Annotated in this window: 280 protein-coding genes, 2 tRNA genes and 3 pseudogenes; 143 read left to right on the top strand and 142 right to left on the bottom strand. The window is 52.0% G+C overall.

Annotated elements, in window-relative coordinates; genetic code table 11:
• Window positions 1-67: 67 nt before the first annotated feature.
• The 5 genes and pseudogenes from AACY82_RS08420 to AACY82_RS08400 form a co-directional block, all read left to right on the top strand.
• Window positions 68-571 (top strand): annotated as a pseudogene (locus AACY82_RS08420) (TolC family protein); the annotation flags it as partial.
• Window positions 572-631: 60 nt separating this feature from the next.
• Window positions 632-1,342 carry a TolC family protein gene (locus tag AACY82_RS08415; RefSeq protein ID WP_339616355.1) on the top strand — a complete coding sequence of 237 codons (711 nt, stop codon included), beginning with the start codon at window positions 632-634 and terminating at the stop codon, window positions 1,340-1,342.
• Window positions 1,335-3,011, top strand: a complete 1,677-nt coding sequence (locus AACY82_RS08410) for an efflux RND transporter periplasmic adaptor subunit (protein ID WP_339616342.1) — start codon at window positions 1,335-1,337, stop codon at window positions 3,009-3,011. Before AACY82_RS08415 ends, AACY82_RS08410 begins: the two co-directional genes overlap by 8 nt.
• A gap of 3 nt (window positions 3,012-3,014) precedes the next feature.
• Window positions 3,015-6,125 carry an efflux RND transporter permease subunit gene (locus tag AACY82_RS08405; protein ID WP_339616341.1) on the top strand — a complete coding sequence of 1,037 codons (3,111 nt, stop codon included), beginning with the start codon at window positions 3,015-3,017 and terminating at the stop codon, window positions 6,123-6,125.
• A 312-nt stretch (window positions 6,126-6,437) separates the two neighbouring features.
• The gene (locus AACY82_RS08400) at window positions 6,438-7,526 is read left to right on the top strand and encodes a hypothetical protein (protein WP_339616340.1); all 1,089 of its coding nucleotides are present in this window, start codon (window positions 6,438-6,440) and stop codon (window positions 7,524-7,526) included.
• A 160-nt stretch (window positions 7,527-7,686) separates the two neighbouring features.
• Here the strand turns inward: AACY82_RS08400 and AACY82_RS08395 are convergent, their stop codons facing one another.
• Complete coding sequence (locus tag AACY82_RS08395; RefSeq protein ID WP_339616339.1) at window positions 7,687-8,145, bottom strand: ATPase; 459 nt, start codon at window positions 8,143-8,145, stop codon at window positions 7,687-7,689.
• 108 nt (window positions 8,146-8,253) lie between these two features.
• Window positions 8,254-9,588 (bottom strand): APC family permease, encoded by a 1,335-nt coding sequence (locus AACY82_RS08390; RefSeq protein ID WP_339616338.1) that lies wholly within the window; start codon window positions 9,586-9,588, stop codon window positions 8,254-8,256.
• Window positions 9,589-10,232: 644 nt separating this feature from the next.
• Between AACY82_RS08390 and AACY82_RS08385 the strand changes: the two genes are divergently transcribed.
• The 9 genes and pseudogenes from AACY82_RS08385 to AACY82_RS08345 all read left to right on the top strand — a co-directional run bounded on the left by AACY82_RS08385 (window position 10,233) and on the right by AACY82_RS08345 (window position 17,656).
• Entirely contained in the window at window positions 10,233-10,652 is a 420-nt protein-coding gene (locus tag AACY82_RS08385) for a MerR family transcriptional regulator (protein ID WP_339616337.1), read from the top strand.
• Window positions 10,653-10,654: 2 nt separating this feature from the next.
• A complete protein-coding gene (locus AACY82_RS08380; RefSeq protein ID WP_339616336.1) occupies window positions 10,655-10,975 on the top strand; it encodes a heavy metal-associated domain-containing protein in 321 nt (106 codons plus the stop codon).
• Window positions 10,976-11,047: 72 nt separating this feature from the next.
• Window positions 11,048-13,315, top strand: a complete 2,268-nt coding sequence (locus tag AACY82_RS08375) for a heavy metal translocating P-type ATPase (protein WP_339616354.1) — start codon at window positions 11,048-11,050, stop codon at window positions 13,313-13,315.
• Window positions 13,316-13,328: 13 nt separating this feature from the next.
• Window positions 13,329-13,682, top strand: a complete 354-nt coding sequence (locus AACY82_RS08370; protein ID WP_339616335.1) for a cupredoxin domain-containing protein — start codon at window positions 13,329-13,331, stop codon at window positions 13,680-13,682.
• A gap of 92 nt (window positions 13,683-13,774) precedes the next feature.
• Complete coding sequence (locus tag AACY82_RS08365; protein WP_339616334.1) at window positions 13,775-14,122, top strand: hypothetical protein; 348 nt, start codon at window positions 13,775-13,777, stop codon at window positions 14,120-14,122.
• Window positions 14,123-14,928: 806 nt separating this feature from the next.
• Window positions 14,929-16,143 (top strand): chromate efflux transporter, encoded by a 1,215-nt coding sequence (gene chrA, locus AACY82_RS08360; protein WP_339616333.1) that lies wholly within the window; start codon window positions 14,929-14,931, stop codon window positions 16,141-16,143.
• Between the two features lie 10 nt (window positions 16,144-16,153).
• Window positions 16,154-16,282: pseudogene (locus tag AACY82_RS08355) on the top strand (PadR family transcriptional regulator); the annotation flags it as partial.
• A gap of 143 nt (window positions 16,283-16,425) precedes the next feature.
• A complete protein-coding gene (locus AACY82_RS08350; RefSeq protein WP_339616332.1) occupies window positions 16,426-16,923 on the top strand; it encodes a DUF305 domain-containing protein in 498 nt (165 codons plus the stop codon).
• A gap of 1 nt (window position 16,924) precedes the next feature.
• Complete coding sequence (locus AACY82_RS08345) at window positions 16,925-17,656, top strand: MauE/DoxX family redox-associated membrane protein (protein WP_339616331.1); 732 nt, start codon at window positions 16,925-16,927, stop codon at window positions 17,654-17,656.
• A 103-nt stretch (window positions 17,657-17,759) separates the two neighbouring features.
• Here the strand turns inward: AACY82_RS08345 and AACY82_RS08340 are convergent, their stop codons facing one another.
• The 4 genes from AACY82_RS08340 to AACY82_RS08325 all read right to left on the bottom strand — a co-directional run bounded on the left by AACY82_RS08340 (window position 17,760) and on the right by AACY82_RS08325 (window position 21,455).
• A complete protein-coding gene (locus AACY82_RS08340; RefSeq protein WP_339616330.1) occupies window positions 17,760-18,254 on the bottom strand; it encodes a cytochrome c in 495 nt (164 codons plus the stop codon).
• Window positions 18,255-18,405: 151 nt separating this feature from the next.
• Window positions 18,406-18,699: a hypothetical protein gene (locus tag AACY82_RS08335; protein ID WP_339616329.1), complete on the bottom strand. Its 294-nt coding sequence runs from the start codon at window positions 18,697-18,699 to the stop codon at window positions 18,406-18,408.
• A gap of 72 nt (window positions 18,700-18,771) precedes the next feature.
• Entirely contained in the window at window positions 18,772-19,605 is an 834-nt protein-coding gene (locus AACY82_RS08330; RefSeq protein ID WP_339616328.1) for a copper resistance protein B, read from the bottom strand.
• The gene (locus tag AACY82_RS08325; RefSeq protein ID WP_339616327.1) at window positions 19,602-21,455 is read right to left on the bottom strand and encodes a copper resistance system multicopper oxidase; all 1,854 of its coding nucleotides are present in this window, start codon (window positions 21,453-21,455) and stop codon (window positions 19,602-19,604) included. Before AACY82_RS08325 ends, AACY82_RS08330 begins: the two co-directional genes overlap by 4 nt.
• Before the next feature lie 181 nt (window positions 21,456-21,636).
• Between AACY82_RS08325 and AACY82_RS08320 the strand changes: the two genes are divergently transcribed.
• Entirely contained in the window at window positions 21,637-22,329 is a 693-nt protein-coding gene (locus tag AACY82_RS08320; RefSeq protein ID WP_339616326.1) for a heavy metal response regulator transcription factor, read from the top strand.
• Window positions 22,316-23,719: a heavy metal sensor histidine kinase gene (locus AACY82_RS08315; RefSeq protein ID WP_339616353.1), complete on the top strand. Its 1,404-nt coding sequence runs from the start codon at window positions 22,316-22,318 to the stop codon at window positions 23,717-23,719. Before AACY82_RS08320 ends, AACY82_RS08315 begins: the two co-directional genes overlap by 14 nt.
• 319 nt (window positions 23,720-24,038) lie before the next feature.
• On the opposite strand, the gene AACY82_RS08310 is transcribed toward AACY82_RS08315, so the two are convergent.
• The 14 genes from AACY82_RS08310 to AACY82_RS08245 form a co-directional block, all read right to left on the bottom strand.
• Window positions 24,039-25,052: an ABC transporter ATP-binding protein gene (locus tag AACY82_RS08310; RefSeq protein ID WP_339616325.1), complete on the bottom strand. Its 1,014-nt coding sequence runs from the start codon at window positions 25,050-25,052 to the stop codon at window positions 24,039-24,041.
• Complete coding sequence (locus AACY82_RS08305; RefSeq protein WP_339616324.1) at window positions 25,052-26,572, bottom strand: iron ABC transporter permease; 1,521 nt, start codon at window positions 26,570-26,572, stop codon at window positions 25,052-25,054. Before AACY82_RS08305 ends, AACY82_RS08310 begins: the two co-directional genes overlap by 1 nt.
• A complete protein-coding gene (locus tag AACY82_RS08300; RefSeq protein ID WP_339616323.1) occupies window positions 26,569-27,603 on the bottom strand; it encodes an ABC transporter substrate-binding protein in 1,035 nt (344 codons plus the stop codon). Before AACY82_RS08300 ends, AACY82_RS08305 begins: the two co-directional genes overlap by 4 nt.
• Window positions 27,604-28,422 (bottom strand): hypothetical protein, encoded by an 819-nt coding sequence (locus AACY82_RS08295; RefSeq protein ID WP_339616322.1) that lies wholly within the window; start codon window positions 28,420-28,422, stop codon window positions 27,604-27,606.
• Window positions 28,423-28,749: 327 nt separating this feature from the next.
• Window positions 28,750-28,887, bottom strand: coding sequence for a hypothetical protein (locus tag AACY82_RS08290; protein ID WP_339616321.1), 138 nt, complete (start codon window positions 28,885-28,887; stop codon window positions 28,750-28,752).
• A 140-nt stretch (window positions 28,888-29,027) separates the two neighbouring features.
• Window positions 29,028-29,918, bottom strand: a complete 891-nt coding sequence (locus AACY82_RS08285; RefSeq protein WP_339616320.1) for a cation diffusion facilitator family transporter — start codon at window positions 29,916-29,918, stop codon at window positions 29,028-29,030.
• Window positions 29,919-30,095: 177 nt separating this feature from the next.
• Window positions 30,096-30,344, bottom strand: a complete 249-nt coding sequence (locus AACY82_RS08280; RefSeq protein ID WP_339616319.1) for a DUF3147 family protein — start codon at window positions 30,342-30,344, stop codon at window positions 30,096-30,098.
• A gap of 8 nt (window positions 30,345-30,352) precedes the next feature.
• Window positions 30,353-30,703: a DUF6488 family protein gene (locus tag AACY82_RS08275; RefSeq protein WP_339616318.1), complete on the bottom strand. Its 351-nt coding sequence runs from the start codon at window positions 30,701-30,703 to the stop codon at window positions 30,353-30,355.
• 44 nt (window positions 30,704-30,747) lie between these two features.
• Window positions 30,748-31,536, bottom strand: a complete 789-nt coding sequence (locus tag AACY82_RS08270; protein ID WP_339616317.1) for a HupE/UreJ family protein — start codon at window positions 31,534-31,536, stop codon at window positions 30,748-30,750.
• Between the two features lie 211 nt (window positions 31,537-31,747).
• Entirely contained in the window at window positions 31,748-34,849 is a 3,102-nt protein-coding gene (locus tag AACY82_RS08265; protein WP_339616316.1) for a CusA/CzcA family heavy metal efflux RND transporter, read from the bottom strand.
• Between the two features lie 14 nt (window positions 34,850-34,863).
• Window positions 34,864-36,087 (bottom strand): efflux RND transporter periplasmic adaptor subunit, encoded by a 1,224-nt coding sequence (locus tag AACY82_RS08260; protein ID WP_339616315.1) that lies wholly within the window; start codon window positions 36,085-36,087, stop codon window positions 34,864-34,866.
• 23 nt (window positions 36,088-36,110) lie between these two features.
• Window positions 36,111-37,421, bottom strand: a complete 1,311-nt coding sequence (locus tag AACY82_RS08255; RefSeq protein ID WP_339616314.1) for a TolC family protein — start codon at window positions 37,419-37,421, stop codon at window positions 36,111-36,113.
• Window positions 37,422-37,481: 60 nt separating this feature from the next.
• Window positions 37,482-37,859: a hypothetical protein gene (locus AACY82_RS08250; protein WP_339616313.1), complete on the bottom strand. Its 378-nt coding sequence runs from the start codon at window positions 37,857-37,859 to the stop codon at window positions 37,482-37,484.
• Window positions 37,860-38,187: 328 nt separating this feature from the next.
• Window positions 38,188-38,454 (bottom strand): topoisomerase DNA-binding C4 zinc finger domain-containing protein, encoded by a 267-nt coding sequence (locus AACY82_RS08245; RefSeq protein ID WP_339616312.1) that lies wholly within the window; start codon window positions 38,452-38,454, stop codon window positions 38,188-38,190.
• Between the two features lie 186 nt (window positions 38,455-38,640).
• Between AACY82_RS08245 and AACY82_RS08240 the strand changes: the two genes are divergently transcribed.
• Window positions 38,641-39,519, top strand: coding sequence for a hypothetical protein (locus tag AACY82_RS08240; RefSeq protein ID WP_339616311.1), 879 nt, complete (start codon window positions 38,641-38,643; stop codon window positions 39,517-39,519).
• Between the two features lie 126 nt (window positions 39,520-39,645).
• Here AACY82_RS08240 and AACY82_RS08235 read toward each other — a convergent pair whose 3' ends face one another.
• From AACY82_RS08235 to topA, 4 genes are all read right to left on the bottom strand, one after another.
• Entirely contained in the window at window positions 39,646-41,217 is a 1,572-nt protein-coding gene (locus AACY82_RS08235; protein ID WP_339616310.1) for an AAA family ATPase, read from the bottom strand.
• Between the two features lie 114 nt (window positions 41,218-41,331).
• Window positions 41,332-42,195 (bottom strand): DNA adenine methylase, encoded by an 864-nt coding sequence (locus AACY82_RS08230; RefSeq protein ID WP_339616309.1) that lies wholly within the window; start codon window positions 42,193-42,195, stop codon window positions 41,332-41,334.
• A gap of 66 nt (window positions 42,196-42,261) precedes the next feature.
• The gene (locus tag AACY82_RS08225) at window positions 42,262-43,707 is read right to left on the bottom strand and encodes a hypothetical protein (protein WP_339616308.1); all 1,446 of its coding nucleotides are present in this window, start codon (window positions 43,705-43,707) and stop codon (window positions 42,262-42,264) included.
• A 245-nt stretch (window positions 43,708-43,952) separates the two neighbouring features.
• Entirely contained in the window at window positions 43,953-45,911 is a 1,959-nt protein-coding gene (gene topA / locus AACY82_RS08220; protein WP_339616307.1) for a type I DNA topoisomerase, read from the bottom strand.
• Window positions 45,912-45,997: 86 nt separating this feature from the next.
• Here topA and AACY82_RS08215 point away from each other — a divergent pair, with 86 nt between their 5' ends.
• Window positions 45,998-46,237 (top strand): type II toxin-antitoxin system Phd/YefM family antitoxin, encoded by a 240-nt coding sequence (locus tag AACY82_RS08215; protein ID WP_339616306.1) that lies wholly within the window; start codon window positions 45,998-46,000, stop codon window positions 46,235-46,237.
• Window positions 46,237-46,653, top strand: coding sequence for a type II toxin-antitoxin system VapC family toxin (locus AACY82_RS08210; RefSeq protein WP_339616305.1), 417 nt, complete (start codon window positions 46,237-46,239; stop codon window positions 46,651-46,653). Before AACY82_RS08215 ends, AACY82_RS08210 begins: the two co-directional genes overlap by 1 nt.
• Before the next feature lie 413 nt (window positions 46,654-47,066).
• Here the strand turns inward: AACY82_RS08210 and AACY82_RS08205 are convergent, their stop codons facing one another.
• From AACY82_RS08205 to traD, 24 genes are read right to left on the bottom strand one after another with little or no spacing between them, the layout of a single operon-like run.
• Window positions 47,067-48,668 carry a conjugal transfer protein TraG N-terminal domain-containing protein gene (locus tag AACY82_RS08205; protein WP_339616304.1) on the bottom strand — a complete coding sequence of 534 codons (1,602 nt, stop codon included), beginning with the start codon at window positions 48,666-48,668 and terminating at the stop codon, window positions 47,067-47,069.
• The gene (locus AACY82_RS08200; protein ID WP_339616302.1) at window positions 48,665-49,033 is read right to left on the bottom strand and encodes a hypothetical protein; all 369 of its coding nucleotides are present in this window, start codon (window positions 49,031-49,033) and stop codon (window positions 48,665-48,667) included. Before AACY82_RS08200 ends, AACY82_RS08205 begins: the two co-directional genes overlap by 4 nt.
• Window positions 49,033-50,385 (bottom strand): integrating conjugative element protein, encoded by a 1,353-nt coding sequence (locus AACY82_RS08195; protein WP_339616301.1) that lies wholly within the window; start codon window positions 50,383-50,385, stop codon window positions 49,033-49,035. The genes AACY82_RS08200 and AACY82_RS08195 overlap by 1 nt, the downstream gene beginning before the upstream one ends.
• A gap of 20 nt (window positions 50,386-50,405) precedes the next feature.
• Window positions 50,406-51,434 carry a TIGR03756 family integrating conjugative element protein gene (locus tag AACY82_RS08190; RefSeq protein WP_339616300.1) on the bottom strand — a complete coding sequence of 343 codons (1,029 nt, stop codon included), beginning with the start codon at window positions 51,432-51,434 and terminating at the stop codon, window positions 50,406-50,408.
• On the bottom strand, window positions 51,424-51,912 hold the full coding sequence (locus AACY82_RS08185; protein WP_339616299.1) for a hypothetical protein: 489 nt from the start codon (window positions 51,910-51,912) through the stop codon (window positions 51,424-51,426). Before AACY82_RS08185 ends, AACY82_RS08190 begins: the two co-directional genes overlap by 11 nt.
• Window positions 51,905-52,063: a hypothetical protein gene (locus AACY82_RS08180; RefSeq protein WP_339616298.1), complete on the bottom strand. Its 159-nt coding sequence runs from the start codon at window positions 52,061-52,063 to the stop codon at window positions 51,905-51,907. Before AACY82_RS08180 ends, AACY82_RS08185 begins: the two co-directional genes overlap by 8 nt.
• Complete coding sequence (locus tag AACY82_RS08175; protein WP_339616297.1) at window positions 52,056-52,484, bottom strand: DUF1525 domain-containing protein; 429 nt, start codon at window positions 52,482-52,484, stop codon at window positions 52,056-52,058. The genes AACY82_RS08180 and AACY82_RS08175 overlap by 8 nt, the downstream gene beginning before the upstream one ends.
• Entirely contained in the window at window positions 52,475-52,846 is a 372-nt protein-coding gene (locus AACY82_RS08170) for a DNA-binding domain-containing protein (protein ID WP_339616352.1), read from the bottom strand. The genes AACY82_RS08175 and AACY82_RS08170 overlap by 10 nt, the downstream gene beginning before the upstream one ends.
• Window positions 52,847-52,871: 25 nt before the next feature.
• The gene (locus AACY82_RS08165; protein WP_339616296.1) at window positions 52,872-53,069 is read right to left on the bottom strand and encodes a hypothetical protein; all 198 of its coding nucleotides are present in this window, start codon (window positions 53,067-53,069) and stop codon (window positions 52,872-52,874) included.
• Window positions 53,070-53,094: 25 nt separating this feature from the next.
• The gene (locus AACY82_RS08160) at window positions 53,095-55,920 is read right to left on the bottom strand and encodes a conjugative transfer ATPase (RefSeq protein ID WP_339616295.1); all 2,826 of its coding nucleotides are present in this window, start codon (window positions 55,918-55,920) and stop codon (window positions 53,095-53,097) included.
• A complete protein-coding gene (locus AACY82_RS08155; protein WP_339616294.1) occupies window positions 55,917-56,291 on the bottom strand; it encodes a TIGR03751 family conjugal transfer lipoprotein in 375 nt (124 codons plus the stop codon). Before AACY82_RS08155 ends, AACY82_RS08160 begins: the two co-directional genes overlap by 4 nt.
• 7 nt (window positions 56,292-56,298) lie before the next feature.
• Window positions 56,299-57,711, bottom strand: coding sequence for a TIGR03752 family integrating conjugative element protein (locus tag AACY82_RS08150; RefSeq protein ID WP_339616293.1), 1,413 nt, complete (start codon window positions 57,709-57,711; stop codon window positions 56,299-56,301).
• Window positions 57,701-58,486: a TIGR03749 family integrating conjugative element protein gene (locus tag AACY82_RS08145; protein ID WP_339616292.1), complete on the bottom strand. Its 786-nt coding sequence runs from the start codon at window positions 58,484-58,486 to the stop codon at window positions 57,701-57,703. The genes AACY82_RS08150 and AACY82_RS08145 overlap by 11 nt, the downstream gene beginning before the upstream one ends.
• On the bottom strand, window positions 58,483-59,097 hold the full coding sequence (locus AACY82_RS08140; RefSeq protein ID WP_339616291.1) for a TIGR03746 family integrating conjugative element protein: 615 nt from the start codon (window positions 59,095-59,097) through the stop codon (window positions 58,483-58,485). Before AACY82_RS08140 ends, AACY82_RS08145 begins: the two co-directional genes overlap by 4 nt.
• Complete coding sequence (locus tag AACY82_RS08135; RefSeq protein WP_339616290.1) at window positions 59,094-59,462, bottom strand: DUF3487 family protein; 369 nt, start codon at window positions 59,460-59,462, stop codon at window positions 59,094-59,096. The genes AACY82_RS08140 and AACY82_RS08135 overlap by 4 nt, the downstream gene beginning before the upstream one ends.
• A gap of 9 nt (window positions 59,463-59,471) precedes the next feature.
• Window positions 59,472-59,858, bottom strand: a complete 387-nt coding sequence (locus AACY82_RS08130) for a hypothetical protein (protein ID WP_339616289.1) — start codon at window positions 59,856-59,858, stop codon at window positions 59,472-59,474.
• 10 nt (window positions 59,859-59,868) lie between these two features.
• The gene (locus tag AACY82_RS08125; RefSeq protein WP_339616288.1) at window positions 59,869-60,099 is read right to left on the bottom strand and encodes a hypothetical protein; all 231 of its coding nucleotides are present in this window, start codon (window positions 60,097-60,099) and stop codon (window positions 59,869-59,871) included.
• 5 nt (window positions 60,100-60,104) lie between these two features.
• A complete protein-coding gene (locus AACY82_RS08120; protein WP_339616287.1) occupies window positions 60,105-60,461 on the bottom strand; it encodes an RAQPRD family integrative conjugative element protein in 357 nt (118 codons plus the stop codon).
• On the bottom strand, window positions 60,458-60,943 hold the full coding sequence (locus AACY82_RS08115; protein ID WP_339616286.1) for an integrating conjugative element protein: 486 nt from the start codon (window positions 60,941-60,943) through the stop codon (window positions 60,458-60,460). The genes AACY82_RS08120 and AACY82_RS08115 overlap by 4 nt, the downstream gene beginning before the upstream one ends.
• The gene (locus AACY82_RS08110) at window positions 60,940-61,470 is read right to left on the bottom strand and encodes a transglycosylase SLT domain-containing protein (RefSeq protein ID WP_339616285.1); all 531 of its coding nucleotides are present in this window, start codon (window positions 61,468-61,470) and stop codon (window positions 60,940-60,942) included. The genes AACY82_RS08115 and AACY82_RS08110 overlap by 4 nt, the downstream gene beginning before the upstream one ends.
• Entirely contained in the window at window positions 61,467-62,192 is a 726-nt protein-coding gene (locus AACY82_RS08105) for a TIGR03759 family integrating conjugative element protein (RefSeq protein WP_339616284.1), read from the bottom strand. The genes AACY82_RS08110 and AACY82_RS08105 overlap by 4 nt, the downstream gene beginning before the upstream one ends.
• Window positions 62,189-62,950, bottom strand: coding sequence for a hypothetical protein (locus tag AACY82_RS08100; RefSeq protein WP_339616282.1), 762 nt, complete (start codon window positions 62,948-62,950; stop codon window positions 62,189-62,191). Before AACY82_RS08100 ends, AACY82_RS08105 begins: the two co-directional genes overlap by 4 nt.
• Window positions 62,951-62,958: 8 nt before the next feature.
• On the bottom strand, window positions 62,959-63,639 hold the full coding sequence (locus tag AACY82_RS08095; RefSeq protein WP_339616281.1) for a TIGR03747 family integrating conjugative element membrane protein: 681 nt from the start codon (window positions 63,637-63,639) through the stop codon (window positions 62,959-62,961).
• A complete protein-coding gene (traD, locus tag AACY82_RS08090; protein WP_339616351.1) occupies window positions 63,636-65,696 on the bottom strand; it encodes a type IV conjugative transfer system coupling protein TraD in 2,061 nt (686 codons plus the stop codon). Before traD ends, AACY82_RS08095 begins: the two co-directional genes overlap by 4 nt.
• A gap of 293 nt (window positions 65,697-65,989) precedes the next feature.
• Between traD and AACY82_RS08085 the strand changes: the two genes are divergently transcribed.
• The 5 genes and pseudogenes from AACY82_RS08085 (at window position 65,990) to AACY82_RS08065 (ending at window position 70,418) form a co-directional block, all read left to right on the top strand.
• Window positions 65,990-66,400: a hypothetical protein gene (locus AACY82_RS08085; RefSeq protein ID WP_339616280.1), complete on the top strand. Its 411-nt coding sequence runs from the start codon at window positions 65,990-65,992 to the stop codon at window positions 66,398-66,400.
• Window positions 66,313-67,431 (top strand): annotated as a pseudogene (mobH, locus tag AACY82_RS08080) (MobH family relaxase); the annotation flags it as partial. The gene AACY82_RS08085 and the pseudogene mobH, both read left to right, overlap by 88 nt.
• Window positions 67,432-67,677: 246 nt before the next feature.
• A complete protein-coding gene (locus tag AACY82_RS08075) occupies window positions 67,678-68,334 on the top strand; it encodes a DNA-binding domain-containing protein (RefSeq protein WP_339616350.1) in 657 nt (218 codons plus the stop codon).
• Between the two features lie 114 nt (window positions 68,335-68,448).
• Window positions 68,449-69,381 (top strand): site-specific integrase, encoded by a 933-nt coding sequence (locus AACY82_RS08070; protein WP_339616279.1) that lies wholly within the window; start codon window positions 68,449-68,451, stop codon window positions 69,379-69,381.
• Window positions 69,382-70,139: 758 nt separating this feature from the next.
• Entirely contained in the window at window positions 70,140-70,418 is a 279-nt protein-coding gene (locus tag AACY82_RS08065; RefSeq protein WP_339616278.1) for a hypothetical protein, read from the top strand.
• Between the two features lie 154 nt (window positions 70,419-70,572).
• Here AACY82_RS08065 and AACY82_RS08060 read toward each other — a convergent pair whose 3' ends face one another.
• Complete coding sequence (locus AACY82_RS08060) at window positions 70,573-71,082, bottom strand: hypothetical protein (protein ID WP_339616277.1); 510 nt, start codon at window positions 71,080-71,082, stop codon at window positions 70,573-70,575.
• Between the two features lie 237 nt (window positions 71,083-71,319).
• Between AACY82_RS08060 and AACY82_RS08055 the strand changes: the two genes are divergently transcribed.
• Complete coding sequence (locus AACY82_RS08055; protein ID WP_339616276.1) at window positions 71,320-73,458, top strand: transporter substrate-binding domain-containing protein; 2,139 nt, start codon at window positions 71,320-71,322, stop codon at window positions 73,456-73,458.
• A 499-nt stretch (window positions 73,459-73,957) separates the two neighbouring features.
• Here AACY82_RS08055 and ychF read toward each other — a convergent pair whose 3' ends face one another.
• From ychF to AACY82_RS08010, 9 genes are all read right to left on the bottom strand, one after another.
• On the bottom strand, window positions 73,958-75,049 hold the full coding sequence (gene ychF, locus AACY82_RS08050) for a redox-regulated ATPase YchF (protein ID WP_339616275.1): 1,092 nt from the start codon (window positions 75,047-75,049) through the stop codon (window positions 73,958-73,960).
• 55 nt (window positions 75,050-75,104) lie between these two features.
• The gene (locus AACY82_RS08045; protein WP_339616274.1) at window positions 75,105-76,076 is read right to left on the bottom strand and encodes a 2OG-Fe(II) oxygenase; all 972 of its coding nucleotides are present in this window, start codon (window positions 76,074-76,076) and stop codon (window positions 75,105-75,107) included.
• Window positions 76,077-76,169: 93 nt separating this feature from the next.
• The gene (gene pth, locus AACY82_RS08040) at window positions 76,170-76,751 is read right to left on the bottom strand and encodes an aminoacyl-tRNA hydrolase (protein ID WP_339616273.1); all 582 of its coding nucleotides are present in this window, start codon (window positions 76,749-76,751) and stop codon (window positions 76,170-76,172) included.
• Window positions 76,752-76,781: 30 nt separating this feature from the next.
• Window positions 76,782-77,420 (bottom strand): 50S ribosomal protein L25/general stress protein Ctc, encoded by a 639-nt coding sequence (locus tag AACY82_RS08035; RefSeq protein ID WP_339616272.1) that lies wholly within the window; start codon window positions 77,418-77,420, stop codon window positions 76,782-76,784.
• A gap of 106 nt (window positions 77,421-77,526) precedes the next feature.
• Window positions 77,527-78,459 carry a ribose-phosphate pyrophosphokinase gene (locus AACY82_RS08030; protein WP_339616349.1) on the bottom strand — a complete coding sequence of 311 codons (933 nt, stop codon included), beginning with the start codon at window positions 78,457-78,459 and terminating at the stop codon, window positions 77,527-77,529.
• Between the two features lie 205 nt (window positions 78,460-78,664).
• Window positions 78,665-78,739, bottom strand: a tRNA-Gln gene (locus AACY82_RS08025).
• A gap of 8 nt (window positions 78,740-78,747) precedes the next feature.
• A complete protein-coding gene (ispE, locus tag AACY82_RS08020; protein ID WP_339616271.1) occupies window positions 78,748-79,605 on the bottom strand; it encodes a 4-(cytidine 5'-diphospho)-2-C-methyl-D-erythritol kinase in 858 nt (285 codons plus the stop codon).
• 46 nt (window positions 79,606-79,651) lie between these two features.
• Entirely contained in the window at window positions 79,652-80,314 is a 663-nt protein-coding gene (gene lolB, locus AACY82_RS08015) for a lipoprotein insertase outer membrane protein LolB (protein ID WP_339616270.1), read from the bottom strand.
• The gene (locus AACY82_RS08010; RefSeq protein ID WP_339616269.1) at window positions 80,295-82,028 is read right to left on the bottom strand and encodes a tetratricopeptide repeat protein; all 1,734 of its coding nucleotides are present in this window, start codon (window positions 82,026-82,028) and stop codon (window positions 80,295-80,297) included. The genes lolB and AACY82_RS08010 overlap by 20 nt, the downstream gene beginning before the upstream one ends.
• Window positions 82,029-82,218: 190 nt before the next feature.
• Between AACY82_RS08010 and hemA the strand changes: the two genes are divergently transcribed.
• The 6 genes from hemA to AACY82_RS07980 are packed head-to-tail and all read left to right on the top strand — an operon-like array spanning window position 82,219 to window position 88,817.
• Window positions 82,219-83,553 (top strand): glutamyl-tRNA reductase, encoded by a 1,335-nt coding sequence (gene hemA / locus AACY82_RS08005; RefSeq protein WP_339616268.1) that lies wholly within the window; start codon window positions 82,219-82,221, stop codon window positions 83,551-83,553.
• Window positions 83,553-84,635, top strand: coding sequence for a peptide chain release factor 1 (prfA, locus tag AACY82_RS08000; RefSeq protein WP_339616267.1), 1,083 nt, complete (start codon window positions 83,553-83,555; stop codon window positions 84,633-84,635). The genes hemA and prfA overlap by 1 nt, the downstream gene beginning before the upstream one ends.
• A complete protein-coding gene (gene prmC, locus AACY82_RS07995; protein WP_339616266.1) occupies window positions 84,635-85,477 on the top strand; it encodes a peptide chain release factor N(5)-glutamine methyltransferase in 843 nt (280 codons plus the stop codon). Before prfA ends, prmC begins: the two co-directional genes overlap by 1 nt.
• A 5-nt stretch (window positions 85,478-85,482) precedes the next feature.
• Window positions 85,483-86,232, top strand: coding sequence for a molybdopterin-synthase adenylyltransferase MoeB (moeB, locus tag AACY82_RS07990; protein ID WP_339616348.1), 750 nt, complete (start codon window positions 85,483-85,485; stop codon window positions 86,230-86,232).
• A 57-nt stretch (window positions 86,233-86,289) separates the two neighbouring features.
• Entirely contained in the window at window positions 86,290-87,678 is a 1,389-nt protein-coding gene (locus tag AACY82_RS07985; protein WP_339616265.1) for a YjgN family protein, read from the top strand.
• 11 nt (window positions 87,679-87,689) lie between these two features.
• Complete coding sequence (locus AACY82_RS07980; protein WP_339616264.1) at window positions 87,690-88,817, top strand: M48 family metallopeptidase; 1,128 nt, start codon at window positions 87,690-87,692, stop codon at window positions 88,815-88,817.
• A 327-nt stretch (window positions 88,818-89,144) separates the two neighbouring features.
• On the opposite strand, the gene AACY82_RS07975 is transcribed toward AACY82_RS07980, so the two are convergent.
• Window positions 89,145-90,143, bottom strand: a complete 999-nt coding sequence (locus AACY82_RS07975; protein WP_339616263.1) for an adenosine kinase — start codon at window positions 90,141-90,143, stop codon at window positions 89,145-89,147.
• A gap of 165 nt (window positions 90,144-90,308) precedes the next feature.
• Between AACY82_RS07975 and mrcB the strand changes: the two genes are divergently transcribed.
• From mrcB to AACY82_RS07960, 3 genes are all read left to right on the top strand, one after another.
• Complete coding sequence (gene mrcB / locus AACY82_RS07970; protein WP_339616262.1) at window positions 90,309-92,654, top strand: penicillin-binding protein 1B; 2,346 nt, start codon at window positions 90,309-90,311, stop codon at window positions 92,652-92,654.
• A 59-nt stretch (window positions 92,655-92,713) separates the two neighbouring features.
• Window positions 92,714-93,244: a tetratricopeptide repeat protein gene (locus tag AACY82_RS07965; protein ID WP_339616261.1), complete on the top strand. Its 531-nt coding sequence runs from the start codon at window positions 92,714-92,716 to the stop codon at window positions 93,242-93,244.
• 857 nt (window positions 93,245-94,101) lie between these two features.
• Window positions 94,102-95,859, top strand: coding sequence for a hypothetical protein (locus AACY82_RS07960; RefSeq protein ID WP_339616260.1), 1,758 nt, complete (start codon window positions 94,102-94,104; stop codon window positions 95,857-95,859).
• Between the two features lie 189 nt (window positions 95,860-96,048).
• On the opposite strand, the gene fabF is transcribed toward AACY82_RS07960, so the two are convergent.
• Window positions 96,049-97,314, bottom strand: coding sequence for a beta-ketoacyl-ACP synthase II (gene fabF, locus AACY82_RS07955; protein ID WP_339616259.1), 1,266 nt, complete (start codon window positions 97,312-97,314; stop codon window positions 96,049-96,051).
• Between the two features lie 91 nt (window positions 97,315-97,405).
• Between fabF and AACY82_RS07950 the strand changes: the two genes are divergently transcribed.
• Entirely contained in the window at window positions 97,406-98,065 is a 660-nt protein-coding gene (locus AACY82_RS07950) for a TetR/AcrR family transcriptional regulator (RefSeq protein WP_339616258.1), read from the top strand.
• A 44-nt stretch (window positions 98,066-98,109) separates the two neighbouring features.
• Here AACY82_RS07950 and AACY82_RS07945 read toward each other — a convergent pair whose 3' ends face one another.
• Window positions 98,110-98,508: a PIN domain nuclease gene (locus AACY82_RS07945; protein ID WP_339616257.1), complete on the bottom strand. Its 399-nt coding sequence runs from the start codon at window positions 98,506-98,508 to the stop codon at window positions 98,110-98,112.
• On the bottom strand, window positions 98,505-98,699 hold the full coding sequence (locus AACY82_RS07940) for a type II toxin-antitoxin system VapB family antitoxin (RefSeq protein WP_339616256.1): 195 nt from the start codon (window positions 98,697-98,699) through the stop codon (window positions 98,505-98,507). The genes AACY82_RS07945 and AACY82_RS07940 overlap by 4 nt, the downstream gene beginning before the upstream one ends.
• A gap of 474 nt (window positions 98,700-99,173) precedes the next feature.
• Here AACY82_RS07940 and AACY82_RS07935 point away from each other — a divergent pair, with 474 nt between their 5' ends.
• The 6 genes from AACY82_RS07935 (at window position 99,174) to AACY82_RS07910 (ending at window position 112,475) form a co-directional block, all read left to right on the top strand.
• A complete protein-coding gene (locus tag AACY82_RS07935) occupies window positions 99,174-100,328 on the top strand; it encodes an IS30 family transposase (RefSeq protein ID WP_339616255.1) in 1,155 nt (384 codons plus the stop codon).
• Between the two features lie 144 nt (window positions 100,329-100,472).
• A complete protein-coding gene (locus AACY82_RS07930) occupies window positions 100,473-100,811 on the top strand; it encodes a hypothetical protein (protein ID WP_339616254.1) in 339 nt (112 codons plus the stop codon).
• Between the two features lie 124 nt (window positions 100,812-100,935).
• Complete coding sequence (locus AACY82_RS07925; protein WP_339616253.1) at window positions 100,936-102,309, top strand: efflux RND transporter periplasmic adaptor subunit; 1,374 nt, start codon at window positions 100,936-100,938, stop codon at window positions 102,307-102,309.
• Window positions 102,306-105,446 (top strand): CusA/CzcA family heavy metal efflux RND transporter, encoded by a 3,141-nt coding sequence (locus tag AACY82_RS07920; protein ID WP_339616252.1) that lies wholly within the window; start codon window positions 102,306-102,308, stop codon window positions 105,444-105,446. Before AACY82_RS07925 ends, AACY82_RS07920 begins: the two co-directional genes overlap by 4 nt.
• Window positions 105,447-106,443: 997 nt before the next feature.
• The gene (locus AACY82_RS07915; protein WP_339616251.1) at window positions 106,444-110,556 is read left to right on the top strand and encodes a PVC-type heme-binding CxxCH protein; all 4,113 of its coding nucleotides are present in this window, start codon (window positions 106,444-106,446) and stop codon (window positions 110,554-110,556) included.
• A 74-nt stretch (window positions 110,557-110,630) separates the two neighbouring features.
• Window positions 110,631-112,475: an endo-1,4-beta-xylanase gene (locus tag AACY82_RS07910; RefSeq protein ID WP_339616250.1), complete on the top strand. Its 1,845-nt coding sequence runs from the start codon at window positions 110,631-110,633 to the stop codon at window positions 112,473-112,475.
• 144 nt (window positions 112,476-112,619) lie between these two features.
• Here the strand turns inward: AACY82_RS07910 and AACY82_RS07905 are convergent, their stop codons facing one another.
• Window positions 112,620-113,660, bottom strand: coding sequence for a zinc-binding alcohol dehydrogenase family protein (locus tag AACY82_RS07905; protein ID WP_339616249.1), 1,041 nt, complete (start codon window positions 113,658-113,660; stop codon window positions 112,620-112,622).
• Between the two features lie 134 nt (window positions 113,661-113,794).
• On the opposite strand from AACY82_RS07905, the gene AACY82_RS07900 reads away from it, so the two are divergent.
• Window positions 113,795-114,718 (top strand): LysR family transcriptional regulator, encoded by a 924-nt coding sequence (locus AACY82_RS07900; RefSeq protein WP_339616248.1) that lies wholly within the window; start codon window positions 113,795-113,797, stop codon window positions 114,716-114,718.
• Between the two features lie 27 nt (window positions 114,719-114,745).
• Here AACY82_RS07900 and AACY82_RS07895 read toward each other — a convergent pair whose 3' ends face one another.
• Entirely contained in the window at window positions 114,746-115,375 is a 630-nt protein-coding gene (locus tag AACY82_RS07895; RefSeq protein ID WP_339616247.1) for a TetR/AcrR family transcriptional regulator, read from the bottom strand.
• Between the two features lie 226 nt (window positions 115,376-115,601).
• Here AACY82_RS07895 and AACY82_RS07890 point away from each other — a divergent pair, with 226 nt between their 5' ends.
• Entirely contained in the window at window positions 115,602-116,645 is a 1,044-nt protein-coding gene (locus AACY82_RS07890) for an MBL fold metallo-hydrolase (protein ID WP_339616246.1), read from the top strand.
• A 16-nt stretch (window positions 116,646-116,661) separates the two neighbouring features.
• On the opposite strand, the gene AACY82_RS07885 is transcribed toward AACY82_RS07890, so the two are convergent.
• The 4 genes from AACY82_RS07885 to AACY82_RS07870 all read right to left on the bottom strand — a co-directional run bounded on the left by AACY82_RS07885 (window position 116,662) and on the right by AACY82_RS07870 (window position 121,647).
• Window positions 116,662-118,137, bottom strand: coding sequence for a hypothetical protein (locus AACY82_RS07885; protein ID WP_339616245.1), 1,476 nt, complete (start codon window positions 118,135-118,137; stop codon window positions 116,662-116,664).
• A gap of 238 nt (window positions 118,138-118,375) precedes the next feature.
• On the bottom strand, window positions 118,376-120,358 hold the full coding sequence (locus AACY82_RS07880; RefSeq protein ID WP_339616244.1) for a VWA domain-containing protein: 1,983 nt from the start codon (window positions 120,356-120,358) through the stop codon (window positions 118,376-118,378).
• Window positions 120,355-121,002, bottom strand: coding sequence for an RNA polymerase sigma factor (locus tag AACY82_RS07875; RefSeq protein ID WP_339616243.1), 648 nt, complete (start codon window positions 121,000-121,002; stop codon window positions 120,355-120,357). Before AACY82_RS07875 ends, AACY82_RS07880 begins: the two co-directional genes overlap by 4 nt.
• 54 nt (window positions 121,003-121,056) lie before the next feature.
• A complete protein-coding gene (locus AACY82_RS07870) occupies window positions 121,057-121,647 on the bottom strand; it encodes an SOS response-associated peptidase (protein WP_339616242.1) in 591 nt (196 codons plus the stop codon).
• 370 nt (window positions 121,648-122,017) lie between these two features.
• Between AACY82_RS07870 and AACY82_RS07865 the strand changes: the two genes are divergently transcribed.
• From AACY82_RS07865 to AACY82_RS07850, 4 genes are all read left to right on the top strand, one after another.
• Window positions 122,018-123,352, top strand: coding sequence for a hypothetical protein (locus AACY82_RS07865; RefSeq protein ID WP_339616241.1), 1,335 nt, complete (start codon window positions 122,018-122,020; stop codon window positions 123,350-123,352).
• A gap of 16 nt (window positions 123,353-123,368) precedes the next feature.
• A complete protein-coding gene (locus AACY82_RS07860) occupies window positions 123,369-123,878 on the top strand; it encodes a hypothetical protein (RefSeq protein ID WP_339616240.1) in 510 nt (169 codons plus the stop codon).
• 10 nt (window positions 123,879-123,888) lie between these two features.
• Entirely contained in the window at window positions 123,889-125,892 is a 2,004-nt protein-coding gene (locus tag AACY82_RS07855; RefSeq protein WP_339616239.1) for a GMC family oxidoreductase, read from the top strand.
• 245 nt (window positions 125,893-126,137) lie between these two features.
• Window positions 126,138-128,315: a TonB-dependent siderophore receptor gene (locus AACY82_RS07850; protein ID WP_339616238.1), complete on the top strand. Its 2,178-nt coding sequence runs from the start codon at window positions 126,138-126,140 to the stop codon at window positions 128,313-128,315.
• Between the two features lie 84 nt (window positions 128,316-128,399).
• Here AACY82_RS07850 and AACY82_RS07845 read toward each other — a convergent pair whose 3' ends face one another.
• Complete coding sequence (locus AACY82_RS07845) at window positions 128,400-129,995, bottom strand: ABC-F family ATPase (protein WP_339616237.1); 1,596 nt, start codon at window positions 129,993-129,995, stop codon at window positions 128,400-128,402.
• A gap of 511 nt (window positions 129,996-130,506) precedes the next feature.
• On the opposite strand from AACY82_RS07845, the gene AACY82_RS07840 reads away from it, so the two are divergent.
• The 3 genes from AACY82_RS07840 to AACY82_RS07830 all read left to right on the top strand — a co-directional run bounded on the left by AACY82_RS07840 (window position 130,507) and on the right by AACY82_RS07830 (window position 132,697).
• Complete coding sequence (locus tag AACY82_RS07840) at window positions 130,507-130,743, top strand: transcriptional regulator (RefSeq protein WP_339616235.1); 237 nt, start codon at window positions 130,507-130,509, stop codon at window positions 130,741-130,743.
• Window positions 130,744-130,830: 87 nt separating this feature from the next.
• Window positions 130,831-131,115 carry a helix-turn-helix domain-containing protein gene (locus AACY82_RS07835; protein WP_339616234.1) on the top strand — a complete coding sequence of 95 codons (285 nt, stop codon included), beginning with the start codon at window positions 130,831-130,833 and terminating at the stop codon, window positions 131,113-131,115.
• 883 nt (window positions 131,116-131,998) lie between these two features.
• Window positions 131,999-132,697 carry a hypothetical protein gene (locus AACY82_RS07830; RefSeq protein ID WP_339616233.1) on the top strand — a complete coding sequence of 233 codons (699 nt, stop codon included), beginning with the start codon at window positions 131,999-132,001 and terminating at the stop codon, window positions 132,695-132,697.
• 449 nt (window positions 132,698-133,146) lie between these two features.
• Here the strand turns inward: AACY82_RS07830 and metH are convergent, their stop codons facing one another.
• Together metH and AACY82_RS07820 are read right to left on the bottom strand one after the other, a co-directional pair.
• Window positions 133,147-136,857, bottom strand: coding sequence for a methionine synthase (metH, locus tag AACY82_RS07825; RefSeq protein ID WP_339616232.1), 3,711 nt, complete (start codon window positions 136,855-136,857; stop codon window positions 133,147-133,149).
• A 153-nt stretch (window positions 136,858-137,010) separates the two neighbouring features.
• Window positions 137,011-137,916, bottom strand: coding sequence for a D-hexose-6-phosphate mutarotase (locus tag AACY82_RS07820; protein ID WP_339616231.1), 906 nt, complete (start codon window positions 137,914-137,916; stop codon window positions 137,011-137,013).
• Window positions 137,917-138,122: 206 nt separating this feature from the next.
• Between AACY82_RS07820 and rapA the strand changes: the two genes are divergently transcribed.
• Together rapA and AACY82_RS07810 are read left to right on the top strand one after the other, a co-directional pair.
• Window positions 138,123-141,077 (top strand): RNA polymerase-associated protein RapA, encoded by a 2,955-nt coding sequence (rapA, locus tag AACY82_RS07815; RefSeq protein WP_339616230.1) that lies wholly within the window; start codon window positions 138,123-138,125, stop codon window positions 141,075-141,077.
• Window positions 141,078-141,199: 122 nt separating this feature from the next.
• A complete protein-coding gene (locus AACY82_RS07810; protein WP_339616229.1) occupies window positions 141,200-141,487 on the top strand; it encodes a hypothetical protein in 288 nt (95 codons plus the stop codon).
• 163 nt (window positions 141,488-141,650) lie between these two features.
• Here AACY82_RS07810 and cysQ read toward each other — a convergent pair whose 3' ends face one another.
• From cysQ to AACY82_RS07715, 19 genes are all read right to left on the bottom strand, one after another.
• Window positions 141,651-142,442 carry a 3'(2'),5'-bisphosphate nucleotidase CysQ gene (gene cysQ / locus AACY82_RS07805; RefSeq protein WP_339616228.1) on the bottom strand — a complete coding sequence of 264 codons (792 nt, stop codon included), beginning with the start codon at window positions 142,440-142,442 and terminating at the stop codon, window positions 141,651-141,653.
• Between the two features lie 54 nt (window positions 142,443-142,496).
• Window positions 142,497-143,117, bottom strand: coding sequence for an adenylyl-sulfate kinase (cysC, locus tag AACY82_RS07800; RefSeq protein WP_339616227.1), 621 nt, complete (start codon window positions 143,115-143,117; stop codon window positions 142,497-142,499).
• Between the two features lie 99 nt (window positions 143,118-143,216).
• A complete protein-coding gene (locus tag AACY82_RS07795; protein ID WP_339616226.1) occupies window positions 143,217-144,620 on the bottom strand; it encodes a mannose-1-phosphate guanylyltransferase/mannose-6-phosphate isomerase in 1,404 nt (467 codons plus the stop codon).
• 256 nt (window positions 144,621-144,876) lie between these two features.
• On the bottom strand, window positions 144,877-146,772 hold the full coding sequence (locus tag AACY82_RS07790; RefSeq protein WP_339616225.1) for an acyltransferase family protein: 1,896 nt from the start codon (window positions 146,770-146,772) through the stop codon (window positions 144,877-144,879).
• A gap of 72 nt (window positions 146,773-146,844) precedes the next feature.
• Entirely contained in the window at window positions 146,845-148,587 is a 1,743-nt protein-coding gene (locus AACY82_RS07785) for a hypothetical protein (RefSeq protein WP_339616224.1), read from the bottom strand.
• A 145-nt stretch (window positions 148,588-148,732) separates the two neighbouring features.
• A complete protein-coding gene (locus tag AACY82_RS07780) occupies window positions 148,733-149,194 on the bottom strand; it encodes a GDP-mannose mannosyl hydrolase (protein WP_339616223.1) in 462 nt (153 codons plus the stop codon).
• A gap of 2 nt (window positions 149,195-149,196) precedes the next feature.
• On the bottom strand, window positions 149,197-150,156 hold the full coding sequence (locus AACY82_RS07775) for a GDP-L-fucose synthase (RefSeq protein WP_339616222.1): 960 nt from the start codon (window positions 150,154-150,156) through the stop codon (window positions 149,197-149,199).
• A gap of 25 nt (window positions 150,157-150,181) precedes the next feature.
• Window positions 150,182-151,081 carry a DUF1698 domain-containing protein gene (locus AACY82_RS07770; protein WP_339616221.1) on the bottom strand — a complete coding sequence of 300 codons (900 nt, stop codon included), beginning with the start codon at window positions 151,079-151,081 and terminating at the stop codon, window positions 150,182-150,184.
• Window positions 151,082-151,090: 9 nt separating this feature from the next.
• On the bottom strand, window positions 151,091-152,206 hold the full coding sequence (gene gmd, locus AACY82_RS07765; RefSeq protein WP_339616220.1) for a GDP-mannose 4,6-dehydratase: 1,116 nt from the start codon (window positions 152,204-152,206) through the stop codon (window positions 151,091-151,093).
• A gap of 46 nt (window positions 152,207-152,252) precedes the next feature.
• Window positions 152,253-154,247, bottom strand: a complete 1,995-nt coding sequence (locus tag AACY82_RS07760; RefSeq protein WP_339616219.1) for a GSCFA domain-containing protein — start codon at window positions 154,245-154,247, stop codon at window positions 152,253-152,255.
• 45 nt (window positions 154,248-154,292) lie between these two features.
• Entirely contained in the window at window positions 154,293-155,171 is an 879-nt protein-coding gene (locus tag AACY82_RS07755; RefSeq protein WP_339616218.1) for a sulfotransferase domain-containing protein, read from the bottom strand.
• A 55-nt stretch (window positions 155,172-155,226) separates the two neighbouring features.
• Entirely contained in the window at window positions 155,227-157,509 is a 2,283-nt protein-coding gene (locus AACY82_RS07750; protein WP_339616217.1) for a glycosyltransferase, read from the bottom strand.
• Between the two features lie 38 nt (window positions 157,510-157,547).
• The gene (locus tag AACY82_RS07745; RefSeq protein WP_339616216.1) at window positions 157,548-158,465 is read right to left on the bottom strand and encodes a hypothetical protein; all 918 of its coding nucleotides are present in this window, start codon (window positions 158,463-158,465) and stop codon (window positions 157,548-157,550) included.
• A gap of 2 nt (window positions 158,466-158,467) precedes the next feature.
• Window positions 158,468-159,406: an NAD-dependent epimerase/dehydratase family protein gene (locus tag AACY82_RS07740; protein WP_339616215.1), complete on the bottom strand. Its 939-nt coding sequence runs from the start codon at window positions 159,404-159,406 to the stop codon at window positions 158,468-158,470.
• A gap of 102 nt (window positions 159,407-159,508) precedes the next feature.
• Window positions 159,509-160,669, bottom strand: a complete 1,161-nt coding sequence (locus tag AACY82_RS07735; protein ID WP_339616214.1) for an NAD-dependent epimerase/dehydratase family protein — start codon at window positions 160,667-160,669, stop codon at window positions 159,509-159,511.
• Between the two features lie 100 nt (window positions 160,670-160,769).
• Window positions 160,770-161,714, bottom strand: a complete 945-nt coding sequence (locus tag AACY82_RS07730) for a hypothetical protein (RefSeq protein WP_339616213.1) — start codon at window positions 161,712-161,714, stop codon at window positions 160,770-160,772.
• A gap of 18 nt (window positions 161,715-161,732) precedes the next feature.
• Window positions 161,733-163,142 (bottom strand): hypothetical protein, encoded by a 1,410-nt coding sequence (locus tag AACY82_RS07725; protein ID WP_339616212.1) that lies wholly within the window; start codon window positions 163,140-163,142, stop codon window positions 161,733-161,735.
• 11 nt (window positions 163,143-163,153) lie between these two features.
• On the bottom strand, window positions 163,154-164,521 hold the full coding sequence (locus tag AACY82_RS07720) for a hypothetical protein (protein ID WP_339616211.1): 1,368 nt from the start codon (window positions 164,519-164,521) through the stop codon (window positions 163,154-163,156).
• Between the two features lie 159 nt (window positions 164,522-164,680).
• Window positions 164,681-165,574 carry a glycosyltransferase family 2 protein gene (locus tag AACY82_RS07715; RefSeq protein WP_339616210.1) on the bottom strand — a complete coding sequence of 298 codons (894 nt, stop codon included), beginning with the start codon at window positions 165,572-165,574 and terminating at the stop codon, window positions 164,681-164,683.
• An 807-nt stretch (window positions 165,575-166,381) separates the two neighbouring features.
• Between AACY82_RS07715 and AACY82_RS07710 the strand changes: the two genes are divergently transcribed.
• On the top strand, window positions 166,382-168,529 hold the full coding sequence (locus tag AACY82_RS07710) for a hypothetical protein (RefSeq protein WP_339616209.1): 2,148 nt from the start codon (window positions 166,382-166,384) through the stop codon (window positions 168,527-168,529).
• Window positions 168,526-169,986 carry a glycosyltransferase family 1 protein gene (locus tag AACY82_RS07705; protein WP_339616208.1) on the top strand — a complete coding sequence of 487 codons (1,461 nt, stop codon included), beginning with the start codon at window positions 168,526-168,528 and terminating at the stop codon, window positions 169,984-169,986. The genes AACY82_RS07710 and AACY82_RS07705 overlap by 4 nt, the downstream gene beginning before the upstream one ends.
• Here the strand turns inward: AACY82_RS07705 and AACY82_RS07700 are convergent.
• The 6 genes from AACY82_RS07700 to AACY82_RS07675 all read right to left on the bottom strand — a co-directional run bounded on the left by AACY82_RS07700 (window position 169,899) and on the right by AACY82_RS07675 (window position 176,671).
• Window positions 169,899-171,065 (bottom strand): glycosyltransferase family 1 protein, encoded by a 1,167-nt coding sequence (locus AACY82_RS07700; RefSeq protein WP_339616207.1) that lies wholly within the window; start codon window positions 171,063-171,065, stop codon window positions 169,899-169,901. The genes AACY82_RS07705 and AACY82_RS07700 overlap by 88 nt on opposite strands.
• Before the next feature lie 80 nt (window positions 171,066-171,145).
• Entirely contained in the window at window positions 171,146-173,635 is a 2,490-nt protein-coding gene (locus tag AACY82_RS07695) for a hypothetical protein (protein ID WP_339616206.1), read from the bottom strand.
• Window positions 173,632-173,994, bottom strand: coding sequence for a DUF2304 domain-containing protein (locus AACY82_RS07690; RefSeq protein ID WP_339616205.1), 363 nt, complete (start codon window positions 173,992-173,994; stop codon window positions 173,632-173,634). Before AACY82_RS07690 ends, AACY82_RS07695 begins: the two co-directional genes overlap by 4 nt.
• Window positions 173,991-174,707 (bottom strand): glycosyltransferase family 2 protein, encoded by a 717-nt coding sequence (locus AACY82_RS07685; RefSeq protein ID WP_339616204.1) that lies wholly within the window; start codon window positions 174,705-174,707, stop codon window positions 173,991-173,993. Before AACY82_RS07685 ends, AACY82_RS07690 begins: the two co-directional genes overlap by 4 nt.
• Before the next feature lie 528 nt (window positions 174,708-175,235).
• Window positions 175,236-176,435, bottom strand: a complete 1,200-nt coding sequence (locus tag AACY82_RS07680) for a hypothetical protein (protein ID WP_339616203.1) — start codon at window positions 176,433-176,435, stop codon at window positions 175,236-175,238.
• A gap of 2 nt (window positions 176,436-176,437) precedes the next feature.
• Window positions 176,438-176,671, bottom strand: coding sequence for a hypothetical protein (locus AACY82_RS07675; RefSeq protein ID WP_339616202.1), 234 nt, complete (start codon window positions 176,669-176,671; stop codon window positions 176,438-176,440).
• Between the two features lie 550 nt (window positions 176,672-177,221).
• Between AACY82_RS07675 and AACY82_RS07670 the strand changes: the two genes are divergently transcribed.
• The 8 genes from AACY82_RS07670 (at window position 177,222) to AACY82_RS07635 (ending at window position 194,496) form a co-directional block, all read left to right on the top strand.
• On the top strand, window positions 177,222-180,404 hold the full coding sequence (locus AACY82_RS07670) for a CRTAC1 family protein (protein WP_339616347.1): 3,183 nt from the start codon (window positions 177,222-177,224) through the stop codon (window positions 180,402-180,404).
• 6 nt (window positions 180,405-180,410) lie between these two features.
• Window positions 180,411-182,702, top strand: a complete 2,292-nt coding sequence (locus AACY82_RS07665) for a DUF255 domain-containing protein (RefSeq protein ID WP_339616201.1) — start codon at window positions 180,411-180,413, stop codon at window positions 182,700-182,702.
• A 383-nt stretch (window positions 182,703-183,085) separates the two neighbouring features.
• Window positions 183,086-187,591 (top strand): hypothetical protein, encoded by a 4,506-nt coding sequence (locus tag AACY82_RS07660; protein ID WP_339616200.1) that lies wholly within the window; start codon window positions 183,086-183,088, stop codon window positions 187,589-187,591.
• Between the two features lie 129 nt (window positions 187,592-187,720).
• The gene (locus AACY82_RS07655; protein ID WP_339616199.1) at window positions 187,721-189,310 is read left to right on the top strand and encodes a hypothetical protein; all 1,590 of its coding nucleotides are present in this window, start codon (window positions 187,721-187,723) and stop codon (window positions 189,308-189,310) included.
• Window positions 189,311-190,367: 1,057 nt separating this feature from the next.
• The gene (locus AACY82_RS07650) at window positions 190,368-191,060 is read left to right on the top strand and encodes a hypothetical protein (RefSeq protein WP_339616198.1); all 693 of its coding nucleotides are present in this window, start codon (window positions 190,368-190,370) and stop codon (window positions 191,058-191,060) included.
• A 242-nt stretch (window positions 191,061-191,302) separates the two neighbouring features.
• On the top strand, window positions 191,303-192,070 hold the full coding sequence (locus tag AACY82_RS07645) for a class I SAM-dependent methyltransferase (RefSeq protein ID WP_339616197.1): 768 nt from the start codon (window positions 191,303-191,305) through the stop codon (window positions 192,068-192,070).
• Window positions 192,071-192,241: 171 nt separating this feature from the next.
• A complete protein-coding gene (locus AACY82_RS07640; protein ID WP_339616196.1) occupies window positions 192,242-193,786 on the top strand; it encodes an FkbM family methyltransferase in 1,545 nt (514 codons plus the stop codon).
• Window positions 193,787-193,791: 5 nt separating this feature from the next.
• Window positions 193,792-194,496, top strand: a complete 705-nt coding sequence (locus tag AACY82_RS07635; RefSeq protein ID WP_339616195.1) for a hypothetical protein — start codon at window positions 193,792-193,794, stop codon at window positions 194,494-194,496.
• A gap of 109 nt (window positions 194,497-194,605) precedes the next feature.
• Here the strand turns inward: AACY82_RS07635 and AACY82_RS07630 are convergent, their stop codons facing one another.
• From AACY82_RS07630 to AACY82_RS07620, 3 genes are all read right to left on the bottom strand, one after another.
• Window positions 194,606-195,520, bottom strand: coding sequence for a glycosyltransferase (locus tag AACY82_RS07630; protein WP_339616194.1), 915 nt, complete (start codon window positions 195,518-195,520; stop codon window positions 194,606-194,608).
• 379 nt (window positions 195,521-195,899) lie between these two features.
• A complete protein-coding gene (locus tag AACY82_RS07625; RefSeq protein ID WP_339616193.1) occupies window positions 195,900-196,865 on the bottom strand; it encodes a hypothetical protein in 966 nt (321 codons plus the stop codon).
• 51 nt (window positions 196,866-196,916) lie between these two features.
• Window positions 196,917-197,906 (bottom strand): sulfotransferase, encoded by a 990-nt coding sequence (locus tag AACY82_RS07620; RefSeq protein WP_339616192.1) that lies wholly within the window; start codon window positions 197,904-197,906, stop codon window positions 196,917-196,919.
• Between the two features lie 641 nt (window positions 197,907-198,547).
• Here AACY82_RS07620 and AACY82_RS07615 point away from each other — a divergent pair.
• Window positions 198,548-199,225 (top strand): hypothetical protein, encoded by a 678-nt coding sequence (locus tag AACY82_RS07615; protein WP_339616191.1) that lies wholly within the window; start codon window positions 198,548-198,550, stop codon window positions 199,223-199,225.
• Between the two features lie 117 nt (window positions 199,226-199,342).
• On the opposite strand, the gene AACY82_RS07610 is transcribed toward AACY82_RS07615, so the two are convergent.
• Window positions 199,343-200,488, bottom strand: a complete 1,146-nt coding sequence (locus tag AACY82_RS07610) for a glycosyltransferase (protein WP_339616190.1) — start codon at window positions 200,486-200,488, stop codon at window positions 199,343-199,345.
• A 177-nt stretch (window positions 200,489-200,665) separates the two neighbouring features.
• A complete protein-coding gene (locus AACY82_RS07605; protein ID WP_339616189.1) occupies window positions 200,666-202,495 on the bottom strand; it encodes a hypothetical protein in 1,830 nt (609 codons plus the stop codon).
• Window positions 202,496-202,944: 449 nt separating this feature from the next.
• Here AACY82_RS07605 and AACY82_RS07600 point away from each other — a divergent pair, with 449 nt between their 5' ends.
• From AACY82_RS07600 to AACY82_RS07590, 3 genes are read left to right on the top strand one after another with little or no spacing between them, the layout of a single operon-like run.
• Window positions 202,945-203,481, top strand: coding sequence for a PH domain-containing protein (locus AACY82_RS07600; RefSeq protein ID WP_339616188.1), 537 nt, complete (start codon window positions 202,945-202,947; stop codon window positions 203,479-203,481).
• Entirely contained in the window at window positions 203,468-204,958 is a 1,491-nt protein-coding gene (locus AACY82_RS07595; RefSeq protein ID WP_339616187.1) for a PH domain-containing protein, read from the top strand. The genes AACY82_RS07600 and AACY82_RS07595 overlap by 14 nt, the downstream gene beginning before the upstream one ends.
• 25 nt (window positions 204,959-204,983) lie before the next feature.
• Entirely contained in the window at window positions 204,984-205,373 is a 390-nt protein-coding gene (locus AACY82_RS07590; RefSeq protein ID WP_339616186.1) for a DUF2007 domain-containing protein, read from the top strand.
• Between the two features lie 44 nt (window positions 205,374-205,417).
• Here the strand turns inward: AACY82_RS07590 and AACY82_RS07585 are convergent, their stop codons facing one another.
• Window positions 205,418-207,139 (bottom strand): DEAD/DEAH box helicase, encoded by a 1,722-nt coding sequence (locus AACY82_RS07585; RefSeq protein WP_339616185.1) that lies wholly within the window; start codon window positions 207,137-207,139, stop codon window positions 205,418-205,420.
• A 792-nt stretch (window positions 207,140-207,931) separates the two neighbouring features.
• Between AACY82_RS07585 and AACY82_RS07580 the strand changes: the two genes are divergently transcribed.
• Both AACY82_RS07580 and AACY82_RS07575 read left to right on the top strand, forming a co-directional pair.
• The gene (locus AACY82_RS07580) at window positions 207,932-208,777 is read left to right on the top strand and encodes a 4-alpha-glucanotransferase (RefSeq protein WP_339616184.1); all 846 of its coding nucleotides are present in this window, start codon (window positions 207,932-207,934) and stop codon (window positions 208,775-208,777) included.
• A gap of 12 nt (window positions 208,778-208,789) precedes the next feature.
• Window positions 208,790-209,179 carry an HIT family protein gene (locus AACY82_RS07575; RefSeq protein WP_339616183.1) on the top strand — a complete coding sequence of 130 codons (390 nt, stop codon included), beginning with the start codon at window positions 208,790-208,792 and terminating at the stop codon, window positions 209,177-209,179.
• A gap of 624 nt (window positions 209,180-209,803) precedes the next feature.
• Here the strand turns inward: AACY82_RS07575 and AACY82_RS07570 are convergent.
• From AACY82_RS07570 to AACY82_RS07560, 3 genes are all read right to left on the bottom strand, one after another.
• The gene (locus tag AACY82_RS07570; protein ID WP_339616182.1) at window positions 209,804-210,364 is read right to left on the bottom strand and encodes a TMEM165/GDT1 family protein; all 561 of its coding nucleotides are present in this window, start codon (window positions 210,362-210,364) and stop codon (window positions 209,804-209,806) included.
• 401 nt (window positions 210,365-210,765) lie between these two features.
• The gene (locus AACY82_RS07565; RefSeq protein ID WP_339616181.1) at window positions 210,766-211,296 is read right to left on the bottom strand and encodes a DUF3806 domain-containing protein; all 531 of its coding nucleotides are present in this window, start codon (window positions 211,294-211,296) and stop codon (window positions 210,766-210,768) included.
• Complete coding sequence (locus AACY82_RS07560; RefSeq protein ID WP_339616180.1) at window positions 211,289-212,854, bottom strand: FMN-binding glutamate synthase family protein; 1,566 nt, start codon at window positions 212,852-212,854, stop codon at window positions 211,289-211,291. Before AACY82_RS07560 ends, AACY82_RS07565 begins: the two co-directional genes overlap by 8 nt.
• A gap of 183 nt (window positions 212,855-213,037) precedes the next feature.
• Here AACY82_RS07560 and AACY82_RS07555 point away from each other — a divergent pair, with 183 nt between their 5' ends.
• Both AACY82_RS07555 and AACY82_RS07550 read left to right on the top strand, forming a co-directional pair.
• Complete coding sequence (locus AACY82_RS07555) at window positions 213,038-213,403, top strand: hypothetical protein (protein ID WP_339616179.1); 366 nt, start codon at window positions 213,038-213,040, stop codon at window positions 213,401-213,403.
• A gap of 51 nt (window positions 213,404-213,454) precedes the next feature.
• Window positions 213,455-214,222: a hypothetical protein gene (locus tag AACY82_RS07550; RefSeq protein WP_339616178.1), complete on the top strand. Its 768-nt coding sequence runs from the start codon at window positions 213,455-213,457 to the stop codon at window positions 214,220-214,222.
• Window positions 214,223-214,333: 111 nt separating this feature from the next.
• On the opposite strand, the gene AACY82_RS07545 is transcribed toward AACY82_RS07550, so the two are convergent.
• Complete coding sequence (locus tag AACY82_RS07545; protein ID WP_339616177.1) at window positions 214,334-214,729, bottom strand: DUF3859 domain-containing protein; 396 nt, start codon at window positions 214,727-214,729, stop codon at window positions 214,334-214,336.
• A 141-nt stretch (window positions 214,730-214,870) separates the two neighbouring features.
• Here AACY82_RS07545 and AACY82_RS07540 point away from each other — a divergent pair, with 141 nt between their 5' ends.
• From AACY82_RS07540 to rpoS, 8 genes are all read left to right on the top strand, one after another.
• On the top strand, window positions 214,871-215,149 hold the full coding sequence (locus AACY82_RS07540; protein WP_339616176.1) for a septum formation initiator family protein: 279 nt from the start codon (window positions 214,871-214,873) through the stop codon (window positions 215,147-215,149).
• A gap of 7 nt (window positions 215,150-215,156) precedes the next feature.
• Window positions 215,157-215,870 carry a 2-C-methyl-D-erythritol 4-phosphate cytidylyltransferase gene (gene ispD, locus AACY82_RS07535; RefSeq protein ID WP_339616175.1) on the top strand — a complete coding sequence of 238 codons (714 nt, stop codon included), beginning with the start codon at window positions 215,157-215,159 and terminating at the stop codon, window positions 215,868-215,870.
• Window positions 215,867-216,358, top strand: a complete 492-nt coding sequence (gene ispF / locus AACY82_RS07530; RefSeq protein WP_339616174.1) for a 2-C-methyl-D-erythritol 2,4-cyclodiphosphate synthase — start codon at window positions 215,867-215,869, stop codon at window positions 216,356-216,358. Before ispD ends, ispF begins: the two co-directional genes overlap by 4 nt.
• Entirely contained in the window at window positions 216,351-217,343 is a 993-nt protein-coding gene (locus AACY82_RS07525) for a tRNA pseudouridine(13) synthase TruD (RefSeq protein WP_339616173.1), read from the top strand. Before ispF ends, AACY82_RS07525 begins: the two co-directional genes overlap by 8 nt.
• A 112-nt stretch (window positions 217,344-217,455) precedes the next feature.
• Entirely contained in the window at window positions 217,456-218,100 is a 645-nt protein-coding gene (locus AACY82_RS07520) for a protein-L-isoaspartate(D-aspartate) O-methyltransferase (RefSeq protein ID WP_339616346.1), read from the top strand.
• A complete protein-coding gene (locus tag AACY82_RS07515) occupies window positions 218,100-219,050 on the top strand; it encodes a DUF368 domain-containing protein (RefSeq protein WP_339616172.1) in 951 nt (316 codons plus the stop codon). The genes AACY82_RS07520 and AACY82_RS07515 overlap by 1 nt, the downstream gene beginning before the upstream one ends.
• A 291-nt stretch (window positions 219,051-219,341) precedes the next feature.
• Entirely contained in the window at window positions 219,342-220,073 is a 732-nt protein-coding gene (locus AACY82_RS07510) for a peptidoglycan DD-metalloendopeptidase family protein (RefSeq protein ID WP_339616171.1), read from the top strand.
• Window positions 220,074-220,226: 153 nt separating this feature from the next.
• Window positions 220,227-221,225, top strand: a complete 999-nt coding sequence (gene rpoS / locus AACY82_RS07505) for an RNA polymerase sigma factor RpoS (protein ID WP_339616170.1) — start codon at window positions 220,227-220,229, stop codon at window positions 221,223-221,225.
• A gap of 180 nt (window positions 221,226-221,405) precedes the next feature.
• Here rpoS and AACY82_RS07500 read toward each other — a convergent pair whose 3' ends face one another.
• A complete protein-coding gene (locus AACY82_RS07500) occupies window positions 221,406-223,244 on the bottom strand; it encodes a glycoside hydrolase family 9 protein (protein ID WP_339616169.1) in 1,839 nt (612 codons plus the stop codon).
• Between the two features lies 1 nt (window position 223,245).
• Here AACY82_RS07500 and AACY82_RS07495 point away from each other — a divergent pair, with 1 nt between their 5' ends.
• Window positions 223,246-223,476: a hypothetical protein gene (locus tag AACY82_RS07495; RefSeq protein WP_339616168.1), complete on the top strand. Its 231-nt coding sequence runs from the start codon at window positions 223,246-223,248 to the stop codon at window positions 223,474-223,476.
• Between the two features lie 366 nt (window positions 223,477-223,842).
• On the opposite strand, the gene fdxA is transcribed toward AACY82_RS07495, so the two are convergent.
• The gene (fdxA, locus tag AACY82_RS07490; RefSeq protein ID WP_339616167.1) at window positions 223,843-224,166 is read right to left on the bottom strand and encodes a ferredoxin FdxA; all 324 of its coding nucleotides are present in this window, start codon (window positions 224,164-224,166) and stop codon (window positions 223,843-223,845) included.
• An 82-nt stretch (window positions 224,167-224,248) separates the two neighbouring features.
• The gene (gene mutS / locus AACY82_RS07485) at window positions 224,249-226,825 is read right to left on the bottom strand and encodes a DNA mismatch repair protein MutS (RefSeq protein ID WP_339616166.1); all 2,577 of its coding nucleotides are present in this window, start codon (window positions 226,823-226,825) and stop codon (window positions 224,249-224,251) included.
• A gap of 156 nt (window positions 226,826-226,981) precedes the next feature.
• Here mutS and AACY82_RS07480 point away from each other — a divergent pair, with 156 nt between their 5' ends.
• From AACY82_RS07480 to AACY82_RS07465, 4 genes are all read left to right on the top strand, one after another.
• Complete coding sequence (locus AACY82_RS07480) at window positions 226,982-227,485, top strand: nicotinamide-nucleotide amidohydrolase family protein (protein ID WP_339616165.1); 504 nt, start codon at window positions 226,982-226,984, stop codon at window positions 227,483-227,485.
• 154 nt (window positions 227,486-227,639) lie between these two features.
• Window positions 227,640-228,683, top strand: coding sequence for a recombinase RecA (recA, locus tag AACY82_RS07475; RefSeq protein WP_339616164.1), 1,044 nt, complete (start codon window positions 227,640-227,642; stop codon window positions 228,681-228,683).
• A gap of 114 nt (window positions 228,684-228,797) precedes the next feature.
• The gene (locus AACY82_RS07470; protein WP_339616163.1) at window positions 228,798-229,250 is read left to right on the top strand and encodes a regulatory protein RecX; all 453 of its coding nucleotides are present in this window, start codon (window positions 228,798-228,800) and stop codon (window positions 229,248-229,250) included.
• A gap of 44 nt (window positions 229,251-229,294) precedes the next feature.
• Window positions 229,295-229,798: a hypothetical protein gene (locus AACY82_RS07465; RefSeq protein WP_339616162.1), complete on the top strand. Its 504-nt coding sequence runs from the start codon at window positions 229,295-229,297 to the stop codon at window positions 229,796-229,798.
• 141 nt (window positions 229,799-229,939) lie between these two features.
• Here AACY82_RS07465 and rrtA read toward each other — a convergent pair whose 3' ends face one another.
• On the bottom strand, window positions 229,940-230,539 hold the full coding sequence (rrtA, locus tag AACY82_RS07460) for a rhombosortase (protein ID WP_339616161.1): 600 nt from the start codon (window positions 230,537-230,539) through the stop codon (window positions 229,940-229,942).
• 247 nt (window positions 230,540-230,786) lie between these two features.
• Between rrtA and AACY82_RS07455 the strand changes: the two genes are divergently transcribed.
• The 6 genes from AACY82_RS07455 to AACY82_RS07430 all read left to right on the top strand — a co-directional run bounded on the left by AACY82_RS07455 (window position 230,787) and on the right by AACY82_RS07430 (window position 237,130).
• Window positions 230,787-231,905, top strand: a complete 1,119-nt coding sequence (locus AACY82_RS07455; protein WP_339616160.1) for a phosphoserine transaminase — start codon at window positions 230,787-230,789, stop codon at window positions 231,903-231,905.
• 82 nt (window positions 231,906-231,987) lie between these two features.
• The gene (locus AACY82_RS07450) at window positions 231,988-233,160 is read left to right on the top strand and encodes a phosphoglycerate dehydrogenase (RefSeq protein ID WP_339616159.1); all 1,173 of its coding nucleotides are present in this window, start codon (window positions 231,988-231,990) and stop codon (window positions 233,158-233,160) included.
• A gap of 76 nt (window positions 233,161-233,236) precedes the next feature.
• The gene (locus AACY82_RS07445) at window positions 233,237-233,548 is read left to right on the top strand and encodes a YqfO family protein (RefSeq protein WP_339616158.1); all 312 of its coding nucleotides are present in this window, start codon (window positions 233,237-233,239) and stop codon (window positions 233,546-233,548) included.
• On the top strand, window positions 233,541-234,116 hold the full coding sequence (locus AACY82_RS07440) for a CoA pyrophosphatase (protein WP_339616157.1): 576 nt from the start codon (window positions 233,541-233,543) through the stop codon (window positions 234,114-234,116). The genes AACY82_RS07445 and AACY82_RS07440 overlap by 8 nt, the downstream gene beginning before the upstream one ends.
• A gap of 79 nt (window positions 234,117-234,195) precedes the next feature.
• Window positions 234,196-235,797 carry an AMP-binding protein gene (locus AACY82_RS07435; RefSeq protein ID WP_339616156.1) on the top strand — a complete coding sequence of 534 codons (1,602 nt, stop codon included), beginning with the start codon at window positions 234,196-234,198 and terminating at the stop codon, window positions 235,795-235,797.
• 169 nt (window positions 235,798-235,966) lie between these two features.
• Window positions 235,967-237,130 carry a patatin-like phospholipase family protein gene (locus AACY82_RS07430; protein ID WP_339616155.1) on the top strand — a complete coding sequence of 388 codons (1,164 nt, stop codon included), beginning with the start codon at window positions 235,967-235,969 and terminating at the stop codon, window positions 237,128-237,130.
• 56 nt (window positions 237,131-237,186) lie between these two features.
• Here AACY82_RS07430 and AACY82_RS07425 read toward each other — a convergent pair whose 3' ends face one another.
• The 12 genes from AACY82_RS07425 to AACY82_RS07370 form a co-directional block, all read right to left on the bottom strand.
• Window positions 237,187-237,909, bottom strand: a complete 723-nt coding sequence (locus tag AACY82_RS07425) for a UDP-2,3-diacylglucosamine diphosphatase (protein WP_339616154.1) — start codon at window positions 237,907-237,909, stop codon at window positions 237,187-237,189.
• Window positions 237,910-237,911: 2 nt separating this feature from the next.
• Window positions 237,912-238,406: a peptidylprolyl isomerase gene (locus AACY82_RS07420; protein ID WP_339616153.1), complete on the bottom strand. Its 495-nt coding sequence runs from the start codon at window positions 238,404-238,406 to the stop codon at window positions 237,912-237,914.
• 393 nt (window positions 238,407-238,799) lie between these two features.
• A complete protein-coding gene (locus tag AACY82_RS07415) occupies window positions 238,800-239,492 on the bottom strand; it encodes a hypothetical protein (protein WP_339616152.1) in 693 nt (230 codons plus the stop codon).
• Complete coding sequence (locus AACY82_RS07410; RefSeq protein ID WP_339616151.1) at window positions 239,482-240,273, bottom strand: FTR1 family protein; 792 nt, start codon at window positions 240,271-240,273, stop codon at window positions 239,482-239,484. The genes AACY82_RS07415 and AACY82_RS07410 overlap by 11 nt, the downstream gene beginning before the upstream one ends.
• Before the next feature lie 2 nt (window positions 240,274-240,275).
• Window positions 240,276-240,620 (bottom strand): cupredoxin domain-containing protein, encoded by a 345-nt coding sequence (locus AACY82_RS07405; protein ID WP_339616150.1) that lies wholly within the window; start codon window positions 240,618-240,620, stop codon window positions 240,276-240,278.
• Window positions 240,617-241,975 (bottom strand): ATP-binding protein, encoded by a 1,359-nt coding sequence (locus AACY82_RS07400; RefSeq protein WP_339616149.1) that lies wholly within the window; start codon window positions 241,973-241,975, stop codon window positions 240,617-240,619. The genes AACY82_RS07405 and AACY82_RS07400 overlap by 4 nt, the downstream gene beginning before the upstream one ends.
• Window positions 241,972-242,631 carry a response regulator transcription factor gene (locus AACY82_RS07395; protein ID WP_339616148.1) on the bottom strand — a complete coding sequence of 220 codons (660 nt, stop codon included), beginning with the start codon at window positions 242,629-242,631 and terminating at the stop codon, window positions 241,972-241,974. Before AACY82_RS07395 ends, AACY82_RS07400 begins: the two co-directional genes overlap by 4 nt.
• A 17-nt stretch (window positions 242,632-242,648) precedes the next feature.
• Window positions 242,649-243,287, bottom strand: coding sequence for a hypothetical protein (locus AACY82_RS07390; protein ID WP_339616147.1), 639 nt, complete (start codon window positions 243,285-243,287; stop codon window positions 242,649-242,651).
• The gene (locus AACY82_RS07385) at window positions 243,284-244,114 is read right to left on the bottom strand and encodes an SDR family oxidoreductase (RefSeq protein ID WP_339616146.1); all 831 of its coding nucleotides are present in this window, start codon (window positions 244,112-244,114) and stop codon (window positions 243,284-243,286) included. The genes AACY82_RS07390 and AACY82_RS07385 overlap by 4 nt, the downstream gene beginning before the upstream one ends.
• Before the next feature lie 4 nt (window positions 244,115-244,118).
• Window positions 244,119-244,808 carry an iron-containing redox enzyme family protein gene (locus tag AACY82_RS07380; RefSeq protein WP_339616145.1) on the bottom strand — a complete coding sequence of 230 codons (690 nt, stop codon included), beginning with the start codon at window positions 244,806-244,808 and terminating at the stop codon, window positions 244,119-244,121.
• Between the two features lie 5 nt (window positions 244,809-244,813).
• On the bottom strand, window positions 244,814-246,307 hold the full coding sequence (locus tag AACY82_RS07375) for an AMP-binding protein (protein ID WP_339616144.1): 1,494 nt from the start codon (window positions 246,305-246,307) through the stop codon (window positions 244,814-244,816).
• Window positions 246,300-247,013 carry a thermostable hemolysin gene (locus AACY82_RS07370; protein WP_339616143.1) on the bottom strand — a complete coding sequence of 238 codons (714 nt, stop codon included), beginning with the start codon at window positions 247,011-247,013 and terminating at the stop codon, window positions 246,300-246,302. Before AACY82_RS07370 ends, AACY82_RS07375 begins: the two co-directional genes overlap by 8 nt.
• Before the next feature lie 271 nt (window positions 247,014-247,284).
• Between AACY82_RS07370 and tmk the strand changes: the two genes are divergently transcribed.
• Window positions 247,285-247,929: a dTMP kinase gene (tmk, locus tag AACY82_RS07365; protein ID WP_339616142.1), complete on the top strand. Its 645-nt coding sequence runs from the start codon at window positions 247,285-247,287 to the stop codon at window positions 247,927-247,929.
• A 41-nt stretch (window positions 247,930-247,970) separates the two neighbouring features.
• On the opposite strand, the gene traF is transcribed toward tmk, so the two are convergent.
• Both traF and AACY82_RS07355 read right to left on the bottom strand, forming a co-directional pair.
• Entirely contained in the window at window positions 247,971-249,158 is a 1,188-nt protein-coding gene (gene traF / locus AACY82_RS07360; protein ID WP_339616141.1) for a conjugal transfer protein TraF, read from the bottom strand.
• A 155-nt stretch (window positions 249,159-249,313) separates the two neighbouring features.
• A complete protein-coding gene (locus AACY82_RS07355) occupies window positions 249,314-249,964 on the bottom strand; it encodes an RluA family pseudouridine synthase (RefSeq protein WP_339616140.1) in 651 nt (216 codons plus the stop codon).
• A gap of 137 nt (window positions 249,965-250,101) precedes the next feature.
• On the opposite strand from AACY82_RS07355, the gene AACY82_RS07350 reads away from it, so the two are divergent.
• The 9 genes from AACY82_RS07350 to AACY82_RS07310 all read left to right on the top strand — a co-directional run bounded on the left by AACY82_RS07350 (window position 250,102) and on the right by AACY82_RS07310 (window position 259,735).
• The gene (locus AACY82_RS07350; protein ID WP_339616139.1) at window positions 250,102-251,103 is read left to right on the top strand and encodes a DNA polymerase III subunit delta'; all 1,002 of its coding nucleotides are present in this window, start codon (window positions 250,102-250,104) and stop codon (window positions 251,101-251,103) included.
• A 102-nt stretch (window positions 251,104-251,205) separates the two neighbouring features.
• Window positions 251,206-252,273, top strand: coding sequence for a lytic murein transglycosylase (locus AACY82_RS07345; protein WP_339616138.1), 1,068 nt, complete (start codon window positions 251,206-251,208; stop codon window positions 252,271-252,273).
• A complete protein-coding gene (locus tag AACY82_RS07340; RefSeq protein WP_339616137.1) occupies window positions 252,273-252,935 on the top strand; it encodes a DsbA family protein in 663 nt (220 codons plus the stop codon). The genes AACY82_RS07345 and AACY82_RS07340 overlap by 1 nt, the downstream gene beginning before the upstream one ends.
• A gap of 115 nt (window positions 252,936-253,050) precedes the next feature.
• Window positions 253,051-253,401, top strand: coding sequence for a PilZ domain-containing protein (locus AACY82_RS07335; RefSeq protein WP_041523574.1), 351 nt, complete (start codon window positions 253,051-253,053; stop codon window positions 253,399-253,401).
• Between the two features lie 72 nt (window positions 253,402-253,473).
• Window positions 253,474-254,265, top strand: coding sequence for a TatD family hydrolase (locus tag AACY82_RS07330; RefSeq protein WP_339616136.1), 792 nt, complete (start codon window positions 253,474-253,476; stop codon window positions 254,263-254,265).
• Between the two features lie 75 nt (window positions 254,266-254,340).
• Entirely contained in the window at window positions 254,341-254,955 is a 615-nt protein-coding gene (locus tag AACY82_RS07325; protein ID WP_339616345.1) for a dUTP diphosphatase, read from the top strand.
• A gap of 465 nt (window positions 254,956-255,420) precedes the next feature.
• Window positions 255,421-256,026 (top strand): helix-turn-helix domain-containing protein, encoded by a 606-nt coding sequence (locus AACY82_RS07320; RefSeq protein ID WP_339616135.1) that lies wholly within the window; start codon window positions 255,421-255,423, stop codon window positions 256,024-256,026.
• Window positions 256,027-256,752: 726 nt separating this feature from the next.
• Window positions 256,753-258,375 carry a family 16 glycosylhydrolase gene (locus tag AACY82_RS07315; protein WP_339616134.1) on the top strand — a complete coding sequence of 541 codons (1,623 nt, stop codon included), beginning with the start codon at window positions 256,753-256,755 and terminating at the stop codon, window positions 258,373-258,375.
• A 379-nt stretch (window positions 258,376-258,754) separates the two neighbouring features.
• Window positions 258,755-259,735 (top strand): malate dehydrogenase, encoded by a 981-nt coding sequence (locus AACY82_RS07310; protein ID WP_339616133.1) that lies wholly within the window; start codon window positions 258,755-258,757, stop codon window positions 259,733-259,735.
• Window positions 259,736-259,818: 83 nt separating this feature from the next.
• On the opposite strand, the gene AACY82_RS07305 is transcribed toward AACY82_RS07310, so the two are convergent.
• The gene (locus tag AACY82_RS07305) at window positions 259,819-260,910 is read right to left on the bottom strand and encodes a CvpA family protein (protein WP_339616132.1); all 1,092 of its coding nucleotides are present in this window, start codon (window positions 260,908-260,910) and stop codon (window positions 259,819-259,821) included.
• A 125-nt stretch (window positions 260,911-261,035) separates the two neighbouring features.
• Between AACY82_RS07305 and AACY82_RS07300 the strand changes: the two genes are divergently transcribed.
• From AACY82_RS07300 to dkgB, 3 genes are all read left to right on the top strand, one after another.
• A complete protein-coding gene (locus tag AACY82_RS07300; protein ID WP_339616131.1) occupies window positions 261,036-261,839 on the top strand; it encodes a putative RNA methyltransferase in 804 nt (267 codons plus the stop codon).
• A 129-nt stretch (window positions 261,840-261,968) separates the two neighbouring features.
• Window positions 261,969-262,418 carry a prepilin-type N-terminal cleavage/methylation domain-containing protein gene (locus AACY82_RS07295; RefSeq protein WP_339616130.1) on the top strand — a complete coding sequence of 150 codons (450 nt, stop codon included), beginning with the start codon at window positions 261,969-261,971 and terminating at the stop codon, window positions 262,416-262,418.
• A 196-nt stretch (window positions 262,419-262,614) separates the two neighbouring features.
• Entirely contained in the window at window positions 262,615-263,430 is an 816-nt protein-coding gene (dkgB, locus tag AACY82_RS07290) for a 2,5-didehydrogluconate reductase DkgB (RefSeq protein ID WP_339616129.1), read from the top strand.
• Here dkgB and AACY82_RS07285 read toward each other — a convergent pair.
• A complete protein-coding gene (locus AACY82_RS07285; RefSeq protein WP_339616128.1) occupies window positions 263,424-263,681 on the bottom strand; it encodes a Rho termination factor in 258 nt (85 codons plus the stop codon). The genes dkgB and AACY82_RS07285 overlap by 7 nt on opposite strands.
• 359 nt (window positions 263,682-264,040) lie before the next feature.
• On the opposite strand from AACY82_RS07285, the gene AACY82_RS07280 reads away from it, so the two are divergent.
• The 11 genes from AACY82_RS07280 to AACY82_RS07230 all read left to right on the top strand — a co-directional run bounded on the left by AACY82_RS07280 (window position 264,041) and on the right by AACY82_RS07230 (window position 276,964).
• Window positions 264,041-264,574, top strand: a complete 534-nt coding sequence (locus AACY82_RS07280; protein WP_339616127.1) for a sigma-70 family RNA polymerase sigma factor — start codon at window positions 264,041-264,043, stop codon at window positions 264,572-264,574.
• Window positions 264,571-265,302, top strand: coding sequence for an anti-sigma factor (locus AACY82_RS07275; RefSeq protein ID WP_339616126.1), 732 nt, complete (start codon window positions 264,571-264,573; stop codon window positions 265,300-265,302). Before AACY82_RS07280 ends, AACY82_RS07275 begins: the two co-directional genes overlap by 4 nt.
• A gap of 276 nt (window positions 265,303-265,578) precedes the next feature.
• Entirely contained in the window at window positions 265,579-267,168 is a 1,590-nt protein-coding gene (locus AACY82_RS07270; RefSeq protein ID WP_339616125.1) for a DUF4331 domain-containing protein, read from the top strand.
• Between the two features lie 10 nt (window positions 267,169-267,178).
• Window positions 267,179-267,706 (top strand): Ig-like domain-containing protein, encoded by a 528-nt coding sequence (locus tag AACY82_RS07265; RefSeq protein WP_339616124.1) that lies wholly within the window; start codon window positions 267,179-267,181, stop codon window positions 267,704-267,706.
• A 63-nt stretch (window positions 267,707-267,769) separates the two neighbouring features.
• Window positions 267,770-269,002 carry a hypothetical protein gene (locus tag AACY82_RS07260; protein WP_339616123.1) on the top strand — a complete coding sequence of 411 codons (1,233 nt, stop codon included), beginning with the start codon at window positions 267,770-267,772 and terminating at the stop codon, window positions 269,000-269,002.
• A gap of 2 nt (window positions 269,003-269,004) precedes the next feature.
• Window positions 269,005-270,126 (top strand): HupE/UreJ family protein, encoded by a 1,122-nt coding sequence (locus tag AACY82_RS07255; protein ID WP_339616122.1) that lies wholly within the window; start codon window positions 269,005-269,007, stop codon window positions 270,124-270,126.
• Between the two features lie 113 nt (window positions 270,127-270,239).
• Window positions 270,240-270,602, top strand: a complete 363-nt coding sequence (locus AACY82_RS07250; RefSeq protein ID WP_339616121.1) for a hypothetical protein — start codon at window positions 270,240-270,242, stop codon at window positions 270,600-270,602.
• A gap of 105 nt (window positions 270,603-270,707) precedes the next feature.
• Entirely contained in the window at window positions 270,708-271,955 is a 1,248-nt protein-coding gene (locus tag AACY82_RS07245) for a TolC family protein (RefSeq protein ID WP_339616120.1), read from the top strand.
• Window positions 271,952-272,884, top strand: coding sequence for an efflux RND transporter periplasmic adaptor subunit (locus tag AACY82_RS07240; protein ID WP_339616119.1), 933 nt, complete (start codon window positions 271,952-271,954; stop codon window positions 272,882-272,884). Before AACY82_RS07245 ends, AACY82_RS07240 begins: the two co-directional genes overlap by 4 nt.
• A gap of 20 nt (window positions 272,885-272,904) precedes the next feature.
• Window positions 272,905-275,994: a CusA/CzcA family heavy metal efflux RND transporter gene (locus AACY82_RS07235; protein ID WP_339616118.1), complete on the top strand. Its 3,090-nt coding sequence runs from the start codon at window positions 272,905-272,907 to the stop codon at window positions 275,992-275,994.
• 91 nt (window positions 275,995-276,085) lie between these two features.
• Window positions 276,086-276,964: a chemotaxis protein CheV gene (locus AACY82_RS07230; protein WP_339616117.1), complete on the top strand. Its 879-nt coding sequence runs from the start codon at window positions 276,086-276,088 to the stop codon at window positions 276,962-276,964.
• Window positions 276,965-277,006: 42 nt separating this feature from the next.
• Here AACY82_RS07230 and AACY82_RS07225 read toward each other — a convergent pair whose 3' ends face one another.
• Window positions 277,007-278,269 carry a DUF2254 domain-containing protein gene (locus AACY82_RS07225; protein ID WP_339616116.1) on the bottom strand — a complete coding sequence of 421 codons (1,263 nt, stop codon included), beginning with the start codon at window positions 278,267-278,269 and terminating at the stop codon, window positions 277,007-277,009.
• 198 nt (window positions 278,270-278,467) lie between these two features.
• Here AACY82_RS07225 and AACY82_RS07220 point away from each other — a divergent pair, with 198 nt between their 5' ends.
• On the top strand, window positions 278,468-280,534 hold the full coding sequence (locus AACY82_RS07220; protein ID WP_339616115.1) for a prolyl oligopeptidase family serine peptidase: 2,067 nt from the start codon (window positions 278,468-278,470) through the stop codon (window positions 280,532-280,534).
• Window positions 280,535-280,575: 41 nt separating this feature from the next.
• On the opposite strand, the gene AACY82_RS07215 is transcribed toward AACY82_RS07220, so the two are convergent.
• Together AACY82_RS07215 and AACY82_RS07210 are read right to left on the bottom strand one after the other, a co-directional pair.
• Entirely contained in the window at window positions 280,576-281,058 is a 483-nt protein-coding gene (locus AACY82_RS07215; protein ID WP_339616114.1) for a hypothetical protein, read from the bottom strand.
• Window positions 281,059-281,587: 529 nt separating this feature from the next.
• Window positions 281,588-282,079, bottom strand: a complete 492-nt coding sequence (locus AACY82_RS07210; protein ID WP_339616113.1) for a hypothetical protein — start codon at window positions 282,077-282,079, stop codon at window positions 281,588-281,590.
• A 779-nt stretch (window positions 282,080-282,858) separates the two neighbouring features.
• On the opposite strand from AACY82_RS07210, the gene AACY82_RS07205 reads away from it, so the two are divergent.
• The 7 genes from AACY82_RS07205 (at window position 282,859) to AACY82_RS07175 (ending at window position 289,277) form a co-directional block, all read left to right on the top strand.
• Window positions 282,859-283,950, top strand: coding sequence for a glycoside hydrolase family 18 protein (locus AACY82_RS07205; protein WP_339616112.1), 1,092 nt, complete (start codon window positions 282,859-282,861; stop codon window positions 283,948-283,950).
• Window positions 283,951-284,086: 136 nt separating this feature from the next.
• Entirely contained in the window at window positions 284,087-285,244 is a 1,158-nt protein-coding gene (locus AACY82_RS07200; protein WP_339616111.1) for a Wadjet anti-phage system protein JetD domain-containing protein, read from the top strand.
• A gap of 140 nt (window positions 285,245-285,384) precedes the next feature.
• Complete coding sequence (locus AACY82_RS07195) at window positions 285,385-285,696, top strand: helix-turn-helix transcriptional regulator (protein WP_339616110.1); 312 nt, start codon at window positions 285,385-285,387, stop codon at window positions 285,694-285,696.
• The gene (locus AACY82_RS07190) at window positions 285,696-286,907 is read left to right on the top strand and encodes a type II toxin-antitoxin system HipA family toxin (protein ID WP_339616109.1); all 1,212 of its coding nucleotides are present in this window, start codon (window positions 285,696-285,698) and stop codon (window positions 286,905-286,907) included. Before AACY82_RS07195 ends, AACY82_RS07190 begins: the two co-directional genes overlap by 1 nt.
• Before the next feature lie 285 nt (window positions 286,908-287,192).
• The gene (locus AACY82_RS07185; RefSeq protein WP_339616108.1) at window positions 287,193-288,236 is read left to right on the top strand and encodes an NADP-dependent oxidoreductase; all 1,044 of its coding nucleotides are present in this window, start codon (window positions 287,193-287,195) and stop codon (window positions 288,234-288,236) included.
• Window positions 288,237-288,274: 38 nt separating this feature from the next.
• The gene (locus tag AACY82_RS07180; RefSeq protein WP_339616107.1) at window positions 288,275-288,478 is read left to right on the top strand and encodes a hypothetical protein; all 204 of its coding nucleotides are present in this window, start codon (window positions 288,275-288,277) and stop codon (window positions 288,476-288,478) included.
• A gap of 121 nt (window positions 288,479-288,599) precedes the next feature.
• Window positions 288,600-289,277 carry a type 1 glutamine amidotransferase domain-containing protein gene (locus AACY82_RS07175; RefSeq protein WP_339616106.1) on the top strand — a complete coding sequence of 226 codons (678 nt, stop codon included), beginning with the start codon at window positions 288,600-288,602 and terminating at the stop codon, window positions 289,275-289,277.
• A gap of 65 nt (window positions 289,278-289,342) precedes the next feature.
• On the opposite strand, the gene AACY82_RS07170 is transcribed toward AACY82_RS07175, so the two are convergent.
• From AACY82_RS07170 to AACY82_RS07155, 4 genes are all read right to left on the bottom strand, one after another.
• Entirely contained in the window at window positions 289,343-290,134 is a 792-nt protein-coding gene (locus AACY82_RS07170) for a hypothetical protein (RefSeq protein WP_339616105.1), read from the bottom strand.
• 165 nt (window positions 290,135-290,299) lie between these two features.
• Complete coding sequence (locus tag AACY82_RS07165) at window positions 290,300-290,857, bottom strand: porin family protein (RefSeq protein WP_339616104.1); 558 nt, start codon at window positions 290,855-290,857, stop codon at window positions 290,300-290,302.
• Between the two features lie 124 nt (window positions 290,858-290,981).
• Window positions 290,982-291,767, bottom strand: a complete 786-nt coding sequence (map, locus tag AACY82_RS07160) for a type I methionyl aminopeptidase (RefSeq protein WP_339616103.1) — start codon at window positions 291,765-291,767, stop codon at window positions 290,982-290,984.
• Window positions 291,760-291,963 carry a ParD-like family protein gene (locus AACY82_RS07155; RefSeq protein WP_339616102.1) on the bottom strand — a complete coding sequence of 68 codons (204 nt, stop codon included), beginning with the start codon at window positions 291,961-291,963 and terminating at the stop codon, window positions 291,760-291,762. The genes map and AACY82_RS07155 overlap by 8 nt, the downstream gene beginning before the upstream one ends.
• A 247-nt stretch (window positions 291,964-292,210) precedes the next feature.
• Between AACY82_RS07155 and AACY82_RS07150 the strand changes: the two genes are divergently transcribed.
• The 4 genes from AACY82_RS07150 to AACY82_RS07135 all read left to right on the top strand — a co-directional run bounded on the left by AACY82_RS07150 (window position 292,211) and on the right by AACY82_RS07135 (window position 297,026).
• A complete protein-coding gene (locus AACY82_RS07150) occupies window positions 292,211-293,131 on the top strand; it encodes an ROK family protein (RefSeq protein WP_339616101.1) in 921 nt (306 codons plus the stop codon).
• Window positions 293,132-293,866, top strand: a complete 735-nt coding sequence (locus tag AACY82_RS07145) for a copper homeostasis protein CutC (RefSeq protein ID WP_339616100.1) — start codon at window positions 293,132-293,134, stop codon at window positions 293,864-293,866.
• Between the two features lie 347 nt (window positions 293,867-294,213).
• Window positions 294,214-296,040, top strand: coding sequence for a hypothetical protein (locus tag AACY82_RS07140; protein WP_339616099.1), 1,827 nt, complete (start codon window positions 294,214-294,216; stop codon window positions 296,038-296,040).
• 713 nt (window positions 296,041-296,753) lie between these two features.
• The gene (locus AACY82_RS07135; protein WP_339616098.1) at window positions 296,754-297,026 is read left to right on the top strand and encodes a hypothetical protein; all 273 of its coding nucleotides are present in this window, start codon (window positions 296,754-296,756) and stop codon (window positions 297,024-297,026) included.
• A 532-nt stretch (window positions 297,027-297,558) separates the two neighbouring features.
• On the opposite strand, the gene gcvP is transcribed toward AACY82_RS07135, so the two are convergent.
• The gene (gene gcvP, locus AACY82_RS07130; protein ID WP_339616097.1) at window positions 297,559-300,468 is read right to left on the bottom strand and encodes an aminomethyl-transferring glycine dehydrogenase; all 2,910 of its coding nucleotides are present in this window, start codon (window positions 300,466-300,468) and stop codon (window positions 297,559-297,561) included.
• Window positions 300,469-300,872: 404 nt separating this feature from the next.
• Here gcvP and AACY82_RS07125 point away from each other — a divergent pair, with 404 nt between their 5' ends.
• Together AACY82_RS07125 and AACY82_RS07120 are read left to right on the top strand one after the other, a co-directional pair.
• Window positions 300,873-303,467: a protein kinase gene (locus AACY82_RS07125; protein WP_339616096.1), complete on the top strand. Its 2,595-nt coding sequence runs from the start codon at window positions 300,873-300,875 to the stop codon at window positions 303,465-303,467.
• 150 nt (window positions 303,468-303,617) lie between these two features.
• Complete coding sequence (locus AACY82_RS07120; protein ID WP_339616095.1) at window positions 303,618-304,385, top strand: hypothetical protein; 768 nt, start codon at window positions 303,618-303,620, stop codon at window positions 304,383-304,385.
• Between the two features lie 78 nt (window positions 304,386-304,463).
• On the opposite strand, the gene bfr is transcribed toward AACY82_RS07120, so the two are convergent.
• Window positions 304,464-304,943, bottom strand: a complete 480-nt coding sequence (gene bfr, locus AACY82_RS07115; RefSeq protein ID WP_339616094.1) for a bacterioferritin — start codon at window positions 304,941-304,943, stop codon at window positions 304,464-304,466.
• Between the two features lie 184 nt (window positions 304,944-305,127).
• Window positions 305,128-305,337: a bacterioferritin-associated ferredoxin gene (locus tag AACY82_RS07110; protein WP_339616093.1), complete on the bottom strand. Its 210-nt coding sequence runs from the start codon at window positions 305,335-305,337 to the stop codon at window positions 305,128-305,130.
• A 365-nt stretch (window positions 305,338-305,702) separates the two neighbouring features.
• Between AACY82_RS07110 and AACY82_RS07105 the strand changes: the two genes are divergently transcribed.
• The 6 genes from AACY82_RS07105 to AACY82_RS07080 all read left to right on the top strand — a co-directional run bounded on the left by AACY82_RS07105 (window position 305,703) and on the right by AACY82_RS07080 (window position 311,366).
• Window positions 305,703-306,305, top strand: a complete 603-nt coding sequence (locus tag AACY82_RS07105) for a peroxiredoxin C (RefSeq protein WP_339616092.1) — start codon at window positions 305,703-305,705, stop codon at window positions 306,303-306,305.
• 299 nt (window positions 306,306-306,604) lie between these two features.
• On the top strand, window positions 306,605-307,786 hold the full coding sequence (locus AACY82_RS07100) for a type III PLP-dependent enzyme (RefSeq protein WP_339616091.1): 1,182 nt from the start codon (window positions 306,605-306,607) through the stop codon (window positions 307,784-307,786).
• Window positions 307,787-307,880: 94 nt separating this feature from the next.
• Window positions 307,881-308,546, top strand: a complete 666-nt coding sequence (ung, locus tag AACY82_RS07095) for a uracil-DNA glycosylase (protein WP_339616344.1) — start codon at window positions 307,881-307,883, stop codon at window positions 308,544-308,546.
• A 162-nt stretch (window positions 308,547-308,708) separates the two neighbouring features.
• Complete coding sequence (locus AACY82_RS07090; protein ID WP_339616090.1) at window positions 308,709-309,611, top strand: dienelactone hydrolase family protein; 903 nt, start codon at window positions 308,709-308,711, stop codon at window positions 309,609-309,611.
• A gap of 14 nt (window positions 309,612-309,625) precedes the next feature.
• Entirely contained in the window at window positions 309,626-310,201 is a 576-nt protein-coding gene (locus tag AACY82_RS07085) for a DUF6151 family protein (RefSeq protein ID WP_339616089.1), read from the top strand.
• A gap of 208 nt (window positions 310,202-310,409) precedes the next feature.
• Window positions 310,410-311,366: a DUF4862 family protein gene (locus AACY82_RS07080; RefSeq protein ID WP_339616088.1), complete on the top strand. Its 957-nt coding sequence runs from the start codon at window positions 310,410-310,412 to the stop codon at window positions 311,364-311,366.
• Between the two features lie 127 nt (window positions 311,367-311,493).
• Here the strand turns inward: AACY82_RS07080 and AACY82_RS07075 are convergent, their stop codons facing one another.
• From AACY82_RS07075 to AACY82_RS07060, 4 genes are all read right to left on the bottom strand, one after another.
• On the bottom strand, window positions 311,494-312,330 hold the full coding sequence (locus tag AACY82_RS07075) for an HDOD domain-containing protein (RefSeq protein ID WP_339616087.1): 837 nt from the start codon (window positions 312,328-312,330) through the stop codon (window positions 311,494-311,496).
• A 67-nt stretch (window positions 312,331-312,397) separates the two neighbouring features.
• The gene (locus AACY82_RS07070) at window positions 312,398-313,450 is read right to left on the bottom strand and encodes a hypothetical protein (RefSeq protein WP_339616086.1); all 1,053 of its coding nucleotides are present in this window, start codon (window positions 313,448-313,450) and stop codon (window positions 312,398-312,400) included.
• Between the two features lie 150 nt (window positions 313,451-313,600).
• Window positions 313,601-314,536, bottom strand: coding sequence for an ornithine carbamoyltransferase (gene argF, locus AACY82_RS07065; protein WP_339616085.1), 936 nt, complete (start codon window positions 314,534-314,536; stop codon window positions 313,601-313,603).
• Window positions 314,537-314,558: 22 nt separating this feature from the next.
• On the bottom strand, window positions 314,559-315,719 hold the full coding sequence (locus AACY82_RS07060) for an aspartate aminotransferase family protein (RefSeq protein ID WP_339616084.1): 1,161 nt from the start codon (window positions 315,717-315,719) through the stop codon (window positions 314,559-314,561).
• Between the two features lie 266 nt (window positions 315,720-315,985).
• Here AACY82_RS07060 and AACY82_RS07055 point away from each other — a divergent pair, with 266 nt between their 5' ends.
• From AACY82_RS07055 to grxD, 4 genes are all read left to right on the top strand, one after another.
• Complete coding sequence (locus AACY82_RS07055) at window positions 315,986-317,542, top strand: hydantoinase B/oxoprolinase family protein (RefSeq protein WP_339616083.1); 1,557 nt, start codon at window positions 315,986-315,988, stop codon at window positions 317,540-317,542.
• Window positions 317,542-319,983 (top strand): ATP-dependent helicase HrpB, encoded by a 2,442-nt coding sequence (gene hrpB / locus AACY82_RS07050; protein WP_339616082.1) that lies wholly within the window; start codon window positions 317,542-317,544, stop codon window positions 319,981-319,983. The genes AACY82_RS07055 and hrpB overlap by 1 nt, the downstream gene beginning before the upstream one ends.
• 66 nt (window positions 319,984-320,049) lie before the next feature.
• Window positions 320,050-322,107 carry a TonB-dependent receptor gene (locus AACY82_RS07045; protein WP_339616081.1) on the top strand — a complete coding sequence of 686 codons (2,058 nt, stop codon included), beginning with the start codon at window positions 320,050-320,052 and terminating at the stop codon, window positions 322,105-322,107.
• Between the two features lie 448 nt (window positions 322,108-322,555).
• The gene (grxD, locus tag AACY82_RS07040; RefSeq protein WP_339616343.1) at window positions 322,556-322,885 is read left to right on the top strand and encodes a Grx4 family monothiol glutaredoxin; all 330 of its coding nucleotides are present in this window, start codon (window positions 322,556-322,558) and stop codon (window positions 322,883-322,885) included.
• A 92-nt stretch (window positions 322,886-322,977) separates the two neighbouring features.
• Here the strand turns inward: grxD and AACY82_RS07035 are convergent, their stop codons facing one another.
• Complete coding sequence (locus tag AACY82_RS07035) at window positions 322,978-323,328, bottom strand: hypothetical protein (RefSeq protein WP_339616080.1); 351 nt, start codon at window positions 323,326-323,328, stop codon at window positions 322,978-322,980.
• Window positions 323,329-323,514: 186 nt separating this feature from the next.
• Here AACY82_RS07035 and lpxL point away from each other — a divergent pair, with 186 nt between their 5' ends.
• From lpxL to AACY82_RS07020, 3 genes are all read left to right on the top strand, one after another.
• Entirely contained in the window at window positions 323,515-324,459 is a 945-nt protein-coding gene (lpxL, locus tag AACY82_RS07030; RefSeq protein WP_339616079.1) for an LpxL/LpxP family Kdo(2)-lipid IV(A) lauroyl/palmitoleoyl acyltransferase, read from the top strand.
• Window positions 324,460-324,516: 57 nt separating this feature from the next.
• Complete coding sequence (gene corA / locus AACY82_RS07025) at window positions 324,517-325,470, top strand: magnesium/cobalt transporter CorA (RefSeq protein WP_339616078.1); 954 nt, start codon at window positions 324,517-324,519, stop codon at window positions 325,468-325,470.
• Window positions 325,471-325,671: 201 nt separating this feature from the next.
• Entirely contained in the window at window positions 325,672-326,775 is a 1,104-nt protein-coding gene (locus tag AACY82_RS07020; RefSeq protein ID WP_339616077.1) for a phosphoribosylaminoimidazolesuccinocarboxamide synthase, read from the top strand.
• A 29-nt stretch (window positions 326,776-326,804) separates the two neighbouring features.
• Here AACY82_RS07020 and AACY82_RS07015 read toward each other — a convergent pair whose 3' ends face one another.
• The gene (locus tag AACY82_RS07015; protein ID WP_339616076.1) at window positions 326,805-327,131 is read right to left on the bottom strand and encodes a hypothetical protein; all 327 of its coding nucleotides are present in this window, start codon (window positions 327,129-327,131) and stop codon (window positions 326,805-326,807) included.
• A gap of 76 nt (window positions 327,132-327,207) precedes the next feature.
• Here AACY82_RS07015 and queE point away from each other — a divergent pair, with 76 nt between their 5' ends.
• The 3 genes from queE to AACY82_RS07000 all read left to right on the top strand — a co-directional run bounded on the left by queE (window position 327,208) and on the right by AACY82_RS07000 (window position 328,868).
• A complete protein-coding gene (gene queE / locus AACY82_RS07010; RefSeq protein ID WP_339616075.1) occupies window positions 327,208-327,858 on the top strand; it encodes a 7-carboxy-7-deazaguanine synthase QueE in 651 nt (216 codons plus the stop codon).
• Window positions 327,859-327,929: 71 nt separating this feature from the next.
• A complete protein-coding gene (gene queC / locus AACY82_RS07005) occupies window positions 327,930-328,616 on the top strand; it encodes a 7-cyano-7-deazaguanine synthase QueC (protein WP_339616074.1) in 687 nt (228 codons plus the stop codon).
• A gap of 176 nt (window positions 328,617-328,792) precedes the next feature.
• A tRNA-Lys gene (locus AACY82_RS07000) sits at window positions 328,793-328,868 on the top strand.
• The last annotated feature ends 292 nt before the right edge of the window (window positions 328,869-329,160 follow it).

Raw genomic sequence — 329,160 nt, 5'->3', positions numbered from 1 at the left:
TTTACGATAAATTATACTCGCTTAACGATGTGTCCAGTATTAGTGGTAGGGATCAGTTTCAAGGGCACAATCACAAGACCCCTGGATCATGGGTAGCGTCAAGCGGCAGGAAAGCTTAGATGCCATGAGCGTAGCGGCGGGATCATTGCCTGATCCCTCTGTAAGTATCGGCTTAGCCAATGTGCCAATCGACAGTTTTAATTTCTCGCAAGAGGGGATGACGCAATTTAAGGTTGGCGTGAGCCAAATGTTCCCGCGAGGAAAAAGCCTAATGTATAAGCGCGAAAAGCTTGAGAAGCTAGGTCAGATGCAGCCTTTTGCTCGTAAAGATAGAAGTGCGCAAGTCGCTGTGACTGTGTCCCAGCTTTGGTTGGATGTATATCGCTATCAGGCGACTATAAAGCTTATTGAGCGCGATCGTTCTCTATTTGAATATCTTGTCGATGTTGCGCAGTCGAGCTATTCAACCGGGGCGGGGAAAACTCGGCAACAAGATTTGATCCGAGCACAGCTTGAGCTAACGCGATTAGACGATCGCTTAGCAACGCTGCACCTGCAAAGTGATGCACATCTTGCTAGGCTGGGAGAGTGGATTTCTGATCCGAACATTGAAGTTCAAAAGCCCCTCAATATGTCTTCAGTTATTGCTTTGCAGTCTCGCGAGTTGATTCTTGAGCCTAATCGTTCTGTGAAGCTGGCTGAGTTAGCCGAAACACTGGGTAACCACCCAAAAGTTAAGCAGGTTGATCAAAAAATAAGTGCTTTTGGGGCCAACGTTGAACTGGCTGAGCAAAGCTATAAACCTCAGTGGGGTGTTAATGCGAGTTATGGCTATCGTGATCAAACCCCAATGGGAGATGATCGTTCCGACTTTTTTTCTGTCGGCGTGTCCTTTGACGTTCCTTTGTTTGCAGGAAACCGCCAAGACAAGACAGTTCAGGCTGCGGTGGCTGATCGCGAGTCTGTGAAAACAGAAAGAGCCTTAATACTTCGCCAGCTTAAATCAGGGTTTGAAACTGCGGAAGCTCAGTATTTACGGCTTATAGAGCGTAAATCACTCTTCGATACACGTTTACTCAAAGAAATGTCTGAGCAAGCGGAGGCTTCACTGTCGGCCTATACCCATGATGATGGTGATTTTGCTGAGGTGGTACGTGCTCGCATTGCCGAATTGAATGCGCGTATTGAAGCCTTAAATGTGAATATCGAGATACAAAAAAACATTGCTCAGCTGAATTGTTTTCAGGTGGGGCAGGGCATCAATAATCAAGCTGGAACCGTCAATACATCCAAGGCGACGGCGCTCGATACTAGCTCAGTAATTGGAGACGAACATGAGTAAATCCAACCTTTTAAAGCCCACAATATTGGCCGCCGCGATTGGAGGTATTGTTTTAGGAAGTGCTCTCACTTTTACATTAAGTGGCGGTGGTAGCGACAATGCTGGCGATAACGTAAACGCGGAAGCTAAAAAAGATCCCTTATATTGGGTTGCCCCAATGGATCCGAATTACCAAAGAGATAAACCTGGAAAATCTCCAATGGGAATGGATTTGATTCCTGTATATGAAGGCGGTAAAAAGGCTAACGATGCGGGGCCGGGCACCATCAATATCTCACCCGATGTCGTTAATAATTTAGGCGTTCGTACAGGGCTTGCTGAAAGAAAACCGCTTCATACTGAAATTGTGACGGTAGGCTATGTGCAATATGACCAAGATAAGTTGGTTCATATTCACCCACGTGTATCAGGCTGGATAGAAAAGCTGTATGTAAAGGCCGCCGGCGATCCCGTGGAAAAAGGTGGCCCATTGTATTCACTCTATTCGCCCGAGCTTGTCAATGCGCAAGAGGAGCTGGTGTTGGCGCTAAATCGTAATAATCAGCGTTTAATTCAAGCCTCTGAAGATCGTCTTAGAGCGCTACAAATCCCCGAATATTTTATTAAAAAGCTTAAAAATGAACTTAAAGTACAGCAAACGGTTACGTTTTATACGCCTCAAAATGGTGTGGTAGATAATCTTAATATTCGGGAAGGGTCTTTCGTTAAACCAGGCACCACCATGCTCAGTATCGGTGCTCTGGATGAGGTATGGGTAGAGGCAGAAGTGTTTGAGCGGCAAGCGTCGTTAGTCAAGGTGGGTGACCCTGTGACCATGACACTGGATTATCTGCCAGGAAAAAAATGGACAGGAAAAGTGGAGTATATTTATCCGACCTTGGACAGTAAAACGCGAACCGCGCGAATTCGATTAAGTTTCGATAACGCTGCTCGTAAACTAAAGCCCAATATGTTCGCTCAGGTTGTTGTCCATTCGGACAGCTCGGATCTACTATTAGTAATTCCGCGTGAAGCGCTAATCCGTACCGGAAGTCAAGACCGTGTTGTGCTTGCCTTAGGTGATGGGAGCTTTAAGTCCGTTGAGGTTGCCGTGGGTCGTGTGAATCAAACGGTTGCTGAAATCATAGAAGGGCTCGAAGACGGAGAGAAGATTGTCACCTCGGCGCAATTTCTTCTTGATTCAGAATCCAGTAAGGTTTCTGATTTTAAACGAATGCATCACGGCGATGATGTACCTGACGCTGTATGGATACCGGCTGAAATTACAAATTTAATGTTGGATCATCGTATGGTGACGGTACGACACGAGGCTGTCGATGTGTGGGATTGGCCGGCAATGACCATGGATCTTACTGTTGCAGACAAGGTGGATCTCGCCCCCCTTAAGCCAGGCACGATTTTACACATGGAGGTAACTAAGAGGGGGGATAAGGAATATGAAATTACCGCCACCCACATTATTTCAAACGCTACCGATATCAAAGCGCCAAAAAATGACTCGCAAGACACTGCAGATCACTCAATGATGGATCATTCCACCATGAATCACAGTGATAAAATGGATGTGACAGAGGACCATTCAAAAATGAATCATGGTGATACAGGGAATTCAAAAATAGATCATTCAAAAATGGATCACTCAAGTCATACAGAAAAGAGTGGGGAGTAGGTGATGATTGAGTCAATTATTCGCTGGTCAGTTAGTAATCGTTTTTTTGTCTTGCTGGCAACTGCAATTCTTGTGGGTGTAGGGCTTTTCTCGCTTAAAAAAACGCCAGTAGATGCATTGCCTGATCTCAGTGATGTACAGGTAATTATCAAGACTTCCTACCCAGGGCAAGCGCCACAAGTCGTCGAAGATCAAGTTACTTACCCCTTAACGACGGCCATGCTTTCAGTGCCTGGAGCCGTTACCGTACGAGGCTATTCATTTTTTGGTGACTCATACGTCTATATTATTTTTGATGAAGACACCGACTTATATTGGGCGCGTAGCCGTGTATTAGAATACTTGAGTCAGGTTGCGCCCTTGTTGCCTGACGCTGCGAAGCCGCAATTAGGGCCCGACGCTACGGGTGTTGGTTGGGTTTATATCTACTCGCTGATCGACCGTACTGGCCAAAACGACTTAAGCCAATTACGTAGCTTGCAAGACTGGTTTTTGAAGTTCGAATTGCAAACGGTGCCTGGCGTTTCCGAAGTGGCAGCACTTGGTGGCATGGTGAAACAATACCAGGTCACGGTGGACCCTGAAAAATTACGGGCGTTTGGTATTCCGCTCTCGCACATTCAAATGGCCATTAAACGCGCCAATCAAGAAGTGGGCGCTTCGGTCGTTGAAATGGCAGAAGCCGAGTATATGGTCAGGGCTTCAGGGTATTTAGAAAATGAATCAGATATTGCCAGTATTCCCTTAGGCGTGAACGAAAACGGCACACCACTGCTATTAAAAGATGTTGCGGATATTGGTCTTGGGCCGCAAATGCGACGTGGTATAGCCGAATTAAACGGCGAAGGTGAAGTAGTTGGTGGCGTAGTGGTGATGCGTTTTGGTGAAAATGCGCAAACCACCATTGATGGCGTCAAAGCGAAACTGGAACAGTTAAAACAAGGGTTGCCGGAAGGTGTTGAAATTGTCACGGTCTATGATCGATCAGGCCTGATTGAAAAAGCCGTTGAAAACTTATGGCACAAACTGTTGGAAGAGTTCATCGTTGTCGCACTTGTGTGCATGGTATTTCTTTTCCATGTGCGCTCTTCTCTCGTCGCAATTGTTAGCTTACCCGTTGGTATCCTCACCGCGTTTATTATCATGCATGCGCAAGGAATCAATGCCAACATTATGTCTTTGGGTGGCATTGCCATTGCTATTGGCGCCATGATCGACGGTGCTATTGTAATGATTGAAAACATGCATAAACATATGGAGGAAACGCCACTCACAAAAGAAAATCGTTGGCAAGTTGTTGCGGAATCCGCCTCTGAAGTAGGGCCTGCACTGTTTTTTAGTTTGTTGATAATAACGGTTAGTTTTGTGCCCGTGTTCACACTTGAGGCTCAGGAAGGGCGAATGTTTAGTCCGTTAGCCTTTACAAAAACGTATGCGATGGCGGCTTCAGCGGCCCTTGCAATTACGCTTGTTCCGGTATTGATGGGCTATTTTATTCGCGGAAAAGTATTACCCGAACATAAAAACCCCGTTAATCGATTACTCACGGCCGGCTACATGCCATTACTGAGAAAGGTATTGGCATATCCAAAAATGACTTTAGTGCTCGCGCTATTGGTGCTTTCTACGGTTATGTGGCCGCTTGGAAAAATCGGCAGTGAGTTTATTCCTCCATTAGATGAGGGCGACTTGATGTATATGCCGACGACGTATCCTGGAATTTCGATTGGTAAAGCTCGGGAGTTACTTCAGCAAACGGATAAGTTGATTGCGACCGTGCCCGAGGTGAAGACTGTCTTCGGAAAAATAGGCCGTGCAGATACCGCAACAGATCCCGCTCCATTAACCATGATTGAAACGTTTATTCAGCTAAAACCACGCGACCAGTGGCGCGAAGGCATGACGACTGAAGGCTTGAAAAAAGAGCTAGATGCACTGGTGAAATTACCGGGGGTTACTAACGCCTGGGTTATGCCGATAAAAACGCGTATCGACATGTTAGCGACAGGTATAAAAACCCCGGTTGGCATAAAAATAGCGGGCCCTGAGTTATCAGTTATTCAAGATATTGGTAAGCAGCTTGAGGTGATACTAAAAGATGTAGAAGGTACGGCTTCTGTGTACTCAGAGCGTGTGGCCGGTGGACGATACTTAAATATCGATATTGACCGGGATAAGGCAGCACGGTTTGGGTTAAATATTACAGATGTCCAGCAAGTTATTTCATCTGCTATAGGTGGGATGAATGTCACCCAAACGGTAGAGGGCTTAGAGCGTTATCCGGTAAATCTTCGTTACCCACAATCGTACCGTAACTCACCAGAACAGCTGAAACTTTTGCCGATTATCACACCAACAGGTGAGCGCATTGCATTAAGTGATGTATCCACAATTACTATTGCTGATGGGCCGCCGGGTATTAAAAGTGAAAATGCCCGTATTAACGGCTGGACTTTTGTTGACATTGAGGGCATTGATGTTGGTACCTATGTGGTTGATGCCCGTAAAATAGTTGCCGAACAACTCGACCTTCCCGCCGGATACTCAGTAGTCTGGTCGGGTCAGTATGTGTATATGGAGAGGGCCAAGGAAAAGCTCACCTATGTAATTCCGTTAACGTTGGCGATTATAGCAATCCTGTTGTTTATAAATTTTAGAAGCTTTGCAGAGGTCGGTATTTTAATGGGAACGCTACCATTTGCCTTGATCGGTAGCATTTGGCTGATGTATTGGCAAGGTTTTAATTTCTCTATTGCGGTAGGGGTGGGCTTTATCGCCTTGGCAGGTGTTGCCGTCGAAATTAGCGTGATTATGTTAGTTTACTTAAATCAGGCCTGGGTGCGCGCAAAAGAGGACGCTGGTGGAAAGCTGACTATCAATCAACTCGAAACGGCCATTATTCAAGGTGCAGGCATGCGTGTTCGTCCTGTGATGATGACCGCTGCGGCGGTAACCGTGGGGCTACTGCCTATTCTCTACGGAACTGGAACGGGGTCGGAGGTGATGAGCCGTATTGCAGCACCCATGGTGGGAGGTATGATTAGTGCGGTATTTTTAACACTGCTTGTATTGCCTGCTGTTTATTTTCTATGGAAGCGTGCTGCCTCTCAGTAGTTAATTATTCATAATATCGATGTGACGAAGCGGAAAATCGCTTCGTCTTTAATGAAATTACTACAGTCAGCTAGGTGTACCATTAACCCGTTGAAGGATTTTTATAGTGACGAAGTCATTAAATAATAGTTGTAAGGGTATGGGTGGTAATACTGCCGATGATTTGAATCGAAGTTGTTTTTGCAAAACATTGAATCGCACGCAGCTCCATAGTTTTTTGCAGGCTGATGAAATAAATCAAGATGTACTAGTCAGCCAGCCACAATTATTCTCGAACACAAGTGTGTTTATCTCGTCTTCTCATGAGAGCAAATGCGTTGCATTGTTGACGCTGTTACCCGCGTTGTTAAGCTTCCTGGGTATTCAAAACACATATTAACTGAGGCCTATGGCCATATAACTTCCGAAGGTATGGCGGCCGAGGGGGTATTTATGGGCTATGACTTTCATATGAGTGACCTTGGCCCGCAAGTCATCGAGGTAAATACTAATGCAGGTGGTGCATTTTTAAATGCCGCGTTGGTGAGCGCTCAAGTAGAATGTTGTTGCGCGGAAGGTATACCATTGTCACTGTTAAAAACCAATCTTGAAACTGAATTCATGACCATGTTTTTACATGAGTGGGAGCTTCAGAATAAAGACAAGCCATTAAAAATTATTGCTATTGTCGATGAAGACCCAGAGCAACAATTTTTATATCCAGAGTTTTTAATGGCCCAACGTTTGTTCGAGAAAAACGGCTTCATTGCCGTTCTTGTAGATCCAGGTGAGCTTGAGTTTTTAAATGGAAAACTTCAATATCGGAATCAGACGATTGATTTGGTTTATAATCGATTAACCGATTTCGCTCTGAAAGCGAAAGAAAGTCGACCGTTGCGTCAGGCTTTCGAAGCAAACGCTGTTGTTGTGACGCCAAATCCGTATCATCATGCTCTCTACGCGAATAAACGCAATTTAATTTTATTAAGCGATAAGAATATGTTAGAGCAATTTGGGGCAAGCGAAGAGGATATTGCCATCTTACAGGCAGGTATTCCAACTACGCGCCTCGTTACAGCTGAGAACGAGCAAGAGTTATGGGCGGGGCGTAAGCAGTTATTTTTTAAGCCCGCTACAGGGTTTGGGAGTCGCGCCGCTTATCGTGGCGACAAATTGACCAAACGAGTATGGAGTGACATATTACAAGGTGAGTATGTCGCGCAACAAATCGTATTGCCGAGCGATCGGGGGATTTTGGTGGACGGACAAGTAACGGCTTTGAAGATGGATATTCGTGCCTATGTTTATGCTGGAGAAATTCAATTATTGGCAGCGCGTCTTTATCAGGGACAAACAACTAATTTTAGAACTCAAGGCGGCGGTTTCGCACCCGTTTTTATTGCTGATCAAACACGTAACTGACATAAACTCCGTAACCGACACTTTTTCTTGAAATATGGGGCAATAGTGATTTATCTTATCATTCCAGAATACGGGGACAGATAAGAATTACCACCTCATTTTTTCACCAATGTTTATTGGTTATTTGTCGCGTTGGGTGCCGGCATTAAAAGCTGAGTGTTTACATATCTTCAAGGCGATTGGCGGAATGAACCATACGCATTATTTCATGCTCTTCTAATGATTTGAGCGATGACAACATCTCCTGAGCCGAAGGAATGTCTGCCCGCGAGGCGAGATAACGGTACAGCTCAATCACCTGCTGGTGCTGATCGGCAATCACGTCCATGATCTGCACGGCATCAAGATTGGAGAAAGGCGCGTCGCACTGCCCGTGTTGAATAATGGGTTGTTTGTTGACATATTCATAACACCAGGTATTTAGTGCGTGTTCATTGCCTGATTCTTTAAAGCCATTGACAACTTTGGCCAGATTTTCTTCGTGATCTGAGAGGTATGCCAAAATAAACTTAGCTCGCTCACTAGTATTCTTTTCGGTACAGTGAGAAAGGCACTGGCTCAGGTGGTGATGAAATTCCTTGGTCCATTGCAATACGTCTCTTAATGTTTCAACTTGCATGATAATATCCATTAGTGTTTTTGATGAGTGTATGGTGGTTAAAATTAAAACGGCTGAACACAGGAAGCGCTCTCTATAGAGTGTTGAGAGCGCGCGGCTTCCCACCCACTAATGTGTATGCTCATTACCTTCGGTTTTTCGATACTTCAAAAATGCCCATTCAGTGGTAATAATCGCAATCATTGTTAGTACAGAAACGATAATGACAAAAGGGTCAGAGTTGATTTTTACCCAAACGAATCCTGCTAATACCAACAAGTTTAAAGCAATGGAAATACCGGGAATCACTGCATTTGCCTTTAAGTCTTCACGTAGGTGGCGTAAAACACCCCATTGAATCGCGATATCCATAATAAGGTAAAAAACGATGCCTAAAGCAGCAATACGAGTAAGATCGAAAAATATTGTAAGAATTAATCCCAGCACAACGGTGTAAACAAGTGTGTGTTTTTGAATGCTGCCGGGCATACCAAAATGGTTATGTGGCACAAGTTTCATTTCCGTTAGCATCGCGAGCATACGTGAAACTGCAAAAATGCTTGCAATAATCCCCCCAGTTGTTGCCATAATCGCGATCAAAACGGTAAACCAAACCCCGATGTCGCCTAGTGCTGGCTTAGCTGCGGCGGCCAAAGAGTAGTTTTGGGTTTTGATGATCTCATCGAGTGACAGGTTGCTGGAAACGGCGAAGCCTACTAGCAGATAAATGACAACACAGGCGCAAATAGAAATAATGATAGCTTTACCGATATTTTTTTTGGGGTCTTTGACCTCTGAGCCGCTATTGGTAATGGTGGTAAAGCCTTTAAATGCAAGTATGCCAAGCGCCGTTGCACCAAGAAAATTACCGACACCTCCCCCAGCATCGGATTGACTTGAAAAATCTACGTTGATGGTGTCTGCAATCCATACGCCGATCAGGCCGAATATCAAGATGCCAGCGATTTTGATAACACCAATGAAAGAGGCGATACCCTGAATTAGCTGGTTGCCTAACAAGTTGACAATGAAGGCAACTATAATAAGACCTGCGCCGAGAAGTGAAACCATGTAGCCGCTTTGGTCCCCCCCGAATAATTGCATGCTATAAGAGCCGAATGTACGCGCTAGAAAGCTTTGTGCAATTACCATTGAGAAGTACATCAAAAGCGCATTAAAAGCTGTCGATAAACTGTGGCCATAGGCCTTGTGAAGGTACATCCCGATGCCGCCGGCAGAGGGGTACGCTGAAGATATCTTAATGTAAGAATAAGCGCTAAAGGACACAACAATCGCTGCGGCCAGAAAGGCTAGTGGGAAAAGTGGGCCCGCCATCTCAGCGATCTGGCCGGTAAGCGCAAAAATCCCTGCGCCGATCATGACGCCCGTGCCCAGCATTACGGTTCCCCATAAAGACAAGCTAGCCTTTTCATAATGACTTGATCGATCGGTTTCTTGTGACATGTTTTATCCTCGTGATTTATCTTGGCATCATGGACTCACGACTGGGAGGCGTATGTTCAGTGTCGTGGAGTATTTATTTGTATTAGTTCCGACTAAATCTGACATATTTCTTGCGTAAATAGGAGTTACTTGTTTTGGTGCAGATGTCGAACCTTAAATCAAAAAAAGCTAAACCCTATTCTCCATACTAACATTTCCGTTCCCAAATACAAAGCCGAAGAATTGGGTTAAGCTTTCAACGCTTGTAAGGTAGAAGTGCTATCTCGCGATGATCCCTGCCACGAATGCTGGACACAGCGTTAAGCGAGTATAATTTATCGTAAACGGGGTGAACCATGAAAAAAGCCGTAGCAGAATCCAACCGAAGAACGTAGTGGCATAGTTAATTCAGTAATACTAGCTTCGGCCGTTATTCGGTTTAAATAAAGAGCTATACTGTGTGGATTCTTACTTCTTTTCCTATTAAGTTCCACGGTTATTGAGTTATTGTGAGTAGTTTTTGTAAAGTGCTTGACCTGAGTGTAAGACATAGGTTTATGGTGTGGGTAGTGTTACAGGTTTCATTAAGCTTCAACTTGCTTCAGCTCTAACGTTGAAACCGGATATATAGCCTAAAGCAAACCTCCCAGACTAAAGGAGCAATGATGAAGGTCGTCGAAATTGCCAGAAAATTAGAAGTCACGGCTGACACCGTTCGTTTTTATACGCGCATCGGAATTTTAAACCCAACCAAAAACTATGAAAATGGTTATCGAGACTACGGCGCCCAGGACGTAAATAGGCTGAGGTTCGTTTTGAGTGCAAGGCAGCTTGGGTTCTCGGTCGAGGATATTCAGCAAATACTGGGTCATGCAGACAATAAAGAGTCGCCGTGTCCGACCGTGCGACGTTTGATTGAACAGCGCTTGCACGAGACAGAACAGCGGTTTCAAGAGGTGAAGTTGTTGCGAAAGCGCATGAGGGAGGCGGTAACCCAGTGGAGTAAGGAGCCTGATAGGGTGCCCGACGGTGACATGATTTGTCATTTGATCGAAGGGTTTTCACAACAAGCGGGAGAGAAATAATTATGAATAACGATATTGTGTCAAACACTACCGAAGTAAAAGCACGGGGATGCTGTTGTGCAAAACCTTCACAAGCGAAGGCTGGCGGCGGTTCATCACCGAGCACTGATAAGGATACTCCAGTTTATAAGTTGTCTGTTAAAGGGGCGCATTGTGGTGGCTGTAAGGCTCGCATTGAACAAGCGCTAAGTTCGGTGGCGGGGGTGACGGGGGCGACAATGGACTTAGAAAGTGGCATTGCCTTGGTGTCTGGGTCAGTTGCCGCGGAGGCTCTTTTAGAAGCTCTTGACGGCGCAAACTATTCAGCCAGTATTATAGATTAATTAGGGAGCAACCTTATGAGTACAGCCGATACGGACTTAGATAAAGCGTGTCATCAGCCCGGCGCTGATAGCATGCCGGCGCAACAAGAAAGCCACCAAAGTGATGACGGTATCCATCAAGAATTACTGATTGACGGCGCTAGCTGTGGCAGCTGCGTTGCCAAAATCGAATCGGCCCTGAAACGTGTCCCTGGCGTGGCCTCGGCCGAAATGAATTTTGCGCAGCGCTCGGTTAGCGTGTTTGGCGGTGCAGATGCCTCCGAGCTGATTAAAGCGATAGAGGATGCCGGTTACAGCGCGAAGGTTAGCACGGCCGAATCGGCTGATGATGCACTTGCTGAAAAAGAAGCCGCCGACCTTACGTATTACCGTCGTTTAATGCGAGAAATGACGATGGCGTTATTGCTTGGCGTGCCACTGATGATTTACAGCATTGTCGGCGGGGAGATGACCGTAACCACCAACACTGAGCGTGTAGTGTGGTTGTTGGTAGGCGTGCTAACCCTTGCGGTAATGGTGTTTTCGGGTAAGCATTTTTATATTGGCGCGTGGCAATCGCTTAAAAATCATTCGGCCAATATGGATACATTAATTGCGCTGGGCACGGGCACCGCTTGGCTTTATTCGATGGTGGTTGTGCTGGTACCTTACCTGCTGCCCGAGATGGCTCGGCATGTTTACTTTGAAGCCACGGCTATGATTATTGGCCTAATTAATTTGGGGCTGGCGCTTGAGTTAAAGGCGCGGGGCCGAACATCCGAAGCGATAAAACGCTTGATTGGCCTGCAGCCTAAAATGGCGCGAGTTATACGCGATGATAAAGAGCTGGATGTCGCCATTGATGAGGTTGTTTTAAATGACGTGGTGCGTGTGCGCCCCGGAGAAAAAATCCCCGTTGACGGTGAGGTAGTCGAGGGCCACTCCGCGATTGATGAGTCGATGCTGACGGGGGAGCCCATGCCGGTAGAAAAATCTGAAGGCGATGAGGTGGTAGCTGGCACTATCAATAAATCTGGATCGGTTTTATTTAAAGCGACTCGTGTTGGTAAAGATACCGCATTAGCGCAGATTATTAATATGGTTAAGCGTGCACAAAACTCAAAGCCGCCAATCGGGCGCTTGGCTGATGTGATCTCGGCGTATTTTGTGCCGGTGGTTATGATTACCGCCGTGGTGAGTGCGCTGGTGTGGTTAAACTTTGGGCCAGAACCTACCGTGGCTTTTGCCATTGTGTCTGCCACAACGGTGTTAATTATTGCATGCCCCTGTGCATTAGGGCTGGCAACCCCTATGTCGGTAATGGTTGGTATTGGTAAGGCTGCCGAGGCGGGGGTATTGATACGCAATGGCGAAGCCTTGCAAACCGCATCTAAAATAACGGCAATGGTGTTGGACAAAACCGGAACCATTACGTTAGGTGCGCCCAAAGTGACGGATATATTGGTGGCGGACGGGCAAGATGAAAATACAGTTTTACAGCTGGCGGCGACCTTAGAGGCCGGCTCAGAACACCCATTGGCAATGGCCATAGTAGAAAGCGCCAAAGAGCGCGGGCTAGATGCCGGTAAAGCATCTAACTTTAACGCTATTACCGGCCACGGCGTACAGGCGGATGTGCAGGGGAAGACTCTGCTGTTTGGTAATGAAAAGCTTATGCAAAAGCATGGCGTTGAGTTGGGCGGCTTTGTGGCAAAAGCGCAAGCACTGGCGGCTGAAGCAAAAACGCCCATGTATTTTGCCGTGGATAATCAATTGGCGACCATTATCGCTGTTGCCGACCCAATAAAAGATGACTCCATTGCCGCGATTAAACGCCTGCAAAGTAACGGTATTCGCGTGATAATGCTCACCGGTGACAACCGAGACACCGCTAAAGCGGTAGCCGATAAAGTTGGTGTTAAAGAGTTTTTTGCCGAAGTACAACCAGACGATAAATCGAAAAAAGTACAAGCGCTACAAATGGAAGGCGAAGTGGTTGGTATGACCGGCGATGGTATTAACGATGCCCCTGCACTTGCTATTGCAGACGTAGGGTTTGCTATTGGCACCGGAACTGACGTGGCGATCGAGAGCGCCGATATCACTTTGATGCGTGGCTCTCTGCACGGTTTGGCCGATGCTATCGCTATTAGTAAAGCAACCTTGAGTAACATCAAACAAAATTTATTTGGTGCTTTTATTTACAATGCCGCTGGGGTGCCGTTAGCCGCGGGGGTTTTATATCCATTTTTTGGCGTGTTGCTAAGCCCGGTAATTGCCGGTGCTGCTATGGCGTTCTCATCACTCACAGTGGTGACTAACGCTAACCGTTTAAGGTTGTTTAAAGCTAAAGAACACTAATAGGAATTCTCAGATGTTATTTGTCAATCTCGCAGGCGTGGCCTTAATCGTTTTAATAGTGTGGTGGTTTTGGTTGTATAAGCCACAAGAGAAAGTAGTAAGCGAAAACGATACCGTGGTAACGGTTGAAAGCGGAACTTATACACCATCGCGGCTTCAGGTGGCGGCGGGGCGCCCAATAACGTTGGCATTCTTGCGGAGAGATCCATCGCCATGTTCTGAGGTGCTGCTAATTCCTGGTCTGGAAATAAGCGAAACGCTGCCTTTGAATAAACGTAAATCTATAAAACTGCCCGCATTACCTGCGGGCGAGTACGAGTTTCATTGCCAGATGCAAATGTATCAAGGAAAAATTACCGTAAGCTAATGGCTGCAAATGACTAGGCTAGGTATGTTGGCTGCCTCGCTTAATACGTGGCTCCGTTTTTAAGTTTAATGCCTTTGCGAGGTAGGCTTGCAATGAAAACGTATAGTAAAGCCGTCACGCCAGGGTTTCTGACCCAGTATTCTTTACCTTTGGTCGGGCTTAATGAGGGACAAGTTGAAGCGATTGAGCGTGATGTTGGTGGGCTGATTGGGGTGGACTGGGTTTCGGTTTGTACTCAAAAATCAACCTTGATAGTTCGGTATGATGCTTCTCTCATTAGCATTGATGAAGTGATTTTTACTCTGAGTGATTATGGTCTTTCACTGGGCGATAGTTGGTGGGGACGGTTAAAGCTCAGTTGGCAACGGCAGATAGATAGCAACATTGCCGATTCCGCTAAGCATGAGGCGCACTGTTGTAATCAGGTTCCCCGGAGGTGATGGTCACAATTTATATTAAAAAGGCTCTTCGTAGATTCCTGTGGAAACCTAGTGTAAATCAGGTTTTACCTCGAAACCTACATGGTCATATAATGTTCATGAGAAAGAATATGCGAAAGCGTTTTTTATTGTAGTGTTTTAGATTTTAAGCCTTGTTGACCAAGTAATGAGCGCGTCTAGTTTTGCTACGAAGTGCCGCTTTTAGGCCCCCTGCGACTGAGCCGAACGGAGACCTATTTTAGGGGGTAAGTGAGGAGGGCAAGGCGAATGCCGCGAAGCGGCAGAGAGGGCGGCCTGGGCTGCGTTTACGCAAGTATCGTCAGGCCAGGGACGGCATGTCGATACGGCCCGCTAAAATAGGCTGGAGTGAGGGCACCCGTATAGCTGCATGGACGCAGTGTAGTAGAGCAGTGCAGGAGCAACTGCCGAGGGCCAGACGCCGGTGTATGGATTCAGGTTGACGCATAGGGGGGGGTGGCCTTTGATGTAAATGGATTTACGAATGGCGCAGTTACAGGAGCACAGGAGCGGCCTTTGATTACTTTGCTTTGGCCACTTGAGACCAGCCACACAAAGAAAAGTCACTAGCCACGCTCGGCGAGGCGAGCTTATAGGAAATCCGCGCTAGCGGTAGCTTTACGCAGTCTTTATTTAGTGTGACCACTGGTTGTATGACTGCTTGGTCGAGGGTCTACTTAGGAATTCACTTCCCATTGGACATGGTAGGGCTTTTTATTATGGTTTTGAGTTCATCTTTTACAGTTATGTGGCTACCCAAAAAAAAGATAAGCGACGGAGGTTGAGCCATGTTTCAGCATAGAATAGAGAATATGGATTCAAATTCGGCGTGGTCTGTGTTTATTATTTTTTTGCGATTGGGGTTAACCTCCTTTGGAGGGCCCATCGCCCATTTAGGCTACTTTCGCGATGAATTTGTGACACACCGTCAGTGGTTGAGCGAGCGCAGTTATGCGGATTTAGTCGCTCTCTGCCAGTTCCTGCCCGGTCCGGCAAGCAGCCAAGTTGGAATCGCGATAGGACTGTCGCGATCTGGCTACACGGGAGCAATGGCCGCCTGGGCCGGCTTCACATTACCGTCAGCGATTGCGCTAGTCCTGTTTGCAATGGGCATCAATAGTTACGGTGATGTGATACCCCCCGGCGTGCTTCATGGGTTGAAAATAGTGGCCGTAGCGGTAGTCGCACAAGCGGTATGGGGTATGGCTCGCAACCTCTGTCCAGACACGCCGCGCATCACAATCATGGCTGCGGCAACATGTTTTGTACTTTTAGTGCCGTCGGTTTTGGGGCAGGTGGGTGTCATCGGCATGGCAGCAGTCATTGGTCTGTTGTTTTTCAAATCTCAACAGGTGGATGAGCATGACCCTTTGCCAATCGCTATTGGGCGTCGAGTAGGAGTGTTTTGGCTGACACTGTTCTTTATGCTGCTGATTGGTTTGCCCATGTTGACAGCTATATTCCCGAATCAGACGCTGTCGATGGTTGACGCCTTCTATCGTGCTGGATCGCTGGTCTTTGGTGGTGGGCATGTCGTACTGCCGTTATTGCAAACTGAGGTAGTTCCATCCGGCTGGGTCGCCAACGACGCATTTCTAGCAGGATATGGTGCTGCACAGGCAGTGCCTGGCCCTCTATTTACCTTTTCGGCGTTTCTTGGAGCTTCTATGAATGAGGCACCATCCGGCTGGTTAGGTGGCTTGATCTGCCTCTTAGCGATCTTCACACCGTCATTCCTACTGATTATGGGAGCTTTGCCATTCTGGGAGCGTCTACGAGGCAATAGTCGAATGCGAGCGGCATTGTATGGCGTCAATGCCGCTGTGGTTGGCCTTCTACTAGCAGCCCTTTATAAACCTGTATGGACGAGCGCGGTTTATACGCCTCAAGACTTTGGCTTGGCCCTGATCGCGCTGGTTGCATTAATGTTCTGGAAATTGCCTCCATGGCTAGTAGTGGTAGGGAGCGGTGTTGCAGGCGGATTTTTGGGTGCGCTGGCCTGAGGCTGGTAAAATGACTGACAAAGATCTTTACGGTGGACTGATTCGTTTACATATTCTGCATCACGCAGCCGAAGAGCTCATCTTTGGCCTTGGGATCATTGTAGAGCTGCGCCACTATGGCTACGAGACCACTACAGGTGCTTAATCACGCCTGTATTTTTCGGGAAAAATTGACATGAAAAATGGAATGGATTCTGCATATTTATGTCGGGTGCCAAAGAGCCTTAATTAACCTCTAAAAAATGTAAGGATTACACGATGAGTTACAAAAAGTTTGCAGCAATGATAATAACCTCTACCATTATGATGTTCATTATGATGTACCTAAACACCTATGCCGTATCGCATGTTTGGTTTAGTGAGACACGAACCTATATGGCCCTGTACATGGGTGCCGGCATGGCCGTTATTATGCTCGCCTTTATGTTAGGGATGTATAAAAGCCGGGCGCTTAATGCCGGTATATTTGCCGCGTCCGTTATTGTTTTTAGTGTTTGTGTGTACTTAGTCAGGTCGCAAGATACGGTTGCCGATGAATCTTGGATGAAAGCTATGATCCCTCACCACTCGATTGCGATTCTTACCAGCGAGCGCGCTAATATCGACGATCCAAGAGTCCGCGAGCTGGCCGATGGAATTATTAAAGCGCAGCGCAAAGAAATAAAAGAAATGGAATGGTTGATTGACGATATTGCGCAAAACGGAATCGCCAAATCAAAGCAAGAGGCCATGGCGCGCAACGTTCCAACATTTAAAGGTCAGTTAAATAAAGGGGAGTAACATGAGTAAAACCGCTGTTTTATACCGTATGGAAACCGCTGAGCATATATGCCCTTTTGGACTGAGATCTAAGGACTTACTCAAACGCGAAGGCTATAAGGTGGATGATCGTAAATTAACCACTAGAGAGCAGGCAGATGAATTTAAAAAGCAGCATGACGTTGCTACAACACCTCAAGCGTTCATCGATAATCAACGCATAGGAGGATACGACGAACTTTTAGAGCACTTTGATAAAGGCCCCGCGGGTCAAAGCGGGACTACGTATGCACCGGTCGTTGCTATTTTTAGTATGGCGGCATTAATGGCTGTTGCTTTTCAGTGGGCGATTGCTTTGCCGTTGTTGTCGATTCGTACGCTTTTGCTTTTTATCGCAGTATCTATGGTGATGCTGGCCGTTCAAAAGCTACAGGATTTATACAGTTTTACGAATTCGTTTATTACTTACGACCTATTGGCCCAAAGAAATATTCGCTATGGTTACCTTTACCCGTTTCTTGAAGCGTATGCAGGGGTGGGTATGATTGCGTCGCTAGGGGTTTTGTGGGTGGCCCCAGTGTCACTCTTTATCGGGGTCGTTGGAGCCGTATCAGTATTTAAAGCCGTTTATATCGACAAGCGAGAGCTAAAGTGCGCTTGTGTGGGCGGCGATAGCAATGTCCCTCTCGGGTTTTTGTCTTTAACCGAGAATCTGTTTATGATTACAGGTGGTGTAATCATGTTTGCTTTATAAGCGTTTAATCACCGCAGGGGGTTGTCTTACCGGACGCCCCCATTTTTTGGGGCTCGTATACCAAAAAGAAAAAGTATGGATAGAGCCCGATAATAGCTAGGTGTTAGTGACCATTGCTTTCAGATGCGTCGTCTCGCGCTGTTAGTATCTGATACTGCGCTTGGTCGAGCTTTGGCAGTTGATTGATAAACGCGACCATATTCCAGATACGCTTATCGTCATGTCCCGGTGCCCAAGCTGGCATTCCAGATGCTTTAATTCCGTGCTTAATAATCCAAAACTGACGTTGCAGCGAGTATTGATCACTGCTTTTATGATCACCGCTTTTATGATCGCTGTGACCGTGTTCTTTGTCAGGCAACGATAAGTTGGGCGGGAAAGGGTAAAGCCCTAGCGTAAAATCACTTTGGGTTTTTCCGGGTTTGAGGTGGCAGCCACTGCACATGTCATTGTAATCTGCGCCACCTGCCAGTAAACGCTCGGATGCGTCTAAATCGTTGGGTACTTTTATGTCGCCGGCAATGCGGGCGATTGACTGCTCCCTAAGCGTTTCTAGGGCCCAATAGGTGACGGCGTTGTGAGGTACGTCTGCACCCATTGGGTATAACCCTGAATAAAGAAACCCAGCTGCGCCCAAAAGCACAACCCCAAAAGTCAGCAGTAGGCATTTGGTACAATTTAAAATTTTGAGCACGCTAAGAATCCCCTTATTAAGTTTTGGTTAATGCCGAAAGCAGTGTCATCGGGTGTTAATGTTTGTGCTCTGCTGACTCTTCATGCATGTCTTTTTGTTGATGAGCATGTTCTTTTTTATCGTCTTCTTGTGATTCTTTTTTCTCATGCATTGCGGGCATACATTTTTCCATCATGGCCTTCATTACGGGATCATCATGATCCATTTTACTGTGGTCCATGTTCTTCATGGCTGCGCAATCAGGTTTTTCTGCATCTTTCATATGTTCTTTAGGGTCGTGAGCTTGTGCTGACAAACTGCTTACGAGCGCGATAACTGCAATTGCCTGTGGTATTAATTTGATTTTCATAATGTAGCCTCATTGGTGTGTTTTTAATGCTAGTGTTAGTGCTAATAGTATTGGTGATGTGTGTAAATTTTTTTAAAACCAGAATCTCAAGCCTGCAACAAGCTGAGTATCGCTGACAGCTTGGCCGGCAGCTCGACGATAATCGGCAGTGTTGCCGTAACTATCGGTCCACTCAACCCCGACGTAAGGTGCAAACTGGCGATTAAACTCATAACGTAGGCGCAACCCAATGGCGAGATCCGATAAGCCTTTTCCTACACCGTTTTCTGAGTCGTCTTTTCCGTACAGGTTCAACTCGGCCCGTGGCTGTAATATTAATCGCTGGCTTAACATTAGCTCGTACTCCGCCTCAAAAGTCAGCGCGGTGCGTCCGTTATCGCCGATATAAGCGGTTGTATCCAGCTCAAACCAGTAGGGCGCCAGCCCCTGAATGCCCAAGGCTAGCCATTGGCGATTTTCGCCCTCGTGGTATTGATCGAGGCGAATACCCAGTTGCGTGTCAAAGTACGCATTGAGTGCATGCCCCCAAAGCAAGTCAGTTGCACTTTCCTCCAAAGCGCCGTCAGCAATATCCCCCTCGGCTTTAACAACAAAGCGGTTATAGGTGGTGCCATACCAAGCTTGTAGGTCGTAAACCGTGCTGTTGGCGCTTTCATTGTATTCAAGGCGATCACCTAAAACTGACCAAAATGCGTGTTCATCAGCGAGCTTGAGTTGACGAGGCCCGGGCTGCGCATAAGGGCCTTCGGTAAGGGTATAACCGTCGGAATAAGCGTTAGGGTCACGGGCGCCATCTGGGGCGCTACCGCCTTGCATTTGCATGTCACCGTGGTCCATTTGAGCGGTGGCCGTATTTGCACATAGCACGGTAGCGGTGATGAGTAAGCCTAAAATCGATTTGTTCATGAAACCACCACTTCGCGGAACATGCCTGCATCCATATGGAAAAGCAGGTGGCAGTGCCATGCCCACCGTCCAAAATCATGCGGGGTTGTTAAAAAGCTGATACGTTGTGCCGGCTGTACGGGTATTGTATGGCGTCGTACCAGTAGCTGGCCGTCATCGGTTTCTAGGTCGCTCCACATGCCGTGCAGGTGCATGGGGTGAGTCATCATCGTGTCGTTTTGTAAAATAACTCTGACGCGCTCGCCGTGGTGCAACGATACCGGCGTACTTTTGCCAAACTCCAAACCATCAAAGGACCAATTGTAGCGCTCCATGTTGCCGGTCAGGTGTAGCTCAAGCTCTCTTACTGGGGTGCGATCATCGTTTAATACGCCATCGGCAGACTTAAGATCGGCAAGTGTTAGTACGCGGCGGCCGTTGTTGCGTAAACCTATGCCGGGGTCGCCAAGGTTGGTGCGCGGCATATCGACTCGCATATCGACAGACGCGCCATATTCGCTGCTTGCATGATTCACTGATTGCGACGGGGTGGCCAACGCATTTTGCGGTGAGTGATTCATTTTGTGCATGCTGTGGTCCATCGCCATAGCGCCGTGCATTGAAGCGCTATCGCCTTTGGTCTGCTTCATGGTGTGCGGGCTTTCGGCACCTTTGTTCATGCTGTCATGGTTCATGCCTTCTTGACTCATCCCTTGAGGCGCCATTGCGCCCATCATGTCAGCCATTGTTAGCCACTCGACGGGGGCGAGCTCTGGTACCGGCGCCGTTAATCCTTTTTGTGTCGCCAAAGTGCCTCGGGCATAACCACTTCGATCCATACTTTGAGCGAAAATGGTATAAGCATCATCTTCGGGCTGAACCATTACGTCGTAGGTTTCGCCTGGGCCAAAGCGAAATTCATCTACCGTCACAGGTTTTACATCCTGACCGTCAGATTGAATAACTGTAAGTTTTAAGCCAGGAATACGCACGTCGTAAAAACTGTTACTTGCCGCGTTTATAAATCGTAGCCGGATGCGTTCTCCGCGCTGAAAAAGCCCGGTCCAGTTACCCGCGGGGGTTGTGCCGTTCATTAAAAAGGTGAGTGTGGCGGCTGACAAATCGGCTAAATCGGTAGGGCTCATGCGCATTTGGTTCCACATCTCACGTTTTTCTAGCGCGCCTTTAAACCCCATGTTTGAAACATCGCGAGTAAAATCGAAAAAAGTGGGCTGGCTAAAGTTGTAGACGTCACTTTGTACCTTTAATTTACTAAAAACGCTCATGGGCGCTTCATCTGTCCAATCAGATAGCTGGATAACATGCTCTTTGTCGGCCGTGTGCCTATCGCCGCTTTTGGGCTCGATGATTAACGCGCCGTACATACCGGTCATTTCTTGAAAGCCGCTATGAGAGTGGTACCAGTAAGTACCGCTTTGTTGCAGCTTAAATTTGTAAACAAAAGTTTGCCCGGGCTCAATTCCCTTATAGCTAATGCCGGGTACCCCGTCCATCTGAAAGGGCAGAATGATACCGTGCCAGTGAATAGAGGTTGATACGGGTAATTTGTTAGTGACACGGATCGTGACTTCATCCCCCTCCTGAAAACGTAATGTAGGGGCGGGTAACGAGCCGTTAATTGTTGTCGCAGTGCGTGTTACACCTGTAAAGTTGACGGGCGATTCGGCAATGACCAAATCGATGTCTGTGCCGCTGAGTACGGGCGCGTTTCCTAGTGCCGTTATGCTATTTTCGGCGGCTTGTAGCCATGCGGGAGACGTTGCCAGCACCCCGCCGGCGGCTAGGCCTTGTACAAAACGGCGGCGACTGAGTTGCGAAGGTTGTGTTTGACGAGCAAACCATTGCGTCACGGGTGTCTCTCCAGAGTAAAAAGTGATTACGTTCTATTACGGATGTAAGCCTTAAGCTTAGCTGACCATGCCTTGCACTAATATGACCTAAAGATTACAAAGCTGTAATCTTTAGGTCATCTTGCCGTGAATGTGCAACCATTAGGCTATGCAGAGTTTAACTGAGAGGGGCGACGCAGCTATGCGTTTACTGGTGGTAGAAGACGAAGTTAAAACAGGTGATTATTTACACCAAGGGCTTACTGAAGCCGGGTTTATGGTGGTGCTGGCTCGCAATGGCCTAGATGGTCATCATATTGCAATGACCGAATCCTTCGAGTTGATAATTTTGGACGTCATGCTGCCAGATATTGATGGCTGGCGAATCTTGCAAGCGTTACGCGAGGCAGGCAAGCATATGCCTGTGCTGTTTCTTACGGCCCGAGACAGTGTGGCAGATAGGGTGAAAGGCTTGGAGCTGGGTGCGGATGACTACTTGGTAAAGCCTTTTGCTTTTGTCGAGTTATTGGCCCGCGTGCGTACCTTGCTGCGCCGTGGTACTGCTCCGGCGCTCTCGGATCAAATTAAAATAGCCGACCTTACGCTCGATTTGCCTCGTCGTCGCGCGACTCGAGATGGACGTAAAATCAACCTTAGTCATAAAGAGTTCTGCTTACTTGAGTTTATGGCGCGTCGGCAGAGTGAAGTCTTGCCCCGCTCGCTTATTGCGTCTCAGGTTTGGGATATGAATTTTGATTCTGACACTAATGTGATCGATGTGGCGATCCGTCGATTACGAGCAAAAGTAGACGATGATTTTCCTAATAAGCTTATTCATACGGTTCGCGGAATGGGCTATAAGCTGGAGGTAGATGACGTTAATGAAGCGGATTAAACTCAGTAAACGTCGTCCGCTTTCGCTAACCGGCCGGGTAATGATTTTTGTCGCTATTGCTATCGGCATAAGCTTGCTGATAATCGGTCAGTTGGTGCAAAACGCTGTTAAACATCACTTTGCCGAGCAAGATGCCGCTGAGCTGGTAGTAATGACAAATTCAGTGAGGCAGTCTTTAATCGCCAATGACGGTGGCACACCTCTATCTGAAGGTCTTTCTCGTGCCGTGTCGGGGCATCACGGTGTATATTTTCAGGTGTGGGACAGTCAAGGGGGCCTTTTATTCGGGCCGAATAACCTAGATACAGCGGAGCCGAGTAATTCATTTAAACCAGTTTCCAGCATACAAGCCAACAATTTATACACCTGGGTTATCGGCAACACGACGTATCGTGGTGCAGTGACAAATATTCGCCTTAAAGGAAGTTCTTATCGAATTGTTGCGGCCATTGATATGAATTTTCATATACAGTTTCTTGAAAATTTTAGGCACAGTTTATGGCTTATTATGGCTCTGGCAGGGGGGATAACGTTGTTGGCTGCATGGTATGGTATTCATCAGGGGCATGCTCCTTTGCGTGGTTTAAGCGGCACCATGAGCGATGTGCAGGCTGATCGCTTACACGTACGAGTAGACCCAAGTACAGTGCCGAGCGAGCTGCAAAAGCTGGTTGTTTCTTTTAACGGGATGATTGAACGTTTAGAGGATAGCTTTAGTCGGTTGTCTCATTTCTCTGCTGACATTGCTCATGAACTGCGCACACCCTTAACTAACCTTATTACGCAAACCCAAGTAGCGCTTAGCAAACCTAGGTCACTAGATGTATATCTTGAGCTACTTTACTCGAATTTAGAAGAGCAAGAGCGCCTAGCTAAAATGGTTAATGACATGCTGTGGTTAGCCCATAGCGACCACGGGCTATTAAGGCTCGTCAAGGAGGAGGTTGATTTAAAGCAAGAGGTGCTAGATTTATACGATTTTTTTGGAGCCTTATCAGAGGAAAAACACGTACGTTTAGTGTTGGCTGGAACAGCGCCAAGCATACAGGGTGACAGAGCCATGTTAAGGCGAGCTCTGTCTAACTTGTTATCCAACGCAATACGACACACCCCCGCAGGCGAGAAAATTCTGGTAGAGCTAAGCGCCCTAAAAAATGGTGGTGCTTTGCTTAATATAAAAAATTCTGGGCCCGAGATACCAGCCGAGCATTTGTCAAAAATATTTGATAGGTTTCATCGTGTGGACCCCTCTCGGGCACGACATAGCGACGGGGCAGGTTTAGGGTTGGCTATCGTTAAATCAATTATTGAATCCCATGGCGGAGAGGTCGATGTGTCATCAGACAGTGGCGTGACCTGCTTTAAGCTCGCGCTTTTCAACCATACCTAGGCGAGCTTAGGCTGCCACAAAGGCCTCGCTGAAGAGTAAGGCCGTTTTAATTGAGTTATCAGGTTTTTATCTGTGCCATTATTTTCTGGTGCGGCATGGCCTACTAGGCTGTGTTTAGGTTGATCGCGCTGGGTTAAACCTCGATTATTTCTATACTGCTTGGTGAGGGGCTGCTTGGCTAGGGGCTTTTTAGTAGGGGCTTTGCGCCAAGAATAGCGTTATGTAGCCTTACTTGCTCAGTTTTTCGTTTTTCCATCAATGCCGATGCGGACCCCAATCCCAACCCCAATCACAGCCGGGTTAGATTTTCCCCGTCTCGTCACTGCCGCGCAAACACCGCTAGCGGGTGGGTGGTGGTAACCGTCAAGCGCACGCGCTCGCCGGGCTCGACACGGTTTTCGTGGCTTAGGCGCACTTTGACGTGCGTGCCGTCGTCAAGGGTGACCGCATAAAGTCTGGTGCCGCCCTCGTAGCGCACCCAATTCACTGTGCCGTTGGCGTCGTTGTCGGCGCGTATTAGCGACAGGTCATCGGGGCGCACCAGTAAGTCGACAGCACCGTTGGCGCCATCAACCGGTGTGCCTGGTGCTACGCCCAGCGCGGTGGCCACTCGGCCGTGTTCCAGCTGGCCGGGTAAATAACTAGCCTCGCCGAGAAAACCGGCCACAAAACGGCTGGTCGGTTCGCAAAAGCAGGTTTCGGGGGTATCGAGTTGCTCCAATTGGCCGCCGCGCAACACGCCCACTCTGTCGCCTACCGATAACGCCTCTTCTTGATCGTGGGTGACCCAAATGGCAGGCACTCCGGCTGTTTTTAGTGCGTTGCGAATTTCCCAGCGCAGGTTGTCTTTAAGCGCCGCATCCAAGTTGGACAGCGGCTCGTCGAGCAAAATAAGGGCAGGTTTGTGGGCCAGGGTGCGCGCCAGCGCGACCCGTTGTTTTTGCCCGCCAGAGAGCGTGGCGGGTTTGGCGTGGCGCAGTTGTTCCAGCCCCAAAAGCGCTAACCAATGATCGGCTGGCGCTTTGTCGGTCAACCGAAACGCGACGTTTTGTTCTACGGATAAATGCGGGAAGAGTGCAAAATCTTGAAACACCATTCCCACATTGCGTTTTTCCGGTGGTACTGCAAGTTTGGGTGTCGCGCGCCAGTGGCCAAGCTGGACTTCACCCTCGTTAATGGGCAGCAGCCCGGCCAGCGCTTGCAATATGGTGCTTTTACCGCAGCCTGTGGGGCCAACTAGCATTAATATTTCGTCGTCGCCCAGCGCCAGATTAAGGTCGTTGACCACGCGGGTAGAGCCGTAGCTTACAGATAAGTGTTTTACTTTTAACATTAACGGTGTTGATCCTCTGAAGCGTCAAATTCACCCCGGCGCTCGCCCGAGAGCATCAGTGCCAGCCCCAAGCCAGACATTAAGACCAATAGCAGGCCGGGGATAGCGGCACGACCAAAATATCCCGCCTCGTACACTCGCCACAAGTAGGTGGCGAGTGTTTCAAAACCGGTGGGCCCGAGCAATAAGGTGGCGGGCAGCTCGCGCATGGCCTCTAAAAATACCAGCGCCGCGCCGGCAACCATACCGCGCAAGGTCAGGGGCATGGTAATGCGCATAAACGCCTCGCGGGGGCTGGCTCCCAACAATCTTGCCGCTTGCACTAAACTGGTATCAAGCCCCTGAGCGGTGCTGCGTACCGAGCTTACCGCCAGCGGTAAAAACCGCAAGACATAGGCCATGACTAATAGCCCCAGCGTCTGATACAAAAACGGCAATTGCAGGCCAATGTAAACCAGTGCAGTGCCCATGACGATGCCCGGCACGCCAAAACCGAGGTAGGTGACCCGCTCCATCAGTCGCCCGGCCCGACCTTTGACGGCGGCGTGAGCCACCGGCAGCGCGAGCACCACCGCCACCACCGCGGCCAGCAACGAGGCGTAGATAGAGTTCCAGGCGTAGCGAAGCTCAAAGCCGCCCGCGCCCTCGCGCACCAACCACACGGTAAAAATAACCAGCGGCAGGACAATCGCCAGAATAGTAATCGGTGCAATGGCCGCCAGCATGGCGCCCGCCTGCCAGCGTGAGGGCCAAAGCGTCAGGCGCCGGCCGGGGCGTTCGCGGGTGCCACTAACGCGCGACTCTAAAAACAGCACCAACCCGACGATGGCCAGCAACTGCAGCGACAACATAGCCGCCTGGCTTAGGCCAAAGGCGTTGTACTCGACGTAAATAACGCGCGTGAAGGTGTCGAGCCGCATAATAGCGGGCGTGCCAAAATCCGATAGGGTGTAAAGCGCCGCCAGCAAGCCACCGGCGGCAATACCCGTGACTACCCGTGGTAGCACCACTCGCCAGAGGCTCATGGTTAATGACATGCCCAGCGTACGCGCGGCATTGACCAAGCTGGTATCTAGGCTCAGCAGCGAGGCGCGGGTGGTTAGCAGCACAAACGGGTAGGTGTAAAGAATCATCACCAACGTTGCCCCGGTCAGGCCGTTGACCGAGGGAGTAGGGATGCCCAGCAGAGTTTCGATCTCCCCGCCCGGGCCAAAAGCGGCGTAGAGGGTAAAAGCGCCGATATAACTGGGCATGGCCAGCGGTGCGGCCAGCACAATCAGCCACAGGCGGGCGAAGGGAAGTTGCACATAGGCGGTAAACAGGGCGAGGGGCACGCCGATCAGCGTGGCCCCCAGCACGGTCATCACCATCAGTAGCAGGGTATTGCTCAGCACAGTTAGGTTGTGGCTGTCGAATAGCTCGGGCGCGCCTGAGGCCAATGCAATCAATACCCCGACGGGCACCAGCGCCAACAGCGCGATAATCAGCGCGAACGGTTCAGAGCGAGCCCAGCGCCTCATAGCACGCCGACATCGCGCATCAAATTCAGCGTGGGGCGTAAATCGGCCAGGCGGGTCAAGTCCATATCTGGCGGTGAGATGGTGCTAAGCGCCGGTAAGCCGGCAGGCAGTGCTACGCCATTCACCAACGGTATTTCATAGGCTTCGCTCGCCAAGTAAGATTGTACTTCGCGGGTCAGCAAATAACGGATAAAGTTGATGGGCAGCTCGCCGTCACTGAGCGCCAATATGCCCGAGGCGTTGACCAAACAACCGGCGTCGTCCTTACTAAAAGCCAACTCCACACGTGCATCGGGCTTGCCAGATTTAAGCCGCAAAGTGTAATAATGGTTGGCAAAGCCCATGTCCACCTCGCCGCGCTCGACCGCCATCACCACGCCCAGCTCGCCCGCGTAACTTTTGGCGCGTTTTTTCATGCCGCGCAGCCAATTACGGGTGGCTTTGTCGCCCTCTAGCAGCCGCATGGCGGTCACAAAAGATTGAAACGACGCGTAGGCCGGTGCCCAGCCAATGGCCAAATCCGTGTCGGGCAGCGCCATAATATCGCTGGGGATTTGCTTGGCCGACACTCGATCGGGGTTGTAGGGCAGGGTGCGAATGCGCCCTGTGACCGGTGACCAATTGGGGTATTGAAAGCCGTCCTTGAGTTGGCCGGTTAGATCTTTAGGCAGTGGCCGGGCCAGCCCCTCGTCGGTAACCAGCCCTACGGCGCCGGAATCGACCGCCCAAAACAAGTCCGAGCGGCGCACGCCGGCTTGCGCTTCGGCCACAATGGTATTGGCCAGCGCGGCGGTGGGACCGCGGCGCACACTGAGGTTGAGCTTGGGGTTGCGATCGCGAATAGCCTGTAAGACGTTTTCATACAGGCCGCCCTCGCCGCGCCCCAAATAGAGCGTCAAATCGCCCTCCAGCGCTGGCAAGTCCTCCACGGACAGGGCGCCGGAGGCCGCCAGGCTGCGGGCGGCGCCCAGTGGCAAGCCGGCGAGTGCGCCGGCCGCCGCCAAAGCCTGTATAAAACGTCTGCGCTGCACTTAAAAAACGTCCTTCTGCTCTTTTTCGGCTTTTTCCAGCAGGGTTTTGGCGCGGTTGAGTCTGCCCTTCATGGTCTCGACGGTTTGGCGTACCTCGTCCACACTTTTGCTGTTCTCAATAGCTTTGGGCAGCGTCACATTGAAGTCTTTTTCCAGTGCCTCCACCAAGTCGGCGTCCTGTTCGATCAACATCCCCTCGACACCTTCAAACAGGTGCAGGTAAGTGTCGTGAACGATCTTGGTGGCTTGCTCTGAGAGCTGCTCTGCGTACTTGGCGACCACCCGGTCGAGCTGGTGCTTCACTTCATCCAGCGTGCCGGTGGGTGTTGTCGGCGCTGATGTGGTGGTTTTTACGGTGTCCACCAGGCCCTGCTGCTGATATTGGGCCGCCAGTTTAACCGCCCCGAGAGCCTGCCACAATGCTTGCTCAAGCATCGCCTGTTGCTCGCGCACATCACCGATTGGCTGCTCGTCCTCAACACTTTGTTTGACCCCGTAAAGCCCCTGCCAGATTTTGGCGTACAGCGGCACGAAGTTGGTCTCGATGGCCGCGTGAAAATCCACCGCCTCCCAGTGATCGACGACGGCACCGGCCTTGGCGGCCTCGGTGCCCTGGGCTTCGTAGGTATCGACAATGCCGTCGACTTTGCCGATCAACCAATGAACGTCTTTTGTGTAGTCGCCCAGGTGATCTTGAAGGTGATTGACGTGCTCGCCGACCGCGCCATTGGCGGCGGCCTGCCCGCAAAACAGCAACGCCGCCAGCGCGAACGCAGCCGCTGAGAATACAGTACGACAGTTACCAGAGAAATATTTCATAGAGGTTTCCGTTGTGTGACGATGTGTGGGAATGATACTTATTATTAAGTGCGGGGTAAAGTGAAGAAGCTCAAGTCTTCCTACCCGCTTTGTTGCAATTATGAGCTCAGGAGTCAGCCAGCTTCATTTTTAGGCTGCGTGCCTGCGAATCAATTCACTCTGTGATTCTCCTGTGTTTCAGTGCAGGCTGGGATTCATGTGCACTAAGGTTTGATCGACGGGGAGGGCCCGTTTGTTGATCGCTTGATTCGTTTGGCGCAGTAAAGGTTCGAGCGAAAGCGGGCCCCAGAAGGGGCCCGCTAAACATGTCAGGGAGAGGGTGGCAATTTAAAAGCTATACTCGACGCCCAAGGAGGCAGTCTGCAGCTTATTGGGACGAGCGCCGTGTGGATAGCGTGCAACAATTTGTTGTTGGTCAAAGACGTTTTCAAGCTTCAGATGCGCCGTCATAAATGAAGGGGTCATAATAGGGGGCCTTTTTTTATTGTGTCACCAAGAACCTGCATGATTTTGCATTCGCTTAAATCTCAGCGCTGGCTATCGCGGCAACACTCAATGCCGTAAAGGCGCAGTTATTTTTTATTGAGCTCTTTATCCATAAAAACTTAATCTAGCGAATCTCGGCAGGGTTCTTCTTCTAGTTCAATTTCTACGGTAGTGTGCGAAAGTTCGTATGGTTCAAGAGCCGTGGCAACCGCCGCTTTGGTGGCACTATATTGGTGCATTGGGAATGAGTTTTGCACTACTAAATGCAGCGTTAACACATGGTGCTCCCCATCTAGCGACCACAGGTGTTGGTGGTGAATGTCGTGGATATGTTCAACCCCAAGGAGCGTTTGTCGAATCTCATGGTGCAGCTTTATGTTTGGCACTGCTTGGAAAAATATTTTCCCGGTGGCCCAAAGGTTGCGGATCACGTTCACAAGAATGAACAACGTAAAGCCGATAGACAACAATGGATCGAGGATGGGCCATTTCACGAATTGCAAAATGATTGAGACTATTAGTACCGCGAGCCAACCTAGTACATCTTCCAGTAAGTGCCAATTGAGCACTTTCTCGTTCAGTGATTTTCCTTTGCTGAGGCGATAAGCCGCAAACCCATTGACCGCAACACCAAACACAGCTAATACCAGCATTCCTTCGGTGACTGGCATAACGGGGTCAACTAATCGTGGAATAGCTTCGCTAAGCACCCACAGTGAACCACCCACCAGTACCAAGCCGTTTATCAGCGCACCAAACAATGAGAGCCTGCGGTAGCCGTAAGTGAACTCACGGTCAGCGGCTTTGCGGCCAAGGCGGTTTAAAAGCCAGGCACTACCCAAAGACAAGCTGTCGCCTAAGTCATGCACGGCATCGGCTAAGATAGCCGTGCTATTAGTCAGCAAGCCACCAATAAGCTCTACGATGGTGAACCCTAGGTTGAGAAAAAATACCAGCCCGATACGCCTAGAGCTGGCATCGTCTGAGGGGGAGTGATTATGGCCGGTCATTAGTTTTACCTCACTTTAAGGGGGCAACGCTTAAAAGCTTGTGAAATTGCAGCAACTCATCACGCTTACTACGGTAATAGATCAATGCCAAACTGGTGCATTAGCAGCGCAAAAGCACCAAAAAAATAGCGGTGATTACGCCGCTGGCAAGCAAAGCTGGCCAGAAACCCAGCCGGCTCAGCAACAGTGGAAACCCAAAAACATCGGTAAAGTCGGCAGTACATACCAAAATGTATACCAAGCATGCCGAGCAATTTTCTCCTGAGATTGGTTTTCCACTTGCAGCCAGATCAGCGTCAAAATAGTTATCAATGGCAAGGCCACTATCAAAGCACCTATTTTGTCGCTACGTTTGGCGACTTCAGAAACCACCACCACGACGGCAGCGGTAATTAGGTATTTGGTTATGAGCCATTGCCATGTCATAAATTAAGTTACTCGATCCCTTCGAATTTACCCGTGAAATTCGCGTCGTAAACCTCTCCGTCGCTTGATACCAGAACGTAAAGCATTTTCTCTTCAGTGGTATTAGCGACAGAGACGATAAAATAGCTACTGCCTTTTTGATAGATTTTTACGCTGCTGTTTGATATTTGACTCCAGCTGTCGGGCAGTTTTCCAAACCCTAGCTCCGCATCTCTCTCGGTTAATTGAATGGTTGTTTCTTTAGCGAGCTGAAGCGCTGACGCATCCGTAATCGGGTTGCTGGCATGAGAGCCGTGAGCGTAAGCTTGCTGGAATCCGATCAGTAAAATAAATGTGCAAATAGCGGTAAAAAGTTTCATAACAGTATTTCCTTAGAGTAAAAAAAGATTAATACGAGTAAAGGTTAATGCGAGTGAGGTTCACCACCTTCGTGGCGATGGACTTCAGGTGCTTTGGGTTTTGCGTTAGAGGCCGGCGCTTTAAGCTCAAGGCGTTTTGGATAGTTTGATAAAGGGGTTGTATTGCTTTTCATGTCTTCATGTATATGTTGGTGGTCATCTTTATTAAGGGGAAAATCATCTGGGTACTGCGTGTGCTGGAACCCGTGCAATTGCATAAGGAGCAACAGGCCGCCGGCAAACATTAACGCCATGTTGGATGCAGTGCTGAAGCGCTCAAACGAGGCGGTTTTGCGCCAAACCATAAGCAGAGCCAGCATAATAGTCAAAGCGATAATCTGCCCAAGCTCGACCCCAATATTGAAGGACAATATCTTGAGCACCAGGCCATCTTCACCTAAAGGCAATTGCTGCAGGCGAGTAGAGAGGCCAAAACCATGAATAAGACCAAACGCAAACACCATCCATGTCAGGTTGGGCGATTTCATTTGCAGGTGCTTTTGAAAACCGCCGAGGTTGTCAAAAGCTTTGTAGCAGACGGTCAAAGCAATTACCGCATCAATCAGGTAGTAATTGGCGCTAATCCCAAACAGTGTGGCAAACACTAAGGTTATGGAATGGCCGATGGTAAAGGCGGTAATAAATTTGATGATTTCGCGAAAGCGCGTCAAAAAGAACATCACGCCAAACAGAAACAGCAAATGATCGTACCCGGTTAGCATGTGGGTGGCCCCGAGCCGGATGTACTCAAGATAGCCGGCATTGAGAATGCGCGCTTGGTCTTCCGCTGACATGCCATGTGCCCAGGCTGTGACACTGACACAGGACACAAAAATGGTAAGTAAGAGTTTAAACATAATGTTTCAACCTTAAATCGTGATGATCGAGCCGATCACACGAAATTATGAATTTTATTGGCAGGCGCGATACACAAGTGTATCGCGCTGGCTTGAATTTTTAACGAAAAGTTCCGAGCGCACCCGGAGCCTTTCGTCTGCACTTAGGTTAGGTTTTCTTGCGATGTAACAGTGCATAAAGCACCGGAAGTACGAACAACGTCAGCAGGGTCGATGAGATAATCCCGCCAATCACCACTGTTGCCAGCGGCCGTTGTACTTCGGCGCCGGTGCCGGTGTTGAGTGCCATGGGCACAAAACCTAGGCTCGCTACCAAGGCCGTCATCAAGACGGGTCGTAGGCGAACCAGTGCACCTTCTACAACAGCTGTGACAAGATCTCCTTTTTCGCTCCACAGGTCTCTAATAAAGGCGACCATGACTAGCCCATTGAGGACTGCGACGCCTGACAGTGCGATAAAACCGACCCCTGCCGAAATAGACAGTGGCATATCTCGTAACCATAAAGACAGCACCCCACCCGTAAGAGCAAGCGGCACCCCAGTGAAGATTATCAACGCGTCTTTTAAAGAGCCAAACGCCATAATTAACAGACCAATGATGATCGCCAGCGTGATTGGAACAACAATGGCAAGCCGTGCTGTGGCAGATTGTAGTTGCTCAAAGGTGCCGCCGTAATCTAGCCAATAGCCGTCCGGCAAGTCCACCTCTTTGGCGATACGCGCCTTTGCCTCCTCGACAAAGCCGCCTAGGTCGCGATCTCGGACATTGGCGGTTACTACTACCCGACGCTTGCCGTTTTCCCTGCTGACTTGGTTGGGGGCCGGTGCTAATTCCAGTTCGGCCACTTCTGACAACGGAACATAATCGCCGTTTGGCAGGGGGATGGGTAAAAAGGCTAGACTGTCGATGTCACGCCTTATCGTATCGGGCAAACGCACCACCAGTTCAAAGCGGCGGTCGCCTTCGTAAATTAAACCGACGTTTTTACCACCAATGCCGGTTGCCACCAACGCTTGTACGTCTTCGACATTTAGGCCATAGCGCGACAGCACCATTCGCTTGGGGTGGACAGACAGCATGGGCAACCCTGTGACCTGTTCAACTTGTATATCCGCCGCACCCTCCACGGTTTGAAGTACTTTCTGGACGGCCTGTGCAGACGCGAGTAGCTGATCCATATCATCGCCAAAAACCTTAATGCCGAGATCAGCCCGTACGCCGGAGATCAACTCGTTGAAGCGCATCTCAATCGGCTGAGTAAACTCGTATTTGTTGCCCGGAAGCTGGGTCACAGCCGCTGCCATTTCGGCCACCAGCTCATCTTTGGTTTTGCTGGGGTCTGGCCACAGATCGCGAGCCTTGAGGATGACAAAGTTGTCCGCCACACTCGGGGGCATAGGGTCGGTGGCCACTTCTGGTGTGCCAATTTTGGCGATTACCTTGTCCACTTCTGGGAACGCTTTCAGGCGTTCTTCCAGTTGTGACTGCATTTTGATGGATTGCTCCAGCCCTGTGCCCGGAATGCGCAGAGCGTGTAGCGCAATATCGCCCTCGTCGAGCTGCGGAATAAACTCCGAACCCAAAGTGGTCGCCAGCCAAATACAGACGGCTACCAGTACGGTTGCGCTGCCCAATACTAGCCAGCGGAACTTCATGGCGACCAGCAATGCGGGCTTGTACAGTGATTTGGCACCGCTGATGACTACGCTTTCCTTCTCACTGATCTTGCCGCCCATGAACACTGCCACAGCGGCCGGCACTACGGTTAGCGATAACACCATGGCAGACATTAGCGCCATTACCACTGTGGCCGCCATGGGGTGAAACATCTTGCCTTCGACACCAGTGAGAGAAAAAATTGGCATGTAGACAACGGTAATGATGGCGACACCGAACAGGCTTGGTCGAATAACTTCGTTGGTGGCTTCAAACACCAATTGGATTCGCTCTCGTAACGGTAGCGGGCCATTGTGTTGGGCTTGGGATAGCCGCCGGATACAGTTCTCGACAATAATGACGGCACCATCAACGATTAACCCAAAATCCAGTGCACCCAAGCTCATAAGGTTGGCAGATACGCCTGTTTGCACCATGCCAGTAATAGTGGCCAGCATGGATAAGGGAATCACCGCTGCGGTGATTAATGCGGCACGCAGATTGCCCAACAGTAAGAAAAGTACCACGACCACCAACAGAGCCCCTTCAAGTAGGTTTTTCTCTACGGTGGCGATAGCTTTATCTACCAAGGTTGTACGGTCGTACACCGTTTCTACCTTGACGCCAGCGGGCAGTGAGGGTTGGATAGCCTCCAATTTTTTGGCCACTGCTTGTGCGACGGAACGGGAGTTTTCTCCCACCAGCATCATAGCCGTACCCATCACCGTTTCTTTGCCGTCGCGGGTGGCGGCCCCAGTGCGAAGCTCTTTGCCAATAGCGACTTCGGCTACATCGCTGATTTTTACTGGTACGCCGTGACGGTTGGCAATCACCACTTGTTCAATTTCGGCGATGGAGGCTAGTTGTCCTGGCGAGCGAACCAATAGTTGTTGGCCGTTGCGCTCGATATAGCCTGCGCCACGGTTGAGGTTGTTGGCTTTTAAAGACTCAACCAACTCATCCATGGTTACGCCGAATCCCAACAACTGTTTGGGGGATGGCGTAACGTGGTATTGTTTGTCATAGCCACCGATGGTGTTGATCTCAATCACCCCCGGCACTTGCGCCAACTGGGGTTTAATAATCCAGTCTTGAATCTCTCGCAATGCAGTGGCATCCAGTGGGCTGCCGTCTGTCTGAGTAGCGCCAGGCCGTGCCTCCACGGTGTACATCAAGATTTCACCTAAGCCGGTTGCGATGGGGCCCATTTCTGGCTCCAGCCCCGGCGGCAGGGCATTCTTGATGGAACTGAGGCGTTCATCAATTAGGTTGCGGGCAAAATAGATGTCCGTGCCTTCTTCGAAGACCACCGTAACCTGTGACAAACCGTAGCGAGAAATGGATCGGGTGTAGGCCAAATCTGGCAAGCCGTACAGTGCCGTTTCCACGGGAAAGGTTATGCGCTGCTCTGCCTCCAAGGGAGAATAGCCAGGCGCTTCGGTATTGATTTGCACCTGAACGTTGGTGATGTCCGGCACAGCATCAATGGGCAGGTGCTGAAAGCTCGAAACGCCAACACCGATCAATATTAGTATGAAAGATAAGGTTAAAAATCGCCGCTCTACCGAGAAGCGTAAGATGGCATTAATCATCATGGTCTCCTAGGTTAGTGGTCGTGGGATGCGCCGGATTTTAGAATGTCGGCCTTGATTAAATAGCTGTTTTCCACCACATAGCGGTCGCCTACTTGCAGCCCACCCAGCACCTCAGTCAAGGTGCCATCGCTTCGGCCTAGCTCCAGTGGACGGATTTCATAAATGTCGTCTACCTGAATAAAGACCACGGTCCAGTCCCGGAAAGAATGCAGTGCGCGGTTATCTACTGCCAGCGGCACATCAACGGTTTCGACTGCGATATCGCCGGCTACTAATAGGCCGGGGTTCAAGGCGTTATTCTCGTTATCCACTTTTACGCGGGCGATAGTGTAGGGGGCGTTGTCCGTGGAAGGCAGTAAGTAGTTGACAGTTGCTTGCTGATCTTCGGCTCCTGCAGTTTTTAATTGCACTTTTTGGCCGACCGCCACCTCTTTACGCTGGCTCGGAAACACGCGAAGTTCTGCCCACAAGGTGCTTGAATTGGCGATAGTGAACAAGGGCTGTTCACTGGCAATTTCGCCAACGCTGATGTCCCGCTCAATCACAACCCCGTCAATGGGTGAGTTAAGGTTGTAAGCTATAAGGCTTTCATTGGATTCCACTTTTGCTAGCAAGTCGCCTTTGGCAACACGGTCACCCAATTGAACATTAACCTTGGTGATGCTACCGGGGAAGCGGGCGCGCACACGTGCCATCTCTTCCGGTGCAATACTCAATCGCCCGTAGGTCGTCATTGTGCGATTAATTGAGCCTGGGCCGGCCTTGGTTGTTAGGATTCCAGATTTTTCAGCGATATCGGTAGCGATACTGGTACGGCCTTCGTGTGACTCCCATTGCCAGTTGTATTGCGCGCCGTTATGGGTAAGTGTTACGGCAACGTCAAAAGAGTGGGGCTCGGTTACCACCCCAGAGCCTAACCAATAATCTCCCTGGTAGGTAAAGTCAAAAGAGTCTATTTGCCCACCAAGACGGGTAAGTTGAACGTTTAGATCAACACCATCAGTAACAGGTTTTTCGTCTTTTGTTATCCATGCACGATACTCCGGAGGCACTCCTTGTTCGAATATCTGCAGCTCGACGGTGGCGTTGTCTTGTTGTAAAAGCAGGCCACCATGGGGGCCTTTAGTCTCGGGTGTGGTTGCCTCGTCAGTTGCCGACATTTCGGCGACACTGATAGGGGAGACCGCCAGACAGGTGGCTACTAGAACCCAATAAAAGGGTTTGATTAATTTCATGTTTATCATCCTGTGTCTGGTGATTAGCGCGTAACCGCGGCTTGGCGTTGGGTCATGGACTGCGCGGTAAGCTGTTCAATGAGCGCTTGATTGAGCAATGCGTCGGTGGCGGCGTCTACGAGTGCCTCGCGGGTTGACAGCAGTTCGTGTTGCGCCGCGGTCCACTCCACATAGCTATAACGGCCACGCTCATAAGCTTGTTGGGTAAGCTCTAAAGCTTTACTCAGTTCAGGTAGTACTGAGCTGCGCAGCCGTTTAACCGCATCGATATTGTGTTGGCGGGAGTGGTAAGCGTCGAATAACAGGGTATGCAATTGCAGTAGCGCGCTTTCTTGGCGGTACTCCACCTCGTCGCGTGCCGCCATGGCCGTTTTTACCTTGCCCTGGTTTCTGCTCCCAGCAAAAAGGGGCATGGATACACCTGCCACCAGTGCTGAGTCACCGGTTCTTTCATAACGACGAGCACCGACTTGCCAGCGAACATTACTATCCGATTGGCTTTTCGCCAGCTGGAGTTCGGCGTCGCGCATACGCTGCTCACTGGCGTAAACTCGGATCAAAGGGCTCTCACTTGCCTTTTGGTAAAGCACTGCAAATGGCTCGCTGGGTTCGAACCGAAACAGGTCACCTTTTAAGCGTTGAAAATCGACTTGGGTTTCACCCCACATTGAAGCTAACGCCATCTTCCGTTTCTCGTACTCGGTTTGCACCGCAGAGTGCGCAATCTGGCTATTTGCGAGGGCGGCTTTGGCGCGCAGCATTTCGGCTTCGGGGGCGGCACCTTGCTTGGCGCGACGCTTGATCGTGTTGAAAGCGGCCTCATTTAGCGCCACTGACTGAGAGGCTAAATCAAGCTTTTCTTGTAGCGCCAAGGTGGCAACGTATCGCTGAGTCGCTTGCCCCAATAGATCCAGTGTTTCGGCTTCCCGTCTGGTCTCAATCAAGTCATACCGCGAGCTTGCTACGCCCGTGCGAGCTTGGCGCTTTCCGCCTAGCTCAATGATCGACGACAATGTCAGCGTGTATTCCGCATTGTCTAGGCCCTGCGTGGCACCGCTGCCGAGAATGTTCTCGACCTCTAGGCCCGCCTCATAAGCCGGCGCCTGATCGGCCGTCATGCGCTCTCCATCGGTGCCTTGCAGGCGGAAATCGAACACCCGCAGCTTAGGGTTCTGCGCCATCGTCCGTGATAGAGCCTCAGCCAGGGTTAAGGGCGCCTGTTCGGCTTGTACGTTGGCGATATTGAGTGTCAAAAAAAGCAGACACAATAAATGTATATAAAACTGACGCGGCAATAGACGCCGCCCAGTGCTCTTGGGCTTGCAAAAAAGCATGTAACTTCTCCTACGAAGAACTAGCGTAAAAATATATCCCGAGTGGGATGGATCGTAGGATTAGGCGATTGGAGGGCGGAGCAGGGAAGGTAGGGAGATTGAGGTATGGCTTGCTTTATAGTCGGACAATAACTCACTGTTTGCTAAAACGGTTATGTCCATTTGCTCACCGATTAACGTGATTTGGAGTTGTGCATGGGTGTGATGGCAATGATCGGCAGGGTGATCTTGCGACGGGTTTGATGTAATAGAAGACGGCTCTGACTCTTGCACGCTCTTGTCGGCGGCCCCCAGTTCATGAGAATGCTCATGCTGTGTATGAGTGTGTTGGTGCTGAAGCGCTTCAGAATGATCTGCGTGGATGGCACCGCCAATAGCTACCGCTGATTGCAGAACAATCACCAGCGCTAATACGTTTATCAACCAACGATTTATCATTAAAGCAAGCAGGCCTAAGAAAATTGATGTAAGAATACTAACAATAAAATGATTAGACCGAAAGTATGTTGTCCACACTATTTAAATTAAAGATAACTGAGCATCTCGATTGCTCTTAGGGAGGGGATAAAACGGTTCTCGACACACTGGCCATAGGTGTGCTAAGGCCTACCTTAATTGTATTAGTTCCGACTAGCCCTGACATAGCAATAAAGCCGCCGAGCTTCCTCAAGCTGTGACAGTGGATGATATTGAAGCGTTACTGCCCTGGAAGGTGAAGGGTGTGGTTGCTTAGGCGCTTACAATCTTACTGATGTATGTCGAAACTCTATAGGATCCCGTCACATTTCGGAAACCCACTGCAACCAAAAAAATCATAACCAGCTTTACCGCCTTTTTTGCGGCGAACCATCTTCTTACCGCACTTCGGGCAGAGTACGTCAGATACTCCGGGAATTTTGGGGTTGCCAAGCTTGCCGCCCTGAACTGGCGCGGTCGCGTTATACTCAGTGTAGCCAGAGCAACCCCGCAAGGCTTTATTGCCGCCTTTGCCGGGGCGGTAGATGTAATTCCCCCATTTTAAACAGCCTTGCATTATAGACGGGGATTACAAGCGGTGGACGTCTCTTTTGTAGCTTAAACTTTAAATGTAATGAGTTGTAATTCCACTTCTTCTTTTCTCGGGGTACGTTAACTGCAAGGTTTAGGAAAATTTTGTATTGGACTATCACTAAAGGCCGGCTAACGTAGCTTGGCCAAAACGCTACGAAAAGGAATTAATATGAAAGATCTTACCCTACACGCATTATCAGCGGACGGAAAAACAGGATGCATAGATATCCCCCTAAATAATGACGTTAATATTCTAAGCGAAGCACAGTCAAAGCTAAAATTGCTAGGTTTTACCCAGACCGAATTGAAAGGTGTTATTCTATCACCTACCAAGTTGGCCCCGCCTCCAATCGCTGATATATCTATTGAAAAAGTACAGCTTCTTACAACGCAAGAGTTACAAAGCTCAGATTTCCCCCCGGTTCCAAAACCTGCTAACAAAGATGAATTTCCACCCAATACCTCAACTTCTGTTCTCGTGTCGACATCTGATTCCGATTTTTTTATCTATTTCTGGGGTGATGATGGTGAGGGACATGGTTCCTACGCGCCGGTTAATAAAGACACCATCACAGATCCTCAGTTCCCACTGCAGTCCAAAATCCAATACAAACGTTACTGGCTAAATACCGGCAGTTATAAAATCATAGGTAAGCAAAGTTTTAGTAAAAGTATCGCAACCACTCAAGGCATGTCGACAACAGATACACAAACTTTTAGCGCCGAACTAGGGATCGCCGTTAAAGGGCTGTCTGCAAAGCTGTCAGAGTCGACCAGTACCTCAATCACCATTTCTGAACAGAAAACAGTCACTGAGACATACTCATTTGACGTACCAGATGGAAAAGTTTGTGTTTATACTCTGTGGCAGCTTATTGAGGAGTTTGCTCTTACTGATCAGGCTGGTAATGAAATAACATGGCGAGGAGGCTACTCACCCGTGCCGGGCCCACAATGGCTTCCTAAATTTCCCGCAAAATTCCCGCAAAACTTGTTTACTAATAACAGTGCCCGTTATGTTTCCGACCCAGTTATGTTTGACAAGTAATATTCGCAGATAACTTGTAGTAGCTTAGCTCTAAACTGACAGACACTGATTTAATCTGACGGTTACCCGTTTTGAACCAGCGTCTGTCAGTGTTGGGCGTCTTCGGGGCCTGATTGACAGGAACACTTAGTGTTTTAGGTTTCTGTAAACAGAATCAAATGCCGTCAAAAAATTTTCCTTTTCTCTTGGGATCGACTTCAAGAAATATCTAAATAAAGTGGCGGCTTGTCGCCCCCATGCGTCGGAATTCAGCTGTTGGTTATACCAATTCTTGGCCTTAGTTCTACACGATGATATGTCATCAAGATCGTAATCTACAAAACACACCTGCTTGGAGTATCCTTGACATTTTTCTTCCCAGAAGGGGCTCTTATCGGGTAGGCCAGACAAAAACTCAGCTAACATTATCTCTGGTGGGCGATCACCGGGTAAACAAATATAGTTCTTCAGTTTTGACTTTCTAACTTCTTTCTTCGCATCACCATCAAGAACCACAATTGAATTTGGATATGAAAAGCTCTCGACTTTTTTCTTTCCGAGTTGAATGAGGTTTCCACAACCGAGCTTAATGTCAGGGAAATGTAAGTTTGGATATTTTCGACCTATAAGTGCTTTCACAAAGTGAACACACTCAGAATCTTCAGTATAAACACAGAATTTTCGGGCGTTAAGAGATTTCCCAATGCTGACGTTTAGGTTGTTAACAATAGAGCTGTAGTCTGGATTCTCATCTGCGACGACTGCGCGATCGACTTTCTTTAAATAAATTATGCTAAACTGGGAGCTTCTACCCTTGGAATTTTTTAAGCCATAGACCTTGTCAATCGCGTGTAAAGAGTGTGTTGTTGCAACAACCTGAACGTCAAGCCGCTTGCAGTGTGAGGTCAAGAAATCTATCAGTTTAATCTGGCTTCCCGGGTATAATGTTGCGTCAATCTCGTCGATTGCAAGGATTCCGCCCTTGTACTCGCTAGGAAAATTATCCTTTAAACGTTGAAATGATATGAACGCTAGCAAAATTCTACTGATATTGTCTTGACCCGCCGAGTTAGTGTTCCAGTCGTAGTAATCGGTCGTGACACCCAGAGTATTCTTCGAGTGGCTATGCAAATAATCTATTTCCTGAAAGGAGTCCATGCTTAATAATATTTTATTATATTGTTTTGAAAACCAATCTTTCTCCTGGCTTGTTAGAGATATATTGTTTTTCTTAAAAAACCCAGCCTCAGCTATAGGTATCAGTCTTTTTAAGCTTAAAAAAATAACCGGAATTTGAACATAACCGCTACCTGCGTCTCGCTTCCCTTTTTGCCAGAATCGAATTCCTTTCTTGGCCCCTGAAGCTTTCGCATTTCTAGGAATGCTCTCTACTGTAAAGCCTCCAGACTCATCTATATCTGGATGTATATTGTGATCATGGAAAAACAAAGTCCATAGGTGACTTCCTGCTGCATCCAGAGCGGGGGACAGTCTAAACTTGTCTTGAAATGCAGATCGAAAGGTTCCTCCTGTAAGTGGACTTTCATTAGAAAATGCATGTTCATTGTTCGGAATAGTAAATGTTTGAGTCAGAACCCCCAGCAATGTACTTTTTTGAGTCCCATTCTGGCCGGCAATTAGGGTGATGTACTCTCCAAGAGAAAACCCAACATCTTTAAACCCTCTAAACTTGGCAATTTCGACCTTTTTAATAATCATGTAACTCAAACATCCTATTTACAGTCAACGTTAATTCAAATGTCGAAGCAGGATCGAATATCCTGCATCAAAGACAAATATATAAAGCTCGGAAGTCAGTCAATTATTCCCACTCTAAGCGGATATTTTCGAAATATTAAGTTCAGGTGGAATGGAAACCTTGTCACTCGTGATTAATAATTCAGTGCCGACCCGCTTAATCCCGGCGCTGTAATTTAGATTAAATCTATATTGCCGTTTATTTTTATATAACTCTTGTATTTCAGGGGCATCATCATAAGTTAATATCCACGGCTTACTCAACCTATTTAGTAGAGTCGCGATTTTTTTGTGATCATCAGGATTATAAAAGTTTGTATAGAGCGTGGAACCTTTTACAAAATAAGGCGGGTCGATGCAATACAAGGTTTTGGTGGGTAATTCGCTCCTGGTTGCTTTTATGAAATCAATTGCGTCCAAATTATAGACATGAATCCTGTTCTTATATTTCTTTATTCTTAATATCTTATCAATTAACCCTTTTTTGTTAAAACGGCAGTCCAGTTTATATTTCCCGTCTTGCTCAAGACCGCCAATAACACCAGCTTTCAAAATAACACCAGACCTGTTGGTTCGATTAAGAAAGAATGTTGAAAATGCTACATCCAAGTTATCTTGATTGTCTCTATCTTTCTGGATTTCTCGTTGCCGATACCACTCATCAAGAGTGATGTCTACACTCTCTATCCTAGAGATAAACTCTTCCGTATTTTTTAGGATTGCATTCCAGAAGCACCAGATTGAACGATCAAGATCATTTAAATGTATATAATGTACATGCCCCTTGAACAACAAGGATAATGCCAGACCTCCGCCGCCCGCGTATGGCTCTGCGTAATGTCCTCGGCACAAGTCATTATCTTTAATAATCTCAGAGACCATGCTGGCTATGTTTGCCTTGCCTCCGGGATACCTTAAAGGTGAAGGTGTTGTTGCCATACTAGAGTCCAAATAATTAATAGTTCTAGGTCATTCTACCATTAAGCGCATAACATGGCCATGGCTCTACAGCTCTCTAATCATGTACATTACAATTTCAGAAATATTGTCCCATTGAGTATGCAGCTCCATTTTCGTCGGGTAATGACCTGCGTGAGCAAATGCGCCCAGTGTTTTGGGTGAGAGCACATTGTTTTGGTTTGAGTTAACTCTTCTTAGAGCTCCTAGGGCCTGCTTTTCTCTACCATTTAATTGATGTAAAACCCCTTCAATATATGGGATTATTTTGGTAAGCACATCATTTGCTTTGCTGGGGACATTACGATCAATCTTAGACTCATAAAAGCTCTTGTAAACACTTTCAAGAAAGGCTCTTGTGAGCAATGAAACCGCCAATGCGTGATATTCTGTTTCAATGCTCTTCATCTCCCTGAATACACGTCTTAATATCTTATCTGAGATTGTCGGATTGAAGTCGTAAGGTAGAATGTACTTCCTTTTGTCTGGGTCATTGGTTTGCAAACCCCGCTGCCTAGGCTTTTCGTTATTCGCATTGTTTTGATTCTCACCGTTTCCAGGTAAGTTTGTTTCTCTATCGCCCCCTCCGTTGGTGCTGGAACTTTCTCCATCACTATTGGACAACAAGTCATTTGGAATTATCGGGGTGGACGGCTTATCAAAGTACTTTCTATCCGATAATTTTATTTTCTCTGCTCGACTTACTGGTGCATCACCATCGTTAATTAGCTTGCGAGCGTAACCTTCCCATGATGCCTTGTTAGTCCTTGAGTTGACATCTGTAGCGTCATCAAGAATGTCTTTCAAAAAGCGTTCGATAACCCTATCAAAGTCATCGTAGGTTACATTAATAATTACGCTGGGATCTGATCGTCCTGAAACAACACCTATCGTTTTTCTAAAATATGGGTTCCCAAGATACCTGGACGCCGTTGTAAGAATTTTTTTCTCACCTTCTGAGCGTGTAATCAAGCCAAGCTTGGATGCATACTCAATAATCGACAACGCCAACGCATTGGAATCTTTTTTCATGCGACGCGTATTGTGTCTAGTTTTCTGCGTCGGGTTCCATTGCCGAATTCCGACTCCTCCTTGTTCGCCTTCGTGTCTGCGCTCGATCCAGACATCTGCAGCATCCCGATTTTTCAGCTGTATGCAGGTTATGTCTGTAGGCACTGAAGTGCTTGCTTCAGAAAGCTGTTTAAAGTATTTTGATGTTCCAGCTGGGGCCGACTCTGGATCATTTAGCAACTTTAGCGAACATAGACGCCTATTCCCTTCCACTGCTATAAAATTATTATCCTTGTCTTTAATAACACCTAATAATTCGAGAGGGTTTAGGCCGTTAGTAGCAATATCTCGAGCCAACTCCCTAACTTTGTCAGTTTTAAGTAACTGCTCAATAATTTTGTCTTGATCTAGAATAGGGTCGTGACGCGGATTTTCCGGGTCCAAATAGATATCCAAGACATTAATAGTTATGATTTCTGTCATACAACGCTCCATGTATGGACTTTAAGGGATCTTGGTGGATTAATGGCGATCAAACTAAGATCCCAGCTTAGCGGAATAAGGTTCTCGGAGATTCGAGGGGGAGGTATTTCCGTAGATCGAGATCCCAGCCGTAAATATATGTCTGTTCTTTTTCTTAGATATGCTATTACCTGTAAGGCAAGCGATTTTAACAGCTGATATTAATAAATGCCATTTGTGCCCATTTAAGCCCCCGAGTGTGGATTCTACGGCAGATGTACCCTCCCATCACACCCCGGAAACCCACTACAACCCCAAAAATCATAACCAGCTTTACCACCTTTTTCTCGGCGAATCATCTCTTTCCCACACTTAGGGCAGGGCGTGTCAGATACTTCACGAGCCTTGGGTTTGCCAGGCTTGCCGTTTTTATCTGGCACGGTGACCTTACACTCTGGATAGCCAGAGCAACCCCACCAGGCTTTTTTGCCGCCTTTACCTGGGCGGCGGATCAGCGACTCGCCGCACTCCGGGCACGGGTGAATGAGTGCGGCAGGCACATCGATTTTCAGCGTGTCCATGTTCGTGAGCTCCGCAGTCAGTCGATCATCCAGTGTAGCGATGACTCCCTTGTAGCCGGCGCGGCCCTCGGCGATTTCGTCCAGCTGGGCCTCGATGGACTTGGTAAAGTCCAGCTCGATAAAGCTGAAGCGGCTGCCTACCAGACAGTCGACAACTAGGTATCCGGTATCGGTCGGTACTAGGTACTTGCCAGCAGAATCGTAGGAGACATAACCTCGCGACATGATGTTTTCCATAATGGATGCGTAGGTTGATGGCCTACCAATGCCTTGCTTCTCCAGCTCTTTAATCAGCTGAGCCTCAGTGAAGCGAGATGGCGGTTTAGTACGCTTATCCAGAACCTTGCCCTCGATGATTTTGACCAGCTGACCCTCTTGCAGCTGGGGTACCGGATTTGAAGTCTCTTCCGAACCCTGCTTCGACGCCGGCGTATCGTCGGCATAGACAGTCTTCCAGCCTGGTGAGAGCTCGGTCCGGCCCTTGGCCACGCACTCGACGGATTTGCCCTGCGGCGGCTCCCCGGCGCGAAGCCGGACAGTGCGCACAGCGTATTTTGCGGCTTGCAGCTGAGAGGCTAGGGTGCGTTGCCATATCAATTTGTAGAGTCGCTGTTGGTCCGAGGTTTCGCCGGCATCGAGGAGATCAATGTGGGTCGGCCGTATTGCTTCGTGCGCTTCTTGAGCATCGCCTTTGGCCTTCCAGGTACGTTGGCGATCAACAACAGGTAAACCATTGGCGCGGCCGTACTCCTGAATCTGTCGAAAGGCGTCTTCAGACAAATTCGGGAAATCAGTTCGCATGTAAGTGATGTGCCCCTGCTCGTAGAGTTTTTGAGCGGCGGCCATGGTGGCCTTAGGTTTCATCTTGAGGCGACTGGAAGCCGCTTGCTGCAGGGTAGAGGTGATAAATGGTGCTGGTGGTGCCTTGGACTGCTGAGTCTCGTCACAGGCGATGACAGAGGCCTCAGTGACATTAGCCACCCATTCGGTCAATGAGCGGTCGAGCAAATACTCCTGTCCTTCCTTCAAGAAGGGTTTCACATCCCAATCGGCGAACCAGCCACCGAGCTGCCATCGAGCACCGTAGTGGTCTGTGGTCACAAAGGCTTCAATGATCCGTTCGCGATCGACGACGATGCGCACGGCCGGTGACTGAACTCTGCCGGCGGAGAGGCCTCGTTGCTTGGTGACATCCCCGAGCTTAGGCGATACCCGGTAGCCAACCAATCGATCGAGTACTCGACGGCCTTCCTGGGCGGCGACACGCCGATAATTGATTTTGCCAGGCTTACTGATCGAGGCCTTGATGGCTTTGGCCGTAATCTCTGAGAAGACAATGCGTTTGGGGGCCTTGAGCTTGAGAGCCTGTTGCAGATGCCACGCAATGGCTTCACCTTCACGGTCCATATCCGTCGCTAGATAGACTGCGTCAGCCCGCTGAACCGCTTTTCTGAGCTTGGCCAGTACATCCTTACCCCTGGTCGTGGGCACGTAGTTAGGTCGGTATTCCGGGGCTTCAACACCCATTTCCTTCTCAGGTAGATCCCGGACGTGGCCAACACTGGCCTGGACCTCCCAGCCTGAACCAAGGATCTGACTGATCTTTTTGACTTTACCAGGTGATTCGACGATGACGAGATTCATAGGGTATTTCCTCTTGCATTCAGAATGTAGTAACATGCCTACAACTGCTTAATGTTTGTGTTATGAGGTATGAGATGAACACCACCATGTTATCGAGTAGACAATTCAACCAGCACGCCAGCGAGGCAAAGAAGAAAGCCTTAGAAGCGCCGGTATTCATTACCGATCGAGGCAAGCCATCCCATGTACTAATGAGCATTGATGAGTACAATCGGCTCACAGGGCAGCCAAAGATTGCTGATTTGTTGGCTATGCCTGGCGTCGAGGACATCGAGCTACCTATCGATAAGTCCACTGAAGCCGCCAGAGCGGCGGACATGTTCTGATGCTGCTCCTGGATACCAATGTGATATCTGAGCTTCGAAAAGTACGATCGGGCAAAGCGGATTCTAGAGTTGCCCAGTGGGCGGAGTCTCAAGAGACGCGTAATTTGTTCATGTCCGCCATTACGCTCCAGGAGCTTGAGACCGGCATTTGCTTGGTGGAAAGACGGGATTACTCCCAAGGACAACTGCTGCGCAACTGGCTGGACAACCATGTTATGCCGGCTTTTGCAGGACGTATTGTGCCCGTGGACGCCCGGGTGGCGCTTGAGTGCGCTCAAATGCATGTGCCGGACCCAAGGCCATATCGAGATTCGCTGATAGCGGCTACTGCCATGGTTCACGGCATGACCGTCATCACGCGCAATGTCGCAGATTTCAAAATTGATGGGCTGAAGGTATTTAACCCATGGAGCTAGAAAAACGTAACTCATTGATTTCCTCTGCCACATTGCTCTACAACCTTTAAAAAACGCCCAAAATACTGAAACTGCAACAGCCGTGGTTGAACACGGATTAACCACCCGCTACACTGTTAAGGCAATCAGGAGGATATACCCATGCAAGCCACAGACACTGCCACAGATCGAGATTTCACACGGAAAGCCGCGACCGCCGCCCGCTGGACGGGTAAGGCGTTGTGGTTTGTTCTGCGCACTTTTTGTGTCTTGCTCCTTTTGGCCGTTGAACTCCTCCGCCGCTTTTCTGGTAGTTCAACCCAGAGTGAACCTGAACCAGATTTAGCTGGCCATGACCCAATGCGTTCAACCGAATTTAACTGGGGGCGACGCTACAGGGGGGATTAGTAAGCCCCCCGCTTATGTTCGCCACCTTATTTCCCACCGAATTTACCTGCATCGCGAGGTGCAGACTTTCCAGCTTCTCCCGCTTCTCTTAGACCGGGGCCGGATAAGGCATCATTACTAAGCCCTCCCGCGTTGATGCCCACTGTTGTCAGCAATGAAGTAAATAGAATCGGCAGCAATATATGCATCCAGCGAGTAATAAAGTTCAGAGCTGACACGGCAATGTCCATATTTTCGCCTTGTGAGTAATTCGAATTAAAAATAATCCAACCACTTAGATCCCCGTCGGTAACACCACTCCAAGCGGCCAATAAGTAATTGTCTAGCCAAGCCGCAACGGCGAATAGAAATATCCAGAAGTAGATGGAAAATTTGACAAGCATTATGGTAACGACAGCACCTAAGCTGTAACCGCTGGCAATCAACATAATGGGTATCAAGAACGTGATTACCATCAGCAAAATAGCTCGCAGCATCGGCGCGGCCGTTTGTGTCACCAGCGCTTTGCTGCGATCTCCTATTGACATAATATCAGTGATAACGGCGACCCCTCGGCTTGCCATGGCCGAACCATCACTTGCTCGATCTGTCCAGGTGGATCGAGGGTAGTTGTTGCCCATCACCATCTTTCTTGTGTCAATATCTGTCATTAATATGGTTTTGAGCAGCATGTCGTCGTAGGTTGGTCGTGGCGTCACACCGTTATCGATCTGTGCCTGGACGTATTCAGGCCAGAAGGAGGCAAGGTCAGTATGGTCGATTTTGAAGTGGTCGATTAAGCGATCGCGCAAACCATCGCCAGGGACCATCCACCATTCATCGCAGAACGGATAGCCCTTACCATCGGCTAACGTAGCATTAGTGGCTTTCGCCTCATCTCTCAATGCGTCATAAGGCAAACTTGTTAAGCCTTCCTCGGCTCGAAAGTGGCGGTAATATTGTCGGCCATTAAGAAAAACTTCGCTGCCAGCCCACTCGATATCGTCCGCAGGAGCGCTGCCCATCGTATACGCTGGCGGCTTATCGTGAAGGTAACGGTTAAGGCTCGGGCGCCAGCAATCGCGCATGAACATACCAAACTCATCGGCGAGGTTCATGTCTTCGATTTTCGTTGTAGAAACAATCGTGGAGATTCTTCGGATGTCGGTTTGACACGGTAGCGCGGCCTTGGCGCTTAACGATAGCGAGGACGCCACATAATCCCAGACATACCAGATCACCGGAATTTTAATAGTATCGGCGCCGAGATCCAGTTCCTGCACTTGATCATACGTGGTGCCCGTGTTGCGATACGCGTTCTCTTCGACCTCGGGCGTGGAGCCTCCGTCACCTGGAGCGCAGGTGCTGTCCATGGCTTTTACATTACTGACGGACAGATTGACCATCGGGTTAACGCACAGCAGCAGCACGAAGAACGCCACATACAGCTGCATTTCGGTCTTATTAAAAAACGACACGCCGATATCGTCTTTGTCGCGATTGTTCCGTGCTTCAATGATGTTGCCACCAATAATGAAGGCGAACGGTATGAGAATGATGCCGGTACCCATCATGAGCTGGAACAAGCCATTATTGATATGCCAGCCCATCACGGTGGTATAGAGCTCAAAAGCGTCATTGACGATCATAGCCAGTTCCCTAAGTAGCCAATCAAATTGAACGGAAACAGCACCTCGTAAACGACCAGCACCCTCAACAGTGGCCACCGCCAGAGCATGGCGTAATCGGCCACCTGGAGCCGACTGTCAGCGTCGATAAAGGTCTTAACAAACCAATCAACGAAACGTGGCCATCCTGCAATAAGGGCAACGTAAACGATCCATCTTGATGCTGTAAACCACCAAAATGAGGCTTCTGCAAAAGTACTCAGCGATTGCGCGCGCTCTGGCGATTGAATCATCCAAAAGCCGAGTAACGTTAATACGATCACGATGGCCAGCGTGGCCAATATGAACATCAGGCGTTTTTTCCAGCGGGAGGCAGATGTAGTCATTAGTTTCTCACCCCGCCGCTGAATGGCTGGATATCAGGTGACGCTGAGCGGCCAATCGCCGCGCCGGCGTCGTCCGAACTCATACGCGCTGAGCGACGCTCCATGAGCACCTGAGCGGTCTTGGCAAACACCTGTTGCTTGACGTTCTGCTCATACAGAATGCCGTCAATTTCGGACTGCAGACGGGCCAGTACCTTGTCCGCTTCTTTTTGGTATTCGGCGTTGGCCGCGACATTTGGCTCTTGCCGGCCGGCTTTGATCAGATCCATGGCCACGAGTGCTTTTTCAACCGTCCGGGCGAGTGCAAGTTCAGTGGCCAAGCGAGCTCCTAAGATGGAACGCTCAGCCGTACTGGTCTCTTCACGTAATGCTCGAATCAGATCCTCAGTGACCATAATGCCCATGCCAGGTGCACTGATCTCATCGAGCTCATCCTTGGTGGGCTGGCTCCACATCCCAACTAGCGTACCCAGCTCTGGGGCAATATCTTCGCGCTCTTCTTTAATTTTTGTGCGAAGGCCTTGGCCAATTTTAGTTTTAAGTTTGGGCGAACAGCTTTTGCAGACTTTCACCTCTTTCTCGCCGACTACACTGGTTACCCAGTCAACGGCATCGTCACGGTGCGACCATAAAGTTTCTATTCGGCGCTCCGTGGAGGCCGGGTTAAGGTGATCGTAGCCGGCGCCAACCACGTCACCTACGGTACGAATGGGCTCTTGGTAACGGCCCCCGAGATCGACACCACCAGGACCCTGTATGCCTTCATTGCCGGCCGTGCGCTCCACAGTCTCCTCGGCTTGCCCAGCATCTGGTTCGGATGACTGATTGTTCCAACTATCGCGAGTGCCGATCGACACCCAACCGTCCACCGGGTTCTCTCCGTTGGCAACATCATTCGTCATGGCCTCGCACGATTTAACGCTTAAGTTGTATTCTTCTTTTGCGTCTACTAGGCCTTTGGTGATCAGATCGTAAATGCCCGGATTTGCTTCCTGCAGCTTTGAGATCCCCCAGCTCGCGACCAGTGTTGGAATACTCGCGATTACATCATCGACGTACCCATAAAGACTCCGCTCTGAGTCTCTCAAGGTGTTCTTAATCGAGGCCTCAGGATCAAAGCCCGAGCAGACATTTCCTGAGCTCCAGCGAAAGCCAACGCCAAGATTCAAGTGATAGCGTTGATCGTAGGCAAACAGGTATGGCTCGCCACCGCCGATGTTGTAGTACAGTGCCGAATTGTCGACAGGCCGTATATCGACATTCGCAAAATCGATGTCAGCGGCCATAACCGGCGCCCCGATAAAAAATGCTGCCAGTACGGTGGCAGAGGCTCGTTTCTTTGTCGTACGCATGATGCGCTCCTAGATGGACTTCATATTGAGCTCCCGCCAGCATCGCCAAAGTCGGCGCCGTCGGTGTCCATGAAATCATTGAAATCTTCATCGCTATAGCTGTTGGCTTCGTCCTCGGTTAGATCAATGCTAAAGATCAAAACCGCGCCTTGGCGCGAACAACACGAGTACGGACGCCAGAGCAACCAAGCGTATTGCTCGTCGGTGTCGTATTTAAAATTTGACCATCCTGATTTGGTACCGAAGATTTCACCCTTGGTCTGGTACTTGGGTACCAACATTTGCCACTTGTGCGTGGACATATCATTCTCGACGATCGCCTCTGGTGCCCAGCATTTATCACCGCAGTCGTCCTCGGGCTCAATGCGAACACGCGCAGAGTTATCAGGATCAGTCACAATGAATCCGGCACGCTGCGCCGATAACGCCGCCGCTTTCGGATCCTCGGGATTAATCGACCAGCCACAACGTGGATAGAGATTGCCAAAGCGAACGTTGTTACCGCCAATGACATTTGAGCTGGCATAACTTTTGGGGTCGAACATATCGGGTATGTTCATATGCCAACCAATATAATCAGCCGCCCACAGATAGTAGGGTTTGTAGGGAGTGACGCCTGATTTACAGATCATTTCATCGGATGAGTCATGCAGCTCTTCATAAATTGCAACGCCCGGATTCCCCCAAACCTCTGCTTTTTTAAACCTTAAGTGATCCACGTGTTTGCCTGGCGTTGTGGCAAAGCCCGCAGCGAAGCCAAAATACTCGGAGCTATCGACCAGACTCTGCATCTCCGAAAATGGTGTTTTCGCGTTGCTGTAACTTGTCACCACAAAATCCGGTACGAAATTCTTAAAGCGGATGGAGTAATCAAAGTCGCAGCCCCACGGTGTACAGGTCATCCAGATACAAATACCCACGGGCTTCCAGTCGACGCAATCAACGCAATCGACGGACGCCTGCAGAAGCATCTCCGTATCGATTGTGTCGGCGCGAGTATTGCCAATGGCGAGCACCACTAGCGCCATCAGAAACAGCTTACGAATCACTGACGTTTCTCCAGAATGGCTCCATACCAATGATCTCGCCCTGATCGAGTGCGTGCTCATTGGCATTGAAATGCGCTTCATACCGAGAGATGTTTTTCTTGCAGAAAGCTTCAAGTTCAGAGACTTCCAACCTCGGGGAGAACACCGCCGCTGGCCCCGCCTCAACGTCCATTATCATGGCCGTGCCGTCACCGAACTCATTAAGGGCTGAATTGGTGTAATCCATTGCCATTGCGACATGGTTCAAATCACTCGCATATTCACCAACCATTAGCCTGATAGGCCTTTGGTCCTCACTAACAGGAACAGCCTTTAAAACGATTTTTCCATCCTTAACGGTGGGGAAATCACGAAGCAGATGAGTGGCATTGTTCACAAATATCCAATCACCGGGCTTGAGTTCAGCCGCGCTGACAGTCTCCCATCGGTCAAAGTCAAAACGCTCGATGGCGTTGTCATACAATGGCCCGCTAGACATACTTTTCGTCCTCTTGAGCGTCGTCGTAGCCATCTGACCAAAGCTCGTGATCCATAGTCCCATTAACGTAGGGGTTGGCGTGCTCTGGCAGCTGGCCTTGATAGGCGAGGTAACCTTCGGTATAAGCCTCTTCTAAAAGGAGTTCAGTCATGGTTACCTCGATAGATCATCAAAGCCTTACGAACATTGGTGGTGCCATAAACGACTTGCCGGCCTTCCAGAACGATCGCAGGCACCTTCTTGATGCGATACTGCATGGCTTGGCCAAAACCTCGGTAGGAGTCGCGGGCGGCCGCCATGTGGGCTTTTCCTTGATCGCTGGAAAGCCAGTTGCTTACCTGTGCCCGGACATCCTTTTCAGTGCCGGTAATGTTCGGTTTGTGGCGCTTAACTAACTTGGGTTCATCCAGATTCCAAAGCGTGATCTGCGCACCAGGTAACCGGCTATTAGGAGCACTATGCATAGTGCTACGATAAAAGACTTCTACCTGAACCGACTCTTGAGCCTGACTAACGATCGAGACCAGGCTAAGCACGATAAGCAATGCCCCTGTGATATTTTTTATCCCCATTGCAGGGCCTCCTGATCAAACAGATGGGTTGAAAATCGCGGCAGTAGCCGCTCTATATTATGAAATGGGATAATGATGCCAACCTTGTGAGAGTTCACCGAGAGAAGTCCGTTAGATCGACCCTTAATGTGTCGACCGTGAAAATTACCTTGATCAACAGGGCATCGTTCATGCAGCTGTAGTGATAAAAACGCATGTTGAGCGCGGAACCAATGTTCATCGCAAAACATCTTGAAGGTGGTAGGCGTTGCTAGAAATAGCCCGCCATATATCAAATGCACAGGACTTTCATCGCCTCCAATCACAATAACCCCGCTATTGATCGACTCTTGTAACCACGCGATAAATTCGCATCCAATCATTTTCCCCACAGCGATCACTCCTTTATTACACCGCTTCTACACTAGGTATTTCCCACTTTTCCCGATAGGTTCCAGGGGTCGTCTGTGCGCTTGCAGTCGCTTTCAGCAGCGGACCTTTTACGCCATCCACAACGAGGTAGTAGATATCGCCACGTTGGATGTTGCTCGGATGGCATGGACGCATGCCGGTTTCGGTTTCTTTATATGCCACTGTAATAGTCATTGATCTGCCCCAATCAAATCGTTGTTTATCGATGTTCTAGTACGGACTGCCGGCGTGCTTCGCGAAGCTTGTCAGCCAGCTTGAATGCCGCTTCTACTTCGGTGCAACCACACTCATCCATCACCAAGCGGCGTTCGCGCTTTTCCTCTTTCTCGGTACCAGCCAGCAACAAGCACGGCGCCGGTGGCACGTTGCGGAATAACCCTTTCATCGTGTCACCGAGCACAACGCCTTCGGTGTATTTCTTCTGGACCTTTTTGGTGTTGAGCAACATACCGCGCTCATCGTCCGTAAACGTTTTAAATTTCTCGATTTCTTTAAGCTCCTTTGAGTTGACGAACAACACCAACCACCACTCGAACATGGATAAGATCTTTTCCGCTTCATCGGGAAAATCCTCCATGTTCTGCGTGGCCATCCAAAGCCAAACGCCGGCGCGCCGGCCCAATAGCTTTGCCAGGGTAACCAGGTATTTCGCCAGCAGGCGTTCAGTCGTGATAACGTGCGCTTCATCGGTCAGAGCAATAGTGTCGCGACCGTCATCCTTGGTCCTCTTCGCCCTGGCAATGATTTGGTTCATGATGGAGATGTAGGCCACCGACAACTTATCTTTCGTGTCGTTGCCGCTAGCGAGAATACCTAGATCAATGCGAATGTAATCAGCATCCGGAAGCTCATCACCTTTGCGATTAAACAGCTCACCGGCGAAGCCATCCGTAAAGAGCCTCATTGAGTCAACCATCTCCTCGATGCGGCCGCGTTTTTCGTGACGATGCTCTTTGGTCGCATCTAGCGCTCGGATAACATCTTCGGTCAGCAAGTATTCACGGCCGGATTTCCGACACTCGACGGCGGAGGTCAGAATGGCTTCTTTGAGGAGTGCACCGTCCTGCCTTGTAAATCGTTTCTCTTCCGATTCGATGCAACCCGTCACCATGATTTGAGCAATAATCAGCAACTCACCCAGCAGGTCGCGCTCAATCTTTTCAGGCTCTTCTTCAGCGTCGACATCGGCGTCAGCAGTCTCCTCAAGCTCGATCGCCGTAATGTCTTCCGCTTTAATGATATTGCCATTGCTGTCCACCAGCTCTAGCGCGGATTGGAAAGGTGCGAGCGAAGGCGCCATGCCAGGCGACAAGGTAATATCGACGGTGCTAAGACCTTGTTGCTTAAACAGTTCAGCCAAGAGACCAAAGCTGTTACCCGCTTCCATGACGACGAACCGTGGGCGATATACGGCCATGATGAGCATTTGCAAATAGACGAGCGTGGCCGACTTGCCCGCACCGGTGGGACCGTAGAGAAACAAGTGAGCGTTACGGGCTCGATCTTCGAGGTTTAACGGATCCACCATGAAAGGCTCACCACCACGATTGGAAAACAACAAGCCAGGATGCCCAGTACCGGTCTCGCGACCGTAGAAAGGCAGTATGTTGGCCAGATGCTGAGCGTACATAAACCGGTTGCGACGCTTGATGTGATCCAAACGATGGTCATAGCCCATGGGGATGAACCGAAGGTACGAATCCAGCCGGTACACATCGTCATCACCGGCGATCAGCTCCATGCTGTTGTTCCCTAGCCAGCTGGTGACTTCATCCATTTGATGTTCCAGCTCAATATCATCGTCAGCTCGCAACGCAATAGCGATCGACACCGGCAGAATGGTGTTGCCTGTCTGCATCTGCTCCCGGCCGTGCTGAATAGCACGCCTCGCAGCGGCGGCCTCCTCAGTCTGAGCCTTCGAGCGTTTTTCCATGACATCGAGGTGCTTCTTGATCGCGCTGCGCGTAGGCATCACAAACGTGATGCTCAGGATGGCGGAACTGGGAAGCTGGTCCAGCACACAGATGGTGTGGTCATTGACTTGGCGCTCTGCGCTCAACACCCCAATTTCAGGACGGTGTGACAGACGTTCTACCTGCAGCACTGTGTGCGGCAGTCCGTCGAAGTACCAGTTACCGGTCCTCTTGTCTGACCGAGCCTCGGGCGAGACCACGTCATCAGCCAGTGAATAATCAAACGTCGTTGCCAGCTCATCTTTGCCGACATCTTCGGACGATACATATTGGTTAGATTCGAGTAGAGCCTCGGTGTCTCCATCAGTCTGCGCGGGCGCCGGCCGAAACCAGCGAAACAGCCAGTTGCGAATAGACTCACCGTTAAGGCGATTTGATTTGATACCGGCCACTTGCAGGTTCATCGACAGTTTTTTGAGCGTGTTTTCCAGCTCTTGCACCGGGTTCATGTTGCGGCGCAACTTGATACCCCGGCTCAAACGTCGGTAGACCACCATATACACCCGGCGATAGTTGCCGCCCCAGGGCAGCTCGTTACCGCTGGAGGAGTCGATGTACAAGCCCTCAGGGGCTCTCATGTCCTCGACGTGCGGGCGAAAGACATTATCAACAAACCAATCGGTGTAGGGATGCACATCACCGACTTGTTTAGCTTGGCGGCTGTGCGCATAGTCGCGCACCCGGTCCGGCAAGTGTTTGAACTCGGCCTTATCAGGGAACGCAAACACCTGACAGATCCAAGGGCTGCGATCGGTACCGGGAAAGCTCTGAGTCAGAACCCGCTGAATCGCATCGCGCTGCGAGATCATGTAGTCCATCGAGCGAGCTTCGGTGCTGATTGGCTTGATCTCAACAACCCCGGCAACGCTGTAACCGTCTTCCAGCAATACCGCGTTGTCATCACCGACAATGCCCAACCACGGCAGTAGATCGCTGATGCTGGCTTTGTCGCGGTAGCCGCCTTCAAGGTCAGCATCGGTCGCGGTTTTCTTACCGAAAGGCGAACCGTCGACAAAGAGTTGCTTAAGAATATCGAACGCGCCGGCACTCATTGGACACCTCCATCGAGGCGGTGATTGGCCGTGGGCGCCTCTCCGGGCATGCCATAGATATCACGCGACCACAACTTGAACGGCACGGTATAGCCAGGCACAGGCAATCCATCGGTGCCCACAGTGCGAGGACGTACATAGAGATAAAGCGTTGGATTCGGCAGTGCTGGAAACAGGTTATCGGTTTCGTTTTGCACGTGGCGTGTGTACGCGCTGTAGTCCGGGTCTGGCTCTACCAACGCTCGGCCACCGGCCACTTGAGCGGTACCCTGAATAGCGCCACCACCGACTTTTTGATCGTAGACCTCACGCATATCAAGCCCGTCGTCTTCAGGCTCTGGTATGGTGGAGCACGCCGATAGCACGGTCATTAACCCACTAATTAAAGCTGTTCGGAGAATCCAAGGATTCATAGCTCACCCTCCGAGCGTTTTTGTTGTGATTGATTTGAAGATCGCGAGCCACGTGAATCGCCACCTCTTGCCCTGGTGCTACATAGATTGCATCGAATGTGTCTTGAAACCGCTCTTCGAATATGTCGATGGTTTTGTCGAGACCAGAAGCCGCGAGACCCCATTCGCCGTATTCACCACGATCACCGGTAACACTGGAAATAACCGTGCCGCCGTCTACACCGGTGGTGCGCAACGAGTCGGCGCGATACTTCGAATAGCCTTGGGCGGCGCCCAAGATCGTCATAAGCGAAGCCTGTTTGTAGGCATCGGTAATGCGCTTTCCAGCGATGCAAGGAACACCTTGGCGATCAGAAATGTAACCAATGTTTTTGCTCTTCTGTCCTTCACCAAAGCTGGCACCGAGTGAGTCAGCGCTGGTTACCTTGTCGGGCGGCATGTGATTGATGGTGCCGTCGTCAAAGACATAAGTTGCACCGGTCAGCTCAACCGAGACACACGACAATGACCAGTCGCCTCGGGCAATACCGTCAAAGATCACACCATCGAGACCAGGAATACGATGGCCGTTGGCCGCCATATTGTCGGAACCCACGATCAACTTGACCGGAAACGGGTCTTGCACCTGACCACCAATAGGGACGCGGCCGATCAGTGCCGTCATCGATGTCGCATCAAAGAGTGTTGATCGAGCCGGTATCGTGTACACCGGTGCGCCCGAGTCCAGTGGGTTATTAAAATCAGGCAATGAGCTATTGCTGTCTGCGGCCGTGAGTAATTGACCGGGTTGAGATACAGAAGCACCAGTACTCAGCGGCTTTAAGCGGCGATATGAAGGCCGTCCCTCAACAGCGGAGGTTTGTTCAAACGATGGTGATTGACGTCCATAGGAAAACGACTCGCCATCGATCTTGTAATCAATCGTGTCGTCCGTGCCGGTCGCTTTACCGCCATTGTTGAAACCAAAATCTTTCAGTACATTCCCCTGATCATTCATGGAGAAGTTGCCGACTTTCAGGCTATTAACTTTTTCTTCCAGCTTAGAGAGTTGCACAGTAAGCGCGGAATCGACGTCAACGGTTTTATCAGCGGCTAGATCCGTCACGCTTTTTTTCAAATTGGAAATCTGATCGTCGCGTTGCTTGAGCTCGCGTCGTAGGTCACCGTACTGCGCCTGAACCGTCCGCAAGGTCTCCTCAGTCGTATCGCCTGAAGCCGAGTCCGTAACAGTCGGTGTCGCCGGCGCATCGGGCGCCCTTGAGCCGCCCGGCACAGTCGGGTTACTGGTCTGGCTGTTTATAGCGACCACAATGACGACAACCACCAACACGGCCGCGATCATCCAAGGCATGCGGTTGGGTTGGGCTTTATTGGCCATAGTGCAAACCTCCAACGGCCTGTGGCAGTGGGTTATCGCTGATCAAATACACGGTAGTGCGATCTTCAAGCGCACCAACAGGCCCCAACCACGTATGCTGAAAAGCAATAGAATCAAAATCGCCTCGAACCAAGCGCGGATCCAGCGAAACTTTCAGAGATGATCGATTGATTACCTCTACCGCCGTAACGTAGTGACCCCAGCCGCGCCAAGCGGCCACAGGCCGATAGTGAAAGGTTTCACCCTCACGACTGCGAATCAGATCGGTCACCTCGACGGCAGGCATGGGCACTTGCTTGATGGCGTTGTTGTGCGGGGCAATACGCGCTGGCCCGTAGAGCGTTTGCGCGGCAAAGCGTGTCAACTCAACCTGATACGGATTGTTGAGCTCCGATGTGACCTGGTCCCGCTTGCTGGTTTTTTCGACCAGCGACGGATTTTCTATCAAGTAATCAGCTGGCGTCGCCCCTTCAGAGGCTTCCATGTCGATCAGGTAGACGCGCTCTTGATCCTCGCTCTGAACAATCAATCGACCAGGTGACGTTGACTCCAGCGCCTTAAAGTAAGCCACCGATGGATTCGCTTGAGTCGCTTCTAAATTCTCTAAAAGCGCCGAGGGAATATCGATACTCACGGGCTCAGGAAAAACAACGCGAACCTCTTTACCGACCGGTAGCGTGATGGTGACCGGATGCCCCGAGTAAACTAATCGTGTATCGGCCAACACGAATGTCGATAGACACAGGAGACAGAGAACCAACAATGAACGAATCACAGTTCACCTCCCACGCCGATACGCGCCGGATCGTTAAAGAATCCGCCCACCGACACGCCAAACTCATTACAAGTGCGCGAGTCGCGGTAGGCATAAAGTGGATAACGCATGACCACGTTTTTGACTTCCTCGCCCACAACACGCTCCACCAGTGACAGGTCCAGCCACACATACCAGGTGCCGTTGCCCAGAGATTTAACGTGCTCTTTGGTGTAGAAGGTCGCCGGTGAAACGCTCCGGGTGCGTGACAGCTCACCGTTAGTGCGGCGCTTTTTCACATCGTCTTTCAGCCACTTGTACATGTCCGGAGACAGGTAGCACTTCATCTCATCCACATTGCTGTCGTAGTCAGCAAGACCGCTCTCAAGCCATTCATTAATCTGTTTCCAGATATAAAGTGTGTACATGTACACATTGGCTTGCTCGGGCATATTGGGCCGAAGCACCGCGCCTTGTGTTAAATCCGGTGGTACGTGCATACGGAAATCCTGCTGTACGTTCGCCAGACGGTAATGCGCATGCACGAGCAGCAAACCGAGAAATACAAGGCCGATGGCCAAGTACCAGTTCAATCGCTCTCGCGCCGTCAATGCATTTCGGATACGGCTCATAAACTGCGTCCTCTTTGAAAGCTGAGGGTTTGATTAAAAATTCGGTGGCCCACACCACATTCGCTGAGCATCAACTGCAGGACCTCTTTGTAGTAGTTGTCACCGCGCTCTTCTTTGTTGGTCATTAACTTGCGAAGCGCATAGACAGATAGTGCAATGGTGCCGCCCATGACGATCACTGCCGCCGCTAGAATGGCTAAGCTCGATGACACACTGAAAAGCACGATAAAAGCGATCAATGCTGTGAGCAGTGAAACCACGGCACACACCATAGCGACTACGGAAATCTCGCTACCGGTGCAGCCCATGAACACCACTGGTTCGTTTGTGAGGTCATCGGCTAATTGAAACTCTGAGTGCTCCACGATCGCCCCTTAACTAAAAAACTGACTGCTTATCCAGATCGCAATCGATAGCGCGACCAGAAAGAACATCACACCCCCGGCAATAGACTTACCCGCCGAGATCCATTTAGTGTCGCCGTCTTTGGCGTCTCGAATGTCTTTCAAGGCTTCAAGCAACACCTTGACACCCAAATAGGCGATGGCAAGCCAAAGAATGAAGGCCGCAACGTATTTGAATATACTCAGAAGTATGTCAAGGGGGTTGCCGCCGTCGGTATCGACCCCGTCCATTTCGAGACCTGGTAATTCAGGTTGTGCTGAAGCGATTGAGGGCCACAGCAATGCAGTGACAATTAGCAGGCAACCGAAGATCAGGATTGACTGAACCTTTGATATTGAAAAATTAGTTGGAAACATGGTTATACCCTCAAGTAATACGTGGCGTTATTAGCCAGATAAAAAAGGAAAACAATACAAACAATCGAATGAGTAGGTTCAGCACATCGCCTTCTTCCATCTCGCCTTTTTGACGACGTTGCCAGCCCGCCACCAAGGCCATCCAGATTAAAAGCGCGAGCAACCCCCCAAAGATGACGGCAAAGGTCATGTAGAAATAGACGGGCTCTAAGCCTGATATGGTCTGAAATCTATCCAGCATGGCGACTACTCAACGAACACACCGATGATTTTTTCTTGATCCGCTTCACCAGAGGTAGACTCGCGGGGCAAATACTCGCTCTGTAAGTTTTTGACTTTTCGAGGCGATCTCGATGGTGCTTGTAAGTGGCGCTCTAATGCGTCGCGGATCTCACTAATGTCAGTATTCAGCGCGTGGTAATTCAACGGAAATCGAGTATCGATCGCACTGACTGAGTTAGCTTTTGAAACCAGACCCTGTGCGTCCTTCAAATACACCAACACTTTTTCCAACGCTAAACGCTCTTGATCCGTCACATGATCAGCGCCAGCCGTAGCGGATGCCGATGCTATGAGAAGCAGCGTTATGACCAAATACTTCATTGAGTGATAACTCCCTGATTGACGAAAAACGGATAGTGCGTGACATCCCAAAGCTCCATAAAGCTGGAGCCAGGTGCGGCGATTAGCGGTAAAGGTTTTAAGATTGCGCGCAGCTGATCCAGCTGCACCGCTGACTCGACATTCACGACAAAGCCTTTGGCGGAGGCCTCCAGCAGTTGCTGTTTGTTCGCGTTTACCCAGTGAACGGAATACTTGTCGTAGCCCATCACGAAAAACGCCGGATGCAGTTTGGCGGTTTCGTGTGGTAGCGATAGTTCACCGCCACGAATCTTGCCCGGTGTCATACTTGGTGTATGAACGGGAAATTGCTCGTGAACATAGGCATCTGGTCGTGGACGCGTTAGCGAGACGTTCGGCGCCTCTAGGAAGGTCTCGCCACCAAAGTCGGCAATAGTCTCGGGCGTTTGAGCCACTGCAATGGCGCTGTAGATAGTCACCACGAAAAGTGCGATCGATTTCACCGGGCACCTCCCGCGATCAGAGGCTGCCATTTAGATAGAACCTGTTTACGATAAGAGGCTGCTAGTCGAGGATTATTGGGAGAATGGTAGCGACCGGCCGCTGTCGTCCAGCTGCCCGAGCGCTCGAACTCAGAACGCAGTAAAGCTGCCGCATACTGAATATTGGCGTAGGGGTTAATGATGAGGTATGGATCATTGATCACATGGGAATGAGCACACCAGTGGATCTGACACAGGCCGATATCTACATCACAACGATCTTGGGACAGAAACTCAGACAGTGCGCTGGCCGTCTGTTGAGTATCCGCGAAGTAGACACCACGGCCACCGAGATTCAGTGTCCATGGCCAGGGATGATAGGAGCCTGAATGGCTGTAACCGCTCTCCTGGAGGCAGATGGCATACAAGAGTTCCGCTGGAACATTGGCGTGTTTGGCTGCTAACAAATACGGATCTGGGACAGCCTTTGAGCTAGCCACTGCGGGTACGCTGAGGATGATCAGCAACCATGACAGTACGGTTCTCAAAACGTGACCTCCATAAGCTCACCATCCATCCGGGGATCACGTAGGTAAACCTGAGGCAGATTAGCGTTATTGGGGGACATGGCCTTAAAAAGACCGCGATCAATATTGAGGGTGATGAGACCGGTATCATTCACCAATTCCGGTGGAACAGAATGCGTCGAAGCCCATTTGATAATGTCGGCCCGCTCGATCTTGCCGATGAAATAGACATCAAGGCGGGCTTTGCTTTGAATCACTTGCTCTAAGGTCTTCTGACAAACCTGGATGCAACTGTCGTCTGTGAACATCACTAATTTTGTTTCGGAATCGATGTGCTCGATGGAGGCTGACTCAACATCGATCATGGAGATCTGTTGGCCAAAGTAGTCTTCTTTGGCTGACTTGTACGCCAGGTGCCACGCTCGCTCATTCATGAGTCGTTGCCAGTCCTGACGCGCCGCGATCTTTGCGTACCGCGTACGCTCCAGCTCTGAGGCTGCATTGAGTCCCAGTACCGACACCGGGCTAATACTTGGCGTCCAGGTGCCGCGAGGCCCTTGCATAATTTTCTTGTACTCAGCCCACTCGGATTCAGTCAGCCCCCAAAGCAACCAAGGTTTCAAAGGCTGTGTTTGACCTGTGAGGCTGTCGGTACGCTGAGCGTTACTGACCTCGGTCTCTGCCGCTTGAGAGAGACCAACGGCCCAACAAAGCACAAGTGCGGTGACGACACGAGTGATCATATAGACACCGTCAGGCGTGTAATTTGGTCTTTATGGGTGAACTGAACACGACGGCCTGTCAGATCAACACCGGTTAATTTCCAGTCCATCCAACGACCGTTTAGGCCTAAGTCACGACGCTGATCGTCACGTGTCACCGATACCTGAACGAGCGTACCCATTTGTTTAATGGCGATGACAGAAAAAGGAAGCTCCGGATCTTTGATTGGCGTCGATGCTTTGTGATCCTCTTTAAAATCAAGGAATGAACGGCGCAGATGATTAATATCAGAGGCATTGTTATTGTCAACTTCACGCATATCGGACAGTTGCGTCTTAAGCTCCATCAATGCACCTTGCATCAGCTCGACCGAGTCTTTGACGGACGCGATATCGTCCTCCAGCTTTTGCTGGACGGTGCTATTGGTTTCCAGCACAACCGATTCAGAGTAGAGATCATCGGATGATTCCACTCGCAGCAGCGGTGAGACTAAGTCTGAATTGATGTTATCGGTATTAGTGGGCTGAATCGTGATTGGCGGCTCGGGCAGTGAGACTCGCTCAGCGGGAAGCTGAGGTTCATCAGACACCTTGTCGCTGTTGTCAGAACTTGGGAAAAAGTACACCACACCAACGAAAGCCGCGAGCACCAACAAAAGAAAAATGATCAGTCCCACTTTGAACCATGCAGGCATCGTGGAGCGAGGCGTCGAGATTGGCTCTCGTGCTTCGTCGTCTTGCGCTATATTGGGCAAGCTGGTGTCTTGTGTGGTTTGCATACAATCCCCTAAATAAACTTCTTAAACGTTGACGCGGTGTAGTAAACGAACGTGAAAAACAGCAGCTGAGGCACGATAAAAAACAGCGCCGGATTGATTGAGAATGGAAGCGTTAGATACAGCCCTGAACTCAGAGCAATCGCCGGCTTCATCCAGCCTTTGACACGGTGGTACACGAATGACGACTCCACACCGCCGCAGGCTTTACGGATATCCCGCGCAACCAATCCGTCAACGAGCCCAAGTAAACCCCAGAGAATAAATGCCGGTAGCGCGAGCAGAACCACGGCAAGACGAATGACCAATGTGTAGGTAATGTCGATCGCACTACTGAGGGCGATGGCCAGCCAACCCATGTACTGCGACAAAATCGAAAGCGCCTTCGGTATACCGATGAAGCTATAAGCTTCATTCACCCAAGTAATGGCTTGACCGGACAGCTGGGCCGGATGAAGTCTCAGTAATTGGTTTTGATCGATGTGTGAGAGGTAACCAATTTCCTCAGTGAGCATGTGCCTCGCGTGGGTTTTATCCCACCAACCCGCGAGCATTCCAATCCACTCAATGAGGATTGAAATAAAGATGGCGAACAGGAACCACGACAGCAAAGAGGCGATCTGAGACAAGGTGCAGCCCAGCATCGTCTCGCGTTCGGTATCCTTATGGTTAATACGCTGTGTGCGGGTCATGCCATCTCCGCCCAACGTGCCGGCATCTTATGCCAGCCTTCCGAATTTTTGGCTGCGTATTGCTTGCGCATCTCATTGGTGACGAATGAGAGATCCGACGGCAATGACTTTTCGTCATTGAGCATGGGAAGGCGAATCTTGTAAAGACGACTGCCAACCAGGGCAAAGGCTTGGCCTTTCGGTAAGCGTGTCACATCACCAGGGTGCAGCAACGGGACTCGCTGAGTGCCAATGTGCTGCTGTGTGGATGAAACAAAATCCACCTCTTCAGAGGCTGGACTGTCGGTCGCGCCGCTACGCAAACCTAGCGTATGTACATCCACATCAGGCAATTGCTCGGTCAGCAGTTCGGCTGTGGCGAGCTCTTTCACGCGCAGCATAATGATTGAGCCCAAGTTACCAATCACCTGCGCGGCTTTAGCGGTATCACCAAAGCGCACGATAATGTCGCTCATCGTTTGCGTATAAGCGGTGAGCTGGAAGCCCGCTCCACCGGCTTTGTTAGCCATCGGCACAAACTCTTTACCCACCAATTCGTTAAATTCATCCAAGTGCAGGCAAACCTTACGTTTCTTACCCGCCTTACCATCGACTTTCAGGAGACCTTGATCCGATCCAAACTTATAGATTGAGCCGGCGGTCGAGGTCAGATCGGCAAACATCGAGCTGCCTACCGCGCTCGCGACTTCTGCATCACTCAGCGCATCGAGGCCTATATGAACAATACCGCCCTGGCGGATAATGGATTTCCAATCAATGATCGGACGCTTGTCTTCCAGATCGAGATAATCGGGTGAAAGCAGTTGACCGGTTTTGCCGGCGCAAAGCTTTTCCAGTAGCGGAAAGAGCGAGGCCACAAGTTTGTCGTAGAAAGATTTTTCGTACTCAAATGTTTTGATGAGCGCGTGAGCGACTTCATCGTAGAGACCGTATTCTTTGTAGACGACCACAGCTGCCCACGCCTTACGATCGCGGGCTGACATGCTGCGGTCAGGCTTACGATCGGAGTCCTCGACGCGCTCAATGTCTTTTTTCCATTTCGGAAATTCGGTTTCATTTTTCTTGAAAACTGCTTGCAGGTATTCATACAAAAGCGGATCGATATCGGCCCCGAACTTAAGGTAGAACTCGTAAGAGAGTCGTTTTCCTAACTCAGTGCCGGCACGGCTGATCACATTGACGTAGCGCCATGCGAACTCACGGAACGCGGCGCTGTTGCCTTCACCGGGTAATTGACTGGCTATCCGACTAGCAGGTTCTGTGATACGGCCAAATGAACCTACCGGGTTATAGCGGCATGACACGTCTGGGTAACCGAGGTGGAACATATAGAATTGGTGTTCGCGGCCCGCTTTAACCGATTCGGCCCACATCCGAATTAACAGCTCAGCGTCGCCCTTAGGATCAAAGACAATCACAACGTCGTCGTTGTGTATGTCTTGTGTGACCAGCACTTCACAGAGTCGAGTCTTACCTACGCGAGTGGTACCCACGACAAATTTATGGGCGACACGCTCGCTTTGCGGTTCAGTGATGTCGTATTCACCTTCCCAAAGACCCACACCGTGTGTTGTGGTGTCGCCACCAAGGTCTAAGTTAACGGGTGACCAAGGATTGAGCCAGCTGGTACTGCCAATAAGATTCGCAAGGCTCGACGTCAACGGCGAGCGTTTGAACGCTGCCTCAATATTACGAGCACGTTTATACGAACGCGTTGAATAGCGTTTTACGATATGGCGATGTTCGGGTTGTTTACAGTCATGATGGCGCTGAGTGTGTATCGCTTCCCACTCGAAACCTTTTCCGAGAAATAAATCTCTTTTGCTGCACGGAATTTCAGTGCTGCTGATTTCCCACCAAGGCAATACGGTTAAACCGTGTTGGTACTTCAATAATTTAATCGCGGACGCTGTGCGTATACAAAATCGATAGCCACAAAAAGCCGCTAGCGAATACGCCACCGACGGTATGGTCAACAACATACCGGGACTCATGACAGCGAGAGACGCACCACTGGCGTACGCGAGACTGGAGGACAGTTCGACGGGTGGTCGCATCAGCGATTCAATGGGATGGCTTTTACTCATGCCGCTGAGAATACGCAACGTGACGGAATTCGCATCAATTAAAGTGTACAAGGGCCGTGCAAATTGATTGCTGAAAGTTGAAAGGGAAAACGATAAAAAGCGGTACTGCTCAATGGTTAACGGCGTCTATCAGAAAAGGCGCCCGGTCATCCACTAAAGTCCGTGGATGACCGGGCGTTTAAAGGGGCATAAGGGGCAATGGTCAAGTAAGGGTAAATGGCCCTACGGGGTTAAAGGTAACCGCAAATGATAAAGGGTTCGGTATGACACAGTCTCAGTGGGAGAAATCAGTCACGGATGCACTCACGAAACTCAATAAGCCCAAATGGCTTCAGCCTCTCCAGCATTTGTGCGAGGCATTCGAGGGGGTAAACCTCGATGGCGACACCATCGGCTCTGAGATTGAGCTGGTGCTGTGGGACTTGGTTTCACTCAGCGGTCAATCTGACAACCTCCCGTTAGAGAGGTTGTTTCAGCGTCGCCTTTCAGAGCTTGGGTGTTGGACACACCGAGCGTTTAATCCATCTGGTGATCCGCAATACTGGAATCCGCTGCAGGAAACATTCAAGCAATTTAAATCTGACCAATGCGCATCAATCCGAGAATACACCGCCTCCAATGCGCACCCAGCACAAGACATGATCCGCAAATGGGCAGAAGCCCATTGTTTATGATCACACGCCTGTTTCGAAAAGCACTTCCGATAGCTAAGCCACCTAGTGAGGCCGAGTTAAGGTCATCACAACTCGATATGACTGCAATGCCCATACTCACCGCGCAGGAGCTGTTGGAGTTTGTGGGTTATGACGCGACCCTAAGCGGTATATACCGTCTGGTCGGGTTGAGCGAAGAGCATTTCGACGCACTCTACCGTCAGCCTACCTACGCATTTGCCTTATGCTGTCAACTTGCACCAGCATCAGAGAACAATCACCACTCAGGCCCCGGAGGCCTGCTGCAGCACACCCTCGAAGTCATCGAGAACTCGTTGCACATTCGCCGCAGCTATCAGCTGCCATTGGGCGGATCCCCTGAAGAGATTTCCGCACAAGAGCATATCTGGACGTACGGGCTTTTTGTTGCTTGTCTTCTGCATGATATCGGCAAGCTCTTTCGGCGAATTCAGTTGGTTCCTAAACAGGCCGATGGTCAGACTGGATATTGGACACCGCAGGACGGTTATATCAGCGACACTGACGCAGTCTCATATGCGATAGCGTTCAATGATGTGCCCTATAAAAGCCACCAACGGCTCAGCCTCACCATGTTTGGCACCTTGATTCCCAAGCCCGCTAGGGCGTGGCTGACGCAACACCCACAGATACTGGATCAGATTATCAATTATTTATGGGGGGAAGAGTATGAAAGCCAGGTGATTGCGAATATCGCAATTTAGGCGGATAGGCGCAGCACCGCAAAGAACCTGGACATCAAAAAGCCTGAATCGCGGATGCCTGGCGCCGGTGATTCGTTGGCCGATCGCATGATCAAGAGGCTGCGACAGCTCATGGATGAGCGCGAGACCCGATACAACCAGGACGGTGGAATGGCGTGGGTCACGGGAGAGTACACGTATTTTGTGTGCCGCCCGTTGGCTCAGAAGCTGATCAGCAGCTTTGAGGACACCGGCACACCGGGGATGCCTCAGGATCCGGTGAGAATCTACAACGTGTTGCAAGAGCATGGGTTTGCTATTGAGAATGATGACGGCGGAGCCGTTTTTAAGATATCGATTGAGCATGCCCAGGGACGCTTTAGTCATACGTTTACCTGCCTCAAATTCAAAACGAGACTGCTTTGGCGAGCCGTTCGTCTACCTCAGCCCTTTGAGGGGACGATTCGTGAGCTCGGCGCCGATAAGGCGCCTCGTAGTGAAACTGCACCAGTTCCAAGCCGGCCCGGGCCGGCGAAGGAGAAAGCACCAGAGACTACCGACAAGCAAAGTGAGTCTGTGCCCACCGAACCTGTCACAGCCACTACCCGTGAGCCTGCACCACTCATTGAGACTGACGAGGATGATACGGATCCGTTCACGGATCCGGCACCGCGTGAGCCTGCACCAGCTTCACAACCCGCCCCTGAGGAAGAGCAAGTAGACGCTTTTGAGCCTGAAACTGTCTCAGCTAAAACACCCGTGACGCCGAACAAGCGCGAAACTGATACAGGATCCTACGAGGCTGCCGAGGATTTAGGACCTGCAGCAGATATCAAGAGTCTGGATTGGACCGACGATGTGGGTACCGCGTTTTTGGAGTGGGTAAAGCATGGGGTGCACCGTAAAACGTTGTCGGTCAACAATGCCAAAGCGGGCCTCCATTTCGTGGAGGAAGGCATTTTTTTAGTATCCCCCAGAATTTTTCAGCACTTTGTCAAAGAGTCGCGGCTCGGTAACGGAAGTGAATACACCAAGCTACAAAAACGTTTTGCCCGGCTCAAGGTCAACCTTAAAACAAAACTTGAGCATCAAAATGTCCATAGGTACACAGTAGATACGGGTAATAAACAAGCCCGTCTTAACGGCTGGCTCCTTCCATATTCGGCCATTTTTGAAGATGGCTCTGAACGGCCTAAGACCAACAAGTTTGTTAGGCCATCGGACGATGAATAAAGGTATGAGGTATCACAGTTGGCCATATACACAATATTGGCGCACAAATCATTTCTTTTCGGTTATATTAACATATTACTTTTATTGGATTTTGCTATATAAGGAGTTAGAAGTATGCGCCTAACGGAAGCGGCTGAACTGTATATCGCGCTAAATGTATACCAGCCCGACACAGCTGCAACAATGTTAAGGGTTGCGAAGCTATTTGAGGGTAGGGCTCAAATCTCTCAGATTAGTGAAATTGGGTTTACGCCAATTATGAAGTTTCGCACCGAAACATTTAAGGTGGCTAAGGCTGTTACCTATAATGGATATCTACGTTATTTAAAACTGCTTAGCAAGTGGCTGTTCGAGGAAGCATACTTAGAGCGAGATTGGTTCGCGAAGGTAAAGGCCGCGCCGTTGCCCGAGGCTCCTCCGAAAGCAATTGATGCAGATGTGTTTGTTAAGGCCATCAATCATCTGAAGACAGACAATAGCGCACCGCAGCCGGCATGGTTCTGGCTGATTGTAATACGTTTTTTGTATTTCACTGGGGTGAGGCGCCGACAGCTTGTCGCCATTGAAATCCAAGACCTTAATCTCGATAAGCAACTTCTGACTTGCAGTTATCGTGGATCTAAGACCCATAGACAATGGGATATACCTATCGCAGATGACCTCATTCCTGATCTGGAATATCTAATCCGACGCACTGAAGACGCCTTATGCCGTGAGATGAGGGAGGGGGACCGGTTGTTTAATGTTTGTTTGTTTTATCATCGATATAAGCCGGATCCTGAGAATCCAAGAGCAATGCGTCGAGAGCATGTCACAGGCTTCATGAAGAGATTGTCTCAGAACATAGGGCAGAGGATTGGGGCACACAGAATAAGGCATACGACGGCAACTGTACTTTGTAACCCAGAGGGCGAAGATCAAGAGCCGGATATATTTTCAGTTCAGAGGTTGCTAGGGCATACCCAGCTATCCACGACAAGAAGCTATGTTAAAACAAAAGTTGCGCGGCTAAGGACACAGGTTAATAGAATGAGCTTGCCAAAATGATGTTTTTTTGGCCAAATAGCGTTAAATTCTTGACTTTATACGGTTATAACGATATTACTAAACGTCAAGTGATTTAAAGCAAGACAATACTTGCTGTTCATTTATTGCGCACAGGCAACATTGAGTACTCATAATGCTGGGGTCGGCGGTTCAAGTCCGCCCCTAGCTACCATATTAAATAAAAAGGCCCCGTAGCTTTGCTGCGGGGCCTTTTTATTTAATTGGAGTTACGGGTAGGCCGCAGAACCGCTCCCGGTTCACCCATTGCGGTCAGCAATGGGAAACAAGCGAAGCGCCGCCCGAAGGGTTCTAAAACGCCTTAGCGTTTTAGAATTCACCCGCCCCGGTCTCTCGCTTCGATTCACTGGTTGCCCGGCCCCGTAGCTTTGCTGCGGGGCCTTTTTATAGCACAGAGTTGCCTCCGGTTTTCTAGCGCATATCGTCCAGCTGGTTTACGGCCTAACGTGTCAATTGCGCATCTTGCTCCAATCCACCTTCTTTCACTCGCTTTACATACGTCATGCCCGTAAGCCGCAGCAGACGTGCTCACGAGCGTTAGTTGGCGGTCATTGGCCATCCGATCAATCTCAGCACTTACAATACGCTCCTGCGCATGCCACACCTTAGGCGCGACATATCCTGCTTCGCGCCCCGTGCCCCGTTTCCCCGGGGTAAGCTTGGGCTACCTGACGAGCCAGCAATAACACGCCCGGCCCTAATAAAAAACGGATACAAAATAAAACCGGAAGGAGTCAAGCATGATCAAATGCCCCCATTGTGGCGAACAGGCAATGACGCCGCTGCGAAAAACGCTGCTCGGGCCTGCCCAGTCGACGGGTTGTAAACGTTGCGGTGGGCGGATATCGGTTTCCGCCGCGGCGTTTTTTGCGCTTATCCCTTTTCTGCTGAGTATGATTTTGGCGAACTCGCTGGCCGACCGTGGTTGGCTGTTAATTGGCGGCTCGCTGGCGGCGGGTTTTTTGGCGATGGTTTATATTCATGTAACGTTTATTCCGCTGGTGCCACGGGACGAGTAAAGCTTAATGCCCACTAGAGGCAGCGCTAACCAGGTGTTGTAGGCTGCCGGCAGGCGTTGATCGTAGGAAGCAAAAAGCCCCGTAGCTTGCTACGGGGCTTTTTGTGTAACTTAAGTAACCAACAATAATTGTACCGGAAATGTGTTCGCAATATTTAGGAGCGATTCATCGCCTGGAGCTCGGGGATTATTTTTTCCCAGTTTTTGTCGACAAAGTCTATGTCCGCTTTACTCGGGGGCATTTGTTTTAGCAACATTGCCGTTTTTTCGCCTCCGGCGGCGGGCAGCTCAGTCCCTTTAAGTTTATGTATCACCAGAAGGCCAATCCGCATTTTATTCCGTATGTAATCGCCGTAGCTGTCCCAGCTCTGGTTGTCCAGTATGGCTTCAGCTTTGTCATAAAGGCCTTGCTCTTTCAGGCCAGCTTCAAATAATTGGTCTTGTTTGGTGTTGCTAAGTAACATGATATCAGCCGGGTCATCGTAATCGGCGAACGCTTCTAAATCCGAAAATTCACCCATCCTGTTTTCGATGGGCCCTAGCTCGGTAGAGGTTGCTGAAATTCGCTGAATAAGCTCCATGGTTAGTGGCTCGTCGGCGGTGGCGGGAGTAGATATAAACACTAAAGCGAATACAGCGCTAAGCAAGGGGGTAGTCCATTTCATTGGATGATCTCCATGATAAATACAAAGTAAAAGTGCCAAACTAAAGCCGAACTAGGGTACGTTTTACACCGTATTGGCTGCTGTGATGTGGGTCACGCAGCGTAATGCCAGATACAAAAGTGTAACCGCCGAGGCTGCCTGAGCGCACGCTTACGTTAGCGGCCGGTTACTGGTGACGAGCCTGAACGCCCTAACGGTGCATAGTCCCCAGGCCACACCCCGTGGTATATTTTGTTTATGAATATACTGCTGACACCTCGTTTATCTCGTAGCCCCATCTTTTATTGTTTACTTGCCCTCGCGCTATTGCTGGGGGTAAGCGCCTGCTCACCCAATGACGAGCAGGGCGCTAACGCCACGGCGTCATCGCGGGCGGCTGACACTGAAGCCGCAGCGTTTAACAATTACACCGAAACCGGCGATTGGCCGGCGATAAAAAAACGCGGGGTGCTGCGTTTGCTGGTGCCGCGCCGCGAGTATAGGGGGCTGCCTCGCACGGGGATGCCCACCGATGGTTTTCGCGACTTGGCCGAGGCGTTTGCGCGCGACAATGGTTTGCGGCCCGAGTGGATTGTTAAGGATTCGCTGGCCGAGCTGATCCCGGCGCTGCAGCAGGGCGAGGGGGACTTAATTGTTAACCATATGACCCGTACGGCGGAGCGGGAGTTGCAGGTGGCTTTCTCGCTGCCTTTGTCGCGAGCGACGGAGCGAGTGGTGACTTCGGCAGACGCGGCCGAGGTTGAGAGCCTGGCGCAGTTGGCGGCGCTCTCGATTGTTGTGCCAGCGGGGTCGTCGTATCAGCAAACCATGGCGCGCCTAGCGCGCGAGAACCCCGAGCTTGGGTTTAACGTTACGGTACAGCCCCACGATGGCAACCCGGATACGTTGGTGGATATGGTGGTGAGCGGCCGCTTTGATGCGACTGTGTTGGATGATAATGTCGCCGAATCGCTAACCCAGTACCGCGATGATTTTGCTTTGGGCTTGTCGGTGTCGCCGACGCGGCCGGTGGCCTGGGCGATACGTACTCGCGCCGAGCAGTTGCGCTCGCACTTAAACCAATATTTAACCCGCCATACCATTGATGCCTCGAGCATTGATTATCGCACCGATGACCTAGCCGAGATTAAAAAGCGCGGTGTGATTCGCATGATTACCCGCAACAACCCGGCCAGCTATTTTATGTGGCGCGGCGACTTGATGGGGTTTGAGTACGACTTACTAAAACAGTACGCCAGTGAACAAAACCTTCGCTTGGAGGTAGAAGTCGCGCCGCCGGATGTCGACCCTATCGATTGGCTTAACGCCGGGCGTGGCGATGTGATTGCCGCGGCCATGACGGTAACGCCCAAGCGCGCCGAGCGCGTAGCATTTACCCGCTTTTATAACAAAGTGTCGGAGCAGTTGGTTAGCGCTAAGCCGCGCCCGGCTTTGGATGAGCTGGCTGACGTAACGGGCCGCACTTTGGTTATTAACCCGCAGCACGCCTACTGGCAAAGTGCCGAGCGGTTTAAAGCCGGTGGCGTGGACTTTACCTTAACCGCACCCGACGAAGACTTATCGAGCACCGAAATTTTAATGGGGGTCGCCGAGGGCCGCTTTGATGCCACCATTGCCGATAGCCATTTAGTGGCCATTGAGCAGCGTTTTGCCGAGGGCCTACTGGCTGGGTTTGAATTGCCGCAAGAGCAGCATGCATGGGCCGTGCGCCCGACAAACCCAAAGCTGCTAGCCTCGCTGAATGAATTTTTAAATCGGCAGTATCGCGGCTTATTTTTTAATGTTACCTACAACAAATATTTTAAAAACGAAGAGCGCATCGGTAAATATCAGGGCGAGCGTTTAACCTTTGCCGACGGCTTATCGCCCTACGATGACTACGTAAAACCGCTGGGAAAAAATTACCAATTTGACTGGCGATTAATTGTGGCGCAAATGTACCAAGAGAGCCGCTTTAAACCCGACGCGCGCTCTTACGCGGGGGCGCGGGGTTTGTTGCAAGTATTGCCCAGCACCGCCAAAGAGCTGGGCTATTCGATACCGTTTGACGCGGCCTCGGGTATTGAGGCCGGGGTGACTTACCTCGATTGGACACGCGATCGGTTTGAAGATCACTTGCCGTTGGATGAGCGGCTATGGTTTGCGCTGGCCGCCTACAACGCCGGCTTTGGCCACGTACAGGACGCCCGCCGTTTAGCCCGTCAAAAGGGCTGGGACCCGGATGTGTGGTTTGATAATGTCGAGCGCGCTATGCTGTTGTTGTCGCGCAAAGAGTATTCCAGCAAGGCCCGCTTTGGTTATGTGCGCGGCACCGAGCCGGTGCAATACGTGCGCAATATTCGCGAGCGGTATCGAGGGTATTTGTCGGCGCAGTAGGGGGTGGATAGGTCGGAAGGCTGACGTCTGAAGTCGGATGCTTTGGAGTGACCCTGACTAGGTAGACGCTGGATTCCCGATCGGGGTCGAGAATGACGGAGGGGGTAATGCTGGACGACGGATGTCTGATGCTTTGGTGTAGCCCTGACCAAGCAGACACTAGATTCCCGATCGGAGTCGGGAGTGACGAGAAAGGTTTTAACTGGGTAATCTTCGCCTTGCTACAGCGTCATCTCGTGCAGGGCGAAGCGGCGACACGGGATCCAGTGGCTTTGACGATATAAAAGGCGAGTGGTCGGACGACGGAAGTCTGATGCCGGATGCTTTGACGTGTGGAGTGACCCTGACCAGGAAGACGCTGGATTTCCGATCGGGGTCGGGAACGACAAGAAAATTTTACCTCGCCCATAACCACAAAGGGCGAATCCAAAGCTCCGTCCTTACGTGTTTTATAACGCGTCCGACTTCAGACATTCGCCATCAGACGCTCTACCACTGACTAAACATTAAACCTAAAATGCACCACATCGCCATCTTTGACGATATATTCCTTGCCTTCCAGGCGCCACTTACCCGCATCTTTTGCGCCTTGTTCGCCGTTTAATTCAACAAAATCGTCATAGCTGACTACTTCGGCGCGGATAAAGCCTTTCTCGAAATCGGTGTGAATTTTACCGGCGGCCTGTGGCGCGGTGGCGCCAACGGGGATGGTCCAGGCACGTACTTCTTTTACGCCAGCGGTAAAGTAGGTGTGCAGGCCGAGCAACTCGTAGCCGCCGCGAATCACGCGGTTTAAGCCAGGCTCGTCCATGCCTAAGTCTTGTAAGAATTCGATTTTTTCGTCGTCGTCCAGCTCGGCTACTTCGGCCTCAAGTTTGTTGCAAATAGGCACAACCACGGCGTTTTCGGCGGCGGCAATGGCGCGTACGGTATCTAGGTGCGGGTTGTTTTCAAAGCCATCTTCCGACACGTTGGCGATGTACATGGTGGGCTTTAAGGTCATCAGCGACAGCTCACGCAGCTGCTTGGTTTCGTCATCGGTTAAATCGAATGAGCGCAGCGGCTTGGCCTCATCTAAATGCGGCTGAATTTTTTCCAGCAGCGCCTTCATGACGATGGCGTTTTTGTCTTGGCCTTTGGCGGCTTTGCTAAAGCGCAGGTGAGCTTTCTCGACGGTTTCTAAATCGGCCAGTGCCAGCTCGGTATTGATTACGTCAATATCGCTGGCGGGGTTAATGCCGCCATCAACGTGAATTACATTCTCGTCCTCAAAGCAGCGCACCACATGAGCAATGGCGTCGGTCTCGCGAATATTGGCCAAAAATTTATTACCCAAGCCTTCACCCTTAGAGGCGCCGGCCACCAGACCTGCGATATCCACAAACTCCATGGTGGTGGGGATCACTTTCTCAGGTTTGACAATCTCGGCCAATTTGTCTTGGCGCGGATCGGGCACCGCAACGATCCCGGCGTTGGGCTCGATGGTACAAAAGGGAAAGTTTTCTGCACCAATGCCGGCATCCGTTAGTGCGTTAAACAGGGTGGATTTACCTACGTTCGGCAGGCCGACGATTCCGCATTTAAAGCCCATAAATAACCTACTTTTAAATATAAATGTGTTTGATGATCGAGACCGGGCCGCAGCCTTAGTCTATTAATTTTGCTTTGATCCGCCTGGCGAAACGCTTCCAGCGCGGATCACCGGTCGCCCCTGTTTGGCTGTTTAGCCGGTGCTCAAGCCCTTCGGCGTGTGCGGTAAGGCTCGAGATATTGTTGTATAACCGCTCCAGGTGCTGATCGCGACGTGTCAGCAATACTTTAATACGTTGGTAATCGTCGTCGCTTAACGTGTGGCCGGGTTGGATGTGCTCCGGCAACGGGCGCTCGACGTAAATGGTCGAGTGCGGTTTAACCATCTCTTCTTTGGGGCGCTCGGCGCTGTAAAAATACAGTGCCACGGATTTACGCGAGCGACTGTCGCTGTCACCTTCTGGCAGGTTGATGCGCTCAAAACCGTGCCAGGACCAAAAGGTTGTCTCAAAAATAACACAGCGATTAAACAGCGGGGTTACCTTGGTGATGTTGTTTTGTTCCGGTTCAAGCCTGGGGTTTTTATGAAACTCAATCGCACCGCCCCAATCGTCTTGCCACTCGTGGTTTAGGTAAACAATTAAGTTTAAACGACGGTAATGGCCGCTGGTGGGGTGTTTATTAAAATCGACGTGCGGGTCTAGGTCCTGGCCGTGGCGGTTCTCATGGGTGCCGCCACCAAAATAATTAGGGTCGTACAGTAACTCGGGAATGCCGGTAATCTGGCTGACCCAAGCTAAAAAGTCGGGTGACTTAACGGTATCGTCTAGGGTGACATAGGGGGCGCCTAAGCTGCGTACCCGATCGTAGGTTGCTTTACGGCCAATGTTACCGTTTTCGTCACGGGCGTGTTTGTCGTCAAAGCCGGGAAACTTGTCCAGCAGTGATTGACAGAATTCGGGGGTAAAGAAGTTATCAATCACCAAGTGCCGAAAAGGCTTGGCGTGACTGAACTGATCTGCAAGAGATTCCGTGGCACTCCTCGTTGTTTCACTCAGAATGTCTGGTGCCTTAACGGGCTCGGACATGGTAAATCCTCTCTGTACACACGGTATTGTGAATGGCAGATCAAGCGCGGCTAGGATCGCATAGTGCGTTAGGCCGGGCAACTCAAATGACGTTTACTGGCTGTGCAGTTGGTGCATAGCCTTGTTCCACTGACCTGCTACCGCGTCGGGTAGGGCGTCAATGGCGCGTTCGATGGCGTCGTCGATGAGCTGTTGTTCGCTTTGTGGGGCACGCTTAAGTACGTGACCGGTTACTTGCGCGGCCGACCCCGGGTGGCCCACGCCAAGGCGTATGCGGGCAAAGTCTTTACTGTTGCCCAGCGCACTAACGGTGTCGCGCAAGCCATTATGCCCACCGTGGCCGCCACCGATTTTTAATCGGGCAACACCGGGGGGAAGGTCTAATTCATCGTGAGCAACCAAAATCGCCTGCGGAGGAATCTTGTAGAACAGCGCGAGCGCGGCGATGGCTTTACCGCTGCGGTTCATAAAGGTGTTTGGTATAAGCAGGTGAACATTGCGGCCGCCGATGTTAACGCGGGCGGTATCACCAAAAAACTTTTTATCTGGGGAGAGACTGGCGCCTGACTGGCGAGCCAGTTCAGACACCAAGTCGGCACCAGCGTTATGGCGAGTCCGGTGGTAATCTGGGCCGGGGTTGCCCAAGCCTACAATTAAATCAACCGGTGTATCCATAACGCTGCGCCTTTAGCTGAAAGCGAATGCTTATTCGCTGTCGGCTTCACCTTCTTCTGCGTCTTCTGCATCATCAGCAGTAGCGCCTTTAGGCTTGTTGATGGCAACAACGGGCAGATCGTGATCTTCGCCGTGTGACAGAGCAACCGAGGTAACACCTTTTGGCAATTTAATGTCAGAGATGTGTACCACTTGGCCCAGCTCAACTTTAGCCAGATCCACTTCGATAAACTCAGGCAGGTCGGCAGGCAGACAGCTAACTTCCAGCTGTACCATGTTGTGCACGATGTTGCCGCCTTGGGTTTTAACGCCAACGCTGGTTTCTTCGTTTAAGAAGTGCAGTGGTACGCTGGTGTTCAGCTTCTTGGTTTTAGAAACACGCATAAAGTCAGCGTGAATCAGCTGCGCTTTAGCCGGGTGACGTTGTAGATCTTTTAAAATCACGTCTTCGGCTTTGCCATCGATAACCAAGCTGATGATGTGCGAGAAAAACGCTTCGCTTTCTAGGTGCTTGGTAAGCTCTTTGTGGCTAACGGTAATGTTGACGGGGTTTTTACGGCCACCGTAAACGATACCGGGAACCAGACCGGCCAAACGACGCAGGCGGCGGCTCGCACCTTTCCCTAAGTCGTCACGACCTTCTGCATTCAAAATAAAATCTTCACTCATGAGAGTTTCCTTTAAGGTAAAACCACGAAGGTCCGCGACCAGAACGTTTCGTGGATTGATTTTAGCCGCTGGTGCGGCGGGTTATCTAAACGATGCTGGCGAGCGGTTACTCGCGGAACATGGCGCTTAGAGATTCTTCATTGCTAAGGCGGCGCACCGCCTCAGCCAGCATGCGCGATAGCGTTAAGGTGCGCACTTTGCCGCACTGCTTAATGGCATCGCTCAGAGGGATAGAGTCGGTTACCACCAGCTCATCCAGCTCAGAGTTATCTAAATTTTCGGCCGCTTTACCCGATAGTACCGGGTGTGTGGCGTAGGCAATAACCTTGGTGGCGCCTTGCTTTTTAAGCGCTTTGGCGGCGTTGCACAAAGTGCCGGCGGTATCGACCATGTCATCGACCAGCAAGCAGGTGCGGCCTTCGATCTCACCGATAATGTTCATGACTTCGGCAACATTGGCGCTGGGGCGGCGTTTATCGATAATCGCCAGATCCACGCCCAGTTGCTTTGCCACGGCGCGGGCGCGAACCACACCGCCGATATCTGGAGAGACAACCACCAAATCTTTAAACTGTTGTTTTTCGATGTCCTCCAGCAGCACTGGCGAGCCGTAGACGTTGTCGACGGGAACATCAAAAAAGCCCTGAATTTGTTCGGCGTGAAGGTCGACCGTTAGCAAGCGGTCGATGCCGGCGCCAACCATCATGTCGGCCACAACCTTGGCGGTAATAGGCACCCGGGCCGAGCGCACGCGACGATCTTGGCGGGCGTAACCAAAGTAGGGGACCACGGCCGTAATACGGCCGGCCGATGCGCGACGCAGGGCGTCGACCATCACAATCAGCTCGATTAGGTTGTCGTTGGTGGGCGCGCAAGTTGGCTGCACCACAAAAACATCCCTACCGCGAACATTGACGTTAAGCTCGACGGCTACTTCGCCATCGCTGAACTGGGAGACGGAAACGTCGCCGAGACTCATACCCAAATGATCGACAATTCTTTGCGCCAAATCGGGGTTGGCATTGCCGGTAAAGACCATTAAGTCTGTCACGTCAGGTACCTTTTTTGTCAGCTGTTCGGGTTGTTTGCTCTTAATTTTACAAAGGGCAATACAAAAACACCGCGCTTAGCGCAGTGTGGCGATGATAACCCGGCGACTGCCAGAGCGAGGTAGGTAATAAAGAAGTGCCTAGAAGCTCAAGCGGCAGAATGTTGTGCCAAGGGTACCGCGTCGCTTTGAAAAATGGCTGGGGCGGAAGGATTCGAACCTTCGCATGACGGGATCAAAACCCGCTGCCTTACCGCTTGGCTACGCCCCAGTAGCAACTTAATCAGGAATCAGGTTGTAGTATGGCGCCTTGTTGATTCCGCGACCGATAAATCCGGTCATGCCCGCTGGTCGTTGAGCAAATACTTGCTCGGCTTTAGCGGCTGAATCAAAGGCGGCAAATACGCACGCTCCTGTTCCGGTCATTCTCGCATGGTTAGAAAATTTCTTCAACCAAATCAGTGCTTTATCTACTTCTTTATAAAGCGACCTAACCAGAGATTGGCAATCGTTTTGAGAGCCCCCCTGCGAGAAGGCCGCTACTTTAATGGGGCGTGTGTCTCTTGTCAAATCTTTGTGGCAAAAAACTTCACGGGTGCTTACATGGCAATCAGGGCAAAGCACTAAAAACCATTTTTCGGGCAGTAACATGGGGGTTAGCTGTTCGCCTATGCCCTCGGCCCAGGCCGATTGGCCCTGAACAAATACTGGTACGTCTGCCCCGAGGGTGCGGCCGATTTCCATTAGGGCTTTGCGTGAGCTGCCAGCGCGCCATAAATGGTTAAGGCCAATGAGCGTGGTGGCGGCGTTTGAGCTGCCGCCGCCAATACCGCCGCCCATTGGTAGGCGTTTGTCCAGGTGTATGTCGGCGCCCATTTTGGGCAGACCGCGCGCCTCCATGTTGGCCTGTAAGGCGATGGCGGCGCGGTAAATTAAATTTTCCGTGGGCGCCACACCCGGTAAATCGGGCGCGATGGTTATGGTGTCGTCTTGGCGCGCACGAAACGTTAGTTGATCACCGGTGTCGAGTAGCTGAAATAGCGTTTGCAAATTGTGGTAGCCATCCGCGCGGCGCCCGTTGATATGCAAAAACAAATTGAGCTTGGCCGGTGAGGTGAGGGTGAGAGTATCAGTCATGGCTATAGCGCTGCGTGATATTGAAGTTTATGTAGGAGCGGGCCAGTTACTGGTGCGTGGCGTTTGCTTGGGTTGTTTGCCAGTCGTACACGGCGATGACCAAGCGCATAGATTGCTTATCATCAAGCTCGCGGGTAGCGATGATTTTACCGGGCAAAAAAACATCGTTTACCGCTTGGTAGCCTGAGTAAGACAGCTGCCAGCCGGCTTGGTTGAGTGTTTTTAACAAGCCGTTATGGTCGCGGGTTAAGTTGTCGATGGGTAGCGTTTGTGCTGGCAACCCCAGTAGCCAATCGGTAAGAAGGCTAACGGGTAGCTCCCAGCCAGTTTGTTGGTACAGCAGCGCCTCGGCGCTTGCGGCCCGCAGTGGTTCTGCATCGGGTTGGGTCAAGGTGACACCGTCGGGGTCGCCGTTAAGCGCTACCCGGCCCTGTCCCAGTGGGCCCGATAAACTGATGTAAAAATCGTCTGGGTTTTGCTGCCAGCCGAGTCGCGCCGAGCCGTTTTGCTCCGGCGAGCGCAGTCCGGCTTTGGCTTTTAAGTGCCACTGCTTAATCGTGCGCAAGCGTTGCTCGTGCGCAAGTGAGTTGACCGGCTCGGTGGGGGCCGGGCCGGGCGTTTGTGCACAGTGGCTTAGTAGCAGTATGGCCAGCAGTGCGGCAGTGGTTTTAACGGCGCGCACATTGGCGTTAAATTGGTGTGTCGGCATCTATTTTTAGGCGTTGTAGGGTGCGTAGGATGTAGCGGCTTTGTGGCTCTAGTTCGAGCCCGCTGCGCCAAATATTAAGGGCGGCTTCGCGCTGGCCCGATACCCACAACACCTCGCCCAGATGTGCGGCAATTTCGTCGTCGGGGTAAAGCTCCATGGCCTGCTCTAAATATTGTTGCGCCTGCTCTAGGTTGCCGAGTTTGTATTGTACCCAGCCCATGCTGTCGATGGTGGCCGGGTCGTTGGGCTGTTGTTCTAATGCGCGCTTAATGTAGTCGTAGGCCTCGGCGTAGCGTTCAGTTTGATCGGCCAGAATGTAGCCCAGCGCATTGAGGGCGGGCGCGTTGTTGGGATCGTACTCCAAAATGTTGCGCAGGTCGGCCTCGGCTAAATCGATGCGGCCTAAACGCTCGTGCAGCATGCTGCGCGCGTATAGCAGGCTGCCACTATTGGGGGCTTCTTGCAGTGCTCGCCCTAAAACGGCGATTGCTAATTCGTCCTCGCCAGCTTCCAGTAAGCTTTGACTGTACAGCAGGGCTAAGCGCTCGTGTTGTTCGGGTAAGTCGTGGCGCAGTTGTTGGTAAAAACTTTCGGCGCTGGCCGGTTGGTCGAGTTGCAAGTAAATGGACAGTACCCGGGCTTCGGCTCGCGAGAAGTCTTCGCCCACTTGCACTTGGCGATAGTGCTCAATGGCCAGCTCTGGCTCGTCGTTTTGCTCGGCCAGCTTGCCCAGATAAAAATGCGCACCGTCGGCCTGTTGATCGATATCCAGAAGGTCTCGATAACTGGCGGCGGCTGTGTCAGTGTCGCCGCGCTCCTCGGCTACCAGTGCTAACGCCATCAGCAGCTCGGGGTCGCGGGGGTTGGCATCAACCAGTTGCTGAAATTGCTGCTGCGCCTGATCTAAATGCTCAAATGTCAACAACCGCGCATACTGCAGACGCAAGCGAGTGTTATTGGGGGCGAGTTTTAGCTGATCGTTGACCAGCTTGAGGGCGGCGGCGTTATCGCCGCGCTGGTGCAATAAACCGCTGCTGAGTATCAACGCCGGCACGTTGTCGGGCGCTAGTTCACGGGCGCGCTTGGCTATCGTTAGGGCGCCGTCTAAATCGCCCTGCTGCTGGTGCAGCAAACCGGTGCCGATCAGTAGTGGCACATTGTTGGGTTGCTCGGCCAGTAGTTGCTCGTATTGCTCTAGCAGAACTTCGCGCTGGGTGTCGGTCGCGGTTGCCGCGTTGGCCGCAATGCTTTGCAGAAGGGCACCGTTGTCGCGGGTATGGGCGCCGCGGGTGCGCTCTAGGGCCTCGAGTAAGTGGCCGGCATCAATTTGCGCCAAAATCGCCGCCGCCTGCGCGTCTTGGTTGTCGGGCGCGGCGTCAGCCCATAACGTAGATGAGGTTAAGATCGCCTCATCTACCCCCATATAACGGGCAATCATGTAAGCGCGCTCAGCTACTTGCGGGTCTTGAGTTTGATTGGCCTGTTGTAAGTAGTTGGCCAGGGAGACGTCCAGACGACCACGGCTGCCGGCTAGTTCGGCGCTCAGTAGGGCGTATAGCGTGTCGCTGGTGAACGGCCGGGCAGGCAGTGGCTCCGGCGCAACGGCGGCAGTCGGCTTGGGCTCCGGGGGCGCGACTTCTGGCGTTGGCTGCTGGGCACAACCCAGTAGGCCGCTAAGCACGGTGGCATAAATCGTTAAATGTACGGCTTTCATGTTCGCTTCCTAAACGTAAAACAGGGTCAGCACGATGCTTTCTTGGGTCCCGCCGTGGTGTGTTTCGGGGGGTAAAGCGTTCATATGACAGGGCATTGGCCAGTCCGTGATAAAATGCTACTTGTCAGCAGGCTTTGCTAGCTGGACAATGACGCCCTTTGAATCTTGTATCGGTAATGACCCAAACTGCATGACATTATTGGCTTTTGGCATCAATCATACAACCGCCCCTCTGCATATTCGCGAGCGGGTAGCGTTTGCGCCGGATGCGGCCGTCGCGGCACTGTTGGCCTTAAAAAGCCAGGCGGGTGCCGATGAGGCGGTAATTTTGTCGACCTGTAATCGTACCGAGCTGTATTTACACAGCCAACAAGAGCCAAGTGTACTGCTGGATTGGCTCGTGGGCCATTCGAGTGTCTCAAAAGATGAATTGGCCGAGTGTCACTATTTGTACGCCGGTGATCAAGCCCTGCGCCATATGATGAAAGTCGCCGGTGGGCTGGACTCGCTGGTGTTGGGCGAGCCGCAAATTTTAGGACAAATGAAGTCCGCCTATGCCACCTCCGAAGAGGCGGGCGCGTTGGGCGCACATTTACGCCGCGCGTTTCAGCAGGCGTTTGCGGTGGCAAAGCAAGTGCGTACGCAAACCGCCATTGGCCAAAATCCGGTGTCGGTGGCTTATACCGCGGTCACCTTAGCGCAGCGGATTTTCTCAGATTTAAAGCAAGATACCGCGCTGCTTATTGGCGCCGGCGAAACCATCGAGCTGGTGGCTCAGCATTTGGCCGAGCAGGGCATTAAGCACATTATTGTGGCCAACCGCACCTTGGGCCGGGCGCAAAAGCTGGCCGAACGCTTTGGTGGTGAGGCCGTGTTGCTGGCGGATATTCCGGCCTGCTTACCGCGAGCCGATATTGTAATTTCGTCCACGGCCAGCCAATTGCCTTTGCTGGGCAAAGGTGCGGTCGAGACAGCCTTAAAAAAGCGCAAGCACAAGCCTATGTTTATGCTGGATATCGCCGTGCCGCGTGATATCGAAGAGCAAGTGGGTGAGTTAGACGATGTGTATTTATACACCGTCGATGACTTACACGTGGTGATTGAACAAAACAAAAAAAGCCGGGCCGAAGCCGCCGATGATGCCCTAGGTATTATCGAGCAAGGCATCGCTGCGTTCTCCCGTGAGCTGCGGGCGATGGACGCGGTGGATACCATTAAAGCTTACCGCTCTAAGGCCGATGAATTGCGCACCCAAGAGCTGGAAAAAGCGCTTAAATTACTGCAAAGCGGCGCCGAGCCAGATAAAGCCCTGGCGCAGTTAGCTCGCAATTTAACGAATAAGTTACTCCACGCGCCGACCACAGCTTTGCGCGAGGCGAGTGCCAATGGTGAGTACGAGACAGTGCGAATCGCACACCGGTTGTTTGCCATTACCGAAGACGATATTGAGCAGCAATCGGGCGTGGTTAGTCCGTTAAATAACGCGACGACCGACCCCCACAACGCGGATGAAAGCGAGACATAATGAAAGCCTCTATTTTAGAAAAGCTGGATAGATTAAGTGAGCGCAACGAAGAGGTTAGCGCACTGCTTTCCGATGCCGATGTTATTAGCGATCAAAATAAATTTCGCGATTTGTCTAAAGAATACGCCGAGCTTGAGCCGTTAATTGCCTCGTACGATCGTTACCGCACGGTGTTAGAGGATTTAGCCGAAGCGCAATCGATGCTGGATGAAGGCGATCCGGAGATGCGCGAAATGGCGCGCGAAGAGATAGACTCCGCCGGTGAAACAAAAGCCGAGCTCGAAGCCGAGCTGCAAATGTTGCTGTTGCCAAAAGACCCGAACGACGACAAAAACGTGTTTTTGGAAATTCGCGCCGGTACCGGTGGCGATGAAGCGGCGATTTTTTCGGGCGACTTGTTCCGCATGTACTCGCGCTATTGCGAGCAGCGCGGTTGGCGCATTGAAGTGCTGAGTGAAAACCTTGGCGAGCACGGTGGCTATAAAGAGTTAATTACCCGCGTGAGTGGCGCCAATGTGTACGCCAGCTTAAAGTTTGAGTCCGGTGCGCACCGGGTACAACGCGTACCCGAGACAGAATCCCAGGGCCGCATTCACACGTCGGCGTGCACCGTGGCGGTAATGCCCGAGGCCGATGAGCTGGATGAAGTGGCCATCAACAAAAACGATATTAAAGTGGATACCTTTCGCGCCTCGGGCGCCGGCGGTCAGCACGTTAACAAAACCGACTCGGCGATTCGTATTACCCATATCCCAAGCGGGGTGGTGGTCGAGTGTCAGGATGAGCGCTCGCAACACAAAAACCGTGCTCGCGCTATGTCACTGCTGGCGGCAAAACTTAAAAGCTCGCAAGAAGAAAACGCGGCGGCGTCTATCGCCGAAGAGCGTAAGTCGCTGGTCGGTAGCGGCGATCGCTCCGAGCGTATTCGCACCTACAATTACCCGCAAGGGCGGGTGACCGATCATCGAATTAACCTAACCTTGTACAAGCTTGATGAAGTGATGCAAGGCGCGTTGGGTGAAGTCATTCAGCCGTTAACCCACGAGTTTCAGGCCGACCAGTTAGCCGCTTTGGCAGAATAGTGGAGGCGGCTTTAACCTTACAGCAAGCGCTTCGCTGGGCGCAGGCGCAACTGCCTGCCAGCGATAGCGCGCGGCTCGATGCCGAGGTGTTGTTGGCCTTTGTGCTGCAAAAAACGCGCGTGCACTTATACACCTGGCCCGAGGCCGAGCTCTCCCCGGAGGCGCACACACAGTTTGCGCAACTTATAAGCGCCCGCGCCAAAGGCGAGCCCATTGCTTATTTAACCGGCACCCAAGAGTTTTGGTCGCTGCCGCTAGTGACGAATCGCCACACGTTAATTCCCCGCGCCGATACCGAATTGCTGGTCGAGCTGGCGTTAACACTCGTGCCGGATAGTCCATTGCGTGTGCTCGATTTAGGCACAGGTAGCGGGGCTATCGCCTTGGCGTTGGCGAGCGAGCGGCCCGACTGGCAATTGACCGGCGTCGACCGGGTAGCGGACGCCGTCGAATTAGCGCGCAGCAATGCCGCGCGGCTGAAGATCAACAACGCGTCATTTGTGCCAAGCGACTGGTTTGCGGCGCTTACCGGTAAGCGTTACGACTTGATCGTCAGCAACCCACCTTATATCGATGACGCCGATCTGCATTTAACCCAAGGCGATGTGCGCTTTGAGCCGCGCTCGGCCCTGGTGGCGCCTGCCGCGGGCTTAGCCGATATTCAGCGTATTACCGTAGATGCTGGTGAGCATTTGGCGGTGGGCGGTTACTTAATGTTAGAGCACGGTTGGCAGCAGGGCAGTGCGGTACGCGACTGCTTAAGCGCCGCCGGTTTTGTCGCCGTTGCCACCCATCAAGATTTAGCCGGCCGCGACCGGGTAACCATGGGGCAAAGGCCGTGAGCGAGATGAACGATGATCAACTGCTGCGTTACTCGCGGCAAATTATGCTGCCCGAGGTAGACATCGAGGGGCAAACTAAACTGCTTAATGCTCGTGTGGTCATCGCCGGCCTTGGCGGTTTAGGCGCGCCGGTGGCGATGTATTTAGCCGCGGCGGGGGTGGGCCACTTGGTGTTGGTTGACGACGATACCGTCGAGTTATCAAACTTGCAGCGTCAGGTGATTCACTCAACCCATGCCATGGGCCAGAGCAAAGTCGCCAGCGCCGCTGCTAGCATTGGTGCTATTAACCCAGATGTTAACGTAGAAACCCACTGCACCCGTATAACCACTGATAACGTATCGGGGTTATTAGAGAGCGCGCAAGTATTATTAGATTGTACGGATAACTTTTCGACTCGTTTTGCGTTAAACTCTGCCGCCGTAGCGTGCCGCGTACCGCTAGTATCGGGTGCCGCTATTCGGCTAGAGGGGCAAGTGGCGGTGTTTGATTCGCGCGATGTTAACAGCCCTTGCTACCGCTGCTTGTACGACGAACAAAGCGATGAAAATTTAAGCTGTGCCGAGAGCGGGGTGCTGGCACCCTTAGTGGGGGTGATAGGTTCGGTGCAAGCGTTGGAGGCCATCAAGCTGTTAACCGGTATCGCGGACGGTTTAACCGGCCGGCTGCAGCTGTACGATGCCCGCACAAGCGCTTGGCGAGACATGCGCCTACCTCGTGACCCGGATTGCCCGGTATGCGGCACGCGAGGCTAAAAGTAAAAGGCTTCACATTAAAAGCAACAACACAAAAACGATGAAAAAGGGAACTTTATGGCTACACCAACCTATAAAATTATTCTACTCGGGGCTGCCGACGGCGTTACTAACATTCAGGCTCAGGCCGGGTTTGCTAAAGCCTTTAACCTAACCCCAGAACAAGCCGCACCGCTGTATGCCAATACCGGGCGGGTCTTAAAAAAAGGACTGAGTGAAGAGCAAGCAACGAGCTACATCAGTAAGCTGGCAACGCTGGGCGTTGCCTGTGAGATGCAGCAAGAAACCCCGTCAGCTGTCGACACTGCCTCAGCGGACGCCCCACCGCCCGTTACTCCTGCCGCCGCGACCACCTCTAAAGGCGAACCCGGTTCAGCGACTGCGCCCAGAGATGTCCCCTTTGTGTTTACGGGCAATGGCTTTGAGTACTTTAAAATCTGGATTGTGAATATCTTGCTCTCCATTATTACGCTGGGCATTTACTCCGCTTGGGCTAAAGTGCGTAACAAACAATACTTTTACGGCAACACCTATTTGGATGAGGCGAGTTTTTCTTATACCGCAAACCCAGTAAAGATTTTGATTGGCCGTATTATCGCGTTTGTGTTTTTTGTTATTTACAGTGTGGCCAGTGAGCTTAGCCTTATCGCAGCCGGTGTGATGGGGATATTGCTTTTGGTGTGTTTGCCCTGGATAATCTGTAAATCGATGCGGTTTAATGCTCGCTACTCTAATTACCGCAATGTTCCGTTTGCTTTTGCTGGCACGTCGTGGGGAGCTGCTTGCGCGTTTGTATTTTGGCCTATGTCGGGGCTTTTGTTTGCATTGGTATTTTTTCTACCCGTTTGGCTGATCTTCGACATCGCGAGTGCGATTGTGGTTGGCTATATAACAATGATCCTTGCGATCGTGTTGTTGTCTCCTTTTGTGTTCTTCAAACAAAAACAATTTATTTACGGTAATCACGGCTACGGCACCCAGTCGTTTAAATTTTCGGCCACGGCCGGCAGCTATTACCTCTTGTTTTTGTTGGTTATCGGGATGTACGTCCTGCTTGGTCTTGCTGCGTTCTTTCTGGGCTTCGTTACGCACCCCTTTGTCGGGGCTGCGCTGTTCGCGCCGGTTTACCTCGTTAGTTTTGCCTATTTTGTGGTAAAGGTTGCCAATATTAATTACAACGCCATTACACTTAAAGGTCATGCGTTGCGTGCTAACTGGAAATTGGGTCCTTATTTGTGGTTGATGGTGTCAAACACCCTGTTGATTGTTATCACTTTGGCCCTGTTTATCCCTTGGGCTAAAGTGCGAACAGCGCGGTTTAAAGCAAAATACACCAGTGCTGTGTTCGTCGGTGATATGAACGAGTTTGCCGATCAAGAGCGTGACAAAGTGAACGCCTTAGCCGAGGGCGTGGGCGATTTATTTGATATCGAAATTGGCCTGTAAAGGAGCCTGTTGTGAATATTCAAGGTCGCTGGTTTGACGGTAAAAGCTCACAGTCTCGTGAAGCGGTATTAACGCTGCGTGGCGACACCAGTGTTTGTGTGACAGATGCTGTGACGCAAGAATCGCTAGTGGTAGCAAACGTTAACGACTTGGATATATCCTCACGCCTTGGCAATAGTGCACGATTTGTGCGTTTTGCCAATGGCGCGGCGTTTGAAACAACTGATAACGCCGCCGTTGATGCGCTGCAAAAAAAACGTATTGACGGCGCCTCTGCCGGATTGTTGCACAAACTGGAATCTCATTTGGGCGTCGTGATTGTGGCGGCGGTGCTGGCGGTTGTGGTGCTGGTGGGTGGCGCTGTTTATGGTGTGCCCGCTACGGCGCGGCTAATTGCGTTTCAGTTGCCGCAAAGCACACTCGACACGGTATCCGCCGAAACTTTAACCATTTTGGATCGCACCCATTTTGATGACAGCGAGATAAGTGCCGAGCGTCAAGCGCAATTGCAGGCAGAGTTTCAGCCGGTGCTTGCGCAATACCCCGATATGCCACTTAAGGTCGAGTTTCGTAAAGGCGGGGACAAAATCGGTGCCAACGCGTTTGCCTTGCCTGACGGCACGATTATTTTTACCGATGAGATGATTGAGCTGTCGCAAACTGCGCAAGAGCGCATTGCCGTGCTAGCCCACGAGATCGGCCATGTGGCTGAGCGACATAGCTTGCGGGCGGTGATTCAAAACGCAGTATTGGGTTTTGTTTACGTCGCCTTAGTGGGCGATGGCACGGCGATGGGTGACTTGCTAATCGGCTTGCCTGTGTTGGCGACCACGCTGGCTTATTCGCGTGATCACGAAACCGAGGCGGATGTGTTCTCGGCCCAGTTTTTAGATCAGGCTGGTATCGAGCGCCAAGCATTTGTCGATCTTATGCAACGCTTGGGCGACAGCATGCGTTGTAACAAACTGATTGATGATGCTAAGGACGTTGATGAAGACGCGTTGTCGGATACCGAGCGTTTAGCCTTGTGCGAAACGCTGATCGCAGAAGGAGGCGATGAAGACGACAGTCAATGGCAGGATTATTTATCAACCCATCCAGGCTTAAAGCAGCGGTTGATTGATTTTACCGCTGAGTAACAAGCGATTTGTAAAGGCGAGCTTTACTACGAAGCGCCGCTTTTGAGCTCCCCTGCGGCTGAGCCGAACGGAGGCCTATTTTAGGGGGTAAGCAAACAAGGATGTTTGCACAAGCTATCGTCAGGCAAGGGATTGCCTGTCGATGCGGCCCCCTAAAATGGGTTGGAGTGAGGGAACCCGTTAGGGCCAGACGCCGGGGTGGCCTTTCTTTTGGTTACTTTGCTTTGGCCAAACAAAGAAAAGTTACTCGCCACGCTCGGCGATGCGAGCTTATAAATAAAGCCCGCGTCAGCGGCAGCCTCCACTCTTAAATTAAAAGCACAGCACTTAAAAGTACTGTGCTTTTAACTCTTCATGCTGCTCAGCACGCAAACGCGGACCGTACTGGGTAACCACTTTAGTGGCAGCCTTGTTGGCAAATTCGCCCGCCCGCTGCATTGGTTCACCTTGGGTTAATGCGTATAAAAATGCCCCCGCGTACATATCGCCGGCGCCGTTGGTATCGATGGCTTTTGCTTGTTCAGTGGGAATCTCAAGCAGGTTGCTACCGTCGAAAACCACCGAGCCTTTGGCACCTAAGGTAATGGCAAAGGTTTTAGCGATGGGTTTAAGCGCGGCAATGGCATCTTCCAGTGTTTCGGTACCGGTATAGCCCAGCGCTTCATCGCCGTTGCAAAACAGTAAATCAACGCCGCCGCCGATCATCTCGGCTAGGCCATCTCCAAAAAACTTCACCATCGCTGGGTCCGATAAGCTCAGGGCGGTGCGGGTGTTGTTGGCTTCGGCCAGCTCGCGCAGTTTAATGGCGGCGGCGCGTCCGGTGTCGGAGCTGACCAAATAACCTTCGATGTAGGCCCATTGCGAGGCGGCAATGGCGGCTTCGTCTAGCTCGGCCACCGATACCGTGGCGCTGATGCCCAAAAAGGTGTTCATGGTGCGCTCGGCATCGGGGGTGATCATCACCAGGCACTTGCCGGTAATGCCCTCGTGACTGCCCAGGGTGCTTGGGTAGACCACATCGGCATCGCGGATATCGTTGAGGTAAAACTCGCCGTTTTCGTCGCCGGCCACTTTGCAGGAGTAAAAGTTGCGGCAGCCAAAATAACCGGCGGCAATAATCGTGTTGGCCCCCGAGCCGCCGCTGGCGCGCTGCGAGGCGATGTCGTGGTCTTGCAGGTAGCCGATAAGCTCGGCTTGGCGGGCTTCATCGACTAGAGTCATCACGCCTTTATCTACGCCCATGCGGGTTAGATCGTCGTCGGTAACGGTAATTTCGGTGTCTACCAGCGCGGCGCCGATGCCATAGATGTGGTATTGATCAGTCATGGTGAGCCTTGTATTCAGGGGTTAAGTATCGGGGTTGGGGCGCTAAATGTTCGCAGTCGTCGAATAGATCACGCGCCAGCGTTGTATTTGGCCGCACATTATGCAAAATAAGCGCGCTCTAATCAAAGTGCGAGTAATCCGCTTGCCACCAATACAGAATTGTCTATGACCAAACGCCGTACTCCCGCTCCGCGCCGCAAATCTCGCAAAAAAGCTGCTCCTAAAGGCCGGCACGGCAGGGCGCTGCTAAAACTGTGGCTTTGGTACGCCGTGGGCTTTGCCGTTATTGCCGCCGGCTTGTGGGTGGTGTATCTCGATTTTGTGGTGCGCGACAAATTTGACGGTAAAAAGTGGTCGCTGCCGGCGCGGGTGTACGCCCGCCCGCTGGAGTTGTACGAGGGTATGGCCTTAACGCCGACCCTGTTTGAGAGTGAGCTAAATGCACTGGGCTACCGGTTTGTGAGCCGCGTGTCGGCCCCGGGGCAGGTCAGCCGCCACGCCAGTGGTGGGCGCGTTGGTTACGATGTGTACAGTCGCGGCTTTGAGTTTTGGGATGGCCGCGATAAAGCCCGCCGTTTTGGCTTAACCGTAAGCAAAGGTCAAGTGTCGCGTTTAATGAGTGGCGATAAGCCTTTGGCCCTTATGCGCCTTGAGCCCGAGCAAATTGGCGGTATCTACCCCACAGCGCAAGAAGATCGCTTGTTGGTGCAGCTATCGGATTTGCCGCCGCTGTTGGGCGAGACGTTACTCGCGGTCGAAGACAAAAACTTTCTCGATCACCACGGTGTGTCGCCTGTGGCCATTGCCCGCGCCGCTTGGGTGAACTTGCGCTCCGGCGATGTGGTGCAGGGCGGTAGCACGTTAACCCAGCAGTTGGTTAAAAACTTTTACTTAACCCACGAGCGCTCGCTGACCCGCAAAGCCCAAGAGGCGGTGATGTCGATCTTGCTGGAGTTGCACTACAGCAAATCAGAGATTTTAGAAACCTACGTTAACGAGGTGTATTTGGGGCAGAGTGGGGCGCGTGCGATACACGGTTTTGCCTTGGCCTCGCAGTACTATTTTCGCCAGCCAGTGTCCGAGCTAGACACACCCAAGGTGGCCTTGTTGGTGGGCATGGTTAAAGGCGCTTCTTATTACAACCCCTGGCGCAACCCCGAGCGCGCTAAAAAGCGTCGCGATTTAGTCTTGATGGTGATGCACCGCGAAGGCCTGATTGATGACGATGAGTTTAACCGCGCTAAGGCCGCCTCTCTTGGCGTGGTCGAGCCTGGCAGCAACGCTCAAACCACGTACCCGGCGTTTGTCGAGCTGGTTAAACGCCAGTTGGCCGAAGAGTACCAAGAGGAAGATCTAAAAAGTGAAGGCCTGCGCATCTTTACAACGCTTTCGCCCATGGTGCAGCGCCAAGCCGAAAAAGCCGTAGCCGAGCGCTTAAAATCGCTAGAGTCGCAGCACAAGGTAGAAAATCTACAAGCGGGCATGCTGGTCACCTCGGTGGGGGCCGGTGAGGTATTAGCGCTGGTGGGCGATAAAAACCCGCGCTACGCTGGTTTTAACCGCGCGCTGGATGCCCATCGCCCGATTGGCTCATTGATGAAGCCGTTTGTTTATTTAACCGCGCTTGAGCAGCCCACCCAATACAATTTGGGTACCACCATCTCGGATGAGCCAGTCACCGTCACCAGTGACGACGGCCAATTGTGGCAGCCGCAAAACGCCAGTCGCCGCAGCCATGGCGAGGTGCCTTTAATCGAGGCACTGGTGCACTCGTACAACCAGGCTTCAGCGCGGCTCGGCATGCAGCTGGGGTTGGGGCAAGTGGCCGATACCTTAGAGCGCGCCGGGTTTGACGGTTACATACCGCCGGTGCCGGCCATGACGCTGGGCTCGGTCGAGATGTCGCCCTACGAGGTGGCCGGGGTCTACCACACGCTGGCCGCCGAGGGCAGTTACACGCCGCTGCGTGCCATTCGCGACGTGCTCACCGCCACTGGCGAGCCGCTAAAACGCTATCCGCTGCGTATCGAGCAGCGCTTTAGGCCCGAGAGTGCGTTTGAGCTGCAATATGCCTTGCAGGCAGTATTGCGCGAGGGCACCGGGCGTCGGGTATACAATTTGTTTCCCGCCGATTTACCGCTGGCGGGTAAAACCGGCACCACCAACGATCAGCGCGATAGCTGGTTTGCCGGTTTTAGCGGTGAGCATTTAGCGGTAGTCTGGGTCGGTCGCGATGACAATTCGGCCACGCCGCTCACCGGCAGTGGTGGGGCGCTGCAAGTGTGGGCCGATTTAATGACGGTGCTGCCCACTCGCGGCGTTAATTTAGCGCCCCCCGACGGGGTTAGCTTTGATTGGTTGGATCACGCCACCGGCGCGCTAAGTGCCGAGGGTTGCGAAGGTGCCATTTGGCTGCCGCTAGAGGCTGACTTTGCCCCAAGCCAAGCGGTTGACTGCCGGTTAGATCAGCAGCAGCGCGAAAATAGCTGGTGGCATCGTTTTTGGAATTAATTTAATTTGGCTCAAGCTTAGGTGATTCAGGTTTGGGCGAAATACGCTAGGCGAGAATTATGAAGAGTATGGTAAATAAAGCCGGATCGGTGTTGGCGCTTGTGTTAATGAGTGGCTGTGCCAGCCAGATGGGCAGCAATGGCGGCGCGCCGGTAGAGGATAGTGGCACCAGCGTACGCGTACCCGGTATGGAAGCTCCCGCCCCAGAGCAGCCCCGCCGTGATGACACGGACACTGGCAGCTCTGATGCTGACAGCGAGCAGCGTAATAACAGCGGCTGGCGGGTGGTTGAGCCGGTCGAGGAGCCAGAGGCAGCCGTACCAGCGCGCCGTAATTCGGCAGTAGATTCGTTGTTGGCGCAAGGCCGATCGGAATACCGCAATGGCGATTACAGCCGCGCCATTGCCAGCGCCGAGCGCGCGCTGCGTATTGATCGCCGTAACCCGGCGGTGTATTTGTTACTGGCCGAAAACTACCAGCGCTTGGGTAATCGCGATCAAGCGCAGCAGTTTGCGCAACAGGGTTTGCGTTATAGCCGTGATGATCACACGGTGGATGCTGCGTTGCGGGGGGTGTTGGGGGAGTTGTAGTTTGATCTCTCCGTCTACCCGACTTGATCCGGTATCCTGTGATTTAAGTTAGTTACCTAGTGAGCGGGTGCCACACGATTACATTGGTTGACTATTGCCTTGTGTGCCCTCGGTCGCCGGGCGGGCGAATGACTTTTCTGTTTGGCCAGAAAAGTCATCAAAAGAGGCCACCCCGGCATCTCAGCCCTACGGGTTCCCTCGCTCCGGCCTATTTTAGCGGGCCGCATCGACACGCCCTCCATGGCGTGGCGATGCTTGCGCACGCGTCCATGCGTGCTTACCCCCTAAAATAGGCCTGCGCTCGGCTGGCTGCAGGGGCCCCCAAAACGGCGCTTCGTAGCCGACCGAGCTGGCGAAGTGCTGCTTTTTTTGATCTCCACCGTCATGTCGGCATTCCCAGCTTGGCATGAAAATCATTATCGGTTAGTCTTATTAAATAATAAGCGCTTAAATCGGCACGTATTTAAATGGAGAGTAGTGTTTAAATGGATGTTTGTTTTGATCCCCCGTTTATCCCCTTTCTCTTGCTCTGTTACGGCTAAAATACGTAACCGCGAGTTTAATGTGAGCCGGCTTACTTTTAAATCGTAAAAATAGCGTACATAGGCTTTAATTTTTTAAAAACAAAGGCTTATTTGGCGAATGCTATGTTCTTGTTAAGGGAGTTAGGTTGCCAGCGACAAATCTTGCTGACGTACTTTGAGTTTTTAAATATAGGTGATTCAGCGGCTCTTTTCATTTTAAAAATCAGTGGAGTGCATCTTGCTGCTAAAGCGTATTCTGCAAGAAATAGGTTGCCGGGCGCATTTTCAACTCGCACACTAACAAGCTGTTATGCCCAAAGGAACTGACGATCAATGAATCAAGATTGGATTCTTCAAAAAAAGGAAACTCGCCGGACTTTTTCAAAGTCTACTTGGGTGCCTTTGAGAGCATCAATTAACGATGAAAAAGGAAACTGCAAATATATAGGGCACGTTGGCGAGTACTTTGGTTGTGGTTCTGTAGCATTTCCTCCAGAGCACAGAGAAATAGCAGAAAAAGCTAGCTGGAGTGACATTGGGATTGGTTGTACCCCTCAACCTTATGCATATGAAGATGGCTATTATTCTACAATTGAACAGTACCAATGGAATGATAAAGAACCAATCGGAATCCATCTTATATTTGAGCACCCTCAACCTGTAGTTGGCGGAAGTTTATGGATATTGAATCCTGACTTAGTAGTAGCGCTTCGCCTTATAAAAGAGGGGAGTAATTGGGTAAGGCCAGAAGAAAATTTTGTAATAGTAGCTCGAGAGGTTCTCGATGACAAAGGGGAACAGCGCCTGATCGAAATAAAAAGAGAGTTTCTTCTCGACTATTTGGCGGCTAGAAATTTATCTCTCAGACTATCGTACTATCGACAAAGAGTTGAAAACGTACCGACACTTGAAAATAGCGAATATGCTGGCCTGGAAGACCACCAAGAAGAAAGGGATGGCGGCCGATATGAACTACTTATTCGAAATGTGAATGATGTATTTGGCGGTAGTTGGGCAATGTTTCGTGCTTGGCGTACAGATGTAGACGAAGAGGAAGACGCTCCTGTAATGGGGCCCGAAACAAACGAAAATACTGATTATGAAAAGTCTGAAGGAAACAAGTCCGGTTATGATGGTGTACGGGTGGCAGGAGAATTTTGGCGGGATGAATGGATTGAGCACCAAGGCATAAGCAAACGCGTTAGAGGGGACGCTGATACAAATCTACCTCAATTCATAGTCGAAACAGATAGTACTCGCATCGCATCATCTGAGCTAAACAATGAAGACGTTGGAAGGTGGCTGTGGTTCCGTTCAAGTATTATAAATGAGTTGTTGGGGCTTCGAGGCTTCTCACTTGAATGGTATACAGCCGAAACAGGTTCTATTCACTCAACGTCCGGTTATCGAATTCACTTTGGAGTAAACTCAGCGGATTTCATTACAGTATATGCTTATGACATCGCCCGTCTCCCTTTATGGGAACAGCACTTATGGGCCGCACATAATGCAGTCCCAGAGGGTAAGGTTTCCAGTGAGTTGTTAGATTCTCAAGTTAAGGCTCAACCCGCATCCACACATGCAGTAGAGGAGTTACTTTTTGAGGTAATGAGCATGCTGGAGAATGGATTTAAGCAAGAGTTTAATGTTTCTCTATTCTCACATGATATAGACCGTAAAGAAGCCTTAAAGAAAATATCCAGATTCGAAAGTAAAGATCAGGCGTCATTGCTAAGGCTAGCAAAAGAAATTGTACGCGTTTTCTCTGACCGGCTTAATGTCAAAGGGGTGCGGGCGTTATCGGTACATGCGAATAAGGATAAACTTGGCTCAAACAAACTACTGCAAGACATACTATCCCAGAAAGTTGGAGATGCTGCTGCTCGTAAAGTCTTTGGCCCAATTGTAGGTGCTTATGATATGCGATTAGGTGATGCACACCCGACAAGTTCAAAAATCGGAGAAGCCTTAGATCTTGCCGGAATTGACACTGAAAATTCGTATCTAAGGCAAGGGCAACAATTGATTTCCAATGTTGGGCAGTCAATTTGGTGGATTGGTAAGATGATGTTTGAAGATCCTAAAAAATGATGAGGATCGCAAGATGGCATAGCAAGGCGCTGCTATCGGACAAATTTTCCGCAGAGCGCGGCGTTAGCAGGTAGTCCAGGCCTTCACTGACACATTGCCGGGACAGGCAGTCCCGGAGCTGTCGAGTATGCTGACGCCTTCTTCTGATTGCCTACCGATGGGCAGCGCTTGGTCTCGGGTTCCTACCCCCTATATTTTGCTGACGATCAGGGCAGCATTCACCCCGCCAAAGCCGAATCCGTTGCATAGCACGTGCTGTGTCGGGTGTTCGCGCGCGGCGCTGGAGACAAAGTCCAAGTCATCTAGCCCCTCGTCGGCATCTTTCAGGTTCTGGGTAGGGGGCAGCCGGTTGTGCATTGCCGATAAGGCAGAAAAAATGCTTTCCACTCCGCCAGCGGCTCCGAGTAGGTGACCCGTGGCCGACTTAGTAGCGGAAATCGGGATGCCAGCAAGTGCGCCGCCGAAGGCGTTGCGTAGTGCCGCTATTTCCGCTCGGTCGCCGACCGGCGTCGAGGTGGCATGAGCATTGATGTGATTGATCGCGTCGGGAGCCAGCCCGGCCATTCGCAGCGCCGCCCGAATGGCCGCCGCCGCACCACTGCCGTCCTCCGGCCCGGCCGTAATATGATGTGCATCCGCACTGGTGCCGTAGCCGCTGAGCATGGCCAACGGTGTTGCCCCGCGTGCCTCGGCGTGGGCCAGAGTCTCGATCACTAGCGTTCCTGCTCCCTCCCCCATGACAAAGCCATTGCGTGCCCGATCGAAGGGGCGTGACGCGCAGGTGGGATCGTCCTGTTCGGTGGATAGCGCCTTCATGGCGTGAAAGCTGGCAAGCGACAGCGGATCGATACAGGCCTCCGCACCGCCTACCAACGCTACTTCCGCCTCGCCGCTGCGTATCAAGCGCATACCGTCGCCTATTGCCTGCAAGCCGGCTGCACAGGCTGTAACGGGACAGCCCAGCGGCCCGCGCAAGCCATAACGAATGGAGACATTCCCCGCCGCCAAGTTGGCGAGAAAAGCCGGCACAGTGAAAGGCGAAAGGCGGCGGTGGCCGCGCGTCGACAAAGTGTTTTGCGCTTGGGTTATGGTGGGAAAGCCGCCAATGCCAGAACCTATAATGGTCGCGGTGGCCAGTCGATCCGCGTCGCTCGACGGGAACCAATTGGCTTGGGTCAGTGCCTCTTCGGCGGCAGCTAAAGCGTATAGACTGAACAGCTCCAGCTTGCGGCGGTCTTTTGCATTGGCCACGCGATCTGGGTCAAGGCCCGCTTCCGGATCTTCATCGATGCCAGGGACCGAGCCGGCCACCTTGATGGGTAAATCGGCGGTATCGAATCGGCTGATTAAAGAAACGCCGGAACGACCAGCCAGAAGACGCTCCCAGCTTGCCTTAACGCCGCTGCCGAGGGGGTTGACTGTGCCCATGCCAGTGATGACGAGCGGTGATTGCATAGTGGTTTTCCTGCATGGTTAGTGTTGTGCTACGCTACCATCAGGCTTGATATGATCAAGATAATATTCAGCGTGAGAAAGTGAGAACACCATGGCCTATCCGACAAATCGCAAGGCCAAGTCGCGAGAGCGCATCCTCAAGTCGGCTATCGAGTTGTTCAGCCGCCAGGGCTTCGAGAAGGTTTCTCTCGGCCAGATCATGAAGCTTGCCAAGATGACTCATGGCGCTTTCTACGCGCACTTTGCATCGAAGGAAGCGCTTTATCACGCCTCGGTACGAGAAACCTTGGAGCGCAGCCGTGCGGCCAGGTTGGTTAAGGGACCGCTGTCGGTGCAGCACCTGACGGAGCTGGTGGCAAACTGCTGCAGCCTTCAGGAGCTGGAACGAACGCGCACGCCGGGGCCTGAATCGGTGCTGTTTAATGAAATCGGTAACGAGAACGCCGAGATCCGTACCTTGTTCGAAGCTTCATACTTACGCATGAAGAAGATGTTGGAAACCCGCCTCATCGCGCTGGGTCGCTTGAAGAAACTCCCCATCGACCCCGACCGCAAGGTTATCGCGGACAAGTCTCGCGCCATTCTCGCCTCACTGATAGGCGCCGTAGCCATCGCCAAAAGCCTCCCTATCGGGCAGGAACGCCACCACATCCTAAATGTCGCTCAGCGCAACATTCTACAGATGCTCGGCGTTAAAGAGAGCGAGGTGGAAGGTATGCTGGGCAGCGTGGGGCAAGAAGCGACTACGTAAATGCTAACAAACATTACAGCGGACAAGCTCGCTGCAGTGCGGCGTTAAATGTATGCAGCATTTCGCAGCCCCAAGTGTTCAACGAAGGGTTGGAAGTCCTTGTCTGAGAATAGTAAGGGAAGGTTATGCTCAATGCAGTACGATGCAATGATAACGTCGGCGGTCTTGCGGATAGTAATGCCTTGCTTGCGTAGCTTGCGAAAATTGTCGGCGCTCTTCATAGCGATTTTCTTCCCGAGAAGCTCAAGCACGGTCAGCTCCTCCAGAAGGCTTTTGGCCGTTTTGTAGTCCTTTTCGTGCCTAAAACCCTGCAGAACTTCCGTGAGTATCAGATCGCCAATAGCGACGGCGCGATTTCCTAGGGTACGGTCAAGAAAGTCGGCCTCTGTTGAGTTGTTGCCACTGAAATAGTCAATCCAGACGCTGGAATCTACGAGAATCACGAGACACGTCGCATGTCGTCTAGGTCACCCGACCATCCTAACTTGCCTCTAAAGCGCTTGATTCCCTCCTGCTTTTTCAGCTTAATCAACGTCTTAAGGCCCAGCTCTACCGCTTCTTTTTTGGTTTTTAGGCCCGTGGCTTTGAGCGCATCAATCATCAATTTGTCGTCAATTTCAATATTGGTTCGCATGGTTCTAAACTCCATCTATGTGTATAATTTTATTTTATATACACATTAAGATTGCGTCAACAAAGTTGCGCTTGCGGTAGCAGCTTGTCCGTAGGGGTTAGTAACGTTGTTACCTCAATAAACTCCACCACATCTAGAATTAATAGGGTTATTGTCGTAGATCTTTAAAAAGTGACCTGTATTAGGCTTTGAATAGTCAATCCTGCATAAGTAGTTACTACGAAGTTGAGAGTCCCCTGCATCCAGCCGAGCGGAGGCCTATTTTAGGGGGTAAGTGAGCAGGGCCCTCACGCAAGCATTGTCAGGCCAAGGAAGGCCTGTCAATGCGGCCCGCTAAAATAGGCCGGAGCGAGGGAACCCGTTAGGGCTGAGATGCCGGGGTGGGCTTTCTTTTGGTTACTTTGATTTGCCCAGCTGGTCTCAATGGGTCATTGCAACACGTATCATAGTATCGTGTGAACTAGGAGATTTTCTATGACCCAGCTGATTAGACGAAGACTTAGTGCTGAGGAGAAAGGTGAGATCTGGCAACGCTGGAAAAAAGGTGAGTCGCTCGCAGCTATTAGCCGAGCATTATCTAGAACACCGCCCCCTATTGGACAGCTGGTCTGTCGTGCCGGTGGTATCGCGCCAGCTCTGCGCAGGCGTTGCCCAGATGCACTCACTTTGGCCGATAGAGAGGAAATTTCACGAGGAATTGCTGCACGGAAAAGCATTCGCGCTATAGCACGAGCAATAGGCCGACCACCTTCAACCGTTAGCCGTGAACTGAACCGCAACGGGAAAAAAGATGCTTACCGAGCCGTTCAGGCTGACCAAGAAGCCTTTGTTCGTGCCCGCCGGCCGAAGCACTGCAAGCTTAAATTAAATAGTCGACTGAGAGATATCGTCGCCCGCAAACTGTCAAATGATTGGTCACCACAGCAAATCGCGGGTTGGCTCAAGCGCCAATTCGGAGGAAGCAGGAGCTATCAAGTGTCTCACGAAACCATCTACCGGAGTCTATATATACAGGCTCGGGGTGTTCTAAAAGCCGAGCTACACAAGCATCTCAGGCAGCGTCGCAGGTATCGTAAACCCAACGGCATTCAGTCTGAGCGCCGTGGAGCGATCCCTGATCTTGTGTCGATTAGTGTACGGCCACCGGAAGCTGAGGATCGAGCTCTGCCGGGACACTGGGAGGGTGACTTGATTGAGGGAACCTGTAGTAGCTGTATAGCGACATTGGTCGAACGATCTACGCGCTACGTCGCACTCGTCAACGTGAACAGTAAAAAGACCTCGGAGGTCGTTGAGAAGCTTACACGGCAAGCGAAAGATATACCTCAGGAGCTGTATAAATCACTCACCTGGGATCGCGGAGCCGAACTAAAACAGCATAAGAGATTTTCACTCGCCACCGGTGTTGAAGTGTACTTTTGTGATCCTCAAAGCCCATGGCAAAGAGGGAGTAACGAAAATACGAATGGCTTGCTTCGGCAGTACTTCCCGAAAAGGACTAACCTGTCCGTACACTCGCAAGCACACCTCAACAAAATTGCGAGAAAATTAAACGAGCGCCCCAGAAAGACCTTGGGTTTTGAAACGCCCGCTGATAGATTTGCTGCATGTGTTGCGCTGACCGGTTGAGATCAAGCAAACAAAGAAAAGTCACTCGCCACGCTCGGCGATGCGAGCTTATAAACAAAGTCCGCGTTAGCGGCATCAATAAACTCCACCACACCTAAAACCTGAATGCTGCGCCCTAAGAAAAAGTGGTGGTATACTCACCCCATGACAAAACAGCAGTTACGCCAATTTGTACTCGTAGTGGTTATCGCCTGTCAGGCGTTGGCCGGTACTGTGGCGTCTGCGGCTCCTGTGATGGGGCCTGCTGATATGGCGCATTGTGAGTCTGAGATGATGGCCGCAAGTGTGATGGATAGCTCGGAGCATGGCGGCCACGCTATGCACCACTTAGCTAGCGCTGATGCGCAATCTATGGCCGATGCAAGCCCCGATCACGCCTGTGACAACGGCTGTTGCTGCCCCGGCGCTTGCTCCAGCGCGGCGGCGATTTTGCCTGCGCCTGTTTTCAGCTGGACGATAGTGCCGCTACCGTCTTTGTTTTGATGACCTCTACCCCCGCCGATTTGCGCGTCGCCGACCGTTTACGCCCACCCATTTTCGCCTGATACAGCACAGTTACGTCCGCGTTTTGCGCGGTTAATTGTTAACGATTGGGTGAATACTCCGTATGAACAAGTTTTTGATGGCGGCGACTATTGTCGTTGTTGCACTGCTGGGCTATGGCGCCGGCGTATATTTTCCTGCTGTTTTAATTCCACCGGCGCAAGAGCACGCTCCGGCCGCTAAGGCTGAGTCCGAGCCTTTGTATTGGGTGGCGCCAATGGACGCCACCTTTAGGCGCGACGCACCGGGTAAATCCCCCATGGGGATGGATTTGGTGCCGGTGTATGCCAGTGATAAAAATGCGGCTGCCGGCGAGGTAAGCATCGCCCCCGAGGTACAGCAAAACTTAGGCCTGCGTACCGCTCAGGCTGAGATCGCTACCATGGTAACCCCGCTTACTGCAGTTGGTTTTGTCGGTTTTGATCAACAGGCGTTACGGCATTTTCATTTGCGTGCGACCGGCTGGGTATCCGAGTTGTCCGTGGTGGCCGAGGGCGATCCGGTACGCAAGGGACAAAAGCTATTTGAGTTTTATTCGCCAGAGATTCTAAACACTCAGCAAGAGTATTTGTCGGCGCTTAACGGTAACCATACGGCGTTGGCGCAATCGGCCGCATTAAAACTAAAGGCTCAGGGCGTTAGCGAACGGGAGATTACCGCCATTGCCCGCGAGCGTAAGCTGCGTCCGCAGTTGTCTTACTACGCCGACCGCGATGGCTATGTGGCGGCCATTAGTATTTCTAACGGCAGTTACGTCGAGCTTGACCAGAGCACGCTTTCCATCGGCACGTTGGATGATGTGTGGGTGCTGGCCGAGGTGTTTGAGCGCAGTGCGGGCTTGTTGCATCAAGGCCAGGCGGTAACCCTTACCAGCCGCAGTTATCCCGGCGAGCAGTGGCTAGGCGAAATCGATTACGTGTACCCGGTGCTTAACGCCGCCAACCGCACGGTTAAAGCGCGCATTGTGTTTCCCAACAGCGATGGCCGCTTAAAGCCCAATATGCTGGTGGATTTAGCCATCGCGGCGGCGCCTGCCGAAAACACGTTAGTTATCCCTACCAGTGCGGTTATTCGTACCGGGCAATCGACCCGGGTGGTGCGCCAGGTGCGCGATGATGTATATCGCTCAACCTCTGTGCGAGTAGGGCGCAGCGCTGGCGGTAACACTGAGGTTCTCGATGGTTTGCGCGAGGGGGATCGAGTGGTGGTGAATGCCCAGTTTTTAATTGATTCTGAATCTAACATTGACGCCGAGCTGGCACGTATAGGGGAGAAAGAGCAAGCTCTGGCAGAAGACTCGCCTACTGAGCACGCGGAGGGGATGGACCATAGCGCAGCGGGCGATCATAAGATGGATCATCGTAATATGGATCACTCTGGCATGAGCCATGACGAGATGAATCACGATGCCCCTAAAGATCAGCAGGTGGCGCCATGATTCGCGCGTTAATTTTTGCCTCGGTTAAACATCGCGGCGCCGTTATTTTGGCAAGCCTGATATTACTGGCAGTGGGGCTGCGGGCACTTTACCAAACCCCGGTTGATGCGATTCCCGATTTGTCCGACGTTCAGGTGATTGTAAAAACCAGTTACCCGGGGCAGGCGCCGCAAGTGGTGCAAGATCAGGTGACCTATCCGTTAACTACGGCGATGCTCTCGGTGCCCAACGCACGCACGGTACGTGGCTTCTCTTTTTTTGGCGACTCTTATATCTACGTTATTTTTGAGGAGGGCACCGACTTGTACTGGGCCCGCTCGCGGGTGTTGGAATATTTAAGTCAGGTGAGTGGTCAGTTGCCAAGCGGCGCTAAACCCGAACTGGGCCCCGATGCTACGGGCGTAGGTTGGGTGTTTAACTACGCGCTAGTGGATCGCTCCGGTCAGCACGACTTGGCGCAATTGCGCAGCCTACAAGATTGGTTTTTAAAGTTTGAGCTGCAAGCTGTGTCGGGCGTGGCCGAGGTGGCCAGCGTGGGCGGTATGGTGCGGCAGTATCAGGTGGTAGTCGATCCCAACAAACTGCGCGCCTACCAAATGCCGCTGGATCATGTGCGCAGCGCCATTGCTCGCGCCAACCAAGAAACCGGCGCATCGGTTATAGAAATGGCCGAAGCCGAGTATATGGTGCGGGTATCCGGGTACGTACAAAGTCTCGATGATTTGCGTCAAGTGCCGCTGGGTTTAAGCGACAGTGGCACGCCGTTGTTGTTAGGCGACGTTGCCGAGGTTCGCTCTGGGCCGCAAATGCGTCGCGGCATTGCCGAGCTCAATGGAGAGGGCGAAGTAGCCGGCGGTATTGTGGTCATGCGCAGCGGCGAGAATGCCGCTCGCGTAATTGCCGATGTAAAAAGCCGTTTAAACGAATTGCAAAAAAGTTTGCCTAACGGCGTTGAGGTGATTACCACCTACGATCGCTCCCGTCTGATCGTATCCGCCGTTAACAACTTGTATCACAAACTGGCCGAAGAGTTTTTAGTGGTGGCGCTAATCTGCGCGGTGTTTTTGTTTCATTTTCGCTCGGCCTTAGTGGTGGCAATTAGTTTGCCTCTGGGCATTCTCTGCGCCTTTATCGTAATGAGCCTACAGGGCATTAACGCCAATATTATGTCGCTGGGCGGTGTGGCTATTGCCATTGGCGCTATGGTCGATGGCGCGGTGGTAATGATTGAAAACCTGCATAAGCATCTGGAGCGCGCCGAGGAAAAAAACGGCGGGCCAATCACCGGCGAGCGGCGCTGGCAACTGGTGGCAACCGCCGCCGCCGAGGTTGGGCCGGCGCTGTTTTTTTCGCTGTTGATTATTACTGCCAGCTTTTTACCGGTGTTTGCGCTAGAGGCACAAGAGGGCAAAATGTTCAGTCCGCTGGCGTTTACCAAAACCTACGCCATGGCTGCCGCCGCCGGTTTAGCTGTAACGCTGGTGCCGGTGTTAATGGGTTATTTTATTCGCGGGCGCATTTTGGGTGAGCAAAAAAACCCGCTTAACCGCTTGTTGGTGGCCGTCTACCGGCCCGTACTGGCGGCGGTGCTGCGCGCCCCAAAAACAGTGGTGCTGTTGGCGCTGATGTTAATGCTGGTAGGCTTGTGGCCTGCGCAAAAAATGGGCTCTGAATTTATGCCGCCGCTGGATGAAGGCGATTTAATGTACATGCCCACCACCTACACGGGTTTGTCCATTGGTGAGGCGCGGCAAATTTTGCAGCAAACTGATAAATTAATTAAAACCCTGCCCGAGGTGGACACAGTGTTCGGCAAAATTGGCCGCGCCGAAACCGCCACCGATCCCGCGCCCCTAACGATGATCGAAACCGTCATTCAATTTCATCCGCGCGATCAGTGGCGCGCAGGGGTTACGCCCGAGTCATTGCGCCAAGAGCTTAACGCGCTTATCGACTTTCCGGGCTTGACCAATGCCTGGGTGATGCCCATTAAAACCCGCATCGATATGTTGGCCACCGGCATTAAAACCCCGGTGGGCATTAAAATCGCCGGGCCGGACTTAACCATCATTAGCGAGATTGGTGAGCAGCTTGAAAGTATATTAGGTGATGTGGCAGGCACGGCGTCGGTCTACGCCGAGCGTGTCGCCAGCGGCCGTTATGTGAGCATTGATATCGACCGCGTTAAAGCCGCGCAATTTGGGTTAAATATTGCCGATGTGCAAGCCGTGGTTAACACCGCCGTGGGGGGCGCGATGGTGACGCAAACGGTTGAGGGCTCGGCGCGGTACCCGGTAAATTTGCGCTACCCGCAGGCGTACCGCGAATCACCCACGGCGCTTGAGTCGTTACCCATTGTCACCGACGGTGGCCTCGAGCTGGCGCTTGGCGATGTGGCCCAAGTGGTGGTCGAAGACGGCCCCGCCGCGATTAAAAGTGAAAACGCTCAGCTTAACGGATGGGTGTTGGTGGATACCCAAGACACCGACCTCGGCCACTATGTGGTGCAGGCGCAACAGCGGGTTGAGCGCGAGCTGGACTTACCGGCCGGTTACTCACTGACTTGGGCCGGCCAGTACGAATATATGGAGCGCGCCCGCGAGCGATTAATGCTGGTGCTGCCCATGACCTTAAGCATTATTGTATTGCTGCTGTACCTCAACTTTAGACGCCTTACTGAGGTAATTATCATCTTGGCGACGTTGCCTTTTGGCTTGCTCGGCGGCGTTTGGTTGTTGATGGCTCTGGGCTACAACTTATCCGTGGCGGTCGCGATGGGCTTTATTGCACTGGCGGGTGTGGCGGTTGAGATAGGCGTGTTGATGTTGGTGTACCTGAATATCGCGTACCGGGAGGTATCCGAACAATGCATGCAAGAGGGCCGCGAGCTAACCCGCGCCGATGTACAGTCGGCCGTGCTGCAAGGCGCGGGCTTAAGGTTGCGGCCTATCGTTATGACAGCGTGCACGCTGTTTGCCGGCTTGCTGCCCATTATGTTCGGCTCGGGGGCCGGCTCGCAAATTATGCAGCGTATCGCCGCGCCTATGGTGGGGGGCACTCTTACCACCTTGGTGCTTACGTTGTTGGTGTTGCCGGCGGTATATTTGCTTTGGCGGCAGGCTGGGGTTAAGGGGTAGGGGGATGTCAGCTTTGAGCGGTATCGCATCTTGTCATACCGGGCTTGTCCCGGTATCCAGTGGTTTAGTTACTTACGTAGTGCTTTGGGTGCCATACGATTACATTGGTTGGTTAAGGCTTTGTTTGCCTTCGGTCGCCGGGCGGGCGAGTCCCTTTTTGTAATGCGACGAAAAAGGGACGAAAAGCGCACCCCGGCGTCTGGCCCTGCGGGTTCCCTTACTCCAACCGATTTTTGCGGGCCGTATCGACAGGGAGCGGCCCAGGCCGGCCTTTCTGCCTCCAGCATTCACCTCATCTGTGCCCCGACAAGCTCTTTCGCGCAATCCCTTGCGCTCACCCCCTAAAATCTACTTCCGCTCGGTGAGCTGAAAGTATAAACCCCCAATAATCTATGGCTGTTTAAAATGGGGATTACATAAACGCCGTTCAAGTGGCGAGAACGACTCGCTCTTGCCGGTGAGTATGGCCTGCTAATTTGTCAGTGCGTTGGATAAGCAGTACCACGACGTTGAATATTATGAGGTTTAAGGCGACGAACGCGGTTTAAATAGCTCGGCACCGAGGGAGCCAAACTCGTTTTTAAAAAGTACTTGGCGATTTTAACCCATTGAGCTCAAAAGCAGCAGGTTATCGGTGGGTGACGATCGTCTTAAAGTGCTCATGACTCCTAGTTGCTGTTGCTCCTCCTTTCAGCTAAGTGCTGCTCTGGCTAGTAAACTCTAACTTTAAGTCGTCGGCGCAGTGGAGTTTCTGCGTGCCGACGTTAGCAGGACCCTCTAGTATTTGGTAATTATTGTAAATTTGTGTTCACTACGGATGCCCGTTGCTTGTTTTTACGGTGGTCATTGGGCAATCTTCAGAGCTCAATAATAGTAAATAATTCTACCGTGATTTTACTCTTGCTGGTTATTGCAATAATTTGCGCCCCTTGGTGTACTGCTTATCGTGTAAGAGGTGATATCTAATAAGATCTATAAAGAGCCATAGGATAATAATATGAAATCCCTGACCATCAGTATTGGCGTTGTCTTACTGTGTTTTACCCACTTGAGTTTGGCCAAGAATCTCGATCATTTAGTGTTCGAGCCACCTGAGGCAATCGCACAAGATAAGCATATTGTATTCGTTTCGGGTGATGAGGAGTACCGCTCGGAAGAGTGGGCGCCGATGTTGGCTAAAATTTTAAGTCGGACTCATGGCTTTAAAACCACCGTATTGTTTGCGATGGATAAAACTCGCGAGATTATAAACCCCAACGAGATCAGTAATATTCCGGGTTTGGAGGCGCTTGATAACGCCGACTTGTTAATACTGGGAACGCGCTGGCGCAAGCTGCCGGGCGATCAGCTGCAGCCGATTTTGGATTATTTAAACGCCGCCAAACCGGTCATAGCGATCCGCACCGCGACCCACGCGTTTAATAACGATGACCATTACGGCGGCTACGATTGGCAAAATTTTGGCTTGAATGTTATCGGCGAGAACTGGCTTAACCACCATGGTGAGCACAAGGTACAGGGCGGTCGCGCGGTGGTTGAGAAAGCGCATCGCGAGCACCCGGTTCTAAATTCCGCAACGGATATTTTTACTCAGTCGGATATCTACGGCATTGAGCACCTCGATCAACAACAAGCGACGGTATTATTGCGGGGAGCGGTGACTGAGTCGCTGGCGCGAGATTCAAAACCGCTGGCCGGCGAGAAAAACGTCCCCATGATGCCGCTGGCGTGGTTAAAATCGTATCCGACTCCCAATGGTAAGGCTGAGGGCCGAGTGTTTGCGACAACCGCTGGCGCCGCCGTTGACTTTGCCGAGCCCGCATTGCGCCGCTTAGTGGTTAATGCCAGCTATTATTTACTGGGTAAAAAGGTTCCGGAGCGCGCTGACGTCACCCCTATTGACCGTTACGAACCCTCGTTTTATGGGTTTCAAAAACCCGATTACTTTGTTACGCGAGGTATGAAGGTTGACGACTTTTCCCTTGGGCGCTCGGGTCGCTCAATCCTAACCAAAGAGGCGTTGGCTAGTGCTGCGCAGGGGCCGTTAACACCAATAAACTTACGCTTAAAAAGTAACGACTCGGTCACCTTAATTGGCAATGGCTTGGCTGAGCGGATGTTGCATTACGGGTATTTTGAAAGCGAGTTGTACGCGCGCCATCCAAAGCAGAACATCCGGGTGCGCAACTTGGCGCGCCCAGGGATGACACCGGTGTTTCGCCCACACGCATCGCGGGGCTCTCAGTGGGCGTTTTCCGGCGGTGAAAAACTTAGGCCTGAGTTTTCTCATCACAGTGGCTCGGGTCAGTACGCGACGCCTGACGAATGGCTGAGCGAGCTTGAATCGGATGTAGTGTTGGCATTTTTTGGTTTTAACGAATCGTTTGCCGGTAAAGCGGGTGTTGCGGCTTATAAGAAAGAGCTGGCGGCATTTGTTGACCGTACGTTAGCACAACGCTATAACGGCAAAAGCGCACCGCGTTTGGTGCTGGTGTCACCCATTGCGTTTCAAGATTTATCTTACGACCATGAGTTGCCTAATGGTGAGAGTAGTAATGCTAACTTAGCTTTGTATACTCAGGCTATGAAAGCCGTGGCCGAGGAGAAAGGCGTTGAGTTTGTCGACGTTTTTACCGAGACTTTGCGTTGGTTTACCACCGGCACCGAGCAACTTACCGTAAATGGCGCGCAATTAAATCAGCGAGGCTATCGTCGTCTTGGACACCTGCTAAATAAATTGCTGTTTGGTAAGTCTGACCAAGAGGCGGTTGTGAGTCCTGAGCTGATCGACGTGGTAAATGACAAAAACTTCCACTGGTTTAATCACTACCAAATGCCCAATGGCGTACATGTACACGGGCGCCGCTTTGAACCCTACGGGCCCGATAACTACCCCGATGAGTTATTAAAGTCGCGCCAGTTGACCGACAACCGCGAGGCCGAGATTTGGGCGTTGGTGAATAAAAAGCCGTTTGATCGCGCCAGCGCCGATGCTAAAACCGTTGATTTACGAGCGGTGACCACCAACTCGCCACAAAGCGCCGACAGCCCCTATCTGTACGGCCAAGATGCACTGGACCGATTTACCATGGCCGAAGGCTATAAAATCGAGCTGTTTGCCTCGGAGCGGGAGTTTGCCAATTTAGCCAACCCGGTGCAGCTAACCTTTGATGGTAAAGGTCGCTTATGGGTAGCGGTGATGCCCAGTTACCCCCATTACAAAGCGGGTGACCCGCGCCCCAACGATAAAATATTAATTTATGAAGATACCACTGGTGATGGCCAAGCCGATAAAGAAACTATTTTTGCCGATCATTTGCATTTGCCAATTGGCTTTGAGTTAACACCCGAGGGCGTGTATGTATCGCAAGCACCTAACTTAATGTTACTGCGTGATATCAATGGCGATGACCGTGCAGATACGCGGGATATTATTCTAAGTGGCTTCGATACCCACGATACGCATCATGCGATTAGTGCGTTTACCCGCGATCCATTTGGTAGCTTAATTCTGGCCGAGGGCGTTTTTCTACATTCTAATATAGAAACCGCGTACGGGCCGGTGCGGGCGGTTAATGGCGGCTTTTATCGGTTTGAACCAAAAACACAAAAACTTGAGCGGCTGGTGCAAACCCATATACCCAACCCGTGGGGCATCGCTTTTGATCGCTGGGGGCAGGACTTCTTTTTGTCGACCTCTAACCCAGATATGCATTGGATGTTACCGGTAGAGGTCAACACCCATTATGGCGAGCTAACCGTGGGCACAGAATCCCTTGTGCAAGAGAGCCAGCGAGTGCGGCCTACCTCGGGTTTGTTATTTATCTCTAGTGACCACTTCCCAAGCCAAGTGCAGGGCGATTACCTACTCAATAACGATATCGGCTTTTTAGGGGCCAAACAGCATACGCTTAACGATGCTGGCACGGGTTATAGTAGTCAGTTTCGGATGGATTTGTATCAGTCGGACGATCCAAATTTTAGACCGGTGGATATGGACTTCTCACCCGATGGCTCACTTTACTTTGTCGACTGGCACAATCAGTTAATTGGCCATATGCAGCACAATGCACGGGACCCGCTGCGTGATCACGCCCACGGCCGAATTTACCGAGTCACTTACCCCGCGCGGCCATTAGCTAAGGTGGAAGATTTAACCACGCTCGATGCAGATGCATTGTGGCAGCGGCTTACCAGCGCCGATTTACATTTGCGCTCACGGATACGCCGGCAATTGCGTAGTTTATCGCCTAACGAGCTAAGCACCAGCAAGGCCCGTTGGCTGGCAAGCTTGGCAGACGCCGGCCCTAAGGCTGAGCCATTACGACTAGAGGCCCTGTGGGTTGGCGGAGATCGCACACAAGATGCACGTTTAACCCGAAAGCTGCTGCAGGCCGAGATGTTTCAAGTGCGCGCGGCCGCCGTGCGTGCGCTGCGCTACCGCTTAAATGATTTCGACGATGCCTACGCGTTGCTTGTGCGAGCGGCGGGCGACGCTCATCCACGGGTGAGGTTAGAGGCGGTTATTGCCGCCTCGTGGTTGCAGGGCGATGACGCGCTTAATATTGTCACTCGCGCCGCCGAGCAATCGGTTGATGATTGGGCGCGCCAAGCGTATTTGCAAGTGGCTAAGTATTTAGGTGGTAGTGTGAATCTGCCAGCAGCGGCGACGGCATCCGATACCCCCGAATTGTCGTCGGAGCTGCAAGCGGTGTGGCAGGCAGGTAAAGAGATTTATAATCGCGAAGGCTTTTGTGGCACCTGTCACCAAACTGATGGCAAAGGCCTGCCTGCAGCTCAGTTTCCGCCGTTGGCTGGCACCGAATGGGTAACTGGTAATCCGACGCGTTTAATCGATATTGCTTTAAACGGGCTAATCGGCCCGATTAAAGTGAAAGGCCAAGATTACGCCGGCCATGTCCCGATGACGCAGTTTAAAAACCTATTAAATGATGACGAGTTAGCCGCTGTGCTCACCTATGTACGCAATGCCTTTGGCAATAGTGCTTCTGTTATTAGTGCTGGTCAGGTGGCACGCGTTCGTGCCGCCAGCGCGCAACAAACGGGTTTTTGGAAATCCTCTGAGTTGCAAGAAAAATACCCAGAATAACAACCCACTTGCCACCAAAACCTCATGCGGTTTTGGTGGCAACGCATTAGCTTTGATAGCGGAGCACTTTATCCATGACAATATTCAACCGCTGGCTTTTACTCTGGCTGCTGGCCGTTATGACCCCCGCATTTGCTAATAAAATACCGCCTTACCTTAAAGATTTTGTGGCACAGCTTCCGGCTAATGCCGAGCCGCAGCTGATTATCGGTGGTTTAGCCAATGGTGAGACGGGTGCCGTTGGCATGAGAGCCTCGGGTGCCGATACTTTGCAATCAAGCGAGTGGTTAACCGTTGATCACCCGCTGTTTTCGCACTTTTTACGGATTCATAGTGAGTCGGGCGCCGTTAACCCCTGGGACGTTCTGTTACAGACGGATAAAAATAGTAAGCCAGTCAAAAAAGGCGATTGGGTGTTGGCGAGCTTGTACCTGCGTGCCGCCCCCGGCAGCGGTGAGGCTAAGGTGCTGGGCTACTTAGAGCGCAACGAACCCGAATGGCACTCTATCGCGGATGTGAGCGCCAACCTTACCGAACAGTGGACTCAGATGATTGCACTGGGTCAGGCTGAAACTGATTACCCAAAGGGGAGTTTGGGTTTGAGCTTGCACTTAGCGTTAGGCGAGCAAACCCTAGACGTTGCCGGTGCGGCGATACTGCGATTAGCGCCTGACACCGCGATCGAGCAATTGCCGATAACCGCACTGCGCTATAACGGCATGGATAAAGATGCTGCTTGGCGGGCAAGGGCCGAACAGATGATTGCTCAAAACCGCACCGGTACTGTAACCCTACAGCTGTTAAGCGCCGATGGGTCACCACTTACCCAGCAAAACGTTACTATCGAGCAGCTTGACCACGACTACCAGTTTGGCACCTTTGTTAATCCGCTATTACTGCAAAAAACACGCGAGGCCGAGCACTACAAGCACTGGCTAAAAGAGTACTTTAATGTCGCCACAACGCCTATTTACTGGGCCGATTGGGGCTGGGCTAACACCGAGCGACGCGCCGATTATAAGGCTATGGCAAGCTATTTACAGCGTAACCACATGCCCACCCGCGGCCATGTTCTATTGTATCCGGGGTTTGGTTTTAGTCCGCAAGAGTTGGTGGCGTTAAAAGATGACCGCGCGGCGTTTATTGCTCGGGTGAATAAACACATCGATGAGGTGATCCCGTTTTTAAAGCGCTACGGCATTAAAGAGCTGGACGTAATTAACGAATTGCGCCACGAAAAAGATTGGACCGATATTGTCGGGTTGGATACGGTAGCCGATTGGTATAAACGGGTTCACAGGCAATACCCCGAAGCCGTGTTGTATATTAATGAAAACTCGATTTTAACCGACGGCGGCGATAATCAGTTTCAACAAGATCATTACTACCAAACCATTAAAAAGCTGCAAGCATTAGGCGCCCCCATAAACGGTATTGGGTTGCAGGGGCATTTTAGTTCGCTGGTAACACCGCCCGAAAAGCTCTGGCCAATACTCGACCGGTTTGCCGAGTTTGGCTTGCCACTGCGTATTACCGAGTATGACCTAAACACCCGCGACCAAGCCGGCCAAACTCAGTACGACCGCGATTTTTACACCGCCGTGTTTGCCCACCCGGCGACGGTTGGTATTACTCGTTGGGGGTTTTATCAACCCAAAATGTGGCGCCCCTTGGGGGCGTTAATTGATGCCAAAGGCGAGCCCAAGCCTAACGCGTTGGCACAGCAGAATTTAGTAAAAAATATTTGGCACACGCAAGCGCAAAGCCGTACGGATGATGCGGGCAGGATCGAGCTAAAGGGCTTTTATGGTCGCTATCGCGTTACGGGTGAGTTTGATGGGGTAGAGCGGTCGCAGGAGTTTTTGCTTAAGCGCGAGGTGAAAGATGCAGCGGGTGTCATAGTGGTGAGATTGCAATGATGGAGATAGCATCTTATATGCTGCTGACAACTGCTTGGTTGTTACGTTGCCCTGCTGGAGTTGACCCGATATCCAGAAGATGAGTCGTGCCGACTCTGGCGGCACGATTCTCCCCAAAAACACGGCCGTGTTAAGCCGGCCGGCTTAAAAACCTTCCAGCACAATCTTCCCGACGGCCCGATTAGATTCAATATGCGCATGAGCGCGCTTTAGGTTCTCGGCATTAATGGTGCCGTAATTTTCTCCCAAGGTGGTTCTAATCACGCCGTTATCGATAAGTTGTGCCAGCTGGGTTAACAGCTCGTGCTGCTTTTGCATATCCCAGGTGTTAAACATTGAGCGGGTAAACATTAGCTCCCAGTGCAGCGATAGTGACTTTTGCTTTAGCTTCATCACATCAAGGCCACCTTGTGGATCGTCAATTAAGGCGAGTTTACCTTGCGGGGCGAGCGCTTCTACCAGTTGCTCATAGTGTTGCTCGGTGTGGGTTAGGCTAATAACGTGGCTGACGTTTTCTATACCCAATGCGTTAAGTTGCGGCACCAGCGGCTGATGGTGATTAATCACGTGGTCGGCGCCCAGCTCTTTTATCCAGCGCTGAGTTTGCTCGCGCGAGGCGGTGCCGATGACGACAGCGTGGGTGAGCTTGGCGGCCAGCTGCGTCAATATAGAGCCCACGCCCCCGGCGGCGCCGATAATTAGTATGCGCGCTTGCGGCGCAGCTGATGTGGCGCCCGCTTGGCCATCCAATAGCGGGGTAAAGCCCAGTCGGTCGAACAGCAGCTCCCACGCGGTGATGCCGGTAAGGGGCATGGCGGCGGCTTCTACGTTTGACAGCGAGCTGGGTTTGGCACCGACAATGCGCTCGTCGACTAACTGAAACTCGGCATTGGAGCCGGTGCGGGTAATGTCGCCGGCGTACCATACTAAATCGCCCACCTTAAACAGTTGCGTTTTATCGCCGGTGGCGACGACTTCGCCAACCGCATCCCAACCTAACACTTTATGTTGGCCCGCCTCGGGTTTGGCGGCGCGGCGTACTTTGGTGTCCACCGGATTAACCGAGATCGCGTGCACTTTAACCAACAGATCGCGGCCAGTGGCGGTGGGTGTGTCCAGCTCGATGTCCATTAAAGCGTCTGCTTGATCGATGGCTTGAGGCTCTAGGTAACCGATGGCTTTCATGTGTAATCCTCTGTTGGGTATAAATATTGGGTTATGTTTGAGGCCGTTAGGTAACGGTGTGGGGCTATTATTGATAATAATTGGTATGCTATAAACAGGGTAATAGACAATACATAATCAAAAAATATTTGACAATGAATACAGCCGATCTTGCTCTTTTTGTTCATACGGCCGACTGCGGCAGCATTACCCGCGCCGCCGAGCAGCTAGATATCACTACCGCAGCGGCCAGTGCGGGGCTTAAACGGTTAGAAAAACAGCTTGAGGTGCAGCTGTTTATTCGTTCGACCCGGCAGTTAAGGCTTACCAAAGAGGGCGAGCGCTTTTTGGTGTACTGCCGCAAAGCGCTGGATAACCTTACCGCGGGGCGCGACTCGATACACGCGTTGGCAGGTAAAATTGCCGGCGAGCTGCGCGTCTCGGCGCCCTCTGACTTAGGCCGAAACCTGTTGCTCGGCTGGATCGATGACATTATGGATCAGCATCCGGCGCTGTCGATTAACCTGCTGCTGGGCGACTCATTGGCCGACTTTTATCTTGATCGTATGGACTTGGCGATCCGCTACGGCAGGCAGGACGATTCATCGCGAGTGGCGTTTAAGCTTGCCAGCCTTGAGCGAGTGTTGTGTGCCTCGCCTGATTATTTGGCCAAGTTTGGCACGCCGCAAACACCTGAAGATTTAACGCGCCATAATTGTTTGTTGTTTCAGGTAAGTAACCGCATTTACGATGTATGGGATTTTGTGCCGGTAAAGGGATCGGGTGGTAAACCTTCTGAGTCGCTTAATATACGGGTATCGGGTAACCGCTGTGCTAACGATAGCGATGTGGTGCGGCGCTGGATGGTGGCCGGTAAGGGCATCGCGTTTAAATCACGTATCGAGATGGCACCAGATTTACAAGCGGGGCGGGTTTTGCAGGCTCTGCCTGAGTATCAATCTAGCCCCATCGATTTGCACTTGGTTTGTCCTAACCGAAAACAAATTACGCCGGCAGTTTTACTGTTGCGCGATATTTTACGCGAGCGTTTTGCCCAGAGACTAAAGCAGCCTGACTAGTGACGTGTACAGCGTTTTAGCCTCCTGCTAGGCGTAATAGTGTAAAAACATATCGGCGCTTGATGTAACGATATGCTCTTGCTGTTTGCGAGTTAACGGCGGTTGGCCCATAGCAATTTGCGGCCAAAAGGCAAAGGTTTTAATCATGCCTTGCAGTTGGGTGGCGGCAAAAGCCGGGTCGTCGGTGTGCAATTTGCCATCGGCTTTTGCTGCTCGTATCCAGGTTGTAATACCCTCTTCGCGCTCGTTTAAGCGGTTTACCATATCTTGCGCCCGCTCGGGTGAGTGAATCGTTTCGGCGATGGCCACGCGAGCTAAGTCGATAAAATCTTGTTGATTAAGCATACGCATTTTTTGCCACAGTAGCTCTTCTAGCTGGGGCCGAAGTGGCGCCTCGGCTTGATAGCTAAGGCCGACTTGCTCGGCGCTGTTTTGCCAAAGCTGGGTTAAAATTTCGGCAAATAGCAGCTCTTTACTGGCAAAGTGGTTGTAGACGGTGCGCTTAGAGACGTTAGCCGTGCGGGCGATGCCATCCATACTGGTAAGCTCAAACCCCTGTTGGCGAAACTCGCTGATGGCGGCGTCCAGGATGGCTAGGCGCTTACGGTCAGTGAGTTTTAGCGGGTTGGCGGGCCTTGGGGCAGCGGGTTTTGGCATGGTTTGTCCATCGGCAAGCGGTTAGCGTGAATATAAGTGGGTATTGTAAACCATTTAGTTTACTTTTTTCTTGTGTAAACTACACTGCATGGTGTACTTTTGGTGTTTTACGTTTTTCGAAGCGCTTACCCCGAATGTTTGATGATGAATAGGCAGGCGACCCTTGTTACTAAAAAGCTCGCGACAATACGTATTACTGTCCGTTTTATGTATAGGTACTTTTAGCATGTTGATGACATCGTGTGCAAAACACAAACCCGAGGTCTATAACGACTCGCCGCAACTAAACCAAGGCAAGTTTGCCAACCCGGTGCAGCGCCCCAGCATGGGCTTTGGCAAAACCGTCAAATTATTTTGGGATTTCCTGTTTAATAAGCCGGACGATACCGTGCCCGCGGCGACGATTCCGGTGGTGCCGATTACGCGGGCAGAGCTGGAGGCCGCGCCCGACAAAAGCCTCTACCGACTGGGCCACTCAAGCATACTGTTTAAAATGCGCGGTAAGTTTTGGCTTACCGACCCGGTGTTTGCCGAGCGCGCCTCACCCTTTAGTTGGCTGGGCCCCAAGCGTTTTCACGCGCCGCCTATTGCCCTAGAGGATTTACCGCCCATCGAGGCGGTGGTGTTATCGCACAATCATTACGACCACCTAGACGAGGACGCAGTAAAAGCCCTGGCGGGTAAGGTTAATTTGTTTCTTACGCCGCTTGGCGTCGGAGATACGCTGATCGAGTGGGGTATCGATCCGCAAAAAGTTCGTCAGTTGGATTGGTGGCAGTCGCAAGAGGTCAGCGGGATAAGTTTTACGGCCACGCCCGCTCAGCATTTTTCGGGCCGGGGTTTGTTTGATGGTAACGATACTCTGTGGGCCTCGTGGGTAATCAAAGACGATGATTTGAATCTGTTTTTTAGTGGCGATACCGGCTACTTTGATGGCTTTAAGCGCATCGGTGACAAATACGGTCCGTTTGCGATTGCTTTGTTAGAAACGGGCGCTTACGACGAGCGCTGGGCCTATGTGCATATGCAACCTGAGCAAACGCTGCAAGCGCATATCGATTTACAAGGGCAGTGGCTGCTGCCCATCCACAACAGTACTTTCGATTTGGCAATGCACAGCTGGCACGACCCGTTAGACCGCATTAACGCCCTTGCCGCCAAAAATGGTGTGGCGCTAACCACACCCAAAATAGGCGAGCGCTTGTCGATGGACAGGCCTCACGCGGGTGAGCGCTGGTGGTTGCCGTTGCTGGATGATAACGCGCAATAACCGGTAGCTGATGGTTTTAGTGTATCGGGTTTATTAAACCTCTTAGCTCGTTCTCGGCTTGTTTTTCCGAGAGCGAGTCGTCATTGGTGTTGGCGGTGTTTAATAATAAGCGCACATCCAGGACGCTAAAGTCTTTCTGCTCGTCGCGCCATTTGTCTATTAGTTCGCCCTCGCTCCAGGTTTGCTGCATGTTTTGAATGCTGGCGCTACGTTGAATCGTCGCACTTTTTAGCCAGTCGTCTTGCCAAACTTGTTGGCTAATTACTTGGCGCGACTCATCAATGTGATTCCATTTAAAGTTCTCGCGCGCTAGATAAACGTCGTCAAGCAGCGGCAGCGGCGTAAAGTAGGCGGCTTCTAAGCTGATGTTTTGGGTTTGGCTGATGGAGGTTTGGCCGTTGCTGTTATTAATATGCGTGCTTTGGCCAATGGTGAGTAAACGAATACCGCTAAATTTATCGTGATGTTCGGTACGGGACGCCGGGTACTCCACCACGCCTTTAAAACTCAACTGATAATCCGGTAAACCTGTGAGCAATGCCGCGCTGTCGTCCGGTTGGGCTGCCGGGTCTGCGGCGCTGACACCGAACAGTGACAATGCCTGCATAAGTACTCGCGTGTCGGATGCTTCGGCCCGGGCTTTGTCTAGGTTTTCAAGCAAAGCTTCGCGCAGTAGCGTTAACCCCTGTTGGCTGGCAGCGCCTTGCGCAATACTCAGATTCAGTGATCGACCATTCCACTGCAAATTTATAGAGGTGCTTTGGGCATCGCGGGTGTAAGCCAGTGACAGGGTTTGTTTGTCTGCCGTTTTTACCTGCAGCTGCAGCGATTCGATCGCCGTGAACTCGGTGAGTTTTAATCGGTTTAGATCCGGCCCGCCACTGGTGATGAAGTCGCTGACAAACGCCCCTAAGTTTTTACTAAAGGCGTCTAGCTCAGCTTGCTCTTCGTCAGTCAGCTCACCGTCGGCCGAGAAATGCACGTCAATCGCGCGAAAAGCGGCAGAGGCTTGCCCATATTGCTCGATGCCCGCGCGGGCATCGACAGCAAAGCTGACTTCTTTGCCGCTGGCGAGCGTGGCCGAAAAAGTCATTTTGCCTAAAGACGATTGGCGAGTCACCTCGGGCTCTGTTGTGCCCTCGGTACGCGGTAGCAGTTGTGTTTTAGCGCTCTGCGCCACAGAGCCGTAGTGGCTAAGCTGCCCGAGGCCCAAGGTTATTGCCTGCCAGCCTCGGGCGTTGGGTAGGTTGTCCAGTGCGCCGGCTAAGGTGTTATTCCATGCATTACTTGTTAATGCGGGCTCGACTCGAGTAACGCGCTCGACCGGAGCCGGTCGGCTTAAAGCGGGCGTGGCCTGGCTAACAGGCACGGCCTGTTGTGATTCAGCGGGCTGTGCCTCAGTCGCCAGTGGTTTGGTGGTGGGCAGCCGCGTAAGGTTTTTCGGCGCACCGGTCAGTGGGTTGGCCGGCTGGCCTAAAGCATTGATGTCCATGAATTTAACCCGCTCTTGAGATTCATCCTTTAGGCGTTATCGGCGGTTGTTGCAAAAGCTTTAGGTGCGTTTAGCGTCAGGCTTAATCGTGTTGTGGTTATCGTCAGCCGATGCTTTGCGGGCCCCGTATAGGCGGGAGGCACCTTTAATGGGTCAGCGGTGGATCTTATGCTGAGGTAGAAGGCGCCTCGCAGCGGTAAAACATGTCTGCGAGGCACCGTGTGAGGGAATACGCCGGTTATATTTCTTGTGCGATTTTTGCCTTGCGCACCAGCTGAATAAATTCGGTGCGGTAGCCGTATAGGTCATCGCCTTTATTGGCTTGCGCCAAGGCGATGATATCGTCGTAGCTAAAATTATTAAGGTAGACACTGCCGGTAAGTTGTTGCGCAAATCCGGCAACGGCGGTGGCAAAGGCGACCTCTCGTTGTAAGTCGCTGTCGACTTGGGTGTCTGCGTTGGTAATGGGGCGCTGTAGCAGTTTTGATTCGCTCTCTTTGGGCAGTTTGTAGCGCAGCTTTAAGTAACCGTATTCGTTACTGTTGTCAGATTTTTTTGCGGCGTTTTTAGTGTAACGGCTGTCGTCAATCAGTTTGGCGTCAGAGTCTGTTAGTGTTAGCTCGTACAGTGCGGTTACGCTATGGCCGGCACCGATATCCCCGGCATCCACTTTATCGTTGTTAAAATCTTCGCGGTTTAATAGCCGGGTTTCGTAACCTATTAAGCGGTACTCGGCGACTTTTTTGGGGTTAAACTCCAGTTGAACTTTAACGTCTTTAGCAATGGGGAACAGTGCGGCGTTGGCCTCTTGCACTAGTACCTTTTGCGCCTCGCTTAAAGTGTCTATATAGGCCGCCACGCCATTGCCGTTTTGCGCCAGAATTTGCATCAGCTTGTCGTTGTAGTTGCCTTGGCCAAACCCCAGCACACTAAGAAAAATGCCTTGGTCGCGTTTGCGCTCAATATACCCTTTGAGTTGTTCGGTATCGCTAATGCCCACGTTAAAGTCGCCATCGGTGGCGAGTATCACGCGGTTAACGGCGTTTTTATCAAAGTTGGCTTCGGCTAACTGGTACGCCTGCTTAATACCTTCGGCCCCGGCGGTGGAGCCGCCGGCTTCTAGGTTGCGCATCGCGGTTACTATTTTTTGTTTGTCTTTAACAGCGGTAGGTTCTAATACGGTACCGGCGGCGCCGGCATACACCACAATGGCGACGGTGTCGTCAGGGTTTAAACTGCCTAGCAGCATATCCATGGCTTGCTTAACCAGTGGCAGTTTGTCGGGGTTGTTCATCGAGCCGGAAACATCCAACAGAAATACCAAGTTTGTTTTAGGTTTTTGCTGGTCGCTTAGATCGTAACCCTTGATGCCGATATGAAGCAGCTTTTTACCTTCGGCCCAAGGTGCATCGGTAACCGCAATGCTGGGCAAAAAGGGCTGCTCACGGTTTGTCGGCGTGGAGTAGGCGTAATCAAAGTAATTAAGCATCTCCTCCGCTCGTACCGCATTTTTAGCCGGTAGTACCCCATGGTTTAGCTGCCGGCGAACATAGCTGTAAGAGGCGGTATCGACATCTACCGAGAAGGTAGATACCGGCTCATCGACAGTGCGTTTAACCGGGTTTTCCTGTTGCGTAGAAAATTTATCGCGGTTTTGCGGAATTGGCCGGGTCACTGAATCTGCCGTCATAGGCGCAGCGCTGACAGCCATGTGCATAGCGTCGGGGTAGGATGCACGTAACGCTTTGGATACGGTAGAAGCCGGAGGGGCTTCGGGAGTTCGGGCGCCTTCGGGTTTTGCGTATCCTGATACCACTATCTCCTCGATCATTGGATCGTGGGCCGCAGCCTCCTGCGGGCTGGGCATATTGATGTCAGAAAGTATCACCTCGTTTTCGTCAATCGATGGTGGAGAAACCGTTAGTAGGGCCGGTAAAACCACAAAAAGCCCAAGGACGGTAACACTGGCGGCGGCGAGGCCGGCAAATAGCGTGCGTGTGGTAGATGAAGTCATAACAATGTTCCTGAGGGTTGCGTCTTTAATAAGACGTAACCGTTGCCAAAATCCTTGGCTGCTGGAGCGATTATTTTCTGGACTGCCTTGAGCCGCCTGCTGCACTTGCGCAAATTCGTCCAATGCGGCGCGCATGGCCGCCTGCCGTGCGCGGGGGTCGGCGGGTGGAATATCTTGCTGTTGCAGTAATTTATCGATGTCGGTCATGATATGTGCGCCCCATCGGTTGATGCGAGCTGCTTTCGCATATGGTGTAAACGCCAGGAAATGGTGGATTCTTTTACGCCGAGTATCTCGGCGGCCTCGCGGTGGTTAAAACCTTCGGCCAATACCAATAGTGCCGTTTCGCGCAAGCCTTCGCCCATGTTGTCCAGCTGTTTGAGGATCTGCTGTAAGTAAACCTGTGACTCATCCCGTGCGGCTTCGCTGGGTTGCTCTGCTGCCTCGTCGGTATGATCATGGCGGCTGTCTTGGCGCTGCCAGTCTTGGGCGGTGTTAATGACTAAGCGGTACAGCCAGGTACTAAAGGCGCAGCGGTGCTGAAACTGGGTAATCGCGCGGGCCAGTTTAATGCAGCACTGTTGGGTAATATCTTCGGCGGCCTCGCGCCTGGCACACCAGCGAAACGCAAAACGATAGATAACGTCGTAGTGTGCCTCAAGCAGCTCACTAAACGCGTCCGTTTCGCCGGCTTGGGCGCGGCGGATAAGTTGGCCAAGGTTGTCTGGGTCCATAGCGGTACCGTAGCGCTCTTTGTCAGTAAGACGTTGCGAGTCGCAAAATCCTTGGCGCTCGCTTGATATTTTTATGTGGTGACGGCCCTGTGCCGCCTGCGGCCAGCTGTAAAACACTAATAAAACGGCTGGCTGCAGTTTACGCTAGGTGATTAGCCGTGGCCAAAATTATTAAAATGCTCTTGGGATTAACTGCTGTGATTCACCTTTAACGGTTGCGAGTAGGCCTTTCACGTCGGCTCGCGGGTCCATCCACTCATGCGCTAGCTCGTCACTTAGGCTGACTGGCATTCGATCATGTATGGCGCGGAACTCGCCCAGTGCTGGCTGAGTGAGAATTGAGCAGCTCCATAACTCTTCTTTCCAGCAGTCCCAGATGGCGGCGAGTTTAAGCACGCCGTTGGTCTCGACATAGTAGGGCTGTTTACCTTCGGGCTCGTTTTTCCATTCCATAAATGCCGCCGCGGGCACAATCGCACGGCGGTATCGTACCGGGTCGCGATAGGCTTTGCTGCTTAATAGACTTTCGATTCTGGCGTTGAACATGGCAAAGCGCTGGTTGGGTGGGTCGGGCGACCAGTGCGGGTGCAACCACCAGCGCATCGGGCCCATATGGGTGCCTTCTTCATCCCGGAATAGTACGGGTACGGCTTGGGTGGGGGCGATGTTGTTTACCGTGGGCAGGCTGATATTGGCTAATCCAAAGCTCGCCAATAAGGCCTCAGCGGCTTTAGAAGGGGCCACAAAAAGTCGTCCGCACATAGGTTATCTCAAATTCTAAACATTGATGTGGGTATTGTAACCAACTCATAGGTTTTCGGTCAGGCTTTTTAAGCCGCTCTCATCGGGAGTGCTCTGTAATGCGCTGTAATTCTCGCTATTCACCCGCTCTGGCATCATCCATTATTACTGACAATAACATTGCATGTTTTAACTGTGTGACGCTGAAAATATTGATCTTATAAGTGTCTCTACTTGCTTGATCAGCGTTTTTGTCACTCGGTCTTCGCTTCACTGAGTGTAGGCTCTAGGCCGTACACATTGTGCGTTATTACAATAATCGATCAGTTCTTACCTAAGTGTTTTGCGTGGTTTGAATTGTGTGGTGGGAATATTCTGAGAGGGATTTGTTATGGAAAAGACCCGTGCACTCGTTTTGGGTGTAACCAGTTTTTTGTTGGTGGCTTGTAATGGCGCCAGCAACGATAATGTCGCCGTGACTAACGCCGTTGCGTCTGCGTCTTCTGCCTCAGCGCCGGAGCCGCTGAGCCCTGATATCCCCCCTAAAGAGCCCTTTGGCGGCAAGGTAACCCTTGAGTCGTTACAGCATGATTTTGATGTGTTTTCGTGGGAGTCGTTTATCGCGCTTAACTGGCCGGCCGATGCCCAGGGCAACCCACTTTCGGGGGTAACCATCGGTGAGCAGCCGGACGTCTTACGGGTTTGGCAGCACTATAAAGAAAGCCGCGATATATTTTTACCCGGCGGCAAAAAACCGCCGGGTTGGAATCAACCTTTTCCGCCGCCAGCTCTGTGTGGCACCGATGCCTCTAAGCCACTGTTGCGTCAGGTAGGTAAAACCCCCAATGTGCTGGATGAAAGTGCCGAGCCATTTCAAACCGGCCCGTTAATCGACCAAAACGGGCAATACACGCGCTACGAGATTTTAACCAATCAGGTGATGTTTGATTATATTCTCGATAACGACTTGTACAGCAAAGCCGGGCAAACGGAGTTTGATGCGAAGGCGGAATTTCCCTTTGGCACCGATACTGACGTAGGCTCGATAATGTTAAAAGCCGCTTGGAAGGTGATGGGCGAGGGGGATGACCCAAGCCAGTTTTATACCACCGAAGCCTATGTCTACAATAACCCTCATGAAAATGCCGGAGTGAGCGAAGCTTGCCAGCTGCAGCGCGTGGGCTTGGTTGGGTTTCATATCGGTACGAAAGTCGAGGGTAATCCGCAGTGGATTTGGTCTACCTTTGAGCACGTAAACAACGCCCCGACCCAAGGGCAAGCGGCCGATAAAGAACATTACAACTACTTTAACCACAACTGCGCCGATGGCGGCGTTGACTGCACCGCCGTTAACGAGCCGCCACCGCGCCCCTGGAACCCGGCCAATACCAATACCCCGCCCAGCCAAATTGAGCGGGTTATCCCCATCGCCGACGATACCGCCGCACTTAATCGGCAATACCAACAAAAACTGCAAGCCGCCGTGCCCGGCACTGTGTGGGCAAACTACGAATTAATTAGCACCCAGTGGCCAACCGCCGCTGGCGATGTAACGGATGAGACGGGCATTCCCGCGCCGACGTTTTTGGCTAACGCTACGCTCGAAACTTATATTCAGGGGCGGGTACGTCAAACCTCGTCTAGCTGCATCCAGTGCCACAATAATGCGGCGATGACTAACGGCAAAAAGTCGGATTTTACCTACTTGCTTGAGCGCGCTCAGTAACTACCAGGAGATTACTATGTCTAGTATGGACAATTTTGTCGGGCTGAGCGTTGTGCTGACAGGCTTTGCCAAAAGCGTTTTAAACCCCACCTTAGATGAGGTCAACATAAAAGCCGAATACTTACCGGTGTGGACTGAGCGCGTGGCCAGTGAATCTGGAGATAACCAATTGCCCGAAAAAATTCTCAGTAGCTACCAGGCATTGAGTGAGCAAAAGCCGGCGTTAACCGATCAGCAAATCGGCGAGCAAATGCTTAGCGACTCGCAAGGAGCCGCATTTGTGTTGGCGTGCCGTCAGCTTATTTTTTTGTGGTATATGGGCGCCTGGCCCACCGTGCAAGAAGCGTCCGGTACCGATACTGGGGGCCGCACCGATTTTCACACTCTGTCGTCAAAGAGTTATACCTCGGGTTTGGTGTGGCGGGTAATGCAGGCGCACCCCATGGGCGACTCTAATTATAGCTACGGGTATTGGTCCGAGCCGCCCGCGACACTTAATAATTATACCGGCCAACCTAAAGATTAAGGAGCAGATCATGAGTGACAGTGATGTTTACGACTTGGTAATAGTAGGCGCTGGTATTGCCGGTGCCATCGTGGCCCATGAGCTAGGCAAAGCCGGTAAAAAAGTATTGATACTAGAGTCGGGCCCTAAGGTGCCACCCAATCGCTCGGGTTATATGGAGACTTTTTATAAGGCCAATGCTAAAACCCCCGAGTCGCCATACCCGCCGGCGACACAAGAGGCGGTGCCTTCTACCGCAGATAACCCACTGGGTTTACCCGACCCCGCCGCTGAAAACACGCCGCGCTATACCGTGTTACAAGTGGATGCCTGGCGCAAAAAAAATCAGTGTTATTTTGATTATACCGAACAAGATAAAGGGTTAACCGGCACCAGTTTAAACGCTAAATTCGCCTTTGCCAGTTCGTACGAGCGTATTGGCGGTGGCACAACGTGGCACTGGTTGGGCACCTGTTTGCGGTTATTCCCTGAAGATTTTCAGCTAAAAACCTTGTATGACCAAGGCGTTGACTGGCCGGGCGGCAGTGATTTTTACCAAGCGTTAGTGCCTTACTATGAGCAGGCTAACCGAGTGATTGGCGTCTCGGGTGATAAACCGTCGCTGGAGCGTGTGTATGCGCAGTACAACGTTGATCCGAGCGGCACTTACGGTACCGACTACGACTTTGCCATGCCGGGCATTGTACCGAGCCTGCAGGACGACTTGTACAGCAAGTCGCTGGGGGATATGAGCTATGACGGCAACCCCGTATACGTTACGCCAACCCCGCAAGGGCGTAACTCGGTGCCCCACCAAAATCGTCGTCAGTGCGCGGGTAATACCAACTGTATTCCTATTTGCCCCATTCAGGCCAAATACGACGCGACGATAACCCTCGCCGATGCTGTGCAAACTGGCAACGTAGAAATTCGCTACCAGCACGTGGCCAGCAATATTCAGCTGGCGGATGACGCTAGCGTTTGCGGTATCGACTATTTGGTGTACGACCAACCCAATGGTATTGCCACCGGCTCGGGCACCGTGCAAGCCAAAGCGTATGTGCTGGCTGCGCACGCCATCGAAACGCCCAAGCTACTGTTAATGTCCAATAAAAATCCAGGTTTTGAATGCGGTGTTGCCAACAAGCACGATCAAGTGGGCCGCTACTTAATGGATCACATTATGTATTTGGGTTGGGGGTTGGCCAAAGACCCGATGTACCCTTACCGTGGGCCGCTTTCCACCTCGGGCATCGAGTCGCTGCGCGATGGCGAGTTTCGCCGTGAGCGCTCGGCCTACCGGGTAGAGATTGGCAACGAGGGGTGGCAGTGGGCCACCAACGACCCGGCCACCACTTTGGCTGATTTTGTGTTTGGGCAAAATAACTCGCAGTTAAACGGTAACTCGGTGAATGAGCAGGGCGAGTCATTGCGCTGGGATACCAACGCCCCGGCGTTTTCCAAATTGTTTGGCGCCGAGCTGGTGCAAACCCTTAATCAGGTATACACCCGGCAGATGCGCTTGGGCTATTTGATTGAGCAGCTGCCCGACCCGGATAATCGCGTGCAATTATCTTCTGAGTTAAAAGACAATCTAGGCCTGCCGAGGCCATTGGTTACCTACCGGTTGGGCTCGGATTACGAGCGCAAGAGTTTTGTCTCGGCGAAAAAACTCACCACCGAGTTGTTTAACACACTTGGCGCTACCGAGTACACCAAGGCACCGGCCGATCCGGTGTTTTATAAAACCGAGGGTGGGCCCGAGGTTACCTCCACCAGTTTTCAGTACACCGATGATGACGGCACTACCCATAACTTTAAGTTTTATGGTGCCGGCCACATTGTGGGCACTTACCGCATGGGCACTAAACCCGAGAACTCGGTATTAAACTCACGTCAGCAATCCTGGGATCATCACAACCTGTATATGGTGGGTAGTGGGGTATTCCCGACCATTGCTACCGGTAACCCGACGCTTACCATTGCCGCACTGGCGCTGCAGGCGGCGGAGAATATTAAGCAGGATTTAACCTAGCCTTGTTAGCAAAAGCTGGTGAGTGCAGGGGTTAGCTAACTCCAGTGCCGCCCACAAAAAAGCCCTGGATACACCAGGGCTTTTTTGTGGGCGAGCGGTGGGCAGCACAGGTTGGCGGTAAATAGGGCGCCTGATAGGTAATAAACCATTTTATTTGTTATTGATTCTATTTCGTTTATGAGAATATTTGTTGTTTGTGTTATTGTACGCCCCAGTTTTGACCCATAACTGTTTGGAGCGCCTTCGTGAACTATAAACTTCTCCCTCTCTCTGCGGCCGTATTACTGTGTACCCACGCGCAACTCGGCTTGGCTCAGGATGCAGCCAGTGATAACGCACCGCAGACCAGCCCCAAGGAAGGCTCTATTGAAGAAATCACCGTCACCGGTAAGTACAGTGTCGAGCAAACCCTGAGTACGGCAACTGGCCTTGGTTTGACGCTGCAAGAGACGCCTCAATCGGTGTCAATTTTGACCTTTGAGCGGATGCAGGATCAGAACATCACCACTATTTTAGGGGCGGTGAACAACGCCGCGGGCGTTAGCTCGGAAGAGGTCGATAACGTACGCAATAACTTTTACTCGCGCGGGTTTCGTATTGATAGTTACCAGATTGATGGTGTGCCCACCTCGTGGAGCTTAGGGGGCGACTCGGGTGAGACCGTCGCCGATACCGCCATCTACGAGCGGGTAGAGTTTGTCCGTGGCGCCACTGGCTTGTTAACCGGGGTGGGTGATCCATCGGCCTCTATTAATTTGGTGCGCAAACACGCCGACAGCCGTGATTTAGAAGGTTTTGTCGATGTCGCGATAGGCAGTTGGGATGAAAAACGCCTTACCGCCGATGTGGCCACAGGTCTTAATGACAGTGGCAGTGTTCGCGGCCGTGTCGTCGCGCGTTACTTAACCGGCGACTCTCACGTTGATTACTACGAAGACGACAAAAGTGTGTTTTATGGCACGCTAGAGGCGGACTTAACCGATAACACCGTATTAAGCGTGGGTAGCAGCTATCAACACAGTGACCCTAAAAGTACCGTGTGGGGCGCTTTGCCTACCTTCTTCTCCGATGGTAGCAAGGCCGATTGGGACGTTTCTAAAACCACCGCCATGGACTGGAACCGTTGGGAAACCACCAACACCAATTACTTTGCCAGCGTCAATCATATGTTTAATAACGGCTGGGAGCTGCTCGCTAACTACAATCACCTAACCTACGAAAAAGACACCAAGCTGCTTTATGTGTACGGCTCGCTGGATAAAGATACCGGTGCCGGCTTAAACGCGCAGCGCTATCGCAGTGACGGTGAATCTCAGCAAGACAGCTTTGACGTGCAATTAAAAGGCGACTTTGGCCTGTTTAACCAAACCCACGATTTTGTGTTGGGCGCACTTTACAGCGAGCAAGCTGCCGAAACCTTTACTCAATTGCCGTTGGGCGGTGATATGAGTGGGGGCTATGATCGGGTAGATGTTGATAACTTTTACGAGTGGGGCGATTTGTACGAGCCCGAGTGGTCTGACGAGCGCACCCAGTCGCAAGATATCGAGACCGAACAGCGCGGTTATTACGCCGCCACCCGACTCTCGGCGACTGATAAACTCAAGTTTATCCTCGGCGGCCGTGTTGCCACTTGGTTGCGCACTGGCTTTGACTGGAGCGGTAACGTGGATTACGGCAACGAGGATGAATTTATTCCTTACGCCGGCGCGCTGTACGATGTGACTGAAGCCCACCGTGTGTACGCCAGCTACACCGAAATTTTTAAACCGCAAAGCAACCGCGACGTTAACGGCCAGTTTTTAGATCCGTTAATAGGCAAGAGCGCCGAGATCGGTTTAAAAAGCCGCTTCCTGAATGATCGTTTAAACACCACCGTGGCCTTGTTTGATATTCAGCAAGATAACCTGGCGCAGCTGGACACCGATTTTGTCGGCACGCCCGAGCAACCCTCGGCCTACTACCCGGCCGAGGGCGCGCAAAGCCGTGGGGTTGAGTTGGAGGTTGTGGGCCAGCCCATCGATGGTTGGAACATCAATGCCGGTTACTCGCAGTACACGGTCGAGGACGCCAACGGTAATGATCTAAACACCGATATCCCCACCAAGATCTTTAAGCTATTTACCTCGTACGAGTTTGATGGCTCGCTGCAAGGGTTAATGCTGGGCGGTGGTGTTAACTGGCAAAACGAGACCTACTCTGAGGGGACTAACCCCGCCGGTAACCCCGACCGGTTTGAGCAGGATTCGTATGTGCTGGCCAACTTAATGGCGCGCTACAACTTTACCGATGCGCTTAGCATGCAGTTTAACGCCGCCAACATTACCGATGAAAAATACTACTCGCAGGTGGGGCAGTTTAGCTCTTACCGCTACGGCACGCCGCGCAACTACACGCTTAGCTTAAGCTACCGCTTTAACTAAACGCGATAAAAAAACCCAGACCACAACCGTGGCCTGGGTTTTTTTATAAACGGCTGGGTGTGCTCAATCCAGGCTAATGCAGCCTTACCCCTGCAGTCCTTTACTCGCTAAATATTCATCGTAGCTACCCGAAAAGTCGATAATTTTATTATCGCTGATTTCTAAAATACGGGTGGCTACGGACGAGACAAACTCGCGGTCATGGCTGACAAAAATCAAGGTGCCGGGGTAGTTCTCCAGCGCCACATTCAGCGATTCGATTGACTCCATGTCCAGGTGGTTGGTGGGTTCATCCAGCAACATCACGTTGGGCTTTTGCAGAATCAGCCGGCCAAAAATCATGCGGCCTTGCTCACCACCGGATATAACCTGCACGCGCTTGTTGATATCGTCGTTGCCAAACAGTAAGCGCCCCAGTGTGCCGCGAATTAACTGCTCATCGCCGTTTACCGGCTTAAACTGGCTCATCCACTCAAACAGTGTCTCGTTATTGGCAAAGTCGCTGGTGTGGTCTTGGGCGTAGTGGCCGATTTTAACGTTCTCGGACCACTTAACTGTTCCGCTATCGGGGGTAAGCTCGCCCAGCAGGGTACGCAGTAAGGTGGTTTTACCCGCGCCGTTCTCGCCAATAACCGCAATGCGCTCGCCCACTTCAACCATTAAATCAAAAGGCTTAAACAGCGGGCCCTCGTCAAAGCCTTTGGTGAGGTTATGTACCTCAAGGGCTAAACGGTGCAGTTTTTTATCTTGCTCAAAGCGAATAAACGGATTCACCCGGCTAGAGGGTTTAATGTCTTCCAGCTGAATTTTATCGATTTGCTTAGCGCGGGAGGTGGCCTGCTTGGCTTTAGAGGCATTGGCCGAAAAACGGCTGACAAACTGTTGCAGCTCGGCGATTTGGTTTTTCTTTTTGGCGTTATCTGCGTACTGGCGCTCGCGCACGGCGGTGGCCGCCGTCATGTAATCGTCGTAGTTGCCAGGGTAGAGGCGAATCTCGCCGTAATCGACATCGGCCATATGGGTGCACACGCTGTTTAAAAAGTGTCGGTCGTGCGAGATGATCACCATGGTGCTGTTGCGCTGGTTAAGGGTCTCGCTTAACCAGTGAATGGTGTGGATGTCTAGGTTGTTGGTAGGCTCATCCAGCAACAGTACATCTGGGTCCGAGAACAGCGCTTGTGCCAATAGCACCCGCAGCTTCCAGCCGGGGGCGATTTCGCTCATGGGGCCAAAATGCTGCTCGACGCCGATACCCAAGCCAATCAGCAGCTCGCCGGCGCGGGATTCGGCGGTGTAGCCGTCCATCTCGGCAAACTCGGTTTCTAGGTGGGCAACGCGAATACCGTCTTCTTCGCTCATCTCGGGCGAGTTGTAAATGCGGTCGCGCTCTTCTTTTACGGCCCACAGCTCGGCGTGGCCCATAATCACGGTGTCCACCACCGAGTACTGCTCAAAGGCAAACTGATCCTGACGCAGCTTACCGATACGCTCGCCGGGGTCGAGCGAGACGTTGCCGGCGCTCGGCACCAAATCGCCCCCGAGGATCTTCATAAAGGTGGATTTGCCACAGCCATTAGCGCCAATTAAGCCGTAACGGTTGCCGTTGCCGAATTTAACCGAAACGTCTTCAAATAACGGCTTGGCGCCGAATTGCATGGTGATATTGGCGGTAGTGAGCACGGGTAATCCTGTCAGGTGGTGAGGGTGGTTGCGGGGCGCAGATGTTGAGCTGATCTGGGTTATCGCCAAAGGCGCGCGATTGTCCCAGAAGTGGGGGGATACATCAACGGTAAAGGTGTGAAGATGCCGCTAACGCGGGGTTTCAACGTGATACCGGTATTGAGCCGGTATTTAGGCAGTAGCGCCGCCGCAGGCGGAAGCTTTTTATATGCCCGCATCGCCACCCCTCCTTGGCGTGGCGATGCTTGCGCACGCGTCCATGCGTGCTTACCCACTAAAATAGGCTTCCGCTCGGCTGGCTGCAGGGGATTTAACTGCGGTACTTCGTAGCTGGCTGAGCCGACGCAGTACCAGATTATTACTCTACATCGTCATGCCGGCCTTGAGCCGGCATGACGATGGCTTTTTGGCTGCGGAGTGTTTTGGGCGCTATACGACCGCATTAACTGACTGTTGAACTAGTTTTCGCGCCTGCCTTGATGTGTGTACGTCATTGACGTATATTTAAGCAATGTACACCGTTATAGAAACGCCCACCTTTACGGAAGATGCTAAAGAGCTGTGGTCTGAGCAAGACCGAGGCGCATTCTGCGCTTGGTTGGCGGCAAACCCTGAAGTTGGTGATGTCATTCCCGGCAGTGGTGGTTGCCGCAAGGTTCGCTGGCGCAGGCAAGGCAAAGGTAAAAGTGGTGGTGTAAGGGTTATTTACTTCACTCGCCTAGAAAACGGTGAGTTGTGGTTGTGGTGATTTACGCAAAGAGTGCTCGCGGCAATATCCCGGCTCATTTGCTGAAATCCATCCGAGAGGTAATTGAGTATAGCTAAGCAAAATACAATGTCCGGCGAGGAGCTAGGCAACAAGCTTCTGCAGTCTGTGAATGAAATGAAGGCGGGCAAGGCAGCACGAACAACGGAGGTTTCACCCAACGAAGTAGCGGCGGCTCGTATTAAAACCGGACTTTCACAATCACAGTTCGCGCAAGCTTTGCATATATCCCCGCGCACGCTTCAGGAGTGGGAGCAAGGCCGCCGCAAACCCTCGGGCGCGGCTCAAGCGTTAATTCAAATTGCGTTTAGACACCCGGAAGTTATTGCAGAGTCCTTGATGGACGCAGGCTGATTATCTGCCCGTATATCCGAGCGTGGCATTGTTATCTACTGTGTGCTGTAGGTGCCACACGATTACAAAGGTTGATATTACAGTCTTGTGTGCCCTCAGTCGCCGGGCGGGCGAGTCCCTTTTTGTAATGCGACGAAAAAGGGACGAAAAAGCGCACCCCGGCATCTCAGCCCTAACGGGTCCCCTCACTCCAGCCGATTTTAGCGGGCTGCATCGACACGCCGTCCATGGCGTGGCGATGCTTGCGCACGCATCCATGCGTGCTTACCCTCTAAAATAGGCCTGCGCTCGGCTGGCTGCAGGGGCCCAAAAGCGGCAGTTCGTAGTGATGTATGCATCAAGTTCACGGTTCAAGACTTGACCCCAATGTTCTGCTAAATCAAAGACCTGACCCCGATGGTTAGACAGATTTTATGGGCTCGTTAATGGACGAGCGGTCGTTTTTATCGGTCGGAGAGCCACCTTTGGCGGGAGGGCGGAATTAGCCTACTTATTGGGTCTGTGTTATAATGTCAATAGAAAATCGCGACATTAACAAAACTTTACGCAAGGTGGGTGCTTAATATGAGAAGAGAGGGTGGTCGGTGCAGCGGCCCATGCCCAAGCTGAAAAAGGGGAGCCCCTCCTACAAGGCTCCCCTTCTGATGACCTGTACGGTCTCCTTAGGTGGTGGTATTGAGCTTGCTGCCACCGACGCGCATCGGATGCACACTTTTATTATAGGTGTGGCGCGTTCAGAGTCAATAAGCTCGTTTACCAATTAAACGAGAAATTTTTATGAGCAGCTTAACCAATAGGTCCCGCGTAGTCATAAGCGGGGTGTTTGAATGCGAACTGGGTTTGAGTGCCTTGCTATGCGTGTTGAGTTGGTCTGGAGGTGCATATGTCCAGTAATAAATCACAGCATGCGTTTGCGCTGATCAAATTCTTTAGTAAAAAAGAGCATTATTTGAGCTTCAAAAGCGGGACGAGCTTGTTTCGTACCCCTCACTATTATCGTACTTGTGAGGATATTGGCAGGGGGGATAGAAGTGAATCTTGCCTTTTATACTGGGATAAGAAACATGGAGGCACTAAGCCAAAGTTTATAAGGCCAGACGGAACAGATTTAATCAATCAAAAATTACAGAATGTACTCGTTTACCCTGCGGATGAGCCTCACGACGCTTGGATGCAGTCATGGGCCGTAATTGGTCCTCATAACAGCTTTGAGAATTCTTTAGAGCAAATACAACGAGAGTTTGGTTGTTATTTTGTTTTGCTGCCAGCAAGTAAAATCAGGCTTTATTCACGTCTCGTTGAAAAAGCCACTAAAACGAAAGTTAACTATGGGTTGGTGAGATATTCAGATGACCCTATGGAACGCTCATTGACAGTGAAAGATGTCAAATACAGTTATCAAAAAGAGTTTAGGTTTTTCCTGGGGCAATGTTCAAAAGGCGAGCTTCAAGATAGGTTTCTTGAGTTGCCAGGCCTTAATAAGTTGCTACTTAATGGGCAGAGTTTAAAGCTTGCTTCTCCAAACGGTGCTATTAAATATTGCTCAGTTGGTCATAACAGCGTTGTAGCTGTTAACCCTTGAGCGAGAGCATGGAGATGGGCAGAATATTATGGTTCTTCCTATATAAACTTGCCGAGTAAGTTTTAGGGGCCAGGGGTCAGGTCTTTGTTTGTTGACCTCAATACCTTTGATTATTCGGTTTTAGCGTAACTACGAAGCACCGCTTTTAACTCCCCCTGCTGCCAGCCGAGCGGAGGCCTATTTTAGTGGGTAAGTGAGCAGGACGCTCACGCAAGCATCGCCACGCCATGGACGGCGTGTCGATGCGGCCCGCTAAAATTGGCCGGAGCGAGGGAACCCGAAGGGCTGAGATGCCGGGGTGCGCTTTTTCGTCCCTTTTTCGTCGCATTACAAAAAGGGACTCGCCCGCCCGGCGACTGAGGGCACACAAAGCAGTAACCAACCGGTGTAATCGTTTAACACCCAAAGCACAAACCGGCAACAAAGCCCCCGCGCTAAGCGCGGAACCTCTACTTCCCCGGCTCATACCCCAACACAGGACTCAACCACCGCTCCATATCCACCATACTCATACCCTTGCGCTCAGCCAGCGACGCTACCTGATCTTTCTCGATTTTGCCGATGGCAAAGTACTCCGACTCAGGGTGCGAGAAGTACCAGCCAGATACGGCGGCGGTGGGGTACATGGCGTAGTGTTCGGTTAGCTCAAGGCCGGTGTTTTTCTCGGCGTCGAGCAGTTTAAACAGCGTGCCTTTTTCGGTGTGATCGGGGCAGGCGGGGTAGCCGGGGGCGGGGCGTATGCCCTGGTAGCGCTCGCGGATTAAGTCGTCGTTGTCGAGCTGCTCGTCTTGTACGTAGCCCCAAAACTCGGTGCGCACGCGTTTGTGCATGTGCTCGGCCAGTGCCTCGGCTAAACGGTCGGCCAGCGCCTTAACCATAATGCTGTTGTAATCGTCGCCGGCGTCTTTGTATTGTTGGGCCAGCTCTTCGGCGCCGATGCCGGCGGTGACGGCAAAGCCGCCGATGTAGTCTTGTTTGCCCGAGTCTTTAGGTGCGACAAAGTCGGCCAGCGAGTAGTTGGGCTTTTTGTTGCCGGGCTTTTGCTGTTGCTGACGCAGGTGATGCAGGCGTGCCAGTTCGTTGCCGTCATCGTCGTGGACGGCAATGTCGTCGTGGTTGACGGTGTTGGCGGGCCAAAAGCCAATCACGGCGCGGGCTTTTAACAGCTTCTCGTCGATGAGTTTTTTCAGCATCGCTTGCGCATCGGCGAACAAGTTGGTCGCCGCTTCGCCGACGACTTCGTCGGTTAAAATTTTGGGGTACTTGCCGGCTAAATCCCAGCTGATAAAAAACGGCGTCCAGTCGATGGTGTCGAGCAGGTCGGTCAGTGGGTAGTCGTCAAACACTTTAACGCCGGTAAAAGCGGGTTTGGGTGGGGTGTAGTTGTCCCAGTCGGCTTTAAAACCGTGCTCGATGGCGTCGGGGTAGGTGCGCAGGGTGCCGCGCGGTTTGCGGTTGGCGTTGCGTACGCGCACCGCCTCGTACTCGTCTTTGAGCTTGGCGACAAACGGGTCGCGCGCGGTATCCGATAACAAGGTGCTGCACACGCCTACGGCGCGTGAGGCATCGGCCACGTATACCACCTGGTTTAAATCAAACGCCGGGTCAATTTTTACCGCGGTGTGGGCTTTGGAGGTGGTGGCACCGCCAATCAGCAGGGGTTTGTCGACGCCCTGGCGCTCCATCTCGCGGGCGACACTGACCATTTCGTCCAGCGATGGGGTGATTAACCCCGACAAGCCGATGATGTCGCAGTTTTGCTCGATCGCGGTTTGGATGATTTTTTCGCCGGGCACCATAACGCCCATGTCGACCACTTCAAAGTTATTACACTGCAGCACCACGCCGACAATGTTTTTACCAATGTCGTGTACGTCGCCTTTTACGGTGGCCATTAAAATTTTGCCGTTGGGGCGGGCGCCCTCGACTTTTTCGGCTTCGATGTAAGGCTGTAAATAGGCGACCGATTGCTTCATTACGCGGGCCGATTTAACCACCTGGGGCAAGAACATTTTACCGGCGCCGAACAAATCGCCCACCACATTCATGCCGTCCATCAAGGGGCCTTCAATCACATCCAGCGGGCGCTCGGCTTGCTGGCGGGCCTCTTCGGTGTCTTCAATAATGTAAGTAGAGATGCCTTTAACCAGCGAGTGCTCCATGCGTTTTTTAACGTCCCAGCCGCGCCACTCTAAATCTTCTTTTTTGGCCACGCCGCTGCCGCCTTCGCGGTATTTTTCGGCGATATCCAGCAGCGCCTCGGTGCCCTCGTCGGTGCGATTTAAGATTACATCTTCGACTTTGTTGCGCAGCTCGTCCGGTAGGTCGTCGTATACGGCCAGCTGGCTGGCGTTAACGATGCCCATGTTCATGCCGACTTTAATGGCGTGGTACAAAAACACCGAGTGGATCGCCTCGCGCACCGGGTTGTTACCGCGGAACGAGAAAGACACGTTGGATACACCGCCCGATACGCCGGCGTGGGGTAGGTTTTCGCGAATCCACGCGGTGGCCTCGATAAAGTCCACGGCGTAGTTGTTGTGCTCTTCAATACCCGTGGCAACGGCAAAAATATTCGGGTCAAAAATAATGTCTTGGGGCGGGAAGCCCACCTTGTCGACCAACAGCCGGTACGAGCGCTCGCAAATTTCTTTTTTGCGCGCGGCGGTATCGGCCTGGCCCTGTTCGTCAAATGCCATCACCACCACGGCGGCGCCGTAGCGCATGCACAGGCGGGCTTTATCGATAAACTCCTGCTCGCCTTCTTTCATGCTGATGGAGTTAACTATGCCTTTGCCCTGAATGCACTTTAGCCCGGCTTCGATCACCTCCCACTTAGAGGAGTCCACCATAATGGGCACGCGAGAGATATCTGGCTCGCCGGCAATCAGGTTTAAAAAGCGCACCATGGCCGCCTCGGCATCGAGCATGCCTTCGTCCATGTTGATGTCGATGACCTGGGCGCCGCCCTCGACTTGCTCCAGCGCAACTTCCAGCGCGGTGTCGTAATCTTCCTCAACAATCAAACGCTTAAAGCGCGCGGAGCCTGTGACGTTACAGCGCTCGCCCACGTTCACAAACAGTGAATCTTTGGTGATGTTAAACGGCTCAAGCCCCGATAGGCGGCAGGCGGGCTCGATGTCTGGCACTTGGCGCGGGGCGTGTTTGGCAACCGATTCGGCGATGGCCTGAATATGGTCGGGGCGGGTGCCGCAGCAGCCGCCGATAATGTTTAAAAAGCCGGCGCTGGCAAACTCTTCGACAATCACGGCCATTTCGTCGGGCTCTTGATCGTACTCGCCAAACTCGTTGGGCAGGCCGGCGTTGGGGTGCGCCGAGACATAACAGTTGGCGACGCGTGAAAGCTCTTGCACGTACTGGCGCAACTCTTGCGCACCGAGCGCGCAGTTAAGGCCGATGGAGATGGGCTTGGCGTGGGCCAGCGAGTTGTAAAACGCCTCGGTGGTTTGGCCCGAGAGCGTGCGGCCCGAGGCATCGGTAATGGTGCCCGAGATCATAATGGGCAGCTCAAAACCTAATTCGTCAAACACCTCTTGCACGGCAAAAATGGCGGCTTTGGCGTTGAGGGTGTCGAAGATGGTTTCGATAAGAATTAAATCCGAGCCGCCTTCAATCAACGCTTTAGTGGCCTCGATATAGTTCTCGACCAATTGATCGAAGGTGACGTTGCGTGCGCCCGGATCGTTTACGTCGGGTGAGATCGAGCAGGTGCGCGAGGTGGGCCCCAATACCCCGGTCACATAGCGCGGCTTGGCCGGGTTGTCGGCGGTTAACTCGTCGGCCACCTCGCGGGCGATGCGTGCGCCCTGAAAATTTAATTCGTACGCCAGGCTTTCCATGCCGTAATCGGCCATAGACACCTGAGTCGAGTTAAAGGTGTTGGTCTCGATAATATCGGCGCCGGCCTCTAGGTAATCCCGGTGAATTTGCTTCATTAGCTCGGGCTGGGTCAGGTTGAGCAGGTCGTTGTTGCCCTTAACGTCGCTGGGGTAATCGGCAAAGCGCGTGCCGCGATAGTCCGCCTCTGAGAGCTTGAGGCTCTGAATCTGGGTGCCCATGCCGCCGTCGAGCACTAAAATGCGCTCGGTTATGGCTTGTTTTAATTGGGCAATGCGTTGGTCGCGATCGGTAGCACTCATGCAGAAAACCTGTGTCTCAACTTATGTATCGGGTGGTGTAGGCCGGCGACCGGTGCTTTTGGGGCACCGGCTTTGATGCTGGCCGCGCATTTTACCAGTATTTGGCTGACGATAGGGCGCGGATGGCTCGCCCCTGCAAGGGGCGTGTTGGCGTTAACCGAGGGTAATGCTCATTTGCGCGCGGCGAGTCTCGCCTGCGGCTACTTGCCAGGTATCGTTTAGGCAGGCGCCGCGCTCGACACAGACGTAGCCGGTGTGGTTGCCGGGGCCAATATCGTCCACTTTGGCGGCCAGCTCGGCACCGGTGTTCCAAGTCACCACGCTGGGGCACGCGTTGCCCGCTACCTGCAGGCGGCGATTGTGATCGTCAATGGTGACGGGGAGTTGAATATCCTCGTATACGCGGTCTACTTCGCCGGCAAAGGTGACTGGCCCGCTTTGGGTAAAGCGGGCGCCGCCGGCGACTTTATCGGCGTACTCGCGGCCATCCAGGCCTTCGATCCGCACTTGGCTAATATCGCTAACGGCAAAATACGTGTGCATGACCCAGCTGGCATTAAACGCCGATTGGCTATTATTAGTGAGGGCTAGCTCAAGGGTTGGTGTGTCGCCCAGGGTTAGGGTCAGCTCGGCGTTAAAGTCGTGGGCAAATTGAGCGTCGGCTTGGTGTTGTAGCCCCAGCTTTAGACGCGCGCGGCCTTGCTCATCGATGTGAGCGGCCAATAGATCCCACGGTTGGGTGCGGGCAATGCCGTGATTGGGCTGGTTGCTGTCGCTGGGGTGTGGGCCAAACCAGGGCAGGCAAAGCGGAATGCCGCCGCGCAGGCTGGCGCCCTCACTAAAATTGCACTGGGGGCTGACCCACAGCAGCTCGTCACCGCCGGTGGGGGTAAAACGCATTAATTGTGCGCCGTTAAGTGCCAGAGTCGCCTGACATTTAGGGGTGTTAATTTGCAGTAGCGCAAGGCCTGTGCCTGGATTGTGGGGGTAGAGGCTAGCACTGTCGGTCAGTTCGAGAAAATCGCAACGGGCGATGATATCGCTTAAAGAGTCGGTCATGTGGGGCTCGCTGTGGTTTTACATGTGTGGCGTGGCGGCGGCTCTAGTGGTGTAATCTGTCTCGGTTAACCCGGCAGTGGCCGCTCTGTGTCGTCTATTTTAACAAATTCGCGGGCATCGCGCAGGGCATTGGTAACCGGTTTAAGGTTTCGTTATAGGGCGAGTCACAGTATTATGCGCGCCCGTTTAACAATATTGAGGTCAGTGTGTCGCAAACAGCAGTTACTGTCGGTCAACGCTATGTGAGTGATACTGAGCCCGAGCTGGGTTTGGGTGTTGTGTTACAAGTCAGTGGCGGTACGGTGGATATCGGGTTTCCCGCCGCCGAACAACGTCGCACTTATTCACTGCAAGAGGCGCCCCTAAGCCGGGTGCGCTACGCCGAGGGCGAGCGCGTTAAGCATCAAGCAGGGCAGTGGCTGGTGGTGCAGCAAGTGATCGAGCAGGGCGGTTGTTTGTTGTATCAAGCCCTAAGCGACGACGGCGAGGTTATTGCCGTTCCCGAGTTTGAGCTCGACAGTTTTGTGCAGTTTAGTAAGCCGCGCGAGCGTTTGTTCTCGGGGCAGGTTGACCGCAGTAACCACTTTGCTTTGCGCTATCGCAGTCAAAACCTGCGACACCAGATTCAAAGCAGCGATGTGTTTGGCCTGGCCGGGCCTAAAGTGTCGCTGTTGCCCCACCAGATGTATATTGCCGAGCAAGTGGCCAGCCGCTTTGCCCCGCGGGTATTGCTGGCCGATGAAGTCGGCCTGGGTAAAACCATTGAGGCGGGCCTAATTTTGCACCGCCAGTTGCTTACCGGGCGCACCCAGCGCGCTTTGGTGGTGGTGCCGCCAGCTTTGCTGCATCAGTGGCTGGTCGAGATGCTGCGCCGCTTTAACCTGTCGTTTACCTTACTTGATGAAGAGCGCTGCCAGGCGCTGGATGGTTCGGGCGATGAGATGCTCGACTTTGAGATGGACGACGATCAGTTTTTAGACAGTCTGGAGCAAGAAGACGACGAGGTTAACCCGTTTGAGACGGCGCAGTTGGTGTTGTGCTCGTTAGATTTTTTAACGGGCAACGAGCAACGCTTAAAGCAGGCACTGGCGGCCGACTGGGACATGCTGCTGGTGGACGAGGCGCATCACCTAAGCTGGAGCCCAAGCCACGCCAGCGACGAGTATGTGGCCATCGAGCAGTTGGCCGAGCGCGCTAAAGGTTTGTTGCTGTTAACGGCCACGCCCGAGCAGCTGGGGCTTGAGAGCCACTTTGCCCGACTGCGGCTGTTAGACCCCAGCCGTTATTACGACTTTGAAACCTTTATAGCCGAGCAACAAAGCTATAAACCGTTAAGCGACTTGGTTGAGCAAATACTGGCTGAGCGGCCCGAGGACACCGACGCCAGCGGCAGCTTGCCTGCACAGCAGTGGACGGCGCTCGCCGAGTATCTGGACGCCGACGCCATTGCCAGCGCCAAACAAAAGGCCCAGCAGCAATCGCTGGCCGCTGCCATTGATGAGTTGGTAACGGTATTGCTCGACCGTCACGGCACAGGCCGGGTGTTGCTGCGCAATACGCGCCACGCGGTAAAGGGCTTTCCGACCCGCCACTTGCACGAGCACCCCATTGCGTTAGCGGCGCCCGATGCCAGCGCCCTGGGCGAGCGTGAGCTGAGTACGCAATTACACCCCGAGTACTACTGGGCCGACCAAGGCGATTGGTGGTTGCATGACCCACGTGTGCTCTGGTTAAAAGAGTTTGTTAAAGCCCGTCGCGGCCAAAAAACCTTGGTGATTTGCGCCGATGGCGATACCGCGCAAGAGCTAGAGTTGTATTTGCGGCTGCGCCAGGGCGTTGCCTCGGCGGTTTTTCACGAGAGCATGAACCTAATTGCCCGCGACCGCGCTGCGGCGTATTTTGCCGATATGGAAGACGGCGCCCAGGTGCTGATCGCCTCTGAGATCGGCAGTGAAGGGCGCAACTTTCAATTCGCGCAAGATTTAGTGTTGTTTGATTTACCCCTTAACCCCGATTTATTAGAGCAGCGTATCGGCCGCTTAGACCGTATTGGGCAAGCTGGCGAGATCCACCTGCACGTACCCCTGTACACCGCGCCCGAGGGGTTAACCGCACAAGAAAAACTGGCCCGTTGGTACCACGAGGGCATTAACGCGTTTACCCATACCTGCGCCATTGGCCACGCCGCGTTTAACCGCTTTGGCGATGCGCTAACACAAGCCATGCGCACGGACAGCGGTGAGGCGCTTAACACCTTAGTCGATGAAACGGCGAGTTTCTCGCAGGCGCTCAATGCTGAGTTGCAAGCGGGCCGCGATCGTTTGCTTGAGCTAAACTCCTGTCGCCCACAAGTGGCAGCGCAATTAGTCGAGCAGCTACAGCAACAAGACGAGGGCGCGGTTCTGCCCGAGTTTTTAATGCGTGTGCTGGACAGCTTTAATGTCGAATACGAGCGCCACAGCGAAAACAGCTGGGTGCTGCACCCGGGCGAACATATGCGGGTTGATCCGTTTCCGGGCTTACCCGAGTCTGGCTTAACCATTACCTTTGATCGCCAGCAAGCGCTGGAGCGCGATGACATTAGCTTTGCCACCTGGGAGCATCCACTGGTAAGCGGCGCGATGGAGTTAATCCTCGATACTGAGTTTGGTAATACGGCGGTGGCCACCTTAAAACTACCACCGTTAAAGCCCGGCACGCTCATGGTGGAGGCAGTATTTTGTTTACATTGCCCAGCGCCGCCACAGCTGCAATTAACCCGTTATTTACAAGACGCGGTGATGCGAGTGCTGTTGGATGTAAACGGCAAAAATTTTGCGGCGGTGCTCAGCCCCGATAAACTGGCCAAAGTGGTGCAAAAAGTACCGCGCGCCACCTCGCAAGAGTTAGTGCGACATTCGCGCGCACAAATTGCCACCTTGCTCGACAGCGCCGAAGAGATGATGGCCCCCGAGCGCGATGTGCAGGTTAATGCCGCCCTCGATAGTGCCAGGCAATTGTTGGGCGCCGAAATTACCCGGCTGCAAGACTTGGCTAAGGTGAACCCCAATGTGCGCCAAACCGAGATCGAGCAATTACAACAGCAGCTAGACGAAACCGTTGCACACCTTGAGCAAGCGAGCCTCAAGCTCGATGCGGTTCGGGTGATTGTGGCGGTATAAATTGGAAACGGGAAACGGGAAACGGGAAACGAAGAACGGAGTATGGGGTATTGGTCTTTTACTTTCGTTCTCCATAAACCGTTATCCGTACTCCGGCTACACACTTAATGACTGAGGCACCTATGTACATATTCTCCGCCGACGCCACCGCGCGCAAGGACATTGATGAAGACGTAAAAGCCGGCAAAACCGTGCCTTTTATTGTTTACATTAATTTTACCGATCTGTTTGGTGCAGAGCAGTTGTGCAAAATTTATTTGATGCGCGCCGGCTTTACCGATATCAACATCAGCAAGCGCAAAGGCGTGCCAGCCTCATTGCTCGAGGACAAGCGCGTCGTCGCGGCCGATAAAGCCTTAAGCGAAGCGCTTGAAGGCGGTTATCACATACAGATGTACGACGACTTTTAACCAGATACCTGTGGTCTCTATGTAAAATAAAAACCAGTCCCAGCGCATTTTATTTATGCGCTGGGGCTACGCCCCTAGCCCCACTGTCGCTAGGCGCTGGCGGGCAAACATCCTACCGCTACTTGTTTATTAACGACTTTGCGTGAGTCAGATAGTGAATGCTTCACTGGATTTGAGGGTTGCTAAGGCAGCCCCACACCACAAAATACGGGTTCAGCTTGTTATGCGGGGTGGCATAGCAAAGCGGCTCGCCGTCCGTGGTTTCTACTCGGCCGCCGGCTTGCTCTACCACCGCCTGGGCCGCGCCGGTATCCCACAGGCAGGTGGGGCCGAGCCGGGGGTAGACATCGGCGGCCCCCTCGGCCACCAAGCACAGCTTGAGCGAACTGCCCATTGGCATCATATCGTGGGCGCCCAGTTTTTCTAACCATTCAGCTAGGTCTGGGCTTGGGTGAGAGCGGCTGCCCACGACTCGCCAAGCAATGCCTTGGTTGGGTTTGCCGGCCACTCGAATCGGCTCCTTCTTGCCATCCTTGACCTTAAAGGCACCCACGCCCTCTGCAGCCAGATAGCTAACCTCAAGCGCCGGCGCCACCACAACTCCCAGCACTGGCCTGCCGTTTACGATCAAGGCAATATTAACGGTGAACTCGCCGTTACGTTTGATAAACTCCTTAGTGCCATCCAGTGGGTCGACCAGCCAGTAGCGACCGGTGGCATCGGTGCCGGCAAAACCCTCGATATCCTCCTCAGAGAGCACCGGGATAGCCTCGGGAAGCGCCGTAAGGCCTCCCATAATGATATCGTGGGCGGCTTGATCTGCCTCGGTCAGCGGGCTTTTGTCTTCTTTTTCCTCCACCGAAAATTCGCGGGAGTAAATGGCCATAATGGCATCGCCGGCTTGCAGGGCGATACGCTCAACGCTGGTGAGCAGTTCGGAATAATTCAGTGACATATATGGCTCGCAAATAAACCTATCTAGGGAGAATTTTGTATTTCTAGAGGTGCACTAAGCCAAAGCGTCAAGAATACGCTTTACGCTATCGGCAACAGAAAGCTCGGCGGTATTGATCACCACCTCAGGGTTTTCTGGCACCTCATAAGGGTCGCTAACGCCAGTAAACTGTTTGATTACACCTGCACGGGCTTTTTTGTAGAGCCCTTTAGGGGCACGCTCTTCGCACACGGCCAATGGGGTTTCTAGGTGAACCTCAAGAAACTGATTGTGGTTAAAGATGGAGCGCACCATTTGCCTATCTCTGTTGAACGGTGAAATAAAAGCACAAATAACGACGAGGCCGGCATCGGTCATTAGTTTGGCGATCTCGCCAACTCGGCGGATGTTCTCCGCACGGTCCGCTTCGGTCATGCCCAAGTCTTTGTTTAAACCGTGCCGAACATTATCGCCATTAAGCAGAAATGATTTGATACCGTTGGTATGAAACGTCGCATCGAGTGCATTGGCAATAGTGCTTTTGCCCGAGCCAGATAGCCCGGTAAGCCAAATGCATCGAGGCTGCTGAGCCATTAGCTCTGCGCGGGCAGCGTTGCTGACGGTACACCGATGCCATACCGCGTTAGAGGGTAGGGTAATGTCTTTGAGTTGGTAGGGGGTGTTTGGCTTACTCATACCGCTTCTCGTTCAGGTTGTTTAATGTATTGTGCATGTCATTACGTTAGCCTTACTCGAGTTGTTATTTTTGCTAAAAGCACGGGCTTTCGCCTTGTGCTAATGACGCCCATACTTGTCTTCGAAGCGCACAATGTCGTCTTCTCCTAGGTAAGCCCCGCTTTGAACCTCAATAAGCTGTAGTGGTATTTGACCGGGGTTTTCCAGTGCGTGAACGCTCCCGACGGGGATGTAAACAGATTGATTTTCTGTAACCAAGGTGGTGTTGTCATCGATAGTGACCTTGGCGGTACCAGAGACGACAATCCAGTGCTCGGCGCGGTGGTGGTGCATTTGCACCGATAACTTTTCTCCCGGCTTTACCGTAATACGCTTTACTTGATACCGATCGCCACTATCGATGGACTCATACTTACCCCATGGCCGATACGCCTCTCGGTGCAACCGATGCTCGGTTCGCCCAGAGGCTTTTAACGATTGCACCACGGCTTTAACATCCTGAACCTGGTTTTTCGCGGCCACCAATAAGGCATCTTTTGTTTGCACAACCACTATGCCATCCAGCCCCACCGTGCTGACTAACGCATTCTCAGCAAACACATAGGTATCGCGGCTGTTGTGCTGAATCACGTCACCCTTACTGGTGTTGCCTGAGTCGTCCTTTTTGGCAACGTCGGCCATAGACGACCAAGAGCCTACATCACTCCACCCGACATCCAGAGGAAATACAATCGCGCGATCGGTATGCTCCATCACGGCATAATCAATGGATTCAGAAGGGCAAAGATAAAATGCCTCTTTGTTGACTCGAATAAAATCCAGGTCCTCTTCTGGGCTAGCAAAAGCCGCTTGGCAGGCTTGGTATATCTCGGGTCGGTGCTGAGCCAGCTCCTCCAAGTAGCGATCGGCCCGAAACAAAAACATACCGCTGTTCCAGTAGTAGTCACCACTGGCTAAATAAGCCTTGGCGGTCTCTAAATCTGGTTTCTCGACAAAACTTTTAACCGTCTGGCCAAGCTCACCACCCGCGTCACCCCTAATATAGCCATAACCTGTTTCAGGGTAGCTGGGAATCACGCCAAAGGTTACCAAATCGCCTCGCTGCGCAGCAATTGTGGCCTTTTTTACGATGTCGCGAAATGAGTCGGCATCGTTAATCACATGATCGGCTGGCAACACCAACAAAACGGCTTCGGGGTCTGACTCCAGCGCAGTAAAAGCCGCCAGCGCAATCGCGGGGGCGGTATTTTTACCCGCAGGCTCCAAAATAATATTATGATCGAGCTGGCCGATTTGGCGCAGCTGCTCGGCCGCTAAAAAGCGGTGCTCCTCGTTACAGACCAAAATAGAGGTTCTGGGGTTTAGTCCGTCTAACCTCTGCAGCGTTTCTTGTAACAAAGTGTATTCACCCACTAAAGGTAAAAACTGTTTGGGATACAACTCCCTAGACATTGGCCAGAGGCGGCTGCCAGAGCCTCCGGACAGAACTACAGGAAAAATCATGTAACTGCTTCCTCGCTAAGTAATTTTTTAGCTGTATAAATTTTAAAAAAGGTGAACATCACTTAATTCTAAGGCTTCTCGCCAAGTTAACTTGATCTGCTAAGGTCAATTTGACGTGGCTTGCTCCTATAGCTTCTGGAGGTTAATCCCTCAGCGGGTTACAGCATCTGGCGCTTAACAGTGGTATTTTGCGAAAAAGACTTTCGCACAAAAATCGCTTTTGTCAGACCTATATCATGTGGTCAATAACACTTTCTCAAAGTGAGCCTAGCCAAGTATTGAAGAGTGACTCCTTCATTACCTTGGATAGATGCCTAGAAAACTCCACACTATAATGATGTTTATCCCAACTAAAGGGTTTATCGGCAATAAATATTGGGCAGTCAGAATCGTTCGAGCAGGCATCATTTTTTATGCTGACAAAGTCAATAGAGTATTTTTTAGCTATCGACACCATTAACGTATCGTAATTGATGAATTTTTCCGCAGTAAAAAGGTTGTTTTTAACGAGCTTTTCAACGCTCTTTTGATTGTTATGCTTTAGGTAATAGTCTGACACTTTGTCTTTAACTTTAATGTAATTACCCAAAATAATGACGTTTGACATTCCGTTATTTTTTAGATGCTTTACATACGCTTCTATGTATCTTGGGTCTGCCATTAAAGTCATTATAATTACGCCATCTATTCCTTTTAGCGCATCTTTTGAGTAGCGGATTTTACTTATCTTCTTAAATCGTTCGGGGTGTCTTGTTTCGGCAGCTTGTTTGGGTGTCATAGGGGCGCAACCACCGCAATTGCTAATAATATATCTAAAGTTGGGGAAGGCATTTCCCACTATTCGCGTGGCATCTGGCGCCATGCTGTCTCCAACGATTAGTATGTTCTTTTTGTCTGCCGATGTATTACAACCTCTGTGATCCAGCGTATCGGTCTCTCTTATTGGTTGGCATACTTCAAAACCGTCACCCCATATCAACCTTTTGTGCATTTCAGCTTTTATGTCAATTTCCTGAGCTTTACCAGTCTCCATCATGCTAAAAGCTGTTAGCGAGATAAATGCCGTCATAAAAGCGGAAGTTAATAGAAATGGTTTGATTTTTATCATCCTTTTGTTTCTGAATGGTTGTTCGACTAACACGTAAGACGCCAGCGAAAAAGCAAAAGTAAGCAGTAGCCATAGCGCTTTATTTTGCCATGTGGGTGTTGCCTCAATAATACGGCCAAACGCAAATATTGGATAATGCCAAAGGTATAGTGAGTAAGAAATTAATCCAATGCCAACAAATAACTTACTAGACAGTACCTTTGTAAATAGCTCATCTCTATTGCCAAACCATATAATAAGGACCGTACCGAGAACCGGTAACAGGGTAATAAAGCCTGGGTGGTTTGATTCAAAATCAACAAAAAATAGTGAATGGATGATAAGAAACAAGCCAATAAATGGCATTGCTTTTTTGAGCAGGGTGTCGTTTTTTGCTTTTGGGTGATAATACAGAATATTGGCTAGTAGGCTTCCCGTTAAAAGCTCCCAAAACCGGGTTGGCAACATATAGAAAGAGAATGAGTGATCAATAGGCGTGATGTACACTGCGAATTGCAGGCTGAGCAACAGCAAGGCTAGCAAAATTGTTACTGTATGCGATTTACACCATTTATATATTGTCAGTAATATTAATGGAAAAAATATGTAGTACTGCTCTTCAATGGCTAATGTCCAGGTGTGAAGCAATGGTTTTAGCTGTGCCGACTCGGCACCATATTCTTGCAGGCCTATGTGCCAATAAAAGTTAGAGCCAAATGCCAATGTACTAAGTACAGATTTGGCAAAATCTTCAAGCTGTGAGGGAAGTAAAAGGTACCAAGCCACAGGAAAAGAGAACAAAATAACCGTGAATAGCGCGGGCAGAAGCCTTCTAGCCCGCCTTTCATAAAAGTTCCCCAAAGAAAAGCCCTGTGGGCTGTGATATTCCGACATAATGATAGAAGTAATCAAAAAGCCCGAAATCACAAAAAAGATATCAACGCCTAAAAAGCCCCCCTTTAATAACTGCCTACCACCTAACACCACCTCAAGGTGGTAGGCGATGACGGCCAATACCGCAATTGTTCTCAGTCCATCGATTTCTGGTCTATAGGCTAGCTTCACTTGTACAAACTCATTATGTATAGGTTTTGTTGTCGTTGTTTGATTTAAACAGACTTAGGGTATCAAAGGACGCTACACATCAATTTGGCTTGATGCGTTCAAGGCCGATTTTGAGCAACCGGCCTCCAGCAACTGTGGAATCAGTGCCAGAGCATCCTGGTAGAGCTGTTTGTTGCACATCTCATCAAACTTAAACAGCAACGCTGCCAATGCCACCGCTGGTGCATCAACCGACTTTAATTCTGGGCGTTGCTCCGCCGCTCGCTGCAGTCCGTGGGGTAGGTCTGCCAAACTCTCCTTACCGAGCGGCCAACCAATACCTAGCGGTTCTAGTCTCCAGTTGCCCCAGTAAGTTACCCGCAGTTCACCTTCGGCGTTTTGCAGTAATGTATTTACAGTAATACTGGGGTTCACCACTACCAAAGGTAAAGTTTTAAGTGTCGCCAACATGGTGGGTAAGCGCTCTTCTAGTTCACGCACTAGAGGCCTGTCGTCATTGCCAGCAGCCATATATAAGCGCTCGATTACGGATGCATCTAAGCGCTGCCATAACATTGGATGCGAACGAGCATAGCGGGCAGCCAAATCCTCTGGTGGTGTATATTCCCACAGCGCGGTAAGGTAGTGCTTTAAATGTTTTATCGGATTAACACTTACGAATCCGCTAGGCAGCGATAAAATGTGACAATGCCACTTTCCTACCTGCCCGGTAGCAAGCAAAGGCAAGGCGGGCAAATGCTCGCTGGTGTCGTCCAATAGTAGTGTTGCTTCATGGCTGGCTAGGAGTGAGGGGGTTCTACCGTACAGGCGGATCAAATACCGTCCCAATAGGGTATCTTCAGAGTCGTGCGCTTCAATCTCTAGCGCCACCAGGTCATTCACCCCGGTTTGATGCCAGTTTATACGCAGCCGCTCTGGGGTTATAGAGAGCTGCTCGATCAGTAACTCTCGCAGCCAGCCCTCTCGGGCCTGCGGCGCAAACAGTGTCCAAAACTCCATTTGTTGATCGTCAGCTTGCGTGAGGGCGTGGCCTTTAAAAAACAAAGCGTTTAATTTACGGCGATTTGTATACAAAGCGATGATGGCCGCCACTAGTTGCTTTTTTCTGTTAAAGGCCTGTCGTGCGAGTAGCACGGATATAATGGCAAACAAAAAGCCCTGGGCCGCCCCGGATAAAAACTCCACGACTAACAGAAGGAAAGCCATTAAAAAGCCCACTGCCGTTAAAATAGGCACCAAAGAGGTTAGGTTATCCTCAATACGCTGGCGCAATGTGCTATTGACCTTGTAAGCTAATCCAATGCCTAGTAAACACAATACGGTGTAACTTATCACTAGTATGCACAAAGAGGGAAAGACAAACCCAAGGGCGACCCATACACACGCAATAAAAACGGTATTTGCCAAACCGCCCGCGTAGCGGCGGTAGCTAGAGGCGGCTAGATCATCTTGGTTTTCAAACAAAACAATTTTCTTGCTTTGTGCTAGAAGGCGTTTGGCGCCAAGATTTGACGCCCAGTGAATCAATCTCTCGCTAGCTAGGTGAAGCAGATAAAAAGCTGGCGTCGCAATACACAGAGATATAATTAAGGTGTCGCGATCTAATTGGATAAAGTCTTGCGACAAATAACGTGGAACACCATCAGACCCGATAAGAATTAACACCTTAAGGGGTAAGAGAGACGCAAGCAGCATAGACACCTGTGAGACCAGCGTGGCCGGAATCACAAACAGCGTAGGACCCGGTGCGACCCGAAAGAACTTAGCTCCCAGAGACCCAAGCCAACGAAAACTGGCAAAAACGGTATCAAACAACGCTACTCTCCTAGCCTCAGCGGCGTAAAAACTGCTTATTGTAAGCCCTTTTTGGGCTTTAAACTATACGCCGAGAGGAGTTTGAACAAACCATACTTGCAGTCAGTATGGTGGTCACTTGCTATCATGGGAAAGTAAACAAGCATTATTTAAAATAAGCTTTACTGTGATTATGTACTTGCGCATTTGTCAAGATTTCGTGTTTATACATCCATTGGTAATTAGCATGTTGCAGGCTGGGCAAAGACTCAATCGCTTGGTAAATCTCAATGTCAAATGCAAGAACCACATAATGGGTGGAAACCGCCTGTGGCGATTCATCAGTAAAGACAAAGTCATCGTAAAAATGCTCATACAGACCTTTCCAGCGTGCTTCTGTCATGGCAATCGATAAACCTAACTCCACTTGAGTTAATCGCAAAAAAGCATTTTCTAAACACTCATTTTTTTGAATACGCCCACCCGGCACAAACCAATGGTTTTTAGCCGGGCGATTGTTGCGCCAGCCCAAAAGAAATTGATTTTGTGGGTTTTTAACCACAAAATCAATTGAGATTAGCGGTGTGTTAGCGATGACTTGGGTGAAGTCCGCCTTAGGTAAAAACAACGTTAGCCCCTAAAATTGTCTTGGTTTTGCAAAAACCAATGATATGCATTGCGCAGGCCATCTTCTAAGCCGATAGAGTAGCTCCAACCGAGGTTGCGCAGGCGCGATACGTCCATCAGCTTGCGCGGCGTGCCATCGGGTTTACTGGTGTCCCACTTGATCTCTCCTTCAAAACCAACAACTTTAGCGACGGTTTCGGTCAGCTCTTTAATGGTGCAATCGACACCGGTACCTACGTTAATATGGCTTAGCATCGGTTGGGTTTGTTGTAGGTAGGCGTTATTTGGCAAGTTCATAACATACACGCTGGCCGCAGCCATATCATCCACGTGTAAAAATTCGCGCATGGGTGAGCCTGTGCCCCAGGCTGTTACGCTCGCATCCCCACGGGCTTTAGCCTCGTGAAAGCGCCGCAACAAGGCCGGAATGACATGACTGTTCTCGGGGTGGAAGTTATCGTTAGGACCATACAAGTTGGTCGGCATGACCGAGCGATAATCGCGCCCGTATTGGCGGTTGTAGCTTTCGCAGAGCTTAATGCCTGCGATTTTGGCAATAGCGTAGGGCTCGTTGGTCGGCTCTAGCGTACCGGTTAGCAACGCATCTTCGCGCATGGGTTGCTCGGCTAGTTTGGGGTAAATACATGACGAGCCTAAAAATAATAATTGCTGTACATCGGCCAAATGGGCCGAGTGAATAATATTCGCCTCAATCATCAGGTTTTGGTAAATAAACTCGGCCGGGTATTCGTTGTTGGCCATAATACCGCCGACTTTGGCGGCTGCTAGATAGACTTCGTCAATCTTCTCCGACGCAAAAAAGCGGGAAACGTCGCTCTGGTTGGTTAAATCGAGCTCAGATGAGGTTTGGACGACGACTTTTACGTCATCACAATCGTTAAGTCGTCTGACAACTGCTGAGCCTACCATTCCGCGGTGGCCAGCTACATACACATTACGCATAATTGCATACCCAAATTTTAATGATTTACCGCACTGATGGACGAGACAGACCCGCTTTACAAGTGGCTACTTGTTGCGTTTTCTTTCCGTAAGCAAAAACCCGCTTTGTGTCGACATCCCAAACAGCCTCAACTTCAACAAAGCCTACCTCTTGCATCATGCGCTTAAGGGCAGAGGGCGAGGGCAGAAAGTAATTCCAACCACCGCGATTTAGCTCTTCTCGGCTCGATCCATCATTGTGGTAAATATAGTTTCCTTCAAAGCGACATATAGGCTCTTCGCTATTGATGCCAGCGGACTCGACCAGTATGTCACCCTCGATATTCAGTGAGTTAAAGAGTATCCGAAAGGCCAAAACAGGGTCGGACAAGTGGTAAATAACACCAGGAAAATATACCCGATCATAACGCTGGTAATGGACGGACTCGTCTAAGTCATAGAGCGACGTCGTTTCGACCGATACGGTATCTTTTAACCCAAACGAATCTGCTAGATACTGTACGACATCGGCATACTTAACAACCTCCTCATTGGCAACAACTTGTCGCGCTTCTAGCGCGCAAAGCAACAAAGTCGTGCCGCCCGTCCAGCAACCCACATCCAGAATACGTTGACCTTTAAAGCTTTGAAGAGATACCGGAAAAAGAGACACAAACTTTTCCATCAATTGAAAATGTCTGTCTCCCATTCGCCCCTCAAACGAGAAAGAACCAAAATCGTGATTATGCCCCCAATGAAATTTTATGGATAAATCTCGTTGTCTATCTATTTCTTCAGGGCTATAACCCTCGATTTCGGGATCTATCGCTCCAAGGCGGCCTTCTAAATTCTTTTGAAACCTAGCGGCATCAAGATTCTGCAAGTTTTTAACCGTAAAACGCGAGAAAGCATCCTTTAAACACGACCTTAAGTCATCAGTAGTCATAGCCTTATCTTACTCCCTGGCAACAGGTACACTGTAACCATGATTTTTCAGTAAAGCTTGGCGCTTTGCCTCCTCTAAGTCGTGTGCGACCATCTCGGCGCACATCTCTTGAGTGGTGATTTCTGGCACCCAGCCAAGTTCGTTTTTTGCCTTGGAAGGATCGCCTAGCAAAGTTTCAACCTCCGCTGGGCGGAAATAGCGTGGGTCAACCTTTACAATCACATCCCCAGCCTGTACGTTCGGTGCATTATCACCTTCAACCGCTTTTACAATGCCCACCTCATCGACGCCTTCGCCTTCAAAGTAAAGGGTAATGCCCAGTTCAGCGGCCGACCACTCAATAAACTGCCGCACCGAGTATTGCACGCCTGTGGCGATGACGTAGTCCATAGGTTCATCCTGCTGCAGCATCATCCATTGCATACGCACGTAATCTTTAGCGTGGCCCCAATCGCGCAGCGCATCCATATTGCCCATGTACAGGCAACCCTCTAAGCCTTGCGCAATATTGGCCAAGCCGCGCGTAATTTTTCGTGTGACAAAAGTCTCCCCTCGGCGGGGTGACTCGTGGTTAAACAAAATACCGTTACAGGCATACATGCCATAAGATTCACGGTAGTTTATGGTAATCCAATAAGCGTACAGCTTGGCTGCGGCATAGGGCGAGCGTGGGTAAAAGGGCGTGGTTTCTTTTTGCGGAGTTTCCTGCACCTCACCAAAAAGCTCAGAGGTAGATGCCTGGTAAAACTTGGTCTTTTTTTCCAGTCCACAAATACGAATGGCTTCCAGTAAGCGAAGCGTACCTAATGCATCCACATCGGCGGTATATTCAGGCGATTCAAATGAGACAGCCACATGCGACTGTGCCCCCAGGTTATAAACCTCATCTGGCTGCACTTCTTGAATAATGCGAATCAGGTTGGTGGAGTCTGATAAATCCCCGTAATGCAGCACAAAATTCTGGTTGTCAACATGTGGGTCTTCATAAATATGGTCAACTCGCTGAGTATTAAACAGCGAGCCACGGCGCTTAATACCGTGAACCTGATATCCCTTTTCTAATAAAAGCTCCGCTAAATAAGAGCCGTCTTGACCGGTAATGCCGGTGATTAGTGCTTTTTTCATAGTGTACTCTTTTCAGTATTAACCAAAAATAGATGCCAATGGTATATTATTGGTCGTCGAGCGCCTCTTCATCACAGAAAACCTCCGATAAATTGTTCATTTCTTGAAGGATATTTTCAGCCTCTTCGTTATTGAAATTAGCCTTTTCAAGTAAATCTTCTCGGTTTTTAGGTGTCGTGGCCTGCTCTGCCAACGAAGTATAGTGTTGCATGAATAGCCGCATCACATGATCGACACCACTTTCATCTATTTCACGTAAATCTTCTTTAAAATAACGCCCTTTGTTGAAGTTGCCGGTGATAATTTCAAACGATGGGAAATAATGAACATTATTATAAGCGTTAGATATTTCTTCGGCCACAACGCGAAGTACTGATTTGCTAACCGTATTAGACACTAAAACATGTCTTTTTTCATACGTTGCTACCAATGGTACTGGTGAGACAGTTAATATAATTTTTGCACTAGGGTTAATGCATTTAAGTTTTTCAATAAATGATGCTAAGTCTTCTTGAACCTCTTGTTTGGAGAAGTTCCGGAAGGCATACATCTCTGAGTTCATTTCACCACCTGCAACACCCGGAGCGAGTGGTAAAATACTACCATCACTAATTGACTCCCAGCACTCAGTAAGACCTAGAGTAAATACAAATACATCTAGCTCTTCAAACATTATTTTTACTGCTTTAAGGTGCTTTTTTCGTTCCTCTTCTAGATTTTCTTTGCTGGAAAATCCGCTTGGTTCAACTTGTGGCCTAAATGGATCGACGAATACACCGTCTTCACGCATCCAATGATTGATGGTTGGTATAAAATTACCGAAGGCTCGATCAAATAGCTGTAATAACTGTCGAGCAGTGTATACGTTGCCGTAACGAGCCGAAAAATTTCCAAACCCTTTCCGACTTGAACTATCTCCTTTTGCGCCGGAAGGAGCTTGTTCTGTTATAAGGTGGCTAAAGCCATTTCTTTGTAGTCTGTTCGAAATGTGTTGAGCGAAGCACGATCCAGCAGTGGCGACTTTGTCACTGCTTTTTAGCTTTATTGAACCTTCGATAACCGGGTCTACCTCTTGAGGAGAAACTCTGCTGATAGATCGCCTCCAGAAGCAGTGATTGGGTAAACTTTTGTAAGGGTTGTGGCTTCTTTCAGCTTTATCGATGGTGGCTAATTCTTCCGTAAATATTTTTCTGTAATCATCTATACGGCCATTGCTGAGTCTGTCGGTCGTTAGTTCGTCGCAGTCATGGTTTCTATATGATTGATAAGATAGTGAAATAAATTCATTTAGGGTGACTATTTTCGGAGAAAAGCTTTTTCCGTCTTTTTTGAAAAATAGAGTAGTGGGATCAATGGCTTTGCCTGATTTTGTGTCGATTAAAGTCGGAAACGACGAATACTCCAGTAAAGGGTCACTCATGTAGTTACATACATCAATATCGTGATGGGGGATTTTTAGCTTTTTAAGTAAAGATTTAACTACAGCTTCAATTAAAATGAGTCTAGGGTGGTTTACGGTGTGCATTAGGTTATTGTTGAAGGCTAAGTTATTCACCGCATTACTTGTCAAACCAAATTGAGTCATGATGGAAAGAAATTGATCCGAGCCTGTTTTTAGAAGTTGAAAATATCCAAGTTTTTGATAAATTCTAGGGTTGAACATTGATAAGGCTTGGTTCTCTGTGAGTCCAGTAATATATGAGCACAATATGATAAAGGAATGATAAATCCCAATTCCTGAACGAATTTCACGATTTTTTCCAACATATATGCAATCCTGCATCTCTGTTGAATTTGTGATCGTTGGAAAGATGAATTTATTGATGGTTGAGTCATTCTCGAGTATTTTACTTATTTGAGCGGCCGGTGAATAAATTAAATAGTCATTTGGTTTAATATTTGATTTAAAGGTTTCTTGAATATTTTTATCTTTAAGAAAGTCATTTGTAGTAATGTAATTAATATTGGAGGTTGGGCATAGTGCTTGAAGAGCTTTTGATGCTACACCGAGCTGACAGTTGCCCACTAAAAATATATCCATGCTAACCTCGCTATATTCACTTCCATCTTTGCGATAGTAGGTGTTCTATTTGGTAGTTGGAAGGTCTGGATACCCAAGAAGTTCGATCTCTTTTTGGTATTTTTGAAGGAAATTACCAATAAAATCAGATGAAAAGAAGTCTAGATAGTAGTAAGAAGACATCTTGTTATAAAAAACTTGTTTATCCTGGTCGCTGGACTTTTCCTTTCTTGCTTTTTCTATGTATTTAGCTGCGTCAAGAATATTTTCTTCTGAAAATTTAAAAATTTCTGTAAGGGCCGAGTAGGCGGATGGCGAGTGAATACAATCTTCATAGCGAATCATCACTGAGGGGAATTTTTTTGCAGCTTTCATCCAAGATAGATTAAACTCAAGCCAGTTGCCACCCACTAGGTTCAAACTCGGAACTTGCAAGTTGTTTTTTGTGAAGTTTTTAAGGGCGCAGTCAAGGTTCTTTTTTGGGATGTTCTCTAAATCCATGTCTAGCCAGACATCAAGTGTAAGGGGTTTCTCGAACCCCATAAACTCCATGAATAGTTTACGTTGAAAACGACTATTTGTTGGCTGATTTTTGTATTGAATCCTTGTAAAGTTTATATATGATAGTAGCATGTCAAGAGGATTTCTTATGATGTGGACAAAAGCGGCCATTTCAAAAGGTATTTCGCTGTGCAATATTCTTTCGCCGTTCCATGCGCGATGCGTTTTTAGTATTGCGCATCTTTCTTCTATTATTTCTGACTTTATGGTTTTGCTCGTGGGTGGATTTCCTCCTGATTTGATTAGCTTGTATACATCAAAGTCGCCTTGCGGTACTCCGTAATGAATTCCTGCTCGCCGAATAATACCTTGAGTCCAGGTGGCACCCGACTTAGGGTATGAAGCTAGCCATACAACTTTTTTATTTTCTTGTTGGTCATTCATGTGAGGTCCCCTTTTTAATCTCAAATTAAAGCTATGTGAAAATTTTTTCTAATCCCTACTTGGGTGCTCTTAAATTATTATGATCCGGGCGTGTAACTTCAGAATAAAGTTTGGCATGTTCATGTGCGGATTTGAGGGGGTCGTTATTTTTTCTTAGTGAGGAAGTTGCTGATAGGGAACGTTTCACTTTCTCGATAGCTGACCCTTCTAGGTGCCATTCCAATCCTGTTGAGAAATCTTCAATATCTCCAGTCTTTGCAATGTAGCCGTTATTTTTGTGTTGAACCAATTCGGGAATGTTGCCAACAGGAAATGAAACCACAACGGTGCCGCAAGCCATGGCTTCACTTACGGTAAGGGGGGAGTTGTCCTCTTTTGATGGAAAAGCAAATACGTCTGCCGCAGAATAGATTAGTCTCATTTTATCGTCGTCTGAGCAGTAGCCCATTTTTACTTGGGGAAATGGAAGGTCGATTTTGTCTTCACCAAAAGTAAGAATTTCTATATTTTTAGCTTTCTTACTCTGTAGTATTTTAAGCGCTTCCGCAAGTTGCGCGCCGCCTTTTCGCTTACTCGTTAGGTTGTCTGCCCCGAATAATATATACCGCTTGTTAAGGTCTAGTCCTAGCTTAATCCTCGCCACTATTTTATTTGTCGGGAAAAAACGTGATAGAGGCACTGGGTTGGGGATCATTTTAATCGGGAATTGCTTTAATAGCGTACTCTCGGCCGCTCTATCAGCTAGCCATTGTGAGGGGCATATAATTGTAAGATTGTTAAGTTTCTCGTAAGCCCGCTTCTTGGTTTCCCATGTTTTATTTACAATCTCTTTGTTGGGGCCTACAAGGTCACAGTTGCTACAGTCTTTCTTATAACCTTCGCAGCCCTCAGAGTAGTGGCAGCCTCCAGTAAAGGCCGCCATATCCGCGAGAGTCCATACTATTGGTTTGTTGGCTATTAAATCGAAGTTTTCATAGTCGAGAATGCCGCTCATCCAATGGAAGTGAAGTACATCCGCCCGGTTAATTTCTAGGCTTATGTCTGCCATTCGAAGCACACTTTGGTGGCTGGAAAACATTTCTTCGGCATTGAATCCAGGTGTGTTCTTTCGAATAACAAAGCAGTTATTCGACACTAACTCGATAGGCTGAATCTCTCGGCCATTATCTCTGCTTCGAGTTAATTTGTTAAACGTTACCGAAGAGTTGCTGGCAAACAGTGCGTTTAGACCCACATCAATGCCGATGGTTGATAAAGCCTCTATTCTCCTCTGTGATCCTATCCCTGCACCCCCACCGGCATTGGTGGTAAATGTTTCTATTCGTAAGTAGTCTTTTTTAAAACTGTCTGTGTTGTGATTGTCTAAAAAGCCATCATCAAATCTCCACCTTCCTCTAGCAAAGGCGAGAAGAGCGGCGTGAAACTTATGATACATACGATTTCTGCGAAGTATTCCCTCAACGTCTGACTGCTTTAGCTCTGCAAGGTTGCACAAAATATCTATGTCACTGTCATTAACATAAGGGAACTGCTCCTTAAGGATTCGCATTCTTTCCTTAAATAGAGCCGACATGTCTGTACTGGATACGCCCGTATTTCTGAAACCCATTAGTGGCTTGTCCAATGTGTAATGCTTTATGCCTGCCTCATGCAATTTAATAATAAAATGAAAGTCAGCTATCACTCGATAGCTTTCATCATAGGGACCAAATTTGTTATATACCCAGGCAGGTACAAGCATGGTCTCATGTCTTAACGGGTTGCGAATATGAGTTGTTTTGTCGAGAGGGATAGGTTGAGTTGTGAACTGGTGGCTCTCGTTACCATCCACATAATCGGCAAGAGCTGATACAATATCTACCTGCTTTTCTTTCTGCGTGTCAATCAGCGTCTGTACACAATTTTCTGTGTACCAGTCATCGGAGTTGAGCAGTAGGATATAGTCCCCGTTCGCTAGCGAGAGCCCTTTGTTCATCGCGCAATAAAGGCCGGAGTCTGGTTCTGAAACGAAGTAATCAATTCTTTTTTTAAATTTTTTTATGATTTTTAGTGTTCCATCTTTAGACCATCCGTCGACGACAATGTATTCAATGTTATTATAGGCTTGCGATAGCACTGAATTTATGCATTTTTCTATAGTAGAAGCTGAATTCATGCATACGGTTATAATTGATACCAAAGGGTTTTGTTTGTCACTTTTCTTAAAAGAGCCCTCGGTTCGTAACCCACCGTCGGCAAAATATTTAGATTTTCTATTTATAGTTAGGCAAGTTCCACAAATCTTATGATTAATGATGGCGAGGTCGTCATTAGATATAGCTGTTTGAAGTTTGCTCAATTTCTCTTCCTCTGGGGGGGGGGCGGCTGCCTTCGATTTCAAGGAGATAGCTGATTTTTTAATATAGTTCGTTTAAGTTGCAATATAATATCTTCACCACTTTGGTTTTGGTACTTTCCGTGTAAAATTACCGTGCTACTATTCTGCTTCAAGTGGTTTTTAATTTGTATTTTTGCGCGCTCTATATCACTATGGCCGCTGACGTTTAGAATGTAGCTTGATATGTCAATGCAGCCTCTCCTGTATTTATATGCAGATCTGTTTGCCCACAGCCTTTTCAAAAAAACGTTTGACTTTGAGGATCTAGATGTATGATAGGACCATTCTATGGCTACGTCATAGGCGAGGTCTGGGTTCAGCTTGATTGATTCGGTTAGCATTTCTTCCCAAAACTCTAAAAAATTGGGAAAATTTTTATTTCCTAGATTGTATAGAGCGTTACCATTGATGTGGTTTTTTATAGGACCTATTGTCTCTGCTATTACTGGCCGTGACCCGGCTATATACACATTGTTACCAAACCACTGGGTTCGCTGATTTAGTTCAAAGACCCAGTTTTGTAGAATTGGGTGGGCATCTGTTTCTAATAATAGAAGGCCTGATGTGCAGGGTTGTATTGAGAAAATTTTGCGTAATGTCCTGAAGAACTGAATATTGGGGCCTGATTTTTTTCCATAGGGGTAACGATTAGTATTAAACCCTTCTATAGATTTGTCTTTTTCATAAAAAGACTGTGAAGCTTCGATTTCACAGTCTATAAACTGTAGGGGGCAGTCTCTAACTTGGCTGGCCTCATGAATCTTTAATAGTTCACTTTTCTCACTATCTTGCCATTGGTCGTCTATTGATAAATAGATGCACACGTTCATCCCTGGAGTTGGACAATCTTTTATCCATTCCTGGAGTGAGCTCATCTCTTGGCGGATGACAGGTATAGCAATAGCATTTAATAGCATTTTTATGTGCCTGGCCCTTCATTTTCGAGAAACCAGTCCCAGGTTATTTTTAGAGCATCGTTTAATTTGACTGATGGTGAAAAACCTAAAACTTCCTTTGCCTTTGTGTAGTCGGCAAAGTTGCGTTCGACTTCGCCTTTACGTTTATTTTCAAATTTAATTTCATGCTCTGGCTTCCCGGCAATTTTGCAGATTGTTCGGGCTAATTGCTCTACTGATACTTCTTCTCCTGAGGCTAAATGAAAGACATTAAATCCAGGCTTGTTTTTCTGTAGTGCCAATAGAATGCCTTTGCATAAGTCACTCACGAATAAAAAATCCCTTGTGGCTTTTCCGTCGCCAAAAATAGTAAGGGGCGCGTTGTTCATTAAGGCCCGAATGAATACGGTTATTGCTCCTTTTTTGTGCGCGCTAATTGGGCCAATTACATTTGCGAAGCGAAGTGCTGTAATGTTCATACCGTACGCAGCGGAAAAAGCTGAACAATAACCTTCTCCTGCCATTTTGCTTGCTCCGTATGGCGAAATAGGTTTGGGTAGGGAGAGTTCATTTACGGGGGGGGTTGCGTTCCCCATAATTGCTCCGCCAGTAGAAGCAAAAACAAATCTTTTTATTCGTGCTCGTCGAGCCGCGTTTAACACGTTAAAGGTGCCTTCTGCGTTACTGGCAAAGTTTTCCTCAGGGTTGGCCACTGATTCAACAACAGAACCTAAAGCCGCTAAGTGGATTATTGCATCCACCCCTTTTGCTGCATTATAGACAGCGTCTTCATCTGCAATATCTGCCTCAATTATTTTAAACTTCTCTCTTTCTGGAAGATAGGAAACATCGCCTTTTGAAAAGTTGTCAAAAATCGTAACATCACATCCGTGTTGAATTAGCATAGGGGCAAGGTTGGAGCCGATAAAGCCACAGCCGCCAGTTAGTAGTATCTTTGTCAAAATGCCTCTCCCTAAATCAATGTTTTATATGTTTGCCAATTAATTAAATTAAAGGAAACAAATGCAATAATCTTTAGAATAATGTTTTGTTCTTGTACTTAATCACTTGTTCCATAGTGAGGCTGCGGGAATCTTGCTTTTGTCGCAGCGGCTTGCGAATTTCTTGGCGATTTCTTGTACCTCTTCGATCAGTCCGTCTGAAAGGGTTATAGGGGTTAAGCCAAGGCCTAGGAAGCGATCATTGGCTACATGTAAGTCGTTTTCTTCCGCTTCTTTGCGTGGGTTTTTTACATAGGCAATTTCGGCGCCCATTAAATCCTTGAGCTTTTGGGCAAGATCGCGTAACCGGTGAGTCTCTGTCATCTGGTTTAGAATGTTGACTCTTTCACCTTTTTTTGGTGGGTTAGTTAGTGCCAATTCGATACAGTGGCAGGTGTCCTGGATATGAATAAACGCTCGTGTTTGTCCGCCGGTTCCGTGCACTGTTAATGGGTAGTCGATGGCCGCTTGCATCACAAATCGGTTGAGAACGGTTCCATAATCTCCGTCATAATCAAAACGGTTAATTAGTCGCTCGTCTTTACGAGTTTCTTCTGTCTGAGTCCCCCAAACAATACCTTGATGAAGATCGGTGATTCTGACCTCATCATTTTTGTTGTAAAAATGAAAGAAGATTTGATCCTGGCTCTTGGTCATGTGGTAGATTGAGCCAGGATTTGTTGGATACAATATTTCTTGCTCGTCTTCGCCGGCGGGTGTTTCAACCTTAACTTTTAAATACCCTTCGGGTATTTTCATTCCAGCAGTGCCATAGCCGTATACGCCCATAGTCCCTAAGTGGATTAGGTGAATGTCTAATTCTGACTCCACAATTGCGGCTAGTACATCGTTAGTTGCATTCAGGTTATTTGTTACAGTGTACCGCTTATGTGAGCTCGACTTCATTGAATAAGGAGCGGCACGCTGTTCCGCAAAGTGAATAACTGCATCCGGTTTGTATTCTTTTAGTAGCGTGAGTAACCGGTGGTAGTTTTCACCAATGGTAAAGTCGTAAAACGGGATGTCTTTTCCGGTAACTTCTTTCCAAGCCACAAGGCGTTCTCCAATAGGGCGTATTGGCGTTAAGCTTTCCACTTCTAGTTCGATGTCGATTTTTCTTCTTGATAGGTTGTCCACAATTGCTACATCATGGCCTTTATTTGAAAGATGTAATGCAGTGGGCCAACCGCAGAAGCCGTCACCACCTAAAACTAATACTTTCATTGTGAGGTCCTTGTTTAAAATTTCATTTATTAAAATGCTTGTTAGTGTGTTTATAACCGTTTTAGCTTTCGGCTGAAAGCTGCCTCTCTCCGTCAAGGGATTATGTAAATCCGAGTTTGGCTAAAGTCTTAAGGTTTTGTGATTTTTCGATTTCAACCGTTAGCTCGTCGCTCGGTGTTTTTCTTGGGCGTTTATAAATATCACTCCCGCTTCGACCACTGCCCCCGCTGACTTTAAAAATATCTATATGCTCTAAATCATCCGATACCTGATCTAGGTTAAGCATTTCGGCCATTGCTCTTAATACAGAGCCGGGCTTCTCAACAAAATCCTCGTATTTGAGGATCTTACCTTCATGAAATGGCTTAAGGAATTTCAGTAACCGCCCACAGTATTCATCAAAACTGCTAGGCGCAAAGTGTATCCAGCCATTCTCCTTTAATGAGATAAATGAGTCGATAGGGTTTCGTATGGTGACCAGCTGCTTGATGTTGAAGTGAGGCTCTAGCAGTCGTGTTAATGTATCGACTTGAGGCGTTGGCTTGTCGGTACAGTAATCGGCGTGTGTGTGCGCTCTTAACACCAAGTAACCGCCAAGCTCCCGTATGTGTTTTTCGGTTTCTATGATGTTGTTTACAAATAGTTTTTCGGCGAGTGCATCAACATTAGGCACTCGCCCGTATATGGCTTGTGTGGTGATGTCTCTTGGGGTGTAGGCGGCTTTGTTTATATTCATGCCTAATCGCGTTGTCGGGTGTAATTCACTTAATAGGAACACATTAGGTTGTGCGGCAAGGCACTTGGAAATCAGAGTGCCGCCGCTGCAGGCAAAGTGATGAAGAATCCGTAGCGTGGGCTTGGAGTTTGCCTTATCGGCATTGACTACAAGGGCGCAGCGCTCTAGCAAGCTTCGGGCGTTGCCTAAGCCTCCCGTGTCGACCTGGGTGCTACTGGCATTGCCCTGATTCGCACTATAGTCGTCAATAAGACTAAGGGCTTGTTGTAGCTCTTGCTGTAGTGTTTTTAGGCCGGTAGGGGTTGTCATAATGCGGCGCAACCTTTGTTACAGTTTTTCGAGCACTTCGGGGTGCTCTTGCTCAAGCTTGTGATAAAAGTGCGATGCAGCTTGTAGTTTGGCGTGCAGCTCTTTGATGAGGTCTTTAAGCTCTTGCTCGCTTTTGGTTTTTTCGGCATAGCGCTCGCGCAGGTCAGATGCGTCTGCCTCTACTTTGGCCAGTAATTTGGTGCTGAGTTGTGCGGAGCGTTGTTGCTCTTTGAGCTCGGCTTGGGCTTGCTGTAGCTTTTCTTTTGTTTGTACCTCTTGTCTTTTTTGATTTTCCAGTTCGTTGTAGGTGTTTTCGAGCTCCTTCTGAATTGCATCATTTATCGCTTTCTGCTCGCTGCATTGCGAGGTCAGTTCGTCCTTTTGGCTCTCGAGCGTAATCACATCCTGCCGTGCTTGTTGTAGTTTTTCTTTTGTTTGTAAATCCTGTTTTTTTTGATTTTCGAGCTCGTTGCGCATGCAGTCGCGCTCGTTCTGGGAGGCATCGTTTATTGCTTTTAATTCACTGTATTGCGCTGTCAGCTCGCTGTTTTGGCTCTCAAGGGCAATCACATCTTGCCGTGCTTGCTGTAGTTTTTCTTGGGTGTGTAATTCCCGCCTTTTTTGGTTTTCCAGCTCGCAGCGTAGGTTTTCCTGTTCGTTCTGAATCGTCTCATTTACTGCTGTAAGCTTATTGCATTGCGAGGTTAGTGCGTCGTTTTGGCTCTCGAGCTCTGCATTTAGCTTCCATATTTCAGTGAGCTGCCGTTTAGTGAGTTGCCGTTCGAGCGCTCGTCCGTACAATGCCCTGCCAAGCAGTGGGTTGTTTGTCTCCTCCAGAGTCAGTCGTGTAAAGCCTTGGGGTAGCAAAAGTTCATCGCATTCTTCAAGGGTCGCGCCAGTCTGACCAGAGGCGATACCGTTATTAATGGCAACGCGCAGCTCAATCATGTCTAACGTGTTTAGGGCACCGTTTAGTCCTTGTAGTAGGCGTACGGCGGGCAGGCAGTCGATGGTTAGCCAATTGTAGTGTTCTTGGCTTTCACCTGTTTGCTCTAGCAGGTGGCTTAATGATACCGCCGGGTGCTCGGCGCGTTTATGTTCATTAAGGTTAGGCCACAGTGCGCTTAGGGCGTCGGCCGGGAGTAGTCCGCTCTCTTCTTCGCGGGATAACTGGTGCCAAGTGGCTCTCCCGTAGGTGTTGTTGACTAAGGCGTGAACGGCTTGCCAGTTTCTGTGGGGGGCGGTGGCGTGCGCGAGCATTTGGTAGCTGTGCTGCTCTGCCTCTACCGCCAGCAGTCGGGGCACTTTGGCAAAACGTGTTTCGCGCAGCACGTCTCCGCGGCCTGCGCCAATGTAAAGCCAGCCTGTTACCGGGGCGAGGTTCTGTAGGAGCTCTTGCCACTGCGCAATGGTTTGTGCGTTTTCCATGGATGGTTACTTCAACCTTGATGGGGCGTTGACAGGGCCTGAACACGAATGGCTCTGAGACGAATGGTCAGTTGGCGTTTGTCGTCACTGCCTTTTGGGGCGGGTGAGGCGGTTTTAGGAAAGCGCAATCGCAGTTGCCAAGGTGTTTGCTGGGGGGTGTCGGTAGTGTCAATTTCGGTGCGCACCCGGCAAGGAAAACGCTTAAGCGGTAGTTTGCCAAATTTATGGCTGAGCGTGAGTGGCTCGCCGTTAAAAAGCACTTGCATGTCTTTTACGATGCGGCTGTCCAAGGCGTGCACGATATCGAAGGTAAGCTCAAAGCGGCCCTGGCCAACGGCGGGCAGAGTAAGGGTGCTGTCTGTGCCGGGGCCAGCCCAGCGGCCGTCGTGCTCTGCATCGTACCAGTTGTCGCCCACTATATAATCGTTTTGTAAGTCAAAGAGGGTCTCTAGCGGGAAGCCTGCCGGCGCATTAGCCGTTTGCTGCGGGCTGATGGTAAGTGCGTTGCCTGTTGCGGACAGCTTTTGATATTCGTAAAAGTAGTGTTCTAGCTCTTCTTGTACTTGATGCAGTTGTAGCAGCAGGAGTTCGTTTTCTTCTTGGAGCTCCTGCGTGCGCTCGTGGGGTTCTGGCTTCGGTGTGCTAGTGGTAATGTTGGTCGCTTCAGACAGCTTTTGGTGCTCGCAAGAGTAATGCGTTAGCTCTTCTTGTGCTTGCTCCAGCTGCAACAGCAGGCGGTCGTTTTCTTTTTGCAGCGTTTGGGCGTTCTCGTGTGCGTGGTCGGCTGCGCTCTGTAGTTTGGTATGTTCGGCCGTTATGTGTTGAAAGGCCTTGCGCAGGTTTGCTTGGTACTGTGGCACGGAGTCTTTGCCACTGATGTCTGCTACGGTTTCTAAGTCGCGATATAGGCTACTGCTGGTCGGGTCGGCGTAGGCCAAACTGGTGCCTAGGGCTTCGATCACAGGCTGGAGCACTTGCTCGGTGCCTTGCGCCGCCTCTGTTGCCATTGCTTGGCCGGTTTTGCTGGCAAGCGCTGCCAGAACTGTGTTTGGGGTGTGTAGTAACGCCAGTTCGTTTATTAGGGTGCAGCGCTCGCGGTTGAGCATATAGTGGCGCAACAGGATACGGGCTTTATCGCACCAGTTTTGTAGCGTTTGTTCGCTGTCGGCATTGTGGTTCTGCTCAATGGCTCGGGCAAGAATAATACCCGGGGGGCAGTAAACCAGTAAGGTGTGGCCGCTGTCGGTTAAGGCAGCCTGCAGGGTTTGCTCGTGGTCCAGATCGACGCAGCGCAGAGTTTGGAAAGGGCTCTGGGCTAAAAGCTGCTGCGCGATGGTGTAGCGCCCCCCAGGGTGGCCGATGATGGACAAAGACTGCATATTGACTGACTCCTTGAGGTTCCCCGGCTGCTCCTTGCGCCACGTACGGCGGTCGCGGCCCAATTTTTAGCACAGCATTGTAGCAGAGAGCGACACGCAAAAAGTAGTAAAAAACCCTTTTAGCAGAATTTGTGTTTTTGCCGCTTTTTTTAAATGCTTTTAAGCGATTTTTAGTTGGGCGTATTTGGCGTCGTCTTGCAGCGTTTGCTTTAATTTGCCAAGTTCGGCCTTGCTTAGATAAGTCGATGCCGCCAGTAAAGTTTTTTCTGTATGCTCTGGTAGGGTCTCGCCTTCGGGAGGTGCACCCCCGCCTTCTATAAGCTCTGAAAAATACGTTAACAGCCAATGTTCAGGAGCTGTGCCCATGTGCCTGTGCAGTACTTGTAGCCCCTCTATAGCCACCCAATAGCGCATATTTAGGGTGATGCAGCTATCGTGCAGCCGTGAGCAAGCCTGAACGTCGTCGACAAAGCCGATGCGGCCGGGAAAGGCCTTGAAGGCCCGCAGCCAATACTCAAAATCAAAGGCGGTTTTGATGTTTTCGTCTAGCGGACCAAGCAGGCGATACACCGAGCGTGTAAAAAACAGGGTGGGCTGGCAAATAAAGCAGCCATCGGCAAACTGGCTGTATGCGGTGTCAGGTGGCAGGGTAGGGTAGCGGTTTAGCTCGTTGCCCAGTGCATCTATATGCACACCATGGCCGTAAACCAGCGCGTATCTCTCGGGGCCTGTTAGGGCAGCCGCTGCTCGATCGACTGCGCCGGGTGTGTAAAGGTCATCGGAATTAAGCCAGCCAATCAGCGTGCCGCGAGCACGGGCCAGTGCCTTATTAATGGCATTGGCAGGGCCCTTATCAGGCTCTGAAAACCAGCGTAGCCGGCCGTCATGGGCTTGAATACGGCTAAGTATTTCTACCGTACCGTCTGTGGAGCCGCCATCGGCAACAATCAGCTCTAGGCGCGCGTAACCTTGATTAAGCACACTGGTTACGGCGGCCGCAATAAAGTCCGCTTGGTTAAAGGACGGCATCACAATGGATATAAGAGGTGTCATGGGTTTATTCTGCACATATCGGATCGTCCCTGTAAATTGTGAGGGTACTTTATTTGATTGCTCTTTGTTTAGTGTGAAATTGTTCGCACTTGGAGGTTCAAGCTGATAAAAAAGTGATCTACTTCTCGCCTTGCGAGGCGCCACACGGGTAGTTTTTTAGCAACCCATCATAGCATTTCTCGCAAAATCATATCTCCGGTATGTTAGAGCTAACTTGCTCTCTGACTGGAAGCTGTGTACAGCTATGAAGCTCGAACAAATCACTCCAATGACGAAAGCGCTGTCGGCCATTGATCGAGCTCTGCTTTGCCCGCTGACTGAGTTCCAGTTGTGAGGCTCAGCACGATGACGAGCTAATTTTGCTTGGGCTTCGCTTGCTGAATGTAGAGAGTTGGAATCCGCCTACGAGTCAATAAAATCGTTGCCTGAAGTGTCGCAGAGGTTCAGTAAACGTACCCGTAGATTTTTACTGAGAAAGTTTCCGTGCGTGCTTGTCTAAATACCCTTCGGTTCTATCTGCCATCTGGCCACTAAAATGCCTCAAATCCGCAAGCCCGGTTGTCGGGTGCTGAGTATAGCTAAATACTTTAGACCGCGGCCTCAAAATTGTCGAGAAGCGTCGTGTAAAGTCCTGCCGAGCTAGCTAACTGATATATACCCAAAAGAGGGGGTGATACTTACTTTTAACCGCAGCGAGGAGGGTGTTCCCCTCATGCGAACTGGTCCGATCGCAAAATTCCACAGATGCTGATTTGCGGTGAGTAAAGTATACTCGCGGGCCTTAGTATGACAGACCGAGGCAGGAGCATGAGTCGTAATGCAACACCAGTACGGGTTGACCGGATCGTACTGCATATAGGTACGGAGAAGACAGGAACAAGCTCAATACAGCATTTTCTCTCTAACAACCGCGCGGAGCTGGCCGCAGAGGGGGTGGTTTACCCGCGATTTACTGGGCTCAATGGTGGTAGTCAGTGGGGGGTAGTTGCTGCCGTGCAAGGTCGGCCTTGGAAGACGGAAATAGGTGCTCGCCTCGGTATTCGCAATAAGGCCGGAGCAGATACCTACCGGCAGCGACTGCTGGAAGCATTTGACCAGGAGCTGTTGGCCTGTCCGGGCTGCCATACCCTGATCTTGTCTTCCGAGCATTTTCACAGCCGGCTGATTGGGCCCGCCAGACTACGCGCATTAAAAAAGCTGCTAAGTCGCTGGAGTGATAATGTGCAGGTGGTTGTGTACTTTCGCCGTCAGGACCGCGTGGCCATTAGCCACTACTCCACCAAGCTTAAGACTGGGCAGGCGGAGCCGAGGGTTTTCAGTGCCATAGCGGGCGATTTGCTGCCTTATTATTACGACTATGAGCGCATTTACGCTAACTGGAGCCAGGTGTTTGGTGAAAAAGCGTTGCATGCTGGGGTTTTTGCACCGAAGCATTTGGCCGGTGGCGATTTACTAACGGATTTTTGTGACCGGATCGGGATTACTGAGGACGGTAAATCACGGCCTGCCAAAATCAATGAGTCGCTCAGCGAAACCGGAGTTCAGTTGCTGTTGGAGCTGAATAGGCAGTGGCCCAAGGAGCCGCTGAAGGGGGTCAACCCTTCGCGAGAGTTACTGGCGGCCAGTATTGGCCGCGAGCACCGGGGCCGCAATGTCCCGGCCACCCGAGCTCAAGCACAGGCTTTTTACGCTCATTTTGCCCCAGGCAATGCCCGCCTAGCTAAAAAGGCCTTCCCGGCGCTGGTGGGGCCGCTGTTTGACGAGGACTTTAGTGATTACCCTGAAGTATTGGCTCCGCGGGATACCGATTTGAGTGCAGAGGTTCGCCGCCGTATCAGGGGGTGGCGAGCGGCATCGGTCGCTGAGCAAAAATTGGGTGTTACTCGTCGGCTCTTGTCGGCATTACAGCTGCTGGGCGGTGCGGCTGCTAGGCTAAAGTTGCTCGCGGCCCGTGCCGGACGCTGGCGGATGCGCCCGTTAAAAGTGTCGACCACCGGTTTACCGCCAGTTTTTTTGCACATGGGGTTGCCCAAAACTGCGACCACGACACTTCAAGAAACTTTGTTTGGCCAACACCCAGGTATCTGTTATTTGGGTAAGCGCAATGGTTGGATGGCGAAAAAACACTGTGCGTCTGAAGAGGTATATCGTGCTTTGCGACCTATCCTTTGGCGGTGCTGGGCACCGACTAATGTCGTGCAAGCGCACTCTGTGTTGCAGGCGTACTCTCAGGTGCAGGGCCCGGAGAAGCCCATATTGGGGTCTTGGGAGGCGTTGCTGATCAAGCCGCCTGTGGAGTTTCAGTACATTTTGCGCGAGGCGCAAAATGTACTGGGTGATGTGCATGTGATAGCTACTCTGCGTAACCCGCTTAAACGTCTACCATCCGCCTACTTACACGCCTTGAGGGATTGTGCCCGTCACGGTAAGCACCACACGATCCCTAAAAACAGGGCTTTTATTCCATTGGATAAGTGGCTAGCGGGGCCATCTTGGTGGCGACTGACCAACGATACTCGCTTTGACTTCGGAAAAAACCTTCGTTTTGCAGTGGAGTTTTTGGGGCGGGACAAAGTGGGTATATTTTTGCTGGAAGATATGATTGAAGATAGAGAAGCCTTTTTTGCCAGTATTTTGGATTTTATGGGGGTTGATAATGCCGGTGTCGAGTTGTTTGAAGACCGCCACTTGAACCCGGCGTTGACTGCCGCTGAGCTGGAGTTTTTGCAAACCATCGAGGCCTCGGAAGACGAGCGGAAACGGTGGTTTGAGCTCAGCAACCGGGAGCGTCGATTGTCTCTGAAAGATGTGGCAAAGAAAGGTGACGGTGACAAGTGCAAGATTGTTTTGAGTGATGCCCAGCGGGCGTTGATCGAAGCGCGCAGTCGCGAGCTGAACCGCTGGTTGGTGGACACCTTTGATCTCGATTTGGCGCGCCATGGGTACCCGCTATGAGTGCTGTCAAGGCAGTCCGGCGTCGGATATTTATTGAGTGCACTCACACTTATTTAGTAGGCGGCAGTGGTGGTATTCGTCGGGTGGCACGCAACCTGGCCAATGCACACAAAGGGGGTTCTAGCGATGAGGTGGAGTTGCTGCCGCTAGTATGGGCTGGGCGTCGTTTTTTGCGCCCGCGGCGCCCGCTTATTGAGGCTCCACACCCCCTGGTGACCTGGGGGCGCAGGTTGCTGGGGGGTATCTCAATCGCTACCCGGCTGATCAGCAAAGTAGCTCGGTGGCCGTTGCTGGCACCGCTGAGGGAGCCCGTGAAAGCGGGGTTGCGTAAACTGCTGCAAGGGTTGCGAGGTGCGCAGCGCGCCGATTGGGCAGGCTCTAGTGAGGCTGCGCCTGCAGCGCAAAACCCAGAACATACGCGCGGCAACTCGGATGGATTTTATCGTGTGTTGGGTTTGTTGCTGTGGCCTTTGGGTTTTTTGTTTGTCGCGCCCATGCGCTTTCGCCAAGGAGATATCGTGGTGTTGGTGGACTCTACCTGGGACTCTCCTGCCATGCTTGAGGCTTTGTTTGCAGCGCGTGAGCATAGCGGTATTCAGGTCGGGGCTATGTTGCATGATCTGTTCCCCCTTACCATCCCGCAGATGTGCCAAGCCAGTACCGTAGCAGGTTATACAGGGTGGTTTCAGCAGGTGTCAGAGGGAGCCGATTTTTTTATTACCAATTCAGCCGCCACCACCCAGGCGCTGGAGAGGTACGTGCAGCAAGCGGGCCCGGTCAATGCCCGCAGCTTGCCGGCAGGTAATTTTCGGTTGGGGGCAGAACTGCACCAATCTTCGGTGTTGTCTGGCCCCAATCCACTGCAAGCGGTGCCGGGTTTTGTGGTTTTGGCGGTGGGCACCATAGAGCCGCGCAAAAACTATCAGGTTATTCTCGATGCGTTGGATTTACTGTGGCATCAACATGACGTGACACTGGTCATTGTCGGTCGGCCGGGTTGGTCTAACGCCGAGGTGGCGGCGCGTTTGCGCGAGCACCCACAGGCAGGGACGCGATTACGGCATTTTGACAATGCCGATGATGCCACACTCAGTGCTTGCTACCAGCGTGCCGACGCAATGGTGTGCGCTTCTTGGGCCGAAGGTTTTGGCCTGCCGATTGTCGAGGGTATGCGCCACGGTGCGCCGGTGGTGGCCTCGGACATTGACGCATTTCGCGAAGTGGGCGGCGACGCCTGCCGCTACTTTGCGCCAGACCGGCCGGCCGAGCTAGCGGCACAGCTGGAGTTGCTGGTGGAGCAATGGCAACTGGGTACCCCGGTAAAGCAAGAAAAGTGCGATCTCGCCATCAGTTGGCGCGAGAGCGCTGTTCAGTTTCGCGATGAGGTGCAGCGTTTGGCGGCCGCCGCGTCGCGTAGTACCGCTAGCGTGGCATTGGCGGCTCGGTCCCAGCAATAATGTAAGGCCTGACGGCTGGCGGCCTCGGCCAGTTTTGCTCGCAGCGGTAGGTTTTGAACGATTTGCTCTAAAGCGTCGGCAATGGAAGCCGCTGCCAGTGGATTTACCAGCAGACCTGCTGGCCCGGCCACCTCAGGCATGCTAGAGGTGTTGGAGGTGATTACCGGTAGGCCGTATTGCAGCGCCTCTACTATTGGTAGGCCAAAGCCTTCGTACAGTGATGGCATAACCAGGCACAGAGCGTTGCTATAGAGGGTGGCAAGCATTGGGTCCGACACCGGCCCCAACAGATGGACGCGCTCAGCAAGCTGATGATGGTCGATCAATGCCTCTAGGTTCTCGCCCCCCCAGCCATGGCCACCCGCTATTACCAACGGTGGAAAGTCCGCCTGCTTCTCGCAGGCTATGGCGTAGCCTTCTAATAATCTGGGCAGATTCTTGCGTGGCTCTGGGGTACCCACGAACAGAAAGTAGTGCCGCTCTTGCAGCTTTGGTGCAATGGCAGCCAGTGGACCGGGTGCTGGTAGAGCCTCCGCTGCGCCGTAAATCACTCGGGTTCGCGCTTGCGCGTTGGGCCAGTGTTTGGCGACATCGGTGGCGGTAGCGCCAGACACTGAAATCAGACGTTCGGCCCGTGCCGCCGAGCGAGCCATCAGGGTACGGTCTAGCAAGCGGGTGCTGCGACGCAGGGTCTCTGGTACGCGAGCCCAGGCGAGGTCGTGGATAGTGACGACCCCGGCGGTTGTCGACGGCAACCACACCGGCAGCCGGTGGGCGGGAGCCCAGAATACATGAGGTTTATCGCGCCACGACCAGTGTGGTAGCGAAAGAGCCGGGGACAAGATTCGGCCGAGATGCTCGGGCAGGTGGTCTTGGCGCAGGCGCGCTGCAGGCGGCAGTTGGGCACAGGCCGCAGCAGAACGTGCGTACAAGTACCAATCGACGTCGCTGCCAGCGCTGGCCATCATCCGAGGCAACAGAGCGCGCAGGTAGCGGCCCAGGCCACCGTTACTGCCCGATAACAGACTGCAATCGACGGCTATGCGCAAGGGCGTTAGAGTGCCGGCTGGTTCAGCCATTATCAATCGCCGCAGATGGCGTCGTTTTTGTTGTGGGTCTTGCCATGGCCAGGGTCCGTCTCAAGTCGTGCGCAGCTGGTTTAGGGGGTTGGTTTTTTTGGGGTACGTTCTAGCGCCGTTGGTTGCGGTGGCAGTGTACACAAGATGCCGCGCGATGTGGCGAGGACAGGCTTTGTGTGGTGCAGCGGCCGTGGGCAAGCGGTCTGCATATCCCATGCGTCGGTAGTCAGCCAGAGTACGGCGTCCATAGAGGCGGCCCGGCGTCGCGATACCCGGCTCTTGCGGATGTAGGCGGAGTGGGGCAGCAAGGCATATTTTAAGCGCCGTAAAGCAAACTCTTGAGGTGGATCTTCAGCGACAAGCAAAACTCGTTGCGGCTTTTGACCCAGAGCCGCGCGTGTTTGCCGCGCCAGCTCTAAGAGGGCGGCGTCATCGCCCAGCTCCAGGGCCTCGGGATCGGCAGCGTGGGCGTAGTGCGCCTGAGTGGCCAGCGCTTGGCGGTAGTTGTTGTGTAGCCAGCGCGCATCAAGCAGCAACCAGGCGAACAAGGCCGCGCCCAGTAGCGGTTGCACAGGGGGCGCAGTGCCGGTAAGCAGGCGCAGAGCAATCCAGCTAAACAGCACCCAGAGCCCGGCGAGTAGTGGCAGTGTTGGCAGACCCGAGGATGCGCTCAACTCGGTGCGATTGATCGAAATTTGCGTCCAAAAGTGGGGGGTGATCCAGTCGTTGATGGCCAGCTTCAGCAGACTTAACGGTGTCGCTGCCTCTAGGTGCAGCCCCGCTAGGCTTAGGGTTCGCTGGGTGTCGGGGTAGAGCACCAGCCCCACTTCGATGATCTCGCCCTGCCAGTTGTCGTCCTCACTGAGTCTGATTTTCCCAGAGCCGATGACTAAGTCGCGGGTAAACGGCTTGGCTGGTCTTGCTGTGGTGCGCCAGAGAAAGGTTTGTTTGTCTTGGTTGGTGCCGTCAATATCTACATTCAGCAGGTCAAAGGTCTCGGCATCGAATTGCACTGGGCCGCTGCTCACGATGGCGTGGCCATCGGTGGACGGAGACAGTATCAACCGGCTGTAGAGCGGGCGCAGTGGACCGTCCACTACAAGTAATTGCGGCGCTTTGAAGTCTAATGCGTCGGCGGGTTTGTTATTGGAGTTTGCGCTGAGCAGCAACCAAGTGCCCACTAAAAGCAGCAGGCATAGCGAGCTGGCCAAGATAGCCATCGCGCAGCGCCACCGGTGCCGTATTGGTAGCGCCTTAACGCTGGCGCCAGCGATGCAAGCCAGCGCGAAGATCAACAAGGGAGAGACGTGCAGTAATAGTCGGCTAGCGGCGGTGCCCACCCAGCCGCTGGCATTGGTTGCACCGAATAGCAGCAGTTGGCTGGCCAGTAGAATCGCGAGCAGTAGCCCTACTGTTTTGGCTGTTGCTCGCGCTGGCGATCCAGGCAATAGGGCCAACAGTATGGCCCCAGGCAGTAAGTACCAGAGTAGATGCCAGCTGTCGGCCAACCACAAAAGCTGCGCGTAGTAGGCAAACTCAAAATGCAGCTGCAGCCCAAGGCGCGACAGACCCACAGCAAGCAATCCCAGCAGCAGCGCGCCAGTGAGTACTATGGTTGTGGTTGTCATTTGTCGCAGCCGTAGCAAGCCGATCAGCAAGAGCCCGCAAGAGAGCCAAATGATGGCGTCGTGCTTAACCAGCAGCCCCAGTGTCAGCGCTGCCAGTCCCAGTAGTAGTTGGCCCCGGTGTGCCTCTAGCAATCCGCGGGTGATGGCAATCAGCCCCAGGCCACTAAAACCGGCGAGCCACAGGTCGGCGTAGCCTGCAAGACTGACATGTGTCTGCAGCAGCGGCAGCGACAACAATAGCCAAGCCGCAATTGGGCCGGCCAGGCGCTGGCGAGTGGCGGCCACTGCTTGTCCCCATAGCGCCAGTCCCAAAGCGATGGCGGCTGGCAGGGCGGGCCATACGACCTGGGTTTCGTCCCAGGAGCCCAGAAGGCTGGCCAACCACCAAGATTGCACAGGAACTAACCAAGGGTAGTGATGCCCCTGCGCCGTATAGCTGATCTCGTCGGCGAGTTTGGGCCACTGTCCGGGTGGGAGTATGTCTATCGGCGCGCCGTTAAAGTACCAAACTTTGGCAGTGTACAGCCAGGTTTGCCAGGCGTCCCAAGGGAACACTGGACGCCAGTAAAGCTCTAACGCCGAGAAGCTCAGGTGCACGGCAATCAGAGCCAGTAGTAGGAGCGTTAACCAACGTTCGTATCGGGTGACAGGGGGTAAGGCCGGGGGCACTGCGGTGGGCAAGAACTGCCGCGCCCACTGTGCGAGTAGGCTGGTGGCCAGGGTTAGAGTTAACAGAGACAGTATTAGCGTTACGGGTGTTGCCAATCCTGGGAGTATGGAGGCAAGTATTGCGCATGGCACTAATAAGGCAGCGCCGAGAAAATAGCCGTAACCCAGCCATCCTGCCTGGGTGAGCCTCAGCCGCTGGCGCAATGGCCGCAGGACTAAAGCTCCCGCCACCCAGGGCAGCAGTAGAGTGGCCGTGAGAAGTACGGGGTTCATGGGGAGGTGGTGTCGTCGTCGCTTTTAGCGTGTTGCCGGATGGTGCCCTCCAGTATGGCAACTCGCTGAATCAGCCGTTGTAGCTGCACTTCATGGCGTGCTTGGTCCATATCCATCAGCAGGATTTTGATTACCAATACGGCAATGGTTGCCATTATGGCGAGTACCGGTGGGTAGCCGACACCGATTACCTTCGCCAGCCAGTCCACCAGAGGAGGAGCGAATCCCAGTCCGGCGAACGCCACAGCTACCAATAGCCAAAAGACACCGTGTCGCACATGCAGTTTGTCGCGGCGTATCAGAAATAAAATTGCTGTTGCCACCAGCAGTCCGATGGCAGCGTTTATCCATAAAATCATGTTTTGTTCTCCGTTTGCGCACTCAATCGCCGTTTGGACAGCCCTAACACCAGGGTTTGCAGCATATAGCGGCCGACTACAAGCCAAGAGTGAAAAACTCGCGAAGACCCCTCGCAGCGGCTTTGCATCTGTACCGGCACATCCAGTAGTGTCAGCCCCGCAGCCTGTAGGTGAAGCAGTACGCCGACATCCTGGTAGTCCAACAGTGTCGCACGTGCGTCGGCGAGCTCTACTAGAGCTCGCCGATTGTACACCCTAAATCCAGAGGTGATGTCCTCCATGCGCAGCCCCGACGTTGTTTTCATCATCATCCAAGCAAGCAGACGCAGACGTGAAACACGCCCGGGGCAGGTGCCAATCGCGACGTCAGCGGCGCCTTTTATTACTGGCGCCAATAAGGCGGGCAAAGACTCCGGCTCGTGTTGGCCGTCGGCGTCTAAGGTTGCTACGATGTCAAAGCCTTGCTGCAGTAGATAGCGGATGCCGGTTTGCGTCGCACCCCAGGCGCCAAGTCGGGCGGCCAGTGGTAGTACGTGGGCGCCAGCTTGGGAAGCGATATTGATGGTGTCGTCCTCGCTACAGTCGTCGACCACCACTACCGGATAGTTGCACTGAGAGCGCAGGCTGCAGATGACCCCACTAATAGATGTGGCCTCGTTGAGGGCGGGGATAACGACGCCTACTCTGGGCGAAAAGCGGGCTCTTGCTGTCACCTAGCATCCTATTTCAGAGCGTGTTTTTGAAAGCGGGGAGTATAGGGGAAGCGGTAAGGAGATTCTATGGTAAATGTAGGATCTCTAGTGTTAATTTGACACGGTTTCGCAAGGCAGATATTCGGCGCGTCGCCAACGATCTTTTTAGTTGCACTCGGGGCTATACTTGCCCCCAAGAAGAGACCGGCAACTGCAATAGAATGGATTCTCTGCGTATGGCTTTGCTGGGGTATGACCTGCACGTAACAGCGATACACCCGCACAGCCGATAATCTATGAATACTGACGTTTGGGTGGTTGGTCCTCGCATCTTACTTGTGTGCTTGCGTCAAGGCTTTTAGACTCTCCAGCTGTTATTCAGAGGAGTAAGCGAGGTATTCGTCTCGGCTAGGTCTGTTTTAGTATCTCGTTTCCAGCTTTGATTGCCGCCATATTCACTCCAGCCATATCACGCGGCGAGATATGGCGAGTGTCCATAATCTAACCCAGGTGCTGGGGTGGGTTGTTCTTCCTGGCCGTGCAGCAACGTCACAATCCAATATCAGGGTCGGTGTTCACCCCGAAAGTGGCTCCCTGCTCTACAGTGAATCCGTTTTTTAGCACCACTTCTCGGCCCGCTGTGGCATTGGTACTGCCGCCGATTATGACCGCGCCGTCGTATGTCACGCTTACGCAGGCATTATGTGTGTTGTCGCCGCTGAAAAATGACGATAGCGACAAGCGATCAGAGGTGAATGTGCAGTCGTTAGCCAGCACGTCATTCCAGCCAAGGTCCTGCAGCAATTCACCGGTGATTAAGAGCTTCTCGGATCCTGTGGCGCTAGGTTCCATCAGTTCGTGGTTGTTATCGCTGTCTTCAATAGCGGTGTCCCAGTGGGAAACCGAGGAGCCTCCTCTCAGCGGGTTCGGCGCATACATCTGGGCATGGCCGCCGGAAATGCCGTCACTCAAAGGGCCGAGAGCGGCCAGCACGTTGGCGCCAACCCAGTGAAGGTCAGAGGTGTCAATCGCCGACGCCATTCGTTCAGTGTCGTCCATCTCGGGCCACAACTTGCCAGTGCTGTGATCTTCCAAGAACTTCATATAAACGTCGTCCCGCTCCAAAAGCCGAGAGCCGCTGGCGTTGTCAACAAAAGTTGTCACACCAATACCGTGACCGATCTCATGTAGCACAGTTGCGAAAAAGCTGATCGTTCCCGGGGGTGCTTCACCTAGGGCGTAATACCAAGTATTTGACCCGAGGCAGTTGTCGCTCTCATCGATGTTTTTGTTAAATTGCGAGCCGATATCAGACGATCCAGGCCCTAGGTCTCTATCGGCGATGCTATTGGCCAGCGCAATAGGGTACCAAGTGTTCGCAAAGGTGGGGTTGGTGCCGTCGGCACCGGGAAACCAGTCGCGGGACACGTTGTTGGGGCCTGCCGAGCCCAATACGGCGCTGAATGCATTGCAAGACAGGTTGTTCATTTCTGCGGCCACCTCGATAACGACGTCGCTGTCAAGCCTGCGCGCCCAGTATTCCAGCGCCCGCTCAAATGCCCAGCGCCTTTGCTCCCCCAGAGTTGCTCCTGGGTTGCCATCCTCTGCGGAGGCTGCGTGGGGCGGGTCGAAGGAGTTGAATCCCTCAACTGCTCCGTCGTTATAAACAGGTGACAGCACGGCATCAGCCAGAGCGCCGGTGCACCACAGTGAACAAATAAGTGAAAGGCGAGTTAATTGGTGAGTCATGGTTACGGCTCGTTGCCATCCGGACGATTATTGTTGTCATATAGGCGGCGATTAATTTCGCGCCCGTCAGGGCTCATGAACATCTGACCCCCGATCCTGTGGATATTCACCTCCCCGCCATTGCCAATAGTTGCCGCACTGCCTTGGCGAAATCGCCCTTGTAGGTCGAGGATCACCGTGCCGTCTGGTCTTGTTTCAGGGATGAGGTCGAGCTCGGAGGTGCTGAAATGGCGCAAGGCCTGATCGTCTAGGGGTAACACTTCACCTTCTGGGGGTTTCTCCTTTGATAGCGCTCCAGTGACTGGGTCAAGCCATGCAGTCCATCCGCTTTGAAGGGGCTCAGGCTCGCCACCTGATTGGCGGGAGTTGTCTGGGGCGGCAATTGCCAGTGGTCTCAGCAGCAGGGCTGAGACTAACAGAAGTGCCGGTATGGCTCGGTCATGCCCGCGTGCTGAGAGGGATATCCGTTTCATTGTTATCGCATTATTATCAATATAGAGAAGGGGAGATTCTATGCGCCATGCTTTCTGAGTTCAAGTAATAATCATAGGTGCGCCGATCCGTATTTGAGCCCTGGTTTGAATCGTCTTTCGGCTGGATTCCGTTTTGTCTCGATATGTCCAGCATCGTAGAGCATTTATTGCCTAGTCATCATTGTGCGCATGAGCGGCGTAGCACCGTGGTCACTAAAAAGCAGTGGCCTAAAATGTTTGGTCACTACATAGAGAATCCTTCATAATAAAGCCAAATCAACATCCTGAGCCGATTGTTACTATCACTCAAGTGATGGATCGCAACCCTAAAATAAAACCTAACTACCTTGGAGTGGCCAATTCGATGGTGAGAATTAGTAAGACAGTCTTTATTTGTTGGGCATTATTCTGTTCGCTCCATAGTCTTGCGGCCACAACTTCGCAACCTGAAGACTCGATTGAAGATATCGTCAACGAGATTAAACTCCTCGAAAAGGAAAGGGACCCCAAATGTTATGCCACTGCATCAAGGTTAGAGGATTTTATGTTTGGAACACCTCTTTCGAAAGAGGCGCGTTTTAGCAAAAACCTGATGCAAAAACAGTTTGCAAGGTCAATTTGGGCAGAGGCCAGTGAAAAATCAAAACAAAATGGTCAGTCATCGGTAAATCTTGAAACGTTAAGCCAGGTGTTGGCTGGCTCAATAAACTACCGACGAGGAAAGAATGATCACTGGGAGGTTGTTTATCCGGGCGGTCAGCAAGTCAATATCAATAAGGTTGATAAACGTCAGTATTCCACAATTGCCTATGCTTTGCGAGCCATATTAGCGGTACAGCAGGAGTCGCTGTTTGATATGGAGTCAAACCTGCTGCCCATTAGTCAAGAGGCTATTAACAAGTTAAAGGAGGCGTTAGATCTGCATAGTTTGGCGGTATTAAAAATCGCTGATGAAAGAGCCAGAAGAAGTGATAGTCATGAAGTTTCAGTTGATAACTTGGTTGTAGTGTGGTCCGAGTTGTTGGGGCCAAAAAGAATACAGGCACAAAATAAAGAAGGCAAAGCTCCTGCCAAGGGCGACCGGCAGATCGCAGATCTTTCTTTAGTGAAAAAAATCATAAAGCAAAAGGTTGATTCGTACAAAGTTTACAATGATATATCCGAGCAGCTCTTTGTTAGAAATTTACAGGTTTATTTTGCGAGGGTCAGTTGGCCAAAAGGTTCTGATGAGGCCAAGCGCTTTCAGAGTCTCTACGTTGAAACATTGATTCATTTTGCGCGCGATTTTTATCTGGAATCTGAAAAGAATGCACTCTCAAGGGGGCACCTGACGATTCAGGAGAGAGATGTTCAATCTTTAGTGGATGTTTTTATTCCCCATCGTATTGATGAGTACGAAGATGCGCTATTTTTTCCAAAGCTCGACAGTGAGGATCAGGTGGCTATCGAGTCTTATGATATGGACTCATTTCGTGATAGTGGGTTGCATTGGCGCTATCTAGAATATGCCTTGAACTCTCCCGATTTTAGCGCAAAGCTTCAGCCAGACCCTTTCGCGCTGGAGCTTATTGTAGAGAATATTGCTCAGTTCGGTGTCTTGTCGCTGCGAGTGGCAGGAGACGTTGCAAAATCACAAGGGCAGGAGAGGATATCGTCCAAGGTGTTCGTATCTGGTCTCAAGTCTATTCAGGATAGAGTTAATCGTCACGCGAGCATTAAAATTTCCGAGGGTAAGCAGCATACAATTGTTTCGTCTGGCGTTGATTTCACTTCTAAATCGAATGAAAAGTTCTTCACGGATATTTCCTCTTCGGTTGGAATTGATTTTATGCATCGTACGTCAGATTGGCTTAGTCGTCAGTTAAGAAGTTATCTCGATAAAGGGAAGGGAGTGGGTGTTATTACGATTCCCCCGGCGTTTGGGGGGGGTGGGGTTGCAGCAGAAGACATTAATAATGATGGGTATGTCGACATTCTGATTCTTGGTGGGTTAGGCAATAAGCTCTATCTGAATCACAATGGAGAGAAGTTTGTGGATATCACTGAGTCTTCTGGTTTAGGGTGGAGGCGAGAGTCTGATAACACCCCAGGGGAGCCTCGACAACCCATTGTTGCTGACCTGAATAATGATGGTCTTCAGGATATTGTTGTAACTTACGTGGAAGACTCTCATCGAGTTTATAAGAATTTGGGCGGAGGCAAGTTTGAGGATGTTACCGAAGTGGCCAATCTAGGGGGGGGCAACTTGGTTGGTGGGCCCGCAACGGTTGCTGACTTTGACAACGACGGACTGCTGGACATTTACATAACTTATTTTGGTCATTATACAAAAGGCGTGCTGCCGACGCTGAAACGAAGAAACGACAATGGGCTGCCTAACCAACTCTTCAAAAATATGGGCGAATTTAAGTTTAAAAATATTACCGAGGGAAGCGGAGCTGCCAATACCGGATGGGGGCAGGCGGTAGCGCATACAGACCTTGATGGTGATGGGTTGCAGGATTTAATTGTCGGTAATGACTTTGGCGTAAACGCCTACCTTAAGAATATGGGTGGCAACCGATTCAAAGACATTTCGCAAAAACTGGGAACTGACAAACCGTCTTATACAATGAATATTGGCATCGCAGACCTTAATGAAGATTTGCAGCCCGATATATACATTTCGAACATCGTTACCATGAATAAAGATGAAAAGTATGTTTTGCCCAACGAAGACACCACTATGAAGTTTAATGCTGAAAAGCTGGCGAATATGAGGGTGGTTGAGGCCAATGACCTTTTCCTGTCAAAGCCGGGCAGTATGGTCTCTTACGAGCTGAGTGACGCAGTGGGAAGAGGCTATTCGTCTACCGGGTGGTCGTGGGACGCAGACTTCTTTGACTTCGACAATGATGGCGACAACGACTTATATGTTACCAACGGTATGAATGAGTTTAATCTGTACAGCAGCGAGAACCCATACTATACCGACCCTCATTCCAACGAGGTCAAGAATGTCTATATGCCCGTAGCGACAAAAGAGTCCAATGTCTTTTTTGTCAATCAAAATGGTAAGCTTAATAATCGATCTAAAGAGTCTGGTGTGGACCTTGTCGGTAACTCAAGAAGTGCCGCATATTTGGATTTTGATAATGATGGCGACCTAGATCTAATTCTGAATAACTATCACGAAAAAGCATATTTTTATCGGAATGAGCTAGATGCTTCAAGGGCTAACTCTAATTGGGTGAAAATTAAGCTCATTGGGAACCCGGGTGAAGGAGTCTCCCGTGACGCTATTGGTGCGCGAATAGTGCTGTATACCTCTGCAGGGCAAAAGATCTGGAGAGAGGTTCACAGTACGATTGGTTATATGTCTGTTCACCCTAAAGAGCAGCACATAGGGCTGGGTGGTCAGAGTATCGATAAGTTAGAAATTATCTGGCCGAATGGCGAGAAGCAAGTTGTCGATACTTTGGCTTTGAATCGTTCTCATACAATAAAGCAGAAGTAGTTTAAAGTGTCTGCATCAAAAGCCGCCAGGCTTGTTGGTCTATTGGTATTGGTGATCTTCATTAGCCTTTGCTCGAGCGCTGAAGCGGATTTTATCCCCCCGCCATTGCTCTCCGGGTCTGAAAAGGCCCAATTTGGCGAGTGGCTGGAAGTAGCAAAGGATAAAAGTGAAGATAAAGTTTTTTCCAAAGCAAAAGGGAAGTATTTAAATGCTTTAGTTAATAGCTCTTCTCCTTACTTGCGCCAACATGCCAAGAATCCAGTAAATTGGAAGCCTTGGCGCAATCAGTACTTGGCGAGCGCTGAGGCAGAAAATAAACTAATTTTCCTGTCGATCGGCTATTCAACGTGTCATTGGTGTCACGTGATGGCAAAGGAGAGTTTTTCTGATGTCGATGTGGCTATAGCTGTCAATGATTCTTATGTTGCCATAAAGGTTGATAGAGAAGAGTTGCCGCAGATAGATAGCCATTACGCTTCGTTGTTAGAGGCTGTCACAGGCTCTGCCGGCTGGCCCATCACTGCCATAATAAATAGTGAGGGGTTGCCAATCTATATTGGCTCCTACGTTTCGAAAGAAAATCTGGTTACTTTGTTGCAACGAGTCGGCTTTGCTTGGGAAAATAATCCAGAATTTTTGCTCACAACGGCGAGAAATATATCGAGATTGACAGCTGTTTCTGAAGGTGAAGATAACAATAACGTGCATGTTGACACTGCTGAACTGTTAACGAGCTCCAAGAAGAAAGTCGTAGACGCTCTGGATACTGAGTTTGGGGGGCTGAAAGGAGCCGTCAAGTTTCCTCAGGAGTCTTTGTTACTGTATTTGCTCGATGAGTTGAGAAGAGCTCTGGACCCCGATCTGGCTAAGCTGGTATCGCTACAGTTAACTAAGATGATGAATGGAGGGATTCGAGATCATGTGGGCGGTGGGTTTCATCGATACTCTACCGATAGCCAGTGGAGTGTTCCTCATTATGAAAAGATGTTGTATAACCAAGCGTTAATGGCGCAGGTCTACCTAGAGGCGTGGCAAGGGTTTCGTGAAGATAGCTACCGGTTTGTTGCAAAAGAAACGCTAGATTTTGCTATTGAGTATCTTTACCAAGAGGGGCGGGGCTTCTACTCCGCTTTAGACGCAGATTTTAACGGCGAGGAGGGAGGGTTTTATTTGTGGTCAGGAGCTGATGTGGCAGACGCCTTGAAAATTGAAGGAATATCGTCTTACTCAGTTGAGGCTGGCGAGAAGAGGTCAAACAGAACGTTGGGAATCTTGAGTGACATTGCCTTAAAAAACGCTGAGATGTTAGATGTTTTGAAAACGCTGCAAGAGCAGCGCCATAGTCGAGGGAGTTTGCACCGAGACGATAAGGTTATTGCGAGCTGGAATGGGCTAATGATTTACTCTCTAGCGATGGCTTCCAGGGCGCTTGATAATAAAGAGTATATAAGTATAGCTGAAAAAGTTGGCGAATTAATGTGGGCATCTAGGTTTGATGATCGAACCGGAAGGCTGTTTAGAACATCGGATCGCCGTCAAGAGCTTTTTAGTCTCGAGGATTATGCTTATCTGAGCCGAGGTTTTGTTGGGCTTTATGATGTTACACGAAATCCAAAGTGGTTAGAGCGAGCAAAAACTATTTATCAGTCAGCCAATGCTAATGCCGCTCTGCCTCAGTCCGCGATACCATCCCAGTTGGGGTCAAATGCTTCTTTTAGTTTGATGGATGGTGAGCTGATTTCCCCTAAAGTAGTTTTTCAGGAGGTAGAGCTCGCCCTTAAACGTCGAACATTTGACCCTAAATTATTCAAAATAGACCCTGAAGGGCTGAATCAGGTTAAGGCTCGCGTTGCAGAATCAGCCATCAATCGTTTTTCTTCTCTGCACTACCTGAATAATGAGCTGAATGGAAGCTCTGAAAGTATTCGGTACTTCGCCAATGGGGTAGGTCGCTTAAGCATTGTGTGCACAAAAACATTGGCAAAGGTGTGCGTCTCAATTGAGTTGCAGTTTAGTCTCAGGGAAGGGTGGCATATAAACTCGAATGAGCCACTGCAAGACTACTTGGTGCCGACAATTGTAAAGTCCACGTCTGAATTGCTTGTTGAGTATCCAAGGCGCAATGTACTGAGGTTGGGGTTCCAAGATGAACCGTTAAGCCTGTTTGATGGTGAATTTAAGATATTGATTTCAAAAAAACCAGAAGAGGTGATCCGCAGAGCTAAGATTAGCGTGCCGCTTCAGGCTTGCAATGATGAGTTGTGTTTACTCCCGCAAGAGAGCTTTATTATCTTTTAATATGCAGTGCTTTAGGGTTGAGTAAGGCTGTAAATCAAATGATATATGTGTTTGCGTCCCTTATTGCCGCGGGGAAACCGCTATTTGCACTTGTACTTGTAATGGCGCTGGGCACTTAAGGGCTGAGGTGTGTCTCTGTATGCAGAGAGTTAAGAAATGTATGGGTTTAGGGAGTTGTGACTCTTTTCACGGAATCACGAGAGTGGTAAGCTACAAACAGATTGGGCGAACTTTATTTTTGCCAGCCAAAAGGGATTCCAATAGCAGCTAAAAGACCTATTGCTATTCAGAGCCAGCTAAGTAGCGGGGCTCAACAGGCAATATTCGTCGTACGGCTTATTTAACTTCTAATAACGACTTAGCTATAAATCAGGGCAGATAATATGAATTTGAAGCAAGCCGCTGCTAGTCGGCCCGGCCTATACAGCCGGGCTACGACCATGCTCGCCACCACCCTTTTTGCTCTAGTATTCGCAAGCGAGGCAGCGGCACAGGCCAACTTCTCGAAAGCTTTCGCCCCCGACACCATCGGCGAAGGTGGCACCAGCGCACTGACTTTCACCATTACCGCATCGGATACGGCGACGGATCTGGAGTTCACCGACGTCTTGCCGCCTGGGTTGTTGCTAGCTACGCCGCCCAGCCCGGTGCTAGGGGCGGGCTGTGATCCATCAACAGCTGTAAGTGCGCCGAGTGGGGGAGATACCGTGTCCTTCAACTCGCCTCGCCTGGGTGCTAACACTACTTGTACATTGCGGGTGGATGTTACCGGGGCTGCTGCCGGGAACTACGACAACATCAGTGGCGACCTTATCTCTAGCGCTGGCAACAGCGGCCCTGCGATCGATACATTGACCATTGATGCAAGTCGGCCGAGCTTCAGCAAGCTGTTCTCCTCCAGTAGCGTCGTCCCTGGGCAGGTCATTCGGCTGAGCTTTTTCTTTGACTACAGCGGGGCCGGCAATGTTTTCAATCTCTCTTTTACCGACAACTTGCCTGCAGGCTTACAAGTAGCGACAGCGCCCGATGCCACGAACACTTGTTCGGGCGCCTTCACCCCCTCGTCGGGTGCGACCTCGGTGTCTTTTTTCAGCGGTTTCCTGACCTCGTCTACGAGTTGTGAGTTGGGCGTCGACGTGGAGGTCACCGGCACTGGGACCTTCAACAACCGCACCACGAACGCCACCTCCAGCTTGGGCAGCTTGGGCTTCGCTGTCGACCAGATCACCTCTGCTTTGGATCCCCTCGGTCTGACCAAGAGCTTTGATGACCCGGTGGCCCCTGGGGGAACAACTGGGCTAGAATTTACCCTCACCAACAGTACCCGGAGCACGGTGACAGGCATCAGTTTTACCGATGATCTGGATGCCACTCTGTCCGGGCTCCAGGCCACCGGTCCGTTTCCTCTTAATCCGTGCGGCAGTGGCTCCAGCATCTCAGGCAGCGACATTCTCACCTTCTCCGGCGGCACATTGGCCAGCGGCGCCTCTTGCAGTTTCTCCGTCGAGGTCACCGTGCCTAACGGAGCTGCTGTAGGAACCTATCCCAATACAACCAGCTCGGTGGCCTCCAGCGCCGGCACCTTCTCTCCGGCCACGGACGATCTGGACGTAGGCGCTGCCCCTGTGCTGATCAAAGAATTTTGTGAGTCCGGCGCTGCGCCGACTGACCCGTGTGTCGAGGTCAATCAGGTGTCGGGTGGGGACCTCATTACAGCCCGCTTCACGGTCTCCAACCCCGACCCGGCCAATGCGGTCTCCGATCTGAGCTTTACGGACGACTTCTCTGCCTTTTTGGGGGGCACCAGCGTCGCTCCCGACGCCCAGAACAATATTTGCGGTGGCGCATCGGGTTTTTTTGACACTGACGGAGCCTCCGCGAACGAAACTTTTAGTCTTACAGGCGGCTCTCTGGCGGCGGGCACTTCTTGTACGTTTCAGGTGGATGTTCAACTCCCAGCCAATATCCCGCCGGGGATCTATGTCAATCAGACAACTCCAATTCTGGGCAATTACAGCAGCGGCCAAGTGGCCGGCAACCGTGGCGTGGCTGAAGTCAACCGCGCTGCAGCACCGCGGCTAAGCAAGCGTTTTGGCGACCCGGTAGGCGCTGGCGACACTGTCGAGCTGCAGTTTACGTTGGACGCCAGTGAGAGCTTAGTGGATTTTACCAACATTGCTTTCAGTGATGACCTAGAGGCTGCCTTGACTGGCCTAACGGTAATCAGTTCTGCTGCCTCACCTTGTGGCGGTGCACTTTCTACGGGTGGTGGCAGCAATCTTTCGCTCAGCGGTGCCAGCGTTGCGGCGGGAGAAAGCTGCTCCTTCATGGTTCTTCTTCAGGTGCCGGCTGGGGCTGCACCGGCGAGTTACCCTAGCACTAGTAGTGCAGTCACCGCGACCGCCGGCGGCGAGGCTGTGGTGGGCAATTCCGCAAGCGATAACCTTGATGTAGCTTTCATCGATTTCCAGAAGAGCTTTCTAGATGATCCGGCGGTATCAGGGGGCACCGTTACTTTGGGCTTTCAGGTTGACAACCTGGGGGCCGAGACGCTGACCGGGCTGACTTTCACCGATAACTTGAATGCGGTACTAGCCGGGCTAATGCCCACCGATGCGCCGCAGAGCGACATTTGCGGCGCCGGATCTTCGCTCACGTTCTCCGCTGGTGTGTTGACTCTGAACGACGGCAACCTAGCGGTTGGTAACAGCTGCAGCTTTACCACGGTCCTGCAGTTGCCTGCAGGAACAGCCGCCGGAGAGTACTCCAGCGTGACTTCCAGCCTATCTGGTTCCGTTGACGGCAGCCCCTTCGTTTTTTCTGGGGCCGCCGACAGCCTGCTGATTAGCGACCCGTTGTTGTTGTCCAAAGAGTTTATCGATGACCCGGCCATTCCCGGCGGTGCCGTGACGCTGGCTTTTACGCTTACTAACGCTAGCCTTAGCGAAACAATCAGCAGCATTGCCTTTACTGACGACCTCGGTGCGGTGTTCGCTGGTTTGGTTTCCGAAAGCGGTACCCAAAGCGGTGTCTGTGGTGGCAGCTCCCAGCTCTCTGGCGCTGGCGTTCTGTCTTTGACTGGTGCCGAGCTGAGCCCGGGCGCGACATGTACCTTCTCGGCGACACTGCGCATTCCGGCTAGCGCCTCAGGTAGCTCACTTAATACCACGTCGACGGCAACCGGTATCATGGCTGGCGAGGCCGTCGAAGGTATTGCTGCAAGCGACATGCTGCGCATCAATAGCGTGACTTTTGCCAAGAGCTTCTCTGGGCCTGTCGGAGCCACCGGCACTGTTACGCTGAGTTTCACTTTGGAGAACCTCGATGCCAGTAACGGTGTCACCGGGCTGTCGTTTACCGACGACCTCGACGCGGTGATTCCCGGCTTGGTGGCGACCGACACACCGCAGGTTGATGTTTGTGGGGACGGTTCGCAGCTTAGCGGTACCAGCCTGTTAGCTTTTACCGGTGGTGAACTTGGTCCCGGCGAATCCTGCACATTCGATGTGGAGCTCCAAGTACCAGCCTCGGCCACACCGGGCAGCTTCACTAACACCACGTCGAACTTGTCGAGCAACGGCCTTCCTGCGTCCGCTCCAGCCTCGGCCTCGCTGCAGATCGAGCCGCCTCCGGCGTTTGGCAAGGTGTTTATGCCCAATGCCATTACCCTCGGTGGTACTACCAGGCTGTCGTTCACTATTGATAACAGTGCCAGCGCGGCGGCGGTGAATTCACTTATGTTTACCGACAACCTGCCGGCTGGTCTTGCAGTGGCCGGTACGCCGAACGCCTCCAGCACATGCACAGGGGGCACTGTAATGGCCGTCGCCGGAACGGGCACAGTGGAACTCAGCGGTGCCAGCGTAGCCGCTGGTGGTCAGTGCACCATTCAGGTCGACATTGTCAGTAGCGCCGAAGGCACGTTCGTTAACACTTCCGGTGCGCTGACTTCAAGCTCTGGAGACAGTGGTACTGCGACCGATACTCTTGATGTGGTTACCGGTGATTTCGTTGTGATCAAATCGTTCCGCACCCAGCCTGTGTTGCCGGGCGGGTTGGTCGAAATGGAGCTTTCGTTTGTCAATGGCTCGGGTTTTGGGCTCACAGGCATCGCGCTGACCGATGACCTGGGGGTAACCCTCTCCGGTTTGGCGGCAGAAGGGCTGCCGAGCGCTAATGTCTGTGGTGCAGGCTCGCAGGTCTCGGGCGCTAGCACTGTATCGTTGACGGGGGGCAGTCTGCCCGCGGGCGGTTCATGCACTGTGGTGGTTCCGTTACGTGTTCCGGCCGGCGCGCCGACTGGCACGTTTACTAACACCACCAGCGTTGCCACCGGTACTCGCGGGGGCGTTTTAGTTCAAGCGCCGGCCGATAGTGCTGATCTGGTCGTCGCACCGCTGGCATTCACTCAAGCATTCGCTCCGGCCTCGGTTGCAGCTGGCAATACGACCACGGTGACATTCGAGATTACTAATCCAGATCCAGCCAACGCCGTAACCGGGCTTGCATTTACTGACGACTTGGAAGCATTTATTCCGGGCATGACTGCCGCCAATACACCTATCAACGCTGCCTGTGGTGCCGGCTCGTTAGTCGACGGCACTTCGGCCATCGCGCTTACCGACGGCGCGCTTGCTGCCGGTGGCACGTGTTCGTTTCAGGTGGAACTGGATGTGCCAGCCGACACTATCGCGGGTGACTATACCAGCGTCACCAGTGACCTGACCTCCAACTTGGGTAACAGCGGTAACGCGACGGCCGTGCTGACGGTGGTGGTGGTCGGTCCAGCGGCATCTCTCCCGATGCTGAGTACCATGTGGCTGTTTTTGCTAACCCTGTTGTTGGCCGGTATTGGCTGGCGGTCTCTGAGTACCGCTGGCCGGACCTAGGTGCCCGATGGACAAAAAAAGAACCATAAGAACAAAGATATAACGACCAATTCGTGGGAGCGGTATTCGACCGCGACAAAACAATAGAGGCGGTACTCCACCGCCAATGTAAGTCAAGAGGATCAGACAGTGAGCACATCCAAGACAATTCAAGTGACTATATTCGCTGCAGCCATCGCCGTGATTTGCTCGGGGGCCACCGCTCAGGATGCGGCCCTCTACGAGCGCCACACGCTGTCCGATGCCTTGGTGTTTGAATCGAAAGACATTGTGGGGCTGGAAACTGAAGTAGACATGATAATCACGGGCCCGGAAGGTTTTCACCTGCGCAAGAGCTTTGAAGCTGGTGAGCGGATCGAGTTTATCCCAACCGTCATGGCTCAAGATGGGCTGCCCGATGGCACCTATCGCTATGAGCTGCGGGTCATGGGCAGTCACGGTTTGTCGTCTGACCGCAACAGTACTCAACCGGTAAGAACCGAACCGCTTCAGGGCGGATTTGGCGCGTTCTCGGTTCGCGGCGGCCAGATCGTTTCGTCGAATCTCGCAGAAGTGTCTCACAGTGGTTCAAATTTACTAGCCACGAACGGAGCCAGCGAGCAAACCGTCGAATACGGAGCTACTCAAGAGCAGACGTTTGTCCAAGATGTCGAGATCCAGGGCAGCTTGTGCGTCGGTACGGACTGCGCTAGCAGCGAAAACTTCGGTTTCGACACCATTCGGATAAAGGAAAACAACACCCGGATCAAGTTCGACGACACCAGTACCTCGGGAAGTTTCCCGAACCACGACTGGCAACTAACAGCGAACGATAGCGCCAATGGTGGCCTGAATAGGTTTTCGATCGAAGACATAACGGCGGCGAGCATTCCGTTCACAGTTGAGGGGTCAGCCCCCAGCAACTCGTTGTACATCGACGATAGTGGCAGGGTCGGCTTCGGCACCAGCGCCCCCGTCGTAGAAGCCCATATGGCGGACGGCGATTCGCCCACCTTGCGACTTGAGCAGGATGGCAGCTCTGGCTTTACCGCGCAGACCTGGGATGTCGCTGGTAACGAAGCCAATTTTTTCATCCGGGATGTGACCAACGGCAGCAAGCTGCCGTTCCGGATCAAGCCGGGAGCGCCGTCCGATTCGATTTTTATTACGGCCAATGGCGACGTGGGGGTTGGGACCAACGCACCAGCGGGTGCGATGCACATTAAACGGAGTGGAAATGTGATCCCGTTAATTGAAAGTACGGACAACAATGCTGTCCAGTTGCGCTTTAAGTCGGACTCCACCAATCGTCGTTTTCTTGCCGTCAACAGCGACAACCAGGCGGAGAGCCAAATTGTATTCGGTGATGGGCTTATCCAATTCCTCGGGCAAACGGCTAACGATAATCTGATGGAGGTCGATGCAACAAGCCTGCGCGTCAACGGCGCAATCGTGTCTAATGGCATGACGCTCAATGTGCCTGATTACGTATTCGAGGACGATTACGTCCTGATGAGCATTCAGGAACTCAAAACTTTTATAGATAAAAACAGTCACCTGCCAAACGTACCCTCTGCACGTGACGTCAATGAAAATGGGCTCAACCATACTGAATTCCAGCTCCGTCTACTGGAAAAGATCGAGGAGCTGACGCTGTATACGATCCAGCAGCAGGAGTTGATTGAGCGGCAGGGCGAAGCAATTGAGCGGCTCGAAAAACGTCTGGGCGAGCTGAATTGAAGTAGTACTTAGTTCGATGCATTGACGGATATTTGCTGGCTCGCCGCTTCCTGAGGTGAGCTGGCAGCTACCGCACGTTTCGACGCAGAAGCTCTGTCAGCGGATCTGCCTCTTCCTGTCCGTAAGCTCCTTTGTTAAGTAAGCAACCTATAATATAATTTGAATGCTCGGTTTCCAAAGCTCTGTGGTGAACGCTGGCGCAGCTCTTTCACCCGCTGGCTTCCCCCCTCGGGCGCAGTGCGGCAAAGCTTGCAGGCGTAGTAGCTACTTCGCTAGACGCGCATTACCCGTGGCACAGAACAGAGTTGTCGAATAATGCGCCTACTCCCTGTCGATATGCCAGTATCTCACGTCAATTTTTTCTTCTGCTTCTAGCTACTCTAGCGCCGCAGTTGGGCCGTTCATAGTCACTGGGTCCAGAGTCTGTCGACACCTGCTTTCTGTGGCTGAGTATCGAGGCTTTGATGCCAAAGTCGTGCGCGTAAGTCAGAGGCCCTCAGGGCTGGCACCAAAGACAGCGAAGCTATTCAAGATCACAACGGATAACGATCATGTGAAGCCTGTGACACTGAACCTTCTGGGGTAGGGTTTCAGCGCGGAGCACCCTGACCAGAAATGAGTAGACGATATCGCCTACCTTTATACAGGCAGGGTGGCTATACTTGGTCGTGATTATAGGCATGTACTCTCGGTCGATAAGTGAGCGCATGAATGTGGAAGCCAAAATGCATTAAACCTATGCCGCCAAACGTCTGTAAGTTACGGTTTGATGCAAAGCATGATCCGAAAAGATAATTGTTGGGGTAATGCTTGTGTCGAGAGTTTTTCCAATCGGTGAAGGTGGAGTCCATATTGGCGAGCCTTTACCAAGTAGAAAAAACATGCATAAGTGGGTTTTCGAGTATGTCGAAGTTGACTACAATCGAGCTTCGAGCCACAGAGCTTTAAGATTTTCCACCCCCGAGTTGTTCGAACAAAAATTTTGCACATCGAGTGTCTAGTTTTCTGGTGGAGATTGCGCCATGAAAAATGTTAACCCATCAATAGAAGAATTGAAATGAGAGAATTTATTATTATAACAGGCATGCATCGAAGTGGAACTAGTTGCTTGGCAGGGAGTTTAGAGGCAAGAGGGTTGTACCTTGGTGATGTTGTCAATTATGCTCCTTTCAATAAAAAAGGTAATAAGGAAAATAAACAGATATATCAATTTCATGAAAAAGTTTTTAACTCTAAAGGAGCTTCTTGGGATTCTCCTTGTTATGTTGAATGCTTCTCGAATAAAGAAAAAGATGAGCTGATGGCAATACTAAGCAAGTATGGTGATGAGCCTGTGGTAGGGATAAAAGACCCGAGAATACTGTTTTTTATAGGAGCGTGGGAAGAGTTTTTGGGTGATCAAGTTACATTTAAATATATTGCTTCTTTTCGTTACCCATACAAAGTAGCTAAATCATTAGAGCATAGAAATAAGTTTGAGTTGGAAGACAGTGTAAAGTTATGGGAAGAATATAATACTGCTTTACTTAAGCTAATTGAAAGGCGTCCAGTGTTACTGGTTAATTTTGACTTGCCTTCAGACTCGTATGTTATAAAAATTGATAATGTTTCGCTTAAACTTGGGTTGATCGATAAGCCTAACGAAGAGTTTTTTACGGAAGAGTTGGTTAATCAAACTGAAGGGTCGAATTTTGAGTCGTTGTCTGATCCCGTGATTTATGAAAAGTTGTTAAGCTTGCATGATGAGTGAAAGTAAATGTTTAATTTCTGTTTGATGTCGAAGAGAAGTTTTTGAGGTTGAGGAGATGCCAAGGTGAATGATGAGGTTTAGTTAGGTTATTTTTTATGATGTCGGTAGTAGGGATGTTGTATTTTATATTATCAGTCCTCGCTTTTCAGGGCTGACTATCCAGTTGAGATTTTTTGGTGTTTGTGTTTTGTTGAATCCTGTGGTTGATGATTCTAATATATAAATAATATAAGGACGGTTCTATGGTTGATATTGTTCAAGCTGTTAACAGCTGTGATATCGCTGCGTTTAAAGGGGTGGGATCGCAAACCACAAAGTCTGATAAGCGTTCTCTTTTGCTTGTTCAACAGTTTGTTCGAAGAAAATCAAGTTCATATATTTACCTTGAAATTGGCTCTCATTTGGGAGGAACAATTCTCCCCCATTTTAGAGACCCGCTCTGTGTGTTAATTTATTCAATTGACAAAAGGCCGTTATCGCAACCTGATGAGCGCTTCAGGGTTTATGAATATGAAGGGAATTCAACGCAACGAATGCTGGATAATATTGCTAAGGCGGAAGGCGGAAAGTCACTAGATAGAATAGTAACCTATGACGCTTGCACAAGCTCGTTGGACAAAGCTGATATAGTGAGCGAGCCGGACTTATGCTTTATTGATGGAGAGCATACTAACCGAGCAGCATATAGAGACTTTAAGTTTTGCTTGTCTACATGCGGCAATGACGCGTTGATTGTATTTCATGATGCCAATCTAATATTTGATGCTATCAAAAAATCGAATGTTTTTCTAAAAAAGAAAAATATCCTATTCTCTGGTCAGCTGCTTCCTGATTCAATCTATGTTATTGCGTTGAATAATTCCGCAAATGTGTTTTCGAGCTTTATAGAAGGTCAAGTGATGAACGAGTCCGACAAGTTCTCCGAGTTTAAAAGAGAGTTGGGTTCCGTGCGCTCATCGCAGCCGTTAATGATGAAGTGTAAAAACTTTTTAAAGACTTATTTTAAGTAGTTGTCTGGCTAGGTCTGTAGTGTTTTGAGCTTGTTTGTTGTGAGGGCTAAGGTTTTTTGAGGTATAAAGGGTGGTATGGCTTTTAACATAAAAGAGAATTACTCAAGCAATAGGTATTTTCCCAGTAAGTCTCGACAGGTTACGAGATTTTTAAAAGAGAGTCTCGACTCAGTGCTGACGCTCAGTGAAAGTCAGAAAGAAGATTTTTTTAGTTTTCTTTCTAAGGAGTTTGATCAGCTGGAGAATACGGAGATTATATCTGAAGATGATTTTGTAAAAATAGAGCAGAATAGTTCTTTGGTTTATTTTTCCAAGCCGATGCCGGATATAATATATATCCATATTTTGTGCGGTTATGAAGAATGGTTGAAAAGAAAGTATAGCCTCCCGGGTTTTGTGGAAGTTGAAGAGGGTGATGTTGTCATAGATTGTGGAGGTTACGTTGGCGGGTTTAGTATAAGTGCACAGAAGATGGCTCGTCAAGTGCACATATTTGAACCTAATGTGAATAATTTTAACGCTTGTTTGAAGAATTTTAAAGAAAAAAGAAATGTGATTGTTAATGATCTCGGCTTGTATAATTCCGATGGGGTTGTGAAGTTTCATGTGTCGTCGAGCAATGTTGAGCATTCAATTTTAACGCCTGATAGTGGTGCCGTATTGTCAACAGAGGAAATATCAGTAATCACCCTTAATTCTTATGCCAATAAAAATAATATTGATGCTATCGATTTTTTAAAGTTAGAGGCTGAAGGTGTGGAGTTGGAGATACTGGACGGCTTAGGAAATATCAGACCAAAAAAAATAGCTGTTGATATAAGTCCAGAGAGAGAGGGGTGCTCTCCTAAGCTGCATTTTATCTCAAGGTTAAGTAGTTTGGGTTATCAGGTTAAAGTGAGGGGTAATGTTCTTTTTGCTAAGTTGTTTTCAGAAAAGTTAGCTGTTCAGGAAAAGCCTTTTCCAAATGTCATTTGGTCAATGTGGTATCAGGGCGAAGGGCACGCACCTAAGTTGGTAAAAAAGTGTTTCGAAGGGTGGCGAAATCTAAATCCAGACTATAATTTCTATGTCTTAGATAAAGCAGATGTCGAGTGTTTGCTTGAGGGTTTTGGTGTCGATGTTGGTGGGATGACGCTGCAAGCTCTATCTGATGTAGTGAGAGTTGCTTTGCTTAAAAGGTTTGGTGGTGTTTGGGTTGATTCAACGACTTATCCAGTTTCTTCGTTAGAGTCATGGCTTGAGAAAGATGAGCATCATGATTTTTTTTGTTTTCGGAAAGAAAAATTACTAGATCGAAAAATTGCTTCGTGGTTTATAGCGTCGGCTCCAGGATCGTATATTATCAATAGCTGGTATGATGAAGTTAAGAGGTTTTGGAGTTGTAGGCGAGATCTTGAGCTTCACGATAATGGAGATTTTATTATTCCGAAAAATCCAGAACAATCAGTCGCCAAGTCGAAATCTAAAATGTACCCCTACTTTTGGTTTCATTACTTATTTGGATATCTATTGCAAGTGGATGAAGAGTTTCGGAAGGAATGGGCTAAAACCGTTTTTAAGTATGATTCTGCGGCAGTTTCAGTGCAAAAAGGTATGGTTAGAGAGGCTGTTAAGGTGGAGTCTTCTCCTCTTTATAAGTTGAATTGGCGTGTAGAGTATGACTCATTCAAGGTGTATTTTGATAAAGTTGCCAATCAGATTGAGTGGCGAGGCTAGAGATTTTGACAGAAAGTAAGAAAACAAAAGAAGAGCAGCTGAATGACTTGGGTAGACTGTATCACTCTTACGAGTTGTTTGGTGTAAAAAATACCGCGAATACATTTTTTTCGACCAATCAAAAGTGTAAAGAGCCAACAATAGTTTCATATATGCTCTACGCTCTGAGTAAGTTAAAAGTAAATGTTAGTAGCGAAGCTGAATTTATGGAGTTATTTTGTGCGGATGGTTATTACGCTATGCTTTCTGTTCACTTAGGTTACTCAAGGAGCTATGGGTTGGATAATGGCAAGGCAAAACATTTTGGAAATGCTGAAAAAATAAAAAAAGTTTTAGAGGTGGAGAACTGTTTTTTTGTTAGGCAGGACGTGAATGATTTAACAGTCCAAAGGCAGTACGATGTCGTCGCTAATATAGGAGGGTTGTATCATCTAGGTAACCCAGAAGAAGTGCTTGATAAATCATATGCTCTCGCTAGAAACTTTTTAATTGTCCAAAATGTTGTTTCAATGGAATCCAATGCAGAAGACTATTTTGTTAGCCCTGCTCCCAATTGGGATTGGGGCTCAAGGTATTCACGAGAATCGTTTGATAAATTGATTTGTAGTAAAAATTGGAATGTGATTGATAGCCATTTTAATGAGCTGGAGTCTAATGAGGCATTAAGTGATAGAGGTAGCGTGTATTATTTGATTGCAAAAGAAGATTGATGAAGTGTGATTTTCCCTATGTGTTGGAATGGTGTTGGCTGTAGTTTTAGAGGGCAATGGCTCTAACACATAGGGGGCTCATGCTCGTTATAGACAGGTGCGTTATCGTCTAGCTCGAGCGAGCAACAAACTTCAAGGCATTGCTAGGCATTGTTCCAAAGTACAGGGGCTCCGGCGTACTGGAGCGTTCGTGCGGTTTGCCACAAATTCGTTCATATTCGGCACGAAATTCATCTCTGGGGTGCTGCTTCATAGGTACGTTAGTTGCCACGCCACCGTGAAATTGATGAAAGACTCCTTCGCCGAGGACCAACAGCGGCTCAATACCCGGAGTCGTCATAAGTCGATTGCGAAAATCTTGATTCACCAGCCCTCCGCCTCTTGATGTGAATGCCTCATTGAACCCGCCGAGACTGGTAAACATCGCCTTCCTTACGCAGATCCAGCTAAATTCACCGGGCACTCCTCCTAAAAACCCTCTGCTAGACGCTTGGGCGAGAACCGATATATCAAAAAGCTTTCGGCCGTCCTCTCTCCAGTTTACGGATTCCAACAGCTCGTCTTCAACCGACTGGTTATATCCCGAAAGCATTGAGACGTTCTGCACTTCTGGACCCAGGTGCCATGACAGAGAAAAAACGGCCGGCTCTGACAGCCACTTTGCAGATGCTAGCGTTTTTGAAACAAGACCGGAGGATGCCATCCGTGCGCCGTCTACAATAATTGCGACAAATTCCCCTTCCGCGAGGCGAACACCATGATTAACTGCAGTTGCAGGCGAAACCGACTGTGTGTCAAAGTATTCATAGCGGAAGTGCTCGCCAAATTGCTTAACGAAGTGTTCTCCTAGCGGCTTTTTGGATCCATTGTCAATCGCTATTACTTCATACGAGAGGTTCTCGGCGTGTTCTTGAAATTCCTTGCTCAATGAGAATAGCGTACGACAGGCCTCACGCTGCATCTCATGGAAGATAACGATGATTGAAAGATCGAACTTCTGGGAATGCACTTTATCGTTTGACATGAGAGTCCTCGTCCATATTGCTTGCAGATCTGCCCATTTAGGCTGGCTGAGCGAAAATCACCCCGACCCAGATCACCTATTTCTTTTGCGGGCAATTATATCTTAAAATATTTGCACTGTCGTGTTGTCTAAAATATCCACTTGCACTATTCAAATTTACTTCTGATGCGTCACTGTATTGCTAGTTCTGCCAGGGCGAGAAAGGTTGGTTGGGGGATTACAGTGTATTCTCAGCCAACTTCTAACTCCTAATAGTGGCAGCGACAAGAGCTTAGTCGACGACCGCCATATTTCGGCTACAGAAAGCAATAAGTAAAGGGGCGTGTTCAAGCTCAAATCGACATCCGATCGTTGCATGCGACACGCAAAGACAGCTGGATCAATAGCTCTTTGGATAGGTGTTAGTGATTTGCTTCCACCAGTAATCGAGTTGAAGTTTTTCCACGACCTTAAGGCGCATCTCCGGGTTATCGTAGTACGGCGCAAGCCGTTGAATCCATTCACGCAACTTTTTTTCGCTCAGTGAATGTTCGTCCCACCCATTCACAAATGCTACAGGGAGTTGGGAGTAGGCGTCATCAAGGGGTGATGACGCGATGATGGGGATTGATCCATGTGCAATAGCGGTCCATGCCTTGGGGGAAGGGTCGATGCCTCCTCCTTGCACACATAGTACGAAAGCATGCTCCTCAATTAAATTGAGAAATTTGGTTTCGCTCACCTCTTGATTCACTATTGTCACCAACTCGCTGAACTTTGTCATACTTAGGTTGGTGACCTGCCGTCGAGTCTCCCACTGTGGGCCGGGTCTTACCCGGTGGCTGCAGAGAGCACGAAGGGGACGGTCTTTAATTGGTACACAAGGCCGGCTTTCAATCGCAGCTGAGTGACTCTGTGGGCCACTAAAGACATACCCGATCGGGAGTGTCGACATTCTGGGAAGCACTGTATCCCGATTCTCGGCAAACCAGTGAACAAGTCTGTGGTCCTCAAGGATGCGATAAATTGTTTCTTTTTCATCTGGGCGAAATGCTCTCCATCTCTTATCTATCTGGTTGGGGATGGTCAAATCCTCGGAACCGGTAATCAAAATAAACTGACTTTCAATTTTTGGCAAAATATTCTCATAAAAGTACGGAATAGATGCAAAAAAGCCTCGCATTGAGAGGAACACCGTACGAGGAGAGCGCGAGAGGTCACCATGAACATAAAAGTCACCTGTCTTCTGGTCGCTCATAATAGCCCAGTCGCACTGAGCAGCTATCCCGGTCAGCTTATAAGCCGCGGCACCAAGATTCTTGGGGAACAATCGAGTGTTATGCATGTGGATAGAGGTTTTTTTCATGGCGTTGGTCTATAGTTGAACCTCAGCAATAGTGATTCTTCACCCCTAACGTTAAGCACCCTTGCAACCTCTCAGCTGCTCGAGCTCCTTCTTCTGCGTCAATATAATTCTACGCAGCTGGTTGGTAACTAGTCCTTCATAGGTTGTATCCATGTCAGGTCGAGTACAATGACCTTCGTATCGTTGGCGGATACGGTCTGTGGTGAATGGACTCTGCAGACTGAAATTTTCACACATTTGTTGATGCAGTCTCCCATATTCCAAGGCTTGCTCGAACTCGCTTTGGCTCAATGAAACTGAAGAGGTCACCGGGCCTTTTGACGTCGTCGCAGTCCTGCCGATGGCTTCGCTGAACTCCAAACCGAGAAAATCACACAGATTTTTCGCGATTTCTGGCGGCTCGCCTTTATACTTATCGTATTCAACGATCATGGTGTTCTTATCTCTGATGCCGAACTCGACTGCTGCAAGGTTCATTTGATAAACATACTCGGCACTCCTCGTTGCCCAGGTTGTCTCGGATGGTTGTTTGATCAACTTGTCACCGAGCTCACGACAGAATCTCGGATAATCTGAAGGATAAAAATCATCGCCGAAAAATGAGAACTTGTGCTTGACCGAATTAAGTACATCGATCGGATTACGTACCATGAGAATAAATTTTGCCGAAGGGTTCAGGCGCCGAAATAACGTCATGCGTCCGTTGGCGCGTATCAACTTCGCCACGTGTGGCTTGGTGGGCGATTTTTGGGCTGCAAAGTGATCGAAAAATTCATTATTCTGGAGCTGGTTCCCAGTTGATGCCCCGCAGAATAGTGGTAGCGAAAGATGATGGTAAATCCCGTCTATAGATAATGATGCAGTTTTCCCGAACAATGAACCAACATTCTCATAAAGATCGTTGAAGAGCTCTCTGTTCCAAATAAACGGTTCGTATGTTGACTTGAAATCGCTTCCAAATTTTTGCAGATACGCTTGTTGTACAAGCCGGTACATCATTGTAGTGCCGGAGCGGCCGACGCCAAACACAAAAACATCCATAATCGCCTTACCTTAAACTCGAACTCGTTATCAGAGCCTATATTAGACCATGCTTCCCCTATCTTGAATGAGGCTTTAATGCCTGCCGACAACTTTCAGGATGTTGCTAGGCGTACGGCTGCCAAGAAATAGTTGCAGGGCGAGGGTAGGGAGCTTAAGTGCACCGCTTCTTGATTTCAAGTGGTATCCACAGGCATGTAGACAGAGCATACGGCAGAGGGTGTCACAGGGAAAGTGTTTGGATGATGAGTTGGCGGAGGGCTTTTTTGCTTGTTTTAAGTGCGCGTCGAAGCAGTGTTGGATATTTTCGAGTGCATCACTGTGTTGGTTAGATGTAACGATTGCATTCTATATTGAGTTGTATGAGTTCTAATGCATAGGAAGCAATAGTTAAAGGGAGCGGGCCGCTTAACTGAGTTGTCGCATGCTACTTGACCACACCGGCTGAAGGGGAGAAAATTGACAGAATTTTTGGGGCGATCTCTTAGGAATCGGAAATGACTCGCGCGTTCGAACGGCGGCTTGGGGTACTTGATAACTGAGTTTCTAGCCCGGGCGGCTCTGCTTGCTGTTCCGGATCAGGCAGGATGCCGCCCTTCATCGAGAAATAGTCAAAATAATAGCCACCAAAAGGTATAGATATGTCAAATTCACGCGTTGGTCTTTTTGCTGCAGCCCTGGCGCTGACAGCTAGCGCCGCCTCGTCATACGCTCAGGATGCCCTTTTTATCAACAGTGATGGTAACGTTGGTATTGGCACCAACTCCCCAGAGGGACAGCTGCACACCTATGGAAGTGGCGTACAGTTGTCCTATTTCGAAAGCGGCGATGGCGGGCCCGTGCAAGTCCGTTTCCGTACCGATAGCGAGAACCGGCGGTTCCTCGCGGTCAACAATGCCAATCAGGTGAAGTCACAGCTCATCTTCCTCGACGACCGAATCAACTTTGCAGGCCAAACGGTAAGAGGCGAGGATCTTTGGTTGAGTGTCGGTCCCGACGGGATACTCAGCCAGGGGCCGACCTGCGGCAGCCCCTGCGATGGTGTGTTTGATCCAGAGGTCTTCGAGGTGCCGATTATTGAAGCGCATGCGGCGCAGATGTGGACGCAAAAGTACCTGCCCGCTATCGGACCAACAACGCCCGATGAACCGATCAACATGACCGAAAAGATTGGAGGTATTATCCACGAGCTCGAAGTGGCGCACATCTACATTGAACAGCTTCACGAAAGGCTGAAAGCGCAACAGGCATTGATTGCCGCGCAGTCCGAAAGATTCCAAGCGATGGAGGCGCGCCTAAGAGCCTTGGAAGAGCAGTGATATCAGCGGCCACGGCTTTGTTTTTTGGGGTTGTATGATCTTTGTGCCTGCCGATATTAAAGCCGCCACTGGCTCCTCCGTAAAGGCGATGAGATGGAGCTGGCAAGCTTCTAGGGTTTAATTGGCCACCGGTTTTGTTAGATCGTTGTAGATTTCCGCAATCGCCTCTGCCGAAGCTTCGATGCTGAACGCTTCTCTGAACCGAGCCAGACCGGCGGCCCCCATAGCTTTGCATTGAGCTCGGTTGGTTTGCAGTCGGTTAAGGGCGCCAGCTAGCGCGTCAATATCGTTAGGCGGTACCACAAGGCCTGTGTCTTCGTGTTGCACAACCCAAGACATACCTGTGCCTGGTACTGCCGTGACCACGCAGGCTTTGCTTCGGGCCATCGCCTCCAGCAGCACTACCCCAAACGCCTCTGTGCGCTCGATGGAGGGCAGGCACAGGCAGTCGCTGGCGCGCAGTCGCTGATCTAGGCCCTGGTCTGATACGTTGCCCAGTAGTGTTACGCGATCGCTCAGTTGCAGTTGTTTTATCAGTGTGACGAGCTCGTGCTTGCGCTCGCCGTCGCCGACGATGTCTAGGGTTACTCCCGGACACTGTGCCAGCGCGCGCAGTAATATATCAAAACCTTTGTAGTAGGCGAGCCGGCCCACGGCAATCACTCGGAGCGGAGACTCTTGCTCCGATGATATGGCGGGCTCAGAGTCTGCTGATTGTGGCTCGGGAATACCCAGAGGCACCACCCGTGTTTTCTGACGCCAGGGCGCCAGGGTAGGGCTGCTTTGCATATAGGGTGGCGAGGTGGCAATAATTACTTTAGCGCGGCGTAGTACCCACTGTTCAAATGGTCGGTAGAGTCGGTAAAACCACCGCACTCCTCGGTGAAGCGCCCCAACAGGTACATCGGCATGCCAGTGCACTACCCATGGGATTCGGCGGGCCCGCGGCAACAGCAGGGCCCAGAAGGCTGAGACATTGGGTAAATGTAAGTGCAGCACCGTGGGGGATTCATCACGCAAAAGGCGATTGAGTTGCCAGGGAAATCCGGGACTGATTGGCGTAAACAGAAGGTTGGCCCAGACCGCAACGCGGACGACCTTGGGGTTATCGGCTGCGGCTTCTACGGGCTCTGTTTGGGCACACTTGGGGGAGGAGGCGTGCACCAGTGCCTGACAATGAATGCCCTGGGCTTGAAGCCCCGTGAGCAGGTCACGCAAGTAGGTTTCCATGCCGCCGCGGTGAGGCGGGTAGAATTTGCCCACGTGCAAAGCGGTGCAGGCTGGAGAAAGCTCTGAAATCAATGGTTGGTGTCCATTCAATAATACGATGAGTTGTAAGTTGTCACTAATAAAAGGCACCACCACGCTAGTGGGGGCGCTTGTATGGGGCGTTTGCTCACTTTGTGAGCCGCCAGCTCGGCAGGTGCCGGCGACTGAGTATCAAGAGCGCTTGAGCAAGCCCCACTTTTGTAGCTGCCGAGTGAGCCCCGATGCTGCTTTGTCATCTGAGCGCGGGTTAGATGCTGGAGGCCGCTCTTTCGCCATAGCCAGCACTTGGGGCTCGCCAAGCTGTTGGCAATACTCCCAGGCGGTGTGCCAACTGGCCAGTGCTTGGCTGTAGCGACCTGCACGCTGGCGCGTCTTAAGAATGATCGAATCCTTCTTTTTCTGGTCGGCGTCAATGCCTTGGAGGCAGCGCGTTAGCAGCAGCTGCATGTCATCGGCCAAGTAAGCGGGAGGTTGCAGTGCTTGTAGGTTGCGTGTCAGCTGCTGCGCCATATTGCTGCGATCAGCGCTCAAGTGGAGCTGGTAATCGGTTGCCAGAGTTGCCTCGGGGGCTTGCGCTAAAGCTTGCAGGGACTTACCTAGCCACTGCAAGCGCGTATCTGGGCCGGCGTCGGGCACGGCGTGACGCAGCTTGTGGAGATAGTGGTTTAGCAGGAGGTTGGAGTCCGTTGTCACAGGTCTTAACAGGCTATCGCGGTCAAATTCCCGCTCCCGCTCGGGTACATGCTTGAGCATCCAGGGGAGCTGAGCGAATAGGCAGTCCGGATATACGCAACACGCCAATTCGACAAAAAGCGAATCTTCGCCGCGGCCATTGGGGATGGTCGGCGGCATCAACTGTCGATTATCCACCCCTACTAAGGGTGTAAGCAGTGAGTGGTGCGATAAAAGCTGGAAGCCTTGGGGTTTACGGGTCAGCAGACGCTTGGACACCAATTGCTGGTAGGCCTCTTCGTTTTGCAGCCAAGGGGCCAATTGTTCTGGCGGTTGTGTGTAGAGCCAGCTGGCTTGGCCGGTGCCGGGGTCTCCCAGGATGCCATTGACGCTGACCTTTACCTTTGCGTGAGGCTTTAGGTTGTGCAAGCCGACACTGCTAATGGGCTGCCAAAAAGCCTCTGGGCTAGCGGCCTGCGCAACTAGCGTGGATAGCGACTGCCCCAGCCAGCGGCTGTGGTCTGCCAGCGGGTCGATACCCAAGGGCGACCAAGCACTCTCCATGGCCTCGGTGCTGGGGTACATGCGCCAGTGGGCCTCCTCTTTATGAACGCCGCCTATATTGACGCTCCCCATTTCTGATGCTTCCTGCGGGTCGCCGTAGGGCGTCAACTGGGCGTCGTCGTCCAGCATTGCTGTGTTAGTGCCGGCGCTTAGTAAAAGGGCGGTATTAAAGGTGGCACCGGCGGTCATTTCGGGGTCGTCGGGGTCGCCATTAAGCCACCAGCGTAAATCCTGTGCATCGGCACCCGAGGCCGCCGCCATAGCATCCGCTAAGTGCTCCCGATCGGCCCGTGTGATATGGATCAGATCCGGGGATAATCGTTGGCGCCAGGATGCTAGTAGAGTCCGGCTAAGCTCCAAATCCGACTCCTCGCGGGCGTCGTCCACCACCACTAGGGTATGTACTGAGGCGCCGGTGCGCCCAGCTTGCAGGCTCTGCAGTAGACGCTCTAGGGCTTGAGGGCAGCGATAGGTGCGCACATAAAGCGTTTTGATGCCCTCGGGCTCGGGCTCGGGCTCGGGATTTGGTGAGGCGGGCTCGGCGAAGTTTTGGCTGAGCTTTACGGCGTCTACCAATAGGCCTCGCTCCACCATATGCTCAAGGCCTTGCCGCAGCTGTTGGGCATGGTTCTGCAAATCTGGCATCTTCTCAATGGCTACCGCCACATGTCCATCGAGGCTGCGCCATTGGTTACACAGAATCAGTACGTTCGAGAGAGTTTCGTGCAGTGGTTGGGGCTTGAGGTCGTTTTGGCGAAGCACCATTCTTTCCCCTTCATGCAGGGGCCAACTGGTAAAAGGAAGAGCAATATACTGGGTCGCAGCGCCAGTTTGCGGGTTTTGCACGGCCATAAATATCCTTTGCGGTGACGGTTGCCGGGCCCGACTCAGCCCAGTGTCAGCGCAGCATACTATCGCGACCGTCCAGAATCAGCAAATTGAAACCTTCTCCAGCACAAGAGGCCTTAATGTAATCTCTAGGGTTGTTCCTGATCAATGAATGTGATCATGGGCGTAGAGCAAACGCAAAGGCGTTCCCGTCTCACTGTTAGAAGATAAACGCATTGTCGCGGCCGACGAGGCCTTAGGTGAAGCGCTTGAGGGCGGTTGCCGCATTCAGATGTGCGACGACTTTTAAGCACTTGCCTGTGGCCAGTGTTTAAGGCGACAATCAGCCGCTACCTTAATGCCAGATAATAAAGACAAGGACTGCTATGCCACAGGTTGATACTGTTGTCACCGACGACAACCTCCCTCCGCTGCTAGAGGAGCCTTGGCGGCCGATTGATCCGACCTATTGCTCTGTTTTACGCATTGTTGTTCTTATTTATTTACTGGCTATCACCATTCCCGCGGTGGTTTTTGCGTGGTTTACATCCCCCACAACTTGGCCTGTTGTGAGCGGTGGTTTGGGCGTTGTGTATTTGCTGGGGCTGTTTTTATTGTTGGTGTGGGCGCCGCGCCGGGTAAAGCACACGCAGTATTTATTGCGCGAGCAAGACGTGCACGTGCGCGTCGGCTTTTGGTGGCACTCAACCACCTCTGCGGGCAATAACCGTGTGCAGCACACCGAGGTTACCCAAGGGCCGCTGGAGCGTTTGTACGGTTTAAGCAAGTTGGTGGTGTATACCGCCGGCGGCAATCAGTCTGATGTCAAAATTCCGGGTTTACCCACGGCCACAGCGCACCGGCTAAAAAATTACCTCACCGAGCAAGTGGTGGCAGAGGAGCTACTCGATGCGGCCGAGTAACGAGTGGCAGCGAGTATCGCCAATCGCCACGGTTTACTTCTTTGTTAAATCTTTACCCCACTTAGTGAATTTTTGGCCGGCGCTCGTGCCGCTGTTTGCCGGTGGCGAGCAGGTACGTCGCATGGCGTTAACGTATGGCGTGCCGGCCGTGTTGTTACTGCTGGTGGTGGGAGTGTTTTTACAGTATTGGTTTTTTAGTTTTAAGGTCGAAGAAAAACGCCTGACGTTGCGCTCGGGCGTGTTAAACCGCAAACGGTTAACGTTAGATTTTGAACGGGTGCAGCAAGCCGATATTGCTCACCCGTTTTATTTTCGCCCTTTTAATTTGGCCACACTGGGCTTTGAGAGCGCCGGCTCCGCCCAGCAAGAGGTGGATGTGCCAGGGCTGAGCGTGGCGGAGGCGGAGAACTTGCGCCGTTTAGTGCTAGAGCAGGCCGCAAGTTCACAAGCCGATGTTGGCGAAACTTCAAACGTTACCGAAGAGGCCGCTCCCGATTTTTCGTTGCGCTTGTCGCCGGCAGAGATCGTGCGCTATGGCTTGATGCACAACACGTTGCTGTACCTGGCACCATTGACGGCGCCGTTGGGGCAGTATATTGGCCCGTTGCTGGAATCGTCTGTAGCCTCGCTGGAGCACTCGCAAGTTTACGGCGTGTTTACATGGGTAAGTGATAATTTAGCCGTATCAGTGACGCTGGTGTTGGCATTGTTTGCGGTGCTCGCCGGCACAACGTTATTGTTTGGGCTCTCGATAGTATTAGCGTTGGTGCGCTTTTGGGGTTACCACTTAACGCGTGTCGGCGATCGGTTTCAGTACCGGGCCGGTTTAACCACCATCCGTACCCGGGGCTTTAAGCATTACAAATTGCAAAAAGTCACGATTATTCAGGGTGTGATGGCGCGTTTGTTGCGCCGTCATCGCGTGCTGATTAGCAAAGCCGGCAGTTTTGGTGCGGCGCAAGTACAAAATAATCAGCGCTTTGAAGTGCCCGTGTTGGATATTATTAATCTGTTATTGCTGCGCGGCGAGCTGTCTTTGCCATCGGCTCAGTGGCAGAGCGTAAGCCGTTTTTATCAAGTGTTTCCGGTGTTGTTACTGAGCGTGGTTGCCAGCGTGTGTGCGCTAATAGCATGGTTTGCGGTGGGTGCATTGGCGTTACTTGGTTTGCTTTTGTTACCCATAATTTATGTGTGTTATTGGCGCCGCTGGTGTTGTTTAGGCTTTTACCGCAGCGCCGATTGGCTGGCACTGCGCACGGGTTTTATTGGCTTTACCGAGCGTTGGCTGCCCACCGGTAAGCTGCAAAAAATACGTGTCGTTGCCACGCCTTTGTCCCGTTGTTTTGGCCTGGTGCATTTACAAGTGTGGAGCGCTGATGGCGTTATGACGATCCCTTGTTTGCCGGTGACTCTGGCCAATCAGCTACGCGACTCGCTGCTTACCGATGTGGTAAATTATCGCCGTGCTTGGTTGTAACTTTTATATTGGAGTAGCATTTGTTATGAGCGATATATTGTTGTATCAAGCCGCTAACACCATTGAGGGGCAGATGATTGTCGATGTGCTGGCGCAAACTGGCATTGAGGCGCATATACAAGGCGCTTACTTGCAAGGTGGTATTGGTGAGCTGCAGGCTTTGGGTGTCGTGCGGGTGATGGTGGCCGAGCAAGATTACGCTCGCGCCCGTGAGGTGACTGATCAGTGGGATGAAACGCCAGTTCCGGCAAGCGCTGAAGCGCAAGGCTCGAATTCAGAAAATAGGGATGCTCAAAATAAAGGTAGCGCAGACCTAAACGGCGCAAGTCAGGCTAAATCATCGCGGGTTTTGTGGGGCGTACTAATTGGCGCTGGAGCCGCTATAGCGTGGTTGATATTTATTACTAAGACATAAAAAAGGGGCAGCTTTGCCGCTGCCCCTTTTTTTGCCTGCGCTAATTACTTGCTGGCAAACTTCTTCTTTTTACCTTTCGGTTTAAAGCTACCCGCGCCACCGCCCTTGCGGGCGGGGCCACGGTCTTCACTCAGCGATAGCACTTGGCCACGCACGTGAATAGAGGCGATCTTTTGTGCCATGGTAGCGGCCATATCTTCGGGTAAATCCAGTGTCGAGAAGCTGTCGAACAACTTAATCTGACCGATTTGACGACTCTGTAGGCCAGCTTCATTGGCTATCGCGCCAACAATGTCACCCGGGCGAGCACCGTGAGTGCGGCCCACTTCGATACGGAAGCGTTTCATGCCTTGCTCTGGCGCGCGCGAGCGACGATCACCGCGCTCGCCACGATCACTGCCACTGCGTTCGCGCTTTTCACGGATGGGGTCGGGTTTAATATCGGCCAGCTTCACTTGCAGCGGGCGATCTTTTTGCAGCAAGTAGGCCATGGCCATGGCTAATTGCTCAGGCTCAATTTCTTTCTCGCGGCAGTAGTTGCCGAGCAAGTCATCAAAAAAGCTCATGTCCTGCTCTGATTCCAATACCTCGGTAATACCTTGAAAAAACTGATCGACACGCGCCGCCGTGATGGTATCGCCGCTAGGCAGTTTCATCGCTTCAATGCGTTGTGATGTCGCTTTCTCGATGGCGAAAAGCAAGCGTTTCTCGCGCGGTGCGACAAACAAAATTGCCTTGCCCGAACGGCCAGCACGGCCGGTACGGCCAATACGGTGAACGTAAGCTTCACTATCGTAAGGAATGTCGTAGTTAATCACGTGGCTGACGCGCTCAACGTCGATACCGCGAGCGGCAACGTCGGTGGCGATCAGGATGTCCAGCTTTTTGTTTTTCAGGCGCTCAATAGTGCGCTCGCGCAACTGCTGGTTCATGTCGCCGTTAATAGCGGCGGCAGAGTAGCCTCGCGCCTCTAACTTCTCTGCAAGCTCTACGGTGGCGGTTTTGGTGCGCACAAACATAATGATGGCATCAAACGGCTCAACTTCTAAGATGCGAGTTAACGCGTCAAGTTTGTTGGTGCCGCTGACCATCCAGTAAACTTGCTCGATGTTAGCGCCGGTTTTACTCTCGTTGGCAATGCGGATTTCTTCCGGATCGCGCAAGTAAGTGTTGGCAACACGGCGGATTTCTTTAGGCATTGTGGCCGAGAACAGCGCGGTTTGGCGAGTCGCAGGGGTATGCTCCAAAATCCAGGATACGTCGTCGATAAAGCCCATGCGCAGCATTTCGTCGGCTTCATCCAATACTAAGTTGGTTAACTTAGACAGGTCTAAGCTGCCGCGGCGCAAGTGATCCATGACCCGGCCGGGGGTGCCCACAACAACTTGAGCGCCACGCTTAAGCTGACGCAACTGGCCGCGCATGTCCTGGCCGCCGTAAATAGGCAGAACGTGAAAGCCGGGCATCTCGCTGGCGTAGCGCTGGAATGCTTCGGCTACCTGAATAGCAAGCTCGCGGGTAGGGGCCAATACCAGAATTTGTGTGTGCGATTTAGTTACATCGACTTGTGACAGCATCGGCAAAGCAAAGGCGGCGGTTTTACCGGTACCGGTTTGTGCCAGGCCGACGATGTCTTTACCGTCCAGCAGGGCCGGAATAGCAGCCGCCTGAATCGGTGAGGGTACTTCGTAGCCGACTTTGGTTACGGCACTTAATACGGCCGGTGAAAGGGCCAAATCGGAAAAAGTAAGGTTTTCTGTGGTCATTAATAGTTCCCAGGTGCGCGCAAGGCGCAACAATCTTTACGTTGACGCGACAATACGCGCCGTGAGGCGGAGTTTGACCCGGAATGATCGTGACGGTGCACCCGCTAGGGTGACGCTTACGATAAAGTGCAACACAAACAACGACCGATAACCGCAGCAAAGCTACAGTTTAAAATCGGGTATTCGCCATTTGGCTTCTTTATAGCGACACAGTTTTGGTAAAAATAACGACTGCGAAGATAACGTGGGGTGCTGCTAAGCACCAAATAAGCACAGGCGAGACACATGCATGGTATACACACTGCCGGGAAGCTACGTTCTAGCTTCCTCCCGGGCTCCGATTCTCTGTTATTTAGCAGAGTCTAGAGCCAATCAGCATTACCCTGCAGTGTTCTTTGCACGCAGACGAGCCTTATAAATCGTGGCTCTTTATATAGGAGGGCTTTACTGAGGCGCGCAGTATAGGGTATTGGCCAGGGTTTGACCAGCGGTATTTTTAGGGGGGCTTTGGCGGTGGTCTCCGTTTCTGGAAACCTAAGTTTGATTGTTTATAGGCTGCGGTGCCATACGACTTACTTTTGCATAGCGTTCAGTTTGTGTACTCTCAGCCGCCGGGCGGACGAGCCCCTTTTTGGAATACGACGAAAAAGGGGCTCGCTCCGCTGGCTGCAGGGGCGCCAAATGCGGTACTTCGTAGTAGGTGGGGGCTTTCTACTACTTTATAGGTGCATTGTAATATCATGTTACGCTTAAGGATTAACGTGCTAAGCGGCTTTTTGATACGGATAGGTTATGCAGGATAAACAAGCACATAAGCATTTATCGACCACCGCGCTGGCGCGGGCTATTGGCAAAGACAGCAAAGAGCTGTTTATCTTGCTGGCCAATAGCGGGTGGATCGTCAAAGTGGACGGCCAGTGGCACTTGACTGAAAAGGGCCGCTTTGAAGGGGGCACTTACGCCAACCACCCTAAATACGGTGAGTACATCGTTTGGCCCGAGTCGTTGCGCCAGCACAGCGTGCTGCGCTTGTTGCCCGACGCCCCCTTGAGTGCGCGTAACTTATCGCAAAAGCTAAATTTACCGGCGCGTTTAGTGAATTTATTATTGGCTGAGCGCGGTTGGATAAAACGCCATGTGCACGGCTGGCATTTAACCGAGCGCGGTGAAGCGTTGGGCGGGCAACAGCATGTCAGTGATAGCACCGCCATCCCTTTTGTGACGTGGCCGGAAAGCCTGCTGGAAAACCCGCAACTTAAGTTGGCCGCGCAGCAACTATCGTCCTCCGCCACCACGTGTACCGATGGCCATCCGAGCGGGAGCGCGGGCCGCGCGTTAATTGATAATTGGCTTTATGTAGCAGGTTTAACCCACGCGGTGGATTACACATTGGTGTTGCCCGGTAGTGCCGGTGGAACAGAGCGGCTAACGGTCGATTTTTATTTACCCCAGCACCAAATAGCCATCGTGTATTGGGGCAAGCCGGCCGGCCCCGGCGAATTGGCCGAGCACTTAGATGCCCGCGAGAAATTAAAAACCGCGCATTTTTCTATTATCGAAATCGAGTACGACCAGTTAAATAATCTTGATGAGATGTTAGCGCGCGAACTGATGCAACATAGTATTGCTGTCTATTAAAGGAGGCGTTTTATGGCCAGTATTTTTAGTAAAATTATTGCCGGTGACATCCCCGGCCATTTTGTTTGGCAAGATGACATTGCCGTTGCCATTATGACTATCGGCCCATTAAAACCCGGTCACGTGTTGGTGATTCCCCGTAAAGAAGTCGACCATTGGTACGACCTTGATGCCGATACCATGGCGCACTTAACCGTAGTGAGCCAGAAAATCGCGCGCGCCTTGCAGCAAGCGTTTCCCGCCGAGCGCGTGGCGATGATTATCGCGGGTTTAGAAGTACCCCATACGCATTTGCATTTGGTGCCGATGGATGAAATGGGGGAGTTGGATTTTTCCCGTGCGGGGGAGGGGGATCATGTTGAGCTTGCGGCGCAAGCGGAGAAGATTCGTAGTTTTTTGTAGTTGTGCGCTTTGCGGTATTTGCTATGCAGAGCTAATGACTGATGGGGAAGGGCATTGTTATCAGGTGTAGGTGCTAAACGACTACATTCTCGGAACCTCAGATTTGCTTGCCCTCAGTCGCCGGGCGGGCCTTTGAATCTGGATTTCATTATTCCGAAGGTCGCCTCTAAAGCTAGTTGTTCTAGGCTACGAAGCACCGTTTTTTGGGCCCCTGCAGCCAGCCGAGCGTAGGCCTATTTTAGGGGGTAAGCAAACAGGGACAAGGTGAATGGCGCAGAGCGACAGAGAGGGCAGCCTGGGCTGCGTTTGCGCAAGTCTCGCCAGTGCAGGGACGCACTGTCGAGACGGCCCTCTAAAATGGGCCGGAGCGAGGGTACCCGTTAGGGCTGAGATGCCGGGGTGGCCTCTTTTGGTGACTTTTCTGGCCAAACAGAAAAGCCACTCGCCTGCCCGGCGACTGAGGGCAAGCAAATTCGGGAGTACGACAATGCAAATCGTTTGGTACCCACAGCATAATAATGCCGCCCTATGGAAAACGACTTAAATCCACTGATACCCGTGTCGCCGCTTAGCTTCGCACGGGATGGCGTTATAGGGGCACACGGCTATAACGTAACCAAAAAACTAAAACCCCTGCCAAAAACTCGCCAACGCAAACCCCAAAAACAACGCAAACGCCCCGATATGCACCCACTTTAAATTAATGCGCTGCAATATCCAGCGGCCAAAAATAACCACCGGTACATTTGCCAGCAACATGCCGAGTGTGGTGCCGATAATCACCATCCACGTCGCGCTGTATTTTGCCGCAAGCACCACCGTGGCAATTTGAGTTTTATCGCCAATCTCGGCTAAAAAGAACAGCACGCAAGTGGCTCCAAACGGGCCGAGCGCGGCAAAGCGGCCGTCGCCGCCGTCTTCTTTGTCGGGGATTAACATCCACAGCGCGACCGCTAAAAAGCTGGTGCCGATAATCCAAGGCAACCACGTGGGCGGAATTAAACCGCCTAACCAATCACCTAGCCACGCGGATAAACCGTGGTTGATAATAGTCGCGACTAAAATGCCTAAACAAATAAGCGCTGGGCGACCATAGCGGCCCACCAGTAAAAGGGCGAGCAGTTGAGTCTTATCGCCCATCTCGGCAATAGCCACGGCGAGGGTTGAGCCTATTAATGCTTCCATATTTTTAATTAAGTTAGTTAATGAGTTGTTCTGTAATAATTTTGGTTACTCAAAGTTTGGGTTCATCCCAAACAGAGGAGTCTTAATTGCTTGAGCCTGCTACGAAGCACCGCTTTGGGGGCCCCTGCAGCCAGCCGAGCGGAGACTTATTGTAGAGGGCCGCATCGCAAGAAGTGACTCGCCAGCCCGGCGACTGAGGGCAAACAGTTATAAGTGTGAGGTACAGCAATTGTATGGCACGTTTGCTCATATAAGTGCAGAAGCTGAAATAGTATTCATTGTTGGCTTAACACCCGTGCGTCGGCTGCTCCCACTTGAAATTAAAGTCACTCGCCCCGCCCCGGCGAGACGGGCCTATAAACCAAGCCCGCCTTTGGCGGAAGCCTAACTAATAACTTAAGTTAGTAAGGAAGATATTCCCGCTTCTCCCCATAAGGCAGCTCAGGCAACTGCGCGCCCACCAACTCCATTGCCTCGACATACACTTTTTTTACATCGGGCTTTAGGCCCACCTTCATTCGGCGTGACAACATAGTCACCGGAAACAGACAGTCTTTTGTGTCGTTAATGCACAGGGCGCGTGAGCGGCCGCGGCGGTCTTCGTAAATCTTCCAGGCGAGTGCTGGCTCGTCGCTGAGCATTACATCGGCCAGTACCACACCCAGTGCTTGCAGGGTGAGCTTGTCATCATTGGCGACTAATTCGCGGTCAATCACCCGCTGCAGGGTGTTTAAATCGCTTTTGTCGCCACGTATGGGCGTGCCAGTGTTCTCACGGGTTAAGCGGTCGACCCGCGCGCGCTGCTTGGCTAAGTAGCTGCTGTCGGTCCAGCTTAACGCTTCGACGATGGGAAATTGTGGGTCGATTTGTGCGTGGCTGCAAGGGCTAATCATAACCAGCAGTAATACCGCGCTGCTTAACAGTTTATTCATCGACGAGTTCCTCTTTGGTCACACTGATTTGGCGCTCGGGCTCTTCGGGCCGAGACTGATCATCTATCAGAGTGATGGGTTCGGGGTGAAGTTCACTCAAAGGAGCCGATAAGCCCGAAGCGGCTACCACGTGTACGTGATCGCGGCGCAGTTTACGCGGCTCGGTGACGCCGCACGCGTGGGCGATAAGCCCCACACCGTAGGTCATGTTGCGCTGGTAGTGGGCAACTCGGGTGGCTTTATCGGTGGGGTCTAGGCCTTTTTGCAGTTTAGGGTCGTGAGTGGTTACCCCCGTCGGGCAGGTGTTTTTGTGGCACTGCATGGCTTGAATGCAACCCAGGGCAAACATAAAACCCCGTGCGCTGACGGTAAAATCGGCGCCACAGGCCAAGGCCCAGGCGACTTTCGCGGGGGTGATAAGCTTGCCCGAGGCAATGATTTTAATACGCTCTTTGAGACCGGCCTGATTGAGCAAATCGGATACCCACGGCAGGCTTTCTTTTAAGGGCAGGCCGACAAAGTCCATGAGCGGTTGCGGCGCCGCGCCGGTACCACCGTCGCAACTGTCGATGGTGATAAAATCCGGGGCGCGATCGAGCCCCCGCTGCTTAACGGCGTGCACTAAGTCTCGCAGCCAGCCTTTATCCCCAATCACTGCTTTAAAACCCACCGGCAAGCCGGTGACTTCACGGATATGTTCGATCATGTCCAGCAGATCGTCCACCGAGCGGATATCCGGGTGGCCATTGGGACTAATGGACGGGTGCCCCTCGGCAATACCGCGAATACCGGCGATTTCGGCGGTGACTTTCTCGCCGGGGAGGATGCCGCCTTTGCCGGGTTTGGCGCCTTGGCTGAGTTTGATCTCGATCATGCGCACGTTGTCGTGGCTGGCGATAGCTTTTAAGCGCTCGTCACTGAGTTGGCCCTCGGCGTCGCGCACGCCGTACTTAGCGGTGCCTACTTGAAATACAACATCGCCACCGCCCTCTAGGTGATAGGGCGATAATCCCCCTTCGCCGGTGTTAATCCAGCAGCCTGCTTTGGCGGCCCCCGCCGATAGCGCGCGCACGGCCGGGCGCGATAGCGCGCCGTAGCTCATGCCCGAGATATTAAAAATCGAGGTGGTGGTATAGGGAGAGCGGCAAAATGGCCCGATGGTGACCTCAGAGGGCAGGGCGGCGTCTTGTTCTAGCGTTGGGAACGCGGAGTTTAAAAACATCACGCTGCCGGTGGGCGATAGGTCACGGGTCGAGCCGAAGGCAATATTGGCATCGACGTTTTTAGCGGCGCGATAGGCCCACGAGCGCTCGGCGCGGTTAAAGGGCATTTCCTCGCGGTCCATGGCAAAGAAGTACTGCCGAAAAAACTCACCCATGTGCTCAAACAGGTAACGAAACCGGCCAATAACCGGGTAGTTACGGCGTATGGTGTGGGCGCTCTGATTCACGTCTATGATGTAAAGCACGATCACGGTAGCGATGAGCAGCAAAATAAACCCGAGAAACAGTAGCTCGAATATACTCAGTACAGACAGAGCAAAGTTGTCGTTTTTCATGGAATTTGGCTTTTAGTTTGGCGATTTCTGGTTGAATTTTGTTCGGTCAACCCTATTGCCACGGGCATATTGAGTGTTAACCGGTTATAGGTCGCGCTATGATAGGCTTTTTTGTGCGCAACTGCATGTTTGCTGGATGCGTGATTGCGGCGAATGATGTTTACAGGGCGATGGAGTAAAGCTATGCGCGGTTTTTTACTATTGTTGTTGTGGTTGGTGGTGCTCGGCCAGGGCGCGATTATCTATATGGGCTACGAGCGCGAGCAGGCATTGAGTGCCGAGGTGGCTGCGCTACATAAAGAGGTTGCGGCGCTGCGCAAGGATGTTAGTGTGCAACGCGGCAAGCTGGCGGCGATGGAACGACAGTCGGTGAGCGCGATGGTGGCTAAAGCCAACAAGGTAATTGTGGAGGGCTGGGATGCCATCGTCGAGTCGGAGATGACCCGCGCACGTGCCGCGTTAACCGAGCTTGAAGCCGAGGAGCCGATCGATCAGACGACGCCTGGTGGCGCGCAGTCAAGAGCCGGGCAGCCCCGCGAGGCGCAATAATCGCACCGCCGGTGACGTAAAAAGTGAACAAATACCGAAAAGGATAGAGCAATGAAAGCATTAAAAATTATTTTAATTATCTTGCTGTTGGTAGTGGTGTTGATAGGCGGTGGCCTCTATTACCTGTTTAGCAACTTAGATTCACTGGTGGCCTCGGGGATTGAAAAGGCCGGCTCGGAGGTTACCCAAACCGAGGTCAAGGTCGATAAAGTACACCTTGAGCTGCGCAAAGGTCGTGGTGAGATTTACGGTTTGAGCATTGCCAACCCGCCGGGTTACACCTCTGCCAACGTGTTTAAGTTTGATGAAGTCGCACTGCAGATCGAGCCGACCAGTGTCACCCAGCCTGTCATCGTCTTAAACGAGGTATTGATTGACGGCGCGTCACTAACCGCCGAGCACAACGGCGGTGCCAGTACCAATATTCAAGAGATAACCAATAATGTTCGATCCAGATTTTCCGGTGGTGGCAAACCCGAGCCAGAGCCGGCTGACAGCGGTAAAGAGCTGCGTTTTATGGTCGAAAAACTGGCGTTTACCAATATCTCGATGGCGGTAATTTCGCCCCAGTTTAAAGATCGCACGGTTACTTTGAATGATATCAAACGCAGCAACCTTGGTTCTCGCGAGCAGGGCCTAACCGCCCAAGAGCTGGCACAAGCGATTGTGCAACCGCTTATCGATAACGCTAAAAATCGCTTGGAAGATGAGCTTAAATCGCGCGCTCGGGAAGAGGCTGGCAAGGCCTTAGAGAAAAACCTCTCCGACTCAGACAAAGAGAACCTCGATAAAGTGAAGTCTCTGTTTAAAAGTGAATAGGCGGTGAAGTCGGCGCAGAATGTGTTATCGGCGTTCTGCGCCTAAATGATAAAAAGCCCGCTGGCGTTATGCGGGCTTTTTATCGTGGCCGGCCTATGCATTGGGTAGGGCTTATGCACTGGGTGGTAATAACTTAAAAGTTTCGTCCGCAACCAGCTCGCCTTCGATCGCGAGGGTAATGCGCCACGGGCCCTGTTTGTTTTCGATGGGCGCCCAAATCGTGTCGCCGATAAAAAAATTCCAATCGTTTTGGCGAATAAACTCCTCCCCGCTAAAGGGGGGCAAGGGTGCGCCGTTCTCGTCCGGAATATCGGGGTGGTAGATGCAGTACTGCAGTTTTTTGTTTTTGGCTTTTTTAATGTTGGCGATGTAGCCAAATTCCACATCCAGCTCGCACGGAATCTCACGGGTGACTTTTAGCAGCTTGGGCAGCGCTTTTGATTCGCTGTTCCAGGGCGTATAAATGCCCCAGCTTTTCAGTTTAACCTGGTGTTTCTTTTTAGCCATGAGTACGCGGTGCGGTAAGTGTCTGTGAGAATGCGGCGGCCACTATACACCGCCGAGGGGCCGCTGTTAACTCTGGGGCACGGTGCCCATTATCGGCGGCTGTGATAGCCCTTACCCCCAAGCTGCGATAAACTGCGGCCTATGAAATGGTTGCTGTCGATATTAATCGTGTTATTCGTGGGGTTGCAGTACCGGCTTTGGGTCGGTGACGGCAGCTTTGCGCACCGTGCCCGGCTGGAGCGCGAAATTAGCCAACAAACGGCCGAAAATCAGCGCTTGTTAGAGCGCAACCGAGTGTTGGCAATCGAGGTGGAAGACCTTAAAAATGGCCATGAGGTGGTTGAGGCCCGCGCCCGTAGTGACATCGGCATGATTAAAGAGGGCGAAACCTTCTTTATGACCCACAACCCAGACGACTAAAACACTTATGCCTTCGGATACTTCCAGCCGCTGCTGGGCCATCGTTCCTGCCGCCGGCTGTGGTGCACGGATGGGCAGCCAGACCCCCAAGCAATATCTGCCCATCGATGACAAGCCTGTGTTGGCCTACACCTTAGAGAAATTACTCGCGGTACCCGCCATTGCCGGTATTGTCGTGGCTGTTGGTCGTGATGACGCGCAATGGCGCACACTGGCACTGGCCAATCACCCCAAGATTCAAACGGTTATCGGTGGCGCCGAGCGAGCTGACTCGGTGCTGCAAGGGCTGCAGGCGCTATCGCTATTTGCCGGCCCCACGGATTGGGTGCTGGTACACGACGCCGCGCGCCCCTGTGTGCAAGTGGCTGATATCGAGCGATTGCTGCAGCAGGTGCGGGGCACAGACGGTGGCCTGTTGGCGGCGCCGGTAAGCGATACTATTAAAAAGGTAGAGGCCGGCCGGGTGAGCGCAACAGTGGATCGCCGCCAATTGTGGGCGGCGCAAACCCCGCAGTGCTACCGGCACCAAGCGCTAGAGGCGGCGCTGCGCGAGGCGAGCCGCAGTGGCTTAACGGTTACCGACGAAACCAGTGCGATGGAGCACGCGGGCGTGGATGCCTTAGTGGTCGAGGGGCGGTTTGATAATATAAAAATTACCCGCCCAGAAGATTTATGGCTGGCGCAGGCAATATTGCGCCATCAGGCTGAGGAGCCGTTATGAGAATTGGTCAGGGTTACGATGTCCATAAGTTTGGGCCGGGCGATAAGATCGTGATTGGCGGCGTGGTGATCCCCCACACCCAAGGGCTAGTGGCGCACTCGGATGGGGATGTGTTGCTGCACGCTTTGTGCGATGCACTGTTGGGCGCTTGCGCCCTGGGAGATATTGGCCGCCACTTTCCCGATACCGACCCACAGTACAAAGGGGCCAATAGCCGCGAGCTGTTGCGTTTGGTAAACCAAAAAGTACGCGCCACCGGTTGGCAGTTGGGCAATGCGGACATGACGGTTATCGCCCAAGCGCCGCGCATGGCGCAGCATATAAGCGCCATGGGTGAGGCCATTGCCGCCGATTTAGATTGCTCGCTGAACCAAGTGAATGTGAAGGCGACCACCACCGAAAAACTGGGCTTTACCGGCCGCGAAGAGGGCATTGCCGCCGAGGCGTGCGTGCTATTAAAACCATTGGTCGGAGCGCCGTGTGCCTGAGCTATTTAATACAGATTTTCCCCGCGCTTACGGCGAGCTGCTAGGCGAGGCAGGGTTTCGCTCTGTTAATGCCGACTTTAAGGTGTTTGAAGAGTTGGGTTTTCTCCCGTCAGGCGAGGGCGAGCACGTTTATTTAGAGATCGAAAAAGACGGCGACAACACCGCTTGGATCGCGCGTCAAATTGCCGCACTGGCTGGTGTTGAGACTCGCGATATTGGTTATTGCGGCCTGAAAGATCGCCACGCGGTGACACGCCAGTGGTTTAGTGTGTATTTACCCAAAGGCGCCGAGCCCGATTGGCAGATGCTAGAAACAGACACCTTGCGGGTGTTAAACCGCGCGCGGCACAAACAAAAACTGCGCCGCGGGCAACATCTGTGTAACCGTTTTAGCATTTGGTTGCGCGATGTTACGGCTAATCACGCGCTTCTCGATCAGCGCCTGCAATTGCTTTTTGAGCAGGGGGTGCCCAACTACTTTGGCGCACAGCGCTTTGGTATTGATAGTGGCAACTTGGCGTTGGCCCAGCGGATACTGGTTGATCAGGTTAAAATCAAAAACCGGCCCAAGCGGCAAATGGCCATCTCGGCGGCACGCTCATACCTGTTTAATTTGGTATTGGCTGAGCGTGTAAAACGCGATTGTTGGCGCCAGCTAATGCCGCAAGAAACCGCACTAGAGGTTGCCGGGCAGGCGCTTCCCAGTGGGCCCTTGTGGGGGCGCGGTCGGGCGCCCGTAACCGGCGCCGCCCAAGCGCTGGAGGTGCAGGTGTTGGCCGACTGGCAGCCTTGGTGCGAACCGTTAGAGTTTACCGGCCTTAACCAGGATCGTCGGGCGTTAGTCGCTAATCTACAGGACTTAAACTGGCTGTGGGATGGCAATGACATACGCTTGGATTTTGCGCTGGGGGTGGGCTGCTACGCGACCTCTGTCATCGCCGAGCTAGTGACGGCAAAGCTCCCCGAGCGGGCCCCAGAGGCCTGATTTAAACGGCATTTATGCTATAGTGGCGTCATCAAAAAAAGGCACTGGGCTTTAGTCTGGGCCGTATTAACAGGGGTAGACGGTGAGCAATCTGATTCTGGAAGGTGTGGGTATGACGTCGCTACGCACCCGCGAGCGGCTAGTGCAGCGGCTGATGGAGCAGGGCGTCAGTGATTTAAAAGTGTTGGATGTTATCCGCAATACCCCGCGTCATCTGTTTTTGGATGAGGCCTTGTCACACCGTGCCTACGAAGACTCTGCTCTGCCGATCGGTTTTGGTCAAACGCTATCACAGCCTTATATTGTCGCCCGCATGACCGAGGTTTTACTGGGTGCGGCGGGTGGCTCGCTTAAGCGTGTACTAGAGGTAGGCACCGGTTCTGGTTATCAAACCACCGTGCTGGCACAGTTGGTCGAGCAAGTCTACAGCGTCGAGCGCATTAAGCCTCTACAAGATAAAGCCCGTCAGCGGTTGCGCCAGCTAGGTTTGCGCAACGTTGTACTAAGTCATGCCGATGGCGGTTTTGGCTGGCCAGATAAAGGTCCGTTTGACGGTATTTTAAGTACTGCCGCGCCGCGCTTTGTACCGGAAGAGCTCAAGCAACAGCTGGCCCCCAATGGGGTGCTGGTTATTCCCGTCGGGGATCGCGAACAGAGTTTGCATTTGGTCTTGCGCGTGGGTGAAACCGACGAGTTTGTCACGAAAGTCTTAGAGCCTGTGCGTTTTGTCCCGTTGTTATCGGGAACGGCACGCTGATGGCTTCCACTCCGATTATTGCAACCTTATTAAAAGGCATGGCTATGGGGGCCGCCGATGTTGTGCCGGGCGTATCCGGTGGCACCATCGCCTTTATTACCGGTATTTACGAGCGTTTGTTAGCGGCGCTTAAATCATTTACACCCGCCGCGCTGCTGGTGCTAAAGCGCGAGGGGTGGCGTCCCTTTTGGGCCTATGTGGATGCTACTTTTTTGTGTGCGCTGTTTGGCGGTATTTTACTCAGTATTGCCACTTTGGCCCACGGCATTGAGTTTGCGCTGGCGGAGTATCCGCTGCAGGTGTGGGGTTTTTTTAGCGGCCTTATTTTAGCCTCTACGATTTATATTGGCCGGCAGCTGCATTGGCGTGCTCTCGTTGTGCTGGTCGCTTTTTGTGTTGGCGCGCTGGCGGCGATCTGGCTTGGCTCGGTTAAGCCGATCAATATGCCGATTAATACCCTGACGATTTTTGCCGCCGGGGCCATCGCTATTTGCGCGATGATCTTGCCGGGCATCTCGGGCAGCTTTTTGCTGCTTATTATGGGGGTGTACCCCGTTATTATTGCGGCGGTTACGGAGTTTAACCTTAAGTTACTGCTGACCTTTATGGGTGGCTGTGTCGTGGGTTTGTTGTTGTTTTCGCACTTATTACACTGGTTGCTGCAGCGCTATCGGCAACCGACTTTGGCGTTTTTGTGCGGCGTACTGGCGGGCTCTTTAAGTATTGTTTGGCCGTGGAAGCACGCCGTGGTCACGGTTGTCGATCGCCACGGTGAGACTGTACCTTTGGTACAGCGCAATTTAATGCCATGGGACTACGAGTCAATAACCGGTGTTAGCAGTGCCTGGCCTGGCGTACTTACGCTGTTTGTGGTGGCGGTAGTCATGGTTTTTGCGCTGGAATATGGCGCCCGAAGGCTACAATTAAAACGTGCGGCGAACGCCGCATAGCGGCAGCGCTTAAAGGCAATGAAGAACCTGTCGGGTCGCCCTTAGTTCCGATGTCGTGCCCTTTATTTAAGATAATTTTTAAATAATGGAGAATTGCTAATCGCTAAAGTAAATAAGCCGACAGGGGTAAGTGAGTCCATGAGACAGGCCAAAATGTGGACGCAGGTCACATTATGCGGTTGGCGCATAAATCGCCTGTTCATTATACTGATCACCCTGCTGCTTTGCGCTTGTAGCTCGGCACCGCCTGCGTCTGTTGCTGACCGGCAGCAGCCTCCTACTCGTAAAATCTTGTTGCACACGGTTTCTTCCGGTGAAACGCTCTATTCGATTGCGTGGCGCTACGGTTTAGATTTTCGTTCGCTCGCCCGTCACAACGGGATTGGCCCGCCCTATACGATCTATAAGTCGCAACAGTTGCGGCTGGATATCGATGACGCCTCTAAGCGTCGCCCCCCGCCGTCGATTGCCGCCGAGACCCGGCGCCCTGTCGCTACCCGTAATAACACCACCGTGGTGGCTCAAGGGCCCAAAGCCACGGTGGGCACAACGGTGAATAGCGCGCCGACACCCCAAGTCGAGCGGGCGCCACGTTCTGAAAATAAAACACCTGCCGCTACTAACGCCAACCCGCCGCCGTTAATAAGTGGCCCCGTGCAATGGCGCTGGCCCGCCAAAGGGCCGGTGATCGGTGGCTTTAGTAGTTCGAGCGGGTTAAACAAAGGTATTGATATTGGCGGTAAAGTAGGGGACTCTGTGATGGCAGCCGGAGCGGGGCGAGTTGTTTACGCAGGCACCGGTTTGCGCGGGTACGGTAAGTTGGTGATCGTCAAGCACAACGAAACCTTCCTGAGTGCCTATGCTCATAATCAGGCACTTTTAGTACGCGAGGGAGACAGCGTAAAAGTCGGTCAGCAAATTGCTAAATTAGGTTCCAGCGGTACCGATAAAGAGAAATTGCATTTTGAGATAAGGCGCGATGGTAAGCCGGTTAATCCGCTAACGTATTTGCCTAAGCGTTAATGGATTTACGTCTTACGCCTAAAAATGTTTAATATGTAGTCGCGCTAGTCCTGAGTGTGAGCCACACGGTTGTGGCAAAGTGGTACTGTTGGAAAGATTGTCAGCCGGAAGTGTGGCGACAAACTCCGGTATGGATCCTGAAGGGGGCCTAGCATGCCAGTACAAAATAGGGAAATAAGCACAGCCAGCCGCAACGAACATATCCTTGCTCACGCCGAGGATGGCGACGTTACTGAAATTACACTTGAAGATGAGCCCAAGCGCACACTCGCGAAAGCTCGAAAACTCTCACCTGATCGATTCTCCAATGACTCCTCCTCGCTTGACGCGACCCAAATATATTTAAATGAAATAGGTTTTTCGCCGCTACTGAGCGCCGAGGAGGAAGTGTACTTTTCGCGCAAATCGCTGCGCGGCTGCGAGGCCTCGCGCAAGCGAATGATAGAAAGCAATTTGCGCTTAGTGGTGAAAATCTCTCGCCGCTATGTCAATCGAGGCCTGGCGCTCTTGGACTTAATAGAAGAGGGCAACCTGGGTTTGATTCGCGCGGTAGAGAAGTTTGATCCAGAGCGTGGGTTTCGTTTCTCAACCTATGCCACTTGGTGGATTCGTCAAACCATTGAGCGGGCGATTATGAATCAGACCCGCACTATTCGTTTGCCGATCCATGTAGTGAAAGAGCTGAACGTTTACTTGCGTGCGGCCCGCGAGCTGACGCAAAAACTCGACCACGAGCCCTCAGCCGATGAAATTGCCAAAATGCTAGAAAAGCCGGTAAGTGATGTTGAGCGCATGCTGGGTTTAAACGAGCGGGTAACGTCGGTTGATACACCTATTGGTAGTTCTTCCGATCGCACCGTGGTCGATACCATCACCGATCAGCGAGAATCCAACCCCGCAATTTTAACCCAGAACAGCGATATCAATGATAGTCTGGATTTATGGCTGGATGAATTGAGTGAGAAACAACGCGAGGTCTTGGCCCGTCGGTTTGGTTTGCGTGGCCACGAAATCAGCACACTGGAAGAAGTTGGCCGGGCGATTGGGTTAACCCGCGAGCGAGTACGGCAAATACAAGTCGAAGCGCTGCGCCGATTGCGCGATATTATGGAGACGCAAGGCCTCAGCAGCGAAAACCTGTTTGGCGTGTAGTGAGCCTAGCCTTTACATGTAGGTGTTAGCTCACATTGGATCTGCCTGCTCTCGGCCAAAGCGGGGCTGGCAGTTTTACAGTGAATTGCGCGTTCTTTTAAGGTGTTGCGCTGTGCAACACTACCAACGATTTTATATCCCTTCCCTAGGCTTCCTGTCGCAGACGGTTAAAGAGCGCCATCATTCGACAAATTTTGATAGCAGGCGAATATAAGCGACTTGATAGCCGTTGGAATTTTCCGTTACCTGCCAAGAGTTAACCGGCCAGCCGGTGTTAAAATCGGCGTAAGACTTCATGGGTGGTTGATTGTGGGGCGGCGATAGTGGCGCCATGCCACAGCGGGCGTTGTTGCCCGAGCCGCCGCAACTGGTGGGGCAGCATGCATCCCAATTGTATTGCGGGTTGGCACCGCCGACCACAAAGCCCGGCGCCGGCCCATAATTCGATTCAGTGACTGAATCCCAATCGGCGCTGCCGTCGGTAAACCAGCTGTGGTAAAAACTATCGACTGAGTCTTCGGCTCCATATGCCCCCATATTGGACAAATAGACTTTCCCCATGGGGTTTACACCGTGTAGGTAGTGCAAGTAATCCAAAGCGACGTCGTCAATAGCGTTGTCAGAGGCCGATGCAATGGCAAATTTTTGCAATCTATAAAAGGTTGCCCCTTTCACGGCCATGGTACGGCTGCTGCCCCAAGTAAAATTGCCATCGCCGATAAATGCCCGGTAGGCGTCTGTCTGGTTGTGGATGTCGCTCCAGTTTTCCGCCCCTTGCATCGATTGCTGATATTGTTGGTTCAGGGTGTCAGCGACCGAGCTCGTGGCATTGGGTAAGCGTGCGTACACCAGTAATGCGTGCAACAGTTCTTCGTTCCATGGTGACACCCAGTAAATGTCGGGCCGGTTGGCGTCAACATAATCGCGATAAGTGCTATCGCCGGTTGTCGCAAATAAGTAAATAGCCGCCGCGAGCTTTTTGTCCTTGCGGCCACTGTTATCCACCTCTTGCTCGCCGGCGGCTACACCATTATCTGAGTTACGGAATGTCACTGAGGGGTTGGCATCCGCCCAGCGCCAGGCATCGATCGCCCGCTGCTGTAAATGGCTGGCGTAGGTCTTTAGCGTATCATCATCAAATTGGGTAAATAGCTCGGCGCCGAAGGCAAAGGCCGCCGCTGCGGCCAGTGAGGCGTTGGTGGTCGCCGGACCATAGACGCTGGGACCATCGGCGCTGGAGGGTGGGCTGCCGTGATCTAATCCCATCACCGAGAGTACTGAGCCATCGCTTTCTTGCATTTTAACCAGCCAATCCATGCCCCATTTTATTTCATCGACTAAATCGGGGATGCCATTGCCGGATTCGGGCAGGTTGAAATCATCGCTCCAAATGGCCGGGCGATCATTGTAGGTTTCCATTAGGCTGAGCAAATAACCCGCGTGCCAGCTGGTGTATTTATTATAATCGCCGGCATCATACCAACCGCCGCTTAAATCCCGCTCGGTACTGGCATCATCGGTAGCGTTATACAAACGCGCCTCGGTATCTTGCCCCGGTTTCATATGGCTGGCCTCGTCGGCCCAGGCCGCCTCGGCGAAGGGTGTGCGTTTGGCAAAACCGGCGCGCTGGTAAAAGAAGGTGCGCACGGCTTGAATGAGTACGGGACGGTAAACATCGCTGCCAATACGAAATTCGGCTGAGCGCAAATGGTTGTCCGCATCGACTATTACATAGTCGCCGGGCTCGCGTACGCTACTAAAGTCCAGCCACCAGACTTTATCGCCTGAGGTGGTGTTTACCTCGCCATCGCCCCACACGACGGGGGAGCCCGTAAACACGATTTCACCACTGGCTATATTGACCACTTGATAGCTTGCGCCCGGGGTATACTCGATACCGGCGTCAAAACCTTGCTCGGGGCGGCGCAGCACCGCCGTTTTACTGGAATTAGGTAAATAGCCGAATTGGTCAACAACAATGCATTTGACGACTGGCAAGGATTCGGTTGATGGCTTCACTGTGGTGTCAACGCCGCAACCGCGCGCCGTTAACTCGCCCGCTGCGCTAGCGGACGAGAAGGCGCTAGACGCAAGGCTACTGCTTATGGATGACGAGCTAATCGCACTAGAAACTGTGTCGCTGTTTGCCGCAGAGCTGGAGCTGCGCGCCGGGGTGCTACTGGCGTTTGTAACAGAATCGCTAGCGCCGCCCCCTCCGCCGCAGCTGGTGAGAGTGGCCGCTAGCATGTGAACGACGATTAACCGCGCAATACCCATAAGGCTTTCCTGTTATCGTTTTTATGGTCAAGAGTATTGAAACCCTATCGGACTGCGATGTTTTTGTAAATATAAAATCGGTTTTTATACTTGATTTTCTGATGGTGCCGCTTGTACGGAGGGGGCGGCGCTCAGGCCTGAGTGGTGACGTGTGCTAAGCACGAAAACTTTGATGGCTTGGTTGAGCGAGTGACTGCTTAGTCAATAAGGGGCTATGAGCGACAGTAGAAACTTGAGAGCGTCTTAGTCTAGCTATCAGTGTGAGATTTACAGGCATAAAAAAATCCAGAATTTCACTGAAATTCTGGATTTTTTGTAGGCCAATAACACGGCTGAGGTATTAGCGCTCTAGGTATTGCAGTTTGCCTTCGACGCCATCCCACTCTTCGGCATCGGCCGGAGCGTCTTTCTTCTCGGTAATATTGGGCCATACCTCAGATAACTCGGCGTTCAGCTCCAGATAAACCTCTTGCTCTTCGGGCAACTCATCTTCTGAGTAAATAGCGTCTACCGGACACTCTGGCTCACACAGAGCGCAATCGATACACTCATCTGGGTGAATAACCAAAAAGTTGGGCCCCTCGTAAAAACAATCGACCGGACAAACCTCGACACAGTCGGTGTGTTTACATTTAATGCAGTTATCCCCAACTACGAATGTCATTGTGCAGACTCCACGATTACAGGTGCTTGGTGCGTAAAGGGGGGCATTTTACCAGCATTCTCAGTTTTTGGTAGATCAATTGTCATGAATTCAGCTGTTTTAAGCGATACAAAGCCTCTAGTGCTTGTCGCGGGGTTAGCTCATCTGGGTCGATCTCGCCCAGCGCTTCAATGGCAGGGTTGCTGGGGGCGTCAAACAGGCTGGGTTGTAACGGCGACGGGCTAGGTGCACTTGTCGCTACCGAGGTCGGGCGCTCGTTGTTCTCGAGCAGCGTCAATTGCTCGGCGGCGCGCTGCAGCACGGCGGTGGGGATGCCGGCTAGCTTGGCAACTTGAATCCCGTAGCTTTTACTCGCTGGTCCCTCCTGCACTTTGTGCAAAAATACAATATTGTCTTTGTGCTCGGTGGCGTTAAGGTGCACGTTGGCAATATGCGGCAGACTTTCGGGTAGCTCGGTCAGCTCAAAATAGTGGGTGGCAAATAGCGTGAAGGCGCGTACGTTTTCGGCCAAATGGCGGGCGCAAGCCCAGGCCAGTGCCAAACCATCAAAGGTGCTGGTGCCGCGGCCAATCTCATCCATTAATACCAGGCTGCGGTCGGTGGCATTGTGCAAAATATTGGCGGTTTCGGTCATCTCAACCATAAAAGTCGAGCGGCCACCGGCCAGATCGTCGGACGAGCCAATGCGGGTAAAGATCCGATCGACTAAGCCGATTTGTGCTTTAGCTGCAGGGACAAAACTGCCCACGTGGGCGAGCAGCGTAATAAGCGCTGCCTGACGCATGTAGGTCGATTTACCGCCCATGTTGGGGCCGGTGACAATCAGCATGCGGCGCTCGTCGTTAAAGTCTAAATCGTTGGGGACAAACGGCCCGTCTAATACCTGCTCCACCACTAGGTGCCGGCCATCTTTAATGTCGAGCCCCGGCGTGTGCACCAGCTCCGGTCGGCACAGTTCTAAGTTAATTGCGCGCTCGGCAAAGTTGGTGAGTACGTCTAACTCGGCGACGCCGCCGGCGGAATCTTGCAGCGCAATCAAGTGCACATTGAGTTTTTCGATCAGCTCATCGTACAGCGCTTTCTCGCGGCTGAGGGCTCGGCTCTTGGCCGAAAGAGCTTTGTCTTCAAACTCTTTGAGCTCGGGGGTGATAAAACGCTCGGCATTTTTTAACGTTTGCCGGCGAATATAATCGGCCGGTGCGCCAGCCGATTGCGCACGGCTTAGCTCAATGTAATAACCGTGCACCCGGTTGTAGCCCACTTTAAGGGTGTTAATACCGGTGCGCTCGCGCTCGCGGGTTTCCAGGTCGACCAAATATTGTCCGGCGTTATTGCTGATGTTGCGCAACTCGTCCAGCTCACTGTCGTAGCCTTCGGCGATGACGCCGCCGTCGCGAATCACCACCGGTGGGTTTTCGACAATCGCGCGTTGCAGCAGATCGACCAGCTCTGGGAATGTCGCGATCAGTTGCGACAGCTCAAGCAATCGTGGCGACTCGCAGGATTTAAGCGCGGCTTGTAGCTCGGGATAGCAGGCCAGCGATGCGCCTAGCCGAGACAAGTCCCGCGGCCGCGAGGAGCGCAGTGCCAGCCGGCCTAAAATGCGCTCCATATCGCCAATGCGCTTAAGCAGCTCGCGCACCGGTTCAAACTTGTAGTTGTCGGTTAATACACTGAGCGCTTCTTGGCGTTCGACTAATGTGTGCATATCTCGCAACGGGCGATTCAACCAGCGCCGCAGCAAGCGTGCGCCCATGGCGGTAGCGGTGTGGTTAAGTACGGCAAATAAAGTGTTTTCGTCGCCGCCGGTCAAATTTAGATCGATTTCTAAGTTGCGCCGCGTGGCGGCATCTAGGGCGACGGCTTCATCGCGATTTTCGTAGGCCAAGCCGCGAACATGGGGTAAATCCGTGCGCTGGGTTTCACGCGCGTAACCCAGTAGACAGCCGGCGGCGGCGATGGCGCTGTCTAAATGGTCGCAGCCAAAGCCCGATAAATCCTGCGTGCCAAACTGGCGGGTCAGCAGCCGCTCGGCGGTTTCTAGCTCAAATTCCCAGGGGCCTCGGCGGCGCACGCCTTTGCGATTCTCGGTCAGCTCGGGTAACTCTAAGTCATCACTGATCAATAGCTCGGCGGGGCTTAAACGCTGCAACTCGCCAGCGGCGGCATCAAGGCCGTCTACCTGGAGCACCAAAAAACGGCCACTGGCCATGTCGAGTGAGGCAATGCCGTAAGTGTCATTATTGCGGTGCAGCGCTACCAGCAAGTTGTCGCGGCGCTCGTCCATTAGTGCTTCGTCGCTGACGGTGCCGGGTGTTACCACGCGCATCACTTTGCGCTCGACCGGCCCTTTGCTGGTTGCCGGATCGCCAATTTGCTCGCAAATGGCGACCGATACGCCCGCGCGCACTAAGCGCGCCAGATAACCTTCGGCGGCGTGATAGGGCACCCCTGCCATAGGTATAGGCTCGCCGCCGGATTTGCCCCGCGCGGTCAAGGTCACATCCAGCAACTCCGAGGCTTTTTTTGCGTCGTCAAAAAACAACTCGTAAAAATCGCCCATACGGTAAAACACCAGTTCGTTGGGGTGTTCGGCCTTAATTTTAAGGTACTGCTGCATCATAGGGGTGTGAGCGGTGGCGTCAGATTTTGCGGGCATAATATTCCGTGCAGTTTTGGGTGAGCAAAAACAGTAGCTGCGCATTTTACGGTAATCATAATGGACTTGCACTGAATGAAGGCCCGGAATACCTTAGGCCACCATTAACCGTTGATTAGTCGGTAGCCGCTGAGGGTTTACCGTAAAGGAGTCATTATGTCTGAGGCTAAAGCGGATGCGACGCTGCAACATTTGGCCGCTGAGTTAGGCGCGCATTTGGCCGAGCGCGGTTGGCGGGTAAGCACCGCTGAGTCGTGCACGGGCGGCGGCGTGGCCAGTGCGATTACCGCTGTGGCGGGCAGCTCGCAGTGGTTTGAGGTGGGGTTTGTGACCTACGCTAACAGCGCGAAAGCGCGTTTGCTGGGGGTTAAAGAGGACGTTCTTGTGCAAGAGGGCGCTGTTAGTCGTGTCGTGGTCGAGCAAATGGTGGCGGGCGCGCAGGCGGCCAGCGGTGCCCAGTTGGCGGTAGCTGTCAGCGGTGTTGCCGGGCCCGATGGCGGCACGCGAGATAAACCTGTGGGCACGGTATGGTTTGCCTGGGCTGATGCGACGGGCGCAATTGTCTCAGAGTGCTATGTTTACCAAGGGGATCGGGCTCAGGTGCGACATCAGGCCTGTGTAACCGCGCTGCGTGAGCTGGTGAGGTTGGCGAAAGTGTAAATACTACTGTATAAATCAATAGTACTGTTTTCTTATACAGGCTTTTACTGTATGCTCGCTAGCATAGCCTGACAATGAACCCAGCGCTTTAAATGTGGGTCACAACGATAACAGGCGATACGCGAATTTTGAATTTAACGTTGAGGTGTGTCATATGGATGCGAATAAAGAGAAGGCGCTACAAGCGGCTTTGAGTCAGATCGAACGTCAGTTTGGTAAAGGTACCGTGATGCGCATGGGTGACCGTGAGCATGTGGCGATTCCCGCTATTTCTACTGGTTCTCTCGGCCTAGATGTGGCACTGGGTATTGGCGGTCTGCCTAAAGGGCGAATTGTCGAAATTTACGGCCCCGAATCGTCCGGTAAAACCACCTTAACGCTGCAAGTAATTGCCGAGGCGCAACGTGCTGGCGGTAACTGCGCCTTTATTGATGCCGAGCACGCCCTAGACCCAATTTACGCCGAGAAACTCGGTGTAAAAGTCGATGAGCTGATTATTTCGCAGCCCGATACCGGCGAGCAGGCCTTGGAAGTGTCCGATATGCTGGTGCGCTCGGGCGCCGTTGATGTACTGGTAGTTGATTCGGTGGCGGCACTAACGCCCAAGGCCGAAATTGAAGGCGAGATGGGTGATCATCACGTTGGCTTGCAGGCGCGCTTGATGTCGCAAGCGTTGCGTAAAATCACCGGTAATATTAAAAACGCCAATTGTTTGGTGATTTTTATTAACCAAATTCGTATGAAAATCGGTGTTATGTTCGGTAGCCCCGAGACCACGACCGGCGGCAACGCGCTTAAATTTTACTCATCAGTACGTCTTGATATCCGCCGGATTGGCTCGGTAAAAGATGGCGATGAAGTTACCGGTTCGGAAACTCGCGTTAAGGTGGTTAAAAACAAAGTGGCGCCGCCGTTTAAGCAGGCCGAGTTTCAGATTCTGTACGGTCAGGGTATTAACCGTTTGGGCGAGGTTATCGACTGTGGTGTTAAGCTGGGCATGGTGGATAAAGCCGGCTCTTGGTATAGCTACAACGGTGATAAAATTGGCCAGGGTAAAAACAATGTGGTTAAGTTTTTACAGGAGAACCCCGATGTGGCCAAAGAGCTTGAGGGCCGAGTGCGCGCTGAGATGCTAGGCACAGCCGAAAAACCTGTTGAAGGCGAGGTCGTCGAAAAAGAGCAGGAGCAAGAAGCCTAACCGTCAGTACTGTTTAAAAAAGCCGCATTTAGTGCGGCTTTTTTGTGTTTACTGTTATGTATTGCCGAGTGTCATTGTGTAGAAAATACGGTGAGCGAACATCAGGGGCGCGATGTGAATACTGATATAACGCCAGAGCAACTGACAACCAAGATGCGCAATAGCGCGTTGGGTTCGTTGGCCCGGCGTGAGCACTCGTGCTACGAGTTGCGACACAAGCTGCTACATAAGTTTTCCGACCCTCAGCGCACGGAAGAGACAATCGCGTGGGTGAGTGAGCTTGGTTATTTAAACGATGAACGCTTTGCTGGGATGTTTGTGCGCAGCAGCATTGGTAAAGGGCGTGGTCCTGAGCGGATTAGCCGGGAGCTGCAGCAAAAAGGGGTAGCCAGTACGGTGATTGCCGATGCCTTGGCGGAGAATGAAACCGATTGGGTAAGTTTGGCGGAGGAGATTCTCAGCCGTAAATTTCCGCACCCTGTGCAAGATTACAAAGATAAAGCCAAGCGGATGCGCTTTTTGCAATACCGCGGTTTTTCTATGGCGCATATTGGCGAATTAATGTGATATCAAATCATAATAAGTAAAAATATCATTAAGGCTATTGAGTCGTGACGCTACCCTTACCTAAAGAGCACCCAACGGCCGTAGTGGTCAATCAAGAGCCTTATGTTGCGCTATTTGACGACTATTTATCGAGTCTGGAGATCGACACCTTAAAAGTCATGGCGCGCGCTCAGTTTAAGCAGGCGTTGGTCAGCGGTGCCGCAGGTGGTGTCGCGAGTGCCGGCCGCAGTGGTCGCAATTGCTGGATTAAACATCATGCTAATCGAGTGGTATCCGGGTTATCGGTACGGGTGAGTAAATTGGTGGGAATTCCACTGAGCCATGCCGAATCACTGCAAATGATTCACTACGAGCCGACCCAAGAGTACGCAGCACATTTTGATGCATGGGACCCTGAAACCGAGCGCGGCCAGCGCTGCATGAAAAAGGGTGGTCAGCGTTTGGTGACTTGCCTGTTGTATCTTAATGATGTCGACACAGGTGGGGCCACTGGGTTTCCGGCGCTAGGGCTTGACGTCGCAGCGCAGCGCGGCGCGGCCGAATGGTAATGTTTTACAATTGTTACCCAGGTTCTAATAAAAGGCATCCGCATAGCTTGCACGGGGGCTTACCCGTGCAGCGCGGCGAGAAATGGGCCTGCAACTTATGGTTTAGGGAAGGTCCTGTTCAGCCCCACGTTAAAGCGCGGGTCAAAGGTCGTTAGCGTGACGTTTGAATTTGCTGCCTAAAGCCCATAAAAACGCTAACACGGCACCGCTTAAGGCCCCGTAAACATGCGCGATGGAAACTACTGGCCCGGCAATTAATACCTCGGTAGCACTATTGCCGCTGGGAATAATCTGCTCGTAACAGAGTTTAATAATAATGGCGATAATCCCCGCCCAGCCTGCCGGTTGGTTTTGCGCGCACAGTGGTGCGAGTCCAAATACTAATAAGCCATGCAGCACTCCCGATAACCCGACATAGTAGCTAATGTTGGGCTGCCAAATATACATTGCGAGGGAAATGCTCAGGGCGATTAAAACGCCGGCTGTTATCCAAGAGCGCCGGCTGCGCTCGATTCCAACCCAAAAAATAATGAGCCAAAGCCCCGCTAGGTTAAGCAGCGCATGTATCAGGTTAAGGTGCACCACGTGAGCGGTTAGCAGGCGCCAAATATGCCACTGGCCGATGGCAGAGCGTTGATATTGCAGTGCTGGATTAATGTTTTCAGCAACAAGGGTGAGGCCCAATATCAATAGGGCACTGGAGACCATAAATAAGGCGATTGCAAGATGTCGTGAACGCATGACGTTACTATAGCGTAAATATGGCCTGTGAATACACGTTGCAGCGCCATGAAGTATCTCTTGCTGGTGGCACTACGGTTAACCTGCCGGGTGGAGATGTCTGTTACTGCCCCCATAGACCGCATGCGCGCTAACTGGCATAATCAGCGCCCAATTTTCATACACATGCCCAGATGACATTCCCGCACAGGGAGCTTGCCATAGGTGGGTGTGCGCCTATCATCCCGACTGAACTCAGAGGATTGCTATGCAACCATCGGTGAAACCGCAAAACCCTAACTTCTCATCTGGCCCCTGCAGCAAACGTCCGGGCTACGACGTTAACCAGCTAGACCTTGCAACGTTAGGTCGCTCACACCGCTCAAGCTTGGGCAAAGCGGCGCTCGGCCGTGCGTGTGAGCAGACCGCTAAAATGCTGGGGTTGCCCGAGGGCTATCGCGTGGGCATTGTCGCCGGCTCTGATACTGGTGCCGTTGAGATGGCCATGTGGTCGATGCTGGGTCAGCGCCCGGTGGATGTAATGCAGTGGGAGTCGTTTGGTAAAGGCTGGCTCACCGATGTGACTAAGCAGCTTAAGCTGGACAATGTCACGGCGCTTGAGGCCGATTACGGCGAGCTGCCAGATTTGACCAAGCCCAATTTTGATCACGATGTGATTTTTACCTGGAACGGCACCACCTCGGGCGTAAAAGTGCCCAACGGTGACTGGATTGCCGACGACCGTGAAGGCTTGACCATTTGCGATGCCACCTCGGCGGTGTTTGCCATGGAGCTGCCTTGGGAGAAGCTCGACGTTATCACCTTTAGCTGGCAGAAAGTGCTGGGCGGTGAGGGCGCTCACGGTGTGCTGATTTTGGGGCCCCGTGCAGTTGAGCGGTTAGAGACTTATACACCGCCCTGGCCTATGCCTAAGCTGTTCCGTATGACCAAGGGCGGCAAGCTGATTGAAGGTATTTTTGAAGGCGCGACCATCAACACGCCCTCTATGTTGTGCGTGGCCGATTACCTGGATGCGCTGGATTGGGTTGAGTCCATCGGCGGCACCAAAGCGGCCATCGCTCGCAGCGAAGCAAACTTAGCGGTATTAGAAGAGTTTGTCGCCGCCAACGATTGGATCGAATTCTTGGCCGCCGATAAAGCCACCCGCTCTAACACTAGCGTGTGCTTTAAGCTCGACGCGACCGAAGATCAAGTCAAAGCGCTGGTTAAGCTGTTAGATAAAGAAGGCGTTGCTTACGACATCGGCGCTTATCGCGATGCGCCTCCTGGGCTGCGAATTTGGTGTGGTGCCACCGTCGAGGCGGCCGATCTTAAGGCTTTGATGCCGTGGCTTGAGTGGGGCTATAAGCAAGTTATCAGCGCCTAAACTGCCTTAAGCACAAACAAACCTCACAGGGCGCGGTCGGCCGCGCCCTTAAATGTCTCATTCCTAGACATTGGAAATAGCTATGTACAAGATCAAAACCTACAACAAAATTTCAGTCAAAGGCTTAGACCGTTTCGACCGCTCTAAGTACGAAGTCGCCAGCGATATTAATTCGCCCGATGGTTATATTTTGCGCAGCCATAAGTTGCACGACGAAGCGCTGCCCGAGTCTGTAAAAGCCGTGGCGCGCGCCGGTGCTGGTACTAATAATGTGCCGGTTGCCGAGTACAGCAAAAAAGGGGTGGTAGTATTTAACGCCCCAGGCGCTAACGCCAATGCGGTAAAAGAGCTGGTGTTGTCCGGTATGTTGCTTGGCTCGCGCGGTATTATTCCCGGTATGAACTGGGCCCAATCGCTCACGGAAATGACCGATGCCGCCGAAATGAGCGCCTTGATGGAAAAGCAAAAATCCAACTTTGCCGGCAGCGAGCTTACCGGTAAAACCTTGGGGATTGTCGGCTTGGGCGCAATTGGCTCACTGATTGCCGATACCGCGCTGGCATTAGGCATGAAAGTAATCGGCTACGATCCGGCTCTGTCGGTCGAGGCCGCATGGCGCTTGCCGAGCCAAGTAGCCAGGGCTGAGAACTTACAGTCGTTGTTGGCGCGCTGCGATTACGTGACGCTACATGTACCGGCGATCGAGGCGACCCATCATCTAATTAACGAAGAGTCGCTTAAATCGGTGAAAGAAGGCGCGGTGCTGCTTAACTTTGCCCGCGAGGCCATTGTCGATGCCGCAGCTGTGGTGCAGAGCCTGGATGCGAAAAAACTGCGCATGTACATTTGCGATTTCCCCGAGCCCATCTTGCTGGGCCGCGATGATGTATACGCCATGCCGCACATCGGTGCCAGCACCGCCGAGGCCGAAGAGAACTGCGCCATTATGGGTGCCGATCAACTGATGGATTACCTGGAAAATGGCAACATCAGAAACTCGGTCAACTTCCCGGCGGTGCAAATGGAGCGCTCGGGGCCGGGCGCGCGTATTACCTTTTGCAACGATAACGTCTCGGGCGTGCTGGGCCATGTGCTGTCGGTGTTAGCTGACAATAGCGTCAACGTGGTGGATATGGTGAACAAAAGCCGTGGTGACATTGCCTACAACATTATCGATGTTGAGCAAGCACCGGCCGACGATGTGGTCGCCGCTATTAAAGCCGTCGAGCACGTAATCACCGTGCGAGTCATCTAAGAAAGAGTGGAAAACGCGGGATGGGCAGCAGGTAACGAATGCCGATAATTGCGTCCATCCAGCGTTGTAAATACCTATGTACAAGTTTGTGTTTTTTGTACCGGAGTCACACCTAGAGGCGGTTAAACACGCGGTGTTTGCCGCCGGTGCCGGTAAAATTGGTGACTACGATCAATGTTGCTGGCAAACCCTTGGTGAGGGGCAGTTTCGGCCTCTTTCTGGCAGCCAGCCGTTTACCGGTGAGCAGGGCCAACTCAGTCGCGAGCCCGAGTGGCGAGTCGAGTTGGTCTGCAGCGCCGCACATATTCGCGCCGCAAAGCAGGCCTTGATCGCCGCTCACCCCTTTGAAGAACCCGCCTATGATATCTGGCCGCTCGCCGATGTCTAAACATCGTTGGCGTGCGCTCGCACGCCAACTTCACTCCTTAGATGAATTGCGCCAATATCGCCCGAGTCGCGGTGAGGCGGCGGTACTGATTGGTCTTGTCGAACGGTCCGAGACGGTAGAGGTCATACTTACCGAGCGCGCGGCGCATTTATGGAGCCATCCTTCCGAAGTGGCGTTTCCCGGCGGTAAATTTGAGCCTGTTGACCGCGATCTTATCGATACCGCGCTGCGTGAGGCCCATGAAGAAACTCGCTTAAGCCCCGATCGGGTGGCTCTGCTGGGCGCCTTACCGGCCCGCCATACTCTCGCTGGCGTCCGGGTAACAGCGGTGGTGGCACAAATTGCGCCGGGCGCTGCGTTAGTGGCCGACCCCAGCGAGTTAAGCTCGATTTTTCATGCGCCTTTAACACTGTTTCAAGCCGCTCAGGCGGACCGGCTCGGTACCATCGAGCGGCATGGGGTGCGATACCAATTGCCCGCTTACCTCCATGAGGGCAAAAACATTTGGGGGTTAACCGCGGTGTTGGCCACTGAGGTGGCGGCTCTGTTTTTGGCTCCCCCCGGCTGATCCGGTTGGTCTATAATCGGGGAGGGGCATCAGGTATGATCGTTGGAGGCCCGATAACAAAAACTGGGAGTTAGGCGGTATGACATTAGATTGTAATCGCACCGTGGTGGAGGTGTTCACCGAAACCTGTAGTCAGTTTGCCGACAGTCCGGCATTTACTTGTCTGGGTCATACGTTGACCTTTCGCGAGGTCGAGCATTTATCCGGTCGCTTTGCGGCCTTCTTGCAACAAAAAACCAATTTAAAGCCCGGTGATCGCATCGCCGTCCAGTTGCCTAATGTGCTGCAGTACCCTGTGGTTGTGTTTGGTGCGTTGCGCGCCGGTATGATTGTGGTTAACACCAACCCGTTGTATACCTCCTCGGAGTTAAAACACCAACTAACGGATTCGGGCGCTCGGGCGCTGGTGGTGTTGGCAAACGTGGCCAGTGCGGCGGCGGATGTGGTGGCCGAGACCGATGTAGAAGAGGTGATTGTTACCGAGCTTGCCGATTTACACCCGCCGCTTAAATCGTTGTTGATTAACTCGGTCGTTAAGTACATTAAAAAGCTGGTGCCGGCGTTTAGTTTTGCCTCGAGCCGCTCCTTTAAGTCGGTGATGAAGGCAACTAAGGCCGAGGTTCAGCCCCACCATGCCACCCCAGAAGACGTCGCTATTTTGCAGTACACCGGCGGCACGACCGGGGTCGCGAAAGGCGCGATGCTGACTCACCACAACCTCGTGGCTAATATGCTGCAGGTCAATCAGCAGATGGGCGATGTGTTTCGTAAAAACCAAGACATTTTTATTGCACCATTACCGCTTTATCATATTTACGCCTACACCATTCACTGCATGTGCGCCTTTTCGCTGGGTAATGAGAATCTTCTGATTCCTAATCCGCGGGATATTCCGGGTTTTGCTAAAGCGCTAAAGGGGGTGCCTTTTACGTGTTTTGTGGGGCTTAACACCCTGTTTAATGCTCTGTGCCGCAACGAGGATTTTCGCGCATTGGATTTTAGCCATATGCGTTTGTCGTCGTCCGGTGGTATGGCGTTAACCCATCACGCTGCCAAACAGTGGGAGGAGGTAACCGGCACGCCTGTGTGTGAGGGCTACGGTCTTACCGAAACCTCGCCGGTGGTTTGTATTAACCCGCGCTACGGTATTCGTTTGGGGACGGTGGGGCTGCCCGTGCCGCAAACTCAGGTTAAAGTGATCGACGAAGAGGGCAGCGAGCTACCCGTCGGTGAGGCCGGTGAGCTGTGTGTCAAAGGGCCGCAGGTGATGAAAGGGTACTGGCAGCGCTCCGATGCGACCGCCGAAGCTATTGATGCACAGGGCTGGTTTAAAACCGGCGATATCGCGACTATTGACGCCGACGGTTACGTCAAAATTGTCGATCGCAAAAAAGATATGATTAACGTCTCGGGCTTTAAAGTCTTTCCTAACGAGGTTGAAGACGCGTTGGCTGAGCATCCAGATATTATCGAAGCGGCAGTTGTCGGCATGGAAGACGAAGAAAGCGGAGAACTGGTGAAAGCTTTTGTGGTCAGCACTAATTCGGCGTTAACTGAAAAACAGGTGCGGGAGTTTGCGCGGCAATCGCTAACCGCGTATAAGGTTCCGAGCTCGGTTGAGTTTCGTGATGAGCTGCCCAAGACGAATGTGGGTAAAGTGCTGCGTCGCGAGCTGAAATAGTTATCTAGCGTAACCGCCCTCAATCAATAAACGTATTGCTTGCCACCAAGAAATACAAATCGCAGCACAGGCACTGATGTAATAACACAATGGTAGATTTGATTTTTTTGCATGTGGCTCTTAATGCGTTTAGTGACGTAACGTTTTCTTTTAAACCGATGAGTGCCGTATGAGTCGCACGGCACTTATTTTGTCCGGCGGTGGCGCACGCGCCGCGTATCAGGTGGGGGTGTTGCAGGCGCTTGCCGAGATACTGCCCGCCGACACCGTTAACCCTTTCCCCGTTATTTGCGGCACCTCCGCCGGCGCTATTAATGCCATTGCCCTGGCGGCCCACCCGGGTAACTTTCGCGAGTCGGTGACCGAGCTTGCCGAGATTTGGCAGGGCTTATCCATTGGCGATGTGTATCGTCACGGTTGGTCTGACTTTGGCAAAGGCTTTGGGCGAATCTTTCTCTCGCTGTTTAATGAGGGGGTGGGCCGACAGCGGCCGTTAAGCTTGCTGGATAACGCTCCTTTGTGGGATTTACTGGCCAAAAAAATAGACTTTGCCAATATCGCGCGCAATATTGAGGCAAGCAAACTACACGCGGTTTCTATTACCGCCATGGGTTATAGCTCGGGCCGCTCGGTGAGCTTTTTTCAGGGGCAAGAGGAGCTCGCTGGCTGGAAACGGTTTCGTCGCGCTGGCGTGCCCACCGATATTCGGCTTGAGCACTTACTTGCCTCTTCGGCCATTCCAACTATCTTTCCTACCGTGCGTATTGCTCAAGAGTATTACGGCGATGGCGCGCTGCGGCAACTGGCCCCCATTAGTCCGGCGCTGCACTTGGGGGCGGATTCGCTGTTTGTGATTGGGGTCAGTGGTAACCGCAGCCCTAGTCGCGGCCTTAATAAAGCCGTTATGCCGGTGCGGCACTCCCCCTCAATGGCGCAGATTGTAGGGCATTTGCTTAACAGTGCGTTTGTCGATGCGTTAGAGAATGATATCGAGCATATGGAGCGGCTTAATCACCTGCTCGAGCTTATTCCCCCCGAGGTTCGGGCCGAGCAAAACCTCGGGTTAAAACCGGTGCGCAATATGATTGTCTCGCCCAGTAAAGGGGTTGATGCTATTGCCGGGCGCAAAGTGCGCTACTTGCCCCGCAGTGTACGATTCTTTTTGCGTGCTATTGGCGCGACCACCAAAAGTGGCGGCGCGACTGCTGCCAGCTACTTGTTGTTTGCTAACCCGTTTATTAGCGAGCTGATGGAGCTGGGGTATCAAGACACTATGTGGGAGTCGGCGAGCGTCGAGGCATTTTTTACAGGGCAAAAAAATCCCCAACTCTAGTGTTAGGTTGGGGATGACAGGTGGCTTAGCGGTGAGCGTTAGTCAGTTGTTGCCACTTAAATAGGCCAGTGCTCAAGCGTCAGAGCGTCCTCGTTGGCGACTAAGCACCACGCATTGTCGTGCCAGTCGCCCAGCACAATACGCTCGGCAGGTTGTTCATCTACCGTCAGGGGGTGGCGCTCGGGCCGATGGGTATGGCCGTGAATCATTAAGCTGGCGTTATTTTCCCGTAAAAGCTCAACCACTGCCTCTGGGGTAACATCCATAATGTCCTCGGGCTTTGAGCTGTTCATGGTTTTACTTTTTGCCCGCAATTGCTCGGCCATCGCGCGGCGCACTTGTAGCGGCTGTGCCAGCGCTTGCGCTTGCCACTCGGGTGAGCGCAATTGCGCACGCAAGGCCATGTAAGCTTGGTCGCGGGTGCATAAACTGTCACCGTGCAACAAAACCGTGGTTTGGCCGTACAGGTCGATGACGGTTGGGTCCGTCAGCATGGTGGCACCCGCACGGGCGGCAAACACATCGCCCAGTACAAAGTCCCGGTTGCCAGGCATCAAATAAATGTCAACGCCGCTGTTGGCAAGCTCGCGTAATTTGGCGGCGACCTCGTGCCCCAGTGGCTCGTCGTCATCATCGCCGATCCAGGCGTCAAAGAAATCGCCCAGTATATACAGCGCTTGGGCGCTGCGTGCCCGGCCCGCCAAGAAGGTATAAAACGCCTGCACGGCAGCCGGCTGGGCTGTGTGCAGGTGTAGGTCTGATATGAACAGTGTGCTCATATCTAGCCGTTTACTGTGACGTTTTCGATCAAGATGGTGTCGACCGGTACGTCTTGATGAAAGCCTTTACTGCCAGTTTTAACGGTGCGGATTTTGTTGACTACGTCCATGCCGTCGGTCACTTTGCCAAATACGCAGTAGCCCCAACCTTGAGCATTTTTGCCCGAGTGGTTCAAAAAGTCGTTGTCCTGAACATTGATAAAAAATTGCGAGCTGGCGCTGTGTGGATCGTTGGTGCGAGCCATAGCCACGGTGCCGGCCAGGTTTTTCAGACCGTTGTCCGCTTCGTTTTCAATGCTGGCGCGAGTTTCTTTTTGCTCCATGTTTTCATCCATGCCACCTCCCTGGATCATAAAGCCGTCTATGACGCGGTGAAAAATGGTGCCATTGTAAAAGCCGTCTTCGGCGTATTGCTTGAAGTTGGTGGCGCTTTTGGGCGCGTTGTCAAAATCCAGCTCTAACGTTATATCGCCGTAGTTGGTGTGCAGGGTAATCATAGTGGTTCCTTAAGGTCTACCTGAAAAGGCGCTAATGATACGATGTCGGGGCCGGTTACGGAACCCATGTAGGGCTTGGTTGACGCAATTGATAGGCGCTTTTTAGGCCCTTAGGGCCTATATTTAGACTTAAAAGAGGTATTTTTAGCGCGTTAGGCGAGCAGGGCGGATTGTGTTCGCGATTTATCCTGAGATTATGGCATCTTAACTGTGTTAGCTATCTCACCCTTAAGAGTCTTGCTGGAGAGCTTATACCCTATTCAGCAATTTCCACCTATGAGTCTGGCTCGGTGCTACCCGTGATTGCGCAAGTATTCCATTGATTGTAGTCAGATGTCGTGTCAATCGGGTTCTCTCGTGTAAAGACAGTAACTTTTACGCTGAATGAAACATTTAGAATTCCCATTCTAAAGAGAGTTTGAATTGGGTGTCGGGTGTGGCGCTATTTAACGACAAGAGCGCGCCTAGCTCCCACCTTAGCTGCTGGCGTCCGCTAAAGCGTTGCTGGCCTACCCAGACAGGGCCAGCGGCATAATCTTGATCATCTAAATAGATCTCAAAAGCAGGCTCGAAAGCAGGGCTTTGTCGGTACCGTAGCTGCGCGCTTAACGATGTTTCCCACTCACTCTCAATATCGGAGCCAAACTCGTACTCGACAAAGCCATTGATGGTGCCTATCCAGCGCCCTGGCAAGTCTTTTTCCCAAAGCAGGCCTACCGCAGTCTCGTAGCGCGAAATGTCTCTGCTGCGGCCAGCTTCAAACAGTAGGCCCCAGTCAGCCCAGTATTCACCTTGCTCCGTAAGCTGCCATTTTACTTCAGCCTCGTACGCTTTTATTTTTCCTCCCGTGTGAGTGAGTAAATCTTTTACCAGGTAAAGTTCACCTGACCAGCGAGGGTGCCAAGCGTAACTAAAGCTAGCACTTTGCAAATCGACCCCATCGTCTCGCCAGAGGCGTTGATACTCCACTTCCTTTTCGAGGTAGTCCACTTGAGGGTGATAGACGTGGCCAACGTCCGCCTGAACCAGAGAAACGGAGCAGTTTACGGCTAGTGCCGTGGCCCCAAGACAAAATTTATACAGCATGGTTGACGCCCGCTTGCCATCGCCAATACAGGGCTAGCGTAAGAGGTACTGCGATAGTAAAAGAAAAAAATATAAGCTGCGTGGCGCTGGGGGTGGCCTCGTAACCAAATCCAGCGTATAGCAGTTGGCCGAGCACTGAGTCTTCGGCGATAATCCAGGAGCTATCCCATAGCCTTTTGCCTGATTCTAACCATCCGCTTTGGATTAATTCCCGCGCGGCTTCAACCGCTTGCCCGGCAGCGACTAGCGTAATGAGTATCGGTGCCACAACGTAAAATATTCGCAGTGGTGTCAGTCGAAGCAGGTAGTATAAAACCGCGCCAATGCTGGTTCCCACCCCGAGCCCAATTGCCGCTCCCGTCATGATTGGGTGTCCTTCTGGACCGGCCTGCATAAAGCCGATAACGTAAATAAATATTTCTGACCCTTCTCGGCTCAATGCACAGCTGGTAGCCAATGAGCACCACAATAGCCACCAAGGACGCTTTAGTAAATGTCTGTTTAATATATGCTTTAGGAGTAACCCGCAGTTACTTAGAAGGCTGACGATGACCAAGCCAAGTAGCATGACGTTAACGGTTTCTTGGCCCATGCCATCAAATAGGGAGCTGATGCTCGAACCGAAGCGTGAAAGTAACCACGCTCCTGTCAAGCCAAAGGCAAGTGCCAACCAGATCCATGCGCGAGTGATCCCAACGTGAGCGCTCGCCGCGAGCAGTAAACTGATGAGCATCGATGCCTCAAGGACCTCGCGCAGGACAATAATAACGGAGTGCAACATAGTTAAGGCTCCACTCTGATGAGGCCCTGGGCCGTCTTTGGGTAGAATTCGCCAAAAAACGGGTAAGTTCCTGGCTCTAAGGGGCCGATGAACACTACACCCTTGCTGCCACCCATGATGACTTTTTCACGGTTGAGCTCGTAGCTCTCAAACTCTTCTGGGGTCGGGTCACTATTAATGACTATTAGTTTAATTTTAGTGTCTCTTGGAATCACAAGTTCTGAGGGCAAAAACAAATGGTCTCTAATTTCCAGTGTGAATTCTGGTGGCTTGCCAGCAAGTGCGCCGCTACACACTGTCAATAATACTCCCAGCGATGTGATGCTTTTAGCGAAGCAGCGTCTCATGTGGTTACCCCTCGATGCTCGCAACGAGCGTTAATAGGTAGTGTTACTTGCACCGTAAGCCCTGTGTCGAAGTGAGAATCATGTAGTTGGATCGTCGCATGGTGCAGCTCCGCGATCTGCTTGACAATGGATAGCCCTAGACCGACGCCCTCCGTTTGAGAGCTGTGCCGGTCTCCGCCAAGACGATAAAACCGGTCAAAAATTCGGATTCGTTGTTCGGACGCAATGCCGGGGCCGCTGTCTGAGACTTCCAGAATTGCTCGGTCATTAACGTTGTTTACGTTTATAGTAATGTGCCCGTCGGCTGGGGTGTACTTAATGGCGTTGCCCAGCAAGTTTGAGACGAGTGTTTGCAGCGCTGGGCCGTCACCGTGTACGGTAGTTGCTCGTCCGACAACAGATACATTATGGCGCTTTTGTGCGATAGCCGGGCTATTTAGGGCCACCACTTCTCGTACCAGAGCTTGTAGCTCGACCGGCTCAAAACGAGCCGTGTAAAGGTCCGGCGCGGTGCGATTCAGCGTCAGGATTTGCTCTATCAAATAGTGCATACGCTTGACGCTGCGGCTTAAATAATCCAGCGTAGTGTCTGCGCATTGGCCACGGTTGTACCAGTCGTCGATCAAGTTCTCAAGGTGCATTTGCATTGCGGCAATTGGCGTACGCAGCTCGTGGGCAGTGTCGGCGGAGAACCGTTTTTCTCGCTCGAATGATGCCTCCAAACGGGCCAGTAAGGCATTGGTGGCATGGGTCAACGCTTCTAGCTCTCGTGGCATATCGTCGGTATCGATTGGCGCCAGATCAGTCGCTTCTCGCTGACTCAGCTGGCTTGTTAGCCGCGCGATCGGTCGCAGACCGAGGCCCACCACGAACCATATAATGAGTCCCGTTATGGGCAAAATCAGTAGCATTGGGTAAATCGCTTGTAGCGCCATACCTTCTGCCACACGAAAGCGTAAGTCATCCCGTTCGCCGACGGTCAGCCATACGCCATTCCGGCTCGATGGGCGGGTAAGTAAGTGCCAGCGATGGCCTCCAATATTATGGGTGCTAAACCCGGCTTGGGCGGTCAAGATGGTTTGCGCGGGTACGTTGCTAGAGTGAGCTAGCACTTCTTGGTTTGTGGTAGTAATTTGAAAGGCCATGCGCGGGTTTATTGTTTCGGGCAACGGTTTGACTGAGCCATTTTGTGTCAAAGCATAATCTAGCAGGCTTAAATGATGTTCTAGCTGCTCATCAAATACTCGCTGAGCTTCGTCTAGGCTCTGCCGGTAACCGCGAAGTGCCGCCATAAAGTTACCCAGCGTGACTACCGCCATCAACAGTACCACAAGAAAAATACGTATGGATGTCATGGTTTATCAACCTGATAGCCCACGCCGCGAACCGTTTTAATGAAAGAGCCTGATAGTTTTTTTCTCAGGTTGTGAATATGAACCTCAATGGCGTTGCTGGCGATTTGCTCCCCCCAGCTGTATAGCTGGCTTTCCAGTCGCTCTTTAGTTTGGATAATGCCCGCACTTTCCATCAATGCCTTTAGCAGCATGTATTCGCGACGTGACAGCGATAGCTCATTGCCAGCAAGGGTCGCCCGGTGCTTATCGGTGTATAGGCAGACATCGCCAATCGATATTTCGGCGGTAGAGGCATCTGTTAAGCGGCGTTCAAGAACACGCAGGCGAGCGAGTAACTCCTCGCGTGCAAACGGTTTGGTGAGGTAGTCGTCAGCGCCACCATCAAGCCCTGCCACCTTATATTCAATACCGTCGCGAGCGGTCAATATCAGAATTTGTATTGGTAAGGCTAGAGCTTTAATGGCCTTGAGTACGCTCAGCCCATCCATGTCTGGCAAACCCAGATCCAGCAATACAATATCTGGGGGCTCTGCCTTGATCGAGCTTAACGCATAGCGGCCCGTGTCAATCCAGTTGACGGTAAACCCTGCCTGTTTGAGGGCGCAGACGATGCCCTCGCCGAGTAGGGCGTCGTCCTCGACCAATAATACCTGCATGTCAATCTAACCTTGAGTTACTTCAGTGCATTCTCGGCCCTCAGTATAGCCGCTTGGACTTCTTTGCGTCGCCCTGCATCGGCCGCTGGGCGGTCTGGCCTGCCTGGTGCATTAGAGGCTTTCTTTAGTGCTTCTAGGGCTTCAGGGTAACGTTTTTGTTCTATCAGGTAATCGCCCCAGAAATAATTTGGATCGATACCATTTGGGTTGTACTGCAGTGCTTTTGTTAGCATAAGTTCAGCTTTGTCATCATCACCAAAGCCCAGTGGCCAACCGGGAACTTTATAATAAAGCGTACCTAAGCTCGCATATGCCGAGCCGTCTAGTGCACCTGGGTCGATGTCGATAGCTCGCTCTAGATGCTTGCGCGCTGCCTTTACTTCACCGAGTGCACCAAGTCCGCCTTTGGCGCCCGCGTAGCTACTGCGAATGATGCCTGCCCAGATCCAGCAAGGCGCACAGTTTTGATTCTCGTTGGCCAATTGCTCGGCATTCTCAGCCAGCGCTTTGAGCGCATCTTCGCGCTTTTCTTCGGGCATTTGATATTGGATAGCGGCCCAGTTGATTTGTAGTGGTTGGATATCTGCAGCGCTGGCGCTGTGTGTGATTGCAAGCAACGCTATTAAAGCGGGTGTTAAAAATGTTTTTAGAGTCATTGCTGTACCTCTGAACGTGGGGGTGATTCTTGGCGTTGCGCGTAACGACGCACCGTGGGAAGTTGTCTCGCCAGAGCCATATCTACAATGGCGGGCCAGCACTGATTGAGTTTAACGAACAGCCGTTCTGGCCAGCCGATATAACGCTCTTTGCGTTTTTTGCTTATGGTTTTTAAGCACGCAGCGGCGACACAGTCGGGACTATCCATGGCGATGTTTAGTTCGCGGTTCATGGCATTCACGCTGTCGCTGTTCATTGCTGTACGTGTCGCACGCGGCGCAATGTAATGGACATCGATAGGGCGATCGGCAAGCTCGCGCCGCAAGGCTTCGTTAAACCCACGTAGGGCAAATTTGCTGGCGCAGTAAAGTGAAAAACCGGGAAAACCAATTGAGCCAAAGACTGAGCCTATGTTTACGATGCTCGCACCGCTGGGGTTGAGCTCTGCGAGCAAAGCACGAGTGATCAGGATGGGGGTGAGAACATTGGTGTGTATGGTGCGTTCGATCTCGACATCGCTCAACTGCTCAAGCGTACCAAAGCAACTTGCTCCGACTCCGTTGATTAAGATGTCCACCGGTCGTGCAAACGAGCGAACGGCCTGTTTAAGTGTTGCGCGTCCAGCCTCGGTAGCCAAGTCGGCGACGACGGTGAGCCCCCCGTTGGCCTGAACTTGTAAGGTGGTGTCTAGCTCGTCTAAGCATTTGCGGTTGCGTCCAACCAGCATCAATGTGGCGCCCTGAGCGGCGAGTTGCCGCCCCAAGGCCTGACCAATACCGCCGGTGGCGCCGGTCAGAACGATGAGTTTATTGCGAAACAATGACATATAATCAGCTCCCCACAGCGATGGGCATAGGTTGGCTGGGGCTCTGTGTGGCAATTTCGCGAAAGATATTGCCGTAGAGGCCGTAAAACATTTGCGCCGCGTGGGTAATAGCCTCGCGATCCTCTTCAGCGTCAACACTGTTCATCAGCTTTTCGAAAAACACCATGTGCTCTTGATCCAGGCTGCCATGCGAGCGCAAATAGCTAAATGCACTGTCGGGTAACGCAAGCTGTTGTTGAATTCGATCGGCGGCTTGGGTGGCGAGGTTGATGCTAGTGCCTTCAAGCACCAGTACCATACCAAAGAACGCCATTGGGTTGACCCGCGCAATGGTGTCGTAGGCGTAGGCGACCATCAACTCTGTCGCCGGCAGCGGTCGGCTATGGACTGTCATCTCTCGGTCGCCACCGGCGGCGACTAAATCGTTGAGCACCCAGCGCTGATGGCCGAGTTCTTCTTCAATGTATTCGGCAATGGCTTCCCGGTAGGGCTCTTGATCCATCCTCAGGCGGCTGCCAAAGGCCATTAGCAGGGGCACGGTGTGCTTAACGTGATGGTACGCCTGAGCCAAAAAACAGCGGTACTCATCGAGGGTGAGCGGCAGCCCCTGCATGCAGCGCTGAATTAACGGAGCTTCAAGCAAGTATTGGCGTTGTGTTTCGGTGCGGGCGATCAAGTCGTTGAAAAAGCTCATAGGGGTCACTCCTCGGTGATGGATTCGGTTTGCGTGGCGTTGGTATAAAGCTCGTTGATGCGCTCGGCATACTGTTTGATAACAAGCTCGCGGCGCACTCGACCGTTTTCGGTTAACAAACCATTGGCCACAGTAAAAGGCGTGTCGCTCAGCAGCGTGAGCATGACTCTTGCGTAGTCAGGTAGGCGTTGATTCAGCCGCTTCACCGCGCTTTGTATCTGCACAGCATCACTGTTAACAGCGGGTACGATAATGGCCCCGCAAAACGGCCGAGCATCACCGAAAATCAGTGCCTGAGCCACGCAGGGTAAAAGGGCGAGCTCGGCTTCAATCCACTCCGGCGAGATATTCCGGCCATAACTGCTTATCAAAAGATTTTTGCGGCGGCCGGTGATATAGACAAAACCGTCCTGGTCGAGATACCCCAAGTCGCCAGTGTCGAGCCACTCGCTATCGCTGGTGTCCGCGCCTTGTCCCAAGTAGCCGCGAAACCCTTGACCTTTAACACGAATAACGCCGTCGTGTATGGCCACTTCAAGGTGAGCTAAAGGTTTACCGACACTCCCTAGGTTGTTGTTACCGGGCGTGTTGAGACATACCACCGAGGCGCATTCGGACAGGCCGTAGCCTTGATACGCTGGTATACCAAGGGCGCTCGCCTGCTCGATCAGAGTTTTCGGGGTGTGCGCGCCGCCAACGGCGACAAAGCTCAGGCTATCGGGTAGCGCCGTTGAGCTTTCGCGAGCAACGTGTATTAAAGCCCCCAGTATTTGCGGCAGCAAAATCAAGCTGTTGGGCCGGTATTTTTGAAGCGTGCGAGCCAGCGCTTGGCTGTTTAGGCGCGAGCTGCCCAGCAGCCCGGTCTCTTGGGCGCGAGGCAGCGCCAGAGTTTTTCCTTGGCTTAAGGGCACATAAACCCCGGCGATATTTTCCAGCAGCGTCGCCAGTGGCAGCAGCGCCATGTGGCACATTAGCTGCTCCATCGGCAACCGCTCCGCTAGCGCGGCGGTGATGGCATCGAGCTCCTCGCTTCCTAGGCATACGCCCTTGGGCTGCCCGGTAGTGCCCGAGGTAAAGGTAATCTTGCAGGTTCCTTCAGGAATCTCGGGTAGGGGCTCAGAGGTTTCGAGAGGCGATATACTCAAGCCTCGGTCTACTGTGGGCTGGCTTGGTTTTGGCAACTGCGACAGCTCACCAATCAACCCCTGCAGACCGGCAGAGCGGGCCACGTGCATGCATTGCTCTGGAGAAAAAAAGCTGGGTATTGGCACTAAGGTGACACCGGCTTTCCAGGCGGCCAGATCGGCGATGACCCAGCTTGGTGAGTTATCACCAACCAGCCCCAGTCGTTGGTAGCCAGACTCAGTAAGTCCGTGCGCGAGGGTTTCGATGCGATGCCACAACATGCCGTAAGACACACCACCGGTGTGGTCGATTAAGGCCGCCATGTCTGGGTGGGCCGATGCTTGATGGGCAATAGAGGCGAGAACTTTACTCATGGTCCAGCTCCCGCCATAGCGCACAAGCGTCGTCTATTTGCGTATTCAGTGCGCGTTTGGCCGCTCGCGAGGCAGGATTTTGATCTGCCTTGATGATAGCTTGTGACAAATCCCCCAGCAGCACTTGTGGCTGGGTATCGTAGTAACGTCCCCAGTGGGCGCCGCCGTCGGGTAGGCGTGATGGGTCTGCATCGGCAATCGACTGCGGGGCAAAATCTAATCTTGCCAATAACTTAGCCACTTGTGGTGTGGCGGTAAAAACACACCAGCGAAACCCTAGGCGATACAGCATTTCACCGATAAATACGAGCAGTAAAAGACTGCTGCCTTTCCAGTTTGACGCAAGATTGCCAATTTCGACAATCTCGCTGCGCTTGGCCGTAATGCCATAGCGTTTGGATAACATCTTATCGATGGGCATGTCGAGGTAATGCTCGGCAAACAACGGGTGCTTGCTGGCATCGGCGATACCGGCGACGGCCTGAAAGCGCTCATTGCATGACAGCCCAGCAAGCACCGGAAGAAAGTGATCGATATGGGCGCCGTGACTTTCTTTAAAAGCATGTACGATGTGGGCTTCGGCTTGCGCCCGACCGTCACAGCCACGACTCAGTAGCTCGCAGCGCGGCAGGCCAAAAAACGGCAGCGATAAAGCAGGCCGCGTGTGGTGTTGGGTCTCATAGGGCGCTTGGTCGATATAGCTCATAACATAACCCAATGTGGGAGTGGTTGTTATGAGATAAGATAATCTGCGAACCTTAAGGCAACCTTAAGGGATATGACTTTATGCGCCATTGGTTGTTATTATTTTGCGCGCTGGCGCTCAGCGGTTTCTCGTCTGTTTGGCCGAGTCTGTGTAAACTGCTCCGCAATGCCCGTCATCGCCTTGCCTGTTAGCCAAGGTTACGTGCGCTGTAAGACGGCAGTTAAGACAAAAAAATAGACAAAAACCAAGTAAACAGTAAGGCGGTTAACCCTTGGCGACGGGAAAATTTATTACCATCGAAGGCACCGAAGGTGTCGGCAAAAGTACTAATCTGGCCTTTGTGCACGAGTGGCTAAGCGCGCGCGGTATTGATGTATTGGTTACCCGCGAGCCGGGCGGCACACCGCTGGCCGAGCAGTTGCGCGAGCTATTGCTGGCAACCCGCGATGAGCCGGTAGCCCACAAAGCCGAGCTGTTAATGATTTTTGCCGCGCGCGCGCAACACCTAGAACATGTGATTAAACCCGCCTTGGCTCAGGGCCGGTGGGTGCTGTGCGATCGCTTTACCGATGCCACCTACGCCTACCAAGGCGGCGGCCGGGGCCTGGATAAAACCGTGATTGGCGAGCTAGAACACTTGGTGCAAGATACCTTGCGCCCCGATCTAACGCTGATACTTGATATCGCACCCGAGCTGGGCCTACAGCGCGCGGCCGCACGGGCCGAGTTGGACCGCTTTGAGCGTGAGGATATTGCGTTTTTTAATCGGGTGCGAGCGGCCTACCGCGAGCGCGCCGATGCCAACCCGGCGCACTACGCGCAAGTGGATGCAAGTCAGACGTTAAACGAGGTTCAGCGGGATATTGCGGGATGTTTGGCGCGCCTGCTAAGTGAGCCGCCGAGTCTATCGCTATAGATCGGGCGGCTCACAGGGCCTGCTACGTCGGGTTGTCGCGGCTAAAAGCGCATGCCCAGTTGCAAGGCGCCGCCGTAGGTATTTTTATCGCCCGCGGTGAGTGCGATGTCTAAATTGACCACATTGAAGGGGCTGAGGCCGACACCAATGGAGTAGGTGTCTTCAAGCGTGCCTTCTAAGTCTGTTTTATAGCCCAGGCGTAACTGAGCCCAATAGTTGGCTCCAAACTCGGCGCCCACGCGCAGCTGTTGCACGTCATCATGTAACGCGAAGTTCTCGGCGGGCATTAAATCTAGCGCCGCCTCGGCATTAAACCACTCAATATCGTAACCGACGGCCGCCACGGCTTGTGGTTTGATGGATAACGTCTCACCCTCAACCACGGTTTTGACATCTTTGCCAATGATGTTATTGAGCACAAGGGCGTAACTCATGGGGCCCTTAAGGTAGGTGGCGCCGGCGTCTAAGCTAAAAAAGTCACTGCTGTAGGTGTAATCTTCGTGATTGTCTTCGATCTCATCGACGTCAAAATCGTTGACGTTATCGCGGTAATAAAAGGTTTCAACATCGACCATTTTGGGGGTTACGCCGACGAGTAAATCGCCCTCTTCACGCCAGCTGAGGCGTTTGCCAAGTGCCACGCCATATTCCGTGACGAGGGCGCCTACGGTAGTTACCTCAGAGGTTAGCTCGTCGCTGGAGAAGGGCGCATCGACACTGTTTTCGATCAGCGTGAAGTCACTGTCGCTGATGTCAGGTATAAAGCTGCCGGTCAATGAAGCCCGGGCAAAGGCGGTAGCGGCTAAAACCTGGTTGGGGATGGCCACCGCTATACTCGCACCGCCTTCAACGTAAGCGGCGCTGCCGTCAATATCCTGCAGTAGCTCGTTAATCTTCTCAGCGTCATCTGAGTCTAGAGAGGTTCTGTAGCCAGCAGTGCTGTTGTAACCATTACCTTCGTACTTATCGAGTAGGTCGTCCAGATCATCAACATTCTCGATGAGATCATCAGGGTCTGTTGCGAAAGCCCCCAGATTTAAATTTAGCGCGAAATCGTCTTCTGCCTTAAAGTTAGCGGCCAAACTCGGGTTAAGTAATGCGCCATCGACAAAGTCGCCAGTCGCCCAAGCGGCGCCCGCTTTTCCGCTCAGTCGTCCGTTACCGTTATCTGCCGCAAAGGCAGACTGGGAGGCGAGTGCTACTAAAGTAGCGAGTATTGCTTTGTTCATTGTTCTACAGCTCCATGATTTAGATAAATGCGCCAAAACGCGCGGCGATTCTAAACACTTGGCGCATAAAAATACATAGTCAATATTGGGGGTACAGAGCATTGCGGAAGGTGTGGGGCGGTAAGAAGCGGTAATACCGGTGAGGTTAGGAGGAGCTAGAAAGGCGCCAAAGATTCAATCGTTAATGGCTCAGCGCTGATAGGGTGCTCAAAATTGATGCGCTCGGCGTGCAGCAATAGCCTGTTACTTGCGGCAATGACCGCCTCGGGCGCGTAGAGCGTGTCGCCCACAATGGGATGGCCCAGCTCGAGCATATGCACCCGCAACTGGTGAGAGCGGCCGGTGACCGGTGTTAGCGCGACGCGGGTTTGCTGGGTGTCCGTGTCGCGCGCCAAAACCCGGTAATGGGTGATGGCGGCTTTGCCATTATCCCAATCAACCATTTGCTTCGGGCGGTTGGGCCAGTCGCAAATCAACGGCAGCTCGACGGAGCCTTCGTCTTGCTCGATAATACCCGCCACCACTGCAATATAGCGTTTACTGACCTGCCGGGTTTCAAACTGGCGGCCGATGTGGCGCAGCGCCTCGTAGCTTTGCGGCACAATCACGATACCCGAGGTCGGCTGATCTAGGCGATGGACGATACGGCTATTGGGGTGACTCACCAGCAGACGATTAATCAGGCAGTCTTGTTTTTCTGGACCGCGCCCTGGCACCGTCAGTAAGCCCGACGGCTTATTGGCGATAAGCAAAGCATCATCTTGGTACACGAGCGGCACAGACGGTGTGGGCAAAGATGGGGTCATAGCGATACAGTCATAGTAGGGCTCGGCAGTCAGGTGGTGGCCATTATCCCAGACGTCGCCATTCGTACAAGGGCGATTATCGCCAAATGTGCTGCCACTTGGTAAGCTGCGCGCTCGCAACACTGGATGAACAAGACATGAGTGACTTCCCCGCACTGCCGTACCCGTGGCAACAAGAGTTATGGCAGGGCTTTGTACAGCAGTTTAGTGATAGCCGTTTACCCCACGCGCTAATGCTCTCGGGCAGCCCCGGTCTGGGTAAGCGGCACTTGGCGACGGCCATGGCGCAGTATGTATTGTGCCAGCGGCCGGTGTCTGAGTCTGCCTGTGGTAACTGTAAGTCCTGCGAGCTAAACCGTGCCGGTACCCACCCTGATTTTATCCAAGTGGCACCAGAAGAGCCCGGCAAGGCGATTAAAGTGGGTGATGTAAGAGCGTTGACCGAGGCGCAAAATAAAACCGCGCAGCAGTCGGGCTATAAAGTGGTGACCTTAATGCCGGCCGAGGCCATGAACAGCAATGCCGCGAACGCGCTATTAAAAACGCTGGAAGAGCCGGCCGCCGATACTTTATTGATTTTAGTTACCGACTCTCCCAGTGGTGTGTTGCCCACTATTCGCAGCCGCTGTCAGTTGCGCACCATGGCGATACCGCCCCACGAGCAAAGCTTACACTGGTTGACGCCGCTGGTGTCGGGCTCGGGCCACAGTGCGGCCGAGCTGTTAGCGTTGAGCCGGGGGGCGCCACTGGCCGCGCGCGATTTACTGCAAGGGGACGCACTCGATCAACGTGAGCGCTGGGCCAGCGATTTGTGCCAGCTGACCTTAGGCCAAACGGACACCTTAAGCGTTGCCGCCAGCTGGCAAAAAGGTGATGGTCGTGCTGCGGTTGACTGGTTTAGCGCGTGGCTACACGACTTGGCGTGTTGGCAGGTAGGTGCCGAGTGTGCGCGCTTTGCCGATATTGATGCCGGTTTAAATGCAACGCTAAAAGCCATTTCACCGAACTTGCTGCACCGTTTCCAAGAAAAATTGCTACACAGCAAAAAGCTGCTGGCCAGTGGTGCTAACCCCAACGTGCAATTACTGTTAGAAGAGCTGCTGATGGATTGGGGTGTTTTGCTAAGGGCGCGCGGTTAAACGCTTTACACTTGTTGGCAATTTGCTGAACCGTTACCCACAAAAAATTCAGACTCTATGGTAATGTTTGTACTCTCAATCTTGCCCATCGAGTAAATCGCTATGATAAAAAACGCTACACGCATGCTTCGGTTGTCGCTGTTAGGCTTAACGTTAAGCCTGTTGCCCGGAGCGCTGTTTGCCGCCGAGCCCGCCGGTGATTCGGCCGTATCTGAAGAGGATGCGCAGTTTCAGCTCTGGCTCGATGAGTTATACCAAGAAGCGAAAGAGCGCGGCATTAGCGAGCAAACCCTAAAGCAAGCCTTCTCAGAAATTACCCCACCGGTAAAACGCATCATTAAAACTGATCGCAATCAAGCCGAGGTGGTGCAAACGTACGACAGCTACCTGAGTGCGCGCTTAACCGATTGGAAATTTGCCACCGGGCGCAAGTTGATGGCCGAAAACGCCGAGGTGCTCAATCAAGTCGCGCAAAAATACGGCGTACAGCCGCGCTTTTTGGTGGGAATTTGGGGGATGGAAACCAACTATGGTACTTACCCCATTAAAGAGCCCATTTTTAATGTACTGGCGACGCTGGCCTACGACAAACGCCGTGGGCCCTATTTTCGCAAGCAGTTTCTAGCCGCCCTCGATATGCTCGACAGCGGCTTCCCGACCTACGCTGAGTTGAAAAGCTCGTGGGCCGGCGCTATGGGGCAGTCGCAGTTTATGCCCGATAGCTATCAGCAGTACGCCGTCGATTTTGACGGCGATGGCAAACGCGATATCTGGAACACCAAGGCCGATGTGTTTGCCTCGATCGCTAACTACTTCAAACCCCGCGGCTGGCGCGATGACCAAACCTGGGGCCGGCCGGTACAGTTGCCCGAGGGCGGCGAGCAAAGCTTGCCCGCCGAACAGGCGGCCGGTTTAACCCCCGATGCTGACTGTAAACGCTTTAAAAGCTTAGGCGTATGGCGCGATTTGCGCGATTGGCAAAAGCTGGGGGTGCGCCGCGCCGACGGGTCAGACTTGCCCAATGTATCAATTCCAGCGGCGCTGGTATTGGCCGACAAAGGCGATAATAAAGGTTATATCGTCTACCGTAACTTTTGCACCATCATGAGTTTTAACCCGTCGTTTAAGTACGCGTTATCCATCGGCTTACTGTCGGATGAGTTAAAATAATGCCCTGCTCGCCCATTAGTATCGATTACTACAGCGATGTGCTCTGTGTCTGGGCGTGGGTGGCCCAGCAGCGGGTGGATGAGTTGCAAGCACAGATGCAAGACGCGGTGGCGTTGCGTTACCACTGCGTCGATGTGTTTGGCGATGTGGCGGGCAAAATAGCCACTAACTGGGGCGAGCGGGGCGGTTATGATGGTTTTGCCCAACATGTTGCTCACGCATTAAACGAGTATTCTGATTTCACCCTGCATCCCGATGTGTGGACGCGTGTGCGCCCGGCAAGTTCGGCCAGCGCGCATTTAGTGATTAAAGCCGCTGAGCTTGCGGCAGGTGTTCCCGCAGGGGCGGCCCTGGCGTTGGCTATTCGCCAGGCGTTTTTTGCCCACGCCCAAAATATCGCCCAGCTGCCGGTATTGGCGAGCATTGCCGCAAATGCCGGCTTCGGTTGGACTGAGCTGCAACGCTACATCGACAGCGGCGCGGCGATGGCCGCCTTAATGGCCGACTACCAAGGCGCGCGCCTTGCCGGCATCAAAGGCAGTCCCTCGTATGTGCTCGACGGTGGGCGGCAAACTTTGTTTGGCAATGTCGGGTATCGGGTGATACGCGCCAATGTCGAGGAGTTGCTCAATCGGCCTCCGGATAGCGCAAGCTGGTGCTAGCGGGCCCGGCGCTGGACACCGTGCGGCTTATCCATTACCTTTGTGATAGATATTATCTACACGTATAAATAGCCTAGCGTTGTAGCTTACAGCGCTTATTGATCGGATCGACTCTATGCAAGCACTCGGCGGCGCCCGCAACGGCATTCTCTCACTGACCATTAAAGACAAAGCCGTACTCTATGCCGCGTATATGCCCTATGTGCTAAACGGCGGCCTGTTTATCCCCACTAATAAGCCTTACAAACTGGGTGATGAAGTCTTTATGCTGCTTAACTTGATGGATGAGCCGGAAAAAATCCCCGTCGCGGGCAAAGTGGTGTGGGTCACGCCCAAAGGCGCCCAAGGCAACCGCGCCGCCGGTATTGGTGTGCAATTTACCGACGAAGACAACACTGCCGTGACCAAAATAGAGAATTATTTGGCCGGCTCGCTCGAGTCAGACCGGCCCACCCATACCATGTAACGCGGCGCTGTTCGGCGCCGCCTGTACCCAACCCGCGTCATTTAATACACACAGCCAAAAAATGGTGACAATATGCTAGTGGACTCCCATTGCCACCTGGACAGAATTAATCTCGACCCCTACGACGGCCAGCTCGATCAAGCCTTGGCCGCCGCGCACGCGCGCGACATCAAACAAATGCTGTGCATCAGCATCAGTTTAGATAACGTCGAGCAGGTTATTCAGATCGCCCAGCAAAACCCCTCGGTATTAGCCTCTGTGGGGGTGCATCCGTGCGATGTGTCGGCCGGTACCGCCACCCGCGAGCAATTAACTGAGTGGGCCGGGCGCGATAAAGTCGTCGCCATTGGCGAAACCGGCCTCGATTACTACCACGAGACCGACAGTATCGATGAGCAAAAAGCCAGTTTTGCGCTGCACTTAGAGGTCGCCGGGCAGGTGGGTTTACCCGTCGTGGTACACACCCGCAACGCGCGCCAAGATACTCTCGATTTAATCAAGGCCCACGGCAACCCCGAGCACGCCGGTGTGTTGCACTGCTTTACCGAAAGCTGGGAGATGGCCCAAGCCGCCATGGAGATGAACTACTACATCTCTCTGTCGGGCATCGTCACCTTTAAAAACGCCAAAGAGCTGCAAGAAGTCGCGCGCAATATGCCACTCGATCGCTTATTGGTCGAAACCGATTCGCCGTACTTGGCACCGGTGCCGTATCGCGGCAAACCCAACGAGCCGCAATATGTGCGTGAAGTCGCCGAATTTGTCGCCGACCTTAAAGGCATCAGCTACGCTGAATTGGCCGAAATTACCACCGAGAACTTTTATCGGCTGTTTAATCGGGCGCAAGCGCACCGCCCGCAGTAGCGCCTTCATAAAGCAACCCACTAAATAACAGCACAGTTTAAAAACCCTGAGGATTTGCCCGTGTCACTGGAAACCATCAAACAACAAACCCGCGCCATGCTGCAGTTGCAGGACGACATGAACAGCAAAGTCCACTCCGCGTGGCGCGAGCAGGGCAACGCCTGGTACCGGGCCATCTGGATCGAATGTGGCGAGCTGATGGATCACTACGGCTGGAAGTGGTGGAAGCACCAAACCCCCGACACCGAGCAAGTCGCACTAGAGCTGATCGATATTTGGCACTTTGGTTTAAGTATTCTTTTACAAAGCGGTGCCAGCGTTGATGAGATTGCCGATAAAGTGGCAAGCGAGCTGGATATCAACACCGACCAAACCGACCTACGTTTAGATGTAGAAGCCTTTACCGCCGCCACCCTTAACGATCAAGCGTTTCATTTAGAACTGTTTGGCCGTTTAATGGCGGGCGTTAATATGAGTTACGCCGAGCTTTATCGCCGTTATGTGGGTAAAAATGTGCTTAACTTTTTTCGTCAAGATCACGGTTATAAAGACGGTAGCTACCGTAAAATTTGGGCCGATGGCCGCGAGGATAACGAGCATTTAGTGGAGGTAGTTGAGGCTTTGGATGCCTCTGATGTGGGTTTTTCTAAAGCGGTTTATGGGGCTTTGGAAGGGCGCTACGTTAAGTAGTTAAGTCTGGCTTTGTCAGCTTTTTCATATGCCCGTATAGCCGGGCGTGGCGAGTGAATTTTCTTGGTCTGGGCAAATCAAACTAACGAAATGGCCTCTCCTGCACTGCGTCCATGCAGCTATAACGGGTTCCATCGCTACGGCCGATTTTAGAGGGCTGTCTCGACATGCCATCCGTGGCCTGATGAGACTTGCGCAAACGCAGCCCAGGCTGCTCTCTCTGTCGCTCCGCGCCATTCACCTTGTTCCTGTTTGCTTACCCCTAAAATAGACCTCCGTTCGGCTGGTTGCAGGGGGTTAAAAGCGGTGCTTCGTAGCACCTCTTCGCGATTTGTTTAGAATCCAGTGGGCACCCAACTAAATGGTCTGCTGACGTAAAGATGTCGTAACCGTGTCGTAAAACTTTCGTCATTAACGGAGCTTGTTTTCGGTCAGAATAAATTGCCAATAACCGAGGGCAAGAATATGGATTTGAATATAGATACCAATAAACTGATAGAGCTTCGTACTCAAAAAGCTTGGAGTCAACAACACCTGGCCGAAGCGGCCAATATCAGTCTGCGTACCGTGCAGCGGATTGAAAAGAGTGGCGTGGCTTCTAAGGAGTCGGTGTTGGCTTTAGCGTCTGCTTTTAGTATGACGGTAGCTGAGTTGGTGGAACAGCCAAAAAAGAAACGTTACTTACACATGGCTGTTGGCACTACAATAGTAATGATGATGACTGTAGCGTCTTTGGTTTTGTACGCTACAAGCACTGAGGTAGACTCGATTACTCTTGCTGTTAAAGTCTTGAAAAATAACGAACCGTTCGCCGATGTACGTTTTTCCGGTTCCGTGGGCGCCGAAAGCGAGTACAAACTGAAAAACCAACTAAAAATAACAGTTGTGCCTCTTAATACCCCCGATGGGTCAATATTACTTGAAGCTAAAATCTACGAGTTACAGGCGAATCAGCAGTATAAATTAATATCAGCGCCTTCTGTTTTGGCAGAGTACCGTCAGCCTGCTTCTGTTAAGGTTTCAGGGCAAAGCGGTATAGTTTATGGATTTGAGATCACGCCCGAGGAGTAAATAGGTTTCGCCTAGCTACGAAGCACGGCTTTTCAGTTCCCCGCGACTGTGTCCCATGGAGGTCTATTTTAGTGGCTAAGTGAACAGGGCAAAGTGAAGGCTGTGAAGCGGCAGAGAAAGCAGTGTGGGCTGCGCTCACGTAAGCTATCACTTAGGCAAGTGACAAAATGAATATCTCGCAGAGAGGGATTGGCTTGGGCCACGGTCTGTCTCTGCAGCCGGTTAAAAAGAGAAACGTGCGTTGTCACGCTGGCGAGATCTGTATATTAATTACACCGATTCTGACTGTGCCAGTCAATGATTTTGCTTTTAACCATAACTGAAGCCAGAGCAGCTCATCCCCAGATACCGCCTTTATTCCTAACCAAACTGACTCGATCTTGAAAAGTGTGTGAGAGCGCAATAATCGTGTCGCATACATCCGTAACGCGTTGAAAATGATTGATCGGGCCTTGCCAGATTAGTATTGGTTCTACGGTCATGTCTCTTACACGGTTTGTCGTCGGTTCGCGAGTTTTTTAGTATCTCTTTTGTCATCGTTGCGATGTGACACTGAGCGCGCCGCCATATCTGTTGCATAAGCTCTTCCCATATTACGCTTTTGCGCAAGGTGGGGCGCCGTCCTCTCCCGGTTGGACAATACTGGTTCGAGCTGTCGTACACGTGTTGTGTTATTGGCACGGGGCGATGGAAACCGAATCTACGATAATAATGAGGACTCCCCCCATGAAATGCAAATTGAGCGTTGCCATCAGCCTAATGATTGCATTGTCCGCCTGTGGCGGCAGCAACGATAGCGGCTCGTCGTCCAGTACCCCAGTAGCGTCTAGCTCTAGCTCCAGTTCCAGTGAAAGTAGCTCCGCCGACAGCAGCTCAAGCAGTAGTGAGCCAGTTGCGAGTAACGAGTGGCAACTGATATGGGAGGATAACTTTGACGGCGATGCAATCGACTCCAGCAAGTGGGAGTTTGAGACTTCTTGTTGGGGCGGTGGCAACAACGAGCAGCAGTGTTATACCGATCGGGCTGAAAATGCTTACGTTACCGATGGGATGCTCACCATAGTCGCTAAACGCGAGGACTTTACCGGCTCTAACTCTCCCAGTGGTGAGGGTGGTCAACAGACGACGTTGCCTTACACGTCGGCCCGCTTGCGCACGCGCGGTTTGGCTGAGTGGGCGTTTGGTCGCTTTGAGATCAGTGCCAAACTGCCCGCTGGGCAGGGCACGTGGCCGGCGATATGGATGCTGCCGACCAATTCGCCCTATGGTGTTTGGGCCTCCAGTGGCGAAATTGACATTATGGAAGCGGTTAACCTAAAAGCTCAGTCGGATGCCCCCGGTGCTGCCGATGGGGATGTAGAGTCACGAGTACACGGCACTTTGCACTATGGTAGTACGTGGCCAAACAACGTGCATTCGGGGGCTTATTATCAGTTGCCCGATGGCGCCAACCCCGCCGACGCCTTTCACGAGTATGCGCTTGAGTGGGAAGCCGGTGAAATTCGCTGGTACGTGGACGATGTGCACTATGCGACTCACCGGGATTCAGGCTGGTACTCTCAGTACGAGGTGGGGGGCGAGCTGATTGATGCGCCGGAAGGCGCGCCTTTTGACCGCCACTCTCCTTTCCATATGCTGCTTAATTTGGCGGTTGGTGGCAACTGGGCCGGCAACGTCAATGAGACCGGCATCGACGAGTCGGTGTTCCCACAAACCATGGAAGTGGATTATGTGCGGGTATACGAGTGTTCGGGTGAACCCTCTACTGGCCAGGGTTGTGCCACCGTAAGTGACGATGCCGAGTTGATAGAAGGGCATACACCACCGGCACTACAAGGCTCGGAGTTTGCCACGCCGCCATTATTTACCATGTTTGACGACGCTCTGGTCGCCGGTTTAGAGGTTAACAGCTATAACCCGACAGGAGAGGTGACTTGGTCGAGCGATATCGTCGAAGAGGGCCGGGGCTTTGTGTTTAATTACGCCAAGCCGGCGGTGGACGGTAATGTTTACTTTCAGGTAAGCGATGGCGCCGCTGATTTATCCTCATGGGTAGATGGCGGGGTATTGGCGTTTGATTACAAGGTGAACAGCGCGGCCGATGGCAGCAACTTGTTGGTAAAAATCGACAGCGGTTGGCCCAACGCCAGTGATACCACGGTACCGGTTGCGCCCCTGGGGGAGTGGCGCAGTTTTAGCATCGGTGTCGAGGCGCTTCGCGCTAGCGGTAACTCACTGGCCGGGGGCTCTGCCAATATCGAGTTGATTGCTAATATGTTTGTCATTGAATCCAACGGTGCGATTGATGTGTCGTTTGACAATGTCCGCTTAGAGGTGCCCGCCGATTAGCCCTGTGGCACCACCGCGCCTCGGTGCGGTGGTGCCAGTGACGCGATGCCGCTGCATGCGGTAGATGCGGTCAGTTTGACGCCTTTGTCTACTCTTTAAGCCCGCCTCGCATACGTCCCCCTCCTATAGATGAAATTTTTTCTCAATAGCTTATAATACCGGCCCGTCCGGACGCGGTAATGCGTGAGCCCTAACTGCTTACTCGTCTTGGTCATCTGGCTAGCGCATATCTTGCCAGCGTTGCGAGAACCCGGCTGCGTCCTCAACCTTGGGCGCCGGTTAGGGGTTCTGCGAGGCTCGCCGCCTTAGCCCGATTAATTACCTCACTGACAGGTGGTGCGGCAACCCCGCTTAAGCCTGCAAACTACGGAGAAATAAAGTGAAAGCACCCGTTCGAGTTACCGTCACCGGCGCCGCTGGTCAAATCAGCTATTCCCTGTTGTTCCGCATCGCCTCTGGCGCCATGTTGGGCGAAGATCAGCCGGTTATTTTGCAATTGCTGGAAATCACTCCTGCGCTGGAAGCCCTAAAAGGCGTCGCTATGGAGCTGGACGACTGCGCTTTCCCGCTGCTGGCCGGTATGGTTTGCACCGACGATCCTAATGTTGCCTTTAAAGACACCGATTACGCTTTGCTGGTAGGTGCGCGCCCACGCGGGCCAGGCATGGAGCGTAAAGATCTGCTGTCGGCTAACGCCGCAATCTTCTCGGTACAAGGCAAGGCCATCAACGATCACGCCTCGCGCGATATTAAAGTGCTGGTCGTGGGCAACCCTGCTAACACCAACGCTTTGATTGCGCAGCGCAACGCGCCAGACATTAACCCACGTCAGTTCACCGCTATGATGCGCCTGGATCACAACCGTGCTCTGACTCAGCTGGCACAAAAAACCGGCAAAACCATCTCTGATGTTAAAAATCTGGTGGTCTGGGGTAATCACTCAGCGACTCAGTATCCGGATGTTCACCACGCCACTGTCGCCGGTGAAGACGCCATGAGCCTGATCGACCAAAGCTGGTACGAAAACGACTTTATCCCCACAGTACAACAGCGCGGCGCGGCGATTATTAAAGCGCGCGGTGCGTCTTCTGCAGCGTCTGCGGCTAATGCGGCTATCGACCATATGCGCTCTTGGGCGCTGGGTTCTGCTGAGGGCGATTGGGTCAGCATGGGTGTATACAGCGATGGCAGCTACGGCATCGAAAAAGGCCTGATTTACTCGTTCCCGTGCGTGTGCAAAAACGGCGACTGGGAAATTGTACAAGGCGTAGAGAACAACGAGTTCTCGAAAGGCCGTATGCAGGCTACCGAGCAAGAGTTGCGTGAAGAGCGCGACGCGGTTGCTGACCTACTGCCATAAGCGGTAAGTTGCTTTGCCCAAAAAAGCCCGCCTGAGCTCACTCAGGCGGGCTTTTTTATAGGGTGACTCTACATTAGAGCCGGTTAGTTACCCTGCGGCCGATCGGAGTAGTAAGTGCGGCCGCTCTCGTCGGTGTGGCGATAAATGGTTTTACCGGTTTCGTCCACTTCGGCATTGTCGGCATCTTCAATGCGGTATTGGCTGTCGGCATCGACTTGCTCGATCGATTGCGCGCCCTCGACAAAGATGATCTCGGCCAGTTCGTTTACTTTGGGGTTCAGCAGTAGCGGCAGTTTATTGTCAGACTGCAATTGCTGTTTAAACTCGGGGTCATGCAAAATAGCCTGCACTCGTGGGTCGTCTTTTTTAATCTGGTACTGCTGGTAGCCAAGGGCAAATTTTTTCGCCGTGTCGCGGGCATCGTCGCGGTTGTCGATGTCCATGCCGGCGTCTTGCATCAGTTGGCGCAAGTCGTCGTCTTCCATCAAGCGTCGAAACGCCGGCACTTGCATCAGCTCGTCGACTTTGCCTTGCTGCATTAAACGCTGGGCGCGAGCGTCTGCCATCAGTTGGCGCATATCCGGGTTATTACTCACCCGACCGACTCGGTCCAGGCTCTCTACCGGATCGGCCACGACCGACTCGGTAATGCGCACGGCGTTGTCACTCTTGCCCGATAACGCAAGCAGGCCCCCGGCCGATTTGCTGACGAGTTTACGGGCGGCGGCATCTACCGGCGTGGTGGTTCTGGATTGTGCTGGAGTCTCTTGTTTAAGGTTTTGCGCCGAGTCATACACACCAAACAAATACACCAACAGCAAGCCAATAAGGGCACCCGCCGCCGCGCCTACGGCAGCGCCGCCAAGCCTTGATAGCGGGCCCGGCTCTCCTTCACCCTGGGATGGCGTAAGCTTGGCCAGAATCCAAAACAACAGGCGAATGGTGATAAGTGCCGCAAAAAACAGCGCGACTGAGCCGACAAGGTAAGCCGCGATTCCTGTGAGCGAGGTGTACTGCTTGATCAGCTCGGCCACGTCTTTGCTGTAGAAAAAAGTCGCGGCGTAAGCACCTGCCAAGGCAACTATGCGTGCTAGCGACCCCCAAAAACCATTAAAATAGCCGCGAATGGCAAAAAACGCCGTGGCGATACCAAAGATTATTGCCGAAACACCCATAGATCCGTCCAGTTCATTGTCATTATGCAAGAGCAGATCTTATCTCACGGGGGCGGCCGGTTCCAGATAACAGCCATAAATACATACGCTTAGGCGTTACGGCCTAAACCTAAAGAGGCGCTTCCATGACCTTATACCGCTGCCCCAGTTGCCAGGCGCCACTCGAGCGCTGGGAGGCTACCTATCGCTGCGCTGCCAACCACAGCTTTGATATTGCTCGAAAAGGCTATGTGAATTTACTGCTGGCGCATCAAATGGCGTCAAAGCAGCCCGGCGACAATAAAATGATGATCAACGCCCGGCGGGAATTTTTATCGGCCGGGTTTTATCAGCCGTTGGCCGATAGGCTCGTGCAATTGTGCCGCGAGCACAGCCTGCAGCAACTGCTGGATGCCGGCTGTGGGGAAGGGTATTACGCTGCCAGCCTTGCCGCTGCCGGCGTTAACGTGGCTGGGGTCGATATTTCTAAAGAGGGGATTCAGGCGGCGTGTCGGCGCAGTAAAAGCATCGACTGGTGTATCGCCAGTGTGGCGGAGCTGCCTTATTTGGATGGCGTTTTCGATTCGGTGTTGTCGGTATTTTGCTTTGTCGACGAGGCCGAGTTTGCGCGGGTGTTAGCGCCCGGCGGTTTGGTGGTGTTTGTGGGGCCGGGGGATGACCATTTACCCAACCTGCGCGCGGCATTATATGATGAGGTTCGGCCCTATCGCAGCGCCAAGCAGCAAGCGTACTTTGCCGGGTTGAGCTTGGTCAGCCAAGAGCGTTTAACGTTCGATATTCAGTTACACGATGGCCAACAAATAGCCAACCTGCTGAAAATGACCCCCCATTACTGGAGTACCAGCCCCGCTCAACAGTCGTCATTGTTGGGTTTAACACAGTTGCGGGACACCGCTGATATGAGTATTCAGGTGTACCGTAAGAACTAACGCCTATTAATTCGGGTGCCATCTAGCGGATATGTGTATAATGACGCCAGCGTTATACATGGGTACGTCAAATTTTAATGGCTATACTACACTGGTGCTAGCCTGCCGGGAGAACGACGCGGAGATACTATGAAACGTTCAATAACCTACAAAAATAATGGTTTCACTCTCATTGAGCTGATCGTCGTGATCACCATTATCGGCATTCTCGCCGCGGTGGCGATACCTCGCTTAAGTGGCTTAGAGCGCGAAGCGCGTATTGCGTCTATTCAGGGGTTGTTAGGTGCGGTTAAGTCGGCGTCATCTTTGGCACACGCCACCTCTTTGGTGCAGGGCGAGCCCGCCACCATCGATATGGAAGGGCAAACCATTAATATGGTTAACGAATACCCGGCCGCAGGCGCCAATGGCATTGCCCTGGCTGTAGCCTTTGATGCAATCGACTACACCTTTACCGGCGGTAACCCGTCGACTTTTGAGTTGGCGGGTTATAGCGGCAGTGATTGCGAGGTGCAGTACAACGCCGCGGATGGTACCGGTGCACCACCGGTGGTTGTCGCCGAAACGAGCGGCTGTTAACGGCGCGCTCATAAAGCTTTTTTGTAAAACCCTCTTGCCGAGCTCGCTCGGCTTTTTTATGCCTGTCGATTGGCTTGGCGAGCTTCTTAATCCTGCCTTATCAAAATTAACTATTGTAAAGCTCCCTTGTGTTGTCCGGATGCGGCCTCCATTTCAGTAGGGTATTTTTCTCACAGTGATTTTTAAGGAGTAGGGTATGTCTGGTTCTGTTCAGTTACCGCAGCCGGGTTTGGGAACGTTTCGGCTGCAAGACGATATTGTGATCGCCTCGGTAAAGTCTGCCTTGGAGTTGGGCTATCGTCATATCGATACCGCCGCAATGTACGATAACGAAGCCGCCGTGGGGCGAGCGATACGCGAAAGTGGCGTACCGCGCGAGGAGATCTTTGTTACCACCAAGATATGGTTTGATCGCCTCAGCGATGATGACGCCATTACCGCATTGCAAGAGAGTTTAACCAAGCTTGATATGGATTACGTCGACTTGGCGCTCATTCACTGGCCCTCGCCCGACAACGAAGTGCCGATGGCAGAGTATTTGGGCGCACTCGACAAGGCCCGCGAGCAAGGACTTTGCCGAGCGTTTGGGGTATCCAACTTTACCATCGCGCAAATCGACGAGGCCTTAGGTTTGCCTTGTGGTAAACGTATTGCGACCAACCAAGTTGAGGTGCACCCGTTACTGGCCAATACTAAACTGGTGCAGCATTGCCAATCCAAAGGCATTCAAGTGACAGGTTATATGCCTTTGGCCGTGGGCAAAGTGATGGATGAGCCGGTGCTGCAAAAAATAGCCGCAGCCCACAAGGCGACGGCGGCACAAGTGGCCCTCGCTTGGGTGGCCAGCAAAAACATTGTGGTGATACCGTCATCCACCAAAGCGGCGCACCAAAAAGCCAATCTCGAGGCGCTGCGTATTACCCTTAGTGCCGACGAAATTGCGCAGATTGATCAGCTCGATCGCGGTGAGCGAGTGGCCAATCCGCCGTTCTCGCCCAAGTGGGATCAGTGATCGCGCAGCGCGTGAATTAGTCCTTCTTTGTCTAGCGTCGAGCGGCCGCTAATATCTAGCTCGGCTGCTCGTTGATATAACGCTTTTTTACTCCAGTGCTCGTAAGGCGGCGCATGCCCACCGCGCACCCCCGTGCGGTGGCGCGGCGAGTTGGCAATGCGCGCTGCTTTTTCTTTGCTCGCCCCTTCGCGACGCAGCGCCTCATACTGCTCATCATCTTTGATGCTGGGACCGTAGTCAGTTTTAGCCATATTCAGCTACTCCGTTATGCAATAGTCGCGGTATGTATCGACGCCAGTAGGCAATTGCCCTCCAGCTACTCGTTTTAGCCAGCTTCAATGGATGCATAATTCTCACCAGTTTTTCTAGTGTTATCGGCTGTTTGCCGCTCTAGCGGCAGCGTTCGATAAGGTGATTACTTTTGCGCCTCTGTATTAAGGCAATCGCGTAAGGCTTACAACAAGATGCAAATTGTTCTGCCCCCGATTGATTTTGCGGTGGGTGATACAGGCCTTACTCGTTAGTGGGACATTTTGGGCATCCAAATCCGCACTGACGCCGTACTGTTCTATGGGCCTTTAAAATAAGCAAAAACTCTCTGGGAGAACGCATGGATTCGAGCCACATTAAATTATTAAGCGCTACCGCAACGGGTGATAAACGCGCCTTTGCCGAGTTGTACCAAAACACCTCGGGGCGGTTGTACGCGGTGTGTTTACAGCTGTTACAGCGCAAAGATCTTGCCGAAGAGGCAATGCAGGAAGCCTACGTGCGGATTTGGCACAACGCCTGTGATTATCACAGCGATAAGGGCTCGGTGATCGTCTGGATGATTAGTATTGCGCGTTATCGCGCGCTGGATATTTTGCGCTCGGCGGCTCACAAGCGAGAGCGCGGTGAAACAGACCATGAACCGAGCAGTGACCACACGCCAGAAGTGTCCTTGTTTGATGAGCGTGAACGCGCTCGCATTGATGAATGTATGGACACGTTGGACGATGTACAGCGCCAGACCATTCAGTTGGCGTATTTTCGCGGTTTGACCCACTCGGAGTTGTGCGTGCATACGGGCTCGCCTTTGGGCTCCATTAAAAGTTGGATTCGCCGTGGTCTGCAAACGTTAAAGAGGTGCCTTGAGCGATGAACTATCTAACCGAAGAGCGCAAAAACAGCCTGTCATCTGAGTATGTGTTGGGCACTTTACACGGCGCGGCGCGGCTGCGTTATCAAACCTTGTTAATTAATCACCGTCCCATGCGCCAAGCCTTGTGGCGATGGGAGCGGCACTTAAACGGGTTGGGTGCGGCCCTGCCCGAGCGTCAACCAGACCCCGGCGTATGGCAAGCCATTCAGCGGCGGCTGGGCTTTGCGTACAACGACAGAGATGGTAAAGCCGACACGGTTGTATCGCTCCCCCAAACTGATATCGGCCGAGTTGCGGCAACAACGGTTAATCGTTGGCGCTGGCTGGCCAGCGCCGCCAGTATTGTGGCCGTCGCATTGGCGCTAAATTTATGGTGGGGCCAAGCTGAGGTTTCAACGGCGCCCTCACAGGTAGCTGTGGTGCAGGGTGCGCAAGCTGAAGCCTTGTGGTTGATCGAGCTAACCGAGCGCGACATTCAAGTTCAGGCGACCGAACAATTTAGTCCTGTCAGCAATAAAGACTACGAACTGTGGTTGGTGGCCGCCGATGGGCGTGCGCCAGTGTCGCTGGGTTTATTGCCTAAAGATGGCCGCTTAACGCTAGCGCGCAGTGATTTATTTGATCAAGTGCAAGTGGCGGCGCTGGCGGTAAGTTTAGAGCCTGTAGGTGGCTCGCCCAATGGCGCGCCTACACAAGTGCTTTATACCTCACAGCTTGTTGCGCTTTAAGGTATCTACTTAAGCCAAGGGTAAGTTTTGTACCCTTGGCTTCTTTTGTTACTACGCTGTTAATGGTGTTAGTTCACCGTTAGAGCAATCGATTTCGAATCGAAATTTATACGCCCTAAAAGTAGCCGCTAGTTATAACAGTCCGGCTATATATCTTACAAAAAGCGTCAAAACGTAAAAAAAACCGTATTTATTAAAATAAGTAAAAATAAATGCATCCAAAAGTAAATTTCATCCGTTAGGACAGTGACGATCATGTTAATCAAGGAGAAAATCATGCAAAAGTATAAGTTGACATGTGCCATCGCCGCCATTTGCGGCAGTTTAGCGATGGGCGCAAACGCCTCAAGTCACCGTGAAGCACCAAGCATTACGCGAATGCCAACGGTAGATTCCACAGATTTTTACGCGTTTAACAGTTATGAAGCAGGACGTGACGATTATGTCACCATGATTGCAAACTATATTCCTCTGCAAGATGCTTACGGCGGTCCTAATTACTTTGCTATGGACCCCAACGCGGTTTACAGCATTCATGTCGATAACGACGGGGATGCGGTGGAAGACATTACCTTTCAGTTTCGCTTCGATTCAATGTTGCCTGCCGATGGTGAAGGTGTTGCATTAGAGGTGGGTGCCGAAGGCGAGAAAAAATCCATTGCGGTACCACTGAAAAACGTGGGCGGTATTTCCGCGGGTGATCAGTCGAAGGCTAACTTTTCTGAGCATTACTCGGTCACTATGGTCACCGGCGACCGTCGTACCGGTACGGCGATGGAGCTGGAAGAGGCCAACGGTGGCGGCGCAATGTTCACTAAGCCGCTCGATTACATAGGCAATAAAACTTTTGGCTCTGAGTCAGGTTACTCTGATTACGCCGACAGCTTTGTGCACGAGGTGGCATTGCCCGGTTGCGATATGAACGCGCGAGTTTTTGTCGGTCAACGTAAAGACCCTTTCACCGTTAACCTCGGTAAAACCTTCGATCTTGTAAATTATGTACCGGTTGAAGGCGATAGTGCTCCAGGCGCTGACGATGGCGGCGGTTTCCCAGGTGGCATCACTCAGTCCATGGAAAATGATGACCTGCGCTGGAAAAACGTGACCGCGCTCGCCATCGAAGTCCCCAAAAGCTGTGTCACGGGTTCCGGTAATGGTGTGATCGGTAGTTGGACAACCGCGAGCTTGCCGCAAGCGCGTATTCTTAACCCGATGGCAACCTTCGACAAGCCAGAGGTTAACGGCGGTGCGCTGACACAAGTATCGCGTTTGGGTAATCCCTTGGTTAACGAGTTGGTTATCGGCTTAAAAGACAAAGACACTTTCTCGGCCAGCGAGCCAAAAGATGACGCCCAGTTTGCCGATTATGTGACTCACCCAAGCCTACCCGAGCTGCTCAACATCTTGTTTAAAGATGCTGTCAATCAAACTCTTGATACCGACTTTGCAACGTTGGCGCCCACTAAATTTCCGCGTTTGGATTTAGTTACCGCCTTTTTAACCGGCTTTGAAGGTGTTAACCAGCTCGCTATGGTTACGCCATCGGAAATGCTGCGCTTAAACACCGGTATTGCTGCTGTACCCGCTGAGCAACAATCAGCGTTTGGTGTGGCGGGTGATGACTTGGCCGGTTTCCCTAATGGCCGTCGCCCTGGTGACGACGTAGTCGATATCGCACTGCGCGTTGTAATGGGTCGCCTGTGTCACCCAGTGCCGGTTGCGGGCGAAGACACTGATCTTGGTCTTTGCGCACCGGAAGATGCGGTCGTCGGTACTGTACCATTTACCGATGGTGCGCCCACCAATGCTGGCATGATGGACACGTCATTCCCGTATCTGGCCGATCCTATCGCCGGGTCTGAGTAAGGAGGACACTATGAACAGCATTACACGCACTGCATTAATTGCGCTGTCCAGTAGCCTGCTGTTGGCCGGTTGTGGCAGCGACGATGATGACGACTATAACCCCGATCCAATGCCAGAGCCCGAAAACCAAGCGCCTATGGCGGAGACGGCAAACTTTACCACGGAAGCCGACACGGTACTGACGGATATGTTGTCAGCCACCGACGCCGATGGCGATGAGCTGAGCTTTATGGTGATGGACGAGCCAAGCAATGGTCAGGTGATGATCGAGGCTGACGGTAGTTTTATGTACACGCCAGCGGCGACCTTTACCGGTACCGATAGCTTTAGCTTTACCGTATCCGATGGCGAAGACACCTCGGGCGCGGCAGAGGTAAGTATTACGGTCGATGCCATGCAGGTATCGTTTAGTACCTACAGCCGCTCGGTCTTTAATCAGCAAGCAATGGACGAACCTTTGCCGGTTAATGGTCGGGAGTTTGAACAAGACGTTACCGAGGCAAATGCCTACGACGACTTGATTCAAGACGCTGACTAAACGGGTATCATCGTTCTACCCCGGGCTTTAAAAAGCTCGGGGTAGGGCACATGGAGATATTACATGCAAATAAAGAGTCACTTGGCAACGTTGGTTTTACGCCGTTTACACGTTGTTTGCAGTCTGCTGCTGCTAAGCGTCGTGGCACCACTAAAGGCCGCGCCTTATACGCCCGCTAATACTGACGAAGTGTTGGCCGATTGGGGCGAAGCGGTGGAACGAGTAGAAACACCTTCAAAAAGCTCAGAAACGACGACTGATACTACCACCTTAGCTCTGACAAGAGCTGCCGAACAATTAGCTGGCGCCGGTAAGCCGGGCCAAAGCTACCGTTATCAATTGGCCGAGCGATCGCTTGCACCGCTTGCCAACAGGCTGCCTGATACCCCATCACAGCAGCAAGAGTACTGGTTACTGCACGCCAATGTGTTGCAACACGGCCACCGCTTTAAAGAAGCGCTGCAAGAGCTGGATACCCTGTTTGTTCAAGCCCCAAACCATGTTGCCGGTCGTCTTATGGCCGCGCGTATTAATATTGTTTTGGGGCAGCCCAAGCGCGCCCGTGACCACTGCTTGGCGCTATTGGGGCAAACTGACTTACTAACCGCCGCCGGCTGTTCCCTTGAGGCGCGCTCTTACATTGATACCCACAAAGACAGCTCGCTGGCAGATAGCTACCGCGAGCTGAGCGCGCTTATCGAGCGCGAAGGCTTACCCAGCGATACCAGAGGCCCCTGGTTGGCGCAGGTGCTGGCTGATATGGCGACCCGGCTTAACAAACCGGTGCAAGCGGCCCGCTGGTTGGATAACTTTAGCCCCCGAATCAGCACTAACTACTTGGCTCAGTGGGCCGATATCCAGCTGACTCTTGGCAACAGCGCGGAGGTTTTACAAACCTTGGCGCCGGTGGTGGATGCGGCTGGCGTGATGGATGATGCGCTGTTATTGCGTTTAGCGATTGCCGAGAAGTCCCTGAACTTGTCTAGTGAAGTAGCGCCTGCTACTAGCGATAGCCGCAGTGAACAGCCCCGAAGTTTGCACGAATCACTCAACCGCGATGTGTCGCGCTGGCAGGCACTGATGCAAGCACGAGTTGCCTTGCGAGAAGAGCGCGGTGATCGGGAGCATGCCGCGCAAATGGCGCGCTACTACTTAGATTTGCGGCCCGATGCCGAGCGCGCATTGCACTGGGCTAAGTTAAATACTGTAAGCTCCCGCGAGTACACCGATAACGAGTTACTGCGCCGTGCTGAGCAGCTAGCCGGTCGCGAGTCTTCCACTACTAACGAGGGTTAATTGTGCGGATTGTCTTAACACTGTTTTTACTGCTGCTAGGCTCGCAGGTTGTTGCCCACCAATTGAGCACCGGTTATTTAACACTGCAGCCAACGTCAGAGCACTCTGGCGCTTATCAAGGGCAGTTGCAATGGCGGTTATTTGACTTAGAGCGCGAGTTAGGGCTCGACACCAACCGCGACGGAAAATTAACCTGGGCCGAGGTGCAAGCAGCGCGTGGAGCCATTGCCCCACTTGTGAGTCAGGCGTTTAACATCCGTGCTAATAGCGACGCGTGTGACGTTGATGTGGGGCCTAAGTGGCAAATCGATAAGCATTACAATGAAGCGTATTTGTGGCTACCTTTACAGGTGCAATGTGAATCTGCTGAACCTTTGCAGATAACGTATCAGGGCTTTTTTGATATCGACCCAGAGCACAAATTGTTAGTGAATATGGTGTCGCCCGAGCAAACGGGGGCCGTAAGCCGGGTGCTTAGCGAACGCTCGCCTACAGCTCAGATCGCGTTAACCGATGGCCAGTGGCCCGGCTTTGTCGAGTATGTCTACCAAGGCATTATCCATATTCTTATTGGCCTTGATCATATTTTATTTTTATTGTGTTTGCTGCTCGGTTGTGTACTGATTCGTCGGCACGATCATGGCCGCGCCCCGTATTGGGAGGGGCAACATTCTAAACGCGCTATCTTGTGGCAGACCTTAGGCATCGTTACCGCGTTTACCTTGGCGCATTCCATCACCTTAACCGCGACGGCATTAGATTTAATCAGTTTGCCGAGTCGCTGGGTCGAGGTCAGTATTGCCGCTACCGTGATCTTGGCGGCGCTAAATAACGTGATACCTGTTGTGCTGCGCCTTGGCTGGATAACCTTTGGCTTTGGCTTGTTGCACGGTATGGGCTTTGCCGGTGTTCTGGGCGAGCTTGGGTTGCCACCGAATGGGCGGTTACTGGCCGTGCTGGGCTTTAACCTCGGTGTCGAGCTAGGTCAACTGGCGATTATAGTCGTGGTGTTGCCGTTGTTAATGTGGGTGCGAAATTCGCGCTGGTATTGGCGCTTTGCGATGCCAGCCGGCTCTTTGGTTATCGCTTTGGTGGGTGCTAACTGGTTGATTGAGCGGCTCTAAATCGACTTGTGAGCTTGCGTTGTTCGCTCAACAACTGGCAATCAACGGGGGTGTTTGGTAAAGTCTGGATCACTGTTTGACTCAGTCATTGGCACCGGAACCTTATCTCACACATGTATCGACGGCTTTTGCAGTTATTGATGTTGGTAATTCTGGCGCAGTCTACCTTGGCTGCGGCCGATGCCCATGTGTTGCACGAAGTTACCGGCGAGGCCTCTCACCAGCACCTTTTTGGCGATAACACCCCTGATGCCCACAAGGGCGTTGCGCAGACGACAGCTGACACACCGCACGATAGCGACGTCGGGGACGAGCAAAGCTGTCACCACCACTGCTGTCATGGCCACAATTTTAAATACCTCAATGAATCACTAACACTCGCGGTTTTGGCGCCCGATCTTATTACCGGTTGGGGTTATGCCGCTCACTATGTGCCACCCTTGGTGGCTCCTGAGTTTCGCCCTCCTATCGTTTAATCCTCTGATTGTTTAACTCAATGTTTTGCGTAGCGCCTCAGGCGCTGCGCCTGTTAATCAGTGGATATTACTATGAAATTTTATACTGCGTTGCTGTGAGCCCTTATGGCTTGCAGTGCAGCGGCTAACGCCAGTGCGTTAACGTTTGAGCAAGTTTGGCAAAAAGTTGTTGAGCATCATCCGTTAATAACGGCGGCCAATAATAGGTTTGAAGCCGCCGAGTTTAATCGTCAGTCGGCCGGGTTACGGCCCAATCCCCGACTGGTGTTTGAGGCGGAAAATTTTTACGGCTCGGGCGAGTATGAGCGCGCCGGCCAAGCCGAAACGGCATTTATGGCCGAGCAGACCTTTGAGCGCGGCGGCAAGCGCGAGGCCAGAAGCCGTCTGTCGAGCCACAATAAAACCGGGCAGCAGCTAGAGTCCCGGCGGCAATTGCGCTTATTGCGCCAAGAGGTACGCCGCCGGTTTAATCAAGTGCTATTGGCCCAAGAGCGTTTGCGGCTCACCGAGACGCAACAAGAGATCGCCACTAACAACACCCAAACCGTTGCGCGTTTGCACGAGGCCGGCGCTGCCACCTCCGATGATTTAGCCCGTGCCCGGGTGCAGCTGCAAAGTATTGAGTTGGCGCTAACCCGCGCGCGACAACAGCAGCTTAGTGCCTCGCAACAGTTGGCGGCGCAATGGGGTGATATGTTCAACGCCGAGGTGATTGTAGCGGCGGGTCCACTGTTGTTTATGCGCGAGGGGTTAACCGTCGATCAAGTATTAGCGCCGCTCGATATTGGCATTGACCAAAAAATTGCCGAGCAGAAAATTCGCGCGCAGCAGGCTGAAGTTAACCTAGAAAAAGCCAACGCTACTGTGGACGTCACCTTGGCCGCCGGTGTGCGTCGTTTTAGCGCCACTGATGAATACGCCTTTACCGTCGGCGCCAGTGTTCCGCTGCAGATATTTAATAATAATCAGGCGGATATCGACAGCGCCTACGCGCAAATGCGCGCTGCGCAAAGCGATGCCGATTACCTAAAGCGAAAAATCAGTGCCGAGGTGTTGGCGGCATTTCGCCGTTGGCAGCAAGCGAATCAAGCATTAAGCACCTTAGAGGTTGAGATTCTCCCGGCGGCAAAAAATGTCCTGAGTGCAACCCGCAAGGCTTACGAGCGTGGCAGCTACAGTTATCTGCAGGTGTTAGATGCGCAAAACTCGCTGTTGCAGGCCGAGCGTCAGCGGCTTGAGTTACGCGCCGATGCCGCCGATGCCATGACCATTCTTGAACGTTTTATCGAACCGCTGGCACCGATAGATTCACTATCGGTCACAAGTGTTGCCCCGCAGGAGATAACCCCATGAGTCGATCTATTCTCGTCACCTTATTGCTGCTGTTAAGCGCCACCACCGCGTTGGCCGCCAAAGCGCCCCACGGCGCGAATGAAGGTCAGTCAGAGCAACACCATAAAAATGAAGTGAATTTAGCGCTTGATGTATTCGATGAATTAGGTGGTTTAATCGCAACCGCGGCTGCAGGTCGCCTGCGTGACGACAGAGTGCTACCGGCTGAAGTGCGTTTGAATACCGAAGCCGTAGCCCATGTAACCCCACGCTTTGCGGCGCAAATTACCGGTGTTAACGCCAATACCGGCGATCAGGTAAAGGCAGGGCAAGTGCTTGCGCGAGCTGAGAACTCCGATACTTTGGCAAGCTTTGAGCTTACATCACTCATCAATGGCGTGGTGATAAACCGCCACGTGACGTTAGGTGAGCACCTGCAGCCGACGGATACGGCTTTTGTCGTGGCCGATTTGAGTCGCCTGTGGCTCGACATTGCTCTGTATCCCAAACAAGTGGCAAAGGTTAAAGCCGGCATGGCGGTGCACATAACCACCAGTTACGGCCCCGCACCGCTAGATGCCGAGATTGATTACGTCGCGCCACTGGTGAATGAAGCAACCCGTACCGGTATGGCACGCGTGTTTTTAGATAATGCCGATGGGCAGTGGAAACCGGGCATGTTTGCTAAAGCGCGGGTTGCTTTGTCAGATTTTGAGGTGCCGGTACGGGTGCCGCAGACCGCGGTGATAGAACTCGAAGGCAACTCGGTTGTGTTTGTCCGCGAACAAAACCATTGGCGCGCGCAGCCAGTTACGTTGGGGCGCAAAGATCGCACACACAGTGAAGTGCTCTCGGGGCTCACCGCGGGCCAGCAGTATGCGGCCGAAGGCGGGTTCTTTTTAAAAGCTCAGTTGCAAAAGTCCGAGCTTGAAGCCGGTCACCATCACTAGCGTTTAAACGCGGAGGATTTATGCGATCGATACTACAAAGTGCGCTTAACAATCGCGTGCTGGTGATGATGTTATCACTGGCGGTTTTGTTGAGTGGTTTTTTTGCTTACCGTAACTTGGCGGTGGATGCCTATCCGGATATCTCGCCAGCGCTGGTGCAAGTGTTTGTGGAAACCGAAGGTTTAGCGCCGGAAGAGGTCGAAAAGTACGTCACTTACCCGATAGAAAGTGCAATGAATGGATTGCCCGAGCTGGACCATGTGCGCTCGGTATCCAATTTTGGTTTATCTGTTGTCAATATTTATTTTTCCGACAGCACCGATATTTATTTTGCCCGTCAGCTGGTGGCCGAGCGTTTACAACAAGCGCGCAATCAAATTCCAGCGGGGTTTGGTGATCCGGTGATGGGGCCGATCAGTACCGGCCTGGGGCAAATTCTATTTTATGTCTTGGAAGATACCAGCGGCAATTACAGTGAAGTAGAACTGCGCGAGATTCAGGATTGGATCGTTAAATTTAATTTGCAAACAGTATCCGGTGTTACTGAGGTGCTATCCATTGGCGGTGAGGTAAAACAGTTTCAGGTGCAGCTCGATCCGCTGGCCTTGGTGCGTTTTAATGTCTCGCTGCCCGAGGTAAAAGCTCGTATCGAGGCCAATAACGCCAATGCCGGCGCGCAGTTTTTGGTTAAAAATGACGAGCAGTATTTAATACGCTCGGTGGGGCTGGCGCGCAACTTGGACGATATTGGCAAAATTGTTATTAAAACGATTGATGGTACGCCCGTGTATTTAGAACAACTGGGCGATCTGGTCATTGGCGGTGAAATTCGCCGTGGCTTAACCACTAAAAATGGCCAAGGTGAAGTCGTGGTGGGCATGGTGTTAAAACTGCTGGGTAGTAATACCGCCGAGGTGATCGACTCGGTGAAAGCGGAGTTGTCCAACATTAACGCCAATTTACCCGAGGGCGTTAGCGTTGCGCCTTATTACGATCAGGCGCAATTGGTGCGCGCCGCGCTTACCACAGTTACCAGTGCGTTGGTGCAGGGTGTGGTATTGGTGGTGCTGGTGTTGCTCGCCTTTATGCGCGCTGTGCGCTCGAGTTTAGTGGTGGCGCTTTCAATTCCGTTTTCGGTGGCGGTGGCGTTAATTGCCATGCCGTGGTTGGGAATATCGGCAAATCTAATGTCCTTAGGGGGGCTGGCGATTGCCATCGGCTTGATGGTCGATGGTGCGGTCGTGGTAGTCGAGCAAATTGATCAGCAGTTAAAAAGCGGTGCGCAAGAGTCTCGCCGGCAGCTGGTGCTTAGCGCCTGTGAGAGCGTTGCCCGACCGATTTTATTTGCCATTAGCATTATTATTATTGTGTTTCTACCGCTGTTTAGTTTGCAGGGGGTCGAGGGGGCGACTTTTAAGCCATTGGCTTATACCTTGGCGCTGGCCATGGCCGGCTCGTTGATTTACGCCTTGTTGGTAGCGCCAGTGGCTGCTTTCTTGTGGATGCAAAAACCTAACGCTCCCGGCAGTAATAACGCCAACTCACGCGGCAAGCTGCGCGTGAGTTACGAGCGGGTTGTGGGGTTTGTGGTGCAGAGGCGGCCGCTCGCGGTGGGCATCGCGGTATTGATGTTGGCGCTGGGGGCGGTTATTGCGCCGCGCTTAGGCTCTGAGTTTGTACCGCGTTTTAACGAGGGTGACTTGCTTATTCGGGCCACCATGTCGCCGTCTATTTCACTGGAGAAAGCGCGCGCGTCTATGTTGTTGTTTGAAAAACAATTGCTGGAGCGCTTCCCCGAGGTGACCCAAGTGGTGACCCGCGTTGGCCGGGGCGAAGTCGGGGCCCACGCCGATCCGGTGAATAACGCCGAGATTTTTGTCGCGTTAAAACCGCAAAGCGAATGGCAAAGTGCCGACTCGCTGGATGGTTTGTATCGCGCCATGAGCGACTCATTTACGGATTTTCCCGGTGCTAAGTTTAATTTTACTCAACCCATTGCCGCCGCTGTGGATGAGCTATTAACCGGCACCAAAGCGGAGCTGGCGGCCAAGTTATTTGGTGACGACTTAGCCGTGTTGGACGACAGGGCGCAGCAGATCGCGCAAGTGTTGCGTGGTATTCGCGGCGCACAGGATGTGCAAAAAGATCAAATCGCGGGCACCGGCCAACTCAAAGTGACACTCGATCGCGAGCAGATCGCCCGTTACGGGCTTAATGTCAGTGATGTGCAAGATACCATTGCTTTGGCGGTGGGTGGCGCTAAAGCTGGGCAGGTGTTTGAGGGGGTGCGTCGGTTTGATATTTACCTGCGGCTTAATAAAAGTGCAAGAGACAGCGCTGAAGCTATCGAGCAATTAACGGTGCGCACCGAGACCGGTATGCAAGTGCCGCTACAGGAGTTGGCGGCGGTTGAGTATGTGACCGGCCCCCGGCAAATTACCCGGGAAAATAGCCAGCGCTTTATTACCGTACAGGCCAATATTCGCGAGCGGGATATCGGCTCGTTTGTACAAGAGGCCAACGCGGCGATTGCGCGCGAGGTGGATTTGCCGCCGGGCTATTTTGTTAAATGGGGCGGGCAGTTTGAGTTGCAGCAAAAAGCCAATCAGCGTTTGATGATTGTAGTGCCTATCACCTTGGTACTGGTATTGCTGATGCTGTACATCAATTTTGGCTCGCTGCCCAATGCGCTGTTGATTATGCTTAATATTCCTTTGGCGTTGGTGGGCGGTATTGTTGCCCTGTGGCTGGCGGGGTTGAGTTTGTCGGTGCCTGCCTCGGTGGGGTTTATCGCGCTGTTTGGCATTGCGTTAGAAAACGCTCTGGTGTTGGTGAGTTACTTAAACGAGCAAGTGCGTCAGGGGGTGCCGGTGGCCCGCGCCTGTGTTGCGGCCGCCAGTGCACGGTTGCGTCCGGTCCTGATGACGGCGGTGACCACCGGACTTGGCCTGATCCCGCTGCTGTTTGCCACCGGCACGGGCAGTGAGGTGCAGCGGCCGTTGGCCACAGTGGTCGTGGGTGGCTTGGTCACCGCGACTTTATTGACACTGTTGGTGATACCGGCGTTGTATCCGTGGTTTACAGGCGCCAAAGCGCAGAAGGCCGCGTAGGGCGTAAAGGAGTGCAAGTTTGGCGCTGCGGGGGTAAACGTGGCGCCCAAGGTTGCTATACTGACGGTGTCTTTAGTGCTACGAGTTTGCTATGAACACCAACACCCAGACAATTTCTCAGGGCCTATTGCTGTTTTGGCTAACCCCCACTCAGCGATTTGCTCTGGGGACGTTTAAAATCAAAGAGATCGTTCCCTTCACGCCAGTTCGGCCCATGCCCGAATCTGCTCCCGCTGTTTTGGGGGCGGCCAATATTCGCGGCGTTACTTTGCCGATCATCGATTTGGCGGCCGCCATGGGCGGCCGCGGTTTAAACGATGACGAGCAGCGCAGTGGCTTTATTATTGTCACCGATTGTCAGCGTAAGCGGGTAGGCTTTTTGGTGCGCAAGCTCGATCGTATCGTTCAGGCCCAGGGCAAAGATATCGAGCCGCCGCCGCGCCAGTTGGGTCGCAGCGCCTACCTGACGGGCGTTACCCGGGTCGACGACGCACTGATACAGCTGGTGGATGTCGAGCGCATTTTTGCCAATTTTGATGCGGCGGAGTCGAGCGTACCGGGCGACGATTTAAGTGCAAAAGCCGTCGCCCTGAAAGCGTTAAATATTCTTGTGGTAGATGATTCATCGGTGGCGCGTAAGCAGCTGGGCGACGCCCTCCAGGCGCTCGGTGTTGAGTTTCGCATTACCGATGACGGCCGCGAGGCGCTAGAGATGATGCAGGCTGACGCCCGCAATGGTCGCCCGGTAGATTTGTTGGTCAGCGACATCGAAATGCCGGGGCTTGACGGTTACGAATTGTCATTTGCAGTACGTGACGACCCGGCACTGGCGAATGCCTATCTTATTTTACATACCTCAATTTCGAGCGAGATCAGTGTGAGTCAGGCCCATCAGGTGGGCGCCAATGAAGCCCTGACCAAGTTTGATGTCAATGAGTTAATCGCGGCTATGCTGCGGGCGGTAAAGTAGCGGTTGTTGCTTTTAATCTCACCCGCTTACTAACTGACCGATTTAATCCAGAGTCAGCGACTCGAGCGTGGCGATATCGTCGGCTAACGGCAATTCGTGCTTGGCCAGTGCTAAGGCTCTCTGCGAGTGAGCTTGGGCGTGTTCGGCAAAGGCGCCACCTTTAACGGCGAGCGCCGCTAGTGCCTTTTGTAAGCGTATGTGCACCTCGATTAAGCCGGCGCCGTCCCGGGCGATGGGGGCAAAAAAATCATTAAACAGCTCGGCCAGCTCAATACGCTGCACCCAAACATTAGGGCAGGGAATATCCTCCAGTTTGGGCTCCTCGGTGCCTTGGGTGACCTCCCAACCTGAGATAACTCGTACACCGCGCCCAATCACATCAATCGCCGTGCCCGGATCGTTGACCGCCGGCGATAGCGCCCTTGAGGCGATCTCGGCGAGTACCAGCAGGCCAAAGCGCGGGTCTTGATCAAACGAGCGCTCGTCGCGAATGGTGTAAGTGTGGTCAATTACTTCGGTCGCTTGATCGATGGTGGCCTGTGTATGGTTTAGGCAATAGGCCAGCGCCCGACCGGGGTGAACAAACGCGCCCGGTAAACTGGCGATAAACACTTGCGTGTCATTTTCTTCGGCCCAACGGTTAATCGCTTTAATGTCGATATGCTGCACGTAACCGATGCGCTCGGAGTAAATCGCCGAGGCTTTCTCGGGTATGTCGGCAAGGGTGGCGAGCCTGCGACCATCGAGCCAAGGGTGGGCAATACGGCGCTTGACCGCGTTGGCCGCGGCTTCCTCGACCCGGTCAGTCGTTTCCCCGACCCGGCCTAAGCTGGATAAGTGATTAATCCACAGTAAAATAGTGCCGACAATTAACACCACCACCGCGATGGTAACCACAAACAGAATCACTCGGCCCTGATCGCCGTAAACGCCTGTGTGCAGGGCGATAATCCCCACCAGCGAGTACACAAACGAGCCGACAAAAGTCGCCAAGGCGTTTTGCGTGGTGGAGTCTTCCATCAATAGCCGTGTCGCGCGCGGGCTAATATTACTGGTAGCGGCGCTGTAGGCGGCCACCATCACGCTGAGTGAGAAGGTGGTAACTGCCAGCATGCTGGAGGCCAGAATCGATAAAATTCGGTCAACCGCCGGTGCGCCAATGGCGCCGGACAGCTCGGCGGGGATCCAGCCTTTAAAGGCGATGGCTATTAGCGCGGTTGCCACTGCCAACACCGCAAATAACACGGTGCGCATCCACAATTGACGGCTGATTTGTAATAGCTTCCAAGCCCACTGACTTAACATCTAATGCTCTCCGATAGGGGGAGCTAAGTGTGTAAGTGTTGGCCGCTAAATGCAATGCGAGGAGACAAAAAACGCGTATTAGGCCGTTTTGTTTGAGGCTGTTAGCGGATTACCTTAAACTCGCGCGTCTACTTTTTGTTATCTCGTCATCATAGAAGGGCCGGTATGCCACGCGCCCTTTAGAGTAAGGATGCTGCTATGCGCTTTTCTGTTTTACCTACCCGCCGCCCGTATCAAGCTGCCGTGGTGCCGGCTTGGCGTCGCACGTTCATGGGGGCGGCTCGCCGTGTGGCTGTCACGCTGTTGCTGCCAGTGTTTGTCGGTACGCCAGCTTTAGCCGAGCCTGCCGCGACACTCTCAGTTGATGCTATTGCGCAAAAATACGGTGCATTGCGCAGCGCGTCCATGCTTGAAATATCGCCTAACGGTGAGCTAATAGCCTTTCGCAAGGTACAAGAAGATGGCGATTTGGTGATAGTTTACTCCCTCACGAAGGGCAAGATGGTGGCCGGTGCCAATGTGGATGAGCTGAACCCGCAGGATTTGTACTTTATCAATGACGACTATCTGGTGATGGTCGCGTCAGAGCGCCGCAGGTTAATGGGGTACCGTGGCGAGCTCAACCTCAGCACGGCCTTTGCCTTAAATGTACAGTCGGGCGAGATGGAGCAGCTGCTGCGCCCGGGCGATAATATTGTTCGTGGGCAAACAGGCTTGGGTGATATTGCGGGTATTTCTGCCGACCATCGCTATCTTTATATGCCAGCTTTTGTGGGGCGCAGTGATTACGATCAAAACCCTCGTCGCTCTTTAATGCGTGTCGATCTGCATTCGCCAAGACGGCCCAAAGTGGTCGAAAAGGGTGACGCAGATACGCTGGATTACTTTTTGGACGATGACGGCAAGGTCTTGGCCCAGGAAGTCTACGATAACCGTGACGATAAATACTCCATTGAGGTGCCTGATGGCGATGGTTGGCGCACGATTTTTGAAGAAAAAACAGACATTATTGCGCGCACAGGTGTTGGTTTAACGCCAGACCGAAAGTCTTTAATCGTGCTTGCCCGTAACGGCAGTAGTGGTCGAGTCGCTTATTATCAGATGTCATTGGCGGATGGCAAAATAGCCGACGAACCCTATGGTCGCGATGATGCCGATATTGAAGGGGTTATTACAGGGTTGGATGGCATCGTTTACGGTTTACGGTACTCGGGTTTTACGCCGAGTTATGAATTATTTGAGCCAAGCAAAGATGCTTTTTTAAAAGAAGCGATCGTCAAGTTTGACGGTCACTCGGTATTTCTTAGCAGCTGGAGTGATAATTGGAACGAGTTGGTTATCTACGTCGAGGGACCAACCACGGCGGGGAGCTATTATTTGGTGCGGCCGGGAAAGCCGGCGCAATTTCTGGCAAATTCACGCGCTAACCTCAAAGACGAACCTCTCAACCCCCGTGTGGTTTATCGGGCGAACGCGCGCGACGGCATGGCCATTCCCACTGTCTTAACTTTACCGCTGCAATATGCAGACAATCCTAAAAATATGCCAACGGTACTCTTGCCTCACGGTGGCCCGGAATCTTACGACCGGTTAGGGTTTGATTGGTTGGCTCAGGCATTGGCCACCAGTGGCTATTTAGTGCTGCAGCCGCAGTTTCGCGGCTCTGCGGGTTTTGGCCTAGAGCATATCTTGGCCGGTCGCGGCGAATGGGGTCGTAAAATGCAAGATGATCTTACCGACACTCTGGACTATTTTGCCAAAGCGGGGTTGGCCGATCGTTCACGCGTTTGTATTGTCGGTGCCAGTTACGGCGGTTATGCCGCTTTGATGGGCGCCAGTGTAACCCCCGATTTATATCGCTGCGCCGTTTCTGTAAATGGTGTGAGTGATTTAAACGAGATGCTTGATGAAGATCGCAGTAAGGCCGGGGATGATCACTGGGTGGTGAGTTACTTTGAGCAGTCTATTGCCAACGGCCAATACACCCAGGAGGACTTAGAGGCGATCTCGCCGATAACCCACGCTAATGCGGTAAAAGTACCGGTGTTATTGATTCATGGTGAAGACGATGAAGTCGTCTCTATTGATCAATCTGATGAGATGCACGATGCGTTGGAAGACGCGGACAAGCCGGTGACTTTTATACGTTTAAAAAATGAAAACCACTATTTACTGCAGAGCGAAACTCGTACTGAAACCTTGACCCATGTGTTGCGGTTTTTACAAGAAAACTTAGGCACTATGGTTGTGGCTAATAAAGATTGAAACTTCAGTCGGGCCCCATTATTGATGGGGCCCGTCATACCCTAGCGTACGCTATACTTCAGCGTTACTAATTGCCCTTCTTTTAAATCTGAAATTTCGGCGCCGGGGTGTAAACCCGATATCGCAACGAGCTCTGGGATATCGATAACCCGTGGTGCGCTGCCATCTGCGGGGCGGATAAGTGCGATGTTTTGCTCCAAATTAACCTCCAGAATCTCGGCTTTAACCAGAGTCTCAGGTTTGGGGATTCTATTAATTTTTAGCTTTACGTTTTGCCCTACCTCTACAGATGCCATATCGGTAGACTTGTATCCATCTAAGTCGATTTTGGGTGTGCCGGTAAATCCGTAAGTGACCAACTTGCCGGTATCGTCAGCCAGTACGGTCAGGCTGTTGGTGTTGTAATCAACGGATTGCACCACTCCTTCAATGGTAATATCCGCCGCCAGTGCAAATCCGCAGGCCGTTAGTGCGAAGCCCGCAATCAGCGAAGTAACAGTAGTACGTGCAGTAACAATAGACATCTTCAAATCCTCGACAATTGTCTCAGTAAAAGTAAGTAACGCTGTAAAAGGTGAGTGGGCAAATCTCATCCTTATTGCTGTACGCAAACGTTTGTTAACGGAGTGTCGTCTGCGTGGTAAACATAGTACTGATACTTTCTATCTTTTTGTTACCTAAAGTTACTTATTTTTATATTTTATTCTTATTTAAATTGGTTTTAACCTTTTTATATTCTATAAGTGAATTAAAAATCACTGTGTTGGTGCGGAATGCGTCATGTGCGTGCTTTTTTATATAGTTATTGTGGTAATAGGTAACATTATTTGGTGCGAGCGCTATTTGTTGTGCACAGTAATAACGCTTGTTGTTTTGCGCGTGACATGGGTTATTGGTGGTAGCGATACGTCCCTGGGGCGAGCAACGATGAGCTTGCCAGTGGGCGTTCGGTAATAGGGGGGTAGGTGATGCTGATCGGTAACAGCGACAGTAGGAGGCAGGTTTTTGAGGTAAGCGGAGGCGCGGACCTCGCCAGAGGCCCGCACGCAATTATTATTGTGGCGCGTACTTAAAGGTCACTTGCTGACCTTCTTGTAAATCTTCGATGCCAGCGCCTTTGTGCAAGCCAGATACACGAATGGCATCTGGCAGGGCAATAGTGCGTGGCGCACTGCCATCGGCCGGACGAATCAAAGCGACATTTTGCTGTAAGTTTAGCTCCAGTATTTCACCTTCAATAATGCGGCTTTGGGGTTGCTCGGGTTCAATACTCGACAGCTTGAGAGTTACTTGTTGGCCGGGCTGAACATTAGACATATCACGCAGGGCTCGGCCGCCTACCCGTACCTTAGGTTCACCTGAAAAACGATAGGTCAGCTTCTCGCCGGTTTTGTCGGCGATGATTGAGACGCTTTTGGTTTCTAAGTCAACAGATTCAACAACGCCAGGTACTTTGCGCTCGGCAGCGCTGGCACCTGCCGCTAAGGCAAGCGAGAAACCCGCGATTAACATTTGCAAACTCGAGCGATTAGTGAAATTGAACATGGTTGGTTCCCTCGTATCAGTCAACGCTAAAACAGCTTAAGAAGGGGATCACCCTCCCGGTTAAAGCAAGCGTTATCACCTGCTCGATCACCATTTTACACATCAAGGTTACACTGATGTTACGACAGGTAACGCTTGTGGGGTTTGCTATATGTGTCGATGCCTGCCTGCTTGTCACGCACTCCCGTGGGTTGTCAGTATTACCCAGAGCATTTGGCGATTGTCTGTGTCACGTAAAGTAACGTATGGGAAGGGGTAACTACAGTGCTGCGAGATCTGGCATCGACACTGAGGTGGGCGGTGGCCAAAGGATAGGCTGGGTAAAAATAATAAAACACCTATTGCCATAACCACATTTTGCGATTAGCCTGATATTAAATATCATAATGTTGTTTTTATAAGGGTACTGGGTATCCTTGGGCGGAGTGCTGCTACTAAAGCTGGATGCGCTCGCCTCTGTGAATACAACTAAAATAAATAAGGAGAAGACCATCTTTTGAGCCGGTTTATTTCTACGCGCACAGCGCTTGCCGTAAATGTTGCACTGGTGGTAAGTGGCATGCTTTTCAGGTGGGCAGCGAACGCACAGTGTAATTTAACAAGCTTTACTATCGCCTCGTTTCCAGGCGTTTCCTCTTGGCCCCGATTGTGAAATCGGGGCCTTTTTTATGTAAGAGGGCAAGGTTGTCAATGTCATCACTACGGTTTGCGTTAGCGTGGCTTGCGCGAAATAAAAGATCGTAGCAAGAATGAAAAAGTAAATAAAAACGGAGTTTGTGATGAGGCTAGTCTTATTGTTAAGTGTCATGTTTATGTTGGTCAGTTGTGGTGGGTCAGGCGGTGCTCCGGCCTCTGTAAGTTCGACGACAAATTCAGTGGTAGGCTCGGTAAGTTCTGCGACCACCAGCCGCGAGCAAAGCTCGGCGGCTTCGGTGTCCAGTCACTCTAGTTCGAGCGCTGCAAGTGATGCTTGCCCTGAGGGGAGGCGCATAGTTGGTTACTTTCCTAGCTGGCAAGGGAGTGTGGTGGATATTCAATACGATTACTTAACGCATATTAATTACGCTTTTGTAATGCCTAAATCGAACGGTGCGCTTGAACCTATGATGACGGGAGATGAAAACGAGCTGATGGAGTTAGTGACGCTGGCTCACGGGCACTCGGTAAAAGTGGGTATTGCGGTAGGAGGCTGGAACGATGGCGACGACAGTGCATTTGTTGCCTTGGCCCGCAGTGCCGCGACGCGGACGTTATTTGTGCAGGAGATCGTCGCTCTGGTTGAACGTTATCAGTTGGATGGTGTGGATATGGACTGGGAATATCCAAGTACCGCCACGCAGGCGGATAACTTTTTGCTGCTGATGCAGGAGTTGCGATTGGCGCTTAATAGGTTAGAGCGCGAGCAGTTTTTGAGTGCCGCGGTAGTCGCCCAGGGAGATTGGAATGGGCAGTATATTCTTAATGATGTTTTTGCCGAGGTGGATTTTTTAAATATTATGGCTTACGACGAGTACGGCGCGTTGGAGCACTCAAGTATGGAGTATGCCGAAACCAGTTTGGACTATTGGATTGCACGGGGTTTGCCGCGATCCAAAGCGGTGCTAGGTGTGCCTTTTTACGCGCGGCCCAGCTGGGTGGCGTACCGTGAGTATGTTGCTAGCGATACCGCCAATGCCTGTATCGATCGTGTTGCGGAAAATTATTACAATGGTTTGCCAACAATTCGCGCCAAGGCGCAGTTAGCCCGCACTAATGCTTGCGGTGTAATGATGTGGGAGTTGAGTCAAGACACCGTTGATCAAACGTCTTTGTTAAAAGCCTTGTGGGAGGTTAGCGAGGGAAGTTCGCCGAGTTATATTTGTCCTAACTAAAACCGTAATGGCTAAAAAAGCAAAACAGGCGCTCTTCTCCTGTGGGCGCTTGTGTCGTCTCGTTTAGTAAGCGTTGCTCTCTGCTAGAATGTAGCCATTTAGTAGACCTTTAATTCAATGCTTGTTTTGAAACGTTATGACTCAGTCTAAGTCCTCCGTACCTACCAAAAAATCTCTGCCAGTTTGGTGGAGTTCAGAGCTGTTGCCGAACCGGCTGTTGCATAAGTTTATGGATCAGCTTGATGCCGGACGCAGGCCCTATGTGAAAGTCACGCCTAAAACGGTACCCGAGCTGTACGATTTTCAGGGGCAAGACGTTGAGTTTTTGTGGGCGCTGCTGAACGATCTTGATCGTGAGTACCATATGCTGACAATTAAGCGGGCGCGGGTTAACCCGCAGCAGGAGCCTTACGACAACGCGCAAATTTACTTTTTACCCGATAAAGAGCCGCTGGTGCGCGAGTGGCTAAACCGGCCGGCACTCGACCCCTACGCGCTTACCTGGGCGCACGAACTTAAACGGCAGCAGCATAAGTTTGAAGATGGCGGCGCCGCGCTGGTGGGGCGCCATGTTCGGGTTAAGGGTATGTCTGCCGCGCAAGTGGTGCGAGCTTTTGCTGTGCTTGGGCAAGAGTTGCAGCGGCCGGTGACGCTAAGGGCGTTGTCGGCCCGCTGCTTTGCGGGCGACTCTAAAGCTCTAGAGTCGTATGAGCTATTGGTGCGTGCCTTGTATCCGTCGCTGTCGCAACAGTTGCAGGCCCGTCCGGTCATGCTGGTGGTGCATCTCGGCCAGCCGCTGGCACATATACTCTTTGTCGAAAACCAAGATACCTTTTTGGCCCTGGCTCAGGCGGACTTGCCTGGCATTACGCTGGTGTATAGCGCCGGTTTTCGCGGTAGTGCGACGCGGGTGCGGGAGCCGGGGCAGGTGGTGTTTTCGTACCTCAACCCAGATGCAGATACGGCGGGTTTTAAGCGGGCTTGGTTTGATGGCGAGGCAAGCTCGCTGCGGGTGAGTTTTTGGGGGGATTTAGACTACGCCGGAATGGCCATTTTAAAAGCGCTGCGTCAAAGCTTTGCGCAGCTAGAGGCGTGGCAGCCCGGTTACGAGCCGCTGTTGGCTCGATTACACGCGGGGCTGGGTCATACGCAGGCCTCGGGCGTTAAAAATCCGCAGCCGGACCCAGGGTTGACCGGGTGCCGTTACGCCGATACGACGCTCTTACCGGCCATTAGGCAAACGCAAAGCTATGTGGATCAAGAGGCGGCCTCGCTCTGTGAGCTGCAGTGTTAGTTAGGCTTTATATCCCTATATAGGTATTTTAGTTCTATTAATTGACTTATATGGGTATATTTTAATGTTTGTGTTTACGGTTTTATGCTATCTTTAAAGCTCGTTTATTAACCTTGGTGCACTTTTGTTGCGAGGTGTTTATGCCGAGTACCGATTACCAGTTAGGCATTGATGATGATGCTAAACGGGCCTTTGAGATCTTTGCTGGCAACCTGAAACAAGCGCGCAAGGCGCGAGGCTGGACGATTCAAGAGGCCGCCTCTCGGGCGCTCCTGTCGGTGAATGCCTACCGCGCCGCTGAGGCCGGTAACTTAGGCACCGCCGCGGGGGTGTATCTCGCCGCGCTTAATGCCATGGGCTTGGCCGACGCCGTGGCCGATTTGGCGGCGCCACACCGCGACGATATAGGCCGACAGATTCAGCAGGCCAACGCTAAGCTGCGGGGGCGTTAATGGCCTATCAGTCGGCTTACGTCTTTGCTCGGCTCGCCGCTGGTGAGTGCCGCTTGGCCGGTACTATAAGCTGTGCGCCGCCGTTGGCGGAATTTGTCTACAGTAAGTCGTGGCTGGCCGAGCCCGAGGCTTACCCCCTCGATCCGGTAAATTTACCTTTAATAAACCGCACCTTTCGCACCCAAAACCCCAAGGGCACCTTTGGCGTTTTTACCGACGCCGGGCCGGACGATTGGGGTACGCGTATTATGTTGATGCACCATAACAGCAGTCCACAAAACGAAGTCGAGCGTTTGCTGCGCACCAGCGGTGGTGGGGTCGGTTTGTTGGAGTTTAGTTTATCGCGCAGCTATCCACGTCGCGCCCCCCAGTTGCCCGGTGTCGAGCTGCTCGATGAGTTGGCCGCCGTCGCGCAAAAAGTACAGGCGCACGAACCGCTCACGCCCGAGCAGTTAGCATTAATTGAGCCCGGCTCATCCATGGGGGGCGCACGGCCTAAAGTAGTCGTGGCCGATAACACTAGTCAGTGGTTGGTAAAGTTCTCGCGCCAACAGGATTTGCTGAACATCCCCGCGCTGGAGTTTTTAACCATGGAGTTGCTGCGCGAGGCTGGACTTCGCGTGCCTGCAACCGGGTTGCGCGAGTTGGGCGGTGGGCATCACGCGTTTTTAATTGCGCGGTTTGATCGGCTCACGGGCCAACCGGTGCACTTTGTTTCGGCTAACAGCCTATTTAACACCTCGCGTTTGCGTATGGTGCGCGACTCGCGTAAGAACCCTTACAGTTACATTAACTTGGCGGCTATTTTGCGCAAACACTCGGCCGAGCCAGTGCAGGATTGTCGCGAATTATTTACCCGTATGCTGTGCAATATTTTGCTTGGCAATACCGACGATCACGCTCGCAACCATGCCATGATGTACTTGGTGGGCGATAGGCGGTGGCGGTTATCGCCGGTATACGATGTCCTGCCAACCTTAGGGGGTGTGCGAGGTCATCAAGCTATGGGTGTGGGCGCGCAAGGCGCCGATGCCACACTGGAAAATGCCCGCTCGCTTTGCCGGCTGTTTTATTTTAGCGATGCCCAAGCGCGCAGCGAGATTGAGCGATTACGCGCGTTAGTAGCTACACTACCTAAGCGCGCCGCTAAGGCGGGAATGGCAGCCGGCGAGGTTCATATGCTTGAGGGTGTGTTAAATCTAGGCGCCTAACGGCGTTGCGGACTTTAATGAATTACCTCGCTATCGATTTATATCGTCTAAACTTATGTAAAGTTTGCCACCTCTGGGTATCTGTTTTATCTCTGCAGGCACTGTTATCGCGGCATCAAACTGTGATGGTGTCGTGATATCAAAGGGTGACGATTTTTGTTGGCCGGTTTTCCCCTTGTAATAAGGACGCTGCAGCCTCACCTAATGGCTATGGGCAGCGGTAAGTGCTGCGTTATTTTCAGGTGTTACCTAACACTCTTGCATTGATAGTTTCCGAGGTACGTTATGTCTCAGTCTGCATCAAGCAATCGTCAATTACTGCTTGCCTCTCGCCCCCAGGGCCGACCAACAGTCGACAACTTTACACTGACCGAGGCGCCGCTACCGAAGCCTGCAAAAGGGCAAGTGTTGTTGCGCACGGTATTTTTATCTATCGACCCTTATATGCGTGGCCGCATGAGTGATGCTGAATCTTACGCCGCCCCCGTCGCTTTGGGTGACGTAATGGTGGGTGGTACTGTATCGCGCGTGGTTAGCTCACAGGCAGATGGCTTTGAGTCGGGCGATTGGGTTGTAGGCTTTACCGGTTGGCAAGACTACGCCACCGCGAGCGGTGAAGGCTTAGTAAAGCTGCCGTCAAGTTTGGCCGAGCCCTCTCACGCACTGGGTATTTTGGGTATGCCGGGCTTTACTGCCTACATGGGCTTGCTGGATATCGGTAAGCCGCAGGCCGGAGAGACTGTTGTCGTTGCCGCAGCGACTGGGCCGGTGGGCGCAACAGTGGGGCAAATAGCCAAGATTAAGGGGGCTCGCGCGGTGGGTGTCGCCGGCGGGCCCGAGAAGTGCCGCTACGCCGTCGAGACTTTGGGGTTTGATGCTTGCATCGATCATAAAGCGCCCGACTTTGCCGAGCAATTAAAAGCCGCCTGTGGCGAGGGTATTGATGTGTACTTTGAAAATGTGGGCGGCAAAGTGTTCGATGCGGTAATGCCGCTGCTAAACACTAAGGCCCGTATTCCGCTGTGCGGCATGGTTTCTATGTACAACAGCACCGGCTTGCCCGATGGCCCGGATCGTTTGCCGCTTTTGATGGGCACGCTGTTGAAAAAGCGTGTCAGTGTTAAAGGCTTTATCGTGTTTGACGACTATGGCCCCGAAATGCCCGAGTTTATGCAGCAAATGAGTCAGTGGTTAAGTGAGGGCAAAGTTCATTATCGCGAACAGCAGGTAGAGGGGCTAGAGCAAGCGCCGCAGGCACTGTTTGATGTGCTTGACGGTAAAAACTTTGGCAAGCTCGTGGTGCGCGTCGGCCCTGACGAATTAAGCTAATGACGTTTATGTTTGCGTCCAATTAAGCGGTTTAAATAATGGCTTTAATGAAACAAGGAAATCCAATGACGCTTATCGTAAGGGTTTTGCTGGCTGTATTTTGCCTGTTTGCGGCAGTCGCGTGCTATGTTTTCGGGGTTCCGGCGGGTGGCGCGATATTTTTACTCATCGGGCTGTTGCTTGAAGGTTTGTTTTGGTTTGGTTTGCTGGGCCACAGGCGTCAGCAATCTTCGGTGCGGTAGCGTCTTCGGGTGGGTGGAAAATCGATACCACCCGTGCTGGACATCAGGATAAGCGACGGCAGGCTACTATTTTGTCATATACGTTATTTATTTTTATATTCACGAAAACTCAGAGGTAAACATGAAAGTACTAATGGTCCTAACATCGCACGATCAGCTGGGCGATACCGGCAACAAAACCGGTTTTTGGCTAGAAGAGTTTACCGCGCCTTACTACGCGTTTTTAGATGCGGGGGCCGAGCTAACCTTAGCGTCGCCTAAAGGCGGTCAACCGCCGCTGGACCCCAAAAGTGACGATCCAGATGGCCAAACAGAAACGACCAAGCGTTTTTCTGATGACGCGATAGCGCAAAAGGCGTTAGCGAATACCCAAAGGTTGGAAAATATTAACGCCGACGATTATGACGCAGTGTTTTACCCCGGCGGTCATGGCCCCTTGTGGGATTTAGCTGAGAGCGCTAAGTCAGTCGCGTTAATTGAGTCTTTTGCAAAAGCGAATAAGCCCCACGGTTTTGTCTGTCATGCGCCAGCCGTTTTGCGCGATGTAAAAGGCGAAAACGGTGAGCCGCTGGTAAAAGGTAAAAAAGTCACAGGCTTTAGTAATAGCGAAGAAGACGGCGTAGGCTTAACCGACGTTGTCCCATTTTTGCTGGAGGATATGCTTAAAAGTAACGGCGCTGAGTACCAAAAAGGCGATGACTGGCAAAGCTTTGCTCTGGTTGATGGTCTTTTGGTGTCGGGCCAAAACCCGGCCTCATCGGCGCAGGCGGCCAATCTTTTGTTGGCGTTGTTAGCCTAGATATAGAAACTTAAACGTAAATTTTACCCCAAACCCTGCGTTTAGCCCAAAGGCTTTGCGCGGGGTTAGCGTTTACCGTTACGCGCATCCAGTTCTCGTTGCATATTTTCCAGCATGTCTTCTCCCGTCGAGGCTTTCCCGTCACAGTTAGACATATACCAATCTCGCGCAACGCCGCGTTTTTGTATCGCTTGCGCTTTTAAACAACTGTCATAGCCTAAGTCCGCAACCGTTGTCCTGTGGGCATTGGTCCAAGTGTGATTGTTGGTGGCGCGCGCCCTTGGCTGTGAAAGCCGTTGTGTTTTTGCCTTGTTAATTTTTTGCTGTAAATGCGGGTGAAAAACCTGATGGTTTGTCGCTGCAGGCGAGGCTGTACCTGTTGTACTGGGTGTTAGGTTTAATGGGTTTGTCGTCTGAAAATTCTCACTGTTTGCGGTATCCGGGGGTGGAGTGACGGCCGGGGTTCGGTCAGAAATCGTAGTGTGTTGAGCTGATACTGGTTCCGGTTCTGGTTGTAGCATCTTTGGGAGTTGAGGCGCCGGAGCTTGTTTGTGTCTGTGCAGGGCGACCTGAATCACCGGCATTAGGTCTTCTATCGGGTTGGCGTCACCCAGTTTTCGCATTTGATGCTCTGGCCAAAAATAAAATGCAGTACCGTGCATCACCACGGAGATCACAAGTGTGACGCTTAGTAACCTAGCATTTTTCGGTTTGGTTGCGGGCTGCTGTGATAGCTCCTTACCCCATTCAGGCACAAAATTGAGAACTGGTTCTGGCAGTTTTGGTTGCCGCACAAATGGAGGTCGAGTATAAACAGCTCGAAAATAGAGTTGTCGGATATCCATGTCCACAGACATTTAAGGGCGCTCGGTTATTCTTAGTCGCCGCTAAGACAAGCCGAACGAGGGATAGTTTCGATGGATTTTCGGTGGTGCGGTGGAGAAAAATACCGGTAGGCTATGCTGTATGGTCGTAAGAAAATAAAGTAGCTCGTGCGGCGGTCCGCACGAGCTAGAGGGGCGTTAAAACGTAAATTTAACACCGCCGCCAAAATAATTAACGTCTGCGACATCTATGTCGTAAAAATTGGCCTCACCAATAATGGATAATCGTGGGCTTAGCATATACTCGCCGCCAATACCGTACGCGGCATCGGTGCCGTCGATTGTTTCTGTCTCGCTAAATTCAGTATTGCCTGAGGAGGCGGTTATTTCGGCTTCAAACTCCCAAGCAAAAATACCGGCCTTGCCGTATAGCGAGAACTTTTCAGAGATAGGGATGGAGGAAACAAATGTCGCTTCGGCGCCATAAATACTGATGGTGGCGTCTTCGTCAAAGCCATCAAAATCGAGTTCTTCTTCGAAATCGAATGATCCCAAGTAAGTCGCTCCACCCTGCACGGCAAAGTATTTGTTGATTTGATAGCCAGCTTGCGCACTCATTCCAAGAGCGTTATCCAGCTCGTCCTCATCGGGGGTTGATAAACCGCCAGTACCTCTTACGTAAAAGTCGGCCAGAGCAGATTGTGTTGCTAGGCTTAGTGCGAAGCCTGAGGCGAGTAACCATTTGATATTAAGCATGAGTGTTAACTCCTTGAGAGATGTGCACAAGCATTGTTGCTTACGCTCCTTGGGGCGCGGATTCTAATAAGCTGGACGCATAATTTCAATGGTAAGTTGTGGCGCTTATCGGTTAAGGCTGCATTTAGGCGAGTCGCTGCGCAATCGGCTCCTCGTCTCTAAGCGTTAGCACCTCAACCCCATTGGCGGTCACAGCCAGGGTGTGTTCCCATTGAGCCGATAGTTTTTTGTCGCGGGTAATGACGGTCCAGTCGTCTTTTAAGGTTTTTGTTTTAGCTGAACCTTGATTAATCATCGGCTCAATGGTGAAAGTCATGCCTTCTTGCAATACTAAGCCGGCACCTGGGCTGCCGTAGTGCAGCACCGACGGTGCCTCGTGCATCTGCTGGCCAATACCGTGGCCGCAGTAATCTCTTACCACGCTAAAACCGTTCTGGTGAGCGTAACGGGCAATGGCGTAGCCTACATCACCCAGTGTATTACCCGGCTTTACTGCGTCAATGCCACGCCATAGCGCCTGGTAGGTGGCGTCGACTAACGTGCGGGCTAAAGGTGTGACATCACCAATGCAATACATTTTGCTGGAGTCCGCGATATACCCGTCCTTTTCCAGCGTAATATCAATATTGACAATATCACCGCTTTTTAATGGTTTGTCTGTTGGCAAACCGTGGCACACGACATAATTGGGTGAGGCGTTTAAGGTATATGGGTAATCGTACTGACCAAGGCTTGCCGGGCGTGCGTTTAAAGCTTCGCGAATATACTGCTCCACCCAGTTGTTAATCGTCATGGTGGTGACGCCTTCCATCATGCGTTTATCCAGCTCGGCAAACACCTGCGCTAACAGTTTGCCGGCACGGCGCATTTTGGCCAGTGCCTCGGGTGATTTTAAAATAATCTCATTCATTGTAACTGCCTCGCGTGAGTTCCGTCCCAGTTAACTCAGCCCGAATCAGTTCGGCAAAGGTTTTATCTTGGTTAAGCTCCGCCAGCCGCCCGATTTTTAGCCAAAACTCCGCCTGTGCGTTAATCGAGCGCTGCATCACGCCGCTGGCGTGGCGCAGCTCGTCGTGCAGTGCGTCGGATACTTTTACGATACCCATGGTGGGTGTGCCTCCAACTGTAAATATGCGAAGTATATATGAATCGTATACTATGGTGTGTGAATAATTGTTTAGGGACGGCGTAGCAGAGGTGTAGATGCGTGTGGCCAGCGGCAGGTGCTATTGCGCCATTGAATGATGATAGTATTCGTACTTCAAAATGATTCTCTTCAGCTGGATCAGGCACAGACGTTCGGCCTGTCTTTAGCAGACAGCCGTGATCAATTTTTACGTGGAGGGAGCATTCATGCCAGTTTGTTTTGATATTGGCGGCACAAACATTCGCTCGGGTTGGCCCGACCAAGAGGGGATTGTGCAAATCGTTAATCAGTGCGCCACACCCGATGCTTCACTAGAAGCATTTTTAACGGTGTTGGTTGCAATGGTGCAAAGCGCCCCAAGCGCGCAACAAGATTTTGTGGCCATTTCGATTACCGGCTTTGTAAATACTAAATCCGGCGAACTCACGATTGCGAATATACCTTATTTAAAAAACCGAAACCTTGCCGAGCTATTAGAAGCGCGCGTGAATGTGCCGGTTGTGGTCGCCAATGATGCGGACTGTTTGGCACTTGCGGAGGCTCATGTCGGTGTCGCAAAAGGTGAGCGCAATGTCTTTGCGATTATCTTGGGTACCGGAGTGGGTGGCGCTTTGGTGCTGAACGGCCAAGTGGTGACAGGCTTTGGCGGAATTTCAGGCGAGTGGGGACACGGTCCTGTTGTCGACCCCACTGCCGGTGGCTTAGTAGAGCATATGGGTTATTTTCAGTGCGGATGTGGCCAAACAGGATGCTTAGATACGGTCGGTGCTGCCCGTGGGATGGAGAGTGTGCATAAAGCGTTAAGCGGCACGACGATCGGGGCAAAGCAAATTTTGCATGGCTGGCGTAACGGTGAGGCTGACGCGGCAAAAACAGTCGAGGTATGCACCGAAATGCTCGCCCGAGTGCTTAGCGTAGTGATTAATACGTTTGGCCCGGGCTCTGTGCCTGTTGGCGGTGGCTTGGCGAACGCGCAGGATTTTATCGCAAAAATCGATGCAAAAGTTCGCGCTATAGTGTTGTCGCAATACGATCGGCCGCTGGTTGTTCAGGCGCAGCATGTGGCCAACGCCGGTCTTGTGGGGGCGGCTTTTTTACGCCCAGATAGCAAGGTGGGGAAGCTGTAAATGGCGAAGGTTATTTTTGAGGTGTGTATTGATGCGCCACAGGCACTTAATAATGCCAAGCAGGGCGGCGCGGATCGGGTAGAGCTTTGCGCTGCATTGGTAGCTGGTGGGCTTACGCCAACACGTGCGCTGATGCGTTTTGCCACGGCCGAGGCCGTGCCCGCCCATGTGATGATTCGCCCACGGGGCGGCGACTTTTGTTTTACGGCCGCCGAAGTACAGCTCATGCTCGATGATATCGCGCAAGCGCGAGATGAAAACATGCAAGGCGTGGTGCTTGGGGCGACGCATCAAGATGGAACACTCGATTTAGAAACATTGGCAAAGCTCGTAGCGGCTGCCAGCGGAATGGACATCACCTTGCATCGCGCGTTCGACTTGACGCCAGATCCATTCGTGGCACTAGAGCAGGCGATTGCGTTAGGCTTTAATCGTATTTTAACCAGTGGCCAACAAAAAACAGCCTTGCAAGGCAAACAGCTACTGGCACGTCTCATCGATAAAGCCGATGGGCGCATCGAGATTATGCCTGGCAGCGGCATTAATGCCGTTAATGTCCGCGAGTTGGCCACACTAATGCCACTGACTTGCGTACATGCCTCGTGCTCGGAGTTTATACCGCAAGCGCCAGAAGCAGCGATAAAACTTGGATTTTGTGCCACTGAGGGGCGGCGGCAGACCAGCCTTGATGTGGTGCAGCGGATGACTGATATTTTGGTTGCGCTTGGGGCTTAGCCTGACCTTTTGCCTATTAAAATGAGTTGCAGTGTCGTTTAAGGTTGTATTGTGCGCCATAGGCGGGTTTTTTAAACTGCCTTCCGCCGCTTTGGCAGATCCCTGCTTAATTACCCTTTTAGTAGGCCTACGTTCGACGGGCTGCTAGAGTTAAAAAGTAGTACTTCGTGGCGGGTTTTAATATGTAGCGTGTCGGCTATACCGGTGCGCCGACAGTGTTAACATTAAGTTACATAATTTAGGAGATTTTGCGTGTAATCTGGTTGCATGTCACTGCATGGTCGGCTGGTTTTTTCAGGGCTTATTTGCAGGTTACGGATCAAACAGCAACATTACAGGGATCACTAATGCGCCTTATCAACTATATTATTATCTTGTCTGTTCTTCTCGTTACTGCGTGTGGCGGTGGGGAAAGCTCTTCCAGCAGCTCGTCATCAGTATCCAGCTCTTCCAGCAGCAGTGAATCTAGCTCTAGCAGTTCAGTGGCGGTTATTTCACCCGAATCTGCCCCAGCAAACCTTACCCTGCAGTTAAACCCGGTAAAACACTTTAACTTTAGCTGGGATGCGGTTGAGGGCGCGGATTACTATCAATTATTTGAGAACGCCGACGGGGCGTCGGGCTTTATTCGAGTGGCCGACAACATAGAGGCCACCAGTTATGACCACGAAGTGGCGCTGTATTTGCGCAGCCATGCCAGTTATTTGGTTCAGGCTTGCAATGTCGCCGGTTGCAGTGATGAATCAGAAACGGTGAGTGTGAGCGGTAATCTCGCTGAGGCGGTGGGTTACATTAAGGCGCCGGTAACATTAGGTGCTACGCTCTTGATGAATGATCAGAACGTTTCTCAGGGGTTTGGCGATATCGTAGCGTTATCGGGCGACGGCTCGATATTAGCGGTAGCCACACGTAATGATCTTGGCGGTGTGACGGACACTAGCGAAGATGCAGCGGTGCTTTTTGAGCAGGGGGGAGCGGCGGTCTATGTATTTACTAAAACCGATGCCGGGTGGCAGCAAACCGGCAGTGTTAGCGAACTGAGTGCTGATGTTACCTCGTTGGCATTATCTGATAACGGTGATGTGTTAGCGATCGGGCTGAGAGGAGAAAGCGGTGGTAGTACGGGTATCAATGGCGATGAGGCCGATCAGAGTGCTAGTGCCAGTGGCGCAGTTTATGTATACCGAGACAACGATGGGTGGGAAAACGAAGCGTATATAAAGGCGTCTAATGCTCGCGCGTCTGACTGGTTTGGCTTATCGCTTGCGCTGTCTGCCGATGGGGCGACACTCGCGGTAGGTGCACCCGCAGAAAGAGGCCTTGCCACAGGCGTTAATGGCGATGAAGCGTTGCGCGATAGCGCCTCTTTTTTTATTGGTGCTGCCTATGTTTTTACCGATGGTGATAATGGCTGGGAGCAAGAAGCCTATGTAAAATCCATCGAAGCTGGAGGTCAATTCTTTGGTGATGCGGTAGCGTTGACGGCAGATGGCTCGTTACTGGCGGTTGGCGCTAGGCGCTCAACCTTTACCGCCGGGGCGCCAGAAGGTATCCGTTATAACGGTGTTCACCTCTACCGAAAAACAGATGGCCAGTGGCGAGCTGACACTATCGTAAACTCATCCGAGCCTTCACTTGGTTCGAATTTCGGTACTTCAGTGGCGCTTTCTTCTGATGGGGCCTTGCTCGCAGTGGGGGAGGATACCCTTGGGGCATTTTCTGACCTTGACCTTTTTAATAAAGGGAGAGTCCATACTTATGTTCAGGTCGATGATCAGTGGGTTTTCCAGACGATGTTGCAGCCCGAAAATGAAAACAAGTTTAATCAGTTTGGCCGTAACATTGCGATGTCTAGTTCGGGCGATTTAATCGCTGTATGCGCTCCTAGTGATTACGGCGATTCGGTAGCACTAGAGCCTGACTCGGGCGCGGAAACGCTGTCTGAAAGTGGAGCCGCTTATGTTTTCACCGAGCAAGACGGTGAGTGGTTGCAGCAGTCGTTTATTAAAGCCCCAAACCCCGATAGTGGTGATTATTTTTGCGGGTCGTTAGGATTAAGCGCAAATGGTTCGACACTGGCGGTAGGCGCACGCGGAGAAAGCGGGTCGGCGACGGGTGTTGGTGGTGATATGAATAACGACGCTAGCGGTGCTGGGGCTGTGTATCTGTATTAAGGTTAGTTGTGCCGCTTAAAGCGGGCTTTTAATATGCCCGTGTCGCCGGGCGTGGCGAGTTACTTTTCTTTTGTTTTGGGCAAAAGAAACCTAACGAAAAGAAAAGCCCACCCCGGCATCTCAGCCCTAACGGGCCCCCTCGCTCCGGCCGATTTTAGCGGGCCGCATCGACACGCCGTCCATGGCGTGGCGATGCTTGCGTACGCATCCGTGCGTACTTACCCCCTAAAATAGGCCTCCGCTCGGCTGGCTGCAGGGGCCCCAAAAGCGGCACTTCGTAGCTGATTGGTGCGCGTGGTTGTGTTTATTGATTTAGCGTAATACTCTGCGGTAAAAATATAAGCGCGAAGCGTATTTTCTTCGGGCAAGGAGTTGTCAGGTATGACGTTATTTTTTTCATGTCAAAAGTACCCTACCTTTCTTTAGTCCAATCTCTGTCCGAGATGGTTTGCCGTGGAATACGTGTCAAATGTAAGGCTTGACCCCAATGACTTTGAGTATTGTCGAGTTTGACTCGAGTCTGGCAATAAATCCCGCGTTAGATTATTTACGGGGAGCCACTCGGATTATTAGTTTTGGAAAAGCTTTCTCATCAAATACTATTCCGCAAAAAGGTATTAAAGGCACAAAGCCCAAGGCCCCTCAAAGTTCATCAGAGCGGGGGCTTGAGTCAATGAAGTCGTTTTACGAAGAGTTAAATGGGGGGGGCAACAGTGGATCTTATTGCTTCATCTAATGCGTTGCCATATACGGCTGTATTAACGATAGATAGGGAGTTTCTAAATGATCCGTCCATGTCTGACCTTGTATATGGACATTTTCGTATTTTAGCAAAGGTTATTCGGGTGGTGAGGGATGATAATGATGAAAAAGGTATAAATTTAATTCGAAAAACCACTTTTAGTACGTTCCCTGACGAGATCCTAGAAGGTACTGCTGAGCGCCTTAATCAAGTTGCAGAGGACAGAAACTTTAATCTCCCCTAGTTTGAGCGAGAAGTCAAAGGGCCCGCTATACAACTAATCCCAATTGCAATATTTTCGTGACCTAAAATGAATCAAACCATTGGAGGCAGAGCTGTTGATTTTTCATTACTAGGCCTCTTTTTTACGCCCCCCCTAGCCTGGCAACGAAGCACCGCTTTCCAATCCCCTGCAGCCAGCCGAGCGCAGGCCTATTTTAGGGGGTAAGCAAATAGGATATTTGCGCAAGTCTCGTCAGGGCAGGGACGCCCTGTCGAGACGGCCCTCTAAAATCGGCCGGAGCGAGGGGTGAGGCCTAGCGTTTGCAAAGCACTGCTTTGCGCGTAGCCGAACGACAGCAAGCTGTGCTTGCTGTCCGGACGCTTAGCGACGTAGGGCTGAGATGCCGGGGTGGCCTCTTTTGATGACTTTTCTGGCCAAACAGAAAAGTCATTCGCCTGCCCGGCGACTGAGGGCAAACAAATCGAAGACTAAACTACAGTAAGTCGTATAGCACCCAAAAAGCCGAATGCTCTCACTCAAAAAGTACCGAAACCTAGTTTCGATACTCCTCCACTGTAGGGCAAGAACAAACCAAATTCCGATCCCCATACACATTATCAATCCGGTTCACGCTCGGCCACACTTTGTGCTCTTTTAACCACGCCGCCGGGCGGCTTGCTTGCTCGCGCGTATAAGGACGATCCCAATCCGCTTGCATCACATCGTCCTGGGTGTGTGGGGCGTTGTGTAGCGCGCTGGTGTCGTAGCTGACGTCGCCGCTTTCGATCTGGGCGATTTCTTTGCGGATGGTGAGCATGGCCTCGCAAAAGCGGTCCAGCTCGGGTTGCGACTCGGATTCAGTTGGCTCAATCATTAACGTGCCGGCCACCGGGAATGACATGGTCGGTGCGTGAAAACCAAAATCCATTAAACGCTTGGCGATGTCTTCTTCGGTGATGCCGCTGGCGTCTTTTAACGGGCGTAAATCGAGCAGGCATTCGTGTGCGACAAAACCCTCGGAGCCCTTGTATAAAATCGGGTAGTGATCGCCCAATTTTTTGGCCACGTAGTTGGCATTAAGAATGGCTTTTTGGGTGGCTTCAAGCATGCCGGTTTGGCCCATCATTTTAATGTACATCCAGCTAATGGGCAGGATGCTGGCCGAGCCCCAGGGGGCGGCCGAGATGGTGCCGTTGGCGGTGTCGGTGTTGGGCACGGGTTGCACCGGGTGGGCGGGCAAAAAGGGTTTTAAGTGTTCGGCCACGCCAATGGGGCCCATGCCGGGGCCGCCACCACCGTGGGGAATACAAAAGGTTTTGTGCAGGTTTAAGTGCGACACATCGCCGCCGAATTTACCCGGCGCTGCTACGCCGACCAGTGCGTTCATGTTGGCGCCGTCGATATACACTTGCCCGCCAATGTTGTGCACGGCGGCGCACAGTTCGGTAATGCCCTCTTCGAACACACCGTGGGTAGACGGGTAGGTGACCATAATGCAGGCGATGCGGCGGCCGTACTCGGTAATTTTTGTGTTTAAGTCGGCGAGGTCGACGTTGCCTTTAGCATCGCAGTTCACCACCACGACTTTCATGCCCACCATCTGGGCGGACGCAGGATTGGTACCGTGGGCAGAGGCGGGGATTAAACAAATATCGCGATCAGCCTCGCCGTTGTGCTCAAAGTATTTTTTAATGGCAACAAGGCCCGCGTATTCGCCTTGACTGCCGGCGTTGGGTTGCAGGCTGACGGCGTCGTAACCGGTACAGGCCTCAAGCATTTGTTGCAGCTCGGTAAATAATTGGCTGTAACCTTGCGCCTGGTCGATGGGCGCAAACGGGTGCAGTTTGCCAAATTCGGGCCAGGTTACCGGAATCATCTCGGCGGTGGCGTTGAGCTTCATGGTGCAAGAGCCGAGTGGGATCATCGAATGATTCAGGGCAATGTCTTTTGCCTCTAGCCGCTTTAGGTAACGCAGCATGTCGGTCTCGCTGTGGTAGCTGTTAAACACCGGGTGGGTGAGTACCGCATCAGTGCGCCGCTGCACATCGGGCAAGCCGTGGGGCAGGTTGCCGCTGGCGAGCTCAGCGTCCAGCTCATGTAAATCTAAACCGTGGTCGCCGGCGCAGAACACATTAAGGAGTTGGCTGATGTGTTTAAACGTGGTGGTCTCGTCCAGGCTGATACCCAGGCAATCGTCGCCCACTAAACGCAGGTTGATTTCGTTACCTAAAGCGCTTTGATAAAAACCGCGCTGGGCATCGCGCCCGACTTTAACGCACAGAGTGTCAAAGTATTGCTCGTGGCGTAAATCAAAGCCGTGCTTTTTAAGGGCGGTGGCGACGATATCGGTTAAGCGCGCAACGCGCTCGGCAATACGGGTTAAGCCATCGGGGCCGTGATAGATGGCGTAAAACACGCTCATGACCGCCAGCAGTACCTGTGAAGTACAGATGTTGGAGTTGGCTTTTTCGCGGCGGATGTGTTGCTCGCGGGTTTGCATCGCCATGCGCAACGCGGTTTTACCGCGGCTATCGACCGAGACGCCAATAATACGGCCAGGTGCGCTGCGCTTAAAGGCATCTTTAAAGCCAAAAAATGCCGCGTGCGGGCCGCCAAAGCCCATGGGTACACCAAAGCGTTGGTTGGTGCCGATCACCACATCGGCGCCCATCTCGCCGGGTGATTTAAGCAGCATTAGGGCGAGTAAATCGGAGGCGACGGTAACCAGTTTTTTCTGCTCATGGGCCGTGGCGATAATATCGGTTAAGTCGCGTACCTGGCCGGTGGTGCCAGGGTATTGCAGCAGGGCGCCAAAGCATTCTGTGTCGGCGAGCTTTTCGGCCTCGTCGACAATCACTTCAAAGCCAAAGTGTTCGGCGCGGGTTTTAACCACCGCGATGGTTTGCGGGTGAGTATCGGCGGCCACAAAGAACGCGTCGGAGCGGTTCTTTTTGTTTTGTCGCTTGCACATGGCCATTGCTTCGGCGGCGGCGGTGCCTTCATCCAGCATTGAGGCGTTGGCTAAGTCCATGCCGGTTAAATCGATGATCATTTGCTGAAAGTTTAACAGCCCCTCTAAGCGACCTTGGGCGATCTCGGGCTGGTAGGGGGTATAGGCGGTGTACCAGCCGGGGTTTTCCAGCACGTTGCGCAAAATAACGTGGGGCACGTGGGTGTCGTAGTAGCCCATGCCGATAAAGCTTTTGTACAGCTTGTTTTTGCCAGCGATGGCTTTTAGCTCGGCCAGCGCCTCGACCTCAGATTTAGCCGGCTCTAGCGCTAGTGGCTCTTGCAGGCGGATTTTGCCCGGCACTGTCTTCTCGATCAGCTCATTGATGGAACCTACGCTCAGCGCTTGCAGCATCGCGCTGGTTTCACTGGCGTCGGGGCCAATGTGGCGACCGATAAACGCATCGTGGTGGGCAAGCTCGGCCAGTGGGGCGCGGCGAAAATCCTGAGTCATAGGGAGTCTCTTTAATGGCTGGAACGTTGGTGCTGGAAAGAGTTTTTGGGGGCCATAGCTGGCGCCCCTATAAAGGGGCGCAATAGTAGCAATTGGCGGCGTTTTGAGCAATTGTAGCGGCCGGTAAAAGCGGCAAGATTGTTGCGCTTTATGGCGATTAATGGCCCTGACACTAGTGCTTAGGCTAGTCGCGAGCTATATTGTTTTGCGATAATAGCAGACGGACACTTTTATAATCAGAACTGCATCTTGGCAGCGGCTCCGGTGCTGCTGTATTTGCTGCGACCATGCAGTCGGGCGTGAGCCCAAAACGTGTAACTGCTCGCAGAAAATTGCTCCTGCATTTTGGGCACTCGGGCCATCCGTGGTCCTCGGCGCGCAGATCCTTTAACTTGGCGATGTGAATGGAAATACCCGGTTACAAAATTATAGATACCCTCGGAGAAGGGGGCATGGCAACGGTTTACCTCGCTATTCAGCAAAGCTTTGAGCGCGAGGTGGCCCTCAAGGTGATGTCGTCACAGCTGTCTAAAGACCCAAGCTTTGGCGAGCGCTTTTTGCGCGAGGCTCGTATTGTCTCGCGCTTGGTGCACCCCAATATCGTCACGGTTTACGATGTGGGTGTGCACAAGGGCAACCATTATTTGTCGATGGAGTATGTGCCGGGTGAGGATCTTAAGCAGCGCCGGGGCAGCCTAACGCTGGCGCAGATTCTTAATTTGGTGAAAGACGTGGCTCGCGCGCTGGATTACGCCGGCAATAAAGGCTACATCCATCGCGATGTAAAACCCGAGAATATCATGCTGCACGCCGAGGATGGCCGCGCGGTACTGATGGACTTTGGTATTGCCCGCGCCACTGATATCGGCTCGGGCATGACCCAAACCGGTACCACCATGGGCACGCCGCACTATATGAGCCCCGAGCAAGCCAAGGGCGTTGCGGTAGATCCGCGCAGCGATATTTACAGCCTGGGCGTGGTGTTGTTTCAGCTGTTGGCCGGGCGGGTGCCGTTTGATGGCGATTCGGCCGTGGCGGTGGGCATTATGCATGTGTCTGAGTCGGTGCCGGCACTGCCTGAGTATTTGGCGCTGTTTCAGCCGATTATTGATAAAGCGCTGGCAAAAAAGCCCGAAGCGCGCTACCAAACCGGTCGCGAGCTGGTGGACGAGCTTGATGCGCTGGACCCCGAGGCCTTGGTGGTCGCCCAGGAAGAGCTGGCTAAGGTGCCGGTGATCGACTCGGTATCGGACACCGATCCGACCCCGTTTGCCACACCTGTGGTAGCGGCCCGGACGGTGGTTAGCGCTAATGACGACGCAACCGTTACGGCCCGCACAGAGGATTTTCGTGTCAGTGGTGACGATAGCATCGGCGATTATGGCTACACGCCAGTCGCCCCCAGTGCCGTTGCATCACGCGCAGGGGGCGGGCTCTGGTTGACGCTGCTGTTGGTGATCGGCGGTGCAGCTGGCTGGTATTTTTGGCCTGAGCTTGAAGGGCACTATCAACGCTTGATGAGCGATGCTAATCCGCTGCCCACATCGACTCAGGTGGCGTCGCCGCAAGCAGTGGCTTCCTCTGAACCTTCGGTAAGCCCAGACGCTAACAGTGTTGCGGCGGTGGGTAACACACAAGTACCAGCCGCGCCGGACACGACCCGTTGGGACAGCTCTGTGAGCGCCGGCCCCGCTGGGGTTGCCTCGTCACCCGTTGAGTCATCGAGCCTGGCCAGTAGCGCCAATACCGCTAATGGCGCGCCCTCGGATTTGTTGTTAACGGCGCGGATGCTGCGGGCCCAGCTAGAGCGCGATCCGGCACAAGGGGTGTTGTTGGCGCAATCGTATCGGCAGCTGTTAAATTCGGACGACCCGGCCGACCGCGAGGCCGGTGCCGAGGGCATGGCCGAGCTGGAGCAGTGGTTTGACGCGCGCTTTGCCGCCGCCATTGACGCGGCCGATGTCCAGACCGCCCGCGAGGTAATGGCTATTGCCCGGCAAGCGTTGCCCGACGAGGCCCGCGAGGCGCGCTATCAGGCCTTGCTGGCGCCACTACAAGCCAGTGAATGGTTGGCGGCTAAGCTGGCCGACGGCGAGCGCTACCTAGAGCAAAATGCCTTAAGCTCGCCCGACGGCGCCAATGCGGTGGAGAGCTACCGGGATATCCTGCAAGCCTATCCGGATAACGCCGAGGCCCACGCCGGCTTGCAAGCGGTAGTGCGCCGTTACCAGGTGTTGGCGCAAGCGGCTGCGCAAGAGGGTGACACTGAGCGGGCACTGATGTTAACCGAGCGCGGTTTGCAGTTAGATGCCGGTGATGAGGCTTTAAATAAGTTGCGTGATCGACTGTCAAGCGTCAATGCAGAGATAGGCCCGCTTATGGCAAACGCCCGAACGCAGCTGGCGGCCGACCGCTTGATTAGCCCCAAAGGCGACAACGCGTTTGCATCACTGCAAGCGGTGTTGGCTATTGAGCCAGAGCACCAGCCGGCGCTAAACGCTCTAGACGAGCTGGAGCAGGCTCTGATTCGGCGCATCGACAGTATGATTCGCGGCGGCGCGCTGGATGAGGCCTCTTTGCAGTTGGCCAGCGCGCGGGATCGGTTTCCGCAAAGTCAGTCGCTGTTAACCCGCCGCTTGCAGCTCGAGCAGTTGAACGAGGCAAATTTGCCTACGGTGACTAATTTTAGTGTCGCGGCGCAGCCTATCGAGGCGGTAAGCGCCGCGCGCGATGTGGTATTGGTTGCCGACCGGGTGATTTATCTAGGTTTCGAATACAGTAAGTTTACCGGTGACACAGGCGTTGTTCAGGCCAGTTTGTTTGACGGCTCGCGCAGCACGCAAATTGCTCAGGTGCCGGTGATTGTTACCGGTGCCTCGGGGGTAAAGTTTTTTCGGATTGAGCGGCCGGTTGCGGGCTTTAGCGAAGGCGGCTATAACGTCGATTTAACCTTGGGCGATCAGCGTTTGGCCACGGTGGCCTTTCGGGTGGTTCAGTAGCGGTAGCAGTGCGTTGGGAGCTGCGTTTTGGGCGCGGCTCGTTTAAGCGTAGCGATTGCGTGACGGCGGTGATACATTGCCTATTGATGTGCGGCTAGCATTACAATAACAAACTGGGGTGTCACACGCGGCACCTAAAAGAGGATGACCATGAACCGACAGGGTATCGCTATCAGTGTGCTCGCGCTGCTGACGCTCAGCGGTTGTCAAACCCCGCCCGATGTTAAGCAAGTGCAAGATGAAAACCTCCAGCTGCAAACCGAGCTTGCTCAGGCGCGCGGTAAAATCGATGCCTTGGCATCCGAGCAGGATCGCCTGCAGCGCGAGATCGACGAATTAAACCGAGTAAAGTCAGTGCTCGATACGGAAAAAACCGTGCGGGTGCAGGAGTCGAGCGATTTGCGCGGCCAAGTGCGCCGCTTTGTGCAGCGCGAGATCGACATGCTGAAAGAGTTTATGGTGCAAAGCGATTTGCTCGATTATGTGGGCGGTGAGCTGGTGCAGCGCAGCCGTGTCGATAGCGAGCCGTTATTGCTGGTCGATATGGCTAATCAGATGCCGGGCAGCGGAACCATCACGGGGGTAAGCGCACATTTTGTGAAGCCGGGTACTTTTAATGTGCAGGTGTTGCGCCCGGTGGATGACCAGCTGGTGGTTATCTGGCAAAGCGCCCGGTTGCAGGCCACGCAGTCGGGGGTTCAGCGGGTAAACTTTCCTGTCAGTGTCGGGGTAGAGCGCGGCGACCTTATTGCCTACCAGTTTAACGAGGCAGGCTTGGTCAGTTTTGATACGGGCACTGGCGATACCCGGTATACCGACGACTCTGTGGCACTGGGTGAGCTTATTAAAGTGCGCAGTCTACGCGGTGAAAGCGATAAACGCGCCTACTCGGTTGGGGTGTACGGGCTGCTTAACTAAGCTGGCGTTTTGGTAAATGCCGCAGACAAAAAAGCAGCCGAAGCTGCTTTTTTTGTCTCACAGGTTGGGCCGAGGCTATTACTCGTCGCCGCCCGCCATTTTGGACTGTAGGTAATTCTGGATACCGACTTTCTCGATCAGGCCCAGCTGGGTTTCCAGCCAGTCGACGTGTTCTTCCTCTGACTCAAGAATATTGTTCAGAATATCGCGGCTGACGTAATCGCGAATTTCCTCACAGTAGGCGATGCCTTCGCGCAGATCGGGAATGGCCTTTAGTTCCACCTTCATGTCCGACTCCAGCATCTCTTTGGTATTTTCACCAATGTGCAGTTTGCCAAGATCTTGCAGGTTGGGCAGGCCCTCCAAAAACAAAATACGCTCTACGAGCATGTCGGCGTGTTTCATCTCATCGATAGACTCGTGATACTCGTGATCGGCCAGCTCTTTTAAGCCCCAATCTTTGTACATACGCGCATGCAAAAAATACTGGTTAATGGCGACCAGCTCATTGCCGAGCACTTTGTTTAAAAACTGGATAACCTTGGGATCACCTTTCATGACTGTCTCCTCGCCGGCGCAGGCTGCGCTTTGTTAACTAATCGGCGTAAGTCTGGCCCCGTTAGGCTAGTCTGTCAAGTGTAAGTGTTTGATGTGTAAGGAGTTTTAAACGATTAAGCGATTTGTTCTTATTGCGTTTTGCGTTTGTCTGGGCAGCTGTGGTGCTTTAGTAGGCCTGAGAGGCTCAGGCCACGGCGTAAAATTGCGGCACACCCGCCAGCATGGGGACTTCTTGCAGGGTTTCGTCCAAGATCTCGCGGGTGAGGGAGGCGCACTTGCCGCACTGGCTGGCAACGCCCAACGTTTTGCGCAGTTTGCCTAGGCTATGGGCGCCCTCGTGAACAGCCGCTTCGATCTGGCGATCGGTAATACCTTTGCAGAGACACACGTACATTCGTAACAATACCTGCGTAGTAATTAAGTGATAATGAGATAGTATTGGTAATGAGAATCTATGTCAATAATTTGTGAGAATAATTGGCATTAAGAATGAGTGTTTTTGGTTCTAAGGCCGTTCGTAAGGGGTGACTCTGCCTTGGGCTGTGGCCACCGGAGCAGTAAAAAGCAATCGATGCCATATAGAAAATCAATGTGACTCCCTATATAGAGTGTGTAAGATAGTGCAACACTATTAGGGCTTAGGCTGCTAATTGTTAAAACTTTACCGCACTTCTCTGAGTGCTGGGTTGCAATCGCCATTGTGACCCCCATCTTTCAGTGGAGTTTTATTTAGTCCGTCAAACTTATGGAGGTTACGACATGGGCGTATTAGTAGGAAAACAGGTTCCAGATTTCACCGCAGCGGCCGTATTGGGCAATGGCGAAATCGTTGATGAGTTCAAGCTGGCTGAAGCCATTAAAGGCAAAAAAGCGGTTATCTTCTTTTACCCGCTGGACTTCACCTTTGTGTGCCCGTCTGAGCTGATTGCTTTTGACAACCGTTTTGAAGCGTTCCAAAAACGCGGCGTGGAAGTGATTGCGGTGTCTATCGACTCGCAGTTTACCCACAGCGCATGGCGTAACACCGCCGTAAACGAGGGCGGTATTGGCCAAGTTAAGTACACCATGGTTGCCGACACCAAGCACGAAATTTGTCAGGCGTTTGATGTTGAGTCTGAAGGTGGTGTTGCTTTCCGCGGCTCGTTCCTGATCGACGAAGACGGTTTGGTTCGTCACCAGGTCGTTAACGATCTGCCACTGGGCCGCAATGTTGACGAAATGCTGCGCATGGTTGACGCCTTGGCGTTCCACCAGGAGCACGGCGAAGTTTGCCCAGCTGGCTGGCAAGAAGGTGACAAAGGTATGGACGCGTCGGCCACTGGCGTTGCCTCTTATCTGTCTGAGAACTCTGGTAAGCTGTAAGTACAGCGACCAGCTCTCGACCGAAAACCCGGCTTTGGCCGGGTTTTTTTATGCCTGTCGTAAAGTGAGTTTGCAGTGTATGGGCCGGTTATAACCAGATGTGCCATTTTGAGGGAAAACTGAGACTTAGCTAGAAGAAAATAAACTAAAAAAACACTAGCGTAGCGACGAGTTTAGCCGTTTAATGCGCGCGAATTTGGCGTCATGCATAGCGCGTGATTCTGACGGTTTTGGGGTGGTCTGCTGAGGTGGGTCGCCCCTTCTTTTTTGCCGCAACAAAAAAGCCCTGGAGGCAAGTGATGAATGAATTTAATGGTGTGATTAACATCAATGATTACTACAGCGACGAGACGTTTGCGCGTATCAAAGCGTTTGCCGATAAACGCGAGACGCCATTTGTTGTCATCGACTTGCCGACCATCGCCCGCGCTTACGACGAATTAGTCGGTGAGTTTGATTACGCCGATGTGTACTACGCCGTCAAAGCCAACCCGGCGGTCGATATTCTGACGTTGTTGCGCGATCGCGGCGCCAACTTTGATATCGCTTCGCGCTACGAGCTGGATAAAGTGATGGGGCTTGGTGTAACCGCCGAGCGCATCAGCTATGGCAATACCATTAAAAAGGCCCGTGACGTGCGCTACTTTTACGAGCGCGGTGTCCGCTTGTTTGCCACAGATTCTGAAAGTGACCTGGAGGCGATTGCCCGCGAGGCACCCGGCGCCAAGGTCTACGTGCGGGTGTTAACCGAGGGTACGCTTACCGCCGATTGGCCGCTGTCGCGAAAGTTTGGCTGCGAGACCGAAATGGCCATGGAGCTTTTGATTCAGGCGCGTGAGCTGGGCCTGGAGCCCTATGGTGTATCGTTTCATGTGGGCTCACAGCAGCGTGAAATTGGTGCCTGGGACGCCGCCCTTGCCAAGGTTAAAGTGATTTTTGATCGCCTGCGGGACGAGCAAGATATTGTGTTGCAGATGATCAATATGGGCGGTGGCTTTCCGGCCAACTACATCAGCCGTACCAACGATTTGGCCACTTACGCCGAGGAGATTACGCGCTTTTTACAAGAGGATTTTGGCACCGAGTTTCCGCGTATTATTATCGAGCCGGGCCGCTCGTTAATCGCTAACGCCGGTGTGCTGGTGAGTGAGGTGGTGTTGATCTCGCGTAAATCGCGCACCGCCCTTAGCCGTTGGGTATTTGTGGATGTGGGTAAGTTCTCAGGTCTAATCGAAACGCTGGACGAGTCGATTAAGTACCCGGTTTACACCGAAAAAGACGGCGAGGACGAAGGCTGTGTATTAGCTGGCCCCACCTGCGATAGCGCCGATATTATGTATGAGAACTTTAAGTATCCGTTGCCGTTGTCGCTTGCGGCGGGTGATCGACTTTACTGGCTCTCTACGGGTGCCTACACCACCAGCTACAGCGCGGTAGAGTTTAATGGCTTTCCGCCGCTTGTTGAGTATTGCATTAGTTAATGAGTGTGGCGGTTTGCTACTGCCACGACGATTTATTTGCTACATTGCCTCGCTCAAGTCATAACGGGAGAGCCCAGTGAGCGAGGCACGCAACATTCAACTAGAGTCCGGCTGGCTGGCGGAGTTGGGCGACGAATTTGATCAGCCCTACATGCGCCAGCTAAAAACGTTTTTAAAGGCCGAGAAACAAGCGGGTAAAGTGATTTACCCGCCTTCGGGCGAGATGTTTAATGCTTTTAACAGCACCCCGTTTGCACAAGTCAAAGTTGTTATCTTAGGGCAAGACCCTTATCACGGCCCCGGCCAAGCTCATGGCTTGAGCTTTTCGGTACCGTCGGGCGTACGTATCCCTCCCTCCCTGCAAAATATCTTTAAAGAAATCGAGCGTGACTTAGGCATCCCCCGGCCCAATCACGGCAACCTACAAGCCTGGGCCGAGCAGGGCGTGTTGTTGCTAAACGCCACGTTAAGCGTCGAGCAAGCCAACGCCGGCTCCCATCAAAAGCGGGGCTGGGAGCAATTTACCGATCACGCTATTGAGGCGCTTAATCGTGACCGCGAAGGTTTGGTGTTTTTACTCTGGGGGAGCTACGCGCAAAAGAAAGGTCGTTTAATAGATACCAATAAACACTTGGTGCTTAAATCGGTGCATCCGTCGCCATTATCGGCTCATCGCGGATTTTTGGGGTGCGGGCATTTTAGTCAGGTCAATGAGTACTTGCAGGCTAAGGGCCAGGCGCCGATTGATTGGGCGCTATAGTATGTTGAATGTTTCTGCGCTGCGCGCTTGTAAACACCCGAAACCTCCACAATAATCAGAGCCTACTAAGCCTGCGTGTACTGCTCAGTTGCTCGAACGGGCCGCTGCCGCCTAGGCGGCTAGGACAGTCGCCCGCACGCGAGAAAGCACAGAGGAGTTACGATGAGCGATACATCTGAGCGCAACCAAGCCGTGCACATCCCCCAAGAAGCGTTTGATTGGTACGACGCTTACGCCCATGGTGGTATGGATCGGCGTACCTTTATGCGAAAGCTCGGCACCTTGGTCGCCGTTGGTTACTCGATGTCCGTATTGACCTCGGCGCTGCTGCCTAATTACGCCCTAGCTGAGCAGGTGCCCTTTAACGATGAGGATATTATCGCCCGCTACGAGGTGTTTGATTCTCCTGCCGGTTATGGCAAGGGCAAAGGTTACTTGGTTAAACCGGCCACCGGAGCCAGTCGTTACCCAGCGGTTTTAGTGATTCATGAAAATCGCGGTTTAAATCCCTACGTGAAAGACGTTGCCCGCCGCCTAGCCAAAGCCGGGTTCTTGGCGTTTGCGCCCGATGCGCTATTCCCGGTGGGTGGATACCCAGGTAACGATGACGAGGGCCGGGCGCTGCAGCGCGAGTTGGATAAAAGCAAAGTACAAAATGATTTTGTCGCGGCGGCCAAACATTTAAAGTCACACGCACTTGGTAACGGTAAGTTGGGGGCAGTGGGTTTTTGTTTTGGCGGTTATATGGTGAATTACCTGGCCGCTGTAGACAGTGATTTGCTGGCCGCCGGGGTGCCGTTTTATGGTACACCCGCCCCCAAAGCGCTGCGTAACAATATTAAAGCACCTTTGTTGGTTCAGCTTGGTGAGCTGGACGAACGTGTGAACAAGACTTGGCCCGAGTACGAGCAAGATTTGCAGGCAAATCATGTCGAGTATCAGATGTTTATGTATCAAGGTGCTCATCATGGTTTTCACAATGATTCTACCAGCCGTTTCGATAAAGCCAGTGCCGAGCTTGCCTGGCAGCGTACTCTGGCCTTCTTCACAAAAAAATTAGCGTAACTTAAAGGGTATTTATGGTCAGCACGGTGGCATTAGAGTGTTCTTGTGGCGCGGTAAAAGGTGAGCTTGCGGTGGTGCCCGGCGCGTTTTTTCACGTGCATTGTTTATGCTGTGATTGTCAGCGTTATGCCGAGCACCTAGGTAACGAGGCGGCGATTTTAGATGAGTATGGCGGCACGGAGCTTTTTCAAACCTATCCGGCCCATATGAAAATCACGCAGGGGCACGACAATATCCAAGCCGTTCAGTTAACCCCCAAGGGGATTTATCGCTGGCATACCCGCTGCTGTCAGATGCCGCTGGCGAACACCGTAAGATCTGCAGCAGTTCCTTTTGTGGGGGTGCCGGTAACTTTTATGAAGTTTGCCAGCGAGCAAGACAAACAGGCGGCGTTGGGGCCGGTAAGCTTGAAGGCCTTTGGCAAGTACGGCAAAGGCACTGTGCCAGACGATGTGCACCCGAGGTTTCCGTTGGCGTTTATGCCAAAGATCTTGGCTTTTATGGTTAAAGGTAAGGTGACCGGCAAAAGCAGACCCTCAGCATTTTTTGACGGAAAAGCCCCGGTGGTTGAGGTGCAGACGCTGTATTAGTGACTCTTTAGCACTCTTTAGCTAGACTATAGAGCACCGCGTAAGTATTTGTTCTTCAATGGTTTTAATCTTGTCTTCAAATTGGTTTGGGATTAAAGTGTCCGGCTTTGCGGCGAATACCTGAACCGTCTCACTCTCGTCTACTTAATCGGATGGCTGGGTTATGCGGAAGGGTCGCACCGTTCACTGAATTATTAGGAGAACCTCTATGTCTTATTATGTCGGAGCTTACGCGTCATCGCCTTGCACCTCGGGCTGGGATCCGGAGCTAGAAGCCTCGTATTACGAGGCATTAAAAGCCAGCGACAAGATTAAAGGGCTGGAGCACCCGTTTTTAGGTGAGACTTTACACGCCCAGGACGATGAGTGGTTTTTAAGCAATATCGACCCCAACTGGAATTTTGTGTTCACCTGCGTGCCCGGCACAATGGCGGCTATTGGTAAAACGCCGGAGTTTGGTATTGCCTCGGACGATGACGCAGGTCGCGCACAAGCGCTGGCGTTTATGGAGAAGGCGCGCGCTGCCATCGCCAAGTTAAATGCCCACGCCGGTCGCCAAGTCGTGCAAGCCATTGAGATTCAAACGGCGCCTAATCGCAGTAAAGCCAGCTCGTCGGTGGCATCGTTAACGGCCACTTTAGAGACGATGCTCGGCTGGGACTGGCAGGGCGCCCGTATTGTGATTGAGCACTGCGATACTTACATCGAAGGTCAGGTACCAGCCAAAGGTTTTCTGACGCTGGCTGACGAGATTGCTGCGGTCGAGGCGGTGAATAAAAAACTGGGCGCCGATGTGGGCATTGTGATCAACTGGGGGCGTTCAGTGATTGAAACGCGCTCTGAGTCCGGCGCTATCGAGCACATTAATCAGGCCAAAAACGCGGGCGTACTGGCCGGTGTGATGTTCTCCGGGGTGAGCGATCAAGACACACCTTACGGCACGTGGGCCGATACTCATATGCCGGCCGCCCCGTCGGCCAATGCCACCATCGGTGCCGAGGGCTCACTGATGAGCGAAGCGCAAATCCAGCAGTGTATTCAGGCCGCCGGCGGTAAAGATTTACCTGTTATCGGGGTTAAGATTGGCATTCGTCCTAAAGATGAAACCGTAGCCAAGCGGGTTGCTTACAATCAGGCGGTGTTGGCCATGATTGATCGTGCCTAGGTTTTTATGACAACACGATCGTGAGGCGGCCAATAGATGCTAGCCTTGCCCGCAATAAAAAAGCCAGCGCAATAATGCGCTGGCTTTTTTGTATAGTTTATTTAATAGGCTAAGCGGTGGCTGAATGCTATTGCAAAAACTCCATAGCCGCTTCCATCTCGGCCGATAAATCTTCGGCCTCGGCCATTTGCATATCTGGGTCCATGCCTAAACGGTTAAATGCCGTGACTTTGTGATAATCCACTTTGCCTAGCGCGTTATCGCTACCCAGGTAGCTTTGTAGCATGGCGACGGTGACGACGTCGGTGTAATCGGCTCTGGGTGCTTCGCGGTCAAACTTCATGTGCTGCGAGGGGATGTTGATCATCTCGGCAGGAAAGTCCCACGATTTTAAAATCAGATCGCCAATGGGCCCCTGCAGTTGGTTGATGACCGTGTCGAGGGTGAAACTGTCTTTTAGCAAAAAATCGTGCTCTTCGGCGTAGGTCAAAATTGGCAGCACCCCAATTTTGTGAATCAGGCCAGCGAGGGTGGCTTGGTCGGGGCGCAGGTTGGTGTAGTGGCGGCACAATACGTGGCTGATGCCGGCGATCTCGCTGGAGCGAGTCCAGCTGTCGCGCATGCGTTTGTCGACTAAGTCGGAGGTGGCCTGAAACATTTGTTGCATGGCAAGGCCGGTGGCAATGTTGCAGGTGTACGCCATACCGAGACGCGCCAGCGCCATTTTTAAATCGTCGATGGCGCGGTTACCGCGTAACAACGGGCTGTTGGCCACGCGAACGATGCGAGCCGATAGCGCCGCATCTGAGCCAATAACGTCGGCAAGCTGGTTGAGGTCGGCATCTGGGTCGTCGGCGACTTCGCGCACTCTAAGTGCTGCTTCAGGCAGCGTTGGCAGCACCAGTTTGTCGGTTTTAATGGCGGTGATGATGTCTTGGCGGACGGTATCTACAACTTGGCTCATTAGTCTTCCTGTGGGTGTTCGGCGCGTTGTTGGTCGCGTTTTATTGCCCGGTGCGTTAGGTGCGCACTCAGCCCTCGGGGTTATTGTCCGCTGTTGGCAGGGGGTAGGGCAAGCTCATTCGTGCAATTTTGGTGGCCGGTTGTCCCGTATCACCGGTAGCGAGAAACAGCTCGGCGGTGTCGTCATCGGGTATTACGGCTAGTGCTTCCCAGTTGTTATCGCCGGTCGGTGAAGCCATAACCAGTGCCCCGCGACGAGTACCGGCGGAGTCGACAATAGCGGCGGTTAAATCGAGTGTTTCGGCGCTAAGCGCGATACGTGCCATATGCTTTTTTAGTTTGCCTTTGTAGTGCAAGCGGGCGACTACCTCTTGGCCTGTGTAGCAACCTTTTTTAAAGCTCACGGCGCCGATCAGCGGGTAGTGTAGCTCATGGGGGCTAAAGTCTCCGGCACTGGTGGCGGTAATCTCGGCCCAGCCCGCGCGAATATCCTCTAGCTGCCACCAATGGCTGTCCGCTAGTGCGCAGTTGCTCGCCAATGTTTGCCAGAGGTTTTGTGCGTGCGCATCGCTGACCCAAAGCTCGTAGCGCTGTTCATCGAGCTTAAGGCACACCAGGCCATCGTTGCTGTGCACATCGCCGGTGTTCATGGTCGGCCGTTTGCCTTGGGCGGCGACCAGCTCGGCAGCGCCGGGGCCCCACAGGCCAAAGCGGCGCCAGGCATCGCTGGCATCACTAAGTGTCACCTTGGAGAACACGGCGTACTTTTGCAGGTGCTGTGCGAGGCTGTCGGTTAGGCTGGCGTGACAGCGCAGCAATATTTGCTCTGGGTTAATTTGCGCCAGGGCAAAGCTAGCCTCCATGCGGCCTTTTAAGTTGCACTGGGCTCCCAGCTTCCAGTGGCCGTTTGCCAGTTCGCGGACATCGGCGGTGACTTGGCCTTGTAAAAATTTGGCGGCGTCAGGGCCATCGAACGCCAGCAGCCCTTGGTAGCCCAGTTCGGTTAAATAAGTGTTAGCGGCTGCTTGCGACGCGCTGTCTTGCGGCTTGTTAAAGGCGATTTCGCCATTGGCGGAGCGTGTCGCGCCCTGAGCGTCGAGAAAGTGTTGCCAGTTGCTCATAGGTTTCTCGCTGTTCCCGAGTCAAAGAGGAGTTGTTTGGTGCGCAGTGCACAATAGCTATACATGATAGAGCTGGAGGGTGGTTAAAGGAAGGGGCCGCCACCGGGCGGTTAACGCGGTGGCGGCCTAACTTACTAGGTTGGCAGCGCTTTATTGTGTAAGTAAAAACTCAATCAAGGCTTTTTGCGCGTGTAGGCGGTTTTCGGCTTCTTGCCATACTGGCGAGTCCGGTGCGTCGAGGAGTTCGGCACTGACTTCTTTGCCGCGATACGCGGGTAAGCAGTGCATAAACAGTGCATCGGATGCGGCGTGGCTCATAAGCTCGGCATTCACCTGGTAGTCGGCAAAAGCGCGCTCGCGCAACTGTTTTTCATCTTCCTGGCCCATTGAGGCCCAGGTGTCGGTCACCACCAAGTCGGCGCCTTTGACGGCATCCGTTGGGTTGGTGCAGATTTTGATGCGTTCTTTGCCGGCGTTGATACGCTCGGCTGTGGGGCCAAAACCCTCGGGCGTGGCAATGCGCAGCTCAAAGTCGCACAGGCGTGCGGCGTTGATGTAGGAGTTGCACATGTTGTTGCCATCGCCCACCCAAGCCACGCTTTTGCCCTGCATAGAGCCGCGCAGCTCGACAAAGGTTTGGATGTCGGCCAGCAGCTGGCAGGGGTGGTAGTCGTCGGTTAAGGCGTTGATAACTGGCACCCGCGAGTACTCGGCAAAGCGCTCAATGGTGTCGTGGCCAAAGGTGCGAATCATCACAATGTCGACCATACGCGATAGCACGCGGGCAGAGTCTTCAATCGGCTCGCCGCGACCAAGCTGGGTGTCGCGTGAGGATAAAAACAGCGCGTGTCCCCCAAGTTGTGCCATGCCGGTTTCAAACGACACGCGAGTGCGGGTGGATGATTTTTCAAAAATCATTCCCATCACTTTGCGATCGAGCAGTGGTTTGGACGTGCCGTTGTACACCTCGGCTTTAAGCTCGATGGCGCGTGCAATAATACTGCTTAACTCTTCGGCGCTAATGTCGTTTAGCGTTAAAAAGTGCCGCGTTTTTTTGCCGTTGTGTGGTGCGCTAACTGCAACCATAACTGTGCCTTAACAATCTAAATTAAAGTGCTTCAACCAGAGCGATAATGCCATTCACCAGCGTATCGGTCTCTTCGTCTGTCATTACAAACGTCGGCAGTAAACGAATGGTGTTGCCGGCGGTAACGTTGATCAGTAGCCCGAGCTCGCGAGCTTTAGCGACAAGCTCCGGGCAGGGCTCGGCCAACTCAATGCCGATCATTAAACCGTGACCGCGAATCTCGACTACCTGGTCGAGCTCGCCAATGCTCTGGCGCAGGGTTTCGCGAATTTGCTCGCCGCGCTCGGCAACCTGAGCCAGCATCTCGTTATCGAGTGAATCAAGCACCGCGCAGGCGGCGTGACACGCCAGCGGATTGCCGCCAAAGGTCGAACCGTGATTGCCGGGGCCAAATACCTCGGAGGCTCTGCCGTGGGTCAGGCACGCACCGATAGGCACGCCGTTGCCCAAGCCTTTGGCCGTGGTTACCACATCGGGCTTGATGCCGTTGTGCTGATAGGCAAAGTACTGGCCGGTGCGGCCGTTACCGGTTTGAATCTCATCCAGCATTAACAGCCACTCGTGGCGGTCGCATAACTCGCGCAGCTTGTTTAGGTAATCATCGGCTGGCACGCGCACGCCGCCTTCGCCTTGCACGGGCTCGACCAGTATCGCCACAATGTTTTTGTGTTCGGCAGCTAACACTTCAATGGCGGCGACATCGTTAAAGGGCGCGCGCACAAAACCGGGCAGTAGCGGGGCAAAGCCCTGTTGCACTTTGGTGTTGCCAGTGGCGGTCAGTGTCGCCATGGTGCGGCCGTGAAAGGCGCTGTTCATTACTACTACGGTGGGGTTCTCAATGCCTTTATCGTTGCCGTATTTACGGGCGATTTTAATCGCCGCCTCATTGGCCTCGGCGCCGGAGTTAGAGAAAAACACCTTTTCCATGCCCGATGCTTGGCACAGCTTATCGGCCAGCTCGCGCTGGGGCGGAATGTTGTAGAGGTTAGACACATGCAGCAAGGTGCCCGCTTGCTCGGTAATGGCGCGGGTCACGGCCGGGTGTGAGTGCCCAAGGCCACAGACCGCGATGCCACTGATGCCATCGATGTAGCTGTTGCCCGCATCGTCCCACACTCGGCTGCCTTCGCCCTTTACCAGGGTTAAGGTCCGCTCGCCGTAGGTGTTCATCAATGTAGACATTTGTCTTTCTCCAAAAACAGTGCCGCCCGAACCTGGTTAAAAGGCTCTGGGAAAGGCAAATCAGGGATTCATCCAAGAGTGTATCGTGCGGTTAATGCGCGGGCTTGCGCTGGGTTAGCGCTAAAACGTGGCAAAAACCAAACAGCCGATACTATAGCGAAACGCTCGCCTTGGCAAATACCCGCCGGCGGGCCGACGCAGCCCCGCCCGTGATGGTAAACTCGCGCTCTGTTTTTGTATCGCGATCTTCGGGAGCCCGGGTCACAATGAATGCCATTGAACTGAGTGTGTTTGCCAGCCGCATGGCGTCTATTTGCGATGAGATGGGCGCGGTGCTTAAGTGCGCGGCATTTTCGCCCAACATTAAAGATCGTCTGGATTTTTCGTGCGCTTTGTTTGATGCCGACGGCTTACTAAGCGCCCAGGCGGCGCACATCCCTGTGCACTTGGGCAGTATGGCCTACGCCATGGCCGATATCGTCAGCGCCGTCGAGTGGTGCGAGGGCGATATGCTGGTGGTGAATGACCCCTACTTAGGGGGTACTCATTTACCCGATGTCACTGTCATTGCGCCTGTTTTTTGCGCGGGAAGATTAGTGGGCTTTGCTGCCAACCGCGCTCACCACGCCAATATTGGAGCTGCCAGCCCCGGCTCGATGCCTATATCTCGGCACTTAGAGGAAGAAGGTGAGATTATTCCCCCCACGCCCTTGGTTGTAAAAGGTGTTCCGGTCGAGGCGGTGTTAGCCCGTTTGTGCGGTACGGACCCAAAGGCGACCCACACAATTCAGGCTCGGGGTGACTTTGCCGCGCAAATCAGTGCATGCCGGGTGGGGGTAGAGCGCTTACAGGCGCAAGTCTCGGCATTGGGTATTGCGCCTTACAGCGCGGCTTTAACGGCGCTCAATAATTACGCCGAGCGTTTAGCGCGTGCCGCGTTAGCCGAGATCCCCGCAGGGCGTTACTGCTATACCGACTATATGGATGACGACGGTTTGGGGCAGCGCGATATTGCCATTACTGTCAGCATTACCGTCACGGGCGATGCGGTAAACGTGGACTTTACGGGCACCGCAGAGCAAGTGCCCGGCAATATCAACTGTCCATTGTCGGTTGCGGCGGCCGCCAGCTTTTATGTGTTGCGCTGTTTAATGCCCGAGCAAACACCGGCCTGCGCCGGCACCTTTAGGCCGATTGCTATTAGCGCGCCCGAGGGTAGCTTGGTGAACGCGCGCCGCCCGGCTGCGGTGGCCGCTGGCAATGTCGAAACCTCGACCCGCATGGTGGATGTGATGTTGGGCGCACTCGCTGCCGCGCTGCCCGAGCGTATCCCCGCCGCCAGTACCGGCTCGATGAACAATATCGCCATGGGCGCCAATGCCACAACTGGCAGCGAGCGCTGGGATTACTACGAAACCAACGGCGGCGGCATGGGCGCCGGCCAGCGCGGCGGTGGCTGGTCGGGGGTGCAAACCCATATGACCAACACGTTAAATACGCCCATCGAGAGTTTAGAGAAACACTACCCAGTGCGCGTGACTCGCTATCAGTTGCGCCCCGGCTCAGGCGGAGCCGGGCAGCGCGCCGGTGGTGATGGTTTGCTTCGCGAGTACGAGTTTTTGGCGCCAGCGCAAGTTACGCTGCTTACCGAGCGCCGCCGTTATGCCCCGTGGGGTTTGGCGGGCGGGCAGGCCGGTGAGTGTGGCGAAAACCGTTTAAATGGCGAGCTGCTGCCGGGCAAGATCGCCCTACATGTTACAGCAGGTGATCGGTTAACCTTGGCAAGTGCCGGTGGCGGCGGTTGGGGTAAACCGCAGCGCTAATGGCTATCGATTACCCCACACTGCCGTTAACTGAATTGCGCCCCGCGTTTGCTGCCGCCATGGGCGCGGGCAGCCTGCTTTTAGAAGCCGAACCCGGTGCCGGTAAATCTACCTTGGCGCCTTTGTGGGCGCTAGAGCACATTGACGGCCAAGTATGGTTGATTCAGCCCAGGGTGCTGCCGGCTTTAACCTTGGCGCGCCGGCTGGCCGCGCTGCTGGGCGATGACGTCGGGCAAACCGTGGGTTATCAGGTGGCGTTTGATCGTCGGCAAAGCAAAGCGACCCGGCTGCTGATTATGACGCCGGGGATTTTGTTGCAGCGTTTATTGGCCGACCCGGAGCTGAACGGGGTGGGTGCGGTGATGCTGGATGAGATTCACGAGCGCTCGGTCAACCAAGATACCGCGTGGGCACTGCTGCAAGAGAGCGCTATTTTGCGTGAGGATTTACAGTTGGTGTTGATGTCGGCCACCCCCGATGCGGCGCTGCGCCAGCAAGTGGATACCTCTTTACACTCGCCGGGGCGCTGTTTTCCGGTCGAGCTAAGCTTTTGCCCAGCGCGCGAGGCCGGCCCCCGTGGCGAGCCATTGGCCGACCAACTGCTGCGCGCGCTGGCCACAAAAACAGACTGGCAAACGCGTACAGTATTGGTGTTTTTATCGGGCTGGCGCGCGATTGACGACTGTAGGCAAGCCCTTAACCGGGCGTTTGCCGGGCATCCGGTGTATTGCCTGCACAGCCGGGTGGCGCGGCAAGAGCAGTTGTCCGCGCTGGACGCGACATTGGGTCCGCGCGTGATTCTGGCCACCAATATCGCCGAAACCTCGCTGACCATTGCCGATGTGACGCTGGTGATTGACTCTGGTCTTGCGCGAGAGCCCGCGTTTGAGCAGCGCACCGGTGTGACCCGGCTTGAAACACGACGCATATCCCGCGCCAGCGCCGAGCAGCGCCGGGGCCGTGCGGGCCGCGTACAGGCCGGTTTTTGTATTCGGCTGTGGTCCGAGTCCGAGGCGTTGGCGCCGCAAGCGTTGCCCGAAATTCGCCGCACTGATTATCTGCCGCTAGCCTTAAGACTCGCCCACTGGGGTACGCCGGCCGCGCAATTACCATGGTTAGAGCCACCCGGCCGCTTAGCCTTAACCCACGCGCAAACGCATTTGCAGCGCTGGCAGTTGTTGGATGCCGACGGAGGCATTACCGCGCAGGGCGAACGGGTCGCTACGCTGGGTACCCACCCGCGCATCGCCGCTTTGTTGTTGCAATTAGAGGATTCACTAACCGACTACCCGTGGTTGTTGTTGCTGGCCCTGGCACTGCATTTTGATTTGCCCGCCGAGGCCACGCTGGAGCAGTGGTTAGCGGGTGCCGAGCTAGAGCTGCGGCGCAATAAACAGTGGCAACAGTTAAGTGGGCGTTGGCAGCAGACGCTCGGCGTTGCGGTTGCACCTAACGCCGCTGTGACGGCTTTATTGCCAGCTTTAGCGGGCCGGCTAGCGCAAGTGTTTGTCGATCGGGTTGCTCATCGGCGCGAGTCGGGGCGCTACCGAATTAACGCCGGTATTAGTGTGCAGTTAGCCGATGTGGGCGAGTGGGCGTTGCTGTTGCAAGTGATGGCCCGTGGACGCGAGCACGTGGGGGTGGGCCTGGCGATACAGTTAAGCCCTGCGCAAGTGCGCCAGCTGGCCAGTGCCGAGTCGAGTTTAGAGCAGCTGGGCAGTGGTAAACGCCGCCGCTGGGTCGAGCGCAGCCGTTTTAGAGTGGGCGGCCAATTAGTGGATGAAACCGAGCGAGCGCTAACCGACGCCGAGGTACCAGCGGCTATTTTGCAGTTTATTCGCAGCCAGGGGTTGGCGGGCGTCAGTTGGCCACCGGCGGCATTGAGCTTGCTTGTGCGCGCCCGCCTATTGCAAGCGCAAGGTGCGCTGAGCTTGCCGCCGCTTTCCGAGGCCGACTTACTTGAGCGGCTGGATGACTGGCTGGCGAGCTTTTTAAATGCCGAATCTGATTTAAACGAGTTGCCACTACTGGATGCATTGCGGTTTTATTTGGGGTTTGATGCCGCGCGGGATGTTAACCAGTGGCTGCCAGTCAGTGTCGAGCTGCCCAGCGGCCGGTCTGTGCTAGTAGATTACTTGGCGGCCACTGCGCCAGCCGAATGGCTGGCCGGCAGTGTAAATTGTGAGCCGCGTATTGCAGCTAAGCTGCAGGAGTTTTTTGGGGCACAAACCTTTGCGTTACCTGCTACTGGAATTCCCCTTGCCATTGAGCTGCTCTCGCCGGCGGGCCGGCCTTTGGCGGTCACGCGAGATTTGGCGTTTTTTTGGCGCGAGGTTTACCCCGAGGTGCGGCGCGAGGTGCGCGGCCGCTACGCCAAGCACCCGTGGCCCGAAGACCCGTTAACCCACCGGCCAACGGCGCTGGTAAAGCGTCGGCTGTAAAAGTCACCTTTACGTCGCCGCGCGATTAAACGATGCGGCAGGCAAATTGATTTTGGATACCAGTGTATGAAACCAAGTGTCACCGGTTGGAAAAGTACGACTGCCGCCGCATTTATAGCCAACCTTTGTTTTGAGGGGGCCGCTGCGCAAGACAGCCCAGAGCCCGCCGCTGATCGCCCGCAGGAAATTGTAGTGGTGACATCGAATCGCGAGCCCAGCCGCTGGTATAACGCCGCAGCGGCGGTGGATGTGGTTGCGGCGCGGGATCAGTTGCCGGGGTTTCGCTTCGACAGCGCAGAGTTGCTGGCGGGGTTGCCTGGCGTGCAAGCTGACAGTCGCGCCAACTTTGCCCAGGATACCCGTATTACTCTGCGAGGCTTTGGCGCCCGCTCGGCGTTTGGGGTGCGCGGCATTAATATGCGCATTGACGGCGTGCCGCTGACCATGCCCGACGGACAGAGCCAAACCTCCAGCATTGCGCTCGATGGGGTTGACCGGGTTGAGGTGTTGCGCGGGCCAATGGCGAGTCTATACGGCAATGCCGCCGGCGGCACGATTGCATTTTTTAGCGCCCGACCAGAAGCCGATCAGCTGAGCGCAACAATAGCCGCAGGCGATGCCCGCCAGCGGCGCTATCAAGTGCGCGGCGAGTGGGCCGGCGAGCAGGCCGCTGCCCGGGTACAGGTCAGCCAGTTTAGTACCGACGGCTTTCGCGAACACTCGAGCGCCGAGCGCAATCAGTTGGCAGGGCAGTGGTACTACCGCTCCCAAAGCGATATCGAGCTATTGGCGCGGGTGGATATGAGCCGCGACCCGGATACCCAAGACCCGCAGGGGCTGACCTACGAGCAGTGGCTTGAGGACGATGCCCAGGTGCACCCAGTAGCGCGTTTGTTTAAGCCGCGCAAATCCATCAATCATAAACAAGCGTCGCTTAGCGCACGCCAGCCAACCTCATGGGGGAGCTGGCAGACGGCGGCTTGGTTGGGCACGCGTGATATCGAGCAGTTTTTAAGTTTTCCCGGCGACGACGAAAACAGCAGCGGCGCGGTGATCGATTTACACCGCGATTTTAGCGGCGCGAATATTCGCCTGGCCCGTCAGTTAGGCACTTTAGAGTGGTCGGCGGGGGTGGAGTTGGCGCAGATGCGCGACCGGCGCAAAGGCTTTGTCAATGAACAGGGCGTAGCGGGCGAGCTTAAACGCGACGAGCTCGGGCAGGTGCAAAACCGCGATCTGTATAGCGCACTGGTGTGGCAACCAAGCGATCGCTGGATGTTGCAGCTAGGCGGGCGTTACAACACTATAAGCTTTGATGTTGCCGATGACTTTATTCAGGGCAGCAACCCCGATGATTCGGGCTCGCTGCAGTTCTCCGAGCCAAGTGTAGCTTTTGGCGGCAGCTACGGGCAGGGCGCGTGGCGCGTGTTTGCCAGCGTAGGCGAGGGGTTTGAAACCCCCACTTTAACGGAAATGGCCTACCGCAATAACGGCACCGGCCTAAATACGGATTTACAGCCGTCCCAAAATCGTCAGGCAGAGTTTGGCTGGCGCCTAGAGCGCTCGGTCATTAATGCCAGTCTCACCGCTTTTATAGTGCGCAGCCGCGATGAGCTGGTGGTGGATCAGTCCAGCGGTGGCCGGACCACCTATCGCAACGGCGCCGACACTGAGCGCGAAGGTATTGAGGGGCAGCTACAGTGGCAGTTGTCTCGCCATTGGGACTGGCGGTTGGGCGGTACTCTTTTGAGTGCCGAGTACAGCGCCGGCCCCTACGCCGGATTGCGGTTGCCCGGTGTGGCAAGTGAGAATGTGTATAGTCAGGTTGATTGGCGGCCACTGGCGGCGCCCCTTGAGTTGAGCTTGGCAACCCGGTATCGGGGCGATGTCGCGAGCTCCGATAGCAATAGCGAGATTGTGCCGGGAGCGGTGACGTGGGATTTGTCGATGCGCTCGGAGCGCCGCTGGGGGTCATGGGATGTTGTTTTTTGGGCAAAAGCCCGGAATCTGACCGATAAAAAGTACGTGGGCTCGGTTATTGTCAACCAAAGCCGTGGCCGAACCATTGAGCCTGCCCCGGGACGGCAGTTTGATGTGGGGGTGAATCTGAGCCACAACTGGTAGCGCTGTCATTGCGAGTCTGCAGTAAAAACCTCAATAAAGTGGTATTTTTTAGCGTCAAAAGCATAACTTTACCTATAAAGTGGCAATTAGTTGCCGCTTTGCCATCCCATTTACCGGCGGCTTGGGTTATGATAGAGGCCTGCTTGGTGGTTGGCTTTGTCAGTTTCCCCTTCAGTTGATGTTAAGTTAATGCTAGTTGCTTTAAGTTAACGTAAGGTCGGGTGCGGTAGCATCGGGTGTATTTGGATCGAATGCCGCGCTGCGGTAGAATAACCGGCTTGAACGATTATCTGGTTATACGAATTTTCGGTTCTCTCTCGATTTTGTAGGCTCTGGGCTCTTGGTCGATTAGGTTTAATCGCATAAGGGCTAGGTAATACCTTCAAGTCCACCAATCCAAAGGGTTTGCGCCCTGCGGATAGATCTAAACGAGGCAATGATTAGCATTATGGATGTACTGGATACCATCAAACAGCAGCTTTCTGAAAACCCAGTGATTTTGTACATGAAGGGCTCGCCAAATGCGCCTCAATGTGGGTTTTCACAGCGTACCTCGCAAGCGGTAATGGGGTGCAACAAGCGGTTTGCATACGTGGATATTTTGGCCAATCAAGATGTTCGCGAAGCTCTGAAGCAGTACGCCAATTGGCCTACTTATCCGCAGTTGTGGGTAAATGGTGAGTTGGTAGGCGGTTGCGATATCGTGACCGAGATGTATGAGAATGGTGAACTTCAAGCGTTGATTGACGCCGCAGTACCCGCCGATTCTTCAGATTGATTCATGCTCCTGTTGGGGCAGTTCTCGTTCTCGGGGGCTGCCCATTTCTTTTTTTGCCCCCTTCGTTTTTACCGCTACCTTGTTTGTTAAGGTTATAGGCTGCCTGTACTCTGCAGATACCACCATAGTATGCCAAGCCCGACCGCACCAATAATGCTGATGCCGATGAGTATAATACCGAGTGTGCGATGTGGCGCATCGACCACCTCTACCTCGCCGTCGGTACGCAACCAGTGCGCCATCCACGCGGTATTTTTTGATTTTAACAGGCGGATTTCCTGCTCTTTTAGGGCGCGTATCTGGCTCTCGTATTCACGCCATTGCTCGCCGTCCGATGCCTCGCGAAGCTGGTAAAGCTCGTCCAGTTTGTGGGTGAGGTCGGCGTGGGTTTTATCCAGTCTGGCGCTCAGCTCAGTGAGTCTTGTGTCGGCTTTGGGGTCCAAGGTGGTGTCTCGTTGTTGCGCTAGCTTGTTATCTGGGTGGCCTGCGTGGTAACGCGGTGGCGCCAGGGTATTTGCGTAAATACCCTAACAGATTGCCATAGAATAATCACAAGATGTGACTGCTCTTGTTATAATCGCGCCACTTTACTGCTGGTTACTGGCCGGCCGCTACGGAGTGATTGCGCGATGACCCAAAAACAACACGATGCTCGGACGAGTTTAGCAGGCTTTGCGCACCCCCGTTATTGGGTGACATGGTTAGCGTTGGGTGTTTTTGTGTTGGTGGCGCACCTGCCTTGGCCAGTTGCGCGCAAACTGGGGGAGTGGTTGGGGGCGTTGCTGCATCGCTTTGCCGGCTCGCGCCGGGAAATCGCCCGGGTTAACGTCAAGCTGTGTTTTCCCCAGTTGTCCGATACCGAAAGCGAGCAATTGGTGCGCGATATATTGCGCAATGTCGGGCTGAGCTTTGTCGAAACTGCGATCGCCCTATGGGGGCCAGATCGTAAATTTGCGGGCCGCTACACCCTAAAGGGGCTAGAGATTCTTCATCGGCTGCAAAATGAAGGCAAGGGCGTGCTCTTGTTGGGCGGGCATTATTCTACGTTGGATGTGGCCGGACGTATTATGGGCCTGAATATCGAGTGCGATATGATTTACCGGGTAGATCGTAACCCGTTGTTGGCGGCGGCAATGGCTCGCGCCCGCGAAAGTTATTCGGGCGGCACAATTCCCCGCGATGAAGTGCGCCAGCTGGTTAAAAATTTACGCAAGAATCACCGTATTTGGTACGCGCCCGATCAAGATTACGGTGTGCAAAACACCGTGTTTGCGCCTTTTTTTGGCATTCAGGCCGCGACGGTAACCGCGACGGCGAGGATGGCGCAAATGGGTCGCGCCGTGGTGGTGCCCTTTGAGCACTATCGCGATGATGCCGGCGTGTATCATGTTGAGCTGAAAGAGCCGCTGGAGAATTTCCCAAGCGGCGATGACGTTGCCGATGCGAGCGCCGTCAATGCGGTCGTGGAGTCTGTGGTGCGGCGCCACCCGGCGCAATATTTATGGGTGCACCGGCGATTTAAAACCCGACCGGAGGGAGAGGCGTCACCTTACGCTCCGCGCAGAAAGAAATAGCAGGTATAACAGGGTACACTTAGGTAACCGTTGGCTCATTCGAATGGAGTAAAAAGTATGCTAAGAATGTTCGATATTCAGGGCGCAAAATTGCGGGATCAAAACGTTGACCCCGACAACGTTAAGGCCGCCATGGGGACGGCGATATGGATTGATGCGGCAGAGCCTACGGAAGACGAACGTGATGAGCTGAATAAATTTTTACGTGCCGAGCTGCCCGAGTCGGACGACGTTGAAGAGATTGAGTTCTCGGCGCGTTATTTTCAGGATAATGCTGGTATTCATGTCCACTCGCTGTTTTTGTCGCCCACCGAGGGGCGCCACTCGACTACCACAGTCGCTTTTATTTTGCAGGATAAGCGCCTGATCACTCTGCGCGACGGCGAGTTGGCTGATTTTAGGCTGTTGCGGATGCGCGCCCGGCGCGGCCAGGTGCAGGCGCATTCGCCACAAGATTTGCTGATTACGATGTTTGAGCAAAAGGTCGAGAACCTTGCCGACGTGCTGGAGGATATTCATCGCAAGCTCGAGGACGTTAGCCACACTGTGCTGGAAGATGACGATGCCGACCTCGAGGATGCGATTGATCGCTTGGCCAAGCTTGAGGACAGTAACGGTAAAATTCGCCTGTGCTTGATGGATACGCAGCGGTCGATTTCATTTTTGCAGCGCCATCTGCGCGAGCATTTTGAGCTGCAAGAGACCGCCCGTGAGATTAAGCGCGATGTGGATACGCTCATGTCGCACACGGCATTTTTGTTCGACAAAATTAACTTTTTGATGGATTCGACTCAGGGTTTTATCAATATCGAGCAAAACCAGATTATTAAAACCTTCTCAATTGCCGCGGTTATTTTCCTGCCACCTACGGTGGTGGCAAGTTTCTACGGGATGAATTTTGAGTTTATTCCCGGCTTGCATTGGGAATGGGGCTACTTAACGGGCACCGCGATTATGCTGGCATCGGCGATTGCGCCCCTGTGGTATTTTAAGCGTAAAGATTGGCTCTAGGCCCTGGTGTTGGCTGCGGCGGCCCAATGGGCCGCTGACTGGTCAATGGTTGTCCTCTGACTGTTCTGGCAGGGTACGGGCTAAAACTTGTCGCAAAAATACCCGCCTGTTGCCGCAAAAGCGTGCCACAGGCGGGTGAATCTGCTAATATCGCCGGTTTTTCTCTTCCCCCTAAATTTTCGTATTGAAAGGGCTTTGCTTATGAGTCTGGCAGACAGAGTACTCTCCGTTAACAACGATTTACCCATTCGCACTGAGCAGCCGGTTCACAGCGGCAAGGTTCGCAGTGTTTACTGGCTGACCGAAGCCGACAGTCGCCGTCTGATTGCCGAAAAAGGCTACGACGTGGCCGCCGACGCGCCTTTGGCGATCATGGTAATCAGTGACCGGATCTCTGCTTTTGATTGTATTTGGCACGGTGAGGGCGGCATGAACGGTGTGCCGGGTAAGGGCGCCGCGTTAAATGCTATCTCTAATCATTGGTTTCGCCTGTTCCGTGAGCAGGGCTTGGCCGACAGCCATATTCTGGATATTCCGCACCCATTTGTCTGGATTGTGCAAAAAGCTCGCCCGGTGATGATTGAGGCGATTTGCCGCCAGTATATTACCGGCTCTATGTGGCGCGATTATGCCAAGGGCGGCCGTGAGTTTTGCGGCATAGAGATTCCCGATGGTCTGGAAAAAGATCAAAAGCTGCCCGAGCTTCTTATTACACCTTCTACCAAGGGCATTCTTAAGGGGATTCCCGGTGTGCCAGAGGCGGATGATGTCAACATTACCCGCGCTGACATTGAGGCCAATTTTGAAGCTTTTAACTTTAAAAACAAAGACGACATTGAGTACTACGAGCGCCTGCTAAAAGAGGGCTTTGATGTTATCAGTGGCGCGCTGGCCGAGCTGGATCAGATTTTTGTCGACACCAAGTTTGAGTTTGGTTACGTCGCCGATGCTGCGGGCAATGAAAAGCTGATCTATATGGATGAGGTGGGAACGCCCGATTCCTCGCGCATTTGGGATGGCCCGAGCTATCGCGATGGCAAGGTGGTCGAAAAGTCCAAAGAAGAGTTTCGCCAGTTGTTGCTGAACTACTTTCCCGACCCTGACGTTCTGCTGAATAAAGACCGTATGGAAGAGCGTAAAGCGTTGGCGCAAGACAATGCCTTGCCCGAATCGGTGTTGATGCAAGTGTCCGAGACTTACCGCAGTATTGCCGAAAAAATCACTGGCGAGAAAATTGTGCTGAGTGACAATCCGAAGCAGGAAATTATCGATATTTTACGCAACGATTACGGTTTGGTTGATTAACGTATTGCTTGGCGCTGTGGCGTGGGAGATTAGCTCTCCCACTCCCAGCGCAGCGGTTCGCCAAACTCATCGTAGATAATTTTTTTGCGTGGCCGCGTATTTCTTTTGGGTTGGGCAATTGGCGCAGGCGGTTTGGGTTTGCGGCGCTGCTCAATAGCCGAGATCTCGTCGGAAACCGATGTGCGGGTGTCGGGTTCGGCCTTTTTATCAAAAACGTGGGGCAGGGGCTGACGATTGTCAACGCGGCCGGATAAGCCGCGCGGCACTTCGTTTATGGCGCCGCCGTGCTCAAGGTACTCGCGCATTAGCGAGTCCAGTTCTTGGCGCTGCTCCTTTTTGGATTTGGCCAGCTTCATTAATGGTCCTGCGGCTGTTGTCGCATAGCCACTTAGAATATCAGTTCCCGGCGCCGGGCGCCAAGCAGATCACTTTATGAATGCAGCAAGCGTTAAAATTACAGAAATTTTTTACTCCCTGCAGGGGGAGTCAAACACTTCTGGTCGGCCGACGGTGTTTGTGCGCTTGACCGGTTGCCCTCTGCGCTGTCAATACTGCGACAGTGAGTATGCTTTTTATGGCGGTGAGCGCATGAGCCTGGATGCCGTGTTGGCGCAGGTGGCGAGTTACAACCCTCGCTACGTGTGTGTGACCGGTGGCGAGCCGATGGCGCAGCGTACCTGCCCAGAGCTTTTGAGCGCGCTGTGTGATGCGGGCTACAACGTATCGTTAGAGACCAGCGGTGCCATAGCGCTCGATAATGTAGATGCGCGTGTGGTGAAGGTGATGGACTTAAAAACTCCGGGCTCGGGTGAGTCGCATCGCAACCTATGGGATAACTTAGATACGCTTAAATCGACCGACCAAATTAAATTTGTGATTTGCTCGCGAGATGATTACGACTGGGCGCGGTTAAAGATTGATGAGCGCGGCCTTGCCGATAGGGTCGCAGATGTTTTGATGTCGCCCAGTTACGGGCAGGTGGATGAGCGCGCCCTGGCCGAGTGGATCGTAGCGGACAATTTGCCGGTGCGTTATCAGTTGCAGCTACATAAGCTGCTGTGGGATGACAGCCCTGGTCGCTAGTCAGTCCAGCTGCTTGTGGGGTGCGTCTGCGGTGCTTGAATCCACATGTTGCACAGAGTAAGAAGGTATTAATGAGTCAGACAAAAAGCCAAAAGCGAGCCGTTGTGTTGGCCTCCGGCGGATTGGATTCCACCACAGCGCTGGCAATCGCCCGGTCCGAGGGGTTTGAGTGCTATAGCATTAGCTTTGATTATGGCCAGCGCATGCGCGCCGAGCTGGTTGCCGCCGAGCGGGCTGCCAAAGCCTTGGGCAGTGTTGAGCACAAAGTTATCACGTTGGATCTTGGTGCCATTGGTGGCTCGGCGCTAACGGATACGTCAATCGATGTGCCTGAAACGCAAACTCAGGGTGTGCCTATCACGTACGTGCCGGCGCGCAATACGGTGTTTTTATCCATTGCGCTGGGCTGGGCCGAGGTGCTTGAGGCCGACGATATTTTTATAGGCGTCAATGCGGTGGACTATTCGGGTTACCCTGATTGCCGCCCCGATTATATTGCCGCCTACGAAAGCATGGCGAATCTCGCGACTCGCGCCGGTACCGAAGGGCACCGGCTGCGAATTCGCACCCCCTTGATTGACCTAAGTAAGGCGGAAATAGTTAAACGCGGCGTTGCGCTTGGGGTCGATTACGCTTTGACGGTGTCTTGTTATCAGGCAGATGACGATGGCCGCGCGTGTGGTGTGTGCGATAGTTGCCGGTTGCGCCGATTTGGCTTTGAAGCGGCGGGCGTCGATGATCCGACGCGATACCGCTAAACCGCGGCGGAAAGTTCGGTTAGGTTGGTAAGTTATTGATCAATTACCATTTATTACCAAACTATTGCAAAAAACCGCTTGTTTTTTCTGATCAAATCATTATTATGTGCGCCTCCTTTTAGGGCGTTAGCAACAAGGTTTTGGCCGTCTGCCAAAGCAGTAAAACGCGTTAGAATGGGTCGTTAGCTCAGTTGGTAGAGCAGTTGGCTTTTAACCAATTGGTCACTGGTTCGAATCCAGTACGACCCACCATATTTACCCGTAAGGGCGCAGTTGCTTTGAGCAGCTGCAGTACAATCAGTTTATGGGTTGTTAAAGCAGTTGGTAGAGCAGTTGGCTTTTAACCAATTGGTCACTGGTTTGACAAAACGCCGGGAGCGTTTTGGACACCGCCATAGCGGTGGGGCGTAGCCCCGAGCATCGGGATGATGCGAGTCAATCCAGTACGACAAATGGAAAGTGCGCTTTTAGCGCTGCATGTAAAAGTTTATGGGTCGTTAGCTCAGTTGGTAGAGCAGTTGGCTTTTAACCAATTGGTCACTGG

Origin of the sequence: uncultured Gilvimarinus sp. (assembly GCF_963972205.1) — a bacterium.
GTDB classification, from domain to species: Bacteria; Pseudomonadota; Gammaproteobacteria; order Pseudomonadales; family Cellvibrionaceae; genus Gilvimarinus; species Gilvimarinus japonicus.
Note: the sequence above shows the minus strand (reverse complement) of the source record. Positions and strands in the feature narration are given on the sequence as shown.

What these genes read in the sequence shown, in the direction of transcription:
- fdxA (WP_339616167.1), bottom strand. Translation starts at nt 224,166, where the DNA reads ATGACATTCGTAGTTGGGGATAACTGCATTAAATGTAAACACACCGAC.
- grxD (WP_339616343.1), top strand. Translation starts at nt 322,556, where the DNA reads ATGGATGTACTGGATACCATCAAACAGCAGCTTTCTGAAAACCCAGTG.
- AACY82_RS07175 (WP_339616106.1), top strand. Translation starts at nt 288,600, where the DNA reads ATGAAAGTACTAATGGTCCTAACATCGCACGATCAGCTGGGCGATACC.
- AACY82_RS08155 (WP_339616294.1), bottom strand. Translation starts at nt 56,291, where the DNA reads ATGACCGTGCTATCGGCGTGCTCCACCATACCAGAGCCTGAAGACGAC.
- AACY82_RS07745 (WP_339616216.1), bottom strand. Translation starts at nt 158,465, where the DNA reads ATGCTATTAAATGCTATTGCTATACCTGTCATCCGCCAAGAGATGAGC.
- pth (WP_339616273.1), bottom strand. Translation starts at nt 76,751, where the DNA reads ATGGATACACCGGTTGATTTAATTGTAGGCTTGGGCAACCCCGGCCCA.
- fabF (WP_339616259.1), bottom strand. Translation starts at nt 97,314, where the DNA reads ATGCAATCACCGCTCGTCATCACTGGCATGGGCACAGTCAACCCCCTC.
- AACY82_RS07650 (WP_339616198.1), top strand. Translation starts at nt 190,368, where the DNA reads ATGAGAGAATTTATTATTATAACAGGCATGCATCGAAGTGGAACTAGT.
- AACY82_RS07190 (WP_339616109.1), top strand. Translation starts at nt 285,696, where the DNA reads ATGGCCTATCAGTCGGCTTACGTCTTTGCTCGGCTCGCCGCTGGTGAG.
- AACY82_RS07285 (WP_339616128.1), bottom strand. Translation starts at nt 263,681, where the DNA reads ATGGCTAAAACTGACTACGGTCCCAGCATCAAAGATGATGAGCAGTAT.
- ispE (WP_339616271.1), bottom strand. Translation starts at nt 79,605, where the DNA reads ATGACTGATACTCTCACCCTCACCTCACCGGCCAAGCTCAATTTGTTT.
- AACY82_RS08035 (WP_339616272.1), bottom strand. Translation starts at nt 77,420, where the DNA reads ATGAGTGAAGATTTTATTTTGAATGCAGAAGGTCGTGACGACTTAGGG.
- AACY82_RS07075 (WP_339616087.1), bottom strand. Translation starts at nt 312,330, where the DNA reads ATGAGCCAAGTTGTAGATACCGTCCGCCAAGACATCATCACCGCCATT.
- AACY82_RS08345 (WP_339616331.1), top strand. Translation starts at nt 16,925, where the DNA reads ATGAGTAAAACCGCTGTTTTATACCGTATGGAAACCGCTGAGCATATA.
- AACY82_RS08415 (WP_339616355.1), top strand. Translation starts at nt 632, where the DNA reads ATGTCTTCAGTTATTGCTTTGCAGTCTCGCGAGTTGATTCTTGAGCCT.
- AACY82_RS07540 (WP_339616176.1), top strand. Translation starts at nt 214,871, where the DNA reads ATGAAATGGTTGCTGTCGATATTAATCGTGTTATTCGTGGGGTTGCAG.
- AACY82_RS07870 (WP_339616242.1), bottom strand. Translation starts at nt 121,647, where the DNA reads ATGTGCGGACGACTTTTTGTGGCCCCTTCTAAAGCCGCTGAGGCCTTA.
- AACY82_RS07170 (WP_339616105.1), bottom strand. Translation starts at nt 290,134, where the DNA reads ATGTCTGTGGACATGGATATCCGACAACTCTATTTTCGAGCTGTTTAT.
- AACY82_RS07425 (WP_339616154.1), bottom strand. Translation starts at nt 237,909, where the DNA reads ATGAGCACACTGTTCATATCAGACCTACACCTGCACACAGCCCAGCCG.
- AACY82_RS07150 (WP_339616101.1), top strand. Translation starts at nt 292,211, where the DNA reads ATGCCAGTTTGTTTTGATATTGGCGGCACAAACATTCGCTCGGGTTGG.
- AACY82_RS07855 (WP_339616239.1), top strand. Translation starts at nt 123,889, where the DNA reads ATGAGTGACAGTGATGTTTACGACTTGGTAATAGTAGGCGCTGGTATT.
- AACY82_RS07435 (WP_339616156.1), top strand. Translation starts at nt 234,196, where the DNA reads ATGACATTAGATTGTAATCGCACCGTGGTGGAGGTGTTCACCGAAACC.
- AACY82_RS07380 (WP_339616145.1), bottom strand. Translation starts at nt 244,808, where the DNA reads ATGAGCTTTTTCAACGACTTGATCGCCCGCACCGAAACACAACGCCAA.
- AACY82_RS07755 (WP_339616218.1), bottom strand. Translation starts at nt 155,171, where the DNA reads ATGAATGACCAACAAGAAAATAAAAAAGTTGTATGGCTAGCTTCATAC.
- AACY82_RS07195 (WP_339616110.1), top strand. Translation starts at nt 285,385, where the DNA reads ATGCCGAGTACCGATTACCAGTTAGGCATTGATGATGATGCTAAACGG.
- AACY82_RS08140 (WP_339616291.1), bottom strand. Translation starts at nt 59,097, where the DNA reads ATGAGCCGTATCCGAAATGCATTGACGGCGCGAGAGCGATTGAACTGG.
- corA (WP_339616078.1), top strand. Translation starts at nt 324,517, where the DNA reads ATGCTAAGAATGTTCGATATTCAGGGCGCAAAATTGCGGGATCAAAAC.
- AACY82_RS08305 (WP_339616324.1), bottom strand. Translation starts at nt 26,572, where the DNA reads ATGAGGCGCTGGGCTCGCTCTGAACCGTTCGCGCTGATTATCGCGCTG.
- AACY82_RS08195 (WP_339616301.1), bottom strand. Translation starts at nt 50,385, where the DNA reads ATGCGTACGACAAAGAAACGAGCCTCTGCCACCGTACTGGCAGCATTT.
- AACY82_RS07230 (WP_339616117.1), top strand. Translation starts at nt 276,086, where the DNA reads ATGAACACCAACACCCAGACAATTTCTCAGGGCCTATTGCTGTTTTGG.
- AACY82_RS07335 (WP_041523574.1), top strand. Translation starts at nt 253,051, where the DNA reads ATGCAAGCACTCGGCGGCGCCCGCAACGGCATTCTCTCACTGACCATT.
- AACY82_RS08185 (WP_339616299.1), bottom strand. Translation starts at nt 51,912, where the DNA reads ATGTCTAGCGGGCCATTGTATGACAACGCCATCGAGCGTTTTGACTTT.
- AACY82_RS08385 (WP_339616337.1), top strand. Translation starts at nt 10,233, where the DNA reads ATGAAGGTCGTCGAAATTGCCAGAAAATTAGAAGTCACGGCTGACACC.
- AACY82_RS07080 (WP_339616088.1), top strand. Translation starts at nt 310,410, where the DNA reads ATGTCTTATTATGTCGGAGCTTACGCGTCATCGCCTTGCACCTCGGGC.
- AACY82_RS07910 (WP_339616250.1), top strand. Translation starts at nt 110,631, where the DNA reads ATGACAATATTCAACCGCTGGCTTTTACTCTGGCTGCTGGCCGTTATG.
- AACY82_RS08085 (WP_339616280.1), top strand. Translation starts at nt 65,990, where the DNA reads ATGACACAGTCTCAGTGGGAGAAATCAGTCACGGATGCACTCACGAAA.
- AACY82_RS07445 (WP_339616158.1), top strand. Translation starts at nt 233,237, where the DNA reads ATGTACAAGTTTGTGTTTTTTGTACCGGAGTCACACCTAGAGGCGGTT.
- AACY82_RS07100 (WP_339616091.1), top strand. Translation starts at nt 306,605, where the DNA reads ATGAATGAATTTAATGGTGTGATTAACATCAATGATTACTACAGCGAC.
- AACY82_RS08160 (WP_339616295.1), bottom strand. Translation starts at nt 55,920, where the DNA reads ATGAGTGCCGGCGCGTTCGATATTCTTAAGCAACTCTTTGTCGACGGT.
- AACY82_RS07350 (WP_339616139.1), top strand. Translation starts at nt 250,102, where the DNA reads ATGAGTGACTTCCCCGCACTGCCGTACCCGTGGCAACAAGAGTTATGG.
- AACY82_RS07880 (WP_339616244.1), bottom strand. Translation starts at nt 120,358, where the DNA reads ATGACCGACATCGATAAATTACTGCAACAGCAAGATATTCCACCCGCC.
- lpxL (WP_339616079.1), top strand. Translation starts at nt 323,515, where the DNA reads ATGACCCAAAAACAACACGATGCTCGGACGAGTTTAGCAGGCTTTGCG.
- prfA (WP_339616267.1), top strand. Translation starts at nt 83,553, where the DNA reads ATGAAAGCCTCTATTTTAGAAAAGCTGGATAGATTAAGTGAGCGCAAC.
- AACY82_RS08410 (WP_339616342.1), top strand. Translation starts at nt 1,335, where the DNA reads ATGAGTAAATCCAACCTTTTAAAGCCCACAATATTGGCCGCCGCGATT.
- AACY82_RS07550 (WP_339616178.1), top strand. Translation starts at nt 213,455, where the DNA reads ATGAAAGCATTAAAAATTATTTTAATTATCTTGCTGTTGGTAGTGGTG.
- AACY82_RS08405 (WP_339616341.1), top strand. Translation starts at nt 3,015, where the DNA reads ATGATTGAGTCAATTATTCGCTGGTCAGTTAGTAATCGTTTTTTTGTC.
- AACY82_RS08240 (WP_339616311.1), top strand. Translation starts at nt 38,641, where the DNA reads ATGAAAGATCTTACCCTACACGCATTATCAGCGGACGGAAAAACAGGA.
- AACY82_RS07605 (WP_339616189.1), bottom strand. Translation starts at nt 202,495, where the DNA reads ATGGTGCTTCGCCAAAACGACCTCAAGCCCCAACCACTGCACGAAACT.
- cysQ (WP_339616228.1), bottom strand. Translation starts at nt 142,442, where the DNA reads ATGTCACTGAATTATTCCGAACTGCTCACCAGCGTTGAGCGTATCGCC.
- AACY82_RS07965 (WP_339616261.1), top strand. Translation starts at nt 92,714, where the DNA reads ATGAAGAGTATGGTAAATAAAGCCGGATCGGTGTTGGCGCTTGTGTTA.
- AACY82_RS08150 (WP_339616293.1), bottom strand. Translation starts at nt 57,711, where the DNA reads ATGGCCAATAAAGCCCAACCCAACCGCATGCCTTGGATGATCGCGGCC.
- AACY82_RS07575 (WP_339616183.1), top strand. Translation starts at nt 208,790, where the DNA reads ATGGCCAGTATTTTTAGTAAAATTATTGCCGGTGACATCCCCGGCCAT.
- ychF (WP_339616275.1), bottom strand. Translation starts at nt 75,049, where the DNA reads ATGGGCTTTAAATGCGGAATCGTCGGCCTGCCGAACGTAGGTAAATCC.
- gmd (WP_339616220.1), bottom strand. Translation starts at nt 152,206, where the DNA reads ATGAAAAAAGCACTAATCACCGGCATTACCGGTCAAGACGGCTCTTAT.
- AACY82_RS07340 (WP_339616137.1), top strand. Translation starts at nt 252,273, where the DNA reads ATGCCCTGCTCGCCCATTAGTATCGATTACTACAGCGATGTGCTCTGT.
- traD (WP_339616351.1), bottom strand. Translation starts at nt 65,696, where the DNA reads ATGCGACCACCCGTCGAACTGTCCTCCAGTCTCGCGTACGCCAGTGGT.
- AACY82_RS07840 (WP_339616235.1), top strand. Translation starts at nt 130,507, where the DNA reads ATGTACACCGTTATAGAAACGCCCACCTTTACGGAAGATGCTAAAGAG.
- AACY82_RS07045 (WP_339616081.1), top strand. Translation starts at nt 320,050, where the DNA reads ATGAAACCAAGTGTCACCGGTTGGAAAAGTACGACTGCCGCCGCATTT.
- mrcB (WP_339616262.1), top strand. Translation starts at nt 90,309, where the DNA reads ATGACCAAACGCCGTACTCCCGCTCCGCGCCGCAAATCTCGCAAAAAA.
- AACY82_RS07215 (WP_339616114.1), bottom strand. Translation starts at nt 281,058, where the DNA reads ATGTCTATTGTTACTGCACGTACTACTGTTACTTCGCTGATTGCGGGC.
- AACY82_RS08275 (WP_339616318.1), bottom strand. Translation starts at nt 30,703, where the DNA reads ATGAAACTTTTTACCGCTATTTGCACATTTATTTTACTGATCGGATTC.
- ispD (WP_339616175.1), top strand. Translation starts at nt 215,157, where the DNA reads ATGCCTTCGGATACTTCCAGCCGCTGCTGGGCCATCGTTCCTGCCGCC.
- AACY82_RS07915 (WP_339616251.1), top strand. Translation starts at nt 106,444, where the DNA reads ATGAAATCCCTGACCATCAGTATTGGCGTTGTCTTACTGTGTTTTACC.
- AACY82_RS08335 (WP_339616329.1), bottom strand. Translation starts at nt 18,699, where the DNA reads ATGAAAATCAAATTAATACCACAGGCAATTGCAGTTATCGCGCTCGTA.
- AACY82_RS07920 (WP_339616252.1), top strand. Translation starts at nt 102,306, where the DNA reads ATGATTCGCGCGTTAATTTTTGCCTCGGTTAAACATCGCGGCGCCGTT.
- AACY82_RS07930 (WP_339616254.1), top strand. Translation starts at nt 100,473, where the DNA reads ATGACAAAACAGCAGTTACGCCAATTTGTACTCGTAGTGGTTATCGCC.
- cysC (WP_339616227.1), bottom strand. Translation starts at nt 143,117, where the DNA reads ATGAGTAAGCCAAACACCCCCTACCAACTCAAAGACATTACCCTACCC.
- argF (WP_339616085.1), bottom strand. Translation starts at nt 314,536, where the DNA reads ATGGTTGCAGTTAGCGCACCACACAACGGCAAAAAAACGCGGCACTTT.
- AACY82_RS08045 (WP_339616274.1), bottom strand. Translation starts at nt 76,076, where the DNA reads ATGTCCGAGCCCGTTAAGGCACCAGACATTCTGAGTGAAACAACGAGG.
- AACY82_RS07515 (WP_339616172.1), top strand. Translation starts at nt 218,100, where the DNA reads ATGGCTTCCACTCCGATTATTGCAACCTTATTAAAAGGCATGGCTATG.
- AACY82_RS07385 (WP_339616146.1), bottom strand. Translation starts at nt 244,114, where the DNA reads ATGTCATTGTTTCGCAATAAACTCATCGTTCTGACCGGCGCCACCGGC.
- AACY82_RS07705 (WP_339616208.1), top strand. Translation starts at nt 168,526, where the DNA reads ATGAGTGCTGTCAAGGCAGTCCGGCGTCGGATATTTATTGAGTGCACT.
- AACY82_RS08260 (WP_339616315.1), bottom strand. Translation starts at nt 36,087, where the DNA reads ATGAAATTAATCAAACCCTTTTATTGGGTTCTAGTAGCCACCTGTCTG.
- AACY82_RS07570 (WP_339616182.1), bottom strand. Translation starts at nt 210,364, where the DNA reads ATGGAAGCATTAATAGGCTCAACCCTCGCCGTGGCTATTGCCGAGATG.
- AACY82_RS07165 (WP_339616104.1), bottom strand. Translation starts at nt 290,857, where the DNA reads ATGCTTAATATCAAATGGTTACTCGCCTCAGGCTTCGCACTAAGCCTA.
- queE (WP_339616075.1), top strand. Translation starts at nt 327,208, where the DNA reads ATGAATGCAGCAAGCGTTAAAATTACAGAAATTTTTTACTCCCTGCAG.
- hrpB (WP_339616082.1), top strand. Translation starts at nt 317,542, where the DNA reads ATGGCTATCGATTACCCCACACTGCCGTTAACTGAATTGCGCCCCGCG.
- AACY82_RS07225 (WP_339616116.1), bottom strand. Translation starts at nt 278,269, where the DNA reads ATGTTAAGTCAGTGGGCTTGGAAGCTATTACAAATCAGCCGTCAATTG.
- dkgB (WP_339616129.1), top strand. Translation starts at nt 262,615, where the DNA reads ATGTCTGGTTCTGTTCAGTTACCGCAGCCGGGTTTGGGAACGTTTCGG.
- AACY82_RS07390 (WP_339616147.1), bottom strand. Translation starts at nt 243,287, where the DNA reads ATGACTCTAAAAACATTTTTAACACCCGCTTTAATAGCGTTGCTTGCA.
- AACY82_RS08165 (WP_339616296.1), bottom strand. Translation starts at nt 53,069, where the DNA reads ATGACTATTACAGTGGCATATAAAGAAACCGAAACCGGCATGCGTCCA.
- AACY82_RS08095 (WP_339616281.1), bottom strand. Translation starts at nt 63,639, where the DNA reads ATGACCCGCACACAGCGTATTAACCATAAGGATACCGAACGCGAGACG.
- AACY82_RS08320 (WP_339616326.1), top strand. Translation starts at nt 21,637, where the DNA reads ATGCGTTTACTGGTGGTAGAAGACGAAGTTAAAACAGGTGATTATTTA.
- AACY82_RS08055 (WP_339616276.1), top strand. Translation starts at nt 71,320, where the DNA reads ATGAATATACTGCTGACACCTCGTTTATCTCGTAGCCCCATCTTTTAT.
- AACY82_RS07620 (WP_339616192.1), bottom strand. Translation starts at nt 197,906, where the DNA reads ATGGATGTTTTTGTGTTTGGCGTCGGCCGCTCCGGCACTACAATGATG.
- AACY82_RS07155 (WP_339616102.1), bottom strand. Translation starts at nt 291,963, where the DNA reads ATGGGTATCGTAAAAGTATCCGACGCACTGCACGACGAGCTGCGCCAC.
- AACY82_RS07210 (WP_339616113.1), bottom strand. Translation starts at nt 282,079, where the DNA reads ATGTTCAATTTCACTAATCGCTCGAGTTTGCAAATGTTAATCGCGGGT.
- AACY82_RS07710 (WP_339616209.1), top strand. Translation starts at nt 166,382, where the DNA reads ATGAGTCGTAATGCAACACCAGTACGGGTTGACCGGATCGTACTGCAT.
- AACY82_RS07440 (WP_339616157.1), top strand. Translation starts at nt 233,541, where the DNA reads ATGTCTAAACATCGTTGGCGTGCGCTCGCACGCCAACTTCACTCCTTA.
- moeB (WP_339616348.1), top strand. Translation starts at nt 85,483, where the DNA reads ATGAACGATGATCAACTGCTGCGTTACTCGCGGCAAATTATGCTGCCC.
- AACY82_RS07180 (WP_339616107.1), top strand. Translation starts at nt 288,275, where the DNA reads ATGGCTTTAATGAAACAAGGAAATCCAATGACGCTTATCGTAAGGGTT.
- AACY82_RS07925 (WP_339616253.1), top strand. Translation starts at nt 100,936, where the DNA reads ATGAACAAGTTTTTGATGGCGGCGACTATTGTCGTTGTTGCACTGCTG.
- AACY82_RS07775 (WP_339616222.1), bottom strand. Translation starts at nt 150,156, where the DNA reads ATGCGTAATGTGTATGTAGCTGGCCACCGCGGAATGGTAGGCTCAGCA.
- AACY82_RS07275 (WP_339616126.1), top strand. Translation starts at nt 264,571, where the DNA reads ATGAACTATCTAACCGAAGAGCGCAAAAACAGCCTGTCATCTGAGTAT.
- AACY82_RS08060 (WP_339616277.1), bottom strand. Translation starts at nt 71,082, where the DNA reads ATGAAATGGACTACCCCCTTGCTTAGCGCTGTATTCGCTTTAGTGTTT.
- AACY82_RS08350 (WP_339616332.1), top strand. Translation starts at nt 16,426, where the DNA reads ATGATAATAACCTCTACCATTATGATGTTCATTATGATGTACCTAAAC.
- mutS (WP_339616166.1), bottom strand. Translation starts at nt 226,825, where the DNA reads ATGCCCGCAAAATCTGACGCCACCGCTCACACCCCTATGATGCAGCAG.
- AACY82_RS07300 (WP_339616131.1), top strand. Translation starts at nt 261,036, where the DNA reads ATGACCTTATACCGCTGCCCCAGTTGCCAGGCGCCACTCGAGCGCTGG.
- AACY82_RS07420 (WP_339616153.1), bottom strand. Translation starts at nt 238,406, where the DNA reads ATGATTACCCTGCACACCAACTACGGCGATATAACGTTAGAGCTGGAT.
- AACY82_RS08390 (WP_339616338.1), bottom strand. Translation starts at nt 9,588, where the DNA reads ATGTCACAAGAAACCGATCGATCAAGTCATTATGAAAAGGCTAGCTTG.
- AACY82_RS08175 (WP_339616297.1), bottom strand. Translation starts at nt 52,484, where the DNA reads ATGGGGATAAAAAATATCACAGGGGCATTGCTTATCGTGCTTAGCCTG.
- AACY82_RS07185 (WP_339616108.1), top strand. Translation starts at nt 287,193, where the DNA reads ATGTCTCAGTCTGCATCAAGCAATCGTCAATTACTGCTTGCCTCTCGC.
- AACY82_RS08400 (WP_339616340.1), top strand. Translation starts at nt 6,438, where the DNA reads ATGCGTTGCATTGTTGACGCTGTTACCCGCGTTGTTAAGCTTCCTGGG.
- AACY82_RS08065 (WP_339616278.1), top strand. Translation starts at nt 70,140, where the DNA reads ATGATCAAATGCCCCCATTGTGGCGAACAGGCAATGACGCCGCTGCGA.
- AACY82_RS07555 (WP_339616179.1), top strand. Translation starts at nt 213,038, where the DNA reads ATGCGCGGTTTTTTACTATTGTTGTTGTGGTTGGTGGTGCTCGGCCAG.
- AACY82_RS07720 (WP_339616211.1), bottom strand. Translation starts at nt 164,521, where the DNA reads ATGCAGTCTTTGTCCATCATCGGCCACCCTGGGGGGCGCTACACCATC.
- AACY82_RS08380 (WP_339616336.1), top strand. Translation starts at nt 10,655, where the DNA reads ATGAATAACGATATTGTGTCAAACACTACCGAAGTAAAAGCACGGGGA.
- AACY82_RS07890 (WP_339616246.1), top strand. Translation starts at nt 115,602, where the DNA reads ATGTTGATGACATCGTGTGCAAAACACAAACCCGAGGTCTATAACGAC.
- AACY82_RS08250 (WP_339616313.1), bottom strand. Translation starts at nt 37,859, where the DNA reads ATGATAAATCGTTGGTTGATAAACGTATTAGCGCTGGTGATTGTTCTG.
- AACY82_RS08295 (WP_339616322.1), bottom strand. Translation starts at nt 28,422, where the DNA reads ATGAAATATTTCTCTGGTAACTGTCGTACTGTATTCTCAGCGGCTGCG.
- bfr (WP_339616094.1), bottom strand. Translation starts at nt 304,943, where the DNA reads ATGAAAGGTGATCCCAAGGTTATCCAGTTTTTAAACAAAGTGCTCGGC.
- AACY82_RS07405 (WP_339616150.1), bottom strand. Translation starts at nt 240,620, where the DNA reads ATGAGACGCTGCTTCGCTAAAAGCATCACATCGCTGGGAGTATTATTG.
- AACY82_RS08375 (WP_339616354.1), top strand. Translation starts at nt 11,048, where the DNA reads ATGCCGGCGCAACAAGAAAGCCACCAAAGTGATGACGGTATCCATCAA.
- AACY82_RS07940 (WP_339616256.1), bottom strand. Translation starts at nt 98,699, where the DNA reads ATGCGAACCAATATTGAAATTGACGACAAATTGATGATTGATGCGCTC.
- AACY82_RS07070 (WP_339616086.1), bottom strand. Translation starts at nt 313,450, where the DNA reads ATGAGCAACTGGCAACACTTTCTCGACGCTCAGGGCGCGACACGCTCC.
- AACY82_RS07145 (WP_339616100.1), top strand. Translation starts at nt 293,132, where the DNA reads ATGGCGAAGGTTATTTTTGAGGTGTGTATTGATGCGCCACAGGCACTT.
- AACY82_RS07985 (WP_339616265.1), top strand. Translation starts at nt 86,290, where the DNA reads ATGGCTACACCAACCTATAAAATTATTCTACTCGGGGCTGCCGACGGC.
- AACY82_RS07295 (WP_339616130.1), top strand. Translation starts at nt 261,969, where the DNA reads ATGAAACGTTCAATAACCTACAAAAATAATGGTTTCACTCTCATTGAG.
- AACY82_RS08010 (WP_339616269.1), bottom strand. Translation starts at nt 82,028, where the DNA reads ATGAAAGCCGTACATTTAACGATTTATGCCACCGTGCTTAGCGGCCTA.
- AACY82_RS07715 (WP_339616210.1), bottom strand. Translation starts at nt 165,574, where the DNA reads ATGACACCTCTTATATCCATTGTGATGCCGTCCTTTAACCAAGCGGAC.
- AACY82_RS08290 (WP_339616321.1), bottom strand. Translation starts at nt 28,887, where the DNA reads ATGACCCCTTCATTTATGACGGCGCATCTGAAGCTTGAAAACGTCTTT.
- AACY82_RS08270 (WP_339616317.1), bottom strand. Translation starts at nt 31,536, where the DNA reads ATGTCAGCGGAAGACCAAGCGCGCATTCTCAATGCCGGCTATCTTGAG.
- AACY82_RS07370 (WP_339616143.1), bottom strand. Translation starts at nt 247,013, where the DNA reads ATGAGCTATATCGACCAAGCGCCCTATGAGACCCAACACCACACGCGG.
- AACY82_RS07020 (WP_339616077.1), top strand. Translation starts at nt 325,672, where the DNA reads ATGAGTCTGGCAGACAGAGTACTCTCCGTTAACAACGATTTACCCATT.
- AACY82_RS07810 (WP_339616229.1), top strand. Translation starts at nt 141,200, where the DNA reads ATGTACATATTCTCCGCCGACGCCACCGCGCGCAAGGACATTGATGAA.
- AACY82_RS07125 (WP_339616096.1), top strand. Translation starts at nt 300,873, where the DNA reads ATGGAAATACCCGGTTACAAAATTATAGATACCCTCGGAGAAGGGGGC.
- AACY82_RS07315 (WP_339616134.1), top strand. Translation starts at nt 256,753, where the DNA reads ATGAAATGCAAATTGAGCGTTGCCATCAGCCTAATGATTGCATTGTCC.
- AACY82_RS08030 (WP_339616349.1), bottom strand. Translation starts at nt 78,459, where the DNA reads ATGGTCTTTACCGGCAATGCCAACCCCGATTTGGCGCAAAGAATTGTC.
- AACY82_RS07545 (WP_339616177.1), bottom strand. Translation starts at nt 214,729, where the DNA reads ATGGCTAAAAAGAAACACCAGGTTAAACTGAAAAGCTGGGGCATTTAT.
- AACY82_RS07950 (WP_339616258.1), top strand. Translation starts at nt 97,406, where the DNA reads ATGGCCTATCCGACAAATCGCAAGGCCAAGTCGCGAGAGCGCATCCTC.
- AACY82_RS08340 (WP_339616330.1), bottom strand. Translation starts at nt 18,254, where the DNA reads ATGGGTGCAGACGTACCTCACAACGCCGTCACCTATTGGGCCCTAGAA.
- AACY82_RS07415 (WP_339616152.1), bottom strand. Translation starts at nt 239,492, where the DNA reads ATGCTGTATAAATTTTGTCTTGGGGCCACGGCACTAGCCGTAAACTGC.
- hemA (WP_339616268.1), top strand. Translation starts at nt 82,219, where the DNA reads ATGACATTATTGGCTTTTGGCATCAATCATACAACCGCCCCTCTGCAT.
- AACY82_RS07580 (WP_339616184.1), top strand. Translation starts at nt 207,932, where the DNA reads ATGCAGGATAAACAAGCACATAAGCATTTATCGACCACCGCGCTGGCG.
- AACY82_RS07345 (WP_339616138.1), top strand. Translation starts at nt 251,206, where the DNA reads ATGATAAAAAACGCTACACGCATGCTTCGGTTGTCGCTGTTAGGCTTA.
- AACY82_RS07265 (WP_339616124.1), top strand. Translation starts at nt 267,179, where the DNA reads ATGAACAGCATTACACGCACTGCATTAATTGCGCTGTCCAGTAGCCTG.
- AACY82_RS07450 (WP_339616159.1), top strand. Translation starts at nt 231,988, where the DNA reads ATGTACAAGATCAAAACCTACAACAAAATTTCAGTCAAAGGCTTAGAC.
- AACY82_RS08255 (WP_339616314.1), bottom strand. Translation starts at nt 37,421, where the DNA reads ATGCTTTTTTGCAAGCCCAAGAGCACTGGGCGGCGTCTATTGCCGCGT.
- AACY82_RS07105 (WP_339616092.1), top strand. Translation starts at nt 305,703, where the DNA reads ATGGGCGTATTAGTAGGAAAACAGGTTCCAGATTTCACCGCAGCGGCC.
- AACY82_RS07660 (WP_339616200.1), top strand. Translation starts at nt 183,086, where the DNA reads ATGAATTTGAAGCAAGCCGCTGCTAGTCGGCCCGGCCTATACAGCCGG.
- chrA (WP_339616333.1), top strand. Translation starts at nt 14,929, where the DNA reads ATGTTTCAGCATAGAATAGAGAATATGGATTCAAATTCGGCGTGGTCT.
- AACY82_RS08105 (WP_339616284.1), bottom strand. Translation starts at nt 62,192, where the DNA reads ATGATCACTCGTGTCGTCACCGCACTTGTGCTTTGTTGGGCCGTTGGT.
- AACY82_RS08130 (WP_339616289.1), bottom strand. Translation starts at nt 59,858, where the DNA reads ATGTTTCCAACTAATTTTTCAATATCAAAGGTTCAGTCAATCCTGATC.
- AACY82_RS08245 (WP_339616312.1), bottom strand. Translation starts at nt 38,454, where the DNA reads ATGCAAGGCTGTTTAAAATGGGGGAATTACATCTACCGCCCCGGCAAA.
- AACY82_RS07600 (WP_339616188.1), top strand. Translation starts at nt 202,945, where the DNA reads ATGCCACAGGTTGATACTGTTGTCACCGACGACAACCTCCCTCCGCTG.
- AACY82_RS07120 (WP_339616095.1), top strand. Translation starts at nt 303,618, where the DNA reads ATGAACCGACAGGGTATCGCTATCAGTGTGCTCGCGCTGCTGACGCTC.
- AACY82_RS07905 (WP_339616249.1), bottom strand. Translation starts at nt 113,660, where the DNA reads ATGAAAGCCATCGGTTACCTAGAGCCTCAAGCCATCGATCAAGCAGAC.
- AACY82_RS07260 (WP_339616123.1), top strand. Translation starts at nt 267,770, where the DNA reads ATGCAAATAAAGAGTCACTTGGCAACGTTGGTTTTACGCCGTTTACAC.
- AACY82_RS07140 (WP_339616099.1), top strand. Translation starts at nt 294,214, where the DNA reads ATGCGCCTTATCAACTATATTATTATCTTGTCTGTTCTTCTCGTTACT.
- AACY82_RS08235 (WP_339616310.1), bottom strand. Translation starts at nt 41,217, where the DNA reads ATGATTATTAAAAAGGTCGAAATTGCCAAGTTTAGAGGGTTTAAAGAT.
- AACY82_RS07695 (WP_339616206.1), bottom strand. Translation starts at nt 173,635, where the DNA reads ATGAACCCCGTACTTCTCACGGCCACTCTACTGCTGCCCTGGGTGGCG.
- AACY82_RS07410 (WP_339616151.1), bottom strand. Translation starts at nt 240,273, where the DNA reads ATGTTGCACTCCGTTATTATTGTCCTGCGCGAGGTCCTTGAGGCATCG.
- AACY82_RS08315 (WP_339616353.1), top strand. Translation starts at nt 22,316, where the DNA reads ATGAAGCGGATTAAACTCAGTAAACGTCGTCCGCTTTCGCTAACCGGC.
- AACY82_RS07895 (WP_339616247.1), bottom strand. Translation starts at nt 115,375, where the DNA reads ATGCCAAAACCCGCTGCCCCAAGGCCCGCCAACCCGCTAAAACTCACT.
- AACY82_RS08230 (WP_339616309.1), bottom strand. Translation starts at nt 42,195, where the DNA reads ATGGCAACAACACCTTCACCTTTAAGGTATCCCGGAGGCAAGGCAAAC.
- AACY82_RS07595 (WP_339616187.1), top strand. Translation starts at nt 203,468, where the DNA reads ATGCGGCCGAGTAACGAGTGGCAGCGAGTATCGCCAATCGCCACGGTT.
- AACY82_RS08200 (WP_339616302.1), bottom strand. Translation starts at nt 49,033, where the DNA reads ATGACTACATCTGCCTCCCGCTGGAAAAAACGCCTGATGTTCATATTG.
- AACY82_RS07240 (WP_339616119.1), top strand. Translation starts at nt 271,952, where the DNA reads ATGAGTCGATCTATTCTCGTCACCTTATTGCTGCTGTTAAGCGCCACC.
- AACY82_RS08365 (WP_339616334.1), top strand. Translation starts at nt 13,775, where the DNA reads ATGAAAACGTATAGTAAAGCCGTCACGCCAGGGTTTCTGACCCAGTAT.
- AACY82_RS07725 (WP_339616212.1), bottom strand. Translation starts at nt 163,142, where the DNA reads ATGGAAAACGCACAAACCATTGCGCAGTGGCAAGAGCTCCTACAGAAC.
- metH (WP_339616232.1), bottom strand. Translation starts at nt 136,857, where the DNA reads ATGAGTGCTACCGATCGCGACCAACGCATTGCCCAATTAAAACAAGCC.
- AACY82_RS08100 (WP_339616282.1), bottom strand. Translation starts at nt 62,950, where the DNA reads ATGCAAACCACACAAGACACCAGCTTGCCCAATATAGCGCAAGACGAC.
- AACY82_RS07355 (WP_339616140.1), bottom strand. Translation starts at nt 249,964, where the DNA reads ATGACCCCATCTTTGCCCACACCGTCTGTGCCGCTCGTGTACCAAGAT.
- AACY82_RS07235 (WP_339616118.1), top strand. Translation starts at nt 272,905, where the DNA reads ATGCGATCGATACTACAAAGTGCGCTTAACAATCGCGTGCTGGTGATG.
- traF (WP_339616141.1), bottom strand. Translation starts at nt 249,158, where the DNA reads ATGAACAAAGCAATACTCGCTACTTTAGTAGCACTCGCCTCCCAGTCT.
- AACY82_RS07885 (WP_339616245.1), bottom strand. Translation starts at nt 118,137, where the DNA reads ATGGACATCAATGCTTTAGGCCAGCCGGCCAACCCACTGACCGGTGCG.
- AACY82_RS07670 (WP_339616347.1), top strand. Translation starts at nt 177,222, where the DNA reads ATGGATCGCAACCCTAAAATAAAACCTAACTACCTTGGAGTGGCCAAT.
- AACY82_RS07625 (WP_339616193.1), bottom strand. Translation starts at nt 196,865, where the DNA reads ATGAAAAAAACCTCTATCCACATGCATAACACTCGATTGTTCCCCAAG.
- rpoS (WP_339616170.1), top strand. Translation starts at nt 220,227, where the DNA reads ATGCCAGTACAAAATAGGGAAATAAGCACAGCCAGCCGCAACGAACAT.
- AACY82_RS07455 (WP_339616160.1), top strand. Translation starts at nt 230,787, where the DNA reads ATGCAACCATCGGTGAAACCGCAAAACCCTAACTTCTCATCTGGCCCC.
- queC (WP_339616074.1), top strand. Translation starts at nt 327,930, where the DNA reads ATGAGTCAGACAAAAAGCCAAAAGCGAGCCGTTGTGTTGGCCTCCGGC.
- AACY82_RS07835 (WP_339616234.1), top strand. Translation starts at nt 130,831, where the DNA reads ATGTCCGGCGAGGAGCTAGGCAACAAGCTTCTGCAGTCTGTGAATGAA.
- AACY82_RS07795 (WP_339616226.1), bottom strand. Translation starts at nt 144,620, where the DNA reads ATGATTTTTCCTGTAGTTCTGTCCGGAGGCTCTGGCAGCCGCCTCTGG.
- AACY82_RS07900 (WP_339616248.1), top strand. Translation starts at nt 113,795, where the DNA reads ATGAATACAGCCGATCTTGCTCTTTTTGTTCATACGGCCGACTGCGGC.
- AACY82_RS08170 (WP_339616352.1), bottom strand. Translation starts at nt 52,846, where the DNA reads ATGATTGGATGCGAATTTATCGCGTGGTTACAAGAGTCGATCAATAGC.
- AACY82_RS08205 (WP_339616304.1), bottom strand. Translation starts at nt 48,668, where the DNA reads ATGATCGTCAATGACGCTTTTGAGCTCTATACCACCGTGATGGGCTGG.
- AACY82_RS08280 (WP_339616319.1), bottom strand. Translation starts at nt 30,344, where the DNA reads ATGACATGGCAATGGCTCATAACCAAATACCTAATTACCGCTGCCGTC.
- AACY82_RS08070 (WP_339616279.1), top strand. Translation starts at nt 68,449, where the DNA reads ATGCGCCTAACGGAAGCGGCTGAACTGTATATCGCGCTAAATGTATAC.
- AACY82_RS07480 (WP_339616165.1), top strand. Translation starts at nt 226,982, where the DNA reads ATGTCTGAGGCTAAAGCGGATGCGACGCTGCAACATTTGGCCGCTGAG.
- AACY82_RS08265 (WP_339616316.1), bottom strand. Translation starts at nt 34,849, where the DNA reads ATGATTAATGCCATCTTACGCTTCTCGGTAGAGCGGCGATTTTTAACC.
- AACY82_RS07730 (WP_339616213.1), bottom strand. Translation starts at nt 161,714, where the DNA reads ATGACAACCCCTACCGGCCTAAAAACACTACAGCAAGAGCTACAACAA.
- AACY82_RS07565 (WP_339616181.1), bottom strand. Translation starts at nt 211,296, where the DNA reads ATGAATAAACTGTTAAGCAGCGCGGTATTACTGCTGGTTATGATTAGC.
- AACY82_RS07060 (WP_339616084.1), bottom strand. Translation starts at nt 315,719, where the DNA reads ATGTCTACATTGATGAACACCTACGGCGAGCGGACCTTAACCCTGGTA.
- AACY82_RS07645 (WP_339616197.1), top strand. Translation starts at nt 191,303, where the DNA reads ATGGTTGATATTGTTCAAGCTGTTAACAGCTGTGATATCGCTGCGTTT.
- AACY82_RS07520 (WP_339616346.1), top strand. Translation starts at nt 217,456, where the DNA reads ATGACGTCGCTACGCACCCGCGAGCGGCTAGTGCAGCGGCTGATGGAG.
- lolB (WP_339616270.1), bottom strand. Translation starts at nt 80,314, where the DNA reads ATGCCGACACACCAATTTAACGCCAATGTGCGCGCCGTTAAAACCACT.
- AACY82_RS07245 (WP_339616120.1), top strand. Translation starts at nt 270,708, where the DNA reads ATGGCTTGCAGTGCAGCGGCTAACGCCAGTGCGTTAACGTTTGAGCAA.
- AACY82_RS08330 (WP_339616328.1), bottom strand. Translation starts at nt 19,605, where the DNA reads ATGAACAAATCGATTTTAGGCTTACTCATCACCGCTACCGTGCTATGT.
- AACY82_RS07220 (WP_339616115.1), top strand. Translation starts at nt 278,468, where the DNA reads ATGCGCTTTTCTGTTTTACCTACCCGCCGCCCGTATCAAGCTGCCGTG.
- AACY82_RS07085 (WP_339616089.1), top strand. Translation starts at nt 309,626, where the DNA reads ATGGTCAGCACGGTGGCATTAGAGTGTTCTTGTGGCGCGGTAAAAGGT.
- AACY82_RS07055 (WP_339616083.1), top strand. Translation starts at nt 315,986, where the DNA reads ATGAATGCCATTGAACTGAGTGTGTTTGCCAGCCGCATGGCGTCTATT.
- AACY82_RS07110 (WP_339616093.1), bottom strand. Translation starts at nt 305,337, where the DNA reads ATGTACGTGTGTCTCTGCAAAGGTATTACCGATCGCCAGATCGAAGCG.
- AACY82_RS08225 (WP_339616308.1), bottom strand. Translation starts at nt 43,707, where the DNA reads ATGACAGAAATCATAACTATTAATGTCTTGGATATCTATTTGGACCCG.
- AACY82_RS07615 (WP_339616191.1), top strand. Translation starts at nt 198,548, where the DNA reads ATGTCAAATTCACGCGTTGGTCTTTTTGCTGCAGCCCTGGCGCTGACA.
- AACY82_RS07320 (WP_339616135.1), top strand. Translation starts at nt 255,421, where the DNA reads ATGGATTTGAATATAGATACCAATAAACTGATAGAGCTTCGTACTCAA.
- AACY82_RS07090 (WP_339616090.1), top strand. Translation starts at nt 308,709, where the DNA reads ATGAGCGATACATCTGAGCGCAACCAAGCCGTGCACATCCCCCAAGAA.
- AACY82_RS07250 (WP_339616121.1), top strand. Translation starts at nt 270,240, where the DNA reads ATGTATCGACGGCTTTTGCAGTTATTGATGTTGGTAATTCTGGCGCAG.
- AACY82_RS07770 (WP_339616221.1), bottom strand. Translation starts at nt 151,081, where the DNA reads ATGACTACTGATGACTTAAGGTCGTGTTTAAAGGATGCTTTCTCGCGT.
- AACY82_RS08285 (WP_339616320.1), bottom strand. Translation starts at nt 29,918, where the DNA reads ATGACCGGCCATAATCACTCCCCCTCAGACGATGCCAGCTCTAGGCGT.
- AACY82_RS07865 (WP_339616241.1), top strand. Translation starts at nt 122,018, where the DNA reads ATGGAAAAGACCCGTGCACTCGTTTTGGGTGTAACCAGTTTTTTGTTG.
- AACY82_RS07735 (WP_339616214.1), bottom strand. Translation starts at nt 160,669, where the DNA reads ATGAAAGTATTAGTTTTAGGTGGTGACGGCTTCTGCGGTTGGCCCACT.
- AACY82_RS07760 (WP_339616219.1), bottom strand. Translation starts at nt 154,247, where the DNA reads ATGGATATATTTTTAGTGGGCAACTGTCAGCTCGGTGTAGCATCAAAA.
- AACY82_RS07975 (WP_339616263.1), bottom strand. Translation starts at nt 90,143, where the DNA reads ATGACTGATCAATACCACATCTATGGCATCGGCGCCGCGCTGGTAGAC.
- AACY82_RS08180 (WP_339616298.1), bottom strand. Translation starts at nt 52,063, where the DNA reads ATGACTGAACTCCTTTTAGAAGAGGCTTATACCGAAGGTTACCTCGCC.
- AACY82_RS07820 (WP_339616231.1), bottom strand. Translation starts at nt 137,916, where the DNA reads ATGACCGACTCTTTAAGCGATATCATCGCCCGTTGCGATTTTCTCGAA.
- AACY82_RS08395 (WP_339616339.1), bottom strand. Translation starts at nt 8,145, where the DNA reads ATGCAAGTTGAAACATTAAGAGACGTATTGCAATGGACCAAGGAATTT.
- recA (WP_339616164.1), top strand. Translation starts at nt 227,640, where the DNA reads ATGGATGCGAATAAAGAGAAGGCGCTACAAGCGGCTTTGAGTCAGATC.
- AACY82_RS07830 (WP_339616233.1), top strand. Translation starts at nt 131,999, where the DNA reads ATGTCCAGTAATAAATCACAGCATGCGTTTGCGCTGATCAAATTCTTT.
- AACY82_RS07690 (WP_339616205.1), bottom strand. Translation starts at nt 173,994, where the DNA reads ATGATTTTATGGATAAACGCTGCCATCGGACTGCTGGTGGCAACAGCA.
- AACY82_RS08370 (WP_339616335.1), top strand. Translation starts at nt 13,329, where the DNA reads ATGTTATTTGTCAATCTCGCAGGCGTGGCCTTAATCGTTTTAATAGTG.
- AACY82_RS07935 (WP_339616255.1), top strand. Translation starts at nt 99,174, where the DNA reads ATGACCCAGCTGATTAGACGAAGACTTAGTGCTGAGGAGAAAGGTGAG.
- AACY82_RS07375 (WP_339616144.1), bottom strand. Translation starts at nt 246,307, where the DNA reads ATGAGTAAAGTTCTCGCCTCTATTGCCCATCAAGCATCGGCCCACCCA.
- AACY82_RS07430 (WP_339616155.1), top strand. Translation starts at nt 235,967, where the DNA reads ATGAGTCGCACGGCACTTATTTTGTCCGGCGGTGGCGCACGCGCCGCG.
- AACY82_RS08215 (WP_339616306.1), top strand. Translation starts at nt 45,998, where the DNA reads ATGTTATCGAGTAGACAATTCAACCAGCACGCCAGCGAGGCAAAGAAG.
- AACY82_RS07280 (WP_339616127.1), top strand. Translation starts at nt 264,041, where the DNA reads ATGGATTCGAGCCACATTAAATTATTAAGCGCTACCGCAACGGGTGAT.
- topA (WP_339616307.1), bottom strand. Translation starts at nt 45,911, where the DNA reads ATGAATCTCGTCATCGTCGAATCACCTGGTAAAGTCAAAAAGATCAGT.
- AACY82_RS07590 (WP_339616186.1), top strand. Translation starts at nt 204,984, where the DNA reads ATGAGCGATATATTGTTGTATCAAGCCGCTAACACCATTGAGGGGCAG.
- rrtA (WP_339616161.1), bottom strand. Translation starts at nt 230,539, where the DNA reads ATGCGTTCACGACATCTTGCAATCGCCTTATTTATGGTCTCCAGTGCC.
- AACY82_RS08120 (WP_339616287.1), bottom strand. Translation starts at nt 60,461, where the DNA reads ATGAAGTATTTGGTCATAACGCTGCTTCTCATAGCATCGGCATCCGCT.
- AACY82_RS07200 (WP_339616111.1), top strand. Translation starts at nt 284,087, where the DNA reads ATGACTCAGTCTAAGTCCTCCGTACCTACCAAAAAATCTCTGCCAGTT.
- ispF (WP_339616174.1), top strand. Translation starts at nt 215,867, where the DNA reads ATGAGAATTGGTCAGGGTTACGATGTCCATAAGTTTGGGCCGGGCGAT.
- AACY82_RS07395 (WP_339616148.1), bottom strand. Translation starts at nt 242,631, where the DNA reads ATGCAGGTATTATTGGTCGAGGACGACGCCCTACTCGGCGAGGGCATC.
- AACY82_RS07630 (WP_339616194.1), bottom strand. Translation starts at nt 195,520, where the DNA reads ATGTCAAACGATAAAGTGCATTCCCAGAAGTTCGATCTTTCAATCATC.
- AACY82_RS07860 (WP_339616240.1), top strand. Translation starts at nt 123,369, where the DNA reads ATGTCTAGTATGGACAATTTTGTCGGGCTGAGCGTTGTGCTGACAGGC.
- map (WP_339616103.1), bottom strand. Translation starts at nt 291,767, where the DNA reads ATGAATGAGATTATTTTAAAATCACCCGAGGCACTGGCCAAAATGCGC.
- AACY82_RS07205 (WP_339616112.1), top strand. Translation starts at nt 282,859, where the DNA reads ATGAGGCTAGTCTTATTGTTAAGTGTCATGTTTATGTTGGTCAGTTGT.
- AACY82_RS07015 (WP_339616076.1), bottom strand. Translation starts at nt 327,131, where the DNA reads ATGAAGCTGGCCAAATCCAAAAAGGAGCAGCGCCAAGAACTGGACTCG.
- AACY82_RS08210 (WP_339616305.1), top strand. Translation starts at nt 46,237, where the DNA reads ATGCTGCTCCTGGATACCAATGTGATATCTGAGCTTCGAAAAGTACGA.
- AACY82_RS08125 (WP_339616288.1), bottom strand. Translation starts at nt 60,099, where the DNA reads ATGCTGGATAGATTTCAGACCATATCAGGCTTAGAGCCCGTCTATTTC.
- AACY82_RS07305 (WP_339616132.1), bottom strand. Translation starts at nt 260,910, where the DNA reads ATGGGTGTTTCGGCAATAATCTTTGGTATCGCCACGGCGTTTTTTGCC.
- AACY82_RS07585 (WP_339616185.1), bottom strand. Translation starts at nt 207,139, where the DNA reads ATGACCACAGAAAACCTTACTTTTTCCGATTTGGCCCTTTCACCGGCC.
- AACY82_RS07560 (WP_339616180.1), bottom strand. Translation starts at nt 212,854, where the DNA reads ATGAAAAACGACAACTTTGCTCTGTCTGTACTGAGTATATTCGAGCTA.
- AACY82_RS07330 (WP_339616136.1), top strand. Translation starts at nt 253,474, where the DNA reads ATGCTAGTGGACTCCCATTGCCACCTGGACAGAATTAATCTCGACCCC.
- gcvP (WP_339616097.1), bottom strand. Translation starts at nt 300,468, where the DNA reads ATGACTCAGGATTTTCGCCGCGCCCCACTGGCCGAGCTTGCCCACCAC.
- AACY82_RS08310 (WP_339616325.1), bottom strand. Translation starts at nt 25,052, where the DNA reads ATGTTAAAAGTAAAACACTTATCTGTAAGCTACGGCTCTACCCGCGTG.
- AACY82_RS07960 (WP_339616260.1), top strand. Translation starts at nt 94,102, where the DNA reads ATGAATCAAGATTGGATTCTTCAAAAAAAGGAAACTCGCCGGACTTTT.
- AACY82_RS07700 (WP_339616207.1), bottom strand. Translation starts at nt 171,065, where the DNA reads ATGGCTGAACCAGCCGGCACTCTAACGCCCTTGCGCATAGCCGTCGAT.
- AACY82_RS07270 (WP_339616125.1), top strand. Translation starts at nt 265,579, where the DNA reads ATGCAAAAGTATAAGTTGACATGTGCCATCGCCGCCATTTGCGGCAGT.
- AACY82_RS07680 (WP_339616203.1), bottom strand. Translation starts at nt 176,435, where the DNA reads ATGACTCACCAATTAACTCGCCTTTCACTTATTTGTTCACTGTGGTGC.
- AACY82_RS07400 (WP_339616149.1), bottom strand. Translation starts at nt 241,975, where the DNA reads ATGACATCCATACGTATTTTTCTTGTGGTACTGTTGATGGCGGTAGTC.